The following is a 456,501-nucleotide window of genomic DNA, read 5'->3' as shown; positions in this document are numbered from 1 at the left end:
CAGCGCGGCGGCAGCAGCAGCCTGCAAGCCGGCCGGCGCGCCGCCGGCGCCATAATGCAGCGCCAATGCCGCGTACAACGCGTCCGGCTCCACCGGTTTGCACAGGTGTCCGGTCATGCCGGCCGCCGCGCAGCGCTGCCTTTCTTCCGCCAGCGCATGGGCGGTCATGGCCAGCACCGGCAGGCCGGCGAAACGCGGGTCCTGCCGCAAGCGGCGCGTGGCCTCGTAGCCGTCCATCACCGGCATCTGCACATCCATCAGCACAGCATGGAAATGGCCCGGGCCGCGCGCGTGCAGGCGCTCCAGCGCCGCCGCGCCATGTTCGGCCGCCTCCACCTGCACGCCCTGCAAGGCCAGCAACTCGCAAGCCACCTGGCGGTTGGCCGCCTGGTCTTCCACCAGCAGCACGCGCATGCCCTGCAAGGCGGCCGCGCACGCCGGCCGCGCAGGCGCCACCGGGGCCGCCTCCCCCAGCACCGCGGCCAGCAGCCGGCGCAGGCTGTCCGGCTGCACCGGCTTGGCCAGGCAGCCCAGCTGGCCCGGCACGGCACCGTCCTCTTCGGCCAGCGCCGGGTCGCCCACGGTGAGCGCCGCCACCGGCGGCAGCGCCAGGCCGGCGCTGCGCATCTCGGCCAGCCAGGCGCCGCAATCGTGCTGCGGCAAGTCCCAGTCCAGCAGCATCAGCTTGTAGGGACGGCGCCATTGCCGCGCCGCCTCCAGCCGGGCACGCGCCGCCGGCAGGCCCGCCACCACGTCGATGGCGCCATCCACGCCCGCCGCGCGCAGCAGGTTCTGCAAGGCCAGGCGGGTAGCGGCCAGGTCGTCGACCACCAGCACGCGCAGCGCCGCCACGGCAGGCGGCGTGGCCGGCGCCACCGCCGCGGGCGCGCGGCCCAGGCGCAGTACGGCAGTAAACCGCGCGCCTTCTCCGGGCCGGCTGTCGACGGAAATGCGCCCGCCCATCATGCCCACCAGCTTGTGCGAAATGGCCAGGCCCAGGCCGGTGCCGCCGTACTTGCGCGTGGTGGAACCGTCGGCCTGGCTGAATTCCTTGAACAGGCGGCCGAGCTGGGCCTGGTCCATGCCGATGCCGGTGTCGCGCACGCTGAAGCGCAGCAGCACGCTGTCGGCCTCGCGCCGCTCCACCTGCACCGCCAGCCGCACGCAGCCCTGTTCGGTGAATTTGACCGCGTTCGACAGCAGATTGGTCAGCACCTGGCCCAGGCGCAAGGGGTCGCCCACCAGCATGCCGCCCTCGGCCACCAGCTCGCGCTCGCCCACGTCCAGCACCAGCTCCAGCCCTTTTTCCCTGGCGCGCGGCTGCACCAGCGCCAGCGCGTCGGCCAGCACCTGCTCCAGCCGGAACGGCGCCGGCGCCAGCTCCATCTTGCCCGCTTCCACTTTGGAAAAGTCCAGGATATCGTTGAGCAGCGCCAGCAAGGCCGTGGCAGCCTGGTGGACCTGCGACACGTAGCCGTGCTGGCGCGGCGTCAAGCCGCTTTGCAGGGCCAGATAGGCCATGCCGATGATGGCGTTCATCGGCGTACGGATTTCGTGGCTCATATTGGCCAGGAACATGGACTTGGCGCGGCTGGCGTCGTCCGAATACTGGCGCGCCTGCTCCAGCTCCTGCTGCACGGTGGCGCGCTGGTGCAGGTCCCGCTCGATGGCGCTGGCCATGCCGTTGTAGGCGTTGCCCAGCGCCACCAGCTCCTGCACGCCGAAGGCGTCGCCCAGCTGCGCGCACGCGCCGGGCGGGCCGACGCGCACGCTGTAGTCGCCCCCGGCCAGCGCGGCCGCCGCGCGCGACAGGGTGCGGATCGGCCGCAGCACCTGGCGTTGCAGCACCCAGGCCGCCGCCAGCACCAGCGCCAAACTGCACAACAGGCAGGCCAGCGCTGCGGTGATCAGGCGGTCGAGCCGCTGCTGCGCGGCCTCCAGTTGGGCATGCGTGCGCAGTTCGGTGGCGCCAGCCAGCGCCGCCAGTGCGCCGGCCAGGTCGGCCTGCAGCCGGTTGTACTGCGCGCTGTGCACCAGGGCGCCCGCCAGTTCCAGGCGCGGCGCGCGGTAGCCGATCCCGCGCGCCGCGTCGAATGCCTGCAGTTCCAGCCGCTGCAGCGCGGCGGTGGCGCCCTGCACCTTCTCCAGCTCGCCCAGCTCCGCCGCACCGAAGCCCAGCGCCTGCATGCGCGCCACGATCGACAGTCCGGTTCCGCCCGGCGGCAGGCGGTGCACGCGCCGGCCGGCGATCACGTCCTTCCAGTAGGTGGCCGGATCGAACAGCGCCGGCGGCGCCACTTCGCCCGCGCGGATGGCCAGGATGTCGGCGTAGTAGCTCAGATAGCGCGCCTGTCCGCTGGCGGCAAACGCGCGCACCAGGCTGGCCAGCTGTTCGGCCTCCTGCTGCAGGCCGCTGGTCAGCACGTGCGCGCGCTGGCGCTGCTCCTGGGCGTGCACCGCCTCGCCGTGCGCATGCTGAATCAGCGCCAGCAGCCCGGCATTGAGCGCCAGCGACAGCAGCGCAACGCCCGAAAAGCCCAAAGTGACACGGCGCAGCCTCATCGTCCGCACTCTCTGGGGCAAGATGGCTGGACCTGGCGTCCGGTGGAAAATGGCATGGCGGGCTCTCTCGATACGGTGGGGATGCGGTGATGGCGATACAAAATGATTATAGCGTCATTTTGACAATATCGTCAATATGTGAAGGAAGCGCCGCATCCGCTTGCAAAATGACATATTCGTCATTATGATTGCACACCTTTATCCTCACCGATTCCGCCCGTGGCCATCCTTCCCAGCCCCCTGCCCGCCGCACGTCTGCCGGCCAGCACCATCGTCAGCGCCGGCTGCCTGCTCGCCGCCCTCTACTTCGGCCGCGCGGTGCTGCAGCCCATCGCGCTGGCCGTCATCCTGAGCCTGGTGGCGGCGCCGCTGATCGGGGCGCTCTGCAGGATCGGCCTGCGGCGCCTGCCCGCCATGCTGGCGGTGCTGCTGCTGGCCGCCGGCAGCCTGGCCGGGACCGGCCTCATGCTGGCCTCGCAGCTGGTCAGCCTGGGCGCCGAGCTGCCGCAGTACCGCGCCGCCATCCACCAGAAAGCCGAGCAGCTGCGCAGCGCCGTGGAGCGCCCGTTCGCCCACGTCAATGCCGGGCTGAACGCGGTGTCGCCGCTGGCGCCGATGACGCCGGCGGAGCGCGCCGCGCCGGACAGCGCCGCGCCGCGGGCGGACGCTGCAGCCCCCGCCACCGCCCCGGCGTCGGCCTCCTCGCCGCCCCATGCCCCGCCCCCGGCAGCGGCCGCCCCGGTCTCCGGCCCGTCGGCGGCGCCGGCGCCGGCCGCGCTCGACGCACTGGCGCGCCTGGCCGCACTGCTGTGGGGACCGCTGGGCGAGGCGGGCCTGGTGCTGGTGCTGCTGATGTTCATCCTGCTGGAACACGAATCGCTGCAGGACCGCCTGATCCGGCTCACCGGCCAGGCCGACGTGAGCCGCACGGTGCGCGCGCTGGCCGACGCCACGCGCGGCGTGTCGCGCTTCTTCTTTTGCCAGTTTGTCGTCAACACCAGCTTCGGCGCCGCCATCGGGCTGGCCCTGTGGGCAGCCGGCCTGCCGCACGCGCTGCTATGGGGCACGCTGTGCTGCGTGCTGCGCTTTGTGCCCTACGTGGGCGCGCTGGCCGCCGGCGCGGCAATCGCCTGCTTTGCCGCCGCCGTCGATCCCGGCTGGGGCCTGGTCCTGTCCTGCCTTGCCATATTCGGCGTGCTCGAACTGCTGGTCGCCCACGTGATCGAGCCCAAGGTGTATGGGCACAGCACCGGCCTGTCGCCGCTGGCCGTGGTGGTCTCGGCGCTGTTCTGGGGCACGCTGTGGGGCCCGGCCGGGCTGCTGATCTCGACGCCGCTGACGGTGTGCCTGGTGGTGGCCGGGCGCCACGTGCGCGCGCTGGAGCCGCTGGCCATCCTGTTCGGCCAGGCGCCCGACGTGACGGCCGCGCAGCGCTTCTTCCAGCGCGCGCTGTCCGGCGAGACCGGCGCCATCCTGCGCGACGCCGGCGCCCTGCTGCGGCGCGCCAGCTTCGCGCGCTACTGCGACCAGATCCTGATCCCCGGCCTGGGCCTGGCCGCCACCGAGCTGCGGCTCGGGCTGATCGACGCGGCGCAGCAGGACCACTTCCGCTGCACGGTGGCGGAAGTGGCGGAAACCCTGGCGCCGAGCGGCACGGCGCCCTCCGGCCGCCACCGCCGGCGCCACGTTTCGCTGCTGGACGCCAACGTGGGCGCCCACCTGCGCCGGCTGCGCGAAGCGCGCCTGGGACGCTGGCAAGGATCGCTCGACGTTCCGCAGCGCTCCATCGTGCTGTGCGCCGGATTGCAGTCCGAACGCGACGAGGTGGTCAGCGAGCTGCTGGCGCGCGCGCTGCGCGAAGCCGGCATCGACGCGCGCAGCGTGGCCCTGCCCCTGCCCTACGAAGAGCACGACCCCAGCAAGGCGGAGCTGATCTCCACGGTCTTCATCCCCACCCCGCTGCCGGACGAACTGGAAGCCTGGCGGCAGGCCGTCGCCGCCCTGCGCACCCTGTTGCCGCAAGCGCTGCTGGCCGCCATCCGCCTGCCGGCCGACGAGATGGCGGGACCGGTGCCCGGCATCGGCTCCGCCGTCGATATGGATCTGCGCTCGTTCGAGGAATGCGTGGCCTTCGTCGCGCCGGCGAAGGCGGCATAGGAGGCCGCCCGCTGCAGCTACTTCGCGCTTTTCACCGTGCGCGCCAGGAAGGCGCGCATCAAGCCGCCGATGGCCGCACTGTCCTCCTCCAGCGCGAAGTGGCCGGTGTTCAGAAAATGCAGCTCGGCCTTCGGCAAATCGCGCAGGTAGGGATGGGCGCCGGCCGGCGGGAATATCTTGTCGTTCTTGCCCCAGACGATGAGCATCGGCGGCTGGTGCTTGCGGAAGTAGGCCTGCCATTCGGGATACCTGGCCGGATTGCTGCCGTAGCTGTAGAACATTTCGAGCTGGATGTCCTTGTTGCCCGGCCGGTCCATATAAGCCTGGTCCACGGTCCAGGCGTCCGGGCTGACACGCTGCACGTCGCGCGCGCCCTCGTGGTATTGCCACTTGGTTGCGGGCAGTTCGAACAGCGGCCGCAGTTTCGCGCCGTTGGCCTCCGTCTTGTCGGCCCAGTAGACCCGCATCGGGTCCCAGAATTCGTGCGCGATGCCTTCGTCGTAAGCATTGCCGTTCTGGACCACGATGGCGCTCACGCGTTCGGGATGCGCGGCCGCCAGGCGGAACCCGATCGGCGCCCCGTAATCCTGCACGTACAGCGCGTAGCGCGACACGCCGACCGCCTCGGTGAACTTGCCCACCATGCTGGCCAGGTTGTCGAAGCTGTAGCTGAACTTGTCCATCGGCGGCATGTCGCTCTGGCCGTAGCCCGGATAGTCAGGCGCGATCACGCGGTAGCGGTCGGCCAGCAGCGGGATCAGGTTGCGGTACATCTGCGAGGAAGTCGGGAAGCCGTGCAACAGCAGCAGCGCGGGCGCGTTCTTCGGCCCCGCTTCGCGGTAGAAGATGTTCACGCCGTCGACTTTCACGGTGCGGTAGCTGACGCCGGCCGTGCTGGCGACATTGGCGGCATTGGCGGTAGCGGCGGCGGCAGGAGCGGCGTGCGCCGCCTGCGCCAGCAGGGCCAGGCTGAACGCGGCAGCGGCGCGGCCGAGCGTGCGGGGAGTGTTCACGGCGCTCCCCCGCTCAGAAGATGAAGACGGTGTAGCCGTCGGCCGAAATCTGCGCGATGCTGGGCAGGCCGGACGTGCCGGGCACGCTGTTGTCGGTGATCAGGTCGAAGCCCGCCTTCTCCACCTCTTCACGCGCGCCGAACACGTCGGCGCAGCCGCAGGAGATGCCGACCACCTTGTCTTCCACTTCCTTGTACAGCGCGTGGATAGGGTGGCTGTCCGCCGCCAGCACGCCGGGCCAGCGGGTGCCGGTGCCCTGGAAATAGATGCCCGTTTCGGTGCCCTTCTGCTTGAAGTCGTAAGCGGCCGCCAGGCCGTTGAACATGCGCCCCAAAGCCTCTTCGCCGGCTTTAGGATCGGACAGGATGATGATCGCAGCTTTCATGGTATTTCCCTCTGGTTGCCTGGTTGGTCAATCGGTCAGTTCTACCGCCGCGTCGTGCAGCGGATGAAACCATTCTAGGGACCAATCCAGCAGAGAGAAACGACGCTGGAATCAATTGATTATTTCGCTGCGGGAAACGACAGCGGCAGGTTCAAATGCTGGTGCGCGCGCAGATGCTCCACCAGCAGGTCGATGAAATTGCGCACCTTCGACGAGCCGAACTTGCTCTCCCGGTGCAGCACGTGCACCGGCCAGGGCGCTTCCTCGTACTCGGCCAGGATGATTTTCAGGCGGCCATCGCTCAGCTGGTCGGCGATCTGGTAGGACAGCAGCCGGCAGATGCCGAGCCCCACCACGGCCGCGTCGATGGCCGAATCATTGCTCGTGACCATCAGGCGCGGCCGCATGCGCACCATGGTGGGATCGTCCACCGCGCCGAACTTCCATTCCACGCGCGGCGAAATTCCGCTGGCCGCAATGATCGTGTGGCGCAGCAGGTCGGCCGGATGCTGGGGCACGCCGTTTTTCGCCAGGTATTCGGGCGAAGCGCACAGCACGCGCCGCACCTGCCCCACCCGCAGCGCCTTCAGGCTGGAGTCCGGCAAGTGGCCGATGCGCACCGCCACGTCGATCCCCTCGTCCACCAGGTTGACCACGCGGTCCAGGAAATAGGCCGACACCTCCACCTCCGGATACTTCTCCAGGAAGCGCACGATGCACGGCATGATGAAAGACTTGCCGAACAGCACGGACGCGGTGACCGACAGGTTGCCCTTGGGCGCCGAGTTGACGCCCGCCGCCGCCTCGTTCGCCTCGGCGATGCTGGCCAGGATATTGCGGCTGTCGTCCATATAGCGCCGCCCCGCCTCGGTCATGCGGACATTGCGCGTGGTCCGCAGCAGCAGCTTCACGCCCAGCTGCTCCTCCAGCGCCGACACGGCGCGGGTAACCGCCGCCGGGGACAGGTCCAGGCGCCGCGCCGCCGCGGCAAAACTCTCCTCCTCCCCGACGGCGACGAAGACATTCATCAAGTGGACTTGATCCATTCCTTACTCCTGGCGAAATAGTGATTTGCGCGGGACGCCCATTCTTGTTTGGCGGATTATTTCGCACAATAGCATCAACAGCAATCATACCGATGGGAGAACGCCATGAACGACCATAATTTCTTCCACGCGGGCGAACGCGCAGTCCAGCGTAACGCCGGCGAGACCGCGATAGCGGACCGCAATATCGCCGTACTGACGGACACCGTGATTGCCGGCGCCCGCCCCTTCATCGCCAAGCAGTTCATGGCGGTGCTGGCCAGCGCCGATGCGGACGGCAAGCTGTGGTCCTCGCTGGTGTTCGGCAAGCCCGGCTTCGTGCACACCGACAGCGGCCGCGCCATCCTGATCGACGTGCCGGAAAAAGAGCGCGACCTGGCCGACCCGCTGTGGGGCAACATAGCGAACCCGGACAACCGGAACGTGCAGCCCGACCTCGGCATGCTGTTCATCGAACTGGGCTCGCGCCGCCGCTACCGCGTCAACGGCACGGTGCGGCATCTGGACGGGCGCGGCGCCGAAGTGGCGATCCGCGAGGCCTACCCCAACTGTCCGAAATACATCCAGCGCCGCCACCTGCGCCAGCTGGGCGAGCCTGCGCTGCCGGTGCAGGCGGCGCACGGCACGGTGTTGCGCGGCACGGTGGAAGAGATCATCAATCAGGCCGATACCGTGTTCGTGGCCAGCCGCCACGCGGGCAGCGGCGCCGATGCATCGCACCGCGGCGGCGTTCCCGGCTTCGTGAAGATGGTGGACGACACCACGCTGCGCATTCCGGACTACCACGGCAACAGCCTGTTCAACACGCTCGGCAATTTCACCGCCGACCCGCGCGCGGGGCTGTGCATCCCGGACTTCGTGCACGGCCAGCTGCTGCAGCTGACCGGCACTGCATCGGTGCACTGGGACCAGGACGATCCGCACAACGAAACCGGGGGCACGCGCCGCTACTGGGAGTTCAAGGTGGAGCAATGGATACTGCGCGACACGCCGCAGCCGCTGGAGTGGGAATACCTGGACGCCTCCCCCTTCAACCCGGCCGCTCCGTCCTGAGGCGGGCGCCATGGACCACGTTATCGCCAGGGTTGCCTCGCTGGGCGCCGCCGTCAAGGAGTTCCAGATCCGCCGCAAGGACGGCGCCACCCTGCCGGACTGGCAGCCCGGCGCCCACATTCTGCTGCGCTTCGCTGCGGCCGACGGCAGCGCGTACGAGAACCATTACTCGCTGATCGGCACGCCGGGCCAGGCGGACAGCTACCGCATCGCCGTCCAGCGGGAGGAGCACGGCAAGGGCGGCTCGCGCTGCCTGCACGACGAATTCGGCCCCGGCAGCGACATCGGCGTGAGCGGCCCTTTCAACAGCTTTCCTCTGGACGCGGCAGGGCTGGCGGCGCGGCCGCCGCAGCCGCGCATCCTGCTGATCGCGGGCGGCATCGGCATCACGCCCTTGGTGTCGATGGCGAACGCACTGGGCGCGCTGGACATGCCTTTCGAACTGCACTACCTGGCCAGCAGCGCGGACAAGCTGGTGCTGATGGACGAACTGCGCGGCATTGCGCAGGGCGCCATCGTGCCGCACGTGTCGCAAGAATCCGGACGGGCCAACCTGGACGCGCTGCTCGGCCCCTACAGCGCCGGCGCCCGCTTCTACGCCTGCGGCCCTGCGGCATTGCTGCAGGCGCTGGCCGACGCGGGGACGCGGCTGGGCTGGCCGGCCGGCGCCATGCGCTTCGAAAGCTTCGGGCCGCGCGCGCAGCAGGACGACGCGCCGCTGACGGTGGAACTGGCGCTGTCGCAAATGACGGTGGAGGTGCGGCCCGGCACGTCGATACTGGACGCGCTGATCGCGGCGGACGTTTTCGTGTCCTACGAATGCAAACGGGGAGAATGCGGCAGCTGCTACGCGCAGGTACTGGAAGGCCAGCCGCTGCACCGCGACGTGTGCCTGACGCCGGCCATGAGAACGGCAGGCATGTGCACCTGTGTCTCATGGGCGGGTCCGCCCGGCCGCCTAGTGCTGGAACTGTGACGGCGGACGGGGACCGCGTGCTGCTTACGGCCTACTGCCTACTACTTACTGGCGCGGTCCCTGGTACATCAAGCCGCTGTCGTTGAGGCCGAACTTGTACTTCTTGTTCAACTCGATGATCTCGGCGCCGGCCAGCAGCGCCGGGCCGTAGCCGTGCGCCGCCTTCACGCTGGTGGGGCGGTAGGCGTAGAACGCCGGGTCGAACGCCATGCCGGTGCCGACGCAGATGCCTTCGATCTGGCCGTTGGCCGTGACCTTGCTGGCCACCGCGTTCCAGGCCAGGTTGGCCATCGGGCCGTACATCTGCGCATCGACGTAGCCGCGGTTGACGGCGCGCGCGATGGCGTAGGCGTAGATGGCGGTGGCCGAAGTTTCCTGGTAGGTGTCCGGGCGGTCGATCAGCTGGTGCCAGAAGCCGTCCCGGGTCTGGTAGGAAGCCAGGCCCTTGATGTGGGCGCGCAGCTGGTCCAGCACCGCCTTGTAGTGCTTGTGATTCTTCGGCAGCACTTCCAGGATCTCCACCATGGACATCACCGCCCAGCCATTGGCGCGCGCCCAGTGCATCTCCGGGTGGTCGCGCAACCCTTCCACGTAGCCGTGCATGTAGATGCCCAGCTGCGGATTGAACATGCGCTTGGAAAACTGCAGCACCTGCTTGCCGGCGTCGTCGAAGTGCTTGCGCTCGCCCGTCACCGCGCCCAGGTAGGCCATGGTGGGCACGCCCATGAACATGTCGTCCAGCCACAGCGTGTCCGGCAGCGGCCGCATCTTCACGCCGCCCTTGCCGTCCGGGCCGCCGCGCGCCAGGGTGCCGTCCTTCAGGCGGTATTCCTGCTTGGTGACGAAGTCGCCGCAGATGCCGATCATCTGGCCGTAGTCGACCGGCGATCCACCCAGCTTGGCCTTCATGAAGCTGTGGCACAGCGCGCCCGCGTCGTCCAGCGCGTGCGGGTTGAGGAAGCTCTTGATCGGCGCGTGCGCGTTCTTCGGATCGGCCTTCACCGCCGGGTAGTAGGCCTTGGTCAGCTGCGACAGCAGCTGGTGGCGCTTCACGGTGTAGTCGGTGTAGCGCTTGTCGCCGGTGGCGGCGCCCGCCGCCAGCATGCCCAGGTAGGTCACGCCCCACTCGTAGCTGGTCAGGCGGAAGTCGCCCGGCTTGAGCACCGTGTCCGGATCGGCGCGGGACAGGTCGGTGACGGCCGCGCCGGTGGTCTTGTTGATCAGTTCAGCCGGCGTGGTCCGCTCCAGGTAGTCGAACACGCGGTCCAGCACCGCCTTCACTTCGGCCGTTTCCATGGCGCGGTACGGCGTGGGATAGGTCACCGCCAGCGCGTGCAGCATGGCGTCGGCCGGCGCCGGCCCCTTTTCCTGCGCCACCGGCGCCTCCTGGGCCGATACGGTCAGCGCCAGCGGGAACAGGCCGGCGGCGAGCGCACCGGTCACACAGCGGTGCAGCTTCGAGGCATTCATCTGATACGTCTCCTTGTGTCGAATAGTTATGGCCTTGCATGGCCATAGGATATTCGACAAAGATTGATCGGAGCGATCAATCTTTTGACTAAAGATCCGGCAACCGATCAAGCTACTTCCCCGCCTTGCCGCGATAGTAGTCCGCCAGCACGCCGAAGGCCTGCTTGCGCACCCCGGTTTCAGAGAGCAGCCCCTTGCGGTTCCAGCCGTTCTGGAATACCGGGTGCTCGCGGCGCGGCGACTGGAAGTCCTTCAGTATCCACGGCGACATGCCGGCCAGGGTCGGAATCGCGTCAGCCATGGCCAGCGTGCTGCGGTAGTACCCGGCCTGGTACTCTTCGGTGAACTTCTTGTTGCCGTCATTGCGGTAGCCGGCCAGCGCGTCGGCGCCGAATTCGGACAGGATCAGCGGCCGGTCCGGCGGCACCTGCCACTTCAGGCCGGGCAGCGCGTCCAGCGTGTCGCTGCCGTACCAGCCGGCGTAGGTGTTCACCGCCAGCACGTCCAGCTTGTCGGCCAGCGGGTCGTCGATCGCCGTCACGTCCTCGCCGTTGACCTTGCGGCGCTCCACCAGCAGCGCCGCGCTGACCAGGCGGGTGGGATCGAGGGCGCGCACGTTGTCGGCCATGGCGCCGTGGAAGCGCGTGCGCGGCGCCGACACCGGCGTTTCGTTCCCCACGCTCCACATCACCACCGAAGCGCGGCTACGGTCGCGGTAGATGGTTTCGGCCTGCATCGCCAGCGCCTTGCGCAGCACGGCCGGGTTTTCCCAGTCCACGCTCCAGTAGACCGGAATTTCACTCCACACCAGCAGGCCCATTTCATCGGCCAGGCGCAGCGTCACTTCCGAGTGCGGATAGTGGGACAGGCGCACGTAATTGCCGTTCAGGCCGTGCTTGATCTCGTGCAGCAGCGCGCGCGCGGCCGGCTCGGTGATGTTGCGCGCCGGGTTGGGGCCGAACTCCTCTTCGTGCAGCGAAATCCCGCGCAGGAAGATGGGTTTGCCGTTCAACAGGATCTGCCTGCCCTTGACGGCGATGGTGCGGAAGCCGATGCGGTCGCGCACGGCGTCATCGCCGGCGGCAAAGCGCACGTCGTAGAGTTTGGGGCTGTCCGGCGACCAGCGCTGCAGCCCGGCCGGCGCGGCGATGTCGAACACGGCGCGGCCGCCGGCGTCGGTGACTGCGCTGACCGTGGCCAGGCCGCCTATCGCCACGCTGACCTTTTGGCGCGCCGCCTGCGGCCCCTGCAGGCGCACTTCGCCGGCGATGCGGCCGTCGGGCTTCAGGTTCAGGGTCGCGTCGTCGATGAAGGTGGCCGGCGTGTACACCAGGCGCACCGGGCGCGTAATGCCGCCATACAGGTCCCAGTCGGTGATGACGGTGGGGATGGACTGGGCGTCATGGCTGGAATCGGCGCCCACCGACAGGCGGTTCTCGCCGTTGCGCAGCGCGTCCGTCACTTCCAGCACGAAGGGGGTGAAGCCGCCTTCGTGGCGGCCGATCTCCTTGCCGTTCAGGTAGACGTAGGCGCGGTAATTCACCGCCTCGAAGCGCAGGAAGGCGCGCCCGCCGTTCAGCGGCCTGGACTGGAACTTGCGCTGGAACCAGATCAGGCCGTCGTAGTAGCGCAGCTCGGGCCTGGCCGCGTTCCAGGCGCCGGGCACGGCGATCGCCGGACCCCGGTCCAGGTCGAACTCGAAGAAGTCGGTGCCGCCCCTGGCTTCCAGGGCCGCCACGTCCAGGTCGCGGTAGCGCTGCATGCGCGACTTGGCGACCCAGCCGTTGATGTCGTTCAGGCCTGTGCGGTACAGGTCTTTCGAGTAGGTCCATTGCCCGGACAAGTCCTGCGCCTCGCGCGACGGCGAGGCGGTCAGCAGGAAGGCGGGACGCAAGTCTTCGGCTGCGGCGCAGATGGCGGCCGCACTGCAGCAAGCGGCGGCGATCAGGATGGCGATGAATTTTTTCACGAGGCCCGGCCGCTGGGCGGCTTTCACTGTTTAGCACACTAATATATTAGTCGAGAAACGTGAGTGAAATCATGCACGAACAATCAACTTGGTGACTCGTTCAGGTCTGGCTTACTCTGGCTGACGCACGGCCGCTTGCGTGTTACGCGAACGGCCGTGCCCCGGATCAGCCGAAGGTGAATGCATACGCCTCGGCGCCCTTGTCCAGGAAGCGGATCTCGAGCCGGCGCTCGCGCACCTTGCCGGACTGGCGCACCAGCTGGTACAGGCGCGTGGCGGAGATGACGCCGTTACCTTCGGCGTCGATGTCGGCGCCATGGTCCGCGCCCGGCGGCTGGCCGTCCAGCGTGACCTTGATGCGCACGCTGGCGCCGGCCTTGCCCGGCCCGGCCACCAGGTGCAGGTCGCGCGCGCTGAAGCGGTGCGCAATGCCGGCATCCGGCTGGCCGGCCGCCGCGCTCTCGGCGCCCACCGTCCACTGCCCGGACAAGCCCCACTCGTTCAACCGCAGCGCGCCGACGGAGTACTGCTGCGGGCGGTCTTCGCGCACCCGTTCGGCCGAGCTGAAATTGGCCGCCTGGCGGTAGCCGATGTAGGCCTCGCCGGAACGGATGTTGCCGAGATCGGGCGCCGCCTGTTCGGCAGCGGCGGGCGGATTCACCAGGCCCATGTCGACCGCGCTGCCGCGCGCTTCGGCCAGCAGCGACTGGATGGCGCGTTCCATCTTGTCGAAGTCGCCTTCGCCGAACTGCTTGTAGCGGATCTTGCCGTTGGCATCCACCAGGTAGTAGGCCGGCCAGTAGCGGTTGCCCCAGGCCTGCCAGATGGCGTGGTTGCTGTCCACGGCGATCGGGAAGTCGATCTTGAAGCGGCCCACGGCGGCGTTCACATTGGTCAGGTCCTGCTCGAACTTGAACTCCGGGGAGTGCACGCCGACCACGGCCAGGCCCTGGTCCTTGTATTTGTCGGCCCAGGCGCGCACGTAGGGCACGGTGCGGATGCAGTTGATGCAGGAATAGGTCCAGAAATCGACCAGCACCACTTTGCCGCGCAGCTGCCTGGTCGTGAGCGGCGCCGAATTGAGCCAGGTGACGGCGCCGTCGAAGCCGGGCGCGGTGCCCTCCACTGGCAATTTGCTGCGGAATGGTTCCGCAGGTGCGGCGGACACGCCGGCCGCCGTTATCGCCACCAGGGTGGCCGCCACGCTGCCGATCAGCGCCAGGTAAACACGTTTCATCTGCATGCCTCGTCTATGGATATTGTCGATGCTTGCAATTACACCGCGCCGCTGTGTCGGGCAGATGTCCGTATGCGCTCCCAGTGTATCCGCACACGGGCGGGATACACTGGGATACAAACGGATTTCAGTGGCGGCGCCAGCGGCGCGCCAGCATCAGCCCCATCGCGGCCGCGCCGAACAGCGCCAGCGACGGCGGCTCCGGGACCACCATGTCATCCATGGCCCACTGGGTGCCGCTGCTGTTGTAAATGACCAGCGTGTCGATGCCGCCCCAGTTCAGCTGCACCCACAGGGGTGTGATGGTGTCGATGACGAAGGACGCCGCCGTCGAGTGCAGCAACTGGCCATTGCGGTAGCCCTCGAACGCGAGTTCCTGCTCAAACCAGGCGGAGGTAAAGAACGCGCCGACGAAGTCGAAGGTGCCCTCCCCCGCCTTGGAAATCGCCGCCGTGCCGCCATCGCGGTTGTAGGCCGCGTTGGCATGCGAAACCGTACCCGCCTCGTAGCCGCTGCCCGGGAAGGCATCCGAACGGATCGAGCCCATATTGTCCCAGACCAGGCCCTGGTAGCCGCCGGCGATCGATTGCGTGAAGTCGCCGGATAAATCGTCGAAGTTGATCACGCCGGCGAAGGCGCTGGCGGAACAGGCTCCGAGCAGCAGGGACAGCATCATCTTTTTCAGCATTTTAGTCATGTTGTTTCTCCCTGATTCAGCGCGCGAGGCTGGAAATTTCCGCATCGGTCAACGCCGAGCCGTAGATGCGCAGATCGTCCATCGAGCCTTTGTAAGGCACGTCCCACCAGTTCACGCCCAGCGCGAACACGCCGCTGGTGGTGGTGAACACGTTCGGGAAATTCACGCCGCTGTAGCGCTTCACGCCGTTGACGTATACGCCGACCGCGCCGTTGTTGACGGTGAGCGCCACGTGCGACCACTGGCCGGTGGGGATGTTCATGCCCAGGCCGGCGTCGTACCACGCGGTGCCCGACCACAGCATGCTGGCGCCGCCGACGCCGTCATGCCCTTTCGGCAGGAAACTGATCCACGAATCGCCGCTGCTGGCGCCGAAGAAGGTGGTGGTGAACGCCGTCAGCTGCGCCGGCTTGAGCCACATGGCCACCGTGTAGTTGTTGGTCGAGATCAGGCCGTTGGGCAGGCGCACGCCGCTGGCGCCGTTGAACACGGCGGCGCTGCCTTTCATGCCGGCCTCGTAAGCCAGGCTGCCGCCGGCGATATCGATTTTGGCGCCGATGACGCTGCCGGCGCCGAAAGTGCCGGTCGAATCGGCCAGGCTGCCGTCGAACGCATAGTGGGCCAGCATGCCGCCTATTTTGCGGACCGTGACGGTGAAGGTCTTGACGACAGTCGAGGCTCCCTTGGTGATGGTGGCCGTCAGCGTGAGGGTGACGTCGCTGGCCGGGCTGGTGACCACGCCCGTATTGCTCAGTACAGCCGGATTCGACGATGTCCAGCGTATCACCGCATCCCGCGCGCCGACGGTCGGCAGCGTCAGATTGCCGGTGACGGCGCTGGTGTTGCCGAGACTGAGTTCGTTATAGATGGCCGCCGTCACCTGCGCGTCGGTGCGGGGAATCAGGCGGCTGCCCATGATGGAAACGCCTTCGCGCGAGGTGGCGGAAAACGTCATCACGTAGCTCTTCGACGTTTCGTCCCACTGGCTGAGGAACACGCCCTTGAAGGGCGACGAGCCGGGCAGGCTAATCTCGATCCGGTTGGTGCCGGTCAGCGTCCAGGTGCCGGAGGCCGCGCCGCTGACCGTGCCGTTCACGTTGAGCGTGATGAGCCTGGACTTCTTGATGGTGGCCGAAATATCCTTGGCGTGGTTGACGAACATGTAGTCGCCGAGGACGAATTCGCGGCGCACGGTGGCGAGGGTTTCATTGGTGTTGCGGTACGGCGCCACCACCGGCCAGCCATCGGCGTTCATGAACATCTGGTGCACGCGGACTTCGTGCTGTTCGCCGCGCTCGGGGAAACGGCTGTGGAAAATCAGGAAGTGCTTGCCGGTGGCCGCGTCGTAATAGGCCGAGTTATGGCCGGCCGATACGTAGCCGGTGCCGATGCCCGTGCCGGCGTCGCCTATCCTGCGCTCGAACAGGAAATTGCCCATGATTTTCACGCCGTAGGGCGCGATCGATGCGTCGTCGAACAGCGGCTTGGCAGGGTCCGATTTGACGTTGGCCATGCTGACGCCCTGGGAGTCCAGATACGGACCGTCCGGCGAGGTGGCGCGCGCCACGCGCATGTTGTAGCCGCCGGCCGCGTCCAGCCCGCCGAATGAGGTGAACAGGTAGTAGTACTGCGTGACGGGGCTGTACATCACGTATGCGCCTTCGATCCGCGCGTGGTTGCCGCCTATCAGGCGCTTGCCGTAGCCTTGGTTCGGCAGCGGCATGCCGTTGGTGGGATTCATCTGCATGATGAAAATGCCGCCGGAGTAGGAGCCGTATGTCATCCACAGGCGGCCGCCGTTATCGAAGAACACGTTCGGATCGACGGTGTTCGGGTGCTTCAGCGCGTCGTAGACTGTGCCGTCATGGCTGGCCTGCCCCCACATGCCGGACTTCAGGATCACGCCCTTGTTCACGTACGGGCCTTCGATATTGTCCGCCACCGCAATGCCCAGCGCGGAGCGCGGGGAATCGCCTTTGCAGGCGTTGTAGTACATGTAGTACTTGCCGTCCGCCAGGCGGATAACGTCCGGCGCCCACAGCGTGGTGGTCTGCGCCCAGCTGAAGGTCTCGGCCAGTTCCGTGTACACGTTGCTGGAGCCGTTCAGGAACAGCTTGTTGGTGGCGCTGACGGAATCGGTGATCTGCTGCCAGCGCATCAGATCGGTGGATTTGGCCGACGCCAGGTGGGAACCGAACACATAGTAGGTGCCGCCGGACTTGATCACCGAGGGATCGTGGACGGCGGCGTTCTGGAACGTGACGGGCGCAGGCGCTGCCTGCGCGGCGGCGTTCGTTGCGTGAGTGGACAGCACGGAAGAGGCCAATAAGGCGCACGCGCCCCATAGCGATAAGGTCTTGGTCAATTTTTGTCTCCGATATTTTTATCGTTTTTTTAAGCCGTGTTCGGCCGAATGCACGATATCGCAGACGAAATTTCGCGTCCAATGACCTTTTCCGACGCCGCGATATCCAAACGGGTATCGGCGCCCGCCGGGCCTCGCCCGCCCGTCAGGCGCGCGCCCGCGCCAGCAGGAAGGCCACCAGCAGCGGCACCGGACGGCCGCTGGCGCCCTTGGTTCCGCTCCCGCCCCAGGCGCTTCCGGCAATGTCCAGGTGCGCCCAGTTGTAGGCGCGCGTGAAATTCTCCAGGAAGCAGGCCGCCGTGATGCTGCCCGCGCCCGGGGTGCCCAGGTTGGCCAGGTCGGCGTACTCGGACTTGATCTGCTCCTGGTAGGCGTCGCCCAGCGGCATGCGCCAGGCCAGGTCGCCGCTGGCGCGCCCGGCCGACAGCAGTTCGCCGGCCAGCGCGTCGTGCGCCGCATCGTCGCGGGTAAACAGGCCGGAATGATGGTGGCCCAGCGCCGACACGCAAGCGCCGGTCAGCGTGGCGATATCGACCACGGCGGCAGGCTTGAAGCGCGCCGCGTAGGCAAGCGCGTCGCACAGCACCAGGCGCCCTTCGGCGTCGGTGTTTTGCACTTCCACGGTCAAGCCGCTCATCGAGGTGACGATGTCGCCGGGTTTGACGGCACGCCCGGAAGGCATGTTTTCGCACGCTGCCACCAGGCCGATCACATTCAGCGGCAGGCCCAGTTCGGCGATGGCGCGGAAGGCGCCGAGCACTGCGGCGGCGCCGCACATGTCGTACTTCATCTCGTCCATGCCGGCGCCCGCCTTGAGCGAAATGCCACCCGAATCGAAGGTGATGCCTTTGCCCACTAGGACCACCGGCGCCTGCCGGGGCTTCCCGCCCATGTGCTTCAGGATGATGAAGCGCGGCGGCACATCGCTGCCGTCGGCCACGGCCAGCAGGCAACGCATGTCCAGCTGTTCGATCTGTTTGCGCTCCAGCACCTGCACGCCGGTGCCCCAGTCGCGGCCCAGCGTGCGCGCCGCCTCGGCCATGTAGGCCGGCGTGCAGATGTTGGCCGGCAGGTTGCCCAGATCCTTGCACAGCTCCACGCCGTTTGCGGTGGCCAGTGCCTGGGCCAGTGCCGCCTTGGCTTGCGCGTCCGGCTTCGCGGCCAGCACGATGCGCTTCACTCCGGCGGCGGGCGGTTCCTTGCGGCTTTTCAATCCATCGCGGCGGAACACACTGTCGCGCGCGGCCGCCACCACGCAGCCGATGGCCCATGACTGGCCGCGCCCCGCCACCGCATCCAGCGACAGCGCCACCGTTGCCTGCGCCGTTCCCAGCGACGCGAACGCCGCCAGCATGGCCCGCACCGCCGTGCCGAAGCTGGCTTCCGTTACGGCGCCCTGCGCGCCCTGCCCACCCAGCCCCACCAGCAGCACGCGCGCCATGCCGCCCACCCCGCGCAGCAGCAGCGTGGAACCGGGCTTACCGCTGATGTCGCCTGAACGCATCGCCGCCGTGACCGCGCCCTCGCCGTCCAGCTCCCGCGCTTGCACCGACAGGCGCCCCAGTTCGAATACGCCAACCGCGACGCAGCCGCTGCGCGGGTCTTGCTCCTTGATCCTGAATTCCATGCTCTCTTTCGTTCTCTTTCTATAATTGGGTGCGCAGCGCGAACAGCTCCGGGAACAGCACCGTGTCCAGCATCTTGCGCAGGTAGCTGGCGCCGGCCGTGCCGCCGGTGCCGGCCTTGAAGCCGATGATGCGTTCCACCGTCGTCACATGGCGGAAGCGCCACAGGCGGAACGCGGTTTCGAGGTCGACCAGCTTTTCAGCCAGTTCGTACAGCGCCCAGTGCCGGGACGGGTCGCGGTACACTTCCAGCCACGCCGCCTGCACCGAGCTGTCGGCTTCAGCGGGGCTGGTCCAGCCGCCATCGATGCGCTGCGGTGCGATGGCAAAGCCGCTGCGCGCCAGCAGCTGAACCGCTTCGTCGTACAGCGATGGTGCGTGCAGCTCCCGCTCCAGCAGCGCGTGGCGGGCCGGTACGCTGGCATGGACCGCCAGCATGGCCGGATTCTTGTTACCGAGGATGAACTCGATCTCGCGGTACTGGAAGGACTGGAAGCCGGACGATGCGCCGAGATAGGGCCGCAGCGCCGTGTATTCCGGCGGCGTCATGGTCGCCAGCACATCCCACGCGTGCACCAGCTGGTCCATGATGCGGGCCACCCGCGCCAGCATCTTGCAGGCCGGCGCCGGCTCGCCCTGCCGCACCGAGGCGCGCACGGCGTGCAGTTCGTGCAGCATCAGCTTCATCCACAGTTCGCTGGCCTGGTGCTGGACGATGAACAGCATCTCGTCGTGCGCTGGCGACAGCGGGTGCTGCGCCGCGAGTATGCTGTCCAGCGCAAGGTAGTCGCCGTAGCTCATCGAGGTGCTGAAATCCATGCGCGCCCCGTGCCACTGCTCATTGCCGCCGCGCGTCATCACGTCACCGCGCCGCGTTCGGCGGCGGCGTCATAATCTTGCCGCTCCAGGATGTGGCGCAGGATCTCCACCGCGTCCCACACATCGGCAAAGCTGGTGTACAGCGGCGTAAAGCCGAAGCGCATGATGGCCGGTTCCCGGTAGTCGCCTATCACGCCGCGCGCAATCAGTGCGGCCATGACCGCGTAGCCGTGCGGATGCGTAAAACTGACATGGCTGCCGCGCCGCGCATGCTCGCGCGGCGTGACCAGCTCCAGCCGGTGGCCGGCGCAGCGCGTTTCCACCAGGCCGATGAACAGGTCCGTCAGCGCCAGCGATTTGGCGCGCAGCGCCGCCATCGTGGTGAGCGCGAACACGTCCAGCCCGGCCTCCACCAGCGCCAGCGACACCATGGGCTGCGTGCCGCACAGCGCGCGGCCGATGCCGGCGGCGGGCGCGAAGTCGGGCGCCATGGCGAACGGCGCTGCGTGGCCCCACCAGCCCGACAGCGGCTGCGTGAACCCGGCCTGGTGCCGCCGGGGTACCCAGATGAAGGCCGGTGCGCCGGGACCGCCGTTCAGGTACTTGTAGCTGCAACCGACGGCGAAGTCGGCGCCGTCCGCGTCCACCGCCAGCGGCACGGCGCCGGCGGAATGCGCCAGGTCCCATACCGTCAGCGCGCCCTGCGCATGGGCGCGGGCGCTGACGGCCGCCATGTCGTGCTGGTAGCCGGTGCGGTAGTTCACGTGGGTCAGCATCACCACGGCCGTGGCGGCGTCGATCGCGGCGGGCAGTTCGGCGGCCGAATCGACCAGCCTGACCGTGTAGCCGCGCTCCAGCCACGCCGACAGGCCCTGCGCGATATAGATATCGGTCGGGAAGTTGCCGCGCTCGGTGACGATGACGCGCCGTCCGGCATGCTCCGGGCGGCGCGCCTGCAGGTGCAGCGCCGCCGCCAGCGCCTTGAACAGGTTGATGGAGGTGGTGTCGGTCACCACCACCTCCCCTTCGGCGGCGCCGATCAGCGGCGCGATCCGGTCGCCCAGGCGTTTCGGCAGTTCGAACCAGCCGGCCGTGTTCCAGCTGCGTATCAGCCCTTGTCCCCATTCCTGGGCGATCACTTGCCGCGCGCGCGCCATGGCGGCGGCGGGCGCCGCGCCCAGCGAGTTGCCGTCGAGGTAAATCACCCCGCCGGGCAGATCGAAGTGCGCGCGCAGCGGGGCGAGCGCATCCAGTGCGTCGCGCGCGATGCAGTCATCACGGCTGGTCATGCCGGCGCTTTCAAAGTCTATCCCCACAGCTCGGCCTCCGCCGCGCCCAGCAGCGCTGCCTGGTAGCGCATGGCTCCGGCCCGGTCCTCCCGCAGCAGCAGCGGTCCATCCAGGTCGACGTAGGTGCACTCTTGGGCCACCAGGTGGGCCGGCGCCATGGCCAGCGAAGTGCCGCCCATATTGCCCACCATGAGTTCGAAGCCCATTTCCCGGGCGCGGCGCGCCAGTGCCAGCGCTTCGGTGAGTCCGCCGCACTTGTCCAGCTTGATGTTCACGTACTGATAGCGGCCAACCAGGCCGTCCAGCGAGCCGCGGTCGGTGCAGGATTCGTCCGCCGCCAGCGGGATCGGCGATTTCAGGCCGTCGAGCTGCGCGTCCGTGCCCCGGGGCACGGGCTGCTCGATCAGCTCCACGCCCTGGGCCTGCAGCTCGGGCAGGATCTGTTCCAGCAATTGCCGGCTCCAGGCCTGGTTGGCGTCGATCACCAGCCGCGCCTCCGGATGCTCTTCGCGCGCGAAGCGCACCATGTCGACGTGGCGGGTGGCGTCGGCCTTCAGCTTCAGCAGCGGGAAGTGGCGCGCAGCGCGGATCTTGCGCCGCACGTCCGCCTCCGTCCCCAGGCCAATGGTGTAGGCGGTCAGCACCGGCGCCGCCTGCCCGCGGCCGGCCAGTTGCCAGGCCCGCTTGCCCGCCTGCCTGGCGCGCAAGTCCCACAGCGCGCAGTCGAGCGCATTGCGCGCGCCGCCGGCCGGCAGCCATTGCGCAAGCTCCGCATGCGACACGCCGGCGTGCAGCAGCGGCGCCACGGCGCCGATCTGCGCGGCGATCGACTGCGGCGTCTCGCCGTCGTAGGACACGCCGGCGGCCTCGCCCCGGCCGGTGTTGCCCTGCCCGTCGTGCAGGCTCACCACCAGCACGTCGATGGCAGTCAAGGTCTCACGGGCGATTTCAAACGGTTCCTGCAAGTGCCAGCTTTCCAGCGCGATGGCGCATTCAATTGTCATGACTATTCTCCTGTTGGTGTGCGATGGCGGCGGTCAAGGCTTCGACGCCGCCACGGATGGGGTCAACCACGGGCAGGCCCAGCTCGGCCTCGACGCGGTCCCGGTAGGACCGCCACGCCGCCTCGTCCAGCGACGACGAGTTGACGCTGATGCCGATGCAGCGGATGGCCGGATTGGTCAGGCGTCCGGCCTGCAGATAGACCTCGATGGCGTTGGCCAGGCGCGGGGTCTGGAAATCGGGCAAGGCGTCGAGGTGGGTGCGGCTCGGGTCGTGGCACAGCACCAGCGCATCCGGCTGCGAGCCGTGCAGGAGCCCCAGGCTGACACCGGCGTAGGCGGGATGGAACAGGGAGCCCTGCCCCTCGATCACGTCCCAATGGCCGCCGGCGTTGTCGGGCGAGAGCTGCTCGGCCACGCCGGCAATGAAGTCGGCCACCACGGCGTCGATGGCGACGCCGGCGCCGGCGATCATGATGCCGGTCTGGCCGGTGGCGCGGAAGGTGGCCGGCACGCCGCGCGCCTGCAGCGAGCGGGCCAGCGCCAGCGCCGTGTACTTCTTGCCGAGCGCGCAGTCGGTGCCCACCGTCAGCAGGCGCAGGCCGGCGCGCTTGCGGCCGGTGCCGGTGACGCGCGGCCAGTCGCCGTGCCGCACGTCGTGCAACTGCACGCCGGCCGCAGCGGCGGCGGCCACCAGTTCGGGTATGGCGCGAAGGCGCGTGTGCAGGCCGCTGACGATGTCCAGGCCCGCATTGGCGGCTTCGATCAGCGTCGGCAACCAGTGCGGCGGCAGCTGCCCGCCGGCGGGGGCGATGCCTATCAGCAGCGAGCCGGCGCCGGCGCCGGCGGCGGCGGCCTGCGCCACGCTCAGGGCGGGCTTGCCGGTGCTGACGGTGGCGCCGGCAAAGCGCAGCTCGCCGGCGACGTCGGCCGGGCACCATTCGGCTACGCCGAGGGCGGTCTTGGCGGTGACGGCGGAAGTGGCGTCGCCGAGGAAAAGCAGATAGGGTTTGCGAAGTTTCAGCATGAAGTGTCCGTTCTAGTGGTTCAGCGCCAAGCCGCGTGCGGGTGGGCGACGCGCGGCCAGTAATCGAGGTTGCGTACCCGGTACGGCAGGGCCGCGAAGTCGGGTGCGATGGCGCCGGGGGTTGAGGCATAGAGCACCGCGCTGGAGATGGGCGCGAACTCGGCGTGGAAGTGGATGGCGGACTTCACCACCACCAGCTTCTTGTCCTCCAGGCTCAGGCCAACGCCGGTGAAGGCTTCGGGCGAGAAGATCTGGCCGCGCAGCGACGCGAGCAGGATGTGCACCTGGTTCGGCCCTTCGAGCCAGACGCAGGTGCCCAGCCCTACCCGCCCGCCTATGGCCGCCGCGCTCTGGCTGTGGCCTTCAACCACCGCGCGCACGGTCACGCGCAGGTCCAGCGGCTGGCCCGAGGCGGGGCCGCACTTGCCGCCGATGCGCAGGTCCATGGCCGCACCGACGCCGGCGTCCTTGCAGATCTGGATCGCGCCCAGGTCCCAGAAGGCGCCGATGGCGACGTTGCCGATGCCGCGTTCGATCAGCCACCGCAGCACGAAGGTGGAGTCGCCGGGCGCGCCGCCGCCGGGGTTGTCGGCTACGTCGGCCAGCACCACAGGGCCGGCGTTCTGCGCCATCGTCTTCTCCAGGGACAGGTTCAACGCCTGGTTCAATGCAGCGTCGAGCTGCAGCACCTGCACGCCCGCCGTTTCGCGCAATTCCCAGAACTCGTGCGCCAGCTGCCCGGCCAGCTTTTCGGCCAGCGCCGTGTCGTTATCGGTGACGACCCACAGCTTGGCGCCGGAATCGGCCACGTCGCCCCACGGGAAGCCGTGGCCCAGCGACACCGACAGCACGCCGTCCCGCCCCTCGAAGGATTGCATGCGCTGCACAAATCCCTTCATCGGCTCGCGCGTGGTCTGCCACGCGCCCACCATCTTGCAGTCGAATACGGCGGTGACCGGGCTCACCCGCCCCGCGTGCGTGTCGGCCAGGATGCGGTAAAGCTCCCGCGCGCGCTCCGCGATATCGGTGTGCGGATACTCCTTGAAGGCGATGATGACATCCGCCGACGCGCGCATCCGTTCCGTGAAATGGCAGTGCAGGTCAAGCTCGGCGCCCACCGGCACGCCGGGGCCGACAATGTCGCGCACGCGCGCCAGCAAGTCGCCTTCGCAGTCGTCGTAGCCGTCGGCCGCCATCGCGCCGTGCAGCATCAGCTGCACCGCGTCGACCGGCAGGGCCGCGCGCAGGTCGGCCAGCAGCATCTCGCGCAGCTCCTCGTAGACCGCGCGCACGGTGCGGCCCGACGGCTCGGCCAGCGTGCACAGGCCTTCAACCACCTGGTGGCCGTCGGCCTCCATCATCGAACGGCAGGCATGCATGATGGCGCCGGTGCCGGCGGGATCCTTGCGGCTGCCGTCGCCCCGGAAAATGCCGCATTCCTCGAAGCCGCCGCGCCCGGTCGGCGTGGTGGCGAAGGTGTTGGTCTCGGTGGCCAGTTGGGCAATAAAGAATTTCATCGCGCCTCCCTTCAGTCGGCCAGGCGCTCGAAGCGCAGGTTGCGCGTGCGGTGCGTGTTGATGCGGAACGCCTTGACGGCGCCGTCCGAGCGCTCGGCGCTGAGCACGCCGCGCATGGGCGGGTATTCGCCGCCGAAACGCAGGCCGAAGACCAGGTCCGAAAACGCTTCCAGCACCATCACGTCGCAGCCGTGCGCGCCGAATACTTCCAGCCGCAGCTGGGCACCTTCGAAGCGCATCAGCGCATCGGCTCCAAGGTCGGGCGCGTGGTAGCGGCCCAGCAAAGCCTGGCCCACTTCCGCCAGGGGCGGCGGCGTGGCCGGCAGGCGCTCGTAGCGCTCGGCATGGCCGCCCTCGCTGAGCGTCAGCGTGGGCGGCGCCTCCTGGCCCTCCGCCGCCAGCGCGGCAGCCGGCACTTCCAGCGGGCCCAAGGCCACCTCTTCGAAACCGATGCGCAGGCCGGCACCGTGCTCCGTCATCGGCACCGGCATGCCGTCCAGGAAGGTCAGTCCCAGCTTACCGTCCGGCGCTTCGACAAAGCCGCACACCAGCCCCGAGGCGCCAGCGTGGTAGCGCGTTCCCAGCATCGGCTGGAAGCGCCCGGCGGCCGCCTTCTCGCCGGCCGCGCAGGGCAAGGCGTCGCCCAGCATGGCGTCGATGATGCTGTAGCCCAGGTCCATGGGGTTGGCCTGCGCGCCGTTGGTCATGATGATGATGTCCAGCGCATGGCTGGGCACCGTGATCATCTGGCAGGTGCCGCCGACCACGCCGCCTGCGTGGTGGATCACATCCACGCCACGGTAATCGTGCAGCATCAGGCCCAGGCCGTACGGCGCCGCCAGCCCGTTGTTGAGCGTGGCGCGGGTGGTCATCTGGCGCCAGCTGGCCGCGCTGCCCACCGTCTTGTTCTCAGCGCGCAGATGCGCCAGCCAGGTCAGCATGTCGTCCAGCGTGGAGATCATGGCGCCCTCGCCCCGCAGCTCCTCGGTCGGAAAGATGCCGAGGCGCCAGCCGCCGCCCTGTTCGGGCGGGCGCGGCACGTGCAAGGTGGCCATGCCGCGATGGATGTCGAAATCGCTGGGCGCCGAGACGGTGTCGGTCATCCCCAGCGGCGTGAAGATGCGCTCCTTCAGGAACTGCTCGAAAGACATGCCGGCAACCTGTTCGATCACCAGCGACAGCAGGTGGTAGCCGCCGTTGCAGTACAGGATTTTCTCGCCCGGCGCGAAATTCACCGCCGTCTGGCGCAGCTGCGCGGCCAGGGCCTCGCCGCGCGGCTTGATGGCCATGCCGTCGCCGATCGAGGCCAGGTCCACGTAGCAGCGGTAGCCGCTGGTGTGCGTCATGAGCTGGCGCAGGGTCGCCCCGCCCCGCAGCGGCGGCAGCGCGGGGAAATAGTTGCGCACGCTGGCGTCGATATCGAGCTTGCCGTCTTCGGCCAGCAGCAGCGCCGCCAGGCAAGTGAAGTGCTTGCTGGTCGAGCCTATCCGCATGCGGGTCCAGGCGGTGTTGGCCACGCCCAGCTCGACGCTGGCCAGGCCGAAGCCGCGCCGGTACAGGCGCTGCCCATGCTGCGCCACGCCGACCACCAGGCCGGGGGCGTCGCTGCGGTTGTGGGGCTGGAACAGGGCGTCCAGCGCGGCGGTCTTTTCGTTCAAGTTTGCTTGGTTCATGGTGTCTCCAGTAAAGCGGTCAGGCCCCGCGCAGCGCGAGCTCGGGGTGGATTTTTTCGACGGTGTGCACAAAGGGCTTCTCGGCCGTCCACATCACCACGGCGCCCAGCACGAAAGCGGCCGCGCCGACGCCGGCCATGGCCATCAGCAGCCCTTGCGCGCTGCCGTGCAGCAGATCGGACAGCGCGCCGACCAGCACCGGGCTGAGTGCCGACAGGCCCACGGTCACGCCAGTGCCGATGGCGATCAGCCTGGAGCGCAGCTCGGCCGGGGTCATGTCCTGCAGCAGGGTCGGCACCAGCACGCTGCCTGCGATCAGCGCAGCCACCTGCATGCCGAACAGCAGGTACAAACCGCCGGCGCTGTGCACGACCGGCATCAGCACCGACGCCAGCGCAGCCACTGCCGAACCGATGGCAACCACGCGGACCGGCGTGGCCAGCCCGGCACGTCCGCGCATCATGCGTATGCCCGTAGCGCCCAGCGCCGCCCCGGCGGCAGTGCCCAGCAGATAGGCCAGACCGATGCCCTGCCCCACCTCGGCGGTGCTGGCGCCGAACACGCGCGCCGCCACGATGGGCGCCCAGTTGGCGCCTGCGGCGATGCCCAGCGCCAGCATGCCGGAGCCGCCGAACACGCGCAGCATCGTCCGGCCATGGGCGCGCACATAGGCAGACAGCACAGGCTTGACGCGCGCCGGCGGCGCATCGGCGCCGCTGCGCTGCGGATGCAGGCGTATCAGCAGCACTCCCAGCGCCACCAGCGGGCCTGGCAGCGCCACGGCCAGGAAGGCCAGGCGCCACGTCTCCAGCGTTTGAAAGGCCGGCGGCAGCAGCAGACGCACACTGTCCAGTGCCTGCACCAGGGCGCCGCTGAGGGCCATGCCCAGGCCCGACCCGAGGATGGCGGCCAGCGTATAGATGCCGTTGGCCAGCACGCGGCGGCGCTCAGGCACGATCTCCGGGATCAGCCCGTAGACGATGGGCGCCAGCCCGGCCTCGCCTATTCCCAGGCCGATGGCGGCGATGAACAGGGCCGTAAAGTCCTGCGCCAGGCCGCACGCCGCCGTGGCGGCCGTCCATACCAGCACGCAGGCGGCCAGCAGGGTGCGGCGGCCGTAGCGGTCCGCCATCCAGCCCAGCGGCACGGCCGCCACGCCGGCGAACAGGGTAATGCCGACACCCTGCAGCAAGCCCAGTTTGGTGTCGGACAGGCCCAGGCTTTGCCGCATCGGCTCGGCCAGCAGCGCGAGGATCTGCTTGTCCAGCGCGCTGAAAATGGTGGCGATGACCAGCACCAGCAGGCCGTAGCCGGCCAGCAAACCGCTCGCCCTGGAAACGATGGGCTGCGGCGGCGCAGCGAAATGCAAGACGTGATTGTCCATGAGCGTAGCCCTTAGATAAAAAATGGATAAGTGGATCCGACGGCGGCAACGCCGTCGCAAGTTCGGCTAACCGCCCGGGCGGCTTAGAAAGGCACCGTCAGGGTGGCGCCCAGCGTGCGCGCCCGCGCCAGCGAAATCCAGACCGGTCCGCCCAGCGCCTGCACCGTGCTGTCTGCCGCCAGCTGCGCGCGCTTGTCGAGCACGTTGCGCACGAACAGCGCGAGGCTGTATCGTTTGAAGTCGATCCCCGCCTGCAGATCGGTCAGCGCGTAGGCCGGCAAGCGGTACAGCGGCAGCGCGTCGCTGCCGGCGAAGCCAGCGTTGCGCGCGCCGACGTAGCGCTGCGCCACCCCGGCATAGCTGGCAAAGCCGGCCAGGTCGAACGCATAGCTGGCGCCCAGGCTGGCGGAGAAGCGCGCGCTGGCGGGCAGGCGCGCACCGGCCACGGCGCCCAGGCCGGGCGCATCCTCGGTCAGCGCGGCATCGAGGTAGGCTGCGTTGCCGGAAAACGTCCAGTGCGCGTCGGGCCGGTAGCCGAGCATCAGCTCGGCGCCGCGCACGCGCGCCGCACCGGCATTGACGATCACCGATACGCCGTTGACCGGCCGGTATTGCTGGAGATCTTTCCAGTTCAGATTGAAAGCGGCCGCCTGGACCGACAGGCGCTTGCCCAGCAAATCCGCCTTGTAGCCCAGCTCATAGCTGGTCAGCGTATCGGGCCGGAACGCGGCAGGTCCGGTCTGCTCGCCGGTATTCTGATCGTTCAGCACCGCGTTCGGACCGCCGGGACGGTAGCCGGTGGCCGCGCGGACATACACCGAGCTGGCCGGCGTCAAGCCATAGCGCGCCGTCAGCAGCCAGGTGCGGCTGGTGTCGCCTGAATGGGCATCGATGCTTTGCCGCCCCCCGGCCAGCATGCCGTCCGAATTCTGCACGTACTCCTGCTTGTTGCGCGCCACCCTGAGGCCGCCCGTCACGGACAGGCTGTTGGCAAACTTCCAGGTCAGGTCGCCGTACAGCGCCGCCTCCCGGTACTGGGCCGGTATCGCCGTCGTCAACAAATCCGGACCGGGCGCGCCGCCGGGCAGTTTGCTGTCAACCAGTTGCCGATTGCTGCTTTTTTCGTGGTTGTAGTAAAAGCCGGCCAGCCATTCGAGCTGTTTGTCGGCCCTGGACGTCAGGCGCAGTTCCTGGGTGGTCTTGTCCAGCGCTACCCTGACTGTTCCTGTCGTACTGTCCAGGTTCATGCCAAACCCTGCCAGCAGCGGCACGTAGCCGGTGGTGAGGTCGATCACGGCGCTCGACCGCACGCGCTGGCGCGACGTAATCGAGTTGAGACGCGCCCAGCCGAAGTCGTACTCGAGGTCCGCCGCCAACAGGCCGATCCTGACGCCATAGGGCTCGGCTGCGTACAAGCGCCGGATGTTCTCGCCTTGGACGGGCCTGCCGGTGGCGGCGCTGTAGTCGACGAAGTCGGTGCCGTCGCGGCGGATTTCCTGGGTGGTGCCGGTCAGCCGCAGCTTGAACTGGTTGGTGGGCGTGAGCAGCACGGAGACGCGGGCGCCGCTGGTCTTGCCACGGTCGCTGTTCTCGCGGCTGACCGGACCGGCGCTGTCGACGCTGCCGCCCGCGCGGTCGCTGAAGGCGGAGATGCGAAAGCCGGCGACATCCTCCTTCAGCGGCACATTGACGACCGCGCTGGCCGTATGCCCGGCGCCGCCGTCCCGGGTGCCCGACGCGCTCAGCGCCACCTTGCCGGAAAACTCGAAGGTGTCCGGCTCGTTGGTCACGTACTTGAGCAGGCCGCCCATCGCGCTGGCGCCATAGAGCGTACCCTGCGGACCGCGCAGCAGCTCGATGTGGCTAAGGTCCAGCAGCGCCATGTCGAGCGCCATCTGGGCGCCGTTCGCCGAGGCGGTGCTGGAACCGAAGGCCACCTCGTCGATGTACACGCCGACGGTGGAAATGGTCTGGGTGCCGGTGCTGACGCCCCGGATCGTCAAGGTGCCGATGCCGGGGCCGCCGGTGCTTTTGACGTCCACGCCGGCCTCGTTGTCCAGGTAGTCCTGCAGGGACTTGGCGCCGGAGCGGCTCAGCTTTTCGGTCGACAGCCGGCTCACCTGCATCGGCACCTCGCGCGCCGGCTCGCGGCGCCGGGTGGCGCTGACGACGACGGTGTCGATGGCTGGCGCTTCGGTCTCGGCGCGTTTCGCCGGTTTGGGCGGCGGCGCATCGACAAAGATCACCAGCGCGCCCGAAACGTCGCGCCGCACCGACAGCGTGGTGCCCTCGAGCAGCTGCCGCAAGGCCTCGTCGGCCGACAGCGCGCGCTTGATGCCCTTGGTGCTGCGGCCCTTGACGTCCTCTATCTTGTAGATCAGCTGCGTGCCCGACTGCGCCGCGTAAGCATCCAGCGCGGCCTTCAGCTCACCGCCGGCGATATCGAAATTGCGCTCCTGGGCCTGCACGCCGGCGCACAGTGCCACTGCGCCAGCCACTGCCAGGCGAACCAGGAGGTTCATCGTTGTTTTCGGTTTCATTGTTTTCTTTCTTTTTAGGGTGTCTCCACCAAACAAAGACGAAGCCCGCGCCGCAATCCGGTATGAATTTAATTCAAAAATATATTTCGTTGTGGGATACCGGATTTTTTTCACCGCCTCGTCTTAAGATATAGGACGATGGCTGTACCGCTAAAATGCGAGGAGTCGGATTGAAAGATGATGAATTAAGCGCCTGGTTTGTCGAACAGGTCCTGCCGCTGGAAGGGGTGCTCGAACGCTATTTGCGCCGCAACTGGCGCGATGCTGGCGAGATCGCCGATTTGCGGCAGGAAGTGTATGCGCGCGTCTACGACGGCTGCGCGCAGCGCCGGCCCGAGTCGGCCCAGGCGTTCGTCTTGTCGACGGCACGCAACCTGCTGATCGACCGGGCGCGCCGCGCGCAAATCGTTTCGATCGAGACCTTCGCCGACATGGATACGCTGGCGCCGACCATCGATGAACTGAGCCCCGAACGCCACCTGGCCGCGCGCAGCGAGCTGCGGCTGCTGCAGCTGGCACTGAACCTGCTGCCCGCCCGATGCCGCGAAGTGGTGGAACTGCGCAAGATCGAAGGCCTGTCGCAGCGCGAGGTCGCCTCGCGCATGGGCATCACCGAGGACACGGTGGAACGCCAGGTGTCCAAGGGCGTGCGCGCCTTGGCGGTGGCGCTGCAGGCGGCCGCGCTGGGTGGCGGCGCCGCTGCTGCTGCTGCGGCGGCGGCGGCGCGCAAAGAAGGAACCATACAATGAAATCCGAGGAACTGAACCACATCGAGGCCTGCGCGGCCGACTGGATTGCCGAGCGTGACAGCAACGACGCCGGCTTGCCATCCGAGCGCCAGCAGGCGCTGGACGCGTGGCTGAACGCATCGACCGCCCACCGCGTGGCCTACCTGCGCCTGGACCGCGCCTGGCGCCGCGCCGACCGCCTGCGCGCGCTACAATCGCCCACCATCGCCCTTGCGGCCGAACCGCCGCAACGCACGCGCCTTGCCTGGATGGCGCGGCCGCCGGTGTACCGCGCGGCCGCAGGCCTCAGCCTGGCCGTACTTGCCCTGGTGCTGGTGGCCGATCTTGGCGGGATTGGCGGTTTCGGGAAATCCGATACGCAGCGCTACGCCACCGCACGCGGCCAGCGCGAATCGGTGGCATTGGCCGACGGCTCGCACCTGACGCTGAACACGGCCACCCAGCTGCGCACGGCCGTGACGCCGCAGACGCGCGAGGTATGGCTGGATCAGGGCGAGGCCTTTTTCGACATCGCCCATGATGCGAAGCGGCCTTTCGTGGTCCACGCCGGGAAGCAGACCGTGACGGTGCTGGGCACCAAATTTTCACTGTTCCGCGAAGGCGACCGGCTGCGCGTGGCGGTGCTGGAAGGCCGCGTGCAGGTGAAGACCGCGCGCAGCAGTGCCACCGTGCTGGCGCGCGACGATGCCGCCGTGGCCGATGTCGCCAATGTGCTGGTGACCCGGAAGTCCAGCCAGCAGTTGAGCGCCAGCTTGAGCTGGCTGCAGGGCAAGCTGGTGTTCGACCAGGTGAGCTTGGCCGACGCGGCGCGCCAGTTCAACCGCTACGGCCGCAGGCAGCTGGTGATCGAGGACGACGCTGCCGCGCGCATCGCAATCGGCGGCGTATTCGACGCGCACAATGTGGAAGCCTTTGCGCGCCTGCTGCACGTGGGCTTCGGCCTGAACGTGCAAACGGACGGCGACCGCATCCGCGTTTCCAGCCCCGCGTCCTGACGCAGCAAGCCCTGCCTGGCAAGGCTATTGATCGTAGCTGTGGAAGAACGGCTTGAAGACGCCCCTGGCCGGCGCAGGCTCGCCGAACCAGCGCACCAGCGCCTGCGGCCAGCCCGTCCCCAGCGGGACCAGCGGCACCAGCGTAAAGGAGCCGGCGATCTGCGGGCTATTCTCCGCCAGGTAAGTCACTTCCGGCGTGGTGCCCTTGTTGCCCAAGCCGCCAACGAAGGCGTTGTGGCTCAACAGAGTGCGCTCGCCGTCGCGCTCCACGGCGACGTCGCCGGGCTGCATGGCCACCGCAAAACCGGCGCCCCGGCTTTCGCTCAGCAGCGCCAGCTCGGTGCCGCGCCTGTTGCCCTGGAAGCGCAGGTCCGCGCGGTTCAGGTGGTACAGCCCGAATTCATTGAGCATGTCCTTGCCGGGATAGCCGGCGTACGGCCCCTGCCCGATCCAGCGGAACTCGTCCACGCCCGCAGGCGCCACCACGGACAGGCCGGCTTCCGACAGCAGGCCTGAAGCAGCGACGGGCGAAAATGCGTACGAGACCGTGATGGCGCCATTGGCGGCAATGTCGAGCTGGTAGCCGCCGCGCAGGCTATCTCGCACTGCAGCGCCCCCAGCACCGCCGCTTGCCGGAGGCGGTGCGGCGCCCGGTGCGCCCGGCATCAAATCGTCGAACGGCTGCGACTGCGAGCGCGCCACAGCGGGTGCGTCCTTGCCATCCGGTGGCAGCGGATACTCGCCCGACACGGCCAGCAGCACCTTGCCGTCTCGCTTTTGCGCCGTGACCACCGGATTCTCCAGCCGCGTGAGGGTGGTCTTCAGCCAGAGGCCCGACTGCCTGGCGCGCAAGGCCTCCGCCATCAGCGGCTTGCGCCCGGAATGCGGGTAAATGCCGTCCACCAGCACCTTGCCTGCGTGGTCGCGTATCGTCAGCGCGCCCGAGGAACGCTGCGCCGTCAGCACCCATTGGGGCAAGGTGACCTGTATGCCGTGCGCGCTCTCGCTGATGACGGGTTCGCCCTGCGGCGGCAATCCGGCGGGCCAGCCGGCGCGGAGACTACCTTGCAGATTGAGCCGCACGGTGCGCTCATTGATCTGCATGCCGCTTTCATCGACCGCCCGCAGCTGCAGCGCCAGCACGTCGCCCTGCGCCCCGGCCGGGATGTCCAGCGGGATCCGCACAACTTCTTTGCCGCGCGCCGCAGCCGTCACGCCCGCCCGGCCCCGGCCGATCTCCTTGCCGTTGCGCTGCAGCGACCAGTGCAGGCCGATGCCGCGCAGCGGCCTGAAGTCGTAGCGGCTTTCCACGGTGATGGCTACCTGCTGCCGCCCGGCCTTCACCGGCGCGCTCTGCTCAAGGAACCGCACCGGCGCATACACTTTGCGCATCTGCCAGTAGTCCGTTTGCGGCGTGCGGTCCGCGTACACCACGCCGTCGCTGCCGTCCAGTCCATGCGTGTTGTAGTAGCGCGTCCGGTCGAGCCACGCGTATTGCGTCGGTTTGGACGGATCCACCGCCGTGGCGCTGGTGCTCAGGATGCCCTGGTCCATGAAGTGCCATACGGCGCCGCCGGCGAGCACCGGGCTGTTCTGGATGGTTTCCCATTGCTCCTGCAAGCGGTCTGTCGCCAGGCCCAGCGCGTGCGCGTACTCGGTGACGATGGTCGGCCGCTTGAGCGTGGCCGCGTAGTCCACCAGGCGCGCGTTGCTTGGGTAATGCGGCGCGTGGATATCCACCCAATCCGGAATTTTCTGGTAGTTCGCAGCGAAGTAGCTGCCGATCTTCGGGTAGGTGACGGGCCGGGACGGATCGAGCTGCTTCGCCAGCCGCCCTGCTTCCAGCTCCACCTCCGTCACCGGGTTCTCATTGCCGATGCTCCAGATCAGCACCGAAGGCCGGTTCTTGTCGCGCGCGATGGTCGGTTCCACCCGCGCCAGGATGTTGTCCCGGTACTCGGGCTTCACCAGGTTTTTCTCGCCGTGCCCGATGGAGACTTCATCCATGACATAAAAGCCCATTTCGTCGGCCAGCTCCAGCAGGCGGACGTTGGGCGGATAGTGCGAGGTGCGGACGAAGTTGACGTTGGCCTTTTTCATCAGTTCCAGGTCGGCCCGCATCTGTGCTTCGGTGATGGCGCGGCCGTGCAGCGGGTCGAGGTCGTGGTGGTTTACGCCGCGCAGCTTGACCGGGCGCCCGTTCAGCAGCAGCACCTTGCCGTCGATGCGGACCTCGCGCAGCCCAACCCGCTCATCCACCGCGTGCACGGTCTTCCCCTGGTCCGACAGCGAAAGCTGCAAGCGGTAAAGCGCGGGCGTCTCCGCCGTCCACAGTTCGGGTTTGGCGATGCGCAGCACCGCGTGGCGGCGCGCGCCACCTTTGCCGGCCGGCGCCAGCAGGCGCGCATTCGCGGCGGTTGTGCCATCGGGCGCGATCAACGTGGCGCGCACCTCGCCCTCACCTTTGCTCAGCTCCACATCCACCGAGAACTCGGCGGCGCCGTTCGGCAGCAGTTTGGTGCTGGTCGCCAGGTCCGCGATATGCGCGGCGGGCACGGAGAACAGCGTCACGTCCCGGTAGATGCCGGACAGGGACCAGTCGTCGTTCAGGTCGAATTCGTATCCCGGCGGCCTGGTGGTCACGCGTACCGCCAGCGTATTGGCGGCATCGCCCGGCAGCAGGAATTCGGTGACGTCGAAGGTGTGGCGGTTGAAGGCGCTGGCGTTCGATGCGCCAGCCTTCCTGCCGTTGATCCACAGTTCGTAGCCAAACGCGACGCCTTCGAAGCGCAGGAATGTGCGGCGGCCTTGCCAGCTCGCGGGCACGCGGAATGTTCGCCGGTACAGGCCCAGGCCTTCCTTCAGCTCATCCGCATAGATTGGTTCGGCAAAGCCCTTGATTTCCCAGTTGGCGGGCACCGGGATGGTGTTCCAGCGCGACGCATCGAAGCTCGCGGACGTGAACTCCGCATCGGCGCCGGCGTCCTGCCCCGCGATGTATTTGAACGACCAGTCGCCGTTCAATGTGAGCGAGTAAGCTGGTTCCCTGGAGGCGTGGACGTTGGCGGCGTCCGCAGCGCCCGGCACTAGCAGTGAGTGCAAGGCAACGGCGAGACGAACCGCATGGCGAAGCCTGGTGCGGGACATGGAGGCCATCACTGCGCCGGTATTGCGCTGGCCGGCGCCACGCGCCAGATTTCGCCGGTGACATCGTCGACGATCAGCAGCGAGCCGTCGTCCTGCACCGCCACGGAGGACGGCCGGCCCCACACCTCCCGGTCGCTGACCACGAAGCCGGTGGCGAAGTCCTGGTAGGAACCGGTCGGCACGCCGTTCTTCATGAACACGCGCACGACTTTCGAGCCGGTGCGCGTGGCGCGGTTCCAGGAGCCGTGCAGCGCCAGGAACATGTCGCCGTTGTAGTCGGCCGGGAAGCGGCTGCGCGCGCCGGCGCCGGCCTCGTACGCCACCATGCCCAGCGGCGCGGAATGCGCCGTCACCAGCAAGTCCGGCTTGCTGACTTTGTCCTTCAGGTCCGGGCGGATGCCTTGCAGGCGCGGCTCTTCGTTGGCGCCGATGTAGTACCACGGCCAGCCGAAGAAGGCGCCGCGCGGCACGCGGGTCAGGTAATCGGGCGGCAGGTTGTCGCCCAGCAGGTCGCGCTCATTGACGCTGCAAAACAGGTCGCCGGTGGCCGGGTGCCGATACATGCCCACGCAGTTGCGCAAGCCGGTGGCGTGGGTGCGGCGGTTGCCGCCGTCCGGGTCGAAGGCCAGGACCACGCCACGGTCGGTCTCGTCTCCCCAGGCGCCGCCCAGCCCGTGCCTGGCTTCCCACTCGGCCAGCGGTTCGGGCGGGCGCCGGTCTATCCGCTCGCCGATGTTCGAGGCCGACCCGATCGACACATACATGGTCTTGCTGTCGGCCGAGAAGGCCAGCGTGCGGGTGGTGTGCGATCCGGGCGCCGCCACCAGCGACGGCACCACCACTTCCGGCGCGGCGCTAGCCATCAGGTCGCCGTTCTTGTATGGGAAGCGCACGATGGAATTGACGTAGGCGACGTACAGGTACTGCGGATTCGGCCCCACCGGCCAGAAAGCGAAGCCGAACGGACGGTTCAGGCCGGAGGCGAACACGCTGACCGTGTCGGCCTGCTCGCCCGTGGAGGAGCGGAATACCTTCATCAGGCGCTTCGGCATGGAGGACATGAACAGGTCGCCGTTGGGGGCCTTGACGAGCAGGCGGCCCTTGTCGGGATCGGTGGCCCACAGGTTGACCTTGAAGCCGGGCGGCACGGCGGGGAGCGTGTCTTTCGGGCGTTCCACCGTCTGCGGGTTGTTGCCCGCGCTGGGCGTGGCGAACGGCGCCGCGAGCTGGTCGGCGCGCACCTGGTGGATGCGTCCCGGCTGGTCCGCGCTCCAGTGGCCGCTGCCATTCGCTGCCGATACTGGTGCAGATGCCGGCGACGCTGGCGGAACTGATGCCGCCACGGCCCTGGCCGGCGGCGCCGCCGTGCCGGTGAGCGTCTTGAGGTAGCCGATCAGCGCCGCGCGATCGGCTTGGTCCGGCACGCTCATGGGCATCGTGGTGCCAGGCGTGTGGGCAGCCGGATCGAGAATGTACCGGTCCAGTTCGCTTTCGCTCCACGCGCGGCCGCTACTGCCTGCTGCAGCCAGGGCCTTGGAATAGGCATAACCGGGCGCGTCGGCGATGCGCCGCCCCAGCACGTTGAACAAGCCCGGTCCGGCAAGCGGCTGCAGGTTCGGCGTCGCGCTGTGGCACATGGCGCAGTTGGAAGCGAACAGCCGGGCGCCGTCGGGGGGCGCGGCGATGGCGGCAAGCGGGGTTGCGGCGACGGAAACGGCGGCGGAGAGGGAAAGCAGCAGGCGTGAGCGGTAGTTGGCCATATTGTGCGCGCTTGGATAGATAGGGAATTATCCCTTCAAAGGCGCCGCAATCCGGCTCACAAAAATGATTGTTTGAAACGACCTAGCCTATGTGCCGGCGCAGCCGTCACTTCACTACGGCAGGCGATGCGCCACACCAAAACGTTCAGCCAGCGTGGCGAGGCGCTTATCCAGCGTCCACAGCTTGGCCCCCGGCGTCATCAGCGTGGAGGCCAGCAAGACCAGATCGACCAGCCCGCATCCCATCCCGTATAGCGCTTCGCGCTCAATGAACACGACAGTCTCATGCACCCCGGGCCTGCTGGCTCATGGGCAGCAAACCAAGATCGTCCAGAGTCTGTGCCCTGGGCAACGGTGGCGTGCCGCACGCGATCTCTCCGATGACCATGGGATGCGTGAGCACCAAGTCCTGCTCGAGCAGCATGACAAGCGCGTCGTTGCGGTTGCGAAAGTGGCCGACCCATACTGAGGTATCGATCAGTACGCCACTCATTGAGCTGGTTCGGGCCGGTGACGAGGTATCTCAGCCATCGCCGGTGCCGCGCCGCCCAACGCCGCCAAACGCTTTGCCGCACGCACGCGCACGAAAGTCTTGATGGCTTCGCGGAACAGGTCGCCCTTGTCCATGGACGGGTCCGCAACCTCCAGAGCCTTGTTGTACAGGTCGTCGTCGATCGTAACCGTGGTTCGCATGACAGCCTCCCGAATCAATCGTGATGTCATTATGCATCTGGCCACGCATCACCACAAGCTGCCGCACAAATGAAAAATCGCCGGCTAGCGGCGATTTTTCACTCAGTCAGGGGAGACTCAGGCTTTCACGGTATCCGCCACGTCGCGGAATTCCGCGATCTGGTCGAAGTTCATGTAGCGGTAGATCTGGTCCGCGTTGTCCGCGATGACGCCGATTTGCGACATGTATTCCGCCTTGGTCGGGATGCGGCCCAGGGCCGAGCACACCGCTGCCAGCTCGGCAGAGCCGAGGTAGACGTTGGTGTCGATGCCCAGACGGTTCGGGAAGTTGCGGGTCGAGGTCGACATCACGGTGGCGCCCTTGCGGATCTGCGCCTGGTTGCCCATGCACAGCGAGCAGCCTGGCATTTCCATGCGCGCGCCGGTGCGGCCCAGCGTGCCGTAGTGGCCTTCCGAGGTCAGCACTTGCGCGTCCATCTTGGTCGGCGGCGCGATCCACAGGCGTACCGGGATGTCGGACTTGCCTTCCAGTACTTTGGAGGCGGCGCGGAAGTGGCCGATGTTGGTCATGCAGGAGCCGACGAACACGTCGTCGATCTTGGCGCCGGCAACGTCTGCCAGGGTCTTCACGTCGTCCGGGTCGTTCGGGCATGCCACGATAGGCTCGTGGATGTCGGCCAGGTCGATTTCGATGACGGCGGCGTATTCCGCGTCCGCGTCCGGCGACAGCAGCTCGGGCTTGGCCAGCCATGCTTCCATGGCCTGGATGCGGCGCTCCAGGGTGCGCTTGTCCAGGTAGCCGGTGGCGATCATCCACTTCATCAGGGTGATGTTCGAGTTCATGTACTCGATGATCGGCTCTTTATCCAGATGCACGGTGCAGCCGGCGGCGGAGCGCTCGGCCGAGGCGTCGGACAGCTCGAACGCTTGCTCGACCTTCAGCTTCGGCAGGCCTTCGATTTCCAGGATGCGGCCGGAGAAGATGTTCTTCTTGCCCTTCTTGTCCACGGTCAGCAGGCCCTGCTGGATGGCGTACAGGGGAATCGCGTTGACCAGGTCGCGCAGGGTCACGCCGGGCTGCATTTCGCCCTTGAAGCGCACCAGCACCGATTCAGGCATGTCCAGCGGCATCACGCCGGTGGCGGCGGCGAAGGCCACCAGGCCCGAACCCGCAGGGAACGAGATGCCGATCGGGAAGCGGGTGTGCGAGTCGCCGCCGGTGCCCACGGTGTCCGGCAGCAGCAGGCGGTTCAGCCAGGAGTGGATCACGCCGTCGCCCGGACGCAGGGCCACGCCGCCACGGTTCTCAATGAAGGCAGGCAGTTCGCGGTGGGTCTTGACGTCCACCACTTTCGGGTAGGCGGCGGTGTGGCAGAAGGACTGCATCACCAGGTCGGCCGAGAAGCCCAGGCAAGCCAGGTCTTTCAGCTCGTCGCGGGTCATCGGGCCGGTGGTGTCCTGGGAGCCGACGGTGGTCATCTTCGGTTCGCAGTAGGTGCCTGGGCGGATGCCCTGGCCTTCCGGCATGCCGCAGGCGCGGCCGACCATCTTCTGCGCCAGGGTGTAGCCACGGCCGGTGTCGGCCGGGTTCTGCGGCAGGCGGAACAGGGTCGACGGGGCCAGGCCCAGCGCTTCACGCGCCTTGGAGGTCAGGCCGCGGCCGATGATCAGCGGAATGCGGCCGCCGGCGCGCACTTCGTCGAACAGCACGTCGGATTTCACCTTGAACTCGGCGATCACTTCGCCGTTCTTCAGGGCCTTGCCTTCGAACGGGCGCAGTTCGATCACGTCGCCCATTTCCATTTGCGACACGTCCAGCTCGATCGGCAGCGCGCCGGCGTCTTCCATGGTGTTGTAGAAGATCGGGGCGATCTTGGCGCCCAGGCACACGCCGCCGAAACGCTTGTTCGGGATGAATGGAATGTCTTCGCCGGTGAACCACAGTACCGAGTTGGTGGCCGATTTGCGGGAAGAGCCGGTGCCGACCACGTCGCCCACGTAGGCAACCAGGTGGCCCTTGGCTTTCAGCGCTTCGATCTGCTTGATCGGGCCGATCTGGCCCGGCTCGTCCGGGTTGATGCCTGGGCGGGCGTTTTTCAGCATGGCCAGCGCGTGCAGCGGGATGTCGGGACGGGTGGTGGCGTCCGGCGCCGGCGACAGGTCGTCGGTGTTGGTTTCGCCGGAGACCTTGAACACGGTCAGGGTCAGGCTTTGCGGCACTTCCGGACGCGAGGTGAACCACTCGGCGTTGGCCCACGACTGGATCACGTCTTTGGCGCGCTCGCTGCCCTTGTCCGCCAGTTCCTTCACGTCGTGGAAGTAGTCGAACATCAGCAGGGTTTTCTTCAGGCCTTCGGCAGCGACGGCGCCAACCACGGCGTCATCCAGCAGGTCGATCAGCGGCTTGATGTTGAAGCCGCCCAGCATGGTGCCCAGCAGGCGGGTGGCCAGTTCGCGCGAAATCAGCGGGCTGGTTTCGGTGCCCTTGGCAACGGCTGCCAGGAAGGCGCACTTGACCTTGGCGGCGTCGTCCACGCCGGCCGGCACGCGGTAGCTGATCAGGTCAACCAGGAAGGCTTCTTCGCCGGCGGGCGGGTTTTTCAGCAGCTCGACCAGTTCCGAGGTCTGGGCAGCGGACAGCGGCAGCGCGGGAATGCCGAGGGAAGCACGTTCAGCGACGTGGTCGCGGTAGGCAGCTAACATGATATCTCTTTCAGTCAGGGTTGATGACAGCGGTCGCGGCGTGCGCTCGCCTGTTATGTCCACTATTGTACCCCAACAACTCTTCTATAAGACATAAGAGCGTAATACTGATGCCTTCCATGTCCACGACAACGGCCCGGCGCGACGTTTTTTGCCACAGTTTTCTCAACTAAATTTGCAATTATTGCCATTTAGCAAGGCCAAACGGGGATTAACTTGTAGACTAGGTTCGCAGAATATCTATATTGAACTAAACTTCATCCATAAAAGATATGCAACTAAATGAACCCCTGGTCCGCTTCCGCAAAGGACCGCCAAGGCTGCAAGACGCGATCGACCCGATCTCGCCCACAGTGCCGACGCATGCCATGGCGGACATCGACGAGATCGGCGACGCGCTGACGCTGCTGGCGGAGACCGGCGACCCGATCTCGATGTACCCGGCCGGCAGCCGCCAGGCGGTGCTGGGACGGATACTGTCGGTCGATCCCGAGTTGCCGCATTTCGTGATGGAGCTGAACGACAGGCAAAGCCTGCCGCCGGGCAGCGTCACGTTTGTCGCCTGGCTGCGCAACGCCAAGCTGCAATTCCGCCTGAGCGATCCGGCGTGGCGTTCCCTGCCCGGCACGCCAACGCTGATACCGATGACCTTCCCGGAAACCTGCGAAGTGCTGAACCGGCGCGCGACGGAGCGCGTGGAGACGCCGCTGGGCGCCAATTTCACGGCGTCGTTCGTTGTCAACGGCGCGCCCTACGAGTTGCCGCTGTACGATTTCTCGCTGGGCGGCGTCGGCCTGCGTTGCGCGAAGCGGGACGCGAAGGGCCTGATCAAGGGCCGCAAGCTGGTGGACGTGCGGCTGGAACTGGGGCCGGACACGGTGATCGTCACCGACCTGGAAGTGCGGCTGACGCGCTCCTACCGCTCCTTCCTGCTCGGCGAACAGCTCCATGTGGGCTGCAAGTACATGAACATGGCGCCGGAGACGGAGCGCATGATCGCCGCCCTGCTCGAGAAAATCAACGAACCGCAGCGGCGGCGCTGAGCGATCCTGGTCGATCCTGGTGTATGCTGCTGCGATTTTCCATCGCACCCATCACCAAGAAAGCTCACCATGAAACAACTGCTCTCCTCCAGCGTCCTCGCGCTGTCCCTGACGTTGACGCTGGCCGCATGCGAGCGCGCCAAAGCGCCGCCGGCGGCCGCCGTGCCTGCCGTGCCCTTCCAGAAGATCGATAGCGTCACCGGCACCGGCAAGGAAGCGGTGGCCGGCAGCACCGCCGTGGTCAACTACACCGGCTGGCTGTACGCGCCGGACGCTCCCCAGCAGCATGGCGAGAAGTTCGATTCCTCGGTCGGACGCGCCCCGTTCGACTTCCGCCTGGGCGCCGGCCAGGTCATCAAAGGCTGGGACGAAGGCGTGCAAGGCATGAAGGTGGGCGGCAAGCGCACACTGATCGTGCCGGCCGCCATGGGCTACGGCGACGGCGGCGCGGGACCGATTCCGCCCAATGCCACCCTGATCTTCGAAGTGGAACTGCTGGACGTCCGCTAAGACGAAGCAAACCGTCTTGTAGCCAAATTACCTAGCTAATATTGCAATATCCGGCACTCTCAAGTAGTTTACTACTCAATAGTAGTCAAACTACATCGGATAGATCGCCATGGATTTGCAATTTCGCCCCGCCGCCGCCCTCCTGCCGCAAGCCGCGCCCGGCGGCATACGCTTCGTTTTCGATGCCGCGCCGGACACCGCCAGCGTTGCGCTGGCGGGCACCTTCAACAGCTGGTCGGGCGAAGCCTGCATGCTGGAACGCATGTCCCCCACGCGCTGGCAAGCCACGCTGCCGATACCGGCCGGGCGGCACCTGTACAAACTCGTCATCAACGGCACGGACTGGATCGCCGATCCCGCCAATCCCTGGATCTCGGAAGACGGCCAGCACAACTCCTGCCTGACGGTGGACGAATCCGGCGCGGTGCTGATGCGCCAGGCAGGCCTGGGCGCCGCCGCGCCAGGCCCGCTGCATGCGCGCGCGGCGCTTGCCAGCCCGGAATGGCTGCGCGACGGCGTGATCTACCAGTTGTCGGTACCTGCCTTTGGTGGCGACTTTGACGGCGTACGCGCCAAACTCAGCTATCTGAGCGAACTGGGTGCCGATGTACTCTGGATCATGCCTATCCACCCCATCGGCATCGAAGGCCGCCGGGGCGCATCGGGCGACCCGTATGCAGTGCGCGATTTCGACGCCATCGATCCAGCCCTGGGCGATGCCGAATCACTGCGCGCGCTGGTGGACGCGGCGCACGCGCGCGGCATGCGCGTGGTCCTGGACTGGACGCTCAACCGCAGCAGCGTGGACCATCCGTTCACGCGCACGCATCCGCAGTGGTACACGCGGCGTGCCGACGGCAGCATCTATTACGCCGTCCCCAACCGCGGCTACTTCGCCGGTTTCGACTTCGCCGACCGCGCGCTGCGTTCCTACCTGATCAACAGCATGCGCGGCTGGATCGAGCGCTTCGGCTTCGATGGCTTGCGCTTTGACGATTCCGACATCACGCCCTGCGATTTCCTGGAAGAGATCCGGACGGCGCTGGCTGCGCTGCGCCCCGACATCGCCCTCATCTCCCAATCCTACGACGAATTTCACCACCTGGCCGCCTGCGACCTGACCTACGAAGGCGGCACGCGCGAGATGCTGCGCCGCTGCGCCCATGGCGAGGCGGACGGCGCCGCGTTCGCCCGCTACTGGAACGAGTCGGCCTACAGCTTCCCGCGCGGCGCCTTGCGCATGCGCTGGCTGGAAGACAAGGAACAGGGCCGCGCCTCCGCCTTCCTGGGCCGCGCCGCCCACCGCCCGGCAGCCGCCGTGCTGCTGGCCATGGACGGCGTGCCGCACATCCTGATGGGGCAGGAATTCGACGAGCCGAGCTGGACTGGCTGGCAGGTGCTGTTCGACGCCTACCAGCTCGACTGGAAAACATTCGATGGCGAACTGTTTGCGCACTACCAAACCCTGATAGGCCTGCGCCGCCGCCACGCCGCCCTGCGCACCGGGGCCATGACGTTTCTGGACGGCTTGCCGCCTGGCGCCGTCGGTTTCACCCGCCGCGGCGAGGACGGGCACATCGTGGTGCTGGCGAATCTGTCGCCGTCGACGCTGGCGTTCGACGCGGCACTGGCGCGCACACAGCCGCTCCATGCGTCGGGCTGGCATGGGCAGGATGCGACACTGGCGCCGTATGGCTGGATGATAGGAACGGCCGCGCCTCCTGACAGCAAGCGTCAGATCAGTTAGAGTTCTGCTTGATGTGCCAGCCGGCGAGCGTGGCCCAGAGACACGTGCTTGTTGCGCATTGCGGGATGAACGACTATGGAATCCATTCAAAGCGAAGAATTCATCCGATTGAATTTCCCCCGGCTGGCCGCTGCGCTGGAATACATGCCGGTCGGGGTGACCATTGTCGATAGCGACTTGACCATCCGGTTCTGGAATCCCGCTTTTTGCCAGTTGCAGCGCTTGCCGGCCGGAGTGATGCGTCCCGGCGTCACCATGGGCGACGTATTCCGTGCCCTTGCCGCGCGCGGGGACTATGGGCCAGGCGAGATCAAGGACCTGGTGGCAGTCCGGGAGGCGCTGTGCCTGACGTTCCAGCCTCACAATTTCACGCGCATCAGCGTGGATGGCGTGGTGCTGAACATCGTTGGCCGCCCCATTTACGGCGCGGACGGCACCGTGAGCGGCTTCGTCACCATTTATCACGATGTGACATCGGAGCGGCACTACGAACAGCAGCTTGAGGCCAAGAACCAGGAACTGCTGCAGGCCAAGCAACTGGCCGAGGCGGCGAGCATGGCCAAAGGCCAGTTCCTGTCCAATATGAGCCACGAAATCCGCACGCCGCTGAACTGCGTCATCGGCATGGCCTACCTGGCGTTGAAGACCGAGCTGGACCCGCGCCAGCGCGACTATCTGGAAAAGATCCGCTTCGCCGGCGAGCACGTGCTAGGCATCATCGACGACATTCTCGACATTTCGAAGATCGAGGCCGGCAAGATGGAACTGCAGCATGTCGACTTTTCGCTCGACCAGGTGGTGCAGACGCTGACGGCGGTGGTGGCGCCGAAGGCGGCCTCGCGCGGCCTGGAACTGGTGTTCGACCTGGACCCCGCCCTGCCGACGGTGCTGGTGGGCGATCCGCTGCGGCTGAAACAGGTCCTCATCAACTACGCCAACAACGCCATCAAGTTCAGCGAGCAAGGCCGGATCGCGTTCCGCGCCCGCATGGTGGCCGGCAGCGGCGCCGAGTGCCTGGTGCGCTTCGAAGTGAGCGACCAGGGCATCGGCCTGTCCGAAGCGGAGATGGCCAAGTTATTCGTCTCGTTCCAGCAAGCCGACACCTCGACCACGCGCGAATATGGCGGCACCGGCCTGGGCCTGGCGATCTGCAAGGAACTGACCCAGCTGATGGGCGGCGACGTCGGCGTCGACAGCCAGCCCGGCGTCGGCAGCACGTTCTGGTTCACGGCCAGGCTTGGCATATCGCCCCGCCCCATGTCCACGCTGATCGGCCAGATCAGCGACGCCGCCGGCGAGCTGCTGGCCAACGCCCGCACGTCGACCATGATGGCGGCGCTGCGGACGGCCCGCATTCTACTGGTCGAAGACAACGTGTTCAATCAGCAAATAGCGCAGGAGATGCTGGAAGAAGTAGGCGCCGCCGTGTGCATTGCCAACAATGGCGCCGCCGCGCTGGAGCTGCTGCACAGCGCCAGTTTCGACTGCGTATTGATGGACATGCAGATGCCGGTCATGGATGGCCTGGAAACGACGCGCCGCATCCGCGCCGCGCCGCAACTCAGCCACATACCGGTGCTGGCCATGACGGCCACTGCCACCACCGAAGCCAGGGTGCGCTGCATCGATGCCGGCATGAACGACTTCATCTCGAAGCCGGTGCAGCCGGCGCTGCTGTATCAAACCATCGCCAAGTGGCTGCCCCGGTGCGTGCCGCAGGAAGAGCCACAGCCGCCCCCGCCGGCGCCGGCCGCCACGGCCGCCACGGCCGCGTATGGCGGCAATCCCGATGTGATAGACCTGTCGGTGCTGGCCATGCTGCTGGGCTACGATGAGGGGAAGGTGCGCAAATTCGCCCTTGCGTTCCTGCACAGTTCGCAGGAGGGCGTGCGCGACATGGAGGCAGCGCTGGCGCGCGGCGACGCGGAAGCCGCGCGCCAGCTGGGCCACCGCATCAAGGGTGCAGCGCGCACCGTCGGCGCGTTCCGCATGGGCGATTTGTGCGAGCAGCTGGAGCGGCTTGCGCCGCGCGAGGCGGATAGCGGACAGGCGGACGCCATGGCCATCGTGGAACAACTGCAAGCGCTGCTGCAGCAGGTGGCCGAGCACATTGCGCAGAACACCGGCTGCCCTGCCGCCTAGCCAGACTTGAGCGTCACCGCGAAGCTCTCAGCATGATTGCGCGATGACGGTCACTGTTTCGGGGACAACCTCATCATCACGATGTCGCGCCCTGGAACGGTCACGTTCAACGGCGTCGCGGTGGTTCCCGCCTCCCGGCCAGCCCACAGGTCGCGCACGTCGTACACCGTGCTGGAAAAGTCGGCGTTACGCCCGCTGACATCGTCGCCGATGGCGTGCTTGCGCCAGTCGTGCGCAATCTTCTTCGGCTCGTCGGTGCGGTTCAGTATCGCGATCGCCCAGTCGCCGTTCGCCAGTGGCTTAGCCCAGTATTCGACGCCGCGCGTCTTGATGAACGCGAAACCCTGGATGCCAAGCGGGTCCTGGTCCACCGCAATGACGTCGCGGTTGGCAAGAATATTCCTGACCTCGGCCGGCATGCTCGGGACGTCGGCGCCGAAGATCAGCGGCGCGGCCAGCATCGCCCACATGCTGAAGTGCGCGCGGTTCTCGCCAAGCGTCGGCAGCAGGCCGACTTCGAGCATGTCCGGATCGTTCCACTGGCCCGGCTTGGCATACTTGCGCAGACCTGCCTGCTTGTCGAGGATGTTCAGCACGCCGAGCGAGGACCATGAGCCGTGCCCCTCTTCGCATTCCCAGCAATGCGTGATGTCGCCGGTGGTGCGCCACAGGTGGCCGATGTCGCCGGCCCATTCCCAGGGCTTGTTGTCGCCCCATTCGCAGATCGACAGGATCATCGGCCGCCCCGCGGCGCGGATCGCGTCGCGCATCGTCGCGTAGGCTTCGCGCGGATTGCGCTGCGCCTGGCCTTCGCCGGTGTGGCACCAGTCATATTTCAGGTAATCGATGCCCCAGCGCGCATATTGCTGCGCATCCTGGTATTCGTGCCCCTGGCTGCCCGGCCGCTTGCCGCAGGTCAGCGCACCGGCATCGGAATAGATGCCGATCTTCAGCCCCTTCGAATGAATGTAGTCGGCGAGCGCCTTGATGCCGGAGGGGAAACGCGCCGGATCGGGCTGGATGAAGCCGTTGGCGTCGCGCTCGCCGTGCCAGCAGTCGTCGAGGTTGATATAGGTGTAGCCGGCGTCGCGCAGGCCGCTCTTGACCATGGCGTCGGCGGTGTCGCGTATCAGTTTTTCGCTGATGTCGCAGCCGAATTTGTTCCAGCTGTTCCAGCCCATCGGCGGTGTGTCGGCGAGGCCGGCGAATTTCTGCGCCCATGCGGGCGGCAGCGGCAGCGACAGGAAAATCGCCAAGGCCGCAGCCATGGGGCCGGCACGGAGGTGGCGGCGAGGTGGTTTAGTCATGATCTTGAGCCCCTGCCCATTCCAGGTGCACGACCTGGTACCCGCCATCCTTGAGCAACTTCAACAGCACCGGCAAGGCGTCCGCCAGCGGCCCGTAGGCATCGTGCATCAGTACGATGCCGCCACCGGCCGCTTTCAGGCTTTCGGCCAGGCGGGCCGCAAGGACGCCGGTCGTCACATTCGCTTCCCAATCGCCGATGCCGACGTCAATCGAAAAGACCCCGATATTCTGCGCTTGCAGCGCCGCCATCAAGGTCGGCGTTTCCGCCAGCATCGGAAAGCGATAGGCCGGCGCTGCCGCGCCCAGGGTCGCCTGGTAGACGTCCTGGGTTTTCTTCAGGTCGGCCAGTTGATCGGCGGGCGTCAATTCCCCAAGATAGGGGTGGGTATAGCTGTGCATTGCGGCCGAATGGCCAGCGCGGACAACGCTGCGCGCCAGGTCCGGGAATTCGGCCATGTTTTTGCCGACCATGAAGAACGTGGCCTTGACGCATTGGTCGGCAAGCACCTTGAGCACGCGCGGCGTGGTTTCCGGGCGCGGACCATCGTCGAAGGTCAGGACAACTTCTCCCTTGCGCAGCGGCAGCGCGGCATGCTGATTGGCGCCCCAGGCGCCGTACTCGCGCTTGAGTGTGAGCGTGCGGGCCGTGCCCAATGCGTCGGCGCCGCATTCCGCCGCGGCGGCGGGAGAGCCGAACGGCAGATGGGCGATGGCAAGCACGGCAACAGCGGCAGCGCTGGCGGTGACCGGAGGGCGGCGGCGGCGCGCCAGGCCGCCGGCGGCCAGGCCGCCCAGCATCAGCGCCAGCGTGCCCGGCAACGGTACGGCGTTCGGCGCCGCTTCCACGTCGATGTTGTCGATCTGGTTGAAGGCGCCCGAGCTCAGGCGCAATTCCGTAATGCCGTTCAGCGCCGTGTCCCACAGGCCCGCATTTTGGATTGCGCCAAGCGACATGCCATCGGCCGATACGTCGCTCCAGTCCATGTAGTAGTCGAAGCTGTTCAGGTTGAACTTGCCGCCACCCACGCGGGTCAGCGTTACGAAGGTGCCCCAGCCGTTGTCGAGTCCGTCGTGCCAGTTGTAGGTCCCCGGTTCGAACGTCCCGGTGCCGATGTTGGCCGATCCGGGCGCCGCGCCGGGCGCGTTCAGGGTCAGCCGGAAGCCCGATTCCACATAGGTCAGATTGGTGCCGTCATAGGCCATGCCACCCGACAGCGGAAAGCCATCGCCATACATCATTTCAGTCAGGCTGTCGAAGTTCAGGACGGTTGCGCCGGCGCTGCTTGCCGCCACGCCAAGGGCGATGGCGGCGAGGATGGTTTTACATTTCATGAGATTCTCCGGGAATAATGTTGATCGATGCAGCCGGCGCCCGCGAAGGCGCCGGCGTGGCCATCAATAGCTGAACACGACGCCGCGGCCAGAGGCGCTGGCAAACACGCGTCCCGGCACGGCCTGGTCGGCCGCCAGGTTGCCGAGGCCGGCGTATTGGTGCTTGTCGTCGTTGATCCGGCGCCAGGTCGCGGCGCCATCATCCGAGCGGTACACGCCCCACACGTTATTGATCACACCGACGATGTAGATGGAGGACGAGTACGCCGCACCGGCGGGCGCCTTGCCCAGCGCGATGGAGGTCGCGCCATGCACTTCCGGATACATCCACGTCGGGTTGTTGCCCCAGATCGGCGCCGTCACGTTCAGCCTGGTCCAGGTCACGCCGGAGTCCGTCGAATGCAGGATGTTCCGACCGTCGGCCACCCAGATGTCGCCTTCCGCGTTCGCGTTGACGGCGATGGACGAATCGGTGAAGTTGGCGACGGCCGCGAGTTGCGGGAAGGCCGCGCTTTCGGTGAACGTGCGGCCGCCGTCCGTCGAGTACCAGAAGTGCGCGGTATCCGACCACTGGTTCCACCATGCGCCGCCCGAGTTGAAGGCATATACCTTGTTCGGGTTCTTGCGGTCGGCGACGATACGGTACGCGCGATTGATGCCCACAGCAGGCAGGGCCGGCAAGTTCGTGTAGGTCCAGGTCGCACCGCTATCGGTCGAGTAGGCAGGCACCGCGCCGGACGGCGCCCAGACGATGTTGCCCGGTCTGGTCACGGCGACGCTGGCCTGGTCGCCCTCGTGGGTGGCCGCGTCAGGATGTTCGCTTGCGAATCGCGTCCAGGTCACGCCGGAGTCGGTGGAGTACACGCCGTGGGCCCCCGATTGAATATAGCCGGGGATGCCGATCGCCGCGATGTAGCCTGGATTGGACCAGGCCATGTCGACGCCGATGCCGTTGGCGAACACATCGACTGGCCGGCGCGTGGCTTTCTTGAGAAGCTCGGTTTGCACTTGCATGCCGATGTCGCCCGAGCCGTTCAGCAAGGTGTACGAGGCGCCCTTGGGCGGCGTCATCAGGGCCAGTGTGGCGGTTTCCTCCACGCCGTTAATAACCTGGTTCCAGACCGGGGTCGCGGCCGACGCGTTGCGCGTTTCCCACACGTCGCCGCCGGTCACGTGCATGATATGGTCCGGATCGTTCGGGTCGATCTCGACGTCGTCTACCCAGCCGGAGAATTGCGTGTCGGGGGTGTGCGGCGTCGTCGACGCGATCTCGCGCCACGTCTGGCCGGCGTCGGTGGACAACTGGACGATCGGCTGGCCCGGCCAGTTGCCCCAGGAGTTCGAAATACCGAGCGCGATGCGGGTGGTCGGACCGGAACCCGAAACGGACAAGCCGCCCATGCCGAAGTTCACCCATTGTTCCGTATCGTACTTCTTGAGCAGCGTCCAGTTGGCGCCGTCGAACTTGTACAACCGGCACGGACCGCCGGCGCCGGGCCCGATGTCCCTGGTGAACGCCACGTAGATCATGCCGTCCTTGGCACGCACCATGTGCGGGATGTGGTAGCCGGTCACCGGGGTCGCTATGCCGGTCCAGGTCGCGCCGCCGTCGGTCGATTTGTACAGGCTATTACTCAGGCCGGCCGCATTGGCATAATCCGGCGCCACGGCGGTGTAGATGGTTTGCGTGGCGGTGCCCGTGTTCGTGCTCGCGGTGTCGAACAGCACGCCCTCGATGCCGCCCGAGGTGCGTCCAGGCAAGTTGGGAATCTGGTCACCGGGGAACTGGAACGAGGACAGGGACGTCACCTGGCTCCAGTTCTGGCCGTAGTTCGTGCTCTTCCACAGGCCCGCGACGCGCGAGCCGTAATACAGGACCGAAGATTGGTTCGGATCGACCATCATGCGTTCCCCGATGGCGCGGCCCGGGTCGTTGGCGCCGACACGGAACGGCAGCTCGACGTGCGTCCAGTTGTCGCCGCGGTCGGTGGAAATGTACAGGCGGCCATTGCGGCCGTCCCAGTCATACAAGCCGGTGCTCATGTACACCCGCTTGTCGTCGTTCGGGTCCAGGGCGATGCTTTCGGTGCCGCTATAGAAATTCTCCGTGATGCCGAAGCCATCCGTGATCGAGACCCAGGCCGACGTCGCAGCGTTCCAGCGATAGGAACCGCCGACGTCCGTTCGGGCATAGAGAACGTTCGGACTGGTTGGATGGAAGATCAGGCCCGGGACATAGCCGCCGCCGCCGTACTTCACGTTCATCCAGCGGTTGCCCGTGGCCGCGACACCCGGGCCAGACGCGCCGCCCTGTTTGGCGGCATGCGCTGGCGGCTGTGCGGACGGATTGCCGCCGCAGGCCGCCAGCAAGACCGAGGTGATCGTGGCGATCGCGGCCAATGCAACGATGTGTTTCCGCTTCATTTTTTTCTCCAGAATAGATGATTACCGGTCGAACGCCACGACCATGGGTTTGCCCTCATACCGCACCGTCCTGCTGGCCTGGGCGGCGCCGATGCCCTTGCCATTGGCTTCATCGACCAGCACCAGGTTCAGCGTGCGCCCCTTCGCCATGCCGGGAAAGCCGCCTTTGCGCGCGCCGATCGTGAGCGTGCCGGCCTTGTCGTTCCAGCTGAGCTTGGTACGGGCGGACTGGCCCTTTTCATAGGCATAGGTCTCGTTGTCGTCCTCGTATAGCGTGAAGCTGCCGTCGGCGCCCGGATAGATGCGGATCTCGTAGGGCGCGTCCGGCTGCTCCGTCGCGTATTGCATCACCGGTCCCAGCGGCAGGATGGCGCCGGCGCGCACGTACAGCGGCACCACGTCCAGCGGCGTGTCGCGCGCCACCGTCCGGCCGCCCTCGTGGCGCCGATTGGTCCAGAAGTCGAACCAGGCAGCGCCCTTCGGCAGGTAGGTGCGCATGCTCATGTCCACTTCCGGCCTGGTTGCGGCCAGCGCGCGGATGGCGCTCGGCGTGCGCCAGGCCAGCCGCACACTGCGGTCCGAAGTGGCCTGGTAGTACTCGAGCGTCAGCTTGACGCGCTGTCCCTTGCGCAGCGTCTGGCGCGTGGTGGCCAGCCGCCTGCCGCCGTTTTCCCAGTCCTGGATCACGACCGCGCCGTCGAGGTGGAGACGGTAGCCGTCGTCGCCTTCCACCCCGATCTCATACTCGCCGTCCTCCGGGGCGTCCAGCGTGCCGTTCCAGCGCACGGAAAAGTCGTCCAGTTTCTCCAGACCGGCCGGCAGGGTGGCCAGCGGCGGCGCTGGCCAGACATGGTCGATGACCTTGTCGATCACCTGCCCCTTGGGCGTTCCGAAGTTGCGCCCTTCGAAGTACTGCCCCGCCAGGCCGGGCTGGCCGTCCGGCGTGCGCAGATAGTCGCCCGGGATGGTGGCCGGCGGCGGCGGCTGGATGCGGAACATCGGCCGGGTGACTGGATGCACCAGCAGCGAAGGCCCGAACATGAAAGCGTCGTTGATGCCGAAGGTCGTCTTGTCGCCCGCGAAGTCCATCGGCAGCGCGCGCATCAGCGTGTAGTGCTCGCTGGTGACTTTCGCACTCAGCCCGTAGATGTAGGGCAGCAGGCGGTAGCGCAGGTGCACTGCGTCGAGCAGGGACTTGTAGACCTCGGGGTCGAGTGTCTTGAAGATGTAGGGCTCGCGCTCGACGTCGGTGCCGTGCACGCGCATGATGGGGTTGAAGGCAGCGTACTGGAACCAGCGGGCGAACAGTTCGCGGTAAGCGGGGTTCTTCTCGCCGCCGGGGAAGTCGCGCTGGACGAAGAAGCCGCCGGTGTCCTGGGTCCAGTAGGGGTTGCCGGTGATGGTGACGTTGACGCCGCCGCTGACCTGCTTGCGCAGGGTGTCCCAGCTGGCGAAAATGTCGCCCGACCATGAGGCCGCCGCGGTGCGCTGGGCGCCGGCCCAGGCGGAGCGGGTCAGCGTGAAGACGCGCTTGTCGCTGGTGGCGCGCTGGCCCTCGTACGTGCCCTGCGTGGTCAGCAGCGTGTAGGGGTTCAGGTAGCGGGAGAAATCGCCCAGCGCGTTCCTGCCCAGCGATTTGATGTCGGCTTCATTTTTGGCCGCGTCCCAGGCGGCGGAGCCGACTTCCACTTCTGTGCCGTCCATCCACAGCGCGTCCGCGCCCTGGTCGAACAATCCGGACTTGGCGTGTTTGAAATAGATCTCCCGCCCCTTGGCGCTGTATGCGTCGTAGATGCGGGCCTTCTGCGAAATCCAGTGCAGCGGTTCGAAGCGCAGCCCATGCAGGTCCAGCTCCCTGGCCAGCGACGTGTCGTTGCCGATGGAGGGCCAGATCGAGACCATCAACTTCAGGTTGCGCCGGTGCAGGCTGTCGGCCATGCCGCGCGGGTCGGGGAAACGCACGGGATCCCAGACCATGCCGCTCCAGGTGCCGTCCTTGTCGCCGCCCCAGTACTGCCAGTCCTGCACGATATAGTCGAGCGGGAAGCGCTCCTTGCGGAACGTCTCGGCCACTTCGAGGATGCGGGCCTGGGTCGGATAACGCTCCTTGCTCATGAACAGGCCGAACGCCTGCCTGGGGTACATCGGCGCTTCGCCCGTCAGGCGCCGGTATTCGCCCACCACGTCGTCCAGCGAGCGGCCGCCCATGAAATAGTAATCGACGCCGCCGGGGGCGCTTTCGGCCCACAGCCTGGCGCCCTCCGGACCGTCCTGGAAGCGCATCTTGGAATAGGTATCCCACAGGATGCCGTAGCGCTCGGACGACATCATCACCGGGATGACGATGCCCAGGTTGGTCTGCACCAGCAGCAGGTCCTGGTTGCGGCGGTTGACGGCGTCGCTGTCGCTGTAGCCAAAGCCGAAGATCGCTTCATCGGGCTTGAGTGTGAAGCGGTTCTCCACCTCATAGGAAGGGGCGCCCGAGATATCGACCGGCTTGATCGATTGGGGCTGCCCGGACTCGCGCGTGTAAAGGCGGCCGGCGCCGTCCATGAAGCTCAGCGCGCCCGTCTTGCGGTCGATGGCGATGCGCAGCCTGGCGCTCTTGATGATCAGCGCGCCGGCGCTTTCCTCCAGCTCGAAAGGCACCGTGCCGGGCTGGTCCACCACCACCAGGCTGGGACTGGTCCAATGGTTTTCGCCCAGGTTGGCGTTGACGCGGACCGTGGCCGGACCATAGAAGATTACGTTCTTGGTGACGGCGCCGACGCGGAACTGCACGCCATGCCGCAGACGCACGTAGCCAAAGCCGGCGCGGCTGGCGATGGGCGCCGCCAGCAGGTGGCCGTTCTTGTCCAGTCCACTGGGGGCCGGTCCCGCCGCGTTGGCGCAAACGGCGGCGAGCGCGAGCGAAGTGGCCAGGATGGCCTTGCTTGGAAGTCTCATGATTCCACCTCAGCGAAAGACCGCGACAAAGCCGCCGCGCGGTTTCAGCGTCACACTGGCCTTGCCGGACTGGAGTTCGGCCTGGCTGAATTCGCGCTGGCCGGCGCCGTCGGTGATCATGGCGCCCTTGCGCTTGCCGATAAAGGACAGGTCCAGCTCGACCGTGCGCTCGCCCTGCTCGGCGTTGATGCCCGCCACATACCAGCTGCTGCCGGCCTTGCGGGCAACCACGGCATGCGAGCCCGGATAGCCCGCGAGGAAGCGGCTGTCGTCCCAGCGGCGCGGCAAATCGCGCAGGAAGCTTCGGACATATTCCGGCACGGTCGCCATGCCTTCCGGGATCTCCGCGAAATGCTGGATGCCCGACAGGAACAGCACCGACTGGGCCAGCTCGAAGCCGTTGCGCGTGGTGCGCTTGATCTGGCCCATGTCGCCGAACACCACCGGGGTGAAGTCCATCGGGTCGAACAGGTTGCGGATCATGGCCGCGTTCACCGCGTGGGGCGGGACGGCGTCGTGGTCCCTTTGATCAAAGGTCGTGAACTCGAAACCGCGGATCGCCTCGGCCGTCATCAGGTTGGGGTAGGTTCGCTCCAGTCCGCGCGGCAGCGTCGCGCCATGGAAGTTCACCAGCAGGCCGGCAGCGGCCGCGTCCTTCAGGATGTCGACGTAGTACCGGATCATGGACGCGCCGTCGCCGCCAAAGAAGTCGATCTTCACGCCCTTGATGCCCATCTTCCGCAGGCGCGCGAATTCCTTCACGCGCGCATCGCGCGTCAACAGCTGGTTGCGCGGCGTCTGCGGCGCGTCGTTCCACGCGCCGGCCGAGTTGTACCAGACCAGCACGCCCACACCCTTGGCAGCGGCATAGCGGGCCAGATCGGCCATTTTGTCGTAGCCGATTTGCCGATCCCACTCGGCGTCCACCAGGGTGTAGTCCCATTTCATGTCCACCGCGTAGTCGACGAACTTCTTCTGCACGTCGAACACGGTGGCCTCGTCCTTGAGCAGCGGCCAGCTCCAGGACGCGTGGCCGGGCTGGATCAGGTTCGTGTCGAACTGGACAGCCGGCGCCGCCAGGTCGGTGCCGAGGGTGGAGTCCATCACGGTGTTGAGCGCCCCCACGGCGATGACGCGCCACGGCGTGGCCAGGGTGCCCGTGGTTTCCGCCAGCAGCCCGCCGTTGGTGAAGACCTCCGGAGGCGTCGGCCCATCGATCCGGTACACGCCACCGGGGGAATCGGTGGCCAGCCGCGAGGCATGGAAGCTGCCGTCCATATTGGCTTCCGTCAGCGCCACCCAGGTCTCGCCGCTCCTGAACAGCGCCGGGAAGACCCAGCCGGCTTTCAAGGGCGCGGGCTGGCCGACCGGCATGTCGACCTGGTAATGCTCTTCATAGGATGGGTTGGTTTTACCCCAGCCGGTCTTGGCCGCCGCCATCGGCTGCAGGAAGGCGCGCGTCTTCGGATCGAATGCGAAACCCGTCGTCTCGCCGACAAAGCGCTTGGCGGGAAGCCGGGGTTCGGCAACGACATAGCGGAAGGCCACGCCATCGTCGGACACGCGGAACGCCACCTCCATCTTGTAGCCGGCCGCATTGACCAGCGAGTACACCTGCTCGTTGGCGCGGTACTGGATGATGCGGCGCTTGCCCACCGCCATCGTGTAACGCTCGGAGATCGGCCTCACCGGCGACGTGCCCGCCAGCTTGAGGCCATGCGAGAAGTCCGCGCCGGCCAGCTTCAGGCCCAGCGGCGACGGCAGCAACACCGGCTGGCCATTGCGCTTGATACTGTATGACAGGGTCTGGTCCGGATTGACGCGTACCGACACATCCAGCTGCCGGTCCGGACTCTTGAGCGCGAACGCGGCGCCACTGGCCAAGGTCAATCCCAACAGCACACTCAGTTTTTTCATCGTCATTAAATAGTTATTTCAAAAAAGAGGAAAGGCCGGCGCACCGTGGCGGTTGCCCGCAATTGCCATCGCCACGGCACGCCGGAATCTACCGGCATCAGTTCAAATCCAGTTCGAAGCCGTTGGCCGGCATATCGTCCGCGCTGAACAGGTTGATAAACGGCGCGTCGGACCAGCCGTAGCGCACTTTGCTTGCGCGAACGGTTGCGGCGCCCTGCAGCCTGACCGTATCGCCCTCGGCTGCCGCGCGCGCGTACCTGCACACATCCTGTTCGCATACTTCGAATCCGATCGCCGTATCCGATGAGTACGTTCGCAGCCCGCCGTTGGTATTGGTAAAGCGGATCACAACATCCTCTCCGCTACGGCTTGCCGACACGGCTTCCGGTCCGCCCGGCGTGACCTTCTCGCCGTATGCCACTGCACGGGCGGCGCGGGCCAGGCGCTGGCCGACAATCGCTTTTTGACCTGGATGGATATCGGAGCGGTCGCCGAAGTCGAGGGTCACCGCCAGTCCCGCATGCGGATCGTTCCGGACCGCTATCGACTGGGCATGGCGCAACTCAGCCCACGCCGACCGGCCCGGTTTGGTCGACACCGCCCCGAACGAGGTCAGCTGTGCGACAAGGAACGGCAAGTCCGGCTGGGAAAAGGTCCGACGCCAGTCGTCGAACAGCAGCGGCAGCAAAGTGCGGTACTCCTGGGCGGCGCCGGCGTTGGCCTCGCCCTGATACCACGCCGCCAGTTTGAATGTGTACCCTTGCAGCGGTGCGATCATGCCGTTGTACAGTGTGCTCAGGCTGGTTGGCGGCTCCCAGGGCGTGGCCGGCTGCGTTGCGCTCAATGGGGAGCCGACCTGGTACTTCCAGCGGGACGGCAAGGCGATCCTTGCGCCATCGGCGGTGCGCAGCGCGCGCTGGCCGGCAGGGCTGACCAGTCCGCCACCTTGGTCGTCGCCCAGCACCCGCACCGCGACGACGTTTTTCCCCGGCGTGAGCACGCCCTTGGGCACGGCGTATTCGCGTCCGGTCCACCAGTTGGTGTTGGCGCCGACCCGCACGCCGTTGACCCAGGTGGTGTCGGAGGCGGCCACCTGGCCCAGCAACAGGTGGGTCACAGCGGCGGCCTGCTGCGCGGTCAGCTCGACCGTAGTGCGGAACCACGCGACCCCGCGATGGTTGCTGATGGCGCCGATTCCGGACTCGCTCCAGCGTCCAGCCGGCTCCATGCCGGGCCAGGCGGTGTCGTCGAACTCCCTGGTGGCCCAGGCGCGTTGCGCGCGGGCGTGCGGATCGACCGTCTCCCACCAGGCTTGCTGCCGTACCTCCTCCGCGCGCATGCCCGCCGCCGCGTCGGCCGCATACTTGTCCACCACGTCGAGCGCCTGGCCGTATCCGGCCATTTTGCGCATGGACGCGCCGCTGATCCAGCTCTGGATCGTGCTGCCGCCCCAGCTGGCGTTGACGAAGCCAACCGGGACGTTGTACTGGCGCTGCAGCGCGCGGGCCATGTGGTAGCAGACGGCGGACGCCTGGCCGGTGGTCTGCGGTCCCGCGACCTGCCATTGCGGGACCGTCTTGAAATCGTCAAGACGGACCACCGCACTGTCGCGCGGGATATTGACGAACCGGATGTGCGGGCTGGCGGAGAACGCGACGTCCATCGGCGCGTTCGTCGCTTGGGCCATCGCCAGTTCCATGTTCGACTGCCCGCCGCACAGGAAGACGTCCCCGATCACGATGTCGTTCAATGTGCTTGCGCCGCCGTTCGCGCTGACGCTCAGCGCGTAGGGGCCGCCGGCCGCCATGGCCGGCAAACGGGCGCGCCACTTGCCGCCGCCATCGGCCGTGGCCTGCACCGTTTCGCCATTGAGCTTGACGGTAACAACGCTGTCGGCCGCCGCTTTGCCCCAGATGGCGATCGGCTGGTCGCGCTGCAGGACAGCGTGATCGCCGAAAATGGCAGCGAAAACCGGGGTCTGTGAATCCGGCGCCAATTTATCATTTTCCGCGTGGACTGCAGGCGCCATCAACAATGCGGCGCACACCAATGCGCACATTTCTTTCAATGCCACAATCGTCTCCATTAACTCTTATTTACTTATTTATTTGAGTTGCGGGCAATAACCGGCCAGTGCGCGTACGCGCCAAGGCAACCCTAAGGCCCCGCATGGCGAAGCATAGGCTGCCCGCCCTGCGCAGCGATATCGCAGGCACGCGAATTCCTTGCAAAACGAGGAAATTGCAAGAATTTTTAGCCGCAGTGCAAGGCTGGCGCGGCTTCGGGGACTTCGACAAGCAACGCCTGCTGGCCCTGCTGAGCCGCAAGGGTCCGGAATGACTTCGGCGTGCAGCCGTATTCTTCCTTGAACAGCCTATTAAAATAAGGAACATTCGCGTAGCCAACCGAATACGCGATTTCCGACACGGCGGCGCTGCTTTTCTCAACAAGCAGCCTGGACGCTTCTGTCAGCCGCAATTTATTCACGTAACTGGTGAATGTCATGCCAAGTTCGGATTTCAGCACTTCATTGATTTTGTAGCGGTTCGCGCCGGTCCCGGCCACCACGGTGTCCAGGTCCAGTTTGGGATCGGTATAATTGGTCGCGATATACCGCAGGACCGACGCCTTTTCCATATCCTTGTACGGTTCCAGGGTCAACTGGCGATAAGCCAGCAATGGCAGATCCATTTTCATTTTTGAATCCACGCTTGCCGTCAGCGCGCGGGAATGGGCCAGGAAAAACCAGACACCGAATGCCCCCCAGCCACCCAGGACAATAGCCAGCATCGCGGCAATATAGCGGTCATCCCGGCCACGCAATGTCAGCTCGCTGATTTCGAGATATGCGTCGACATTGTGTGGCGTGGCACTGCTGGTGCCAAACAAGATTCTCGCAACTCTGTCCAGTTTATAACCCTGATGCGACAAATCCTGTTTCATCGACAGCAACCACCATTCGGGGATAACCAGCCGGGCCAGGTCGAGCGTAACCGGCATCCCCTGTTCATTGCACGAAAAATACGTACCGGGCGGACGGTAAGTCTCGAGTTTGCCCGGCCTGGAGATTTTTTCATCAAAGGTGGCCAGCTCGAACACCATGGAGGTGGCCGGTGCACATTTGGCGACAAAGGTAATAGTATGGAACTTCGACCAATCCTCATGGGCCTGCCCTCCTTTGCCGTCATCCATGAACAGCTGGGTGGAGACGAAAGGATACCGGGCCGCGTCCTTCAGGTTGAAGTCGAAGCGCAGCCGGTCGCGCGACGTGTCGTGCAGGCGCACTGCGGACGCTCCGCCCGTCGCCACATCGGAATACGTTGCGTAGTGCCAGCGGGCCCCATCCTCATGCGCCGGCAGCAGCGCCTTCGTCGGAAAACTCCGGTAGACAAAAAAGCCCGCCAGCAGCGCGTCCACGACCAAGAGGAACATCAGCGCCAGCAGCGCCTTTTTATAGAACTCTTGCATTTGGATAGGTTTCGAACAGTCCTGGCGCCGCGCCTCTCGACGGGGCGATACTTGCAACCGGCCGCCGCGCCCGGCCCGCCATGGTTTGTTTTGATGTTTTTATGTGTTGTAGGCGCTATGTTGCAAGGGCCCGCGCTTCGCGGCAATTGCGATAACGCTCAATGCAACGAACAAAATTCAACATCGCTCACCATGGCGGCGCCCGGCGCAGCATGAAAAGCGAGAAATTACGAGCAGGTAAAGTGGCGGCTTTTGTTCGCGCCTTTGGCCGTTTCTATAACGGCGGGCGGCGGCAACAGCCCGGCATGGTCGCCGGCGGCAAACTTGCCGGGTTCAGATGAACGGCCAGTGGAGGATGCGTTTGGCGTGCAGCACGGCGCGCGTGCCGACGTAGGTGATGGCGAAGCCGAAAGCGAGGATGCTGAGCGGGCTTGGCGCCAGACGCGCAGCGCGAGGGCGCAGGCTTCTTTGATGGATTTGATGTTGTGGCCCATGGTCTTTTTCGCTATGTTGCAATATCGATCCGGAAATGAAAAATCGCCGGCTAGCGGCGATTTCTTCATGATACTGGAGGCGAGGATCGGAGTCGAACCGACCTAGACGGCTTTGCAGGCCGCTGCATAACCGCTTTGCTACCTCGCCGAGGAAGACTTGTCTGAAACGGCAGCCGGTTAATCTCTGCCATTCGAATTCTGGAGCGGGAGAAGAGTCTCGAACTCTCGACCTCAACCTTGGCAAGGTTGCGCTCTACCAACTGAGCTACTCCCGCATTGGAGTGTGTTACTGACAAAACCGTGGAGCGGGAGAAGAGTCTCGAACTCTCGACCTCAACCTTGGCAAGGTTGCGCTCTACCAACTGAGCTACTCCCGCATTGGAGTTTTGATACCATTTGCAAAACTTGGAGCGGGAGAAGAGTCTCGAACTCTCGACCTCAACCTTGGCAAGGTTGCGCTCTACCAACTGAGCTACTCCCGCATGGAGTCTTACATTTTTTGCTGTCCTTAACGCGCCAATCTCGTGCCACACAAGACTGGAGCGGGAGAAGAGTCTCGAACTCTCGACCTCAACCTTGGCAAGGTTGCGCTCTACCAACTGAGCTACTCCCGCTTCGCTTTTTGCTGCGCGTTGTTATCAACAACAGGCCAGCATTATAGAGCATGGGAGCGGGCTGTCAAGAGTGAAAAATTGCAAAACCAAATGATTTATTTCGTTTCCAGCATCCCGCTCTTTTCCTTGATCAGCGGCCAGGCCTTCTGCAGGTAGTAGAACATCGACCACACGGTGAGCACGGCGGCCACCCACAGCAGCTTCTCGCCCCAGAAATGGGTGTCGATGGCGCCGAACAGGATGTCGTGGAACAGCAGCAGCGGAATGGCGGTCATCTGGGCGGCGGTCTTGATCTTGCCGATGGAGTTCACCGCCACCGACTTGGAGGCGCCGATCTGCGCCATCCACTCGCGCAGCGCGGAGATGGTGATCTCGCGGCCGATGATGATGAAGGCGATGATGGCGTTGCAGCGGTCCAGCTGCACCAGCACCAGCAGGGCGCCGGCCACCATCAGCTTGTCGGCCACCGGGTCGAGGAAGGCGCCGAAGGCCGAGGTCTGGTTCCAGCGGCGGGCCAGGAAGCCGTCGAACCAGTCGGTGATGGCGGCCACGATGAACACCAGCGTGGCGCCCAGATTGCGGTCGCTCACCGGCAGCCAGGCCGGCGGCAGGTAGTACACGCCCACCACGAGGGGAATCAGCGCGACGCGCAACCAGGTCAGCAAAATCGGGATATTGAAAGGCATAAGTGACAGCGGCTCTGTGGCGAGTTAATTATTATGAATGCGCCGCTAGTCTACCTTGCCGCCGGGCTTAGCACCAGCGAACGCATGCCCTTAGTGCAGCTGTTTGTAGATTTCTTCGGCCAGGGCGCTGGAAATGCCGTCTACCGACATCAAATCCTCCACGCTGGCGTTGACCACGCCGCGCAGCCCGCCGAAGCGCGCCAGCAGCTTCTGGCGCCGCTTCACGCCGATGCCTTCGATCTCTTCCAGGCGCGAGGTCTGGCGCGTCTTGGCGCGCTTGGCGCGCATGCCGGTGATGGCGAAGCGGTGCGCCTCGTCGCGGATCTGCGCCACCAGCATCAGCGCGGCCGATTCCTTGCCCAGCTCCTGCGGCGCGCGGCCGTCCACGAACACCAGCGTTTCCAGGCCGACGCGGCGGCCCTCCCCTTTGGCCACGCCGACGATCAGGCCGATGTCCAGCCCCAGCTCGGAGAACACCTGGCGCGCCATTTCCACCTGGCCCTTGCCGCCGTCGATCAGCACCACGTCCGGCATCACGCCGTCGCCGTTGGCCACCTTCTCGTAGCGGCGCATCAGCACCTGGCGCATGGCGGCGTAATCGTCGCCGGGGGTGATGTCGTTGATGTTGTAGCGGCGGTATTCGCCGTTCTGCATCTGGTGGTGGTGGAACACCACGCAGGAAGCCTGCGTGGCTTCGCCCTGCGTGTGCGAGATGTCGAAGCATTCCACGCGCAGCGTGTCCAGGTCTTCCGCTTCCAGCGTGAGCGCCTCGGCCAGCGCGCGCGTGCGCGCCTGCTGCGAACCCTGCTCGGACAGCAGCCGCGCCAGCGAGATCCCGGCGCCCTTCTGCGCCAGTTCCAGCCATTGCCTGCGCTGGCCCTGCGGCTGGAAGATCAGGTTGATGCGGTGGCCGCACTGCTCCTGCAGCGCGATCATCAGCTCCGGCTGGTCGTATTCGATGTTGAGGATCAGCGTGCCGGGGATGAATTTTTCGGTGTAGTGCTGCACCAGGAAGGCGCTCAGCACTTCCACTTCCGGCGCCGATTCGGCCACGGCCACCGCGTCCCCCAGGTGGGACGGGAAGTAGGCGCGGTCGCCCAGGTGGCGGCCGCCGCGCACCATGGCCAGGTTGACGCAGGCGCGCCCGCCCTGCACGATCACGGCGATGATGTCGACGTCGGCGTCGCCGGTGGTTTCCATGCTTTGCTGGTGCAGCACCTTGCTGAGCGACTGGATCTGGTTGCGCACGCCGGCGGCCTGCTCGAACTTCAGCTCGGCCGCGTAGCCGTGCATCTTCTTCTCCAGGTCTTCCATCACTTCGCTGGTGCGGCCGCGCAGGAAGCGCGCGGCGTTGTCCACGTCCACCTTGTAGTCTTCGGGCGTGATCAGGTCCACGCAGGGCGCGCTGCAGCGGCCGATCTGGTTCAGCAGGCAGGGCCGCGTGCGGTTGGCGTAGACGCTGTCCTCGCAGGTGCGCAGGTGGAACACCTTCTGCAGGATCTGCATGGACTCCTTCACCGCCCAGGCGCTGGGGAACGGCCCGAAGTACTGGTTTTTCTTGTCCACCGAACCCCGGTAGTAGACCATGCGCGGCACGGCGTCGCCGGTGATCTTCAGATAGGGGTAGCTTTTGTCGTCGCGGAACAGGATGTTGAAGCGCGGCTGCAGGGCCTTGATGAGATTGTTCTCAAGGATCAGCGCCTCGGCTTCGCTGTGCGTGACGGTGGTTTCCAGGCGCGCGATGCGCTCGACCATCATGGCGATGCGCGGGCTGGCCAGGTTCTTCTGGAAGTAGCTCGACACGCGCTTTTTCAGGTCGCGCGCCTTGCCCACGTAGAGCACGTTGTCGTTGGCGTCGAAATAGCGGTACACGCCCGGCAGGCCGGGCAGCTTGGCGACGGTGGCCAGCACCTGTTCGCGCGGATCTGGCGCGGCGGGCGCCATTGCGTCGGTATTTGCGTCGGTCATTGCCCTACTTCTGTTCTGGCGCCTGCTCCACTACGACGAAGGCGACGGCGTAATCCGCTTCGTCGCTCACCGTCACATGGGACGACAGGCGGTTCTGCTGCATGAATTCGGCCAGCGTGCCGGTGCAGACCATGACCGGCTTGCCGTTCGCTTGATTCAGCAGCTGGGCATTGTGCAGGGTCATGGGCGTTGCGACGCCGGTGCCGATGGCTTTGCCGAAGGCTTCCTTGGCGGCGAAGCGCGTCGCGACAAAGCGGTGTGCGCGCACCGGGCTGACGGCTTTGCGCGCGCGGTAGATCTCCAGTTCTTCCGGCCCCAGCACCTTGTCGGCAAAGCGTTCGCTGCGCGCGAGCGCGTCGGCCACGCGGCCGATCTGGCAGATGTCGGTGCCGATGCCGAAGATCATTTCGACAATGCGGCCACGCGGGTGGCCGTCATGATGGCCTTCATCTCGCGCACCGCGTTTTCCCAGCCGACGAAGACGGCGTGCGCCACGATGGCGTGGCCGATGTTCAGTTCCGCGATGTCCGGGATGGCGGCAATCGCCTGCACGTTGGTGTAGTGCAGGCCGTGGCCGGCGTTGACCTTCAGGCCGCGCTGCACGCCGAACAGCGTGCCGGCCTTGATGCGTTCCAGTTCGGCGACCTGCTCGGCGCCTTCGGTGTCCGCATAGCGGCCGGTGTGCAGTTCGATGACGGGCGCGCCGGCTTCGGCGGCGGCGGCGATCTGCTGTTCGTCGGCGTCGATGAACAGCGACACGCGGATGCCTTCGGCTTGCAGCTGCTTGATGGCCGCTTGCACGTCGCTGAAGTGGCCCGCCACGTCGAGGCCGCCTTCGGTGGTGACTTCGGTGCGCTTTTCAGGCACCAGGCAGACGTCGGCCGGCTTGATCAGGCAAGCGAAGTCCAGCATCTCCCTGGTGACGGCGGCTTCCAGGTTCATGCGGGTGACCAGTTGCGGCGCCAGCGCGATCACGTCGGCGTCCTTGATGTGGCGGCGGTCTTCGCGCAGGTGCAGCGTGATGCAGTCGGCGCCGGCCTGCTCGGCCAGCAGCGCTGCGCGGATCGGGTCCGGGTAGGCGGTGCCGCGCGCGTTGCGCAGGGTGGCGACGTGGTCGATGTTGACGCCCAAGTCGATGACCGGGCCGGACGGGTACAGGAAGCTCATAGTTATAGTTGCATCAAGTCGATCAGTATCTGGCGCGTGTTCAGCGGCGCGCCTCCCAGGTGGTGCGCCAGCAAAAAGCGCATCAGTTGTTTGCTTTGCGCCTGCGTGGCGGCGTCTTGGTAATCTTCGCGTTCCATGTCCAGCAGCGTCTTGCCCGAGACGCGCGGCGCGGCGTCGCCGGCCAGTTCGGGGCGCGGGCCGCGCTCCGGGTCCACCACGTAGAGCACGTCCGGCAGCACGCGCGCGCGGGTGGCGGTGCAGCGCGTCAAATCGGCGGCCACGCCCGTTTCCTTAAGTAAGGCCCGTTCGAATTTCCGCAAGCAGATGGGCGCGGGTTCATTATGCGCCAGCTGGTTCAAAGTGGCCACGTAATGGTCGAACAAGGCGGGATGGGCGTCGTCGCGCGCGAGCAGCTTCACCAGCAGCTCGTTGAGGTAGAAGCCGCACAGCAGCGCGGTTTTCTCGAGCGGCAGCATGCCGCCCACCCACTCGGCGTCGGTCAGGGTGCGCAGTTCGTTCTTGCCGACGAAGCCGGCGGACAGGGGCTGGAAGGTTTGCAGCACGCCGCGCAGCTGCGAGTGCGGGCGCTTGGCGCCTTTCGCGATCAGGGCCACGCGGCCGTAGTCGCGCGTCAGCATGTCGACGATGAGGCTGGTTTCTTTGTAGGGATAGGAGTGCAGCACGAAGGCCGGCTGCCCCGCCACGCGCGTGCCGGTGGTGCGCTCGCGCGACGGTGCGCGCGGACGTTTTACCGGCTCGGCAGTGACGGCATCGGACATTGCAGTGGGCGGTCCTGTGCGCTTACTCGTAGCCGTAAGCGCGCAGGCCTGCTTCGTTGTCGGCCCAGCCGGATTTCACCTTGACCCAGATTTCCAGGTACACCGGGCCGCCGAACAGCTTTTCCATGTCCAGGCGGGCTTGCGAGGATACCTCTTTCAGGCGCGCGCCCTTGTTGCCGATGATCATGGACTTGTGCGTGTCGCGCTCGACCAGGATGGCGGCGAAGATGCGGCGCAGATTGCCCTCCTGCTCGAATTTCTCGATCAGCACGGTGCTGGTGTAAGGCAGTTCGTCGCCGACAAAGCGGAACAGCTTTTCGCGCACGATTTCCGAGGCCAGGAATTTCTCGCTGCGGTCGGTGATGTCGTCCGGCCCGAAGATCGGGTCGTTCTCCGGCAGCAGGCGCTTGATCTCGTTCTGCAGGCCGTCCAGCTGGAAGCGCAGCTTGGCCGACACCGGCACCACGGCCGCGAAGTCGTGCTTGGCGGCCACCTGCTGCGCGAACGGCAGCAGCACGGCCTTGTCCTTGGCGCGGTCGGCCTTGTTGATCACCAGGATCACCGGCACGGTTTTCGGCAGCAGGTCCAGCACTTGCTGGTCGGCCGGGCCGAAGTTGTTCGCTTCGATCACGTACAGGATCACGTCCGACGAATCGAGCGTGTTGGTGACGGTCTTGTTCAGCGTCTTGTTCAGCGCGTTCGAGTGGCGCGTCTGGAAACCCGGCGTGTCGATGTAGATGAACTGCGCGTCGTCCAGCGTCTGGATGCCGGTGATGCGGTGGCGCGTGGTTTGCGCCTTGCGCGACGTGATGCTCACTTTCGCGCCGATGAGCATGTTCATCAGCGTGGACTTGCCCACGTTCGGACGGCCTACGATGGCGATGTAACCGCAGCGGAAGCCGGCGGCAGTGGTGGTGCTGGGGGTGTTCATGGTGTTACCTTGTTCAGTGTTTGGCGAGCTTGCCGTCGCCAGCGGCTTTGCCCTTGGGGGCGTTCTGCTCGTGATTCTGCTCCTGCCCTGCATCGCCCTGGATGGTGGCGATGCCTGCGAGTTTCAGCTGCGCGGCGCGCTGGCGCGGCTTGCGGGTCGCGGCCGGCGTCTTTTGCAGCGCCTGTTCGGCCACTTCCAGCGCCAGCTTGGCCGCCGCCTGTTCGCCGGCGCGGCGGCTGCCGCCACGGCCGTAAACCTGGATGCCCAGCTTGGGCACCAGGCATTCGATTTCGAATTCCTGGCTGTGCGCGGCGCCGTGGGTGGCCACCACATTGTACAGCGGCAGCGAGATCTTCTTGGCTTGCAGGAATTCCTGCAGCAAGGTCTTGGCGTCCTTGCCCAGGGTCTGCGGGTCCACCGAGTCCAGGATCGGGATGTAGAACGCGCGGATCACCTTGGCGGCGGCGTCGAAGCTGGTGTCCAGGAAAATGGCGCCCAGCAGCGCTTCCAGCGTGTCGGCCAGGATGGAGGGACGGCGGAAGCCGCCCGACTTCAGTTCGCCCTCGCCCAGGCGCAGGAAGTTCGACAGTTCCAGCTTCTGCGCGATCTCGTACAGCGACTGCTGCTTGACCAGGTTGGCGCGCAGGCGCGACAGGTCGCCTTCGTCGATGCCGCTGTAGCGTTCGTACAGGATGGAGGCGACCACGCAGTTCAGGATGGAGTCGCCCAGGAATTCCAGGCGTTCGTTATGCAAACTGCTGTGGCTACGATGCGTCAAGGCTTGCTGCAACAGGCCAGCATCCTGGAACGTGTAACCTAACCGTGTTTGCAATAACTGTAAATTCATAGACTCTCTAGCTTATTTGCCGTCGGCGTCGGGTTTCGCTGGCGCGCTGCCCGATTTCGACGTGGTGCCGGCATATTCCAGCAACAGGCTGGCCGGTCCGACCAGGGGGATTTTCTTGTCGTAAGCAAAGCTCACTTCCAGGCCGCCGTCTTCGCGGGTGATGACCAGGTCGCGCGCGGTGATGGAGCTGATGTAGCCCACTTCGGCGCTCTTGCTGAACGAAGCCTGGATTTCCTGCGGCGTGCTGCCGGCGCCCTTGGCTTTGACGATGGCGGCCGAGATGGCGCGGTATTCCGAATACGTGGGGACGATCTGCATGGCCAGCAGGCCGATGGCGGCCAGCACGGCGATCGTGAACATCAGGCCGATCAGGGAAATCCCGCGTTGTTTCTGCAATCCTTGCATGTCTGCCCCTTCGTATTGTTCGAGTTATTGAATGCTGCCGATGCGCTTCAGCGGGTTGCTCAGGTTCATCCACACGAAGAAGGCTTTGCCGACGATGTTCTTGTCCGGCACGAAGCCCCAGTAGCGGCTGTCCAGGCTGTTGTCGCGGTTGTCGCCCATCATGAAGTAGTTGCCGGCAGGCACGGTGCAAGTGAAGCCTTCGGAACGGTAGCTGCACGCTTCGCTGTTCGGGAAATCCATCACCTGGGCCACGTTGACCGACGGCGCGCTTTCGGTGGCGATGATGCGGTGTTCGACGCCGCTCAGGTTTTCCTTGGCCTGCTTGGAGTACTGCAGGCTGTCCTCGTTCAGGTAGTCGTCCAGCGGGGTGTACGCGATGGGCTTGCCGTTCACGGTCAACTTCTTGTTTTCATAGGTGATTTTATCACCCGGCACGCCGATCACCCGTTTGATGTAGTCCTGGCTCATGTCGCGCGGATACTTGAACACCATCACGTCGCCGCGCTGGGGATTGTTCAGCTCGATGATTTTCTTGTTGATGATGGGCAGGCGCACGCCGTAGGTGAACTTGTTCACCAGGATCAGGTCGCCCACCAGCAGGGTCGGCACCATGGACGAGGACGGGATCTTGAACGGCTCGTACAGGAAGGAGCGCAGGAAGAACACCAGCGCGATCACCGGGAAGAAGCTGCCGGAGTACTCGATCCAGGTGGGCTGGCGCAGGTGGGCAGCTTCGATCGCGCTGCGGTTGGACGCGTTGTCGACCTGGATGCCGTTGGCGGTCAGCTTGGCGGTGCGCTCGTCGTACTCGGCCAGCGCGCGGTCGGCCGCGGCGCGGCGCTGCTTGGCCAGGTAAAACACATCCAGAAACCAGATTACGCCCGTCACCACCATCAGGATGAACAGGATCAAGGCAAAGTTGCTCAGCACAGCTTGCAGGTTCATTTATCGTCCACTTGTAAGATTGCCAGGAATGCTTCTTGTGGAATTTCCACCGAGCCCACCTGCTTCATGCGTTTTTTACCGGCTTTCTGCTTCTCCAGCAGCTTCTTCTTGCGGCTGATGTCGCCGCCGTAGCACTTGGCCAGCACGTTCTTGCGCAGCGCCTTCACGTTCTCGCGCGAAATCACGTTCACGCCGATGGCGGCCTGGATGGCCACGTCGAACATCTGGCGCGGGATCAGCTCGCGCATCTTGGCTGCCACCTGGCGGCCGCGGTAGGCGCTGTTGGACCTGTGCACGATGATGGCCAGCGCGTCGACCTTCTCGCCGTTGATCAGCATGTCCACTTTCACCACGTCCGAGGCGCGGTATTCCTTGAACTCGTAGTCCATGGAGGCGTAGCCGCGCGAGGTGGATTTCAGCTTGTCGAAGAAGTCCAGCACGATTTCGCCCATCGGCATTTCGTACACCAGCTTGACCTGGCGGCCGTGGTAGCTCATGTCCATCTGCACGCCGCGCTTGCCGATGCACAGCGTGATCACCGAGCCGACGTACTCTTGCGGCATGTACAGGTTGACCGTGACGATAGGCTCGCGGATCTCGTTGATCTTGGTGGTTTCCGGCATGCGCGACGGATTGTCCACTTTGACGATGCTGTTGTCGCGCATCACCACTTCGTACACCACGGTCGGCGCGGTGGTGATCAGGTCCTGGTCGAACTCGCGCTCCAGGCGCTCCTGCACGATTTCCATGTGCAGCAGGCCCAGGAAGCCGCAGCGGAAGCCGAAGCCCAGCGCCTGCGACACTTCCGGCTCGTACATCAGCGCGGCGTCGTTCAGTTTCAGTTTTTCCAGCGCGTCGCGCAGGGCGTCGTACTGGTTGGCTTCCACCGGGAACAGGCCGGCGAACACTTGCGGCTGCACTTCCTTGAAGCCCGGCAGCGGCGCCGGCGCCGGCTTGTTGGCCAGGGTGATGGTGTCGCCCACCTTGGCGGCCTTCAGCTCCTTGATGCCGGCGATGATAAAGCCCACCTGGCCGGCCGACAGCTGCGGCAGGGACAGCGAACGCGGCGCGAACACGCCCACGTCTTCCACCAGCTGCAGCGACTCGGTAGCCATCAGCTTGATCTTGTCTTTCGGTTTCAGGGTGCCGTTCACCACGCGCACCAGCATCACCACGCCCACGTAGGCGTCGTACCAGGAGTCCACGATCAGCGCCTGCAGCGGCGCGTCCGGATCGCCCTTCGGCGGCGGCACCTTGGCGATGATGGCTTCCAGCACGTCGTCCACGCCCATGCCGGTCTTGGCCGAGCAGTGCACGGCGTCGCCGGCCTCGATGCCGATCACGTCTTCGATCTCGGCGATGGCGCTGGGCGGGTCGGCGTTCGGCAGGTCGATCTTGTTCAGCACCGGCACCACTTCCACGCCCAGGTCGAGCGCGGTGTAGCAGTTGGCCACGGTCTGCGCTTCCACGCCCTGCGACGCGTCCACCACCAGCAGCGCGCCTTCGCAGGCCGACAGCGAACGGCTCACTTCATAGGAGAAGTCCACGTGGCCGGGGGTGTCGATCAGGTTCAGGTTGTAGACCACGCCGTCGCGGGCCTTGTATTGCAGGGCGGCGGTTTGCGCCTTGATGGTGATGCCGCGCTCGCGCTCCAGATCCATCGAATCGAGCACTTGCGCCTCCATCTCGCGCTCGGACAGGCCGCCGCACAATTGAATGATGCGGTCGGCCAGCGTCGATTTACCGTGGTCGATGTGGGCGATGATGGAGAAATTGCGTATGTTGTTCATTAAACAAATCTAAAAACGTGGTGGGACGTGGCGAGAAAAAAAGCGCTCCAGGCGGGGCATGGATGCCCTGGCGAGCGCTTTTGTTACTATCACTGCAAGGAAACAAGAGCTTTCCGACCCCGCATTTTACCGGATTTCAGAGGGGAAAGCCCGGTTTTATGCCAAAGCCCGTTTTACGGCGCTTTCGTCGAGGAAGTAGTGGCACAGTTCGGGCTGGTCCAGATCGGCGTACAGGACCGGCACCAGTTCGTCGAAACGGGCCACCAGGGCCTCGTCGGCATCGACGTCGATGACCTCGACGGTGAACGGGCGCTCCGGGCTCTGGAGCGCATTCAGCGCGTCCAGCATGTCCTGGCACAGGTGGCAGTAGGAGCGGGAGTAAAGGGTAAAGTGCATGGGGAACGCCCCCGCGCGCGGCGGGGGCGGATAAGTGGAACGGCTGCCTTACTTGGCGACAGGACGCAGGGAAATGAACTGCGCCACGTCGCCGCGCCGCACCAGCACCACGTGGGCGCGCTTCGGATCGAGCTTGGCCACCACGGCGTTGAACTGCTTGGCGTCCTTGATCTCGATATTGTTCAGCTGCAGCAGCACATCGCCTTCGCGCAGGCCGGCGTTGGCGGCGGCGCCCTCGGCGGCCTCCACCATCACACCGCCCTCCACCGCCAGCTCCTTCTTCTGCGCGGCGGTCAGGTCGGCCACTTTGAAGCCGAGCGCGTTGGCCGGCTCATCGGCTTTTTTCTTCTTCTCGGCCGGGCTGGCCTTGGCGGCGGTCTTGTCGGCCTCCAGTTCCACCACGGTGACCGGCACGTCCACCTGCTGGCCCTTGCGCCACACGGTGACCACGGCCTTGCTGCCCAGCGCCGCGCCGCCCACCATGCGCGGCAGGTCGGACGAGCGGTTGATCGGGGTGCCGTTGAACTTCAGGATGATGTCGCCGGCCTTGATGCCGCCCTTGTCGGCCGGACCGCCCGGCTCCACCATCGTCACTTCGGCGCCCTGCGCTTCCTTCAGGCCCAGCGATTCGGCCACTTCCTTGGTCAGCTGGCCGATCTGCACGCCGATGCGGCCGCGCGTGACCTTGCCGGATTTCTTCAGCTGGTCCGCCACGCGCATGGCTTCGTCGATCGGCACGGCGAAGGAAATGCCGTTGTAGCCGCCGGACAGGGTGGCGATCTGGGAATTGATGCCGATCACCTCGCCGCGCATATTGATCAGCGGGCCGCCCGAGTTGCCGGGGTTGACCGCCACGTCGCTCTGGATCAGGGCCAGGTATTCGCCGGTGTCGCGCGATTTGGCGGAAATGATGCCGGCGGTGACGGTGTTTTCCAGGTTGAACGGCGAACCGATGGCCACCACCCACTCGCCCACGCGGATCTTGCCGGAGTCGCCGATGGTCAGGTAGGGCAGCTTGCTGCCTTCGATTTTCAGCAGGGCCACGTCGGTGCGGGCGTCCGCGCCCAGCACCTTGGCCTTGAATTCGCGCTTGTCGGTCAGCGTGACGTAGACCTCGTCCGCGCCCTGCACCACGTGGGCGTTGGTCAGCACGTAGCCGTCCGCCGAGGTGATGAAGCCGGAGCCGACGCCGCGCTGCACTTCCTCGTCCTGCTGCGGCGCGCCGCGGCGGCCGCGCGGGGTCTGGCCGGGCTGGCGCGGGGTCGGAATGGCGCCGCCGAAGAAGCGGCGCAGGAATTCCTGCATTTCCTCTTCGCCGGGCTGGCCGTTGCGGTTCTGGTTCAGCTTGAGGCGTTCGGTGGTGCGGATGTTGACCACGGCCGGGCCGACCTTGTCCACCATGTCGGCAAAGTCGGGCAAGCCGGCCACCGTGGGCGCGGCGGCCTGCGCCAGCGGCGCCAGGCCCGCCACGGCGGGAGCGAACAGAACACCCGCGCTCAGCATCAGCGCGGACAGCGTTTTACTACCAGCAGAGAAGTTGTTTTTCATGGGTTCCGGTGGTTCTTGTTGGGTTCAGCCAAGGTTCGGTGAAGTTCGGTAAACGAATGTTTAATATAAGCGAAAACGGCCCTTGCCGCTCGCACAAGATATTGCGAGTGGCAAGGTTTTTCAAGAGGGAGGCGTGCTTAGACTGCCGTGTCGGGCACCGGGGCGGCCAGGTCGGGGGCGTGGTCCCCGGCTGCGGGCTGGGCGGGCGCAGCGGCGGCGGGCTGGCCGGCGGCAGCGGCGCCGGGTGCAGGCGCAGCGGCCGGCGGGGAGGCAGGCGGGGAGACAGGCGGCGAGGCGGCGGTGGGCGCGGCCCGGCCCGGCGCGGGAGGCACTTCAACGTCCAGCAGCGCCGCCAGGCGCGCGGTGAAGCCCTCGCCCAGATCGGCGCCGCTGGCGTCGCTGCGCAGCACGTCGCCGATCACTTGGTAGGCGCGCCATGCGGCCTGCCCTTCCGGCTCCGCCAGCGCTGCCATGGCCAGCCCGGCCTCATGATCGGACAGCTCGCCGTCCACCATGGCGGAAATGTGTTCGTGCAGTCGTTTCAGCGTATCCATCGGCGTTCCCGTTTCAAGCAGCGTATCACCAGCGTCTGTCCAGCGGCATGTCCAGCAGGGGCTTGAGTTTCTCGGCGATCACGTCGCGCGCCCGGAAAATGCGGCTGCGCACGGTGCCGATCGGACAAGCCATGATATCGGCGATTTCCTCGTAACTCAGCCCCTCGATCTCGCGCAGCACGATGGCCGTGCGCAAATCCAGCGGCAGCGCATCCATGGCGGCGTTCACGGTGCGCGCAATCTGCTGGCTGGCCAGCACCGATTCGGGCGTGTTGATGTCGCGCAGCTGCTCGCCGCTGTCAAACGATTCAGCCTGCTCGGCGTCGTTCTCGGTGGAGGTCGGCGTGCGGCGGCTCTGGCTGGCGAGGAAATTCTTGGCGGTATTGATGCCGATGCGGTACAGCCAGGTATAAAAGGCCGAGTCGCCCCGGAAGTGCCGGATGGCGCGGTATGCCTTGATGAACGTTTCCTGGACCACATCTTCCGCCTCCGCCGGGTCGTGCACGATGCGCGATACCAGCCTCATCAGCCTACGCTGATACTTAGCCACCAGCAAGTCAAACGCTTGCCGCTCGCCCGCCTGGACTCGCTCGACCAGCAACTGATCGCACTCGCGCTCTGTCATTGCACCTGTTCCCCGGTGTCCTACGGCGTGCGTGCCCATACTGCTATAGAGCAAGCATGCCGCAATAAGTTCAAAGTTTTTTTGCCGCGCAGGCCCGGCACGCCAGCGCCAGCGGCCTGAACTGGCCGGGCGCCACGCTGTCGGGCAACACCGCCAGCGCCGTCACCGCGCCGCCCTCATGGCGCAGGCGCAGCAACAGCAGCCACGGCCAGCAGGTCGAACCGGCCTGCAATTCCACACAGGCTGGCGTTGTGCTACCCGCTGACAGCAGGTATACCGCCAGCCGGATTTGTCCAATACCGGAAATATCAAGCCGATGCGTTTTGGCGCGTCGCAGCGCGCAAAGCAAGGCCAGCGCGCTTGCCGCAGCACAACAAACGGGGAGGACGGGCGGGTGGCCGCCGGCCAGCAGCGCGGCCACGGCCAGCGCGCACGCGGCGAAGCCCGCCTGCAGCAGGCGCAAGCAGAACGAAGGACGCACGACAAGCGACACCGCAATCGACATGACGCGTTAAACCCGGGGTGCTGGCAAGGGGGAGTTACTGCAGATGCGCCGTAGCGGCCGTATGGCCTGGGCGACAGGTGCCGGCGGGCGCCGGCACCGTCTCAGCGCTCACTCCGGTTCGACCGGAGCGAGGCTAAAAAGTTCAAACTTTTCCGAACACGAGGCTACCGTTGGTGCCGCCGAATCCGAACGAGTTCTTCACCGCGTACTGGATCTTCATGTCGCGCGCCACGTTGGCGCAGAAGTCCAGGTCGCACGCAGGGTCCTGGTTGAAGATGTTGATGGTCGGCGGCACCACCTGGTGGTGGATGGCCAATACCGTAAACACCGCTTCCAGGCCGCCGGCGCCGCCCAGCAGGTGGCCGGTCATCGACTTGGTCGACGACACCACCATCTGCTTGGCGTGATCGCCGAAGGTGCGCTTGATGCCGACCACTTCGGCCTGGTCGCCCAACGGGGTCGAGGTGCCGTGGGCATTGACGTACTGCACCTGATCCGGGTTGATGCCGGAATTCTTCAGGGCGGCAATCACTGCCTTGCTGCCGCCGCTGCCATCTTCCAGCGGCGACGTCATGTGGTAAGCATCGGCGGTCATGCCAAAGCCATGCACTTCCGCATAGATCTTGGCGCCGCGCGCTTTTGCGTGTTCGTACTCTTCCAGCACCATGACGCCGGCGCCCTCGCCCAGCACGAAGCCGTCGCGGTCGCGGTCCCACGGCCGCGAAGCGGTCGCAGGGTCGTCATTGCGGGTGGACAGCGCGCGGGCCGAGGCGAAACCGCCCATGCCCAGCGGCGACACGGTCGATTCCGCGCCGCCGGCCACCATCACATCCGCATCGCCGTACTCGATCAGACGAGCGGCGGCGCCGATGCTGTGCAGGCCGGTGGTGCAGGCCGTGACGATCGCCAGGTTGGGGCCGCGCATGCCGTACTTGATCGACAGGTTGCCCGAGATCATGTTGATGATGGAAGCGGGCACGAAGAAAGGCGAGATACGGCGCGGACCGCGCTTGTCGTAGTCTTCCTTCTGCTCTTCAATCATCGGCAAGCCGCCGATGCCGGAACCGATGATGACGCCGATGCGATCGGCGTTCTCTTCGGTGACGACGATGCCGGAATCCTGCACCGCCTGAATGCCGGCCGCCATGCCAAAGTGGATAAACGTATCCATGTGGCGCGCTTCCTTACCGGGGATGTACTCCTCGATATTGAAGCCCTTTACCTCACCGGCGAAGTGGGTAGTGAATGGCTGCGCATCAAACTTGGTGATGTTAGCAATCCCGGACTTGCCTTCAGTGACTGCGCTCCACGCCTCGGCAATACTATTGCCGACGGGGGACACGCAGCCGAGGCCGGTGACCACTACACGACGGTTTTTAGAACTCAAGCGATTCTCCTGGAGTCGATCGGGGCAGGCTTAGGCCTTGACGTGCGCAGTAGCGTAGTCGATCGCTTGCTGCACGGTGGTGATCTTTTCAGCTTGTTCGTCAGGGATTTCCATTTCGAACTCGTCTTCCAGAGCCATCACCAGTTCAACGGTGTCCAGGGAGTCAGCACCCAGGTCGTCCACGAAGGACGATTCGGTTTTGATGTCTGCTTCTGCGACGCCCAGTTGCTCAGCGACGATTTTCTTTACGCGTTGTTCGATATCCGACATGTTATGGCTCCAATGTGTTTGTTACGGAAAGCGCGCATTTTATCAGGTTTGCGCGCTGAAAAACTAATTTCGGCACCTGCTGCTATCTGTGCCGAAATCACTGCTAAAAGACAGTGAAAACGCGGTTAAAGTACCGCATTTTCGCCATCAATTCATGTACATCCCGCCGTTCACGTGCAGGGTGGTGCCGGTGATGTAGGCGGCCTGCGGCGAGGCGAGGAAAGCGGTAGCCGCAGCGATGTCTTCCGGCTTGCCCAAGCGGGCCAGCGGGATCTGCGTCAGCAAGGCGGCATGCTGCTCATCGCCCAGCGCCTTGGTCATATCGGTGTCGATAAAACCGGGGGCGATGCAGTTGACGGTGATGTTGCGGCTGCCGATTTCACGCGCCAAGGCGCGGCTCATGCCTTCCACGCCGGCCTTGGCCGCCGCATAGTTCATTTGACCCGGGTTGCCGGACGAAGCCACTACCGAGGTGATGTTAATAATACGCCCACTTTTCGCTTTCATCATCCCCCGCAGCACGGCGCGCGACAAACGGCCCACGGAACTGAGGTTGGTGGCGATCACGCTGTCCCATTCCTCGTCCTTCATGCGCATGGCCAGGTTGTCCTGGGTGATGCCGGCGTTGTTGACCAGGATCGCGACCGCGCCCCAGGTCTTGCCGATTTCGTCGATCACTTCGGCGCAGCGGGCGGCGTCGGTCACGTTCAGGACCAGGCCCTTGCCGGCCTCGGGACCGATCTCGGCCAGGTAGGCGGAAATGGCTTCGGCGCCGGCTTCGGTGGTGGCGGTGCCGATCACGCGGGCGCCCTGCTTGGCCAGTTCGATGGCGATGGCCTTGCCGATGCCGCGCGAGGCGCCGGTCACCAGCGCAACTTGATTTGCCAGATTCATGTGTTTCCTTATTATTTAAAGGTAGCCAGGACGCGTTCTAGCGAAGCCTGGTCGAGGATGGCGTCGCCCACCAGTACCGGGTCGATACGCTTGGCCAGGCCCATCAGCACCTTGCCGGGGCCGCACTCGACCACTTGCGTGATGCCTTCGGCGGCCACTTTCTGCATGGTTTCCACCCAGCGCACCGGGCTCGCGGCCTGGCGCACCAGCGCGTCCTTGATGCTGGCCGGGTCGTTCAGCACGGCCACGTCCACGTTGTTGATCAGCGCGATCTGCGGCGCCGAGAAGGCCAGGCCGGCCATGTACTCGCGCAGGCGGTCCGAAGCCGGCTTCAGCAGCGAGGAGTGGAACGGCGCCGACACCGGCAGCTTCATGGCGCGCTTGGCGCCCTTGGCCTTGGCGATTTCGCAGGCGCGCTCGACGGCCGCGGTGTGGCCGGCGATGACCACTTGCGCCGGCGCGTTGAAATTGACCGGCTCCACCACTTCGCTGCCTTCAGCGGCAGCTTCGGCGCAGGCGGCGCGCACGTCGTCGTCCGACAGGCCCAGCACCACGGCCATGGTGCCCTGCCCGACCGGCACGGCTTCCTGCATGGCCTGGGCGCGGAAGCGCACCAGCGGCACCGCATCCTTGAAGGAGATCACGCCGGCGGCGACCAGCGCCGAGTACTCGCCCAGGCTGTGGCCGGCCACCACCGACGGCACCGGGCCGCCGGCGGCGATCCAGGCGCGGTAGGCGGCCACGCCAGCGGTCAGCATCACCGGCTGGGTGTTGGTGGTCAGGTCCAGCTCTTCCTTCGGGCCTTCGGCCATCAGCTTGCCCAGGTCGAACTGCAGCGCGTCCGATGCCTCGGCGATGGTTTGCGCCACCACCGGGTTGCCGGCGAAGCCGTCCATCATGGCGATGGCTTGCGAGCCTTGGCCCGGGAATACAAATGCAAATTTGCTCATATTTGTCTCTTCTTGTTGAATCTATAAGGGCGACGGGCAATCTTGCCAGCATCCTAACCATCCGCCCTGCCGTTTAGAGTTCTAATTCTAAAACGGGCTGTATTTTACCTGACATTACATGCGGGCAAGGACCGCGCCCCAAGTAAAGCCGCCCCCCACGCCTTCCATCATCACGTTGTGGCCCTTCTTGATGCGGCCGTCGCGCACGGCCTGGTCCAGCGCCAGCGGAATCGACGCGGCCGAGGTGTTGCCGTGCTGGTCCACCGTCACGATCATCTTTTCCAGGGGCAGGCCCAGCTTCTTGGCGGTGCCGTTCATGATGCGGATGTTGGCCTGGTGCGGCACCAGCCAGTCGATCTGGTCCGAAGTCATGCCGGCGTGCTGCAGCGCTTCGTGCGCCACCTTCTCCAGCACGCTGACCGCCAGCTTGAATACCGCCGGGCCGTCCATGTACAGGTAGGAGCTGCCCGCCACCGCGCCGCCGGCCAGGCTGCCCGGCACGCTCAGGATGTCGGAATGGCGGCCGTCCGCGTGCAGCTTGGTCGCCAGGATGCCGGGCTCGTCCGAGCCGGTCATGACGATGGCGCCGGCGCCGTCGCCGAACAGCACGCAGGTGGTGCGGTCTTCGAAATTGAGGATGCGCGAAAACACTTCGGCGCCGATCACCAGCACGTTCTTGTGCACGCCGGCCTTGATGAAGGCGTCGGCGGTGGAAACGGCGTAGACAAAGCCGCTGCACACGGCCTGCACGTCCACGGCGGCGCCGTTGTTGGTCTGGCCCAGCTTGCGCTGCACGATGCAGGCGGTGCTGGGGAAGCTGCCGAAGAAGTCCGGCGTGGAGCTGGCCACGATGATCAGGTCGATGTCGTCGATCTGCATGCCGGCCATGTCCAGCGCGTTGCGGGCCGCATGCACGGCCAGGTCGGACGAAGCCTGCTCAGGCTCCGCGTAGTGGCGCGCGGAGATCCCGCTGCGGCTGGAAATCCATTCGTCGGACGTCTCTATCCCCTTGGCCGCCAGCTGGGCGGTCAAGTCCTCGTTGGTCACGCGTTTTTCAGGCAGGTAGCTGCCGGTGCCAATAATTTTGCTATACAAAGTCATGCGTTTCCATCCACTTTCAGGTGACGGAGCTGGGCTCCTGTGTAGTCTCCGTGCTACGCGGCATCAGCTCGGCGATCATGGTCGACAACTGCGCCTGCACATCATTTTTTGCAGCATCATACGCTCGCCGGATCGCCCATTCAAATGAATATGCGTCGGCGCCGCCGTGGCTTTTGAAAACCAGGCCGCGCAGGCCCAGCAGACTGGCGCCATTGTAGCGGGATGGATTGAGGCGGTTCTTGATCGCCTTCAAGGCGCTGCGCGCAATCAGCGCGCCCAGCATGGTGAAGATGTTGCGCTTGAATTCGGAGGTCAGCACGTCCTTGAAGAAGCGCGCCACGCCTTCCACCGATTTCAGGGTGACATTGCCGACAAAGCCGTCGCACACCACCAGGTCGGTAGTGCCCTTGAAGATGTCGTTGCCTTCCACGTTGCCGTAGAAATTGAGCGCGCCGCGCTCGTGGTCGGCCTGCAGCAGCTTGCCGGTCAGCTTGACCACTTCATTGCCCTTGATGTCCTCGGTGCCCACGTTGAGCAGGCCGATGGTGGGCCGGGCGACGCCTTCCATGGCATGCACCAGCACCGAACCCATGATGGCGAACTGGTGCAAATGGTGCGGTTCGCAGTCGACATTCGCGCCCAGGTCGAGCATATAGGTGGGGCCGCCCTTCTGGTTGGGCATGATGGAGCAGATGGCGGGACGGTCCACGCCGGCCATGGTCTTGAGCACGTAGCGCGAGACGGCCATCAGGGCGCCGGTGTTGCCGGCCGAGACGGCGGCCTGGGCCTTGCCGTCCTTGACCTGCTCGACCGCCACGCGCATCGAAGAATCTTTCTTGCGGCGCAGGGCGACTTCCAGCGGGTCGTCCATCAGCACCTGCTCGGAGGCGTGCTGGATGGAAATGCGCGGATGCGCCTCGGCATGATGCTTTTTGAGCTCGGCACGGATGGCGTCTTCCAGGCCAACCAGGATCAGCTCGGCTTGCGCCTCACGCTTCAAAAAGGAAATGGCGGCAGGAATGGTGACAGACAGGCCGTGATCTCCGCCCATGCAGTCGATAGAAATTTTGATTGTCATTGTGGGACAAATGCGCGCCTGAAACGAATTCAGGGCTGCAGAGATGCGGGTTTGACAGGCAGGCTGGTTAGCCGCCGAGGAAAAGAAAAAAGCGGCGCCACGTCAGTAAAAACCACGTCGCACCGCTCTTATTCTTGGTAAAAACGTCGATTACTCGTCGTTTTTGGTCTTCAGCACTTTACGGCCACGGTAGAAACCGTTAGGGCTGATGTGGTGACGCAGGTGCGTTTCACCGGTGGTTGGCTCGATACCCAGTTGTGGAGCAACCAGGAAATCGTGCGAACGGTGCATACCGCGCTTGGATGGGGACTTCTTATTCTGCTGAACTGCCATGATGACTCCTAATACATAAGTTCTAAAATTCTAACACATTCGACCGGCAAATACATGCGAATCGAGTATCCCAGCGGCAAAATCTGCCGCCATCGATCTAGTGATCGACGTTCTGATGCCACTTACTACAACAATGCCAATACTCGCAACACTCGACTGCCTGCACGCGCTTTGACACGTTCTTTACAACTACTTGTTCTGTACTTATTTTTTCAGGTCTTTCAGACCTTCAAAGGGCGACTTCTTCTCGGACTGCAGAGAGTCGAGCAGCGCCGTACTCGGACATACATCGTGTTTCGGCGTGTGCGGCAGGGCCAGCAACGCTTCATCTTCCACCAGGTACATCAGGTCCATGTCGCGGGTGCCCACGATCACGTCCACTGTTTCATCGTCGATCATCTCTTCGATTTCGTCAGCCTGCTCGTCGTCCTTGCCCAGCATCAGCAGCGTCGAGGACGCCAGGTGGTGGGCGTAAGGCTGCATGCAGCGCTGGCAAACCAGCTGCACGGTGCCGTCCACGGTCAAACGCATCTGTGGAAAACCATGCCTGCTGACGCCGCCCGCCACCGTCCAGGTGACAGTGCCGGACGCATCCGCGCATTCCTTGGCCAAGCGGGTCATCTCTGCAACCGGCGTCACGCCGTCGCGGTTTGCCTTAGTCCGACTAAAATCAAACGCGTCGATCACAAAAGCACTCATAGCCTGCATTCCCCGGAAAACCTGCGATAATAGCAGGGTTTTCGCCCGCACGTCAAAGCCCGCACACATTTTTGTGCAGGGTTTGCCCTAAATACACGGCGCACAGAGCATATAACAATTTCCCAGGCAGAGCCAGTAAACTAGATGCTTACCGAACAGAATTCTTCCCAGCCCCGCCTCATCCTCGCTTCCAGCTCCGCCTACCGCAAGGAACTGTTGTCCCGCTTGCAACTGCCGTTCGATGTGGCGGTGCCGGACATCGACGAAAGCGCCCTGCCCGGCGAAACGCCGAGCGCCACCGCGCTGCGCCTGGCGCGCCAGAAGGCCGCCGCCGTGGCCGCCACGCATCCCGGCTGCCTGGTGATCGGCTCCGACCAGGTGGCCACGCTGGACGACGAACAGATCGGCAAGCCCGGCAACCACGCCGCCGCGCTGGCCCAACTGCAGAAAATGCGCGGCCGCGAAGTCATCTTCCACACCGCGCTGTGCCTGTGGGACGGCCGCAACGGCCACGCTTATATAGAAGACATCCAGACCGTGGTGAAGTTCCGCGATTTGCCCGACCGCGAGCTGGACGCCTACCTGCGCATCGAGCAGCCGTACGACTGCGCCGGCAGCGCCAAGAACGAGGCGCTCGGCATCGCCATCCTGGAACGCATCGACAGCAGCGACCCGACCGCGCTGACCGGCCTGCCGCTGATCGCCCTGACCGGCATGCTGCGCCGGGCGGGCGTGTCCTTTTTCAACACCAAATAATTCCTATGCCAGGCACTCTTTTCCTTATTCCCAACACCCTCGGCGAGACCGAGGCGCTGTCCCATGTCATTCCCGAGCACGTGCAGGCCACCACCGCCGCCCTCGGCTACTTCGTGGCGGAGAACGCCAAGACCGCGCGCGCCTTCTTGAAACTGGTGGGGGCGCAGCATCCGCTGTCGCGTCCGCTGCAGGAAATCAGGATCAGCGAGCTGAACGTGAACACGCCGCAGCAGGCGCTGCTGGGACTGCTGGAACCGCTGCTGGCCGGCCAGGACGCGGGCCTGGTGTCCGAAGCGGGCGTGCCGGCCGTGGCCGATCCGGGCGCCGACCTGGTGCGCCTGGCGCATCAGCACGGCATTCCGGTGCGGCCGCTGGTGGGGCCGTCGTCCATTTTGCTGTCGGTGATGGCAAGCGGCCTGAACGGCCAGAGCTTCGCCTTCAACGGCTACCTGCCGACCGACGCCGCGCTGCGCGCCAAGCGCATCAAGGAGCTGGAAAGCCGTTCGCGCAGCGAGAAGCAGACGCAGCTGTTCATCGAAACGCCGTACCGCAACGCGGCCATGCTGGAAGCGCTGGTGGCGAGCTGCGCCGGCGGCACCCTGATTTGCGTGGCCACCGACATCAGCCTGCCGTCCGAAACCATCCGCACCATGACGGGCGCGCAGTGGAAGAGCCTGCTCACCGCAGGCAAGGCGCCGGACTTCCACAAGAAGCCCACCGTGTTCCTCATCCTGGGCCAGTAAGGCACGCCATGCAGCCCGCCGACCTCGCCATCTCGATCCGCAGCTATGGCGACGTCCGCTCCACGGACAAGCATGACTACGCGCAGCTGGTGCTGCCGCTGCAAGGCGCGGTCATGCTGGACATCGAGGGCAAAGAGGCGCGGCTCGATGCGCTGCGCGCGGCCTTTGTCGAACCGGGCGCCTGGCACTCGCAGCTGGGATCGCCCGACAACCGTTCGCTGATACTCGACATCGCCGCCCCGGCGCTGCCGGCGCCGCTGCGCGACCAGCTCGGCGACCGCCCCTTTCGCGCGCTGAACGCCGCCTCCGGCAAGCTGGTCGAATTCATGGGCCTGATGCTGGACCAGCAAGCGGCCCCGCCCGCCAGCACCGTGCAGGCCTGGCTGGGCCTGCTGATCGACTCGCTGACGCTGAAGTCGCCCCAGCCGCGCTCGCGCCTGGCCGTGCTGATGGCAGCCGTGGCCGCCGATCCGGGCCAGCCGTGGAGCACGGAACGCATGGCCGCGAAAGCCGGCCTCAGCGTGAGCCGTTTGCACACGCTGTTCCGCGAAGAACACCACACCACGCCGCACGGCTGGCTGCTTGCCGCGCGCGTCCAGTGCGCCTGCGCGCTGCTGGCGCGCGGCAGCCTGCCCATTGCCGACATCGCCTGCCGCGCCGGCTTCGCCGACCAGAGCGCCCTCACCCGCGCCATGCGCAACAGCCTGGGCCAGACACCGGCGGCATACCGCAGGCAGGCGCAGGAGCGGGTGCAGGACAATTTGCCTAAAAACTGAGAGTCCGCGACAAGAGATTTCCGCGCATGCAGGGCATCATCGCCCAGCAAACTGCGAAGGAAATCGGATGGACTCGAATCAAGCTGGAATCACATCGATGCGGATGGGCGTGGCCTGCGGCGTGGCGGCGGGCGCGCTGTGGGGGCTGGTGTTCCTGGCGCCCGAACTGGCGCGCGGCCACACGCCGCTGCAACTGTCCGCCGGACGCTACCTGGCCTACGGCATCGCCGCCTGCGCGCTGATCGCGCCCTCGTGGCGCCGCCTGCGCGCCGCGCTGGGCTGGCGCGACTGGCGCGCGCTGCTCTGGCTCAGCATGCTCGGCAACGTCCTCTACTACCTGCTGCTGGCCAGCGCCGTGCAGCTGGGCGGCGTGGTCATGACGTCGCTGGTGATCGGGCTGCTGCCGGTGGCCGTCACCGTGATCGGCAGCCGCGAGCACGGCGCCGTTCCGCTGAGGCGCCTGGCGCCGTCCCTGCTGCTCAGCGCGGCAGGCACCGGCTGCATCGCCTGGCAAGCGCTCGCCGCGCCGCCCGTGGGCGCCACCGCCGCCACTGCTGTTCCGGCCGCCGGCGGCAGCGCGGCTGCAACCGGCCTGCTGTGCGCATTCGGCGCCCTGATCTCCTGGACCGCCTACGCCGTCGCCAACAAGCGCAAGCTGGCCGCGCTCAGCGACATCAGCTCGCACGACTGGAGTTTGCTGACCGGCGTCGCCACCGGCGCGCTGGCCCTGATGCTGGCCGTGCCGGCCTTTTTGCTGCCGCACGACGGCGCCGCCGGCGCTGGCACTGGTACCGCCGGCTGGCTGCGCTTCACCGCCATCGTCACGGCGGTGGGACTGCTCTGCTCCATCGTTGGCAACGCCCTGTGGAACCGCGCCAGCCGCGTGCTGCCGCTCACCATGAGCGGCCAGCTCATCCTGTTCGAAACCCTGTTCGCCCTGCTCTACAGCTTCCTGTGGGAAGCGCGCTGGCCCCGCGCCATGGAATGCGCCGCCATGGCCCTGCTCTGCGCCAGCGTGCTCAGCTGCACATCCGCACACCACCGCAAGGCATGATATATTCGGCAAGCTTAACTTTCCACCAAGGAGACCGCATGGCCGAAGCGCACCGGCTGCCTCATCGGCTGCAAATCGTCGACGCCCTGCGCGGCTTCGCCCTGCTGGGCATCCTCAGCGTCAACATCTGGGCCTTCGCCGACTCGCACTTCGCCTCGCCGGCCGCCAATCCCCTGTATGCCTCGGCGCTGGACAACGCCGTGCGTTTCCTGGCCGCGCTGGTGTTCGAAACCAAGTTCTACCTGCTGTTCTCCTTCCTGTTCGGCTACAGCGTGACGCTGCAAATGGACGCCGCCGCGCGCGCCCAGGCCGCCTTCCTGCCGCGCATGCTGCGCCGCCAGGCGGGCCTGATCGCGCTCGGCCTGCTGCACGGCGCCCTGCTGTTCTACGGCGACATCATGTCCCTGTACGGCGCGCTGGGACTGATCCTGCTGGCCTGCCGCCACTGGCCGCCGGAGCGCGCCGCCAAGGCGGCAATCTGGCTGCTCAGCGTGATGGGCCTGGGCTGGATGCTGTTCGGGCTGCTGCTGGCAGGCGTCGCCGAAGCCGCGCCGCCCGACCCCGACGCGCTGGCCAAGCTGCTGGCGTTCAGGGGCGGCGCCGCCGCCACCCAGGCCTACCACCTGGGCCACCTGCCGGAAACGCTGGGCGTCATCCTGCTGCTGCAAGCGCCCAGCGCCATGGCGCTGTTCTTCCTTGGCTTCGCCGCCGGCCGCCTGCGCCTGTTCGAGCAGCCGGACCTCTACCGCGATGCCGCGCGCCGGCTGCTGCGCATCGGCCTGCCGATGGGGCTGGCTGGCGCCGTCTGCTACGCCAGCGCATCGACCTACGCATCCGGCGGCTGGCTCGAAATAATGGCCTTCGGCTTCGGCCAGATGACCGCGCCGCTGCTGTGCTTCTCCTACGTGGCTGCCGCGCTGCTGCTGTTCGAACGGCCCGCGGGACGGCGCATCGAGGCCGCGCTGGCGCCGCTGGGCAAAATGGCGCTCAGCAACTACCTGCTGCAATCGCTGCTGCTGGGCTTGCTGTTCACCGGCTACGGCTTGCGCCTGATCGACCGCCTGCCGCCGCTGGCCGTGCTGGCCTGCGTGCCGCCGCTGTACGGGCTGCAGATGCTGCTTAGCCGCTGGTGGCTGGCGCGCTACCGCTACGGTCCCGGCGAATGGCTGCTGCGCGCCGCCACGCTGGCCGCCTTGCCGCCGCTGACCAAGTGACAAAGTGCGACTATTCCGCCGTTCCCGGCTGCTATGCTGCTGGCTCCGTTGCCAGCAGGAATTAGTCCACCCACGATCCATGGATAACAGTCATCCGAAACGCCAGAGTTTGCTGCCGGGCCTGCTGGCCGGCGCCGCCGTCCTGCTGGCCACCGAAATCACGCACACGCTGCTCATCCCGTTGGAGGCGCCGCGCCCAATCTACTTTGCCGACAGCAGCTTCTGGCTGCTGCTGCAGGTGCTCGACATCGCCGGCGCCATGGCGGCAGGCATCGTTGCGGCGCGCTACGCGCCAGCAAACGGCAGGCAAGTTCCGCTTGCATTGCTCATACTGCTCCTAAACGTCAAATTTTCTGCCGACTTGCCCATGACCCGTCACGCCTGGCCCACCGTGCTATGGTACGGCACGCCGCTCGGCATCCTGTGCGGCGCGGCCTGGCAACGGCGCTACGGCCGCATCGTGCCGGCGGCACCGGAACCCAGCGTCAACAGCATGGAATCGGCGCCCCACATTTCGCTGCCCCTGGCGCTCGGCGTCACCACTATCTGCTTCGGCTGGTCCATACTCCTATCGCTCTCGGCCACGTTTGGAGGCCACCTCACCGGGGCATTCAACGACAGCAACTTCATCGCGCAGGTGCTGACAGAAGCGGTGCTGGCTTCAGTCGCACTAACGGTGCTGTACGCCCGCCGCTACCCGCTAGCAACGCTGCTGCCCCGCGCCACGCTGCCGGACGCCGGCGCCGGTGTGCTGCTATGGCTTGCCACGCTCGCTGCCTGCGCCGCGGTGCTCGCGCTAGCAAGCGCAGGCGCTAACCAGCCAGCGCAACCAGTGGCACAGATGCTTGCCGAAGCCCAGGTCTCGGCCCACGTTGCCCTGCTGCTGTCACTGGTCAACGGCACCTACGAGGAAGTGTTCCTGCTGGGCTTTCTGGCAAGTGGGCTGCGCCGTTTCGGCGCCTCCAACGCCATCGCCATATCGCTGCTGGTGCGGCTTCTTACGCACACTTACCAGGGGCCACTCGGCACCTTGAGCGTGGTGGTGTTTGGCGCCGTGCTCGGCATCTATTACTTCCGCACCGGGCGCCTGTTCCCGGTGGTCGCCGCGCACATCCTTGCAGACGCGGTTGCTTTTCTCAATACTGGAGCTTCATGATCATTCGACCGACTACCGAATCAGACTGGGAAACCCTGAAAGCCATTCGCCTGGCCGCGTTGCTGGACGCGCCGACCGCCTTCGGCGTCACGCACGCCAGCGCCGCCGCCTACACCGACGCGCAGTGGCAGGAGCGCGCCTCGGGCCGCAACGGCACCGAATTCCTGCTCGCCTTCGACGGCGACATCGCCACCGGCATGGCGGCGCGCGCCGTCAGCGACAAGCAGGAATGCAATCTAATCGGCATGTGGGTGCAGCCGTCGTACCGGGGCACGCCGGTTGCCGCAGCGCTGGTGCGGACGCTGCTGGCCCGCGCCATGGCGCAAGGCCACACCCGCGTGGTGCTCGACGTGTCGCCCGAAAACACGCGCGCGGCCGCCTTCTACCGCAAGCTGGGCTTTGCCTTCCTGCCCGAATGGGAGCCGCTCGCGAGCTACCCGGACATCGCCGTGCAGAAGATGGAATGGCTGTCCTCCAACCCACAGAGTTGAACCATGTCCCGACTCGTCCTGTCCGCCCTGCTCGCCGCTGCGGCTACGGTTGCCGCCCCGGCCCGCGCTGAGCGCCTGCTCGAAGAAGCCAGCATCCAGATCCACAACGAAACGCGCCGCTATTACCGCCTGCACGACACGGAAGCGCCGGCCAATGGGCCCGTGATCGTGCTGGTCAGCGGTTCCGGCTGCAACGATTTCGGTGCGCGCTTCGCCAAATACTTCGAGTCCTATCCGAAGTCGCTGGACCTGTACTTCCTCGAGAAGCCGCACATCGGCAAGGGCGCCAGCGGCGAACCCGGAACCTGTTCCGAAGCCTACAAGCGCGCCGACAACCTGGAGCGCCGCGTGGCCGACACGCTGGAATTCATCGACACCCACGCCAGCCTGAAAAACCGGCCGGCCCGCTCGCTGGCCCTGCTGGGATTTTCGGAAGGCGGCCAGGTGGCGCCCATCGTCGCCTCCCGCAGCGGGAAAGTGGGCTGGCTGGCCGTAGCGGGCGCCGGCGGCATGAAGCAAGGCGAAGGCTTCCTGGTGTTCGCGGACCGTGGGGTGACGCCGTACGCCGAATTCTCCAGGCAACGGCTGGAGGCCGAGTTTGCGGCCATCGCCAGGGAGCCGAACGCGCTGGACAAGGAATTCTTCGGCCACCCCTACGCCTACTGGAGTTCGCACCTGTTCCATGATCCCCTGCCTGTCTATGCGCAGCTCGACATCCCCATCGTGGTGGCCATGGGCGAGAAGGACGACAGCGAGCCGATCGAAGCCGGCCGCCTGCTGAAGAATTACTTCGCGCAGCGCCCGGAGAAAAAGTTCCGGTTCATCGAGTACAAGAACGCGAACCACGGCCTGCAGGAAGGCGGCAAGTCGAACGCGAAGGTCTTCGTGGGCAGCCTGGCCAAGTGGTTCAAGGGCGACGCCAGAGCCTTCGCGGAGCAGCCCGCGAACTAAGGGATCAGCATGCGGGCGGCGTCGGCCGGCGGCACGTAGCGCTGCACCATGCGCTGCACGCTGCCGTCCGCCTGCATCTCCTTCATCAGCACGCCCCAGCGCCTGGCGTCTTCGGCGCTGAAGTGTCTTTTGCTGATCAAGAGATTGGCGGCCTCGCGCGACAGCGCCGGCGCCCAGTCCTCTATTCTCGCCTGGCCGTCCTGCAAGTACTGGGAGTACACCAACTGCGTGCCCAGCACCGCCTGGAAGCGGCCCGCCTTGAACATGGCGTACAGCTGCTCGGTGCTGTCGATTTCATCGATCCGCGCGATATTGCGCAACTGCGCCACGAAGCCGTCAAACGGCTTGCCGGGGAAGTGGCCGCGCGCCACGCCGAGCCGCAGGCGGGGACTGGCGATGAAGTCGGCCGGCGAGCGTATGGCGGGGCTGACGTCCTTGTTCAGGATGATCATGTTCTTCATCCACAGATAGGGCACGGCGTGCGCGAACACCTTGCGCTCGGCGGTGGCGATGGCGGACAAGGTCATGTCCACGCTGCCGGCCTGCATCTCCTGCCAGATGCGGCCGCGCATCATCACCTTGTATTCGAAGCGGCATCCGCTGCGCGCCGCCAGCTGTTCGGCCACGTCCTTGTCCAGCCCTGCGCCGGCACGATAGAAGCCGCCGAATTCATACAGGCCGAACACGATGGGGCGGGATGGGCAGGCCGGTCCGTTCTTAGCCTGGGCCTGGGCCACGGCGGCTGGCGCGGCGCACATGCAGGCGCACGCATAAACCCAGGCTAGCAAGCCGCTAGCGGCAATGCGGCGCGCGGGCGGGCGGCGTGGTGAAGACATGGCGGCGCCGCAGCCTTAGTGCACGCCGCTGGTGTAGTCGTTCACCCAGTCGAAGGCGGCCACCTGGATGGCGTACAGCTCGGCCGGCGACAGGTTCATTTCCTGCAGCATGCGCCCCAGCACGGCCGGCTCGCCGGCCTCCTCCAGCCGTTCGATGTGCTCGATCAGCGTCAGCATGCGGCCGTAGTCGCCGTGCCGCGCCAGCAAGGCGCCGCGCACTTCGTCGAGCACGTTGACGCTGTCCAGGATCTCGTCCATCTTCACCGAGAACAGGGTGTCCATCAGCGACATCACGCCCACCGTGAAGCCGATGTCGGCGCTGGTGCGCTGGCCCGGGCGCAGGCGTTCGACGATCAGCTCCAGCGTCTTGCCGCGCGTGGTGGCCATCTGCAGCAGCGGCGAATCGAAGTCCGGTTTCTGGCCGGTGCGCACGTACAGCAGGATCTGCAGCCAGCGCTGCAGCTGGCGGCGCCCCAGCACGATGAGCGCGTGGCCGACAGAGTTGATGCGGAAGCGCGCCCCCACCGACGGCGTGTTCACCAGCCGCAGCAGGTTCAGCGTGATCAGCGGGTCATGCTTGACGCTGCGCTCGAGCTCGCGCTGGTCGGCGTCCGAACCGAGCAGGTTCAGCAAGTTGAGGATGGACAGCTGGGACGGCGTGATCTTCTTGCCGCTCAGGATCACCGGGCGAGCAAAATAATAGCCCTGGAAGTACTCGAAACCGAGGTCCATGCACTGCTGGAACTCCTCCACCGTCTCGACCTTTTCGGCCAGCAGTTTCTGGTGCGAGTTGCGCATCGCGCCTGCCAGCGCGGACAGGCGCGCGGGCTGCATGTGGTGGATGTCGACCTTGATCACGTCCATCATCGGCTGCAGCTTGCTCACGTCGTCGGACTCGGACACCACGTCGTCCAGCGCGAAGCGGAAGCCCGATTCCTTCAGCTCGCGCACGCGCTCGAGCACGTCCGGCGTGGCCTGCACGGTTTCCAGGATTTCGAGGATGACTTTGTCGTTCGGCAGGAAGCGGATGAAGTCGCTCATCAGGCCGACCTTGTCCACATTGACGAAGGCCATCTGGTCGCCCACCACCTGCCCCATGCCCAGCTCGGAGGCGTGGGCGATCACGGTGGCGGTGGCGGCGGCGTCGTCGGTGACGTCGGCCTTATCGGTGTCGGCGTTGCGGAACAGCAGCTCGTACGCGACCAGGCGCTGGCTGCGGTTGAGGATGGGCTGGCGCGCCAGGTAGAAATGGTTGGCGAGCGCAGGCGCGATCTGTAGCGGCGAAGCGATGGTCATGGGCTACCCCAATCTGCGGCGGTATTGTAAGACTATACCTAACGATACAGTCCTGCCAACATTTATTGTCGCGAACTACGGGCGGCGCGGCTTGGTGTTGCGTGGCGTGCTCGTGCGCGGACCATCGGTGCCCAGCTTGGCTGCCGGCTTGGCGCCGGCCGGACGGCTGTAGCTGGCGCCCGGCGAGCCGGGACGGCCGGCGCCGGTGCCCGGCGAGCCGGGACGCGACGAGGTGCGCAGGCTGCCGCGCGGCGCGGTCGGCGCGTTGTTGCCGCGCAGGCTGCCACCCGGGCCGATGGCGCGCGGCGAGATCGGCGCGCGCAGGCCGCCGCGCGGGTTGTTCTCGGCTTGCTGCAGCGACGCTGCGCGCGGCGCCGTGGCGGCGTTGCCGGACTCCAGCACGAAGCCGGCGCCGGCGTCCTCGCCCAGCACTTCCACCAGGTAGGGCATCACTTCCTTCAGCGTGGCTTCCAAGGTGAAAGGCGGGTTGACGATGAACATGCCGCTGCTGTGCAGGCCGCCGAAGCCGTCCGGGCCCGGCGTGCGTATCGTCAGCGTGACGTTCAGCCATTCGGTGCCCTTGATGTGCTTCATGCGCTCGGCGAAGTTGCGCGCCTCGATGCGCTGCAGGATCGGGTACCAGACCGCGTAGGTGCCGGCCGGGAAGCGCTTGGTGGCGTCGTTCAGCATGTCCACCACTTTGCGGTAGTCCTGCTTGTCCTCGTACGGCGGGTCGCACAGCACCACGGCGCGGCGCGACGGCGGCGGCAGCAGGCCCTTCAGTTCCTGGAAGCCGTCGCCGCGCGTGACCAGCACGCGCTTGCCGCGCACGGTGGAGCGCACGCCTTGCGCCGCCCGGTGTTCGTCGAGCTTGCGGAAGTTGTCGGTCAGGATTTTGGAGTCGGCCGGATGCAGCTCGTACAGGCGCAGACGGTCCTGCTCGCGCGCCACCTGCTCGGCGCAATACGGCGAGCCGGGGTAGTAGCGCATCTTGCCGCTCGGGTTCATCGACTTGATCAGTTCCACGTATTCAGCCAGCGCCGCCGGCATGTCGGTGCGTTCCCACAGCGGGCCGATGCCGGTTTCGTATTCGGCGTTCTTGGACGCGAAATTGCCGTCCAGCGCATACACGCCCGCGCCGGCATGGGTGTCGATGTAGCTGTAGGCGGTGTCCTTCTGGTTCATATACTGAAGCAGCTGGACCAGCACGAAATGCTTGAGCACATCGGCGTGGTTGCCGGCGTGGAAGGCGTGGCGGTAACTGAACATGGTGTGGGGATTTCCTTAAAGATGATGCTGCAAGGGTGCATTATACCTAAGGAGTTGCCCATGCAGCCGCATGCCACCTTCTACGCCACCTGCTACGCCACCTTCTGCGGCGGCGCGAAGAACTGCGCGTCCCCGGCGGCGCCGTGCAGCACGGCGGGCGGGCTGCGGCCTTGCTGGATGGCCCGGTTTATCGCGTCGAAGTAACCGGCGCCCACCTCGCGCTGCTGCTTGCCGGCGGTGTAGCCCTTGGCGGCAGCGGCGAATTCGGCCTCCTGCAGCTCCACGAAGGCCGGCATCTGGCGCCGCGCGTAGCCGTGGGCCAGGTTGAACATGCCGTAACTGAGCGCGTGGACGCCGGCCAGCGCGATGAACTGGAACCTGTAGCCCATGGCGCCCAGCTCCCGCTGGAACTTGGCGATGGTGGCGTCGTCCAGGTTCTTCTTCCAGTTGAACGACGGCGAGCAGTTATAGGCCAGCATCTTGCCGGGGAATTCGGCATGCACGGCGTCGGCGAACTTTTTGGCGAACACCAGGTCTGGCTTGCCGGTTTCGCACCAGACCAGGTCGGCATAGGGCCCGTAGGCCAGCGCGCGCGCCACAGCCTGGGCGAGGCCGGGGCGCACCGCGTAATAGCCTTCCACAGTGCGCTCGCCGGTGCAGAACGGCTGGTCGTTGGCGTCCACGTCGGACGTCAGCAGGCCGGCCGCTTCAGCGCCGGTGCGGGCGATCAGCAAGGTGGGCGTGCCCATCACGTCGGCGGCCAGGCGGGCTGCGGCCAGCTTTTCCACGGCTGCGCGGGTGGGCACCAGCAACTTGCTTTCCGAGGCCAGCCGATCCCCAAAGTGCACGCCGGCAGCGCCCGCCTCTATCATGGCTTTCATCAACTCATAGGCGTTGAGCGTACCGCCGAAACCGGCTTCGGCGTCGGCCACGATGGGGGCGAAATAGTCGATCTCGTTCCCGCCTTCGGACCATTGGATCCGGTCGGCGTGCTGCAAAGCGCTGTTGATGCGGCGCACCGCCATCGGCGCCGCATCCGCAGGATACGGCGGCTGGTCCGGGGGCGTTTCGCCGGACAGATAGATGGCTTTCAGTCCGGCCCTCACCTGCTGCATCGCCTGGTTGCCGGTCTGCGCGCCGAGGGCGTTGACGAATGGTTCGCCGTGGAGCAGCCCCCACAGTTTTTCGGCGCCGCGCTGGGCCAGTGTGTGCTCGATGTTCAGCGATCCGCGCAGGCGGACCACGTCGCAGGCCGTGTAGCTGCGGGCGATGCCCTTCCAGCGCGGGTTGCTGCTCCATTCCATTTGCAGCGCCGCCGCCTGCTGTTCACGCGTTGCCATGATGGCTCTCCTATCGATGTCATTCTTGAGGTACATCATAGGACGGATTGTTCACTGCAGCATATGTCCTCTATAAGACAAATGAGCAAATAAAACTATTTTTAAATCAATTAGTTAGGACAATTTTTTCATGATACGGAAAGATATTCCTTCTCATGGAAGCGCCCAATGACGCGCAGCCGCATGCCGTTCCACATGATGAAACGGTTTTTGCGCAGGATGAAAAGATGCCGCTTAGGCACTCTACTTTCCAAATTGGAATGTAAATTATCATAAGAAAACACAATGAGACAATTGGAGAGAGTCTGCTAATCTGAAGATACTTTAAAAACCACAGCAGCCTGGCGCCGCGTGGAACCGGATGATGTCGACGCTGAAAGCGGTATCCGGTTGTTCCGGCGTGGGGCTAGGCCCGTGCCGCTGCTTGTCCGGACAAGCGGTGTGCGCGAATCGGCCGCACCGTTGCCTCGACGTGTGCGGCCATTTCTTTTATGGCTGGCCGAACAGGTCCCTTGGCGTGGCGCCGTCGAACAGGTTTTCCACCCAATCCTGCAATTCCGCCAGGCTGGATGCGGCGATGCGCTGCTCCCAGGCAGGCGGAATGTCGCCGGTGCGTTTGGACAGCAGCCTCAACAATAGCGCGCGGCTGATCCGCAGCGCTTCCTCCCGGCCTTCTTCCCTGCCTTCTTCCCTGCCTTCTTCCCTGCCTTCTTCCCTGCCATGCATCGCCTCATCGATAATGCATTCTTCCCACGAGTCAAATTCCTTGTCTTTCATGATTGCCACCTCCTTTTTCGCCAGCTCTCCCGGTTGTAGCTTATGCCGCAAACAGCGCGTAATCCAGCTCGACAGGCTTTCGCGCAATAGCTGATTGTGTTCCGCCTTCAGCCACGCCCCCAGCGCTTTAACCAAATCGATACACCCTTGCCTTGAGCGGCAGCGCCGCAAGCCGAACAGCGCAGCCACCAAGTTGCGCGCGGCAGGCGGATAGGCAGGCACGCGGTGGTGATCGACCAACAGGTATTGCTGCTCCGGCTGAAGCCAGGCCAGGCCCTCCGGGGCGGGCAATACCAGGGCTGAAAGCGAAGAACTCGCGGTCCAGGGGCGCCGGCCGCCATAAAGCACGATCGGCAGCACGGGCGGCAGCTTGCCGCTACGGCCCAGCTTATGCCGCTTGATCAAGTCCTGATACAGCAGCCCGACATAAACTTGCATACGCAAAGCCATCCAGCGGTCGCTGAAGGACTGGAACTCCAGCAAAAGATAGACGTAGACTGACTCGCCACCGATGCGCAGCCGCCACACCATATCATCATGGCGCTGCGCGCCCGACCGACTTACGTAACTGGCGTTGACACGCTCCATGGCCGACACATCCAGCCGGCAGGCCCAGTCGTAAGGAAGAAATGCCTGCAGCAAATCGCGCACCATCTCGGGGTGGGCGAAGAGCTGTTTGTAACCGGAGTCGAAATCGGCGCGCATGCGCTGAGTCTACGGCCGGCGCAACTGTCGTGGCACGAAAACGTGCAGGGAGTTTGGGCGCGATCAAGGGCGCCCGGGGATGCGGGGTCTATGCGAGCTGCTTTTGCGAGACCAGGATGCCGTCGGCGTCGGCGTAGATCCAGTCGCCGGGACTGACGGCGACGCCGCTGATGTGGACCCGCACGTCGCGCGCGCCTTCGCCTTGCCGGGCGCTCCGTTGCGGGTGCGCGCCCAGTGCCCGCACGCCGACCGCGCAGGCGTTGATTTCTTCAACGTCGCGAATGCAGCCGTGCACCACGATGCCGGCCCAGCCATTGTCCTGCGCCAGCAGCCCCAGCTGGCCGCCGACCAGCGCGCGGCGCAGGCTGCCGCCGCCGTCCACCACCAGCACATTGCCGTTGCCCGGCGTCTCCAGCGTGCTGCGCACCAGCGCGTTGTCTTCGAAGACCTTCAGCGTGGTGGCGCGGCCGCTGAATTTCTTGTGCTGGCCGTAGTGCTGGTACACCGGCGGCAGCACGGCCAGCGTGCCGTCTTCCAGCAATTCGGCGTTGTCGTCGCACAGGTCGGTGGTGGCAAAGTTCATGGGGTCTCCGCTGGGTTGGCAATTGATGGCTGATTCTAAGCTTTTTGCAGCTGCACCGCGCGGGTATTGCTGCCCACGCCCACCGCCGTGGCGATCGCCAGCGCCTGGAACAGGCCGATAAACACGAACACCCAGGACGGATGGTGCGCGTCCATCAGCGCCCCGAACACCAGCGGGCCGACCGACAGGCCGCTGTCCAGCCCCGAATACACCACGCCGAACACGCGGCCGGTGGCGTTGGGCGGCGCGGCGGCGCGGATCAGCAGGTCGCGCGACGGGCCGGCGATGCCGGACGCGAAGCCGACCGCGCCCATCAGCACCACGGCCATCCACGCGGGAACCAGCGCCAGCGCCAGCACGATCGCCAGCGCGGCGGCGCTGCCGAAGGCGACGGTGATGGTGCGGTCGTGGTTGGCGCTGCGCGCGCCGAGGAAGCCGCCCAGCGCCATGCCGGCCGCCGACGCCGCCATGTAGGCCGTGTAGGCGGAGGTGGCCCAGCCCAGCGACATGCCGTACAGGTCCACCAGCGCGGTGGAGGCGAAGCTCTGGATGCCGGCCAGCGCCAGCGCGGTGATGAAGAAGAAGGCAAAGCACATCCACACCGACTTCAGGCGCAGGAAGGCCAGCGAGCCGCCCGCCGGCTGGCCCGGCGCGGCCTTCGCGACCGGGTCGGGGCGCAGCGCGCGGCGGTTCAGGAACAGCACTGCCAGCACGATGAAGGGCAGCGCGGCGGCGCACAGCAGCGCGGTGCGCCAGCTCGACATGCTGGTGACGAAGGTCATGAAGATGGGCGACAGCGCCCAGCCGATATTGCCGCTGATGCCATGCACCGAGAAGCCGTGCGCCAGCCGCGCCTTGGACACGCGCTGGTTCAGCAGCGTGTAGTCGGCCGGGTGGAACACGCTGTTGCCGACGCCGGCCAGCATGGCGCCGGCCAGCAGCATGGCGTAATTCGGCGCGGCGGCCAGCGCCAGCGCGGACACGCCCAGCAGCGCAATGCCGGAGCACAGCACGGCGCGCGCGCCGAAGCGGTCGACCACGAAGCCGGCCAGCGCCTGGCCGATGCCGGAGACGACGAAGAACACCGTCATCAGCAGCCCCAGCTCGGCGTAGGACAGGTTGAATTCGGGTTTGAGCCACGGGAACAGCGCCGCCAGGATCAGGTGGTAAAAGTGCGAGGTGCCGTGCGCGAAGCCGACCAGGCCGATCACGCGCGCATCCTGCCGCAAGCTGGCGGTGCTCATAAGAAGTACTCCATGGTTGGGTGTGCGAAGCCCAGTGTAGCAATCCGGCGGCGGCTGATTTAAGATAGGCGGACATCTTTTGTCGCAATCCTGCCAAGGCCTGCCATGCACATCCCGGTCGTCACCCACACCAACCACTACCATCCCCGCAACGAACCGAGCGATGCGCGGCCGGTGACGCTGCGCGCCCGCGACCTGGAGGCTGCCGAGTTCATGGCGCCGCACCGCCATCCCTGGGGCCAGGTGACCTATGCGCTGGAGGGCGTGGTGCGCGTGACGGCCAACAACAGCAGCTGGATCGTGCCGCCGCTGCGGGCGATCTGGATCGCGCCGCACGTGGAGCATGCGGTGACGGTGCTGGAGAAGGCGCGCCTGCGGCCGCTGTGCGTACTGGCCGCGCGCGCGCCGTTCACGGGCACCGAGTGCAAGGTGCTGGAGGTATCGAGCCTGCTGCGCGAGCTGATCGTGGCGCTGGAACAGCTGGACCTGGACGTGGAGACGGCGCGCGAGCCGCTGCTGGCGGAGCTGATCCTCGACGAGCTGGCGCGTTCGGCCACGCGCCCCATCCGCGTGCCGCTGCCGGAAGACAAGCGCCTGAAAGTGCTGTGCGCGGCCCTGATGAACGACCCGGCCGCGCCGCAGACGCTGGAGCACTGGGCGCGCCACGTGGGCGCCTCCGAGCGCACGCTGGCGCGCCTGTTCGAGCGCGAACTGGGGCTGACCTTCGGGCAGTGGCGCCAGCAGGTGCGGCTGGCCCACGCGGCGCCGCTGATCGCGCGCGGCCTGCCGCTGGCGCAAGTGGCCGAGCAGCTGGGTTACGCCAGCCAGTCGGCGTTCTCCGCCATGTTCAAGAAAACGTTCGGCACTACGCCGTCCGCGTTCTTTACCTGACCCCGCCGGTCAGGCCAGCTCGCCGAGCAGGCTGCGGGCCAGGCGCAAGTCGCGCGTGGCGTGGCCTTCGCTGTAGCGGCTATAGATGGCGTCCAGCGGCGCGCGCGCTTCCAGGCGGCGCTGCTGCGACCAGCGCAGCCGGGCCAGGCTGGTGGCCAGGCGCAGCTCCCAGGCGCCCGCGCCCTGCTCCGCCGCGATGGCCAGCCCGCGCTCGAACAGCTGTTCGGCTTGCGCGTCCGACCCGGCCTGGCGCAGCGTTTCACCCCAGCTGCGCATCACTTCGGCGCGGCTCCAGCCCGCGCTGCCGCCCTCCGCGCGCGCAATCGCCCGCGCCGACAGCAGGCGCGGATGCAGCGTGGCCAGCACGTCCACCTGCAGGTCGCCGCAGTGCGGGTCCTGCTGCAAGGCGAACAGCTCGTCGTCCTGCGGCGGGTGGTGGCCGTGCAGCAGGCGCTGCGCCAGAGCGTGGCCCCGGCCCCAGAAATGCCACTGCGGCAGCGCGCAGCGGTGCGAGTGGTCCAGCATCAGCGCGGCATAGCGCTGGCCTTCCGCTTCGTCGCCGCACCAGGTGAAAACGGTGCACGCCACCAGCACGGCAAAGCACAGCGAGATGCCGTGCCCGGCCCGCTGCCCTTCCTCGACGCAGGCGCGCGCCACGGCCATGGCCTGCTCCGGATAGCCTTGCAGCCACAACACGCGGGCGTGGATGGCCATGCTGGAAATGCGCTGGTCGAACTGGAAGCCGCGCCCCTGCGACAGGCGCACGCTGTCCAGCGGATGCCGCACCACGAACTCGATGTGGCTGCGCGCGCGGTCCTGGTGGCCCAGGTAATGCATGGTGCGCGCCAGCATGCGGGCATGCGCCAGCTTGTGCACCTCGCCGCCGGCGCAGACGGCCGCCACGCCGAAGCGCTCGGCGTAGCCCAAGGCCAGCTGGTAGTCGCCGTTGAAGATGGCGTCGACAAAACAACCCCACAGCGCCCCCATGCGGCCAGGGTTGTCGCCGGTCTGCTGCGCCAGGTCGAGCGCGCGCGCGAAAGCGCTGGAGCGCTCGGCGTTGTCGGCCTGGTCGCCCGCGTGCAGCAGCGCGTGGCCCAGCGCCAGCACCAGCGGCATTTCAAGCCGCGGCGTCAGTTGCAACGCCGGTTGCTGCGCGGCCGGGCCATCGCCGCCGTCACCGCCCTGGCGCGCCAGCCGCAGCGCCTGCTGCAGGCGGCTGCGGTATTCATCCATCAGCGACAATTGATACCACAGCGGCGCCGATACGGCGCACAGCTCCAGGCCCAGCGCCAGGTCTTCGCCGCTGCCGCTGCGCTCCGCACCGAAAGCCCATTCCAGGGCGGCGCGCACATGGTCGATGCAACGGCCGTAGGTAGCCATCCATGCCGCCGGCGCCTGGCGTTCCAGGTCTGCTTGCGCGGGCCGCAGGAAGTCGCGGCAGCGCTGGGCGTAGCGCCGCGCCACCCACGCCAGCTCGCCGCTGGCGCGCAGCTTGTCCAGCGCATAGGCGCGGGTGGTGCCGAGCAGCCGGTATTGCGCCACCTCGCCGCCGGTGTCCGCGCTGAGCAAAGACTTGGCGGCCAGGTTGGCGATGCAGTCCAGCACGTCCGCGCCGCAGATGTCGTCGCACTGCGCCACGCCGGCCGCGCACTCCAGCGTGAACGGCGCGCGGAAGATGGCGAAGCGGCGCAGCGTGGCCTGCTCGGCGGGACTGAGCATGTCGTAGCTCCAGTCCAGCGTGGCGCGCAAGGTCTGGTGGCGCGGCAGGGCCGTGCGGCGGCCGCGCGTGAGCACGGAGAAGCAGTCCTCCAGCCGCTCGGCCAGTCCGTGCACGCCGAAGAACTCGGCCCGCCCCGCCGCCAGCTCGATCGCCAGCGGGATGCCGTCCAGCCGGCGGCAGATGTCGGCCACGGCGGCGGCGTTGTCCGCGCCGAGCCTGAAACTGTCCATGCCCGCCGTGGCGCGCTCCACGAACAGCTGCACCGCGGGCGTGGCGGCCAATTCAGCCAGCCAGGCAGGGTTGCCCAGGCTGTCCAGCCCCGCCGGGCCGGCGGCCGGCAGCGGCGGCAAGGCCAGCGGCGGCAGCCGGTGCACCCATTCCGCCTCCGCCCGCAGCGGCTCGCGGCTGGTGGCCAGCACGTGCACGCGCGGCGTCTGGCGCAGCAATCGCTCCACCAGGCTGGCCACGCTGTCGATCACATGCTCGCAGTTGTCGAACACCAGCAGCGCGTGCATGTCGTGCAGGTGCGCCGCCAGCGCCGCCGCCGGATCGCTGGACATCGCCGGCATGCCCAGCGCCAGCGCCAATGCGCTGCTGACCTGCGAACCATCGCTCAGCGGCGCCAGGTCCACCAGGAATACGCCATGCGCGAACGCCTGCGCCAGTTGGCCCGAGGTGGCCACCGCCACCGTGGTCTTGCCCATGCCGCCCGGCCCCACCACTGTCACCAGGCGCCGCTGCGGCACCTGGGCGGCCAGCTGCTGCAAGGTGTCGTTGCGGCCGAAGATGCGGGTGTGCGGCAGCGGCTGCGCGCCGGACGCGGACGGCACGGATGGCGTGAGCACACCGGCCGGAGCGGGCTGCGCGTGGTGAACCACCCGCCGCACCGGCGCCACGAAGCTGTAGCCGCGCCCCACCACGTTTTCCACGTACAGGCTGCCGCTGGCGTCGTGCAGCACCTTGCGCAGCGCGCCGATGTGCACCCGCAGATTGCCCTCTTCCACGCAGGTGCGCGGCCAGACGCGGGCGATCAGCTCGTCCTTGCTGAGCACTTCGCCGGGCCGTTCCAGCAGCGCCAGCAGCAGGTCGAAGGCGCGTCCGCTCAGCCGCACCGGCTGCTCGCTGTTGAACAGCGCGCGCTCGGACGGCACCAGGCGGTAGGCGCCAAACAGGATAGCGGTATCGGATGAAGTCATTGTGTCGTCGGTATGGCCGGCGTCTATCCCTTAAGGACATTTAACGCCAATTTACAAGAATTTATTAACCGCTGCACGGAATAGTTTTTACAATATTTAAGCGCCACAGACCACCAAAGGCATGCCCTAGTGAACACCCCCACCACCTTCGCCCCCCCGCAGCCGCTTCCCATGCCGCACCACGCCTGGACCAGCCTGGACCTGGCCGCGCGCCGCGCCGATGCCGCCGCCGCCGTCTTCCGCCACAGCAGCGTGGCCGAGCGCTGCCGCCTGCTTGAGCTGATCTCTTTCCATATCGACGCCGCGCGCGAGGCCGTGGCCGCCAGCGCCGGGGCCGAGCTGGGCGTGGGCGCATCGATGGTTGCCATGGAGCACGATAGCATCCTGCAGCAGCTGCGCACGTTCGCCGCAGTGCTGCGGCGCAGCCACTGGCTCGGCGCCGCCATCGAAACCGCGCCGCCCGACCAGCGCGTGCAGAATATCGCGCTGGGACCGGTGGCCGTGCTCGGCACCGGCCACGCCTGCGCCGCGCCGGTGTACGCGGCGGCGGCGGCCGACGTGATCGCCGCGCTGGCCGCCGGCTGCCCGGCGGTGGTGCGCGGCAGCGCCACCCACCCGCGCACCTGCGCGCTGCTGGCCGGCGCCATCGCGGCGGCGGTGCAGGCGGCCGGCTTGCCGGAAGGCGTGTACGGCCTGGTGGCGGACCACGCCGGCAGCGCCGGCGCGCTGGTCACCCACCCGGACATCAAGGCCGCCACCTTCGCCGGGCGCCGCCAGGAGGGGCTGGAGCTGATGCGGCGCAGCCTGGACCGCAGCGAACCGGTGCCGGTGCTGCTCGACATCGCCAGCAGCAATCCGGTGTTCATCCTGCCGCACGCGCTCAATGCGCGCGCCGAGCACCTGGGCCAGCAATTGCTGAAGCAGTTCAGCCCCTGCACCGCGCACAGCATGTTCAAACCCGGCATTGTAGTGGCGATAGAAGGCGACGGATACATAGACTTAAGGGAGACCATGATCGACGGCGTGCTGGCCATGCCGCCGGTGGCGCTGCCCTGCTCCGGCGCCCGGCACGGCCACGCGCAGAACGTGGAGCGCCTGCTGCGCGGGCGCGATGTGGACTTGCTGGCCGAGGGCGCCGGTGCGCAGGCCGGCCAGGAAAGCGGCGATGCGCGCGCGCTCTTCGTGGAAGCGGAGGCCTCCAGCCTGCTGGCCACGCCCGCGCTGGCCGACCAGCATCCGGGGCCGTCCGCGCTGCTGCTGCGCTGCGCCTGCCCGGAGGAGCTGCTGGCGGTGGCCGCGCTGCTGGGCCCGCAGCTGGTGGCGGGCATGCAGATGGCCGACGGCGACACCGCACTGGCCGCGCGCCTGATGCCGCAGCTCGAACGCATGGCGCGCCACGTCAACGTCAACAGTTTCACCTCCATGCCGGTTTATAACGGCGCCACCGCCGCCCAGGCGATCGCGCGCTTTCTGCGTCCCGTGTTTTATCTCGATGTCCCTTCCAGCCTGCTGCCCGCCGCGCTGCAGGACGGCAACCCGCTGCATCTGTGGCGCCAGGTTGACGGCGAAATGCGGCACTGACCTCTCGCGAGCATGCCATGCACCATGACGAAAAAGTAGGTGTCGCCAAGATCCGCATCCGCCAGGAGCGCGCCCGCGCGATGGCCGTCCTCGGCTCCTTCGTGTCGGCCGACAAGCTGCTGCGCAGCTGGGCCACCGGGCCGCAGGACTACTTTGAATGCGATTTCGAAATCGAGTACCTGGACGGCTACCGCGTCAGCGGGCGCTATCCGATGTGGCAGAAGTGCACCACGCGCCAGTCGCTGGGCGCATACGTGCGGCGTACGATAGAACAGCTGGAAGCGGAGCGGCTGCGCTTCGCGATGGCGGACAGCGGCCTGCCCCGGCGCGAGCCGAGGCGCTTTCTGGACCGCTATGAGGTGGAGGACTTCGCTGCCTGATGCCTCAGGCAGCGAAGCATCAGGCGACATCAGTCGACATCAGGCGACGATAGGCTCCTTGCCGTCCGCGCTGAACACCAGCGCGCCGTTGCGTTCGTCGACGTGGATGGTGTCCTTCGGCCCGAAGCGGCCCTCCAGTATCAGGCGCGACAAGGGGTTCTCGATCTGCTGCTGGATCGCGCGCTTGAGCGGTCGCGCGCCATACACCGGATCGTAGCCCGCCTCGGCGATCTTCTGCAGCGCGCCGTCGGTCACCTGCAGCGCCATCTCCATGCGCGCCAGGCGCTGTTCCAGGATGTGCAGCTGGATCTTCGCAATGGCGCCGATGTTCTTCTCGTCCAGGCCGTGGAACACCACGATCTCGTCGATGCGGTTGATGAACTCCGGGCGGAAGTGCGAACGTACCTCGGCCATCACCGACAGCTTCACCAGCGCCGGATCGGAATCCTCCATCGACTGGATCTTCTGCGAACCGAGGTTGGACGTCATGATGATGACGGTGTTCTTGAAATCCACCGTGCGGCCCTGGCCGTCGGTCATGCGGCCGTCGTCCAGCACCTGCAGCAGCACGTTGAACACGTCGTGGTGCGCCTTCTCCACCTCGTCGAGCAGGATCACGCTGTACGGCTTGCGGCGTACCGCTTCGGTCAGGTAGCCGCCCTCGTCGTAGCCGACGTAGCCGGGCGGCGCGCCGATCAGGCGGGCCACCGAATGCTTCTCCATGAATTCGCTCATGTCGAGACGGATCAGCGATTCCTCGGTGTCGAACAGGAAGGACGCCAGCGCCTTGGTCAGCTCGGTCTTGCCGACGCCGGTCGGTCCCAGGAACATGAAGGAGCCGTATGGACGGTTCGGATCGGCCAGGCCGGCGCGCGAGCGGCGGATCGCGTCCGCCACCGCGTTGATGGCCTCATCCTGGCCCACCACCCGCTGGTGCAGCTTCTCTTCGATGTGCAGCAGCTTGTCGCGCTCGCCCTGCATCATGCGCGACACGGGAATGCCGGTGGCGCGCGACACCACTTCGGCGATTTCCTCGGCGCCCACCTGGGTGCGCAGCAGCTTGGGCTTGTCGTTGCCGCCGCCGGCCGCGTTGGCGCCCGCGCTTTCAGCCTGCTTGAGCTGCGTCTCCAGCTCCGGCAGCTTGCCGTACTGGAGTTCGGACACGCGCTGCCAGTTGGAGGCGCGCGTGGCTTCCTCCATCTGCTGCTTGATGCGCTCGATTTCCTCCTTGATGTGCGTGGTGCCCTGCACATTGGCCTTCTCGGCCTTCAGGATTTCCTCGAAGTCGTTGTACTCGCGCTGCAGCTTGGCGATTTCCTCGTCGATCAGGTCCAGGCGGCGGCGCGAAGCCTCGTCCTTTTCCTTCTTGACGGCTTCCTTCTCGATCTTCAGCTGGATCAGGCGGCGTTCCAGCTTGTCCATCACTTCCGGCTTGGAGTCGATCTCGATCTTGATCTTGGACGCCGCTTCGTCGATCAGGTCGATCGCCTTGTCGGGCAGGAAGCGGTCCGTGATGTAGCGGTGCGACAGTTCCGCCGCCGCGATGATGGCCGCGTCGGTGATCGCCACCTTGTGGTGCAGCTCGTACTTGTCCTGCAGGCCGCGCAGGATGGCGATGGTCGCTTCCACGGTCGGCTCGTCGACCAGGATCTTCTGGAAGCGGCGCTCCAGCGCGGCGTCCTTCTCGATGTATTTGCGGTATTCGTCCAGCGTGGTCGCGCCCAGGCAGTGCAGCTCGCCGCGCGCCAGCGCGGGTTTGAGCATATTGCCCGCGTCCATGGCGCCTTCGGCCTTGCCGGCGCCCACCATGGTGTGCAGCTCGTCGATGAAGACGATGGTCTGGCCCTCGTCCATGGCCAGTTCCTTCAGCACGGACTTCAGGCGTTCCTCGAATTCGCCGCGGTACTTGGCGCCCGCCAGCAGCGCCGCCATGTCCAGCGACAGCACGCGCTTGCCGCGCAGCGAGTCCGGCACCTCGTTGTTGACGATGCGCTGCGCCAGGCCCTCGACGATGGCGGTCTTGCCCACGCCCGGCTCGCCGATCAGCACCGGATTGTTCTTGGTGCGGCGCTGCAGCACCTGGATGGCGCGGCGGATCTCGTCGTCGCGGCCGATCACCGGGTCCAGCTTGCCGGCGCGGGCGCGCTCGGTCAGGTCCAGCGTGTATTTTTTCAGCGCCTCGCGCTGGCCTTCGGCCTCGGCCGAATCGACCTTGCCGCCGCCGCGCACCGTGTCGATGGCCGCCGCCAGCGCCTTGCGGGTCAGGCCGTTCTCGCGCGCCAGCTTGCCGGCATCGGACTTGTCGTCCGCCAGCGCCAGCAAGATCATTTCGCTGGACACGAACTGGTCGCCGCGCTTCTGGGCCTCCTTGTCGGACAGGTTCAGCACGCCGATCAGCTCGCGGCTGACCTGCACGTCGCCGCTGGTGCCGGACACCTTGGGCAGCCGCTCCAGCGACGATTTCAGCGCATTGGCCAGGGCGTTGACGTTGACCCCGGCGCGCTGCAGCAGCGAGCGCGCGCTGCCGTCGTCCTGGTTGATCAGGGCCACCAGCAGGTGCACCGGTTCAATATAGGGATTGTCGTTGCCCACGGCCAGGCTTTGCGCGTCGGCCAGGGCTTCCTGCAGTTTGGTAGTGAGTTTGTCTTGCCGCATTTGAAATGCTCCTGAATTGGTCTACTGTGCAAATTGGGCTGCGCAACCAGTTTTCAAGGAGGCCATCTTGATCCAAATCAATCTAGCTCAAGAAAGTGTCCATTTCTTCAAAGCAGCGTCGTCGCTGACGCGGGCGTCCACCCAGCGAGCGCCGTCCGGGGTTTGTTCCTTCTTCCAGAACGGCGCTTCGGTCTTCAGGTAGTCGATGATGAATTCGCAGGCGGCAAACGCTTCGCCGCGGTGGGCCGACGTCACCGCCACCAGCACGATCTGTTCGGTGGGCTTCAGCGGGCCGATGCGATGGATCACCAGCGCGCCGTAAATCGGCCAGCGCGCCTTCGCCTGTTCAATAATGGCCTCGATCGACTGTTCCGTCATGCCCGGATAGTGTTCGAGTTCCATTTCCGCCACGTCGGCGCCTTCGTTCAGGTCGCGCACGGTGCCGACAAAGGTGACTATACCGCCGACTTTGGCGTTCCCGGCGCGCAGTTGCGCCACTTCGGCGGCGACGTCGAAGTCGTCCGCCTGCACGCGCACATGGCCCATTGCCGCCTGCGTCACTTGGCCTCCGCGCCGATGCGGCGGAACAGCTGCTCGATGCGGGTGGCCGTGCGCGGGTCCGCCAGCGCCGGCATGGCGCACAGCTGCACGAACTGGGCCGCCTGCGTCATCGGCTTCTGGCCGGACTTGAGCGAGGACTGCAGCACCTCGACCTGCATTTTCAGGCGTTCGCGCGCGAACTCGGCGCCGCTGTCGACGCCGGCCACGATCTCCAGGCGCAGCACTTCCTGCAGCAGCTTGGCGCGCGCCGCCTCCAGCTGGGCCGCATAGGCGCTGCGCTTGCCCGGCTCGGCCGTGGCGGCCAGCGCGGCGGCGTAGCGGCTGTGCAGCGTGCGTTCGTATTCGTTCGGCAGCGGCGGCAAGGCTTTCCAGCGCGCCTCCCAGTCGGCGGCATCGATGGCGCCGTCGATGGCGCCGTCCGCGCTTGCATCCGCCCCTGCGGCCAGCGCGCTCTCCAGCGCCTGCGTCAGGCGCAGCTTGTCGCGCAGCGCGTTCGCCTGCGCGGCGCCGGCACGTTTGCGGATGGCATCGCCCTGCGCCTGCACGGCGGCGATGGCGGCCTTGTAGCGCGCCTCGATCTTCTGCTCGCTGGCGCGCGGCACCGCGCCGGACGCGTGCCACGCGGCGGCGGCGTCGCGCAAGGCCTTGGCGATGGCGGCCTGCTGGGCCTTGTCGTCGCCGCTGAAGGTGGCCTGCTCCAGCTGCGCGCAAATGGCTTCGCGGGCGTGCAGGTGGGCCTTGCGTTCGTGGTCGGCGGCGTGCGCAGATTCCTTGCGGGCGGCGAAGATGGCGTCGCACGCGGCGCGGAACCGCTGCCACAGCGCCTGCTCCTGCTTGCGCTCCAGCGGCAGCGCCTTGGCGTGCTCCTGCCAGCGTTCCTGCAGGATGCGCAGGGTGTCCAGCGTGTGGCGGTCGCTCGGGTTCAGCTTGGCGGTTTCCTCGATCAGCTGTTCGCGGCAGGCCACTTCGATGCTGCGCTGGTTCTCCAGCGGCGCCAGCAAGGCGTCCATGGCTTTGCCGAAGATGCCGTCCAGCTTCTTCTTTTCCTTGCGGTCGATGGCGCCCAGGCGGCCCCAGGCCTGGCGCAGGCGCTGCGAGGCGGCGGCCAGCGCCTTGAAGTCGGGCGTTTCCGATTCCGCCGCCTTCGCTTTCAACGCGTCGACTTCGGCGATCAGGGCTTGCGCCTTGGCGGCGTTGGTGTGGCGTTCGTCGGCCAGGTGCTTGAAGTGGGCGGCGGCGGGCGCGTAGGCGGCGGTGCAGGCGGCGTCGAAACGCTCCCACAGGCCTTTGGGCGCCGGGCCGGAGACCGAGTCCAGGCCTTTCCAGCGTTCGCGCATGCTGCCCACTTTTTTGGCCAGCTCGGCCATGGCGAGCTGCTGGCCTTGCAGGTCCTCGACGGATTTCACCAGTTCTTCGCGCGACACGTTGCCGCCCCAGCGCGCCCAGTCGCCCAGGCGTTTCAGGTCGGCGCGCACGTGGGCCAGGCGGTCGGCCTGGGCCGGCGTGAGACGGCCGGTCTTGATTTCCTTCAACGTTTTGTCGTGGTCGTTGGCAACGTGCAGCTGGCCTTCGGCCAGCGCCGCCTCCATGGCGTCCAGCGTGGCCATGAAGCGCTTGTTGGCTTCGCGCGCGGCTTCCTGCGCGGCAGGCGACAGGTCGCGCTGCCTGGCGGCCCCGCGCTCCGCGTGCTTGGCCGACGCGTGCGCTTCCGCGCCGCGCTGGCCCGCAGCGTGCGGCTCGCCGGCGTGCGCACCGGCCGGCTGAACGTCGGCGCCGCCCGCTGCGGCATGCGTGCCGGCGTCACTGGCCGCGCCGTTGGCAGAGCCGGCGCCGCCTACCGCCGCGTCGCCGCCGGCCGCGTCCACCGGGTTGCCGGCCGGGCTGCCGGCCGGCTGGGCGGCGGACTGTGTGGCGGACTGTGCTGCGAGGCGGGCTTCTTGCGCGGCAAGCTTGCCGCGCGCCTCGGCCATGGCGGTCTCGAAGTCACCCAGCAGATTGCGCGGCAGCGCGCCCTTCTCGGGGGCAGCCACGTGTTTGGCGTGTTCCGCGGCCAGCGCGTCGAGCTGGGCGGTATCGGCCCCGTCCGCCGCCAGGCGGCGCAAGGCGGCCAGCGCGTCGAGCGCGGCGCGCTGCAGGTTGACCTGGTCTTCCAGGCGCGCGGCCAGCGCGCTGCGCACGCCGTCGAATTCTTCGGCCAGCGCGGGCGTGGCGGCAATCACCTTCCACAGGCGGTCCAGCTCGGCTACTTGATTGGGAGTCAGTTTCTCGTCGGCCAGCAGCTTGCGCGCATTCGCAATGGCGGCCTCGGCCTGGCGCTGTTCGGCTTGCTGGTGGCGGATCGCGTCCAGGCGCGACTGCATCAGCTTGGCCACGCGGCGGTCGGTGTTGCGCATGGCCTGCTGCACCTTCTCCAGCGCCGGCTGCGACACCACGTGCGCGGCGGCGGCCAGGCGCACGTCGGCGAACTCGCTTTGCAAAATCAGCTCGACAGCGGCGGCCTCGTCCTCGGCCAGCGTCTTGGCCCGCTCGGCCTGCGCGGCGCGGCGCGACGCGGTCTGCTCAGCTTGGGCGGACGCGGCCACGGCGGCGGAGGCCTGCGCAGCATCGGGCTGCTGGCCGTTCGGCGCATCGCCGGGTCGCTTGAAGAGGAATTCGAACATGATGGGCTATCGCTGTTTCAAAACCGCCATGATAGCAAAGGAAGGCCATGCTCTGCCTCGACTGCACGAAAGCTAGTCCGCCAGGGCGCGGCTGGGGGGCCGCTGGCGGCGCGGACGGACCAGTTCGGACACCGGAATATTGGTGTCCAGCTCCTCGTCCGGCAGCACCAGGGGCAGCACGGCCAGCTCCGGCAGCAGCATCTCGTCCAGCTTGCCGCGCGGCCCGGCGGCGGGCTTTTCCACCAAGTGCAGCTGGCCGCCCTTGCAGCGGCGCGCTTCGGCCACATTGGCGTCGTGCAGCAGGAACTGGTTGGCGATGGCAAACCAGGCTTCGCCGCCGATCGCGGTGCGGGCCACGGCGAACAATTCTTTCTCTTCCTTGTCCAGCCGCTGCAGCAGCGATTCGCAGAAGGCGTCGATGGCGGCGCAGATGTCGTGCGCGCGCTGTTCGGACTCGTCTTTCGATTCGGCAACCTGTTGCTGCAGGGAGCGGATCACGCCCAGCGCCGTGTCGTTCAGGCGGTTGAGTTCATCCAGCAACTGGTTGGCTTGCTCGGTGGCCTGGCGGATCGCCGGTATCAGATACATTTCGATCTTGCGCCAATGGCAGGCCTGGTACAGCCGGTTCAGCGATTCGCACGCGAACTCGAGCTGCGACAAGGTCAAGCTGTTCTGGTTCAGCAGCGTGGACTGGACGTATTTCTGGAACGAAAGCAAACTGACGCGGATGTTGGCTTGCTCGACGGATAAAGCTACCAAAGTGTATGTGGCCGTTAACATTCTTACTCCAAGCTAAGATCACAAGAGCGACGAGGCGGAAGTAAAAGTGTAAATAATTGCGACGATCAGCACTTTGACATAGAACAAACTGTCCGGGTATTGATCAGGAGACTACGGTTGCAGCTTGAGATGTAAAATGGACATCCCGGCTTCCGGCGACGGACTGACCGAGCCGCCGAAGCGCCGGACCAGCTGCTGGACACCGCCATTTTCAGACAACGCTTCACCGACTATCGCCGCAGTGCCTCGGCTGCGGAAATAATCGATCAGCTTTTGAAACAGAATAGCGCCTAGCCCCATTCCCTTCAAGTCCGAACGTACCAAAATAGCAAATTCAGCGTGCTGATTATCCGGGTCTGCAACAGCGCGTACTACCCCTAGTGTTTCAGGCCTGCCCTCACCACCGATGCGTGTTGCAATGAAGGCCATGGCGCGGTCGTAATCGATCTGCGTGAGCCGCGCCAGCTGCGCCGGCTGCAATTCGCGCATGGCGGAAAAAAAGCGCAGGCGCACGTCGTCCGGTTCCAGCCTGGCAAAAAATTCGACATGCTGCGGGGCATCCTCCGGCCGGATCGGGCGCAGCGTCAGCGGTGCGCCGCGCCACAGCACTTCCTGCTCCAGTTCCTGCGGATAGGCGCGGATGGCCAGCCGGTAGCCGGCGCGCGGCGGGCCCAGCGCGATGCGCGCATCCAGCGCCAGCACGCCCTGCGCGTCCGCCAGCAGCGGGTTGAGGCTCAGGCTGGCCAATTCGCAGGTATCCGCCACCAGGTCGGACACCTGGATCAGCGCATGGCAGATGGCGTCGCTGTCGGCGGCCGGGCGCATGCGGGTACGCTCCAGCAAGTCGCGCGCCAGCACCATATTCAGCGGCGGCAGGCCGATGGCGCGGTGGCTGGCGCCGAAGTCCAGCCCGCCGCCCTCGCCGGCCGCGGCGTTGGCGCCGCCGGGACCGAAGCTGATCACCGGGCCGAAAGTGGCGTCGTCGTGCACCGTGATGGCCAGCTGCCGGGCATGGGCGGCAGCGCCAACGTCGGCGCCGCCGGGGCCGGCCATGCGGATGCCGTAGGCGGCCAGCACCGCGCGCGTCTCGTCGGCGTTCAGCGTTTGCCGGCCGGCGGCCACGGCGGCCGCCAGCACGGCGCGCGCGGCGGCGCGTTCCGGCTTGCCGCCGGGCGGCAGCTGCCCGGGCACTTCCATCAGCAGTTCCTGGTTGCGGCGGTACTGCACCGTCTGCATGAAGCCGCGCACCGCCTGTTCCGGCGTGTCGTAGGCCGGCAAGCCCGCGTCGGCGAACACGCGGCGCGCGCCGGCCACTGCCGCGCCCCCCAGCCAGCACGCCAGCACGTTCTTGCCCGAGCCGCGCGCCAGCGGCGCCAGCAGCCCGGCTATGCGGGCGGCGTCCACCCCGGTGGCCGGCGCATGGATCAGCAGCACCGCGTCCACCTGCGGCTCACGCAGCAGCGCCTCGAACACGGCCACGTATTGTTCCGGCGTGGCGGCCCCGCCCAGGTTGAGCGGGTTGTACGGCGCCCCCTCCGCCTGGCGCGCGCCCGCAGCGTCCGGCCCGGCGGACCGCGCGTCCCGCAGCAGCTTGATGGTGCCGGGCGACAGCGGCGCCAGCGTGCCGTCCGCGTAGGCCAGCGCGTCGGTGGCGATGGTGCCCAGCGCGCCGCCGTTGGCCACGATGGCCAGCCGCTCGCCGCGCAGCGCGCGCGCATGGGTCAGCGTTTCTGCCGCGTCGAACAGGTCTTCGGTGGAGTGCACGCGCAGCATGCCGGCGCGGCGGAAGGCGGCGTCGTAGGCCAGGTCGCTGCTGTCGCGCCCCGCCTTGAGCACGATCACCGGCTTGGCGCGCGCCGCCAGGCGCGCCGCCGACATGAATTTGCGCGCGCAGGCCAGGTTTTCCATATAGACCAGGATGGCCGCCGTGTCGGCGTCGTCGGCCAGGTAGTCGAGCAGGTCGCCCAGGTCGATGTCGGCGCGCTCGCCCAGCGAGGCGAACTTGGAAAAGCCGATGCCGTGCAGCCGCGCCCAGTCCAGCACGGCCGCCATCAGCGCGTCCGATTGCGAGATGAAAGCGATCTTGCCGGCCCGGGCGCCGCCCTCGGCCAGGCTGGCGTTCAAGCCGCTGTGCGGCGCCAGCAGGCCCACCCCGCCCGGCCCCAGGATGCGCAGCAGGTGCGGCTTGGCCGCCTCCAGCATGGCCTGGCGCACCGGCTTGCCGCCCATCCTGGCCTGGTCCAGTCCCTTGGTCAGCACCACGGCGGCGCGCGTGCCGCGCGCGCCCAGCTCAGCGATCAGCCCCGGCACGGTGGCCGGCGGGGTGCAGATGATGGCCAGGTCGGGCGCCTTCGGCAAGGCCGACACCTTGCCGTAGCAGCGCACGCCCAGCAGCTCGTCGTACTTGGGATTGACCGGCCACAACGCGCCCGCGTAGCCGGCGCCGGCCATATTGGCCAGCACCACCGTGCCCAGGCTGCCCGGCCGCAGCGACGCGCCGATCACCGCCACCGAGCCGGGGTCGAACAGGCTGTTGAAATTCCTGATGCTCATGTCCGTCCCCGTCCTGTCCCTGTCGTGTTTGCGCCCGCTACCAGCGGGAGGTATGGTCTTCGGTCACGCCCACCAGTTGCGTCACCATGCGTTTCGGCTGGTCCACGCTGCTGCGCACCCAGCCGCTGAACGTGCCTATCGGCTGCAGGTAGCGGCTGGCGGCCACCACCATGTTCTTGTCCTGGCGGCGCGCGCCCTCGGGCGTGAAGAACAGCTCCAGCAGGTCGTCTTCGGTGAAGATGTGCCAGCGCGCCAGCGGGTCGGCCTGGTCATAGATGAAATGCGCCGGGCCCAGCGCATGCACCTGGCCGTCCAGCCACAGCGCGTTCTCGTGGCCGCCGAAATAGCCGGCCTGCAGGTTGAACCCCAGTTCCAGATTATGCGCCGAGGCCCAGCGCCACGCCGTGTTGCGCGCCAGCAGACCGTTGGAATAGTCGAAACTGGCCACGCCGCCGGCCAGATCGTATTCGCCGCGCCACAGCTTCACCTGTCCCGTCAGCGGCATGCCGGACGACTTCTGCGTGGCGTGCACCGAGCCGTCCTTGACCGGGCCGCTGGCCAGCAGCAGCGGCGCGTTGCCGGGGCCGAACTCGGCGTCGATCACCAGGTAGGGGCAGTCCAGCTCCAGCTTGTAGCGGCCCTCGCCCAGCCCTTCGATGTTGATGTAGGTGCGCTTCACCTTGAAGGTGCTGCGGCCGTTGGCGTGCGCCGCCACCCGGGCCGAGGTGATGGGCAGGCCGTCCTGCGAGAAATTGGCCAGCATGTCGCCGTCGTCGCGGTCGAAGGCGTAGGCGAAGCAGGTGCTGATCCAGCCCAGGTCGACGATGGCCACCGCGCAGAACACCTGCTCGGTGGCCAGCGCCACGTAATGCCAGCGCTTGTGGTGGAAGCGGCGCCACAGGACATTGCGGGCGTGCGGGCCGGCCAGCGCGCTCCAGTCGAAGCCTGCGGCTTGGCCGGCGTAGCGGCCGAACAGCGGCTGGCCGTCGGCGCCGACCAAGCTGGCGGGGGCGGCGGGCAGCATCATGCGGCCTCCCTGCCCGACAGCGCGGACTGGCTGCCCAGCGCCGCCTGCAGCACGGCGGCAAAGCCGGGCGGCTCGCTGGCGCCGGCCCGCACCTGCGGGCAGCCGTGCCAGTTGGCGCAACGCTGCAGGGCCGCCGCCACGTCGCGCACGAAGCGCCCGCTGGTGCGCACGCCCGGCTCCAGCGCCAACGCCTTCAGCTCGAACACGCCGTCGCGCCGGTGCGCCTTGGCGTCCACCCGCCCCACCAGCGCGCCGCGGCGCAGGATGGGCAGCGTGAAGTAGCCGTAGCGGCGCTTGTCGGCCGGCGTGTAGCATTCCAGCCGGTAGTCGAAGTTGAACAGCTCCAGCGCGCGGCGGCGGTCCCACACCACCGGGTCGAACGGCGACAGGATAACCGTGGCGGTGGCCTCCAGTTCGCCCGCAGCGGCGCTGGCGGCCAGGCCGGCGTGGTCCGGGTGGATGTAGACCGGCTCGTCCCAGCCCTGCACGCGGGCGCGCAGCAGCGCGCCTTCGGCCACCAGCGTCTCCGGATCGAAGCGCGGCGGCTTGGTGCGGAAATAGTCGGCGATCCAGGAAGCCTTGGCCAGGCCCAGCGCCTTCACGGTTTTCAGCGCGAAGGTGCGGCGCGTGTCGTCCATGGCCGGCATGCGGCTGTCGTCCCAGCCGGGCAGCGCCCGCTCGAGCACGCGCTCGGCCAGGTCATACACGCGCTGGAAGTTGTGGCGCCGCGCGATCATCAGCCGGCCGGCCGTGAACAGCACCTCCAGCGAGCGCTTTTCCGGCTTCCATTGCCACCAGCCGCCGCTTTTGCCGTCGGTGCGCTCGAAATCAGAGGAGCGCGCCGGGCCATGCTCGCGGATGTGGGCCAGCACCGCCTCCACCTCGGCGCGCCGCTCGGCCATCCAGGTCACGGAATACTTCCAGCCCATGGAGCCGGGATCGATCATGCGGTGGCGGTACAAGCCGTAATCCTCCATCGGCACGAAACAGGCTTCGTGCGCCCAGTACTCGAACAGCGCGCCCTCGGCCAGCAGCTCCTCCAGCCACGCCTGCGGATAGTCGCCCAGGCGGCTCCACAGCACCAGGAACGGGCTGCGCGCCACCACGTGGATGGTGTCGATCTGCAGCACGCCCATTTGCCGGACCGCTTCCAGCACGTCGGCTTTCTGCGCCTTCCTGCGGCGCGGCTGCAACAGCCCCTGGGCCGCCAGATGCAGCGCGCGCGCGGCCGCCGGGCTGAATGTCAATTCGGTCAAAAACGTGGCCCTTCCATGGTTAAACCCAGCCCGCTATTCTAAAGAAGAAAGCGGGCTTTGTTACAGGCGCTGTCACGATTCATTGGTGTTTTATCACTTTTTCCTCCACCCCGGAATTTTTTGCCCCGTTTTGGCTTCGGCATGACCCCAAGCACCGGGTTTACGTGCAAAATACCCATGATGGAGACTGCGTTACCCCAGAGCCCCAAGGCGACCAATTGACAAGATCAGATAACCCAGTCCGACGCCTCCTGCGCAAAATGTACCGGGTGATATTGCTGCCCGCGTTTGCGCTTGGCTTGCTGGTATCGATGTGGGGCGCCGTGGCTTACCAGGTCGGCCAGGAATACCACAGCGCCCGCCACGAGGGCGTGCTGCACAGCCAGACCCTGGCCCGCACCCTGGCCGAACACACCAGCCACCTGCTGCGCCAGACCGAGCACGCCACCCAGCTGTTCAAACTCAAATACGAAGAAACCGGCGGCGCGCTGCGCCTGCCCGAGTTCACCCGCAAAGGCGGCCTGCTCGACTCGCTGATGCCGTCCCGCCTGGAGCTGCCGATCGCGCTGTATCTGCCGGACGGCACGCTGCTGGAAAGCCGCCACGGCTTCTTCAACCAGAGCATCGCCAACGAATCGGTGTTCAAGATGCTGATGCTGGCGCAGGACGACGCGGCGCTGGCTTCCAACCCCATGGTGGAACCGGTGACCAAGAAGTGGCAGATCCAGATCGCGCGGCGCCTGAACGACGCCAAGGGGCAGTTCGCCGGCGCGATCGTGCTGATGGTGGACCCGGCCTATTTCGTGGAGGACTACGACCGCCTGCACGTGGAACCGAACGGGCTGGTGATGCTGGTGAGCCGGGACACCGGCCTGGCCATCGGCCGCATCGAGGAACGCCTGTACATCACCGACAACATCGACTTCACCACCACCACCACCGACGCCTACGGCAGCGCCGACGAGCTGACCCTGAAGCAGCCGCTGGACGGCGTGGACCGCATCTACAGCTTCCGCGACCTGCCGCGCTACTCGCTGACGGCGGTGGTGGGCAACACGGTCACTTCGGCGATGGCCCGCTTCGAGCGCCAGCGCAGCATTTACTTCGTGCTGGCCGGCGTGGCCACCGTGCTGGTGGTCTGCTTCGCCGCGCTGCTGATGCAGCAAAGCGAACGCCTGCGGCGCAGCATGAACGCGGCCAACGAAGCCCAGCAAAAGCTGCGCGCGGCGGCCGACGCCAGCCTGGACGCGGTGTTCCTGCTCAAGGCCTGCCGTTCGCACGCGCGCGGCGACGTGGTCGACTTCACGCTGGTCGATGTGAACGAGCGCGGCGCGCGCATGCTGGAGCTGCCGCGCGACACGCTGCTGGGCCAGCGCATCGGCGAACTGGTGCCGATGTGGCGCACCGAAGGCTTTATCGACAAGTACCGCACGGTGATGGAAACCGGCCAGCCGCTCGAGGAGGAGTTCGAAACGCGCAACCGGCCCGGCGAGCCGCGCTGGCTGCGGCACCAGATCGTGGCGATCGACGACGGCGTCACCGTCACCACCCGCAACATCACCTCGCGCAAGCGCGACGAGCTGAAGATGCGGCAGAACCAGGCGGAGCTGGCGGCCGTCAACGACGCGTCTCCGCTGGGCCTGATCCGCGCCGACGCCAACGGCCATTGCACCTATGTGAACCGCACCTTCGAGGCCATCACCGGGCTGACGCGCGAACAGGCGCTGGGCGACGCCTGGATGGCGGGCGTGCATCCGACCGACCGCGACGTGCTGAACACGGCGCTGCGGCATCTGCGCGAAACCCTGCAGCCGTTCCAGGACACGCTGCGCTGCGTGCACCCGGACGGCACTATCGTGTGGACTTCGATGAAGGTGGCGCCCATCATCATCGACGGCAATATCGACGGCTTCGTGGGCACGCTGGACGACATTACCCTGATGCGCAAGTCGGTGATGGCGCTGCGCGAAAGCGAGGCGCGCCTGCGCACCATTGCCGACACGCTGCCGGCCATGATCGCCTATGTCGACGAGGAAGAGGTATACCGCTTCAACAACCTGGCCTACGAGCGCGAGTTCAGCCAGTCCGGCATCGAGGTGATGGGCAAGACCATCCGCGAAACGGTGGGCGAGGCGCGCTACCAGTACCTGCAGCCCTACATCCAGCGCGCGCTGGCCGGCGAGACCCTGTCCTTCGAGGAGGACGACGAAAGCCACGGCCTGCTGCGCAGCTTCGAAGTGATCTATATTCCGCAGTTCGACGAGGGCGGCTACAGCGTGGTCGGCTTCCACGTCATGCGGCAGGACATCACGGCGCAAAAACGCGAGAAACAGCGCCTGCTCAAGCTGTCGCAGATCGACGCCCTCACCGGCCTGACCAACCGCGCCGGCTTCCTGCAGGAGCTGAACAACGCCATGGCCGCCAGCCGCGACAACGGCACCATGATGGCGGTGATGTATATGGATATCGACCGTTTCAAGCCGGTCAACGACACCTACGGCCACAGCGTGGGCGACTCGCTGCTGAAGGTGTTCTCGGCGCGCCTGACGCACGCCATGCGCGCCAGCGACATCATCGCCCGCCTGGGCGGGGACGAATTCACCATCATCGTCGAACGCCTGGCGCGCAGCGAGGACGCGGAGAACCTGGCGGCCAAGATCGTCGCCACCATGCAGGCGCCGTTCGAGCTCGATGCGGCCACCGTGTCGGTATCGACCAGCATCGGCCTGACCTTCTACCAGGGCGAGGATGTCACCCCGGCCGAGTTGCTGAACCGGGCCGACATGCTGCTGTACCAGGCCAAGCAGGCCGGCCGCAACACCTACCGCGCAGGCGGCCCCATGCCCGCGCCGCAGGGCGCCGGCACGGCGATCAACGCCGCATAACCCGCCAATCGCACTTTGCGCTATATTGAGCGCTTTCCGCGTTTCCCTAACCTGGCAATACATGCGTCTGCTGCACACCTCCGACTGGCACCTGGGCCAGTCGCTCCACAATTTCGAGCGCACCTACGAGCACCAATGCTTCCTCGACTGGCTGCTGGACACCATCGTGGCCGAGCAGGCCGACGCCCTGCTGATCGCCGGCGACGTGTTCGACAACGCCAATCCCTCGTCCGCCTCGCAGCGCCAGCTGTACCGATTCCTGCAGCAGGCCAAGGCGCGCGCGCCGCAGCTGGACCTGATCGTCATCGCCGGCAATCATGACTCGCCGGGCCGCCTGGAAGCCCCCGGCCCGCTGCTCGAAGCACACGGCACGCAGGTGATCGGCAACGTGCCGCGCGGCGCCGACGGCAAGATCGAGGTAGAACGCCTGGTGCTGCCACTGACCGGCAAGAGCGGCGCGGTGGAAGCCTGGTGCCTGGCCATTCCCTTCCTGCGCCCCGGCGACGTGCCGCGCCCGGAGAGCGCCGCCGCCTCCGCCGACGCCGATGCCGAGCCTTCCGCCGCCGCCACGCCCGCACCCGACCCGTACCTGGCCGGCATCGCCCTGCTCTACCAGCAGGCCTTCGCCGTGGCGCAGGCCAGGCGCCAGCCCGGCCAGGCCATCGTCGCCATGGGCCACTGCCACATGGTGGACGGCCAGATGTCGAACGATTCCGAACGCCGCATCGTCATCGGCGGCACCGAGATGCTGCCCGCCGGGATCTTCGATCCGTCCATCGCCTACGCCGCGCTGGGCCATCTGCACCTGGCGCAATCGGTGGGCAAACAGGAGCGCATCCGCTACAGCGGCAGCCCGATTCCGCTGTCGTTCGCCGAGGTGGGGTACCGCCACCAGATCCTCCGGGTCGATATCGGCATCGGCGGCGGCGCCACCGCCGAGGTCAGTTCCATCGCCGTGCCGCGCGCCGTGGACCTGATGCGCGTACCGTCCAAGCCCGCGCCGCTGGAACTGGTGCTGGAAGAACTGGCCGCGCTGCCCGGCGAGACCGACCTGCCGCCCGACGCCCATCCCTTCCTCGAAGTGCGCGTGCTGCTGGACGCGCCGCAGCCCGGCATGCGCGCGCGCGTGGAAGCCGCGCTGGAAGGCAAGCCGGTGCGGCTGGCCAAAATCGAAACCTCCACGCCCAACCGCGCGCCCTCGCTGGACGACGCGGCCCTGACGCTGGACCAGCTGGGCAAGCTGCAGCCGGACGACATCTTCAAGCGCCTGTACCGGCAGCGTTTCGGCAACGAAGCCCCGGCCGAACAACTGAGCGCCTTTGCCGAGCTGATGCTGCCCGGCGCCTGAACAAAGAACACCTATGCGTATCCTGAGAATCGGCGGTAAAAACCTGGCCTCGCTGGCCGGGGAATTCAGTGTGGACTTCGAACAGGAGCCGCTGGCCTCCACCGGCCTGTTCGCCATCAGCGGCCCCACCGGCGCCGGCAAGAGCACCCTGCTGGACGCGCTGTGCCTGGCCCTGTACGACGCCACCCCGCGCCTGCTGAAGGCGCTGGGCCGCAGCATGCTGCCGGACGTGGGCGCCGAAACCGTCACCACCCAGGACACCCGCAACCTGCTGCGGCGCGGCGCCGCCGACGGCTATGCGGAAGTCGATTTCGTCGGCAGCGACAACCAGCGCTACCGCGCGCGCTGGAGCGTGCGCCGCTCGCGCAACAAGGCCGAAGGCGCGCTGCAGCCCACCGCCATGGGTCTGCAGCAACTGCCCGCGCTGCTGCCCGTGGGCGGCACCAAGACCGAGGTGAAGGCCGAAATCGAAAAGCGCATCGGCCTGTCGTTCGAACAGTTCACGCGCGCCGTGCTGCTGGCGCAAAACGAGTTCGCCACCTTCCTGAAAGCGGACGACAACGAGCGCGGCGAGCTGCTGGAAACGCTGACCGGCAGCGCCGTCTACAGCGAGATCTCGATGCGCGCCTTCGAGCGCGCCAAGCTGGAACTGGCGGCGCTGCAGCGCCTGACCGGCCGCCTGGCCGACCAGAAGCCGCTCAGCGGCGAGGAGCGCGCCGCGCTGGAAGCGCAAAACGCGGAAGCGGACGCCGTGGTGGCCGGAATGGACGCGCAAAAGGCGGTGCTGGAGCAGGAACTGCGCTGGCACCAGCAGGCGCAAAGGCTGGAGCAAAGCGAACTGCAGGCGCAACAGGCCTTGCAGGAGCGGCTGGCGGAAGCGGAAGCGGCGGCCCCGCGGCGCGCCGTACTGGAGAGGCTGGACGCCGTGCAGCCCGCCCGTCCGCTGGCCGGCGACGTCACGCGCATCGAAGACGAAATCACCGCAGCGCAAGCGGCGCTGGCGGCGCGCAAGCTGGAGTCGGAGCACGCGCTGCAGGCGCAAGCGCAGGCCGCCGCCTTGCTGCAGCAGTCCGAGGCGGCCGTGGCCGCCGCCGAAGCCGCGCAGCGCGACGCCGGGCCGCAGCTGGACCAGGCCAAGGCACTGGACGCCCGCATCGAAGCGGCGCTGCCCGCGCATCGCCAGGCCAGCGCCGCGCTGGAGGCGGCCAGCCAGGCCGACAAACTGGCGCGCGGCGCCCTGCAGAACAAGCAAAGCGAACACCGCCAGCTCACCGCCGCGCAGGAGCACGGCGCCGCGTGGCTGGCCCGCCACCAGCAATGGCAGGCGCTGGCCGAATCGTGGCAGAAGTGGGACGTGCTGTTCGTGCAGGCCGGCCAGGCCGCGTCGCAAGCCGAGAAGCACAGCCATGCGCTGGCGGTGGTGCAGCACCATGCGGCCCGGCACCGCGACGAGGAAGCGCGCGCCACGGCCAGCCTGGCCGGCGCCAGCGAACGCCTGCAGGCGCTGGAGGCGCAGCGCCAGCAAGCCATCGCCGCGCTGGCGCCGTTCGATGCGGACGCCATGCACGCCCGCCGCCGCGCGCTCGAACAGCGGCGCGACGCGCTCGTCACCGGCGAGAAGGCGTGGTTTGAACTGGACGCGCGCCGGCAGCGCATGGCGCAGCTGGACAGCGAGGCTGCGCAGCTGCAGCGCAGCAGGGAAGCCGCCGAGCAGACCTTGGCCGGCGCGCAGCAGCAGTACGCGCTGCTGATGTCCACCTTCGGCCAGGCCGAACGTTCGCTCAAGCTAGCGGAAGCGGCGTGCGCCGAAAGCGTGGAAAAGCTGCGCGCCACGCTGCAGGACGATGCGCCCTGCCCGGTCTGCGGCGCAGAGGAGCACCCTTACCGCCACGACGACGGCGCGCTCGCCGCCCTGCACGCCAGCCTGCAGGCTGAAGTGACGCGTTGCCGCGAGCAGCTGCAAAAGAACATCGAGCAGCAGACCTCCCAGCGCACCACGGCCGAGAACAGCATCGAACGCCTGGCCGTGCTGGCCACCGAGCAGCACGCGCTGGCAGAAGCCCTGGCCCGCGCCGGCGCCGCCTGGGACAGCCATCCGCTTGCCGCTGAAGCCATGGCCGCCGCCGCTGCCGCCATCCCGCCCGGCGGCGCAGCGCAGGACCTCGCCGTGTGGTTCGCTTCGGAACTGGAGTCCGCCCGGGACGCGCTGCAACAGATCGAGCAGCAGGAATTGGCCCTGCGCCGCGCCGGCGCCGCGCGCGACCTGGCGCAGCAAGCCTGCGACACCGCGTCCGCCGAACACGCGCGCCTGCACGCCACGGCGGCCGCCGCCCAATCCGCCCTGGCGCAATCGAACGCCGAGTTCCAGGCCCTGGAAGACAAGCGCATCGAGGTGGCGCTGCAGCTGAGCAGCCTGCTGGATGAGCTGGACTCCGCCTTCAGCAGCATCGACTTGCCCAACGAAGGCTGGAAAGACGAATGGAAAGCCGGCCCCGCGCGTTTCCACGAAGCGCGCCGCGCCGAAGCCAAGCAGTGGCAAACCCACCGCACCCAGCTCGACGAACGCGCGCCCGCCTTTGCCGCACTGGAGGCCGAACTGCACGCGCTGGCCGCCGCCCAGGGCAGGACCGGTTACGACGCCGACAACGCCCGCAACGCCTTCGGCGCCGCCGACGCGAGCCTGCGGGCGATGCAGGACCAGCGCATGGCGCTGTGGGGCGGCAAGGAAGTGCGCGACGTGGAAGCGCAGCTGCAGGCCGCCATCGGCGCGGCGCGAGCCCGCCATGCGGCCCAGCAGCAAGCCAGTCAGCAGGCCGCGCAGCAACACGCGCGCGCCGAGGAAGCCATTACCCAGTCGGCCGCCCGCATCACCGCCCTGCACGCCGCCGCCGAAACCGCCGCCGCCCGCCTGGCGGACTGGCTGGACGCCTACAACCGCGACCAATCCGCCCGCGCCGCCGGCCACGCCGCGCCACCAAGCGACGACCTGTTCGCCGCCCCGGGTGCGCCGGAAGCCGAGCCGCAGCCGCCCGCCGTCACGCTGGCGGAACTGCTCGCCCTGCTCGCCTGCCCGGCGGACGCCATCCGCATCGAGCGCGAAGCCTTGCAAGCGCTCGGCCACGCGGCCGCCACCGCCGCCACCGTGCTGGCAGAACGCCGGCTGCAGCGCCGCCAGCACAGCGACAGCGCCCCGGCTGGCAGCGCGCACACCATGGACACCCTGGCCCAGGCGCTGGACGCCCTGTCGGCCGAGCGCAAGCAGGCGCACGACCTGGCCGCCGCGCACCGCCTCGGCATCGCGCAGGACAACGACAAGCGCCAGCGGGCGCACGCCATGCTGGCGGAAATCGAACAACAGGAAGCGATCGAGCAGCGCTGGGCGCGCCTGAGTGAGCTGATCGGCTCGGCGGACGGCAAGAAATTCCGCAACTACGCCCAGCAATTCACGCTGGACGTGCTGCTGGGCTACGCCAACGCCCATCTGAGCCACCTGGCGCGGCGCTACCAGCTGGAACGCATCAACAACAGCAACGGCCCTTCGCTGGGCCTGCTGGTCCGCGACCAGGACATGGGCGGCGAAATGCGCTCCGTGCACTCGCTGTCCGGCGGCGAATCCTTCCTCGTTTCGCTGGCGCTCGCGCTGGGGCTCGCTTCGCTGTCGTCCAACCGCGTGCGGGTGGAATCGCTGTTCATCGACGAAGGCTTCGGCAGCCTGGACGCGGAAACCCTGCGCGTCGCCATGGACGCGCTGGACGGCCTGCAAGCCATGGGCCGCAAAGTCGGCGTCATCTCTCACGTACAGGAAATGACGGAAAGGATATCCACCCGCATCCTGGTGCAGCCTTCGGCGGGCGGAAAAAGCGTGGTATCAGTACAAGCTTCCTAGCGCTGCGGCACTTCGCCACGCTCCACTTTCACCATATCCCAGCCAAGTTCGCGCCGGATCTGCTGCGGGTCGGGCGGCGGACGGCGCTCCACCAGCTTGTTTTGCAGCCACTGGCGCACAGCTTCCTTGGTAGGTTGTTTCTTCTGATCCACAGCTAGCCTCTTTGAGCAACGTTCGGATATCTATTCAACGCGGGCCGTCCTATTCAGTTGACCGCGCGGGGCCGAATACAACACTTTGTTACGCTTTTTGCTAATATGGGATAACCATGAGCATCAGCGCCATCTCCCCGGCATCGAGTGCGGCCGCGCCAACCGGCGGGCAGGCCAGCGCGCCGGCCAGGGTGCAGCTCACGCCGGAACAACTGGCGCAAATCGACCAGCTCAAGCAACGCGACACCGAAGTGCGCCAGCACGAGATGGCCCACCTGTCCGCCGCCGGCGGCCTGGCCACCTCCGGCCCCAGCTACACTTACCAGCGCGGCCCCAACGGCGTGAACTACGCAGTCGGCGGCGAGGTCAGCATCGACACCTCGCCCGGCGCCACGCCGGAAGAGACCATCGCCCGCGCCCGCACCATCCAGGCCGCCGCGCTGGCGCCGGCCGAGCCGTCCGGCCAGGACCGCGCGGTGGCCGCCCGCGCCCAGCAGCTGGAGCAGCAGGCGCGCGCCGAACTGGAACAAGCCTACTCGCCCGCCGCAGCCGCCAGGCCCACGGTCGACGTCTACGCTTGAATCGTCCCGAATGCTAAAATCCTCCCCTTTCACATTCCCTTATCGCGAGCCTTACATGCTGAAAGCCCCCCGCACGCTGACGTTTAAATGCGTAAAATGCAACAAATCGGTCCAAGTTTTCCTGCAGAAAGTGTCGGCCTGCTCCCACATCCAGCCTTACCAGGGCATTTGCAAATGCGGCGAAGTGAAACGCCACGCCACCGGCCAGAAAGACGCCGTGCAATCGTATCTGGCCGCGCCCGAGGGCAGCTGGTCGCACCACCACTAAGCAAGTCGATTCAACGCGGGCGCTAAAGAAATCGGCATTCCTGCCGATAGAATAGGAAACCCGTTAATAGGTGCCGCAATGTCCACTCTTTCTCCTCTGAGCTCTCGCCAGTTCCAGCCCGCCAGCTTGCCTGTTGCCAATCAGCAAACAGACAAGAACTTGCGCTCTGGCAATTCTTCTCTGATGGAGAAGGCACAGAACGATCTGGTGTCGCTGTCCAAGAACGGTATCGACCTGCAGCAGCGCGTCGAATCGCTGGGCAATTCCACCGTGGACCTGGCGCAAAACCTGCTCGGCAGCTTTGCCCAGCAGCTGTTCGGCGACGCCGGCAAAGGCGCCACCGTATCGTTCGACTCGGTCAGCCTGGAAACCTCGTCCAGCTTCGCCGCCGGCGTGCAGCAGAGCCAGAGCGCGAACGGCGCCACCCGCGCGGCCGCCTTCAGCCTGAACGAAAGCTCGCACTTCATCGGCAAGGGCACCATCACCACCGCCGATGGCCGCAGTTTCGACTTTGAAGTCGAAGTGCAGTACGAATACTCGCTGGAAGCGGCCGCCAGCCAGACCACCTCCGGCGCCGGCAATGGCGACGCCGGCAAACCGCGCTCTGCAGCCGACCCGTTGCCGGCCGTGGAATTCCCGGACATCAAGTTCCCGGGCAGCCTGCAAGACCTGTTCCGCCTGTTCGACAAGCCGCTCAAGACCGACGTGGTACAAGAGAACAAGGACCAGCCTGGCGAGCAGCAAAAGTTGGGCACCCTGTCGCTGCGCCTGCTCAACCTGGTCAACAGCAGCGAACTGCTGGACACCTACGGCCAGCAGAACGGCAAGTCCAAGGCCGTGGCGCACGCTTACGGCACGCAGGAAACGCCGGTGCCGACCCTGGCCAAAATGCCGGGCAGCGTGCCGGAAGCCGCAGCCGCGCTGGCAGCGGCGCAACCGCCCGCCTCTGCACCGACACCGGCGCCGGCCGAACCTGCCCCGGCCGAGCCTGCCCCGGCAGAGGCCGCTCCTGCCGAGCCGCAGCAGACCACCGCCTGAGCCGTCATGCCCTGGCGCGGGCCGCCCAGCGCGGGCCGCGTATAATAGATCCCCTATACAGAACCGCCGCCCTCACGCGGCGGTTCTGCCGTTTACTTACAGATTGAAGATTTTATGACCGCAGCCACTCCCGAAGCACAATTCATCCACTGGACCGAAAACGGCGAGGACCGCTCGGCCCGCTGGCGCTCGGAGAGCGGCATGGCGCCGCCCAAGCGCGTCATCATCGCCGACGACACCACCAACGCCGACACCGCCTACCGCCTGGCGTGCGAAGGCACGGCCTTGCTGTGGAAAGGCGACTTCCAGAACGCGCGCCAGCTGCTGCAAGCGGTGGCCCGCCGCGCCGACCACAAGGGCGGCAAAGGAAAAAAGGCCAAGGCGCCCAAGGTCCCGGCCACGCCCACCGAAGCGTTCCACCTGCACCGCCAGGCGCAGTCGCAGCGCGGCCGCACCCTGGCCATGCTGCTGATTCCGTTCGAAGCCGACTACAGCATTCCGCTGCGCCGCGCGCCGGACGTGAAGCTGGCCTGCAACGAAGCCTACGGCCGTGGCGAGGAAGCGTTCGCCATGTCGCTGCGCGAACTACTGGGCGTGATCGGCGCGCACGAATGGCGCCGCAACGGCGTGGAGATTCCCGCGCTGGGCGAGCGCATCCACCCGCACTACGGCGTGTTCTCGCCGGTGCGCGGCGAATACGTGGCGCTGGTGAACGAAGCGCCCCTGCCGAAGAACGCCAAGCTGGCGTTCGACATCGGCGTCGGCACCGGCGTGCTGTCGGCGGTGCTGGCGCGGCGCGGCATCGAGCGCGTGGTGGCCACCGACCAGGACCAGCGCGCCCTGAGCTGCGCGCGCGAGAACCTGCAGCGCCTGGACCTGAACCAGCAGGTGGAACTGGTGAAAGCCAATCTGTTCCCCGAAGGCCGCGCGCCGCTGGTGGTGTGCAACCCGCCGTGGGTGCCGGCCCGTCCCAGCTCGCCGATCGAGCACGCCGTCTACGACCCGGACAGCGGCATGCTGCGCGGCTTCCTCGGCGGCCTGAAGGAACACCTGACGCCGGGCGGCGAAGGCTGGCTGATCCTGTCCGACCTGGCCGAGCACCTGGGCTTGCGCCCGCGCGAGCAGTTGATGGAGTGGATCGCCGCCGCCGGCCTGACAGTGGTGGAGCGCCACGACGTGCGCCCGACGCATCCGCGCGCCGCCGACGCAACGGACCCGCTGCATGCGGCCCGCGCCGCCGAGGTCACTTCGCTGTGGCGCCTGGCGGCGGCATAAACAGCAAGGGTAAATGACAGGCTTCAAAATTTGCCCTTGCGGAATGAAACAGGCTTGTATATAATTCGGGCCTCAGACGCGGGGTGGAGCAGTCTGGCAGCTCGTCGGGCTCATAACCCGAAGGTCACAGGTTCAAATCCTGTCCCCGCAACCAGATTCAAAAAGCCGTTGATTTCGAAAGGAATCAGCGGCTTTTTCCATTGCAGGCCGACTACCGGAGAAGCAGGCTTCGCCACCGTGTTCATCGTCCGCCACCTGGCCGCGTAAGGAGCAGCGCATGCATCTCCTGATGGCGCTGATCGCGGGCCTGCTGTTCGGCCTGGGCCTGATCGTCTCCGGCATGACCAACCCGGCCAAGGTGACCGGCTTCCTGGACCTGGCCGGCCGCTGGGACCCGTCGCTGGTCTTCGTCATGGGCGGCGCCATCGGCGCGGGCCTGGTGGCGTTCCGGCTGGCGGGCAAGCGCAGCACCGCGCTGCTGGGCGGGCCGATGCGCCTGCCCGCCGCCGGCCGCATCGACCGCAGGCTGGTGCTCGGCAGCCTGGCCTTTGGCGTCGGCTGGGGCCTGGCCGGCTACTGCCCCGGCCCCGCACTGGCGTCGCTGGCCAGCGGCGGCAGCAAGCCGCTGATCTTCACGGCGGCCATGCTGGCCGGCATGGCGATTTTCGAATTGCTGGAGCGAAAGAAAGGCTGATCTCCTATCTCGCGCCGCCGGGTCAAACGAGGCGCTAACATGCAAGTTGGAAATTACGGCTAGCTATGCAAAGGAGACGGCGATGACGCTGGCGACGGACCAAAAGCTCGATACGCACGGCTTGTCGGCTGCGTCCAAGGCTTTGCTCACCATACGCGACGAGGTCCTGGACCACTGGGAACGCGCGGTGCGCGAGCAGGTCGCGGGCGCGCGCGACGTGGCCGGCCCGGTGCTGATCAACACCCTGCCGGCCTTCTTCGACAACCTGGCCGAGGCCATCACGCCCAGCTACCCCAGGGCCAATGCCACCAGCCACAACAACGCGGCAGCCGTCCATGGCGGCGAGCGCGCCCGCACCACCAACTTCAAGCCGGACCAGATCGTCCACGAATACCAGCTGTTCAAGCAGGCCGTGCTCAGCGTTGCGCAGGCGCACGGGATCGAGCTTAGCGCCGACGAGCGCGCCTCGGTCGAGCATTCGGTCGATTGCGCGGCGCGCGAGTCGATCCGCGAATTTACCGCCATGCACGAAGACATGCGCCAGCGGCTGGCAGCCAGCCTGTCGCACGACATGCGCTCGCCGCTGGCGGTGATCGCCAACGCCGCCCAGCTGATCGGCATGTCCTCCGACCTGGGCGGGGCGCATGCGATGTCGGCCAAGATCGCGGCCAACGCCAGGCGGCTGGAACAGATGATGGAGGAACTGCTGGACGCGCTGACCTTCGAGCGCACGGCCAAACTGCCGCTGTCGCTGTCGCTGTTCGACATGCACGAACTGGCGCAGTCGGTGCAGCAGGAGTTCAACAGCCTGCGCCCCGGCACGGTGGAAGTGGCCGGCGGCAGCGTGATGGGCTACTGGTGCCGGAACTCCATGTGCCGCGCGCTGGAAAACCTGTTGGTGAATGCCTTCAAGTACGGCGACGGCAAGACCATCCGCATCAACGTCGATGAGACGCGAGGCCGGCTCATCCTGTCGGTCCACAATACCGGCACCCCCATTCCGGCAGACCAGCACAGCCGCATTTTCGGCTACCTGCGGCGCGAAAGCGGCGCCGACAAGGCGGGCTGGGGCATCGGCCTGCCGTTCGTGCGCGCGGTGGCGGAAAGCCATGGCGGCAGCGCCGCAGTCGACAGTTCCGCCGCCGCCGGCACCACCTTCATGATCGACGTACTGGTGGACTGCCGGGCTGCCGAGTAATTCCTGTCAACTCATCCTTGTTAAAGAATCAGCGGCTTTTTCAAGCGGCGGTGATAAACTTTGCCGCTTGAAAATCTTTCTTCAGGAGCCGCGCGTGAGCGACAACGATAACCACCCCGCCAACCTCTCGCGCCGCCGCATCTTCCAGGCCGCCGCCGCAACCGGCCTTGCCACCGCCGTGCCGGGCATCGCCGGCGCCGCGCCCGCCAAGAAACCTGCCGCCGGCTCGCTGGATGCCAAGCTCAAGGCGCACGTGAAGAACGTGGTTGTCATCTACCTGGAGAACCGCAGCTTCAACAACCTGTTCGCCGACTTCCCCGGCCTGGCCTCGCCCATGCCCACCACCCTGTCCGCCGACCAGGTGCAGAAAGACTACAACGGCTCGGTGCTGCCTACGCTGCCGAAGATCTGGGGCGGCATGGTGCCGCAGTCGCAAACTATAGGCGGCAAGACTTACGAGATCAAGGAAGAGCAGATCAAGGACTTGCCGAACGCGCCCTTCAAGCTGACCAACACAGACGGCAAGCCGCTGCCCGAGTCCGTCATCACGCGCGACCTGTGGCATCTGTTCTACCAGAACCAGATGCAGATCAACGGCGGCAAGAACGACGGCTTCGTCGCCTGGGGCAACACCGGCGGCATGGTGATGGGCTACTACGGCGAAACCGCCAAGACCCTGGGCCTGCACCAGCTGGCGCGCCAGTACACGCTGTGCGACAACTTCTTCATGGCGGCCTTCGGCGGCTCCTATATGAACCACCAGTTCCTGATCAGCGGCCGCCCCGCCGAGTTCCCCAACGCGGCCAACAGCGCCGCCAAGAAGAAGATCGCGGTGCTGGCCGACGGCCCCACCGGCTCGCGCCTGGCGGTGGCGGAAGACAGCCCCGCCTCCGCGCTGGACGGCAAGCCGAAATACGTCAACGACGGCGCCATCACGCCGGACGGCTACATCGTCAACACCATGGCGCCGCCGTACCAGCCGAGCTGGATCAAACCGGTCCCCGGCGGCGACCCGAACCTGGCCAACCCGGACGAGGCCTACTACCAGCCGCCGCAAAGCTACGACACCATCGGCGACCTGCTGTCGCGCAAGGGCGTGAGCTGGGCCTGGTACGGCGGCGCCTGGCAGGCGGCGCTGGACGCCAACGGCGGCGGCCCCAAGCCGAACTTCCAGTACCACCACCAGCCGTTCAACTACTTCACGCAGTTCGCGCCCGGCACCGCCGCGCGCGCCGAGCACCTGCGCGACGGCGGCCTGGGCGACAGCCCGATGTCGAACAAGTTCCTGGCGGACGCGGTGGCCGGCAAGCTGCCGGCGGTGACGTTCTACAAGCCGCAAGGCAATTTGAACCTGCACGCGGGCTACTCGGACATCGAGTCCGGCGACCAGCACATCACCAACATCATCGCCCACCTGCAGAAGTCGCCGCAGTGGAAGGACATGGTGGTGGTGATCACCTTCGACGAGAACGGCGGCTGGTGGGACCACGTGGCGCCGCCCAAGGGCGACCGCTGGGGGCCGGGTTCGCGCGTTCCGGCCATGGTGGTGTCGCCGTACGCCAAGAAAGGCGCGGTCGACCACACCTTCTACGACACCACCTCCATCATGCGCTTCCTGACCCGCCTGCACGGCTTGCCGCTGTTGGAAGGCCTGAAGACGCGCAACGAAGCCTTCGCCGCGCGCGGCGCCACACCGCCGGGCGACCTGACAGGGACGCTGAGTTTCAGGTAACGGCGCGCCAAGTTTCCACTAAGCTACTATACCCCCCACGGCGGCATGGCTTTGTGATACACTGCGTGCCGCTTTAAATATTTGAGCCCGACTGCTGCAGCCGGGCTTTTGTTTTTGAGATGAGAGACAAAAAAGACAACGCGACCTTCGACCTGCCTGGCTTCGCGCCGGCCGCGCCGATGGAGCCGGAGCCCAAGCGCCCGCCTCCACCGCGCGTGCGTCGTGCCGCCTTGAAACAGGAACAGCTCGAACTGCTGGAGGCGACCGACAATAGCGGCCTGCCGGTCTGGCAGCGCGAAGAAGGCCTGGACGTGACCGGCCTGCCGGTCTGGCGTCCGAACTAAGTCTCTGCACGTCCGCTGTGAGCGGACACCGCTTGCGCGCAGCCGCAGCGGCTCCCTGGAGCCTGCTAGACTGTGCGCACTTCCCCACTTTTTTACCGGGTCCGCCACCATGAGTTCTGATTCCTTCCACAGCCTGCCGCTGACGCCTGCCTTCCTGGCCAACCTCGACATCCTCGGCTACACCACCATGACCGGCATCCAGGCCCAGAGCCTGCCGTCGGTGCTGGAAGGACGCGACCTGATCGCCCAGGCCAAGACCGGCAGCGGCAAGACCGCCGCCTTCGGCATCGGCATGCTGAGCAAGCTGAACCCGGCCTGGTTCGCCACCCAGGGCCTGGTGCTGTGCCCGACGCGCGAGCTGGCCGACCAGGTCGCCAATGAACTGCGCCGCCTGGCGCGCGGCGTGGGCAACGTGAAGATCCTGGTGCTGACCGGCGGCTCGCCGATGCGTCCGCAGATCGCCTCGCTCGAGCACGGCGCCCACATCGTGGTCGGCACGCCCGGCCGCGTGCGCGACCACCTGGGCCGCCAGACCCTGGACCTGTCCACCGTCAACACCCTGGTGCTGGACGAAGCGGACCGCATGACCGACATGGGCTTCTACGACGAGATCGCCGGCATCGTGTCGGCCTGCCCGAAGCGCCGCCAGACCCTGCTGTTCTCGGCCACCTACCCGGACGACATCCGCGTGGCCACCGAAGCCTTCCTGGCCGACCCGGTGGAAGTGACGGTGCAGGCGCAGCACGACAACAGCAAGATCGAGCAGCGCTTCTATGAAGTGGGCTTCGACGACCGCGACAAGGCGGTCGGCAAGCTGCTCAAGCACTACCAGCCGGCCTCGGCCATCGCCTTCTGCAACACCAAGGTGCACTGCCGCGAACTGGTGGAGTCGCTGCGCGCGGAAGGCTTCACGGCGCTGGCGCTGTACGGCGAACTGGAGCAGCGCGAGCGCGACGAGATCCTGGTGCTGTTCTCGAACCGCAGCGCCACCGTGCTGGTGGCCACCGACGTGGCCGCGCGCGGCCTGGACATCGCCAACCTGGAAGCGGTGATCAACGTGGACGTGTCGAAAGACACCGAAGTGCACATCCACCGCATCGGCCGCACCGGCCGCGGCGACGAGCGCGGCCTGGCATTGTCGCTGTGCGCGCCGAACGAGAAGAAGTGGGTCAAGCTGATCGAGGAATACCAGGGCGCGGCCGTGGAATGGCACTCGATCAAGGAGCTGCCGGACGACGAGTACGCGCAGGGCGACCCGGCGCCGTTCATGACCTTGTGCATCCTGGCCGGCAAGAAGGACAAGCTGCGTCCGGGCGACGTGCTGGGCGCGCTGACCGGCGACGCCGGCCTGGCCAAGGAGCAAGTGGGCAAGATCAACGTGTTCGAGTTCCAGACCTATGTGGCGATCGACCGCCGCGTGGCCTACGAGGCCTTCGACCGCCTGGCCAAGGGCAGCCGCGAAGGCGCCGACTTCGGCAGCTTCAAGGGCCGCAACTTCAAGATGCGCTTTATCGAAGTCTAAAGCGGCGAAGTCTAAAGCGGCGAAGTCTAAAGCGGCGAAGTCTAAAGCGGCGAAGTCCAACTATCCCCTGGCGTCTTCTGATAGAGTTGCTTCAAATAACCACTCTATCGGGAGAGCAGCATGAGAATCGGATTAGCCGGCATCATGGTGGCGGACCAGGCCCAGGCGCTGGCGTTCTACACGGAGATTCTCGGGTTCACCGTCAAGAACGACATCCCGATGGGCAATTTCCGCTGGCTGACCGTGACCTCGCCCGAGGGAGCCGAAGGCGTGGAACTGGTGCTGGAACCGATCGGCTTCCCGCCCGCGCACGCCTACCAGAGCGCGCTCTACGCAGCGGGCATCCCCGCCACCGCCTTCCTCACCGACAACATCCAAGCCGAATACATCCGCCTGAAGGAACTGGGCGTGGTGTTCCGCGGCGAGCCCAGCAACATGGGCCCGATCACCGGCGTGCTGTTCGAAGACACCTGCGGCAATCTCATCAACCTGGTGCAGCCTTCCTGAGAGTCTGCCGCCGCCAATCTTCTATCAGCTTGGCTGACTCAGCCGATACCGTTTCGCTGCGCGACTCCGCCGTGCCCCAGGTGCCCGCCAGATGGGCCGGCACCGCATCGGCCGCATGAAGGAATGGATGCCACAGCGTGGCGAGCATAAAAATGATGGGCTTGATCTGCATGGTCGCTAGCGTAACGTGCGTTCTGTCACAGTCTTATCTTAATTCGCCGCTACAATGGGCTGACGACTCTTTGAGAGGTGCGCCATGGTCCGGTTTGCGCAGGCAGGCGAAAGGTTTAACGCAGTAACACATCTGGCCGGCGCGCTGCTGGCGGCCGGCGGCTCGGTGTATCTGCTGGGGCAAGTGCATAGCGGACCGTGGCAGAGCGTGGTCAGCATAGGCGTCTACTGTTTCAGCCTGGTGCTGCTGTATGCCTGCTCCACCTTCTACCACGCCAGCATTGGCCGCGCGAAGGCCGTGTGGCAAAAGTTCGACCACTGCGCAATCTACGTGCTGATTGCCGGCACCTACACCCCATTCTGCAGCCTGGCGCTGGACAGCCAGCTCGGGTGGGCCTTGCTGGCAGGCGTGTGGCTGCTGGCGGGGATCGGCATCCTGCAGGAACTGCGGCAACTCGAGCAGCGCTGGCTGTCGGTGGTAATCTACCTGACCATGGGCTGGTCCGCCGTGCTGATGGTGCTGCCGCTGCGCGAATCGCTGGGCAGCGACGGCTTCGCCTTCGTGCTGGCGGGCGGCTTGTTCTACACGGTAGGCATCATCTTCTACGTGATCGACACCCGCATGCGCCACGCGCACGGCATCTGGCACATCTTCGTCCTGCTCGGCAGCGCGCTGCACTACCTGGCCATCGCGCGGTTCGTGCTGCCGGAAACCTGAGCACGTGATTTGCGATACAGTACATCCCCTCAAGATAAAATGGTGTATATCTAGCAGTAACTATTCTATTAAATAGAATGGAAATTCCAACGGCAGCTTCTGGCCGCTTGCTGTCGCCCGAAGCAGAGTTCCAACAGGGCTGTTCGCCCAGTGCTAAACTTGCTTCCTGTCTGCTACATCCGCCAGTCGAGGAAGACGAAACCGACGAACGCAATGAGCGAACACACTAACACTGGCGCCAGCACAGACGCGACTGCAGCCCTAAACCATCGGACGAGCGGAGTCGACGAATCTTCCTCTGCGGTTAATACGTAAACTACGCCGCAAAGCGAAACTGGTATCCATACGAGCATAGTATGGCCTATCGGGTTCGAAATTACGTGGCCGATTTGAGCAGGAAAGATACCGACGCAAGCGAAGTACATGCCCGCAAAAACTACCGTAAGTGCAAATGCACCAATCGGTCGAAAACGTCATCTATACAAGTACATTCTCGAAACCTCAGTTTAAACTTAACGTCTGCTCCTGGCCGCGCGCAGTCGGAGGGCATATCGAAGCTAATTGAAAAGTTCAACAGCTTCAGCGTCTGACATGCGCTCGCTTCGCAACTCCACCTTGATGCCACCTTGGAATTGACGTTCCCCGAAGCCCAAAATACCAGGAATTATCAGGACCACGCCAATGCGTCGGTGGTTGCCGAAATCGGCAACGCTGTGAAAAAGCGTAGCGGCCTTGCCCACAATAGTTACTTCCTCACGCTTTCGCTCAAGCTGCATCAGTTCGCAGGGTGGCAGGCGAGCAAGCCGGTCTACTTCTCGACTAACAACGTCGTTACAGGCGATCTCAAAATTTGTTTCCATTACTTTCTTACGTGAACGCCTCTTTGTGGCCGAACTCGGCCGTCAGCACTCAAGATAGCATCTTGCTCAGGTGAAAAATTCACACATTATCACGTGCAGACCGAATCCACCCCGTAGCAGCCCTAGATGGCACTCCGGATAGAGGCAAACTGCCTGATTCGACCCACAGGAAAATGGAGTTCCCTTCTCGTTCAGGCCCATGTACTAACGACTGCAGATGAAGTAGAAATCCTGCCAAATCCATCGGGTTCGTGTCGAGTTTTGCCCATGGCAGTAGTTGCGCCCATCGCGCGCCAGCATCCTTCAAGTCCTCCGTCGAAGCCTGCCGAACCGCAGCCTGCAAATGGTCACTGAGTTCAAAAATCGGCTCGGTCGATAATGACAATGACTCGGCAAAAAACGTTCTCCTTCCCGTAAGTGCTTCACTCAGCGAAGTCAACCCAGCGGCGTCTGGAAACGTCATGCCAGTGAATGGGAATCTATCGCAGGCTTCCTCCCAACTGCAGGTAACTATCTGCTCTCTCTTACATCCGAAAAAATCGACTGAGATCATGGGTGTGTCTATATCGTCGCAGTTGGGAATTGAAAACTGTCCTGGATTTTGCATCCGCTTTTGGCCGACAGCCGGAAACAGCTACTTGTCGGCATAAGGCATCGCATCATCCTCTGAAAAGTCCGTCGTGTAGACGCCCCAGTTCCTGAATCGATAGTACAGAGTCATTGCCTCGAAGTGGCTCTTCGCTTCAACGGTCCATTCGAGTTGCGAGTTGCTCGGTAAAAGTGCTCGGGCGGCATCACCTATAGGACCGGCCATGCAAAAGGTATCTAGGCCATCCGGGTCCACCCAAAGCTCATGCAGCATCATGAATCCTTAATTCGTCGAAGTCCGGTTCTGGCCAAAGCCGGTCTAGCGCAGCGCGCCTTCACAAGCCGACCACTCTCTGTTCCATCGGCCACCGCTGAAGCAGAACCCGCTCCAAGGCGACATGGTAGGCGACCACATCTGATGACCTGCAGCGAAATCAGTCTACGCGCAAAGCTGAAATGTCTATTGCGGTCTAGCCGCTCCAGGCCAATCGGCTATTCGAGTCTATAGATTTCACCGAATAGTTGAATTCGGTCTAGAAAAACCCGGCGCCACCGTGATTTTAGACGCCGCTAGGCCGAACTCTCGCCGTTTAGAGCGAATTAGACTCGCTGCAAAAAAGGGACCGCCCCTACGGAATATGCTCGGCGCCGGGCGGCGGCACGACCCAGCCGTGCATGCGCTCTTCGTAGACTGAAATGGTCGGCGCGGGGAAATCCGGCTCGGCGAACGCGCCGACGGGGATGCCAAAATATTCCGGCAGGGCCAAGAGCTCGTAGTAGACAGTGGCGCCGCATTGAGGGCAGAAGTGGAACTTTGCTCCCGGGCCCTCATCGCCGATGCGCACATACTCGGTCGAGGCGCCGCTGACCGTCACGTACTCGCGCAGGAAGCGTGCTTGCTGGCCGAATGGACTGCCGGTGCGGCGCTGGCATGCCAGGCAATGGCAGATCGAGACACGGGCCGGTTGGCCGACGGTTTGGGCTGTCAGTTGGCCGCAACTGCATGAGGCGAGTCGAGTGATCAAAACTCCTCCTGATCGGGTTCTAAAGATGCGCCGAACAGGTCGTGCGCGTCGAGGATGGCGTAGATGATGGCGGGATTTTTCTTGAGGCAGCGCCGCACGGCGGCCGGGACGGCTTCGCGGGTTTTGCGGCACAGGCCGGGCCGCATGGTCAGCTCGATCTGCAGGCCCATCACGGTGCGCACTTCGTTGTCGCCGGGGGCGATCTTCAAGGCGACACCGAGGTTCTGCTGCAGCCGCACGCCGATGCGCTGCAGCTCTTCGTAGCTCTGCGCGGCTTCGATGCGCTCGATCAGGCGCTTCTCTTCTTCCTTGGTCAGCCGCAGGATGGCCAGCTCGGCCATGTCCACCGCCGGGCCGTCCAGCAGCAGCTCGCGCTTGCAGTCGCAGGCGCCGGGCGGGCATTCTTTACGGATCGGAAAATCGAGTTGCAGCATGGTTTCCATCGCGGCCGGGCGGGCGCCCGAGTTGGCGCCCGCTTAAATTCTACCGCGATTTTTCCTTGCAACCCGCCCTATTTCGCCAGCACCTTGCGGATCGTCGCGGCCAGCTCTTCGGCCATGAACTTGGCCACGTAGGCGTCCGCGCCCACCGTCTTGACGTGCTCTTCGTTGGTGGTGCCCGACAGCGAGGAATGGATCACCACCGGCAGCGCCGAGTAGCGGCCGGTCTGCTTGATGTTGCGCGTCAGCGTGAAGCCGTCCATTTCCGGCATTTCCAGGTCGGTCAGCACCAGCGCAATCTTGTCGTACACGGTCTTGCCTTCGGCCTCGGCGGCGGCGGCGATCTGGCCCAGCTTGTCCCACGCTTCCTTGCCGGACTTGGTCATGATGAAGGGCGCACCCATCGCTTCCAGGCCCTTCTCGATCAGCGAGCGCGCCACCACGGAGTCGTCGGCGGCCAGGATCATGGTGCCGGGCCGCAGGTTCAGGCTGGGGCCGATGGTTTCGGGATCGACGTCGGGCCGATCGCTCGGGTTCATGCTGCGCAGGATGGTTTCCACGTCCAGCACTTGCGCCAGGCGCGAGCCGTTGGCGCCGTCCAGGCGGGCGATGCTGGTGACCATGCCGCCGACGGCGGTCGATTCGGCCGACAGCACCTGGCCCCAGTCGAGGCGCACGATGTCTTCCACCGATTCCACCGCGAAGGCTTGCGTGGTGCGGGCGAATTCGGTGACCAGCATGATGTTCAGCCCGGTCTTCGGCTTGCAGCCGCAAATGGCGGGCAGGTCCAGCACCTGGATGATCTGGCCGCGCAGGTTGACCACGCCCAGCATGTGCGGCTGCGAGCCGGCCACCGCCGTGATGGGCGGCATGGCGACGATCTCGCGGATCTTGAACACGTTGATGCCGAACAGTTCATTGCGCTCGCCGGTGGCGTCGCCACCCAGGCGGAACAGCAGCAGCTCGAACTTGTTGGTGCCGGTCAGGTTGCTGCGTTCGTCGACTTCCTGTTGTACAGAATGCATGTGGGTGCCCTCGCCTCATCATTGATGGTACGACTGTAACCGCCCCCGCCCCGGCCTGTAACCTGTCCTTTAGGCCAATAAGGCGCAGAAGCGCTCCATGTCCACGTTGCCGCCGCTGATGATGACGCCGACGCGCTTGCCTTGCAGCTGCTCGCGCATGGCGCGCGCGGCGGCAAATCCGAGGCAGCCGGTCGGCTCCACCACGATTTTCATGCGCGACGCGAAAAAGCGCATTTCGGCCACCAGTTGCGCGTCCGAGACAGTGAGCACGTCGTCCACATCGCGGCGGATGATATCAAAGGTGTAGTTGCCCAGGTGCTGGGTCTGGGCGCCGTCGGCGATGGTCTTGGGGGTGTCGATGTGGACGATGGCGCCGCTGCGGAACGACTGCTGGCCGTCGTTGCCCGCTTCCGGCTCCACGCCGTAGACTTTGCATTCCGGCGACAGGGCGCGCGCCGCCAGCGCGGAGCCGGACAGCAGGCCGCCGCCGCCCAGGCAGACGAACAGCGCGTCCAGCGGGCCCGCTTCGTCGAACAGCTCCTTGGCCGCCGTGCCCTGGCCGGCGATGACGTCCGGGTGGTCGTATGGCGGGATCAGGGTCAGGCCGCCCTCTTCGGCCAGCCGGCGGCCGATGGCTTCGCGGTCTTCGGTGTAGCGGTCGTACAGCACCACCTTGCCGCCGTAGCCCTTGGTGGCGGCCACCTTGGCGGCCGGCGCGTCCTGCGGCATGACGATGGTGGCGGGAATGCCGAGCAGGCGCGCGGACAGGGCGATGGCCTGGGCATGGTTGCCGGACGAGAAAGCCACCACCCCGGCCTTGCGCTGCGCCGCGTCGAAGCGCGACAGCGCGTTGAAGGCGCCGCGGAACTTGAAGGCGCCCATGCGCTGCAGGTTCTCGGCCTTGAAGAACACTTGCGCGCCCAGCTCCTCGTCGGCGGTGCGCGAGCGCAGCACGGGGGTGCGGTGGGCGTGGCCTTCAATGCGCTGCGCGGCGGCGGCGACGTCGTCGTAGGTCGGCAAAACTTGCATGGATTTCCTTTCTGATGTCTGAATATTTACCAAGGCCAGGCCACACTGGTGCCCATGCCGCGCGCCAGCGCGCGTTCGTAGATCAGGCGCGCCACGGTGAGGTCCTGCAGCGCGATGCCGGTCATGTCGAAGATGGTAATGTCTTCCGGCTTGCGGTGCGCCTGCAGCTGGCCGGACAGCAGCTCGCCCAGCTGGTGGCACGGCAGCTCGGGGGCCCACTGCATTTCGCCGATCTGGCGCGCCTGGACATGGTCATCCACGAACAGGCGCGCTTGCTGCAGCAGGCCTTCGGGCAGCTCGCGCTTGCCCAGCGTGTCGGCGCCGACGCAGTTGAAGTGGGTGCCGGGGCGTACCGCGTCCAGGTTGAACAGCGGGCCGCGCCCGGTGGTGGCGGTGATGACGATGTCGGCCAGCGCCACCGAGGCGTTGCGGTCGGCCGCCGGGGCAACCGTGCAGCGCTCGCAGAACTGGCGCTCGAAGGCCAGGTCCGCCTCGCCGCTGGAACTGACGTAGTCCACCTGGTGCAGCGACGGGATCAGCTCCAGTGCGTAGCGCAGCTGGATGCGGGCCTGCACGCCGGTGCCGAACACGCACACGCGGTTGCTGTCGGCGCGCGCCAGCTGCAGCAGCCCCAGGCCGCCGGCCGCGCCGGTGCGCATGGTGGTGACGCCGTTGCCGTCGATGATGCATTGCGGCCGCCCGGTGGCCGGGTCCAGCAGCACGATGGTGGCCTGGTGCGGCTCGCCGCCCTTCTCGCGGTTGCCGGGCCAGAAGCCGGCCGACTTGAAGCCGAGCAGGTTCTGCGCCACCACCTGGCCGGACTTGATGCCCCATATGCCTTCCGGCAGGCGCTCGCGCACCAGCGGAAACACGCGGCCCTCCTCCTGCTGGTGCAGCACGAAGGCTTCGCGGGTGGCGTCCAGCACGTCGCGGAAGTTCATCAGGGACTCGCCCTGGACACTGTCGATCAGCAGCAGTCTCGCGTTATTTGGCATAGCTGTACACAGTCGCTCTTGAAATGCCCAGGTGCTGGGCGATGATTTCCATGGCGCGCCGCACGTCCAGGCAGCCCGCCTCCCGTAATTCAACGATCAGTGCGCGCCGCTCGCCGGCCTTGAGCGCGCGCGGCGTGCTGGAAAGGCGTGCCGCGTATTCGTCGATGCGGCGCCGGATGCCGTCGGCGCCCACCGGGTCCAGGGGGGCCAGCGATTCCTGCGTGCCGGCGCTGCTGGCCTCAACGCGGCTGAATTGCGCGAACATCGACTGCAGGCCGTGGAACATGGTCAGGTCCACGTTGATGCACAGCGCGGCGATGTATTGTCCGCTGGAGTCCTTGATGCCGATGGAGGTGCTCTTGGCCTGGCGCCCGTCGGCGAAGCGGTTGGCGTAGTTTGCCACGACGGCCGGATAGGCGGCGTCCGCGATGCGGGCCAGCCCAAGCTCGGTGGCCGGGCCGCCGATATCGCGGCTGGACAGGTTGTTGTGGATGGCGGCGATGGCGTGCGCCGGGTCCAGCAGGTCGTGCACCACCACCTCGCAGAACGGCGCCAGGGTCTGGCCCAGGCCTTCGGCCACGTTTTTGAGCTGGTCCAGCAGCAGCTGCTGTTCCGCCGTTTTTTCGCCGCTGCGGGAAGTCTTCTGTTTTCGCATTCAGACAGAATATCCAGAGTTGGATATTCTGTCAAATCCTAGCGGAACACGGGCGACACGCTGGCCAGGAACTGCGGCGCGCGCCGGTGGCGCGTGGCCTGCTCGTAGGCGTAGGCCATGCCGATCAGCGCCGCTTCCGAATAGCTGCCGCCCACGAAGGACAGGCCCACCGGCAGCCCGTGCACATAGCCGGCCGGCACGGTTACGTGCGGATAGCCCGCCACGGCGGCGGGCGAGGAGAAGCTGGCGTTGTAATGGTCGCCGTTGATGAAGTCCGTCAGCCACGCCGGGCCGTCGGTGGGCGCCACCAGCGCGTCCAGGCCGTGTTCGCGCATCACCTGGTCGATGCCTTCGGCGCGCGAATAGCGCTGGTTGTTGGCCAGCGCGTCCAGGTAAGCCTGCTCGTCCAGGCCGCCCTTGGCGGCGGCGCGCTCCAGGTACTCCTGGCCGAAGTACGGCATTTCCTTGTCGGCGTGCTTGCGGTTGAACGCCACCAGCTCGGCCATGTTGCGCACCGGCGCGTTGGGCGCGTAGTCCTTCAGGTAGGCCGCCAGGTCGGACTTGAATTCATACAGCAGCACTTCGGTCTCGGTGCCGTCGTACTTGTTCACGTTGGGCACTTCCACGTCCACCAGCTGCGCGCCCTGCCCTTGCAGCACTTGCAGCGCCTTGGCGATTTCCGCGTCCACGTCCGGGTTCTTGCCGAAGAAGTTGCGCGCCACGCCGAGGCGCTTGCCTTTCAGGCTGTCGCGGTCCAGCGCGGCCGCGTAGTCCTTGGCCTTGCCGCCGCTGCCGGCGGTGGCCGCGTCGGCCGGATCCACGCCGGCCATGGCGGCCAGCATCAGCGCAGCGTCGGCCACCGAGCGCGCCATGGGGCCGGCCGTGTCCTGCGAATGGGCGATGGGGATGATGCCGCTGCGGCTGACCAGGCCCAGCGTGGGCTTGATGCCGACCAGGCCGCAGATCGACGCCGGCGAGACGATGGAGCCGTCGGTCTCGGTGCCCACCGCCAGCGTGGCCAGGCCGGCCGCGATGGCGGCGCCGGAGCCGGAACTGGAGCCGCTGCAGTTGCGGTCGAGCGAATACGGGTTGCGCGTGAGGCCGCCGCGCGCGCTCCAGCCGCTGACGGAATGGGTGGAGCGCATATTGGCCCACTCGCTCAGATTGGTCTTGCCGATGATGACGGCGCCGGCCGCGCGCAGCTGGGCCGCCACGTGGGCGTCGCGCGCGGCGCGCACCCCGGCCAGGGCCAGCGAACCGGCCGTGGTGCTCATGCGGTCGGCCGTGGCGATATTGTCTTTCAGTAGCACGGGGATGCCGTGCAACGGACCGCGCACGCGGCGCAGCAGGCGTTCGCGGTCCATCTCGCGCGCGATCTTGAGCGCTTCGGGATTGATCTCGATGATGGCATTGATGCGCGGACCGGCCTTGTCGATGTTGCGGATGCGGGCCAGGTATTGCGAGGTGAGCGAATGCGAGGTGAGCTTGTTGGCGGCCATCAGCTCCTGCTGCAGCTGGACGCCGCCGTCGAGGATGCCGCCGGGACCGGGCGCTTGCGCTTGTACAGTACCGGCCACCGTTCCCGCCGCGCCAGCAGCCAGCCCCATCCGAACAAATCCCCTGCGATCCATGCCAGCTCCGTGAGTGGTTATACCAAAAGTATCAATACACGCAATCCACTAGCATACCAGCAGGAATGTTTCCGAGCCACTAATTTAATTATCTATTTGGAAGCAATGGGCAAACCATAAAAATCTTATTGGAAACATAAAAGTAGCCCAACGGAACCGTGCGTCATTGGCTGCTCAGCTCAGGCACAATTTGTCGGCCATACCCCTACAAACACTACTTATATCCTCTGACAAATCATGCTGCCAAATACAACAATCACCGCGCAAGCCGGCGTCAGCGCAGCCGATATCGGCGCCCGCCTTTCCGCAAACGGACGCTATGTAGCGTTTTCCGCAAACCAGCAACTGGTGCCGGCCGACACCGTCCCCACCGACGGCGACATCTACATCCGCGACTTGCAAACCGATACGCTGACGCTGGCGTCCACCGGCCCGAACGGCCCGCTGGCTTCCATCAAGACCGGCGCCACGCTGAACGGCGACGGCAGCCTGGTGGCGTTCCAGAGCACGCAGGACGGCCATGCCAGCATCCAGCTGAAGAACATGCTCACGGGCAGCCTTGGCAGCGTGTCGACCAACAGCGCCGGCGTGGAAGCCAATGGCCAGAGCTACAACGCGGTGCTGTCGGCCAACGGCCAGTACATCGGCTTCATCAGCAAGGCCACCAACCTGGTGGCCAGCGACACCAACGGCACCGACGACCTGTTCGTCAAAAACCTCGCCACCGGCGAAGTTGTGAACGCATCGACCACGCTGGCCGGCGCGCAGGCCAACGCGCCGACAGCCGACAGCGCCATCTCGGGCGATGGGCGGGTGGTCGCATTCACCACCTACGCCACCAATCTGGCGGCCGGCGACGACAATTTCGCCGACATCTATTCCAAGAACCTGGACAACGGCATCATCACGCGCGTGTCGGCCAATTCCGCCGGCGAGGCGGCCAACGGCAACAGCGACAACGCCTCCCTGTCGGCGGACGGCCGCTACATCGTATTTTCTAGCCAGGCCAGCAACCTGGTGGAAGGCGACACCAACGGCCACCGCGACGTGTTCCGCAAGGACATGCATAGCGGCGCGGTGCTGCGCGTGTCGATCAGCGCCGATGCCGTGGAAGGCAGGGGCGAGTCCAGCAACGCCACCATCAGCGCCGACGGCCGCTACGTCATGTTCGAGAGCACTTCGGACCTGACGCCGGGCGACGGCGACGGCAAGGCCGACATCTTCATCAAGGACATCAACACCGGCGCGCTAAGCCGCCTGTCGAGCGGCGGCGATGCCAACCACTTCAATTACGCGGGCGGCGCCGCGCTGTCGGCCGACGGCTTGTCGGCCGTGTTCGCCAGCTACCAGGGCGGCAACATCAACGATCTGCGGACCATCAGCGTCTCCAAGGTCGGGGCGGATTTCGGCACGCTGGTGGGCGCCACACTGAACGGCACGACAGGCAACGACCTGGTGCAGGGCGGCCAGGGCTTTGACGTGCTGGCCGGACTGGCAGGCAACGATGTGATTGACGGCGGCGGCGGACGCGACCTGGCGGTCTACGCCGGCACCCGCGCCAACTTCACCATCAACATCGGCACCAGCGGCACCGCCGTTATCGACAAGACCGGCGCCGAAGGCACGGACGCCGTCGGCAATGTGGAACGCCTGCAGTTCGCCGACGGCAATATCGCGCTGGACATCAACAGCCACGGCGGCCAGGTGTACCGCTTGTACCAGGCCGCGTTCGACCGTGCGCCGGACCTGCCGGGCCAGGGCTTCTGGATCTGGCACATGGATAACGGCAAGTCGCTGGCGACGGTGGCCGAACTGTTCCTGACCTCGGTCGAAGGCCAGGCGCTGTACGGCAGCGCGCCCAACAACACCGAGTTGCTGACGCGTTTCTATGCCAACGTGCTGGACCGCGCGCCGGATGCGCCGGGCATGGCGTTCTGGACCGACCTGATGGCGAAGGGCATGAGCGCCGGCCAGGTGCTGGCGGGCTTCAGCGAAAGTCCGGAAAACGTGGCCAATGTGGCAGCCACCATCGAGCACGGCATCTGGTACACGCCTTACGGCTGAACCGGACGAAAAAAAAGCCAGGTCCCGTGGAACCTGGCTTTTTCAGAGCGCTGCAACTGAACTTAGTTGCGCAATTAGTTGCGCAATTAGTTGCGAACGACGCGCTTGTATTCGTTGGTACGGGTGTCGATTTCGATCACGTCGTCCTGGGACACGAACAGCGGCACCATCACGATGTGGCGCTTGGATTCGATCGCGTTTTCGATCTTGGCTTCTTTCAGGACGTTGCCCGAAGTGTTGCCTTTCACTGCCGGCTCGGAGTAAGCAACCTGGCGGGCGATGGTGGTCGGCAGTTCTACCGAGATGGCTTTGCCGTCGTAGAACACTGCTTCGCATTCCATACCGTCTTTCAGGTAGTTCAGTGCGTCGCCCAGGTTTTCTTCTTCGATTTCGTACTGGTTGTACTCTTCGTCCATGAAGACGTACAGCGGGTCGGCGAAGTACGAGTAGGTCACTGGCTTCTTGTCCAGAACGACGACGTCGAACTTGTCGTCACCGCGGAACACGTTTTCCAGGGGTGCGTTCGTCAGAAGATTCTTCATCTTCCATTTGTAGGTGAAGCCCGTGCGGCTCGAACCATTGACATCAGAACGCAGAACGATGAAAGGCTTGGCGTCAACCATGATGATGTTGCCAACACGAATTTCTTTTGCGGGTTTCATAGCGAGTGTACGTATAAAGTGGGTTGCGTGAAAATCATCTGTCGCCTGCTGGCTTCTAACGCCGTAAGCTCTAGCTTGATCGAGTAAAAATACCGAGTAAAAATACTTGATAGAGTAACCGGGCAGTATACCTGATTTTTGTTGCGCCGCCTACTTGAGCGAAGCGGCGAAACGCAGCAGGTTTGTCGCCAAGTCGCCATGCGCGGCCATCTGCTGCTGCCAATCGGCGGCGCGGCTGGCGGCGGCCGGCATCACCGCCTGCAGCGCCGGCCACAAGGCCATCCAGTCGGCCGCCGCGTCCGGGCCGCTATCGGCGCCGGGCGGCAGCGCGCCGTTCCAGCGCAGCGAGAACGCGTCCAGCGCCCCCGTGGCTTGCCCTGCCGGATCGGCATAGCGCTGCAGGAAAGCGCCCAGTTTCTTGTGGTGCAGGTTCTCGTCCTGCGGGTAGATATGCCACACGAAAGGCTTGCCGGCCCATTGCGCGCGCACCACGGAATCTTCGCCGCGCACAAAGTTGAGGTCGCAGGCCCACAGCAGCTTGTCGTACTCCTGCTGCGGCACGAAAGGCAGCACGCGCACCGTCAGCGCGCCGCTGCTGCGGACCGCGCCGGCTTTCGGCGGCGCGCCGAGGAAGGCTTGCACCGCGCCGGCGGCCACGCCTTCCGGCACCAGGCACAGCACTGGTTCGCTGCCCTGCGCCCAGGCGCTGAACAGCTCCGCCACCGGCGCGTGCGGGTAGCAGAACAGCGACACCTTGAGCGAGGCCATGTCCGCCGGCGCGACGCCGAAGCGCGCCAGGAAATCGGCCACGCCGGCGGCATCGGACAGGAAAGCCTGGCGCTGCGCCTCCAGCGCGGACTCGCGCAGCAGGCCGCCGGTCCTGGCGGTGAAGCCGGGGAAGAAGAAATGTTTCGTCAGCGGCAAGCGCGGATGCGAGGACGGCAAGGTGTGGCAGCCTTCCACCCACTCTTCGGCAGTCAGGCCTTCCAGGTTCAGCCATACCGGGCGCGGCTGGCACTGCGCCATCGCGGCGATATAGCCGGGCGGAATGTCGCAGCCGAAAAATTCGATGACGATGCCGGCGATGTCGGCCGGCCCGAATTCGCCGTCCTGGCCGGCCCAGTGGCGCACCGCCACGCCCGCCACCTGCTGCAGCGGCGCGCCGGTGTCCACTTCGGGGCAGATGCGCTGGAACGTTTGCAGGTCGTCAACCCACAGCGTGACGGCGATGCCGTGTTCGTGCTGCAGCTGGCGCGCAAGGCGCCAGCAAATGCCGATGTCGCCGAAGTTATCGACGACTTTGCAGAACAGCGCCAGCGTGATGGATGGGTTTTTCTCGGTAGCCATGTCGGTAGCAAAAAAGCCGCACAAGGCGGCTTTTTTTATTTGGCGTCCCCACGGGGATTCGAACCCCGGTACTCACCGTGAAAGGGTGATGTCCTAGGCCTCTAGACGATGGGGACATGATCGGTACACTTTTAATTTTTTGACTTGGCGTCCCCACGGGGATTCGAACCCCGGTACTCACCGTGAAAGGGTGATGTCCTAGGCCTCTAGACGATGGGGACGTCGTAAAAGCGTGCGCGAATTGTAGCATGGTAAGAGCTTGAAAATCAAGGCAACGCCATGTGCAAGCTCATCCGAAATGCGTCATGCGCGTGAGGAAAGTATAGTCGCCCTCCACCATCATCAGCCACACCAGGACGATGAGCGCGGTGGGCGGTATCAGGATGGTGTAGATCAGCGCCAGCCGCTCCCACTTCAAGTGCATGAAATAGGCCACGATCAGGCCGGCCTTGGCCGCCATCAGTATCAGGATCAGCGTCCAGCGCAGATAGCCTTGCACGTGGAAAAAATCGATAGCGTAAGAGAAGGCGCTGAGCACGAACAGCAAGCCCCATATCTTGAAATAGATGCCGATCGGATGCTGCGTGTGTTCGGTCGCGGTGGACATGACCCCTCCCTACCACAGGTAAAACAGCGCAAAGATGAAGACCCACACCAGGTCCACGAAGTGCCAGTACAAGCCGGCGATTTCGACGATGTCGTATTTGCTGCCGTGCGCCTCGCCGCTGCTGCGCTCGTAGTGCCCGCGCTGCACGCGGCGCGCCACGATGAACAGGTAGATCACGCCGGCCGACACGTGCAGGCCGTGGAAGCCGGTGATCATGAAGAAGCAGGCGCCGAACTGCGCCGCCCCCATGGGGTTGGACCACGGGCGCACGCCTTCATGGATCAGCTTGGTCCACTCGAAGGCTTGCATGCAGACGAACATGGCGCCGAACACGGCCGTGATAAACATCAGCCGCGCGGCGATGGCGCGCTCGCCCCGGTAGGCGTAGTTGACGGCCATGGCCATGGTGCCGCTGCTGGTGATCAGCACGAAGGTCATGATGGCGATCAGTATCAGCGGCAGATTGGTGCCGGCGATGGTCAGCGCGAACACCTCGCTGGGGTTGGGCCAGGCGGCGGTGGCCGACAGGCGCACCGTCATGTAGCCGGTGAGGAAGCTGCCGAAGATGAAGGTGTCGCTGAGCAGGAAGATCCACATCATCAGCTTGCCCCACGGCACATGGTAGGCGACCTTGTCGCCGGAGAAGTCGCTGACCAGGCCCCGCAAGCCGTCACTCGGCGTATTCATGGTTCACCTCGCTTGCGGCGGCCGGATGCCGACGCTTTCACACACCACCTGCACCAGGTCCGGCGTGACCAGGAACAGCAGCGCGAACAATCCCAGCCACAGCAGCAGCAGGAAATGCCAGTAGCGCGCGCACAGCGCGGCGCTGGCGGCAAACGCGGCCAACGCCGCCTTGCCGCGCCGGGCGGCAACGCCGGCCAGCACGGCCGCCACCAGGCCGCCGCCCACGTGCAGGCCGTGCAGCCCTGTCAGCAGGTAGAAGAAGCTGCTGGCGGGATTGCCGTTGACGGTGAAGTTCATGGCCGTCATGGCTTGCCACGCCCACAGCTGCACCGCCAGGAAAGCCAGCGACAAGGCGCACGCCGTCAGCCCCGCGCGCCGGGCCGCATGCCCGCCCCGCAGCGCGCCGCGCCGCGCCAGCTCCCACGCTGCGCTGGCCAGCGCCAGCACCGCCGTGCTGAGCCACAGCTGCCACGGGATATAGCGCAGCGGCTGCCAGTCCGCCGTCGCCATCCGCATCACGTAGGCGACGCTGAACAGCATGAACAGCGACGACACCACCGCCATGAAGACCCACAGGCCGACCTTGCGCGGATCGGGCGCATCCAGTCCACCCCGCGCGTCCATCGCGCCAGCGCCGGCGGCTGCCAGCGGCGCCTGCATGCCGGGCGCGCCGCTCATACCGCACCTCCGGTGGCAACCGGCCGCGCGCCGGGCACGCCGCCGGGCGCCCCGGCCGGCGCGCCGGGGGGATCATCGTCGGGCCCCACGTTTTGCGGGATGTAGTCGCTGTCGCCGGTCTGCTGGCCGTAGTCGTAGGCGCCGCGATACACCACCGGCAACTGCGGCCCCCAGTTGCCGTGCGCCGGCGGGGTCTGCGGCGTGAACCATTCTAGGCTGGCCGCGCGCCACGGATTGCCGTCCGCCACCTTGCCCTTGAAGGTGCTGTAGGCCAGGTTGAAGATGAACAGCAGCTGCGCCACGCCCACCACCAGCGCGGCAATCGTGATGAACTCGTTCATCAGCTGCGCGGACGGCGGAATGAAAGCGTAGTTGTCGTAGGCGTGGTAGCGGCGCGGCATGCCCAGCACGCCGAGATAATGCATGGGGAAGAAAATCGCATACGCGCCCAGGAAGGTGATCCAGAAATGCAGCTTGCCCAGCGCGTCGTTGTACATGCGGCCGCTGATCTTGGGGAACCAGTGGTAAATCCCGCCGAACACCGCCAGCACAGGCGATACGCCCATCACCATGTGGAAGTGCGCCACCACGAAATAGGTGTTCGACAGCGGAATGTCGACGCTCACATTGCCCAGGAACAGCCCGGTCACGCCGCCCAGCACGAAGGTGCTGATGAAGCCCAGCGCGAACAGCATGGGCACGGTCATGTGTATGTCGCCGCGCCACAGCGTCAGGGTCCAGTTGTAGACCTTGATGGCGGTCGGCACCGCGATGATCAGGGTGGTGGTGGCGAAGAAGAAGCCGAACAGCGGATGCATGCCGCTCACATACATATGGTGCGCCCACACGACGAAGCTCAGGGCGCCGATGATGACGATGGCCCACACCATCATGCGGTAGCCGAAGATGCATTTGCGCGCGTGCACGCTGATCAGGTCGGAGATGATGCCGAAGGCGGGCAAGGCCACGATGTACACCTCGGGGTGGCCGAAGAACCAGAACAGGTGCTGGAACAGCAGGGGGCTGCCGCCCTGGTGGGTCAGGTGCTGCCCCATGGAGACGATGGCGGGCATGAAGAAGCTGCTGCCCAGCGTCTTATCGAACAGCATCATCACGCCGCTGACGAACAGCGCGGGGAAGGCCAGCAGCGCCAGGATGGTGGCCACGAAAATGCCCCACACGGTGAGCGGCATGCGCATCAGCGTCATGCCGCGCGTGCGCGCCTGCAGGATGGTGGTGACGTAGTTCAGGCCGCCCATGGTGGCGGCCGCGATGAACACCACCAGCGAGATCAGCATCACCACGATGCCCCACTCCACGCCCGGCGTGCCCTGCAGAATCGCCTGCGGCGGATACAGCGTCCAGCCGGCGCCGGTGGGCCCGCCGGGCACGAAGAAGCTGCCGACCAGGATCACCACGGACAGCAGGTAGAACCAGAAGCTGAGCATGTTCAGGAAAGGGAACACCATGTCGCGCGCGCCCACCATCAGCGGGATCAGGTAGTTGCCGAAGCCGCCCAGGAACAGCGCCGTCAGCAGGTACACCACCATGATCATGCCGTGCATGGTGATGAACTGGTAGTAGGTGGACGCGTCGATGAAGGAGAACTTGCCGGGATAGCCCAGCTGCAGCCGCATCAGGTCCGACAGCACCAGGCCGATCAGGCCCACCACGATGGCCGTCAGCGAGTACTGCACCGCGATCACCTTGTGGTCCTGGCTCCATACGTATTTGGTGACCCAGCTTTGGGGGCCATGGTCGTCATGATCGTCGTGTCCGCTGCCGTGTCCGCTGCCATAAGCCATCGCAACCTCCGCGTTACTTCACAGTCTTGATGTAGTCCACCATGGCCGACAGCTCCGCCTCGGTGTGCGGCTGCTGCGGCATGATAGGTGGGTAGCCGCGCACGATGCTCGCCTTGGGATCGGCGATGGACTGCTTCAGGAAGGCATCGTCCGCCACAGCGGTCTTGCCGCTGTCCAGTGTTTCCGTCTTGCCGTACAAACCTTTCCAGGTCGGGCCCACGCCGGGGCTGCCGTCCACGCTGTGGCAGGCCATGCAGCCGCGCGCCTGCGCCAGCAGCTTGCCCTGCGTGGCGGTGTCGCTGGCGGCCGCCGCCGCGCCCTCGCCCGCCCCCGCCGAACCTGCCGCCGTGCCTTCCGCGCCGGCCGCACCCACGCCGGCCGCAGCGGCGGCAACGCCGGTGCCGCCCGCCGCGCCGGCCCGCATCCTGGACGCGAACGTCGGCTGCGCCGCCAGCCATTTCGCATACGCCGCCTCATCCTCCACCACCACGTAGCCGCGCATATTGGCGTGCCCGATGCCGCACAGCTGGGCGCACATCACCTCGAAGCGGCCGGCGCGCGTGGGCGTGAACCAGAACGACGTCACCATGCCCGGCACCATGTTCATGCGGGTGCGGAACTGCGGCACATAGAAGTCATGCAGCACGTCCTGCGCGCGCAGCAGCACCTTGACCGGCTTGTCGAGCGGGATGTGGATTTCCTGCGTGTCGACCAGCACGTCGTCCTGGCCGTAAGGGTCCTTGGCGTTCACGCCGAAGGGATTTTCAGGGCTGATATGGGTGACGTCGGTCTGCCCCATGCGGCCGTCCTTGCCGGGCAGCCGGTAATGCCACTGCCACTGCTGCCCCATCACCTCGAACTGCATCGCATTGTCCGGCGGCGTGATCAGCTTGGCGTACACGTCCAGCCCCGGCGCCAGCATGATGACGATGCCCACCGTGGTCACGCCGATCAGCCACCACTCGAGCTTCTTGCTGCCGTGTTCGGCGGACGCGCGCACGCCGTCGCGGTGACGGAACTTGATCACCGCGTAGGCCACGAACAGATTGATGATGACGAAGATGGCGCCGGTAATGACCAGCGTCAGCATCAGGGCGTCGTCCATCGCCTGCCAGTTCGACGCCAGCGGAGTGAGCCACCAAGGGCTCCAAAAGTGGAACGCAAGCGTACCCACCACAATCAGGATCAAAGCCAGTGCCAACGCCATAAGCCGCCCCGTTTCTGTCAGATGTTTCGCTCTAAGCCATGTGCAACTGGTGCCCTACAACATGCTCAACGAACCACGCAACAACGGTGTAAATTAAGGCTTTTCCATCCTGCGGTAAATATAGGCGGCCGACATGCCGAACACCACATGGCCCACCGCGGTCGCCCAGCCGCGCATTTCAGCGAACCACGAGAACGCCCCGGACATGCCGTAGAAATTCAGCACGTACAGCACCAGCCCGAAGACCGCGCCCGCCAGCAGCACCATGCCGGTGCTCGAATCGAGCTGGAACGGTGCGATGATGGCCGCCAGCATGATGCCGAAGACGATGCCGAGGATATAGTGCACGGCCAGCGCCACCACCATCAGGCCGAGTACATAGCCGGTCGACTGCAGCGCCTCCCAGCCCAGCACCATGGCGGCAACCATGTGCGTTACCTGCCACGGGTCCGGCACGCCGGCCAGCGCGGCCCACAACACTTCCAATATCATGAGGATACCGCCGGCGCCAAAGCCGGCTACCGCTGCGGCTGCCCAGTCGGGCTGGCGCGCCACCCAGCGGTGCGAGTGCATATGGAGTTCCATGTCCGTCTCCCTTTTGATAGGCGGCTACGGTGGCCACCCTCGTCCAGTGTAGAACAGTTTCGCCAACATGCAATCTCGTTAAGCTTGTATGCCGGTACAGAACAATGGCGGAGCAAGGGCAAGAAAACCGGCGCGCCAAAGCAAAAAAAGCCGCCCATGGCAGCTTGATTGTCGACTAACTGGTGATGTGTGCCAGAACTGGCGTCCCCACGGGGATTCGAACCCCGGTACTCACCGTGAAAGGGTGATGTCCTAGGCCTCTAGACGATGGGGACCTGGAACTTCCGATGTGCCTCTGCGCTGTTGGTGGAGGTAAGCGGGATCGAACCGCTGACCTCTTGCATGCCATGCAAGCGCTCTCCCAGCTGAGCTATACCCCCCGGGCGCAGAAACAAGGTACTACTGTGCAGCAAACTACGTGGCGTCCCCACGGGGATTCGAACCCCGGTACTCACCGTGAAAGGGTGATGTCCTAGGCCTCTAGACGATGGGGACCTTGGACTTTCAGATATGTTCTGCGCTGTTGGTGGAGGTAAGCGGGATCGAACCGCTGACCTCTTGCATGCCATGCAAGCGCTCTCCCAGCTGAGCTATACCCCCCGGGCGCAGAAACATTTACTATTTTTGCCATTGCTGGCGTCCCCACGGGGATTCGAACCCCGGTACTCACCGTGAAAGGGTGATGTCCTAGGCCTCTAGACGATGGGGACCTCGGAACACAACATCTTCTATGCTTGGTGGAGGTAAGCGGGATCGAACCGCTGACCTCTTGCATGCCATGCAAGCGCTCTCCCAGCTGAGCTATACCCCCTCTGGCACAGAAAATTCACTGCCTACTGCTTACCAGCCCTGGCGAAGCTGGCGTCCCCACGGGGATTCGAACCCCGGTACTCACCGTGAAAGGGTGATGTCCTAGGCCTCTAGACGATGGGGACCTTGGAACTGCCGTACTGCTTTCTCTGCAAACTGGTGGAGGTAAGCGGGATCGAACCGCTGACCTCTTGCATGCCATGCAAGCGCTCTCCCAGCTGAGCTATACCCCCGTTTGCGCGAGAGACAAGAGTATAGCAGAGGCTCCGTATTATGCAAATACCCTTTTGCAACTTTGCCCCTGCTTCAAGAAAAAATCAGAGGAACTTTGCCAGGCGCGCCACAACCGTGTCGCGGCCGAAGATTTCCAGCACCGCGTCGATGGCCGGCGTTTGCAGTTGGCCGGTGACGAACAGGCGCAGCGGCATGGCGATCTGCGGCATCTTCAGGCCGTGCGCGGCCAGCACTTCCTTGATCATGGCGGCCAGCGCGGCCTTGTTCCACTCCACGGTTTTGCAGCGCTCGGCGAAGTCGGCCAGCGCCGGCTTCACGGCGTCGGTCACGTGCTGGGTCAGCAGCGCGGCGTCCGGCTGCGGCTCGCGGTAGAACAGCATGGCGGCGTCGGCCAGCTCGTTGACCGTATTGGTGCGCTCTTTCAGCAGACCCAGCACCACCGGCAGCGCCGGCGCGCCTTCCAGCACGGCGCCGTTGGCCAGCATGCGCGGCTTGGCCAGCTCGGCCAGGCGCGCATTGTCGGCCTGCTTAATATAGTGGTTGTTCAGCCAGTTCAGTTTTTCGATATTGAACTGCGCCGCCGAGTTGCTCAGGTGCGTGCCGTCGAACCACGCGCACAGCTGCTCCATCGAGAACACTTCCTCGTCGCCGTGGCTCCAGCCCAGGCGCGCCAGGTAGTTCAGGATGGCCTCCGGCAGATAGCCTTCCGCCGGGTATTGCATGACGTTGACGGCGTCCTTGCGCTTGGACATCTTGGCGCCGTCCGAGCCCAGTATCATCGGCAGGTGGCCGTACTGCGGCAGCGGCGCACCGATGGCGCGCAGGATATTGATCTGGCGCGGGGTGTTGTTGACGTGGTCGTCGCCGCGCAGCACATGGGTGATTTCCATGTCCAGGTCGTCGATGGCAACGCAGAAGTTATAAGTAGGCGTGCCGTCCGGGCGCGCGATCACCAGGTCGTCCAGCTCCTTATTGCCGATGGTGATGGCGCCTTTGACGAAATCGTTCCACGTCACTTCGCCGTCCAGCGGGTTCTTGAAGCGCACCACCGGCTTGCGGCCTTCCGGAATCGCAGGCAGGGTCTTGCCTTCTTCCGGACGCCAGGTGCCGTCGTAGCGCGGCTTTTCGCCGGCGGCGGTGGCCTTGTCGCGCATCGCCTGCACTTCTTCCGGCGACGAGTAGCAATGGTAGGCGGTGCCGGCGGCCAGCATCTGGCCCACCACTTCGCGATACCGGTCCATGCGCTGCATCTGGTAGAACGGGCCTTCGTCGTGGTTCAGGCCCAGCCATGCCATGCCTTCGATGATGGCCTGCACCGCTTCCGGGGTCGAGCGTTCCAGGTCGGTATCCTCGATGCGCAGCACGAAGGTGCCGCCGAAGTGGCGCGCGTAGGCCCAGGAATACAGCGCGGTGCGGGCGCCGCCGAGGTGCAGGTAGCCGGTCGGGCTGGGAGCGAAACGGGTGCGGACTGGCTTTGCTGGTGCGTTGGTCATCGAAGTAAAAAGCTGAGATATAAAGACCGCTATTTTACCGCGTCGCCGGCGGCAGCGGCCAACGCCCGCGCCGCAATCCGCCGACGGCCCCGAAACAGGCCGAGTTTTCACACGGTCGGTATCGTGCCGCCATCGATCACATATTCAGCGCCATGAATCGATCGGGCGCGGTCCGAGGCCAGGAAGGCCACCAGCTCGGCCACCTCTTCCGGCGTGCCGGGCCGGCCGATGGGAATACCGCCCAGCGACGCCATCAGCTGCCGGCGCGCCTGGTCTTCGGTGACGTTGCCGTGATCGGCTAGACGGAGTATCAGCGCGTGCGCCGCCGTGGTCTCGATGAATCCCGGCGCCACCGTATTGACCCGGATGCCGCGCGGGCCGAATTCCTTCGACAAGCCCTTGCTGTAATTGCTCAGCGCGGCCTTGGCGGCGGCATAGGCCAGCGTGGAATCGTGCAGCGGCAGGCTGCGCTGAATCGACGAAATGTGGATGATGACGCCGTACTGCTGCGCCACCATCGCCGGCAGCAGCGCGCGATCCAGCCGCACGGCCGCCAGCAAATTGGCGTTGAGAGCCTTGTCCCAGGCGTCGTCATCCAGCGCCAGCGCGCCCCCGCCCGGCGCGTCCGATCCGCCGACGTTGTTAATCAGGATGTCGACGCCGCCCAGTTGCTGCAGGGTCTCGGCGACAACCTGGTCGACACCCTCCCGCGTGCCGATGTCGGCGCGCACCAGGTGCACGCCGCCCGGCAACCCGGCGGCGGCCGAACGCGCTGCGGTGGCAATCTTGGCGCCGCGTTCATGCATCAGCTTCAGCGTGGCCGCGCCCATGCCCTTGGTGCCGCCGGTGATCAGCACACGTTTGCCTGCAAAGTCGGTATTCATGCCGTGATCTCCAGGGCAGCGATGCCGCTGCCGGCCAGCTCGAACGCGAACTTCAACGCCACCGGGCTGCCGGGGAAGTTGCCGCTGACCCGGCACGCAACGATCGATTTGCCGCCCTCCTTCTGCGCGGCCACCGGTTCGATGGTGGCGCCGTACTCCTTGCCGGCCGCCTCTGTCCACTTCCTGATGGCCGCGTGCCCCTGGTGCAGCTTGCCCTCGTCGCGCACGGCGCCGCCGGCGCTGAAGCAGCGCACCACGCCATCCGCATCGTGACGGTTGGCGGCGTTGATGTAGTCGTTGATGATTGCCGGAATTGAGAGTGCCATGATGCTTCCTTTCGGGTAAAGAAGAAGATGTGACCATGATAGGCGCCCCCATTGCGTTCCGATAGATCACTCTGGTATATTGGCCTTCAACTTCAGGTTCACAATCAACCATGACCAGCAATTCGCTCGACGGCATCCGGACCTTCCTGGCTGTGGCCGAACACAAAAGCTTCAGCGCTGCCGCGCTCCGGCTAAACGTCACCACCACGGCCGTCAGCAAGGCCATCAAGGTGATGGAACGGCAGCACGGCGTCATGCTTTTCCAGCGCAACACGCGCAAGGTGGCGCTGACCGAAGCCGGCGCGACCCTGTACGCCAGCCTGGTGGGCGCCACCAAGCAGATTGACGACGCCTTTGCCGCCCTGAGCCTGTTTCGACATAAACCCGCCGGCAATTTGCGCCTGACGGTGCCGAGGGCCCTCGGGGCGCTGGTGATGAAATCCGTCATCCCGCGCTTCCGCAACAACCACCCGGAGGTGACGATAGATTTGTCGCTTGATGATGCGGTGGTCGATCTCATCGCCCAAGGCTACGACGCCGGCATCCGCCTGGGACAATCGGTGGAGCGGGACATGGTGGCGGTGAAGCTCACCGGCGAGCTGCGCTGGTCGGTGGTGGGAGCACCCGAATATCTGGCACGCAAGGGCCGGCCGGCGATTCCTGAAGATTTGATTCATCACGAAACCTTGCGCTACCGCTTCCACACTTCCGGCGCCTTGCACCGCTGGTGTTTCCTCCGCGACGGCGAACACTATATGGTCGAAACCAAGACCTCGCTGGTCGTCAACGACACCACGCTGCTGGCCGACTTTGCGCGCTCGGGGCTGGGCATGGCGTATTTGCCGGACATGGAAATCGAATCCGACCTGGCCAGCGGCCGCCTGGTCCGCGTGCTGGAACAGTACGTCCCCGCCACCACCGGCCTGTTCCTCTATTTTCCAGTCCATAGCCAGAGCCAGCCGAAACTGCGCGCGTTCATCGACACGGCGCTGGCCTTGAACACCTGACAACCGCCTGGCAGCCGTCAGATTCCGTGGCTGGCCTTGATCATCCCGGCCGCCCGCTCGCCAATGACCACGCAGGGCGCCATGGTGTTGCCGGTGGTGATGCGCGGCATGATCGACGCGTCCGCAATGCGCAGCCTGTCGATCCCGTACACCTGCAAGCTGGCGTTCACCACCGACATCGCATCCCGCCCCATCTTGGCGGTGCACGACTGGTGCCAATAAGTCACGGCGCCGTTGCGGAGAAAGGCTTCCATGTCCCGCTGTCCCAGCTTGCCCGGCATGCATTCACGCTTGACCAGTGAATCGAACGCGCCGGCGTTGCCCAGCTCCCGGCACATCTCGACCGAGTTCAGGGCCGCCTTGAGATCGTCGGGATCGGCCAGCGTATTGGCGTGGATCAGCGGGGCGTCGGTCGCGTCGGGCCCGGACAGCAGCACTTCGCCCCGGCTCTTCGGGTGGGCCAGGCCGGCGAACATGGTCCAGCCGTGTTCCGGCACGCCGAGGCGCGCGTTTTCCTGGCTCGGCACGGGAAACTCAACCTGGCAGTGCAGCATATCGGGCGCATCCAGCGCCGCATCGCTCTTCCAGTACAGCGTCGCCTCGGAGCCGCCATTGCCCACTTCCTGCGGCTCCTTGTATTCCCAGATGCAGCCGAAGGACACATGGTCCTGGTGGTTCTGGCCGACGCCCGCCAGATGCTGGCGCACCTTGATTCCGTGCCGGCCGAGTTCCTGCTCCGGGCCGATGCCGGACTGCATCAGCAACTTGGGTGTATTGACTGCGCCCAGCGACAACACGACTTCGCGGGAAGCGCCGAACGTGCGCTTCTCGCCGCCAAGGATGACTTCCACGCCGGTCGCCCTGCGGTTGTCGAACGTCAGCCTGGACACCAGCGCATCGGTCAGCACGGTCAGGTTGGGCTGCGCCATGCGCGGATAGGTATAGGAACGGAACACCGAAAGACGCTTGCCGTCGCGGATGCGCAAGTCGTTGATGGCCGCGCCGCCGTCGGCTTCCATCATGGCGCCGTTCGGGCTGTCAAAAGTCGGCACGCCGAGCGAACGGGCGGCCTCCAGCATCAGGGTGGCGGTCGGCTTGGGGTCATGCGCAGGGGCCACGTAGACCGGCCCGCCCCGGCCGCGACGCTCGGGATCGGCCGGGCCGTGCCAGTCTTCGATGCGCTGGTAAATCTTCAGTACGGACGCGTAGTTCCATGCCTCGTCCCCTGCTTCTTGCGCAAAGTAATTCCAGTCGCTGCGATGGCCGCGCGCCCACAGCATCACATTGATGCTCGACCCGCCGCCCAGCACCCTCCCCATGTTCATGGGAATCGAGCGCCCGTTCAGGTGGCGGTTCGGCTGCGCGGCAAAAGCCCAGTCGCGCTCGGTGCCCAGATTGAGCGGCCACTGCGCCGGCGCGATGACGCTCTCGACCTCATCGCTGCCGCCGGCCTCCAGCAGCAGCACCTGAACCGCCGGATTCTCGGCCAGCCTGGCGGCCACCACCGAACCGGCGGAGCCGGCGCCGCAGACGATGAAGTCATAGCTGCTCTTGAGCGCGCCTCGCAGCTTCGCTTGGTTGGCGCGGACGGCGGCCGCGAATTCGTGATCGGGAAGTTGAATGTTTTGCATGTCGGTTATCCGGTGAATGAGGTCCATAGGCGTGCCGTTGGCGATATTGCCAATGACGCAATTTCCGCGCGGCGACGCTGCGAGAATTGCCGATTATATCGAATTTGCCGTTTTTAGTGATTTTATTTGCCTGCGCTGCACCTCGGCCGTTGCGCACTTCGCTTGCGCTATACTTCGCTCCATGAAAAGCTCGATCATTACCACCGCGCAGGCCGCGAAAATTCTGGGCGTGTCTCCGCGCACCGCCCAGCTATGGACGGAAAGTGGCGTGATCCCGACTTGGAAAACCCCCGGCGGGCACCGCCGCATGTTCGAGGCGGACGTGCAGGCCGTCCTGCAACGCGGCGGCGAAATTGTGATGCCCTCGCGCAGTGTGCTGGTGCTGGCGCCGCCACAGCGGCATGCCGATTGGTCGCGCGCGCTGGCCGCACTGGACGTCACCGAAGTGGGCTTTGTGGACGAGCCGATCGCCGCCGCCGTGGCGCTCGGCGCCAGGACGCCCGACATCTTCGTGGCCGAAGTGGACGGCCTGGACCGGCTGCCCGATCGCTTCCTGCAGAAGTTGCGCACGATCGCCGCCCTGAGCCGGATGCAGATCGTGATTGCGACCCGCTCGCCAGCGGATGCCGCGCCGCTGCTGGACCCGGCCTCGCCGTTCAAGATCATCCGGCTGGAGCAGGCGTCCGAGAATCTGGTGCAGGCGCTGACGCACCACACGCCGCTGAAACACCAGAGGCTGCAGCCATTGCCGCCGGAGCTCCTGAACGCGCCGTTTCCCGTCAGCGAGAATGAGCCGCAGCGCCTGATGGCGGTGCACCGCTCAGGCATCCTGGACAGCGCCAGTGAAGCGGCCCTCGACAACCTGACCAGGATTGCGGCACTCAGCTTATCGGCGCCGATCGCACTCATCACCGTGTTGAGCGAAGACCGCCAGTGGTTCAAGGCGAAGGTGGGCCTGGAGATGGTCGAAACGCCGCGCAGCTGGGCATTCTGCAACTACACGATGCTGCAATCGGGCGTGCAGCAATTTACCGACCTGCGCTCAGACGCCCGGTTTGCGGACAATCCAGCGGTCAGGGACGCGCCCTACTTCCGCTTTTACGCAGGTGCACCGGTGAACGATGAGCAAGGCCATACTTTGGGCTCGCTGTGCGTGATCGATACCGAGCCGCGTCAACTCAACGCGACGCAGACGGAAATCCTGAGCCGGCTGGCCAGCCTGGTCACGGCCGAAATCATACGCGGCGCGCGTTCAGCATCAACGCGCAAATAAGAAAGCGCCCGGCAGCGCAGTGCGGGCGCCGCCCGGGTGCAGGCAGGCAGTTGCTGCGTGGTGGGATCAAGCGCGTATTTGACCCGGCTAAGGTTATATACTCGAACCAGACCATTACAAAGGAGTCCGCCTTGCACCCACGCACCCGCCTGTACGCCGCCATCGGCCTGCTGTCCGCCCTCCCCGCAATGACCTCCATGACCGCCTTCGCTGCCGACGATCCCCTGCAGCAGCGCATCGCCAGAGTGGAACAGGGCTTGCTGCCCGCCGTCACGCTGGAAGGCGCGCCGCCGGCGCGGCGCAAGCTGGCCGACGAGATGGCGCGCCTCGGCGTGCCCGGCGTGAGCATCGCGGTGATCCACGGCGGCGAGGTGGATTGGGCCAAGGCCTACGGCACGGTGACGCCGGGCGGCGCCCCGGTGACCACCTCCACGCTGTTCCAGGCCGCCTCCATCAGCAAGCCGGTGGCCGCCATGGGCGCGCTCAGGCTGGTGGAGGAAGGCAAGCTGGAACTGGACCGCGACGTCAACAGCTACACCGCGCTGTGGAAGCTGCCCAAGGACGCCGACAACAGCCCCGTCACGCTGCGCCAGCTGCTGTCGCACACGGCCGGCACCACGGTGCACGGCTTCCCCGGCTACGCGGCCGGCGCGCCGGTGCCCACGCTGGCGCAGATCCTGAACGGCGCCAAGCCGGCCAACACCGGCGGCGTGCACGTGAACGCGCGCCCGGGCAGCCGCTGGCGCTACTCCGGCGGCGGCTACCAGGTGGCGCAGTACGTGATGACGGAGCGCAGCAAGACGCCGTTCGCGGAACTGATGCAGGAGAAGGTGCTCAAGCCGCTGGCCATGGCCGACAGCACCTTCGCCCAGCCGCTGCCGCAGTCCTTGCTGGCGCGCGCCGCCCTGCCGCACGACCGCGGCGGCAAGCCGATCCCGGGCGGCCCGCACACTTATCCCGAGCAGGCCGCCGCCGGCCTGTGGAGCACCCCGTCGGATCTGGCCAGATTCGCCATCGAAACGCGGCGCTCGGCCGCCGGCCAGTCCAACGCCGTGCTGTCGCAGGCCATGACCTATCTGATGCTGACGCCGGTGATGCAGAACTATGGACTGGGCCTGGGCATCGACGGCGACGGGCAGGCGCAGAGCTTCGGCCACGGCGGCTCCAACGCCGGCTACCGCGCGCGCATGAGCGCCTACACGGAGCGCGGCGACGGCATCGTGGTGATGACCAACGGCGACGGCGGGGATGAACTGGCGGGGGAACTGGTGCGCGCGGTGGCGGCCGAATACGGCTGGCCCACCATGGGCGCGAAGGTGCGCCGCAACGTGGCGCTGACGGCGGATGCGCTGGCTACGGTGCCGGGCAAGTACGTGATTGCAGGCGCGGGAGATTTCACGATACGCCGCGCGGGCGACGGGCTGGTGGTCGAACTGCGCAACGGCGCCAGCGAAACGCTGCTGGCGGCGCCGAGCGGAAGCTATTTCGTGCTGTCCAGCGAAGCGGAGCTGCAGTTCACCGGCAAGGATGCGGGCCGCTTCACGCACGGCACGACCGAGATGCCGTTTACCCGCGCCAAGGAGTAAGCGCCGGTTCGGCGGGTTACTTGACCGTCACGTTGATGGTCTTGCTGGCGCCCGGGCCGTAGGACTGGTGGGCGCCGTTGGCGAACTGCATGGTCAGCTTGTATTTACCCGGCGGCAGCGTCACCTCGGTTTCGGTCTGGCCTTTGCCGAAATGCAGATGGGTGTCATCGAAGGGAATCGACTCGCCGGCCTTGATGCTGCTGCCGTTGATGATCAGGTGATGGTGGCCGGTGTTGGCCGCCATCTCGCCGGCCGGCTTGACTTCCATGCCGCTGACGGCGAACTTCACTTTGAACGGGCTGCTGACCACCGCGCCGTCCGCCGGCTCGGCGAAGGACACCGCCTGCGCCGCCGCGCCGAAACTGATGCCGCCCAGTGCCAGCGCCACCAGGGCGCGCTTCAGGAATTTCTGCATAAATTTCTCCTAATCGTTGGATGACTTCTTGCCGAGTACCGGCCCTGCGTATTTCATCACCAGGCCCTTGGGTCCGACCGCCCAGCCCACGGCGGGCGAGGCAAAGCCGACGGTATTGATCGGCGTGCGGTCCAGGATGGACCAGCTCTTGCCGCCGTCGTTACTGTAGCCGGAACCGGCCAGCCCTGCCGCCACGAAGGCGTCCGCAGTGCCGCGCACCGGCACCACCACCGACATATAACCGGTCGGCAGGATGGGCGCGGCGGTCCAGGTGGCGCCGCCGTCCTCGGTGCGGGCGCCGTTCACGGTCGCCATCGAGGTTTCCTTGTAGTCGCCGCCGGCCGCCAGGCCCACTTTGGCGTCGCGGAAGCCGACCGAGAAAATGCCGCGCGCAGGCGCCCCGGCCGACATCGGCACCGTTGTGGCGCGCCAGCTGCGGCCCCGGTCCGAGGAATGGAAGACGCGGGCGTTTTCCGCGCCGCCGGTGGAGAACCAGGCATCGGCGCCGCCGGCCACCGTCAAACAGGTGCCGCTGGCGGCGAACGCGCCCTCATTGGGCAGGGACGCCAGTCCTTTCGGGTCGGCCGCCGGCTGCCAGGTGGCGCCGCCGTCGGCCGTCAGCAGCACCTGGAAGGCGCCCTTGACCGGGTCGCCGAACAGGATGCCGTGCTTCGCGTCCCAGAAGGCGATCGCGTCCCAGAACCCTTCGGCGTCGGGGTTGGTCATCTGGAGCTTCCAGCTCGCGCCGCCGTCCGTGGTGCGGTAGATGCGCGAGGCCGCGCCGGGACCGGCGCTCATGACGATGGCGGTGTCCGCGTCCACCGCGTGGATGTCGCGGAAGTCCAGCTTGTCGGCGTCCGGCACCTGCATCGCCGTCCACTTCACGCCGTCCACCGTGCGCAGCACCGTGCCCTTCGCGCCGCTCGCCCAGGCCACCGTCTCGCTCACCACGGACAGGCCGCGCAGCTCGGCGGAAGTGCCGCTGGCCAGCGGCTGCCAGCCGGCCGCCTGCACCAGCGCCTGCCCCACGGCAGAGGGCGGCGGTGGCGGCAAACCAAGCGGCGTGCCCGGCGCGGTCTGCGCCAGGGCGGAACCGGCCGAAACCGCCAGCAGCAGCGCCGCGGCGGCAAGCCGGCCGCGCCGCGCAGCAGTCACGACACCCACCGCCGCACGCTTAGTCATTCTTGATAACGATGCTGGGGAACTTGCTGGTCATATCCTTCGCCTTTTCCGCCACTTTCACCGCGATTTTGCGGGCGATTTCCTTGTAGATGACGGCCACCGGACCATCCGGCTCGGCCACCACGGTGGGCTTGCCGGAATCGGTCTGCTCGCGGATGGCCATGGTCAGCGGCAGCGAGCCGAGGTACTCGGCGCCGAAGTCCGCGCACATCTTGGCGCCGCCGCCGTGGCCGAAGATATGCTCTTCGTGGCCGCAGTTCGAGCAGATGTGCGTGCTCATGTTCTCCACCACGCCCAGGATCGGGATGCCGACCTTCTCGAACATCTTCAAGCCCTTGCGCGCGTCCAGCAGCGCGATGTCCTGCGGGGTGGTGACGATGACGGCGCCGGTGACCGGCACTTTCTGCGACAGGGTCAACTGGATATCGCCGGTGCCCGGCGGCATGTCCACCACCAGGTAGTCCAGGTCGCGCCAGTTGGTCTGCTCCAGCAGCTGCTGCAGCGCCTGCGTCACCATCGGGCCGCGCCACACCATCGGCTCGTCCGGATCGATCATGAAGCCGATCGACGACACCTGCACGCCGTGGTTTTCCAGCGGCTCCATGGTCTTGCCGTCCTTGCTCTCCGGGCGGCCGCTGATGCCCAGCATCATCGGCTGCGACGGGCCGTAGATGTCCGCGTCCAGCACGCCGACCGACGCGCCTTCGGCCGCCAGGGCCAGCGCCAGGTTGACCGCCGTGGTCGATTTGCCAACACCGCCCTTGCCCGAGGCCACGGCGATGATGTTCTTCACGTTCGGCATCAGCTTCAGGCCGCGCTGCACGGTGTGCGAAATAATCTTGCTGTATACATTAGCGGACACCTTGCCCACGCCCGGCAGCGCCGCCACGGCGCCCGTCACGCTGGCGCGGATGGCTTCCACCTGGCTCTTGGCCGGATAGCCCAGCTCGATGTCGAAGGAAACGTCGGCGCCCTCCACTTTCAGGTTGCGCACTTCCTTCGAGGTGCAGTAATCCTTGCCCGTGTTCGGGTCTGTAACTTTAGACAATGCTGCTTTGACGTCTTCTACCGTGATGCTCATCTGAATCTCCGTAAGTGATCCCGCAGTCTAGCGCAAAATAGACAGAAAAACAGCGTGCCGCCGCCGTCCCGGTGCGCATCGGCGGCCAGCGCTGGTAAAATGCTCTTTTTCCCACCAACAAAGTGCATCAATCATGACCCGCAAGCTGTTCGTCACTACTGCCCTGCCCTACGCAAACGCTGCCTTCCACATCGGCCATATGATGGAGTACATCCAGGCCGACATCTGGGTCCGTTTCCAGCGAATGCAGCGCGAAGGCGACGGTCTGCGCGAAGTGCACTTTGTCGGCGCCGACGACACCCACGGCACGCCGATCATGATCGCAGCCGAAAAGGAAGGCATCACGCCGCAGGAATTCGTGGCCAAGATCGCCGCCGGCCGCGCCCAGTACCTGGACGGTTTCCATATTGCCTTCGACAACTGGTATTCGACCGATTCGCCGGAAAACGTGGAGCTGTCGCAAGGCATCTACCGCAAGCTGCGCGAGACCGGCCTGATCGCCACCAAGATCGTGGACCGCTTCTTCGACCCGGTCAAGGGCATGTTCCTGGCCGACCGCAACATCAAGGGCGAATGCCCGAAATGCGGCGCCAAGGACCAGTACGGCGACAACTGCGAAGTGTGCGGCGCCGCCTACCAGCCGACCGAGCTGGTGAACCCGTTCTCCGTGTTCACCAACGCCACCCCCATCCTGAAGCCATCGGAGCAGTACTTCTTCAAACTGTCCGATCCGCGCTGCTTCGAGTTCCTGCGCGACTGGCTCAACACCCCCGGCCGCCTGCAGCCGGAAATGGTGAACAAAGTGAGCGAATGGCTGGGCGAAGCCGGCGAGAAGCTGGCCGATTGGGACATTTCGCGCGACGCGCCCTACTTCGGCATCCCGATCCCCGACGCGCCGGGCAAGTTCTTCTACGTGTGGCTGGACGCGCCGGTCGGCTACCTGGCCAGCCTGAAGAACTACTGCGAGAAGAAGGGCATCGACTTCAACGCCCTGCTGAACGACGCCGGCACCGAGCAGATCCACTTCATCGGCAAGGACATCGTCTCCTTCCACCTGCTGTTCTGGCCCGCCATGCTGAAGTTCGCCGACCACCCGGTGATCGACAAGCTGAAAGTGAACGTGCACGGCCACCTGACGGTGAACAACGAAAAGATGTCCAAGTCGCGCGGCACCGGCATTTCGCCGCTGCGCTACCTGAACCTGGGCATGAACCCGGAATGGCTGCGCTACTACATCGCCTTCAAGCTGAACTCCAAGGTGGAAGACCTGGACTTCACCGGCGACGACTTCGTGGCCCGCGTGAACTCCGACCTGATCGGCAAATACGTCAACATCGCCAGCCGCTGCGCCGGTTTCATCAACAAGAAGTTCGACGGCAAGCTGGCCGCCGGCCTGTCCGACAACGCCATGGGCTGGATCAAGCGCGCGCTGAGCGCCGCCGACGGCGCCGAGCGCCAGGCCAGCATCGCCGCCAACTTCGAGAACCGCGAATTCGGCAAGGCGCTGCGCGAAATCATGGAAATCGCCGACGTCACCAACCAGTACGTCGACGAAAACAAGCCATGGGCGCTGGCCAAGGACGAATCCAAGGTGGCCGAACTGCACGAAGTGTGCACCACCGCGCTGATCCTGTTCCGCCAGCTGACCATCCTGCTGTCGCCGGTGCTGCCGGGCGTGGCCGCCAACGTGGCCAAGTTCCTCAACGACGACAAGCTGGTCTGGGCCGACACCGAGCTGGCTTCCGGCGCCGCCTTCCAGCCGATGCTGGGCCGCACCATCGGCGCCTACAACCACCTGATGACGCGCGTGGACGCCAAGATGATCGAAGACCTGTTCGACGCGCAGAACCAGATCGCCGCCGCCGGCCCGGCCCCCGTGGCGGCCGCCAAGCCGGCCAAGGCGCCGAAAGCGCCGCCGCTGGAGCCGCTGGTGGCCAAGGAAGGCGTGGAAGCGCTGGCGCCGGAAATCTCGATCGACGACTTCATGAAGGTCGACCTGCGCATCGCGAAAATCGTCAATTGCGAGCACGTGGACGGTTCGGACAAGCTGCTGCGCCTGACGCTGGACGCCGGCGAAAGCCGCCACCGCAACGTGTTCTCCGGCATCAAGTCGATGTACCAGCCGGAAGACCTGATCGGCAAGCTGACGGTGCTGGTGGCCAACCTGGCGCCGCGCAAAATGAAATTCGGCATTTCGGAAGGCATGGTGATGGCGGCTTCGGCGGCCGATGAAAATACCAATCCGGGTATTTATATCCTGAACCCATGGCCGGGCGCCGAGCCAGGCATGCGCATCCGTTAATATGATGAACATCGTAGTTCGGGAAGCAACGGATGACGATGCCAAATTAATTGCCGAGCTCACGCGTGCAGCGTGGGCCGGCAAGGTCAACGTCACCTCCAGTGGCCACCGTGAAACCGCCGTTCTCGTCGCGCAGCATTTGCGCGACGGCGGCGGTTTTATTTTATTGGTGGACGATATTCCGGTGGGATCGGTGCGCTGGCTGCCGCTGGAGACCGAAAGCCATATCTGGGAAATCCTGCGCATGGGCGTATTGCCTGCATGGCGCGGCAAGAATATATCCCAGCACTTACTGGAAGCAGTTATTCACCACGGCCTGGAAACCGGCGTGGAAGAATTGCGCATGGCGGTGCGGGCCGACCAGCCTAAACTGATCGACTTTTATACCGCATATGAATTCGAATTGGCGGAGGAGCTGGAATATACCCACGCCAATCCGCTGGAGCCGGCGCCCTTCGTCATGCGAAGGGTATTAAAGTATTGACACCGTAGCACTGATCGCCACCCTGGGCTTCATCGGCTCAATTGGTTTATCCTGGCAGGCAGCCAGGATGACGGCCGCAGCCAGCATCAAGGTCAGGTTACGCATCACGTTCTCCCTCCCGTTTCGATTCCTTCAGCATAGCAGCTAGCGCCTAGCATGGGCGCACGCCGGCGTACGCTCACGTTACCTTCGCGCCAACTTTTGGCGCGAACGCGCTAGTTTCAGGTTCGCCGCGAGGAGACGACGATGCCGCCCACTATGAGCAGGAAGGCGGCGCCGTGGTACAGGTGCGGCGCCTCGCCCAGAAACGCGGACGACATCAGCGCCGCGAACAGCGGCGTAAGGTTGCTGAAAAACGCGGCCACGCTGGGACCGGCGCGCTGCACGCCGGCGCCCCAGCAGCGGAACGCGATCACCGCCGGCCCGATTGCCACATAAGCCAGCGCCGCCGCCAGGGTCCAGCTCCATTGAATATGGGCGTCGGTAACAGCCCATTCGCCGGCCGCGAATACGCCGGACCAGATAACCCCGAACCCCACCTGAGCCAATAAGAAACTGGCCCATTGCGAACGTATTGCCGCCGGTTCGACCGGCCGCGTCAGCAGCCAGCTGTAAATAGACCAGGCGATCGTGGCGAATATCATGAATATATCGCCCGCCACCAGGCGCAGTTCAAGCAGATGCTGCACATCGCCGCGCGCCAATACCAGCAATACGCCGGCAATCGATAATGCCGCCCCCATCATTTGCTGGCGCGTTATCTTGGCGCCAAAAAACAGCCAGCCGGTCAGCATCATCCATACCGGCATGCCGGCCGCCACCAGCGTGACATTAATCGGCGTGGAGCTTTGCAATGCCAGATATTGCAGCGCGTTATACAGACCAATACCCAGCAGGCCCAATAAGGCAAAGCGGCGCCAGTTCTGCCATAAACCGCTGTCGCGCCGGAATACCGGGCCGGCCAATGGCAGCAATATTAAAAAGGCGATGCCCCAGCGCAGGAAATTGAGCGTAATGGGCGGCACCATGTCGTGCACCAGGCGGCCGACAATCGCATTACCCGCCCACAACAGTGGCGCGAGCGTAAGGAGGAATATGGTGTAGGGTGTCATAGAGGGAGGATTCTAGGGAAGTGCTGATTTATTCGGGTTTTCGGCCGAAAGCAGCACGTAAACCATTGATCTGTAAGAGCTCTAAATTTCAGAAAACAAATAAATCAGCGGTTCCCTAGCAGGGGCGGCAAGAGAAGTTCCCGCCGGGGGCTGGGGCGCGGTAAAATAGGCGTTGCTTCTTTTACGAACTCTCACAATATGAAACTCTCCAAACAGCACAGCATGTACGAGTCGGACCACACCCTGTTCATCAAACAGCTGAAGGCCCAGAATCCGAAAATGGAACAAGGCCAGCGCGAAGGCCGCGCCCTGCTGTGGGACAAGGAATCGACTCCGCTGACCGAACAGGAACGGGTGCGCGCTTCGACCGTGAAGCAGCAGGCTTACGTCTACCAGAACAAACTGTAAGACCGGCCTGAACGCCACCTGAACGGCACAGCATGTCGCCGACGGATGCGGTGGAAATCGCCGCGCCAGTTGAAAACAGCGCCGAACCGGTAGCGGCGGACGGCGCCGCGCTGGCACGCCTGTACGGCGAGCCCATGCTGAAAATGCCGAACGACCTCTACATTCCGCCGGATGCGCTGGAAATCTTCCTGGAGGCGTTCGAAGGTCCGCTGGACTTGCTGCTGTACCTGATCCGCAAACAGAATTTCAACATCCTCGACATTCCGATGGCGCAGCTGACGCTGCAATATCTGAAGTATGTGGACCAGATCCGCCTGTCCAACCTGGAGCTGGCGGCGGAATACCTGCTGATGGCGGCCATGCTGATCGAGATCAAGTCGCGCATGCTGCTGCCGCAGCGGCAGTCCGAGATCGAGGTCGAGGCGGGCGACCCGCGCGCCGAGCTGGTGCGCCGCCTGCTGGAGTATGAACAGATCAAGCTGGCGGCCTACGACCTGAACGCCGTGCCGCAGGTGGGGCGCGACTTTGTGCGCACCCAGGTCTACATCGAGCAAAGCCTGGCGCCGGCCTGGCCGGACGTGTGCGCGGCCGACCTGCAAGAAGCCTGGCTGGGCCTGATGAAGCGGGCCAAGCTGGTGCAGCACCACAAGATCAGCCGCGAGGAGCTGTCCGTGCGCGAGCACATGACCAGCATCCTGCGGCGCCTGCAGTCGCAGCGCTTCGTCGAGTTCGCCGAGCTGTTCGACGTGGCCGGCGGGCCGCCGGTGGTGGTGGTCAATTTCGTCGCCCTGCTGGAGCTGGCGAAAGAGACGCTGATAGAAATTACCCAGGCCGAACCGTTCGCGCCTATCTATGTGCGGCTGGCGTATTCGCCGGCCTGAATAAGAAGATAAGAAGAGAACAAGACCATGAAAATCATTTCCTCCATCGAAGAACTGCGCGACCACCTGAGCGGCCAGCTGCGCACGGCATTCGTGCCGACCATGGGCAACCTGCACGAAGGCCACCTGTCGCTGATGCGCCTGGCGCGCAAGCACGGCGACCCGGTGGTGGCCTCCATCTTCGTCAACCGCCTGCAGTTCGGCCCCAACGAGGACTTCGAAAAGTACCCGCGCACCTTCCAGGCCGACGTGGAGAAACTGGAGAAGGAAGGCGTGTACGTGCTGTTCGCGCCGACCGAGAAGGATATGTACCCGGAGCCGCAGGAATACCGCGTGCAGCCGCCGGACGGCCTGGGCAACACGCTGGAGGGCGAATTCCGCCCCGGCTTCTTCACCGGCGTGAGCACGGTGGTGATGAAGCTGTTCTCCTGCGTGCGTCCGCGCGTGGCCGTGTTCGGCAAGAAGGATTACCAGCAGCTGATGATCATCCGTAACATGAGCCGCCAGTTCGCGCTGCCGACCGAGATCATCGCCGCCGAAACCTACCGCGCCGAAGACGGCCTGGCGCTGTCCTCGCGCAATATGTATTTGTCGCCGGAAGAGCGCGCCGAAGCGCCGGCGCTGTACCAGAGCCTGAACTTCGTGGCCAACGAAATGCGCGCCGGCCACCTGGACATCTTCCAGCTGGAGCACAAGGCCATGGAAGAGCTGGCCAAGCGCGGCTGGCAGCCGGACTATATTTCCATCCGCAAGCGCAACGACCTGCAGCCGCCGGCCGCCGGCGACCTGGCGCAGGGCACGCCGCTGGTGGTGCTGGCCGCCGCCAAGCTGGGCACCACGCGCCTGATCGACAACCTGGAAATCTGAGCCGGCGCAGCACTGCGGCAAAACAACGGTGGCGGTCCGCGGCGGCCGCCACCGTGCTAAGCTGTTCTTTCCGAGCTGCAGCTCCCATCGCGAGGCGCCCCATGCGGTTTGCACACCCTTCCCTGCTGTCGGCAGCCGTCCTGCTGCCCCTCGCCCTCCTGCCCCTTGGCGCCAGCGCCCAGCTCAGCACAGTCCACATCTACGGCATCGTCGACATGTATCTCGGCCGCTCCGCCACCAGCGGCGTACCGGTGCGCGGCAGCGTCATCAACAGCGGCGGCATGACCACCTCCTACTGGGGCGTGGGCGGCGTGGAGAACCTGGGCGGCGGCCAGTCGGCCACGTTCGCCATCGAAGGCTTCATGCGCGTCGACACCGGCGAACAGGGCCGCACGCCGGGCGAAGGCCAGTTCACGCGCGCCGCCTACGTGGGCCTGAACGGCAACTGGGGCGCCACCAAGATCGGGCGCGTGCCGAACCCGCTGTTCCAGGCCTCGGCGCAGCTCAACCCCTACGGCTTTTCCACCCGGTTGTCGCCGCTGATGACGCAGATGTGGATCGTGCCTTACGGCAGTTCCTCGGCCGGCGATTCGGGCTGGAGCAACGCCGTGCACTACACCTCGCCGGTGGTCAACGGCTTCAACGTCGTGGCGCAGTACGGGCTGGGCGAGCACGCGGCCAACAGCCCCGGCAACAACAAGGTGGCGGTGCTGAAGTACACGGGCGCGGCGCTGAGCGCGGCGGTGGCGGCGCAGGATATCGGCTACGGCATCGGCATCACCAACGCCGCGCCCAGCCAGCGCACCTATTTCGCCGGCGCCGCGTATGACTTCAAAGCGGTGAAAGCGTATGCCAGCTTTGCCCGCAATACGCAGGAAGGCAGCGGGCGCACCACCCGCACCACGCACCTGGGCCTGCAGGTGCCGCACGGCGCGGGCCGCTGGCTGCTGGCGTGGGCGCGCGCCAACGAGCGCGCATGGGTGAAGGCGCCGTTCCGGCGCGACACGGCGGCGGCCGGCTACGACTACAACCTGTCGCTGCGCACCGATGTGTATGCGTCCTATCTGTACGACAAGCTGAGCACGGCTGCCGACGGGAACACCTTCGCCCTGGGCATCCGGCACAGATTCTAGCTTGCTTCGCCCGAAATACTCTGGGTCCAGGCCAGCGCCGACAGGTGCGCCTTGTTGACCTCGGCCGGCGTCAGGCTGAGCGCGCCGGCCAGCGAGGACACCAGGTTGCTGTTCAGTTCGCACGCTTCGGCCAGCGCCAGGTACTGGCCGTACTTGCCCGAGCGCGACAGCAGCGCCGCCACCACGTCGTCCGACAGCTGGATGCTGGACAGCACCTCTTCCATCGGGATGCCCAGCAGCCGGTCCAGCAGCGAGAACATGCCGGCCACGAAGATATTCTCGGCGTCCGCCTTGCCCAGCGCCTTGGTGCCGAGCAGCTCGGCCAGGCGGCCGCGCACCACCGCAGTCTCCAGCAGCACCGGCGAGTAGCCGCTGGTGCTGGCGGTGGCCAGCAGCAGGGTCAGCCAGCGGTACAGCGGCTGGTAGCCCAGCAGGGTGATGGCCTGGCGCAGCGAGGCGATCTCGCGCCCGGCGCCGAAGCCGGCGGAATTGATGTAGCGCAGCAGCTTGTAGGACAGCGCGGCGTCGCGCTTGAGCACGTCCTCCAGCTGCTTGATGTCGGCGTTCGCGTTCACCATCTGCATCAGCTGCATGATGATGGTCTGCGCCGGATTCATGCCTTTGGCGTCGGTGCCGGGGCGCGGGGTCAGGTGCAGCTTGCCGACGAAGGCGTCCAGGCCGAGCGTGGCGCAGGCGTCGAAATCGGCCCAAGTGGTGACCGGGCGGCCCACCATGCGCAGGTTGGACGCCTTCAGCGCCGCGTAGGAGCGCGCCTGCGCGGCCACGTCGGCGCCGGTGAATTTCACTTCCACGTAGGAGGCGATGGTGCCGAGGCGGCTGCCCACGCGCGCCAGGTCGGCGTCGCGCAGCAGGATGCCGACGCCGCCGGCGCGCAGCGCCTGCACCGCCGCCAGCGTGTCCGGATTGGCCAGCGCCACCGCCTTCAGCGACAGCACCGTGTGCTCGGGCGGCAGGTTGTGCAGCGCGTCGGTCGACAGCATGCCGGGCACCGCTTCCAGGAACAGGGTTTTATCGCGCAGCAGCCAGCCGTGCTCTTCGCTGTGGACTTCGGCGGCCACGAAGGCCACCAGGTCTTCCAGCGCTGCCTGGGTCGGCAGGGCCACCTGGCCGGCGCCGCCCTGCCACGTCAGTTCGTACCCGACCACGCGCTGCCTGGGGTCCAGCAGCGGTTCACGAACAAGGTAGTTGGTCTGATGCATGTTGTGGTCGCATAAAGTCAAAAGGGCCGGCGCGTGCGCCGGCCCGTGCCCCTCGGGCCCGCCGTTGCGGTCAGGCGCCGAGTTTTTCGAAGATCTTGTTCAGCTTCTCGTCCAGCGTGGCGGCCGTGAACGGCTTGACCACGTAACCGTTGGCGCCGGCCTGGGCGGCGGCGATGATGTTTTCCTTCTTCGCTTCGGCCGTCACCATCAGCACCGGCAGCTTGGCCAGCGCGGGGTCGGCGCGAATATTTTGCAGCATGGTCAGGCCGTCCATGTTCGGCATGTTCCAGTCGGAGACCACGAAGTCGAACTGCTCCGCGCGCAGCTTGGCCAGTGCCATGACACCGTCTTCTGCCTCGTCCACATTGGCGTAACCCAGTTCCTTCAACAGATTCCGGACGATGCGGCGCATCGTCGAAAAATCGTCAACTACTAAAAATTTCATCTTTGGATCTGCCATGAATTACTCCGTTGATTCTCTTACGCGGTTGTTAATAGTGTCTATAAGCACGAGCTATTTGTAGCATAGCATTTTCGTTGCCCTAAGGCGAACAAAGTAGCAGTAATACGTCATCCCGCCGGGATGAAATGCGCTTACACGCGCAACGCGCGCATGCCGTGCGTTGCCAGATAGCCAAGCACCATGCCCGGCAGCGCCTGCAGCGCCCCCACCTCGTGCGTGGCGCCCACGGCGATCGCCTCGCGCGGCATGCCGAACACCACGCAACTGGCTTCGTCCTGCGCAAAATTATACGCCCCTGCGTTCTTCATCTCCAACATGCCGGCCGCGCCGTCCTTGCCCATGCCGGTCAGGATCACGCCGACCGCGTTCTTGCCCGCGAACTGGGCGGCGGAACGGAACAGCACGTCCACCGACGGGCGGTGGCGGTTGACCGGCTCGCCCTGGTCGATCCTGGTCATGTAGTTGGCGCCGGAACGCGCCAGGGTCAGGTGCGAGTGGCCGGGGGCGATGTAGGCGTGGCCCGGCAGCACGCGCTCGTTGCCGGCCGCTTCCACCACCGAGATCTTGCACAGCGAATCGAGGCGCTTGGCGAAGGAGCGCGTGAAGCCTTCCGGCATGTGCTGGGTGATCAGGATGCCGGGACAGTCGGACGGCATCTGCATCAGGAATTCGCGGATCGCCTCGGTGCCGCCGGTGGAGGCGCCGATGATGATCAGCTTTTCCGACGACATCAGCGGGTTGCGCAGCTGCGGCAGCGGCGCGTGGCCTTCCTGGCCGGCGGCGCCGGCCTGCGGCAGCGTGCGCGCCCGCACGCGGGCCTTGGAGGCGGCGCGGATCTTGTCCGCGATCAGGTCGGTGTATTCGCGCATGCCGCTCTGGATGGAGATCTTCGGTTTGGTGACGAAATCGACCGCGCCCAGTTCCAGCGCGCGCATGGTGATCTCGGAGCCGCGCTCGGTCAGCGAGGACACCATCACCACCGGCATCGGGCGCAGGCGCATCAGTTTTTCCAGGAAGTCGAGGCCGTCCATTTTCGGCATCTCCACGTCCAGGGTCAGCACGTCGGGGTTGGTCTGCTTGATCAGCTCGCGCGCCACCAGCGGATCGGGCGCCACGCCCACCACTTCCATGTCGGGCTGGTTGTTGATGATTTCCGTCATCACGCTGCGGATCAGCGCGGAGTCGTCTACGATCAGGACTTTGATCTTCATGATGGGTACAGTATTTTTATTAGTTGGAACGCTGCGTTAAAACAGCTCGATCTCGCCGGCCACGGGCTGCTTCTTGAGGCGGCTGGCGTATTCGATCTCGCGTTTCGCCAGGGTGTCGTTGTGCGACTGCATCAGCTTCTTGACCAGCACCTTGCCGGTGCGCGGGAAGAAGTACACCTTGCGCGGGTAGATGTCGTTCAGGTCCTCGGCCACGATGCGAATTTTCTCGTTGCGCAGGAAGGTCTGCACGAAGGCGGCGTTGCGTTCGCCCACGTTGATGGCGGTGAAGCCCTTGAGCACCGCGCCGCCGCCGAACACCTTCGCTTCCAGGTTGTCGCGCCGCGCGCCCGCCTTCAGCAGGTCGTTGATCAGGATCTCCATGGCGTAGGTGCCGTAGCGGGCCGAGGCCGAGATCGGGCTGTTCGGGTCGCTGCCGCCGTCCGGCAGCATGAAGTGGTTCATGCCGCCCAGGCCCGTCACGCGGTCGCGGATGCAGGCCGACACGCAAGAACCGAGCACCGTCACGATCAGCATGTCCTTGGCCGTGAAATAGTACTCGCCCGGCAGGATCTTGGCCGCGTCGCAGTCGAAGGTCCGGTCGTAATAGACGTTGGTGGCAAATTGTTCTAAATCCATGGCGCGCCCTTAGCGTTTTCTATCTTCTGTCCAGCTCGTACACGGTCTTGCCGCGCAGCTTCAGCGCATCGGACACGTACAGGAAATTCTCCGAGTGGCCGGCAAACAGCAGCGCGTCCGGTTTCATCAGCGGGACGAAGCGGGACAGTATTTTACGCTGAGTGGCCTTGTCGAAGTAAATCATGACGTTGCGGCAGAAGATCACGTCGAACGGGCCGCTCACCGGCCACTGGTCGGCCAGCAGGTTGAGCTGCTTGAAGGTGATCATGTTGCGCAGCTCGGGACGCACCCGCGCCATGCCTTCCTTGTCGCCCTTCCCTTTCAGGAAAAAGCGGCGCTGGCGCTCGGGCGACATCTTGTCCAGCCGGTCCATGGTGTAGACGCCGTTGGCGCCGGCAGCCAGCACGTTGGTGTCGATATCGGTGGCGATGATGGTGGCCGGCGGCGTCAGCGTGTTGAAGGCCTCGCACAAGGTCATGGCGATCGAGTACGGCTCCTCGCCGGTGGAGGCGGCCGAACACCAGATGGTCAGGTCGCGCTTGTTCTTCACGTGCTCGGCCAGCAGCGGGAAGTGGTGCGACTCGCGGAAGAACGAGGTCAGGTTGGTGGTCAGGGCGTTGGTGAAGGATTCCCACTCGTCGCCCAGGCGGCCCGCCTCCAGCTCGTCCAGGTATTTCATGAAGGACGAAATGCCAGTGGCGCGCAAACGCCGCGCCAGCCGGCTGTACACCATCTCCTGCTTGCTGTCGGCCAGCGAAATGCCGGCCCGCTTGTAGATCAGGCCCCGGACCCGCTCGAAGTCCCTGGAGTTGAAGTCAAACTCTTTGACGGTGTCTTTTGAATGCGGCATTTGTAAACCCTTAAATCGTGCTGCCTGGAACAATGCCTGCTACGGCTTCCTGCTTGGAACCGCCGGTTAAAACTCTTCCCAGTCGTCGCCCGGCGCCGCCGGCGCGAGCTTCTTGGGCGCCGCCTTCGGCGTGGTTGCCACGGCGGCGCGCGGGGCCGGCTTGGCCACCGGCGCCGGTTTCGGGGCCGCCGCGCGCGGCGCCGGCTGCGCCATCTTGTGCATCGCGTCGCTCGACAGCTTGAAGATGCTGACCGCGTGCGCCAGGTTCTGCGCCTGCTCCTGCATGCTCTCGGCCGCCGCCGCCGCCTCTTCCACCAGGGCCGCGTTCTGCTGCGTCATTTCGTCCATCTGCGTGATGGCCTGGTTCACTTCCTCGATGCCGTTGCTCTGTTCCTGCGTGGCGGCGGTGATTTCGCCCATGATATCAGCCACCTGCTTGATCGACGTGACGATCAGCTCCATGGTCTGGCCGGCTTCGTCCACCAGGCGGCTGCCCGCGTCCACCTTGTCCACCGAATCACCGATCAGTTCCTTGATCTCCTTGGCGGCGCCGGCCGAGCGCTGCGCCAGGTTGCGCACCTCGGAAGCGACCACCGCGAAGCCGCGGCCCTGCTCGCCCGCGCGCGCCGCCTCCACCGCCGCGTTCAGCGCCAGGATGTTGGTCTGGAACGCGATGCCGTCGATGACGCCGATAATATCGACGATCTTGCTGGACGAGGCCTTGATCGAACCCATGGTTTCCACCACTTGCGACACCACCGAACCGCCCTTCACCGCCACCGAGGAGGCCGACACGGCCAGCTGGTTGGCCTGGCGCGCGTTGTCCGCGTTCTGCTTCACGGTGGAGGTCAGTTCCTCCATCGAGCTGGCGGTTTCCTCCAGCGAGCTGGCCTGCGACTCGGTGCGCGAGGACAGGTCGGCGTTGCCGGAAGCGATTTCCTGCGAGGCCACGGTAATGGTCTCGGTGCTGGTGCGCACGTCGGCGACGGTGCGCACCAGGCTGTCGTTCATGTCCTTCAGCGCCTGCAGCAGTTCGCTGGTTTCGTCCTTGCCCTCGACCCGCACCTGCGAGGTCAGTTCGCCGCCGGCCACCTTCTGCGCCACCGCCACCGCGCCTTGCAGCGGGCGCACGATGGAGCTGGTGATGATGATGGCGCCCACCACGCCGATGGCCACGGCCACGCCGCCCATCGCGAACAGCATCATCATCAGCCGGGTGTCGGCCGAGACCGAACCTTCCAGCACGTTTGCGGCGGCTTTCTGCTGCATGTCCACCAGGCCGTTCAGGGCCGTCAGCGTCTGCTGGTTGAGCGGGTCGATGCGACTGGCGATCACTTTCGCCGCGCCTTCGCTGTTAAACGCCAGCACCTGGCCGATGGCTTCCTTGAAGGCCACGTCCACTTCCTTGTCCAGCGCGGCGATATCGCTCAGCGCCTTCTTTTCCGCGTCGTTCAGGCCCAGGCCTTGCAGCCTCTCGCGCGCCGCGTCGTAGCGCTTGCGCTGTTCCTTGACCTTGTTCTCTTCCTTCTGCATCAGGCTCACGTCCGACTGCAGGCCGATATTGCGCATGGCGATGCCGGTTTCCAGCATCGCGCTCTTCATGGCGGCGGCCTGCAGCATCTTGGCCGTGGTCAGTTCCAGGCCGGTGCGCAGCTCGCCCTTGTTGCGGTAGTTCAGCACATTCGTCAGCAACACCATCGCAACCAGGATCAGCAAAATGCTGCCAAAGCCCAAACGCAGGCGGGTACCAATTTTAAAGTCGCGCAAATTCATGTTCATCTCCCTGTTTTTTTATTGCGCGGCGGCCCTGCCTCTGCGGGCGGTCGCCGCCGCTACTGCGCGGTCTTACGCAGCCAGCTTGTCGATCAGGCCCATTTCGGGGCTGGACATCAGCTTGTCGATGTCCACCAGGATCAGCATGCGCTCATCGATGGTGCCCAGGCCGATCATGTACTCGGTGCTGAAGGCGGTGCCCATCTCCGGCGCCGGCTTGACCTGCTCCGGCATTAGCGTGGTCACGTCGGACACCGAATCGACCACCATGCCGACCACGCGGCCGTTGATGTTCAGGATGATGACGACGGTGAACTGGTCGTACACCGGCTCGCCCAGGTTGAACTTGATGCGCATGTCCACCACCGGGATGATGATGCCGCGCAGGTTGATCACGCCCTTGATGAACTCGGGCGCGTTGGCGATGCGGGTCACCGCTTCGTAGCCGCGGATTTCCTGCACCTTCAGGATGTCGATGCCGTACTCCTCTTTGCCGAGGGTGAAGGCGAGGAATTCTCGGCCGGCGATATCGTGGGCGCCGGCATTCTGCATTGCGTCTGACATGATGGATTCCTTCTAGCTAAGTTACTGACTGGTGCACTGACTCAAGGGTCTGGTTTCAGTGTATTGGTTTATTCAGGAAAAAATGGATTCGTCGGCCAGTTGGCGCGAAGAGCGTATCAACGCCGCCACATCCAGGATCAGCGACACGCCGCCGTCGCCCAGGATGGTGGCGCCGGAAATGCCCGCCACCTTGCGGTAGTTCGACTCCAGGTTTTTCACCACCACCTGCTGCTGCCCGACCAGGTCGTCGATGAACAGCGCCGCCTTGCGGCCTTCCGTTTCCAGGATCACCACCAGCCCTTCGGACGGGTCGGTGAAGCGCGGCGTGATGTCGAACATCTGGTACAGCGGGATCAGCGGCAGGTATTCGCCGCGCACCTTGATGACCTTGCCCTTGCCCGAAATCTCCTTCACGTCCTCCGGCACCGGCTGCATCGATTCGATGACGAAACCCAGCGGCAGGATGTAGATCTCCTCGCCCACCTTGATCGACATGCCGTCCAGGATGGCCAGCGTGAGCGGCAGCGAAATCGAGATCGTGGTGCCGAAGCCCTTGGCCGAGCGGATGTCCACCGTGCCGCCCATGGCGGTGATGTTGCGCTTGACCACGTCCATGCCCACGCCGCGCCCGGACACGTCGGTCACCTGCTCGGCGGTGGAAAAGCCCGGCGCGAAGATCAGTTGCCACACGTCGGCGTCGGCCATGTTGTCGCTCACCGGCAGGCCGGAGGACTTGGCCTTGGCCAGGATCTTCTCGCGGTTCAAGCCGCCGCCGTCGTCCGACACTTCGATGATGATGTTGCCGCCCTGGTGGCTGGCCGACAGGAACAAGCGCCCGGCGTCGGTCTTGCCGGCGGCGCGCCGCACGTCCGGCATTTCAATGCCGTGGTCGATCGAGTTGCGCACCAGGTGGGTCAGCGGATCGACGATGCGCTCGATCAGGCCCTTGTCCAGTTCCGTGGCCGCGCCGTTGGTGATGAAGTCGACCTTCTTGCCCAGCTTGGCGGCCAGGTCGCGCACCATGCGCGGGAAGCGCGAGAACACGAAGTCCATCGGCATCATGCGGATCGACATCACCGCTTCCTGCAGGTCGCGCGTGTTGCGGGTCAGCTGGCTCACGCTGTTGAGCAGGCGCTCGTGCACCATCGGGTCCAGCGTGTCCACGCGCTGCTCGATCATCGCCTGCGTGATGACCAGCTCGCCCACCAGGTTGATCAGCTGGTCGACCTTTTCGATCGACACGCGGATGGAAGACGATTCGGCGCCGGCCGCGGCGGCAGGCTTGTCGGCCTCCTTCTTCACCACGGCGGCCTTCTTCTCCTCCTCGGCCGGGGACGCGGCCGCCACCGGCTCGTCCTTGATGCCGGCCTTGGCGCGGATCGCCTCCACCGGCTCGAAGAAGCCGTAGCCGCGCGCCTCGTCGGCGCCGGCGGCCGCGTCGGCGCGGATCTGGTCGAGCGGCTGGAAGAAGCCGTAGCCGGCGCCCGCGGCGCCCGCCGCGGCCGGCCTGGCGGACGCCGACACCGGCTCGGGATCGAAGAAGCCGTAGCCCTGGTCCTGCTCGACCCGCTTGCGCTCGGCGCTTTCGACCGCCTGCTGCTCGGGCGTGAGCGCCGGCAGCTCGGACACCTGCATGTCGTCCGGGTTCAGGATGAAGGAGCAGATCGAAATGATGTCGTCCAGGCTCTCGTGCGTGGTCACCACCAGCGCGGTGCGGCCGCCGTCGAGCGGCGTGGTGCTCACGGCGCCCAGCAGGCCCACCTCGGCCGACAGCGCGGCGATTTCGCGCTGCTCCATCTGCGGCAGGTCGAGGCGGTAGCGCCGCCCGCCGCTGTGGTCCACGGTTTCCTCTTGCGCGGCGCTGAGGAAGGACGGCGCCACGTGCGATAGCGCGGCCACCACGTCCTGCGACAGCGACTGCAGCATCATGCGCACATTGGCCACCGCGTCCTGGTCGACGGCCGAACCGAGGCGGTGCCCGTCCAGCTGCATCTTCAGGATGTCCTTGGCGGCCAGGAAGGCGTCCACGTGCTCGGAGGTCAGCGCCATCTCGCCCTTGCGGATGCGGTCCAGCAGCGTTTCCAGGATGTGGGTCACTTCCGTCATGTCGTTCAGGCCGAACGTGCCGGCGCCGCCCTTGACGGAATGGGCGGTGCGGAAGATCGCGTTCAGATCCTCTTCGGTGGGCGCGGCCAGATCGACCGCCAGCAGCAGCCGTTCCATTTCAGCCAGCAGCTCCTCGGCCTCGTCGAAGAAGACCTGGTAGAACTGGCTAATGTCGATGGTCATGGCGAGACTCCATCAAGTGCTAAAAACATGGCAGCCCCTTAGCCAATGACCTTTTTGACAACCTCGATAAGCCGCTGCGGATCGAAAGGCTTGACCAGCCAGCCGTTGGCGCCGGCGGCGCGGCCCTTGGCCTTCATCTCGTCGGACGACTCGGTGGTCAGCATCAGGATCGGCACCTTCTGGTAGGTCGGCAGCTCGCGCAGCAGCTTGATCAGCTGCAGGCCGTCCATGCGCGGCATGTTCTGGTCGGTCAGCACCAGGTCCACGGTCTGCTGCTTGGCTTTTTCGAGGCCATCCTGGCCGTCGACCGCTTCCACCACCTGGTAGCCGGCAGCCTTCAGGCTGAAGGCGACCATCTGGCGCAAAGAGCTGGAATCGTCAACTGCAAGTATTGTTTTAGCCATTATGTTTTCTCGCTATGTTCAAGGTGTTACATTCGAATTGCATTCAGTGCGGCAGACCGGGCTCAGAACAGCTCGATGTCGCCGCTTTCCAGATGTTTTTGGCTTACCGCTTTGCGCAGCACGCTGCGCAGCTCCAGGCTCTGGATCGCCAGCGCCATGCTGACCTTCCCGAGCAGGTCCACTATCTCTTCGTTGCCGCTGTCGGGCACCATCTCGGCGCCGTGCGCGCCCAGCGTGCCGAGGAACTCGCGCAGGCCGGTCACGCGCTTGAGCGTGCGGTCGATCAGCTGGCTGGTCATGTCCTGGAACTGCATGCTGGTCACGGCCGCGTTGACATAGGCGCCCACCTGCTCGGACAGCGCCAACAGTTCCGCCTTCTGCTCGGGCGAGGGCGAGCCGCCGTCCAGCAGCAGGTTGATGGCCGCCTGCTGCGCCGTCACGGTTTCATGGATGGCCATGAAATTGCGCGACAGCTTGTCGATCGCCTCTTCCAGCAGCAGATTGGTCTGGATCAGGTCCGTCTCGACTTCCGTCAGGTGGCGCCGCCCGTGATCCGACACGCCCGACAGCAGGCGCTTCACATGGGAGCCCAGGATTTTTTTTCTCGTCATATCAGTCTCGTTCTCGATACCCGCCGTGCTACGGCGTTGCTACTTCTTGTTCGGTGCGGCCGGCTGCCCCGCCGCGGCCGCCGCCGCTGCTGCTGTATTGGTGGCGTCGGTGTCGGTGCCCACGTCCAGTTTGGCGCTGTCGCGCGACACCGCGTCCTCGGTTTTCTTGTTCATCACCACGATGCTGATGCGGCGGTTGATGGGGTTGAAGGGATCGAGCCGGTCCAGGTGCACCGCCGAGGCCAGTCCCACCACGCGCAGGATCTTGGTGTCGGACATGCCGCCGGCGATCAGCGCGCGGCGCGAGGCGTTGGCGCGGTCGGCCGACAGTTCCCAGTTGCTGTAGCCGGCGTCGGTGAAGTACGGCGTGGAATCGGTGTGGCCGGACAGGCCGATCTTGTTCGGCACGTCGTTCAGCACCACGCCGATCTCCTGCAGGATCTCGCGGGTGTAGGGCTGCAGCTGGGCGCTGGCCAGCGCGAACATGGGCCGGTTCTGCTCGTCGACGATCTGGATCCGCAAGCCTTCGCTGGTGAAGTCCAGCAGCAGCTGCTTCTTATACTTGGCCAGCAGCGGGTTGCTCTCGATCTTGGCCTCGATCTTTTCCTTCAGCTTTTGCAGGCGCTCGGTTTCCTGGCGCTCCAGCTCGGCCTTGGCGGCGGTCAGGTTGAAGGTCTTCTTGCTGACGGTTGGGTCGTCGGCCAGCTTGACCTGGCCTTCCTTGCGCGTCAGGTCCTTGCCGCCGCCGGGAATGACGGACGAGCTGTCGCCGCTGCCGGAACCGCCCTGCATGGCCACCTTGAGCGGCGTCTTGAAGTACTCCGAAATGCCGTTCAAGTCGCCCTTGGTGGTCGAGCCCAGCAGCCACATCAGCAGGAAGAAGGCCATCATGGCGGTCACGAAGTCGGCGTACGCGATTTTCCAGGCGCCGCCATGGTGGGCATGGCCGCCTTTCTTGATGCGCTTGACAACTATCGGCCGCAAGCCCTCGTCAGCCATGTCGATTCCTCAGTGTTTCCATAATTCAATAATGTTACGAATCATACGCCAAGCCGGGCTTATTTGGTTTTGGATTTTTTGATGTGGTCCTCTAACTCGGCGAACGTCGGACGCTCGGTCGAGTACAGCACCTTGCGGCCGAACTCGATGGCCAGCGCCGGCGCGTAGCCGTTCAGGCTGGCCAGCAGCGTCACTTTCACGCACTGGTACATCTTGGTCTCTTCTTCCAGCTTCTGCTCGTGCAGCCCGGCCAGCGGGCCGACAAAGCCGTACGCCAGCAAGATGCCGAGGAAGGTGCCGACCAGCGCCTTGGCGATCAGCAGGCCCAGCTCGGACGGCGGAATGCCGACCGATTCCATGGTGTGCACCACGCCCATCACGCAAGCCACGATGCCGAACGCCGGCATGCCGTCGCCCAGCTTGGCGATCGCGCCGGCCGGCACCATGCCCTCGTGGTGGTGGGTCTCGATCTCGTTGTCCATCAGGTTTTCGATCTGGAACGCATCCATATTCCCCGACACCATCAGCCGCAGATAGTCAGTCATGAATTCGACTATGTGGTGGTCCGCCAGCACGGAAGGGTATTTGCTGAACAGCGGGCTCTCGTTGGGCGAGTCGATGTCGCCCTCGATCGACATCAAGCCCTCCTTGCGCACCTTGGACAGGACGTCGAACATCAGCGACATCAGTTCCATGTACAGGTCTTTGGTGTGGCGCGAGCCGCGGAACAGGCCGGGGACGGCGGCCAGCGTGGCTTTGATGGCCTTGCTGTTATTACCGACAAAAAAAGCGCCGACTGCGGCGCCGCCGATCTGCAGCAATTCTATGGGCTGAAACAGTGAGGCCAAGTGCCCGCCGGCGGCGGCGAAGCCGCCGAACACGCAAGCGAGGACGACGAAATATCCAAGTATGACTAACAAGAGTGCCAGCTCCGAAGAATGATAGGGGAACGCTAAATTAACAGGTAGAACTACAATAGCGTGAGACAGGGGGGCCGGGCAAGCAAAAGACGCGTTAAAAGCGCCAGACGTAGAGCGCGGGGCCGTGCTCTGTGGTAACTATGGTCTTGACGGGCGGACAAGCGTCGATCTGGAATTCATAGCTGATCAGCAAGCTGCCGGGCCGCATCTCCACCTCGGCCTTGGCCCACAGTCCGCTCATGACGGCCGGCGACAGGTAGGCGAACACCATGTCGTAGTCGCCGAAATGGAGCTGCTCGTAGTCGCCGCGCACAAAGGTGGCGCGGCTGCCGCTGAGGGCGGCGCGCAGCCGCGAATACAGCCAGGGCAGCGGCGCCAGCTCGATGCCGGTCACCTGCGCGTCCGGCCGTGCGCGCGCCAGGTGCAGCGCCATGCCGCCCATGCCGCTGCCGATGTCGATCAGCCGCAGGCCGGGCGTGGCGGGCAGCTCGGCCTCCACCGCCGCCCACACGGCCGGATTGGACGGGTACAGCGGCACCTGGGTGCGGTAGGTGGACCAGAACAGGCCCATCAGCACCACGAACACTATTAAATAGAAAGCCGGCGGCAGCGCCAGCGTGCCGGCGGCCACCAGCGCCAGCGGGAACAGCAGCTGGATCAGGCGCCACCACGGCGCCAGGCCGTAGCGCACGGTGAGCAAGGCGGCCAGCGCGCCCTGCACCACCGCCACGTCCGGCAGGCCGGGCTTCAGGCCCAGCGTGGCCAGCAGGTAGATGACGATCAGCGTGAGCGGATAGGCGCCGGCCTGGATCAGCGCGGCGCGCAGGGCCGGGACGCGCGCGAGCCGGCGCAGGCTAAGGCTAAGGCTCATGCCCGTGCCCTGCCCCGGCCGGCGAGGAAGATGGCGATGGGGGAGCTCAAGCGGCGAGCGCGTCTTCTTTGGCTTTTTTGGTCTTGCCGGCGCGCGAAGGCATGTGGCACAGACCGCACACATAGCCGCCGTGCAGGTCCATGCTGTTGACCACGAACTTGCCCTGGCATTTGCCGCACGGGGCCAGCTTCAGCATGTCGCTGTTAAAGAAGCGCACCAGGGTCCAGGCGCGCGTCAGCGACAGCACGGCTTCCTGGCCGGGTTCCGGCGGCATTTGTTCGAGGTAGAGCTGGTATGCCTTCATCACGGCCTGGATGCCGGCGGCGCCGGCGTGCAGCACCAGGAAGCTGTGGATGTTGATGAACAGCGAGGAATGGATGTTGGGCTGCCAGGTCAGGAACCAGTCGGTGGAGAACGGCAGCATGCCCTTGGGCGGCGACACGCCGCGCAGCTCCTTGTACAGCTTGAGCAGGCGCTCGCGCGACAGCGACACTTCCGATTCCAGCAGTTGCAGGCGCGCGCCCAGGTTGATCAGCTCGATGGCCAGCTGGATTTCCTGCGCTTCGCTAACGACGCTCTTCTTGCTCATGTGTGCTCCTGGAACCTGGGTAGACGAATCGAATCTGAAGCGGGAATCTTAAGCGATTTCTTCGGCTGGCTGGCCGGCCATCAGGATGGCGGCGTGCGACTGGGCCAGCGAACGGTCTTTATTGTAGTTGGTCAGCATGCCGAGGATGGCGCCGTCGTCGAAGCGGAAGCGGGCCAGCATCATGTTGCCGCCTGCCAGTTTCAGGATCTGCGCGTTGCTCATGCCTTCGATCAGGTCGGCGATGTCGGCCGAGATGCCCAGGCGGAAGACGGCGGTCACTTTGTCGGCACGGATCATCTGCTGAGCCAGCATCAAATAGCTCAGGTTTGCATCGCGGATCTCAGCCATCATGTCGTTCGCAGTCATTTCCATCTCCTCGTCAGAACTCGTTAGTAACGCAATTGCGTTTCCGTTGAGATACATTCTGCTGGAGCGGACACAGCGCGAGAAGCGGACGACGGCTGTATTTTGGGTCAGGGAATGGCGGACGCGCCCTGTCAGCGTTTATCTGACAAACGCAGGGCGATCATAGGGCAACACCAGTACTGGTGCGGGTTTGCGGACTTCTTACTTCCAAGATACAACCTTGTTTTCAGGCAAAAAACAGAGGGGTATTCTGACTCTTTTTTGCTACATCTAAACCGGTAACGGCACGGTTTTGAGGAACTTTAGGGTCCATCGCAAATATTTTTGAATATTTTTGAAGTTTTTTCTTGCTACCCCAACAACTCCCGGGAGACGCTTTGCGGCGAATCTAGAACGGGTAACGGCGGCGTTTCCGGGAACTTTAGGGTTGCCGTGAACTTTTTTTGAATTTTTTTTCGAAAATGTTCAAATCAGCTCGCAGCCGCCCGCGGTTTGCTACACTTCGCCATCCCCACACTAGTTGAAGCCTAAAGCAATGACTGCACAGACCAACCGCAACGACTGCCTGGCCCGCGACGCGCAAGATCCGCTCGCCGCCCTGCGCGACCAGTTCGATCTGCCCACCGGCGTGATCTACCTGGATGGCAACTCCCTGGGCGCCCGCCCCAAAGCGGCGTTGGCCCGCGCCCAGGACGTCATCGCCCGCGAATGGGGCAAAGACCTGATCAAGAGCTGGAACACGGCCGGCTGGTTCGACCTGCCCAAGCGCCTGGGCAACCGCCTGGCGCCGCTGATCGGCGCCGCCGGCGGCGAAGTGGTGGTGACCGACACCACCTCGCTGAACCTGTTCAAGGCGCTGGCCGCCGCCGTGCACCTGCAGGCGCAGACGCCGGCGCGCGCCACCCGCCGCGTCATCGTCACCGAGCGCAGCAACTTCCCGACCGACATCTATATGGCGCAGGGCCTGTCGAGCTGGCTCGAGCGCGGCTACACCGTCAAGCTGGTCGACAGCGTGGACGAGATCCCGGCCGCCGTCGACAGCGACACCGCCGTGCTGATGCTCACCCACGTCAACTACCGCACCGGCTACCAGCACGACATGGCCGCCGTCACCGCCCTGGCCCAGGCGCGCGGCGCCGTGGTGGTGTGGGACCTGGCGCACTCGGCCGGCGCAGTGCCGGTGGACTTGAACGCCGCCAACGCCGATTTCGCGGTCGGCTGCACATATAAGTACCTGAACGGCGGACCCGGCGCCCCGGCCTTCATCTGGGTGCCGAAAAAGCACCAGGCCGCGTTCACGCAGCCGCTGTCCGGCTGGTGGGGCCACGCCGCCCCGTTCGCCATGGCGCCCGACTTCGAACCCACCGCCGGCATCGGCCGCGCGCTGTGCGGCACCCAGCCCATCGTGTCGCTGGCCATGGTGGAATGCGGGCTGGAGCTGTTCGAGCAGACCGGCATGGCCGCCATCCGCGCCAAGTCGCTGGCGCTGACCGACCTGTTCATCGAACTGGTGGAGGCGCGCTGCGGCGGCCACCCGCTGGGCCTGGTCACCCCGCGCGCGCACGCGCAGCGCGGCAGCCAGGTCAGCTTCACCCACCCGCACGGCTACGCCGTCATGAGCGCCCTGATCGCGCGCGGCGTGATCGGCGACTACCGCGAACCGGAAATCATGCGCTTCGGCTTCACGCCGCTATACACCAGCTACGCCGACGTGTGGGACGCGGTCGAGGTCCTGAAGCAGATCCTGGATAATGAAGACTACGACGTGGCCGCCGAGCGCGGCGCCGTGACCTGAGAAAGCAAGTAATGAGCGACAACAAAGATATCCCCAGCGGCTGCCCGATGCACGCGGCCGCCGCAGCCCCGGCCGGCGGCGCCGGCAAGGCAGGCGACACCCAGTGGCATGGCGCCCAGATGGACTTCAGCAAATCCATGAGCTACGGCGACTACCTGGGCCTGGACCGCATCCTGACCGCCCAGCACCCGCTCTCGCCCGAGCACAACGAAATGCTGTTCATCGTCCAGCACCAGACCAGCGAGCTGTGGATGAAGCTGATGCTGCACGAAATGCACGCCGTGTGCGCCAACCTGCAGGCAGGCGAACTGTCGCCGGCGTTCAAGATGCTGGCCCGCGTGGCCCGCATCATGGACCAGCTGGTGCACGCCTGGGATGTGCTGGCCACCATGACCCCGCCCGAATACACCGCCATCCGCCCCTACCTGGGCGCCTCGTCGGGCTTCCAGTCCTTCCAGTACCGCGAGATCGAGTTCATTCTTGGCAACAAGAACGCCGCCCTGCTCAACGTGCATACCACCACGCCGGAGAACCACGCCATCCTGGAGCAGGCGCTGCGCGCGCCGTCCGTGTACGACCATGCCATCCAGCTGCTGGCGCGCGCCGGGCTGCACATCGCCCCCGGGCGCCTGGCGCGCGACCCCAGCCTGCCGACCGAAGCCGACGAGTCGGTCAAGGAAGCCTGGCTGGCGGTCTACCGCGACCCGGCCAAACACTGGGCGCTGTACGAGCTGGCCGAGAAGCTGGTGGACCTGGAGACCGCGTTCCGCTTCTGGCGCTTCCGCCACGTCACCACGGTCGAGCGCATCATCGGCTTCAAGACCGGCACCGGCGGCACCGCCGGCGTCAGCTACCTGCGCAAGATGCTGGACGTGGTGCTGTTCCCGGAACTGTTCGCGCTGCGCACCGCGCTCTAGGACGCAACGGTAGAGTAATGATGCAGAGCATTGGAATATTGCAATCTTTGCATTATTTTGATTGCAGCCTATAGTGAAGAAGTTGGGTTCCCTGCCCCACTCTCGACGAAAGGTTGCGCCATGAAGACACCAATAAAGGCACCAATAAAGATCGGTTTGGCATTCTGCGCCCTGATGCTGGCGGCTGCGGCCGCCAGCGCCGCGCCAGTCGCATATATCGGCACGCTGAGCGGCGCGGCGGAGTCGCCGCCGGTTCCCTCGCCGGCCACCGGCTCCACCATCGTCGTGTTCGACATGGACGCCCACACGCTGGTCGTGAACATGACCTTCAGCGGCCTGCTCGGCACCACCACCGCCGCCCACATCCACTGCTGCACCGCCGTGCCGGGCACCGGCAATGCCGGCGTGGCCAGCGAAACGCCCACCTTCAGTGGCTTCCCGCTGGGCGTGAGCAGCGGCTCGTATTCGATGAGCTACGACACCACCCTGGCCTCCAGCTGGAGTCCGACCTTCCTGGCCAATAACGGCGGCACCACGGCCGGCGCCGAAGCGGCCCTGGGCGCCGGGCTGGCCAGCGGCTCGGCCTATCTCAACATCCACAGCAACCTGTACTCGGGGGGCGAGATCCGCGGCAACCTGGCGCCGATACCGGAGCCGGGCACATGGGCCATGCTGCTGCTGGGGATACCGGCGGTGCTGGGCCTGCGCCGCAGGCTGTCCTGAGCTGCCAATAAAAAAGCCGGCGCCCTGTGCGGGGCGCCGGCTTCAGCGGTTTTTCGACTTTGCGGGCGGTGCGGATTACTTGGCCGCGCCGCTCAGCAGCATTTCGTTCAGGCGTTTGACGAAGGTGGCCGGATCGGCCAGCGAACCGCCTTCGGCCAGCAGCGCCTGGTCGAACAGGATGTGCGCCCAGTCCGCGAACTGCGCGCTGTCCGCGTTTTCATACTTCAGGCGCGTCACCAGCGGGTGGTTCGGGTTGATCTCGAGGATGGGTTTCGATTCAGGCGCAGCCTGGCCCGCCGCTTTCAGCATGCGCAGCAGGTTGCCCGACAGCTCATGCTCGTCCGCCACCAGGCAGGCCGGCGAGTCGGTCAGGCGGAAGGTCACGCGCACTTCCTTGGCTTTGTCGGCCAGCGCGGTCTTCATCTTCTCGGTCAGCTCCTTGTACGAGGTCTCGGTTTCCTGGTGCTCCTTCTTCTCGGCTTCGTCTTCCAGCGAGCCCAGGTCCAGGCCGCCCTTGGCCACCGACACCAGTTCCTTGCCTTCGAACTCGGTCAGGAAGGACAGCATCCACTCGTCCACGCGGTCCGTCATCAGGATCACTTCCACGCCCTTCTTGCGGAAGATTTCCAGGTGCGGGCTGTTTTTCGCGGCCTTGTAGTTGTCGGCGGTGACGTAGTAGATCTTGTCCTGGCCTTCCTTCATGCGCGCCACGTAGTCGGCCAGCGACACGGTCTGCTCGTCGCTGTCGGCGTTGGTCGAGGCGAAGCGCAGCAGCTTGGCCAGGCGGTCCTTGTTGGTGGCGTCCTCGCCCACGCCTTCTTTCAGCACCTGGCCGAATTCGGTCCAGAAGGCGGCGTACTTGTCTTTCTTTTCCTGCTCGTCGGCGTTGGCCAGCTCTTCCAGCATGCCGATCACGCGCTTGGTGGAGCCGTCGCGTATCACTTTCACGTCGCGCGATTCCTGCAGGATTTCACGCGATACGTTCAGCGGCAGGTCGGCCGAGTCGATCACGCCTTTGACGAAGCGCAGGTAGGTCGGCATCAGCTGTTCGGCGTCGTCCATGATGAACACGCGCTTGACGTACAGCTTGATGCCGCCGCGCTTGTTGCGGTCCCACAGGTCGAATGGGGCCTTGGCCGGGATGTACAGCAGCTGCGTGTATTCGCTGCGGCCTTCCACCCGGTTGTGGGTGTAGGTCAGCGGCGCGGCGAAGTCGTGCGACACGTGCTTGTAGAACTCGTCGTACTGTTCCGGCGTGATGTCGGCGCGGTTGCGGGCCCACAGCGCGCTGGCCTGGTTCACGGTTTCCAGTTCGTCCTTGACGACGGTTTCCTTCTTCTCGTCGTCCCACTCTTCCTTGGCCATCACGATAGGCAGGGAGATGTGGTCGGAGTATTTGCGGATGATGGACTTGATCTTCCACGACGACAGCAGCTCGTCCTCGCCTTCGCGCAGGTGCAGGATGATGTCGGTGCCGCGCGACGGCTTGTCGATCTGCTCGACCGAGTAGTCGCCCTCGCCGGCCGATTCCCAGCGCACGCCTTCGGAAGCGTCCAGGCCCGCGCGGCGGGTTTCCACGGTGATCTTGTCGGCCACGATGAAGCCGGAGTAGAAGCCCACGCCGAACTGGCCGATCAGGGCCGCGTCGGCCTGCTGGTCGCCGGACAGTTTGCCGAAGAATTCCTTGGTGCCGGACTTGGCGATGGTGCCCAGGTGCGAAATGGCGTCCTCGCGGCTCATGCCGATGCCGTTGTCCGAAATGGTGATGGTGCGGGCCGCTTTGTCGAAGCTGACCTTGATTTTCAGTTCGTGATCGTTGCCGTACAGCGCGTCGTTGTTGATCGCCTCGAAGCGCAGCTTGTCGGACGCGTCGGACGCGTTCGAGATCAGTTCGCGCAGGAAGATTTCCTTGTTCGAGTACAGGGAATGAATCATCAACTGCAGCAGCTGCTTGACTTCAGCTTGAAAACCCAGTGTTTGCTTTTCGTGGTCAGCCATTTTTACCTCAATAGTCTACATGTTATGGGGGTGTTGCTTCACCCCCGCCAGATGAGGATGCAGGGACCTATTTCAAGGGCTTTCCAGCAACTTTTTACGCGGCCGGGGCTGGCGCCGGGGCACGGCGCGCAGGACGCCGCCGCCTGATTGCGGCGCCCAGCACCGCCAGGCCGCCCAGCAGCATGCCGTACGTTGCCGGTTCGGGCACCGGCGACAGCAGCGCGCCGACGCATTCGCCATAGCCGTTGCAGGCCTGCCCGACGATCTGCCCCAGGTCGTTGATGCCGACCGCGCTGGCGATATGCCATTCGCCGGGCGCGATCAGCGTGTCGAGGTCGGTCATCACGCCGTTCGCGTACAGGAAGCCGCCGCCCTTGCCGCGCCCCACCACCTGGCCCGCGTTGTTGATGTCGAAGGCTTCGCTGTCGGCGCCGCCGGGATTCAGGTCGATCATTGCACCGTCTGCATACAGGAAGGCATGCACGCCCTCGCCCGCCAGGCGGCTGACGCCCACCACCGCGCCGCTGTCGTTGATGCCGGTGGCCCAGCTCTCGGCGCCGCCCAGCGTGCCCAGGTCGACCATCCCGGCGCCGTCATGCAGGAAGGCGCGCCGGATGCCGTAGCCGGCGAGCTCGCGCGAATGCCCGGCCACGGCGCCGTCCGCGTTGATGGCGGCTGCATGGCTGTAGAGGTGGCCGCCCAGCGTGCCGAGGTCGGTCATGGCGCCGTCACGGTAGACGTAGGCGTGGCTGTCGAAGCTGCCCTGGCCGTACGGCCCGCCGCCGTCGGGGTGGTAAATGACGTCCGCCGAGCCCACCGCGTGGCCCTTCCCGTTCAGCGCCGCCACGCTGACCGAGCCCTGCGGCTGCATCGGCGGCAGCATGACGGCGGTGCCGGCGCCGTCCACCACGTAGCCGGCGGTGATGATGTCGCCGGCGGTGCCGCCGATGGCGCCGGCGTCGTTGATGCCGGAAGCGAACATCAGGGTGTCGAGCCAGGTGCGCTGGCCGTTGCGCTCGATGAAACCGGTGGACGCGTGCGTCTCTTCGCGCCATTCATTGCCGAGCACCACGCCCTGGTTGTTAATGCCCGTCAGCACAAGCCCGTTGGGGTAGCCGACCGGCGCGATGGTGCGCAGCGTGTAGAGCGGCGCGGCCTGCGCGAAGGCGCAGATGAGCGCCAGCAGGGCTGGCGCCACGATGGGGATGACTCGCATGATCCGTATCTCCAGGGTTGATGTAACCCATTTTAGTAAGGGATCGGCGAGTGTAGTTGATTTTTAATCTATATTTTTATTTTCATAAAACCGTGATGCAGCGCATACAGTGTGCGTAACAATTGGCGTAATCTGGCAGCGCGGCGCTACGTCTGCGCCACGTCTGCGCTACCCCTTCAGTTCCCGTTCCAGGAAGCGCCACACCGCCGGGTCCTGCATGGCGGCCAGGTTCAGGCGCATGCGGGTGGACGGCAGCTGGCTGGGCGAGAACAGGCTGCCCGGCGCCAGCAGCAGGTTTTCGGCCATGGCGTGGGCGGTCAGCACGTTGGTGTCGCGGCCCGCGTCGGCCCACACGAACATGCCGGCCGGCGCCGCCACGTCCACCGTCAGGCCCACCCGTTCCATCTGGCGCAAGGTGCGCCCGCGCAGCGCGTCCAGCCGCGCGCGGATGCGGTCCACGTGCTTGCGGTACAGCCCTTCGGACAGGATCTTGTACACCACCCGCTCGCCGATTTCGCCGGTGGTGAGGGTGGACAGCATCTTGCGGTCGGCCAGGCGCTGCGCCCATTCCGGCTTGGTGGCGATGAAGCCCACGCGCAGGTTGGCGGCCATGGTCTTGGAGAAGCCGCCCAGGTAGATCACGCGGTTCAGCTGGTCCAGCGCGGCCAGGCGGGTGGCCGGCTGCACCGCGCTGCCGGGGTGCAGGTCGCAATAGATGTCGTCCTCCACCACGGTGAAGCCGTGTTCCTCGGCCAGGCGCAGCACCTGGAAGGCCTTGGCGGCGGACAGCGAGGTGGAACTGGGGTTGTGCAGCACCGAGTTGATGACGTACAGGCGCGGCTTGTGCAGCGCCGCCAGCTGCGCCAGCTGGGCGATGTCCGGGCCGTCCGCCAGGCGCGGAATGCCCACCACCTTGGCGCCCAGCGCGGCGAAGGAGCCGAACATCAGGAACCAGGCCGGGTCGTCGACGAAGATGGTGTCGCCTGGCAGCGTGAACTCGCGCGCCACCAGGTCTAGCGCCTGCGTCACGCCCGCCGTGGTGACGATCTGCTCCGGCGGAGCGGAAATTTCCAGCTCGCCCAGCTTGTGCTGGAGCTGCTGGCGCAGCGGCAGAAAGCCTTGCGGCACGCCGTAGTTGACCAGTTGCGCCGGGTTCTGGCGGCTGATGGCGCGCAGCGCGTTGGCGATGCTGGCGCCGTCCAGCCACTCGGACGGCAGCACGCCGGCGCCCGGCATTTGCTGGTGCGGCACCTGGCGGAACATATTGCGCACCAGCCAGACCACGTCCAGCTGGCCGCCGTCGCCGCCGGCCGGGGAGGACAAGGTGGCCAGCACGCCGCCCGCCGGCGAGGAGCGTTCGCCCGCGTTCATCGGCGAGCGCTCGCGCACGAAGAAGCCCGCGCCCCGGCGCGACTCCAGGTAGCCGCGCGCCACCAGCTTGTCGTAGCCGGCCACCACGGTGAACGGCGACACCCCGTGCGCGGTGGCGAACTGGCGGATGGACGGCATGCGCGCGCCGCTGCGCAGCAGCTTGTCGTCGATGCGCGCCGCCACCGAGCGCACGATCTGGTCGATCAGCGATTCGCCCGATTCGCGCGACAGCAGCGCCATCCGCGGAACCAGTGGAATCGGCCTGGCGCGCACCGGCCGCGCCGCCTCCTGTGCAATCGGGTGTTCAGGTGCACCCTGCAGCTTTGTATTGGTCATTTCGCCATCACAGTATGTGAAATTATGTAGAAAAGTGTACCGGCACTGTACTGGTGTTCTCACATAGGATACATCATCAACCTTTGAAAGCGAACCATGTACCTGCCTACCCTCGCCCAGCTCGACGCCGCCGCAGCCACCGTTTACGGCGCCATGCCCGCCACGCCGCAATTTTCCTGGCCTTTGCTGAACGCGGCACTGGGTGCGCAAGCCTGGGTGAAGCACGAGAACCATACGCCCATCGGCGCGTTCAAGGTGCGCGGCGGGCTGGTGTACATGAAGGCGCTGGCGGAGCGCGAGCCCGGCCTGGCCGGCATCATTTCGGCCACGCGCGGCAACCACGGCCAGTCGCTGGCGTTCGCGGCGAGGCGGCACGGGCTGGGCGCCACCATCGTGGTCCCGCGCGGCAACAGCGTAGAGAAGAACGCCGCCATGCGGGCGCTGGGCGCCGAGCTGATCGAGCACGGCGACGACTTCCAGGCCGCGCGCGAACACGCGCAGATGCTGGCGGCGCGCGACGGCCTGCACATGGTGCCCTCCTTCCACCCGGACCTGGTGGCCGGCGTGGCCAGCGGCTGGCTGGAACTGCTGCGCGCGCAGCCGGACCTGGAAACGGTGTTCGTGCCGATCGGCCAGGGTTCGGGCATCTGCGCGGCGATCGCGGCGCGCCAGGCGCTGGGGCTGCAACGCAGCCTGCGCATCATCGGCGTGGTGTCCAAACACGCGCCGGCCTACCAGCTGTCGTTCCGCGCGCGCGCCAGCGTGGAAGCGGACGTGAGCACCGTGATTGCCGACGGCATGGCCTGCCGCGTGCCGGACGCGCAGTCGCTGGAGATGATCTTCGAATTCGTGGACGACGTGGTGAGCGTGACCGACGACGACGTGGCCCACGCCATGCGCCTGTACTACCGCACCACGCACAACCTGGCTGAAGGTGCGGGCGCGGCGGCGCTGGCCGCTGCCATGAAGCTAAAGGACGAGCAGCGCGTGCGCGGCCGCAAGATCGGCCTGCCGCTGACCGGCGCCAACGTGGACGCCGAGCTGTTCCGCCGCGTGCTGCTGGGGGATTGAGATGGCCAATCCGGATCCCGTCATCGCCGCCCTGCCGCCCGCCAGCCTGCCCGGCGGCCTGTCCGCCGAAACCAGGGGCATGCTGCTCGGCCTGGCCGGCGTGGCCATCTTCAGCCTGACGCTGCCCTTCACCCGCATGGCGGTGGCGGCCTTCGAGCCGTCCTTCGTGGCGCTGGGGCGCGCGCTGGTGGCGGCGCTGCTGGCCGGCCTGTGGCTGCTGTGGAGACGCGCCCCGCTGCCGCCGCGCGCCGCGCTGCCGCAGCTGGCCATGGTGTCGCTCGGCTGCGTGATCGGCTTCCCCTGGCTGACCTCGATCGCCATGCGCACGCTGCCGGCCTCGCACGGCGCGGTGCTGGTGGGCGTGCTGCCGCTGGCCACCGCCATGTTCTCGGCCCTGCGCGGCTATGAAAAGCCGTCGCTCGGCTTCTGGCTGATGGCGCTGCTCGGCTCCTCGCTGGTGGCCGGCTTCGCCCTGTTCCAGAGCGGCGGCAGCCTGCACCTGGCCGACCTGGCCGTGTTCGGCGCGGTGCTGCTGGCGGCCATGGGCTACGCCGAAGGCGGCCAGCTGTCCAAGAGCCTGGGCGGGCAGCAGGTGATCAGCTGGGCGCTGGTGGTCTCGGCGCCGCTGGTGCTGCCGGTGGTGCTGTGGCAGTCGTGGGGTGAATGGGACGCCATGCTGCACGCCGGCGCCCGCGCCTGGGGCGGTTTCGCCTACGTGTCGGTGTTCTCCATGTTTATCGGATTCTTCTTCTGGTACCGCGGCATGGCGCTGGGCGGGGTGGCACGCGTGGGCCAGGTGCAGCTGGTGCAGCCCTTCCTGTCCATCGTCGGCGCGGCGCTGGTTTTGGGGGAAAGTATTGAATTCAGCAATATTCTGTTCGCTTTGGCCGTTATTTCCGTAGTTGCTATGGGCCGCAAAATGCAGATCCGCAGCTAGAAAGACGTACAATATCGGTCTCGCGGCCTGATAAAAACAACCCGCAGCCACTTTCGCAACTTTTCTGGAATACCAAAATGTCCGTCTACGAAAAACTCAAATCGCTCGATATCACCCTGGCTCCACCGGCAGCTCCTGTCGCGGCCTACGTCATGTACGTGCAAACCGGCAACTTGGTATTCATCTCCGGCCACATCGCCAAAAAAGCCGACGGCAACCCGTGGGTAGGCCAGCTGGGCAAGAACATTACCACCGAGGAAGGCCAGCAGGCGGCACGCGCCATCGCCATCGACCTGATCGGCACGCTGCAGGCGGCCTGCGGCGGCGACCTGACCCGCGTCAAGCGCATCGTCAAGCTGATGAGCCTGGTGAACTCCACCCCCGACTACACCGAACAGCACCTGGTCACCAACGGCGCCTCCGAGCTGCTGGGCGAAGTGTTCGGCGACGCCGGCAAGCATGCGCGCTCCGCTTTCGGCGTGGCGCAGATTCCGCGCGGCTCGTGCGTTGAAATTGAACTGATCGCCGAGATCGCCTAATTTACAAGATACAGGCGGCGCCCACCCGGCGCCGCTCTTTCACGGCCGCCACAAGCGCGCTTGTTCATCGGCTGGACGCTGTCCGCCGACTTCCTCTGAGAGCAACCGTATGAAAATCGAAAACCCCCATCCATTCCAGTGGCAGTTCTCCGAACGCGCCAGCCAGATGCAAAGCTCCTTCATCCGCGAGATCCTGAAGGTAACCCAGCAGCCGGAGATCATCTCCTTCGCCGGCGGCCTGCCTTCGCCCGCCACCTTCCCGGTGGAACGCATGCAGGCGGCCTTCGACAAGGTGCTGCGCGAACAAGGTAAAGTGGCCCTGCAGTACGGCCCGACCGATGGCTACCTGCCGCTGCGCCAGTGGATTGCCGATTCGCTGTCCAAGAACGGCGCCAAGATCGTGCCGGAGCAAGTGCTGATGACCTCCGGCTCCCAGCAAGCGCTGGACCTGCTGGGCAAAGTGCTGGTGGACGAAGGCAGCAAAGTGCTGGTGGAAACGCCGTCCTACCTGGGCGCGCTGCAGGCGTTCTCGGTGTACCGCCCGAATTTCGTGTCGGTGGACACCGACGAGCACGGCCTGGTGCCGTCGTCGCTGAACAACGTGGCCGCCGGCGCGCGCCTGCTGTACGCGCTGCCGAACTTCCAGAACCCGACCGGCCGCAGCCTGTCCGTCGAGCGCCGCCTGGAACTGGTGGAAACCTGCGCCCGCCTCGGCGTGCCGCTGGTGGAAGACGACCCGTATGGCGCCCTGAGCTACAAGGGCGAGCCGGCGCCGAAGATGGTGGCCATGAACCCGGACGGCGTGATCTACATGGGTTCGTTCTCCAAGGTGCTGACCCCCGGCATCCGCCTGGGCTACGTGGTGGCCCCGCTGGCGCTGGTGCGCCGCCTGGAACTGGCCAAGCAGGCCGCCGACCTGCACACCTCGCAGCTGACGCAGATGGTGGTGCACGAAGTGATCAAGGACGGCTTCCTGGACCAGCACATCCCCACCATCCGCACCCTGTACGGCGACCAGTGCCAGTGCATGCTGGACGCCATGGCCGAACACTTCCCGGCCAGCGCCACCTGGACCAAGCCGGAAGGCGGCATGTTCATCTGGGTGAACCTGCCCAAGCACATCAATGCGATGGAGCTGCTGGACGAAGCCATCAAGCAAAAAGTCGCCTTCGTGCCGGGTTCGCCGTTCTACGCCAACGAACCGGAGACCAACACGCTGCGCCTGTCCTTCGTGACCGTGCCGCCGGAACGCATCCGCGCCGGCGTGGCCATCCTGGGCAAGCTGATCGCTGAGCGCCTGTAAGCTGCTGCCGCCCTACCCGTAGTACCGCGTGGGCGCGTCCGCCGCCCACGCTTCCCTCCCTTCCCGCACAATCATGTTGCCGAACAACAACATGGACTGCCTCGCGCATCGCCGAAGTTACCAGAAGTTACGGTGTTTCATGGCAGCAATAGCAACATTACGGAAAATAACGGACGTTCGTCCCTTTTTTCGCTCGCGACCACTCTTATTTTTTTACAATTTGAATTGGCAAAGCGGTATGATTTAGACAGATAGTTACCCTCTACCCAGGCGACGAGTAATGACCACAGGCGGTTCCAGCTATTCCCCGCGACGCGATGCAGCGATCCTGATAGTCGACGACGCACCGGCCAATCTGAGCGTACTGCGCAAGATGATGGTCGAGCAGGGCTACCAGACGTTCGTCGCCACCTCGGGCGAGCGCGCGGTGCAGATCGCCAAGCGCGTGCACCCGGACCTGATCCTGCTGGACGTGGTGATGCCCGGCATAGACGGGCTGGAAACCTGCCGCCAGCTGAAGGCCAACCCGCTCACGGCGCGCATCCCCATCATCTTCATGAGCGCCAAGAACGAGGCGGAAGACGTGGTGGCCGGCTTCGACACGGGCGGCGTGGACTACATCGGCAAGCCGCTGCGCCTGGCCGAAGTGTGCGCCCGCGTGCGCACCCAGCTGAAAATCCGCATGAACACGGAAACCCAGCAGGAGCAGGCCGAGCGGCTGCGCACCATCGTCAACTCCATGGCCGAAGGCCTGCTCATCATCGAGCCGGACGGCCGCATCCAGTTCACCAACCCGGCCTGCGACAAGTACCTGGGCTACGTGCCGGGCGAACTGGCCAGCAAGACCGTGTTCGACCTGCTCAATCCCATGGTGGCGCAGGAATACCTGGACTACTTCGCGCGCTACGCCGCCAACCCGGAAACCGCGCACAGCCACGGCACGCGGGAAGTGATCATCCGGCACAAGTTCGGCACCTCGGTCTGCATGGATTTGACGCTGACGCCGATGTTCATGCGCCAACCGCTGTTCATCGGCCTGCTGCACGACATCACGCACCACAAGATGTCCGAGGACGCGCTGCAGCGCGCCGCCATGGTGGACCCGCTGACCAAGATCGCCAACCGGCGCCACTTCGATACCTTCCTGGAAAAGGAATGGCAGCGCGCCATGCGCAGCGGCTCGCCGCTGTCGCTGGTGGTGCTGGACGTGGACCACTTCAAGCTCTACAACGACAGCCTGGGCCACGCGGCCGGCGACGTCTGCTTGCAGCAGGTGGCGCAAGCCATCAACGCGCACGCCCTGCGCGCCACCGACCTGGCGGCGCGCTACGGCGGGGAGGAATTCGTGCTGCTGTTCGCCGAGACCGACGCCGACTCCGCGCTGGCGCTGGCCGAATCGATCCGCTGCCACGTGGAAGCACTGCAGCTGCCGCACCCGCGTTCGATCACCTCGCCGTGGATCACGCTGAGCGTGGGCGTGGCCACCATCCACCCGCACCAGATGGAAAACACCGAAGCCCTGTTCGTCGCCGCCGACCGCGCCATGTACGCCGCCAAGGAAGGCGGCCGCAACCAGGTCCAGTCCAGCGTCACCAGCCCCTCCGCCAGCGACGTCCTCAAGAACCTCGCCGCCAGCTAACCGCGGGCATACCCTGCCTCGCGTTGGCTACGTATAGCCAGAACGTAGACAGTGTCTATTGCATCGAGGTATTGGTATAACGCCACGTAGCCATGGCTTTTGCGCCCAATGACCAGTTCTCGTTTTTCTTGGGGCGCGGACCTGCCTATCAGAGGACTGTGCTCCAGCACATCAATCGCCTGCAGAATCTCCATGGCACGGGCAGCGGCATTGCCGGCTTCGTACTGCACAAGGTGAGTCAGAATGCGGTCGAAGTCCTCTGCGATCTCGGCGGCCAGCTCGACGCGCGCCATATTCAGCCACGCTTCTTCGCTACCGGCCGGGGCGCCGGCTTGCCCTCTATGCGCGCTTCAAGATACTGGCGCATGTCGGCCCATGGAATAGTCTTGCCGGACGCGATGATTTTCGCAAAACGCGCGTCGGCCTCTGCATCGAAACTCGCCTTTTGCTCTTCCTGATCGGTCTTTTCCGCGATGGCTTCGAGGATAAAGCCGTGAGCCGTCTTGCCGGTTCGCTCTGCAGCGCTGGCAACGCGCGCTTTCAGTTCGTCTGGCAAGCGAATTGTTGTCGTTGACATGATTACCTCCGCTATCCAGAAATGTAGCACACCTGCGCTACGCGGCGCGCGGGATCGCTGCCGGCTCTTCGGCAGTGAAGCGCCGCATGGTGAACGCGAACAGCAGGCCGCCGGCGTACATCAGCACGCCGTACACGGCGCCCGGGATGGCCATGGCGTCCTGCTTGAGCATGGTGCTGGCGATGACCAGCGCCAGCGTGGCGTTCTGCACCGCCGTCTCGATGCCGAGCGTGACCGACTGCCGGCGCGACAGGCGCGCCAGCCAGGCGGCGCCGAAGCCGCAGCCCAGCATCAGCAGGTTCAGGCACACCGCGAACGGCGCCAGCGTGGCGAAGTTGTCGCGCAGGAGCACCCAGTTCTTGGCCACCGCCGCCAGCACGATGATCACGAACAGCAGCGTCGCCGCCTTGGCCGCTTTCGGCTCGAAGCCGATAGCCCAGGCGGTGTGCTTGTGGCGCACGAACATGCCGATCGATACCGGCAGGCCGAGCATGAGGAAGATCTGCCCCATCATCTGCCCCACCGGCGCCGATACGGCCTGCCCGCTGCCGGTGAAATGGTCCAGCGCGAAGCTGACCACCAGCGGCAAGGTGAAGATGGTGAGCACGCTGGCCACGGCCGTGAAGCTGAGCGCCAGCGCCACGTCGCCGCGCGCGATGTAGGTCAGCAGGTTGGAGGTGCTGCCGGTCGGGCAGGCGGCCAGGATCATGAAGCCGATGGCGAACGCGCCGGTCAGCCCGGCCAGCTTGATCATGCCGAAGCACACCAGCGGCAGCAGCACGAAGTGGCACAGCACGCCCACCAGCAGCGCGCGCGGCTGCTTGACGATGCGCGAGAAATCGCCCGGCGTGAGCCCGAGTCCGAGCGAGAACATGATGAACGCCAGCGACGCCGGCAGCAGTAGTGTGGATACGATATCGCCTTGCATGGCCTGGTCTCCTGCGGCCGCCTGACGCGGCGCGCTGTAATTATTATGGGACGCTCAGCGTATCAGGTGCGGTAGCCCGCGTCGAGTTTGTCGAGCTTGCGTATCAGCGCCGGCCAGGCGAACGCGCCGCCGAGGCCGCTGGTCTGCACGCGCATGGCTTCGGCCACGCCTTGCGCGATCTGCGGATGGACCTGGACCAGTTCGCCGCCCGCCTGCGCGGCCAGCTGGATCTGGCAAGCGGACTCGAAGATGTACATGGCCAGGAACGTGTCGGCGATGGTGCTGCCGCAGGTGAGCAGGCCGTGGTTGCGCAGCATGAGGAAGTTGGCACGGCCCAGGTCGTCCTGCAGGCGCGGCTTTTCCTCGTCGCGGAAGGCCACGCCTTCGTAGTCGTGATAGGCCAGCGACGCCAGCACAAAGGTCGATTGCTGCGAGATCGGCAGCACGCCGCACTTCTGCGCGCTGACGGCCACGCCGGCGCGGGTATGGGTGTGGATCACGCACTGCGCGTCCTCGCGCGCGGCGTGCACCGCGCTGTGGATGACGAAGCCGGCCGGGTTCACCGGGAAGGGGGAGTCGATCAGCTTGTTGCAGTCCTGGTCCACCTTCACCAGCGAGGAAGCGGTGATCTCGTCGAACATCAGGCCGTAGGGATTGATGAGGAAGTGGTGCTCGGGGCCGGGGATGCGGGCGCTGATGTGGGTGAAGATCAGGTCGCTCCAGCCATGCATGGCGACCAGCCGGTAGCAGGCGGCGAGGTCGACGCGCAGCTGCCATTCTTCCGGGCTGACGAGGTGCTGTACGGATGGGATGTTCATGCGGTGTCTCCTGTGTTGTTTGCGCTAGTATCGCGATGCACTGGACTGGAGACTGTCAATTTCTTTACAATCGGCGCATGCCTTCCGCCATCCTCGACGCCAACCCCTGGTTCGCCACCCTCCCCGCCGAGCTGCGCGGGGCCATGCTGCACAGCGCCGAACCGGTGCGGCTGCGGCGCAGCGAGATGCTGTTCCGCCAGGGCGATCCGCCCGGCGGCCTGTACGCGGTGCTGCGCGGCTCGCTGAAAGTGTCCACCTTGCGCGAGGACGGGCGCGAAGCCATCCTCGGCGTGATCGAACCGGGCACGTGGTTCGGCGAGATATCGCTGATCGACAGTTTGCCGCGCACCCACGACGCCACCTCGATCGGCGCGTCCGAGCTGCTAGTGCTGCCGCACGAGGCCTTCCAGGCGCTGATGGAGCGGCCGGTGTTCGCGCGGGCGGTGGCGTCCCTGCTGGCCACGCGGCTGCGCATGATGTACAGCATGATGGAGGACGTGACCTTGCGCAGCACCCGCGCGCGCGTGGTGCGCCGCCTGCTGCTGCTGGCGCGCGGCGACGCGGCCATGGCCAACTCGGTGCGCCCGCGCGTTCCCGTGTCGCAGGAGGCGCTGGCGATGATGCTGGGCATTTCGCGCCAGACCTTGTCGAAAGAGCTGAAGCTGCTGGAGGAACTGGGGGCGATCCACATCGGCTACCGCAGCATCGAACTGCTGTCCGAAGAGCGCCTGCGCAGCGCCGGCTAAGCGGGCCCGACTTTGTTAACAGATTCTGTGGATAAGCATGTTAAGAAGCCCGGCCACCGTGCATCAAGTAGCTGTTTTTAAAGGAAAAACTTGTCCTGCTTAAAATTCGCGCAATGTTGAGTTATACACAGGCATGGCGCAAATTTAACGGCTGGGGTCGCTTTCATTTGTTAACAGAAACTGTGGACAAGCTTGTTAACAAGCCTTCCCGGCGAGGGCTAAGCCCATGTTTTCAAACGGAAAAGTTATCCTGCTCATTTTTCTCGCAGCGCCGGGTTATACACAGGCGCTCCCGGTCAGCCCCGATAGCCCCGCAGCTGCGCCAGTGCCGCCATGTATTTCCGCATCCGGGCCACATCCGTATCGCCTAATTCGGTGAGGCGCGAGCTGTCCATATTGTCGATCAAATCGAGTTCTTTTACGCGCCGTGCGAGCGGATTGGACATTGCCCGGGAGATGAATGCGAAATAATCCTCGCCTTTTTGCTTGGTCAGGCAAGACAACGCCCCGACTACCTCGTCCGCGAAGCCCAAGCTCCGCAAGGTGGCCGGCGTGACGTCGGAGTCTTCAATCACGTCGTGCAGCACCGCGACAATCTGCAACGCCTCGGTTTCGCACTGCATCATCAATCGCAGCGGGTGCAGAATATACGGTTTGCCCGCTTTGTCGAATTGCCCTTGGTGGGCGTCGACGGCCAGCTTGATCGCTGTCTCAAGTGTGCTCAATGTTAACTCCGTGGCTATACATCGTTCTGCGATTCAGTTCGACATGGGAAATAGTCGGCGCGAACCGTACTCTCAGGCATAACATCAGCATAGCGCTCGTTTTCCTCCCAGTAGCTGCCGCAAACCGCACAGCGGTAGAGGCGTGTCTGCAGGTGCGGATTCAACGCCAATGCCTGTGGCCTCCGCCCGGATTCCCACAACTTCCGACATGCCGGACACCCCTTCTGCTGCCAATCCAACGTCATCGTATTAGCCAACATTACCGTCCCCTGAACATGATGGGTGCTCTTCAACCAAACGCAGAAGCGGCGCAAGCGACTCTTTAGACGGCGCGCACGCACCTGACGAGGCAAAACTGTCGGGTTCGATCAATAGTCTTTGATCAACTGGAGGCGCGCGCCATTCTTGGTGTTGCTGCGAAACAGGCTTGCAATACTCTTATGGCAGACCACGAAGGCGTCCTGAGTTCCACCCATTTGGAAGAACAGACGGTGCGCCAGTGGCACACTGTCCAGCAATTCCCTGTTTAGGCTGTAGGTGTACATGCTATGCATCTTGAAGCCGCCCAATTCCAGCGCCTCTTCCTCATGTTCAGATCGTTCTCTGTCCCAGCAATCAAACCGCTCGGAAAACGCCAGGAACCAATAGTCCTCGTGCCACTTATCGTCATCGCCGATAAAAATTGCGGGGTGGATATGAAGCGAAGGTACCTCAAGCTGAATCAGTTGATCTCGGATATGCGTGCGTACCAAAAGGAAACTGCCGTTAAATAAGATATCCGGCAACTCCTTGATCGGCTTGATGCCCATGCGTTTGTCGTAGTCTTTTGCTCCGTTGAAGAACATCAGGGGCGCTGAGCCCACAGGCTGAGGCTGATAAGTGTAGCCACGCTCCACAGTGTCTTCGGTGGCCGTCACGGAAGGCAGCCTGTCATCGTCCTCTTTTCGGATGAAAAAATAATCTTCGTCGTAATTCTGCATAGCTATCTTCCAGGCTTAAGTTTATAAGGTTGTTCCGTCCGGAATTTGATGTTTTCTTTTCTTTGCGCAGCACCCTGACGGTTGCCATGGTGCTGCCTCTCGACGGCGCAGTGCTGCAGGCCCTTGTGCGATTGCACCGAGTCCACACCTCCGCATCCGATGGGATTTCTTGGTGAAAAATGGCGGGCAATGTTAGTCAGAGGCGCTTCGGTAGGTTTACGCTGGATCATGTTAGTGAGATCCTTGCTCAAGCTATCTAGCTTCTCTTGGATTTCCTGAATGCGTGCATCGTCTCGCCCTGAACAAGCCTTATCCATGGGCAATTGTAACGCCACGATTTTTCTGCTAACGATATCGTGATAGCTTTTGGGCTCGCTATCATCATCGTAATCATCCTGATCTACCTTAGCAGTGTGATTGCCACGATGCGGCTGCACGCCCAAGTAACAAGCCCCCTGTAAGGTGCAGGGAATGAACACCAGGTTGGGTAATAGATTGATATCGTAACCGAATTTTTCGATCTTCTTGCCCAGCCCAGAGCGCTTCATTCCCTCACCCGAAATCACATGGTGAGCCTGCATTAAGACGCCGTTATTGCGCGGATGAGTATCATCCCCTTCAATCGCGTCTTTGATCCGCTTCAGGTACTTGCTGTCCTTGGCTGATTTTCCGAGTGTGATGGTCATTGCTATGGTGAGAGAGTTAATCGTATTCGACGTTGCCTGGCCTGCGGCGCGGAGTAGTATGCTCGGCGCTACCACATAACCTGCATTTCTTGTTTCGCTTGATCGCCGTTTTTCTAGCTTGTAACGTGGACTTGGTACTTCCTTTCACCACCAGGTTTTTGCTGCGCGCCTGCACCAGTTTCGCACCTAGATTGTGCAAATCATCTACCGCTTGGGACAAATCGCTGAGAGTGCGAACGAACGCGTCGATTGCCGCTTTGGCACGCCTAAGGCGCCGATTGGCCGTGGCCACCTTGACTCCTGCTGCGGCAAACCTCGCAATCAGCATCGAGATCCTCGCCGCCGCAGCCGCTCCAGCGCTCAGCAACGCGGTCACGATAAGTAGAACCACTTCGATCATCAGGTAAGCACTGCCTTTGCCCGCCACATAGGCATAAAAATTGGGCGGAATGGCTTCAAGCATCAGGCCGACATAGGACAAATAGCTCAGCGCGCTGTCGTGGTCGGCAATGATCTCCAAAACCACAGCAAAATTCGGATCGTTACGGATTGCCTTCGCAAGCGCCGGATCGATGTCGGCCAATACTGTGTCTACGAATGCCTGAATTGGACGAGGTTCGCCATTGGCGATCAATATTGGCAGATTGAGAATTGCTTCACGGTGTTGATAAATTTTTTGCGCCTTCGCCGCACTTTCCAGCACCGACTTGGCCGTCGTTTCAATAGACTGTCGGGCGCCCCCTAGCCGCGCGATTTGTTCCCTTGTCAGATCGCCTGCTTTTTGCTCAATCGCCCTCTGCCACCAAGCCCAGTTGTACAGCGTATCGTCAGGATGTTCAATATGTTTGCTCAGCTCTTCGTGCAACGCGGTATAGCGCTGTTTGCCATAGCCGGCAAGGCGATCGTATGCAGTACCAGCCGCATCTCTAATCTTGCCGCCCAAGTCGATCCACAGTTTAGCCTCAAACAATTCTGCCTGATCGCTGAGCCAGTCGGCACCACCAGCGCTCCAACCTTCTCGTGCGCTGATAACGAAGGCCAATGCAGGATTCTCGTCCCACTGGCTTTGAAACTCGCTCATCTGGTCGCTCAAGTTCAAGTAGGCCGCGTGAAGCCGAAGTACTATGCTCTCGCGCTCCTCAGCAATCTCCTTTTCCGTAATGGTGGAGTCGGTTGTGACCAACACGCCACCGTCGTTGGGCACCGCTAGCCGTTTAACTTCAGATGAAGGACTACTCATGCTTTTGCTCGCCGTGTTGCGGAATTGATCTGTACTCCTGCCGCAATATCGCTGCCATCGACCTTAAATTTAAGTTTTGCTAACGGCCACGGTGTATTCCAGGCGTCATCGTACTGGGCCTGAATCTCGACCCAAGTGTTCTCAGCCTTGGGAAGGACAGGTAACAGGTATGCTGCACGCGCGGGGCCACTAAAGCTCTTCTTCCCCGCATGGATAACGATCTTGCCCGGCCCCTGAACGGTGATATTTCCGCCATCGATGGTGATGCTGGCACCGCCGGCGGTGGACAGCGTGATGCGCTTCGCCGCCGCCCAATCCACATGCGCGCCGACACTGGTGAGCTGGATGTCGTCGCGCGCCTGCACCTTCAGGATGTCTGCCTGCGCCTGCACGTCGATCGCATCCTTCGCGGCGGTCAGCTGCATGCCGATGCCGCCCTCTCCCGCCGCCACCGCGCCGCCCAGCACGCCGATGGCTTGCTGGCTATGCACGCGCAGTTGGCCGCCGGTGGTGAACTGCGTGTCGGCGCCGCTCATCACGGTGGCGGTCTCGCCGTTGGCCCATTGCAGATCCTGGCCCGCCGTCACGCCCAGCCCGGCTTTGGCGGAGATGGCGATCACGGCGTCCGTGCTGTGGGGCAGTTTGCTGTCGGCGGGGGCGATGGACTTGTCGGCGGCGTCGGCCTTGGCGGCGTCGAGCGCGTCGTTTGCCACCATGCCGGAGACGGCGGTGAGCATGGCGGGCAGCGGCGCGGCCTTGTCGTCCAGCGTGCTGGATGCGGCCTTGGCGGGGCCGATGTGGCTGGCCAGCGCCACGGTCTCGTGCTTCTTGGCCGCGTCGCTGAAGGTCTCGCCCAGCTTGGCCGCCTGCTTCATCAGCGCGATACCGGCGGCGTTGTCGCCCACCGGTTCGCGCGCGCCGGCCGCGTGGGACAGGCCGTAGCTGCTCACCAGCAGACCGGCGCCGGCGCGCACGGCGCCATAGGCATCGGTGCGCAACTCGGCGCCCTGGCCGCGCAGGCTGCCACGGTAGTTGTCCGCGTTGTGCACCAAGTGGCCAAGCGTCAGCTCGGTGGCGGCGTGGCTGCTTTTGAGCTGGATGCGGCCTTGCGCGTCGGTGTCGTCGAACAGCAGCTGGTTGTAGCCGCTGCCGCCGAACTCCTTGCTGCGCACGCCCCATTGCGCGGCGTTGCTGCGGTGGCCGGCACTGTCGGCCGAGGCGCCGTGCCACAGCGGACTGTGGCCGCCGGCGAGGTTGCCCTGGCCGGATACAGCATGGTCATGGGCCTTGCCGAAGGGTTGCGCGGCACTGCACTGCTCCGGCTGGCCGCCCGGCGTGCGCGCCACGCCGCCTTCGCCCTGGCCGTTGTACAGCGCGCCGACGATGATGGGGCGGTCGATGTCGTTTTCCAAAAACTGCACCAGCACTTCCTGGCCGATGCGCGGCAAGAACTGGCTGCCCATGCCGCCGCCGGCCGAGCGCTGCGCCACACGCACCCAGCAGGTGGCGTCGCCGCTGTCCTGCCAGTGGAAGCGGATACGCACGCGCCCAAGGCGGTCGCAGTGGATTTCGTCCACGCCGTTCGGGCTGTCACTGCCGTCGGGGCCGACCACGATGGCGCTTTGCGCGCCGCCGGCGGTGGGACGCGGGTGGCTGCGGCCGCCGCTGCCCTGCAGCAGCGGACGCCATGGCAGCTCGTTGGCGATGGCGTCAAAGCTGTTGGCGTAGCCGCTGCTGATCGCTTGCGCGATGGTCTGCTCGTAGTCGCCGGCGGAATCCGGCGGCACCGCTTCAAGCAGCAGTTCGGGGACGGGGCCGAACAGTTCGGCCAGCGCCTGCACGGCGGGCAGCGGCAGGTTGTTCACGCCGACGCTGCGCACTCGCAGCATGGTGTAGACGGGTTCCGCATCGCCAGTTTGAAGCGGGCCTTGCGTCACGGTGACGCAGCTGCCCGCGCGCAGCGTGCGCACGGTGGAGCGGCCGCGCCAGAGATGGCTGCGCGCCTCGCGGGCCTGCATCTGCAAGTCGGCGTAGCGCTGCGCCTGGGCGCCGCTGGCGTAGTGGTACTGGCCGGGCGCGTCGTAGTTTTCCAGCGCCAGCAACCCCGCCGTTTTCATGCGCGACATGGCGCTGGCGCCGACGGCGCGCTTGGCCTTGTAGTCGTAGCTGAGCAAGGTGGTGATGGAGACGCAGGCCGCGCGGCTGGCCTGCAGCGCCTGGATCGTGTCCTGCTGTTCGCCCACGCGGGCGCCGTGGAAGCGGATGCCGCCGGAGGCCTCGCTGCTGGCGTCTTCCGGCACGGCGCAGCGCTGGCTGCTGTCGGCAAACAGCACCATCTGCGCGCCTTCGTCGTCCTGTTCGAAGCGCCACGCCAGGCCTTCTTCAGCCAGCAGGCGTTCGATGAAGGCCAGGTCGCTTTCGCGGTACTGGCAGCAGTAGCTGCGCGGGACGGCGTCGGCCATGAATGGCGCGGCCTCGTCGCTCCAGCGCCAGCGCGCCAGCGGCTGGTAGGCGCAGAACACTTCGTCGACAATCTCCAGCACGCTCCTGTCCTGCCACACGCGGCTGTTGCGCACCTGGCCCAGGCGCCACACCCAGTGCGTGAGCCGCAGCCGGTAGCGGGCAAAGCCGCCGTTGCTGCCCAGCGCGGCCATTTGCGTCACGTCGCCGCTGAAGCGGGTGCGGGTGCCGTCGGCCAGGCTCAGTTCCAGGGTCGCGGACCGGCCCAGCAGGGCTGCGGCCTGAAGGTGGGCGTCGGTGGACAGCACGATCACGTCGCGCGGGCCGGTGCCTTGCAGTTCGTCGTCGGCGGTAAAGGCCTCGACCAGCAGCTCCGGTCCATCCTCCAGCATCAGGGCGTAAAGACGGCTTTCACTTGAATATTGCGCCAGCGCGGCGGAAATTTGCGCAATTGCAGCTTGCATGTTTCATTGAGAGATATTGAATATTTGGCAATTTACTATATTCAACAGTTTCTTGCCGCACATTTGACGCGTGCGCGCGCTACAGTGCTTCAGGGTAGCCCGTGATGTCGGCGATCTCTTGGTACATCGGCTGCAGGCGCTTGTACATTTTCAGGTAGACGCGCTGGTACAACTGCTCGTAGGTCTTGCGGTTGGCCTCGATCGGATGGAACACGCGGCCCGGGCGCGTCATGGCCTTGATGGCGGCGGCGAAGTCGGCGTGCAGGCCCAGGCCGGCGGCGGCGCAGATGGCGGCGCCCAGGCCGGAGGTTTCGTACAGGTGGGCGCGCGCGGCGGGCAGGCCGAAGATATCGGCAGAGAGCTGCATGGCCGCGTCGCTTTGCGAGCCGCCGCCTGCGATGCGCAGTTCCGTCACCGGCACGCCGCTGCGCTTCTGGATGCGCTCCGTGCCTTCGCGCAGCGCGTAGGCCAGCCCTTCCAGGATGGCCCGGTACATATGGGCGCGCGTGTGGACGTCGCCGAAGCCTATCATGGCGCCCTTCGCTTCCGGCCCGGGCACCTTGATGCCGGGGCTCCAGTATGGCTGCAGCATCAGGCCCATGGAGCCGGGCGGCACGGCGTTCACCAGCTTGTCGAACAGCGCTTCGGGCGGCGTGCCCTTCTCCGTGGCGGTGGCTTGTTCCAGGTGGCCGAACTGCTCCTTGAACCAGTTCACCATCCAGTAGCCACGGAAGATCTGCACTTCGGTGCTGTAAGCGCCCGGCACCGCCGCCGGGTACGGCGGGATGAAGGGCGTCACTTCGATGTACCTGGTGTTGGTGGTATTGATGGTGGCGGTGGTGCCGAAACTGAGGCAGCCGATGTGCGGCTCCAGGCAGCCGGCGCCGATCACTTCGCAGGCCTTGTCGGCGGCTGCGGCCACCAGCGGCGTGCCTTCCGGGATGCCGGTCGCCAGCGCGGCTTCGGCCGTGATGGCGCCGATCACGGTGCCGGGCTGCACCAGCTCGGGCAACATGCCGCGCCGCACCGCCAGCGCCTGCCATTTCCAGTCGCGCGCGCCAGCCCACTTGTGGCCCTTGTAGTCGAACGGCAGGTAGGCCACCTGCGAGCCGGTGGAGTCCACGTAGCGGCTGCACAGGCGGAAGTTCAGGTAGCCGGACAGCAGCAGCACTTTGCTGGTCTGCGCCCAGATGTCCGGCTGATGGGCGGCGATCCAGTTCACTTCCGCTTCGCGCCGGAAGTAGTTGATGGTGCCTTCCACGCGCGCCAGCTTGAAGGCCGCTTTCCACAGCGGGCCTATCGGCGGCACGGTGCCGGTGCGGCGCTGGTCCAGCCAGGTGATGGCGGGCCGCAGCGGCTTGCCGTCCTTGTCCACGTTGATGACGGTGCCGCGCTGCGTGGTGACGGCCACGCCTTTCACTAGCGCGCGGTCGATGCCGGCGTCTTGCCACAGGCGCTGGCAGGCGATGCAGACGGCGTTCCAGTACCCGTCCGCCTTGTGTTCGGCCCAGCCGGGGTGATCCGAGTAGTAAGGCTGGAGATGGACTTGCGCCTTGGCGGCGAGGTTGCCGTCAAGGTCGAACAGCAAGGCGCGCACGCTTTGGGTACCGTTGTCGATAGAAAGGATGTAGGGTCCGGACATGTTTATGCGGGCAAGCTGTAGTGAGTTTTCCATAATGCCAGATAGGAGGCTTGCTCGGCGTCCCAGCGGGCGTCGCTCCAGGCCAGTTCCGGCTGGCAGATGGCGCGCACGCGCGGCAGTATCTCGGCGCCGCCGCCCCGCAATTGCAGGCCGATGCGCAGCCGGCGCAGCAGCAGGTCTTCCAGGTGCTGCACGGCTTCGTGGCGCGCGGCCCAGCGCAGTTGTGCCCAGATGCTGGCGGTGCCGGGGATGAGGGCGAGTTCGTCCGGCTGCGCGCATGCCAGCAGCGCCTCGGTTTGCGCACCGTAGCGGCCTTGCAGGCGCCGGGCCTGGCCTGCGGGCAGGCTGCGGCTCCGCCCCTGGCTGAGCGCGGGCGGCGGCGCGAAGATGGGCTGCGGCGAGAAGTCCGCTTGCCAGCCGGGCAGCATGGACGCGGCTTGCCGCAAGGCGTCCAGCGCGATCACGCGGAAGGTGGTCAGCTTGCCGCCGGTGACGGTCAGCAGGCCGTCCTCCAGCCACAAGGCGTGCTCGCGGGTTTCTTTCGACGGGTCGGCCTGGCCGCTGTCGATCACCGGGCGCACGCCGGCGTAGGTGGCGAGGATGTCGGCCTCCTGCAGATCCAGCCGTGGGAACTGGCTGCGCAAGGCGGCCATCAGGTAGTCGACCTCGCTGCGGGTGATGGCCGCTTCGAAGCGCATGTCTTCGCGGTGGTCGACGTCGGTGGTGCCGACCAGCGTGACGCCCTCCCACGGAAAGGCGAATACGGGGCGGCCATCGGCCGGGTGCATCAGGCTCACGGCCTGTGCCAGCGGCAAACGCCATGCGGGGAGGACGAGGTGACTGCCGCGCAGCGGCCGCAGGCGCGGGGCTGTCCCGCCTTGCGCTCGCAGTGCGTCGGCCCAGGCGCCGGTGGCGCTGATGACGACGCGCGCCCGCACCGCGTGCTCCGCGCCGCCGATCTCGTCGCGCAGCCGGGCGCCGCACACTTTACCGTCGCTGTGCAACAAGCCCTGAACGGACAGGTAGTTGAACGCGACGCCATCGAGCGCCTGCGCTTCCTGCAGCACGCGCATGACCAGGCGGGCGTCATCGGTCTTGGCGTCGGTGTAGCACATGCCGCCTTGCAGGCCTTCGCTGCCGATGTTGGGCGCCAGCGCCAGGAATTCGTCGCGCGGGTAGTAGTGCCGCGCGCGCTGGCCTGCCATGTGGTCGTAGATGGCCAGGCCGGCAAGGAAGGTGCGGCGGCCGGGCTTGCGGCCCTGGTAGTCGCCGAAGGCGAAGCTTTGCGGCTCCACCAGCCCGGCCGCTTCGCGCAGCAGGCTTTCCCGCTCGTGCACCGATTCGCGCGTCAACGCGAATTTTCCTTCCTTCAGATAGCGCAAGCCCCCGTGCACCAGCTTGGACGAGCGGCTGGAGGTGCCCCAGGCGAAGTCGCGCTGCTCCACCAGCAGCGCCTTCAAACCGCGCCGCGATGCTTCCAGCAGGATGCCCGCGCCGGTGATGCCGCCGCCGATAATCAGCAAGTCCCAGTCGCGCGCCGGCAGTTCCGCCAGCGCGGCGCGGCCGCCCGGCCGCCAGTGCGCGGCGGCGGTCATGCCTCCGCCTTCGGCAGCAGCTTGCCGGGGTTCATGATGCCTTGCGGGTCGAAGTGGCGGAAGATGGCCTCCATGGCCGCGATGCCCGCCGCGCCCTTCTCCGCCGCGAGGTACGGCGCATGATCGCTGCCCACGCCGTGCTGGTGGCTGATGGTGCCGCCACCATCGACAATGGCCTTGCTGACGGCCTGCTTGAGCGAACGCCAGCGCTCCAGGTCCTCGTCGTAGTCGCCCGCCAGCCGGTACACAAAGGTGCTGTACACGCTGGCGCCCTGCGCGTACAGATGCGACAAGTGCGTGTACGCGTGCACCTGCTCGCCGTGCGCGGCAAGCGCCCCGGCGGCGGCGGCTTCCACCGCGCGCATGGTGGGCTCCACCAGCGGCCAGTCCACCGCCGTTTCCACCGTGTCGATCACATAGCCGTGCTCCCACGCCGCGTTGCGCAAGTAGACGTTGCGGAAGCGGTTCTGCTTCCACTTGTCGCCCATCTTGCGGCCCACGTGCACCCCGCCGTGCCGGCGCGCCATGCGCAGCGCGGCGCGGATGGCGGCGCGCGCCTGCCGCTTCGTGCCGCTGGCGCCTATCATCAGCATGCACTTGCCCTCCTTGCAGCCGCGCAGCGCCAGCCAGCCCTCCAGCAACCCGATCAGCTTCTTGTGGCCGGCCAGCGCCAGCATGGTGGTGGTTTCCAGCGCGTTCGACAGCCGCAGCATGGACAGGCCCAGCTTGGCCTGCGCCAGCTCGCGCACCGCCGTCTCCGCGTGCGCCCAGTCGGCGAAGAACACCGCGTGGAAGGCTTCGTACTCGGGCAGCGGCGTCACGCGCACCACCGCTTCGGTCAGGATGCCGATGCGCCCTTCCGACCCCAGCACGATTTCGCGCAGGTCGGTGCCGGCGGCCGACGCCGGGAAGGTGGGAATGTCCAGCCGCCCCAGCGGCGTTTCCACCGAGCCGCCGGCGAACATCTGCTCGATGCGCCCGTAGCGCAGCGATTGCTGGCCGGACGAGCGCGTGACGACCCAGCCGCCCAGCGTGGAATACTCGAACGACTGCGGGAAGTGGCCCAGCGTGTAGCCGTGCGCCCGCAGCTGCGCTTCCAGGTCCGGGCCATACACGCCCGCCCCGAACGTGGCCAGTTGCGATGCCCGGTCCAGGTGCGCCATGCTGCATAACCGGGTGAGGTTCACGGCCAAGGTGGGCTGGCCGCCCTCGCCTGCCGTCAAGTGCCCGGCCACGCTGGTGCCGCCGCCGTGCGGCACCACGGCCACGTTGTAGCGCTGCGCGTACTGCAGCAGTTCGCGCACCTGCTCCTGGCTTTCCGGATAAGCCACGCCGTCCGGCGCCGTGCCGATGCGGCCGTAGCGCAGCTTGAGCCAGTCCGGCAGGCTCTGGCCCAGCGCGTTGCGCAGCCGGGCCGGCGCGCTGGTTTCAATCAGCTTGTGGTAAGGCAGGCGCGAAGGGGCCAGCGCGGCGCAGGCTTGCTCGAAGGTGGCGTCCTGCCGGCCCTTGCCGGCGCCGATGCGCTGCGCCAGGAAGGCCAGCGCGTCCGCCTCCAGCGCGAAGTTGACCGCATCGTCGCCCCAGCCGTTCCAACGTCTCATGGTTTCTTTTCTCCGCTTGCTATACTGGCGCACCTGGCCAAATGATGCCTGGAGAATAAGACTAAACCAGCCCCCGGTATTGCGCTTTCATGACAAACGCCTTGTTCGATTATGCCAACGACGGCCGCGTGGCCGGTTCCTACCTGCAACCCCTGCTGGAGGCGGCGGCCGCGCGCGGCGTGGCGCCGCAGGCGCTGGAACGGGCCGCCGGCCTGGCGCCGGGCGCGCTGGAGCCGCTGCCTGAGTCCCTGCCGGCCGCAACCTACGTGCGCCTGCTGGACCTGGCCGCCGCGCTGGCGGACGATCCGCATTTCGGCCTGCACGTGGGCGAGCGGGTGAAGCTGGGCACGTACAGCGTGTACGGCCTGATCCTGTTGAGCTGCCGCGACTTCGGCCACGCTTTCGAGCAGACCATCCGCTACGAACAGCTGGCGCACGACCTGGGGCGTTCCAGCCTGCAGGTCGGGAACGGGCTGGCGCGCTATACCTGGCATAGCCATTTTCCCGGCGCCACGCGGCACCTGGCGGACAGCGTGTTCGCCGGCATCCGCGTGTTCGGCAACTGGCTTGCGGGCGCGCCGCTGCCGCCGGCCAGGCTGGAACTGATGCACGGCGGCGAGCCTGCGCTGCACGCCGAATATCTGCGCGTATTCGGCGAAGCGCCGCAGTTCGGCGCCGCCGCCAACCGCGCCACCTTCGATGCGCGGCTGCTGGCGTGGCCGGTGCCGAATGCGGACGTGAGCATGTACCCGGTGCTGCAGCAGCACGCGGAGCAGTTGCTCAAACAGCGCGCGCAGGCGGACGCGGGCATCGCCGCGCAGGTGCGGGCGGCCATCGTGCGCGGCCTGTCTCAGGGGCAGGCGCGGCTGGCGCCGATTGCGGAGGAACTGGAGTTGTCGCCGCGCACCTTGCAGCGCAAGCTGAGCGAGGCGGGGGTGAATTTTCAGCAGGTGCTGGACCAGACCCGCTTCGCGCTGGCCAAGGATTATTTGCGCCAGCCGGGATTGGGACTGGTGGATATCGCGTTCCTGCTCGGCTACCAGGAGCAGAGCGCTTTCAATCACGCGTTCCGCGAGTGGGCGGGGGTGAATCCGGGGGCATGGCGGCTTGCCGTGCGCTGATCACGTTTCCTCGCCGCGCACGCGCACGAACGGTCCCAGGCATGCCTTCATGCTGGCCTCGAGGCACATCAGGAACATATTGCCGGACTGGTGGAACAGGATGAAGCTGGCCACCGTGCGCCCCACTTCCGTCACCTGGCCCGAGCAATCGAGCTTGCCGTTGTCTTTGACGATCTTGTCGGAAGTCTTGTAGAAGCCGTTCTTGTCCGGCTGGTCGTCGATGACGAACTCGGTCTCGGCCACTTCGGCCGCGCTGGTGATCAGCGCGGTGCCGTCGGCGCGCATGCGGTAGATTTCCTGGCACGAGCCGTCCGGGAGCACGAAGCGCCAGACGCCGACGATGGGATGGTCGGCCCGCACCGGGGCGGCGGCCGCGGCCGCGCTGCACAGGGCGCAGGCGGCAAACATCAGGTGTACAGCCCGGCTCAGGATACACATGGCGAACTCCACATGGCGAACCGCCGCATTCGGCGTTGGATGCGCCCAGTATATCCCGGCCCGGCGAACCGCGTTTTACTTCTCCGCCACCGCCTTCATGCTGGCCAGGCCTTTCTCGAAGTCCGGGCCCACCATCTTGTCCATGCTGACGAACACGCCCATCAGCTTGGTGATGAAGGCGCTCGGGCCGGACATGGTCCAGGTCACGGTGGTGCTGTCGCCCTGCGGCGCCAGCGTGAACACGGTGGTGTTGTGCGACTCGAACGGCTTCAGGAAGTCGAGCTTGATGTCGATCTTGCTGGGCGCGGCGGCGCCGGTGATCTCCATGCGGCCCGCGCCGACCTGGTCATTGCCTTCCCAGCCGTAGACGGCGCCCACGCCGCTGGGCGCGCCGCTGAAGGTGCGCACCATTTTCGGGTCCAGGTGCTCCCATGGCGACCAGGTGCTCCAGTTGTGGAAGTCGCTGATCAATGGGTAGATCTTGTCCGGCGCGGCCTTGATGGTGGTGCTGCGCGTGACGGTGAAGTTGTCGGGCTGAGCCAGCGCCAGGCCAAGGATAATGACGATGATGGCGGTGATGCCGATGGCGATTTTTTTGAGCATGGGGTCTCCTGCTTTGATGGTTTTTATTGGTCCGGCTGTTGCCGAAGACGCAAGCCTAGCATGATTTTTTAGCTACGTTGCCAAAAATCATGCTCGCTCATCCTCAGCCGCCGCGTGCGCGCAACAGCAGCGGCAAGGCGCTCGGCGTCATCGTGAAAGTGAAGCATTCTTCCACCGGCGGCACAGCCGGGCGGAGCGTGAATTCAAAGTTGTGCAGGATCATCGACATGGCCATCTTGATCTCGGCCACGGCCAGGTAGCGCCCCGGGCAGAAGCGCGGGCCGCCGCCGAAGGGCAACAGCTTGCGCGCCGGGTCGGAGGCGGATTCCCCGCCGCCCTCGCCGCCGGCCAGCCAGCGCTCGGGCAGGAAGGCCTCCGGCTGCGCAAAGCCGCCTGCGCGCTCGGCAGCCTGGCGCAGCATCAGGAAGATCACCGTGCCGGCCGGCACCTGCACGCCCGCCACCTGCGTCGCCACGTTGGCCTCGGCCGCCATGAACGGCGCCACCGGCTTCAGGCGCATGGCTTCGCGCGTGGCCGCGTCCAGGTAGTCCATTTGTTCCAGCAGCTGCGGGTCGCGCGCCACGGCGCTTTGCCCCAGCAGGCGGTCCGCCTCTTCGGCCGCGCGCGCCACGGCGGCGGGCGACTGCGGCAGCAGGTTGAGCAGCCAGGCCACGGTATTGGAAGTGGTGTCCTCGCCCGCGAACACCATGGTGATGGCGTTGCCGATCACGACGCTGTCGCTGAAGCCGGAATCGGCCTCGTCGCGCGCGGCCACCAGCGCTTCGAGCATGTTGGCTGGCTTGCTGCGCAAGGACGGGTCGGCCGCCATGCGCGCGCGGGCCTGGGCGATGAAGCCTTCAATGGCGGCGTGGATGCGGGCGGCGGCGGCATCGGCCTCGCGGTCCACCGGCAGCTTGAACACCTTCCAGTATTCAACCGCCGTGGTGAGGCGGCGCGCCACGCGCTTGAAGCAGAATTCGATGTCGCGCTGCAGCGGATTATCCTCGTGCTCCAGCGTGTTGATGTCCTGCCCCATGGCCAGGCCGATGGTCACGTCCAAGGTGTAGGCCTTCAGGTCGCGCAGCACGTCGACCTCGCGCCCGGCGGCCAGCGCGGCCTTCCAGCGCAGGCACAGGCGCCCGGTCATCATGGCCAGCGTGGGAAAGAAGCGGTGCACCACTTCCGGCGTCAGCGCGCGCATGGCCAGCTTGCGCTGGCGGCGCCATTCCTCGCCTTCGGCCGTGAACAGGCCGCGCGTGCCGGCCTGCTCCAGCATGCGCGCGGTGCGCGTGGAGCGGCGGAAAGTGTCCGGACGGTCGCGCAGGATGCCGGCGATGGTGTCGCGGTCCGCCACCACCACGAAGCTGCGTTTGACCATGGTGAAACGGTAGACGGGGCCGAACTCGCGCGCCCAGTCTTCCATGTTGCGGTGGAAGCGGCCCGGCTGGATCTGGCGCAGATTGCCCAGCAGCGGCACGCCCTTCGGTCCGGGCAGGTCGGCAATGCGGCGCGGCGCACCGCCGCGCCCAGCCGGGTCCAGCGCCATGCAGCTCTTGTCGGGCATGTCTCGTCCTTGGGTGGCGAATAATCTGTTATATTTTACGCCACGTTTACGGAAAAGGAATGCCGATGTTGTCGCATGTGTTTGTGGGAGTGACGCAGTTCGAGCGCGCGCATGCGTTCTATGCCGCACTGATGGGCGAGCTGGGACTGGTGCAGAAATTCCGGGATGACAGCCGGCCCTGGGCGGGCTGGATGGCGGCCGATGCGCCGCGCCCGCTGTTCGTGATCGGCAAGCCCTACGAGGGCGAGGCCAGTTGCGGCAACGGCCAGATGGTGGCGCTGCTGGCGCCGTCGCGCGCGGCGGTGGACCGCGCGCACGCCAGCGCGCTGGCGCATGGCGGCAGCTGCGCCGGACAGCCCGGCTTGCGGCCGGAATACCATCCGCACTACTACGGCGCCTACCTGCGCGACCCGGACGGCAACAAACTGGGCGTCTGCTGCCACCGCGAGGAGTAAATCAGGCCAGCGCTTCCTTGGCCGCTTCTTCCGGCGTCAGGCCGTCATAGAACTGGTCGGTGAACCATTCGATCTGTTCCTCGATGTGCTCCTGGGCCTGCTCCACCGTGGCGCCGCCCTGCACCAGGAAACCCTCCACTTCGATGCACCAGTGGATCAGCGCCAGGGTTTCTTCGTCCAGCTCTTCTTTTTTCTTTGCCATGCTTGCTACACCTTCACTGTTTCATTGATCGTCCAGCCTACAGTGTACAGTGTAGCAGCACGGGCCTGCCTTACTTCGCTTCCTTAACTTCCCTGGCTTCCTTCGGCTCGGGATACAGCACCAGCTGCAGATAGTTCTCCATATTGAAGTAGCGCCTGGCCGCAGCCTGCAGGTCGGCCGGTTTGACGCTGGCCACGCGCTGCTCGTACTTCAGGAAGGCGCTGGCCGGATCGGTGCCGTTCAGCGCCGCGCCCTGCAGGCGGCTGAGCCAGTAGCCGTTCTCGCGCAGCGCCTTGCGGTGGCTGGTGTTCCAGTTCTGCTTCACCTTCTCCAGGTCCGCCGCGTCCGGCCCTTCTTCCTGCATCTTGCGGATCAGCTCCATGGTGGCGGCGATCACCTTGTCCACATTCTCCGGCGCGCAGGGCAGCGCCGTCTGGATCTGGTAGGCGCCGTAGGGACGCTTGCTCAGGCCGCCGTTGATCTGGCCGCCGTAGATCACCGCCATCTTCTCGCGCAGGGTTTCGATCAGCTTGATGTTGAGCACTTCCAGCATCGCCTGCATGTGCATCTGCGCTTCTTCCGAGTATTTCGCCTCGCCGGTGAACACCAGCGCCACGCGGCTCTTCGGCTCCGAGCCCTTGAACACCTCCTTCTTCACCACGCCCTTCACCGGGCGAATGCCCTGGTCCCTGTAGGCGGCCGGGATGGCCGGCGTGGGCAGGCTGGCCAGGTAGGTGGCGATCAGCGGTTTGATCCTGGCCACCTCGAAGCTGCCCACCAGGTAAAAGGTGAAGCCGCTGGCGCTGGAGAAGCGCTCCTTGTAGATCTCCATCACGCGGTCCAGCTGGACCTGGTCGAAGTCCTCCACGCGCGGCGCGCGCGGCACCAGCGGGTGGTTGTTGTATAGCGTGGCCGTGAGCGTGTCGCCGAACACCGCCTCCGGCATCAGCAGCGCGCTGCGCGCCATTTCGCGCTGCTTGCCGATGAAGGAGGCGTACAGCGCCTCGTCCTTGCGCGGCTGGGTGAATTCCAGGTGCGCCAGCTGCAGCATGGTTTCCACGTCGTTGCTGCCGGAGCTGCCGCGCAGGCCTTCGGACAGCGCGCTGATCGACGCGCCCGACGAGGCGGTTTTCCCGGCCAGGATCTTCTGCAGGTCGGTCGGCGAATAATTGAGCAAGCCCATCTGGCCCACGATGGTGCTGGCATAGCGGGCGTTGAACATGTCCTTGGCGTCATACAGCGACTGCCCGCCGAAGCGGTGCGCGCTCATCAGCACCTGGTCGTTCTTGAAGTCGGTCGGCTTCAGCACGACTTTCACGCCGTTGCTCAGCGTGAGTTCGGTCAGGCCCAGCGCCTTGTCGGTGGTCTCCTTGACGATGCTGCCGGCCTTGGGCGGCTTGTCCATCAGGCTGGTGGCGTACACCTTCTCGGCCTGCGCCTTCACCGCCACCATCTCGGCCGCGTTCACGGCGGCCAGCAGCTCCGTGCCTTTCGGCACCGGCTGTTCGGCCTTGTCGTTGCCCATGTAGACCACCAGCTTGTGCTGGTCGGCCGGCAGCAGCTTGCGCGCCGCCGCGTTCACTTCCTCCAGCGTGACGCCCGGCACCAGCTCATTGGTGTAGGCGTACTCGTTGGCGATGCCGGGCATCGATTCGTTGACCAGGAAGTTGCGCAGGAACTCGGCCGCGAACGCCGCCGACTCCGACTTGTCGCGCTCGTTGTACACCCGCTCGACTTGGCGCAGCATGCCCTTCTTGATGCGCTCCAGCTCCGACGCGGTAAAGCCGAACTGGCGCGCCCGTTCGCTCTCCTGCACCAGTGCGCTGATGGCGGGCTGCGGGCCGCCCTTGCCCAGCACGGCCAGCGCGCTGAAGGACTTGTAGCCGTGCGCCACCTTGCCGATGGTGCCGCCGCCCTGGATGAAGGGCGGCTCGGCCTGCTGCGTCAGCTCGTTCATGCGCTGGCCCAGCATGGCCATCACCATGCCCTCCACCAGCTTCTGGCGGTAGCCGGCGAAATCGGTCTCTTCCTTGTAGGGCTCGATGGCGTAGCGGATGTACAGCATGTTGGCCGGCGACTCCTTGTCCAGGAACACCACCGACTCGGAATAAGTGCGCGAAGGAATCGGCGCGTAGGTGCGCGGGCGCGGCTGCTCGGGATTTTTCAGGCCGCCGAAATGGCTGTGCACCAGCTTTTCCGCTTCCACAGGATCGATATCGCCCACCACGATCACCGCCATCAGGTCCGGCCGGTACCAGTCCTTGTAGAAGCGCTTGATGGCTTCGGGCTTGAAGTTCTTCAGCGTCTCTTCCTGGCCGATGGGCAGGCGGTCGGCATAGCGCGAGCCGTTGAACAGCTTGGGCATCAGCACCTTGTTCATGCGGTCGCCGAAGCCTTTACCGATGCGCATCTCCTCCAGCACGATACCGCGCTCGCTGTCGATGTCGGCGTCGTTCAGCGACAGGCCGCCGGCCCAGTCCTGCAGCACCTTGAAGCCGGTCTCGATGTTTTCCTTCTTCGCGGTGGGGATGGGCAGCATGTAGACGGTTTCGTCGAAGCTGGTGTAGGCGTTCAGGTCGGCGCCGAATTTTACGCCGATGGACTGCAGGTAGGAGACCAGCTCGTGGCGCTTGAAATTGGTGGAACCGTTGAAGGCCATGTGCTCGGTGAAGTGCGCCAGGCCGCGCTGGTCATCGTCCTCCAGGATGGAGCCCGCCTTCACCGCCAGGCGCAGTTCCAGCTTCTGTTCCGGCTTGGCGTTCTTCTTGATGTAGTAGGTCAGGCCGTTGGCCAGCTTGCCCACCTTCACGTCCGGCGCCATCGGCAAGGGCGCGCTCAGGTTGATGTCGGCATGCGCCAGCAACGTGCAGCTGAGCAGCACGGCGACGGTCGCGGTACGCAGTTTCAAAAGTTTCATGCTTATCAGGATGCTATTGAATGAATTACCACAATACACGAAGTTCGGCGATTTCCGCTACAATCGCCGGGCTTCATTTTAGAAGCAAAAATCAGTCAACAACCAATACGTCTTCGGGGCGGGGTGAAATTCCCCACCGGCGGTAAAACCGGCAACGGTCAAGCCCGCGAGCGCTTGCTTACGCAAGGTCAGCAGATCTGGTGCAATTCCAGGGCCGACGGTCATAGTCCGGATGAAAGAAGATGTGCGCTGCAACGCGGCTTCCCTATCGAGCGATCGAGACGGGCAGCCGCGCGTCGTCGCTTGCCCTGATGCGTTTTTCGCCAACTTATGCGAGGAGCGTTTCACATGTTAGTCAATCCAGAAGTAAGCCGGTACACCCTCTCGAGTCCCGACCTTGAAGGCCGCATCCAGTCCGCGCTGGGGGCCATGCGCGCCGGCGTGCCGGTCATCCTGCTCGACGATTTCGACCGCGAAAACGAAGCCGACCTGATCGTGGCCGCCGATAAGCTCACCGTCGAAACCATGGCGCTGATGATACGGGAATGCAGCGGCATCGTTTGCCTGTGCCTGACGGCAGACAAGGTGCGCGAGCTGGAATTGCCGCCGATGGCTGCGGACAACGGCAGCCGCTACGGCACGCCGTTCACGGTGTCGATCGAAGCGCGCCACGGCGTGACCACCGGCGTCTCCGCCGCCGACCGCGTCACCACCATCCGCGCCGCCACGGCGGCCGGCGCCAGGCCTGAAGACGTGGTGCGGCCCGGCCACGTGTTCCCGCTGCGCGCCACGCCGGGCGGCGTGCTCGCGCGCAAAGGCCACACCGAAGGCTCGGTGGACCTGGCCACCATGGCGGGCATGAACCCGTCGGCCGTGCTGTGCGAGCTGATGAACCCGGACGGGACCATGATGCGCGGCGCAGACATCGAACGCTTCGCCGAACTGCACGGCATGCCCATCCTGACCATCGCCGAGATGGTCGAGTGGCGCGGCCGGTCCGCGTAAGCTAACGCGGCAAGTGCACGTGGCGGTGCACCAGCGTGCCCGCCAGCGCAAACGCCACCGCCGCCACGCCGAACGCCATCGGCAGGCGCGCGCTCCACTCGGGCAGCGCGTGGATCACGGTGCCCATCAGCGCCACGCCCACCAGCGCGCCGATCTGCCGGTTGGCGTTCAACGCGGCGGCGGCGCTGTTCGAATACGCCTTGCCGGCCACCTGCATCACGGTGGCCGTCATGGCCGGTATCGCGATGCCGACCGCCACGTTCATCAGCACGATCACTGTGAGCATCAGCGCCAGCGGCATGGATGGCATGCGCCACGCCAGCGCCAGCAGCACCGCCGCCATGGCGGCGCCCACGGCCAGCCCACCCAGCAGCGGCAGGCGCAGGCCAGTCCGCGCGGAGATGCGGCCGGACGAGAAATTCCCTATCGTGAAGGCGGCCATCATCGGCAGCAGCGTGTAGCCGGTGTGCAGCGCGTCCGCGCCGCGCGCCTGGATGTAGAGGCTGAGCAGGAACAGTTGGCCGAATACCGCCAGGTTGATCAGGAAGCCGGTCGCGTTGGCGGCCGCGAAGCTGCCGTTGCCGAGCAAGGCGCGCGGCAGGATCGGATGGGCGATGCGCCGCTCGCGCCGCACCAGCACCGCCGCCAGCGCCACGGTGGCCGCCATGCCCGCCAGCAGCGGCGCCGAGGTCCAGCCCAGCACCGGCCCTTCGATCAGCACGAAACTGAGCCCGGCCAGCGCCAGCACGCCCAGGCCATGGCTGACCAGGGACAGCGGCCGTGGCTGCGGCTGCACCGCCGGGATCAGCCGGTACGCCAGCGCCATGCCGAGCAGCCCAAGCGGCACGTTCACCCAGAACACGCTGCGCCAGCCGAATTCGTGCACCAGAATGCCGCCCACCAGCGGCCCGACGGCCGACGAGGCGCCCACCATCGCGGACCAGGTGCCGACCATGCGCGCGCGCACCTTGTCGTCCTCGAAGGTATGCGTGAGCAGGCTGAGGGAATTGGGCAGGAACAGCGCGGCGCCCGCGCCCTGCAGCAGGCGCGCGGCCGTCAGCGCTCCGCCGCCCGGCGCAACGGCGCACAGGATGGAGCCGAACAGGAACACGCCCAGGCCCGCGATATAGGCGCTGCGCGCGCCCATGCGGTCGCCCAGCGCGCCGCCGGCCAGCAGCAGGGCCGCGAAGGTCAGGGTGTAGCCGTCCACCACCCACACCAGGCCGGACACCGGCACCGACAGGTCGCGCGCGATGTCCGACAGCGCGGTGTTGACGGCGGTGAGGTCCACCATCGCCATCACGAAGCCGATGGCCAGCGTGAGCAAGGTCAGGTTGCCCGCCTGCGGGGCGCTTTGTACCGCCGCGCCGTCAGCGGTAGCGGCAGCGGCAGCGCATGAATCATTTGCCATAAGAAGCTCCTTTACACATCCTCGGCATCGTAGGCCGCTTGCGGAATGCAGTAAACACGCATAACATCAGCGCTCCGATGCAAAAATGCATTTCACGGAATCACCATGGACTGGGACAACGCCCGCATCTTCCTCGCCATCCACCGCGCCGGCACGCTGCGCGGCGCGGCGGCGCAACTCGAGATCGACCAGGCCACGGTCGGCCGGCGCCTGGCCGCCATGGAAAAATCGCTCAACGCCAAGCTGTTCCTGCGCACGCCCGGCGGCTACGTCGCCACGCCCGCAGGCGACCTGGCCGCCAGCGCCGCCGAGCAGATGGAAACCGCCGCCGACCGCCTGCAGCGCGAAATGCAGGGCATCGACCACCGCCTGTCCGGCACCATCCGCGTGGCCACTTCCGACACCATGGCCGCCCATTTCGTGGTCGATGCCATGCAGCGCCTGCACGTGCGGCACCCGGACATCCGTATCGTGCTCAGCGCCGCCACCCAGCTCTCCAGCCTCACCCGGCGCGAAGCCGACCTGGCCATCCGCACGGTGCGGCCGGACAGTCCGGACCTGATCTCGCGCCACCTCACGCGCCGTACGCTGGGCCTGTACGCGTCCAAGGCCTACCTCAAGAAGCACGGCATGCCCACGCCGGGCAACGCGCTGGCCGGGCACGACATCGTCATCTACCAGCACAGCGTGGCGCCGCGCCATGCGGAAAAGCTGTGCGGCGAGCCGGTGGCCAACGCGCGCGTGGCCATGGAAGTGAACACCGGCCTGATACTGCATGAAGCCGTGAAGGCCGGCCTGGGCATCGGCGAGCTGGCCACCCACATTGCCGCCACCACGCCGGAACTGGTGCGCATCTGGCCCGAGCGCGAGCAAAGCTACGAGGTCTACCTGGTAATGCACAGCGACCTGAACCGCAGCGCCCGCGTGCGCGCGGCGGCGGACGCCATCATTGAATCGTTCCCGTGAATCGTTCCCATCCCGCCAGCGCAGAATGCTAAGATGCCAATATGAGTACACAGGCATCGTTTTTTTCCCCGCTGCGCGACATGCAGCGCTGGGCCATGGACTGGATCGCCAGCTGGTGGCAGCTGCTGCAATTCAGCGTGCTGGTCGCCACGCTGGCCCTCGCGCCGTCCAGCTACAACGCGCGCCACCGCCCGGCCCTGGCGCGCCAGCTGGTGCTGGGCAGCGCGCCGCACCTGCCGTGGTTCACGGTGGTGTCCGCGCTGATCAGCATCGTCATCATCCGCATCGTGGTGGTCACCTCGCAAAGCTACGGGCTGTCGCGCTACGCACTGGAGATGGTGGTGAGGGTACTGGTGCTGGAACTGATCCCGCTCATCACCGCGCTGTTCGTGGCCCTGCGCAGCACCCTGCCGGCCGGCGTGGAATTCGCGCAGGTGCGCGCCGCCTCCAAGGGCAAGAACGCGGTCACCGGCATGATAGGGCTGCGCGACGAATTCTTCCCGCGCGCCGTGGCCGGCATGTTCTCGGTGTGGCTGCTGGGCGCGGTGAGCTGCGTGCTCACGCTGATCCTGGCCTACCTCACCATCTACGGCTTTACGCCCTACGCGCTGCAAGGCTACACGCGCGTGGTGGGCCAGATCTTCACGCCGCCGGTGACGCTGATCCTGGTATTGAAAATCTTCTTCTTCAGCCTGGCCGTGGGCCTGATCCCGCTGGCCTCGTCCTACCACGCCGGCTCGTGGCGGCTGCGCCATGTGCACGGCCTGTCCGACATGGTGCGCATGTTCTCCGTGCTGCTGCTGATCGAAGCCGCCTCCCTGGTGGGCAACTACTACTGAACCCGGAATTGACATGAATGAACCGACACCGGCTCCCGAAGCCTCCCCCGTCCGCAACGCCGAACTCAAAGCCGCCCTGCTGCTGGTGCTGATGTTCGTGCTGGTGGCGGGCACCGCCATCTACCTGCTGTATGCGCGCGGCGCGTTCGAGGCCACGCAAAGGCTGGTGCTGACGGCCGACGACTCGGAAGGCGTGAGCGTGGGCATGGACGTGACCTTCGCCGGCTTCCCCATCGGCCGCGTGCAGCGCATCGAACTGGGCAAGGACGCCAAGGCGCGCGTGCTGATTGACGTGCCGACCAAGGACGCGCACTGGCTGCGCACCAGCAGCATCTTCACGCTGGAACGCGGCCTGGTGGGCGGCGCCAAGCTGCGCGCCTTCAGCGGCATCCCGACCGACCCGCCGCTGCCGGACGGCGCGGTGCGCGACATGCTGGTGGGCGACGTGGCGGCCGAAATCCCGCGCCTGCTGAACGCGGCCAAGGAGCTGCTGCAGAACGTGACCAACCTCACCGCCGCCGATTCGGCGCTGGGCGCCAGCCTGGAGAACGTGCGCGGCGTGACCGAGCGCCTGAACGGGCCGGGCGGCGCCATGGGCTTTATCGCGGGCGAGGACAAGAAGGCGCAGGAACTGCTGCGCAACGCCAACTCGCTGATCGTCAAGGCCGACAAACTGGTGGGCAACGCGGACAGCCGCGTGTTCGGCAAGGATGGCGTGATGACCGATACGCAGGCGGCCGTGGTGCAGATGAACGGCCTGCTGGCGGACGCGCGCACCAGCCTGAAGAAGCTGGACGCGGTGCTGGCCGAGGCGCAGGCCGTGGGCGCCAATGCGCGCGTGGCCACGCAGGACCTGGGCGCCCTGCGCGGCGACGTGGACGCCAACCTGCGCAAGATCGAGCAGCTGATCAATGAGATCAACCGCAAATGGCCGTTCAAGCGCGAAACGGAGATCAAGCTACCATGAAGAAGATGATGACCCAGGTTGCCGGTGCCGCGCTGGTTACCACGCTGGTGCTGTCCGGCTGCGGCAGCAGCCCGCCCGTGCCGGACTGGAAAATGAACGCGCACAGCTCGCTGGAGCGCGCCGAGTCCGCTTACCTGAGCGGCAAGGACAGCGTGGCGGAAAGCGAATTTGCGCGGGCGCGCAGCCAGGTCGGCAGCACCGGCAGTATCGAGCTGGCCATCCGCGTCGAACTGGCGCGCTGCGCGACGCGGGTAGCGTCGCTGGTGCTGGAGGAATGCCCCGGCTTCCACAAGTACGCGCATGACGCGTCGGGCGCGGATATCGAATACGCGGCGTATCTGACCGGGACCTTGCCGCCGTCCGAAGCGGGACGCCTGCCGGAGCAGCACCGCGCCGTGGCGGGCGCCGCCAATGACGTGGCGGCCGGCGCGGCGGTGGTGGCGATCAAGGATCCGCTGTCGCGGCTGGTGGCGGCAGGCGCCGTGTTCCGCGCCAACCGCGCCACGCCGCAGGTGATCGCAGCGGCGGTCGATACCGCGTCGGAGCAAGGATGGCGGCGGCCGCTGCTGGCCTGGCTCAACGTGCAGGCCCTGCGCGCCGAGAAAGCCGGCGACGCCGCCGAAGCAGCACGCCTGCGCAGGCGAATCGCGCTCGCCTCGGAATAGCCCCCCGGCCGCCGCGTGCCGCCTGCGGTTATTCCGAAGCCGCCGCTGCCGCCGCTTCGCGCAGCTTGTCCTTCTTGCTCTTGCGCTTGCCCTTGACGCCGCCGTTGACGGTATCCGTGGCCGGATGCGCCACCGGCTCCGTCTCGGTCGGTTCAAACCCTTCCACCTGCTCGCGCGGCACCCGGATGCCCAGCCGCTTCTCGATCAGGCGGAAATGCGCCTCCGTATCCGCGCTCACAAAACTGACCGCAATCCCGCTGGCGCCGGCGCGGCCCGTGCGGCCGATGCGGTGCGTGTACTCCGCCGGCGCGCGCGGCAAATCGAAATTCACCACCACCGGCAACTGCGCGATATCGATCCCGCGCGCGGCCACGTCGGTCGCCACCAGCACCTGCAGGCGCGAATTCTTGAAGTCCGCCAGCACCTCCGTGCGCGCGCCCTGGCTGAAATCGCCGTGGAACGCTTCCGCGCGGATGCCGTTGCGGCGCAGCTTCTCCGCCACGTGCTCGGACGCATACTTGGTCGCCACGAACACCAGCACCCTGCTCCACTTGTTCTCCTTGATCAGGTGCTTCAGCAGCACCTGGCGGCGCACCGCGTCCACCGCGATGGCGCGCTGCGCGATGTCCGGCTCGTGCTCCGGCGCCGACGCCGCCTGCACCCGCACAGGATTGCGCAGCAGGTGGTGCGCCAGCGTCTGCACCGCGCTCGGGAAGGTGGCCGAGAAGAACAGGTTCTGCCGGCGCGCCGGCAGCAGCGCCAGGATGCGCCCGATCTCATCGGTAAAGCCCATGTCCAGCAAGCGGTCCGCCTCGTCCAGCACCAGGGTGGCGGTGGACGAAATATCGAGCGCATTGTGGTCGATCAGGTCCAGCAGGCGGCCCGGCGTGGCCACTACGATGTCCGCCCCGCCGCGCAGCGCCATCATCTGCGGATTGATCGACACCCCGCCGAACACGATGGACACTTTCACCGGCACCGGCAGATGCTGCACCAGCCCGCGGATCGCCTCGCCCACCTGCGCCGCCAGTTCGCGCGTCGGCACCAGCACCAGGCCGTGCAGGCCCTGGCCCGCCGCGCGCGCGCCGCGCTTGGCCAGCAGCGCGTTCAGCATCGGCAGCGCAAAAGCGGCGGTCTTGCCGGAACCGGTCTGCGCGGCGCCCAGCACATCGTCCCCGCGCAAGGCGGCGGGAATGGCGGCGGACTGGATGGCAGTCGGTTCGGTGTAGCCGATTTCAGTGACGGCGTTGATCAGCGAAGGCGCGAGGCCCAGCGAGGAAAAGGACATGGATGCCTTGTTATGTATAGCGTGGAGAACCCGCTAGTATACGCCACCGCGCCATGCAGCATGTGAATTGCATGTTGCTGCCGGCTTGTATTCGTGGGAATATTACCAAGTTAAAAACATTTAAAGCACCTCCGATGATCAACTGGGACGCCCATATTTGCCTGCCGCAGCACCCGCAGGCCGACTTCACGCCGGTGGCGCAGCTGCGCGCCGCAGGCGTCAACTACGTGTCGCTGAACGTGGGCGCCGACATGAACCCGGTCTCGCAGGTGATGTCCGTGATCGCCGGCTACCGCGCCACCATCGCGGCCGAATCGGACCGCTACGTGCTGGTATCGACCGTGGACGACATCATCCAGGCCGCCGCCGACGGCAAGATGGCCATCACCTTCGACCTGGAAGGCTCGATGCCGCTGATGGACCAGCCGGACATGGTGGCGCTGTACGCACAGCTGGGCGTGCGCCAGATCCACTTCGCCTACAACCGCAACAACAGCGTGGCCGGCGGCTGCCATGACACGTCCTGCGGCCTCACGCCGCTGGGCCACCGCATGGTGCAGGCGGTGAACGACGCGGGCGTGCTGATGGACTGCGCCCACACCAGCGTGCGCAGCACGCTCGACATCATGGCCGCGTCCTCCAAGCCGGTGATCTTCAGCCACGCCAACGCCTACGCGCTGGTGCAGCACGGCCGCAACGTGACCGACGAGCAGATCCTGGCCTGCGCCGGCACCGGCGGCGTGGTGTGCGTGTCCGGCCTGTCCTGGTTCCTCGGCAGCGAGAACCCGGGCGCGGCCGACGTGGCGCGCCACGTGGCCTACATCGCCGAGCTGGCGGGCGTGGCGCACGTGGGCATCGGCACCGACATCTGCTTCCGGCAGAAGGGCCTGGACGACACGCCGCCCGGCGAATTCGACCCAAGCCACTGGTGGCCCGCCTCCGCCGGCTACCGCGCCGATTTGCCGCCCACCTTCACGCCGCCCGCCATGTGGCGCGCCATTGCACCGGAATTGCGCAAGCTGGGCATGTCGGTGAGCGAAATCGAAATGGTCATGGGCCGCAACATGATGCGCGTGGCGCAGCAGGTGTGGTGCCCCAAGGACGACCAGGCCGAATGACGCGCCCGCGCGGTTGCACGCTCACGGCGCTGGCCGGGTTCGCACTTGCACCGGCGCTCTTGCTCGGCTATGCGCTGCCCTCGCGTGCCGCACAGGCCAAGCCTGCACCGGCCTCCGTGCCGGCAGGCGGCGAAACGCGCGCGCCTGGCGCTGCCCCCGCCGGGCTGAACGCCATGACCGGCGGCGCGGTAGTGCGCCAGCCCGGCGAGCCGCAACTGGTATTCATCAGCGCCGGGGAAGGCATGCAGATCTTCGCCATGCTCCACAACAGCAAACTGCTGGAAGTACCCGATGGTGGCGCAGACGAGCCGCTGCCCGCCGGGCTGGAAGCCATGGCCTTTCAGCCCGGACGCATCCTGCATTTGCATGCTGGCGGCGCCTCGCAGAAAATCCAGGTGGTGGGCAAGGTGGAAACCTATTGCGAGGCGCATACCGCGACGGTCCGGGCATTCGGCGGCGAGGAGACCCAGGGCGTCGCCACCAACTACCCCTTGCGCCCTAGCCCGGCGCATGAGGCGCCCGCCGCTGCCGCCTACGGCACGATGAACACCATTGTCGCCAACATCCTGCGGCGCAATGGCGTCCACCCGAGCTACCGCGAGCGCATGCTGCTGCGTCCATCCAAAGACTCAAACGCATTGGAAAAATTTGCCGCGGTGCCGTTACGCGGCAGCACCAGCCCTCTGCTGATTGCCAGTGTGTCGGTGGAAGACAATGACACCGGGCCAAGCTATTCGCTGACGGTCATCGCGGAAGCCGACAAGGCCGGCAAGTACCGGCTTGTGTATGAGGACTTCAATATCGGCAGCGGCGGCGGCGAAGCCAGCACCTATGCGGACGCCTTCCACTACAACGTCGATCTGGATGGCGATGGCACCGATGAACTGATCCTGTCGTTCAGCGGCTACGAATGGGGAAACTATTACATCATGCAGAAGGTAGCTGGCAAATGGACCAAGACGGTGCAGGGGGCATCCTTCGGATGCTGAGCCGGTTGCAGGTAATGGGCATGTGCGGCGCGCTGGCCCTGCATGGCGCGCTGCACGCGGCGCCGCTGAAGCGACCACGCCCGCCAGACGAAAACGGCGCCATCTTTGCGAAGCAAGGCTCGACGCTGATGCCGCTGGCGCGGCTGGCAAACGGCCTCATCGTCGAATTCAATGCGCCCGGCAACGTCGAGGAGCAGCAAAGCCATCTGAATCAGCACTACTTCAACGACAGCCAGACCCTCTATGTGCTGGCCGGCGAAAAGACCACCACCGGCAGCATGCGCGCGGCGGGAGAGTTCGACCGCGACGATACCTTGGCACACTGCCCGGTAACGCGGGGCGCGGCGAACTACGAGGGCGACCTCCCATTCGGCACCCTGGCCACCAATTACTTCGCCCTGAGCACCGACCCGGCCGCGCCGCGCCAAGCCGACTATGCGGTTCTGGCGGAGCTGGCGGCTCGGGTGCTGCGCGCAGCAGGCATCTCCGCAACGGAGATCGAGCGCGCACTGGCGCAGATGCGCAGCGAGAACGAGAGCCTGCAAACTGCTGTCGCCCTGCCCCTGCGCGGCAGCAGCAAGCCGCTTCTGCTGGCCAACCTGGGCGGCGATGACGGCCCCAAACATACTTACACGCTCACGTTGATCGCGGAGCCGGATCAAAGCGGCAAGTACGGCATGGTCTTCCACCGCCTGAACCAGCTGGCGCGCGCCAGGAAAGTGTTGTTCGCCAGCGCCTTCCTGGGCAGTGCCGATCTGGATGGTGACGGGCAGGACGAAATCGCCATCACCGACTATACCGGAGACAGTTCCAGCTTCCGGCTCTTCCAGCGCACGTCAGGCACGTGGAAGCTGGTGGCCACGGCACCCGGGCCGCACTGTATGTTCATCCGCCGCGATTGATACCATCGCGGCTCACTGCCCACTCAAAGCCCGCATCTCCGCAAACAGGTTGGACTTGCCTTCGAAACCGATGCCCGGCAGGTCCGGCATGGTGATGTAACCGTTGTCCACGCGCACGCCGTCCGGGAAACCGCCGAAGGGCTGGAACAGGTCCGGGTAGGACTCGTTGCCGCCCAGGCCCAGGCCCGCCGCGATATTCAGCGACATCTGGTGCCCGCCGTGCGGGATGCAGCGGCTGCGCGACCAGCCGTGTTCATGCAGCATGTCCAGCGTGCGCAGATATTCCACCAGGCCGTAGCTCAGCGCGCAGTCGAACTGCAGCCAGTCACGGTCCGGGCGCATGCCGCCGTAGCGGATCAGGTTGCGCGCATCCTGCATGGAGAACAGGTTCTCGCCGGTGGCCATCGGCTTGTCGTAATAGCTGCGCAGCGTGGCCTGCAGCTCGAAGTCCAGCGGGTCGCCCGCCTCCTCGTACCAGAACAGGTCGTACTGCCTGAGCGCCTTGGCGTAGGCGATGGCGGTGTCCAGGTCGAAGCGGCCGTTGGCGTCCACCGCCAGCTTCTGGCCGTCGCCCAGCACGCTGAGGATGGAATCGATGCGGCGCAGGTCTTCGTCCAGCGAGGCGCCGCCGATCTTTTTCTTCACCACCGTGTAGCCGCGGTCGATATAGCTGCGCATTTCGTCCTTCAGCGCGTCGTGGCTCTGGCCGGGGTAGTAGTAGCCGCCGGCCGCGTACACGAACACCTTCTTGTCCGGCGTGCCGTTGCCGTAGCGCTCGGCCAGCAGCTGGTACAGCGGCTTGCCGGCGATCTTGGCCACCGCGTCCCACACCGCCATGTCGATGGTGCCGATGGCCACCGAGCGTTCGCCGTGGCCGCCGGGCTTTTCGTTGGTGTACATGCAGTTCCAGATCCTGTGCGGATCGAGGTTGGCGCCGTCGTCGCTCACCAGCGTGGCGGGATCGGCTTCCAGGATGCGCGGGATGAAGCGCTCGCGCATCAGCATGCCCTGGCCGTAGCGGCCGTTGGAGTTGAAGCCATAGCCGATCACCGGCTTGCCGTCGCGGATCACGTCCGTCACCACGGCCACCAGGCTCAGGGTCATCTTGCTGAAGTCGATGTAGGCGTTGCGGATCGGGGAACTGATGGGCAGGGTCTTTTCGAGGATGCTGACGATTTTCATGCTGGGTCTCCTTGGTTGGAATGAGGCCAGCATAGCCTTAAACAGCAGCGCTATAATTCATCGATATTTACTTTATTATTTACTTCAAGTGAAGAATGATACTTCGGAGCTGGGTTTCTTCGTGCTGCTGGCCAAGCTGGGCAGCCTGTCCGCCACGGCGCGCGAACTCGCCATCACGCCGCCCGCCGCCACCAAGCGCCTGATGATGATGGAGCAGCGCCTCGGCGTGCGGCTGGTGAACCGCACCACGCGCCGCATCAGCCTCACCAGCGAGGGCGAGACTTACCTGGCGCAGGCCGCGCAGATCCTGGCCGACATCCGCGCCATGGAGGAATCCGTGTCAAGCAGCCGCGCGGCGCCAAAAGGCCTGCTGCGGGTGAACGCCACGCTGGGCTTCGGCCGCACCGGCATTGCGCCGCTGGTGTCCGCGTTCGCGCAGCAATACCCGGAAGTGGACGTGCAGCTGCAGTTGACGGACCGCGCCATCAACCTGGTGGAGGAAGCCTACGACCTGGGCATCCGCTTCGGCGAACTGCCGGATACGCGGCTCAGCGCGCGCAGGATCATGTCCAACCGGCGCTTCCTGTGCGCCTCGCCGGCCTACCTGAAGCGCGCCGGCACGCCCGTGACACCGGAAGACCTGGCGCGGCACCGCTGCATCCTGCACCGCCAGAACGACGACGCCTACGCCACCTGGCGCCTGAGCAAAGGGCGCAAATCGGAATCGGTGAAAGTGCGCGGCAGCCTGTCCAGCAACGACGGCGACGTGGTGCTGGGCTGGGCGCTGGACGGCCACGGCATCCTGCTGCGCTCCGAGTGGGACCTGGCCAGATACCTGGACAGCGGCCGCCTGCAGGTGGTGCTGCCCGACTACACCCTGCCTTCGGCCGACCTGTACGCCTACTACCCCAGCCGCCAGCACCAGCCGGCCAAGCTGCGCGCCTTTATCGACTTCCTGGCCAATTCTTTTCTTGTCGAAGATGCAATTATGCCCCATACTTGAACGCTGGAAATCCCCCCACAACCCAGCCGCACCGCCAGCCCGGAGTCGTCATGAGTACCTTTCTGTTCAGCGCCGCAAAACACGCCATGTCCGCCAGCAACGCTGCCGAGAAAGTCGGCAGACTCGAGTTTGTATTGACCCGCTACTACACGGGTTGGCAGCCTTATGACGGCAAAAGCGCGATCAACAGCGTGCCGATGGCGCTGAGCTACGTGGTGTCCAAGAAGTCCACCAAGACCAAGCGCAAGGCCGGCCAGGCCGCCGCCACCATGGCCTTCGGCACGGCCGGCGCCATTATCGGCGGCGCAGCCGGCACCGTGGCCCTGCCCGGCGCAGGCACCGCCCTGGGCGCGGTAACCGTGGGCACCATCGTGGGCAGCGCCCCCACCATCGGAACCCAGCTGTTCAGGAAGAGCAAATTCCTGTACAAGACCCTGCGCGGCACCCAGGGCGTGCACCGCAAGGAAGCCGCAACGGCGCTGTATCACGGCTGCAAGCTCACGGACAAGTCCAGGGACGCCATTGCAGCCGCCGCCGGCGTATCGGCCATCCTGAATGACGACAAGCTGGAAATCGAACTGCTCATGCTGGAGAAGAACTCCGCCAGCGCCATCGAAACCCTCGCCAAACGCTTGAAGTCCTGGTAATTACATGCCCGTGTCGCCATACGGCCCGGCGATGACGACCACGTAGCCATCCGGATCGCGCAGCCAGATTTCGCGGTGGGATGCGTTGGTGTTTTCGCGCGGGCCGTCCAGCACCACGGCCGAGATGGAGGCCGCGCGCTCCACCGCCTCGTCGAAATCTTCCGTGTGGAACCACAGCAGCGCACCGTTGCCGTAGGGCCGCTTTTCCGGATCGCCCATGTGGGCATGGCCGTGGCCGTCCCAACGGTGCAGCTGCAATATCATGTGCTCGCCGAACATCAGCTGTTCGTACTCCTTGCCGCCGTGGCCGCTGCGGGCCCCGAGCACCACCTGATACCAGCGGCTGCTGGCTTCAACATCGCTCACTGCGATAAGGGGTTGCGCTTGCATGGCTTGCCTCCTTTCAGGGATGGGTAGATGATACTCGCATCATGGTGACCGCGACGTTCCGTTTCTACGAAGAGCTCAACGACTTCCTGCCGCCCGCGCGGCGCCGGCGCGAGTTCGACGCGCCCTGCGCGCGCGCCGCCACCGCCAAGCACATGATCGAGGCGCTGGGCGTGCCGCACACCGAAGTGGAACTGGTGCTGGTGAACGGCGAGTCCTGCGGCTTCGAGCGCCTGCTGGCGGACGGCGACCGGGTGGCCGTCTATCCCAAGTTCGAAGCCTTCGACGTCAGCTCCCTGCTGCGGGTGCGCGAACAGCCGCTGCGCGTACTCGGCCAGGGCCTGCGCTTCATCGCCGACGCCCACCTGGGGGGCCTGGCGCGCCTGCTGCGCATGGCCGGCTTCGACACGCTGTACGACAACGCCATCGGCGACCGCGAGATCGAAGTCATCTCCGCCGAACAGCAGCGCATCGTGCTCACGCGCGACCGCGACCTGCTGAAACGGCGCGGCGTTACCCACGGCTGCTACGTGCGCGCGCTCAAGCCCGAGCTGCAGCTGCGCGAGATCGCGGACCGGCTGGACCTGGCCGGCAGCATGCGCCCTTTCACGCTTTGCCTGCAATGCAATGCGCCGCTGCGTGCCGTGGCCAAGGAGGACGTGCAGCACAAGCTGCCGCCCGCCGTGCGCGCCAGGCATGAACTGTTCGTCACCTGCGACCTGTGCGACGGTGTGTTCTGGCAAGGCTCGCACTGGCAGCGCATGCGCGCCGTGCTAGCCGGCGTAGGCGCGCTGTAACTCGACGATATCGAGCTTTTTCATGTCCATCAGCGCCGACATCACGCGCTGGGTCTTGGACGAGCTGTGATCATTGAGCATTTCCATCAGCACACGCGGCACCACCTGCCAGGACACGCCGAACTTGTCCTTCAGCCAGCCGCACTGCTGCGCGGCCGGGTCGCCGCCCTCGCCCAGGTGCAGCCAGTAGCGGTCCACTTCCTGCTGGCTCTCGCACATCACCTGGAACGATACCGCTTCGGTGAACTTGAACATCGGCCCGCCGTTCATGGCGGTAAATGTCGTACCGTTCAGTTCAAACTCCACCGTCAGCACGGAACCGGGCTCGCGGCCGTGGATCTCTTTGCCGGCTTCCGTGTAGTGCGTAATTTGCTTGATTTTCGCGTTGTCGAAGATGCCTGCGTAGAAATTGACGGCTTCTTCCGCCTGGGAGTCGAACCACAGGCAGGGAACGATTTGCTGGATGCTGGCCATAACATGCCTCCTCGTGTGACAAGGTTGTCCATATTACACCGGCGGGCAGAGGGCGGCGCACGGGCAGGCACTGGACGATGCACCAGGCCGCCTCCTGCAGCAGGAACAGCCAGATCAGCGCGGAGGAAGGCGGCGGCGCTGGTTCATTGGCAGGCTTTCATCTGCAGCCGCTCGGGCGACTCGACCGGGATGCGCACGCCATCCACTTCCAGGTCCGGCAAGGCCTTGGCCACGGTTTTCACCTGGCCCGCCCTGAGCTTGTCCAGCAGGCCCGGGCAACCGGACAGGGTATACGGAAGGCGGCCGGCAACCGTCCACTTCCCGTCCCGCAGCGCCAGCAGGGACGAACCAATGTGCGGCGCATCGCCAATCACCAGCACGTCGGGCCGACCGTCGCCGGTCAGGTCCATCACGAAGGCGTCGCAATGCACGCCCTGCTGATAGAGGCAGAGCGGAACCTCGGCGCCGTTGCCGCGCTGCCCGGTCCAGGCAGCCGAAGGGAAGCTCTCCGGCAGGCTGGCGCCCTTGGGCCAGACCCTGAGATTGGCGCCGATGTCCGCGCTGCTCAGCGCCACATTGTCGCCCCGCTGGCCGCGATATTCCTTGCGCAGCGCGGCGGCCGCGCCGGCGCGCCTGGCCGCCGCGTCTGGCCCGGTGGCCGCCTTCAGGCGCTCCAGCGCGGCGCGGCCGTAGCGGGCGCCTTCGAATTTCAGGTATTCGTAGTCGAACTTGTCGGCCTTGACCTCGCCGCGCTCCAGCCGCGCCATCTGGCTGTCGACGGAAATGCGGGCCGGGTCGGCAATGGGCGTGAATAGCGCCAGCAGCACCGCCAGCACCAGCCAGGCTGCGCCCACGTTGGTCATGGACAGGGTGCGCAGCCACGAGCCGCGCTGCACGGCGGCGTAGGCGTAGCCCAGCGCGTAGCACATGGCCACCAGCAGGCAGGCGGCGGCGATCAGGCGGTCCGAACTCCAGCCATAATCATCCACCCGCAGGCTGAGCGCATAGATCGCGATGACCGCCAGCGGCGACAGCATCAGCGCGCCGATGCGCGCGCTCCAGCGTACCGCAGGCGCCACCGTGCCTGCCACTTCGCCGTTCTGGTAGGCCGCGTTGATGAGCACCACCAGCGTGGCGGCGGCGCCCAGCAGCACGCTGGTGGCGTGGCCGGTCTTCCACAGCGTTTCCAGCCCGGTGAACGGCAGGCTGCCGAGGAAGCCGGCCAGCAGCAGCACCGTGACCGGCAGCAGCCATGACATCAGCACCAGCAGCAGCGTGCGGATGCCGCGCACGATGGCGGGCCGCACATCCGTAATGTGCATGGCGCAGGCAAACGCGAAACACAGCACCGGCGCATTGAACCAGGCCTTGCGCAGCAACTCCTTCAGGAAATCCAGCTTCACCAGCATGAACAGGCCGCTGCCCAGGCTCAGCATGGCCCACAGCGCGGCCACGAACAGCGCCGAGAACGCGGCCTGGATGAACAGCTTCCACGCGGTTTCGAAATACGTGGCGTAACCGGCCAGGCGGCGGCCTTCCTGCACGCCCGCCATCACCAGCGAGTGCGCGATGAAGAAGAAGGCGGCGCTGAACACCGACACCAGCGCGGACGGATAGCGTGGCTCCTTGCCCGCTGCGGCCAGGCGGGCAAGGCCGCCGCCGCGCCAGGCGTCGTGCAGCGCCAGCGCCATGATGACGGCGGCGGCAACCGCCATCCACAGCACCAGTTTGCGTCCACCGATGTGGCCAAGGCTGGAAATCAACAGCACCGGCAGCAGAACGGAGGCCATCAGCAGCGGCACGAACAGCATAGGCTCGGTGGCCGGCCAGGCGTTGCCGCTGGCGGCGCGGTGCAGCAGGTAAAGCAGGCCGCCCTGCAGCAGGCCCACGGCCAGGCGCAGATAACCGTTGCTGCGGGTGGTGGTGGCTTCGAGTACGGTCTGGGTGGAATCGGCCTGCATGCGGTCCTTCACTGGTTGGCGCTCATTAGTAAGTTGGCATTATTGCATACACTACAGGATTTGCAATACCCGCCATCTCCGCTGCGGCGCACAACCAGTCCGCGCTGGCGCTATAATGGCTGGTTCCGATTTCCGCTCTTTGGTCCGCCTGTGAATCCACATCTCGATAAGCTGCAACCGTACCCGTTCGAAAAGCTGCGCCAGTTGTTCGCCAAGGTGACGCCGAACGCCGACTATTCCGCCATCAGCCTGGGCATGGGCGAGCCGAAGCATCCAACGCCACCCTTCATCCAGCAGGCGCTGATCGACAACATCAACGGCCTGGCCAGCTACCCGACCACCATCGGCTCGGAAGCTCTGCGCGGCGCCATCTGCGGCTGGCTGGAACGCCGCTACGGCATCCCGGCGCTGAACCCGGCCACCCAGGTGCTGCCGGTGAACGGCTCGCGCGAGGCGCTGTTCGCGCTGGCGCAGACCGTGGTGGATCCGGCCGCCAAGGCGCTGGTGGTGTCGCCCAACCCGTTCTACCAGATCTATGAAGGCGCGGCCTACCTGGCCGGCGCCGAGCCGTACTTCGTGAACTCCGACCCGGCCCGCAACTTCGGCTGCGACTACGACAGCATCCCCGCCTCGGTGTGGGAGCGCGTGCAGCTGCTGTTCCTGTGCTCCCCCGGCAATCCGACCGGCTCCGTGCTGTCGCTGACGGACTGGGAAAACCTGTTCGCGCTGTCCGAGCGCTACAACTTCGTGATCGCCGACGACGAGTGCTACTCCGAGATCTTCCACGGCGACGAAGCGCCGCTGGGCGCGCTGCAGGCGGCCCATATACTGGGCCTGTCCACCGTGGAGCGCCCGTACGCGCGCCTGGTGGTGTTCTCCAGCCTCTCCAAGCGCTCCAACGTGCCGGGCATGCGCTCGGGCTTCGTGGCCGGCGACGCCGAAGTGCTGAAAAAATTCCTGTTGTACCGCACCTATCACGGCGGGGCCATGAGCCCTTCCGTGCAGGCTGCGTCGGTGGCGGCCTGGAACGACGAAACCCACGTCGAAGCCAACCGCGCCCAGTACCGCGCCAAGTTCGCCGCCATCACCCCGCTGCTGCAGCAAGTGATGGACGTGGCGCTGCCGGACGCCGGCTTCTACCTGTGGGCCGACGTCAGCCGCACCGGCCTGTCGGACACCGAGTTCGCCCAGCGCCTGTACGCCGAATATAATGTAACCGTACTGCCCGGCAGCTACCTGGCGCGCGACGCGCACGGCATCAACCCGGGCCGCAACCGCATCCGCATGGCGCTGGTGGCCGAGGCCGAGGAAGGCCTGGAAGCGGCGCACCGCATCGTCCAATTCTGCAAAAACCTGTCTAAATAAAAGAGAAGCATCATGACCCAACAACTGCAAAACATCATCGAACAAGCCTGGGACAACCGCGCCGAGATCAACCCAGCCAACGGCAGCGCCGAGCTGCGCGACGCGGTATCGCACGTGCTGGCCGGCCTGGACAACGGCTCCCTGCGCGTGGCGCAGAAGGACACCGGCACCTGGGTGGTGAACCAGTGGATCAAGAAAGCCGTGCTGCTGTCGTTCCGCCTGGAGAACAACGTGGTGCTGCCGTCCGACGGCACCATGCAGTTCTACGACAAAGTGCCGACCAAGTTCGCCAACTACACCGAAGCCGACTTCCAGGCCGGCGGCTTCCGCGTGGTGCCGCCTGCCGTTGCGCGCCGCGGCTCCTTCATCGCCAAGAACGTGGTGCTGATGCCTTCGTACGTTAACATCGGCGCCTACGTCGATGAAGGCGCCATGGTCGACACCTGGGCCACCGTCGGTTCCTGCGCGCAGATCGGCAAGAATGTGCACCTGTCGGGCGGCGTTGGCATCGGCGGCGTGCTGGAGCCAATGCAGGCCAATCCGACCATCATCGAAGACAACTGCTTCATCGGCGCGCGTTCGGAGATCGTGGAAGGCGTGATCGTGGAAGAGAACTCGGTGATCTCGATGGGCGTGTACATCGGCCAGTCGACCAAGATCTACGACCGCGCCACCGGCGAAGTCACCTACGGCCGCATTCCATCGGGTTCGGTGGTGGTATCGGGCTCGCTGCCGTCGGACGATGGCAAGTACAGCCTGTACTGCGCGGTGATCGTCAAGCGCGTAGACGCGCAGACCCGCTCCAAGACCGGCATCAACGAACTGCTGCGCGGTATCTAAGACGGTTTTCCATCCCGGGGATCTTGAGGAGAGCACGATGGCAATGGACCGCCTGTTCCAGCTGATGAAGGAAAAGAACGCGTCGGACATGTTCTTCGCGGTCAATTCGCCGGTTCACATCAAGATCAACGGGAACCTGATCCCGATCAACCAGCAGAAGCTGGAGCCGGAAAACATCCACGCGCTGCTGGCCGAAATCTGCTCGCCCGAGCAGATGGCGGAACTGGAGCGCGAGAATGAGCTGAACATGGGCGTGTCGGTGCCCAACCTGGGACGCTTCCGCCTGTCGGCCTTCCGCCAGCGCGGCAGCATCTCGGCCGTGTTCCGCTTCGTGCCGGCCAACATCCCGGTGCTGGCCGAGCTGGCGCTGCCGCCTATCCTGGCGGAGCTGATCATGGAAAAGCGCGGCTTGCTGCTGCTGGTGGGCGCCACCGGTTCCGGCAAGTCCACCACCATCGCCTCGATGCTGGACCACCGCAACGAACTGCGCTCGGGCCACATCCTCACGCTCGAAGACCCCATCGAGTATCTGTTCAAGAACAAGAAATCCATCGTCAACCAGCGCGAGATCGGCAGCGACGCCAAGGACTTCTACACCGCGCTGCGCAACTCCATGCGCCAGGCGCCGGACTGCATCCTGATCGGCGAGATCCGCGACCGCGAGACCATGGCTGCCGCGCTGGCCTACGCGCAGTCGGGCCACCTGGTGCTGGCCACGCTGCACGCCAACAACAGCTACAACGCGCTGAACCGCATCATCAGCTTCTACCCGATCGAAAACCGGGCGGCGCTGCTGCAGGATTTGTCGTCCACGGTGAAGGCCATCGTCTCGCAGCGCCTGATCCGCTCGATCAACGGCGGCACGCGCACGGCTGCGGTGGAAGTGATGCTCAACACCCGCCACATCTCGGACCTGATCGAAAAGGGCGAAATCAGCCAGATCAAGGAGGCGCTGGAAAAGAGCCTGTCGGCCGGCTCGCAGTCGTTCGAGATGGCCCTGTTCCAGCTGGTGCAGCAAGGCCTGATCAGCCAGGAAGAAGCGCTCGCCAACGCCGACTCGGCCACCAACCTGCTCTGGCTGCTGAACAACGGCCCGGACAGCAAGCACGAGGAGCCGGAGCAGAAGGCGCCCGTGGCTGAAACCTCCTTCACCGAGTTTACGCTCAACACCTGACTCATAAAGCGAACCCGGAGCATTTTCGGCAAACTCCGGGTCCTGTCCGTACAATTGCGAGATTTTACGTTAGCGCTATCCAGCCCCGGACTCATGAATAACTCAGCAGCACACCGCCTCTCCACCCGCCTCGGATTTTTAACTGCCGGCATCACCATGGCCGCCTGGGCGCCGCTGGTGCCGTATGCGAAAGAGCGCCTGAACCTGGAAGCGTCGCAGCTGGGCATGCTGCTGCTGTGCCTGGGCATCGGCTCGCTGCTGGCCATGCCCATCACCGGCGCGCTGACCACGCGCTTCGGCTGCCGCCCGGTGGTGCTGGTGTCCGGCGCGCTGGTGTGCGCGGTGCTGCCCTTTCTCGCCGTGGCGCCCTCGCCGCTGCTGCTGGGCGTGACGCTGTTCCTGTTCGGCGCCACCATCGGCACGCTGGACGTGGCCATCAATGTGCAAGCGGTGCAAGTGGAAAAGGAAAGCGGCGGCGCGCTCATGTCGGGCTTTCACGGCATGTTCAGCGTGGGCGGCATCGCCGGCGCGGGCGGCATGGCGCTGCTGCTGTGGGCCGGAATGGACACGCTGATGGCCTCCGTGCTGGTGGCCGCCGTGGCGGCGGCGGTGCTGGCGGCAGCCGCGCCCAATCTGCTGCCGGCAGCGCCTGCCGCGCAGGCGGACGCCAAGGAAGACACGCGCCTGTTCGTGGTGCCGCGCGGCGCGGTGGCCGTCATCGGCCTGCTGTGCTTTGCCTGTTTCATGGCCGAAGGCGCGGTGCTGGACTGGAGCGCGCTGCTGCTGACCACCGCCACCGGCATCAGCGCCGACTAGGGCGGCCTTGGTTACGCCGCCTTCGCGGTCGCGATGACGCTGGGCCGCTTTACCGGCGATAAGATCGTGGCCCGCTTCGGCAGCCGGCGCGTGCTGCTGACGGGCGGCCTATGCGCCGCCGCCGGCTTCTTCACCGCCGTCATTGCGCCCACGCCCGCCGTGGCGCTGCTGGGTTTCGTGCTGATCGGCCTGGGCGCATCCAACATCGTGCCCATCCTGTTTACGGCGGCGGGCCGCCAGCACGACATGCCCGCCGGACTGGCCGTGGGCGCCATCACCACCATCGGCTACGCCGGCATCCTGGCCGGGCCGGCGCTGATCGGCTTCATCGCCCACGCCTCCAGCCTGCAGATGGCCTTCGCTGGCCTGGGCTGCGCCATGCTGCTGGTGGCCGCCAGTTCGCGCTCGCGCATCGCGGCGGCCTAAGCCGGCTATAACAATCCCGCCGCCTCGCGCATATCGGGCAAGATGCCCGTGGCAAGCTCATCCAGCGGACTTACATCATCATGCATGTCGGCAATCGCCGCCCTTGCCGCCGCGACTGCCTGCTTCATAGTTATCTGCGGCATACCTGTTCTCCATAATAATGTCTGCTTTATCAAGAAACTGTTTTGCGTACTGCCTGGCAAAGGGAGCGGAAGCGGAGCTTTCCAGTCACGTTATAATGCTGCACTTCGGCCGCCGCCCGGCGCGGCCACGCTCCTGAACTTACGCATCCATGATTACTCTCTACGGCATCCCCAACTGCGACACGGTGAAGAAGGCCCGCGTCTGGCTGGCTGACCAGCAGCACGAATTCACCTTCCACGATTTCAAAAAGCAGGGCCTGGACGCGCAGACCGTCGGCGGCTGGCTGCAGACGCTGGGCTGGGAAGTCCTGGTCAACAAGAAGGGCACCACCTGGCGCGGCCTGCCGGACGAGCGCAAGGCCGCCGTCACCGACGCCGCCAGCGCCACCGCGCTGATGCTGGAGTTCCCGTCCGTGATCAAGCGCCCCGTGCTGCAAGGCGCGGGCGAGGCTTGCCACGTCGGCTTCTCGCCGGACGCCTACCGCCAGATCTTCGCCAAATGAGCGGCTCCCACCCCGCCTCCCGCACCCTCGCGCTGACCGAGAAACTGCTTGGCCGCGCTTCCGTCACGCCGGAAGACAAAGGCTGCCAGGAGCAGCTGATCGCGCTGCTGGAGCCGCTCGGCTTCCAGTGCGAGACCATCGTCTCCGGCGAGGTCACCAATCTGTGGGCGCGGCGCGGCACGGCCAGCCCGGTGCTGGTGTTCGCCGGCCACACCGACGTGGTGCCCACCGGCCCGGTCGAGCAGTGGAGCTCGGAACCGTTCTACCCCACCCACCGCGACGGCAAGCTGTATGGCCGCGGCGCGGCCGACATGAAAACCTCCATCGCCGCCTTCGTGGTGGCCTGCGAGGAGTTCGTGGCCGCCAACGCGGACCATAAGGGTTCGATCGCCTTCCTCATCACCAGCGACGAGGAAGGCCCGGCCACCGACGGCACCGTGGTGGTGGTGGAAAAACTGAAGGCGCGCGGCGAGACCATCGATTACTGCATCGTCGGCGAACCGACTTCGGACAAGACGCTGGGCGACATGATCAAGAACGGCCGCCGGGGTTCGCTGTCCGGCCACCTGGTGATCAAGGGCATCCAGGGCCACATCGCCTATCCGCAGCTGGCGCGCAATCCCATCCACCAGTCGGCGCAGGCGTTGGCCGACCTGGTGGCGGAAGTCTGGGACCAGGGCAACGAGTACTACCTGCCCACCTCCTGGCAGATGTCCAACATCAAGGCCGGCACCGGCGCCAACAACGTGATTCCGGGCGCGCTGGAGATCGACTTCAACTTCCGCTTCTCCACCGCCAGCACGCACGAGGAGCTGCGCGCGCGCGTGCACGCCATCCTCGACAGGCACGGCCTGGAATACGATCTGAAATGGACCCTGAGCGGCCTGCCCTTCCTGACCCCGCGCGGCACGCTGAGCACCGCCATGGCCGACGCGATCCGCGCCGAAACCGGCATAGAGACCGAGCTATCGACCACCGGCGGCACCTCGGACGGCCGCTTTATCGCGCAGATCTGCCCCCAGGTGATAGAATTCGGCCCTCCCAACGCCAGCATCCACAAGATCGACGAGCACATCGAGCTGCGTTTCATCGATCCGCTGAAGAACATCTACCGCCGTACCCTTGAGAACCTGCTGCGCTGAGCGCGGCCGCTCCATTTGCGAGAATAATAATGACCACCTCCCTCTTCACCACCCCGCGCGACCTGCTGCGCTACGCCGTCACCCGCTTCAACACCGCCAAGCTGTTCTTCGGCCATGGCAGCGTGGAGGCGCTGGACGAAGCGGCCTACCTGATCCTGCACACGCTCAAGCTCCCGCTGGACAAGCTGGACCCGTTCCTGGACGCGCGCCTGCTGCCGCAGGAGATCGACGCCGTACTGGCGGTGATCGAGCGCCGCGCCACAGACCGCGTGCCGGCTGCCTACATCACGCGCGAAGCGTGGCTGGGCCCTTACAGCTTCTACGTGGACGAACGCGCGCTGGTGCCGCGTTCCTTCATCGCCGAACTGATCCCGGACTACTTCTCGCCGTGGATGGTCGATCCTGAAGCCACCACCAACGTGCTGGAACTGTGCACGGGTTCGGGCTGCCTGGCCATCATGCTGGCCGAAGCCTTCCCGAACGCGCAGGTCGACGCGGTGGACATTTCGAAGGACGCGCTGGACGTGGCCCGCATCAACGTGGACACCTACAAGCTGCAGGACCGCCTGACGCTGATCGAGTCCGACCTGTACGCCAATGTGCCGAACAAGAAGTACGACCTGATCATCACCAACCCGCCGTACGTGAACTCCGGTTCGATGGCCAAGCTGCCGCCGGAATACCTGGCCGAGCCGCAGATCGCCCTGGAAGGCGGCGCGGACGGCATGGACCTGGTGCGCAAGATCGTGGCCGGCGCCGGCGAGCGCCTGACCGACGAGGGCTTGCTGATCGTTGAAATCGGCAACGAGCGCGCATTCGCCGAGAAGGCCTTCGGCCACCTGGGCCTGACCTGGCTGACCACCAGCGCCGGCGACGACATGGTATTCCTGCTGACCGCCGACCAGCTCAAACTGTAAAGAACAAGCTATGATCCGCTTTATCCAAGTAAGCCTGATGCGCGGCGTGAAGCCGCTGCTGGAGCAGGTTGATGTCACCCTCAATCCCGGCGACAAGATCGGCCTGATCGGCGCCAACGGCGCCGGCAAATCCAGCCTGTTCGCGATGATGCGCGGCGAGCTGCACCCGGACCAGGGCGAAATCGACTTCCCGGCCAAATGGCGCGTGGCTTACGTTGCGCAGGAAACCCCGCCGCTGGAACGCTGCGCCCTCGATTACGCCATCGACGGCGACGTCAACCTGCGCAAGCTGGAAGCGGAACTGGCGCGCCTGGAATCGGAACCGGCCACCAGCGAAAACGGCATCGCCATCGGCGAAGTCTATAGCGCGCTGGCCGACGCCGACGCCTACACCGTGCAGTCGCGCGGCGAACAGCTGCTGCTGGGCCTGGGCTTCACGCTGGACCAGATGCAGCTGCCGGTGGCCAGTTTCTCGGGCGGCTGGCGCATGCGCCTGAACCTGGCGCAGGCGCTGATGTGCCCTTCCGACCTCTTGCTGCTCGATGAACCGACCAACCACCTGGACCTGGACGCCATCATCTGGCTGGAAGACTGGCTGAAGCGCTACGCCGGCACCCTGATCATCATCTCCCACGACCGCGACTTCCTGGATGAAGTGGTGAACGTGGTGGTGCACATCGACGAGCGCAAGCTGAAGCGCTACTCGGGCAACTACTCGTCCTTCGAACGCCAGCGGGCGGCGCAGATGATCCTGGCCGCAGGCGCGCTGGAAAAGCAGCAGCGCAAGCGCGCCCACCTGGAATCGTTCGTGAACCGCTTCAAGGCGCAGGCCTCCAAGGCGCGCCAGGCGCAGAGCCGCATGAAGGCGCTGGCCAAGATGGAAGAACTGGCGCCGCTGCGCGCCGCCGCCGAATTCTCCTTCGAATTCCGCGAGCCGCTCAGCGCTCCGAACCCGCTGCTGGTGATGGAAGACGTGGACGCTGGCTACAAGATCGAGAACGAAGCCACCGGCGACATCACCACCAAGAGCATCGTCCACGGCATCAACTTCTCGCTGCAGATCGGCCAGCGCATCGGCCTGCTGGGCGTGAACGGCGCCGGTAAATCCACGCTGATCAAGACCATCGCCGGCGAGCTGTCGCCGCTGACCGGCGACGCCACCATGGGCAAGGGCCTGAACATCGGCTACTTCGCCCAGCACCAGGTGGAGATGCTGCGCCACGACGAATCGCCGCTGTGGCACCTGGCGAAAATCGCGCCCACCGTGCGCGAGCAGGAGCTGCGCAACTTCCTGGGCGGCTTCAATTTCCCGGGCACCATGGTCACCAGCTCGATCGCGCCGTTCTCCGGCGGCGAGAAGGCGCGCCTGGCGCTGGCCCTGATCGTGTGGCAGCGCCCCAACCTGCTGCTGCTCGATGAACCGACCAACCACCTGGACCTGGAAACGCGCGAAGCGCTGACCGAGGCGCTGGCGCAGTTCGAGGGCACGCTGGTGGTGGTGTCGCACGATCGCCACCTGCTGCGCGCCACCACCGACCAGTTCATCATCGTCGCCGACGGCAAGCTGCAGCCGTTCGACGGCGACCTGGACGACTACAAGGACTGGCTGTTCCAGACCAAGCTGGGCAAGGGCACCGACGTCCTGCCGGCCGCGGGCAAGGGCAACAAGACCGACTTCCCGGTGGCCTCGCCGGTGGCGCCGCCATCGGCGCCGGTGGTCAACAGCAAGGACCAGAAGCGCCAGGATGCCGAACAGCGCCAGAAGCTGTCCGCGCTGCGCAAGCCGATCGAGAACAAGATCAAGCGCCTGGAGGAAAGCATCGCCAAGCGCAACAGCCAGAAGGCCGAAGTGGACGCGGCGCTGGGCGACAGCGCCATCTACGACGCCGCCAACAAGGCCAAGCTGAAAACCCTGCTGACCGACCAGGCCTTCTACACCAAGGATCTCGCGCAACTCGAAGGCGAATGGCTCGAGCTGCAGGAGCAGCTGGAGGCCCTGGCGGCGTAAAGCTCGCAACTCAGGGCCGGCGGGTTAGCGTGCAACGCGCAACCCGCCAAAGTTCGTCCGCCGTATCGACATCAGCTTGTCGATATCGACCACGATCAGCCGCCTGCCGGCCTGCGTGGTGCCCACGCCGAGCAGGTAATCCACATTGGCCAGCCCCGGCATGGGCTGGATGCTGTTCTCCGCCAGGGTGACGATATCGGTTACCCCGTCCGTCACCATCCCCATCACGCAATCCGTCAGTTTGAGGATGATCACGTCCGTGCGCGGGTCGTGCACCGGCGGGCGCGGGCCGAACGCGATGCGCATGTCCACGATGGGCATGATCACGCCGCGCGACACCGCCACGCCGCTGATAACCTCACCGTCCGCCGAAAAGCGCTCCAACGCCGTCAGCGGGCGCAGCTCCTGCACGTTGCGGTAGTCCAGCGCATATTCCAGCCCGCCCAAGCGAAAGCTCAGGTACTGGCGCAGCCCGGCATCGGCAGCGCCCTGCAAGGTTGACGATTGCATGATGATCCTTTCACTGTAGGATGACGCGTTCACCATCCTACCCGGCGCCGCTAGCGCAAGTGTTGATTGGAGTCAACGTTACCGGCGCAACATCGGGGCAACATCGGCGCGTGGCAAACGAAAGCCAACCCGCTACAATGGGACGCGCTCCTCCCACCCGAATTGAAGGCAACCTATGTACCAGTGGCTCAAGCGTTTGATCGGCGGCGCCGGACCGCGCAGCACGCCCCAGCCCGCGCGCGCCCAGCCGCCGGCCGCGCCGGAGCTGCCGCCGGAGCCCGCGCCGGCCGTCGCCCCTGCCGCTGCACCTGCCGCTGCACCTGCCGCCGCGCCGCAGGCCGCTCCCGCAGCCGCCCCCACGCCTGCCGCGCCCACCTTCGAACAGAAAGACCTGCTCAACATCCGCTACAACCGCTGGCTGTTCGGCGCCGCGCCCGGAGACACGCTGGAAACCAGCGACGCCGAAAAGCGCATCCTGCAAACGCTGTCCGGCATCGCCAGCTCGCCCGCGTCCGGCGCGGACCTGATGCGGCGCATGCCCGGCCTGATCCCGCAACTGCTGCAAAGCCTTCGCAGCGAGCACTTCGCCGGCGCCGACATCGCCCGCAAGATCTCCAGCGACGTGGTGCTGGTGGCGGCCGTCATCCGCCTGGCCAACGGCGCCATGCTGCCCGGCGCGCAAGCCATCACCAGCGTGGAGCACGCCGTCATCGTGATCGGCCAGGAAGGCCTGCGCCAGCTCATCACGACGGTGGCCTTCAAGCCCATCATCGACCTCAATTCCGGCCACTACACCAAGCTGCTGGCGCCGCGCATCTGGGAGCAGTCCGAACGCTGCGCCGGCGCCAACCGCGCACTGGCGGGGCCGCTCGGCGTGGAGCCGTTCGACGCCTTCCTGGCCGGCCTGGTGCAGAATGCCGGCCTGCTGGTGTCGCTGCGCATGATGGACCAGGAGGCCAACGGCGCCAAAGACCTGGGCAGTCCCATGTTCTGCGCCCAGCTGCTGCGCAGCGCGCGCCAGGTGTCGGCGGCCATCGCGCAGGACTGGAATTTCGCGCCCGCCGTCACGCAAGCGGTGCGCGAACTGGACGCGCTGCAGAAAGGCGCGCAGCTGTCGGCCATGGGGCGCCTGCTGTCGCTGGGCGACTATCAAAGCAAGACGGCCATCCTGGCCGAACAGGAACAACAAGCGAACCAAGAGAACCAAGAGAACACCCAATGACGCAACAAGATCCATCCCTGCCGCTGGCCGGCATCCGCGTGCTCGACCTCACCCGCCTGCTGCCCGGCCCCGCCGCCACCATGCAACTGGCCGGCCTGGGCGCCGAAATCATCAAGATCGAAGACCCCGGTCCTGGCGACTACGCGCGCGTGATGGGCCCGGTGCGCAAGGAAGTGTCGCAATTCTTCGTGGCCGTCAATCGCGGCAAGCGCTTCGTGCGCCTGGACCTGAAGGACGCCGCCCAGCGCGAACAGCTGCTCGCCATGGTGGAGCAGGCGGACGTGCTGGTGGAAAGCTTCCGCCCCGGCGTGATGGACAAGCTGGGCCTGGGCTGGGAAGTGCTGCGCGCGCGCAATCCCAAGCTGGTGATGTGCGCCATCTCCGGCTACGGCCAGGACGGCCCCTACGCCCTGCTGGCCGGGCACGACATCAACTACATCGGCTACGCCGGCATGCTGGACCAGAACGCCGGCCCGGACGGCCGCCCTGCCCTGCCCAACCTGCAGGTGGGCGACCTGCTGGGCGGCGCGCAGGCCGCGCTGCAAGGCATCCTGGCGGCGCTGGTGGCAGTGAAAATGGGCGGCGCGGGCCGCTTCGTGGACGTGTCGATGACGGACGCGGTATTCGCCAACAACATCATGCCGCTGGTGGCCGTCAACAACGGCGGCGACGCCGCGCCGGGGCGCGACCTGCTGACCGGCGGCGTGCCTTGCTACAACGTGTACCGCACCAGCGACGGCCGCTACATGGCGGTGGGCGCGCTGGAGCTGAAATTCTGGCAGGGCTGCTGCGACGTGCTGCAGCGCCCGGACCTGAAAGCGCGCCACTGGCAGCTGGGCCAGCAAGTGGCCGGCGAGGACGCGCTGGCGGTGCAGGCCGAACTGGACGCCATCTTCGCGCAGCGCACGCTGGCCGAATGGACCGAGGCCTTTGCCGGCAGCGACTGCTGCGTCTCGCCCATCCTGCGCACCAGCGAGGCGCTGGCGCATCCGCTGTTCCAGGCGCGCGGCATGGCTGCGCGCGCAGTGCACGAGAGCGAGGGCGAGTACTGGGCGGCGGCCGGCCCGCTCAAGTTCCAGGCATGAACATCAATCCCGACGAGGTGGAGTTCAGCGCCATCCGCGCGCAGGGGCCGGGCGGGCAGAACGTGAACAAGGTGTCGAACGCGGTGCATGCGCGCTTCGACATCGCGGCGTCCTCGCTGCCGGACGCCATCAAGGAACGCCTGCTCGCGCTGCGCGACACGCGCATCACCAAGGACGGCGTGGTGGTGCTCAAGGCGCAGCAGGCTCGCAGCCTGGAAGCCAACAAGGAAGAGGCGCTGCGGCGCCTGCAGGAGCTGGTCGACAGCGTGGCGGTGCCGGCCAAGCCGCGCCGCGCCACGCGCCCCACGCGCAGCTCACAGCGCAAGCGGCTGGATGGCAAGACCAAGGATGCAGCCGTCAAGAAGCTGCGGGGGAAGGTGGAGATGTAAAGTCCGCCGGCGGCAAGGACGGCGAGTTGGCGGCCCAGTCCACCGAGCCGCTGCTGCCGGCGAAAATGGCGGCAATGCCGGAGGTGCTGCCGCGCAGCCTGGCCTTGATCTCTTTCGGCGCGCGGTCGTACGGCGCGCCCAGGTCCGGGTTGAATTTCATCTCGCGCACGATGGTGTCGCCGGTCACGATCTGCACGGTGCAGCGGCCGTGGCCGATCACGGTTTCCTTCTGTTTGCGCACCAGCGCGGCCTGCTCCAGCGCCACCGCTTCCTGCGCCTTGGCCTCTTTCACCGTGAGCGACAGCTTGCCCACCGAGCGCAGCGCCGGCCCTACCGAGACGGCCATCTTCTGGAACAGCGCCAGCTGCTCCGGCGTGAGCATCACTTCCTGCTTGCGCACGCTGGTCGCCAGCGTCAGGTAGTTGCGCAGCTCCGGCTCGCTGGTGATGGCGTCCAGCTCGGCCTTGAACTTCTGCGCCTGCGCGCCGAAGCGCCCGGCGCGCTCGGTGTGCTCGGCAATCGCCTGGTCGTATTTGGCGGTGTCCGGCACCAGCGGGAACAGCAGCATCTCGGTTTGCCGGCGCGGCCCGGCGCGGCCCACTTCGATGCGGCGCGCCGCGATGGCGCACCCTTCGGCGCTCTTGATCAGCACCTCGTCGGCGATGATCTCGCAGTTGCTGGCCTCGCCGATCACCACCCGCGTGCCGGAAATGACGCAGCTCTCGGCCCGCCCCAGCACCACTTCGCCCAGCTTGGTCTGGATCACCGCGCCCGAGGCCACGCCCTTGACCGCCACGTTGCCGCCCGCGTTGACGGCGCTGCCGCCCACCAGGTTACGCTGCAGCGCGATATTGCCGCCGCGCGAAACGATGTTGCCGAACACGTCGCCGTGGATGGTGATGTTGCCGCCTTCGACCATGCGCTGCTCCTGCACCTCGCCGAATTCCTCGTACTCGCCGGTCAGCTGCAAATTGCCGGTGGTGCGCACGCTCACGCCCTCGCGGCTGATGATCTTGGGGCCGATCGAAATCTTCTTGCTGCCGTCGACGCTGATGAAGCCCTCCACCGCCGACACCAGGTATTCCACGCCGCCCGCCTGCTCCAGCATGGTGCCCTCGCCGGCCACGCTGCCCAGCTCGATGTCGCGCGGCTCGGGCGGCTCCAGCGGTATGCCGGACAGCTCGTAGCCGCGCAGCCCGGGCGAGCGCGGCACCTTCCTGAGCAGCTTGACGTGCGGCTGCACCTGCGGGAAGCGGTTCTGGAAGGTGTGCAGGTCGAAGCGGCCGTTGGCCATCTCGCGCGGGGCGTTGCTGCGGTGGATGCTCTGCGACACCTCGACGATGGCCGCGTCGCGCCCCGGCGTGGCGTTCAGCTTGCGCGCCGCGATCAGGCGCACCACGCGGCCGGCGGCGATGGTGGCCTTGACGGCCGGCGCGTCGATGCCGAAGCGGATGCCCTTGACCCACATGTCGGCCACGAACTCGTCGAAGTTCAGCCGCGCCGGCTCGGGCGGCATGTCGGCCACGTTGAGGAACACCGGCTCGAAGTAATACTCCGCCTCGCCGTTGACGATGCGCACCGATTTATACAGTTCCCGCCGCTGCGCATGGAACGGTTCCACGCTGCCGGCAAAGCGTATCAGCGGCTGGTCCTTGAGGTTTTGCGGCAGCTCGGCCCCCACGCCGTACAGCACGCGGATGAAGACCGCGTAGTCCAGTCCCGCGAAATAGGCCCCGGCCAGGAAGAAGTGGTTCACGCCGGCCAGGCAGGCGGCCGCCGTGGCGTCGCCTTTGAAGTAGACGCCGTCGGCGCGGTTGACGATGGACGACGGCAGCTCGCCTTCCGCTGGCGAAGCTGCGGCCTGGACGTCGTTCTGCACCACGCCTCCTTATTCCGGCTCGACGCTATAGGTCCAGTCCAGCGACCCGAGGGAGTCGGAGAACAGGCTTTCGTAGCCCACGTGCGGCCCGCGCAGGAAGGTTTTGCCGTCCTTGGGCGCCATCAGGTTGGCCGCCGGCGCGCCGTGCTTCAGCGGCATGCTGCGCACCAGCGTTTCGCCGGCTACCATGCCGATCTTACACCCGGCCAGGCCGTTCGAGGCCAGCTTCTGCTTGCGCAGCTCGTCGATCTGGGCGCGCCGCACCAATTGCTGCGACTCGGCCGCCTTCATCTTTTGCAGCAGGTGGCCCACGGTCTTGAGCTGCGGCTCGACGGTGGCGGCCATTTTCTTCAGCTGCGGCGCCTGTTCCGGCGTCAGGGTCAGCTCGCCCTTGCGCATCTGCGCGGTCAGCGTCATGTAGCCGCGCACCTGCGGAATGGCGGTGATCTGCTCGGCCTCCAGGCGGAACTGCTGGCGCAGCTGTTCCAGCGCATCGATCTTGGCCGCCAGCTCGGCGATTTCGCCATTGATCGGGCCCATGTCCGGTACCTGCACCAGCACCAGCATTTCGCTCTGCTTGCGCGGACCGGCGCTTTCAATCTCGATGCGGCGCGCCGCCACGGCGCAGCCCTCGGCTATTCCGATCTTCACCTCGTCGGCCAGGATCTCGCAGTTCGACGCTTCCGCAATGCTGACCTTGGTGCCGACGATGACGCAGCTCTCGGCGCGCCCGGCAATCCGGATCTCGCCGTCGCGCGTGTGCAGGGTGGAGCCGGAAGCGACGCCCTTGACCTTGATGTCGCCCTTGAGGTTGTAGGCGCTGCCGCCCACCAGGTTGGCGCCCAGGATGATGGTGCCGCCGGTGGAGTTGATGTTGCCGAACACGTTGCCGCGGATGGTGATGTCGCTGCCGTCCACCGCGCGCATTTCCTGCACGTCGCCGAACTCCTCGAAGGCGCCGGCCAGCGCCAGGTTGCCGGTGGTGCGGCCGCTCACGCCTTCGCGGCTGACGATCTTGTCGCGCACGGAGATCCGGCCACTTTTGGTATCAACGTCCAGGAAGCCATCCTGCGCGGCGACCAGGAATTCGCCGTCCGGCGTGTTCTCGATGACGGTGCCGTCGCCCACCCAGCGGCGGAAGTCCAGGTCGGCCGGCGGCTGCGGCAGCAGCACCGTGCCGGCCATTTCCAGGCCCTGCGAGCCGGCCTGGCCCGGCACCTTCTTCAGCAGGCGCATGCCCTGCCGGATCTGCGGGAAGCGGTTCTGGAAACTGTTCAGGTCCACCCGGCCATCGGCCTTTTCGCGCGGCGCGTCGCTGCGGTGCAGGTCCTGCGACACTTCCACCACGTGCGCGTCGATGCTCTTGCCCGGCTCCAGGCGGCGCGCCACGGTGCTGCGGTCGCCGCGCGCCGAGGCGATGCCGGCCTTTACGTTGTTAGCGTCGATGCCGAAGCGGATGCCCTTGGTCCACAGGTCGGCCACGAACTCGTCGAAATCCAGCTTCACGGGGCGCTCGGGGATCACGGTGCCGTCCGGCAACTCCATGGCGTCCAGGAACAGCGGCTCGAACACGTACTCGGCCAGTTCCTTGTCCATTTTCACTGCGCGGTACAGCGCGCGGCGCTGCGGGTCGAACATGCGGACCACGTCGGCGATGCGTATCAGCGCCTGGCCGGGCGGGCCCGGCGGCAGCGGCGGGCCGATGTTGAACAGGGCTTTGGTGAACACAGCGTAATCGAGCCCGGCCAGGAAGGCGCCGGCCGAGAAGATCTGGTTAATGGCCGCCACGAACACCGGCCCCTGCAGGGAGGCGTCCAGATACACCCCGTCCGGGCGCTGGATGACGCCATGGGGCAACGCTGTCGCGGCAGCTTCTGCTACTTTGTCCACCAAAATATCCTCCCGACATACGGCAAACGCCGGCCGCGGTGCTGTACACGGCGGCCGGCATTCTCACAAGTAACCAATGTTACACGCAAGTCAAGAATGAAAGGGAATTTTCGGTATGTTGATGATGCTTCCATACTACGCCGCTGCGCCATGTGGCGCAGCGTTTGATTAAGATCAACGGCGCGGCGGCAAAGCGTAGACTTCCGCGCCCGCTTCATTGATCTGGCGGCGCAGGTCGCGGCGCTCGTCGGCCGTCATGCGGACCCGGCGCGACGCCTCGGCGTTGTTGGTGCTATCCTGAAGCATGCGCTGGCGCTCTTCGGCGCGGGCCGCCATCTCGCGCTGGGCGCGTTCGCGGTCCTCGTTGCGGGAACGGTCGCTGCGTTCTTCCTTGCGCTGCTGCGGATTATCCGGACCGGAGGCCAAGGCCGGCAGGGCCGAACCCAGCAGGGTACAGACGGCCAGCGCTCCCACGGAAGCGCGGACCAGCCTGGACGCCTGGAGCGCCGCGTTCGGTTTGTCGGGATGCTTGTTCATCGTATTCCTCTGTAGCTTTACTGCCATGCGACCAGTGTATGGACATTTCCCCCCGGGGGTAAGACCAATTGGGTAAAGTTTGTAACAGTTTGTAATGGGTTGGCAATGACATTTGCCTATGGCGAATATGACGTTACCATAGCAACATAATTAAGACAATTCTGACTGCATGATCCCTATGACTTCGACAGATTCCAGCAACAGCCCCAGCACCGCCAACAGCGGCGGCCATCAAGCCAAGATCATGGTGGTGGACGACGACGTCCGCCTGCGCGACCTGCTGCGCCGCTACCTCACTGAACAGGGCTTCAACGTCTTCACGGCGGAAAACGCCACCGCCATGAACAAGCTGTGGCTGCGCGAGCGCTACGACCTGCTGGTGCTGGACCTGATGCTGCCGGGCGAGGACGGCCTGTCGATCTGCCGCCGCCTGCGCGGCGCCGGCGACCAGACCCCGATCATCATGCTGACCGCCAAGGGCGAGGACGTGGACCGCATCGTCGGCCTGGAAATGGGCGCGGACGACTACCTGCCCAAGCCGTTCAACCCGCGCGAGCTGGTGGCCCGCATCGGCGCCGTGCTGCGCCGCAAGCAGCCGGACGAGATCCCGGGCGCGCCGTCGGAAACCCCGCAGACCTTCGAGTTCGGCCAGTTCGTGCTGGACCTGGGCACCCGCACCCTGAAGAAGAACGGCGAGACCGTGCCGCTGACCACCGGCGAATTCTCAGTGCTGAAGGTGTTTGCGCGCCACGCGCGCCAGCCGCTGTCGCGCGAGAAGCTGATGGAACTGGCGCGCGGCCGCGAATATGAAGTGTTCGACCGCAGCCTGGACGTGCAGATTTCGCGCCTGCGCAAGCTGATCGAGCCGGACCCTTCCAGCCCGCTGTACATCCAGACCGTGTGGGGCCTGGGCTATGTCTTCATTCCGGAGGGTCAGCCGCGCTAGCTCGCGAGGTAGCGCCGTATGAAACTGTCCCGCTATATTCAACTGAGTTCGCTGAAGAGCGGTCTGTTCTGGCGCACCTTCCTGCTGATGGGTGTGCTCACCACGCTCAGCATGTCGGCCTGGGTCGGCCTGCTGAGCATGCTGCAGCGCGAGCCGCAGGTGCAGCAGATCTCGGCCCAGGTGATCTCGGTGGTCACCATCACCCATGCAGCCCTCACCCACTCGGCGCCCGAACTGCGGCGCGAACTGCTGTTCGAACTGGTGTCGAACGAGGGCATCCGCGTATTCACGCTGGAGGACGACGACGAGGTCGAGCCGCCGCCCGCCAACTCCCTGATGCCCGATATCGAAGCGCTGGTGAAAGCCAAGCTGGGCGCCGACACGCGCTTTTCGCGCAGCGTGAACGGCATGCCCGGCTTCTGGGTCAGCTTCAATATCGGCGAGGACCGCTACTGGCTGATGCTGGAGCGCGAGCGCATCCACGGCATGACCGGGGTGCAGTGGCTGGGCTGGGCCAGCGTGGTGTCGGTCGCCTCGCTGCTGGGCGCGGCGCTGATTTCGGGCCTGATCAACCGCCCGCTGGCGCGCCTGACCGCCGCCACGCGCCAGCTGGCCGAAGGCCGCCGCCCGGACAAGCTGCCCGAAATCGGGCCGGCCGAGGTGATCCAGGCCAACCGCAGCTTCAACCAGATGGTGGAGGACTTGCAGCAGGTGGAGTCCGACCGCGCCGTGATCCTGGCCGGCATTTCGCACGACCTGCGCACGCCGCTGGCGCGCATGCAGCTGGAAGTGGAAATGGCCAACCTGTCGAACGAGGCACGCGAAGGGATCCAGTCCGACATCGGCCAGATGGACGCCATTATCGGCCAGTTCCTCGACTACGCCAAGCCGACCGAGGCTTCCACCTTCACCACGGTGGACATGACGGCGCTGCTGACGGAAACCGCGCACGAGGCGGAACGGATGCCGGACGTGCGTATCACCACCGACATCGCCGACAGCGCCACGGTGCTGGGCAACCCGACCGACTTGAAGCGGGTGCTGAACAACCTGATCGAAAACGCGCGCCGCTACGGCAAGACCCCGGACGCCGACTACACCGAAATCGACATCAAGTGCAGCGTGAAGGGCATGCACACCTTCAAGCGCGTGACGATCGAGGTGCAGGACCACGGCGTGGGCGTGCCGGAAGACCAGATCCAGGCGCTGCTGAAGCCCTTCACGCGACTGGACAGCGCGCGCGGCCAGGCCAACGGCGCCGGCCTCGGCCTGGCCATCGTCGACCGCGTGCTGCTGCGCCACGGCGCCGAGCTGCAGGTGCGCAACCGCGAAGGCGGCGGCCTGCTGTTCCAGATCACCATGAAGGTCATGGCGTAATCATTGCATGAGCATGGCATAACCATCGCATACCGATTGCGCGGCAACGCGTTGTCGCTATAATTCGGCATGCACGAAAATACCCTCCCCCGCCCAAGCCAGCCCGCCGCGTCCCTGTCCACCCTGTCGGGCCGCGTGCTCGGCCTGGCCAACCTGGGCCTGGCGGTGGTCGATTCGAAACACCGCATCGTCCTGTGGAACCAGTGGATGGCCAGCCATTCCGGCCTGTCGGCCAGCCGGGTGCAAGGCAGCGACCTGTTCGAGCTGTTCGAGGAATTGCGCGGCCAGCGCATCGAGCAGGCGGTGCACAGCGCGCTGCGCAACGGCACGGCGGCCAGCCTGCCGCATGGGCTGAACCGCGCGCCCTTCCCGCTCTACCCGGCCGGCACCTGGGGCGGCGAGCGCATGGAGCAGGCGGTGTCGGTGACGCCGTTCAGCGAGGGCAAGGAAAAATACTGCCTGATTGAAGTGAGCAACGTCAGCAGCACCATGGGCCGCGAACGCCAGCTGCGCGTGCAGGCCGAGGCGCTGCGCGCGCAATCGTATGTGGACGGCCTGACCGGCATCGCCAACCGCCGCCACTTCGACGTGGCGCTCAGCCGCGAACTGAAACGCGCCAGCCGCAACGACAGCCCGCTGTCGTTGCTGCTGATGGATATCGACTCCTTCAAAGCCTATAACGACCACTTCGGCCACCAGCAGGGCGACGCGTGCCTGACGCTGGTGGCCGAAGCCTTCGCCGCCACCCTGCAGCGCCCGGCCGACCTGGCGGCGCGCTACGGCGGCGAGGAGTTCGCAGCCGTGCTGCCGGACACCGATTCGGCGCAGGCGCAGATCGTGGCCGAGGCCATCCGCGCGCGCGTGGCCGCGCTGGACGTGCCGCACGCGCCGGCCGCCGTGCATCCGAACGTCACGCTCAGCATCGGCGTGGCCACCTTCAGCAAAACGGACTTGAACGACGCCGCCGCCATGCTGGGCGCAGCCGACCGCGCGCTCTACGTGGCCAAAAAGGCCGGCCGCAACTGCGTCATCGTCGGCGGGCCGGCAGATCAGGCGCCGTCTTCAGCGGCATAAGCTCACTCCCTTCAAAGCAGGCGTTCCGACGTCACCACGTGCACGCCGGGCGCAGCGCCGATGGCGCATTCAAGCAAAACGCCGGCGATCCGCGCAGCCGGATTGACGCGCCAGCGCGGCGGCAGCAAAGGCGCCAGCAAGGTCAAGCCGCGTATGGTCAGCGATTCAGCCAGGCGGCGCTCCTGGCGCGGCCCGCCGATCAGCCCCGGGCGCACGTGCGTCAGCGACGCGAAGCCCACGCCGGCGAGATCGCGCTCCAGCTCTCCCTTGACGCGGTTGTAGAAAAACCGAGAAGACGCATCGGCGCCGATGGCCGAGTTCAGCACGTAAGCCGCCGCGCCGCCTTGCCGCGCGCGGCGCGCCACTTCCATCGGATAATCATAATCCACCCGCCGGAACGCCTGCTGGCTGCCGGCCTTCGCCATCGTCGTCCCCAGCGTGCAGATGACTGCATCGGCTTGCCACCAGGGCGCATCGTCCGGTAGCCGGTCGAAATCGACAACCGGCGCCAGCAGCTTGGGATGCGGCGGCAAAGCGCGGCGCGAAGGCGCGACCACGCGCTCAACCCGCGCGTCGGCCAGCGCCAGCTGCAAGACATGCTGCCCAACCAACCCCGCCGCCCCCGCCAGTATCAACTTCATCGCGCCTCCTGCAGTTCTATTCTCGCCGGTGAGCACCTGAAGGTGAACTTCACGCAGAAATACTGGCTCAACGCCGCAAGCTCACTTGTCTGGATACGTGGCGCTCCAGACCACGCTGAAGATCTTCCACTTACCGTCACGCTTCACCATGTTCCACGACTCGACGCCGTAATTCTGCACTTTTTTATCGCGCAGGAACTCATAGTCGAAGATCACCCAGGCCACATGCCCGTCCTGCGTGATCTTCACGTTATAGAACTTCTCCTCCAGCGCCGCCTTGGAATTGGCGATGCCGCGTGCGAAGGAGCGATAGCCCGCGCTGTCCATGCCATCGTCGTTCACGTCCGTCGTCTCGCGGCTTTTCTTGACGAACTCCTCGCTGGCGGGCGACGTGAACAGGATGTGAGGATTGAGCACCAGCGCAGACAGGCGCTTGGCATCCTTGGCGATGATGGCCGCCTGGAATTCCTCGGTGACTTTGGTGATGGCCTTGATATCGTCAGGGTTGCTGGCGGGGGCAGGTGGCTGCGCGTACAAAGCAGCGCTCGCCAACAGTGCCGAGGCGGCAAACGCCGCCTTGCTGAAGGAGGAAGAAGTCATGTCATGTTAAGGAATTTGCAATCCCCCATCATATCACCGGGAATGCCGGCGCGCTGCGCCATCCGGTTGCGGTACCGGCGCGTGCGGAACAGATTGCCGATCTGCGTTAAGCCGAGGCCCACTTCCCTTCGTACACCGGATGGCCCTCGTCGATATGCATGGTGACGCGGATGGGCAGCTTGCCGGAAAGCGGGGCAAAGTGGGCGTCCACCTGCGCCAGCAGCACCTTGCCGACGTGTTCCACCAGCGCCGCGCTGCGGCCGGACGTGATGCGCAGGTTCAGGTAGACGAAGATCTTGTCCGGCGCGCCGTCCGCCACCGCGTGGTGCGGCGCCGGGTAGGCCAGCACGCGCGTGCCGTTCAGCGGAAAGATGGCGTGGCCGCTACCGTCCTCCAGTTGCACCAGGGTGCGCGCCAGCCGCGCGCACAGGGCTTGCATGTCGCTGTGCGCGTCGAGGTTGCCGCAGTAGTCTATGGTCAGATGGGGCATAAGGTATTTTACCTGGCTTTACTTACCGAGGAAAACGTTTAATCCCACCATCGGGAAAAACGTCAATTCCGGTTCATGGTGGAAGCCCGCAATATCAGCTGGGGCTCGATCTTGGTGAAGCGGTCGGTCGGCATGCCGTCGATGGTGGCGAGCAGCTTCTCCATCGCCGCCACACCCATGCGCTCGCTCTGCAGGTCCACCGTGGTGAGCGCGGGCGAGGTGTAGTTGCCGTACTGGATATTGTCGAAACCGGCCACCGAAATGTCCGCCGGCAGGCGGAAGCCCAGCGTCTGCGCGGCCTTCATGAAGCCCAGTGCCATCAGGTCGTTGTAGCAGACCAGCGCATCCGGATGCTCGGCGCCCAGCATGATGGACGAACACATCCGCTCCCCTTCCAGCGCGGACGGCGAGCTGGTGTCGTACACCGCCAGTTCCAGGCCGTGCGCGGCCAGGCATTCCTGCATGCCGCCCATGCGCTCCTCGTCGCGGCGCGACTTGGAAAAGCCCAGGTAGGCGATGCGGCGGTGGCCTTGCGTGACCAGGTGGCGCGCCAGCATATAGGCGCCGCGATGATCGTCGCTGGCCACGGTGGGCAGCTCCAGCTGGCTCAAACGGCCGAAGAACACCAGCGGACGGTCCATCTCCACCAGCCAGCCGATGTCCTTCTCCTGCATGCGCGAAAACACGATCATGCCGTCCACGCGGCGGCTCAGCGCCTCCAGCATGGGGCGCTCGCGCTCGGGGCTTTCTTCGGTGTCCACCAGCAGCACCGTGTAGCCGTGCGCCTGCGCCACGCGGTTGGCGCCCTTCACGATGCTGGTGAAATGGGGATTGGTGATATCCAGCACGGACAGGCCCACCGTCTTGGTGCGGCCGGTGATCATGGACTGCGCCAGCGGATTTGAACGGTATCCCAGTTCCGCGATCACGCGCTTGATGGTGTCCTCCACCGCCGGCGAAAAACGCTGTGCGCCGTTGACGTACTTGGACACCGTTGCGGTGGACACGCCTGCGGCAGCGGCGACATCGCGGATGGTCGGAACACTTTTCTTCATGTGGCGGTCGATCGCTCAACGGTGCTGTACAGGGATGCCGATCTTACCACGCTCCCCATGCAATTGACGTGGCATGCAAATCAGTTATACTGAAGTTAAACGTTTAACTAGAAATTCTTTTTCCATGTTTTTTACTTAACGGGCGACCATGAACCAGACATCCAGCACCAAACCATTCAAACGCCTGCTGCTGACCGGCGCGGGCGGCGGCCTCGGCACCATCCTGCGCGAGCGCATCAAGCCCTGGGCCGACGTGGTCCGCCTGAGCGACATCGGCGACCTGGGCGAGGCGCGCGAAGGCGAAGAGATCTTCCAGTGCGACCTGGCCGACCGCGCCGCCGTGCTGCACATGATGGAGGGGGTGGACGCGGTGCTGCACTTCGGCGGCATCTCCGTGGAAGACAAGTTCGTGCCCATCATGAACGCCAACATCCTCGGCCTGCACCACCTGTACGAGGCGGTACACAAGTGCGGCGTGCAGCGCGTGATCTATGCCAGCTCGAGCCACGTGGTGGGCTTCTACCCCACCACCGAGCGGGTGGACGCCGCCATGCCGCTGCGCGCGGACGGCTTCTACGGCCTGAGCAAATGCTACGGCGAGGCGCTGTCGCGCTACTATTACGACCGCTTCGGCACCGAGACCGTGTGCCTGCGCATCGGCTCCTCCTTCCCCGAACCGCGCAACCCGCGCATGATGGTGACCTACCTGGGCTACGACGACCTGGTGGAACTGATCCGCTGCGCGCTGTTCACGCCGCGCGTCGGCCACACCATCACTTTCGGCGCCTCGGACAATGACACCCGCTGGTGGGACAACCGCCACGCGGAGCACCTCGGCTATCGCCCCAAGCAAAGCTCGCGCGCGTTCGCGCACAACTTCCCCGACAGCGGCAAGCGCCCCGACGCCGGCGACATGACGGCCATCTACCAGGGCGGCCCCTTCGTCACCAACGGACCGCAATTCGATTGATGAAATAGAAAAAAGCAGCGCCGCCCTTGCAAGGCGGCGCTGCTTTTTATTTGGCTGGTCAGAACTTGACGTCGAGACGCACGGAGACGAAGCGGAACGCATCGCGCGCCGGCACCCAGGTCGCCACGCCGCTGTTGGCCACGGTGGACACCGGCGCCGAGGTGGCGCCGCGGAAGGTCGGCGCGCCGGCGAAGCCGGTGGTGGCGTAGTGCTTGTCGAAGACGTTGTTGACCAGGAAGCTGAGCTTGTAGCGGTTCTGCTTGTCGCGCACGCCAAAGCCCAGGTCGGTGATGCTGAACTTCGGCACATAGAAGCCAGGGTCCTGGGTAATGATCGTCATCATGTCGCTCTGGTACTTGTAGTTCCCGGTGAAGAAGGCATCGAACGAGCGCGAAGGCAGGCGCCAGTCATACTGGCCGCTCAGCGCGATCTTGACCTTGGGCGCGGACTGCATGCGCGCGCCTGCCAGGTTCTGCACGCCCACCGTGGAACCCGGCGTGATCGGGAAGCAGTTGGCGTTGCGGCCGATGATGGAACCGTTGGCGGCGTACTTGGCACCCGGCGAGGCGGCCACGTTCAGGCCATCGTTGTAGCACGGGCCGCCGGCCCAGTCGCGCACGGTGGCGTCGGTGTAGGCCACCGCCGCGTTCACCGTCAGGTCGCGCGTCAGCAGCGCGTTGACGTCCAGCTCAACGCCCTTGGTGGCCACTTCCGGCACGCTGCTGATCTGCGTGAGGATCACCGGGCTGCCCGGCAGCGTGTAGGTCGACGAGGACTGGTAGTTGAAGAAGCGGGTCTGGAACGCGGTGGCGTTGACGGTCATGCGGTTCTGGAACAGGTTGGCCTTCACGCCCACTTCCATGGTGCGCGACGTTTCCGAGCGCACCGGGTCGGCGCTGGTCGCGTTGATGGTGCTGAGCAGGCCGTAGGCCAGGCCCTTGTAGCCGGTGGCGGCGGTGGCGTAGGCCATCCAGTCGTTGTTGATCTGCTTGGACAGGCTCAGCTTGCCGGTCAGCTTGTTCTCCTTGTTGCCCAGGCTCTCGAAGTAGTCGACGCCGCGCGCGCCGGGCACGAAGTCTTCGCGGCTGACGGTGGTGTTGTAGTTGCGGCCGAAATGGTAGCCCGAGGTTTCCGTGTTGTAGCGCGCCCCGGCCAGCAAGGTGTAGCTCGGCAGGAAGTCCCACGAGGCCTGGCCGAACACCGCCTTGTTGATGTTGTAGACGTCGGTCTCGTACACCACCGGGCTGGTGATGGAAGAGCCGCTGCAGGTGGCCACGCGGCAGTCGCCGCGCTTGAAGAAGCGCTCGGTCTCGTTCTTGGCATACCACAGGCCGGCCACATAGCGCAGCGGCCCCGCGTCCGGCGAGACGTAGCGCAATTCCTGGGTGCGGGACTTGATGTCGTAGATGCCGCCCTGGTCGTTGCCGACCGAGTAGCGGGTTTGGCCGGGCAGCGCCACGGTGGGCACGTCGACCAGATCCTGGTCGCGGAAATCGTCCGACTTGTAGTGCGAGAACGAGGTGATGGACATCAGCGAGGCGCCGTTCGGCAGCTCGTAGGCGATGCGCAGGCCGACACTGCGGTCGGTGGAGTTCATGCCGGTGGGGCCGTCGCGCCGCACGTCGACGTTGTAGGGGCCGGGCGTGATGCCGGCCAGCGCCACCGCAGCGGGAATGGCGTTCAGCGTGCCGCTGTTGGCCGGCGTGGCCGCGCCGGCCGGTATCAGGTACAGCGGATTGACCGGATTGGCGCCGGCCAGGCCCACGTTGACCGGGCCGCCGGGCGAATTGACCACCAGCGCGCGCAACGCGTTGGCGCCCTTGGTGTTTTCCTGGGCATTGAAGTTAGGCGACAGCGTGATGTCGAGATTGGGCATCGGGTGCCAGGCGAACTTCGCCATCAGCGTCTTGCCGCCGGCGCCATTGAGTTTGCCGCCGGTGGTCAGGTTGTTCAGGTTGCCTTCGTAGCGGGTGCGGCTGGCGGCAATGCGCATGCCCAGCGTCTCGCTGATTTCGCCGCCGTAGGAGACCGCGTAGCGCCACTCGTCGTCGTCGGTCAGGTAGACGCTGGCCTTGCCCGACATGGGGCCGGAAATCGGCTTGGTGACGATGTTGACCGCGCCGGCCACGGCGGACTTGCCGAACAGCGTGCTTTGCGGCCCTTTCAGCACCTCGATGCGCTGCACGTCCGACAGGTCCTTGAAGGCCTGGAACTGCTGGGCGATGGGAATGTCGTCGACGATGACGGCGACGTCGGCCTCGATGCCGATGGTGACCGTGGCGGTGCCGATGCCGCGCATATTGATGGTGTTGTTGGCGCTGGTGGAGCCGGCCGTGACGGTCAGCGCCGGGGTGTTGGCCACCAGGTCCTCGATCTCGCGGATGTTGCTGCGCTCAATGACGGCTTCATTCACCACCGAGATCGCGCTTGGCACGCTCTCCAGCTTTTCCACGCGCTTGTTGGCGGTCACCACCACGCGCTCCAGTCCCTCGGCGGGTGCGGCGGCCTGCGGGGCTTGCTGCGCCTGCGCAGGCAGGCCAGCCAGCATGGCCAGCGCCACGGCGGCCGCGATTGGCGTCAGGCGAATGTCGGTGCCGTGCCCCGGCTTGTCGTGCTGTTTCATCTAGATCTCCTTTATAGTTTTTTGGGTACTACGGTATTGCGGCATTGCGATTCAGCGATACTTCATCACCCACTTGACGACCAGCGGGCGGTTGAATTGGAAGGCGGGCGAGGCGCAGCTGACCACGCTGCGCATCGGCCCATTGGGCGATTTATAAGCATGGTTGCCATCGGCCGGAGCGACCCGGCATCCGGCCAGGCCGCTGACCTCGAAGCCGGTCACGCTGCCCTCGCTGAAAACCACGCGCGTGCCCTTGATGCTGGCGGCGCCGGAGAAGGACGCGAAATCCAGCGTCAGTGCGCGCACCGGCACCGTGCCGCGCGGAGTATAGGTATCGGTGCGGGTGATGACGCCGGGCGCAAAGGTGTACTCGGTGCGCAGCGCAATGCGGTTGTCCTTGGCCGGCGCGTTCTTGCCCAGCTTGTCCAGTTCATCCTGCCGGTAGCTGACGCGCCAGGTCTTGCCGCGCTGCGTGCCGCCGATATCCTTGAGGTAGGCCGCACCGATCAGTTCCGAGCCATCCTCCAGCGTGAATTTGGGCAGCAGCTGCGGATGCTCCGGGCCGCTGTCGGCCACGCCGGCCACGAGGTTGTCGGCAAACGGCAGCGGGTAGTACGGGCTGTTGTCGTGCTGGCCGGCGCCGCCGTTGACCATCAGCAGGCTGAAGACATGGCCTTTGTCGCGGTACACGGCCAGCGCGCGGTCGTACTCGCCGGTGGCGAATTTGGTCAGGCTGAACTTCGGCTGCGTGCGGTCCAGCCAGGCCGCCAGGCCGGGGCTGACCGGCGCGTCCTTGAAGCCGGCCTGGTTCCAGAATTTATTGGTGAATATCAGCTGGTGCAGCAGCGAGAAGTTCTCGCCCAGGATGCGGTGCTTGCCGCGATAGGTGTCGGTGCGGCGGCCCTTGCCCCACATGTCGACCGACTTCATTTGCGAGTCGTACCAGAAGCTGGTGTAGCGCGCCGCCACGCGCGAAGAGTAGGCATAGGCGTAGTTTTTTTCTTCCGGCGTGAGCACGTCCAGGTAGGCCGCCACCGACAGGATCTCCAGCATCGCGGTCTCGCCGTACGGCCCCAGGCTGCGGCCGAAGCTGAAACCGGTGCCGTCTGCCTTCATCAGGTTGAGCGTCAGCGTGGCGGCCTTGCGCAGCTTCTCCTTCAGCGCCGGCGTGACTTCCAGCCCGGTTTCCAGGTAACGCTCGCAGATTTCGGCGATCAGCAGGATGCTGTAGCGGTCGAAGCGCCCTTCCCCGCTGGTCTCGTCGGAAAAGCCGTAAGCGCCGGAATAGGCGTCGTAGTGCTGCATCATTTTCTCGAGCAGCACCTTGCCGGCGCTGTCGTCTTCCCAGCCGAGCAGCATGCGCAGGCGGGCCACGCTGAAGGCCACGCCGAAGTAGTTGGTCGGCAGGTTGATCAGCTCATAGTCCGGCTGCGAAACGAAGGTGCGCCAGTCGAGCTGGCGGCGCAGCTTCTCCAGTGTTTCCGGGCTCACGGCGCTTTCCAGCAGGCCGGCTTTCTTCAGGCTGACCAGCGCGGACAGGTAGTAGTAGATGCCCCACGTGTGGTTGTCCATGCCCACCGTCAGGTCGGCTATGTCGCGGTACTCGCGCAGGCGGGCCGCCAGGGCGGGATCGTCCTTGCCTTTGTTGAGCAGGACGTAGGACAGGCCGATGGCGATTTTCCCCGGCAGGAATTTGTCCTTGCTGGCGAAAGGCTTCTGGCCGTCGATCACGGTGTTTTCTTTTTCCGCCGCCAGCTTTGCGAAGAAGTAGTCGAGCTGCGGATACAGTTCCTGCTGGACGATGGCGTTCATCGGGGTTTCGGGCGCGCTGGCCGCCGGGGCGGCGGCGCACAGGGCGGGCACGGCGAGCAGCAGGCCGGCCAGCAGGTGTTTATGCAGTGTCATGCGGTCTCTTTTGTTTTAGTTGGAAAACGTTTAACTGGATAATATTGGAATTTTGTTTTGAGGTAAATGCTTGCGGTGTTCTTTTTTCGAGCGGTGTTGCAAAAGCATCTCCAGCCTTTTCACCTTTGGCGCTTGGGGGCCAGGTGTGCCATGATTCCGATCATGCGCTGCCCAGCTTTAATCAACAAGGAAATCGTTTAACCTGAATGAAGGAAAACCCTGTCAGCCAAGGCCGCTAGCATTCCAGTGCGCGCGTTTCCATTCGCAAGGAACATGCTAATCTTCCCGCCATGGAGATGAACCGAACGAATTGGAAGCTGGCCGTGGGCTTTTCGGTGGCCGTGGCGGCCGGTGTGCTGGCGGCATGGAGCTTGGGCGAATGGCGCGCCGCTACCGGCATGCCGGAGCCAGGCCCGGCGCAGGCTACGCTCCCGGAGCCATCTTCCACGCAATCAGCCGGCAGCTGGTTCAGCGCAGTCGGCGGCCCGCCCACCGCTGCCGCAGACAGCTCCAACGACCCGGTGCCGCTGGCCCGCCAGGTGGATGCGCTGATCGCCACACGCCAGCCGGAAGATGCTTACAAGGCCTACCTGCAGATCAGCGAATGCATCACATTCCAGCGGCTCGGCACCATTCCGCTCTACCACTTCCCCGAGCAGCGCGACATGTCCGATGCGGAAATCACGGCACAGACCAAGCTCTGCGCCAGCCTGACCGAACGGCTGAGACGGTCGCGCTTTGACTACCTGGCCACCGCAGCGAAGGCCGGCGTGGTGGGCGCCAGTACCGCGTTCCTGATGGCCGGGCCGTTCGGCGACCACAGCGCAACCGTTACCCGGCCAGACGACCCGCTGGTGCTGCAGTGGAAACAGCAGGCGCTGGCGCAGTTGACCAGCGAGGCACTGCAAGGCGACCTGGTCAGCCTGAACACGCTGTGGAGCGCCCACATGGCCGGGACGACCGCCGTTCCCAAGGACACGCAACTGGCGTACATCTATCAAACCGCGATGGAATCCATTTACCGGCTGCAGAATCCGGGGGCCGGCAACGGCGGGCCGTATCAGGCCAACCTGTTCTCATTCCTGAAAGATGGCCTGACGCCGGAGCAGATCGCCAAGGGCGACACGGAAGCGGCCCGCATTGTCGAGAACTTCCGCGCGCGCAGCAACGCTGCCCGATAAACGCAGCGACGGGCGCGCTCACTTGCCCCGCAAGCCAAAGCGGAAACTCGTCATGGAACGGAAGGTCTGGCCGGGGCGCAGCACGGTGCTGGGGAAATGCGGCTTGTTCGGCGCGTCCGGCAGGCCCTGCGTTTCGAGCGCGAAGCCGTCATAACGCGCATAGGCGTAACCTTCGCTGCCTGCTTCCTTGCCGTCGAAGCCATTGCCGCTGTTGAACAGCACCGACGGCTCGGTACTGCGGACCTCCATGCGGCGGCCGCTTTCCAGCTCGTCCACCACCGCCACCAGCCCGTACCGGCCGAGGGGCTTGGAGAACAGCAAAGCATGATCGTAGCCCGGCGGCGTGCCCAGCAGCGCCGACGCAGGCGCGCCTTCCTGCGGCTGCGGCTTTGGCCCGCCTGCCGTCAGCCACTGCATCACCCCGGCCGGCCGCCGGAAGTCCAGCGGCGTGCCCGCCACGCTGGCCAGTTCGCCCGTCGGTACCTTCTTCTCGTCCGTCACCGCGTAGCGTTCGGCGGCGATGCGGAAGCGGTGCGTGGCCATGCCGGCACTGCCCGCGCCGGCCAGGTTGAAGTAGCCATGATTGGTGAGGTTGAGCACCGTGGGCGCGTCCGTGGTGGCCGCGTATTCGATGCGGAACTCGTCGCTGCGCCGCATCAGCCGGTACGTCACGCTGAGCTCCACGCGGCCGGGAAAACCCTGGTCGCCGTCCTCGCTCACCAGGCGGTAGATGGAGCCGATCGACGCCGCATCGGCAAAGTCCTGCCGCCGCCACACGCGCTTCTCGTAGCCATCCGGCTCGCCATGGATGGCCACGCCACGAGCGTTGGCGGGCAGCTGCACGGTGCGGCCGTCCAGCGTGTAGCGCGCGTCGCCGATGCGGCCCGCGTAGCGGCCGATCACCGAGGCGTAACGCCGCTTGGTGCGCGCATAGGCATCGAGATCGGGAAGGCTGAGGATGACGTTGCGGCGCCGGCCGTGCCGGTCAGCCGCTTCGGCCGACACCAGCGTGGCGCCGTAGTCGATATAGGACAGGCGCATGCCCCTGTCGTTTTCCAGCGTCACGCGCTGCACCGTCTGCCCGGCGGGCGTAACGCCGAACGGCTGCACCGAGATGCCGGTGCAGCCGCCCTGCCCCGCCGCCGCCAGCGATGCCGCCAGCAGCAGGGGCCGAACCAGGATGGGCATCACAGGTCCGTGATTTCCTTGTGCTTCGGCACCAGGGCCTTCATCACGCCCCACGCCGCCAGGTAGGCCAGTGCGCAGAAGGTGAACATGATCATGTAGCCGGTCTGGATCTGGCCCAGCGCGCCGTAGTAGTCGAACAGCCAGCCGCCCGCCTTGGACACGGCCACGCCGCCCAGGCCGCCGGCCATGCCGCCGATGCCCACCACCGACGCCACCGACTTCTGCGGGAACATGTCGGATACGGTGGTGAAGATGTTGGCCGACCATGCCTGGTGCGCCGAGGCGCCCACGCCGATCAGCAGCACCGGCACCCAGAAGCTGATGTAGCCCAGCGGCTGCGCCAGCAGCACCACCAGCGGGAACAGCGCGATCACCAGCATGGCTTTCATGCGGCCGTCGTAAGCGTGCATGCCCTTGTTCATGAAGTAGGCCGGGAACCAGCCGCCGCCGATACTGCCCACCATGGTCATGCTGTACAGCACAGCCAGCGGCACAATGATGGCTTCCTTGCCCATGCCATACTGCACCGACAGGTATTTAGGCAACCAGAACAGGAAGAACCACCACACGCCGTCGGTCATGAATTTGCCGAAGGCGAAGGCCCAGGTCTGGCGATAGCTCAGCAGCTTGAACCACGAGGTCTTCTCGCCGGACGGGGCGGCTGGCGCGGTGGCCACGGCGTCGCTGCGGATGTAGGCCAGTTCGCCGGCCGACAGGCGGCTCTGGCGGTCCGGCGTGTCATACAGCATCTGCCACGCCAGCATCCACACGAAGCCCACCGCGCCGATGACGATGAAGGCCATCTGCCAGCCCCAGTTGATGGCGATCCAAGGCACCGTCAGCGGGGCGAGGATGGCGCCCACGTTGGCGCCCGAGTTGAAGATGCCGGTGGCAAAGGAGCGTTCCTTGCGCGGGAAGTATTCCGCCGTGGCCTTGATGGCGGCCGGGAAGTTGCCCGCCTCGCCCACCGCCAGCACCGCGCGCGACAGCATGAAGCCGGCGATCGAGACCGGGATGGCAGCCATGCCGACCGCACCCATCACCTTGGCGATGCCCTCGCCCATCGGCACCGAGTAGGCGTGCATGATGGCGCCTATCGACCAGATGACGATGGCAAGGATGTAGGCCTGCTTGGTGCCGATGCGGTCCACCACGCGGCCCGCGAACAGCATGGAAATGGCGTAGACGAACTGGAATACCGCGGTAATGTTGGCGTAGTCGCTATTGGACCAGCCGAACTCCTTGGACAGGTCCGGTGCCAGCAGACTGAGCACCTGGCGGTCCAGATAGTTGACGGTGGTGGCGAAAAACAGCAACGCGCAGATGGTCCACCGGTATTTGCCAATAACTTGCTGGCTGACAGGCTCACTCAGGTTCATAGGAATCACTTATTTTGGTTGTACGTTCCAGCCCCTATCTCCACGGGACCTCTAAGTTGTATGTCATCGTACAACCTTGAGATGCAGCAGGCAAGCAAAAAATTAGGCAAAAATATATTTGTGTAGCGTGTCGATCTGGCGTTTCGCCGTCCGTCGTGTGAGTATGAGCGCCGCAGTTGCGTTCAGACCTGATCAACCCGCCTATTAACATAGTAAGGAGATAGCCATGACCCAAGTTGCTCCCATCCCAGAAGGTTTCCAGACCGTAACGCCCCATCTCGTTTGCGAAGGCGCCGCCGAAGCCATCGAGTTCTACAAAAAAGCGTTCAATGCGGTGGAAATGTTCCGCATGCCCGGCCCCGGCGGCAAAGTGATGCACGCCCAGGTCAAGATCGGCACGTCCAACGTGATGCTGGTGGACGACTTCCCCGAATGGGGCAGCATCGGCCCGAAAGCGCTGAAGGGCTCCCCGGTCGTGCTGCATATGTACGTGGAAGACGTGGACAAGGCCTACGAGCAGGCCGTGGCCGCCGGCGGCACCGCCAAGATGCCGCCCGCCGACATGTTCTGGGGCGACCGCTACGGCATCGTGGTGGACCCGTTCGGCCACAGCTGGTCCATCGCCACCCACAAGCGCGACATGACGCCCGAACAGATGGAGGCTGAAATGAAACAGTCCATGTCCGAAAACTGCCCCGGCCAACCAGCCTGAAAGGAAAAGCCATGCGATTCATGCTGATAGTAAAAGCGAGCCCGGAATCCGAAGCGGGCAAGATGCCCAGCGAAGAACTGCTGACCGCGATGGGCAAGTTCAACGAAGAGCTGGTGAACGCCGGCGTGCTGCTGGCGGGCGAAGGCCTGCACCCGAGTTCGCGCGGCGTGCGCGTGCACTTCTCGGGCAAGAACCGCACCGTCATCGACGGCCCGTTCGCCGAAACCAAGGAGCTGATTGCCGGATTCTGGCTGGTTCAGGTAAAGTCTCTGGAAGAAGCGATTGAATGGGTGAAGCGCTGCCCGAATCCGATGGAAAGCGAGTCGGACATCGAGATCCGCCAGGTGTTCGAAATGGACGATTTCGGCGCCGAATTCACGCCCGAACTGCGCGAGCAGGAACAGCGCGTCATGGCGAAGGCGGCGGAGCTTCAGAAACAGCACTGACTTTATCGAGGAGCAGGCAATGCAGTTCATGATCTTACGCAGGGGCGACAAGGTATCGGAAACGGCGGGCTTCCCGTCGGCGGAGCTGGTGCGCGCCATGCCGTCGGCAAAGTGGCTGCAGCCCAGCTCCAACGGCCTGCGCATGACGCGCAGCGCCGGCCAGTGGCATGTCAGCGATGAAGGCCCGTTCGACCCGCGCGAGCTGGTGGCCGGCTACACCTTCATCGAGGCCGCCAGCCGCGAGGAAGCGGCGCAGTGGGCCAGCCAGTGGCCAGTGGCCGACGCCGAGGGCCAGGCCGAGCTGGAAGTGCGGCAGGCCGGCTGCCCCGGCGGCTGCGTCGGCTTCGACATGGACAACCTGCCCGAAGGCGCGCCGGCCGACCTCAAGCCCGCCCAACTCCAGCCCGGCATGAAACCGTATGCCGTGCTGCTGCGCTCGGACGCCGGCAGCGAAGCGGACCTGGAGCCGCCCGCCTCCGTCATCGACACCATGAACCGCGCCAACCAGGCCGGCATCCGCGCCGGCATTGCGCTGGCCGGTGAAGGCCTGCGCGCCTCCGCCAAGGGCGCGCGCGTGAAGTTCAGCGGCGGCAAGGCCGCCATCATCGACGGGCCGTACACCGAAGTGAAAGAACTGATCGCCGGCTACTGGCTGGTGCAGGCCGAGTCCATCGAAGGCGTGATGGACTGGGTGAAGAACTACCCTTACCCGCAGCCGCTGGACGTGGACGTGGTGGTGGAACTGCGCGCCGTGGCCCTGTGAACCAGCAAGGCATCCACCGCGCCATCGAAGCGGTCTGGCGCATCGAATCGGCCAAGATCATCGCCGTGCTGGCGCGCATGCTGCGCGACGTGGGCCAGGCCGAAGAGATCGCGCAGGACGCGCTGGTGAGCGCGCTGGAACGCTGGCCCGACAGCGGCACGCCCGACAACCCCGCCGCCTGGCTCATGACGGTAGCGAAAAACCGCGCGCTCGACCACCTGCGCCACCGCAAGCTGGAGCAGGACAAGGAGGCCGAACTCACCTACGAAATCGAAGGCCTGCTGCAGGACGCCGCGCCCGACCTGGAACGCGCGCTGGACGACAACATCGGCGACGACCTGCTGCGGTTGGTGTTCGTGGCCTGCCACCCGGTGCTGTCCACCGAAGCGCGCGTGGCGCTCACGCTGCGCCTGCTGGGCGGCCTCACCACCGACGAAATCGCGCGCGCCTTCTTCGTGCCCGAAGCCACGGTGGCGCAGCGGATCGTGCGCGCCAAGCGCACGCTGGCCGAAGCCAAGGTGCCGTTCGAAGTGCCGCGCGGGCACGAGCTGGTGGAACGGCTGGCGTCCGTGCTGCAAGTGGTCTACCTGATCTACAACGAAGGCTACTCCGCCAGCGCCGGCGCGGACTGGATGCGTCCCGCGCTGTGCGAAGAAGCGCTGCGGCTGGGCCGCGTGCTGGCCGAGCTGGCGCCGCAGGAGCCCGAAGTGCACGGGCTGGTGGCGCTGATGGAAATCCAGTCCTCGCGCGCCCGCGCCCGCACCGACGCGCGCGGCGCCCCGGTGCTGCTGCTCGAGCAGGACCGCTCGCGCTGGGACCAGCTGCTGATACGGCGCGGCCTGGCCGCGCTGGCGCGCGCCGAGCAGATCGGGCGCGGCCTGGGGCCATACGCGCTGCAAGCCGCCATCGCCGCCTGCCACGCCCGCGCCCGCCGCGCCGAAGACACGGACTGGAGCCGCATCGCCGCCTTGTACGACGGACTGTCGCAACTGGCGCCCTCGCCCGTGGTGGAACTGAACCGCGCGGTGGCGCTGTCGATGGCCTTCGGCCCCGAGACCGGGCTGGAAGTGGCCGACGCGCTGCTGGACGAACCGGCGCTGAAAAACTACCACCTGCTGCCCAGCGTGCGCGGCGACTTCCTGTTCAAGCTGGGCCGCAAGACGGAGGCCCGCGCCGAATTCGAACGCGCCGCCTCGCTCACGCAGAACGAGCGCGAGCGCGACCTGCTTCTTACACGCGCCGCAGCTTGCGCGCCGGAGTTACCATCCGCTTTGTAAGGAGGCGCGATGAAAAAACCTGACGAACTCAATCCGTCGCGGGGTGCCTACGGCAAGATTGACGATACCTTGATCCCGCATGAGATCATCGAACGAATCGTTCTCGATGGGGTCTCCCCTGCCCGCGCGTGGCGCGAATATTTCAGTCTTACGCAAGCCCAAGTCGCAGACAGACTCGGCATCTCCCGGCAGATCTATGCCGAGCAGGAGCTACAAAGCGAACTGTCGGAGTCCGAGCGTACCGCGATTGGGAACGCCCTTGGCATCAATCCTGAGCTGCTGGATTGAGTGCAGAACTCAGTCTTCATCAAAGACGTCGCATGCAACGACAGGCCGCTCCCGCCCCATCTCGGACGCTCGCGCTTATTATCAAATTTTCCCAAAAACGGTCCGTCGGCATCCTAACCACTCGTAACGATCTTCATGTCATTTGTTTACTGGCTCGAAACAACAGTCAGTTTATTTTTCTAGCGCTGGGCTTTTCGCTGAATATCCTCCATACGCGACACAATTAAATCCTCCCGCTTTTCCGCGGCCTTCAAAGTTGAAAGCAGAGAATCTAGCTGATTCTGCTGTACCGGCGTCGATAACCTGAGCTGGTTCTCCTGTACCGTCAAACTCCTTCCTTCCCGTTCGGACCAATTGATAATGGCATCGTAGGCATCGGCGAGTTGCAGCTGAGCTCGATCCATTTCCTCCGCCGAGTTGACCGATTCCTCGTGATGGGCATTTACACCAGCGCGGGCACTGTCCCGTATATCTTCGTTAGGAATACCCGCAATAATTTGTTGGAGCTTGTTTGACGCATCTTTTCGTCTATCGGCCCGCTCCGCAATTAGCGCACGGAACTCTTTCAGTGTCTCTTTGCCGGATGCTCGTCCGTGGAGGGTAACTAGATTACTCGGCAGAAGAACGTTTCCCATCGAGAGGCTGCGGAAGCGCTGCTTCCACTCTGCTTCGTCGGCAGCAATGCCTCGCTGAAGTTCAGCCATTTGTCCGGCAAAGTTCTTTAAACTTTCCTGCTCGTCGGGTGCCCGACCGCAGGCCGCAATCATCAACATGAACCCGAAGAGAAAAGTTAAATTCTTCATGTATTTCACAAAACTCATTGATCAATCTTAATAATAAGCCCGACGGCCGTTTCTGGTCGGTAGCGTCAAATTGTTAGGGAGGCGCTGATCAATTGAACTTTTCGGCAGAACTGGACGTGTTCAGCGTTCCAGTTGTGGTCTCGAAAACTCAAAGAAGGGCATAAAAAGCGGCAAATTCGCCCCCGAGTCTGCTTATTGCTACGTTCGAGACGGAGTATGGGCGTTGGGTAATTTAAAGCGCCGGCCAGCGAGTACCAGATTGGCAAATGCGAACAGCGAGAACAGTTGGGCGGTGTTCTTTGCCAAGCCCCGATAGCGCGTTTTACGATGGCGGAAGAGGTTCTTCAGCACATGAAACGGATGCTCGACTTTCGCCCGCACGCTGGCCTTGAGCACTTCCAGCTTTTCGCGCAGGCGTCCCAGCTTATTGTTCGGAAGAGCCTTGCGCGCCGCGCGCTTCATGACCACATGCCAGGTCACCGATTTATCCTGATTCTCGTCGCGCTTTTCGACGCGCTGGTAGCCCGCGTCGCCCAGTGCGGCGATCTCGTCGCCGTGCAGCAGCGCGTGCGCTTGCGTGACGTCGGCCACGTTGCCGGCCATGCCGATGACGGTGTGCACCAGCCCCGACGTGGCGTCCACGCCGATATGCGCTTTCATCCCGAAGTGCCAGTCGTTGCCTTTCTTGGACTGGTGCATTTCGGGATCGCGCTGCTTGTCCTGGTTCTTGGTCGACGGCGGCGCGGCGATCAAGGTGGCATCGACAATGGTCCCTTCGCGCATCATCAAACCCTTCTCGGCCAGATGGCCGTTGATGGTGTCGAAGATCTGGCGCGTCAGGCCGTTGGCTTCCAGCAGATGACGGAACTTCAGCAACGTCGTCGCGTCCGGCGCCGACTCGCGGTTCAGATCGATGCCCACGAAACCACGGATTGCCTGGCTGTCGTAGATCGCGTCCTCGATGCCTTCGTCGGACAACCCGAAGCATTGCTGCGCCACGTACATGCGCAGCATGCGCGCCAGGCCAATCGGCGGGCGGCCAGCGCCTGCGGCCTTGGGGTAAAACGGTTCAATCAGCTTGTGCAACTTACCCCATGGGGTCACCGAATCGATCTCAGCGAGGAAACGGTCGCGCCGTGTGAGCTTCTTCTTGGCGGCGTACTCAAGGTCAGAAAAGCTTCGTTGCATGGTCGGCTGTGCAGTAGTGATCGGTACTGTATTGTCTCAGGTTCGGATCGAGGTCGGCGACGACGATGACTAATAAATCAGCACCTCCCTAAGGACATGGTGATACCACGCATGAAGTTACCTTTTGAGGTATCAGAAAATTTTAAATTTCGAGGTCCGGTTCTGGCCGGATACTGTCGCAAACAAATTTCTGAAAAAATTGCTGTGGCTTTCCCTCTAAGACATAGGTATCGAAGACATTAGCACCTACTTCGTGCTCTACGTGCATTCGACTACACACTGGGCAGACGTAGACATTTTTCTTGCCAATATCGATAGCCTGAAAAAACTCATCATCACTGAATTGCTTTCCCTGATGCAAAGAATCAGCAATCGATAAAATATTTTCCTCAAAAATCAATACCCGTTCTGCCGAAGTGGTTTGGGAAAGATTTATGACGGTACCGCATCGGCATTTAAATTATGGCATCTAATTCAATTGGTAACGAATGTCTGATATTGGCCGGCAGGTGCCGACATTACAGTCAAGGCTGAAACGCTTGTACTTCGGGTTGCCGCCGCCGCACGATTGCCCGAGCCTTGTGGCGCAGCTTTTGAGGGAACTTTGCCGTTCTCGCGATTACCTCAAGGAATTCAGCCATTTCAGCATCCAAGGCCGCCCCTTGCTCAATCCAGTCAACAGCCAAGCCTTGCCAATAACCGGCTGGGGTGTCAGAGGGCCAGCTCAGTCCGGCAAGAATAACATCACTCGCAGTGGCATCATCCGCGCAGCATTCTGCAAACGGGGTTTGAAGTCGCACGACAAGAGCACGCTGGTCCATATAAATTCCCATATCGTCAGTTGCAATCAACGTCCGCATTTGGCCGGGTACAGCCTAAGAAAAATTTCGGTGGTTGACAACACTTGGCGTGTCTTCGCAATTCTTCAACAAGGCGAAACGTCCATTGACCTTTCCCACCAACGAGATGGGAACGGAGCTTGCGCCGCCATCTAGGGAAATGCGAACTTCCATTTCTTGATTTTCGAAGGTCTGCAATTCCTGTATCAACTGCGCTACCGTCTTTCCCCGACTGGGCCATGCATTAGACATCAGCCATCATCCTGTTCTATTTAATAAAAGTATTGCACGTCTGCTCTTGGCTGTCAGCAGCCTACGGACGCCACAACTCAAACTGCCCATTGCTATTTACGGATGTAAGCACAAACTGCTGTCGCCAATCCACCAATATTAATCCATATCGCTGATTTAGCGTTAAGAACGAATTTGAGAGCAACATATCATCAGCGCCCTGCAATGAAACTCCAAGCACCGTGATGTGCCCATCTGCCTGCAGACCATAGAGATACGCATTTTTACCCAGCTCCAAGCTATATCCATGCCGTACCTGCCCGAGAGGCTGGGAAGATGTGGTTAGGATGGGCGCTGGAAGGATTTGGGCGTTCAATTCACGGCCTAAATCAGCCGGTGACAAGCCTAGCGGGGTGCGGCTAAGCTCGCGTTTGTAAATCTGTTTCCATCCGTACTGAATTCGATTTTCTGCTTCGAAGGACTTGAGTTCTTTCAGAAGTTGTTGAACCTCGGAAAGGCGAGTCCTTGGGAAAAACTCCAATTGAGCCCACTCATCTTCATGAAACTGAGGTGCGCCCTTGAAGCTGCTTGCGGTCGGCATATCAAACTCGACCGAATCCAAAGAAATGGTAGGCATAGAAAATTGAATCGATTCAACGGGCATACTTACCACCTTAGGTGGTTCTGCTTCCACATTTGTCGACGTAACACCAAGAGCACCAAGGACTGCTGTAAGTATCTTTTTCATCTATTTCGATTTTTGTGATTTCTTCTCAAGTGTTATGGCGGCAACGGCCGCTGTTGGCCGTTTGCTGCCGACATCTTGACTGCCGACGTCCCCTAGAACAGCCATACGATCGCCGAAGGTTTATGGGTTATTTGTACGCCTAGCGCGATATGCCAACGCAGCGTCCATGAAGACTATCCCAGCCATTCCTGCCGCTACGCCGAACTGGCGGCCTAAGCAAAGGCTTGCGCTACTTAGGCCAAAACAAACCGCCGCGAATGCAAAACCCTTCGATTGCATCATCTATTGTTTCTATTTCGCAAAGTAACGACGGGCAAACAATCAGTCATCGAGTGAACAGACCACGTCAATGAAAGCGCATTGCTAATTTTGTCACGTTTCCAATGGGAAAGGCAAGCATCAGAGGTACCGATCTGCGCGGATAGCTTGGTGGACCATTTCCCGCCCCTATCGAATACGAGAAAGCTCATGCCAACGGTACAATGTCCGTCCGCACCGCGCCGGTGATGATGGATTGACCACCTTTGCCATGCCAGCTACTGCTACTCGCCCCGACGCCCCCTTCTTCATCGCTCTCAATGCCGGCTCCGGCCATGACGAGACCGAAGAGCGGCGCACGACCATCGAATCGGTGCTGCGCGATTCCGGCCGGCAGTTTCAGCTGACGATCATCGATCAGCCGGACACCATTGACCAGATTGCCGCCCAGCTTGCCCAGCAGGCTTCCGCCGCCGGCGGCGTACTGGTGGCGGCGGGCGGCGACGGCACCATCAATGCAGTAGCGCGCCAAGCCATCGCGCACGGCTGCGCGTTCGGTGTTCTGCCGCAGGGCACTTTCAACTACTTTGGCCGCACCCACGGCATCCCCGAAAACCTGAGCGAGGCGGTGCACGCGCTGCTTGCTGCGCGCTTGCATCCGGTGCAGGTTGGGATAGTGAACGACCGCGTATTCCTGGTCAACGCCAGTATCGGCTTGTATCCGAAGCTGCTGGAAGAGCGCGAAATCGACAAGAAGCAATTCGGCCGGAGTAGGCTGGTGGCGGTGCTGTCCGCCATCAAAACCATCCTGACCCCGCATCGCCGCCTGCGCCTAGTCCTGCAAATCGACGGCAAGCTGCAGCGCCTGCGCACCGCGACATTCTTCGTTGGTAACAATCGCCTTCAGATGGAACAAGTCGGCATTGACCCGTTGAGCGCGGCGGTGGAAGACGGCAGGCTGGCGGCGGTGGCGCCGCGCACCAAAGGCAAACTGGGCATGTTGTGGCTGATGCTGCAAGGAGCGCTGGGACGGTTGGGAAGCATGGATCAAGCCGACCAATTGGCAACCTACAGCTTCACCCAGATGCAGGTGAAGGTACGCACCTTGTCGCGGCGCCGAAAGGTGAAGGTGGCCACCGATGGCGAGGTGACCTATATGGCCAATCCGCTGGAATTCCGCGTGATGGATGAGCAATTGCTGCTCTTGAAGCCCGATCCGGCGCAAGCGCAAGCTGGCAACGCGCCGGATGACCATACGCCCGCATTTGCGTCGGGCCTGGTCAATATCCGTTAGCGGGCGCGCCGCAAGCTCAGGGGGACCGGCTGCGCGGGTAGCGCGGCAGGCCGTCGCCCAAGTGCAGCCAGCCGAGCTGGCCTTCCACTTGCGTATGGTCTTGCGGCGGCAGCGCTTCGGGGTCGTCCAGGCTGCAGGTGGTGACGTCGATGAAGCCGGGGCCGTCGGCGGATTCGTAGCTCAGGTGGGCGCCGCACTGGGCGCAGAAGCAGCGCGTGACGCCGGGGCTGGAAGCGAAGCGCTGCGGCGAGCCTTGCGTGTAGCGGAAGCTCGCCAGCGGCACCGTGAACCAGGCCACGCACGGCGCGCCGGCGATGCTGCGGCAGCTTTCGCAATGGCACAGCGTGGTGCTGGAAGCGGGGCCGGTTGCTTCGTAGCGCACCGCGCCGCAGTAGCAGCCGCCGGTCCAGGCAGTTTGCGTTTCCATGTGGTCCTCCCGATGGCGTTTCCCACATTGTAGCGGCACACAAAAAGCGTCGGCGCAGGCTCCAACGCATTTTCCGGCGCTGAGCGATAATGACGGGCTCAAGCCAGCCACATTATCCAGGAGCCTGCTTTGCTTAATTTCGATTTCTACAATCCCACTCAAATCCTGTTCGGCCAGGGCCAGATCGCGGCCATCACGCCGCTGGTGCCGGCCGGCGCGCGCGTGCTGATGCTGTACGGCGGCGGCAGCATCAAGCGCAACGGCGTTTATGACGAAGTGAAGGCTGCCCTGAGCGGCCACACGGTGATCGAGTTCGCCGGCATCGAGCCGAACCCGCACTACGAAACGCTGATGAAGGCGGTGGAAATCGTGAAGGCGGAGAAGATCGACTTCCTGCTGGCGGTGGGCGGCGGCTCCGTGATCGACGGCACCAAGTTCGTGGCGGCGGCAGCGCTGTTCGGCGACGAAGACCCGTGGCTGATCCTGAAGAAAGGCGGCGCCAACATCACCGCCGCCCTGCCCTTCGGCAGTGTGCTGACCCTGCCGGCCACGGGCTCCGAGATGAACGCGGCCAGCGTCGTGACGCGCGCGGCCACGCAGGAGAAGCGCGCCTTCCATAGCCGCCACGTGTTCCCGAAATTCTCCGTGCTGGACCCGAGCAAGACCTTCACGCTGCCGCTGCGCCAGGTGGGCAACGGCGTGGTGGATGCCTTCGTGCACGTGATGGAGCAGTACATGACCTACCCGGCCAACGCGCCGGTGCAGGACCGCTGGGCTGAAGGCCTGCTGCTCACGCTGATCGAGGAAGGCCCGAAAACGCTGAGCGAGCCGGAGAACGTGGACGTGCGCGCCAACGTGATGTGGAGCGCCACCATGGCGCTGAACGGGGTAATCGGCGTGGGCGTGCCGCAGGACTGGGCTACCCACCTGATCGGCCACGAGCTGACCGCGCTGTACTCCCTGGACCATGCGCAGACGCTGGCCATCGTGTTGCCGGGCATCCTCACGGTGCGCAAGGAGGCCAAGCGCGCCAAGCTGCTGCAGTACGCGGCGCGGGTTTGGGGCATTACCGAAGGCGATGAGGACAGCCGCATCGCCGCCGCCATCGAGCGCACGCGCGGCTTCTTCGAGCAGATGGGCGTGCAGACGCGCCTGTCCGGGTACGGCCTGGACGCGTCGGCCATCGACGCCGTGGTGGCCGCGCTGGAAGCGCACAAGATGGTGAAACTGGGCGAGCACCGCGACGTGGACGCGGCGGCAGCCCGCGCGGCGCTGGAGCTCAGCCTGTAAAACATGCTACACTTGTAATTCGCTAGGGGTCCTGGGAACGCGTTTTCCGGGTGAGAGATACCCTTCGTACCTGATCTGGATAATGCCAGCGAAGGAAAGCGCAAAGTTGTTTCCCCTCCTTTGTTCCCTTCCGTTGGCTCCCTTTGTTTACGAGAGCCCGATATGTCCGCACGTAATTTCGCAATTAGCACGATCGCCCTGGCGGTCTCCCAAGCCTTTTCCGTTTCCGCGTTTGCGGAAGACGCGCCTGCCGCAGCCCCTGCGCCTGCCGGCCAGGCCATGGCCGACGTGGTCGTCATCACCGGCAAGACCAGCGCCAACCGCGCCTCCGTGGCCGGCTTCACCGACACGCCGCTGCTGGAAACGCCGGCCTCCGTCACGGTGCTGAACCGCGAGAAGATGCAGGAGCTGAACATCCGCTCCACCACCGACGCGGCCAAGTTCGACGCCAGCATCGGCGACGCCTACAACGCCGTCGGTTACGCCGAGCAGTTCTCCATCCGCGGCTTCAAGCTCGATAACAGCAGCAGCTACCGCAAGGACGGCATGATCATCCCTGCCGACACCCAGATCCCGCTGGAAAACAAGGAAGCCATCGAAGTGCTGAAAGGCTTGGCGGGCCTGCAGGCCGGCCTGGCCACGCCGGGCGGCATCGTCAACTACGTGACCAAGCGTCCGACCGACAAGCCGCTGCGCTCCGTCATCGTGGAAGCGAGCGAGCGCGGCACGGTGCTGGGCGCCGTGGACGTGGGCGGCCGCTTCGAGGACCGCCGTTTCGGCTACCGCGTGAATGTGGCCAGCGAGCGCCTGCGCTCCTACGTCAAGGGCGCGGACGGCCGCCGCAACTTCATCTCGGGCGCGTTCGACTGGCAGATTTCGCCGCAGGCACTGCTGCAGCTGGACGCGGATTTCCAGAAAAAGGCGCAGGTGTCCGTGCCCGGCTTCCAGCTGATTAACAACCAGACGCTGCCCAACATCCCGGCAGACACCATGCTGAACGACCAGCCGTGGAGCTACCCGGTGGAGACCGAGAGCAGCAACATCGGCGCGCGCTTCACCTACCAGTTCAACCCGGACTGGAACGCCACCGTTACCGCCAACAGCCACTCCTTCAAGCGCGACGACTACACCGCCTTCCCTTACGGCTGCGGCGCGGAGAACCTGTATCCGGGCTTCTGCGGCAACGGCGACTACGACGTCTACGACTACATCAGCCTGGGCGAGCGCAAGAAGCCGCAAGCCGTGCAGGCCATGGTGCAGGGTAAATTCGCCACCGGCGCCTTCAGCCACGCCGTCACGGCCGGCTACTCCTTCTACAAGAACAGCGAGAAGTGGGGCCAGGACCTGTACGAATGGGCCGGCACCAGCAATATCTATCACCCAGTGGTGGTCCAGCCCACAGGCTTGACCAGCGGCCCCGTTTCCGAGCGCCGCAGCGACCGCGAACGCGCGGTGTTCTTCCAGGACGTGGTGAGCCTGACCGACCAGCTGAAGCTGCACGCCGGCGCGCGCCATACCAAGGTTGAGCGCAACCAGGTGGCCGCCGTGAACCGCACCGATGAAAGCTTCTGGCTGCCGAACCTGTCGCTGGTGTTTTCGCCGCGCGCCAACGTGTCGGCCTACGCCAGTTGGGCCGAAGGCCTGGAACGCGGCGGCATCGCGCCGCGCCTGACCAATAACAAGGGCGAAGCGCTGGCGCCGTCGCTGTCCAAGCAGATCGAGCTGGGCGTGAAGGCGGACCTGTACAAGGACCTGAGCCTGGCCATGGCCGTGTTCCAGATCCGCAAAGGCCTGGAATACACCGACACCGCCAACACCTATGTGCGCAACGGCCGCGCGCAGCATCACGGCCTGGAACTGTCGGCGCAGGGCCACGTCACGCCGGACCTGATGCTGGCCTTCAGCGCCATGGCGCTGGACACCGAGCAAAGCGGCACCGGCCTGGCCAGCATGGACGGCAAGCGCGTGACCAATGTGCCGAAGTTCAAGTCGACGCTGTACGCGGAATACGCGGTGCCGCAAGTGGCGGGCCTGAAGATCAACGCCAACTGGCAGCACGCGGGCAAGAAAGCCTTCGATCCGGAGAACACCTTCTTCGTGCCGAGCTATAGCACGCTGAACCTGGGCGCTTCCTACGCCACGAAGATCGGCGTCACCGCCGCCACCTTCCGCGCGCAGGTCTACAACGCCACCGACAAGTTCTACTGGCGCGACGTGACGCCGGACCTGGGCGGCTACCTGTTCCCGGGCGCCGGGCGCACCGTCAAGCTGTCCGCGCAGCTGGACTTCTGATCCGGCTTCCGGCTTAGAAGATGTACTGCACCCGCAGGGCGAAGCTTTTCGCCGTGCGGGCTGAATTCCGCCCCACCAGCAAGGCCGCGTCGTACTTGAGCTCCTGGCCGGCGCCCATCTCCAAGGTGCCGAACAGCGCCGGCCCAAGCCGGTGCGAACGCCGCTTCTCCGGCAGCCAGTCGTTCCACTTCCCCACTTCGCCAAAGCCCTGGATGCCGGGCTGCAGCCAGCTTTTCCAGCGCTGCTTCACCTGCCACTGGTAGGCCAGCTGCGTCTGTTCCGGCTGGCCGGTGCGGTAGTCGCGCTGCAGGAAGACGTTGAAATTGAACTGCGTGCGCCAGACCTCGGTCTGCAGCGCCGGGCCGATCTCCACGCTGTAGCTGTGCGGACTGCTGTCGCTGCGGGCCACGGTGGTGTGCAGCGCCAGGTCGAAGGGATACTGGCCTTGCGTAAGCATGTAGTCGTTCTGCCACTCCACCGATGCCAGCCTGTCGCTGCGCCCGTGCCTGCGTATCCAGACGGCGGACAACTCGGTGTACCAGCGCGACGTGACGCCGTAGCCGAAGCCCAGCTCGGGGGAGGAAGTGCTGGAATAGCGCTTGTAGTCGGCGTTCCAGTATTTGAAGTCGATCGACTTCTGGCCTTCCATGTCGTAGATTGAAACCAGGTAGTAGCCGGTGGCGGCGCCGGCCGGCTGCAGCGGTGCTGCGCCGAGCGAGGCGGCGAACAGAAAACCGGAGATGGCGCGTGCGCTTTTCATCCTGCTAATGTAGCAGGCCTTCCAAGCACTTGCTCGACTTTCATCAAGCGTTGTTCAGGCGGGCCGCTCACCAGCGTGTACACAATGCCGCGCGCGGCCAGTTCGTCCAGCAGCAGCGCGCTGACAGGGCCGCTGGCGTCCTCCGGCTCGCGCATCAGGCCATCGGGCACCCAGGGCAGGTCCGGCGCGCACAGCAGGGTGATGTCGTAGCGGTGCGAGGCGGCCAGCGCGGCCAGTTCGGCGTCGATGCCGCCGAAGTAGTGGCGGCTGTAGACCGCCGTCATCAGCGGCGTGGTGTCGCAGAACAGGAAACGGCGCGCCTGCGGCAGGGCCGCTTCCTCGCGCTCCACCTGGGTGCGGGCGATGTGGATCTGGTCGGACGACACCGGCAGGCGCGCCTCGGTGTCGACGAATTCGCGCAAATACTCCGGCACCCAGATGGTGCGGTAGTGCTGCGCCAGGCGCGCCGCCAGCGTGGTTTTGCCGGACGACGCTGAGCCGACGATGGCGACGCGAAGCACGGGCGTCATGGCGCTACCATCAAAAAAGTCACCGTCATTTCAGCACCATCGCTTCGGCCGCCGGACCGCCCTCGCCCATGGACTTTTTCCAGGCCAGCAGGCCGATGGCGGCCATCACCACGAACATGCCGTACAGGAGCGCGGTCAGCATCAGCCCCTTGTGGATGTAGAGCCCCACGTATATCACGTCGACGATGATCCACACATGCCAGTTCTCGAGCTTTTTGCGCGACAGCAGGACCTGGCCCACCAGGCTGCCGGCGGTGAGGAAGGCATCGGTCTTCGGCACGTCGGTGTCGGTGAAACTGTGCAGGAACCAGGCCAGCACCGCGAAGCCCACGGCCCAGCCGGCGGCGGCCACCCACAGCCCGCGCTGCGTGGTGCGGGTGACGGGCAGGCGCTCGTGCGTGGCGTCGCCGTGCAGCCACTGGTACCAGCCCCAGAACGATACGCTGATGAACACCAGTTGCAGCGCCATGTCGCCATACAGGCGGGCGCCGTAGAACACCACGCCGTAGGTGGCCGAGGACAGGATGGCGAACAGCCAGGCCCAGTGGTTCTGGCGGATGTTGAGCAGCACCGTCATGACGGAAAGCACAAAGGAAACCAGTTCTATGGGTGTGGTGCTCAGCCCGAACAGGGCAAATGATTCATTCATGGCGGGCGATCGAAGGTGAACCGTCGATTATGAAGCAAAAAGGGGCCGGGCTCAATATCGAGCCCGGCCCCTTCTTCATGAAAGCTACCCTGTCTATTTTTTAGGGTACTTGATGGTCATTTCCTGCAGCAGGTTGTCGGCGTGGTCCACTTCCTTCATCACCCACAGCATGTAGCGGATGTCGAGGTGGATGGCGCGGGTGATGGCGGTGTCAAAGTACCAGTCCTTGGTGATCGATTCATAGGTCGAATCGAAGTTCAGGCCAATCAGCTCGCCACGCTTGTTCATCACTGCCGAACCGGAGTTGCCGCCGGTGGTATCGGCGCTGCTCAGGAAGTTCACCGGCACGGTGCCCAGCACCGGGTCCTTGAACTGGCCGTAGCGCTTGGCTTTCACCGCGTCGATCAGGTTGTCCGGCGCGATGAACGGGTCTTTGCCGGTGTGCTTCTCGACGATGCCTTCCACGGTGGTGAACGGGCCCTTGGTCAAGCCGTCCTTCGGCGAATAGGCCGACACGGTGCCGTAGGTCACGCGCAGCGTGGAGTTGGCGTCCGGATACACCGGCTTGCCCTGCGATTTCTTCCACGCGATGACGGCGGCCATGTATTGCGGCACCACGCGTTCCAGGTTGCCGTCCACTTCCATGCGGCGCTCTTCCAGCGACAGGCCCACGGCGTGCAGCTTGACGGCCAGCTTGAGGAAGGCGTCGTCCGAGGCGGCGATGGCGGCGGCGTCCTTGTCCATCAGCGCCAGGCGCTCGGCGGTGGCGCCCAGTTTGGTCTGCGCGTACAGCGCCGGCACGTCGGCCACGGCCGGCAGCAGCGCGTCCAGCCCCTGCGGATGAGACTTGGCGGCCAGCTTGGCGTAGCGCGCCAGGCCGTCGGCGTAGCGGGCCTGGTCCACCTTCTGCGTGAACGACTGTTCCAGGCGGGTCAGGCGGGCCTTGATCGGGCTGATGTCGCGCTGCTGGTAGCCGGCTTTGCGCTCGGCGTCCGGCTTCTGCTTTTCCAGCGCCAGGCGGTACAGGGTGCGCGCGCTTTTCAGCAGGTCGCTATTGGTGGCCACGCCCCAGGCGAATTCCTCGTCGGACAGCGCCATGTCGGCGGCGATCGCGGCGTCCAGCTCGGCCAGCATGCTGGCCGATACGCCGGGCTGCTTGGCGTACCAGGCGCGGAACTCGGCGTCCTGCGCGTCCTTGACGGCGGCCAGGTCCTTGCGCGCGAAGCCGTCCATCAGGCCCAGCGTCTTCTTCATGCGGTTGTTGATGCTCTTGACAACGCTGGCGTAGCGCACTTCGCCGGCCGCGTCGCCCTTGGTGGCGGCGGCGATGGTGTCCAGGTCGGACTGGTATTCGGCCGCCTGCAGCGGGTAGGCCGAATCGCGCGCGTTGCGGATCTCCACCGGCAGCTTGTAGCGGCTGGTGCGGCCGGGGTAGCCGGCCAGCAGGATAGGGTCGCCGTTCTTCAGGCCTTCGGCGGAGACCACCAGGTAGTCCTTGGATTTATACGGCACGTTGTCCGGCGACGGGTCGGCCGGGCGGCCGTCCTTGCCCACGTAGGCGCGCAGGAAGGAGTAGTCGCCGGTGTGGCGCGGCCATTCGTAGTTGTCGATGTCGCCGCCGTAGTTGCCGATCTTGTCGGACGGCGCGTACACCAGGCGCACGTCGCGGATCTGCATCTGGCGGATGCGGTAGTACTCGGCGCCGCGGTGGAAGCTCGGCACCGAGCAACGGTACATCTTGTCGGTTTCGCATTCGGCGATCAGGGCCTTGATGCGCTTTTGCGCTTCCTCGTGGCGGGCCTTGCCGCCCAGCTTGTCCAGGCCTTGCAGCACGCGGGCGCTGACGTTTTCCACCTTGTCGGTCACGTAGACCTGCAGGTTCGGGCCGCCCGGCAGCTCGGCGCTGCGGGTCTTGGCCAGGAAGCCGTTGGCGATGTAGTTGTGCTCCGGCGTGGAGTTGCGCTGGATGGCGCCGTAGGCGCAGTGGTGGTTGGTGACCACCAGGCCGTCCGGCGAGACGAAGGAGGCGGAGCAGCCGTCGGTCGAGACGATGGCGCTCATCGGGTGCTTGGACAGGTCGGCCAGTTTTTCAGCCGGGATGGCGATGCCGATGCGTTTCAGCTCGGCCTTTAGCTGCGGCAGCTGGTGCGGCTGCCACTGGCCTTCGTCGGCGTGGGCAGGGCTGAAGGCGGCCAGCAAGGCGGCCGGCAGTGCTGAAAAAGCTAGCGATTTGAACAAGATGGTCCCCTAATGTGAAAAGCTGCGGCAGTATAGACCTTGCGCCTGCCGCTGAAAATGCTTTTTAGCTATTGCTAGCCCGGCAAGCGCATGCAGACCCGGCAGCCCTGGGCCGCGCCGTAATCCACCTCCAGAACGCCGCCGTGGGCGCGCAGGCGCTCGCCGATGGCCAGCATCGCCAGCGCCTGGCGCTGGCGGCGCCCGGCAAGGACAACCCCGCCGCCGGCTTCGCTGTCTCCGGCGCTGTCGCCGGCGCCGTCATCGGTCACCAGCAGGATCGCGCCGGAGCGCCCGAGGCGCCGCAGGCTGACCGCCACTGCGCTGGCGCCGCCGTCACGCTGCAGCGATGCCAGCAAGGCCTGCAACTGGCGGAACAGCATCAGGGCGGCGCCGCCCTCCAGGCACTCGAACACTTGCTCGTCCGGTACGTCCAGTGTGCAAACCAGGCCGCTGCGCTTGCGGAACTCGGCCAGCAGCCAGTCCACCGCCGCCTGCAGGCCCAGGTCCAGCACGGTCGGCCGCAGCTGGTTCAGGATGGTGCGCACGCTGCGCAGCGTGGCGTCCACATTCGCCAGCGCGGCGCTGGCGCGCCGGTGCAGCGGCCCTTCGTGCAGCCGGGTGCGCTGGTCCAGCAGCGCAGCCTCGATACGCAGCGCCAGCAGGTTCTGCCCCACGTCGTCGTGCATGGCGTGCGCCATGTCCAGCCGCGCCGCTTCCAGCGCATTCGCTTCGTGGTCGGCCAGCAGGCGCAGTTGCGTGTTGTCCCGCGTCAGCGCGGCGGTGCGTTCGGCCACTTGCGCGGCCACCTGCGATGCCATGGCCAGGGCGCCCTGCTGCGCCATTTGCGCCTCCAGTCGCGCGCTAAGCCGGTCGGCCGCCAGCAGCGCATGGTCGTAGACGGCCTGCTCCCGCCGGCCGGCTGCGTCCCTGTCCGGCTGCGCCGACGGCGCCGCGGCCAGCGGCGAGATAACCAGGCAGCACAGGCCGGAGGCCGCATCCAGGCGGGCGTCGATGCGCACCGCACAGGCATCGGGGATGCCGGAAAACAGCTGCGTTTCCATGCCGGCCCGGCCATCGCCGCTGCGCAAGATGGCCGCGAAGGCGCGCCAGCGCTGCTGCTGCTCCGGCGCCAGGTAACGCTCGAAAGGCTGGCCCTTGAGCGCGGCGGCGCTTTGCGCCAGCAGCGCGGCGCCGGCCTTATTGGCGCAGACCACGATCCCGGCCTGGTCCAGCGCGTAGGTGCAGGCCGGCGACAGCTCGAACAGTTGCTGGTACAGCGCCTGGCCGGCTTGCGCCCGGTCGCTGCTTTCCTGCAGCGCCGCCAGCGCCTCTTGCTGCAGTTCCAGCTCTATCTTGCTGAGCTGGAGCGCCTGCCATTGGCGCAGCTGGTCGCTGCCCGGGTGCTTGCCTCGGCTCACAATGGGCCTCCTCCTCCACCTTCCGCCAGGCTCAGCGCGCGCAACTGCGATTCCAGCTGCTTGGCGCCGGTGATGTTGATAAAGGTGAGCACCAGGCCGTCGATCACATTGTCAACCGTGCGGTAAGGCATGATGCGCACCGTGAACCAGCGCCCGTTGCGGGTGGGGATCTGCTTTTCGCTGAACACCAGCGTGCGCAGCACTTGCTCGGCGTCCTGCTCCAGCTCCGGGTAAATCAGGTCGCTGGAGATGTCGCTCAGCGGGCGCTGCACGTCGCCGGCGATCAGCTTGTAGACCTGCGTGGCCTGCGTGGTGAAGCGGCGGATGTGCAGCAGGTTGTCGAGGAAGATGGTGGCGATGTCGGTGCTGTTGAGCAGATTCTTCATGTCGCTGTTCACCAGCGAGAGGTCGTCTACCTTCGATTGCAGTTCGGCGTTGACGGTGTACAGCTCCTCGTTCAGCGACTGCATCTCCTCCTTCGACGTGGTCAGCTCCTCGTTGGCGGACTGCAGCTCCTCGTTGGTCGATTGCAGCTCTTCGTTGGCCGAGCGCAGCTCTTCGCGCGAGGTTTGCATTTCGTCGCGCACGGCCTGGATTTCCAGGCGCGCCTGGGCCAGCTGCTGTTCCAGTTCGGTCACGCGCGGGCTGGCCGAACGCGCGCGGCGCCCGGCCGGACGCGGCGCGCTGAAGAAGGTCACCAGCACCATGCCTTCCAGCGCATCGCCGTCGTGCAGCGCTTCGGCGCTCAAGTCCACCGCCAGTTCCTGGCCGCTGGCGTTCTTCATCACCAGGCCGCGCAGCACTTGCGGCCCTTCGCTGGCCAGCGCGCGCTGCAGCAGGTCGTCCAGCTGGTAGCGCAGGGCGTCGCGCGCCATGGCGTGGATGTTCCAGTTGGCCTTGCCCGCCGCCGGCTCCAGATAGGTGCCGGTGCGGCCGTGGATGTAGAGGATGTCGCCGTCGCGGTTGAGCAGGACGGCCGCCGGCGTGTGCTTTTTCAGCAGCAGCTGCTCGACCTGCGATTGGAGATTGCCGTTCATGGATACTGACCTGGCTTCGTTGGGTATGCGGGCGGCTGCCGCCACCTTGGTTGGAAAATAGTGTACCAGCCTCTGGGTGCCGGCATTGAGCCGCTGGTAAATGCGGCTCATGCCCGGCAGCGGCGCAAACAGCTCTGTGAACTGGCCCGGGGTGTCGGCGCTGCCCAGCAGCAGCAGGCCGTCCGGCTTGAGCGCGTAATGGAACAGCGGGATCAGGCGCTGCTGCAGCTTGGGGCTGAAATAGATCAGCAGGTTGCGGCAACTCAGCACGTCGAGCTTGGTGAACGGCGGATCGGAAATGATGTTCTGCTGCGCGAAAATGATCATATTGCGCAGTTCCTTGCGCACCCGGTAGCCGCGTTCGTCGGGCACGAAAAAGCGCTGCAGGCGCTCGGGCGACACGTCGGCTTCGATGCTGTGCGTAAACAGGCCATCGCGGGCGCGGTCGATGGCGTCCGGATCGAGATCGGTGGCGAAGATCTGCAAGCTGTATTTGGCTTTTGGGCTCACATGCTCGACCGCCTCGCTGAACACCATGGCCAGCGAATAGGCTTCCTCGCCGGTGGAGCAGGCCGGCACCCAGGCCTTGAAGGCGCCGCCGTCCGGGTGTGCTTCGAGCAGCTGCGGCAAGGCCACCGCCTTGAGCTGCTCCCACACTTTCTGGTCGCGGAAGAAATTGGTCACGCCGATCAGCATTTCCTTGAACAGCAGCTGCACCTCGCCCGGATTGTCCTGCAGCAGGCCGACATAGGCCTCCAGCGTGGCGCACTGGTGCAGCGCCATGCGGCGCTCGATGCGGCGCATCACGGTGTTCATCTTGTAGCCGGCGAAGTCGTTGCCGGTGCGGGTCAGCAGGAATTGCAGCAGTTCGCTCAGCGCGTTGCGGCGCGGCGCGCCGGGCAACGCGCTGAGCGGCTGCTGGTGGGCCAGGCGGCCGGCGATCAGGGCCGGCATCTCGCCGGCGCGGGCGACGATGTCGGCGCTGCCGGAATCGATGGCGCTTTGCGGCATGGCGGTGAAGCGCGCCGACACGGGCTGCTGGGCCAGCGTCAGGCCGCCGCGCTCCTGGATGGCGCGCAGGCCGGCGCTGCCGTCGCTGCCCATGCCCGACAGCACCACGCCGGCCGCCAGCGGGCCGCATTCGGCAGCCAGGTCGTTCAGGAAATGGTCGATCGAGAGGGACTGGGCGCGCTGGCGGCGCATCAGGCGCAGGGCGCCGCGCGCGTAGCCCAGGTCGCGGTTGGGCGGAATCACGTAGACGTTGCCCGCTTCGACCACCATGCCGTCGGCCGCTTCCTGCACCGGCATCGCCGTGACGCGCTGCAGCAATTCGGGCAGCATGCCGACGTGCTGCGGGTCCAGGTGCTGCACCACGACGTAAGCCAGGGGGCTGTTCGGCGGCACCGCCGCCAGCAGCTCGCAGATCGGTTCCAGCCCGCCGGCCGACGCGCCTATGCCTACCACGGGAATGGCTGGCCTGGATGCCGACAACGGCTCGGCGGGATCGCTTTGATTCATTGGTGCTGGGCTTTGAAAAGGCGCTAATCCGGATTGTCGATTATACAAAACGCCCTGCCTGAAAGCCAGCGCCCGCTATCGGGCGCGCGCCCTTTCGCGACAGCTAGCGGTCCGCATGCCAGCCGCCGCCCAGCGACTGGATCAGGGCCACGGCCGTGGTCTGGCGGTCGGCCTGGGCCTGCAGCAGGGCGCGGCGGGCGTTCAGGGCCGTCACCTGGGCCTGCACCACGTCGGTGTAGGCGACCTGGCCGGCGCGGTAGCGGTTCAGCATCTGCTGCTCCACCTGGTCGGCGGCGGCGGCGGCCGTGCGGCGGTGCGCCTGCTGCTGCTCCAGGGCGCGGCTGGCGGCCAGCTGGTCTTCCACGTCGGCGAAGGCGGCCAGCACGGTCTGGCGGTAGCGGGCGATGGCCGCGTCGCGCGAAGCCTCGGCGCCGGCCACGCGGGCCTTGGTGGCGCCGGCATCGAAGATGGTCTGCGCGGCCGACAGGCCGAGCGACCACAGGCTGTTCGAGGCATTGAACAGGCCGGAGGCGGCGCTGGCGCCGAAGCCGTAGGAGGCGCTCAGGTTCAGGTTGGGGAAGTAGGCGGCGCGAGCGATGCCGATCTGTTCGTTGGCGGCGGCCACGCGGCGCTCGGCGGCGGCGATGTCGGGCCGGCGCTGCAGCAGCGCGGACGGCACCACGGCCGGCACGGCGGGCACCACCGCCCCGCCCCACGCTGCCGGCTCGGCGCCGGCCGGCGAGGCGTAGATCAGCGGCGGCGCCATGACGATGCGCCCCGAGCCGTCGAGCTGCGGGGGCGCGGCGCCGGGCTGGGTTACAGCAGTGCTGCTGGCGGAGGCGATCGATGGCAGCGCGAGGCTGGCGGCTTGGGGCAGCGGGGCCAGCGTGAACTCGGCCGGGGCCTTGCCCAGCAGGACGGCGATGGCGTGTTCGAGCTGGGCGCGCTGGCGCGTGATGCTGATCAGGTCTATGCGCGCGTTGGCCAGCTGGGTTTCAGCCTGCAGCACGTCCGACTTGGCGGCGATGGCGGCGCTGAAGCGGTTCTGCGTGATCTGCAGCACCCGCTCGTAGCCTTGCACGGTGGCGTCCAGCAGCGCTTTTTGCGCGTCGGCCTGGCGCAGCGCAAAGTAGTTGGCCGCCAGTTCGCCCTGCGCGGACAGGCGCGCGGCGGCCAGGTCGGCGGCGCTGGCGGCGGCGCTGGCGCTGGCGGCCGTACTGGCGGCGCCGAGGCGGCCCCAGATGTCCGGCTCCCAGCTGCCGCCCAGGTTCACCCGGTAGGCGCTGGAGGTGCGCGTGGCGCCGCCTCCGCCGCTGCGGTTGGCGCTGCCGGTCAGATCCACCGCCGGGAACAACTGGGCGCGCTGCTCGGCCACCAGCGCGCGCGCCTGTGCATAGGACGCGGCAGCGGCGGCCACGTTCTGGTTGGACACCTCGATGGAGGCGGCCAGATCGTTCAGCACCGGGTCGCCGAACAGCGTCCACCACGGGCCGCGCTCCAGCATGTCGGCCGGCGCGGCGGGCGCCCAGCCTTCGGCCTCCTTGAAGGCAGCCGCTTGCGGCGTGGAAGGGACTTCGTACTTCGGCCCGACCGCGCAACCAGCCAGGGAAAATACCGCCAGCAGGGCCAACGAAACGGGAGTAAGGGGGTGCTTGTTCATGGCGTGCTCGGTTCGGCAGTTGCCTGCCTGCTCAATTGGATTTCGGACTCGCTGCGGCTGCGCAGCCTGTCCATCAGGATGTAGACCACCGGCGTGGTCAGCAAGGTCAATAGCTGGCTGGCGATCAGGCCGCCGATGATGGCGATGCCCAGCGGCTGGCGCAGCTCGGAGCCTTCGCCGAAGCCTATCGCCAGCGGCAAGGCGCCCAGCGCGGCGGCCAGGGTGGTCATCAGGATGGGCCGGAAGCGCAGCAGGCACGCTTCGCGCACCGCCTCGACCGCCGTCAGCCCGCGCGCGCGCTCGGCCTCCAGCGCAAAGTCGATAATCAGGATGGCGTTCTTCTTGACGATGCCGATCAGCAGGAACACGCCGATCAGCGCAATGATGGAAAACTCCATCTTGAACATCAGCAGCGCCAGCACCGCTCCCACGCCCGCCGACGGCAAGGTGGACAGCACCGTCACCGGATGCACCAGGCTCTCGTACAGGATGCCCAGCACGATGTAGATCACCACGATGGCCGCAAGGATCAGCAAGGGCTGCTGCTTGTTGCTGTCGTCGGCCGCCTTGGCCGTGCCCTGGAAGCTGCCGCGCACATTGTTGGGCATGCCGATGTCGGCCTCGGCCTGCTTGACGGCGGCCTGGCCGTCGCTCAGGCTGAACCCTTCGGCCAGGTTGAACGACACCGTGGTGGCCAGTTCCCCGTCCTGGTGGTTGACCGAGGTGGGCGTGGAGCTTTCCGCAAAGCTGGCGATGGCCGGCAGCGGCACCATGGCCGCCGGCGACACGCTCAGCGCCGAGCCGGTGGACGCGTCGCGCGCGGCGGCCACGTTGTTGGAACCGCCGCCCGCGCCCCTGGCGGACACGTACACGTCCTTCAGCGCCTCCGGGCTCTTGGCGTACTCGGGCGCCACCTCCATCACCACCTTGTACTGGTTCAGCTCATCGTAGATGGTGGCCACCTGGCGCTGGCCAAAGGCGTTGTACAGCGCATTGTCGACGTCGCGCACGCCGATGCCCATGCGCGTGATGGTGTCCTTGTCGATGGTGACGAAGGTCTCCACGCCATTCTCGGCCTGGTCGGTATCCACGTCGATCAGCTCCGGCTGCTGCTTCATCGAGTCGGCCAGCTTGCTGGCCCAGGCCTTCAGGTCGGCCCGGTTGTCGCTCTTCAGCGTGTACTGGTAAGTGGAGTTGGCCGAGCGCCCGCCCATGCGCAAGTCCTGCACCGTGTTCAGGAACAGCGACACGCCCGTGACCTGCGCCAGCTGCGGGCGCAGGCGCGCGATCACGGCCTGGCCGGAATCGGTGCGCTCGGAGGCGGGCTTGAGGTTGATGAACATGAAGCCGCCGCCGGCGCGCGAGCCGCCGGTAAAGCCCACTACGGTGGCCACCGCCGGGTCGCGTTTGATGATGTTGACCAGCTGGCGCAGCTTGCCCTGCATGGCCTGGAAGGAGATGCTCTGGTCGGCGCGCATGCCGCCGTTGATCTGGCCCGTGTCCTGCTGCGGGAAGAAGCCTTTCGGCGCGGCCGCGAACAGGTAGACGTTCAGGCCGATCACGAACACCAGGATCGCCATCACCAGCCACAGGCTGTGCAGCGCCCAGTCCAGCGAATGCGCATACACCCGCAGCACGGCCTGGAAGCCGCGCTCGAACAGGCGCGCCACCCTGCCCTCCGGCTTGCCGTCGTGGCCGGGCTTCAGCAGCCAGGCGCACATCATGGGCGTGGTGGTGAGCGAGATCACCAGCGAAATCATGACCGCCACCGACAGCGTGACGGCGAACTCGCGGAACAGCCGTCCCACCTGGCCGCCCATGAACAGCAGCGGAATGAACACGGCCACCAGCGACAGCGAAATCGACAGCACCGTGAAGCCCACTTCGCGCGCGCCCAGCAGCGCCGCCTTGAAGCGGTCCATGCCGGCCTCGATGTGGCGCGCGGTGTTTTCCAGCACCACGATGGCGTCGTCCACCACGAAGCCGGTGGCCACGGTGAGCGCCATCAGGCTCAGGTTGTTCAGGCTGAAGCCCAGCAGATACATGACGCCGAAGGTGCCCAGCAGCGACACCACGGTGGCCACCGCCGGGATGATGGTGGCGCGCGCGCTGCGCAGGAAGGCGCTCACCACCAGCACCACCAGGACGATGGAGATGACCAGCGTCAGTTCGATTTCATGCAGCGAGGAGCGGATCGAGTTGGTGCTGTCGGACGCCACTTCCAGCTTCACGTCCGGCGGCAGCTGCGCCTGCAGCTGCGGGATCAGCGCGCGCACGCCGTCCACGGTTTCGATCACGTTGGCGCCCGGCTGGCGCGTGATCAGCACGATCACGGCCGGCTCCCCGTTGAACAGGCCGAGCGTGTTCTTGTTCTCCGCACCGTCCTCCACGGTGGCGATGTCGCGCAGGCGGATGGCGGCGCCGTCGCGCCAGGCCACCACCAGGTCGCGGTAATCCACGGCGCTGGGGCGGGCCTGGGGATTGCCAGCTCCGGCGGCGGCGCCCGGCACCACGCCGCTCACGCGCGCCGGGGCGGAGTAGATCTGCAGGCGGCGCTCGTCGCCTTCCAGCGCGCCCTTGGGGCGGTTGGCGTTGGAGGCCTGGATGGCGGCGCGCACGTCCTCCATCGACACGCCGTAGCGGTTCACCGCGTACGGCAGCAGCTCCACGCGCACGGCCGGCAGCGAGCCGCCGCCGATTTCCACGTCGCCCACGCCCTTCGCCTGCGCCAGCTTCTGCTGCACGATGTTGGACACGGCCTCGTAGATCTGGCCCGGCTTGCGGGTGGGCGAGGTCAGCGCCAGGATGATGACCGGCGCGTCGGACGGGTTGGCCTTGCGGTAGGTGGGATTGTTCTTCAGGGTTGCCGGCAGGTCGGCGCGCGAGGCGTTGATGGCGGCCTGCACTTCGCGCGCGGCCGCGTCGATCTTGCGGTTCAGGTCGAACTGCAGGCTGATGCGGGTGGAGCCGCTGCCGGAGGAGGACGTCATTTCGTTCACGCCGGCGATCACGCCCAGCCGCCGCTCGAGCGGCGTGGCCACGCTGGAAGCCATGGTGTCCGGGCTGGCGCCGGGCAGGTTGGCGCTGACCGAGATCGACGGGTAGTCGACCTGCGGCAGCGGCGATACCGGCAGCACGAAGAAGGCGCCGATGCCCGCCAGCGCCAGGCCGATGGTCAGCAGCACCGTGGCGATGGGGCGCCGGACGAAGGGTTCGGACAGGTTCACAGGCCCGCTCCCGGCTGCGCCCGGCCATCCGCGCGCACGCCCTCGCCCTTACCTTTCCTGCCGCGCCAGCGCTGCGCCAGGCGGTCGAAGCCAAGGTAGATCACCGGCGTGGTGTACAGCGTCAGCACCTGGCTGACGATCAGGCCGCCGAAGATGGACAGGCCCAGCGGGCGGCGCAGCTCGGCGCCTTCGCCGAAGCCCAGCATCAGCGGCACGGCGGCGAACAGCGCGGCCAGGGTGGTCATCAGGATGGGGCGGAAGCGCAGCAGCGCGGCCTGGTGGATGGCTTCCTGCGGCGATTTGCCCTCGTCCCTTTCGGCCTCGATGGCGAAGTCGATCATCATGATGGCGTTCTTCTTGACGATGCCGATCAGCAGGATGATGCCGATGATGCCGATCACGCCCAGGTCCTGGCCGCTCACCATCAGCGCCAGCAAGGCGCCCACGCCGGCCGACGGCAGGGTGGACAGGATGGTCAGCGGGTGGATGTAGCTCTCGTACAGCACGCCCAGCACGATGTAGACGCAGATCACCGCCGCCAGGATCAGCCACAGCTGGTTCGACAGCGAGGCCTGGTAGGCGCCCGCCGCGCCCAGGAAGGTCATGGTGACCGACGGCGGCAGCTTGATTTCCCCGGCCGCCGCGCGCACCGCTTCCACCGAGCGGCCCAGCGACACGCCGGGCGCGGTGTCGAAGCCCAAGGTGGTGGCCGGGTACTGCGCCACGTGCGTGATCTGCAGCGGCGCCGGCCTCTCGGTGATGGTGGCCACCGCCGACAGCGGCGTGGGCTTGCCGGAGCCGGTTTTCAGGTGCAGGTTGCCGAGCGACTCGAGGGTGGTCAGGGTGCCCGGCTGCGCCTCCAGGATCACGCGATACTGGTTGGTTTCGGTGAAGATGGTGGACACGATGCGCTGGCCGAAGGCGCTGTAGAGCGCGTCGTCGATGGCGGCGGCGGTGATGGACAGGCGCGAGGCGCTGTCGCGGTCGATGGTCACCTGGGCGGCCACGCCGGTGGCGCCGGCGTCCGACACCACGTTGCGCAGCTGCTCGTGCTTCTGCATCTGCGCGGCCAGCTTGCCGGCCCATTCGGTGACGGTGGCCGTGTCGGCGCCTTCCAGCGACACGCGGTATTGCGTCGGGCCGGATTCGGCGTCGATGGTCAGGTCCTGGGTCGGCTGCAAATAGATGGTGACGCCGGCCACGGCGGCCACGCGCTTGCGCAGGCGCTCCATGATCTCGTCCTGGTGGCCGCGCTTGTCCTTCAGGTTGATCAGCATGCGGCCGGTGTGCAGCATGGTGTTGTTGGCCGCGTCCACGCCCACCACGGAACTGAGCGTGGCCACATCCGGGTCTTCCATGATGGCGCGGGCCGCGGCCTGCTGCAGCTCGGCCATGCGGCTGTAGGACACGGCTTGCGCGGTTTCGATGCGCGCCTGCAGCTGGCCGGTGTCCTGGGTCGGGAACAGGCCCTTGGGGATGAAGATGTAGAGCACCACCGTCAGCAGCAGGGTGCCCAGCGCCACCAGCAGGGTCAGCCCCTGGCGCCGCAGCACCCATTGCAGCGAAGTGTCGTAGCGCGCGATCACCTTGTCGAAGAAGCGCTGCACGCGGCCGCCGAAGGAGTTCGGCGCGTCGTCCTTGTGGCTGGTGAGCCAGCGCGCCGACATCATCGGCACCAGGGTCAGCGACACCACGCCGGAAATCAGGATGGTGATGGCCAGCGTGACGGCGAATTCGCGGAACAGCCGGCCCACCACGTCGCCCATGAACAGCAGCGGGATCAGCACCGCGATCAGCGACACCGTCAGCGAGATGATGGTGAAGCCGATCTGGGTGGCGCCCTTGATGGCGGCGGCCATCGGCGTCTCCCCTTCCTCGATGTAGCGCGCGATGTTCTCGATCATGACGATGGCGTCGTCCACCACGAAGCCGGTGGCGATGGTGAGCGACATCAGGCTCAGGTTGTTCAGGCTGTAGCCCAGCAAATACATCAGTCCGAAGGTGCCGATCAGCGAGATCGGCACGGCCAGGCTGGCGATCACGGTGGCGCGCACGCTGTGCAGGAAGAAGAAGATCACCAGCACCACCAGCAGCACCGCCAGCACCAGCTCGAATTCCACGTGCTTGACGGAGGCGCGGATGCCGGTGGTGCGGTCGCTCAGCACCTCCACTTTCAGCGCGCCGGGCAGGCCGGCCTGCAGCTCGGGCAGGCGCTCCTTGATGGCGTCCACGGTGGCGATGACGTTGGCGCCGGGCTGGCGCTGCACGTTGAGGATGATGGCCGGGGTCAGCGTTCCGCCGTGGCCGGACCAGGCGCCCAGCTTGACGTTTTCGGCGCTGTCGACCACGCGCGCCACTTCGGACAGGCGCACCGGCGCCTCGTTGCGGTAGGCCACGATCAGGTTCTTGTAGTCATCGGCCGTCACCAGCTGGTCGTTGGCGTTGATGGTGAACGAGCGCGTGGGGCCGTCGAAGCTGCCCTTGGCGCTGTTGGCGTTGGAGGCCGTGATGGCGGTGCGCAGCGTGTCCAGCCCGAGGCCGTAGGACGCCAGCGCCTGGGTGTCGGCCTGGATGCGCACGGCCGGGCGCTGGCCGCCGCTCAGCGTGACCAGGCCGACGCCGGAGACCTGGCTGATCTTCAGCGCCAGGCGGGTGTTGACGATGTTCTGCACTTCCGTCAGCGGCATGGTGTCGGAGGTGATCGCCAGCGTCAGCACGGGGGCGTCGGCCGGGTTCACCTTGGCGTACACCGGCGGCGCCGGCAGATCGGTGGGCAGCAGCGAGCCGCCCGCGTTGATGGCTGCCTGCACTTCCTGCTCGGCCACGTCCAGCGTCTGGCCCAGGCCGAACTGCAGCGTGATGATGGACACGCCGGCGGCGCTGGTGGAGCTCATGCGCTGCAGGCCGGACATCTGGCCGAACTGGCGCTCCAGCGGCGCGGTGACGGTCTGGCCCATCACTTCCGGGCTGGCGCCGGGGTACAGCGTCTGCACCTGGATGGTGGGGAAATCGACTTGCGGCAGCGCCGACAGCGGCAAGAACTTGAAGCCGACCAGGCCCGCCAGCACGATGGCCAGCATCAGCAGCGAGGTCGCCACCGGGCGCTGGATGAAGGGGCGGGACGGGCTCATGGCGTTGGCTTCGGCGTTGCGGACGGCGCCGCCGGAGCCGGTGCCGGTGCGCCGCCGGGGGCGGACCAGTCGCGGCGGCGGTGTTCGCCGTGCGGCGCGCCGGCGCCCGCAGGCGTGCCTGCCGCCGGCGCTGGCGCCCCCTCGGCGCCGGCCGGTGCAGCCGCGGCGCCGCCCTGCCCTTCGCGCTTGCCGCGCCGGCCGCCGCCTGCGCCCGCGCCCGGCCTGTCGCCCGGCAGCGTCACCCTGGCGCCGTCCTTCAGGCGGTCCGCGCCTTCGGTGATGACCTGCTCGCCCGCCTTCAGGCCGCTGCGGATCTCCACCTTGTCCACCGTGGCCTGGCCGCGCGTGACGGCGCGCGTGCTGACCGTCTTGTCGCTGTTCAGCACATAGACGAAATCGCCCTTGCTGCCGTGGCGCAGCGCCGTCACCGGCACCATCACGGCGTCCTTGATGGTGCGCAGTTCCAAGCGCACGTTGACGAACTGGCTGGGGAACAGCGTGTTCTTGGCGTTGGCGAAGCGCGCCTTGGCCTTGATGGTGCCGGTCTGCGTGTCGACCTGGTTGTCCAGCGCGTAGAAACGGCCGTCGTCCAGCGTCACGGCGCGGGTGCGGTCCAGCGCCAGCGCCGGCAGCGGCGCGCCTGAGTTCACGCCCTCCATCACCATCGGCCCCTGGTCCTGCGGCACCGAGAATTCCACGTCGATCGGCGACAGCTGGGTGATGACGGCGATGCCGGCCGCGTCGCCGGAACTGACCAGGTTGCCGATATCGACCACCCGCAGGCCGACCCGCCCGCTGATCGGCGCCACCACCTTGGTGTAGCCCAGGTTCAGGCGCGCCACGCCCTCGTTGGCACGGTCGGTCATGACGGTGCCTTCCAGCTGCTTGACCTGCGCGGCCTGGGTGTCGACGTCCTGGCGCGCGATGGAGTCCTGCGCCAGCAGCGTGCGGTAGCGCTCCAGCGTCAGCCTGGCGTTTTCCAGCTGGGCCTCGTCGCGCTGGCGCTGGCCGCTGGCCTGCATCAGCGCCAGTTCGAACTGGCGCGGGTCGATCTGCGCCAGCACCTGGCCGGCCTTGACCATCTGGCCTTCCTTGAACAGCACCTTCTGCAGGATGCCCGACACTTGCGGGCGGACCGTGGTGGTGGCCGCCGCCGTGACAGTGCCCAGCGCGTCCAGCACCACCGGGATGTCGGCCTTGTCGGCCGTGGCCACGCCCACCGTGGTGGCCGCGCCGCCGCGCCGTCCGCCCCCGCCCCCTCCGGGGCCGCCCGGTCCGCCGGGGCCGCCGGGGCCTGCTCCCGGGCCGCCCGCTTGCGTGCCCTGGCCGGCAGCCGGGTGGGTCAAATGCCAGGCCAGGCCACCCAGGCCGGCCATGGCGGCCACCGCCAGCACGCCGCCGATGATTTGCGCGCGCCGGCTGCGCTTGGGGGTGGCGGGAATGGTCTTCGATGGTGGTGTGGGCGATGTCATCGCTATTGTCCTTGTTCTTTGGCGGGGCGCGCCCAGTACGCGCCGGGAGTTGAATCGACTCTAGCACAATGAAATTTCGGCTACGTGTCGGTTTGAAACAATTCCGGCCCCCGCCGCAGGTAGTTTCCATCATGCAAGCCAGAGTGCCCGCAACTGCGGGGCGGCGGCCTGTTACACGGGGTAGCGGCCCGATACAAAGCTGCTACAAAATTGTGGTGACCGGCGGCCGCCATGCTCCGTAAAATGGGGCATGAGCGAACATATCCTGATTATCGAAGACGATCCGCGCCTGAGCGAGATGCTGTCCGAATACCTGACCACGGCCAAATTCGAGGTCACCGCCCACACCCGCGCCAAGCCGGCGCTGGCCTGGCTGGCCGCCAACCGGGCCGACGCCGTGATCCTGGACCTGATGCTGCCGGACATGGACGGCCTGGAAGTGTGCCGCCAGCTGCGCGCCTCCTCCAACATCCCGGTGGTGATGCTGACCGCGCGCGGCGACGCCATCGACCGCATCATCGGCCTGGAGCTGGGCGCGGACGATTACCTGCCCAAGCCTTTCGAGCCGCGCGAACTGCTGGCGCGCCTGCGCGCGGTGCTGCGCAGGGGCGGCGAGGCGCAGCGCGCGGCCAACGAAGTGCTGCGCTTCGGGCGGCTGGAAATCGAACCGGGCGCCTACGGCGCGCGGCTGGACGGCAAGGCCTGCGAGCTGACCGCCTGCCAGTTCGACGTGCTGCTGATGCTGGCCCGGAACGCCGGCCGGGTGCTGTCGCGCGAGGCGCTGATGGAAGCCACCAGCAGCGGCCAGGCCGAGGCGTTCGACCGCTCGATCGACGTGCACATGTCGCGCATCCGCGCCGCCGTGGAGGACGATCCCAAGCATCCGCGCCGCATCATCACGGTGCGCGGGGCGGGCTATCTGTTCGCCAAGGACCAGGACTGATGCCGCGTTTGTACTTCCGCTTCTACGCCGCGCTGCTGGCCAGCCTGGCGCTGCTGACCCTGGCCGTGGTGCTGCTGTGGCAATGGGCCGGGGCGCCGATGGAACTGTCCGACCGCACGCTGGGCACGCTGCTGCGGAATGCCTTGCCCGCCGCCGAAGCGCCGCCCGAGCAGCAGCAGGCGGCGCTGGAGCGCATGACGCGCGGCCTGCGCACCGATATCACCCTGTTCAGCAAGGACTGGCAGCGCCTGGCCTACGTGGGCGAGCCGCTGGAGCGCCCGGACCGGCGCATGCTGCGCCAGCAGCGCATGGAACACATCGAGCGCATGGAGCGCAAGGAGCGCATGGAGCGCGGCCAGCACGGGCAGCACGGGCAGCACGGGCAGCATGGTGAGCATGGCGGCGCGGCGCAGGAGGCCGATGCGGCGCCGCGCGCCGGGCCGCTGGACCAGGCCCGCCGCTGGGCGCGCGGCGACGAGGACATCGACCGTCCGCTGCGCCAGCGCCGCTTCCAGATGCACCTGGACGACGGCCGCCACATCGTCTCCACCACGCCGCTGCGGCAAGCGCCGTCGCGCGTGCGGCTGCAGACCATCCTGATCGGCCTTGCCATCATCATCGCCATCGCCGCCTACCCGGTGGTGCGGCGCGTGACGCGGCGCCTGGAGCAGCTGCAGAAAGGCGTGGAGTCGCTGGGCGCGGGCAATCTGTCGGCGCGGGTGGAGGTCAAGGGCAGCGACGAGGTGGCCGCGCTGGCGGCCAGTTTCAACCGCTCGGCGGACCAGATCGAGGCGCTGGTGGGCGCGCACAAGACCATGCTGGCCAACGCCTCGCACGAACTGCGCACGCCGCTGGCGCGCATCCGCCTGGCGCTGGAGCTGAGCAAGGACAGCGTGGAGCCCAAGCGCCGCGCGGGGCTGGAGCAGGACATCGCGGAACTGGACCAGCTGATCGACGAGATCCTGCTGGCCAGCCGGCTGGATGCGGTGGGCGAGCGCACCGAGAACGAGGCGCTGGACCTGCTGCCGCTGGCGGCCGAGGAGTGTTCGCGCTACGACGAGGCGGACCTGGACGGCGAATCGCTGACCGTGCGCGGCGACGCGCGCCTGCTGCGGCGCATGCTGCGCAACCTGCTGGAGAACGCGCGCCGCCACGGCGTGCCGCCCACCACGGTCAAGCTGCGCCGCAGCGGCGCGGGCGAGACGGCCTGCGCCGAGATCGTGGTGCAGGACGCCGGTCCGGGCATTCCGAGGGGGGAATTCGACAAGGTGTTCGAGCCCTTCTACCGCAGCAGCAATGCGCGTGACAGCGTGGGTTCGGGGCTCGGTTTGGCGCTGGTGCGGCAGATTGCGCGCCGCCACGGCGGCGAGGCGCGCTGCGGCGACCTGCATACGGGGCGCAGCGTTTTCGTCGTGACGCTGCCACTGGCGCGGGACTAGCTGGGCGCCAAATTCACCGAAAGTCAGCGCCGGTCAACCCTGCGCCCGCGCCAGCCAAGCAGCCCGAGTCCTGCCAGCAGCATGCCGTAGGCAGCAGGTTCCGGCACCGGCGACAGCAGTGCCGCGTAGCAGTTGTGTGGGAATGTGTGTACCGCGCGCCCGCTACACGGCGTATGCTGGGGAGCCGGTTGGCGCGGGGTTGGCGCGGGGTTGGCGCGATTGGGCGCGATCGGGCGCGCCTTCGCTGGCGATGCGGGCGTTAGCGCCAGCCGCGCCGCTGCGCGGCTTGCTCGGCCTGCGCGTCGAGCGCGCTGCCGGCGATGCGGGCGTCGATGGCATCCAGCACGGCGGACGGCATGGCGCTGCCGGCCTGGCGGTAATCCCCGCCCTGGCTCTTTTCGGCTTCGGCCAACACGGCCAGCTTCCATTGTTCGCCGCTGCGGCAGGCCAGCCCGGCGGACGCGCCGGCGATGAAGCTGCGGCACAGCGCGCCGTCGGTCGCGGCGAAGCTGACACCGATACGGATTGCGCCGGCCTCCGATGCGCCGGCAAGCTGGTTCGACAGGGCGTGCGCCAAGCGGCCTTGCGCGATGAGCGCGCCGCCTGGCCCCTGCGCTACGGCCAGCTCGCCGCCGGCGTTGCCGCTGCCGCCGCCCAGCACCAGGCTGCCCACCAGCACGCCGACCGACAGGGAGGCCGCTATCGCACCCCATTCCTGCCACGCCCAGCGGCGCCGGGTTTCGCTGCGGGCCGCGCGCGCCGCGCCCAGGTCGCTCACCTTGTCCGGCATGGCGGCGGCCAGCAGCGCCGGCGGCACCGGCTCGTCGGCGATCGGCGCGAACGCGGCGAACACGTCCGAGCGCAGGGCCCGGTGTTGCGCCACGCGCGCGGCCAGCGCCGGATCGCTGCGCATGGCGCGCTCGACCTCGGTGCGCGCCGGCTCGTCCAGCTCGCCGTCCGCATAGGCCATCAGGGTCTCGTCGCTAAAGCTCATCTTGCAGTCCTCGCAGTATCGGATAACAGTTCTTGCAGCGCCGCGCGGGCGCGCGCCAGGCGGCTGGTCAGGGTGCCCATCGGGATGTCCAGCACCTCGGCGGCCTCCTTGTACGGCAGGCCGTCGACCAGCACCAGCGCCACCACGATGCGGTGCTCGTCGGACAGCAGGCTGACCGCCTTCTGGATCGCCATGCGCTGCTGCTGCGCCGCCGCGCCCTCGTCGCCCACATGCTCGCCCGCCTCCTCCGGCGCGAACAGCCGGTCGCGCCGCATGCGCGAGCGCACCTCGTCTATCCAGGCGTTCTTCATGATCCTGAAGATCCAGCTGTCGAGCCGTGTGCCGGCCTCCCACTGGGCGCTGCGGTTCAGCGCGCGCTCGACGGCGATCTGCACGAGGTCGTCCGCATCCTCCCTGTGGTAGGTGATGGTGCGGGCAAAACGCCGCAGGCGCGGCAGCAAGGCGGCAATGTCGGTGTTTATCGATGGCATGGATAACAGGTAAACGATGCGGCGATGGATTTTAATCCCTGCCCCGTTCGTTTAACCAAAAGAAAGTGCGATTTCTTATACTATCATCCGACTATCATGCGTATCCAAACCCTGCTTACCGCGCTGGCCTGCACGCTGTGCACCGCCGGCGCCGCCCATGCCCAGTTGCGCTTGCCGCAATTGCAACTTCCACAATTGCCGCAGTTGCAAGATCCGCTCGGCGCGGCCCAGTTGCGCGAGTCCGGCCGGAGCCTGCTGGACCGCACCGTCCCCGCAGACCTGCGCGCCCTGCGCCTGGAGCGCGTCGCCGGCCTGTTGCAGCGGCACCGCGCCGTACTGGAGGCGGACCCGCGCGGGGAACCGGTCGTACGGGGCGAGATCCTGGCCTGGTCGCCCAGCGCGCAAGGACTGGCGGCAGCGCAGGCGGCCGGGCTGGCCGTCCACAGCGAGCAAGTGCTGGATGGCGGCGAGCGCATGGTCGTGCTGCGCGTTCCCGATGGCGCGAGCACGGCCGCCGCGCTGGAACAGCTGCGCGCGCTCGATCCGGAGGGCGCCTACGATTTCAACCATGTGTATACCGGCAGCGGCAGCGGCAGCGGCACGGCAGCGGACGCGGACGCGGCGCAGGCTGACGGTCAAGGCGGTCAAGGCGGGCAAGCGCGCAGCCAGCCGGCGGCGGCAGGTGCGGGTTCCAGGGTGGGCCTGGTGGATGGCGGCGTCGAGCGCGGCCATGATGTGTTCCGCGACGCGTCGATTGTCCGCTGGGGCTGCGACGGCGCGGCCCATCCAAGCGCGCACGGCACGGCGGTGGCGGCGCTGATGGTGGGACAGTCGGCCCGCTTCAAGGGCGTGGCGCCGCACGCGGCCCTGTATGCGGCCGATATCTACTGCGACAGCGCCACCGGCGGCTCGGCCGCGCGCGTGGCCGCCGCGCTGGGCTGGATGGCGCGCGAACAGGTGGCGGTGGTGAACCTGAGCCTGGTCGGCCCGCCCAACCAGATATTGGAGCGCGTGGTGGCCGGCATGGTCAGGCGCGGACATCTGCTGGTGGCGGCGGTGGGCAACGACGGCCCCGCCGCGCCGCCGCTGTATCCGGCCAGCTATCCCGGCGTGGTGGGCGTGAGCGGCGTGGACAAGCGCGGCCGCCCGCTGCCCGAGGCCGCGCGCGGGCCGCAGGTCATGTTCGCGGCGCCGGGCAGCCAGATGGTGAGCGCGGCCATGGGCCGTCCGCCTTACCGCGTGGTGCGCGGCACTTCGTTCGCTGCGCCCATCGTGGCCGCGCTGCTGGCGGACGCCCTGCCCCGGCCCGCGCCCGCAGCCGCCCGCGAGGCGCTGGCGGCGCTGGCCAAACAGGCGGCCGGCGTGGCGGCGGGCACGCAGAGCAACGAGACCGGCCACGGCGTGCTGGGCGCGGCATTTCGTACCGATCCGTCGGCATTCCAATAAATTTTGAAAAATATTTTCGCAGCGATGGATTAAACGGCTGGACAGGGACGTTTTCCTTTCAACGGCGGCAGACAGTCTGCGGCCAACGACAAGGAGAACATCATGAAAAACCAGACCATCGCTAAACAACTGATTATCGCGCTGTCCATCGGCGTGGCTTGCTCGGCGCAGGCGCAATTGCTGGGCCGTGGCGGCCCCGTGGGCGGCATGATAGGCGGCGCGGGCAGTTTCGGCGGGCAGGTGACGGGCATGGGCGGCATGGGCGGCATGGGTGCGGCCGGCAGCCGCGCCAGCATGCTCGATGCGCCCCGCTCCGTCACCGGCGCTATCGATGCCGGCCGCGCGGACGGTGCGGCAAGCGGCAGCGCGGCCGGCAGCGGTTCGGGCAGCCTTGCCGGCAAGCTGACGGGCGCGCAGCCGGCGGCGGCCACCGACAGTGCGGCGGCGGGCCAGAAGCCGGGCTTCTTCAGCAGCTTGTTCGGGTCGAAGTCCGCCACGGCGGATGGGCAGGCGGCGGGCAGCGCAAACGGCTCCGGTTCGCTGGCCAGCAACCTGGCCCCGGCCACGGCGGCCACGGCCACCCAGCCGGCACAAGGCGGCACGCCAGCAGGCGCAAGCAATTCGGCTCCGGCTGCGGCGAATGCCGGTCCGCTGCACGCCTTGGGTGCCGGCGGCGTGGTTGACGGCGGCGGCCGCGCAAACGGCAGCGCAAACGGGGGCGCAAGCGGCAACGGACATGGCAGCGTCGGCGTCTCGGCCGGTGCGGACGGCAGCGGCAGCCGTCAACTTGCTGGCAATGCGGCACAGGCGGCACGCGGCACGGCGGCGCCCGTGCGCGACGGTGTGAAGGCGCAGGCCGACAACACCCGCTCCTACGCGCAGTCCAGCGCCGCGACGGCTTCCGGCGCGGCGAAGGGCAGCAAGCAGGCTGCGATGAGCGGCGCGCGGGGCGCAGCAGAAGGCGCCAGCGCCCAACCGTCCGTCAGCCTGGGCGGCACGGCGAGCGGCAGCGGTTCGGCCAACGGCAGCGGCTCGGCGCGCGGCGACAGCGCCGCGAACGGCGGTGCTACTTCGATGTGAAAATCTCTAGAACGGTTCCCAGTCTGGATACACCCGCAGCGCGCGGCGGTCGATGTAGGGCCATTCGTCCGCCGCCGGCGGGGGCGGTCTTTGAGACTTGAATATCGGCGGCGGCTCTGGCTCCGGCAGCGCGGGCGGGCAGTATGCGCGGGGTGCCAAGGGCGCCGGCGGGCGCTCTTTGGCGGCACGCTCCAGGGCGCGGCGCAGCGCGAAGGCGCTCTGGGCTCGGATTTCGCCGGGGAAGCGCACGGCAATGTCGGTCCATGCGTTGCGGACGTAGCCGGAGGCTTCCTTCACAAACCGGTTCGGCGAGGTGGGTTCGCCTTGATACAACAGCCTGTCGCCCACCACGTAGGCGTAGGCATAATCGCCTTGGCAGAAAGCAGCGAGGCGAGTGCCCTCGGGCAAGAACAGTGTCTTCCACTGGTAGCCCTTGGGCGTTCGATCGCCGCTGCCTTCGTCTTGCCGCATGCGGTCCTGCCAGTCCTGGATCGCTTCATCGACAGCCGCAGCCGCATCCAGTTTGCTGCCGGTGTTGCGCAGAAAATCCAGCAGGCGATGCAGGGTGTCTGTTGGTAGTTGGAGTGCCGTGCAGGACAACATGCTGAAATCCCTCCTGAAAAGTACTGAAACCTACTGAAAGATACTGAAACGCCATCAGTAGTTAGACCTCAACAGCGACCTATAGTTCAGTACCGCTGCAGTGGGATTTCAGTAGATTGCAGTACCTTTCAGGAGATTTCAGTACCGGTTTCAGTACGCTGTCCTACAGGGGGTACGAACGAATACATGCTCACCACATCGCCGTCCTCATCGACCCGCGAGCCGTCGAGGCGGAAGCCGAGCTTGCGGACCACCGCGATGGAGGCGGCGTTGTCGGGAAGGATTTCGGCGAACACCTCGCGCACGCCGTTGGCGAACGCCAGCTCGATCAAGGCCTGCACGGCAGCGGCGGCGGCGCCCTGCCGGCGGTGCGCGGGAGCGATGCCATAGGCGATTTCAACGCGCCCCTCTGCAGGCTCGCCCTTGAAACCGCAGCCGCCAACGATTTCCTCGTCGTCGCGCACGATCAAAAAAGTCGCGCACCAGAACTCGGACGCCCCCTGCCCAATGCGGTCCAGCGCGCGCTGCGCCACGAACGCGGGCGGCAAGGCGCCCGGCTGCGCGCGCCCTTCCATGCCCGCCGGGATGCGCGAAGCAGCCAAATCGGCCAGCTCGCCCAGTGCCAGTGGCCGCAGCGACAAGCGCGCCGCAGCCGCAGCCGCAGCAGGCACAGCAGGCACAGACACAGAATGCACCGGCTGCGCGAACTGCGCGCCCATCAAGGCGATTCGCACAAGCAGTGCGTGACCGCCGTGAACGGCTTGCGCTTATCGGCCACCTCGGACAGCCAGTTCAATTCCTGCACCGCCTCCGCAGCGGCGCCCAGCGGCATGCCGGTCGGCGCCAGCGTCGCCTTCACGTACGGCGCGAAAGCCTGTGCCGCAGCCTGCGCAGCCGAACCGCCGAAGAACTCGACGATCTTGTCGAACTTGGACACCTCGCGCTCGATGTACGCCACGCGGTAATCGCTGCCCAGCTTGGCGCGGTCGGCGGCCGCCTTCAGCGCGTCGCCGTACGTGCCCACGCGGTCCACCAGGCCGCGCTCCTTGGCCTGCACGCCGGTCCACACGCGGCCCTGCGCCACCTCGTTGATCTTCTCCGGCGTGGTCTTGCGCGCCGCAGCCGCCTTGGTGGTGAACTCCGAGTAAATGTGGTTGATGCTGCCCTGGATGATCTGCCCGAAACGCGGATCCAGCGGACGCAACGGGTTGGCCGCGTCGGCCAGCCAGGTGGTGGTCACGCCGGCCGTGTGGATGCCCAGCTTGTCGATCACCTTGTCGGCGCGCGGCACCAGCGCGAACACGCCGATCGAGCCGGTGATGGTGTTCGGCTCGGCGATCACCTCGTCGGACGCCATCGAAATCCAGTAGCCGCCGGAAGCGGCCAGGTCGCCCATGGACACCACCACCGGCTTGCCGGCCGCGCGCGTCAGTTCCAGCTCGCGGCGGATCAGCTCCGAGCCGAAGGCGCTGCCGCCCGGCGAATTCACGCGCAGCACGATGGCCTTGATGCTGTCGTCCTCGCGCGCCATGCGGATCAGGTTGGACGTCGACAGGCCGCCGATGGAACCGGCCGGCGCCACGCCGTCGCTGATGTCGCCCACCGCCATCACCACGCCCACCGCGTCGCCCATCACCTTCGAATGCACGCGCGACAGATAGTCCTCATAGCTCACCTGGCGGAAGGACTTGCCGTGCGCGTCCTTCTCGCCGCGCTCCATCATCATCTTGCGGATCTCGTCGCGCGTCTTCAGGCCGTCCACCAGCTTGGCGTCCAGGGTCACCTTGGCCAGGTTGCCGTTGGCCGCCTCCACCAGCGCCGGCAGCTCGTTGATGTTCTTCATGATGTGGCCCTGCGGCAGCTTGCGCGCCTTTTCCACGTCATCCGTGTAGCTGGTCCACAGCGCGTTGTTCAGGTAAGCCTCGGCCTCGGTGGCCGCCGGCGACGGGCCGTTGGCGATAAAGGGCTCGGCAAAGCTCTTGTAGGTGCCCACTTTGAGCAGGTTGACCGTCACGCCGATCTTGTCGAGCGCGTCGCGGTAGTAGTTGCGGTGGCGGCCGAAGCCTTCCAGCAGCACCGCGCCCATCGGGTGCAGGTACACTTCATTGGCGTGCGAGGCCACCAGGTACTGGCGCTGGCTGTAGCTGGAACCCCAGGCCACCACCTTCTTGCCGCTGGCCTTGAAGCGCTCGACGGCGCCGGCCACTTCGCGCAGGCTGGCCTGGCCGCCGCCTTCCAGCTCGTCCAGCAGCAGCACGGCGCCGGCGATCTGCGGGTCCCTGGCGGCCGTGTCGAGCACGTTGCGCACGTCGCGCAGCTGCACGGTGCGGCGCACTTCGCCGCCCATCAGGTTGGCTTTCACGGCGTCGCGCACGCCGGTGCTGCCCTGCTCCACCAGCTCGCCCTTCAGGTCCAGCACCAGCATGGTCTTGGCGCCCAGCGGCTTCGGGCCGCCGCTGAAGATGGCCACGGCCAGCACGATCAGCACGATCAGGAACAGCACATTCAGGATGGCGCGGCGGCCGAAGTCCAGCGCGCGCCAGGCATAGGCGAAACCGCTGCCAATGCGGGAAACAATAGATCGTGACATGGATGCTCCTTGAATAATTTAAATCTGACAACACTGTAAGCGAAATCGGCCCTTTTTGCCCATGAAAATGCTTAGGGGACGCTTACGGCACGCTCACCGCGCGCCACGCGCGCCGGTGACGAAATCAGCCACAGCCCGCCCATGACCAGCAGGCCGTTAACGATCAGCAGCTCCAAGCCCAGCTTGTACGTGCCGAACAGCAAGGCTTGATTGCGGTCTATGAGCCAGCACAGCAGCGGCCCGGCCAGCACCGCCAGCGGCACCCAGCGGTCCTGCACGGCGCGCCGGGTCAGGATGCCGAAGGCGAACAGGCCCAGCAGCGGGCCGTAGGTGTAGCCGGCCAGCTTCAGGATCACGCCTATCATGCTGGCGCTGTCGATCCACTTGAACACCATCACCAGCACCAGGAACAGCGCGCAGAAAGCCAGGTGCACCCGGTGCCGCAGGCCGGTGCGGGCGCGCTCGTCCAGGCCGGCGCGCCGCTGCAGGCCCAGGATGTCGATGCAGAACGAGGACGTCAGCGCCGTGATGGCGCCGTCCGCGCTGGGAAACAGCGCCGACACCAGCGCGATGAAGAAGATCAGCTGGATCGCGGCCGGCATATGGCCCATCACCACCGCCGGGAACAGCTTGTCGCCCTCGGCGGCCACGCCGGCGATGGGCGCGTACAGGTGCAGCAGGCCGCCCAGGAACAGGAACAGCGACAGCACGCCCACCAGGATCAGGGTCAGCGCCACCATGTTCTTCTGCGAATTGCCCACTGTGCTCACCGAGATATTTTTCTGCATCATCTCCTGGTCCATGCCCGTCATCGCGATCGTGATGAACATGCCGGCCAGCACCTGCTTCCAGAAGTAAGTGGGGCTGTCCACGTCCGTCGTCAAGACCCGCGCCAGGCCGCTGGCCTCCATGCGCGCCAGGCTGTCGAGCAGGCCCAGGTCCATCTGGTGCAGCAGCCAGCCCACGCAGACCACCAGGCCCAGCAGCATGCCGCTGGTCTGCAGGGTGTCGGTCCAGACGATGGTCTTGACGCCGCCCTCGTAGGTGTAGAGCAAGATCATCAGCAGGATCACCAGGTTGGTGGCCCAGAACGGCACGCCCAGGCTGTCGAGGATGGTGGCCTGCAGGATATTGACCACCAGGTACAGGCGCGCCGTGGCGCCCAGCGTGCGCGACAGGATGAAGAAGGCCGCCCCGCTCTGGTAGGCGCGCCGTCCCAGGCGCACGTCCAGGTAGTGGTAGATCGAGGTCAGCCCGAGCCGGTAATACAGCGGCAAGAGCACGTAGGCCACCGCGATGTAGCCCAGCGTGTAGCCCAGCACGATCTGCAGGTAGCCGAAGCCGTCGCGCCCCACCGCGCCCGGCACGCTGATGAAGGTGACCCCGCTCAGGGTGGTGCCCACCATGCCGAAGGCCACCAGCATCCAGTTGCTGTTCTTGTTGCCGATGAAGAAACTGTCGTTGTTGGCGTTGCGCGACGTGAGCCAGGCCACGCCCAGCAGCAAGGCAAAATACGCGAGGACGACGCTAAACAGGGCAACGGGCGACATGGGCATTCCGATTCAGAAATATTTCGCCAGCAATATACACCCGATCCGGCGCGCGCTGGTCTAGAATCCCTTTGCCCCTCCATCACCCAGAGTTATCGCATGTACTCAGCAGAAACGATCGCCTACGCCCGCGCCCAGGAAGCCCTGGTGCGGCCCCTGGAATACCGCGTGCACCAGCAGCACGACAGCCGCAGCGACGGCCGCGAGGACGCCATGCGCGACTACGCGCGGGTGCTGTACGCGGCCTCGTTCCGCCGCCTGCAGGGCAAGATGCAGCTGCTGGGGGTGGACGCCAACCAGTCCAACCGCAACCGCCTCACGCACAGCCTGGAGGTGGCGCAGATCGCGCGCTCGATCGCCGCCGACATGGGGCTGGAGCGCAGCGTGGTGTCGGAAACCTGTGCGCTGGCGCACGACATCGGCAACCCGCCGTTCGGCCACTACGGCGAGAAAATCCTGAACAGCCTGTGCGCCGAGCACGGCGGCTTCGAAGGCAACGCGCAGGCCTTCCGCATCCTGCGCACGCTGGAAAAGCGCCACTACGGCTACGCCGGCCTGAACCTGACGGTGCGCACGCTGTTCGGCATCACCAAGTACTTCCACACCCGCACCGAGAACGCCCGCAAGTTCCTGTACGACGAGGACCACGCCTTCCTCACCGGGGAGCTGGCCAGGCACGGCATCACGGCGCGCAAGAGCATCGACGCGCAGATCATGGATTTGTCCGACGAGATCGCCTACGCGGCGCACGACGTGGAGGATGCGCTCAGCTTCGGCATCATCACCGTGGGCGAGATCGCGCACGAGTTCAAGATCAGCGCCGACTACGGCCCCGCCTACCCGCTGTTTTCCGCCATCGCCGAGCGGGCCCACAACGAGGCGCTCAAATGCGAGCAGCAGGCCTCGTCCGAGGAATATTCCATCGTGCTGCGCAAGGAGCTGACCTCGGAAATCGTGCACACGCTGTGCCGCGACCTGGCCGTGGTGGACGGCCAGCTGGGCTACCGCTCGGCCGAACTGCTGGCCAAGGGCCTGAAGAGCCTGCTGTGGAAAGCCATCCTGCGCAAGAAGGACGTGCAGCTGTACGAAAAGCGCGGCGAGAAGATCATCCGCGGCCTGTTCGAGGTGCTGACGGACAAGCAGTACAACAAGGACAACATCCTGCTGCCGCCCGAGCTGCGCTGCCTGAAGGACAGCCGCGAACGCCTGGTGATCGACTACATCGCCGGCATGATGGACTCGTACGCGGCGCAGGAATACGAACGCTACTTCGGCCCCGGCAGCCTGGACGCCATCTACCGGCGCGCCTGACCCGGGGCCCGGCCTAGTGCGCCGCCACCCGCGCCGCGCGCGGCGCGGCAGGGTCCGCGGCACGCGGGTTCAGGCGGTCCAGGCGGCCGCTCAGCGCCGTCAGGCCCAGCGCGCCCAGCACCACCAGCGCGCCGATCCAGCCCGTGTGCACCAGGCCCAGGTGCTCGACGATCAGGCCGCCGCCCCAGGCGCCGCCGGCGATGCCCAGGTTGAAGGCCGCGATGTTCAGGCCGGAGGCCACATCCACCGCGCGCGGCGTGTAGTGTTCCGCCTGCTGCACCACGTACACCTGCAAGCCGGCCACGTTGCCGAACGCCACCGCGCCCCACAGCAGCACGGTCGCCACCACCAGCCACGGGTGCGAGGCGGTGAAGCTCAGCGCCAGCAGCACGGCCGCCAGGCCGGCGAAAATGATCTTCAGCGCGCTGACCGGGCCGCGCTGGTCGGCCAGCTTGCCGCCCCAGATATTGCCCACCGCCACAGACACGCCGTACACCAGCATCACCAGGCCCACCGCGTTCTCGCTGAAGCCGGCCAGGCCCTGCAGGATCGGCGCCAGGTAGGTGAAGGCGATGAAGGAGCCGCCGTAGCCCACCGCCGTCATGGCGTACACCAGCAGCAGGCGCGGCTGGCCCAGCACTTTCACCTGCTGCAGCAGCGAAGCCGGCGCGCTGTGCTTGATCGACTTGGGCACGTACAGCATGCTGCCGATGAAGGCGATAATGCCCAGCGCCGACACGGCCAGGAAGGTGGCGCGCCAGCCGAAGTGCTGGCCGATGAAGGTGCCCAGCGGCACGCCGGTCACCAGCGCCACCGTCAGGCCGGTGAACATGATGGCGATCGCCGAGGCCGCCTTGTCCTTGGGCACCAGCGAGGTGGCGATGGTCGAGCCGATCGAGAAGAACACGCCGTGCGCCAGGCCGGTCAGCACGCGCGCCACCACCAGCGAGGCGTAGCCGGGCGCCATCCAGGCCATCAGGTTACCGGCCGTAAACAGCACCATCAGCGACAACAGCAGGGTCTTGCGCGGCAGCTTGCCGGTCAGCGCGGTCAGCACCGGCGCGCCCACCGCCACGCCCAGCGCGTACAGGCTCACCAGCAGCCCGGCCGACGGCAGATTCACGCCCAGGTCGGCGGCGATGGTCGGCAACAGCCCGACAATGACAAACTCGGTGGTCCCGATGGCAAACGCGCTGATGGTCAGCGCCAGCAAGGCAATAGGCATAACATACTCCTGTAAAGTTGATGTCACGCAGTATCGGGCCATTTTTTATTTCAAAAAAGATGCCTCGCAGCAGAAGATAATTGATCCGGGAGCAAATATAAGCCATGAGCAAGCTGATCGCGTCCATGTTGCTGAGCCTGGCGTGCCTGGGACCGGCGGCGGGGCAGCTCGTCATCGCCTCCAGCGAATATCCGCCCTACGTCAGCAGCAAGGCCGAAGACAGTTTCCTGACCGAGCTGTTCGACGAAATCGGCAAGGAAATGGGCGTCGGCTTCGTGTTCAAGCTGATGCCCTGGAAACGCTGCACGGCGGCGCTCGACACGGCCGAAGCCTGGGGCGCCGTGCCCTACATCCGCACGCCGGAACGCGAGCAGCTGTACCTGTTCTCGGACAGCCTGTATTCGCGCAAGACGAAATTCTTCTATTACAGCCGCAACGGCGACAAGCTCGACGTCCCCTTCGACGGCCTGGCCGACCTGCGCAAATACCGCATCGGCGGCGTGGCCGGCTACTGGTATGTCAAATTGTTCAGCGATGCCGGCATCACGCTCGATCTGGCCATCAACGAGGAGCGCAATTTCGAGAAGCTGCAAGTGGGACGCTTCGAGCTCGCCATCGCCGACGAAAACGTCGGCCTGCATCTGATCAACCACCGCTTCGCCGCCGACGCCGGGCACTTTTTCAGCGTGGACAAGGCGTTCGACAGCAACGCCAACTACCTGATGGTGTCGCGCCGCCATCACGACGCGGAGCACTGGCTGCGGCAGTTCAACAAGGCCCTGCACACCGTCAAGAAAAACGGCGCGTTCCGCCGGATCGCGGCCAGCCACGGCTTGCCGCTGACCCATTAGCCGACGCGGCGCTTGCGCATCGCGCGCGATTTCCACACAATGCCAGTCCGCCCAAGCCAAACACCCACCCGCCATGAATCCCGAAGCCCTGGCCCAGTTGCTGATCTATGAAATGCCCTATGGAAAATACAAGGGCCGCGTGCTGGCCGACCTGCCCGGCCACTACCTGGGCTGGTTCGCCCGCGAAGGCTTCCCCGGCGGCCATCTGGGCGCCCTGCTGGCCCTGATGTACGAACTCGACCACAACAACCTGCGCAGCCTGCTCGACCCTTTGCGTCCCGCTCCGCTGCGCCCCAACCTGAGAACGCCCCGATGAGCCGCAGCAGCCACGTCCAATTGATGTCCGCGTATAACAGCTGGATGAACCAGAAGCTGTACCAGGCCGCCGCCGCGCTGCCTGCCGATGAGCTGGCGCGCGACCGGGGCGCGTTCTTCGGCTCGCTGCTCGGCACGCTGAACCACCTGCTGGTGGCCGACACGGTGTGGCTCAAGCGCTTCGCCGCCGCGCCGGACGCATCGCCGGCCGCGTTCGCGGCGCTGGCGCCGGTGCGGGCGCTGGCCATGCCGGCCAGCCTGGACGCGCCGCTGTTCGACGCGCTGGCGCCGATGGCCGCCCACCGCGCCTGGCTGGACGGCGTGATCGCCGCCTGGGCCGTGGCGCTCACGGAAGCCGAACTGGACGGCGTGCTGCGCTACGCGCGCATGAACGGCGACACCCACGCCAAGCCGCTGTTCGACGTGCTGGTGCACTTCTTCAACCACCAGACCCACCACCGCGGCCAGGCCACCACGCTGCTGTCGCAAGCCGGCGTGGACGTGGGCGTGACCGACCTGCTGGCGCTGATTCCCGACCTCGCGCCCTAGGGCGCAGCAGCGGCAGCGGCAGGCACAGGCGCAGCAGCCGGCGCAACCCTGTTCAGCACCGCATAGGCCGCGCCCACCCGCTCGCTGCCCGGCAAGCCACGGTTGGACAGCATGACAATGCCCACCTTGCGCGCCGGATTGAACAGCGCATAGGCCGCGAAGCCGCCGGTGGAGCCGGTCTTGTGCAGCCAGGCGTCGGCCTGCGGCGCCAGCGGCGGCGCAATGGCGGCGACCGGGTTCGCTTCCCACACCATCTTCTCCGCCGTGCTGGTCAGCAGCTGCTCCAGCCCCGCCTGGCCCGGATACTGCTCCCAGATCAGGTCCTGCGTCATGGCGCCCACCTGGAAGTAGCCGGCATGCGTCTCCACGACGGCGCGCGCCAGCTTGGCCTCCAGCGGCGCCAGGCCCATATTGGCGTCCACAAAGCGGATCATGTCGCGCGTATTGCTTTTCACGCCGTAGGCCTCGTCGGCCAGCACGCCGGGATTGACGCGCACCGGCGCGCCCTTGCTGTTGTAGCCCTGCGCATACTGCGCCATCTGCCCGGCCGGCACCTTGATGTAGCTGTGCTCCATGCCCAGCGCCGGGAACAGCGTCCGCTCCACCGCGTCCACATACGGCACGCCCAGGCTGCCGGCGGCGGCGATGGACAGCAAGCCGATGCCCAGGTTGGAGTAAGTGCGGTGCGTGCCGGCCGCATGGCCCGGCTGCCAGTTCTTGTAATAGTCCATCAGCTGCTCATAGGTCTTGACCTGCTCCGGCACCTGCATCGGAAAATCGCCCACCGTGTGCGTACCCAGGTGGATCAGGTTGACGCGGTCGAACACGCTGCCGCGCAGGTAGGGCACGTGGCGGCTGACCGGATCCGTCAAGGCCAGCTTGCCCTGCGCCTGCGCGTAGGCCGCCAGGGTCACCGTGAAAGGCTTGCTCAGCGAACCGAGCTCGAACAGCGTGGCGCTGCTGACCGCCTGCCCGGTTTCCTTCGACGCCACGCCGTAGTTGTAGAAGTAATGCTTGCCGTTCACGCTCAGCGCCACCGCCATGCCGGGAATCGCATGCTTTTCCAGCAGCGGCTTAACCGCCTGGTCCACCTCGATGGCGTTGACCAGTGCGGGAAATTCCGCGATCAAGCCGTCCCGCGCCAGCACGCCGCCGGACACTTCCTGCGGATCGCCCTTGTCCTTCTGGATCAGGCGCGCGAACACATACTTGCGCTCGCCCTTCGCGGCCCAGCCCACATACCAGCCGTAGCCCGAGCCGCTGCCGGTCTTGCCGTTGATGCGCCAGCCTTCCGGCGCCTGGCCGAACGCCGTGAGGCGCGCCGTCATCTCGTAGGCATGATCGCTCACGCCCAGCCCGCGGTTCACCACCTTGCCCAGGAAGGACAGCTGGCCCAGCGGTGAAATGCGCAGCGAGGACCCCAGCCAGGACGCGGTCAGCCCGTCGTTCCTGGCGTCGCCCGCCACGTCCGCGTTGCCGTACTCGAAGCGCTTGGTGTAGGCGGCGAAGCGCGTCTTGCCCAGCGACAGCGTGAGCTGCTGCGAGTACCACACCACCGATTCGCTCATCCACTTGGCCGGATCGGCCGCGCTGCGCCAGCTGGGGCGCCAGTCCACATAGCCCTGGCGGAACGGCAGTTCCGGCGCGTGCTCGTCCTTCAGGAAGCCGGCGTCGTAGCCCATCAGGCTGAGCGGGATCTTGAAGGTGGACGCGGGCGTCACTTCGCGCTGGCAGTCGCCGCGCTGCATCAGGATCTTGCCGCTGGCGGCGTCGGCCAGCGCGGTACAGATTTCGGCGCCGTGGGCGGCGGGAGCGGCGGCCAGCGCAGCCAGGGCGATCATGCGGAACGTCATACTTCTCCTCTCAACGTCGCGGAATGCGACAAACATGGCCATCATGCGACATTGGTCACACATGTGTCAAACATTTTATTTTTGGTGACATTGGTCGCAAACCGCTGCACAATAGCGCCATGGCCACTCCCTCCATCTCCGAACTTTCCGTGCTCAAGGCGCTGTGGAAACAGCAGCCGCTGAGCGCGCGCGAAATCCATGACCAGGTCGAACCCGAACTGGGCTGGTCCTATTCCTCCACCCGCAAGACGCTGGAACGCATGCTCGACAAGGGTTCCGTGCGCCAGCACACGCGGCACGGCGTGCAGGTGTACGAGGCGGCGCTGGAAAAGGTCGGCACCCTGGCCGCCTTCGCGCACGACTTCGGCAAGCGGGTGATGGAGATGGACACGCCCTTGCCGGTCAATATGTTCACCGGCAGCAAGCTGGTCGACGAGGCCGAGCTGGCGCAGCTGGAGCAGCTGCTGAACGACTGGCCGGACCAGCAGGACGGCGCATGAACGGGTTCGCTCAAGCGCTCGCTCCGCTGTTCGCCCAGCTGGCCGGGCAACTGGCCGAGCAGCTGCCGCTGCGCTTCCTGCTGGCCAGCGCGGGCTGCCTGGCGGCCGGCCTCGCGGTCTGGGCGCTGACCGCGTTGTGCCGCCGCCTGCCCGGGGTCGCCCTGCACCGCTCCACCTGGCTGCTGGGCCAGGCCACCGTGCTGGCGGCCTTCCTGGTGATCCTGCTGCCCCACAGCGAGCGCCTGCGCCTGGTGTCGCCCATCGAGCTGCCCGACGCCGCGCAAGTCCGCCCCGCCGCGCCGCACGCCAGCGCGGCCAGGACCGGCGCCGCATCCGCAGCCGCCGCGCCGCACGCCCAGCCGGCCTCGTGGCTGACGCGCGCCGCGCAAGCGTGGCTGCTGGCCTATCTGCTCGGCCTGGGCTATACCGTGTTCCAGCTGCTGCAGGCGCGCCGCATGCTGAATGGCCTGGCCGCCAGCGGCAGCAGCCTGCCCCAGCCCATGCCACTGGCCGCGCCCGCCATCATCGAAGTGGACGCGCCGATCTCCCCCATGCTGTTCGGCCTGCTCAAGCCGCGCCTGCTGCTGCCGCGCCACCTGCGCAGCTTCGACGCGGCGCAGCGGCAACTGATCGTCGAGCATGAACTGACGCACTGGCGCCGCCGCGACCTGCAATGGATGAGCGTCGGCCTCGTGCTGCAGACGCTGCTCTGGTTCAATCCCTTCATGCGCCTGCTGCGCAGCAGCCTGTCCTGGGCCCAGGAGCTGGGCTGCGACCGCGACGTGCTGCGCGGCCGTCCGCCGGCGCAGCGCAAGGCCTACGCGGCCGCGCTGGTGGCGCAATTGCGCCTGCAGCACGGCACGCCCAACACCGCGCTCGCCTTCGGCGGCGTGTGCGCCAGCACGCTGGCCTCGCGCATCGCGCTGATCCGCGAACCGGCGCGCGCGCAAGGCCGCCGGGCGCGCGCGGCGCGCTGGATCGCGCTGGCCGGCCTGGCCTGCGTGTTCGCCGCCAGCCTCGCCCTCCAGCCGGCGCTGGCCTGGCGCATCGCCCCCGCCGCCTCGCAGGCGCCGTTCGTCTGCACCGTGCTGGCCGACGCGGCCACCGGCCGGGAACTGGCGCGCGAAGGCCATTGCGACGAGCGCGTCACGCCCGCTTCCACGTTCAATATCCCGGTCGCCCTGATGGGCTACGACAGCGGCATCCTGCAAGGCGAACACGCGCCCGTGCTGCCCTTCAAGCCCGGCTACCCGGCCTACATCCCGTCCTGGCGCGCGGACACCGATCCCAGCAGCTGGCTGCAGAACTCGGTGCTCTGGTACGCCCAACAGGTCACCTCCGGGCTGGGCGCCGCGCGCTTCCAGGACTATGTGCAGCGCTTCGGCTACGGCAACCAGGATCTGGCCGGCGACCCCGGCAAGGACAACGGCCTGGCGCAAGCCTGGGTCAGCTCCAGCCTGCGCATCTCGCCGCTGGAGCAGGTGGCTTTCCTGCGCAAGGTGGCCAATCGCGAACTGCCGCTGTCGGCGCACGCCTATGCCATGACCGCGCGCATCATGCCGCAGCGCACGCTGGCCAATGGCTGGCAAGTGGTGGGGAAAACCGGCACCGCCCCGGCGCTGCTGCCGGACGGCAGCGAGGACGGCACGCGCCAGTATGGCTGGTATGTGGGCTGGGCCACCGACGGCCAGCGCACGGTGGTGTTCGCCCGCCTGGCGCTGGACGCCAGGCAGGAAGCCGACATGGGCGGCCCGCGCTCCCGCGAAGCGCTGCTGCGCGAGCTGCCGGCGCGGCTGGCGGCGCTTTAGCGCCCCTCAGGCAGGCGGCAGCGCGCGCACCGCCAGTTCCCTGTAGCCCGAGGCCGGATCGGCCTCGCGGCTGAAGGCGTGGCCGGGCAGCAGCGCCAGCAGCAGTTCGGCCGTGGTGCGCACCAGGCAGCCGGCCGCCACGTGGCCGCCGTACACGCGGCCCTGCGCGTCCGACACCGACATGTGCAGATGCGCGCCGTCCGGCGCCACCGAACCGGCCAGGGTCAGGATCTCCAGGTCGCCGCGCAGCTCGGTGGCCGACGGCATGCCGGCATAGCGCAGCTGCGCCACGCTCAGGCTGCCGATGCCCTGCAGCACAAAGGCCGCAGCCGTGCCCACGTCCGCGCCCCCGATCTCAGCCACGGCGGCCTCGATGGCGGCGCGCAGATCCGCCCCCGGCCCCAGCCGCAGCGGATGCGCCAGCAGGCTCATGCCGGCAGCTTGGGCGCCACCAGCGCGGTGAACTCGCCGCTGTCGACCAGCTTCTTCAAATCCTCGAAACCGCCCACCAGCGTGCCGTTGATGAACACCATCGGCAGCGTCGGCCAGCCGCTCCACATTTTCAGCGCGGTGCGGCGGCGCCACTGGCTCAGGTAGCTGCCGTACTCGAGATAAACGTAGGGCGCGCCCTGCGCGTCCAGCAGCGCGCGCGCCTTGCGCGGAAAGGGATTCATCGCCATGCCGACCACCACCACCTTGTTGGCGGCGACGGCGGCCTGCACCGCCTGCAGAATATCGGCGTGGTTGCCCGCGACCTTGCTGCGGATGGCGGGATGGATGCGGGATTCTTCTAATACGGGACGGCTCATGGCGCTTCCATTGTCGTTGCGGATGACGCGATATTACAGCAGCGACAGCGTTTCCGGATCGGGCTCGCCGCCGAAAAAGCGCTTCAGGCAGGCCGGGAACACGCTCTCGGCCGGCGCGGCCTCGGCAAACAGCGTCACGCAGGAGCGGAATTTGACGTCGTCCGGCGAACCGAAGATGTCGTGCGCGGACACGCCCTGCCCCGCCGCCAGCACCAGCGCGCAGCACTCGCGCAGCCGCCCGCCCAATAGCGGGTGGTCCAGATAGGCCCGCGTTTCGGCCAGCCCCGACAGCGCGTAGCGGTGCGCCATCTCGCTGCGCCCCAGCCCGGCCAGCTGGGGAAAGATGAACCACATCCAGTGGCTGCGTTTCTGCCCCGCGTGCAGCTCGGCCAGCACCGTCTCGTACACCGGCTCCTGCGCCGTCACAAAGCGTTCAAGATCCCACATGCCGCCCTCCCTGCAAAGCGATGTGGGAAAAGTATAGCCCTGTCAGTGCGCGGCTGCCGCACCGCTCCCGGCCACCTTGGGCGCGCCGGCATGGCGCCGCGCCAGCCACGCCAGCGGCGCCAGCGCCGCCAGCGAAATGGCCACCCCGGCCCACGGCGTGGCGCCCATCAGGCTGCGCGCCACCATCAGCCCGCCCAGCGAGGAACCGAGCGAGATGCCGAAGTTGAAGGCCGAGATGTTCAGGCCGGAAGCGAAGTCCACCGCCTGCGGCGTGTGGTGCTCCGCCGTGGCCAGCATGCCCGCCTGCAAGCCGGGCGACAGGCCGAAGGAGAACATGCCCCACAAGAACAGCAGCGGCACCAGCGCCCACGGCGTGTGCAGCGACAGCGCCAGCCCGGCATGCGTGAGCGCCAGCAGCACCAGCAGCATGCGCAGCGAACGCTGCCAGCCCATGTGGCTGCTCAGGTAGCCGCCCGCCATATTGCCGGCGAAGGTGGCCGCGCCGAACACGATCAGCAGCGCGCTGGCGGTGGCGGCCGAAAAGCCGGCGATATCGGTGAGGATCGGGGTGACGTAGGTGAAGGCGGCGAAGATGCTGCCGAAGCCCAGCGTGGTCACCGCCATCATGGTGAGGATATGGCGGTCCGCCAGCGCGGCCAGCTGCGTGGACGCCTTGCCGCTGTTGGCCTGCGCCAGGCCGGACGGCAGCCAGCGCAGCATGGCCAGCAAGCCCGCCAGCGCCATGCCCGCCACCGCGAAGAACGGCAGGCGCCAGCCCATCAGATTGCCCAGGAAGCTGCCCAGCGGCACGCCCAGCACCATGGCCAGGGTCAGCCCGCCGAACATCACCGAGATCGCCCTGCCCGCCTGCCCCTTGGGCGCCAGCGCCGCCGCCACCGTGGCGCCGATGCCGAAGAAGGCGCCGTGCGCCACCGCCGTGATGATGCGCCCGGCCAGCAGCACGCCGTAGCTGGTGGAAAACGCCGCCAGCAGGTTACCCAGCAGGAACACCGCCATCAGGCCGGCCAGCACCGCCTTGCGCGGGTAACGCGACAGGCCCAGCACCGCCAGCGGCGTGCCCAGGGCCAGCGCCAGCGCGTACAGGCTGACCAGCGCGCCGGCCGAATCGAGCGGCACCTTCAGGTCCGCCGAAATGGCGGGCAGCACGCCCACCACGATGAACTCCGTCACGCCGATGGCGAACGCGCCCACCGAGAGGGACAGCACGCCGGGATGCATTTTTTCCATGGAATACTCCATCAGTGAATTATTTCCCCTCATTGTAGAACCCGGCTCACTGATGATATAGACTCCTGGAAAGCCAAACACTGATGAAATGGATTCACTTATGGCCCGGCAGGACATCAACCGCGCGGCGGAAATGGCGGTCTTCGTGGACGTGGTGGACGCCGGCGGCTTCACGGCCGCCGCGCAGCGCCTGAAGATGACGCCGTCCGCCGTGAGCAAGCTCATCTCGCGGCTGGAGGCGCGCCTCGGCACGCGCCTGCTGCACCGCTCCACGCGCCAGCTGCAGACCACGCCGGAGGGCGCGGCCTTCTACAGCCAGTGCGCGCGCATCCTGGAAGATATGGACAGCGCCGAACGCGAAGCCTCCTCCACCGGCGCGCCGCGCGGCCGGCTGCGCATCAACTGCTTCGTGCCCTTCGCCATGCTGTATCTGCTGCCCATCCTGCCCGAGTTCCTCGAGCGCTACCCGGACATCACGGTGGACGTGGCCGGCACCGACACCGTGGTGGACCTGCTGGAAGACCGCACCGACATCGCGATACGCGCCGGCAAGCTGAAGGAATCGAACCTGGTGGCGCGCAAGCTGGGCGAAGGGCGCATGGTGGTGCTGGCCTCGCCCGCCTACCTGGACAAGCACGGCACGCCGGCCACGCCGGACGACCTGGCGCGCCACAACCTGCTGGGCTTTAACTTCCGGCGCCAGGTGCCGCTGTGGCCCTTCCTGGACGGCAAGGGCGGCATGCTGCAGCTGCGCCCGGAAGGCAATGTGCTGCTGGGCGACGGCGAAAGCATGCGCCACATGGCGCTGGCCGGGGTCGGCCTGGTGCGGCTGTCGCGCATGCACACCAAGCACGACATCGCGGCCGGGCGGCTGGTGCCGGTGCTGGAGGAATACAACCCGGCCGACCTGGAAGCGGTGCACGCGGTCTTCCTCGGCCCCGGCAAGCAGCTGCCGCCGCGCGTGCGGGTGATGCTCGATTTCCTGATCGAAAAGATCAGGCTGGACTGACATTCCGGCTCCGCCGCGCCCGGCGCGCGCCGCCCGCCACCACGGCCAGCCCCGCCAGCAGCATGCCGTAGGTGGCCGGCTCCGGCACCGGCGACAGCAGCGCGGCAAAGCACTGCCCTGCCGCGTTGCAGGCGCGTCCGGCGATCTGGCCACTGTCGTTGATGTCCGCCACTTCGGTGATGCGCCACCCGCCCCCGCCGGCCAGCAATTCCTGCAAGTCATACTGCACGCCGTCCTGGTACAGATAGGAATGCTGGTAATCGAGCCCGGTGCCGCCGGTGACGAAGCTGCCGATCACGTCGCCATGATTGTTGATCGCCTTGGCCGCATTCTCTGCCGCGAGGCTGCCGATGGCCGTCATCAAGCCATCGCGCCAGACGAAGGAATGGCCGCCCGAACTGCCCACCACCACGCCGTCGTCGTTCAAATCGCTGGCATAGCTGTGGTTGCTCCCCGCCAGCGTGCCCAGATCCACCACCTGGCCGTTGTCGTACAGCACCGCACGGTTGGAGGCGCCGTCGTCGAAGACGGCGCTGCCCGCCACCTGTCCCGGTTCGTTGATGGCCGCCACATGCCAAAACGGCAGCAAGGTGGTGCTGTCCCCGGACGCCAGGTAGGAACCGCTGCCGGCATTGGTTTCCTGCCGGGCCAGCACCGTGCCCGCACTGTTCACGCCGAGCGGCGTGGTAAAGGTGTACCACTGGCCCGTCGAATAATCCGGCGTCAGCGGGGCGGGCACGCCGCGCATCACGCCCTGGTGATAGATCTCGCCGAAAAACATCATCTGCTGGTAGCCGCCCTCTTCATACACCGGGCTGGGCCCGACGATATGGCCGGCGTTGCTGATCGCTAATGCCCGCTCCATCTGCTCCGGCAGCATGGTGACCTGGCCGGCGCTCCAGGCGTAGGCGCCCCAGCCTCCCCGGTCCGCATCATAGCGGGCGCCCACCGCCACGCCGGCATTGTTGACGGCATTCACAACGGCATTGCCGGCCGACGGATCGATCACCGTCACGCCGTAGCGGGGCGCGGTGGCGAAGGCGCTGCCGGCGGCAGACAGGAACAGCACCGGCAGCAACGCCGGCAGCAGGCGATTGATTCTCAGCATGGCAAGTCTCCAGTGTAGGGCGCGGGACAGTCATGCTAGCGCGCGCGCCGCTGCGCACGGCAGCGGCACAGCTATATTTTATTTGGTGAGAATCTGTGAACCGTGCGTGCGCCGCGCGGCGTATGCTGAGGAGCGGTTCAGCGCACCCGGGTCAGCGCGCGCCAAAGGCCAGCCGCTTGCCTTCGCGCAGCATGCGCTCGAAATCGTCGGCCGGCACCGGCTGGCTGAACAGGTAGCCTTGCAGCTGGTCGCAGCCCAGCTCGCGCAGGAAGCTCATCTGTTCGGCAGTCTCCACGCCCTCGGCCACGATCTCCTGGCGCAGCTGCTGCGCCATGGTGACGATGGCGCGCGCGATGGCGCAATCGTTCTCCTCGTACGGCAGGCCGACCACGAAGGAGCGGTCGATCTTCAAGGTGCTGATGGGGAATTTCTTCAGATAGGCCAGGCTGGAATAGCCGGTGCCGAAGTCGTCCAGCGCCAGCGCCAGGCCCATCGCCACCAGCTCGTTCATGATGGCCACCACGTTGTCGGCGCCGCGCACCAGCAGGCTTTCGGTGATCTCCAGCATGATCTGCTCGGGATGCACCTGGTAGCGCCGCAGCACGTCGGCCATGCGCGCCGGCAGCCCGCGGTCGAACTGGCGCGCCGACAGGTTGACCGCGATGGGCGGCATGATCAGGTTGGCGTCCTTCCACGCGCGCACCTGGCGGCACGCTTCCTCCAGCACCCAGTTGCCCAGTTCCTGTATCAGCCCGGTTTCCTCGGCCACCGGGATGAACACGCCCGGCGACACCAGGCCGCGCAGCGGATGGCGCCAGCGCAGCAGCGCCTCGGCGCCGACGATGCGGCCGCTGCGCAAGCTCACCTTGGGCTGGTAGTACAGCTGCAGCTCGTCGTGCAGCAGCGCCTGGCGCAGCTCGCTTTCGATGCGCAAGTGCTCCTTGGCGCGCTGGTTCATTTCCTCGCTGTAGAACAGGAAGGCCGATTCGGCCTGCGCCGCCTTGGAGGTGGCCACGTCGGCATGGCGTATCAACACGCCCGTTTCCAGGCCGTCCTCCGGGTACACGGCGATGCCGATGCTGGCGCCCACCTGCAGGCTGTGCGCGGCCAGCTGGATCGGCGCGGCCAGCGCGGCGGCCAGCTTCTGCGCCACGATGGCGGCGTGCTCGCGTTTTTCAATGTGCAGCAGCGCAATGCCGAAGCGGTTGCCGTCCAGCCGCGCCAGGATGTCGGGATCGCGCAGCACGGAGCGGAACAGCTTGCCGATCGCGCTCAGCAGCTCGTTGCCGACGTCGTGGCCCAGCGTGTCGCTGATGGCGCCCAGGCGGCCGATTTCCACCACCAGCAGGGCGCCGTGCTCGTTGCTGCGGCGCGCCTCGGTCAGCGCCTGCGTCATCAGCTGGGTCAGCAGGCCCTGGTTGGGCAGGCCGGTCAGGGTGTCGTAATTGGCCATGCGCTGCATGCGCGCCTCGGCGTCCTTGTGCACGCTGATGTCGGAGAACAGCGAGAAGGTGTGGCTGATCCTGCCCTCGCTGTCGCGCACCGCGCTGATGGTGACCGACTGTGGGAACAGCTCGCCGTTCTTGCGCCGGCCCACGATCTCGCCGCGCCAGGGGCCGTTGCCGGCCATGGCCGCGCGCACCTTGGCGCGGAATTCGGCGTCGTGCACGCCGGAGCGCAGCAGGTCGGGCGTCTTGCCCAGCGATTCGCCCGGCGTGTAGCCGGTGATGCGGGTGAAGGCGCTGTTGATGGAAACGATGCGCTCCTTGGCGTCGGTGATCAGCACGCCCTGCTCGCTGTCCTCGATGATACGGGCGTGCAGGCTGATCTTGTCGAAGTCCGACAGCGGCTCGCACACGTGCGCCATGCGCACCTGCATGCCCTGCGCCTCGCCCATGTCGTCCTGCAGCAGCGACAGCGCCAGCTGCACCCAGATCACCTCGCCGGACTTGCGGCGCCGGCGCACTTCGGCCGTGCCGCCGTCCTGCTCGTAGAGCAGCTCGGCCAGCGCGCCGTCGTCGTCCTCGGTGTACAGGAACAGGATGTTCTGGCCCAGCGCCTCCTGCTCCGGGTAGCCGAACAGGCGCTCGGCCCCCCGGTTCCAGGCAGTGATGTAGCCGGCCAGGTCCAGTTCGAGCATCGCTTCCACCTCGGCTTCAGCCCCGGCCACAGCGCTGGCTTCGGCCTCGGCGGCAGAGGCCGCAGCGCCGTCATCGGCGCGGGCCAGCTCGGCGGCGCGGGCCTCGGCCACGGCCGCCAGCGCAGCATCGAGTTCGGCGAGCGTTGCCGCCAGGGCTGCGCCCTGTTGCGCCCGGGCCGCCTGGTTCAAGGCCAGGCAACGCGCGATCGCCGCGTCAAGCATGGCCGCTGCCCGCCTTGTCGGTGGCCACGCTCAGCATCCACAAATGCGCATCGGCCACCACGCGGTTGAATTCGGCGCCGTCCAGCTGCAGCGCCTCCAGCCGGCCCGCCACGGCGGCGAAGTCGCCCCGCTCGGCCGCCTCCACCAGGGCCAGCAGCTCGCCCAGCTCGCCCTGCTTGCCGAGCAGCGCCTGCTGCGCCGCCTCGCCGATGGTCAGCGGCGCCAGCACCTCGGCCAGCGGCATGCCGAACAGCACGCCCAGCAGCGAAAACATGCCCACCATGAAGGCCTGCTCCTGCTGCGGCTTGCCCAGGCCGGCGCTGCGCGCCAGCAGCTCCAGCGCGTGCGCCCGCACCGCCACCTTGGCCAGCAGCATGGGCGAGCGCAGGTCGCCTTCGCGCGCCGAGAACAGCATCAGGTTCAGCCAGCGGCGCAGCTGTTGCCGCCCCAGGATCAGGATCGCTTGCGCAAAGCTGCTGACCCGGCGGCTGCTGCCCATGCCCAGCGAGTTCACCAGCTTGAGCAAATGGTAGGACAGGGTCGGATCGCGCCGCAGCAGCGCTTCGATTTCGTGGGTGTCGCCGTCGTTGCTGACCAGCTGCACCAGCTGCAGCGCCAGCGCGCGCGAGGCGGCCTGCGCGCCCACCGCCTTGGGCGGCGGCGCCAGCGGCCAGTCGCCCTCGATCAGCACCATGCCGGCCGGCAGCGCGGCCTTGTCGAACAGCGTGTCGGCGCGCAACAGCTGGCTGGGCAGCGCCAGCCAGCCGGCCTCCAGCCAGGCTTGCGCGTCATCCAGCCCGGCGCGGATGAAACAGGGGAACTGGCCGGCCAGCGCGCGCAGCTGCTCGTCGGGCAGCGCGGCGGCGGCGCCGTCCAGCACCAGTCCCGCCGGCTTGCCGTTGCGGTCGGCCAGCAGTTGCAGAAATACGGGTGGTGCGTCGGTCAAAACGGTCATGGCGGGATTCCGGATAAAACGCTTGGCTGGGCCTTCAATGATTTCATTATGTTACTCCGAAAGTATTGGCTCAGGTCAACAAAGCTGCCGCTAGCGTAGCGCACTTCACCGGCCGCTTCCGCGCGCCGCTCAGCTCGACAAAAACCCGCACAAATGCTCGAACATGCCCGGCTGGCGCATGCGCTTGACCCACCAGCTCAGCGCCGCGCCCTCCTCGCCGGTGCGCCAGGCCAGGTAGAAGGTCTCGTCCGGCTTGGGCTCCTCCACCTCCTTCTCCACCAGCTTGCCTTCGGCAATGGCCTTGCGCGCGCAAGGCTCGGGCAGGAAGCCGAAGCCCAGCCCGGCAACCTGGTACTGGAACTTGGCGTGCATGGTGGGCACGGTCAGCGTGTCCTGGCCCAGCAGCAGGCCCACCGTGCGCGGCACCATCTGGCGCGCCGAATCGGCCATGACGATGGCGCGGTGGTGCTGCAATTCGTTGCGGCCCAGCTTGCCCGTGACCTGTGCCAGCGGGTGGCTGGGCGCCACCGCGAACACGAACTTGATGCTGCCCATGGGTTGCGACACGTAACCGCCGCCGGCCGGGCCGTCGCCCGGCGCGCCCACCAGCACGTCCACCCGCCGGTCCAGCAGCGCCTCCCAGGTGCCCGACAGCGCTTCCTGCACGATGCGCAGCCGGGTTTGCTGGGCCACCTCGTAGAAGGCGCGCACGTCAGGGTCCAGCGCCACCGCCGAGAACATGGAATCGATGCCCAGCGCCAGTTCGGTTTCCCAGCCGGACGCCACCCGCCGCACGCGGTGCTCCAGGTCCAGCGCCGCCTTCAGCAGGTAGCGGCCCTCCTTCAGCAGCTCGCGCCCGGCGCGGGTCAGCTCCACGCGCGGGCCGTTGCGCTCGAACACCTGCACGCCGAGATCGTCCTCCAGCTTGCCGACGGTATAGGAAATGGTGGACGGCACGCGGTGCAATTCCTTGCCGGCGGCGGAGAAGGAACCGCGCCGGTCGATGGCGTCCACGATTTGCAAGGCTTCCAGGCTCAGTCTAAGCATTCGATTTTTTCGATCATAGGTCCATAAATTTTCCGTTTTTTGAAACGGAAGCGCAGGCCTATACTTTGACCTATCGATGCAGCGAATTCAAGGCGCAAGTCAGGAAGCCTTCGAATTTATTGCACATAACCTGAAAAAAGAAACGGAGTTCACCATGTTGCAAGTACGTAAAAGCGAAGAACGCGGTCTGGCTAACCATGGTTGGCTGAATTCGCGCCACACCTTCTCCTTCGGCCACTACCATGACCCGAAACACACCGGCTTCGGCCCGCTGCTGGTCATCAACGAAGACAAGGTGACTCCGGCGCAAGGTTTCGGCACCCACGGCCACCGCGACATGGAAATCATTTCCTACGTGCTGGAAGGCGAACTGGCGCACAAGGACAGCATGGGCAACGGGTCGGTGCTGAAATACGGCGACGTGCAGCGCATGAGCGCCGGCACCGGGGTGCGGCATAGCGAGTTCAACCATTCCGAAACGAATGGCGTGCACTTCCTGCAGATCTGGATCCAGCCCAATGTGACCGGGATTGCGCCCAGCTACGAGGAAAAGCACTTCGCGCCGGAAAGCAAAGCGGGCCAGCTGCGCCTGGTCGCCTCCAGCGACGGCCGCGACGGCTCGGTGCTGATCCACCAGGACGCGGCCATCTACGCCACCATCCTGAACGGCGCGGACGCTGTGGAGCACACGCTGGCCCAGGGCCGCACGGCCTACGTCCACGTGATCCGCGGCAACGTGTCGGTGAACGGGGTGGAACTGAAAGGCGGCGACGCGCTGAAAGTGACCGAGGAGCAACTGGTCACCCTGGCGCGCGCCGAGGCGGCCGAAGTGCTGGTGTTCGATTTGCCCTATTGAAATAGGAATAGCAGCGCCTAACATAGCTATAGCGTAATTTTTGCTATGATGGCAGGGCACGCACGATCCGCAAAACGGCTCGGCGTGCCTTTTTTACTTATCAGCACCAGAATATCAAGCAACTGAGAGCACATCCATGCAGTCCGCCGCCGAAGTACCAGTGAAAGAAGAACTCGATTACGTGACCTCCTGCGCGCTGCCGACGCCGTGGGCGCAGTTCACGCTGCACGCGTTTGTCGAGCACGCCACGGGCAAGGAGCACCTGGCCATGGTGCTGGGCGACATCGGCGACGGCGCGCCGGTGCTGGCGCGCGTGCATTCGGAATGCCTGACCGGCGACGTGCTGTTCTCGCAGCGCTGCGACTGCGGCGCCCAGCTCGAAGGCGCGCTGAAGAAAGTGGCGGCCGAAGGACGCGGCGTGGTGCTGTACCTGCGCCAGGAAGGCCGTGGCATCGGCCTGATCAACAAGATGCGCGCCTACCGCCTGCAGGAAGCCGGCGCCGACACGGTGCAGGCGAACGAACAGCTCGGCTTCAAGGCCGACCAGCGCAACTACGCGCTGGTGGAACCCATGCTCAAGCAGTTCGGCGTGCAAAGCCTGCGCCTGATGACCAACAATCCGCGCAAGATCGCCGCCATGGAAGCGCTCGGCATCCCGGTGGCCGAACGCGTGCCGCTGCTGGTCAACCGCAACAAATTCAATCAGAATTACCTGAACACGAAGGCCGCCAAGCTGGGCCACATGATGACCCCGCCGCCAGCGGCTGCCGAGGACGGCGAACTGTAAGCGCCTGATCTTCCCGTCCCCAAGTCCAAGGATTGCATGAAACTTACCCGTCTTGCCACCGTATTGACCATGACTTGGGGCTGCGCCCAGGCGCTGGCGGCCCCCCAGGCCGCAGCCTCGCCGCCGGCGCCCGCGCAAGGCCCCGTGCAGGCGCCGGCGCAGTCCCCCTCTTTCACGCCCCGCCCCATTCCCGGAACGCCCGCCGCGCCAGCTCCGCAGCAGCAGCCCGGCCAGGCTGCCCCCGAAGCAGGCGCGCCGCTGCCGCCGCCGTCCAGCGCGGCGCAGAAACTCTATTCCAGCGCCAAGGCCGACCTGCTGCAAGTGCGTTCACTGCTGAAAAGCGGCCGCACCCAGTCCTCGGTCGGCTCCGGCTTCCTGGTCGGCAACAGCAACCTGGTGGTCACCAATTACCACGTGGTGTCGCAGTTCGCGCTCGACCCGGACAACTACACCGGCGAATGGGTGGACACCGGCGGCCAGCGCGGCAACGTGGAACTGCTGGCGGTGGACGTGCTGCACGACCTGGCCGTGGTGCGCGTGAACCGCAACGGGACCGGCGTGTTCAAGATGCCCGAGCAGCTGGCGCGCCTGAGCCAGGGCCAGTACCTGTACTCGCTGGGCAATCCGCTCGACCTCGGCTTCGCCATTTCGGAAGGTTCCTACAACGGCGTCATCACCCGCAGCTTCTACGACCAGCTGATGTTCACCGGCCCCATCAACTCGGGCATGAGCGGCGGCCCCAGCGTGACGGTGGACGGCGACATCGCCGGCGTGAACGTGTCCAAGCGCCTGGACGGCGAACTGGTGAGCTTCCTGGTGCCGGCCCGCTTCGCGCAGGATCTGCTGAAAAAGGTCCCGCAGGACAAGGCGCCGCCCCGCAACTTCACCTCGGTGGTGGTCGAACAGCTGCTGCAGCACCAGAAAGCCATGGTGGACCAGCTGCTGGCCACGCCCATGACGCTGAAAGCCATGGGCCCCTACATGGTGCCGGTGCGCGAGTCCGAGCAGATGCGCTGCTGGGGCCGCTCCAACGTCAAGGCCAACAAGCCCTACACGGTGGACATCACCAACTGCTCGATGGAGTCGGCCATTTTCGTGTCCGGCAACCTGCAGACCGGCGCCATCGGCATCCGCCACCAGTTCATGCGCAGCACCGGCCTGGACGCGGTGCGTTTCGCCCAGCTGTCGAGCGCTTCGTTCCAGAATGAAGGCTTCGGCAGCCACAAGGACCCGCACATGACCGGCCCGCAATGCACGGAAATGTTCGTCAAGAACAAGAACCTGCCGCTGCGCGCCGTGCTGTGCGTGCGCGCCTACCGCAAGTTCGCCGGCCTGTACGACTTCGCCCTGCTCACCGCCAGCACCGACGAAGGCTTGATGAATTTGCAAAGCCGCATGGACGCGCGCGGCGTGTCCTACGACAATGGCATGCGCGCCACCCAGGCTTTCCTTGAGGCGCTGGCGCGCGGGGCGGTCAAATGACGCCGCCGTATTTCATTGAAGTGCTGGCCGCCAACGGCGACGTGCTGCAGCGGCAGCGCATCGAGCACCTGCCGATCCACATCGGCCGTGGCTACGGCAACGATTTCATCCTGGACGACGCCCACACGGCAGAGCGCCACGCAGTGGTGGAGGCGGATGACAACGGCCACCTGGTGCTGCACGACCTGGGCACCCAGAACGGCGTGGTCCACCTTGGCAAGCGCCAGCTCAGCGTGCCGCTCAGCGGCACCACCGTGGTGCGCCTGGGCCATACCCGGCTGCGCGTGCGCGACGCCGAGTTCCCGGTGCCGCCGGAAATCGCCGACACCACCATGCATGCCTGGGAAGGCGGCGCCCCGGCGCTGGCCGGCGTGGCGCTGATCGCGCTGTTCATCGGCGCCGAGGCGGCGCTGGCGGATTCGGACACGCAATCGTTCCAGACCATCCGCTATTTGCTGCTGATCGCATCCGGCATCGGCGGCGGGCTGGTGTGGAGCGGGCTGTGGGCGCTGGCCAACCGCCTGTTCGGCGGCCACGCCCGCCTGGGGCGCCACCTGTTCATCCTGGGCGCAGGCCTGGTGACGGCGGGCGCCTGGCGCGTGGTGAGCAATGTGCTGGCCTACGCCTGGTCGCTGGAGTTCCTCACCCGCTACGGCAATCTTGTCACCTTGGCCATTGTGTGCGGCGTGATTTTCTTCCACATGCGCACCATCAAGCCGCGCCATCCCAAGCCGCTGATGAAGGGCTGCATGGTGCTGATGGCGCTGGGGTCGGGTTTGATACTGGCGAGCAACCTGCAGAACTCGGGCAGGCTGGCCGACGAGCTGTACATGTCGGTGCTGCTGCCGCCGGTGGTGCGCCAGAGCCCGGACCATCCGGTCAGCGACTTCATGGCCGAGGCGGCCAAGCTGAAAGCCCAGGCCGACACCGCCCGCTCGCGCTCGGTCAAAGCCGAGCTGGACGAGGACGATTAAACACGGGGCCGGCCGCTGGCTGCATTCAAGCCCAGGCCGGCCCTTTCAATTCCACGGTATTGCCTTCCGGGTCGTTGATATAAATCGACGGCCCTTCCCCCTCGGCGCCATAGCGCGATTCAGCCGGTCCGGCGTCCACGCCGGCCGCCTTTAAATCAGCCAGAATAGCGGCCTCGTCAAAATCTTCCACGCGGAAGCAGAAATGGTCCACATTGCGCCCCTCTTTTCCCGGCGCGGCGCCGCCCATTTTTCCTAATTTACCGTCCACCGGAACCAGATCGACCAGAGAACTGCCTGCGCGTAGCTGGATTAATCCGATGGCTTCCTGCCGCTTCTCGATAGTACAGCCCAGCACGCCGGTATAGAACTGGACCATTTTATCCAGGTCCACCACGCGCAGCACAATATGGTCGATTTCACGCAATTTAATCATGACGCCTCCTTCTGTTTTTTAGATGCGGCCGCGAATGAATTTCGCAAGAAAAGTTTTGCATTCTTTCGGTGACAGGACGGTAACAGGGTCTCCATGGTAGACATAAAGAAAAGGCGTACCGCCCAGCCGGTCGGTTAATTTGGCGGATACCAGGAACTGGGTTCCCAGCGGATAAATATCCGTATCGCTCATCGCGCGGGCGCAATGCACCAGCAGGGAATGCGAATAGGCCTGGCCCGGCACCGGGCATATCTTCACCTGCCCGTCCCTCCAACAAGATTCCACCGCCACATCCCGATAAGCATAAATATCGCGCGCCATCGCTCTTCCTCAAAATAGTCCAGCCATATTATGCCTCCAAACTCACGCCACCGCCCTGCCGCACACGGTTCTCATGCCCAGTTTCAGCGCGTTCAAGCCAATAGTTGGCATAACCAACCCATGCAAATGACCGAACTCAAGGCGCGGGCGCCGGACTCACATCAAACTTGTACGAGGTCGGGGAGCGGCTACAATGACCGATACCGCTAACTTATACGGAAGCCGGTCATGAACAAAAAGACTTCGCAACCCGAATCGCTTACGGACTGGGCGAGGATTGATAGTATGCGGGATGAAGACATTATTCCGGATGACGAATATCCAGAGGCGGATCCCGCGCACGTGACTAATATTAACGTCTGGTAGAACGGGAAGCTTGTGCGCGAGATTAAACAAGAAGATCAGGAACGAATCAGCAGCGCGACTGCGTCGGCATTAATACCTTCTTCGCGGCCGAGGTAACCCATTTTTTCGTTGGTCTTGGCTTTGATATTCACCTGACCAACCGACACCCCCAAATCTTCCGCAATATTTGCCACCATCGCAGGAATATGGGGCGCCATTTTCGGGCGCTGGGCGATGATCGTGGCGTCGATATTGCCAATGTCGTAGCCGGTGGCCTTGACCCGTTTGGCCGCTTCGCGCAGCAAGGCGCGGGAATCGGCGCCTTTGAATTCAGGATCGGTGTCGGGGAAATGCTTGCCGATATCGCCCAGCGCGGCGGCGCCCAATATGGCGTCGGTAATGGCGTGCAGTAAAGCGTCGGCGTCGGAATGGCCGAGCAGGCCGAGATGATGGGGAATATCCACGCCGCCCAATATCAGTTTGCGGCCTTCCACCAGGCGGTGGCAGTCATAACCCTGGCCAATGCGGAATGGGAGTTGTACGGTCATTTGCTTTCCTTTTTATTTGTCTGGCTGCGCCAGATACATTTCGGCGATGCGGATATCGCTGGGCAGCGTTACTTTCAGATTCCTTGGATGGCCTTCCACCAATTGCGGCGACAGCCCTAAAAGCTCGACGGCGCTGGCGTCGTCGGTGATGGCGTTGGGGTCGGCGGCGCTGGCCAGGGCGCGCAGCAGCAGTTCATAGCTGAACATTTGCGGGGTCTGCGCCAGCCACATGCCGTCGCGCGGGATGGTGGCGGTGGCGCCGGATTTGGTGGTCTTGACGGTGTCGACCACCGGCAAGGCCAGCAGGCCGCCGGCCGGGTTGGCGCCGGCTTGCGTGATCAGTTTGGCAATCAATGCCGGCGTCAGGCCGGGCCGGGCGGCGTCGTGCACCAGCACCAGGTCGGCGTCGCCGATGCGCTCGCGGACGGCGCGCAGGCCGTTCAGGATGCTCTCCATGCGCGTGGCGCCGCCGCAGCGCAACACCGTCACGCCACCTCCGGCAGTGGCAGCGGCAGCTCCCTCGAGCCCGCCCGCGTCCGGCAGCACCTCGCCCACGTAGCCGTCGGCCTCGCTCACCACCACGAAGGTGTGCGCGATCAGCGGGCTGGCCAGGAAGGCGTCCACGGTGTGGCGCAGCATGGGCTTGCCGTTGATGGGCAAATATTGCTTGGGGCTGGCCGCCGCCATGCGGGAACCGACGCCCGCCGCCGGGATCAGCGCGAAATTTCTTGGTGTAGTTGTCATTCTTTTCTCGTTAGCGGCGGCCCCGGCTCTTGTTCAGCACAGCCTGGATCTCGCCATTGCACGCCTTGCTCAGGCGCATGTACTCGGCGGGCGCGTCGATCAGCGCCTGCACCGCCTCCACTTTGGCCATCTCGGCCTTGATATAGGGCAGCCAGCCGGTGTCGATTTCGCGCGCCAGCGCCACCCGCGCGGTGCCGCCCGGCGCATACAGCGGCTTGCCGCCGTAGCGGTTGGCCAGCGCGGCGCGCACGATGCGCTCCACCTTCGGCAGGTGGTCCATGTACGCTTTCATGTGGCGGAACTCGTGCTCCAGGATCTCCCGGTAGCCGCACGTGCCCGGCGGGAACTCGCTGCTGACGTAGATCAGCACCGGCGCATAGCTCAGCTTGACCGTCACCTGCGGCGACACGCACTCGTAGCCCGTGACGGGATCGGTCAGCATGGCGCCGTCCGACGAGATCGCCACCCGCGATTCGGTCTTGGTCAGGCCCAGCACATAGGTATTGGCCCGCGCCGCCCCCTTCATGGTGGTCAGGGTGCGGTAGGACAAATGGTTGTCCACGCTGTAGCCGTTCTGCTGCGCGGTCAGCACCGAGACCGACTTGTTGATGCTGTCCTCGCAGCGGATCTGGAACGGCGTGCGGCCGGCGCCGGCGGCGGATGCCGTTCCGGCCGCCGCCACCAGCAAACACAGCACAATCCAGCGCCGTACGAGGCTAATCCCGTCGATGCTCATCGCGCTCAGCCCGGTTGCCAGGCTCCGGCCAATATTTTCTCCGCCCAGAACGCGCCGATGATGGTCTTCACGTCGGTGATCTCGCCGCTGCGCACCCACTCCAGCATCTGTTCGGCGGTGGCGGTGAAGGTTTCCACGAATTCGCCCTCGTCCAGCTTGGGCGGGCCGGCCGTCAGCCCGCGCGCCAGGAAGATGTCCAGGTGCTCGTCCGAATAGGCGATGGCGTTGTGGATGGTGCAGACAAATTGCCAGTCGCTGGCGGTGTAGCCGGTTTCTTCTTCCAGCTCGCGCTTGGCGCCGTCCAGCGCGGACTCGCCCGCATCCTTTTTGCCGGCCGGAAGTTCGATGAAGACGCGGTCCAGCGGATAGCGGTACTGGCGCTCGAGCAGCACACGGCCGTCGTCGAGCAGCGGGATGATGACCACCGCGCCGGGGTGCTTGATGTATTCGCGGCCGGTGGGCTTGCCGTCCGGCAGCGCAACACGGTCTTTGTGGACTTTCAGGAAGTGGCCGTCATAGACCATGCCGCCGTCGATCTTGGTTTCTTTCAGGTGCGCATCCATGCGCCCTCCTCTTGCTGAGACAGAAACCGCAGTGTATCAGTGACGGGGCTTGTACAGGTAGCGCAGCACGAAGCCGGGGAAGGCCAGCACGATGAAGAGGCAGGCGGAGATGGCGTAGAACTCCCACGATTGCGGGAACACGGTGCCGATGCGGCCTTCCAGCAGGACGGCCACGCCGCCCACCAGGAAGTACAGCACCGCCAGCTCCACCAGGCGCACCAGGAAAGTCTTGTGCACGGTGGCGCCGGCGCGCCGGGTGGCCGAAGGCGCGCCGGAAGTGAGCGCGGCCTTGACCGGGATGACGGCAAATACCTTGTCGTTGAAGAACGGCAGGTTGGCGCCCGCAATGGCGAGCATGATGACCAGCCAGCTGGAGGCGCCAATATCCATCAGATGGCCAGGGTCTTGGTCATGGCCTTCAGGCAGGCGTCCAGCAGCGGGCCCGGAATCATGCCCATTGCCACCACGGCCAGCGCGTTCAGGCCCAGCACCACGCTGGTGTCCGCGTTCACGGCCAGCGGAGCGGTGTCGGTCGGCTCATCGAACCACATGACCTTGACCACGCGCAGGTAGTAGAACGCGCCGATCAGCGAGAACATCACGGCCAGCACGGTCAGCCACAGCGCGCCGGTGTGCAGCACGGCTTGCAGCACCGAGAACTTGGCGGCGAAACCCACCAGCGGCGGAACGCCGGCCAGCGAGAACATCAGGATCGACATGATCATGGCGTACCAAGGGGAACGCTTGCTCAGGCCCTTGAAGTCGTTCAGCTCGTCGGCTTCGAAGCCTACGCGCGACAGCACCATGATCAGGCCGAAGCTGCCCAGCGTGGTCAGCACGTAGACGATGGAGTAGTACATCGCGGCGCTGTAGGCGGCGGCGGTGTTGCTCTTGTCCACGCCCACCACGCCGGCCAGCAGGCCCAGCAGCACGAAGCCCATTTGCGCGATGGTCGAGTACGCCAGCATACGCTTCAGGTTGGTCTGCGCGATGGCGGTCAGGTTGCCGATGGCCAGCGACAGCACGGCCAGGATCATCAGCATCTGCTGCCAGTCGTTGGCCATCGGCAGCAGGCCTTCCACCAGCAGGCGCATGCAGATGGCGAAGGTTGCCAGCTTCGGCGCGGCGCCCAGCAGCAGGGTCACCGGCGTCGGCGAGCCCTGGTACACGTCCGGTACCCACATGTGGAACGGCACGGCGCCCAGTTTGAAGGCCAGGCCGGCAACCACGAACACCAGGCCGAACACCAGGATGGCAGGCTTGACGGTGCCGCTGGCGGCCTTGGTGGCCACTTCGGTCAGTTCCAGCGAGCCGGTGGCGCCGTACAGCATGGAGATGCCATACAACAGGAAGCCGGATGCCAGCGCGCCCAGGATGAAGTACTTCATCGCCGCTTCGGTCGACTGCGCGTGATCGCGGCGCAGCGCCACCAGCGCGTACAGCGACAGCGACATCAGTTCCAGGCCCAGGTAGATCGACAGGAAGTTGTTACCCGAGATCATGACCATCTGGCCCAGCAGCGCGAACAGCGTCAGCACGTAGAATTCGCCGCCCAGTTCGCCGCCCAGCATGCCGCGCTGGTGCGCGTACTGGCGCGAGTAGATCAGCGTCAGCGCCACCGCCACGTAGGAGGCGATCTTCAGCAGGTTCGCCATCGGATCCGAGATGAACATGTCGTTGAACGCGTACACCGTGGTGCCGGCGTTGAAGTCGGCGAACGAGAACATCGCGCAGCCGGCCAGGGTCAGCAGGGACAGCACGTAGGTAATGACGCGCTTGCTCTCGCCGAGGAACATGTCGATCAGCAGGATGGCCGAGGCGGCCACCAGCAGGAAGATCTCGGCGTACAGCGGCGTCAATGTGGCCACGTGGGTGGCCACGTCGGTGGCCTGATTAATTGGATTCATGTAGAGCTTTCCCGTTATTTCTTATGGCAGCTTGGTCTGCGCGACGTGCTTGAGCAGGTCGGCAACCGAGGTTTGCATCGTGTCGGTGAACGGCGCTGGATACAGGCCCATCCACAGTACCGCGATTGCCAGGATGCCCAGCATCAGGAACTCGCGGCCGTTGATGTCGGTCAGTTCGGCCACGTGGTGGTTCGTCACTTTGCCGAAGATCACGCGCTTGGCCATCCACAGCGAGTACGCCGCGCCCCAGATCAGGGCCGAAGCGGCCACGATGCCGGTCACGAAGTTGAACTGCACCGCGCCCAGGATCACCATGAACTCGCCGACGAAACCGGAGGTCGCAGGCAGGCCGCAGTTGGCCATCGAGAACAGGATGAAGAAGGCCGAGAACTTGGGCATCTTGTTCACCACGCCGCCGTAGTCGGCGATGTTGCGCGAGTGGGCGCGGTCATACAGCACGCCGATGCACAGGAACATGGCGCCGGAGATGAAGCCGTGCGAAATCATCTGCACGATACCGCCCTGCACCGACATGTCGTTGAACATGAAGAAGCCCAGCGTGACGAAACCCATGTGGGCGATCGACGAGTAAGCGACCAGCTTTTTCATGTCCTTCTGCACCAGGGCCACCAGGCCGATGTACAGCACGGCGATCAGCGACAGGCCGATCACGAACCAGGCCAGTTCACGCGAGGCGTCCGGCACGATAGGCAGCGAGAAACGCAGGAAACCGTAGGCGCCCAGTTTCAGCATGATGGCGGCCAGCACGGCGGAACCGCCGGTCGGCGCTTCCACGTGGACGTCCGGAAGCCAGGTGTGGACCGGGAACATCGGCACCTTCACGGCGAAAGCCATGAAGAAGGCGAAGAAGATCAGGATCTGCTCTTTCATCGTCAGCTTGGCCACGTGCCAGTCGAGGATGTTGAAGCTGCCGGTCTTGTTGTACAGGTAGATGATGGCCACCAGCGTCAGCAGCGAGCCGAAGAAGGTGTACAGGAAGAACTTGAACGACGCGTAAATACGGTTCGCGCCGCCCCACACGCCGATGATGATGTACATCGGGATCAGCGTGGCTTCGAAGAAGAAGTAGAACAGCAGGCCGTCGGTGGCGGTGAAGACACCGATCATCAGGCCGGACAGGATCAGGAAGGCGCCCATGTATTGCGCCACGCGTTCCTGGATCACTTCCCAGGCCGAGATCACCACGATGATGGTGATGAACGCGGTCAGCGGCACGAACCACAGCGACAGGCCGTCCACGCCCAGGGCGTAGAAGATGTTGAAGCGTTCGATCCACGGCGATTTCTCGACGAACTGCATGCCGTGCGCCAGGTTGTCGAACTTGGAGATCAGCGGCAGCGTCGGCAGCAGCGAGACGATGGAGCCGATCAGGGCCAGGACACGCACCATACCGGCGCGCGAATCGCGCCCGGTTGCCAGCACGATCAGGCCTGCCAGTATCGGCAGCCAGATCGAGAGGCTCAAGTAAGGAAGATTATTCATTGTTGACTGTATCTTTTTTCTAGTTGCGTGTCAGCTGTTAAGCGTGCCAAAACGGCAGGAAGTAGACCAGGAAACCGACAATGCCCAGGATCATCACGAACGCATAGTGGTAGATGTAGCCGGTCTGCGCCAGGCGGGTCAGCGAGGAGAACCACGCCACCACTTTGGCGCTGCCGTTCACCACCAGGCCGTCGATCAGGGTACGGTCGCCCACTTGCCACAGGCCGTTGCCCAGCACGCGCGCGCCGCCGGCGAACACTGCCTGGTTGAACTTGTCCATGTAGTACTTGTTGTCCAGCAGGGTGTGGATCGCCTTGAACTTGGCGAAGAACCAGGCCGGTACACGCGGATTGATCATGTAGCAGTAGTACGAGCTTGCCACGCCGGCGACAGCCAGCCACAGCGGAGCGGTGGTCAGCGAGTGCACAGCCATGGCCCATGCGCCGTGGAACTCTTCGCCCAGGATCTCCATGGCCTTGTGGTTCTCGCCGATGGTGATCACGCCTTTGAAGAAGTCGCCATGCAGCATCGGTGCGATGGTGAAGTAGCCGATCAGGACCGACGGGATGGCCAGCATCACCAGCGGGAACCAGACCACGAATGGCGACTCGTGCGGTTTCTCGCCCGGGGCCAGGCCGTGGTGGCCGTGATCGTCTTCCTCTTCTTCATGGTGCGCGTCGGAATCATGCGCCGGAGCGGCATGCTTGGCGTGCGCATCGTGGTGGTGGTCGTGCGCATCGTGCGCATGGGCCTTGCCGAAACGCTCTTCGCCGTGGAACACCAGGAAGTACATGCGGAACGAGTAGAACGCGGTCACGAACACGCCGGCCAGCACGGCGAAGTTGGCGAAGCCGGCGCCCCAGATATGGGTCTCGTGCACGGCTTCGATGATCGAATCCTTCGAATAGAAGCCGGAGAACAGCGGCGTGCCGATCAGCGCAAGGGAACCCAGCAGCGAGGTGATCCAGGTGATTGGCATGTATTTGCGCAGGCCGCCCATGTTGCGGATGTCCTGGTCGTGGTGCATGCCGATGATGACGGAACCGGCGCCCAGGAACAGCAGTGCCTTGAAGAACGCGTGCGTCATCAGGTGGAACACGGCCACCGAGTAGGCCGAAGCGCCCAGCGCCACGGTCATGTAGCCCAGCTGCGACAGCGTGGAGTACGCCACCACGCGCTTGATGTCGTTCTGGATGATGCCCAGGAAGCCCATGAACAGCGCGGTGATCGAGCCGATCACCAGCACGAAGGACAGCGCGGTGTCGGACAGCTCGAACAGCGGCGACATGCGGGTCACCATGAAGATGCCTGCGGTCACCATGGTGGCGGCGTGGATCAGCGCGGAGATCGGGGTTGGACCTTCCATCGAGTCCGGCAGCCACACGTGCAGCGGGAACTGGGCCGATTTACCCATGGCGCCGATGAACAGGCAGATACAGGCCACGGTCAGCAGCATCCAGTCGGTGCCCGGCAGCGTCATGGCGGCCAGCGCGTCCTTCTTGGCGAACACTTCCTGGTAGTCCATCGAGCCGCCGTAAGCCAGCAGCAGGCCGATGCCCAGGATGAAGCCGAAGTCGCCCACGCGGTTGACCAGGAAGGCCTTCATGTTGGCGAAGATCGCGGTCGGACGGGTGTACCAGAAACCGATCAGCAGGTAGGAAACCAGGCCCACCGCTTCCCAGCCGAAGAACAGCTGCAGGAAGTTGTTGGACATGACCAGCATCAGCATCGAGAACGTGAACAGCGAGATGTAGGAGAAGAAGCGGTTGTAGCCTTCGTCGTCCTTCATGTAGCCGATGGTGTAGATGTGAACCATCAGCGACACGAAGGTCACCACGTTCATCATCATGGCCGTCAGGGTGTCGATCTGGAAGCCCACGGCCAGCTTCACGCCGGCCACGGTCATCCAGCGGTACACGTCGGCGTTGTACACCGGCGCGCCGTCCAGCAGCGCGAGCAGCGTCTGGAACGAGATAATGAAAGCAATCAGCACGCCCAGGATGGTCGCGGCGGTTGCCACTTTCCGGCCAACGACGTTGCCGAAGAACTTAGTGCCGAGCAAACCGGCGATAGCTGAGCCCGCCAGCGGAGCCAGCGGTACAGCCAAAAGGAGGTTAGGGTTAAGCCCCGTCATGATGAACCTTAATGTTTATTATTCGAGGTGATTAACTCAGCCTTTGAGGCTGTCCAGGTCTTCCACGTTGATGGTGTCCAGGTTACGGAACATCACCACCAGGATCGCCAGGCCGATTGCCGATTCGGCAGCCGCCACGGTCAAAATGAAGAAGACGAAGATCTGACCGGCCGCGTCGCCCAGGTAGTGCGAGAAGGCGATGAAGTTCATGTTCACGGCCAGCAGCATCAGTTCGATGGCCATCAGCAGGACGATGATGTTCTTGCGGTTCAGGAAAATACCAACGATCGAGATCGCGAACAGGATCGCGCCCAGGACCAGGTAGTGAGCCAGGGATAAAGTCATTTAGCCTCCTTCGGTGCTTCATTCGTTGCAGCTGCTGCGGGTGCTTCCGGCGCGTTGCGGGTCGACACCGCGTCCATCTTCACGATGCGCAGGCGGTCGTTGCGCTTGACGCGCACGGCGTCGGCAGGATCGAAGTACTTGATGTCCTTGCGCTTGCGCAGGGTCAGCGCCACGGCGGCGATGATGGCCACCAGCAGCACGGCTGCGGCGATCTCGAAGGCGTAGATGTACTCGGTGTAGATCAGCATGCCCAGCGCCTTGGTCGAGCCGATGCTGCCGGCCGCTTCCGGCGCGGCTGCGCCGTTGATGCCGAACGAACGCCAGATCACCGACGCCATTTCCAGCACGATGATGCCGCCGATCACGCCGGCGATGGGCAGGTAGCCCCAGAAGCCTTCGCGCAGCTTGGCCACGTGGATGTCCAGCATCATCACCACGAACAGGAACAGCACCATCACGGCGCCGACATACACCAGCACCAGTACGATGGAGAGGAATTCAGCTTTCAGCAGCATCCAGATGCCTGCGGCCTGGAAGAAGGCCAGCACCAGGAACAGCGCGGCCTGAACCGGGTTCGGGGCCGTGATTACGCGGATCGACGCCAGCACCAGGATGGCGGAGAACACGTAGAATAAAACGGTTGTAAAGTCCATTTGTAGTCCAGATCAGTATCGGCGGCGATCAGCGGTACGCTGCATCCGCTTCGCGGTTGGCGGCGATGTCGGCTTCGTAGCGGTCGCCCACTGCCAGCAGCATCTCTTTGGTGTAGTACAGATCGCCGCGCTTCTCGCCGTGGTATTCCAGCACGTGGGTTTCCACGATCGAGTCCACCGGGCAGGATTCTTCGCAGAAGCCGCAGAAGATGCACTTGGTCAGATCGATGTCGTAGCGCGTGGTGCGGCGCGAGCCGTCGTCGCGCTGTTCCGATTCGATCGTGATGGCCATTGCCGGGCACACCGCTTCGCACAGTTTGCAGGCGATGCAGCGCTCTTCCCCGTTCGGGTAGCGGCGCAGCGCGTGCAGGCCGCGGAAGCGCGGCGACATCGGCGTCTTCTCTTCCGGGTACTGCACCGTGATCTTGCGCGCGAACATGTACTTGCCCGTCAGGGCCATGCCTTTGATCAGTTCCGACAGCATCAGGCTGCCGAAGAAGTCTTTAACTTTTTCCATGTTGCTTCCTTACTTCCAAATATTCCACGGCGAGTTGATCACGCCGGCCACCAGCACCAGCCAGACCAGGGTCAGGGGGATGAAGATTTTCCAGCCCAGGCGCATGATCTGGTCGTAACGGTAGCGTGGGAAGGTACCGCGCACCCAGATGAAGATCGACACGATGGCGAAGGTCTTCGCGAACAGCCAGAAGAAGCCGCCGAAACCGCCGCCGAATTCCAGGAACGAGAACGGTGCAGCCCAGCCGCCCAGGAACATGATCGATGCCAGCACGCCGACCAGGATCATGTTGGCGTATTCGGCCAGCATGAACATGGCGTACGACATGCCCGAGTATTCCACCATGTGGCCGGCCACGATTTCCGACTCGCCTTCCACCACGTCGAACGGGTGGCGGTTGGTCTCGGCCAGGCCGGAGGTCAGGTAGATCACGAACAGCGGCAGCAGCGGCAGCCAGTTCCACGACAGGAAGTTCATGCCGGCGTCGACCATCTGGCCCTTGGCCTGCATGCCGACGATGTCGATGAAGTTCAGCGAACCGGACACCATCAGGATCACCACCAGCACGAAGCCCATCGGGATTTCGTAGGAGATCATCTGCGCCGAGGCGCGCATCGCGCCCAGGAAGGAGAACTTCGAGTTCGATGCCCAACCGGCGATGATCACGCCGTACACTTCCATCGAGGTGATCGCCATCAGCAGCAGCAGGCCGGCGTTGACGTTGGCCAGCACGGCTTCCGGACCGAACGGCACCACAGACCAGGCGGCCAGCGCCGGCATGATGGTCATCACGGGACCGATCACGAACAGGCCCTTGGCGGCCTTGGTCGGGATCACGATCTCTTTGAGCAGCAGTTTCAGCGCGTCGGCGATCGGCTGCAGCAGGCCGCCCGGACCGACGCGGTTAGGGCCGATACGGATCTGGATCCAGCCGATCAGCTTGCGCTCCCACAGGGTGGCGTAAGCGACCAGGCCCATCAGCGGCAGCAGCACGCACAGCAGCTTGATCATGGTCCAGACGAAGAACCACACTTGCGGGCCCAGCAGGTCGGAGCCGGTGGTGGTGATGGTGTTGACGAATTCCAGCGCCATTACTTGGCCTCCCCTGCTTTGGCTACGGTGATGGCACCGAACATGGCGCCCAGCTTGGCGGTCGATTCGTGTGCGGCAGGCACGCGGACCACGTTGGCCGGCAGGCCAGCGTCGATCACGGCTTCCAGCACGGCCGAGCCGCTACCCTGGGTCACGCTTACTTTGTCGCCGGCCTTGATGCCCAGCGCGGCGGCGGTGGCCACCGAGATGCGCGCCACGGGGGCGGCGCCGTCGATGGTGGCCAGCAGCGGACCGGAGCGGCGCGCGATGGCGTCGGCGAAGTGGATCGGCACGTCGGCCAGGCGCTCCAGCGAACCGGCAGTGCCGAAGGTTGCCGACGACACGGCTTTCTTCGACAGGTTGTTCAGCTTGGCCGACAGGTCGGTCACGCCTTTGCCGAACAGCTCGTCGCGGATGGCTTCCGAGGTGTCGTAGTCGAAACCGGACAGGCCCAGCACGTTGCCCAGCACGCGCAGCACTTTCCAGGCCGGACGCGCTTCAGCCAGCGGCTTGACGGTGCCGTTGAAGCTCTGTGCGCGGCCTTCGGCGTTGACGAAGGTGCCCGAGGTTTCGCTGAACGGCGCGATCGGCAGCAGCACGTCGGCGTAGTCCATGCCGTGCTTGAAGGCGGACATGACGACCACCATCTCGGCTTGCTTCAGCGCGGCGGCGGCGGCTTGCGGATTGGCCGCATCCAGTTCCGGTTCCGCGTTCAGCAGCAGGTAGGCTTTCTTCGGCGCGCTGAATGCCGGCGCGGCGTTCTTCGCGGTGGCGTTCACCAGGTAGCCGCCGACGGTGTTGGCGGCGTCCACCAGGTAGCCCAGCTTGGCGCCGGTCTGTTCGGCGATCCACTGCGCGGCGGCGTGCAGCGCGGACGCTTGCGGATGCGCGGCGGCGGCGTTGCCCAGGAACACGGCCTTGCGTTCACCGGACAGCAGCGAAGCGGCGATCGCCTTGGCGGCGTCGGATGCTTCGATGCCCTCGAAACCTGCAGGCGCAGCCGCTTCTTTCGCGGCGGCCACGGCCACCACCACTTGCGACAGCGCGGCCAGCCAGTCGGACGGCGCGGCGGTGATCTGGTTGGCGACGGTGATCAGGCTGTCGTCGGCGGTGCCGTTCAGTACCGACAGCTTGGCGCCCGACTTGACGGCGGCGCGGATGCGGGTCGCCAGCAGCGGGTGGTCCTTGCGCAGGAAGGAACCGATGACGAACACGCGCTGCAGGCCGGTCACGTCGGCAACCGGCATGCCCAGCCATGGCGATACTTCGCCGTCCAGCGCGAAATCGCTCTGGCGCAGGCGGAAGTCGACGTGCTCGGAACCGAGCGAGCGGGTCAGCTTTTGCAGCAGGTGCAGTTCTTCGGTGGTCGAATGCGGGGTCGCGTAGGAAGCGATGGCGTCGGCGCCGTGTTCATGCTTGATGTTCTTTAGGCCGTGCGCCACGTATTCCAGCGCGGTCTGCCAGTCCACCTCTTTCCACTCGCCGCCCTGCTTCAGCATCGGCTGGGTCAGGCGCTCGGCGCTGTCCAGCGCCTCGTAGGAGAAGCGGTCCTTGTCGGAGATCCAGCACTCGTTGACCGAGTCGTTTTCCAGCGGCAGCACGCGCATCACTTTGCCGCCCTTGACCTGGACGATCAGGTTGGCGCCCAGCGAGTCGTGCGGGGAAACGGATTTGCGGCGCGACAGTTCCCAGGTGCGGGCGCTGTAGCGGAACGGCTTGGAGGTCAGCGCGCCCACCGGGCACAGGTCGATCATATTGCCCGACATTTCGGAGCTCACCGCTTCGCCCACGAAGCTGGTGATTTCCGAGTGTTCGCCGCGGCCGATCATGCCCAGCTCCATCACGCCGGCCACTTCCTGGCCGAAACGCACGCAGCGGGTGCACTGGATGCAGCGCGCCATTTCCTGCATGGACACCAGCGGACCGGCCTGCTTCGGCACGACCACGCGCTTGTCTTCCTGGTAGCGCGATTCGCCCTTGCCGTAGCCCACCGCCAAGTCCTGCAGCTGGCATTCGCCGCCCTGATCGCAGATCGGGCAGTCCAGCGGGTGGTTAATCAGCAGGAACTCCATCACCGACTTCTGCGCCTGCACCGCCTTTTCGCTGTGCGAGCGCACGATCATGCCGGCGGACACGGGCGTGGCGCAAGCGGGCAAAGGCTTGGGCGCCTTTTCCACTTCGACCAGGCACATGCGGCAGTTCGCTGCGATCGACAATTTCTTGTGATAGCAGAAGTGCGGGATGTAGGTTCCCAATTTGTTGGCAGCGTCCATCACCATGCTACCAGCAGGGACTTCGACTTTCTTGCCGTCTATTTCGATTTCAACCATGGTGATCGTTACGCAGCTTAGAGGTAAGCGGGCACCAAGCAATGCTTGTGCTCGACGTGATATTCAAATTCTTCGCGGAATTGCTTGACGAAGGCGCGTACCGGCATCGCGGCGGCATCGCCCAGGGCGCAAATGGTGCGGCCCTGGATGTTGTCGGCGACCGAATTCAGCAGGTCCAGATCTTCCGGACGGCCCTGGCCGTGCTCGATGCGGTGGACCACGCGGTACATCCAGCCCGTGCCTTCGCGGCACGGGGTGCACTGGCCGCACGATTCTTCGAAGTAGAAGTAGGACAGGCGTTCCAGCGCCTTGACCATGCAGCGCGTCTCGTCCATGACGATGATGGCGCCCGAGCCCAGCATGGAGCCGGCCTTGGCGATCGAGTCATAGTCCAGATCGGTTTGCATCATGATCTCGCCGCGCACCACCGGCGCCGACGAGCCGCCGGGAATGACAGCCTTGATCTTCTTGCCGCCGCGCATGCCGCCGGCCAGTTCCAGGAACTCGGCGAACGAGGTGCCCAGCGGGACTTCGTAGTTGCCCGGACGCTCGATGTCGCCCGAGATCGAGAAGATCTTGGTGCCGCCGTTGTTCGGCTTGCCCAGCGCCAGGTAGTTCTCCGCGCCGATGTTCAGGATGAACGGGACGGCGGCGAAGGTTTCCGTGTTGTTGATGGTGGTCGGCTTGCCGTACAGGCCGAACGACGCAGGGAAAGGCGGCTTGAAGCGCGGCTGGCCTTTTTTGCCTTCCAGCGATTCCAGCAGCGCGGTTTCCTCGCCGCAGATGTAGGCGCCGTAGCCGTGGTGCGCGTGCAGCTGGAAGCTGAACTCGCTGCCCATGATCTTGTCGCCCAGGAAGCCGGCGGCGCGCGCCTCTTCCAGCGCTTCTTCAAAGCGCAGGTATTCCTGGAAGATCTCGCCGTGGATGTAGTTGTAGCCCACGGTGATGCCCATCGCGTAGGCGCCGATGGCCATGCCTTCGATCAGCGCGTGCGGATTGTAGCGGATGATGTCGCGGTCCTTGAACGTGCCCGGCTCGCCCTCATCTGTATTGCAGACGAGGTACTTCTGCCCGGGGAACTGGCGCGGCATGAAGCTCCACTTCAGGCCGGTCGGGAAACCGGCGCCGCCGCGGCCGCGCAGGCCGGAGGTTTTCAGATCGGCGATGATGGTTTCCGGGGCGATCTTCTCTTCCAGGATGCGGCGCAGCGCCGAGTAGCCGCCACGCTTGACGTAGTCGGCCAGGTGCCAGTTGTCGCCGTTCAGATCCTTCAGGATCAGCGGCTTGATGTGACGGTCGTGCAGACTGGTCATTTGTTGGATTCCTTCAGTTCAACCACGAGCGCGTCGATCTTGTCGTTCGACATGAACGAGCACATGCGGTGGTTGTTTACCAGCAGCACCGGCGCGTCGCCGCAGGCGCCCATGCACTCGCCTTCCATCAGCGTGAATTCGCCGTCTTCGGTGGTGTCGCGGTAATCGATGCCCAGCTTCTGCTTCAGGTGGTGCGCGGCGCGCTCGCCGCCCGACAGGGCGCACGGCAGGTTGGTGCACACGGTGATCTTGTGCTTGCCCACCGGCTTGGTGTTGTACATATTGTAGAAAGTGGCCACTTCCTGCACGGCGATGGCCGGCATGCGGATGTAGTCGGCCAGTTCCTGCATCACTTGGGTCGACACCCAGCCCAGTTCAACCTGGGCGTGGGCCAGCGCGGCCATCACGGCGGACTGGCGCTGGTCGTCCGGATACTTGGCCAGTTCGCGGTCGATCTTTTTGTAGCACTGCTCTGATAACAACATTCTTTTCGCCTCTCGAACTTAGCGGTCAATACTGCCGAACACGATGTCCTGCGTACCAATGATGGTCACGGCATCGGCAATCATGTGGCCGCGCGCCATTTCGTCCAGCGACTGCAGGTGGGCGTAGTCTGGCGCGCGCAGCTTCATGCGGTATGGTTTATTGGCGCCGTCCGATAGCAGGTAGATGCCGAACTCGCCTTTCGGGTGCTCCACCGCGGCGTATGCTTCGCCCGGCGGCACATGGAAGCCTTCGGTAAACAGCTTGAAGTGGTGGATCAGCGATTCCATGTTGGTTTTCATGTCCACGCGCGACGGCGGCGCCACCTTGCGGTTGCTGGACATGACCGGACCCGGATTGTTGCGCAGCCATTCCACGCACTGCTTGATGATGCGGTTGGCCTGGCGCATTTCTTCGATGCGCACCAGGTAGCGGTCGTAGCAGTCGCCGTTGGTGCCGACCGGGATGTCGAAGTCCATCAGGTCGTACACTTCGTACGGCTGGTGCTTGCGCAGATCCCACTCGATGCCCGAACCGCGCAGCATGGCGCCGGTGAAGCCCATGGCCAGCGCGTCTTCCGGCGTGACCACGCCGATGCCGACGGTACGCTGTTTCCAGATACGGTTGTCGGTCAGCAGCGTTTCGTATTCGTCGACATAGGTCGGGAAGCGGTTGCTGAAGTCTTCGATGAAGTCGAGCAGCGAGCCCTGGCGGTTGTCGTTCAGCTCCTTGATGGTCTTGGCCGACTTGATCGGCGAGGCCTTGTGCTGCGGCATGGAATCCGGCAGGTCGCGGTACACGCCGCCCGGACGGTAGTAAGCCGCGTGCATGCGCGCGCCCGACACCGCTTCGTAGCAGTCGAACAGGTCTTCGCGGTCGCGGAAGGCGTACAGGAACGGCCCCATGGCGCCCACGTCGAGCGCGTGCGCGCCCAGCCACATCAGGTGGTTCAGCAGGCGGGTCATCTCGTCGAACATGACGCGGATGTACTGTGCGCGCAGCGGCACTTCAATGCCCAGCAGCTTCTCGATCGCCATCACGTAGGCGTGCTCGTTGCACATCATCGACACGTAGTCGAGGCGGTCCATGTAGGGCACGGACTGCAGGTAGGTCTTCTGCTCGGCCAGCTTCTCGGTGCCGCGGTGCAGCAGGCCGATGTGCGGGTCGGCGCGCTGGATCACTTCGCCGTCCAGCTCCAGCACCAGGCGCAGCACGCCGTGCGCTGCCGGGTGCTGCGGACCAAAGTTCAGGGTGTAGTTCTTAATCTCAGCCATTATTTCATCCCGTAGTTTTCTTCGCGGATCACGCGCGGCACGTTTTCGCGCGGCTCGATCGTCACAGGCTGGTAGATCACGCGCTTCTGTGCTTCGTCGTAGCGCATTTCCACATAGCCGGAGACCGGGAAATCCTTGCGGAACGGATGGCCCACGAAACCGTAGTCGGTCAGGATGCGGCGCAGGTCGTTGTGGCCTTCGAACAGGATGCCCAGCAGGTCGAACGCTTCGCGCTCGTACCAGTTGACGGCACGCCAGATCGGCATCACGGACGCCACCACCGGCATGTCGTCGTCGGGCGCGAACACGCGCACGCGCACGCGCCAGTTGTGCTTGACCGACAGCAGGTGCGACACGACCGCGAAACGCAAGCCGTCCCACGTGCCTTCGCCGTAGGTCGAATAGTCGACGCCGCACAGGTCGATCATCTGCTCGAAATGCAGCGTGGCGTCGTCGCGCAGGGTCTGCATGACGGCGTAATAATCGGCCGCTTTCACGGTCAGGGTGATTTCACCCAGCGCTACTACCGTAGTAACGCGATCGCCCAAAGCCGTAGCCAGGGCGTTTTGCAAGACTTCCAATTGTGTACTCATAGTTCTGAAGCGCCCCGTTTAGCGTGCGATCGTGTTGGTACGCTTGATCTTGTTCTGCAACTGCAGGATGCCGTACAGCAGCGCTTCGGCCGTGGGCGGACAGCCCGGCACGTACACGTCCACCGGTACGATGCGGTCGCAACCGCGCACCACGGAGTAGGAATAGTGATAGTAGCCGCCGCCGTTGGCGCAGGAGCCCATCGAGATGACCCAGCGCGGCTCGGACATCTGGTCGTAGACCTTGCGCAGTGCCGGCGCCATCTTGTTGCACAGCGTGCCGGCCACAATCATCACGTCGGACTGGCGTGGCGAGGGACGGAACACGATGCCGAAGCGGTCCAGATCGTAGCGGGCTGCGCCCACGTGCATCATTTCAACCGCGCAGCATGCCAGGCCGAACGTCATCGGGAACATCGACCCGGTGCGCGCCCAGTTGATCAGCTTGTCGGCTGTGGTGGTGATGAAACCTTCGTTTAATACGCCTTCAATAGCCATGGCTTATTCCCAATCAAGGGCACCTTTCTTCCAGATATACCAAAAACCGACCACGAATTCGGCGATGAACACCATCATCGTAACGAAACCTTGCCAGCCCAGTTCGCGCATCGACACGCCCCATGGGAAGAAGAATGCCGTTTCCAGATCGAACAAAATAAACAGAATTGCGACGAGGTAGTATCGTACGTCGAATTTCATGCGCGCGTCTTCGAAGGCTTCGAAACCGCACTCGTAAGGGGACAATTTGGCCGCGTCAGGCTTGTGTGGACCGAGCAGACGGCCGAGCACCTGGGGAACTACGCCGACACCGACGCCGACGAGCAGGAATAAGAGAACGGGGAAGTAATTTTCGAGGTTCATTGATGAGCTTAATGTTGAACGATCGGTTAGGAAGGCGCCGCGCTACCCTGCGGTGCATTTAACGCTCGACCCCAATCAACATTGAGACCAGGATCAAACGACACATCCTCGTAAAAAAACCAGCTTAGGCCCGGACGGCGGGATTTCCCCTGCCCAGACGCACCTGCTGGCTTTCTGTATTTCTTTGGTGCCGACGACGAGACTCGAACTCGTACAGCTTTCGCCACTACCCCCTCAAGATAGCGTGTCTACCAATTTCACCACGTCGGCGTTAAGCCCGTTATTCTACAGTGATTTCACTGCTTTGTTAATGCGTATTGCGGCAAAACAAGAAGAAAACGGTAAAGCTTGACTGAATTCCTAGAGTATCGAGGGCATCCTCGATTCCGGGAATATCAGGTATTACTTTTGCGGCGCCGGCGCAGGGGCTGGTGCAGGTACTGGTGCCGGCGCAGCAGGAGCAGCGGCAGGCACGCCTGCGGCGGCGGCGGCTTCAGCTGCGGTCGGGGCTGCCGGCGCGGCCGGCGCGGCGGCCGGGATCGCGGCCGTGCCCTTGGTTGGCGCAGGAGCGGTGATCTTGTCCATCACGCCGCCGCCGGTGCTCACGCCGCGGTTGCTGGCGATCGATGCCAGCGCCAGCGTGGCGCCGAAGAAGATGGCGGCGGCCACGGCGGTCGACTTCGACATGAAGTTGGACGAGCCGCTGGCGCCGAACAGGCTGCCCGAAGCGCCCGAGCCGAAGGCGGCGCCCATGTCGGCGCCCTTGCCGTGCTGCAGCAGCACCAGGGCGATAATGGCCAGGGCCGACAGCACCTGGACGACGACGATGAGGTTGTGCAAAGTGTTCATGCTATTCCATTTCCAGTTGAAGGTGTATCAGTTAACTCGTAGCTTATTCTTATTACCCGGCCGCGTGCACGATGGCGAGGAAATCCGCCGCCTTCAGCGCCGCGCCGCCAATCAGGCCGCCGTCGATATCCGGCTGGGCCAGCAATTCTTTCGCATTCTCCGGCTTCATGCTGCCGCCGTACAGGATCTGCATGCCGGCCGCTGCCGCCGCGTCGCGCGTGGCGACTTGCTGGCGCAACTGCGCGTGCACTTCCTGCGCCATGGCCGGCGTGGCGGTCTTGCCGGTGCCGATGGCCCACACCGGCTCGTAAGCCAGCACGATCTTGCCCAGCGCCGCCGTGTCCAGCACGTCCAGCACTGCCTGCAGCTGCGCGCACACCACCACGGCGGTGCGCCCCGCCTCGCGTTCGGCCAGCGTTTCGCCCACGCACACCACCGGCACCAGGCCGGCCGACAGCGCGGCCAGCGCCTTCTGCGCCACCAGCTCATTGCTCTCATGGTGGTAAGCGCGGCGCTCCGAATGGCCCACGATCACGTAGCGGCACGCGAAATCGGCCAGCATGGAGGCCGCCACTTCGCCGGTGTAGGCGCCTGCGGCATAGGCCGACACGTCCTGCGCACCCCATGCGACCGGCGAGCCCGTCAGCGCGGCCTGGCATTGTGCCAGGTAAGGCGCGGGCGCGCAGACGGCGCAATCAGCCTGCCTGGCCGCGGAGTCAGCCGCAACGCCAGCCGTAATGCCGGACAACAGCGCAGCATTGCTGTCGCGGCTGCCGTTCATTTTCCAATTTCCGATGACGAGTTTGCGTCGCATAGTAGCCTAAAGTTCAATAACCCGCTATTTTAACGCGAGCCGCAAACCGGGGTCAAACCGGTGCTGCCACAGTGTGGCGGCAATGTTGGCAATCTGATTACGCTTTGGCCGCGCTTACGCGACTTGCAGCATGATTTTGCCCACATGGGTGCTGCTTTCCATCAGCGCGTGCGCGGCGGCGGCCTGCTCCAGCGGGAAAACCTGGTGGATCACCGGCTTGATGGCGCCCGATTCCAGCAGCGGCCAGACGCGCGCGCGCAGCTGCGCCGCGATGCGGGCCTTGAAAGCCACCGGGCGCGGGCGCAGGGTGGAACCGGTGACGGTGAGGCGGCGCCGCAGCACCTGGCCCAGGTCCAGCGTGGCCTTGGCGCCGCCCAGCAGCGCGATCACGGCGATGCGGCCGTCGTCGGCCAGGCAGTTGATCTCGCGCGGCAGGTAGTCGCCGCCCACCATGTCCAGGATCACGTCCACGCCCTTGCCGTCCGTCAGCTGCTTGACCACGGCGGCAAAGTCCTCGCTCTTGTAGTTGATGCCGCGCGCGGCGCCCAGCTGCTCGCAGATGCGCGCCTTCTCGTCGCTGCCGGCGGTGGCGAACACGCGGTGGCCCATGGCGGCCGCCAGCTGGATGGCCGTCACGCCGATGCCGGAGGTGCCGCCCTGCACCAGCAGGGTTTCACCCTGCATCAGGTGGGCGCGGTCGAACACATTGCTCCACACGGTGAAGAAGGTTTCCGGCAGCGAGGCCGCTTCCAGCATCGACCAGCCTTTCGGCACGGGCAGGCACTGCTCCGCCGGGGCGGTGCAGTATTCCGCGTAGCCGCCGCCCTGCGCCAGCGCGCATACCAGGTCGCCCTTGCTGAAGCGGCTGCCGGCCAGGTCGCCGCCGACGATTTCGCCGGCCACTTCCAGGCCCGGCAAGTCGGACGCGCCCGGCGGCGGCGCGTAGCTGCCCAGGCGCTGGAACACGTCCGGCCGGTTGATGCCGGCCGCGTGCACCTTGATCAGCACCTCGCCCGCCTTGAATTCGGGGACCGGACGCTCGCACAGGCGCAGCACGTCCGCCGGGCCGGGCTGGGAAATTTCTATCGCACGCATGGCTGCCCTCTCGTAGTGAAAGGGCGATTGTACGATAGCCCGGCCGTCTTAGCCGCCGCCGGTGCGCGACTGCCTGGGCAGCGGCGTGCCCACCTTCCACGCGGCCGACAGCGCCTGGCCTTCCTCGATCTGCTCCGGCGTCATCTTCTTGACCACGGCGGCGCGCTGCTCGGCGGCGTTGGCCGAGCCGTTGGCGGCGGCCAGGTTCCACAGCATATAGGCCAGCACGTTATCCTGCGGCATGCCGCCGATGTGGTAACGGTACATCAGGCCCAGCGTCTGCTGCGCGTCCGGATGGCCCTGCTCGGCCGCCTTGCGGAACCAGACCACGGCCTGCTTGTGGTCCTGGATCACCGCGTTGCCGGTGTAATACATGGCGCCTACCACGTACTGCGCGTCGGCCTTGCCCTTGACGGCCGCCTTGCGGTGCCAGTTCAGCGCCTGCTTGTAGTCCTGCGGCACGCCGCGGCCCATGTAGTACATCAAGCCGAGCAAATGCTCGGCGTCCTTGTTGCCGGCGCGCGCCAAGGGCTCGATTTCCTTGTACGCCAGGCTGTAGTTGCGGTTGTTGTAGGCCGTGGCCCCTTCCGCGAAGCCGGCCCACGCGGCGCTGTGCACGCCCAGCGCGAATCCGATCGCGATCACTGCTTGTAATAGTTTTTTCATGTTGCTCAAGAAATGGGTACTTGTGTCTCTTATTACCGCGCTCCCGCGCGGCACCATTTATTCGCGTGTCGCCTGAAGGTCACTTCCAGCTGACCTTGCCGAGCCCGTCCACGCTCACGTTGCGGTTGGCCGGCTTGCCAAAGACTGTGACCGACCCCAACCCGCTAAGGTTCAAGGTGGCGTTGTCGCGTGCGGTGACGGTGGCGTTGCCCAGGCCGCTCAATTCGAGGCTGACGCTGTCGGCCTGGAACTGCTGCGCGTTCAGGCCGCCCAGGCCGCCCAGCGTGGCCTTCAGCATCTTGCTGCGCCCGCCGAGGGTGACGTAGCCGGCGCCCTGCAGGTCCAGCTCCACGCTGTCGTTCTCGCTGGCCCACACGTGCATGCTGCCCACGCCCCCCAGGCTGACGCGCATGGTGCGGTAGTCACACACCACCTTCATGCTGCCGGCGCCCTCCAGCGTCAGCTCGATGTCGTCGCCGCTGAAACCGGTCACCTCGGTGGTGCCCACGCCGTCCGACACCACCTGGCGCAGGTTGGGCAGCACCAGTTCGGCGCGCAGGGTTGAGCGCTTCAGCTTGAAGCCGTGCACGTCCGAATCGAGGTGCAGCGTGTCGCCCGACTGGGCGGTGGTGATTTTCCCGATATAGCGCTTGTCGGCGGTGACGGTCAGCGAAGGCGTGTCGCCTCGCCGCAACTTCAGGTCGATCACCCCATCCAGCTTGACCCGCACCACGCGCGCATCGATGGCGCGGGTTTCGGTCACGATCTCGTCGGCGGCGCGGGCGGCCGGCAGGATCAGGCCGAGGGCGGCCAGCAGCAGGCCGAAGTGGTAGAGAATGCGGGCGGAAATGGTCATGTCTGGAATCCTCGGGGCGGCGGCCATATGCCGACTGGCCGCACATTATCGGTATTCCAGCACTATACCCAAGCCCTTCCCGCCCGGGAGGGAATTGCGACGAACTGCAAAAAACGCGGGGCAGATTACATTTTGGCGGCGGATTCGGCCTGCTGCGGGGCGGCCTGGGCGGCGCTGCCGCAGGCGTGGCAGAAGCGGCTGAAGGCGTTTTTGCGGGTCCGGCAGCTGGCGCAGCGGTCGTACAGGCCGATGCCGCAGTGCGGGCAGAAGTCGATCGCCGGGTCTTTCAGGTCCACCTTGCGCTCGCAGCCGGGACACACGCTTTTCGCCAACCGCGCCAGCGCCACGTCGTATTGCAGCGTTTCGCGGCGCTGCCGGTCGGGCATGGCTTCGGCCGCCTTCTGCCGCTCCAGGTAGCGCTGCAGCGAGACGATGGCCTGGCGCCCGATCAGCACCGTCAGCGCAATGCCGACCAGGTAGCGCACATAGCCGCCGTAGCTCGGCAGGTAGGGCACCAGTTCGACGAAGAAGGCGAAGCCGGCGAAGATGATGAAGCCCCACACGAAGGGCCAGTACTTGCCCTTGCGCTGCGTCTTGAACAGCCAGCCCGCCAGCACCAGCAGCGGCAGCGTGAGCAGCAGGCGGTAGCCGAACACGCGCAGCTCCCTGGCCTGCAGCGCGTCGCCGTACGGGCCGCGCGCGGCCTGCTCCAGTTCGTTCCACTGCTCCTGCGCCCTGTCCCTGGCCTGGCTGGCGTCCAGGTAGGCTTGCTCCTGCGCTTCCACCAGCGCCAGCGCCTGGCGCTCGGCGGCGGCCAGCGCGTCCAGCTCGCGGGTGCGCTTCAGCACTTCCGGGTCCTGCTCGGAGCGCGCCGTGACGCTGCGGGTGGCCAGCCAGTTGTCGAAGGTCTCGCGGGTGGAACGGCTGTTGGCCACCGCCACCTGGTGCTTCTGGCGCGCCTGCTGCAAAGCCGCGTTGGCGTCCGCCTGGCGGCGCTGCTGCTGAGCCAGCGCGTGCTTGAGCTGCGCGGCGCGCGGCTGCTGCATGAACTGCTCTACGGTCAGCGTGTCCTCCACGCCGCCCAGGTTGCCGACCACCTTGCCGCCCAGGCCGATCAGGAACCACGCGAACGCCAGCGCCACCAGCCACAGGCCGCGCTGGAACCATTTTTCGGACAACCGCAGTGATTTGCTCATGTCAGCCTTCTTCGACCTTCTTTTTAAAGGGGAACGAACGCGCCTCCCGGCAGCACGATGGTGGCGCGGAAGCCGCCGCCGGGCGCGTTGGCCAGCAGCAGTTCGCCGCCGTGTGCCTGCACGATACCACGGGCGATGCCCAGCCCCAGGCCCATGCCGCTGTTGTTCTGGTTGCGGCCGTGCTCCAGCCGCACGTAGGGCTCGAACAGGCCGGGCAGCGCCTCCTCCGGCACGCCGGGGCCATGGTCGCGCACTTCGATTTCGATATTGCCGGCGTGCTCGCGCACCGCCATCTCCACTTGCCTCCCGTAGTGCAGCGCGTTGTTCAGCAGGTTGCCGATGGCGCGCTTGAGCGCCAGCGGCTTGGCCGCCACGCTCAGGCCCGAGGCGCTGAAGGACACCGCGTGCCCGGCCAGCTGCGCGTCGCGCACCATGCGGCCCAGCAGCGCGTCCAGCCGCACCTCGGTGGGGTTCTCGTGGATGTCGCTGTCCTTCACGGTTTGCAGCGCGCCCTTGACCATCATGTCCAGCTCGTCGAGGTCGTCGTGGAATTCGCTTTGCATGGCCTCGTCGTCCAGCAGTTCGGTGCGCAGCTTGAGGCGCATGATGGGCGTGCGCAGGTCGTGCGAGATGGAGACGAACAGCCGTTCGCGGTCCTCGATGTAGCGCTGGATGCGCTGGCGCATGGCTTCGAAGGCGCGCGCCGTGTTGACGAACTCGCGGCTGCCGGTTTCCGGCAGCGCGGGCGCGTTGCCGCCTTGGCCGAAGGCGGTGGCCGCCTCCGACAGCGCCGCCAGCGGCCGCGTGATCCAGCGCACCACCATGATGGACAGCAGCAGCACCGCCGCCAGCGACAGCGCCTGCAGCAGCAGCCGGTCGCGCGTGAGCGGGTTGCCGGTTTCGAGGAAGTACGGGTTGGGCATCAGCGTGGCCAGGTAGAGCCAGTGGCCGGGGTCCATCTCGACCTGGATCAACAGCACCGGCGCCGGCTTGGTCAGCATGATGTGCTGCACCCAGGTGTCCGGCAGGTCTGCGATGGTGGCGCCGTCGTCGCCCACCGGCAGCTTGTCCGGCCAGGCGAAGGCCAGCCGCACCTGCGAGATGTTCGGCAGGTCTTCCTTCAGCGTGGCGCGCACCTGTTTGAGCGCGGCGTCCGCCAGTTCCTGGCCGGCGATGGCGCGCACCTGCACCGGCGCCTGGTTGATGTTGACCAGGAAGCGCGTGCCGCCCATTTCGCGGAACTGCTGGATGATGAGCGGCCGGTAGTTGGGCGGCAGGCTGAGGAAAAAGCGCACCGCGCTGGCCGCGCTGTGCGCCAGGTGCTGCGAGGCGGTGCTGGTTTCGCTGAGCGCCTCGGCGCGGCGCTGCGCGGCCCAGATGATGTTGCCCACCAGCTGGGTCAGCAGCACGCCGATCATCATCACCAGCGTCAGGCGGCCCAACAGTGACTGCGGCAAAAGCCGATCCAGCCAGCGCGTGCCCCGCCCGGCAGGCGCGGGGCCGGGCCCGGTGCCGCCGCTATGCATTGGACGCGGTGACGTCGGCCGAGAACACGTAGCCGGCGCCGCGCACGGTCTTGATCAGCAGCGGATTGCGGCCGCCGTCGTTCAGGCGCAGGCGCAAGCGGCTGATCTGCACGTCCAGGAAGCGGTCCAGCGGGCCGGAGTCGCGTCCGCGCGTGCCTTCGCACAGCGCGCTGCGGTCCAGGATGTCGCCCGCGTGTTCGACGAAGTATTTCAGCAGCTGGAAGTCGAGCCCCGTCAACGGCACGATTTCGCCGGCCGCGTCGGTGACGGTGCGCGCCACCGTGTCCAGCGTGAAGCCGACAAAGCGGTAGTAGCGCGGCGCCGACTCGTTGCCCATGCCGGTGCGGCGGTGGATGGCCTTGATGCGCGCCAGCAGCTCGCGCGGGCTGTAGGGCTTGGACACGTAATCGTCCGCGCCCAGCTCCAGGCCCACCACGCGGTCGGTCTCGTCCGAGCTGGCGGTGAGCATGATGATGGGCACATTGGAACGGCTGCGCACCGCCTTGCACAGCGCGAAGCCGTCCGTGTCCGGCAGCATCACGTCCAGGATCACCAGCGACAGCTCGTCGGCGTAGCGGTTGAACTCGGCCAGGAAAGTCTGGCCGTCGTGGGCCAGGCCGACGTCGTACTGGTTTTTCTCCAGGTAGGTCTTCAGCAGGGTACGGGTTTTTTGGTCGTCGTCGACGATCAGGATCTTGCGCATGATGATACTTATCTCGTCTTGGCTATCGTGTCTTGGTAAAGGTGCGGGCGATGGTGCCCAGCCTGCGCTGGGTGTCGGCCACACTCGCATTATCGTCCAGGAAGTAGCGGTGCACCTCCGCCACGATGGCGTCGCGCACGATCTCCTCGGTGGCCATGCGGTGCACCAGGCTGGGCACCAGCGCTTCCGGCCCGCTGGTGAACAGCTTCCACGAGGCGCGCGCGCAGCTGTCCATCTTGGACAGCACCGGATTGCGCAGCACCGGGATGGAGCCCTTGATCTGGTTGTAGTCGTTCTGCAGCGCGGGCGACATGATCAGCGCGGCCAGTTTCTCCTGCGCCGGGCGGTGCGATTCGCGCGTGGCCAGCATGCCCAGCGTGTCGATGTTGTACAGGTGATAGCTGGCCGTGCCCGGGGCAGCGGCGCAGCCGAAGCCCTCCTCCACCGTCAGCCCGCGCGACACCAGCTCGCCCTTGGCCCAGTCGCCCATCACCATGAAGGCGGCGCGGCCGTCGGCCAGCTCGCGCACCCCCTCGTCCCAGCTGCGCTCGGCGATCGGGCTGCCCATCCATTTCTTCAGGCCGCGCAGGCGCTGCAGGGAGGTGGCCAGGCGCGCATCGGTGTAGGCGGCGGCGCTGCGGCGCTGGAACAGGTCGCGGTGGAACTCGGCGCCCTCGGACAGCACCAGCGCCTCGAACAAGGTGGTCACCTGCCACGGCTCGCTGCTCTGCGCCAGCGGCACCACGCCGGCCTGGTGCAGCCTGGCGGCGGCGTGCTCGAACTGGGTCCAGGTTTCCGGCACCGCCAGGTTGAGGCGGGCCAGCAGCTTGCGGTTGTAGAACAGCGTGTTCATGCGGTGGATGCCGACCGGCGCCGCGTACACATGGCCGTCCGACTTGATGGCCTCGGCCACGGTGGGCAGCAGCTGCTTGTCCCATTTGCCGGCGGCGGCCACCGCGTCCAGGTCCAGCAGCAGGTCGAGCCGGGCCCAGTCGCGGATGACGATGCCGTTCACCTGGGCCACTTCCGGCGCGTCCTTGGCCAGCATGCGGCTGCGCAGCACGATGCCGGCGCCGGCGCCCGAGCCGCTGGGCACCATGCTGTCGCGCCAGCCGATATCGGCCTCGGACTCCAGGCGCGCCGCGATCAGGTCGACCGCCTTGCGCTCGCTGGCCGACTTCCACCAGTGCAGCACCTGCAGGGATTCCGCGCGGGCGGCGCAGGACGCGGCCATCCCCGCCAGGCTCAATAGCAGGCACACGGCAAGGCGCAGCTTGTGGGGAAAGGTCTCCGTCATGTTTTTTGAAGCCATTCTGGGGATGGCATTTCGTGTGGACAGACTATAACCCAAAGCATTCTTGAAACGATGGTAAGGATGCACAGCATTTTGCAAGAAAGCGTATGGATTTATTGCAAAGTGTTGCAGCCGCTGCAGCGCAACATGCTGGGGCTTTGTAAAGTTTTGTTAGCGCAGGCTTGCCGCCAATGAGCCAATTTTTCATATAAATCAACCACTTAAGTAGCATCCCGCGCCTTCGCCAGCGCTTGCTGGAATCACATTCCGGCCGATGCTACTGTCCGTTCCGGTAGCAAAAACACATAACAAATTTATACCGGAGACCAACCTTATGATGAACCGATTCATCCGCCGTTCCCTGCCCGCCGCCATTGCGCTGGCCCTGTCCTGCGGCGCCGCCGTCGCCGGCGACCACGAAACCGAAGGCTTCCACGGCTATCTGCGCGCCGGCGGCGGCACCAGCAACCACGGCGGCACGCAAACGTGCTACGGCCTGGGCGGCATCACCATGGCCTACCGCCTCGGCAACGAGTGCGACAGCTTCACGGAACTGGGCTACACCAAGGAACTGGCCAAGGCCGCCAACGGCGCCACCTTCGTCGGCACCTTCTGGGCCGACGCCTACAAGAACAGCTCCGACTTCGGCGACGCCAAGCTGGGCGTGTCCAAGGCCTACATCGAAGCGAAGAACCTGCCGTTCATGAACGGCGGCATCGTCTGGGTCGGCAAGCGCCACTACTACCGTCCCGACATCCACATGCTGGATATGCAGTACATCAACATGAACGGCACCGGCGGCGGCATCGACGGTTATCCGCTGGGCGCCGGCAAGATCAGCTACGCGGTCTTCAAGGACGACGACTTCAACAAGACCGATCCGGTCACCGGCAAGGTGGTGGATTCGCCGTCCGCCCTGCGCCAGAACCTGGTGTATGAAGGCCTGCCGGTCAACCCCAACGGCACGCTGGATTTCGCGGCCTCCTTCATCTCGGCCCAGGGCCAGGACAAGACCACCCACGACGGCTGGCAGATGTCGGTGTTCCACCGCCAGGCCAAGGTCTTCGGCGGCGGCAACACCTTCGGCGTGCAGTACGGCGTCGGCCCCGGCACCGGCATCAACGGCCCGTGCTGCGCGCGCATCGGCCCGTCGGGCAGCACCCTGCTCGGCTCCGACTACACCCGCCTGCGCGTCTTCAACGACGTGGTGATCCAGCCGACGCGCGACTTCAGCATGGAATTCGTGGCCCTGTACCAGCGCGACAAGAACGGCAAGGACGGCGCCACTACCTGGACCACCGTCGGCACGCGCCCGGTGTACGCGTTCGCCGAAAACTTCAAGCTGCAGGCCGAACTGGGCGTGTCGCAGCTGAAGTCCGACAAGGAACCCGGCACCCAGCGCCTGACCAAGCTGACCATCGCGCCGACCATCAGCCTGGCGCGCGACTACTGGGCGCGTCCCGAACTGCGCCTGTTCGTCAGCTACGGCAAATGGAGCGACGCTGCCAGCAAAGCGGTGAACGCCTTCAACAATTCCGGCGCGGTGTACGGCAGCGACACCAGCGGTGTTTCCTACGGCATCCACATGGAAGCCTGGTGGTAAGCGCGGCGCCAAACACTTTTCTCAAAAATCAGGAGACACGAACATGAAACTGAAACCCCTGGCGCTGAGCGCCGTCGCATTCGCCGCAGCCATCGCATCGGCGGCCCACGCTGCCCCGCAGGTTGAAGTGCTGCACTACTGGACCTCCGGCGGCGAAGCCAAGTCCGCCGCCGAACTGAAGAAGATCATGGAATCGAAAGGCGTGGCCTGGAAGGACTTCGCCGTGGCCGGCGGCGGCGGCGAAAACGCCATGACCGCGCTGAAGGCGCGCGTGATCGCCGGCAGCGCGCCCACCGCCGCCCAGATCAAGGGACCGTCGATCCAGGAATGGGGCCAGGAAGGCACGCTTGCCAACATCGACGCGGCGGCAACCGAAGGAAAGTGGGAAACCCTGCTGCCGCCGGTGGTCACCAATGTGATGAAGTACAAGGGCCACTTCGTGGCGGTGCCGGTGAACGTGCACCGCGTGAACTGGCTGTACGTGAACCCGGCGGTGCTGGCCAAGGCCGGCGCCAAGGCGCCCACCAGCTTCGCCGAGTTCTTCGACGCGGCCGACAAGATCAAGAAGGCCGGCCTGGTGGCCGTGGCCCACGGCGGCCAGCCGTGGCAGGACGCCACCGTGTTCGAGTCCGTGGTGCTGGGCGTGGGCGGCGCGGAGTTCTACAAGAAGGCACTGGTGCAGCTGGACCAGGCCAGCCTGACCAGCCCCACCATGATCAAGGCCTTTGAAACGCTGGCCCGCATCAAGACCTATATCGACAAGGACGCGGCCGGCCGCGACTGGAACCTGGCCACCGCCATGGTCATCAACGGCAAGGCCGGCATGCAGTTCATGGGCGACTGGGCCAAGGGCGAGTTCACTGCCGCCGGCAAGGTGCCGGGCAAGGACTTCCTGTGCCTGGCCGCGCCGGGCACCGACAAATCCTTCACCTTCAATATCGACTCGCTGGCCATGTTCAAGGTGAAAAGCGCGGACGACCAGAAGGCCCAGCTGACCCTGGCCAACGCCGTGATGAGCCCCGAGTTCCAGGAAGTGTTCAACCTGAACAAGGGCTCGATCCCGGTGCGGGCGGGCGTCTCGCGCACCAAGTTCGACAGCTGCGCCACCAAGTCGATGGATGACCTGGCCGCCACCAGCAAGAGCAATGCGCTGGTGCCGTCGCTGGCGCACGGCATGGCCGTCGACAGCGCCAAGGCCGGCGCCATCCAGGACGTGATCGCCAAGTTCATGAACTCGACCATGACGCCGCAAGCCGCCGCGCAAGCGCTGGCCAAGGCAGCCAAGACCATGTAAGCAGCAGCACCAGGGGTGGACGCGGCCGCACCGCGCCTGCCCCCCAGTTCCGGAGAACCCGCATCATGTCAGCAAAACCTCTATCCGCCGTGCCCTCGCCGCCGCCCGCGCCGCGTGCGCCCGCCAAGCCGGCCGCAGCCAACGACAGCAACGCAAAACCTCCCCGCGCCGCCAGCCGCTTCGGCGCCCTGGCCGACGCCTGGCTGCCGCGCCTGGTGCTGTCGCCCACCATCATCGCCTCTCTCGTCTTCGTATACGGCTTCATCGGCCTCACCGCCTGGCTGTCGCTGACCGAATCGCGCATGATGCCCAATTTCGAATACGCCGGCTTCGGCCAGTACGAGCGCCTGTTCGAGATCGAGCGCTGGTGGGTCTCGGCCAGCAACCTCGGCATCTTCGGCGGGCTGTTCATCCTGTTCTGCCTCGCCATCGGCCTTTCCATGGCCATCCTGCTGGACCAGCGCATCCGCCACGAAGGCGCGCTGCGCGCCATCTACCTGTACCCGATGGCGCTGTCCTTCATCGTCACCGGCGCGGCCTGGAAGTGGATACTGAACCCCGGCCTCGGCCTGGAAAAAATGCTGCACGACTGGGGCTACACCAGCTTCACCTTCGACTGGCTGGTCAACTCCGACATGGCGATCTACACCGTCGTCATCGCCGGCGTGTGGCAGTCGTCCGGCTTCGTCATGGCGCTGTTCCTGGCCGGCCTGCGCAGCGTGGACGACAGCATCATCAAGGCCGCCCAAGTGGACGGCGCCAGCCTGCCGACGATCTACCGCCGCATCGTGATCCCCTCGCTGCGCCCGGTGTTCTTCAGCGTGCTGCTGGTGCTGGCCCACATCGCCATCAAGAGCTTCGACCTGGTGATGGCATTGACCGCCGGCGGCCCCGGCACCTCGTCCGACGTGCCGGCCATCTTCATGTACCAGTTCTCGTTCACGCGCGGCCAGCTGGGCCTGGGCGCCGCCTCGGCCATGATGATGCTGGCCACCGTGCTGGCGGTGCTGGTGCCGCTGATGTACCTGGAAACGAAAGGAGCGCGCCATGGCCGCTGATCTGAACCACGACGGCGGCCGCATCACGGCCGGCCGCCTGATGCTTTACACTTTACTGGTGCTGGTGGCCTTGTACTACCTGGCGCCGCTGTACGTGATGCTGACCACTTCCGTGAAAACACTGGACCAGATCCGCGACGGCAACCTGCTCGACTTCCCGCTGGCGCCCACCACCGCCGCCTGGAGCAAGGCCTGGTCGCAAGCCTGCACCGGCGTGCGCTGCGAAGGCCTGGCGCCCTACTTCTGGAACTCGATGCAGATGGCGATACCGGCCGTGCTGATCTCCAGCCTGATCGGATCGCTGAACGGCTACGTGCTGGCGCACTGGCGCTTCCCCGGCCACAACTTCGTGTTCACCGCGCTGATGGTGGGCTGCTTCATCCCCTTCCAGGTGGTGATCCTGCCGATGGCGCGCCTGCTCGGCATGGCCGAACTGGCCAACACCACCAGCGGCTTGATCGTGGTGCACATCATCTACGGCATCGCTTTCACCACGCTGTTCTTCCGCAACTACTACGTGACCGTGCCGGAAGAACTGGTGAACGCCGCGCGCATCGACGGCGCCGGCTTCTTCACGATCTACCGCCGCATCATCTTCCCGCTGTCGCTGCCCATCTTCATGGTGTGCTTCATCTGGCAGTTCACGCAGATCTGGAACGACTTCCTGTTCGGCGTGGTGTTCGGCGGCTCCGACGCGCAGCCGGTGACGGTGGCGCTGAACAACCTGGTCAACACCTCCACCGGCGTGACCGAATACAACGTGAACATGGCGGCGGCCATCATTGCCGCGCTGCCGACACTGCTGATCTACCTGGTCGCAGGCAAATACTTCGTGCGCGGCCTGACCGCCGGCGCCGTCAAAGGTTAAGGAGACTCTCATGGCAAGCTTATCTATCCGCAATGTGCGCAAGGTGTATCCGAACGGCGCCGAAATCCTCAAGGGCATCGACCTCGATATCGAGGACGGCCAGTTCCTGATCCTGGTGGGCGGCTCCGGCTGCGGCAAGTCCACCCTGCTGAACATGATCGCCGGGCTGGAAACCATTTCGCAGGGCGAGATCCGCATCGGCGAGCGCGTGGTCAACAAGGTGCCGCCCAAGGAGCGCGACATTGCGATGGTGTTCCAGTCCTACGCGCTGTATCCCACCATGACGGTGCGCGAGAACATCTCCTTCGGCCTGGGCATCCGCAAGGTGCCCAAGGCCGAGCAGGACGTGATCGTCAAGCGCGTGGCCGAAACGCTGCAGATGACGCACCTGCTGGACCGCAAGCCGGCCATGCTGTCCGGCGGCCAGCGCCAGCGCGTGGCCATGGGCCGCGCCATCGCGCGCGACCCGTCGCTGTTCCTGTTCGACGAGCCGCTGTCCAACCTGGACGCCAAGCTGCGCGTGGAAATGCGCGCCGAGATCAAGCTGCTGCACCAGCGCCTGGGCGCCACCATCGTCTACGTGACGCACGACCAGATCGAAGCGATGACGCTGGGCGACCGCATTGCCGTCATGCGCGACGGCGTGGTGCAGCAGTTCGGCAGCCCGCAGGAAATCTACGACCAGCCGGACAACCTGTACGTGGCCGGCTTCATCGGCTCGCCGTCGATGAATTTCCTGCGCGGCAAGCTGGTGCAGCATGGCGCCGGCGCTGCATTCGCGCTGGAGCACAACGGCGCCACCACCCTGCTGCCGCTGCCCGCCAACCATGCCGCCGCCGATCATTTCGGCGCCTGGCTGGGCCGCGAGCTGATACTGGGCATCCGCCCCGAGCACGTGACCGACGCGCTCAGCGCGCGCCGCGCCGAAACGCCGGAAGGCTACCACCCGATGGAAGTGGCCTGCACCATCGAGATGACCGAGCCCACCGGCCCGGACACGCTGGCCTTCGCCTGGTTCAACGGCGTGCGCGCCACCTGCCGCACCCATCCGCGCGCCGGCGCCGAGCCGGGCGCGCGCATCCCGCTGGCGTTCGACCTGTCCAAAGCCATCCTGTTCGACCCGGCCTCCGAAGAGCGCCTGGGGAAATAGTCCCGGCTTTACCGCTGCTCCCTCTTTTGACCGGCATTCGCCGGTCTTTTTTTTTGGAGGAAGCCAGCGTTTTCAAAGTTGAACGAAGTGTTGCCCGGCGTGAATTAGCAATCAGAAAATGAGTGCACACTCACCCGCAGCACGATTGAATTTGCTGTTGACCTGAGTGCCTTGCATCGGAATACTGACGAGCCCGATTACTCCAAGGCATTGTGACATGGCAACCGTTTCCGAAGTCCGCAGCACCACCCTCTCCGGCCTGAACCACATCGACGCACTCCTGAACAACTTGCCGAACTGGAACTACCAGACTTCCGGCGGCAACAACCTCTACTACAGTTTCTCCACCACCGCGGGCCTCGAAAGCGGCAACAGCGCCATCCTGAACGCGCCGCAGGCCTTCAGCGCCGCCCAGCAGACGGCGACGCGCGGCGCGCTGAACTACATCTCGCAGCTGACCGGCATCAAGTTCACGGAAACCGCCGACGGCAACGCGGCCCAGGTGCACTTCGCCAACGCCAACATCAGCGGCTCCAGCACCACCGGCCTGGACAGCTCGCGCTACAGCTACTCGTACGACGGCAACAACGTTGTCACCAGGTTCACGGCCGCCACCTGGGTCTACCTGGACAACGCGGAATGGGCCGGCATGAACGCCAACCTGACGGCCGGTACGCAGGGCTATGAAACGCTGCTGCACGAACTGGGCCACGCCATGGGCTTGAAGCACTCGTTCGAAGGCACCATCCGGCTGCCCGCCGCCACCGACAACACGGCCTACACGCTGATGTCCTACACCCACAGCGGCGGCGTGCATTCCACCTTCAGCGAATACGATGTGGCCGCGCTCAAATGGCTGTACGGCGGCGACGGCCTGGGCGGCGCGCTGGGCGTCAACTCCACCGGCGGCGGGCGCTACTTCACCGGCACCAGCCTGGCCGACACGCTGACCGGCACCGCCGCCAACGACATGCTGGAAGGCGGCGCCGGCAACGACAACCTGAACGGCGGCGCGGGCATCGACACCGCCTTCTACAACGGCCTGCGCAGCGCGTACACCGTCAAGCAAGTGAGCGCGTCCGCGTGGAGCGTGGCGGGCGCGCAGGGCAGCGATATGCTGAGCAACATCGAGCAGCTGCGCTTCAGCGACGGCACTATCGCCATCGCCCCGTCCGGCCCCGTGACGCCGCCGGCGGACACCACCGCACCGAGCCAGCCGACGCTGGTGTTTACCAAGGACGGCTGGGCCGCCGCCAGCGGCAACCATCCGACCTTCAGTGGTGTGGCCGAGGCGGGCGCCAAGGTGGAAATTTTCAACGGCACGACTAGCATGGGCGTGGGCACGGCGGCGGCCAACGGCGCCTGGAGCATCACGCCGGTAGCGGTGGGCAACGGCAGCTACCACGTCACTGCCAGGGCGACCGATGCGGCGGGCAATGTGTCGGCGGCCTCGGCGGCGAAGGACTTCACGGTGCTGAGCGCGCGCAACGTGACCGGCACGGCGGGCAACGACAGCCTGGCCGCGCTCATCGCCAACAACTACATCGACGGCGGCGCCGGCACCGATACCGTGGTCTACAGCGGCGTGCGCGCCAACTACACGGTGGGCAAGACGGCCTACGGCTACAAGGTGACCGACGTGGCCGGCACGGGCGGCGGCAGCGACCTGCTGGTGCGCAGCGAGTTCGTCAAGTTCGCGGACCTGACCATCGCGCTCGACAACAGCGGCATCATCGTGCAGTCCGCCAGCGCCAGCGCGCAGTTCAGCTCGGCCGCGCCTGACTTGGTTCCGGCGCTGGCGCCCGAGCACGAGATCCAGCTCATCGGCCGCCATACGCACGCGGACGAGCACGCGCACTTCGCTTAAGCGGCTGCGGCTTACGCCCCGAACGGCAGCGGCGCGTTGGCGGCCACCAGCTGTTCGGCGCGCAGCGCGTGCCAGAACTCGGCGGGGATCTTCTCCGCCATGGCCGCCGCGTCTTCCGCGATGCGCTCCGGACGGCTGGCGCCCGGGATCACCGCCGCCACCGCCGGATTGGCCAGCGCGAACTGCAGCGCCGCCGCCTTGATGCTCACGCCAAAGCGCTGCGCCAGCGCTTTCAGGCGCGCCACCTTGGCCAGGATTTCGGGCGACGCCTGCTGGTATTCGAAAGTCTGGCCGCCGGCCAGCACGCCCGAGCTGTACGGGCCGCCCACCACGATCTCGGCGCCGTGCTCCAGCGACATCGGCATCACGCGCTGCAGGGCGCTGGCGTGGTCCAGCAAGGTGTAGCGGCCCGCCAGCAGGAAGCCGTCCGGCTGCGGTTCGTCCAGCGCCAGCGTCAGCTCGATCGGCTCGACGCGGTTCACGCCCAGGCCCCAGCCCTTGATGACGCCTTCGGCCTTCAGCCGCGACAGCGCGCGGAAGGCGCCGGTGCGGGCGCTTTCGAAATGCATCAGCCACTCGTCGCCGAAGAAATCCTGCGCCACGTCGTGCACCCAGACGATGTCGAGGCGGTCCGTCTTCAGGCGCTTCAGGCTGCCCTCGATGGAGCGCAGCGTGGCGTCGGCCGAGTAATCGTTGACGATCTTGTTGCGGTTGCCGTGCTCGAACAGGCCGCCCTTCTCGCCGAAACTGCGCTGGGACGGGTCTTCCAGCTCATCCAGGATCACGCGGCCCACCTTGGTGCTCAGCACATAGTCATTGCGCGGACGCTTGCTCAGCGCCTCGCCCAGGCGGATCTCCGCCAGGCCCGCGCCGTACAGCGGCGCCGCGTCGAAGAAGCGCACGCCGTGCTCCCAGGCCGCGTCCACCGTGGCCAGCGCTTCGGCCTCGGGAATGTTGCGGAACATATTGCCCAGCGGGGCGGTGCCGAAACCCAGTTGGCCTGGCAGCTTATCTTTGAGACTCATTGCATTTCCTTTCGAGAAGTTGATGATGAAATCTTAGCTTGCCAACTTAATGCGGTCCAAGACATAATTTGCACAACTTAAGTCTCTACAGGTCTAACATGCTGGATCTACGCCAACTCAGCTATTTCGTCGCCGTGGCCGAAGAAGAGCATGTGGGGCGCGCCGCCGAGCGGCTGCACATTTCGCAATCCCCGCTCAGCAGGCAGATCGCCCAGCTGGAAGAGCGGCTGGGCTTGATGTTATTCGAACGCAGCCAGCAGCGCATCCGCCTTACGGCCGATGGCAAGACCTTTCTGGCCGAAACGCGCGCCTTCCTCACGCATGGGCAGCGGCTGGAATCGCTGGGCCGCCGGCTGGGCCGGGGCGACGAAGGCGGGCTGTGCATAGGCTATGTGGAAAACGCCATGCATTCCGGCGTGCTGCCGGCCGCACTGCGCGGCATCCGCACCACGCGGCCGGCGGTGCATGTGGCGCTGTACAGCCAGCAGTCGTCCGACCAGCTGGAAGGCCTGCGCCAGCGCAGCCTGGACGTGGCGCTGGTGTGCGCGCCGCCGGCGGCGGACGATCCGGACCTGGCGTGCGTGCAAGTGCTGAGCGACCCCATGCTGCTGGCCCTGCCGGCCGGTCATCCGCTGGCGCAGCCGCAGTGGCTGGAGCGGCCGCTGGCGGCCACCGACCTGCGCAGCCAGGAATGGATCGCCATCCAGCACAAGGACGGCGCGCTGGAGCACGACCAGCTGACCATCACCTGCGCCAAGGCCGGCTTCACGCCGGACGTGCGCATGCTGGCGCCCGAGCCCGCTACGGCGCTGGGCCTGGTGGCGGCGGGCCTGGGCATCGCCATGATCCAGCAAAGCCTGCGCCACCAGGCGCCGCCCGGCGTGGTGCTGCGCGAGGTGCCGTGGTTCGAGTACCGCACGCCGCTATGGGTGGCCTGGCACCGCGTGACGCTGCGGCCGCTGGTGGATATCTTCCGGCAGATACTGGTGGCCTAGCCCCCTTGCCGGCTATGGGAAGAAGTCCTGCGACTGCACCAGTTCCGCCGGCCAGGGCCACTTGGCGGGCAGCGCATCGTAGCAGCGCCACTTGTTCGGCCGCCCAGGCCGTAATATCGTCGTCATAAGCCGTAGCGTCCATGGCGCCCTCCCGTAACGCTGAGACAGCAGCGGGGGAAAAAGTTCCCTGCGGATGGGGCTGGATGACGGTAAGATGCGCGGGTCCCTACAACAACATTTCTACTTGCCATGAACAAGTTCCTACGAGTACGCCTGGCCGGGCTGCTGTGCCTGTCCGCGCTGGCGCCGTTCGCCGCCCATGCCGCCATCCAGGCCGGCGAAAAACTGTACCAGGCGCATTGCGCGTCCTGCCACGGCGTGAAGCTGGAAGGCGCCACCGGCCCCAGCCTGATCGACCAGGTCTGGCTGCACGGCGCCCCCACCAAGGCCAACCTCATCACCGTGATCAGCAAGGGCGTGGCCGACAAGGGCATGCCGCCCTGGTCGCCCACGCTGAACGCGGCGCAGATTGCGCAACTGGCGGACTACGTGGCGCAAGGCGCCCGCACCGGCGGCAAAACGGCCGCAGGCGCCGGCACGGCCGCACCGGCTGCGGCCGCCGCAGCAGCCACGGCCTCCGCAGCCAAGGCCGCCCCCGCCGACAAGACCGCCACCATCCTGAGCGGCTTGAAGCTGCCGAAAGGCTTCCGCATCGCCGTCTACGCCGACAAGGCGGAAACCGCGCGCTCGATGGCCGTGTCCGACAGCGGCATCGTCTACGTGGGCTCGCGCAAGGCCGGCAAGGTGTACGCGCTGGTGGATGCCGACAAAGACGGCGTGGCCGAAAAAGTGGTCACCATTGCCGAAGGCCTGCAGAACCCGATCGGCGTCACGCTGCTGAACGGCGCGCTGTACGTGGCCGAAATCTCGCGCATCATCCGCTTCGACAATATCGACGCCAGCTACGCCGCCAAACCGGCTTATAAAGTGGTGAAAGCCGACCTGCCGAAAGAAACCTGGCACGGCGAGAAGTTCATCAAGACCGGCCCGGACGGCAAGATCTACGTGCCGATCGGCGCCCCCTGCAACACCTGCAACAAGGAAGAGCAGCCGTATTCCAAGATCTGGCGCATGAACGCGGACGGCAGCAACTTCGAGGAATATGCGCGCGGCATCCGCAACACCGTCGGCTTCACCTGGCATCCGCAAACCAAGGAGATGTGGTTCACCGATAACGGCCCGGACATGATGGGCGACAACACGCCGTCGTGCGAGCTGAACGTGGCGCCCAAGGCCGGCCTGCACTTCGGCTTCCCTTACTGCCACGGCGGCGTGCTGCCCGATCCGGAGTTCGGCAAGACGCAAGCCTGCGAGCAGTTCGTGGCGCCGGTCGCCAAGCTGGGGCCGCACGTGGCGCCGCTGGGCCTGGGCTTCTACACCGGCACCCAGTTCCCGCAGCAGTACCGCAACAACCTGTTTATCGCCGAACACGGTTCCTGGAACCGCGACAACAAGATCGGCTACAAGGTCAGCCTGGTGACGCTGTACAACAGCAAAGTGGTGAGCACCACCACCTTCATCGACGGTTTCCTGCGCGACGGCGACGAAGTGGTGGGCCGCCCGGTCGATATCGCCGTGCTGGCCGACGGCTCCATGCTGGTGTCCGACGACCATGGCGGCCGCATCTACCGCGTCACCTACGCCGGTAAATAACTACGGCGCCGCGGCTAACGCTGCGTGCGCAGATACGCCACCAGGTTGGCGATCTGCTGCTCGTCCCCGATACCCCAGAATCGCATCTGGTTATCGGGGACCACCCGGCTGGGCGACTTCAGGAACGCCGCCAGCTTCTGCTCGGTCCACACGATGCCGGACTGCTTCATGGCCGGCGAATATCTGTAATCCGCCGTCGCCCCTGCCTTGCGTCCCACGATCCCGTTCAGCTGCGGCCCGAAGGCCCCGCGCGCGGCAGGCCCCACCTGGTGGCAGGTCGCGCAGCGCTTGAACGCCCGCTGCCCCGCCGCCGCGTCGCCCTGCATCACATCCCCCTGCGCCGCCGCCATGGCGGGCAGCATCAGCAATAAAAACACTCGCAGCATCACGGCTCTTCCGCATCCATTGATGCCAGCAGTCTAGCACCCCGTCCAAAGTTTCATACGCAGGCCGTGCCGGCCGTCCAAACTCCGAGACGAGAAGATTGCATGGCAGAATCATTGCGCTGCCCACCACCTTACAAATCAAACACTTACCGGCAATTCTCTTCATGAAAACGGCAGGCACACGGCTTGCTAAAGAGGCAGGACTCCGCCTTCCGCGCGGGGACCTGACTACAAACGGAGACCGGTATGCAAAAGAAGCGCCCCCTCACCCTCTACATCCTGATCGCGATGCTGCTCGGCATCGCCGTCGGCTATGCCTGTCACACGGTGTTTCCCGACAAGAAACTCACCGCCGACATTTCCGCCCACATCTCGCTGGTGACCGACATCTTCCTGCGCCTGATCAAGATGATCATCGCGCTGCTGGTGTTCTCCACCCTCACCGTCGGCATCGCCAACCTGAGCGACGGCAAGGCCGCCGGCCGCATCGGCGCCAAGGCCTTCGCCTGGTTCATCGTCGCCTCGCTGTGCTCGCTCGCGCTGGGCATGGTGCTGTCGAACCTGATGCAGCTGGGCACCAACCTCGGCCTGCCGCTGCCCGCCATCGACGCCAGCACCGGCCTGAAGACCTCGGCCTTCACGCTGAAGGACTTCATCAGCCACGTGGTGCCCAAGTCGCCGATCGAGGCCATGGCCAACAACGAGATCCTGCAAGTGCTGGTGTTCTCCATCTTCTTCGGCTCCGCGCTGGGCGCGCTGGGCGCGCTGGGCGACGCCGGCAAGCGCCTGCTGGCCGTGATCGACGAGCTGGCGCAAGTGATGCTGCGCATTACCGGCGCCATCATGAACCTGGCCCCGCTGGCCGTGTTCGCCGCCATGGCGTCGGTGGTCACCACCAACGGCCTGGGCATCCTGGCCACCTTCGCCAAGTTCATGGGCGGCTTCTACCTGGGTCTGTTCTGCCTGTGGGTGCTGCTGATCGGCGCCGGCTTCGCCGTGCTGGGTCCGCGCGTGTTCCGCCTGGTCGGCCTGATCCGCGAACCTTTCCTGCTGGCCTTCTCCACCGCCAGTTCCGAAGCGGCCTATCCGAAACTGCTGGTGGCGCTGGACAAGTTCGGCGTGCAGCGCCGCATCTCCAGCTTCGTGCTGCCGATGGGCTATTCCTTCAACCTGGACGGCTCGATGATGTACTGCACCTTCGCCGTGCTGTTCATTGCGCAAGCCTACGGCATCGACCTGTCGGTCGGCACCCAGATCACCATGCTGCTGTTGTTGATGCTGACCTCCAAGGGCATGGCCGGCGTGCCGCGCGCGTCGCTGGTGGTGATCGCCGCCACCTTGACCCAGTTCAACATTCCCGAAGCGGGCCTGCTGCTGCTGATGGGCGTGGACCAGTTCCTCGACATGGGCCGCTCGGCCACCAACGCCGTCGGCAACGCCGTCGCCACCGCCGTGGTGGCGAAGTGGGAAGGCGCGCTGGGCGAAGAAGAAACCGATAAAGCCGACGAGCACGCCTACGTGCGCGCCGCATAACCATAACCATAGCAATCACGGAGACCTTATGAAATACAGCCTGACCACTTCCCTGCTGGCCCTGGCCTGCTGCACCGCGCAAGCGCAATCCGCCATCAAGGTGTACGGCGTGGCCGACGCCGGCCTGGTGATCGAACGCGGCGGCGACGGCGCCACCACCAAGGTCGGCAGCGGCCTGGCCTCCGGCTCGCGCCTGGGCTTCAAAGGCACGGAAGACCTGGGCAACGGCCTGTCCGCCGGCTTCGTGCTGGAGAGCGGCATCAACATCGACAGCGGCACCTCCGGCCAGGGCGGCCTGACCTTCGGCCGCCAGTCCTATGTATCGTTGAGCAGCAGCACGCTCGGCACTGTCAGCGCCGGCCGCCAGTACTCGCCCTACTACAAGGTGCTGCGCGACGTGGCCGACCCGTTCGGCGACGGCCTGGCCGGCCAGGCCGCCAACCTGATGGTGCCCAACGCGCGCATGGACAATGCGGTGGTGTACGCCACGCCGACCCTGGCCGGCTGGTCCGCCAACGTCGCCTACGGCGCGGGCGAAGTGGCCGGCAACAGCACCCGCAAGCGCGCGCTGAGCGGCGCGGTCAGCTACAGCGCCGGTCCGGTGGCCGTGTCGCTGGCGCACCACCGCCGCGAAGACGCCCTGGCCAGCACGCACGCGCGCAACAGCATGCTGGCCGCGCGCTACACGCTGGGCGCCTACCAGCTGCACGCCGCCTACGCCGCCAACCGCGGCATGGGCACGGTGGGCGGCAGCATCCTGGGCACGGTGGTGACCGGCAGCAGCGGCGGCAGCGGCCTGGCCACGCTGGCCGGTTCGGGCGCGGTGGCAGCCGGCCCGGTCGGCGCGCCCGGCGTGGCCAGCCGCGATCTGCTGCTGGGCCTGTGCGCCACCTTCGGCCCGCACAGCTTCGCCGGCTCGGTGGTGCAGCACGCGGACCGCAGCGCCGCCGACAAGGACGCGCGCCAGTACGGCGTAGCCTATCTGTACGCGCTGTCCAAGCGCACCGACGTGTACACCGCCTACGCCCGCATCCGCAACACCAACGGCGCCACCTTCACGGTGGGCAACGCCAGCGACGACGGCAAAGGCCACAGCGCCATCAATATCGGCCTGCGCCATCTGCTGTAAGGCCCGGGCAAAAGCTGCGCGCGCCGGTCCGGGCGCGCAGGTTTGTTATAGTTGCGCCTGATGCCAGCCCTGTCCGACACCACCGTTACCGCCCAGGCGCACATGCGCCGGCCCCATCACGTCCGCACCGTGTGGGGGCTGGTGCTGCTGGCCGGCCTGGCCCTGCCCTATCTTGCCTACTGGTGGGTGAACCTGGTGACCACGGAGCGCCTGCGCGCTGCGGGCGCGCAGCGGCTGGAGGTGTACGCCACCAGCCTGGAAAACCTGCTCGACAAATACGACCTGGTGCCGCGCATGCTGGAGCTGGAGAAGGACGTGGTCGCCCTGCTGGAAAAACCGGGCGACGAAGACTTGCGCAACAGCGTCAACGAATACCTGGAAGGCCTGAACCGCAAGGCCGGCTCCAGCAACATCTACATCGTCAACCTGCAGGGCCGCACGCAGGCGGCCAGCAATTGGCGCAGCAAGGACAGCTTCGTCGGCGACGACGTCAACTTCCGCCCCTACATCCGCAATGCGCTGCGCGGCCACCCGGGCGGCTTCTACGGCGTGGGCACCACCAGCCTGGAGCCGGGCTACTTCTACGCGCACGGCATCTACAAGGACGGCCGCATGCTGGGCGTGGCCGCCATCAAGGTCAGCATCGAGAGCCAGCAGCTGAGCTGGGCCCAGGGCGCCGACAAGGTGGCGCTGGTGGACCCGAACGGCGTGCTCTTCCTCAGCTCGGCCTCGGCCTGGAAATTCAAGACGCTGCGGCCGCTGCCGGCCAGCGTGCGCGCCGAGCTGGAGCAGACGCGCCAGTACCATGAGCAGGCGCTGCCCGTGCTCACGCTGGCGCACGACGAGCCGCTGCGCAACGGCACCCGCCTGCTGGCCATCCGCGACAGCAACAACGGCCTGGCTGCCGCGCCGCCGCGCATGCTGGCGCAAACCCGCTCGCTGGCGCCGCGCGACTGGACCTTCATCTACCTGTCCGACCTGAGCGCGGCGCGCAGCAACGCCCGCGTGGCCTTCCTGTTCGCGCTGCTGGCCTACGGCTTCCTGGTGCTGCTGTTCCTGTACTGGCGCCAGCGGGTGCAGTCCAAGGAGGACATGCAGCACGCGTACGGCAACCTGGAACGCATGGTGGACGAGCGCACCGCCAGCCTGGCGCGCATGACGCAGGACCTGAGCAAGGAAGTGGAGGTGCGGCGCCAGGCGGAACAGCAGCTGCACATCACGCAGAACGAGCTGTTCCAGGCCGGCAAGATGGCGGTGCTGGGCCAGATGTCGGCCAGCATCACGCACGAGCTGAACCAGCCGCTGACGGCGCTGCGCACCATGTCCGACAACGCCGTGCTGCTGTTCGAGCGCGGCCGCATGGACGACGTGCGCAACAACCTGAAAACCATTTCCCAGGTGGTCGCGCGCATGGGCACCATCACCGGCAAGCTGAAGAGCTTCGCCCGCAAGTCCAACGCCGAGCTGGCGGCGGTGTCCATCCACACCTCGATTTCCAACGCGCTGGTGCTGGTGGAGCGCCGCCTGCAGCTGGACAAGGTGAGCTTCCAGCTGCACATCGACCAGGCCGACATCTACGCGCTGTGCGACAGCAACCGCCTGGAACAGGTGCTGCTGAACCTGATGACCAATGCGCTCGACTCGATGGCCGGCTGCCCGGTGCGCCTGCTGCGGCTGGACGTGAACAGCACGCCGGAGCGCGTGTTCATCCGCGTGTCGGACAGCGGCCCCGGCCTGAGCGAGGAGGCGCGCACGCGGCTGTTCGAGCCGTTCTACACCTCCAAGCCGCAAGGCGAAGGGCTGGGCCTGGGCCTGGCCATTTCAGAACAAATCATCCGCGATTTCGGCGGCAGCTTGCACGCGGAACAGGCCAGTGCCGGCGCCTGCTTCGTCATCGAACTCAAAGCGGCACAGGAGACGTGATGGACGACATGATGAACTCGATCCAGGTGATCCTGGTCGAAGACGACCCCACCGTGCGCGCCGGCAGCGCGCAGGCGCTGGACCTGGCCGGCTTTATCGTGCACAGCCACGAAAGCGCCGAGCCGGTGGCCAAGCTGCTGCAGCCGCACAGCGCGGCGGTGCTGGTGAGCGACGTGCGCCTGCCCGGCATGAGCGGGCTGGAGCTGCTGGCGGCGGCGCGCGCCATCGACGCCGATCTGCCGGTGATCCTGGTCACCGGCCACGGCGACATCGCGATGGCGGTGCAAGCCATGCACGACGGCGCCTACGACTTCATCGAAAAGCCCTACTCGTCCGAGCAGCTGGCCGAGGTGGTACGGCGCGCGGCCGACAAGCGCCGCCTGCAGCTGGAAGTGCGCGCGCTGCGCCAGCGCCTGGAGCACAGCGCCGGCATCGACGCCTACCTGCTGGGCAACGCGCCCGCCATGCAGGCCCTGCGGCGGGTGATACTGGACGTGGCCAGCCAGCCGGCGGACGTGCTGATCTACGGCGAAACCGGCACCGGCAAGGAGCTGGTGGCGCGCTGCCTGCACCAGTTCAGCGAGCGCGGCAAGCACCACTACGTGCCGGTCAATTGCGGCGCGATACCGGAAACCATCTTCGAGAGCGAGCTGTTCGGCCACGAGCAAGGCGCGTTCACCGGCGCGGCCAAGCGCCAGATCGGCAAGATCGAGCACGCCGCGCAGGGCACGCTATTCCTGGACGAAATAGAGAGCCTGCCGCTGGCCATGCAGGTGAAGCTGCTGCGCGTGCTGCAGGAACGCTACATCCAGCGCCTGGGCTCGAACACGCCGGTGCCGCTGGACGTGCGCGTGATCGCCGCGTCGAAGGAAGACTTGAAGGACTACTCGGACCAGGGCAAGTTCCGCAGCGACCTGTACTACCGGCTGAACCTGATCGTGCTGCACATTCCGCCGCTGCGCGAGCGCCGCGAGGATATCCCGCTGCTGTTCGAACACTTCATGCTGGATGCGGCGGCGCGCTACAAGCGCCCCTGCCCGGTGGTGCCGGCGGCCCAGATGCAGCAGCTGATGGCGCAGGACTGGCCCGGCAATGTGCGCGAGCTGCGCAACGCGGCGGACCGCTTCGTGCTGGGCCTGTCGGCCTGCGCCGAGGCCGCGCCGCCGGCGCCGCTGGCGGACCAGGTGAGCGCGTTCGAGCGCATGCTGATCGAGCAGGCGCTGCGCGCCGCCGGCGGCAACGTGGCCGAAGCCTGCGCCGCGCTGGGCTTGCCGAAGCAGACCCTGTACCACAAGCTGCAGAAATACGGCCTGGCGGCAGAGGATTTCAGGTGACAAGGCCTGGTTCGCGGAGATAAGCCCGCGCAACCCGCGCAACATTAGATGCATATCAAGGTGTCGGAATTCCTGGCAGTTATATTTTTCCTAACGGAAATGGCCAGGATAGGCATATGTTCAGCTTCGAACGCTCCGGCCTGAGCCGGAAACTCACCTTGATCAGCGCCTTGTCGACCGGCGGCGCGCTCTTGCTGGCGTTCGCTGTGTTTGCCACCACGCACGTGATGAGCCAGCTGGAGCATGAACGGCGCCAGCTGTTCGCCTTGGCCGGCGGCCTGGCCGCCAGCAGCGAGATCGCGCTGCTCTATGTTGATCCATCGCAAGGAGACCAGGTGCTGGCCCTGGCCGGCTTCGAGGGCCGCGACGATATCCGCCAGGTGGCGTTGTTCGACCGCGACGGCAAGCTGCTGTCGCGCATCAGCCCGCGCCAGGACCAGCTCCCGCCGCCCAAGGACCTGGCGCCGCGCGCGCTGGCCGAGCTGGGCAAGGCGGGCGCGTACGAACTGAGCGGCCCGCCGTGGGCTCCCGGCCTGCGCCAGTTCCGCGGCGTGCATTTCCAGCACGACCAGGTGGGCGCGGTGATGGTGGAAGCGGCCCTGCCGCGCATGTGGCTGGACGTGCTGCAAAACCTGCTGGGGGGCGCGGCGGCGGCGCTGCTGTCGTTCTTCACGGCGCTGCTGCTGGCGCGCCGCTTCCGCGACAACATCGCCGAGCCGATCGGCAGCCTGATCGCGGCCGCGCGCCAGACCGCCGACGGCCAGCCGGGCGCGCCGGTGCTGCACGCGCGCAGCGACGAGCTGGGCGCGCTGATCGACAGCTTCAACGACATGCTGGTGCAGATCGCCAGCCGCGACGCCAAGCTGGCACAGTACCGCGACCAGCTCGAGCGCCAGGTGGGCGTGCGCACCGAGCAGCTGGAAAAGGCCAAGAACGCGGCCGAGGCCGCCAGCCAGGCAAAGAGCAATTTCCTGGCCACCATGAGCCACGAGATCCGCACGCCGATGAACGGCGTGCTGGGCATGACCGAACTGCTGCTGGCCTCGCCGCTCAGCCCGCAGCAGCGCCACTACACCAGCATGGTCAAGCGCTCGGGCGAGCATTTGCTGTTCATCATCAACGACATCCTGGACTTCTCGAAGATCGAGGCCGGCAAGCTGACGGTGGAATACATCCACTTCAATTTCCGCGAGCTGCTGGACGATATCGACAACGTGTTCTCGCCGCAGGCGCAGGCCAAGCGCGTGCTGCTGGAGTTCGCCATCGCCAACGACATCCCGGTGGCCATCTGCGGCGATCCGAACCGGCTGCGCCAGGTGCTGTTCAACCTGCTGGGCAACGCCATCAAGTTCACCGAGACCGGCAAGATCACCGTCAAGGTGCATGTGACGAGCGAGGACGCGCAGTCGGTCGGCCTGCGCTTCGAGGTGCACGACACCGGCATCGGCGTCTCGCGCGAGGCGCGGGCCCGCATTTTCGACTCCTTCTCGCAGGCCGACGGCTCCACCACCCGCAAGCACGGCGGCACCGGCCTGGGCCTGGCGATCTCGAAACAACTGGTGGAGCTGATGGGCGGCACGATCGGCGTCGACCATGCTTTAACGCAAGGTTCGATCTTTTGGTTCGCTGTACAGTTCGACAAGCGCCGCGAAGCCGATGACGCGTCGTTCGACCAGGACATGACTTTGGGAATGCGGGCCTTGATCGTGGACCAACACAGCGACAGCCGGGTGCTGCTGGAGCGCCAGCTGGCGCGCTGGCAACTGCACAGCGACAGCGCCGCCAGCGCGGAGGCGGCGCTGCGCATGCTGCACGAGGCGGCGGCGCGCGGCCATCCTTACGACGTGGCGCTGCTGGACATGGAACAGCGCCTGGGCAGCGGCCTGATGCTGGCGGCCGAGATCAAGGCCGACGCGGCCATCCCGGCCGTGCGCGTGCTGCTGCTGAGCGACGAGCGCAACGCGGCCGACACGCGCCAGCGGCGCGAAGCGGGCGTGGCCTTCCAGCTGATCAAGCCGCCCCGCGCCTGCGACCTGTACGACTGCATCGTGACGCCGGTGCGTGGCGGCGACAGCGCCCGCCAGCCGCCGCGCGCGGCCCCGCCCCAGCCGGGCGCACTGCCGCCGCCGGCGCCGGCCGCGCCGCGCACGCCGGCCGGCGGCGACAAGCCGCGCGCGCGGCAGCGCAACAAGGTGCTGCTGGCCGAGGACAACCCGGTCAACGTGGAAGTGGCGTCGGCCATGCTGCAAGGGTTGGGGCTGGACGTCAGCCTGGCCTCCAACGGCGCCGAAGCGCTGGACGCGGTGCGCGAAAACCAGTTCGACCTGGTGCTGATGGATTGCCAGATGCCGGTGATGGACGGCATGGCGGCCACCGCCGAAATCCGCCGCCACGAGCAGCAGCGCGGCGCCTCGCAGCACCTGCCGGTGGTGGCCATCACCGCCAACGCCATGCCGGGCGACCGCGAAACCTGCCTGGCGGCCGGCATGGACGACTACCTGAGCAAGCCCTTCACGCAGCAAGGCCTGGGCGACACGCTGGCGCACTGGATCGCGCTGCCGCTGGCCGCCACCCTGGCGCGCGACGCCGCCGGCTATCCCGACGACGACGACCTCGGCACCCTCGTGCTGGCCGACGAGCCCGCCGCGCCGGCCCCGGCGGCCATCAACGCCCAGGCGCTGGACAATATCCGCGCGCTGCGGCCCGGCCAGGGCGGCGCGCTGCTCAAGCGCGTGCTGCAAGCCTTCCTGGCCGACACCCCGCGCCACCTGGCGGCGCTGCGCGCGGCGCTGATACCAAACGTGGCCGGGGGCGGCGGCCGCGGCGGGGCGGAAATCGTGCGGCGCACCGCCCACAGCCTGAAATCGAGCAGCGCCAACGTCGGGGCCGACGTGCTGGCCGCGCTGTGCAAGGAACTTGAACACCAGGCCAGCGCCGGCCTTCCAGATGGCGCCCTCCCCCTGCTCTCCGGCATCGAGCGGGAATTCGACGCAGTGCGGCAATCGCTCGGCGCCATCCTAGAGAAGGAACCATGACATGGCAGCGCACCCCTCCCTCAAACGCGGCACCGTGCTGGTCGCCGACGACGATCCCGTGATGCGGTTGCTGATGCTGGAAATGCTGGCCCAGGTGGGCCTGGACGCGGTGGAAGCGGAAGACGGCCCGGCCGCCATTGCCAGCTTCCAGCGCCAGCCGCCCGACCTGGTGCTGCTGGACGTGGACATGCCCAACATGGACGGCTTCGCGGTCTGCCGCGCCATCCGCGCGCTGCAGGCGCTGGAAGCGCTGGAGGCGGCGGCCACCGTGCCCATCATCATGGTCACCGGCGGCGACGACCTGGAAGCCGTGACCCAGGCCTACGAGGTGGGCGCCACCGATTTCGTGTCCAAGCCCATCAACTGGCCCATCCTCGGCCACCGCGTGCTGTACGTGCTGCGCGCCAGCGACGCCATCGCCCGCCTGCGCGTGGCCGACGCCCACAACCGCGCCGTGCTGGCCGCCATCCCGGACACCTTCTTCCGCCTGGACCGCGACGGCGTCTACCTCGACTACGAACAGGGCCACGAGGCCGGCAGCGCCTTTCCGCTGGAACAGTGCGTGGGGCGCCACGTCGGCGACGTGCTGCCGCCGCATATCGCCGGCCACCTGCTGGAGCAGACCCGGGCCGTGCTGGCCTCACAGCAGATCCGCTCCTTCGACTATGAGTTGCAGCTGGGCCAGCAGCTGCGCCATTTCGAGGCGCGCCTGGTCAGCACCGGCGCCGGCGACGTGCTGGGCCTGGTGCGCGACATCAGCGAACGCAAGCGCGCCGAGGAGCAGATCCGCCGCCTGGCCTATTGCGACAGCCTGACCGGCATTCCCAACCGGCAAGCCTTCCTGGAACTGCTGGAACGCGAGCTGGCCCACTCGCGCCAGGCCGGCAAGAAGTTCGCCGTGCTGTTCATGGACCTGGATTCCTTCAAGCGCATCAACGACACGCTGGGCCACAACGTGGGCGACCTGCTGCTGCAAACGGTGTCCGAGCGGCTGCGCGAAACCATCCGCCCGAGCGACGTGGTCAGCCACATGGCGAGCGGCAACCACCTGGCGCGCCTGGGCGGCGACGAATTCACCATCCTGATCCCCGACCTGGACCGGGTGGAAGACGCGCTGGCCGTGGCGCAGCGCGTGAAGGACGCCATGCGGCGCCCCTTCCAGCTGGACGGCAACGAAATCTTCGTCACCGCCAGCATCGGCATTTCGCTCTACCCGGAAGACGGCGAGGACAGCGAATCGCTGCTCAAGTACGCCGACACGGCCATGTACCACGCCAAGAACTGCGGCAAGAATAACGCCAAACTTTACAGTTCCTCGCTGACCATGCAGATCATGAGCCACGTGAAGCTGGAAGTGGGCTTGCGCAAGGCGCTGCAGAACAACGAGCTGTACCTGCTGTACCAGCCGCAGATCGACGTGCCCAGTTCGCAGATCGTGGGCGTCGAGGCGCTGGTGCGCTGGCGCCATCCCGAGCACGGCGTGATCCCGCCCAACGACTTCATCCCGCTGGCCGAGGAAACCGGGCTGATCGTGCCGATCGGCGAATGGGTGCTGCGCACCGCCTGCACCCAGGCCAAGGCCTGGCAGCAGACCTGCCGGCGCGCCATCCGCATGGCGGTGAACCTGTCGGCGCGCCAGTTCAAGGACGAGAACCTGACCCAGATCGTGCTCTCGGCGCTGGGCGACACCGGCCTGGAGCCGCGCCTGCTGGAGCTGGAGCTGACCGAGGGCACGCTGATGGACGACGCGCGCGCCACCATGGTGATGCTGGAGCAGCTGCGCGGCATTGGCGTGCTGCTGTCGATCGACGACTTCGGCACCGGCTACTCGTCGATGAGCTATCTGAAGCGCTTCGACGTGCGCGCGCTGAAGATCGACAAGAGCTTCATCATCGGCCTGCCGCAGGATTCGGAAAACGCCGCCATCACGCGCGCCATCATCGCCATGGCGCACGGCCTGAAGATGATCGTGGTGGCCGAGGGCGTGGAGACCGACGAGCAATTGACGCTGCTGGAACAGTACGGCTGCGACCTGGCGCAAGGCTATTTCCTGGGCCGCCCCTCGCCGCAGGAATCCATTACCCAGATGCTCAAGGTGCAGCGCGCCCCGACGTCGCCCACCCATAGCGCGCCGTAAAGCGTCGCCTTTTTTAACACTGGCGCCGGGTTTGAAAGCGGGGGCCGCCGCAAGTGCTTGATTCTGATGGGACCGGGCCCGGCTGGCACTGAATATGCTGCTGGTACAGCATACTCAGGAGGGCATCATGGCAATCTGGCCAAGCGCAATGCAGGTAGTGCTGGGGCTGCCTGTTATCGAAAGCGTCAGCGGCAAGCTGATCGTAACCCCTGAAATCATCAACGCGGGCGGCTCGGCCATCCGCCGTTTGATGTGCCACGACGTCACACTGGGCTGCTCCCGCCGGCTGGGACCGCCGCACGGCTACCCGGTGGTGCTGGGCGACGTCGAGCGCAGCGGCACGGCGCGCATGACGGCGGTGTTTTCCGGCATCGGCATGCTGGCCGGCGCGCAATACCTGCTGACGGTGCGCGGCAGCTACATCGTCGACGATATCAGTTTTCCGCTGGCGCTGACGCGCTATGTGCAGGTGCCGGCGCCGGCCGGCGTCGATGTGCCGCGCCAGCCGCACCAGCTGCGCGCGCGCGTGGCCAGCGCGGTGTGCACCGACTTCTGGAACTACGAACTGGTCAATGAGGAAGAAGCCGGCAGCGGGCTCGACATCGTCGGCTTCGCGCTCAGCCTGGCCGCGCCCATCACCGTGACCGGCATCCCGCTTGGCTGGACCATGGAAACCGATTCGGTGAGCTTCGTGCGCTGGTCGGTGCTGCCGCAGGAACGGGGCTTGCCCGGCCGCATCGGCCCCGGCCGCTCGCAGAGCGGCTTCCAGCTGATGAGCCCGCATACCCGCTCGGAGGCCACGCTCAGCACGCTGCACGCATGGGACCACGTGGCCGACCGGCCCGGCCCGGCGGCGCTGGACTACGCCGTGGTGCCGTACCGGTACGGCATGTGAAGAATGTCCACGCCGCTTAGAGCACGCCGTCGCCGCGCAGCGCGGCGATGTCGGCTTCGCTGTAGCCCAGCGCGCCCAGCACTTCGTCGTTGTGCTGGCCCAGCGAAGGGCCGAGCCAGTTGGTGTGGCCCGGCGTTTCGGACAGTTTGGGCGAGATCGCCGGCAGCTTGACCGGCGTGCCGTCGGCGAAATGGTGTTGCTCGAACATGTTGCGGGCAAGGAACTGCGGGTCGCTCATCATGTCGCGCACCGAGTAGATTTTCCCGGCCGGCACGTCGGCCGCCTTCAGCACGGCCAGCGCCTCATCGATGGTCAGCGTGTCGCACCATGCCTGGATCGCGCCGTCGATCTCCGCCGTGCGCTGCACGCGGCCGTCGTTGCGCTCCAGTTGCGGATCGCCCGCCATGTCGATGCGGCCCATGGCCAGCATCAGGCGCTTGAAGATGGCGTCGCCGTTGCCGGCGATGACGATGTTCTCGCCATCCCTGGTGGTATAGGTGTTGGACGGCACGATGCCCGGCAGCGAACCGCCGGTGCGCTCGCGCACCACGCCGGCATGGTCGTATTCCGGCACCAGCGACTCCATCAGGTTGAACACCGACTCGTACAGCGCCACGTCCACCATCTGGCCCTGGCCCGCGTCGCGTCCGCCGGTGGCGTCGCGGTGGCGCAGCGCCATCATGGCGCCGATCACGCCGTGCAGCGCGGCCACCGAGTCGCCGATCGACACGCCAACGCGCACCGGCGGCCGGTCCGCGTGGCCGGACACGTAGCGCAGCCCGCCCATCGATTCGCCGATGGCGCCGAAGCCGGGCAAATCCTTCATCGGCCCGGTCTGGCCGAAGCCGGACAGGCGCACCATGATGACGGACGGCTTGACAGCCTTGAGCTGCTCGTAGCCCAGCTCCCACTTCTCCAGCACGCCGGGGCGGTAGTTCTCGATGATGATGTCCGCTTCCAGCGCCAGCTGTTTCGCAATGGCGCGGCCGCGCGGGTCCTTCATGTTGAGGGTGATGCTTTTCTTGTTGCGCGACTGCACCGACCACCACAGCGAGGTACCGTCCTTCAGCACCCGCCATTTGCGGATCGGATCGCCGTCGCCGGGCGCTTCCACCTTGATCACCTCGGCGCCGAACTCGCCCAGCATGCGCGCGCAGAAAGGCCCGGCGATCAGCGTGCCGAGTTCGAGAACTTTGATGCCCTTTAAAGGGCCGTGCGTCGGTTTGTTGTCCACTAGGTCGCGCGCCTGTCGAGCATGGCGCGCGCGATGGTGCCCGCGTCCACATATTCAAGCTCGCCGCCGACCGGCACGCCGCGCGCCAGCCGGCTCACCTTCAGTCCGCGCGCCTTCAGCATCTCGCTGATGTAGTGCGCGGTGGCTTCGCCTTCGTTGGTGAAATTGGTGGCCAGCACCACCTCGCCGACCACGCCGTCATTGGCGCGCTCGACCAGCTTTTCCAGATGAATATCCTTGGGACCGATGCCGTCCAGCGGCGACAGCCGGCCCATCAGCACGAAGTACAGGCCCTTGTAGGTCAGGGTCTGCTCTATCATCATCTGGTCGGCGGGCGTCTCCACCACGCACAGCATGCGCCGGTCGCGCTGCTCGTCGCTGCAGGTGCCGCAGATCTCGTCTTCGGTGAAGGTGTTGCACAGCGCGCAGTGGTGCACCGCCTCCACCGCCTGGAACAGCGCGCGCGACAACATGGACGCGCCTTCGCGGTCGTGCTGCAGCAAGTGGTAGGCCATGCGCTGCGCCGACTTCGGCCCTACGCCCGGCAGGCGGCGCAAGGCCTCCGTGAGGAATTCCAGCGATGTCGCCATAAATCAGCCTTGCTTGAAGGCGCTCAGGATATCGGCCGTCATGGTGGGCACGAATTCGGTGATGGTGTAGCTGGCGGCGCCGGCCTCGTTGAAGGGATCGAGTTCGATCACCGCTTCGATGTCGGCGCGGCTGTCCGCCGTGGCGATGATGATGCCGCCGGTGCGCGGCACCATGCGGCCCGACATGAGGAACATGCCGTTGTCATACTGCTCGCGCAGGTACTCGCGGTGCGCGGCCAGGAGCGCGTCGATTTCCTCGGCCGGCTTCAAATACGTGAGCGAGATGATGAACATGACTGAATGAGCCTGGCTCAGAAAGGCATCTTGAAGCCGGCCGGCAGGTTCATGCCGGAGGTCAGGCCCGCCATTTTCTCGGCGGAAGTCGCTTCGGCCTTGCGCACAGCGTCGTTGAAGGCGGCGGCCACCAGGTCTTCCAGCATGTCCTTGTCGTCGGCCAGCAAAGACGGGTCGATCGACACGCGCTTGACGTCGTTCTTGCAGGTCATCACGACCTTGACCAGGCCGGCGCCGGACTGGCCTTCGACTTCGATCAAACCCAGTGCGTCCTGGGCTTTTTTCATGTTGTCCTGCATTGCTTGCGCCTGCTTCATCAGGCCAGCCAGTTGGTTTTTCATCATGATGATGTTCTCCGTGTCAGATTCAATAAGTATAAATTAATGCGCGGGCGGGGCCGGCGGCGGCACGATGGAACCCGGCACCACGAAGGCGCCGAACTCGCGGATCATGCTCTGGATAAACGGGTCGTTGGCCACGGTCTCCTCGGCGGCGCGCTGCACCGCTTCGCGGTGCGCCTGGGCTTCGGCGCTGGCGGTGTACCAGGTCGGGCCGAGTTCGGTCTCCACGCGTACCGGGCGGCCGAAGCGTTCCGTCAGCGCCGCAGCCAGTTTCTCTACATTGGGCGGGGTGCGCCAGGTTTCAATCGGCACGCGCACGTGAAATACCGCGCTGTGCGCGCCGTCCGGCACGCAGGCGATCAGTTCGGCCTGGGTGGCAAGCTGCTGGGCCACGCCGCGCAGCGGCAGCCGGGCCGACAGCGCGGGCCAGTTGCCGTCCCAGTCCAGCTCGGGAACCGGCGTGATGACGTAGGCGTGCGGCGCCTTGGCCGGGGCCGGAGCGGCACGCGGCGCGAAGGTCGGCTGCTGCTGGGCTTGCTGGCCGTTGTCGGGCTGGCCATTGTTTTGCTGCGCGTAATTCTGCTGGCCATACGCCTGCGGCGCCGAGTCGGCCTGGCCGGCCGCGGGCATCGCGCTGTCATCTGAGAATTCGGTGACCCAGGGCGGCAAGTCGTCGTCAGCCGCAGCGGGGGCCGGGCGTGGCGCCGGCTGACGCTGCGGCGCATTGTGCTGCATCGGCTGTGGCACTTGCTGCTGTGCTGCCTGCTGCTGCACTGCCTGCTGCGTAGGCGCGTCCATCACGGCGGCACCCATTGCCGGGCGGCCATCATCCCACGGCGCGCCTGGTTGTGAACGTTGCGCGGGTGCCGCAGGCGCGTCATCCCATGGTGCGGACGCTGGCGCGCGCGAGGCCGGCATGGCGGGCGCATCGTCCCATGGCGCGGTCTTCTGCGGAGCGGAATTCTGAGGTGCCGGGGCGGGCGCGGCTTGCGCTGGTGCTGGTGCTGCAGGCGCATCCTCCCAAGGCGCCGGCTGGCGCGCCGGCGCGGCGCTTTGAGCTGGCGCAGGAGCGGGCGGCACGGCTTCTGGCGCGGCGGCGGCAGGAGTTGGCGGCGTCAGGGCCGGACGGCTGCTCACCGGCTTCTGGCCGGACGCGGCGCGGGCTGCTTCGAGCGCAGCCTGGATCGCGGCACGCGCAGGGCTGAGCGGAGCACTGGACGCCGGTGGCTGGGCAGCGGCCGGGGCCGGGGCCGGGGAAAATGCTGGTGCTGGTGCTGGTGCTGGTGCTGGTGCTGGTGCTGGTGCTGGTGCCGGTGCTGCTGCCGGCGCTTGACTAGCGGCCGCTGGCGCCGGAGCTTGCACTTGTGCGGGCATTGCTGGCGCCGGCATTGCTGCCGGTGCCGCAGGACGCTGAACTGGAGCGGCTGCATCGGCGCGGGCCATGGCGGCGGCGCCGGCTACCACCGACGGCGGCGGCACGGACAAATGGCTGGCAGCCGACACCGAAGCAGCGCGCGCCTGCGCCCCACCCTGCGGCGCGCCACCCACAGGCAACCCCGCCGCAGCGGCTGCGGCGCGGGCCGCGCCCGGACCGCGCGCTACCGCTGGCGCGGCCGACGGTACCCCTTCGGCGCCACCGACGCCGGGGCGAAAGGCCAGCATGCGCAACAGGGTCATCGAGAACCCCGCATATTCATCCGGCGCCAGGCCCAGTTCATTGCGGCCATGCACGGCAATCTGGTAATACAGCTGCACTTCTTCCGCGTCGAACGCGGCCGCCAGGCGCACGATGTCCGCATACTCGGGCAAGTCCGACGGCACCGCCGACGGCACTGTCTGCGCCAGCGCGATGCGGTGCAGCAAGGTGCCCAGGTCCTGCAAGGCGCCGTTGTACGACAGGCTGCGCGTGGCCATCTCATCGGCCACGGCCAGCAGATCGGCGCCGTCCTGCGCAGCGAGCGCGTCCAGCAGGCGGATCAGGTAAGACTGATCCAGCGCGCCCAGCATCCCCTGCACCGCATCCAGCGTAACCTCACCGGCGGCGTAAGCGATGGCCTGGTCGGTCAGCGATAGCGCGTCGCGCATGGACCCGTGCGCGCCCTGGGCGAGCAAACGCAGCGCCGGCTGTTCAAAGGTGATGCCCTCCTGGCCCAGAATATTGTCCAGGTGGCTGATGATGTGTCCAGGCGGCATCTGCTTCAGGTTGAACTGAAGGCAGCGCGACAGCACGGTCACGGGAATTTTTTGCGGATCGGTGGTCGCCAGGATGAACTTCACGTGCTCCGGCGGTTCCTCCAGCGTCTTCAGCATCGAGTTGAAGGCGTGGTTGGTCAGCATGTGCACCTCGTCGATCATATAGACCTTGAAGCGCGCATTCGACGGCGCGTACACCGCCTGCTCCAGCAGTTGCGCCATTTCATCGACGCCGCGGTTGGACGCAGCGTCCATCTCTATATAGTCTACGAAGCGGCCGCCGTCGATGGCGGTACAGGCTTCGCACACGCCACACGGGGTGGCGGTGATGCCGCCGCTGCCGTCCGGGCCGACGCAATTGAGCGATTTGGCCAGGATGCGCGACAGCGTGGTCTTGCCGACGCCCCGCGTGCCGGTAAATAAATAAGCGTGGTGCAGGCGGCCGCTGTGCAGCGCGTGCGTGAGCGCGCGCACGACGTGCTCTTGGCCGACGAGCGTTTCAAAGTTCCGGGGACGGTATTTGCGGGCGAGGACTTGATAGGACATGGCAGGGATTTTACCGTAGATAGCCAGTGCTGCGGTCAACATTAGACGATGCACATCACTTCGCTTACACTCTTGCTTTCCTTTTAACAACTGAAAAAATGAAAAAACTCGCTTTCGCCCTGCTGTGCATCCTGCCCCTGCTGGCCCACGCCGAAGAGCGCGAATGGGCGCCGTACAGGAAAATCGTCGATGCGGCCAAGATGGACAAATTCTACAGCCTGCCCGCCGCCGAGCGCGACAAGCTGAAGGTCTATACCCGCTTCGTGCCGCAGAACAAGGCCATCGCGCCCGGCAGCCTGAAGCTGACGGTGGTGCACGCCGAGGGCAAGTCGCCGCTGGTGCTGGACGAGCAAGGCCGCACGGTACTGGTGCCCAACGAGAAATGGCTGGCCGAGGACGCCAAGATCTGGACCAACCAGCCCAAAGGCGAAAAAGCCGGTATTGGCTTCGACATCGCGGCGGTGGTGCCGGAGGCGCCGCAATGGCGCTACGCCACGGTGATGGGCAGCGTGCCGCAGGCCAACGCCGCCATCGACAAGGTGGCCGGCTCGCTGAGCCTGTTCGCGCCGACGATGAAAGTGGTGATCTTCAAGTTCCGCAAGCCGGCCCAGCTTTCGGTGCAGGCCAAGGACGGTGAGAAACGCTACGTCACCGATGCCAAGCATCAGATCAAGCTCAAGCTGGACAAAAGCCTGCTGGCGGAAAACCCGATGGTGACGGTGAGCGAGCAGCCCTACGAGGCGGAAGTGGACGGCGAGTAATCCGATGGACGAAAAAAAAGCTGCATAAGCAGCTTTTTAATCTAAAGAGGCGAGCCTGATCTGCGGCACTTGCGGTGAATAGCTGTGGCTGCTTCGTTCCCGACCTGACCAGGTTGGCCATGCCGCAATGCGCAGGGGCCCGCCGGGCGCAATTATAGCACTAGTTGCCGCCCTGTGCGACTACCGTCCCGGCTGCGGTCCCAACTACAGTCCCAGCTCCTGCCAGATCTGGTCCACGCGGCTTTTCACTTCGGGCGCCATGACGATGGTGGTGCCCCACTCGCGCGTAGTTTCGCCCGGCCACTTGTTGGTGGCGTCGATGCCCATCTTGCTGCCCAGGCCGCTCACCGGGGAGGCGAAATCCAGGTAGTCGATCGGCGTGTGGTCCACCAGCGTGGTGTCGCGGGTGGGGTCGACGCGGGTGGTGATGGCCCAGATCACCTCGTTCCAGTCGCGGATATTGACGTCCTCGTCCACCACCACGATGAACTTGGTATACATGAACTGGCGCAGGAAACTCCACACGCCGAACATCACGCGCTTGGCGTGGCCGGCGTACTGCTTGCGGATCTGCACCACCGCCATGCGGTAGCTGCAGCCTTCGGCCGGCAGGTGGAAGTCGGTGATCTCGCTGAACTGCTTTTGCAGCAAGGGCACGAACACTTCATTCAGCGCCAGGCCCAGCATGGCCGGCTCGTCCGGCGGCTTGCCCGTATAAGTGGAGTGGTAGATGGGGTCGCGCCGCATGGTGATGCGGTCGATGGTGAACACGGGGAAGGAATCCTGCTCATTATAGTAACCGGTGTGGTCGCCATACGGCCCCTCCAGCGCGTGCTCGTAGCCGCTCGGATGGTTCGCATCCGGGTAGATATGCCCTTCCAGCACGATCTCGGCCGAAGCCGGCACGCGCAGTTCGCTGCCGATGGCCTTGACCAGCTCGGTGCGGCTGCCGCGCAGCAGGCCGGCGAACTGGTATTCGGACAAGGTGTCCGGCACCGGCGTCACCGCGCCCAGGATGGTGGCCGGGTCGGCGCCCAGCGCCACCGCGATCGGGTACGGCTGGCCCTTGCTCTGGATGGCGTGCTCGCGGAAGTCCAGCGCGCCGCCCCGGTGCGCCAGCCAGCGCATGATGACCTTGTTCCGGCCCAGCACCTGCTGGCGGTAGATGCCCAGGTTCTGGCGCTTCTTGTTCGGCCCCTTGGTGATCACCAGGCCCCAGGTGATCAGCGGCGCCACGTCGCCCGGCCAGCAGTGCTGGATCGGCAGGCGCGACAGGTCGACGTCGTTGCCTTCCCAGACGATGTCCTGGCACGGCGCGCCCTTCATCTCCTTCGGCGACATGTCCCACACGGCTTTCACCAGCGAGCCCATGTCCATCAGGTCCTTGAAGCCCTTGGGCGGCTCCGGCTCTTTCAGGCGCGCCAGCACATGGCCGATCTTGCGCAGTTCGCTGGTGTCGTGGGCGCCCATGCCGAGCGCCACGCGGCGCTGCGTGCCGAACAGATTGCCCAGCACGGGCATGCTGTGGCCGGTGGGATTCTGGAACAGCAGGGCCGGTCCGCCGGCCCGCAAAACGCGGTCGCAGACCTCGGTCATCTCCAAATGGGGGGAAACTGCTGCCAAAACAGGCTTAAGCTCGCCCATTTTTTGCAGCTGAGCAATAAAATCACGCAAATCGGAATATTTCATACTTTTTTACTTTTTTTTCGCTTCGGACGGGCTGGACGAGGTTTTTCGGTCAAGTGGTTGATTTTATTGGTTTTTGCTGGTTTGCAAGGCAAAAAGCTAGATTCATAAGTTATAAAGAACGGTCGTGTTAGTATTGACGTGATATAAAACGGCTTCTACAATTTGCCTACTTGAAGAGGACATGGTCACTTAGCCAACTTTATCACCGCTAAAGACTGTCGCTCATTCATTCACGGAGTCGGGGCTCCACATGACATTTTAAGGAGTGTTTTCAAAAGGCGTCTGCCTTACCCCCGAAAAAAGTTGTATTGCGACTGTTTACATATACGCCTCCAGCATACGCTCCAGGTAGTAACAGCTCAGGCAAGCAATGATGGCGTTCGGCGCGCGCCCACGGCGGCTTCGAACGAATGATATTTCTGATGCACGGCATTGGCACATCGATACGACCGCGTATGCATTCATTGCACGCGGCAGGGATGCGCTCGTTACGGACATTTCAGGGGAGTTCTGAATGACTAATCGTTTCACCTCGGTAGCAACCGCTACCCGTCAGCTGGCGCGTGCCGCAGCTGACCTGGCCGGTTCGCGCGTCACCGCGCGCAGCGTGCTGACCACCGCGCAACACACTTTGACCGTTTTCGGCGTCAGCGCCCTGGTCATGATCGCCGTACTGTTTGCCCGCCCCGACCTGGCGCAGGCCCTGAGCAAAAGCCTGCTGCCGGAACCCGCCGCCGTCGCCACCGTCACGGCGCCGCCGCTGCACGAACTGATGGAAGCCCCTGCCGGCGGCATCGCCACCGCAGCCGCGTCCGACGCCCCGCTGACGGCCGAGGAAAAAGCCATCATGGGCACCCGCAAGCAGCAGGAATGGGTCACCTCCTGGCTGTCCAAGCGCTACCGCGTGGCCGGCGACGCCACCAATATGCTGGTGTCCACCGCCTATCTGACGGCGCGGGAAATCAAGCTGGACCCGCTGCTGATCCTTGCCGTGATGGCGATCGAATCGGGCCTGAACCCGTTCGCCGAGAGCCCGATGGGAGCGCAGGGCCTGATGCAGGTGATGTCCAAGATCCACCATGAGAAGTTCCAGGACATGGGCGGCGTGCAGGCGGCGCTGAACCCGGTGGCCAACATCCGCGTCGGTTCGCTGATCCTGAAAGATTACGTGACCCGTGGCGGTTCCGTGGAAGCCGGCCTGAAAACCTACGTGGGCGCCGCCGCCTTCGAGACCGACGACGGCTACGGCTCGCGCGTGCTGGCCGAATACAAGCGCCTGAAGCAGGTTTCCGCAGGCAAGAAGGTACCCACCTCCACGCCGGTGATGGCGGCCGCCCCAGCGCCCGCCAAGCAGGTTGAAACGGCCGTGGCCGCCAACACCGCACCGGTTACCGCCGCAGCCAAGCTGCCCGATGCCCAACTGGCCGGCCTGTAAGCTTCCCTCTCCTTTCCTTCGGACGTAAAAAAAGCCGCTTCAAGCGGCTTTTTTTACGTCCACAAGCATCAGCGCTTCTTGTCGTTCTCGACTTCTTCCGGGCGGATCTTGCCGGCCAGCTTGTCCAGCACGCCGTTCACGTACTTATGGCCGTCGATGCCGCCGAAGGACTTGGTCAGCTCGACCGCTTCGTTGATGACGACGCGGTACGGGATTTCCAGGTTGTTCTTCAGTTCGTACGCGCCGATCAGCAGCACGGCGTGTTCCACCGGCGACAGTTCGGCCACGCCACGGTCCACCAGCGGCGCGAAGGTGGCGCGCAGTGCTTCGGACTCCTTGATGGCGCCGTACAGCAGGTTGGTGAAGTGCTCGGCGTCGGCCTTGTCGAAGCCGTGCGCGGCGCGGATGTGGTTGACGACGGTTTTCGCGTCTTCATTGTTGAGCAGCCACTGGTACAGGCCCTGCAGCGCGAACTCGCGCGCGCGGTGACGCGGCGTGCGGTTCTTGCTCGGGTTGGCGTGCGTAGAGTTGTCGGTCATGATTTCCTGCCTATTCTTGTTTGATGCTGCTTAAGTACTGATTATTCTTCGTCGTCGCTGCCGTCTTGCTGCAGTTCTTCCAGCGCGATCGACAGGTTGGCCATTTCCACGGCCACGCGGGCGGCGTCCGCGCCTTTGACGGCCATGCGCACTTCGGCTTGCTCGTCGTTCTCGGTGGTCAGCACGGCGTTGGCGATCGGGATGCCGAAGTCCAGGCCGATGCGGGTAATGCCGGCGCCCGATTCATTCGACACCAGTTCGAAGTGGTAGGTTTCGCCGCGGATGATGGCGCCCAGCGCGATCAGCGCGTCGAACTGCTGCGATTCGGCCAGCTTTTGCAGCACGAACGGGATCTCCAGCGCGCCGGGAACGGTCACGTGCAGCACGTCTTCATCGGCCACGCCGAGGTGCTTCAGTTCGGCCAGGCAGGCCGACAGCAGGCCGTGGCACACGTCTTCGTTGAAACGCGCTTGGACGATACCGACGCGCAGACCTTCGCCGGACAGATTGGTTTCGTAGCTTCCTACGGTCATGGTGCGCCTCTTTTCTGTATATATATGAATGTGGGTTGAACGGGATTACGCGGCCGGCTTGGCAACGTAGCCCGTGACTTCGAGGTCGAAACCTGCCATGGAAGGCATTTTACGCGGGCTGGCCAACAGCTTCATCTGGCGCACGCCAACCGCGCGCAGGATTTGCGCGCCGATGCCGTAGTCGCGCAAGCCCATGCTGGCGGCGCGGCCCTGCGGTTTGGCGTCCTTGCCCAGCGCGTCGAACTGGCTGAACAGCTGTTCGGCTGTCTCTTCGCAGTTCAGCAGCACGATCACGCCCTGCTCGGCCGCTTTCACCGCCTGCATCGAGGACGAGATGTTCCACGAGTGGGTGGTCGCTTCCGATTCCAGCAAGTCCAGGATGGACACCGGCTGGTGCACGCGCACCAGCGATTCCTTGCCGGCCGCCATGTCGCCATGCACCAGCGCCAGGTGGGCCGAGCCGGTCGGCGTGTCGCGGAAGGCAATCATGCGGAAGTCGCCGTAGGCGGTCTTCAGCGGACGCTCGGCCACGCGCTGCACGATGCATTCGTTCTGGCTGCGGTAGTGGATCAGGTCGGCGATCGTGCCGATCTTCAGGCCGTGCTCCTGGGCGAATTCCAGCAGGTCCGGCAGGCGCGCCATGGTGCCGTCGTCCTTGACGATCTCGCAGATCACCGAAGCCGGGGTCAGGCCCGCCATGGCGGTCAGGTCGCAGCCCGCCTCTGTATGGCCGGCGCGCATCAGCACGCCGCCCTTTTGCGCCTTCAGCGGGAAGATGTGGCCCGGCTGCACGATATCCATCGGCACCGCGTTCTTGGCCACGGCCACCTGGATGGTCTTGGCGCGGTCGGCCGCCGAAATGCCGGTGGTGACGCCTTCGGCCGCTTCGATCGACACCGTGAAGTTGGTGCCGAAGGAGGTGCCGTTGCGGGCCGTCATCATGGACAGGTCGAGCTGCTTGCAGCGTTCTTCGGTCAGGGTCAGGCAAACCAGGCCGCGCGCATGCTTGATCATGAAATTGATCGCTTCCGGCGTGACGAAGTCCGCCGCGAGCACCAGGTCGCCCTCGTTTTCCCGGTCTTCCTCGTCGACCAGGATCACCATGCGGCCAGCGCGCAACTCGGCGACGATTTCTTCGGTGCTGGAGATAGACATTTCAAATCCTTCGGTTCAGGTTTCTTTAACCCTCTATTTTAAAGGATTTGGAGAAACTAATCTGGAACTCCGCCTCGATTCCCTCCGTAAGCCCTGAATTTATACCGATGGTAGCGCTACACAGGACCCCGCTTTTCGGGTAAGGTAATGTGACCATCACTCATCGAATCGCTACCGTGACTGCACAAACAACCGACCTCGCGCCCCGCCTGACCTGGCAGCTGGGCGCCGAACTGGGCGAAGGCCCGCTGTGGCTGCCCGAGCAGCAGCGCCTGTATTTCGTCAACCTGAAGGGCAGCACGCTGCACGCGCTGGACGCCGACGGCACCCGGCATGCCTGGACCCTGCCGACCTTCATTTGCTGGATCGTGCCGCGCCGCGACGGCGACGGCTTCATGGCCGGCCTGCGCGACGGCGTGGTACGCCTGTGGCTGGAGCCCGAGCTGCGCTTTGAATACGTGGCGCGCCCCGCCGAAGGCAAGGCCGGCGTGCGCCTGAACGACGCCAAGGCCGACCCGCAAGGCCGCCTGTGGTTCGGCAGCATGAACTCGGCCGACGTGCACAGCCCGGACGGCCAGCTGTTCCGCCTGGCGCCAGGCGGCGAGCTGACGGTGGCGCAGGACGGCGTCCACATCTGCAACGGCCCGGCCTTCAGCCTGGACGGCAGCGTGATGTACCACAGCGACAGCCTGCTGAACCGCACCTACGCCTACGACGTGGCGGCGGACGGCAGCCTGGGCCCGGCCCGCCTGTGGCGCCAGTTCGGCCAGGGCGAGGGTTCGCCGGACGGCATGACCGTGGACACCGAAGGCTGCGTGTGGATCGCCCAATGGGGCGGCGGCCGCGTGTGCCGCTACAGCGCGGACGGCGAACTGCTGGCCACCATCGCGATGCCGGTGTCGCAGCCGGCGTCCTGCGTGTTCGGCGGCCCGGACCTGAAGACGCTGTACATCACCACCGCTTGGGAAGGCATGGGCGACGCCCGGCGCGCCGCAGAACCGCTGGCCGGCTCGCTGTTCAGCGTGCAGCTGGAAGTGGGCGGCGTGCCGCCTGCCCGCTACGGCAAATGACATCCGCATCGGTATGCCCCGGGCGGCCCCGCCGTCCGGGGCATCTCCCCATTGATTCACCTTGAGCAACTATCGGATGACTGCCCGGCTCTCCCTTAAGTGAGCGGCGCGCATTCTCTGTTCGGCATAGGATGGTGACTCCCGTAACCCACAATGAGGAGGCACTATGAAGACTCACGGATCGGCCGTCTGGTCGGGCGGCATCAAGGACGGCAAGGGCGCCATCAGCACCCAAAGCGGCGCCATGAAAGACTACCCTTACGGCTTCGCCAGCCGCTTCGAGGGCAAGCCGGGCACCAACCCGGAGGAACTGATCGGCGCCGCGCACGCGGGCTGCTTCACGATGGCGCTGTCGCTGATCCTGGGCGAAGCCGGGCTGACGGCGGAAAAAATGGAGACCAAGGCCGAAGTCACGCTCGACAAGGTGGCCGACGGCTTCTCCATCACCGCCGTGCACCTGACCTTGCAGGCCAAGATCCCGGGCGCGGACAAAGCCACCTTTGACGAACTGACCGCCAAGGCCAAGGCCGGCTGCCCGGTATCGAAACTGCTGAACGCCAACATCACGCTGGACGCGACCTTGCTCTGACTTACTTATTCACTTACTTACCGGCCGACAGCATGCGTTCGACGTAGCGGGCGATCAGGTCGATCTCAAGATTGACCTTGCCGCCCACAGTCAGGTGCTTAAGCGTGGTGACGGAAATGGTGTGCGGGATCAGGTTGATGGAGAACTGGCACACCATGTCGTCGCCGCTGCCGATGTCGTTCACGCGGTTGACGGTCAGCGACACGCCGTTGACCACCACCGAACCCTTGAACGCCAGGAATTTGGCCAAGTCGCGCGGGGCTTCGATCACCAGCTCCCACGATTCGCCAACCGGCTCGAACTTGCGCACCACGCCCAGGCCGTCCACGTGGCCGGACACCAGGTGGCCGCCCAGGCGCTCGGCCAGGGTCAGCGCTTTTTCCAGGTTGACTTCGGAGGTGCCGTCCAGCCCCACGGTGCAATTCAGGCTTTCGCGCGAAACATCGACCTTGAACGTGCGGTCGGTCTTTTCAATGACGGTCATGCAGGCGCCGTTCAGGGCGATCGAGTCGCCCAGGGCGACGTCGGCCAGCGGCAGGCCGCCGGCGTCGATTTCCAGGCGCACGCCTGCGTCATGGCCGCCCTCCAGCGGCTGGACCGAAGTGATTTTGCCGACTGCGGCAACAATTCCAGTAAACATGGTGCTATCTCATTGTGAAGTGAATCTGGCAAGGATACGCAAATCTGCGCCGATCTGCTGAACCTCGTGGAATTTCAGGCTCTTGCGCCCGCTCAGCTCCGTCAGCGCGGGCAAGGCGAACATGCCCTGGGCGTCGCCCAGCAGCATGGGCGCCAGGTATACCAGCAGCTCGTCCACGCAGCCTTCGCGTATCAGGGAGCCGTTCAACTTGCCGCCCGCTTCCACGTGCAGCTCGTTGATCTGGCGGCGTCCCAGCTCGCGCATCAGCTCCGCCAGGTCCACCTTGCCGTGCGGGTTGGGCAGCGTGATGATCTCGGCGCCCACGGCGCGCAGGGCGGCTTCCTTCCCGGTGTCGCTGACGGCGGCAACCACCCAGGTGCCGCCGCCTTCCAGCACGCGCGCGGACGGACTGATGTCCAGGCGGCTGTCCACCACGATACGGCGCGGCTGGCGCGGCGTGTCCACCGAGCGCACATTCAGTTGCGGATCGTCCGCCTTGACGGTGCCGATGCCGGTCAGGATGGCGCAGGCGCGGGCGCGCCAGGCGTGGCCGTCAGCGCGCGCCTCGGGTCCTGTGATCCACTGGCTTTGGCCATTGTGCAGCGCCGTCATGCCATCCAGGCTGGCGGCGGTCTTCATGCGCACCCAAGGCAGGCCGCGCGTCATGCGCGAGAAGAAGCCGATGTTCAGCTCATACGCCTGGTGCGCCAGCAAGCCGCTGGAGACTTCGATGCCGGCCGCCGCCAGCTTGGCCAGGCCCTGCCCGGCCACCAGCGGGTTCGGGTCCTCCATTGCCGCCACCACGCGGCCCAAGCCCGCGCGCACCAGCGCGTCCGAGCAGGGCGGCGTGCGGCCGTGGTGATTGCACGGCTCCAGCGTGACGTAGGCGGTGGCGCCGCGCACGTCGTGGCCGCGCGCCTGCGCGTCCTTCATGGCCTGGATTTCAGCGTGGTCCTGCCCGGCGGGCTGGGTGACGCCGGCGCCGATCACGCGGCCGTCGCGCACAATGACGCAGCCGATGCGCGGGTTGGGCGAGGTGGTGTACAGCCCCTTGGCGGCCCATTCCAGGGCCAGCTTCATGCCTTCGGTGTCGTTGTTGATGTCCACGTCGTTGGTTCGCTCAGTTTGCCAGCTTAGTCAGCGCTGGTGCAGATGTCCGGTTGCGCGACGGGATCGCACACCCTTACCCGGCCCAGCATGTTGATCTTGATGAGGCGTTTGTGCTCGCCGGCTTCCAGCGTCAGCGTGCCCCAGCGCGCCGCCTGGCTGTTGCCGGCCTGGCAGCTGCGCCCAGCGCCATTATATGCAAGATACTGGGCGCCCGTGCCGGAGGTGAAGCGCGAAGCGAGGCGCACGCCTCCCTCCAATGGCTGCTGGACGGCGATGCGCTCCTCGCCGGGGTCCGGGCGGCGGTTGGCGTTAAGGTCGGCGAAGATGGTCCAGCCGTGCTGCCATGCCGCACCGGCGGGGTCGGCAGGCGCCATCAGCACCACGCTGCCGCGCGCGATGGCGAGGGAGCGGGTCAGGTCGATGGCGCCCAGCAGGTCGTTCAGGGCGGCCCGCAATTGCTGCTTTTGCAGCACGGCTTGCAGGCTGGGGACGGCGGCGCCTGCCAGGATGCCGGCTACCGCCAGGGCCACCAGCATTTCTACCAGCGTATGCGCGGCCAAGGTTCGGGGGCGCGGCGGTCTCAGTGCCAGCAGCGCGCGCCCTGGCCCGTCGCCAGGCGCTGGCCGGCGCTGGTCAGGATCAGTTTTCCGCATTCGTCGTCCTTGTAGCGCGCGTCCACCCGGCTGGTGCCCGGCGTGGCAATCAGCTGCACGCAGTTTTCGATGGTCTCATCGCTGCAGGCTTTTGCCTCGATCTCGTAAGCGCTGCCGGCCGCGCTGGTCCCGGACCACCATTTGAACTGCCGCCCGGCCGGTTCGGTGGAGCCGGATGAGAATGCGATGTAGCGGTTGTGGGCGCTGAAGTGGCGCTCCTGTTGCTGCATCAGCACTTGCAAGGCCGCCTGCCCTTCCACGCGCTTGCTGCGCATGACGAACTGGCTGTAGGACGGATAGGAGAACGCCGCCAGCACCATGGCGATCACCAGCACGATAAGCACTTCCAGAATAGTCCAGCCCCGGCTGCGGCGCGTACTCATGGCCTGCTCTCCCGCGCCCGTGCGGCCCGATGCAGCTCGCGCCAGTTCGCCACTTCGCGCCAACCGACGCGGCCGGCGGTGACCACGGCCCGCGTGCGCGCGGACGATGGCGCGCCCTCCACCCGGGCGCCCAGGTTGACGGCCGTGATGCGCTTTTGGGCAACCGGACGCCCGCCGGCCTGGCGCGCGGGCGGCGCTGCATCCGACACGATCACGGCCGGCGGGCCAGGCAGATAGTCGGCAACCAGGCTGCCGCTGGCCTCGCCGGACATGGGCAAGCCGTCGCTGCCCGGCGCCAGCCCGGTCAGGATATCCATCGCGTAGCTGCGGCTGGCGATGGCTGCGCAGGCGCTGGCGCCGGGGATGACCGTGTTGAAGAAGACCTGCCCTTGCGACGCCACGGCGCGGCTGACGCTGCGCTCCCCGCCGGCGGTGCCGCCGAAATCGACATACCAGCCTTGCTTGCCGGCTGCGCCGCCGTAGGTGAAGGCGCGGCCGCGCAGTTCGAGCACGGCGGCGCCGGGCAGGCCTTGCAGCGTGCGTTCGGCGAGATCCGCCCTGCCCAACGGCCAGCCGGCGCCCCGGCCGTCGTCCAGCACCGCGTAAAACGATTGCTGGGCGTAGTAGGCGGGGTCTCGGTCGCTCGCGCCGAACAGCTGGCCCGTCCCGAACATGATCAGGTAACCGCCGCCGGGCGCATGGACGGCGCGTGGCTGCCCGGTGATCGGCTGCAGCACGCGCTGGGCGTCGCGCGCCACGAAGACCGGCCCTTCGGCCGCGCCGCGCCACGGCGCACCGCCGCTGAAATCGAAGCGCCACAGCTTGCCCTGCAGATCGCCGGCGTAGGCAAAACGCAAGGCGCCGCCGCTGTCCAGCACCAGTGCCGGCGCGCCCAGCACGTTGACGCGGCCCGGTGCTCCGACCGGCGTTTGCAAGCGATAGTAATTGCGGTTCAAGCGCCAGGATTCCCCTGCAGGCTTGTCGAGCGCCAGCAGGAACAAGGCGCTCGCATTGCCCGTATCGGCGTTGCCGTCGGCGGCGTGGTTGTTGATGCCGCTGCTCACCACGGCGAAATAGCGGTAGTCGTCCGCGCCGCTGCGCAGTCGCAGCCGGGCGATCTGCGGCAGCGAAGCGACGTTGCCCATCGCAGCGTCATCCCGGTCGGTGAACTCCCACAGCGCGCCGCCGCCCAGCGGGAAGCTGGACGGGTCTGTGACGTCCAGCGCGAATACGCCCTGCGCGCCGGCGCCCATGGCCGACACCAGCACGGTCCTCCATGCGCCGGCCAACTGTGCATCGGCCACGCTGGCCGGGCCGTCGACATAGGCGGCATGCCCGTAGCCGCGGTCCGGCAACCGGTTCAGCCGGGGAAACAAGGCGTCCGGTACATAGGCGAACAACTCGGCCCCGCTGGCCGCGTCGAACGCGTGCAGCATGCCGTCATTGGCGCCGAGGTAAACCGCCGGACGGCGCACCCTGTGGCTGTCGTAGTGGGCACGGTAGCTGTCGCTGCCGCTTCCGCTGGCTCCGCCGGCGGATGGCGGACCGGCGTAGACCGGGGTGCTGTTCACGGCGTCGCCGAGGATGCTGGTACGGCGGCGGAACAGGCCATCCTCCTGACTGCGGTCGCCGCGCAGCCAGGCCAGGCGTTGCTCGCCCCTGCCGTCGGACACGGGACGCGCCGGAGGCGGCGCCCGGTTCAGCGCGGCGCGCTGGGCTGCGGACAACTGGTCCCATGCCAGCGGCACCGTTACGCGGACGCCCTGCTCCAGTTTGGACGTGTAGATGCGGCGCGAACCGGCGGCGTCGGGCAAGGCATCCAGCAAAGCGGCGGCATCCCACTGCGGGGGCGTGATCTGCGGCGCGCCGGATGCATCCAGGCTGAGCGCAGACCGGGTGAACCGGCCGCTCCAGCCGGCCGGCCGCGCGCTGGCCTGGAACACGGCCATGCCGGAAGGGGTGGATGCCACGACGGCTGCGGCGCGGAAACTGTCCGGGCGAGGCACACAATCCGCGCCCAGCGGCTCGGTGGCCAGTTCCACCAGCGGCGGTGCTGCCGCAGCGGCGGCAGCGGCTGCGGCTGCGGCGATTGCCAAGACCGCGCAGTGCCAGCCCAGCCGCTTCGGCATGCGCGCCGCCCTCATGGCGCCCCTCCCCCATCGGCCTGCCGGAAACTGCCTTGCAGCACGACTTCGGTCGATTCCCGGGCGCCGAATCCGATGGCGGTAACGCGGTAAAAGTAATGCAGGCTGGCGGCGTCTTCGCCGGGCGGATGGTAAGGCACGCGCTCGATGATGTAGCGTGGCCGCCGGAATGGCAGAAAGCCCTGGCCAGTCTCCATCGCGGCTCCGGTGAAGCGCCCGAACGGCACCGAGCGCGAGGCGGCGCCGTCGTCGCCGATGTCCACGGTTTCCCATACGGGCGCCTCGCCGCCCGCGTGGGCGCACAGGCCAAGCGAGGGATTGTCGGCGCCCATGCCGCAGCCCGCGACAAAGCCCAGGCCATTGCCGGCGGCCAGCAGCGCGGTGCGGGCCGGCGCGCTGGCGGCGCTGCCATTGATCTCTTTTCCCGCATCGGCCAGCGCATCCTCCGCCGCCTGCAAGGCCACGTACCGGTCCCGCTCCGCGCGCGCCGCTTTCTCGCCCAGCATGGCCATGCGCGCAGCCGATGCGCCAAGCAGCAGCACGGCAATCAGCATCAGCAGCGTCACCAGCAAGGCGATGCCCTGCTCGGCGAGCATGGCATCGCCGCTCATTTGCCGGAAGACTGCCATCACGTACCTCCTGGATTGCGCAGCGCGATGAATGTTTCGAATGCGCGCCGCACGCGCTGCCGCTGGCCTTCGGGCAGCAAGCTCTCGTCAATGCGCACGCCCCGGTCGCTGCCGGCTGCGCTATTGGCATAGGCGCTCCCCAGCAGCTCGTATTGCGCAGGTTCCGCGCCGGGACGCGAGTAGGCTTCGCCATGGAGCAGCAATCCCACTTTGATGCTGGCGACGCGCTTCCACCAGGTCTTGCGGTTCAGGTCCTGCGCCCTGGCTGCGGCGGTGGCGCCCTCCAGCACCAGTTCGCCATCCAGCGCGCGGACGGCATCGGCGTTGAGATAGCGGTTGGGGATGCCGTCGGCGGGCGTGTCCGTGTCCAAGCCATACAGGACTTGAAAGGAATCGACACCGCGCACGATGGCGTCCGCGCCCCAGCTGTGGGCGCTCTTGTATTTGCAGCGCAGCTCGGCCACGCCGTCTCCGCCCATGGCGACGTAGAAAATGCTCCAGCCGCGCTGCACCTCAGTGCCGGCGGCGGCGATGCCGAAGCCGGCGCAGTTCAGCATGGAGCCGTCGGCGTCGGGGATGCCGGAGCCGGCGTAACGCAGGGCCAGCACGTCGCTGCCGTTGACGGAGTGCCCGAGCGGTTCGTCGATTCCGTTGGCCGTGCGCGTAATGCTGGCCGCGTCCAGCCCGCTGATGTTGGCGCTGGTTTCGGGCAATGTGGCGGGCGGCACGCCGGCGGCGTCCCAGTTCACGAATGCGGCTTGCCGTACTGCCTGGCCAACGATGGCCAGCGCGTAGCGGCCGCTGTCGTTCAGGCGGGCGCTTTCCGTGTGGTGGACATAGTTGGCGCTGGCGTTGACCACCAGCGCGCTGGCCACCAGCGTGACCAGCATGCCCACCAGCAGCGCCACGAACATCTCGACCAGCCCCAGTCCCCGCATGGCGTGTCCGCAGCGGCCTGGTTTCATCCGCCCGCCATGCCGGCATCCAACGGCAGCGCCGCTCGTGGCAGGCTTTCCGCCACTGCCCGCAACGGCACTCGCGCCGCAGCTCATGGCACAACTCCCGCCATCGCCAACGCGACGCCGGGCGCATAGCCGCCCTCGGCGTCCGTGGCGGGCGTGCCATCGGGATTCTTGCCGCGCCAGCCTATCTTGATGACAACCGCCGCACCCGGGCCGCCCGCGCAGGACCAGCGCAGCTGGCCGCTGGCCCACATTCCGGCGTCACGGCAAATGCGCGCCCGCCCGGCCGGCAGTTGCGCGGCCACTTGCCGCTTCAGGTCGTAGATATCGGCGTCGGCCATGGCTGCACTGTCGCACGCGGCGGCCCAGCATTGGCGGCCCGGTGCGGCCGGGACGGGCTCAGTGTGCGCGTCATAGTCCAGCGCCAGGTAGGCCGTCCCGATCTGGCCGGGGTTGGCCCGAATACGGTCGGCCATGGCCGACGCCATCTGCGCGGCGTTGCTCAGCAATTGCGATTCATAGCGCACGCGCATTGCCACCAGTTGCATGGCGCTGGCGCCCAGCACGCCGATGGCCAGCACGACCACCGCCACCAGCACTTCGATCAGCGCAAATCCGCGCACCCGCCGCTGCGACGCCATTCGCCACCTCCGCACAAGCCGACTGAGGGACAACCTGAATGCAAGTTAGCAGCGCACGCGGCGGCCGGTTTGACGTGCATCAAAGCCGAGGTAACTCTGCCTTGAAAAATTGCCGTCTGTTGCCGCTCGTCATTGCAGTCCAGAGTGAAACGTGCAAGGCGGAATTTCCGACTGTCCCTTGCGCCAGATCGAAGCGGCCCGGGCCAGGGCTACTAAACTGGAGCGATGCCAGCCAACTTTCCGCCTCCGCCGAACGAGAGTTACGACGCTCCCTGGAAAAGCGCCCTGGTCCAGTTTTTTTCCGATTTCATTGCCTTTTACTTTCCCGATATGCATGGCGCCATCGACTGGCGCCGGGCGCCTGAATTTCTCGATACTGAACTTCAGCAACTGGCGCTGGACGGCGCGCTCGGCAAAAGGCTGGCGGACCAGTTGGTCCGGGTGTACACACTGGATGGCCAGGAACGGTGGGTATTGCTGCACATCGAAGTGCAAGCCGACTGCGATCGAGAACTGCCCGAACGCATCTTCGTTTACCAGTACCGCATCTATGATCACTATCGCCGCGAAGTGGCCAGCCTGGTGGTGCTGGCGGACACGGTGCAGCGGTGGCGCCCTGAGTCATTCGGCTATGAGCTGTTCGGGTGCGAATTGCTGCTACGGTTTCGTACCGCCAAGCTGCAAGACTACGCGGACTGCATCGATGGGCTGCTGATGGATGACAATCCCTTTGCCTTGCTGACCGCAGCGCACTTGCTCACCCAGCAGACCCACCTCCAACCCGCACTTCGCCTGGCCGCAAAATGGAAGCTGACACGGTTGCTCCTGGCGCGTGACTGGGAGCGGCAACGTATCGTAAACTTATTTCATGTCATAGACTGGATCATGCGCCTGCCAACGGTGCTGGAGAACCAGTTTTGGCAGGACACCGTTGAACTTCAGGGGAGGCCAACCATGGAAAACTATATTCCACGCGGCGCCAGAATCGAAATGCAGCGCGAGCTTGCCCAGGCAAAGGAAAAAGCGATGCGGGACGGACGGCAGGAAGGGCTGCAGCAGGGCATGCAACAGGGCCTGCAGGAAGGGCTGCTGCAGGGTATGCAACAGGGCATGCAACAGGGCGTGCAACAGGGCGTGCAGCAAGGCCAGGCAACACTGCTCGCCCTGCAGCTAACCCAGCGTTTCGGGCCGCTGCCGGACGACATCGCAGCAATGGTCGCCAATGCCGGCCCGGCGCAGTTGCAGGATTGGGCCAAGGCCGTCATCGACGTCCGCAGGCTGGACCAGATTTTCCCGCGCCACTAAGCCGGCGCTAGGACTTCGGCGACTGCCCCACTTCTTCGATGGCGTCCTGGAACTCGGCCAGGTCCTCGAAGTTCTTGTAGACCGACGCGAAGCGGATGTAGGCCACCTTGTCCAGCCGCTTCAGCTCCTGCATCACCAGCTCGCCGATGTAGTGCGAATCGACTTCGCGCTTGCCGCTGGTGAGCAGCTTCTCTTCAATCGCCTGCACCGCAAGGTCCACCGAGGCAGCCGCGACGGGGCGCTTGCGCAAGGCCAGCGTCAAGGAGCCGCGCAACTTGGCCGCAGCGTACTCCGTGCGGCTGCCGTTCTTTTTGACCACGAAGGGCATCACAAGTTCGATCCGCTCGTAGGTCGTGAAGCGCTTGTCGCACTTGCCGCAGCGGCGGCGGCGGCGGATTGCGTCCCCCTCCTCCGACACGCGGGTGTCGAGGACGTGGATTTCTTCATGCTGACAGAACGGACATTTCATCTGGCGCGGCGCTTTCGAATGTTAAAAGAGCGCCGGACCGACACGGTCACGGCGCCCCTGATGTTACCAAGACAATGTTTAAGCGTAAACCGGATGCGCGTCAGCCAGCACCTTCACCGCCGCTTTTACGCGCTCGATGGTGGCCGCGTCGTGCGGATTGTCCAGCACGTCGGCGATCAGGTTGCCCACTTGCTCGGCTTCGGCTTCCTTGAAACCGCGGGTGGTCATGGCCGGCGAACCCAGGCGGATGCCCGAGGTCACGAACGGTTTTTGCGGGTCGTTCGGGATGCCGTTCTTGTTGCAGGTGATGTGCGCCTGGCCCAGGATGGCCTCGGCTTCCTTGCCGGTCAGGTTCTTGGCGCGCAGGTCCACCAGGAACACGTGCGACTCGGTGCCGCCCGACACGATGCGCAGGCCGCGCTTGATCAGCGTCTTGGCCAGCACGTCGGCGTTCTTCACCACTTGCTGCTGGTATTCCTTGAACGCCGGCTGCAGCGCTTCCTGGAAGGCCACGGCCTTGCCGGCGATGACGTGCATCAGCGGGCCGCCCTGGATGCCTGGGAAGATGGCCGAGTTGATGATCTTCTCGTGCTCGGCCTTCATCAGGATGATGCCGCCGCGCGGGCCGCGCAGCGATTTGTGCGTGGTCGAGGTGACGAAGTCGGCGTGCGGCACCGGGTTAGGGTACAGGCCGGCGGCGATCAGGCCGGCGTAGTGGGCCATGTCCACCATGAAGTAGGCGCCCACGGATTTCGCCACGGCGGCAAAGCGCTCGAAGTCGATCTTCTTGGAGAACGCCGATGCGCCGGCGATGATCAGCTTCGGCTTGTGTTCCTTGGCCAGCGCTTCCATCGCGTCGTAGTCGATGTCTTCTTCAGCGGTCAGGCCGTAGGACACCACGTTGAACCACTTGCCGGACATGTTCAGCGCCATGCCGTGGGTCAGGTGGCCGCCTTCGGCCAGCGACATGCCCATGATGGTGTCGCCCGGTTTCAGCACGGCGAAGAACACGCCCTGGTTGGCTTGCGAGCCCGAGTTCGGCTGCACGTTGGCCGCTTCCGCGCCGAACAGCTGCTTCACGCGGTCGATCGCCAGTTGCTCCACCACGTCCACGTATTCGCAGCCGCCGTAGTAGCGCTTGCCCGGGTAGCCTTCGGCGTACTTGTTGGTCAGCTGGGAGCCCTGGGCTTCCATGACCGCCGGCGAAGTGTAGTTCTCCGAAGCGATCAGCTCGATATGGTCGTGCTGGCGGGTGTTTTCCTTCTGGATCGCGGCGAACAGGTCTGGATCGACGGAGGACAGGGTGTGATCTTTTGCAAACATGAAAAAACTCCAAGTGAGAGAGTAAATCTGGCAGGTGGATCGAATGAGGAACGCCAATAAGCGAGGAGCAGCCTCTTCGTGCTTTCCATCGGTGGCTGCCCAGGCGAACGGCTGTTGAATTGAAATCTCACGTTCCCCGGTGGATGCCCACCTTTCGCCGACAGATCGCGCAAGCGCAGACCCGGCTTTTCGCCAGTCACGTGAGACGTAATGGAAGCCAGATTGTACTATCAACTCAGGCAATTACGCTACACTTGCCCTAATTTCCACTATGCCATCTTGCAAGGAACCAATATGATCGTTTTCATCACCGGCGCCAGCGCCGGCTTCGGCGCCGCCATGGCCCGCGTATTCACCGCCAACGGCCACAAAGCCGTCATCGCCGCGCGCCGCACCGAGCGCCTGCAGGCGCTGGCCGCCGAACTGGGCGACAAGGTCCTGCCGCTGCAACTGGATGTGACCGACAAGGCCGCCATCCGCGCCGCGCTCGACAGCCTGCCGCCCGAATGGCGCGAGATCGACGTGCTGGTCAACAATGCCGGCCTGGCGCTGGGCGTCAAGCCCGCCCACGAAGCGTCGCTGGACGACTGGGAAACCATGATCGACACCAACTGCAAGGGCCTGGTGACCATGACCCATGCCATCCTGCCGGCCATGGTGGCGCGCGGCAGCGGCACCATCATCAACATCGGCTCCACGGCCGGCGCCTATCCTTACCCGGGCGGCAACGTGTACGGCGCCACCAAGGCCTTCGTGGAACAGTTCACGCTGAACCTGCGCGCCGACCTGGTGGGCACCGGCGTGCGCGCCACCAACCTGGCGCCCGGCCTGTGCGGCGGCACCGAATTCTCCAACGTGCGCCTGAAGGGCGACGACGCTGCCGCCGCCAAAGTCTACGAAGGCACGGTGCCGCTGTCGCCGCAGGACATCGCCAACACCGCCTACTGGATCGCCACCCTGCCGCCGCACATGAACGTGAACCAGATCGAACTGATGCCGACTTGTCAGGGTTTCTCCCCTTTCACCATCAAACGCGGCTAAAATTGGCGTTTTCGCCGGAAAAACGTAAGCGAGTGTTACAAGATGCTCAAACTGGCCGGCGAAATCGCGTAGAATATTGCCCAATCTCATTAGTAGTCAGAACAACATGCCTTCAGCCTTTACCTGGAATGTCCGTGTCTATTACGAAGACACCGATGCCGGTGGCATTGTCTATTACGCAAATTATCTCAAATTTTTCGAACGCGCGCGGACCGAATGGCTGCGCGCGATCGGCGTTGACCAGCACGCCCTGCTGCAGGAGCACGACGCCATGTTCGTCGTGAAGAACGTCGCTGCCGAGTATCACGCGCCAGCCAAGCTGGACGATGTATTAAAATTAACCTTAAGTATCGAAAAGCTGGGCCGCGCCTCGCTGCAGTTCGTGCAGCAGGCCTGGAACGGCGATCAATTGCTCAACACGGCGCGCGTAAAAGTTGGTTGCGTCGATTCCGCGCTGCGTCCGCGCGCGGTTCCCGATGTGGTAGCGGCACGCATGCGCGGCGCCGAGTCATCCCCAAACTCAGACTGAAACAATGAACGTCACCCAAGACCTCTCCTTCATCGCCCTCATCTCCAACGCGCACCTGATCGTTCAGCTGATCATGGCGCTGCTGCTCGGTATTTCGCTCACCAGCTGGACTTATATTTTCCGCAAGATGTTCGCCGTGCGCGCCGCGCGCCGCCAGACCATCGACTTTGAAAAAACCTTCTGGGCCGGCGGCAACCTGCACGCGCTGCACCAGAGCGCCGGCAGCAACCGCGACCAGAGCGGCGCGCTGGCGCGCATCTTCGAAGCGGGCATGGGCGAATTCATCAAGGGCAAGGCCGCGCACGCCGGCAGCCGCGAAATGGACTCCGGCGCCGTGCTGGACGGCGCGCGCCGCGCCATGCGCGCCGCCTTCCAGCGCGAAATGGACGCGCTCGAGTCGCACCTGGCCTTCCTGGCCTCGGTCGGCTCGGTGTCGCCGTACATCGGCCTGCTGGGCACCGTGTGGGGCATCATGAACGCCTTCCGCGGCCTGGCCAACGTGCAGCAAGCCACCCTGGCCGCCGTCGCGCCCGGCATTGCCGAAGCGCTGATCGCCACCGCCATCGGCCTGTTCGCCGCGATCCCCGCCGTGGTCGCCTACAACCGCTTCTCGCACGATATCGACCGCCTGGCTATCCGTTTCGAGAGCTTTGTGGAAGAATTCTCCAACATCCTGCAGCGCCAATCGCGCTAAGCGGGGAGGACAACCATGGCATCTTCCTTCTCCAGCGGCATGCGCGGCAGCCGTGGCAGCCGCAAGCTGAAGTCCGAAATCAACGTCGTGCCCTACATCGACGTGATGCTGGTGCTGCTCATTATTTTCATGGTGATGCCGTCGTCCAACAACCCGTCGCAGGTGGACCTGCCGCAAGCCGAGCGCTCCACCCGCCCGCCGGACGATTACATCCAGATCATCATCAAACCCAACGGCGCGCTGTCGATCGGCGTGCAGGGCAAGAACGCGGACGCGCCGGAAACCGAGCCGAACCGCGACGCGCTGGTGCGCAAGCTGCGCAAGCTGCATGAAGCACACCCCGAGTATCCGGTAATGATCTCCGGCGACAAGGAAAGCAAGTACGACGATGTGATCCAGCTGATCTCCGAATCGAAGAAAATGGGCATCAACCGGGTTGGCCTGGCCACGAAGTAAGCATGACGATGAAACACGCAACCGCAGGCGGCCCGTACCGGGTGCCGAAACGCGACGACCGCTGGAGCTCGATCGGCCTGGCTGCGGCCATGCACGCGGGCCTGCTGTTCTTCCTGTGGGTGGGCGTGGCGTGGCAGAACACCGAGCCGGTGGCGGTGGAAGCGGAAGTGTGGGACATGACCACCCAGACCGCCGCCCCGCCCGCGCCGACGCCGCCGGAAGTGAAGCCGGAGCCCGAACCGGAGCCCGAACCGATACCGGCGCCGCCCCCCAAAGTGGTAGCGCCACCAGTGGAGGCGCCGCCGCCGGCCGTGGATCCGGACATCGCGCTGCAAAAGCGCAAGGCCAAGGAAAAGGCCGAGAAGGAACGCGTCGAGGAAGAGAAGCAGAAGAAGATTGAAGAGCAGAAGAAGCTCGACGAGAAGAAAAAACTCGACGAGAAGAAGAAGCTCGAAGAGAAGAAGCAGGCCGAGGAAGAGAAGGCCAAGGAAGACAAGGCCAAGGAAGAGAAAAAAGCCGCTGAAAAAGCGGCCAAGGCCAAAGCGGAAGCAGAGCAGAAGAAGCTGGATAAACAGCGCGAAGCGACTCTGGCGCGCATCATGGGCACCGCTGGCGCAGGCACCACCGGCACGGCCGCGAAAGCGACCGCGCCGCGCCTGGACAGCGGTTACGTGGCCGCCATTACCGCCAAGATCAAGAGCAACATCGCGTATGGCGGCAGCGACGTCGCCGGCAACCCGCGCGCCGAGTTCAAGATCGAGCAACTGCCAACTGGGGAAATTATTTCGGTCCGGAAGATCAAGAGTAGCGGTATTCCCGCCTACGACCTGGCGGTGGAAGCAGCCATCGCCAAGTCGTCGCCTTTGCCGAAGAAGAAAGACGGCTCGGTGGAACGCGAGATTACCGCGGGATTCAACATGAAAGATTTGCCTTGAGAACCAATATGAAAAAACTGACTAGCGTGACCAATGCACTTGTCGCCGCCAGCCTGCTGGCCAGCCTGAACGCCTACGCGCAGCTGAAGGTGGAAATTTCCGGCGTCGGCAGCAACCAGATCCCGGTGGCCGTGGCCACCTTCGCCGACGAAAACCTGGCCCCGAGCCAGGCCTCGGCCATCATCAAGGCCGACCTGGAACGCAGCGGCATGTTCAAGATCATCGACGCCGGCACGGTCAGCAACGTCAACGACGTCGACTACAACCAGTGGAAATCGCGCGGCGCCAACGCCATCGTGGTCGGCACCGTGAGCAAGCTGGCCAACGGCGCCTTCGACGTGCGCTACAAGCTGTTCGACACCATCAAGGCCACCAAGCTGTCGCAGCTGGACCAGTCCGCGCACCCCAACGAAACCCGCCTGGCGGCCCACAAGATCGCCGACGACGTGTTTGAAAAGCTGACCGGCGTGCGCGGCGCCTTCGCCACGCGCGTGGCCTACGTGGCCCAACAGGGCCGCCAGTACCGCCTGGTGGTCGCCGACTCGGACGGCGAGAACGAACAGCCGGCGCTGATCTCGAACGAGCCCATCATTTCGCCATCCTGGTCGCCGGACGGCAACAAGGTGGCCTATGTGTCGTTTGAGCAGAAGAAGCCGGTGGTCTACGTGCAGAACCTGGTCACGCGCGCGCGCACCGTCATCGCCAACGAAAAAGGCAGCAACTCGGCGCCGTCCTGGTCGCCGGACGGCAGCAAGGTGGCCGTGGCCCTGTCCAAGTCGGGCAACACCCAGGTGTACATCGCCAACGCCGACGGCAGCGGCATCCGCCGCATCTCGAACAGCTCCGGCATCGACACCGAGCCGCAGTTCTCGGCCGACGGCCAGTACATCTACTTCACCAGCGACCGCAGCGGCGGCCCGCAGATCTACCGCATGAGCGCCAGCGGCGGCGACGCCAAGCGCGTCACGTTCAGCGGCAGCTACAACATCAGCCCGCGTATTTCCTCGGACGGAAACACGCTGGCTTACATCTCCCGGCGCGACGGCGGCAACTTCCAGCTTTATGTGATGGATCTCGCCTCCGGCCAGGAACAACGCCTGTCCGACACCACCAGCGACGAGTCGCCCAGCTTCGCTCCGAACGGCAAGTACTTGCTGTACGCGACCGTATCGGGCGGCCGCAAATCGCTGGCTGTGGTGTCGGTCGACGGCCGCGTAAAGCAACGCTTGACGATTCAAGCGGGTAATATCAAGGAGCCCACCTGGGGTCCTTTCATGAAGTAAAAGCAGTCCTTTCATCAACGACCAGGAGAACTAAAAATGCGTAACGTTAAAAGCGTAGCCTTCATCCTCAGCACCGCAGCGCTGCTGTCGGCTTGCTCGACCCCAGTAAAAGTGGCAGAACCAGCACCAGTGGTGGAAAAGCCAGTGGCAGCCCAGCCTACCCCTGAGCCAACCCGCCCAGTGGCACCGGTAAGCACCGCTTCGATCGATCCACTGGACGATCCTAAAGGCGTGCTGGCCCAGCGCTCCGTGTACTTCGACTTCGACAGCTACGTCGTGCGCGAAGACGGCAAGCCAGTGGTGCAGAACCACTCCGGCTACCTGACCAAGAACGCCAAGCGTTCGATCCTGATCCAAGGTAACACCGACGAACGCGGCGGCGCAGAATACAACCTGGCCCTGGGCCAGAAGCGCGCTGAAGCCGTCCGTAAAGCCATGACCGCCCTGGGCGTGCCAGAGAGCCAGATCGAAGCCGTATCGCTGGGCAAGGAAAAGCCTAAAGCCGAAGGCCACAACGAAGAAGCATGGGCGCAAAACCGCCGTGCCGACATCGTCTACAAGTAATTCCGTAGTCGCAGTATGGCAACACACGGGGCGGCGCGCAGTTTATACTGCGCCCTGCCCCGTTTCTCTTTTGAAAGCGCACTGCACATGATGACACTGACCAAATCCGGCCTGCGTTCCGCTGCCGCCGCCCTGCTGGCCGCCAGCGCCTTCCTGCCGCTGCACGCCGGCGCCGCCCTGTTCGACGACGACGAAGCCCGCAAAGCCATCCTCGACCTGCGCGCCAAAGTGGAAGCCATGCGCGCCGAGCTGAACGGCCGCGTCGACAGCAAGGCCGACAAGTCCATCGCGCTGGACATGAACAACCAGCACGAGCAGACCATGAGCGAAATCGCCAAGCTGCGCGGCTCGCTGGAAGTGCTGGCCAACGAACTGGCCAACACGCAAAAACGCCAAAAAGATTTCTACGTCGACCTCGACGCCCGCCTGCGCAAGCTCGAGCCGCGCCAGGTCACCATCGACGGCAAGACCGCCGCCGTGGACCCGGCCGAGCAGAAGGCCTACGACGCGGCCATGCTGCTGTTTAAGTCCGGCGACTTCAAGACTGCAGCCGTTGCCTTCGCCGAGTTCGTGCGCCAGTACCCGGAATCGGGCTACGCCGCCAACGCCCAGTACTACCTGGGCACCACCCACTATGCGCAGAAAGACTGCAAAGCGGCCATCCTGGCGGAGCAAGTGGTAGTGAAAGCCTACCCGGACAGCCCGCGCGCGCCGGAAGCCATGCTGCTGATCGCCGGCTGCCAGACCGAGCTGAAAGCGGTAGCCAATGCCAAGAAGACGCTCACCGAGCTGATCAGCAAATACCCGGACAGCGAATCGGCCGCCACCGCGCGCGAGCGCCTGAAGGGCAAGTAAGCGCTTTGCGGCAAGTCTGATGCTCATGAGCATTTGACAGGACGGCGGGACACCCCTATAATCTTGCTTCTTTCGGGGGTCGTTAGCTCAGCTGGTAGAGCAGCGGACTTTTAATCCGTTGGTCGCAGGTTCGAATCCCGCACGGCCTACCACTCGAAAGAAGCCAAGGTTTCATACCTTTGGGTCGTTAGCTCAGCTGGTAGAGCAGCGGACTTTTAATCCGTTGGTCGCAGGTTCGAATCCCGCACGGCCTACCAAGAATAATCAAGGAAGCCCACGAATTTACGTTCGTGGGCTTTTTTGTTTGGTCCCGTCAAACATCTTGCGCTGCTTCAAATGCCCTCTGCCTGCAATGCAGTACCCTCGTCAGACACCTTTGACAGGAGCCCAGCATGCAGCCGTCCGACGAAGAAGCATTCGAGAACGCGATAGAATCACTGGAGGCAACCGCAGCCAGCGCAGGGATGCACCTGGAAATTGATTCCACCGCCCGCCGAATTTACGCGCGCGAGATAAAGTTGATGTCGGACGACCTTCGCCGCGATGTTGCCAAAGGAAAGTTGACGTGGCCACAGGCGGCGGAGCAGGCCCAAGCCACGCGGAACGCCGTCATGCAGCTCACCAGATCGCGCACCACTCCTGTCGCCCGCGCGTTCGCAGAGCACAAGACATAGCGGCTGGCGCTCTCGCGGGGTTGGCGTGCGGCCCGGGCGCGCCGGTATGTGTGACAATTGGCGCGTTTGCCGGGGTGCACTAGCGGCCTTCGGCGCTGGTTTTATATGGTAGAGCAAGCTCGTGAGATTACTCTCGACCGCTGAATTCACGTCACGGCTGGCGTCGCCCTACACGGATAAGGAGTTGGCGACTTCCGAACTGCTGCTCGACGGTAAGCCGACCGGGATGATCGTGGACGGTGCGGTGCTGGAAGCGGCGGTGGAATGGCAAGGCTGCCGCATCGCGTTCTTCACCGACGACATCCCCTTCGAAGACATGCTGCGCATTTATATGTTCGACGCCGATCTGACATTGATCGATGCGGCCGTACTCGGTGGAATGTATTCCACCGGCACCTTTGCTGAACTGAACCTGCAGCCGCCGAATACGCTGACGTTTCGCTTCATCGGCGGCATCACCTGGCGCATGGTGCTGCTCGGCGAGCGGGAATTTGCCCTCCCCTTCCTTTCCGATCCACGCGGCGTAAGCCGAAAGTTCAAACTTTTCAGGCGCTTCCGGATCGAAGGCAAGCTACAGCCCGAGAGAGGCTAGCCCTGGCTCAGCACTTGATGGTCTTGCGCTTCTTGCCCATAGTGCCGCGCTGCCGGACTTTGTCGATGTACTCCGGCGCCGACGGCACCTTACACGCGGTATCGCCCATCTCAACGGTGACGGTGCCGAGTGCTTTCCCCACTTCCTCGGCCAGCGTGCTCAGCGGCGCCACATAGCTGCCCACTGCGATCACAAAGCCATTCATCACATACCGCACCCGGTTCGGCTGCTGGTGTATCGTCTCTTGCACGCGCATCAGCAATTGCCTGAGCTCTTCCAGATCCAGCTTGCTGTCGTCGGTGATGGCCACCAGTCCGCTCAGGGTGGCCCAGCCGGCCGTGGCGATTTTTTCCGCCTTGGATTCTATCCACGCCAACGCCAGTTCGTGCCCGTGCAAGCTTTCGCTGGCCACCCACGCCACCGTGTATTCGCTGGTGGCCAGGCAGCTGGAGGTGTCGGCCCAGTGCTGCAGGTCGGCGCGAGTCATGGCGCGGTCGTCTGCTACCAGGCCGGCCAGGTAGCGGGCGTCGTAGATGCCGCTGTCATAGAGGTCCAGCGCCAGCTGGTAGTCCTTCTTGATCTTTTTCTGAAAGACCTTCAAGTCCTCAATCTTCACCCCCAGCAGCGGCTCCGGCACGCCGTGCTTGAGCAGTACGTTCTTGTAGGAATCGCGGCCCAGCGGCTTGAGCTGTTCGATGATCTCTTCGGCGGTCATGCTGTTCTCCCGGTTCGCGCGGCATTTTTTTGCACAATTTATCACGAACGGAAACACAGTCCCCTGCGACTAGCCATTCCGGCGCCGAGCCGCGAGTTTTAACGACAGTGCCGAAACCAGGAAGTAGAACGCGCCGAATCCTGCATAGCCGGTGACGGTGGCGATGGACGGCACGGTGGGAGTCTGCGCCTGGAAAATGAAGAAGGCACCGGCAAGCGCCGACTGCGCACCGCTGAGCACCATCGCCCATTGCGCGCCGGACAATTTCCAGCGCCGCAGCGCCGTGCCCAGCTGCAGCAGCCCCGACAGGATGGCCCACACACCGAACACCCCAAGCACGTGATTCATGTCCGGCAGCGCAATCCAAACCGCAGCGGCCACCACCAGGCTGACGGCGACGTTGGCCAGTTGGGTCCGGTTGCGGGCGAGACCGCCGCTGCGCGTGCCGTCAACCAGGTTGGCCAGCGCGTCCCAAAGGGGATAGACAACCAGCAGGAAGGCGGCGATGCCGGCCGAATGCGCCGCCAGGCCGACGGCGGCGAGTACCCAGGCGAACGCAACCACTGCCCGGGTGAAGTAATACGTCATTAGCCAGCTTTCGTTGCCTGCTTGACCCTGCACTGCATGCGAGTTTTCCATCGGGTGTTCCTTTAAAATAATACCTTCCTACCAGTTGGTAGGTTTGGTTGTTAAAAAAAAGCGCCTATCGGACAATCAACCCTTTGCCGAGATGCGCTCCAGTTGCGTATCCATGATGGCGCCGAAGATGCCTGCATCCCCGTAAGCGCGTGCCGACAGCATCGCGCCATGCACCGTCGCCATAAACGCTTCCGCCTCGACGCGCGGCGCCTGGCGCAGCGAGATGGCGCCCTGCTGCACGCCGCGTTCAAACAGGGCCGTCAGCCATCCCGACAGGAAACGAAAATACGCGCGGATTTCCAGCGCCACTTCGTCCGGCAGCACGGGCAGTTCGCTGGCCAGCAAGGCGCAGATACAGAAAGGCGCGCTGGCATCGCCGATGCAGGTTTTCCAGTACTGTATGTACGCGCGCAGCTGTTCCAGCGGATGCGGTATGCCGTGCTCCAAGTGCTGGACACCCTCTTCCGTCTCCTCGCGATAGCGGCTAAGGAGCGTCTTCACCAGATCGACTTTGCTCGGGAAGTGGTGATGGATGCTCGCCTTGCGTATGCCTACCACGTCAGCGATGTCAGCGTAGCTGAAGCCCTTATAGCCGCGAGCGACAATCAGCTTGCGCGTGCAGGCCAGAATATCGTCTGATGTGGTGGAGAGTTTGTTCATGAGCGACAGCCTACCTTCTAGTAGGTTTGGAGTCAAGTCATTTGCCCGGTGCCTATCTATTTTGCAAGTTAGTTTCCACTGGGCTAATATCTTGTGCGCGCCAGCCAAGCAAGCGGCGCCTTCGGTAGATTGACACTCGGGATCCATTTTGCACACACCACTACAGAAAATCCTCTACGGCCCGCCGGGATCGGGAAAAAGCACGAAAGTCCGCCGCATCGCAAACGAACGCGGCATCAGTGCATCGAACATAGTTGAAACCACTTTCCACCCTGATTACACGTACGGCGATTTCGTGGCCAAAATCATGCCCACGACGCTGCTGCGCAAGGACGCGGAAGGACGAAGCAGCTCGGTCATCCGGTATCAGATCCATGTCGGCCCCTTCATCAAGGCCTTGGCCTTGGCGCTGCGCAGCCCGGAAGAAGTACTGCTGGTGATCGACGAGATCAACCGTGGCAACGGTTCCGCCATCTTCGGCGACATTTTCCAGCTGCTCGACCGCGCCGACACGGGACGTTCCGTCTATGGCATCACGCTGAGCGATCTGGTGTTCAGTGCGCTCATGAAGGAATTCGGCTGGACTGAGTGCGAAGACGGCGCCTGGCTGAATGAGGCGATGGTGCCGATCCGTCTACCGGACCGGGCAGCCATGGATGACAAGCTGGCCGCGCTGCTCGACTTTCTCGGCGCCAGCGGCCCCGGCACGGGCAAGCTGCAGATTCCCGCGAACCTGTCCATCCTGGCCACCATGAACACCAGCGACGAGTCGGTCTACATGATGGATACCGCGTTCAAGCGGCGCTGGGCTTTCGAGTTTATCCCTTGGGACTATGCCAGCGACAGTCCCGAAAACGGCATCCAGTGCAAAGCCGAGGTCAAGCTCTCGGATTCGACTACGCTGTGCGGCTGGCACGAGTTCCTGGGCAAGCTGAATTCCTTCATTACCCGGTATGCCCCTGGCACTCGCCTGGAGGACAAGCTCGTCGGCCTTTGGTTTATCAAGGCTGGTCCGACACGACTACACGATGCCATGAACGCACTCAAAAAGAGTGCGGAGGCCTTTTCCTACGATGCGCCACAACCATTTCTCGATGAAATTGCGCGCCAGAAGCAAAACATGCTGGCTTCATCCGATGTGACGAGATTCGCCGAACTGGAAAATACGCTTCAACAATTCGTGAAGCTGTGCACGCCCTTCGAGTCTTGGGAGAGGGCCTATGCCTCCAGCATAAAATGGAACGCACTGCATGCAGAACTCTTCAACGGCAATCCGCCGGGCCTGCCTGATGAAAAACTATGGGAACTGAACAATTGCGTCATTGGCACGGAACGCTGGCAATTTCCCGAGCCGCCCTACCCACGTGACAGGCAAAGCTTCAAAGCCAATCGCGGCGCCTTTTTCTCGGCAATCATTGACATCTACTTGAACAGGGCGGCGCTCGTCATTCCCGATGATGCCCTGCAATACAAGCTGCTCCATTTTATTTGGGACAATATCTTCTATCGCGAGAAGACCAAGCTTGCCACATATATCGGCCTGGAAAGCGAGCAGCTTCGCACCTTCGATCAGTTTTTGCGCAAGAGGGACGACTTCCTTCAAGCCATCCTGAAAGAAGCTTGAGCGGAACGGCAAACAACCATGAGCTGGGAAAACCTGGAAATCCGCCGCGACAGTCCGGCAGCAATCGGCGTGGAACACCACAAGGATGGTTCCGCCATTCTCCATGTCCCGATTGCGTATGTACCCGACCTGAACAGTGCGGAAACGCGGCGCGAGGTATTTGTCGAAATTTTCCAAGTGCTGAAGCGCTTTAGCGGGCAGTTTTCATCGGCAAAGCTGTTGGCGGGTGGAGAAAGCCTCACCAGCATACGGAAGAAAAACGGGCAATCCCGAGTGCTAAGCGACCAGCCGGCGGACCCGGCCGGCTATTACCTGCTGGACTTGCTCAGCCAATTACTCGGCGAAATAGCCGATCCCAGCGTGCTGACGGTCGCCAGCCGGCAGCAGATGCGGCACGGCTATCTGGACACCAGGCAGATCAGCAGATACTTGCACCTGGCGCTGTTCCAGGACGATGGCAGCGCCGTATTCGAGGGCATGCCGGCGCGACAGTCCATCGTGCGGGAGGAAAGCTCGGACCTTATCGGCCTGGCCGCATGGCTGTGCCGCGACTTGCTGAAGTATTTTTACGCGCACGACCTGGCCGAAGAGTTCGAAGTAGACGCCGCCGCCGAACTAGACATCGTCGCGGATGCATTCGCAGCCAAGCATCTGCACCACGAGATGGCCTGCGTCATGACCGATGCCGAATCAGCGAAGCAATTGCGCGAAGCGCTGCACACAGTGGAGACCCGGACCCCGTTCAAGGCGCCCAAGTTCGAAGACATTTTCGACACCGTCGACAAATTGCTGAGCTCAGCGATCAGCAAAAATGGCCAGTTCTTTGGCGTGGAAAAGTTCTACAACGTTTGGGAAAGCCTGGGCCTGCAGTCTGCCCTGGCCATGTTCCCTGCCGAGCAAGTCTTTAGCTGCGACACGCAGTTCCTCCTGGCACGCTCAGCCCAACGCCCCGATAAGAACCGGTGGCAAAAAAACGCCGCTGCGGCATTCGACAAGAACGCCATCGCGCGCCGCCCGGACCTGGTGCTTGCCCCGCTCGACGCCAATGGCCTTTGGTCAGTGATCGACTTCAAATACTATCAAGCGGAAACGATGCGCGATTTCCCGATTGCCTGTGGGCGCGGCAAACACGCAATCGAGGAAAGGCTTGCGGAAAAACTCCAGGACGACCTTATCTCAGGCGAGATTTATCGCATGCTGCTGGCGAACCATTTGAATGAAAATGGTGCAGCCCTCTCCCACGAAGACATCTGTCTCGAGTTCTGGATCCCCGGGCTGGAAAACAGCGGCCCCCACCCTATCCACCTTGAATCTGAATCAGGCCGCTTTTCGCACCTGTATTACCGGACCGTATGTATCCGCGACGCCGCCCGTCAGTATATTTCGTCCTGACCGCGCAGCCCTATGCTAGAGTTGTCAATTCCACAGCAAAAGTAAAAACCATGCAGACTTTACTCGGCCGGATGAAATACCTACGCAATGCCGAAGCATTCTGCAGCTTGGCCTTACCCGCAATACTCTGCTACGACTGGCGCAAGTCGGGCGATCCGATCACCTGGGAGATGCGGGCCGCCGCGCTTATGCTGATCAGCTACATCCTGCTGCAGGGCGTGCTGTACTGGCACCTGAAGCTGCAGTCGGTCGTGCAGCGCCAGCCGCTCCCGGCATATTTCCAGCCCTTGTACCGCTCTTTCAAACATTCCAACTGGCTGGTCATCGCTGCCGTGGCCGCGTTCATCTGGGCCATGAACGATGCCGGCGCGTGGACTGAAGACCTGACATGGTCGTGCGGCTTGCTGACGTTCGCAGTGCTGGAGCAAATCAACTATTACTACTACCAGCTGATGTACGACACGCGTGCCGCCTTCGCCTACTTGCGCCGCAACGGCCGCCTGCGCAAGGCAGCGCTCGGACTGGACCTGAAGCGCCAGAAAGCCGCGTAGCCTCCGCTTTATTTGGGCACGTACTGACAGAGTGACATAGCTCAATCTTCGTGACCGCTCCGAGCTTGCTCTTCGTTCGCCTGCCGTATAATCATCCAATCATGAACACCTCTACGCCGCCGTTTGGGTCCGAATTCGCCACGGTTGAAGAAGCCGAGGCCTATGATCGCTGGTTCCGGGCGAAGGTCCAAGCGTCGCTGGAGGACCAGCGTCCAAGTATCCCGCATGATCAAGTAATGGCCGAGCTAAGGAAAATCCTCGAAGAGAAGCTTCCGCCTCATGCTTCCGATCCGATGGCGCGCTGAGGTACAGGCCGCTCCTGTCTTCCGGCCACCACCAAATAATCATTTGGCCTGACCAAATATAAAACCGGACTAGCCAATCGCGATTTTCCTATGGCATACTCGAATTCCTATCCGGAGGAATCGCGCCATGCCACTTGCCTCACCCCGCCCGCCCCTGCAACGTTTGATTTCCTCCGCATTACCCGGTCTGCTGTTTGCGTATTCGGCCCATGCTGCTGCGCCGCTCGGGGTGGAAGTGTCGAACGCCATATTGCAACGCTACACGCCCACCATCGAGGCCATGGGGAATTATGGCTGGGACCATTCGAACAGTGTCGTCGTGCACGGCATGGAGAAAATTTACGGGCGCACAGGCGACAAGGCCTATCTGGAGAAGTAGGCGACGAGCCCGCCCTGGCGTAAAAAAAGCCTCAGTTCACGAACACCCACATGGAATCAAGCATGCGTCTAGCAGCCGTCCTCCTGGCCTTGTCGGCCCCCGTCACCTCGTTCGCCGCAGCGCAAGGCAACGCACCCTGCACCAAAGAGCTGGGCAATCCCTTCCTGCGCCACTGCCAGGACTGGGCCCGGGGCATCGAACAGCAGCGCAAGGCGGACCTGGGCAACGGCACCTACCTGAACCCCATCATGGCAGGCGACCATCCCGATCCCAGCGTGCTCAAGGACGGCGACGACTATTACATGACCTTTTCGTCGTTCGAAGCCTATCCCGGCCTCACCATCTGGCATTCGCGCGACTTGGTGAACTGGCAGCCGATCGGCAGCGCGCTGAAGAAGTACGTGGGCAGCGTATGGGCGCCCGAGCTCACCAAGCACAAGGGCCGCTACTACCTGTACATCCCGGCCAAGCTGCCCGGCAATAACAACATCTACGTGGTCCACGCCGACAATATACGCGGCCCCTGGTCCGAGCCGGTCGCGCTGAGCAATACGCGCATCGACCCCGGCCACATCGTCGGCGAGGATGGCAAGCGCTACCTGTTCCTGTCGCACGGCGACCGCGTGCAGCTGTCCGACGACGGGCTGAAAATCGTCGGCCCCATGCAGCACGTCTACGACGGCTGGAAATACCCGGAGCACTGGGACGTGGAAGGCTACGCGCAGGAAGGCCCGAAGATGACGCGCCACGGCGACTACTACTACATGACGCTGGCCCTGGGCGGCACCGCCGGTCCGCCCACCGGCCACATGGTGGTGTCGGCGCGCTCGAAATCGATCCACGGCCCATGGGAGAACTCGCCCTACAACCCCATCATCCGCACCGAATCGGCGGCCGAAAAATGGTGGTCCAAGGGCCATGCCACGCTGGTCGAAGGGCCGGGTAAATCGGGCTGGTACATGATGTACCACGGTTACGAAAATGGCTTCCACGCCCTCGGCCGCCAAGCCCTGCTGGCGCCCATCGTGTGGACCGACGACGGCTGGTTCAAGGCCGCCGACCATGATGCCGGCAAGCCCATCCCCAAGCCGGCCGGCGGCAGCGCGGTGCCGCACGGCATGGCCCTGTCGGACGATTTCTCGACCAACAAATTCGGCCTGCAATGGAGCTTTTTCCGCGGCGGCATCGACGAGAACCAGCGCGTGCGCTACCGCGACGGCTTATTGGAACTGGAGGCCAAAGGCAGCTCGCCCGCCAACAGCTCGCCGCTGACTTTCCTTGCCGGCGACCAGGCCTACCAGTTCGAAGTGGACATCGATTTCGACGAAGGCGCGCAGGCGGGCGCCCTGCTGTTCTACAACGACAAGCTGTATGCCGGCGTGGGCGTGAACAAGAGCGGCTTCATGCTGCACCGCTATGGCATGGACCAGCCGCGCGGCGAGAAGCCGGCCGGCATGGCCAACAAGCTGCGCATGCGCGTCACCAACGACCGCCACATCATGACCATCCACACCAGCATCGACCAGGGCAAAACCTGGCACAAGTACGGGGTACAGATGGAAGTGTCCGGCTACAACCACAACGTCGCCTACGGCTTCATGAGCTTGCGTCCGGCCATCTATGCGTCCGGCAAAGGCAAAGTCCGTTTCAGCAACCTCGTCTACCGCGCCCTGCCGTGAGCCACTGGAGCACCATGCGATTCCCTCGTATCCGCATCCGCACCCGCATCTATGTCCTCCTTGCCCTCGCCTGCGCCTGCTTCCTGCGCGCTGTTCCGTCCGCCGCCGCGCCGGCCATGGACCGCGCCGCGATCGATGTGCGCGGCTGGGCCGCCGACACCAGGGGCGGCGCCGGCGGCGCCATCGTCCGCGTCACCAATCTCAATGCCGGCGGCGAAGGCTCGCTGGCTGCCGCGCTGGCCACCGACGGCGCCCGCATCATCGTGTTCGAAGTGGGCGGCGTGATCGACCTGCAAGGCGCCACGCTGCGCATCAACAAACCTTACGTAACAGTGGCCGGCCAGACCGCGCCCCATCCCGGCATCACGCTGATACGCGGCGGCCTGTCGGTATCCACCAACGACGTGATCGTGCAGCACATCGCCGTGCGCCCCGGCGAAAACGGCAAGCCGAAAAAGAGCGGCTGGGACGCCGACGGCCTGTCGGCCGGCGGCGCCAGCAACCTCATCGTCGACCATTGCAGCTTCAGCTGGGCCACCGACGAAAACCTGTCCGCCTCCGGTCCGCGCTTCAACGGCAATGGGCCGGACGACTGGCCGAACCACACCTCGCGCCGCGTCACCTACAGCCACAACATCATCGCCGAAGGCCTGCGCGATTCCACCCACGGCAAGGGCGAGCATTCGAAGGGCACGCTGATCCATGACAACGCCGAACAGATTCTCCTGTACGGCAACCTGTACACCTCCAACGTGGAACGCAATCCGCTGGTGAAGGGCGGCGCCAAGGTCGCCTTCGTCAACAACCTGATCCACAATCCCGGCAAGCGCGCGGTGCACTACAACCTGATCGCGCACGAGTGGGGCGAACGCGCACCGCGCACCGGCGCCGTCACCATCATCGGCAACGTGCTGCGCGGCGGACCGGACACCGGCGCCAAGGTGCCGCTGTTCAGCCTGGGCGGCGTGGGCGACGTCAGCCTGTTCATGCAGGACAATATCGCCGTCGATGCCAATGGCGAGCCGCTGCCCATGACGGGCCGCTACACCGCCGACACCGCCAGGATCGTGCCTGCGGAGTGGCCCTACCTGCCGGCCGGCCTGGCGCCGCTGCCGGCGAACGGGCTCGAAAGCGCGATCTACGCCAGCGCCGGCATGCGCCCGTGGCAGCGCGACGCGGTCGATTTCAAGATCCTGTCCGACGTGGCCGAAGGCCGGGGCCATATCGTCGACAGCGAAGCGCAGTCGTCCGGCTACCCCAACTACGCGCCCACGCGCAAAGCCTTTGCCGCCGGCGACTGGAACCTGGCCGACATGTCGCCCAAGGCCGGCTGGCAATCGCTGGTGGCCAAGCGGCCATAACTCAAGCTTGCACGGCGCCGATCGCCTTGAGCTGGCTATCCATGGCATCGACCTGCTTCGTCCGGGCCAGTGCAACCGCATCGGCGCCCGCCGCAAAGCGAAGTTGGCCGGTCGTGTCGTTCGCCGCCCGCCAGACTTCCTGCGCCACGTCCGCTTCGGTGGTGACGGCCGCCGGCTGGGTGAACGCGGCGAACACGCTCCCCGCATAGGGCGCGTAGGGTTCCGGGATCAGCCCCTCCAGCCGCGCGCCGGTGTTCGCACTAAACGCCGTGCCCGGGCCGTAGCCCGGCTGCACCAGCTTCACCAGCACGCCGAACTCCGCCAGTTCGAACGCCAGCGACGCGGTAAAGCCCTCCACCGCCGTCTTGCTGGCGGTGTACGCGGCCACCAGCGGCATCGGCGCCAGCACGGCGCTGGAAGTGACGTTCACCACCACGCCCGAACGGCGCGCCCGGAATTGCGGCAGCACGGCTTGCGTCATCGCCATGGTGCCGAAAGTGTTGGTGTCGAAGACCTCGCGCACGGTGGCCATCGGCGTGGCTTCGAAAGCGCCGAACAGGCCGATGCCGGCGTTGTTGACGAGCACGTCGATAGGGCCGCCCGCTTCGATCGCCGCCGCAATGCTTTCCGGCCGGGTGACATCCAGCGCCAGCACGCGCATGCGCTCGGAGCGCGGCAGCAAGTCTGCGCGCGGCACGCGCATGGTGGCGATCACGTTCCAGCCTTGCGCGTGGAAGTGGCGGGCGGTTTCCAGGCCATAGCCCGAGGAGCAGCCGGTAATCAGTACGGTTTTCATGGTGTTGTCCGTTGTGGTTGGGAGAGCCGCAACGATAGCGAAGCCGCGCCGGACGGACTACAATGAAGAGTCCATACTTCATTTGCCATCGTCCACCAATGAGCGATCCCCTGTCCCAGCTGATTTCCCTGTTCCAGCCGCGCGCGGTGCTCTCGAAAGGCATCAGCGGCGCCGGCGCGTGGGCGGTGCGCTATTCGGCATTCGGCCAGCCGGGCTTTTGCGCCGTGCTGGAGGGCAGCTGTTTGCTGGCCGTGGACGGGCAGGACGCCGTCACCTTGGAAGCGGGCGACTTCGTGCTGTTGCCGGAAACGCCGGGCTTCACCATGTCCAGCTTCGAGCCGGCGCTGCCCAGGCAGGTTGTGCCGGACGCCACGGACCCGGCGCAGGCCGAAGTGCGCCACGGCCAGCAGGACGGCCCACCCGACGTGCGCCTGCTCGGCGGCGCCTTCGCATTCGATTCGCCGGATGCGGCCATGCTGGTGTCCCTGCTGCCCTCCATGGTGCACGTGCGCGGCGTGGAGCGGCTGGCCGTGCTGGTGCGCCTGCTGCGCGAGGAATCGCTGGCGGACAGGCCGGGCCGCGAACTGGTACTCACACGGCTGGTTGAAGTGCTGCTGATCGAGGCGCTGCGGCTGGCGTCCAGCCACGATGCGCCGCCAGGGCTGCTGCGCGGCCTGGCCGACGAGCGGTTGGCAGTGGCCATGCGGCGCATGCACAGCGAGCCAGCGCGCGCGTGGACCGTGGCGCAACTGGCCAGCACGGCGGCGCTGTCGCGCTCGGCCTTCTTCGAACGCTTCTCGCAGGCGGTGGGGCTGCCGCCGATGGAATATCTGCAGGCCTGGCGCATGGCGCTGGCCAAGGATCTGCTGCGGCGCCAGGATCTGGGCCTGGCGCTGGTCGCGGAGCGCGTCGGCTACAGCTCGGCCAGCACTTTCAGCACTGCGTTCAGCCGCCATGTGGGCCTGCCGCCCAGCCGGTTCGCAAAGATGTACCGCTTTGTATCCCCGCGGCGCGCGGACACAAATCCTCCCGATAGCGCCGCAAGCAGGACAAACAGGCGATACATGGAACGCGTGTAATCGTCCTGTCCCCAACAGCGAAAGGAAGCATGATGTCTACCTTGATCAAACGGCTGGCCGTGGCTACCGCCACCTCAGCAGCATTCTGCGCCGCAGCGGGCGCGCAAACGCTGCCGGAAGCCGGCCGGCCCGCCGCCGTGATTCCGCTTGAATCGGAACCGGCGCCGAAGCTGATTGCCTACGCGCCGCTGCCGGACGCCCTGGCGCGCGGCGTGGTCATCATCCAGCACCGCACCGAGAACCTGCGCATCCTGCCGGTGTTCGGCAAAGAAGCCGTGGCCGTATCGCCCCACCTCGGCCACCTGCACGTGACGGTCGACGACTGGAAAGGCACCTGGGCCCACACCAGCGCCGATCCGCTGATCCTGGTCGGGCTGACTCCCGGCCCGCACAAGGTGCTGCTGGAGATTGCGGACCCCAGCCACAAGATCCTCGGCAGCCAGACGGTCACCTTCACCGTGCCGCCGAAAAAAGGGGCCGGCGAACACGCGCACTGAGCGTGCGAAATCAGCCCTACGCCAGGCCTTCGCGCTCCAGCGCCAGCTGCACCGACGGGCGCGCGCGCAGCCGCTCATACCACGCAGCCAGATTGGCCAGTCCGTCGAAATGGATGTCGGCTTTGTAGTAGGACGTGAGCCAGCAAGCCTGGCCCCAGCCAGTCAGCGCGAACAGATAGGCGTCCGCCACCGTGAATTGCTCCCCCATCAGGAAGTCACGGCCGGCCAGTTGCGTGTCGATCCAGGCGTAGCGCTGCTCCAGCTTGGGCTTGGCGCTTTCCACGTAGCGCCCGGCCTGGGTGGCATACAGCAGCGGAATGAATCCTTTATGAATTTCGGAGCACAGGAAGTTCAGCCACTCCTGCAGCCGGTAGCGCGCCGTGGTGCCGTACGCGGGCGCCAGCCCTGCTGCGGGCTTCAGGTCGGCCAGGTATTGCAGGATGACCGCGCCCTCGCGGAACACCTGGCCATCGCCCAGCTCCAGCGCCGGAACGTAGCCCAGCGGATTGACCTCGCGATAATCGCCGCCCTGCTCCGCGCGGTGCAAGCGGTGGTCGACTTTCACCAGCGCCAAATCCAGTCCCAGCTCATGGGCGACAATGTGCGGGGCCAGCGAGCAGCTGGCGGGGATGTAATACAGTTTCAAAGCGGATCTCCTGATTCATCGGTCAGCCGATTATAGAGATCCGGTATAAAAAAGTAAGAAGGCACCATCTTGTGGTGTAGGTACAAAAAGTATACCACCATGCTAACATGGCCCCATGAAGAAAAATGTGAGCGGATGTTCGGTGGAAGAGGCGATGCACCTGCTGGGCGGGCGCTGGCGGTTGTTGCTCGCGTCCTACCTGATCGATGGCCCCCGGCGGTTCAACGAACTGCGGCGCGATGTGCCGGGCATCTCGCAGCGCATGCTGACGCTGGACTTGCGCGCGCTGGAGGATGCCGGCCTGGTGAAACGCACCGTCTACCCCACCGTGCCGCCCAAGGTGGAGTACCAGCTGACCGAAGACGGCATGCGCCTGAAACCGGTCATCGCCGCGGTGAAGGAATTTGGCCTGTGGCTGAAGGCGCGCTGACTGTCTTAAGGTGACTACGTCACCACCAGCCCCATCTCCTGCAGCACGGCGGCCGCTTGCGCGTGCGAGATGACGGCGCCACGGAACATCCTGGCGTCGGTCAGCTTCAGGCCGCCGATCTCGGCGCTGCGCAGGTCGGCGTTGTCGAATTTGGCCAGCTTGAGGATGGCGTCGCGCAGGCTGCCGCCTTCGAAAACGGCGTCCCTAAAGTCGCAGCCGGACAAGTCGGCGTCCGAGAAGTCCAGGTTCTTCAGCTCCGCCTTGCGGAAGGAGAAGCCGCGCAGGTCGGCGCCCACCAGCAGGCAGTCCTCGAACGCGGCGCCAAGGTGGGTTACTTCTTCGAACGAGGCGCCCGTGAGCTTGCAGCCACGGTAGCTGGCCGAGGCCAGCTTGGCGCGGCGCCACTTGGTGTTGTTCAGATCGCAGCCCTGGAATTGCGCGTCCACCAAATCGGCCGCCTCGAAGTCGGCTTCGCCGGCGCGGCAGCGCAGCCATTTGGAGTGCGACAGCTTGCAGGCGTACAGCACCGCTTCGCCGAAGGCGCAGCGCTCGAAGGTGCAGGCTTGCAGGTCCAGCCGCGACAGGTCGGCGCCGCTGAAATCGCAGTTGGAGAAATGGCGGATCGATTGCGCCAGGTGCTGCTCAAGCTCCTCGCGGCTCAGGGTGGCGTCGGAAATCATCGTGGCTTCTGGATGGACATCGGATGGAAGCGCCGAGTATGCACGCCCCCATCCAAATTAACCAGTCTAGCCGGAACGCCGGATTTCTGAACAAATCGCGGCGCGCGGCTACCTTGGAAGCGCCTTAGAAGCGGTACTTCAGCGTCACCGTCGCGGTGCGCGGCGCGGCGTAGGTGATGGCGCCGTACGCGGCGAACATGCCGAAGTGCTGCTTGTCGAACGCGTTGCTGATGTTCAGCTGCGCCGACAGCTGCTTGCTGATGTCGTAGCGCGCCATCAGGTTCACCAGCGCGTGCGCTTCCTGCTCGATCAGGCCGTTGGTCGACGCCGGCGCGGCCGGGTCGGCCGTGTAGGTGCGGCCTTCCCAGTTGACGCCGCCGCCCACGGTCAGCTTGTTCCAGTCGTCCGGCAGGTGGTAGGTGGTGAACACGCGCAGCAGCTTGCGCGGGTAGACCGTGTTCACGTCCGCACCGGCGGCGTCCTCCGCCTTGAACTGGGTGTAGCCGGCGGTGGCGTTCCAGCCTTTGGCCAGTTCGCCGGACAGCTCGAACTCGAAGCCGGTGCTCTTGGCGCCCTTGGCGGTGCGGTAGTAGGTCTCCGGCGCCAGCGGGCCGCTGCCGTCGCGGTCCACCAGGCCGGCTTCCTGGCCCAGGTTGTCCTGCTTGATCTGGAACACGGCGGCGGATGCGTTCAGGCGGCCGTCGAGGAACTCGCCCTTCACGCCGGCTTCGGTGCTCTTGCCCAGCACGGGGTCCAGGATATTGCCGTTGATGTCCTTGAAGTTCTGCGGCTGGAAGATGTCGGTGTAGCTGGCGTAGGCCGAGTAATTCCTGCCGATGTCGTAGACGAAGCCGGCATACGGCGTCACTTCGCGGTCATGCTTGAGCGCGTATTCCGGCGTCCACTGGCCATGGCCGGTTTTGTCGTAGTTGGTCAGGCGGGCGCCGACGATCAGCTTGAGCGGGTCGGTGATCGAGAAACGGGCCACGCCGTACAAGGCTTCCTGCCTGGTCACGCTGCTTTCGTAGAAGCTTGGCGCGCCCCATTGCGGTTCCGGGAAGGCGGCGCCGTTCCAGTTGTTGAAGTTGCCCACGTCCGAGCTGGCGCTGCCGAAATCGGCGGCGCGGCTGTCGGAGCGGAACTTCTGCTTGGAGTTCATGTAGCCGAAGGCCGCTTCATGTTTGCGGCCGGCCAGCGCGAACGGGCCGCTGGCGTGCAGGCCGAAGTCGTCCTGCCTGGTGCTGGTGACATAGGAGCCTGCGAAAGAATACATGCCCAGGCCCGTCACGCGGTCCGGCACGCCGGACAGGTAGAGCAGATGCGAGTCGGCCTTGCGGTCGCCGTTGCTGAACGTGGCGCGCACTTTCCAGCCGTTGTCGAAACCGTGTTCCAGGTTGGCGAAGAAATTGTCGTAGGCGGTTTCCCAGCCGGTCCAGTCGGCGGCGGAAGTCTTCGAGCGGTCCCAGTTGGTCTTGCTGCCGTCGGTGTACCAGTACGGCAGGCCGCCCCACATCGGACCTTGCGGATCGGTTTCCTGGCGGCTGAAGCCTGCCGACAGCAGCGTCTTCGGTCCCAGGTCCGCTTCCATGGTGGCGTAGAAGGTCTTGTCCTTGCTCTTCATCAGGTCGACCCAGCTGTCGGCCTGCTTGTACTCGCCCACCACGCGCGCGCGCACCGTGCCTGCCGCGTTCACCGGGGCGGACAGGTCCACCATGGCGCGCCGCTCGTCCCAGCGGCCCACGCCCGCTTCGGCCGAGCCGGTGAAGTCCTTGGCGGTGGCGCGCTTGTGCACCAGGTTGATCGCTGCGGAAGGGTTGCCGGCGCCCGTCATCAGGCCGGTGGCGCCGCGCACCACTTCCACCCGGTCGTAGATCGCCAGGCTGCTCAGCACTTCGCCGGAGCTCCAGGCCTGTTCCCAGGTGGTGGGAATGCCGTCGATCTGCAGGTTGTTGATGTCGAAGCCGCGCGCGGTGAAGCCGGCGCGGTGGGTTTCGTACTGGTTCACCGACACGCCGGTGACGTTGTTGACCACGTCGGTCACCGACATCAGGCCCTGGTCCTCGATGCGCTGCTGCGTCACCACCGAGACCGACTGCGGCGTATCGCGCAGCGACATGCTGAGCGGCGTGGCGGTCTTGGCGCGGCCGGTGGTGTAGGAACCGGTGCCTTCCGTGGTGTCGCCGAATTTCTCGCCCACCACCTGCACCTGCGGCATCACCGCTGCGGCCTGGTCGGCGAACTGCGCCTGGGCGGCTGCGGCCAGCGGGAAGGCCAAACCCAGGCATGCCGCCAGGCGGGTCAACTTGTGGCGCCCTTGGGCGTGCGCGTGCTTTTCCATCGTTTATCCCGTTGCTTTTTATAAGAAACGAGAATGATAACGATTCGCATTCAAATACACAACCGAAAGCCGAAAATAGTGCGCGCCGAGCGGGCGCGCCTGCGGTCAGCGCTTTTTCAGGATGGAGCCCAGCACGCCACGGATGATTTCGCGGCCGACCTGGGAGCCGATGCTGCGCGCGGCCGATTTCACCATGGCTTGCACCGCCGTGTCGCGCTTGCCGGCACCGCTACCGCTGCCGCCGAAAAGGCCGCCGAGCACGTCGCCGAAGATGGAGCCTTCCCCGGCCGGGGCCTCGGCTTGCTGCGGCGCCGGGGCGTCGCGCCGGGCCGGGGCGGGCGCGCCCTGGTCCGCCTCGCGCGCGCTGCCGGCCAGGCGGCTGTTCAGCTTCTCGTAGGCCGATTCGCGGTCCACCGTCTTTTCGTAGACGCCGGCCACCACCGAACCGTCCATGGCGGCCTTGCGCTCGCCGGCGTCGATCGGGCCGAGCTGGCTGGCCGGCGGCAGGATGAAGGCGCGCTGCACCACTTGCGGCGTGCCCTTCTCGTCCAGGAAGGACACCAGCGCTTCGCCCACGCCCAGCTCGGTGATCACCTGCGCCACGTCCAGCGCCGGGTTGGGGCGGAAGGTCTCGGCGGCGGACTTCACCGCCTTCTGGTCGCGCGGAGTGTAGGCGCGCAGCGCGTGCTGCACGCGGTTGCCGAGCTGGCCCAGCACCGTGTCCGGGATGTCGAGCGGATTCTGCGTGATGAAGAACACGCCCACGCCCTTGGAGCGGATCAGCCGCACCACCTGCTCGATCTTCTGCAGCAGCGCCTTGGGCGCCTCGGCGAACAGCAGGTGCGCCTCGTCGAAGAAGAACACCAGCTTGGGCTGGTCCAAGTCGCCCACTTCGGGCAGGTTTTCAAACAGCTCGGACAGCATCCACAGCAGGAACACCGCGTACAGGCGCGGCGCGTTCATCAGCTTGTCGGCGCACAGGATGTTCACCACGCCCTTGCCGCGCGCGTCGGTCTGCAGCAGGTCGTCGATATTGAGCATGGGCTCGCCGAAGAACTGGTCGCCGCCCTGCTCCTCGATGGCGATCAGGCCACGCTGGATGGCGCCGATGCTGGCCGCGCTGATGTTGCCGTAGCTGGTCTTGTAGTCGGCCGCGTTGTCGCCCACGTGCTGCAGCATGGCGCGCAGGTCCTTGGTGTCGAGCAGCAGCAGGCCGTTGTCGTCGGCGATGCGGAACACCAGCTGCAGCACGCCTTCCTGCGTGTCGTTCAGGTTCAGCATGCGCGCCAGCAGCAGCGGCCCCAGGTCGGACACGGTGGCGCGCACCGGGTGGCCCTGCTGGCCGAACACGTCCCAGAACGTCACCGGGCAACCGGCCCATTGCGGCGGCTCCACCTTCAAGGCCTCCAGCCGCTTGCCCATCTTCTCGCTCAGCGCGCCGGCCTTGGCAATGCCGGACAAATCGCCCTTCACGTCGGCCATGAACACCGGCACGCCGATGTCCGACAGCGACTGCGCAATCCTTTGCAGCGTGACCGTCTTGCCGGTGCCGGTGGCGCCGGTGATGCAACCGTGGCGGTTCACCAGGCTGGACAGCATCGCCAGCTCCAGCTGGTCATTCTTCGCAAGCAAAAGGGAGGTCGGCATGATGGTTCTCTCGGCGAATGTTGGTGGAAACAATCATACATCAGCAAGGCTAGCAGCACACCCGGTTGCGGCCCTCGCGCTTGGCGCGGTACAGGGCCTCGTCGGCCTGCTGGATCAGCAGGCCGATGGAGCCGCCATCGGACGGCTGGCACGCCGCCACGCCCAGGCTGAGCGTGACCACCGGCCCCGTCTCCGAAGCGGGATGGGGAATCGCCAGCGCTTCGCAAGCGCTGCGCAGCTCGCCGGCAATCTGCAGCGCGGCGTCGTGCCCGGTGTCGGCGATCAGGAATACGAACTCTTCGCCGCCGTAGCGCGCCGCCAGGTCGCCGGCGCGCCGCGCGTGGCTGAGGAACACGCCGGCCACGGCGGCCAGGCAGCGGTCGCCCTCCTGGTGGCCCAGCGTGTCGTTGTAGGCCTTGAAGCCGTCGATGTCGGCGAGCACCAGCGCCAGCGGCGTGCGCGCGCGGCCGGCGCGCTTCCACTCCTCGCGCAGCACCTCGTCGAAGCGGCGCCGGTTCGCCAGCCCGGTCAGCGCGTCGACGAAGGACAGCCGCGACAAGTGCTCGTTGGCCTGTTTCAGCGCCTCGGTCTTCTGCGCCACCAGGCGCTCCATTTCCACGTGCCGGGCACGCAAATGGCGCACCCGCAGGCGGAACAGCCCGTAGATGCCGGCCGCCATGCCGGTCAGCATCATCCCGGCGAACCAGTAGGTTTCGTAGAAAAACGGCTGCACCGTGATGGCCAGCGCCGGGCCGGCCTCGCTCCAGCGCTTGCCGTCTATGGTGGCCGCCACGCGGAAGCGGTAGCTGCCGTGCGCCAGCGCCGGGAACGACACTTCGCGGTTCGGCCCGGCGTCGATCCAGCCCCGCGCCAGCCCTTCCATCTGGTAGCGGAAGCGCTGCCGTTCAGCGTTCAGCAGCGTGTTGGCGCTGTACTGGATGGCCAGGGTGACCGGGCCCGGCGGCAACGCCAGCGGCGCGGCGCCGGCTGCCGTATCGGGGAGCGCAGCGGGGAGCGGGCGCACCACGCCGTTCACCGTCAAGCGCTCCAGGCGCACGGCGGGCGGCAGGTTGGTGTCCGGCAGGCTGCGCGGATCGACCAGCACCAGCCCCTTGGCCGACGGCAGCAGCAGGTTGCCGGCGCCGTCCATCGCGCCGGTGGGCTGCAGCCCGCCGGCAAAGGTGGTGCTGCGCATCGATTCGCCCGGGCCGTAGCCGCTGGAGGCTACCCTGGCCAGGCGCCCTTCCGCAAACGCGTCCAGCTCGCTGCGCGCCACGCGGTAGAAGCCGCGGTTGCCGGTCACCCACAGGTAGCCGCTGCGGTCTTCCTGGATGCTCAGGCAGGTGCCGTCCCACAGCCCGTCGGCGGGCCGGATGCTGCCCAGGCTGTTGCCGCGCAGGCGGTTCAGGCCGTCGCCATTGCTGCCTATCCACAAGGTGCCGGCGGCGTCCTCGTACAGCGACATGATCCAGTTCGACAGCAGGCCGTCCGCCGCGGTCATGGCCTTGAAGGCGCCGTCGCGGTAGCGCGCCAGGCCTTCGCCGGTGGTGCCGAACCACAGCGTGCCGCTCTTGTCCTGCAGGATGGAGGACACGCCGCCGGACGGCGCACCGGGCGCGCGCACCGGCACGAACGCCTTGCCCTCCAGCCGCGCCACGCCGGACTGGGTGCCGGCCCAGATGGTCCCCTGCCGGTCCTGGTACAGCACCCGCACTTCCGAACTGGGCAAGCCCTGCTCGGTGCCGTACACGCCGACCTTGCCCTGCTGCAGGCGCGCGGCGCCGCCGGTGTAGCTGCCTATCCACAGCGCCCCGTCGCGGTCTTCCATCAGGCTGGAAATTTCCTCGCTGGGCAGGCCGTCCTTCTTGCCCAGCACGGTAATCGCGCCGGCCTCGATGCGGTTCAGGCCGCCGCCCGCGGTGGCCACCCAGGTCACGCCGTTGCGCGCGTGCAGCACGGAGCGCACATTGTCGTGCGACAGTCCCTCCGGCACGCCCAGCACGCCGAAGGCGCGGTCGCGCAGCCGCACCAGCCCGCTTACCCAGGTGCCGAGCCAGACGCTGCCCTCGTGATCGGTATGGATCGACCAGATATGGTCGCCTGCCAGTCCGCCGCCGGTGCCGATGGCGCTGAAGCGCCCGCCCGCCATGCGCACCACGCCGTTGCCCCAGGTGCCTACCCACAGCGTGCCGTGGCGGTCGCGCGTGAGCGCGGTCAGCTGGTCGGTCGGCAGGCCGTCTGCCACGGTGTAGACCTTGATCCGGCTGCCGTTCACATGGGCCAGGCCGCCGCCCGCCGTCCCCGCCCACACGCCGCCGTCCGGATCGGCCAGCACCGAGCGCACCTGCAGGTGCGGGAAACCGTTGTCCGGGTTCAGCACCCGGAAGCGGCCCTGGTCGAACGCGATCAGGCCGCCGCCCGAACTGGCGATCCACAGCACGCCGTCGCGGTCGAACGCCAGCGCGCGCAGGCGGTCGGTGGGCAGGCCGTCGGCCTGGCGGAAATGTTTGGTGGCGCCCTTGTGCCAGCGCAGCAGGCCGTTGTTGGTGGCGGCCCACACGGCGCCGTCCGGCGCCTGTGCAAAGCCCCACACGCGCTGGTCGCCCAGCGGGCCGGCCGCATACACGGCGCGGAACTTGCCGTCGCGGTAAATGGCCGCGCCCTTGTTGTGGCCTATCCACAGATTCCGCTGGGCGTCCTGCATCAGCCCCAGCACCGGCTGGGACGCAATATCGGCGAATTCGGAAGCGTCGAAGGTGGTGAAGCGGTGGCCGTCGAAGCGGGCCAGCCCGCCCAGCGTGCCCACCCACAGGTAGCCGTCGCTGGTGTGCAGCAGCGCCGTGACCGCGTTCTGCGGCAAGCCCTGTTCGATCTGCCAGCCATCCAGCCGGTACTGGCTCAGCGGTTTTTCCTGCGCGGCAGGCAGCAGGGTCGGCGCCGCAGGCTGCCCGCGCGCGGGAAGATGCAGCCATGCCAGCAGCGCAAATAAGGCCAGTAAGTAACGCAAACCCACTCCTTTGTAGATTGGGCAACATCATACCGTACCGTGGCTTCACAGACAAAAGCCATTCCTGGGCACATTTGCCGGGCAGCTGCAGGTAGAATGAAAAGTGGATAGGCTACCAAGGAACGGAGATGCATTGGGTTACCCGCCGCCGGCTAGTGCTGGCAACGACGCTGACCATCATGCTGGCCATGGCGCCGCCATGCGCGCGCGCGGCGGGATCGGACGCGGCCGCCCCGCTGCAAATCGTCACCGGCGACCTGCCGCCCTATGCCATCGAAGGCCAGCCGCAGCGTCCGGGCCTGCACGTGGAGGTGGTTGAACAGGTATTGCGGCGCGCCGGCACCCCGGTCAAGGTGGGCTTTTATCCCTGGGCGCGCGCCATCGCGCTCACCAAGCATACGCCGCACACCGCGATCCTGCCGCTCACCCGCACGCCCGAGCGCGAGGCGCATTTCACCTGGCTGATGAAACTCGACACCCAGCACTTCGTCTTCATCAACCGCCATGGCGAGACGCCGGTCACGTCCCTGGAGCAGGCCCGCAAGCTGCGCATCGTGGTGCTGCGCGGCTCGCCCAACCTGGCGCAGCTGCTGAACCGCCAGTTTTCCGAAGCGCAGATCGCGCAGGCCACCAAGGTGGAAGACATGCTGCGCATGCTCGAGCGCGGCGTGGTCGATGCGCTCTACGGCGGCAACGTCATCAACATGGAAAAGATCCGCACCAGCGGCCGCAATCCGGCCGCCTTCCAGGTCGGCATGCTGGTGGAGTCGGCCGACATGTGGCTGGCCGGCGGCCTGGGCTTCGGCGACAGCGAACCGGCCGCGTGGCGCCAGGCCTACGACGCCATGGCCAAGGACGGCTCGCTGGCCCGCCTCTACCGCAGCTACGGCCTGCCGCCGCTCCAGCCCGGCCCCTGAAACTCAGGAAGCCCGCTTCCAGCCCGACTTCTCAATAACCCACTTGCTTCAGGTATTCCGCGCGCGCGGCCAGCGCGGTGTCGGCAAAGTCGGCGAACACGCCGTCCACGCCGAGCGCGTAGAACTGCTTGAACTCGGCCTTGGGGTCGCCCTTGTAATCGGCGGCCAGGCGGCGCTGCTCGTTGCGGAAGGTGTAGGGGTGGACGAACAGCCCGGCCTTGTGCGCGTCCGCCACCAGCGTGCTGGCCGGCTGCGAGGTGGTGTCGGCTTCGTTCACCTTGCCGTCGCCGTTCACGTCCACCACTTTGCCATCCGCGCCCACGGTGCCTTTCACGCTGACGATGTAGCGCTTCCAGGGGCCGATGCCGTCGGCATAGGTCTTGATCTCGGCCAGGCCGGCCGGCGTCACCATGGCGCTGAACAGGCGCTTGTCGCCCGCCTGCGCCCAGTCGTACGGGCGGTCATAGGGAGCGGCGAAGGTCAGCGCGCCGGTTTTCAGGTCCACGTCGTCGGCGTCGATCAGCTGCACCATCTTCACGGTGGAGCCCTTGCCGCGCATGTATTTCAGGCTGCCCGGCTCAAAGCTCTGCAGGAACACCGGCGCAGCGCGGTCGTTCCAGCCGGCGGCGGTCAACAGCGCCAGCAGCTTGTCTTCCAGCGGTACGCCCTGCTGGCGGTGGAAGGTGGGATTCTTGGTTTCCGCGTACAGCGCGATGTTGCGGCCGCTCTTTTTGATCATGTCGACCACTTCCTGGATGGTCGCGATCTTGAACTTGCCGTTGAATTCCTGCGGCCGTTCGGCGTCGGTCGAGATGCCGCCCAGGGTCTTGATCTCGGCCAGCGTGAAGTCGCTGGCGAACCAGCCCTCTTGCAATTCGCCATCCACGCTCAGCTTGCGCTTGCGCGAGGCGAATTCGGGATGCTGCGCCACGTCGGTGCTGAAGGCCAGGTTGGGGTCGTGGCGCGCAATCAGCACGCCGTCCTTGGTGGAAATCACGTCCGGCTCGATGGCGTCCGCGCCCTGCTCGATGGCCCGGGCGTACGCCTCCACGGTTTCCTCGGGCAGCGTGCCGCCCGCGCCGCGATGCGCCACCACCAGCGCCGGCTTGCCGTCCAGCGTGGGCAAGGAAACCCAGTCGCCGCTACCGCAAGCGCTCAGCGCGCCGGCGGCGCAAACAGCCATCAAGCCCTGTACATACTTCATATTCCGCCCCTTGAGAAATTAACAATGGGCGGATTCTAGGGACGTAAAATGACAGGCGCATGAATCGCGCGCAATCGTGCGCAACGTTGTTCCCAACGTCGTGCGCACGCTTGCTGACTTGACTTGCTGGCTAACTGACTAGCTGCAGACTAGCGTACCGTTGCCGACACCACCTGGGCCTGGCTCATGGTGCCGTCGGCCATGCGTTGGGCCGGCACTTTCATCAGCACTTCGCCGCCGGCGTCGCCGTTGGGCTGCAGGTTCAGCGAAATCTTCAGCGAGCGGTCGTTCGCCACGAAGGTGCTGGGCGAAGCGGCGATCAGCTTGCGCGGGCCTTGCTCATCGATTTCGGCATACAGCGCCGGACCAGAGCCATACTGGCGCATGTGCAGTATCTGGCCGTTGGACAGCGTGTAACTGCCGCGGAACGCGCTGGTCTGGTCACGGTCCATATGCAGCGGCATTTTCGGCAGTTCGATCTTGAGCGCGCGGCCCGGCACCGGCACCGACTCATCGGCTTGCGTGGTTTGCGCAACGGCGGCCAGCGAAGCGGCGCCCAGCATCACTGCCAGAATAATTTTTTTCATGATTAGCCCCATCCATAGTATTTGTTCGATTCGGAAAAACTGCCAGGGCCAGCCATCAGTTGTTTGTGTGGCCGGTTGATGGCACTTTAGGCAATTGGCGCGGACGGCACAACGCGGATTGGGATGGACGGCGCATTCGCGGGGATGAACTGCACGAATCCGGGCCTGGTTTGCGGCGCAGGCCGCTGCGCGAACAATCACGAAGATGATCCGCCCCGCCGGCACAGCCGCACCGGCTACCGCTATCATCTCCGCCGTATCCACTACTGGGGACACGATGAACAGCTTTGCCCGCCGCGCGCTGGCCGCCGCCATGCTGGCGCAGGCCGCCGCCACGGCCACCGCCGCCGGCGCTGCGCCTTCCGCCACCGCCGGGCTGCGGCCCAACCTGGAAGGACGCATGCAGCAAGCCTTGCGCTACCGGCCCGACGGGCAGGACTTCGTCATCGACAACGGCGCCGAGTTCTTCAACCGTCCGCTCTATGGCGGCAACACCGCCTTCCGCGCCGACGGCGGCGACAAGCCCGAGTTCCTGCTCTACCTGCCCGGCCGGGGCGGCAATCTGCGCCTGGCCGTGCGCACCCCGGCCGGCGCGCTATGGCTGCACCAGGCGGCCCGGATCACCACGCGCTACCGGCCCGGCGAATTGCGCTATGAAATCCGCGATCCGGCCCTCGGTTCCGGCGCGGTGCTCAGCGTGGCGGTGCTGGCGTACGCGCGCACCGAGGGGCTGATCGTGCGGACCGAGGCGCTGGGGCTGGCGCCGGGCGCGGAGCTGGTATGGGCATACGGCGGCGTGAACGGCACGCGCGGCGCGCGCGATGGCGACATCGGCACCGAAAAGGTGCCCATCAGCGAATACTTCCAGTTTCAGCCCGCCTACGCCGGCGGCAACCGGATCTCGCTCGGCGCGGAAGGCTTTACGCTGAGCAGCCGCGTGGCCGACATCGCCTGCGTGGCGCCGGAAGGGAGCACGCTGCGCATTGCCGACGGCGCGCAGTGGAATGCGCTGTCCGCGCTGCTCGAAGCGCCCGCAGCGGAGGCGGCAGGGACGTCCGCCCCCATCGTGGTGGGCCGGGTGGCGCTGCCGAACGGCGCGCCGCTGCTGCTGTCGCTGCAGCGCCTGCCGGGCGGCGCCCCGGCGCTGGATCTCGACCAGTACAAGGCCGTCACGGCCGGCAAGCCCGCCGCGCGCGCCCGGAAGGCCGTCCCGCTCGCCCCCTTGTATACGCGGGAGCAGTTACCCACACTGTTCGCGGAAACCCAGCAGCACTTCGACGCGCTGCGCCGCACCGTCAGCATCGACACGCCCGACCCCTACCTGAACGCCGCCATGGGCGCGCTCGGGGTGGCCGCCGACGCCCTGTGGGACGAGGGCGACCAGGCCATCATGCACGGCGCCATCGCCTGGCGCACCAAGCTGCTGGGCTGGCGCGGCCCGTATGCGCTGGACGCGCTGGGCTGGCACGGCCGCGCGCGCCTTAACCTGGACGCATGGACGCCGCGCCAGAACACCCAGCCCATCCCCGATGCGTTGCCGGCTGCCGACACCGTCTCCAACCTGGCGCGCAACGAAGCCGGCCTGCATTCCAATGGCGACCTCTCCAACTCGCACTACGACATGAACATGGTCTTCATGGACGCGCTGTTCCGGCATCTGCTGTGGACCGGCGACCTGGAATACGCCCGCAGCGCGTGGCCGGTGATCGAGCGCCACCTGGCGTGGGAGCGGCGCTTGTTCCGGCGCGAGTTCGGCCCCGGCAAGCTGCCGCTATACGAAGCCTACGCCAACATCTGGGCCAGCGACGACCTGTATTACAACGGCGGCGGCGCCAGCCACGCGTCGGCCTACAACGTCTACGCCAACCGCAGCGCGGCGCGCATCGCCCGCCTGCTTGGCAAGGACCCGCAGCCCTACCAGCGCGAAGCGGACCTGATCGCGCAAGCCATGCGCACCTATCTGTGGATGCCCGAAGCGGGCGCGTTCGCCGAGTACAAAGACCTGCTGGGCGGGCAGCTGCTGCACCCCAGCTATGGCCTGTGGACCTTTTATCACACCATCGACTCGGGCGTGCCCACGCCGCAGGAAGCGTCGCGCATGGCGGCCGCGCTCAAGCGGCACCTGAAGCCGATTCCCGTCAGCGGGCCCGGCGTGCCGTCCGACGCGGCCTACTACGTGCTGCCGACCACCAACTGGATGCCCTACTCCTGGTCCATCAACAACGTGGTGATGGGCGAGAACCTGCACACGGCGCTGGCGCTGTGGCAGGCGGGCCGCGCCGAGGACGCTTTCCTGCTGGCCAAGAGCGCGCTGCTGGCCAGCATGTACATGGGCATCTCGCCCGGCAACGTGGGCAGCATGAACTACCTGGACGCCTACCGCCGAGAATCCCAGCGCGACTTTGCCGACGGCGCGGGCGTGATGTCGCGCGCCATCGTGGAAGGGCTGTTCGGCATTGCGCCGGACGCGCTGGCCGGCACGCTGACCGTGCGGCCCGGCTTCCCGGCGGCATGGGACCGCGCGCGCCTGGCGCACCCGGACCTTGGCGTGGACTTCGCGCGCAACGGCAGGACGGAGCGCTGGACGCTCACCCAGCCTAAGGACGCAGCGCCGGCGCGGCAGCGCTTCCAGCACCTCACGCTGCGCATCCCGGCTCCTTACCAGCGCGTGCAGCGCATCACCGTCAACGGCGCGCCCGCCAAATGGCAAGCCGACCGCGCCGCCATCGGCCCGCCCGCGCTGCTGATCCAGACGCCCATGGCTCGCGAGACGGCCATCGTCATCGAGTGGGCCGGCCAGCCCGTGGCGGTGGCGGCGCCTCCGCAAGGCCGCGCGCCGGCGACGGCAGCACCGCCGCCGGCAACCGACTGGAGCGCCGACAAGAGCGGCGCAACGCTGGAGGCCATCCCGCTTGAGCCCTACTTCAACGACCGGGTGAGTGAAATCTTCAAGCCCGGCAAATACCAGTCGCCGCGCTCGCCCCATGTTTCGCTGTCGCTGCCCGCGCAAGGCATCGGCGCGTGGGCCGGGCACGTCAACGCGACGGCGGAAATCGACGACAGCGGCCTGCGCGCAGCGGCGGCGGCCAACGGCGGCAAGGTGCGCATGCCCAACGGCGTCGGCTTCGCCACGCCGTCAGAACCGCAGGCACGCAACATCGCCTTCACCTCGCAATGGGACAACTACCCCAGGTCAATCGACATTCCGCTCGCGGGCAACGCCCGCCAGGCCTGGCTGCTGATGGCCGGCTCCACCAACTTCATGCAGAGCCGCATCGACAACGGCGAAGTGGTGGTGCGCTACGCGGACGGCGGCACGGCGCGCCTGGCGCTGCACAACCCGGTCAACTGGTGGCCTATCGAGCAGGACTACTTCATCGACGATTACCAGTTCAACCGCCCGCAGCCCGTGCCGCCGCGCGTGGACCTGAAGACCGGCGCAGTGCGGCTGCAGAGCAGCGGCAAAGCGGTGCCGGGCGGCGCCGCTACCGCGCTGGCCATCGGCCTCGACCCGAAGCGGCCCTTGCTCAGCCTGACCCTGCGCACGCTCAGCAACGACAGCGTGATCGGCCTGATGAGCGTGACGCTGGAGCGGCCCTGAGCGCAGGGGCCGGCGCAATCAGCGGGAGCGGCGCCATCAGCGGAAGCGCTTCGGATTGCGCTTGCGGTTGACGGCGTTCTGCTCCTGCAATATCGAGTCCACGCGCTCGGACGCGTGGCGCGACAGTTCCTGCGCCAGCTCGATATCGGGGAAGAACTCGGGCCGCCGGTAGCCCAGCCAGGCGTAGGCGGAATACAGGCGGCAGGTGTCCTCCACCTCCTGCAGCGACAGATAGGACAGCGCGTAGTCGTCCGTCTTCAGGCGCGTGGCCTTGCCGCGCGAGAGTGACATGGCCCAGTGCTCCCAGGCGCGCTGCAAGGACACCACCTTGCTCGATACCGGCACCAGCGACAGCGTGAACTTGTCCGCCACCGACAGCGGCAGGCTGTCCAGCCACTCCGCGCGGCTGGTCTGGTCTTCCGTGATGCGCGGATAGAAGAAGCCGTCCGGCACGTCGATGTTGTGCACGAAGCGCTTGAGCAGCTTGGACAGCGAAGTCTCGCTGGTGACCGAGGCGATGCGGTGCAGATGCTCCAGCGTGGGCGCCACCGAGAAGCCGCTGGTGTTCAGCGGCGCCAGCTTTTCCTTCAGCAGCGCGCGCATCACCTGGTGCGTATCGTCGTCGAAGCCCGCCACCAGGCCTTCCTCGTGGATGCCGTAGCGCCCCGCCCGGCCCGCGATCTGGCGCGCCAGCGCGGCCGAGATTTCCTCTTCCTCGTAGCCGTTGTACTTCACACTGGTGGTCATCACGATGCGCGAGATCGGCATGTTCAAGCCCATCGCAATCGCATCCGTGCCCACCACCACGTCGGCCTGCCCTTCGCGGAAACGCTGCGCCTGTGCGCGCCGCACTTCCGGCGACAGGTTGCCGTACACTGTGGCCACCGACAGCCCGGCCTCGGTCACCATGTCGCGCCACATCAGCACTTCGCGGCGCGAGAAGGCGATCACCGCGTCGCCCCTGCGCAGGTTGCGCACTTTGCGCACCGAGGTGTGCTCCATCGTCAGCGGCGCCTTGCGCTTCAACACATGCACCTCCAGCGGACATTCCAGCCGCTCGGCCAGCGCCTCGATGGCGCGCCGCGCTTCGGGCGCACCCACCAGGTACACCGTGCGCGCCGGCGCGCCGCACACGGCGGCGGTCCAGGCGGCGCCACGGTCGCGGTCCGCCAGCATCTGGATCTCGTCGATCACCGCCACGTCCACCGGCGTGCGCGTGTCCAGCATCTCCACCGTGCTGGCCACGTGCGTGGCGCCTTCGGCCAGGCGGCGCTCCTCGCCCGTCACCAGGCTCACCGCCAGCGGCTTGCCATGCTGCTTGAACGCCTGCAGGCGCTCGTAGTTCTCCAGCGCCAGCAGGCGCAGCGGCGCCAGGTAGATGCCGCTCGGCGCCTTCGCCAGCGCTTCGATGGCGCGGTGCGTCTTGCCGGAATTGGTCGGTCCCAGCAGCGCGATGAAACGGCGCGGCAGGCGGCTGGCCACCTCGAACGAATCCGGGTACTCGGCCAGGTTGATGCTTTGCTTGGTGCGCTCTGCGTAGCGCTCCTCCGTCTGGCGCTCGATGGCGTGGTCCAGGCGCTGGCGGATACGGTCGAACACGTCGCCCGCCAGCGAAGAGGTCTGCATGTCGGCCAGCGTGTGCAGAAAGCTCATCGCGTCCAGGTCGTAATCCTCTGCGGCGGCCGCCATCTCGTGCACAAAGCCGGTCACGTGATCGTGCAGTTCCCGGATCGCCTTGTCGCTGCTGCGCTCGCGCAGCAGCGCGCTGCGCGCCTCGGGGTCCATCTTGCGCCACTTGGACGGCTTGGCCAGCACGCCCTGCGCGGGCACCAGCTGGTACGGCACGGTCAGGCCCTCGGCCTGCACCTCGCCGGCGATGCGCAGGAAGACGCGCCCCTCCATCTTCACCAGGCTCACGCCTTTGGCGGGCAGGCCGAGTTGCTGGCACAGGAGATCGTCGTCGCCAAGGTCTTGTTCTTCGGTGATGCTGGTCATAAATTTCGCTGCGTCTGGCCGCTAGGTTAAGTTGAAGGCGAGTATAGCAAGGCTGTACAATCGCGCCATGCCGCAGACCATCACCACCGCCGTCCACCACGAGTTGATCATCAAGAAAAGCCGCTTCATCGCCTGCGTGCAGCCGATGGCGGACCGCGCCTCCGCGCAGAAGGCGGTGGCGGCATTATGGGCCGAGCACCCGGGCGCGGCGCACGTTTGCTGGTCGCTGCTGGCGGGCGGCCAGTCGGCCGCCGTCGACGACGGCGAACCGAGCGGCACCGCCGGCCGGCCCATGCTGGACGTGCTGCGCCACCAGGACCTGGAAGGCGTGCTGGCTACGGTGGTGCGCTACTTCGGCGGCGTGAAGCTGGGCGCGGGCGGCCTGGTGCGCGCCTATACCGACAGCGTGGCGCAGGCGCTGCTGGGCGCCGAGAAAGTGGCCATCGTCAAACTGCGCGCGCTGCGCTGCGAAGTGCCGTACGCGCTGGAAGGCTTGATGCGGCGCGAGATCGAACTGGCCGAAGCGCGCCTGGACCAAGTGCAGCACGCCGACCTGGTGCGCTTCGACTTCAGCCTGCAGGACAGCGCCGCCGTGGCGCTGATGGCGCGCCTGAGCGAAACCGGCGGCGGCCGCATCGCCTGGCTGGACGTGCCGGACGAAATCGGGGAATAAAAATCCGGGCTTGCCGAAACGCGCCAGCCGCCCTATAATGCTGCCTCTTTCGGGTCGTTAGCTCAGCTGGTAGAGCAGCGGACTTTTAATCCGTTGGTCGCAGGTTCGAATCCCGCACGGCCTACCACGAATTCAGCAAGTCAGAAAAAAGGTTGCATGCTTCGGCACGCAACCTTTTTTTTCGCCTGGATTAGTTGCCGGCGACGATGCTGGCCAGGGCGGCATTGGCAGTGGCCTGATAGGTGGCCACATTGGTGCTTGCGTTCACGCCGGACAGCATGGTGCGCGCCTTTGCCGCCGCAGCGCTGCCGCTATACGCCGCGATCTCGGCGCCGGTGTCCACCGCCGTGGTGAAGTACAGCGCCACGACGCTCTTGCGGCGCAACGCTTCTTTGTCCGCCCCCACCGTCTCGAACAGCGTGCGCGCGATGGACAGTGACGCGAAGCCGCGCGTGATGGCGCCGCTGTTGAGCTTGTCGACCCAGTAGGTCTGCTCGCTGGCCGTCGGCGCCCGGTTCGCGACATTGGCGAACACGCCGGTCACCAGCGCCTGCGCGGTGGGATACAGCGCCAGCGATTCCCCGCTGCTGCCGAGCGAATCGATCAGTCCCCGAATGCCGGTGAAGTTCTGCGTGTAGCTGAATTCCAGCCCGGCCAGATAGGTGAGCGCGCCCAGAGACTGCAGCGCATTGGCGAAACTCGCCTGCCCCGCCGGGTCGGCAGGACGGCCGAGTTGTGCGAAGTACAGCTGTTGCACCACCGGCTGATAGACAAAATTGCAATATGCACCGACGGTATTGAACGCCGCAGTCACGTCGGCCACCGCGTAGCCCCGGTTGCTGGCCGCGTTCTGCACGCCGCACACACCGTCGTCGAACTTGCTGTTCGGCCCCCAGTACAGGCGGTTGGCATCCACCATCACCTCGAACGCCTTGCGCGTGTTCCAGCCCGGCGTGGTCGCCAGCTTCTGGAAGGCCTTGTTGTAAACGCCGCTGCTGTAGTGCGGATTCTGGCCGGCGAAATAGAATGCGTGCTCCAGCGAAATACCGTCCAGCGTGGGACTACCCATATTGCGCAGGTAGGGCAAGGTCTTGGTGATCTGCTGGCCGACCAGGAAATCATTGCTGCCGTTGAGGTAATACTCGGCCGCTTCGCCCGCCATATCCGAGAACGCTTCGTTCATGCCGCCGGACTGGGTGATGGTGTAGACCAGGCCTGAGTGCGCGGAGGTGAACCCGTGGCTGAATTCGTGCGCCACCACGTCCAGGGACACCAGCGGATAGAACGTGCTTGCGCCATCGCCGAAATTGGCGCTGGTGCCGGTCCACACCGCGTTCTCGTAGCTTTGCCCGGCATGGGCGCGGGCGATCATCGGCGTCGGCACCGGCGGGAAGCTGAAGTACGCCATATACATGCGGTATGTCGCGGTGGCATGCGCATGCACGTCATTCAGCGGCGCGTAGCCGCCATTTATATTTTTATAAATATTGTTGGGGCAGGTGAACTTATAAGGCGTGGTATTAACCGCATCCGCCGCCGCCCCCTCGAGATTCACGGTAATAACATTCAGGTTATTCATGGCGCAATCGGATGCCACGTCCAGCGCCGGCCTGTTGGTGCCATACAAATACTGGCCGGTTTTCAGATTGCCGCCCGGTCCGGTGGCCGACGCGGTCGTCAATCCATCCCACTGTTCCAGCACGGTGCCCAGATTGGCGTCGATAAAGAAATGCGGCCGGGTCAGCTTTTTGCCGTCCTGCGCCAGGAAAGAAACCAGGTAAACCAGCTTGGCCACCCCGTCGTCGCCGGTCTTGACGAACAGCTTGGCTTCGTCGCCCTTGGTATTAAATTGCTGAATACTGGATTTTGCCTGCTGCAAGGCGTCGTCGGCGGAGAAAGCCGGGCGCGCGCTGGGCAAATCCTCCGCGATCTTATGCAGCACCGAGCCCAGCACGGCCGGGCCATGCTTTCTTTCGGTGTTGCCGTGATCCACCACAAACGCGTCCCACACGGGCACGCCCTGGTAAAACTGCTGGTGGCGCGTCACCACCAGCCCGCTGGCATAGCGCTGGCTGCGCGCTGCTTTCAGCTCATCGGGAGCGAGCCCGGCGCGTTCGGCCAGCGTTTCCGCCGCAGCGGACTTGGACAGCTGGGTTTGCACCTCCACACGCTGTGCGGCCTGCGCAGCCTGGCTGCACAATATTAAAGCAGCCCATGCCACTTGTTTTACTATCGGATTAAAAGTATAAGCCACGCGACACCTTCCAGATCAGTTTATGGAGTATCGCAATATACCCGCATTAATAAAACTATTTGTTCCAGAGAAAATATCATCGGCTTTTAATTATGAAGCTTATTTACTTCATTTATTTTCCGTTAAAACACAGGCAACAAGCAGCGTTCCGGCAACCATCGTGAAGCGAGGGAAACTTGCACTGCAAGAGCCACCTCAAATTTCACCAAAACACGGCAACCACGCTTATCCGCCCGGAGCGCAAGCCTTTTGTGTTTCATGCCGGTATCCCAACAGTCTTGCATAGTATACAATTGCCTGATTTCAACGATCTTGCCAGCGCAAATAGCTGGCTGGCCCGCCACCATGACAGAACATCTGTTGCGCCCATCGCTGACGGCCAGCCGGCCGTCACCCGCGCTGTATTCGCCTCGATCCAGCTTTTTGCTCGGCTTCTTCCTGGGGCCGCTGCCGCTGATACTTTACAGCGCCCTCAATTCGATCCGCCTCAAGCGTATGGCCGACGCGGCAGCTTATGTCCTTGCGCTGGCCGCCGTGGCCGCGCTGTTCCATGCTGCCTTCATGCAGCCGCCCCCTGCTGCACTGTCGTGGATCAACGCGCAAATGGGCAATGGCTCATCGATACGCGGCGCTTCGCGCATCCTGGCCGTCGTGCTCTGGATCTGCTTCTATCTGATGCACCGCAAGGAACACCGCTCGGTTGAGCTGTTCAACGACAGGCCTTCTCCCTGGATCGCGGCCATCGCCTGCGCGGTCGCAGGCTACATCCTCAGCATTGGCATCGCTTACGCCGTCCACCCATGAACGACACGATCGCATTGTCGGCACACGACTACCACATCCGCATCGACGGCCTGATCGAGCGCCGCCGCTTTGAGCAAGCGAGCACACTGCTGGGCGAAGCGCTTGGCAGCTTCCCGGACGACGGCGAGCTGCTGCACGCGGCCGCCACGCTCGACTACCTTCGTGACGACTATGATGCAGCCCTGCACACGCTGCAGCAACTGCTAGTCCGTTCGCCCGAACACCTCAACGGCCGCTACCTGCTGGTTGGCGTGCATGAAGCGCGCGAGGATTTGCCCCAGGCCGAAGCTGTCCTGCTCGACCTGCTGCGGGACTATCCGGAATCGTCAACGATGTACTCGCGCTACGCGATGCTGATGTTCCGCACGCAGCAGATCGACAAAGCCAAGGCCCTGGCGCACGAAGCGTTGCGCCTTGATCCCGAAGATGAAGGCGCGCTGGCGGCGACCATGATCGGCGACCTGATCGACGGCCGCAAAGGCGATGAACGCGAGAGCCTTGCCGCGCTGATGTTAAAGCATCCTGAAAACATCACCACCGCACGGCTGGTGATCGTCCACCTGATCAATCGTGGCCGCTACTGGTCAGCAAAGCGGATCGCAGTCGAGCTCTTGAAGGCACGGCCAGATTCCCGCGAAGTACTGGCCCTGGTGGTTGAAATCGAAGCGCTCTGCCACTGGAGCGTGGTTCCCCTGTGGCCATTCAACCGCTGGGGCACGGCAGCGACCATCGCAATCTGGGGCGGCTGGATACTGCTGTACAACCTGCTCCGCGCCCACGCACCGCAGGTGGCTGGCCCCGCCGCCACGGCCATGCTCGCCTATTGCGCCTATTCCTGGATTTATCCGCCATTGCTCAGGCGTTGGCTCAAACGCCGCGCCGGCCTTTAATTGCCGCCACCATCGCCATGCCTATCTCCCGCGAAGAACTTGAACAGGCCCTGCTGGGCGATCCTTTTAATACTGCGCTCCGCCTCGACTACGCCGGCATGCTGCTGGCCGCATCGGAACCGGCGGCAGCGCTACAACAATTTGAACTGTCCACGCGCCAGCAAGGCAGCGCGACGGCCCTGGTCGGCATGGCGCGCGCCTTGCACGCACTGGGCAGGTCCGGCGAGGCCCTGAGCACCTATGCACGGGCGCGCCAGGAAGATGGCTTTGCCGCCGACCCGGCCCTCGAACAGCTATCGGCCGCCGCCCGCCCCGCCGGTACGCCGGCACTGTCTCTTGTTGCCGGCATGGACAAAGTGGTCGCGCTCAAATCCGAGCCCGAACACGCGGTGCGATTCAATGATATTGGCGGCATGGAAGCGCTGAAAAAGTCGCTGCGCATGCACATCATCGAGCCCTTCCTGCGTCCTTCGCTGTTCGCACGTTTCAAGAAGGATGCCGGCGGCGGCATCTTGCTGTATGGCCCTCCGGGCTGCGGCAAGACCATGATCGCGCGCGCCATCGCCAGCGAATGCAATGCGTGCTTCCTGTCAGTCGGCATCAGCGATGTGCTCAATATGTGGATGGGAGAAAGCGAACGCAATCTAGCCCAGCTGTTCGACAAAGCCCGCTCGCAAAAGCCTTGCGTATTGTTTTTCGATGAGCTCGACGCGCTGGCCTTTTCGCGCTCAAAAGCGCACAGCGAACATAGCCGCACCATCGTCAATGAATTCCTGGCGCAATTGGATGGCATCGAGCGCACCAATCGGGATGTGCTCTTCCTCGGCGCAACCAATATGCCCTGGGATGTGGACGCCGCGATGAAACGGCCCGGCCGCTTCTCGCGCCAGGTCTTTGTGCCGCCGCCGGACCTCGAAGCGCGCCGCCATATCATCGACATCAAACTGCGCGACGTGCCGGCCGAGGGCATCGATACGCAAGCACTGGCTGAAGCCACCGCACAGTTTTCAGGCGCCGACATCGACGGCCTGATCGACTTCGCCAAAGAGAGCGCGATCCACGCCATCATTGCAGGACATCCGGTACGTCCAATCAATGCGGCCGACTTCAACTACGCACTCGATGCATGCCAGCCCTCGACGCTGGAATGGCTCAAGACCGCGCGCAATCTGGTGCGCTACGCAGGCGGCGATCCCAGCTACAGGGATGTTGAGAAATACCTGAAGCAGGCCAAGCTACTCTGATTCCAGACTAGAGGCCTGCTAGCGCGAAATCGAATTGCTGCTCATGACATTCAGGCTGGCGTCGTAGCTGTAACCGGCGGCGCTGATGCCGTTGACGGTGAACTTGAAGGTGCCGGTTTTCTTGCTGGAGACCGAATTGACGGTCGCCACGCCGCCGGCGTCCGTCACCGCCGATGCCGCGCCGCTGACGATGCCGCTCCAGCTGCCGCTCACGGTGGCGTTCGGGATCACCTTGCCGCTGGCGTCCTTGACGGTGACCTTGGCCTGCGCATACGCCTGCTGGCGGTTCGGCGCCGCCAGCGCCATCGTAATGCCGCTGGCGTAAATCTTCGGCTGCACCGTGGTGGCGGTGACCACCACCGTGCTGCTGCCGCTGAAGCCGGCGCTATTGGTTACTTTCAGCGAAGCGGTATAGCTGCCGCCCACGTTGTACACGTGGCTGGCGGTCACCCCGCTGGCCAGCGGGGTGCCGTCGCCGAAGTTCCATTCGTAGCTGACGATGCCGGCGGCGTCGGTGGAGCCGGCGCCGGAGAAGGACACGTTCAGCGGCGCCGGGCCGGAAGTGGCGCTGGCGCCGATGACGGCCACCGGCGCGCCGCCCGACGCCAGCGGCGCCGACATGGCCACCACGTAGCGGCCCACGCTGCCGTAGGCGCTGTAGCCGGTGCCCAGCGGATCGCCCAGGCCCATGCCCTCCACGCTCACATAATAGGTGCCGGCGGCCGGCAGGTTGAAGGACACGGAGGCGGTCAGCGCGGCGGCCGGATTGGCCTCCGCCAGCAGGTTGCCTGCCGCGTCGCGCAGCTGTATCAGGATGTCCAGGTTGGGGCCGCGCTCGAACGGCTTGGCGTCGATGGTGACGATGCCGGCGCCGGCGTTAAAGCGGAACACGTCGACGTCGGCCGGGTTTTCCATCACGCCCAGGATGTCGTAGGTGTTCATGCCGCTGACGGCGGTGGGCGTCAAGGTGGCGGCGGTGGCGATGCCGTTGCCGAAATCGTCGGCGGCGAACATCACGCCGTTGTTCTGCATCACCAGGTAATCGTCCTCGCCGTTGTTGGCGTTCAGGTATTCGCCCTTGCTGAACTGGACCAGCTCCTTGTTGTAGCCCACGCCCATGATGGGCGCCCAGCCGGTGGCGCCGCTGCCGTGGCCCGAATAGTAGCCGACCGTGCTGGTGCCGTCGTGCGACAGGCCCAGGTTGTGGCCCACTTCGTGCGAGGTCGCTTCGGCGATGTTTTTCTCGCCGTTGCCCAGCTTGTCCTGGAAGATGAAGGCCGGCTTGTTGGCTTCGCTAGTGGCGTCGAACACGCCGACATAGGCAAAGCCGCCGCAGCCACAGTCGCCCTTGGTGGTGCCGGCCGTGAAGTTCCTGGTGATCAGCGCGCGGGTGCCGTAGGTGTCGTCCGCCAGGGAGGTGCGCGACATCTGGTCGGCCGGCGGCTCCTCGGTGGTGACGTCGACGTCGAAGGCCGCATAGTCCTCGGCCACGCGGCGCCAGATGTTCTGGATCATGGCCAGTTCGGTGCTGCTGAAGGTACCCGGCAGGCCGTCCAGGTCGAAGGCCGGGCTGATGATGGTGCTCAGGCCGTAGCTGGTGTTCCAGGCGGTGCCGGTGGTGGTGTGGCCGTTGAAGTCGAGGTAGATCTTGCGCTTGGAGCTTTTGCGGGAATGCAGCAGGAAAGTCTGGTCGGCCGGATAGATGGCGCCGCTCTGGGCCACGTCGGACGGCGAGGCTGTCAATCCCAGCTCGACGAAATACATGCGGCCGGTCTTGTCGAGCCAGGCCGAACGGTCGTTGCGGAACTGCGCGCGCAGCGCGTCGGCCGATTTGCCGTAGTGCGCGGCCACGGCCTGCAGGTTGCCGCCCAGCCGGCTGATCGCCTGCTCGCCGTTGCTGTGGGCCGGCAAGTTCAGTGGCGGAAGCGCCGGCTTGGCCGGTTGCGCCTGGTTGGAGCGCTTGGCGGCGGTTTGCGCCAGCGCGCTGTCCGGCAGCGCCATGGTTCCCAGCGTCAGTGCCGCCAGCGCAGCGGCGGCAATCTTCTTGGAAATTCGGTTCGGCATGCGGCTCTCCCTTGGCGGTCAATGTTACTGATGAAGGCTTACAGCCAGTAACATACCAAGAAAAAGTATCCGCACAGCAATAAAAATCAAGAAAAGACGAATTTTTCAGGTGAGTGTGCACTCATGCGAAATGCGTCAATATTGGGGAAAATGGTCACTCACTTGCCTCGGAAACATGCTTCTTGTTGCAGTGCTATCATGGAAAGCTCTAGCCGAATTCAGCGGGGATCTATGCACTACGTATTGTTTTACGACTACGCGGCCGACTATATGGAACGCCGCGCGCAGTTCCGCGACGCGCACCTGAAGCTGGCCTGGGATTCCCACGCGCGCGGCGAGTTTCAGCTGGGCGGCGTGCTGGCCGACCCGGTCGATGGCGCCATGCTGTGGTTCAAGGCGGATTCGCCCGCCGTGGTGGAGGCGTTCGTCGCGGCCGATCCCTACGTGGCCAACGGCCTGGTGACGCACTGGCGCATCCGCCCATGGATGACGGTGGCCGGCGCGCTGGCCGACACGCCGGTCTACCCGGCCTGATTGGCTGCTTACGGCCGCCTGAGGCTGCGGCGCCTCGCCAGCAGCAGCACCACGCCGCCCGCCAGCAACATGGCGTAGGCGGCCGGTTCCGGCACGGCGCTCAGGTAGAGCACCACCTGCGTGTTCTCGTCGAAGGACAGGCCCTGCCAATTCACATACGCGGCGTTGCCGCTGATGGAGACATTGGCCGGCGAGAAGCCCGCCATATTGGTCTGCCGCCCCAGCGCGGCGAAGGGCTGCCAGCTGTGGTCCAGATTGGTCAGCACGAAACCGTTGAAGGCGCCGTTCAGCCACACGGCGTCGGTATTGAAATTGCTGGCGATCACCTGGGTGCCCGTCACGGTCAGGTCGAACACCCCTGCCACGTTGCTGAACAGCGCGCCATTGCCATCGACCAGTTGGGCGGCAAAGCTGCGCGTGGGCGTGTCCAGGTCGGGATAGAAATACTGCAGCGACACGCGGTCGCCCAAGGTGCCGGCCAGCGCACCGGAAGCAGCGCCGGCACAGGCCAGCAGGAAACCGCACAGCACGCGTTTCAATGAAGTCCACATGGGCAACCTCCGTATGTAGGGATGAGCGCCATGTTATGCGGACTGAAGCGGAACCGGCGCCAGCTTGCCTGGGCCCCGGCTTGCCTATTAACCACGGCTCTGCTACCGTTGCGGCGCTGCACAAAATTGACCACACCATCCGGATTTTCCATGCCGTACATGACCGTACTGTCGGGCGAACAGATCGCTTCCGTCCTCAAAGCCTTGCCCGACCCGGCTTTTCTCCTGACCCGCAGCGGCCGCTACGCGGCCATTTTCGGCGGCGCGGACGTGCGCTATTACAACGAGATCGGCTTCCTGGCCGGAAAAACCATGACCGAATTGCTGGTGCCGGCCAAGGCCGAGTGGTTCCTGGCCGAGATCCACAAGGCGCTGGCCACGCGCAGCCTGCACGTGGTCGAGTACGGCCTGGACAGCGGCGACCTCCTGGGCATGGACGGCAAGGCGCAGCTCAAGGCCAGCTGGTTCGAAGGCCGGGTGCAGGCGCTGGACTTCCAGGTCGACGGCGAGGACGCGGTGCTGTGGGTGGCCAGCAATATCACGGCACGCCACCAGCTCGAGGCGCAGCTGCGGCTGCACAGCGAAAGCGACGAGCTGTCCGGCCTGTACAACCGGCGCAAGCTGATGGGGTCGCTGGCCGAACATTATCAGGTGTTCATGCGCTACGGCACGCCGACCGCGTTGCTGATCTTCGATATCGACCACTTTAAGAGCATCAACGACCAGTTCGGCCACCTGTTCGGCGACAAGGCCATTCGCGCCGCCGCCGATGTCTGCCGCGACGAATTGCGCAGCACCGACTTCCCGGCCCGCCTCGGCGGCGACGAGTTCGTGGTGCTGATGCCCCACACCACCCGCGAGCAGGCCGCCCCCATCGCCGAGCGCCTGCGCCTGCGCGTGGCCGAAGCCTTGCTGCGGCTGGGCGCCATCGGCGGCGGCGGCACCATCAGCGGCGGCCTGAGCGAATTTCTTGCCGGCGACGCCCACGCCGAAGACGCGCTCAAGCGTGCGGACGACGCACTGTACCGCGCCAAGCGCGCCGGCCGCAACCGGATAGTCAGCGTATAGTGACTCCATATTGACAAGACTGCAGGACAGGAGCGCGCCATGAAATGGGAAGGCAACCGCGAAAGCGACAACGTTGAAGACCACCGCGGATCGGGCGGTGGCGGCGGAGGCTTCGGCCTGGGCGGCCGTTCGATCGGCATCGGCACCGTGGTGCTGGCGCTGATCGGCTCCTACGTGTTCGGGGTCAATCCGCTCACCATGCTGAGTCTGCTCAGCGGCGGCGGCGCGCCGGTCCCGGTGCAGCAGCAAAGCCAGGAACCCACGGCGCCCCCGTCCGACCGGCAAGGCAAGTTCGTCTCGGTGGTGCTGGCCGACACCGAAGACGTGTGGACCGAACTGTTCCGCGCCAAGGGCGGCAGCTACGTCAAGCCCAAGCTCAGGCTGTTCACCGGCAGCACGCAAACCGCCTGCGGCACCGGGCAGTCCGCCGTCGGCCCCTTCTATTGCCCCGCCGACCAGAAAATCTATATCGACCTGAGCTTTTACCAGCTGATGCAGGAGCGCTTCAAGGTCAACGGCGAGTTTGCGCAAGCCTACGTCATCGCGCACGAGGTGGGCCACCACGTGCAGCACCTGAGCGGCATTTCGGACAAGGTGGACCAGCAGCGCCGCCGCGTCTCGGAACGCCAGGGCAATGCGCTGTCGGTGCGGCTGGAATTGCAGGCGGACTGTTTCGCAGGCGTGTGGGCCTACCACGCCAACCGGGCGCGCAGCATCCTGGAACAGGGCGACGTGGAAACGGCGCTCAACGCCGCCACCGCCATCGGCGACGACGCGCTGCAGCGCCAGTCCCAGGGCCACGTGGTGCCGGACTCGTTCACGCACGGCAGCTCGGAGCAGCGCGTGCGCTGGTTCAAGCGCGGCATCGAAAGCGGCGACACCGCGCGCTGCAACACCTTCGACGCGCAGCAGCTGTAATTACTCGGCTGTAGTTACTTAGTAGCAGCGCTCAGCCTAAGCTAGCGGAACGCCACCTGTAGCAGCCGTTCCTGGCCAGGCTCAGCCCCGGCCACGCTGCTGCCGGGCACCACCATCAGCAGTTCGCCGCCGACGTCGCCCCGCTGGTCAATGTCGATGCGCACCTGCAGCTTCTGGTCCAGCGCCACAAAGGTGTTGCGCGACACGGCCACGATCTGGTGCAGCCCCATCTCGCCCACCTGGGCATACATGCGAGTGCCCACACGCTTCAGCACCAGCACCTGCCCGTTCGACAGGTCATAGCCGCCCTTGAAGGCGCTGAATTCCGCCTCGTCCATGAAGTGGCGGCGCGTCGGCGCTTCTATCCTCAACTGAGGCGCCGGGATGGTTACCGTGCCCTCCTGCTGCGTGGTCTGAGCACTTGCCGGCAGCCACGCCGCGCCCATGGATGCCGCTCCCAATAATGCAGCCAGTATTAATTTTTTCATGATAATCACCATCCCTTTTTTGCTGGACTAAGAACCGGACTAAACCCCGCCTGCCCTTGTGCAGCAGGTCGGATTTTATTGTAGGCAGGCCCGCTGCGACTGGCGTCATCCAACTGGATGAGGCGGCAGCAAGGTGGCGGTGGAACCGTGGATCAAGGCGATCAATTCGCCTTGCCGGCGCGTCGAGGTCTTGCCGTATACGCGGTGTAAATGGGTCTTCACCGTGTTCACGGTGACGCCGGTGGCCGCCGCGATGTCTTCCAGCGAAGCGCCAGCCGCCAGCGCGCGGCTCACCGCGGCCTCCGCCGGCGTGAGCTCGAACAGCTGCTGCAGCACCTCGGCCGACGCGGTCACCGTTTCCGGGTCGCGCGCCATGACGATGGCGCAGGGCCGCCCTCCCATGCCGGCTGCCGCGCCCCCTGCGGCCAGCATGAACGGCGCGACCGACAGGGTCAGCGGCAGGTGGCCGCCGCGCGGCAGGCAGAGCGACTGCGGCGCCTGCGCCGGGCCGCTCAGGGCGCCCGGTTCCAGGCAGCGCACCGCGCGCCGCACCATGTGGGCCAGCGTGTGCGCGCCGCGCGAGGCGGTCTGCGACAGGCGCGCGCCGCGCAGCTGCAACGGCGATTCGGCGCCGAACACCCGGCCGGCCGCGCCGTTCGCGTACAGCACCGTCAGCTCCGCGTCGAGCAGCACCACCGCCGTGGCCAGCGCGTCCAGCGCGGCCACGCTGCAGTGCTCCGCCAGGTCGTTGTGGGCCAGGCGCCTGCGCATTTGCAGGGCGCGCTCCAGATGGGGAAGAAAGGTGCTCAGCCAGCCCTCGTCCGCGCCGGCCAGCACGCTGCCGCCGCCGGCCGGCTGCAGCAGCGCCGCCGCGTTGTTGGCGCCGAAAGCGACGGCAAGATCGGCACACACGCCAGGCCAATGGTCTTCATGCAGGACAGCATCGTACAGGCGTCCGATCAAATCGTATTGCAAAGCCAGCTCTTTTGCCTGCATAACGCCTCCTGCCGCCCTAAGCAACTATCAGCTTAGGATGCACTGCCAAGAATTGCCACGTAAACAGCCACATCCGGTATTTTTATCGATGATGTCCGACGTGCATCGCCACCGCAAAACGTATATGTCGCCGCTGGTGCATACTATTCATTTTCACCCGTTTCCCTGACCGCCGCCATGCCCAACGCCGCCGCCACCGACCCCGCCGCCGCCAACCCCGCCGCCGATTCCGCGCTCGCCTTTTCCAGGCTGCGTCCGCGCCTGTTCGCCATTGCCTACCGCATGCTGGGCGTGCGCGCCGACGCCGAGGACGTGGTGCAGGACGCGTGGCTGCGCTGGGACGGCAGCGAGCAGGCCGGCCTGCAGTCGACGGAAGCGTGGCTGGTGACCATCGTCACCCGCCTGTCGATCGACCGTCTGCGCGCGGCCAAGGCCGAGCGCGAATCCTATGCCGGCTGGTGGCTGCCGGAACCGCTGGTGGAGGTGGACGAACAGACGCCCGAGTCGCAGGCCGAAATGGCGGGCGAACTGGGCGTGGCCTTCCTGTGGGTGCTGGAACGCCTGTCGCCGGAAGAGCGCGCCGCCTTCCTGCTGCGCCAGGTGTTCGACTACGACTACAGCGAAGTGGCCGACCTGCTGGGCAAGAGCGAAGCGGCCTGCCGCCAGATGGTGCACCGCGCGCAGGAACGGGTGCAGCAGGACAGGAAGCGCTTCGGCGTGGACCGGGAGGCGCACCGCAGCCTGCTCAACAAATTCCTCGACGCCGCGCGCACCGGCCAGGCCGCCGCCATCCAGGCACTGCTGGCGGCCAACGTGGAACTGGTGAGCGACGGCGGCGGCAAAGTGCCGTCCTTCCCGCGCATCATCCACGGCATCGGCGCGGTGGCGCGGCTGTTCAGCCGCACGCTGGACAAGTATCCCGGCCAGGTGGAATACCGCATGGCCATGCTGAACGGCGAGCCGGGCCTGCTGCGCTATATCGGCGGCAAGCTGGAATCGGCGCAGGCCTTCCTCATCGTGGACGGCAGCATTGCCGGCATCTACGTGGTGCGCAATCCGGACAAGCTGACCGGCGTGCCGCAATCACTCTAGCGCTCTAGCCGGGACTCCTGGCCACCGACGACACGCAAAACCGCACCACGCTTACCGTGGCACTTCCGCACGCGGCCATACCACTTTAATTCCACTAAAAACTGGTACGCACAAAATAACAAAATGTCTCATTTGAGACATTTTGTTGCTGCTCTATGGCGAAACGCGTTTTCAGCGGGCCGCCGCAGCCCCTTGCTTGCTATTGCGGATTCACCACTGGTCTTAGATTGGCAGTAATTTTTAAAAACCACTTGACTACCACTTTCCATGCTCGCATTCTGGTTCCAGGCTAAGCAAAAAAAGCCGGAGACAAATCCAGAAATAAAACCTAGACCAAGGAGCATGTATGGGCAACGCGATGAAGGCAAACAGCCTCGTAATCGGGCTGTTGGGCAGTATGCTGGCCGCTTGCGGCGGCGACGGCAGCAACCAGGCAGCACAACCGCCGACCATGCGCCTGCTCGCAATGGCGGCGGCGGATACCGGCTGCCCCGCCTGGGATTCGGGCGCCATCTATACAGTGGGCATGTGCGTCACCTATAACGGCGCCACCTACAAGGCCAAGTGGTGGACCCAGAACAACGTGCCCGGCACCGAGCAATGGGGACCATGGGAACTGCAGACCACTACGCCGACGCCGACGCCCACCCCTACGCCTACTCCAACCCCTACTCCGACGCCCACGCCAACCCCTACACCCACCCCGACGCCCACCCCGACACCCACGCCAACGCCCACGCCGAACGGCCGTGAAATCGGCTCCTACTTCGCGCAGTGGGGCGTGTATGGACGCGGCTACGAAGTGGCCGACATCCACACCACCAAGACCCCGGTCAACGGCGTGCAGACCAGCATCGCCGACCAGCTCACCTTCATCAACTATGCCTTCGGCAACGTCTACCAGAAGAACGGCGGCTACGAATGCGACATGGTGACCCGGGCCGAAACCGGCAACGAAAACCCCACCTCGCCCGCAGCCGGCACCGGCGGCGACGCCTACGCCGACTACCAGCGCCAGCCGGCGCGCACCGTCAACGGCCAGTCCGTGCCGTGGGACGCCAAACTGTCCGGCAACTTCCTGCAACTGAAGCTGCTCAAGGCGCAGCACCCGAACCTGAAGGTGTTCATCTCGCTGGGCGGCTGGAGCTGGTCCAAGTTCTTCTCGGCCGCCGCCAAGACCGATGCGCTGCGCAAGCAGCTCGCCAAGTCCTGCGTGAAGATGTTCATCGCCGGCGACCTGCCGGTGCAGGACGGACGCGGCGGCCCCGGCTCCGCCAAGGGCGTGTTCGACGGCATCGACATCGACTGGGAATACCCGGGCGGCGGCGGCCAGCCCTACAACACGGTCGACACGGTGAACGACAAGCACAACTTCACCCTGCTGATGGCCGAGTTCCGCGCGCAGCTTGATGCGCAAGGCGCCATCGACGGCAAGCGCTACCCGCTCACCGCCGCAGTGGGCGCCGGCGCGGACAAGATCGCGCAGACCGAGCCCGCCCTGTACGGCCAGTACATGGACTGGATCAACCTGATGACCTACGACTTCCACGGCGCATGGGAAAGCACCACCAACTTCCATTCCGCGCTGTACCACGATCCCGCCGATCCATCGACCGGCAACGTCGCCAAGTACAACGCGCACGACGCCATCACGGCGCTGGTGGCGGCGGGCATGCCGAAGAATAAGATCCTGCTCGGCGTGCCCTTCTACGGGCGTGGCTGGAAAGGCGTCACGGCGGGGCCGAACGGCAATGGCCTGTACCAGTCCGCCACCGGCGGCGCGCCCGGCGCCTACGAAACCGGCATCGAGGACTACAAGGTGCTGATCGCGAAAGCCGGCCAGCGCTGGACGCACCCGGTCACCAAGCAGCTGTTCCTGTACACCACCAACGGCGAATGGTGGAGCTACGACGACCCGGCCGTCATCGGTACCAAGATGAAGTACGTGCGCGACGAAGGCCTGCGCGGCGCCTTCTCCTGGGAGCTGGACGGCGACGCCAGCGGCGCCCTGACCAGCGAAGTGTGGAAAGGACGGTAAGCCCATGAAAACGCGCGCAATGGCCCAGGCAGTTGTCCGGACAGCCGGCATCAGCGATGAATGGAAATGCTGGATCGCCGAGAACCTCATCCTTGGCAGCCACCCGGACACGCTGGCCGGCATCCTGGTCAAGTCCGGCGTCATTGCGCGCGACGCGCACGCGGAAATCCAGGCCGCGCTGCGCAGCCCTTACCTGCAAGGCGTACAGCGGCTGCACAACCGCCTCGCCAAGCGCGACTGGGTGCTGGGCATCCAGTCGCAGCTGAACCGCCTGGTCCCGGCGGAGGAAGCGGCGCAGGTCCCGCGCCGCGAGCGCCTGTCCACCGAGGACTTCCTGCACCAGCACTACCGCGTCAACCGGCCCGTCATCATCACCGGCATGCTGGACGACAGCGTGGCGCGCGCGGAATGGACCCTGGAGGCGCTGGGCGAGCGCTTCGCCGAACGCGTGGTGGAAGTGCAGTTCGGCCGCAACGCGGACCCGGACTATGAAATGAACAGCATCGCGCACAAGCGCCGCATGCCTTTCGGCGACTACGCGGCGCTGGTGCGCAGTAGCGGCGTGACCAACGACTTCTACATGACGGCCAACAACGACACGCAGAACCGCCAGGCGCTGCGCGAACTGTGGGCCGACGTCCCCGCCCTGCCCGACTACCTGACGGGCGAGCGCGCGGGATTTTTCTGGCTAGGTCCAGCGGGCACCATCACGCCCTTCCATCACGACCTGACCAACAACTTCATGGTGCAGATCTCGGGCCGCAAGCGCGTGCGCCTGATCGCGCCGTGCGATACGCCCCGGCTGTACAACCAGCGGCACTGCTTCACGCCGGTGGACGGCCGCGCCATCGACCTGCAGCGCTTCCCGGC

The 456,501-nt window shown here is 65.7% G+C and carries 405 protein-coding genes, 20 tRNA genes, 1 other RNA gene, 6 pseudogenes and 3 riboswitches (2 of these 435 running past the window's edge); of the genes and pseudogenes, 163 read left to right on the top strand and 269 right to left on the bottom strand.

The window, feature by feature from the left end; all coding sequences use genetic code 11:
* A protein-coding gene (locus tag AC56DV_RS10860; protein WP_496314283.1) for a response regulator crosses the window boundary here: on the bottom strand, positions 1–2,562 show its 5' portion. Its footprint begins 762 nt before the window's first position; only the first 2,562 of its 3,324 coding nucleotides appear in the window; it begins with the start codon at positions 2,560–2,562; its stop codon lies off the left edge, out of view.
* A gap of 219 nt (positions 2,563–2,781) precedes the next feature.
* On the opposite strand from AC56DV_RS10860, the gene AC56DV_RS10855 reads away from it, so the two are divergent.
* Complete coding sequence (locus AC56DV_RS10855) at positions 2,782–4,719, top strand: AI-2E family transporter (RefSeq protein WP_496314282.1); 1,938 nt, start codon at positions 2,782–2,784, stop codon at positions 4,717–4,719.
* A 17-nt stretch (positions 4,720–4,736) separates the two neighbouring features.
* Here the strand turns inward: AC56DV_RS10855 and AC56DV_RS10850 are convergent, their stop codons facing one another.
* From AC56DV_RS10850 to AC56DV_RS10840, 3 genes are all read right to left on the bottom strand, one after another.
* Positions 4,737–5,732 carry an alpha/beta fold hydrolase gene (locus tag AC56DV_RS10850; RefSeq protein WP_496314281.1) on the bottom strand — a complete coding sequence of 332 codons (996 nt, stop codon included), beginning with the start codon at positions 5,730–5,732 and terminating at the stop codon, positions 4,737–4,739.
* A 13-nt stretch (positions 5,733–5,745) separates the two neighbouring features.
* A complete protein-coding gene (locus tag AC56DV_RS10845; protein WP_496314280.1) occupies positions 5,746–6,117 on the bottom strand; it encodes a DsrE family protein in 372 nt (123 codons plus the stop codon).
* A 119-nt stretch (positions 6,118–6,236) separates the two neighbouring features.
* A complete protein-coding gene (locus AC56DV_RS10840; RefSeq protein ID WP_496314279.1) occupies positions 6,237–7,163 on the bottom strand; it encodes a LysR family transcriptional regulator in 927 nt (308 codons plus the stop codon).
* A gap of 105 nt (positions 7,164–7,268) precedes the next feature.
* Between AC56DV_RS10840 and AC56DV_RS10835 the strand changes: the two genes are divergently transcribed.
* Complete coding sequence (locus AC56DV_RS10835) at positions 7,269–8,216, top strand: pyridoxamine 5'-phosphate oxidase family protein (protein WP_496314278.1); 948 nt, start codon at positions 7,269–7,271, stop codon at positions 8,214–8,216.
* Positions 8,217–8,226: 10 nt separating this feature from the next.
* Positions 8,227–9,192: a PDR/VanB family oxidoreductase gene (locus AC56DV_RS10830; protein ID WP_496314277.1), complete on the top strand. Its 966-nt coding sequence runs from the start codon at positions 8,227–8,229 to the stop codon at positions 9,190–9,192.
* Between the two features lie 45 nt (positions 9,193–9,237).
* Here the strand turns inward: AC56DV_RS10830 and AC56DV_RS10825 are convergent, their stop codons facing one another.
* The 14 genes from AC56DV_RS10825 to AC56DV_RS10760 all read right to left on the bottom strand — a co-directional run bounded on the left by AC56DV_RS10825 (position 9,238) and on the right by AC56DV_RS10760 (position 29,787).
* Positions 9,238–10,662: a glycoside hydrolase family 88/105 protein gene (locus AC56DV_RS10825; RefSeq protein ID WP_496314276.1), complete on the bottom strand. Its 1,425-nt coding sequence runs from the start codon at positions 10,660–10,662 to the stop codon at positions 9,238–9,240.
* Positions 10,663–10,774: 112 nt separating this feature from the next.
* A complete protein-coding gene (locus tag AC56DV_RS10820) occupies positions 10,775–12,631 on the bottom strand; it encodes a glycoside hydrolase family 2 protein (protein ID WP_496314275.1) in 1,857 nt (618 codons plus the stop codon).
* A gap of 166 nt (positions 12,632–12,797) precedes the next feature.
* Positions 12,798–13,868 (bottom strand): thioredoxin family protein, encoded by a 1,071-nt coding sequence (locus tag AC56DV_RS10815; RefSeq protein WP_496314274.1) that lies wholly within the window; start codon positions 13,866–13,868, stop codon positions 12,798–12,800.
* A gap of 127 nt (positions 13,869–13,995) precedes the next feature.
* On the bottom strand, positions 13,996–14,565 hold the full coding sequence (locus AC56DV_RS10810; RefSeq protein ID WP_496314273.1) for a PEP-CTERM sorting domain-containing protein: 570 nt from the start codon (positions 14,563–14,565) through the stop codon (positions 13,996–13,998).
* Positions 14,566–14,581: 16 nt separating this feature from the next.
* The gene (locus AC56DV_RS10805; RefSeq protein ID WP_496314272.1) at positions 14,582–16,930 is read right to left on the bottom strand and encodes a family 43 glycosylhydrolase; all 2,349 of its coding nucleotides are present in this window, start codon (positions 16,928–16,930) and stop codon (positions 14,582–14,584) included.
* Between the two features lie 145 nt (positions 16,931–17,075).
* Entirely contained in the window at positions 17,076–18,557 is a 1,482-nt protein-coding gene (locus tag AC56DV_RS10800) for a leucyl aminopeptidase (protein WP_496314271.1), read from the bottom strand.
* A 19-nt stretch (positions 18,558–18,576) separates the two neighbouring features.
* Positions 18,577–19,413, bottom strand: a complete 837-nt coding sequence (gene kynA, locus AC56DV_RS10795; protein WP_496314718.1) for a tryptophan 2,3-dioxygenase — start codon at positions 19,411–19,413, stop codon at positions 18,577–18,579.
* The gene (gene kynU, locus AC56DV_RS10790; RefSeq protein ID WP_496314270.1) at positions 19,413–20,663 is read right to left on the bottom strand and encodes a kynureninase; all 1,251 of its coding nucleotides are present in this window, start codon (positions 20,661–20,663) and stop codon (positions 19,413–19,415) included. Before kynU (AC56DV_RS10790) ends, kynA (AC56DV_RS10795) begins: the two co-directional genes overlap by 1 nt.
* Before the next feature lie 17 nt (positions 20,664–20,680).
* The gene (gene dgcA / locus AC56DV_RS10785) at positions 20,681–21,667 is read right to left on the bottom strand and encodes an N-acetyl-D-Glu racemase DgcA (protein WP_496314269.1); all 987 of its coding nucleotides are present in this window, start codon (positions 21,665–21,667) and stop codon (positions 20,681–20,683) included.
* Positions 21,657–22,691, bottom strand: a complete 1,035-nt coding sequence (locus tag AC56DV_RS10780; RefSeq protein WP_496314268.1) for an N-acetyltransferase DgcN family protein — start codon at positions 22,689–22,691, stop codon at positions 21,657–21,659. Before AC56DV_RS10780 ends, dgcA begins: the two co-directional genes overlap by 11 nt.
* Before the next feature lie 20 nt (positions 22,692–22,711).
* Positions 22,712–24,208 (bottom strand): M81 family metallopeptidase, encoded by a 1,497-nt coding sequence (locus tag AC56DV_RS10775; RefSeq protein WP_496314267.1) that lies wholly within the window; start codon positions 24,206–24,208, stop codon positions 22,712–22,714.
* Positions 24,209–24,219: 11 nt separating this feature from the next.
* On the bottom strand, positions 24,220–25,881 hold the full coding sequence (locus AC56DV_RS10770) for a serine hydrolase domain-containing protein (RefSeq protein WP_496314266.1): 1,662 nt from the start codon (positions 25,879–25,881) through the stop codon (positions 24,220–24,222).
* A 19-nt stretch (positions 25,882–25,900) separates the two neighbouring features.
* The gene (locus AC56DV_RS10765; protein WP_496314265.1) at positions 25,901–27,265 is read right to left on the bottom strand and encodes an MFS transporter; all 1,365 of its coding nucleotides are present in this window, start codon (positions 27,263–27,265) and stop codon (positions 25,901–25,903) included.
* An 83-nt stretch (positions 27,266–27,348) separates the two neighbouring features.
* On the bottom strand, positions 27,349–29,787 hold the full coding sequence (locus AC56DV_RS10760) for a TonB-dependent receptor (protein ID WP_496314264.1): 2,439 nt from the start codon (positions 29,785–29,787) through the stop codon (positions 27,349–27,351).
* A gap of 188 nt (positions 29,788–29,975) precedes the next feature.
* Here AC56DV_RS10760 and AC56DV_RS10755 point away from each other — a divergent pair, with 188 nt between their 5' ends.
* Entirely contained in the window at positions 29,976–30,554 is a 579-nt protein-coding gene (locus AC56DV_RS10755; protein ID WP_496314263.1) for an RNA polymerase sigma factor, read from the top strand.
* On the top strand, positions 30,551–31,549 hold the full coding sequence (locus AC56DV_RS10750; RefSeq protein WP_496314262.1) for a FecR family protein: 999 nt from the start codon (positions 30,551–30,553) through the stop codon (positions 31,547–31,549). Before AC56DV_RS10755 ends, AC56DV_RS10750 begins: the two co-directional genes overlap by 4 nt.
* A gap of 24 nt (positions 31,550–31,573) precedes the next feature.
* On the opposite strand, the gene AC56DV_RS10745 is transcribed toward AC56DV_RS10750, so the two are convergent.
* From AC56DV_RS10745 to AC56DV_RS10725, 5 genes and pseudogenes are all read right to left on the bottom strand, one after another.
* On the bottom strand, positions 31,574–34,651 hold the full coding sequence (locus tag AC56DV_RS10745) for a glycoside hydrolase family 2 TIM barrel-domain containing protein (protein WP_496314261.1): 3,078 nt from the start codon (positions 34,649–34,651) through the stop codon (positions 31,574–31,576).
* 53 nt (positions 34,652–34,704) lie between these two features.
* On the bottom strand, positions 34,705–36,456 hold the full coding sequence (locus AC56DV_RS10740) for a PQQ-dependent sugar dehydrogenase (protein WP_496314260.1): 1,752 nt from the start codon (positions 36,454–36,456) through the stop codon (positions 34,705–34,707).
* 114 nt (positions 36,457–36,570) lie between these two features.
* A pseudogene (locus AC56DV_RS10735) lies at positions 36,571–36,949 on the bottom strand (type II toxin-antitoxin system VapC family toxin).
* The gene (locus AC56DV_RS10730) at positions 36,946–37,149 is read right to left on the bottom strand and encodes a type II toxin-antitoxin system VapB family antitoxin (RefSeq protein ID WP_496314259.1); all 204 of its coding nucleotides are present in this window, start codon (positions 37,147–37,149) and stop codon (positions 36,946–36,948) included. Before AC56DV_RS10730 ends, AC56DV_RS10735 begins: the two are co-directional and overlap by 4 nt.
* Before the next feature lie 117 nt (positions 37,150–37,266).
* The gene (locus tag AC56DV_RS10725; RefSeq protein ID WP_496314258.1) at positions 37,267–39,852 is read right to left on the bottom strand and encodes a bifunctional aconitate hydratase 2/2-methylisocitrate dehydratase; all 2,586 of its coding nucleotides are present in this window, start codon (positions 39,850–39,852) and stop codon (positions 37,267–37,269) included.
* A 272-nt stretch (positions 39,853–40,124) separates the two neighbouring features.
* Between AC56DV_RS10725 and AC56DV_RS10720 the strand changes: the two genes are divergently transcribed.
* The 4 genes from AC56DV_RS10720 (at position 40,125) to AC56DV_RS10705 (ending at position 45,294) form a co-directional block, all read left to right on the top strand.
* Entirely contained in the window at positions 40,125–40,895 is a 771-nt protein-coding gene (locus tag AC56DV_RS10720) for a flagellar brake protein (protein ID WP_496314257.1), read from the top strand.
* Positions 40,896–40,964: 69 nt separating this feature from the next.
* Positions 40,965–41,405: an FKBP-type peptidyl-prolyl cis-trans isomerase gene (locus AC56DV_RS10715; protein ID WP_496314256.1), complete on the top strand. Its 441-nt coding sequence runs from the start codon at positions 40,965–40,967 to the stop codon at positions 41,403–41,405.
* A gap of 109 nt (positions 41,406–41,514) precedes the next feature.
* Positions 41,515–43,152 (top strand): alpha-amylase family glycosyl hydrolase, encoded by a 1,638-nt coding sequence (locus tag AC56DV_RS10710; RefSeq protein ID WP_496314255.1) that lies wholly within the window; start codon positions 41,515–41,517, stop codon positions 43,150–43,152.
* 75 nt (positions 43,153–43,227) lie between these two features.
* Positions 43,228–45,294, top strand: coding sequence for a response regulator (locus AC56DV_RS10705; protein WP_496314254.1), 2,067 nt, complete (start codon positions 43,228–43,230; stop codon positions 45,292–45,294).
* A gap of 50 nt (positions 45,295–45,344) precedes the next feature.
* Here the strand turns inward: AC56DV_RS10705 and AC56DV_RS10700 are convergent, their stop codons facing one another.
* The 36 genes from AC56DV_RS10700 to AC56DV_RS10525 form a co-directional block, all read right to left on the bottom strand.
* Entirely contained in the window at positions 45,345–46,601 is a 1,257-nt protein-coding gene (locus AC56DV_RS10700; RefSeq protein ID WP_496314253.1) for a glycoside hydrolase family 27 protein, read from the bottom strand.
* On the bottom strand, positions 46,594–47,934 hold the full coding sequence (locus AC56DV_RS10695; protein WP_496314252.1) for a polysaccharide deacetylase family protein: 1,341 nt from the start codon (positions 47,932–47,934) through the stop codon (positions 46,594–46,596). The genes AC56DV_RS10700 and AC56DV_RS10695 overlap by 8 nt, the downstream gene beginning before the upstream one ends.
* 63 nt (positions 47,935–47,997) lie before the next feature.
* A complete protein-coding gene (locus AC56DV_RS10690) occupies positions 47,998–50,358 on the bottom strand; it encodes a WD40/YVTN/BNR-like repeat-containing protein (RefSeq protein WP_496314251.1) in 2,361 nt (786 codons plus the stop codon).
* A gap of 21 nt (positions 50,359–50,379) precedes the next feature.
* A complete protein-coding gene (locus AC56DV_RS10685; protein WP_496314250.1) occupies positions 50,380–53,304 on the bottom strand; it encodes a glycoside hydrolase family 31 protein in 2,925 nt (974 codons plus the stop codon).
* Between the two features lie 9 nt (positions 53,305–53,313).
* Positions 53,314–55,221 (bottom strand): glycoside hydrolase family 97 protein, encoded by a 1,908-nt coding sequence (locus AC56DV_RS10680; RefSeq protein ID WP_496314249.1) that lies wholly within the window; start codon positions 55,219–55,221, stop codon positions 53,314–53,316.
* 97 nt (positions 55,222–55,318) lie between these two features.
* Entirely contained in the window at positions 55,319–57,295 is a 1,977-nt protein-coding gene (locus AC56DV_RS10675) for a sialate O-acetylesterase (protein WP_496314248.1), read from the bottom strand.
* Positions 57,296–57,474: 179 nt separating this feature from the next.
* Positions 57,475–58,689, bottom strand: a complete 1,215-nt coding sequence (locus tag AC56DV_RS10670) for a helix-turn-helix transcriptional regulator (protein WP_496314247.1) — start codon at positions 58,687–58,689, stop codon at positions 57,475–57,477.
* Positions 58,690–58,916: 227 nt separating this feature from the next.
* Positions 58,917–59,252: a hypothetical protein gene (locus AC56DV_RS10665; RefSeq protein WP_496314246.1), complete on the bottom strand. Its 336-nt coding sequence runs from the start codon at positions 59,250–59,252 to the stop codon at positions 58,917–58,919.
* A 5-nt stretch (positions 59,253–59,257) separates the two neighbouring features.
* Positions 59,258–59,331, bottom strand: a tRNA-Cys gene (locus tag AC56DV_RS10660).
* A 51-nt stretch (positions 59,332–59,382) separates the two neighbouring features.
* A tRNA-Gly gene (locus AC56DV_RS10655) sits at positions 59,383–59,458 on the bottom strand.
* A gap of 26 nt (positions 59,459–59,484) precedes the next feature.
* Positions 59,485–59,560, bottom strand: a tRNA-Gly gene (locus tag AC56DV_RS10650).
* Between the two features lie 29 nt (positions 59,561–59,589).
* A tRNA-Gly gene (locus AC56DV_RS10645) sits at positions 59,590–59,665 on the bottom strand.
* Between the two features lie 56 nt (positions 59,666–59,721).
* Positions 59,722–59,797: transfer RNA gene (locus AC56DV_RS10640), tRNA-Gly, on the bottom strand.
* A 95-nt stretch (positions 59,798–59,892) separates the two neighbouring features.
* A complete protein-coding gene (pgsA, locus tag AC56DV_RS10635; RefSeq protein ID WP_496314245.1) occupies positions 59,893–60,483 on the bottom strand; it encodes a CDP-diacylglycerol--glycerol-3-phosphate 3-phosphatidyltransferase in 591 nt (196 codons plus the stop codon).
* A 90-nt stretch (positions 60,484–60,573) separates the two neighbouring features.
* Complete coding sequence (uvrC, locus tag AC56DV_RS10630; RefSeq protein ID WP_496314717.1) at positions 60,574–62,427, bottom strand: excinuclease ABC subunit UvrC; 1,854 nt, start codon at positions 62,425–62,427, stop codon at positions 60,574–60,576.
* Between the two features lie 28 nt (positions 62,428–62,455).
* Positions 62,456–62,857, bottom strand: coding sequence for a holo-ACP synthase (gene acpS / locus AC56DV_RS10625; RefSeq protein ID WP_496314244.1), 402 nt, complete (start codon positions 62,855–62,857; stop codon positions 62,456–62,458).
* Complete coding sequence (gene pdxJ, locus AC56DV_RS10620; RefSeq protein ID WP_496314243.1) at positions 62,854–63,618, bottom strand: pyridoxine 5'-phosphate synthase; 765 nt, start codon at positions 63,616–63,618, stop codon at positions 62,854–62,856. The genes acpS and pdxJ overlap by 4 nt, the downstream gene beginning before the upstream one ends.
* Positions 63,619–63,620: 2 nt before the next feature.
* Complete coding sequence (recO, locus tag AC56DV_RS10615) at positions 63,621–64,397, bottom strand: DNA repair protein RecO (protein WP_496314242.1); 777 nt, start codon at positions 64,395–64,397, stop codon at positions 63,621–63,623.
* Positions 64,398–64,419: 22 nt separating this feature from the next.
* Complete coding sequence (era, locus tag AC56DV_RS10610; RefSeq protein ID WP_056396634.1) at positions 64,420–65,328, bottom strand: GTPase Era; 909 nt, start codon at positions 65,326–65,328, stop codon at positions 64,420–64,422.
* Positions 65,329–65,341: 13 nt separating this feature from the next.
* Entirely contained in the window at positions 65,342–66,175 is an 834-nt protein-coding gene (gene rnc / locus AC56DV_RS10605) for a ribonuclease III (RefSeq protein WP_056396638.1), read from the bottom strand.
* Positions 66,176–66,187: 12 nt separating this feature from the next.
* Entirely contained in the window at positions 66,188–66,580 is a 393-nt protein-coding gene (locus AC56DV_RS10600) for a DUF4845 domain-containing protein (RefSeq protein WP_496314241.1), read from the bottom strand.
* Between the two features lie 24 nt (positions 66,581–66,604).
* On the bottom strand, positions 66,605–67,525 hold the full coding sequence (lepB, locus tag AC56DV_RS10595) for a signal peptidase I (RefSeq protein WP_496314240.1): 921 nt from the start codon (positions 67,523–67,525) through the stop codon (positions 66,605–66,607).
* Positions 67,522–69,315, bottom strand: a complete 1,794-nt coding sequence (gene lepA, locus AC56DV_RS10590; protein WP_496314239.1) for a translation elongation factor 4 — start codon at positions 69,313–69,315, stop codon at positions 67,522–67,524. The genes lepB and lepA overlap by 4 nt, the downstream gene beginning before the upstream one ends.
* A gap of 156 nt (positions 69,316–69,471) precedes the next feature.
* Positions 69,472–69,711 carry a glutaredoxin family protein gene (locus AC56DV_RS10585; RefSeq protein ID WP_496314238.1) on the bottom strand — a complete coding sequence of 80 codons (240 nt, stop codon included), beginning with the start codon at positions 69,709–69,711 and terminating at the stop codon, positions 69,472–69,474.
* 48 nt (positions 69,712–69,759) lie between these two features.
* Positions 69,760–71,259, bottom strand: a complete 1,500-nt coding sequence (locus AC56DV_RS10580; RefSeq protein WP_496314237.1) for a DegQ family serine endoprotease — start codon at positions 71,257–71,259, stop codon at positions 69,760–69,762.
* Positions 71,260–71,396: 137 nt separating this feature from the next.
* Positions 71,397–71,813 (bottom strand): sigma-E factor negative regulatory protein, encoded by a 417-nt coding sequence (locus tag AC56DV_RS10575; RefSeq protein ID WP_496314236.1) that lies wholly within the window; start codon positions 71,811–71,813, stop codon positions 71,397–71,399.
* Between the two features lie 25 nt (positions 71,814–71,838).
* Positions 71,839–72,438 (bottom strand): RNA polymerase sigma factor RpoE, encoded by a 600-nt coding sequence (rpoE, locus tag AC56DV_RS10570; protein WP_496314235.1) that lies wholly within the window; start codon positions 72,436–72,438, stop codon positions 71,839–71,841.
* Positions 72,439–72,508: 70 nt separating this feature from the next.
* Positions 72,509–72,943: a protein YgfX gene (locus tag AC56DV_RS10565; RefSeq protein WP_496314234.1), complete on the bottom strand. Its 435-nt coding sequence runs from the start codon at positions 72,941–72,943 to the stop codon at positions 72,509–72,511.
* A gap of 142 nt (positions 72,944–73,085) precedes the next feature.
* Complete coding sequence (gene fabF, locus AC56DV_RS10560; RefSeq protein WP_496314233.1) at positions 73,086–74,330, bottom strand: beta-ketoacyl-ACP synthase II; 1,245 nt, start codon at positions 74,328–74,330, stop codon at positions 73,086–73,088.
* Between the two features lie 30 nt (positions 74,331–74,360).
* The gene (gene acpP / locus AC56DV_RS10555; RefSeq protein WP_055936274.1) at positions 74,361–74,600 is read right to left on the bottom strand and encodes an acyl carrier protein; all 240 of its coding nucleotides are present in this window, start codon (positions 74,598–74,600) and stop codon (positions 74,361–74,363) included.
* 147 nt (positions 74,601–74,747) lie between these two features.
* The gene (gene fabG / locus AC56DV_RS10550) at positions 74,748–75,494 is read right to left on the bottom strand and encodes a 3-oxoacyl-ACP reductase FabG (RefSeq protein ID WP_496314232.1); all 747 of its coding nucleotides are present in this window, start codon (positions 75,492–75,494) and stop codon (positions 74,748–74,750) included.
* 11 nt (positions 75,495–75,505) lie between these two features.
* Positions 75,506–76,444 carry an ACP S-malonyltransferase gene (fabD, locus tag AC56DV_RS10545; protein WP_496314231.1) on the bottom strand — a complete coding sequence of 313 codons (939 nt, stop codon included), beginning with the start codon at positions 76,442–76,444 and terminating at the stop codon, positions 75,506–75,508.
* A gap of 114 nt (positions 76,445–76,558) precedes the next feature.
* Complete coding sequence (locus tag AC56DV_RS10540) at positions 76,559–77,545, bottom strand: beta-ketoacyl-ACP synthase III (protein WP_496314230.1); 987 nt, start codon at positions 77,543–77,545, stop codon at positions 76,559–76,561.
* A 16-nt stretch (positions 77,546–77,561) separates the two neighbouring features.
* Positions 77,562–78,623, bottom strand: coding sequence for a phosphate acyltransferase PlsX (gene plsX / locus AC56DV_RS10535; RefSeq protein ID WP_496314229.1), 1,062 nt, complete (start codon positions 78,621–78,623; stop codon positions 77,562–77,564).
* A gap of 150 nt (positions 78,624–78,773) precedes the next feature.
* Positions 78,774–78,956 (bottom strand): 50S ribosomal protein L32, encoded by a 183-nt coding sequence (rpmF, locus tag AC56DV_RS10530; protein ID WP_008449924.1) that lies wholly within the window; start codon positions 78,954–78,956, stop codon positions 78,774–78,776.
* Positions 78,957–79,160: 204 nt separating this feature from the next.
* Entirely contained in the window at positions 79,161–79,655 is a 495-nt protein-coding gene (locus AC56DV_RS10525) for a YceD family protein (RefSeq protein WP_496314228.1), read from the bottom strand.
* Positions 79,656–79,799: 144 nt separating this feature from the next.
* On the opposite strand from AC56DV_RS10525, the gene AC56DV_RS10520 reads away from it, so the two are divergent.
* The 8 genes from AC56DV_RS10520 to AC56DV_RS10485 all read left to right on the top strand — a co-directional run bounded on the left by AC56DV_RS10520 (position 79,800) and on the right by AC56DV_RS10485 (position 86,796).
* Positions 79,800–80,411 (top strand): Maf-like protein, encoded by a 612-nt coding sequence (locus AC56DV_RS10520; RefSeq protein WP_496314227.1) that lies wholly within the window; start codon positions 79,800–79,802, stop codon positions 80,409–80,411.
* 5 nt (positions 80,412–80,416) lie between these two features.
* The gene (locus AC56DV_RS10515; RefSeq protein WP_496314226.1) at positions 80,417–81,154 is read left to right on the top strand and encodes an SAM-dependent methyltransferase; all 738 of its coding nucleotides are present in this window, start codon (positions 80,417–80,419) and stop codon (positions 81,152–81,154) included.
* A gap of 8 nt (positions 81,155–81,162) precedes the next feature.
* On the top strand, positions 81,163–81,930 hold the full coding sequence (locus AC56DV_RS10510; protein WP_496314225.1) for a helix-turn-helix transcriptional regulator: 768 nt from the start codon (positions 81,163–81,165) through the stop codon (positions 81,928–81,930).
* Positions 81,931–81,997: 67 nt separating this feature from the next.
* Positions 81,998–82,984, top strand: a complete 987-nt coding sequence (locus AC56DV_RS10505) for a DMT family transporter (protein WP_496314224.1) — start codon at positions 81,998–82,000, stop codon at positions 82,982–82,984.
* A 38-nt stretch (positions 82,985–83,022) separates the two neighbouring features.
* Positions 83,023–84,198 (top strand): DUF418 domain-containing protein, encoded by a 1,176-nt coding sequence (locus AC56DV_RS10500; RefSeq protein WP_496314223.1) that lies wholly within the window; start codon positions 83,023–83,025, stop codon positions 84,196–84,198.
* A gap of 79 nt (positions 84,199–84,277) precedes the next feature.
* Entirely contained in the window at positions 84,278–85,354 is a 1,077-nt protein-coding gene (locus AC56DV_RS10495; RefSeq protein WP_496314222.1) for a CPBP family intramembrane glutamic endopeptidase, read from the top strand.
* Positions 85,351–85,845, top strand: coding sequence for a GNAT family N-acetyltransferase (locus AC56DV_RS10490; RefSeq protein WP_496314221.1), 495 nt, complete (start codon positions 85,351–85,353; stop codon positions 85,843–85,845). Before AC56DV_RS10495 ends, AC56DV_RS10490 begins: the two co-directional genes overlap by 4 nt.
* A gap of 3 nt (positions 85,846–85,848) precedes the next feature.
* Entirely contained in the window at positions 85,849–86,796 is a 948-nt protein-coding gene (locus tag AC56DV_RS10485) for an alpha/beta fold hydrolase (protein ID WP_496314220.1), read from the top strand.
* Here AC56DV_RS10485 and AC56DV_RS10480 read toward each other — a convergent pair.
* From AC56DV_RS10480 to AC56DV_RS10450, 7 genes are all read right to left on the bottom strand, one after another.
* The gene (locus AC56DV_RS10480; RefSeq protein WP_496314219.1) at positions 86,793–87,632 is read right to left on the bottom strand and encodes a substrate-binding periplasmic protein; all 840 of its coding nucleotides are present in this window, start codon (positions 87,630–87,632) and stop codon (positions 86,793–86,795) included. The two genes, AC56DV_RS10485 and AC56DV_RS10480, sit on opposite strands and share 4 nt — an antisense overlap.
* A gap of 15 nt (positions 87,633–87,647) precedes the next feature.
* Complete coding sequence (locus AC56DV_RS10475) at positions 87,648–88,928, bottom strand: EAL and HDOD domain-containing protein (protein WP_496314218.1); 1,281 nt, start codon at positions 88,926–88,928, stop codon at positions 87,648–87,650.
* Between the two features lie 75 nt (positions 88,929–89,003).
* A complete protein-coding gene (locus AC56DV_RS10470) occupies positions 89,004–90,197 on the bottom strand; it encodes a 23S rRNA (adenine(2030)-N(6))-methyltransferase RlmJ (RefSeq protein WP_496314217.1) in 1,194 nt (397 codons plus the stop codon).
* A 92-nt stretch (positions 90,198–90,289) separates the two neighbouring features.
* Positions 90,290–91,537, bottom strand: a complete 1,248-nt coding sequence (gene aceA, locus AC56DV_RS10465) for an isocitrate lyase (RefSeq protein WP_496314216.1) — start codon at positions 91,535–91,537, stop codon at positions 90,290–90,292.
* 489 nt (positions 91,538–92,026) lie between these two features.
* Positions 92,027–93,019, bottom strand: a complete 993-nt coding sequence (locus AC56DV_RS10460; RefSeq protein ID WP_496314215.1) for an Rpn family recombination-promoting nuclease/putative transposase — start codon at positions 93,017–93,019, stop codon at positions 92,027–92,029.
* Positions 93,020–93,107: 88 nt separating this feature from the next.
* Positions 93,108–93,602 (bottom strand): ribonuclease E activity regulator RraA, encoded by a 495-nt coding sequence (rraA, locus tag AC56DV_RS10455; RefSeq protein WP_496314214.1) that lies wholly within the window; start codon positions 93,600–93,602, stop codon positions 93,108–93,110.
* Between the two features lie 35 nt (positions 93,603–93,637).
* Positions 93,638–94,846, bottom strand: a complete 1,209-nt coding sequence (locus tag AC56DV_RS10450) for an MFS transporter (protein WP_496314213.1) — start codon at positions 94,844–94,846, stop codon at positions 93,638–93,640.
* A gap of 105 nt (positions 94,847–94,951) precedes the next feature.
* Here AC56DV_RS10450 and AC56DV_RS10445 point away from each other — a divergent pair, with 105 nt between their 5' ends.
* Positions 94,952–95,737: an AraC family transcriptional regulator gene (locus tag AC56DV_RS10445; protein WP_496314212.1), complete on the top strand. Its 786-nt coding sequence runs from the start codon at positions 94,952–94,954 to the stop codon at positions 95,735–95,737.
* A gap of 9 nt (positions 95,738–95,746) precedes the next feature.
* Here the strand turns inward: AC56DV_RS10445 and AC56DV_RS10440 are convergent, their stop codons facing one another.
* Positions 95,747–98,653 (bottom strand): ATP-binding protein, encoded by a 2,907-nt coding sequence (locus AC56DV_RS10440; RefSeq protein WP_496314211.1) that lies wholly within the window; start codon positions 98,651–98,653, stop codon positions 95,747–95,749.
* A 129-nt stretch (positions 98,654–98,782) separates the two neighbouring features.
* Here AC56DV_RS10440 and AC56DV_RS10435 point away from each other — a divergent pair, with 129 nt between their 5' ends.
* Together AC56DV_RS10435 and AC56DV_RS10430 are read left to right on the top strand one after the other, a co-directional pair.
* Positions 98,783–100,234, top strand: a complete 1,452-nt coding sequence (locus AC56DV_RS10435; RefSeq protein ID WP_496314210.1) for an aldehyde dehydrogenase family protein — start codon at positions 98,783–98,785, stop codon at positions 100,232–100,234.
* A gap of 17 nt (positions 100,235–100,251) precedes the next feature.
* The gene (locus AC56DV_RS10430) at positions 100,252–100,614 is read left to right on the top strand and encodes a hypothetical protein (RefSeq protein ID WP_496314209.1); all 363 of its coding nucleotides are present in this window, start codon (positions 100,252–100,254) and stop codon (positions 100,612–100,614) included.
* A gap of 39 nt (positions 100,615–100,653) precedes the next feature.
* Here the strand turns inward: AC56DV_RS10430 and clpB are convergent, their stop codons facing one another.
* From clpB to AC56DV_RS10395, 7 genes are all read right to left on the bottom strand, one after another.
* Positions 100,654–103,269, bottom strand: a complete 2,616-nt coding sequence (gene clpB, locus AC56DV_RS10425) for an ATP-dependent chaperone ClpB (protein ID WP_496314208.1) — start codon at positions 103,267–103,269, stop codon at positions 100,654–100,656.
* A gap of 87 nt (positions 103,270–103,356) precedes the next feature.
* Positions 103,357–103,815: a molybdopterin synthase catalytic subunit MoaE gene (gene moaE / locus AC56DV_RS10420; protein ID WP_496314716.1), complete on the bottom strand. Its 459-nt coding sequence runs from the start codon at positions 103,813–103,815 to the stop codon at positions 103,357–103,359.
* An 11-nt stretch (positions 103,816–103,826) separates the two neighbouring features.
* Positions 103,827–106,490 (bottom strand): DUF349 domain-containing protein, encoded by a 2,664-nt coding sequence (locus AC56DV_RS10415; protein WP_496314207.1) that lies wholly within the window; start codon positions 106,488–106,490, stop codon positions 103,827–103,829.
* 72 nt (positions 106,491–106,562) lie between these two features.
* A complete protein-coding gene (locus AC56DV_RS10410) occupies positions 106,563–107,270 on the bottom strand; it encodes a hemerythrin domain-containing protein (RefSeq protein ID WP_496314206.1) in 708 nt (235 codons plus the stop codon).
* 111 nt (positions 107,271–107,381) lie between these two features.
* Positions 107,382–109,823 carry a bifunctional acetate--CoA ligase family protein/GNAT family N-acetyltransferase gene (locus AC56DV_RS10405; protein ID WP_496314205.1) on the bottom strand — a complete coding sequence of 814 codons (2,442 nt, stop codon included), beginning with the start codon at positions 109,821–109,823 and terminating at the stop codon, positions 107,382–107,384.
* Positions 109,824–109,860: 37 nt separating this feature from the next.
* Positions 109,861–110,850, bottom strand: a complete 990-nt coding sequence (locus AC56DV_RS10400) for a DUF2804 domain-containing protein (RefSeq protein WP_496314204.1) — start codon at positions 110,848–110,850, stop codon at positions 109,861–109,863.
* Positions 110,847–112,106, bottom strand: a complete 1,260-nt coding sequence (locus tag AC56DV_RS10395) for a winged helix-turn-helix domain-containing protein (protein ID WP_496314203.1) — start codon at positions 112,104–112,106, stop codon at positions 110,847–110,849. The genes AC56DV_RS10400 and AC56DV_RS10395 overlap by 4 nt, the downstream gene beginning before the upstream one ends.
* A gap of 260 nt (positions 112,107–112,366) precedes the next feature.
* Here AC56DV_RS10395 and AC56DV_RS10390 point away from each other — a divergent pair, with 260 nt between their 5' ends.
* The 3 genes from AC56DV_RS10390 (at position 112,367) to AC56DV_RS10380 (ending at position 120,225) form a co-directional block, all read left to right on the top strand.
* Positions 112,367–114,991, top strand: a complete 2,625-nt coding sequence (locus AC56DV_RS10390; RefSeq protein ID WP_496314202.1) for a sensor domain-containing diguanylate cyclase — start codon at positions 112,367–112,369, stop codon at positions 114,989–114,991.
* Between the two features lie 61 nt (positions 114,992–115,052).
* Positions 115,053–116,339: an exonuclease SbcCD subunit D C-terminal domain-containing protein gene (locus tag AC56DV_RS10385; RefSeq protein WP_496314201.1), complete on the top strand. Its 1,287-nt coding sequence runs from the start codon at positions 115,053–115,055 to the stop codon at positions 116,337–116,339.
* Positions 116,340–116,352: 13 nt separating this feature from the next.
* Complete coding sequence (locus tag AC56DV_RS10380; RefSeq protein WP_496314200.1) at positions 116,353–120,225, top strand: AAA family ATPase; 3,873 nt, start codon at positions 116,353–116,355, stop codon at positions 120,223–120,225.
* Here the strand turns inward: AC56DV_RS10380 and AC56DV_RS10375 are convergent.
* Positions 120,222–120,377, bottom strand: a complete 156-nt coding sequence (locus AC56DV_RS10375; RefSeq protein WP_496314199.1) for a hypothetical protein — start codon at positions 120,375–120,377, stop codon at positions 120,222–120,224. The genes AC56DV_RS10380 and AC56DV_RS10375 overlap by 4 nt on opposite strands.
* Before the next feature lie 116 nt (positions 120,378–120,493).
* Between AC56DV_RS10375 and AC56DV_RS10370 the strand changes: the two genes are divergently transcribed.
* The 11 genes from AC56DV_RS10370 (at position 120,494) to AC56DV_RS10320 (ending at position 129,536) form a co-directional block, all read left to right on the top strand.
* The gene (locus AC56DV_RS10370; RefSeq protein WP_496314198.1) at positions 120,494–120,958 is read left to right on the top strand and encodes a putative metalloprotease CJM1_0395 family protein; all 465 of its coding nucleotides are present in this window, start codon (positions 120,494–120,496) and stop codon (positions 120,956–120,958) included.
* Between the two features lie 55 nt (positions 120,959–121,013).
* A complete protein-coding gene (locus AC56DV_RS10365; RefSeq protein ID WP_496314197.1) occupies positions 121,014–121,226 on the top strand; it encodes a hypothetical protein in 213 nt (70 codons plus the stop codon).
* Between the two features lie 183 nt (positions 121,227–121,409).
* Positions 121,410–122,264, top strand: coding sequence for a hypothetical protein (locus AC56DV_RS10360; protein ID WP_496314196.1), 855 nt, complete (start codon positions 121,410–121,412; stop codon positions 122,262–122,264).
* A 114-nt stretch (positions 122,265–122,378) separates the two neighbouring features.
* Positions 122,379–123,539, top strand: a complete 1,161-nt coding sequence (locus AC56DV_RS10355; protein ID WP_496314195.1) for a methyltransferase — start codon at positions 122,379–122,381, stop codon at positions 123,537–123,539.
* A 77-nt stretch (positions 123,540–123,616) separates the two neighbouring features.
* Positions 123,617–123,693: transfer RNA gene (locus tag AC56DV_RS10350), tRNA-Met, on the top strand.
* Between the two features lie 123 nt (positions 123,694–123,816).
* A complete protein-coding gene (locus AC56DV_RS10345) occupies positions 123,817–124,233 on the top strand; it encodes a YeeE/YedE family protein (RefSeq protein ID WP_496314194.1) in 417 nt (138 codons plus the stop codon).
* A gap of 82 nt (positions 124,234–124,315) precedes the next feature.
* Positions 124,316–125,431 carry a sensor histidine kinase gene (locus AC56DV_RS10340; protein WP_496314193.1) on the top strand — a complete coding sequence of 372 codons (1,116 nt, stop codon included), beginning with the start codon at positions 124,316–124,318 and terminating at the stop codon, positions 125,429–125,431.
* A 94-nt stretch (positions 125,432–125,525) separates the two neighbouring features.
* On the top strand, positions 125,526–127,163 hold the full coding sequence (locus AC56DV_RS10335; RefSeq protein ID WP_496314192.1) for an acid phosphatase: 1,638 nt from the start codon (positions 125,526–125,528) through the stop codon (positions 127,161–127,163).
* A 119-nt stretch (positions 127,164–127,282) separates the two neighbouring features.
* The gene (locus tag AC56DV_RS10330; protein WP_496314191.1) at positions 127,283–127,507 is read left to right on the top strand and encodes a hypothetical protein; all 225 of its coding nucleotides are present in this window, start codon (positions 127,283–127,285) and stop codon (positions 127,505–127,507) included.
* Positions 127,508–127,616: 109 nt separating this feature from the next.
* Entirely contained in the window at positions 127,617–129,029 is a 1,413-nt protein-coding gene (dbpA, locus tag AC56DV_RS10325; RefSeq protein WP_496314190.1) for an ATP-dependent RNA helicase DbpA, read from the top strand.
* A 120-nt stretch (positions 129,030–129,149) separates the two neighbouring features.
* The gene (locus AC56DV_RS10320; RefSeq protein ID WP_496314189.1) at positions 129,150–129,536 is read left to right on the top strand and encodes a VOC family protein; all 387 of its coding nucleotides are present in this window, start codon (positions 129,150–129,152) and stop codon (positions 129,534–129,536) included.
* Here AC56DV_RS10320 and AC56DV_RS10315 read toward each other — a convergent pair.
* Complete coding sequence (locus AC56DV_RS10315; protein ID WP_496314188.1) at positions 129,514–129,708, bottom strand: hypothetical protein; 195 nt, start codon at positions 129,706–129,708, stop codon at positions 129,514–129,516. The genes AC56DV_RS10320 and AC56DV_RS10315 overlap by 23 nt on opposite strands.
* Before the next feature lie 84 nt (positions 129,709–129,792).
* Between AC56DV_RS10315 and trhA the strand changes: the two genes are divergently transcribed.
* Positions 129,793–130,425, top strand: coding sequence for a PAQR family membrane homeostasis protein TrhA (gene trhA / locus AC56DV_RS10310; RefSeq protein ID WP_496314187.1), 633 nt, complete (start codon positions 129,793–129,795; stop codon positions 130,423–130,425).
* A gap of 557 nt (positions 130,426–130,982) precedes the next feature.
* Here the strand turns inward: trhA and AC56DV_RS10305 are convergent.
* The 9 genes from AC56DV_RS10305 to AC56DV_RS10265 all read right to left on the bottom strand — a co-directional run bounded on the left by AC56DV_RS10305 (position 130,983) and on the right by AC56DV_RS10265 (position 138,673).
* Positions 130,983–131,285, bottom strand: coding sequence for a hypothetical protein (locus tag AC56DV_RS10305; RefSeq protein WP_496314186.1), 303 nt, complete (start codon positions 131,283–131,285; stop codon positions 130,983–130,985).
* A gap of 634 nt (positions 131,286–131,919) precedes the next feature.
* Complete coding sequence (locus AC56DV_RS10300; protein WP_496314185.1) at positions 131,920–132,150, bottom strand: hypothetical protein; 231 nt, start codon at positions 132,148–132,150, stop codon at positions 131,920–131,922.
* A gap of 352 nt (positions 132,151–132,502) precedes the next feature.
* Entirely contained in the window at positions 132,503–132,898 is a 396-nt protein-coding gene (locus tag AC56DV_RS10295; protein ID WP_496314184.1) for a GFA family protein, read from the bottom strand.
* Positions 132,895–133,332 (bottom strand): hypothetical protein, encoded by a 438-nt coding sequence (locus AC56DV_RS10290; RefSeq protein WP_496314183.1) that lies wholly within the window; start codon positions 133,330–133,332, stop codon positions 132,895–132,897. The genes AC56DV_RS10295 and AC56DV_RS10290 overlap by 4 nt, the downstream gene beginning before the upstream one ends.
* A 77-nt stretch (positions 133,333–133,409) precedes the next feature.
* The gene (locus AC56DV_RS10285) at positions 133,410–134,363 is read right to left on the bottom strand and encodes a chemotaxis protein (RefSeq protein WP_496314182.1); all 954 of its coding nucleotides are present in this window, start codon (positions 134,361–134,363) and stop codon (positions 133,410–133,412) included.
* A 69-nt stretch (positions 134,364–134,432) separates the two neighbouring features.
* Positions 134,433–135,392, bottom strand: a complete 960-nt coding sequence (locus AC56DV_RS10280) for a threo-3-hydroxy-L-aspartate ammonia-lyase (RefSeq protein ID WP_496314181.1) — start codon at positions 135,390–135,392, stop codon at positions 134,433–134,435.
* A 26-nt stretch (positions 135,393–135,418) separates the two neighbouring features.
* Positions 135,419–136,387 (bottom strand): ornithine cyclodeaminase family protein, encoded by a 969-nt coding sequence (locus AC56DV_RS10275; RefSeq protein WP_496314180.1) that lies wholly within the window; start codon positions 136,385–136,387, stop codon positions 135,419–135,421.
* Positions 136,377–137,042 (bottom strand): helix-turn-helix transcriptional regulator, encoded by a 666-nt coding sequence (locus AC56DV_RS10270; protein ID WP_496314179.1) that lies wholly within the window; start codon positions 137,040–137,042, stop codon positions 136,377–136,379. Before AC56DV_RS10270 ends, AC56DV_RS10275 begins: the two co-directional genes overlap by 11 nt.
* A 38-nt stretch (positions 137,043–137,080) precedes the next feature.
* Positions 137,081–138,673, bottom strand: coding sequence for an amidase (locus tag AC56DV_RS10265; RefSeq protein WP_496314178.1), 1,593 nt, complete (start codon positions 138,671–138,673; stop codon positions 137,081–137,083).
* A 237-nt stretch (positions 138,674–138,910) separates the two neighbouring features.
* Here AC56DV_RS10265 and AC56DV_RS10260 point away from each other — a divergent pair, with 237 nt between their 5' ends.
* Positions 138,911–140,737 carry a DUF4214 domain-containing protein gene (locus AC56DV_RS10260; RefSeq protein ID WP_496314177.1) on the top strand — a complete coding sequence of 609 codons (1,827 nt, stop codon included), beginning with the start codon at positions 138,911–138,913 and terminating at the stop codon, positions 140,735–140,737.
* A gap of 86 nt (positions 140,738–140,823) precedes the next feature.
* Here AC56DV_RS10260 and AC56DV_RS10255 read toward each other — a convergent pair whose 3' ends face one another.
* The 21 genes from AC56DV_RS10255 to AC56DV_RS10155 form a co-directional block, all read right to left on the bottom strand.
* Entirely contained in the window at positions 140,824–141,399 is a 576-nt protein-coding gene (locus AC56DV_RS10255; protein ID WP_496314176.1) for an elongation factor P, read from the bottom strand.
* Positions 141,400–141,549: 150 nt separating this feature from the next.
* Positions 141,550–142,746: an elongation factor P maturation arginine rhamnosyltransferase EarP gene (gene earP / locus AC56DV_RS10250; RefSeq protein ID WP_496314175.1), complete on the bottom strand. Its 1,197-nt coding sequence runs from the start codon at positions 142,744–142,746 to the stop codon at positions 141,550–141,552.
* A gap of 40 nt (positions 142,747–142,786) precedes the next feature.
* A tRNA-Glu gene (locus AC56DV_RS10245) sits at positions 142,787–142,862 on the bottom strand.
* A 29-nt stretch (positions 142,863–142,891) separates the two neighbouring features.
* Positions 142,892–142,967, bottom strand: a tRNA-Glu gene (locus tag AC56DV_RS10240).
* Positions 142,968–143,035: 68 nt separating this feature from the next.
* Positions 143,036–143,353 carry a cytochrome C oxidase subunit IV family protein gene (locus AC56DV_RS10235; protein ID WP_496314174.1) on the bottom strand — a complete coding sequence of 106 codons (318 nt, stop codon included), beginning with the start codon at positions 143,351–143,353 and terminating at the stop codon, positions 143,036–143,038.
* A gap of 9 nt (positions 143,354–143,362) precedes the next feature.
* Entirely contained in the window at positions 143,363–144,040 is a 678-nt protein-coding gene (locus AC56DV_RS10230) for a heme-copper oxidase subunit III family protein (RefSeq protein ID WP_496314173.1), read from the bottom strand.
* A gap of 3 nt (positions 144,041–144,043) precedes the next feature.
* A complete protein-coding gene (locus tag AC56DV_RS10225) occupies positions 144,044–144,718 on the bottom strand; it encodes a cytochrome c oxidase subunit 3 (RefSeq protein ID WP_496314172.1) in 675 nt (224 codons plus the stop codon).
* Complete coding sequence (locus AC56DV_RS10220; protein ID WP_496314171.1) at positions 144,715–146,523, bottom strand: cytochrome c oxidase subunit I; 1,809 nt, start codon at positions 146,521–146,523, stop codon at positions 144,715–144,717. Before AC56DV_RS10220 ends, AC56DV_RS10225 begins: the two co-directional genes overlap by 4 nt.
* A 13-nt stretch (positions 146,524–146,536) precedes the next feature.
* Positions 146,537–147,730: a c-type cytochrome gene (locus AC56DV_RS10215; protein WP_496314170.1), complete on the bottom strand. Its 1,194-nt coding sequence runs from the start codon at positions 147,728–147,730 to the stop codon at positions 146,537–146,539.
* 93 nt (positions 147,731–147,823) lie between these two features.
* On the bottom strand, positions 147,824–148,315 hold the full coding sequence (locus tag AC56DV_RS10210) for a hypothetical protein (protein ID WP_496314169.1): 492 nt from the start codon (positions 148,313–148,315) through the stop codon (positions 147,824–147,826).
* 199 nt (positions 148,316–148,514) lie between these two features.
* Positions 148,515–148,590 (bottom strand) — tRNA-Glu (locus AC56DV_RS10205).
* A gap of 29 nt (positions 148,591–148,619) precedes the next feature.
* A tRNA-Ala gene (locus AC56DV_RS10200) sits at positions 148,620–148,695 on the bottom strand.
* A gap of 39 nt (positions 148,696–148,734) precedes the next feature.
* Positions 148,735–148,810: transfer RNA gene (locus AC56DV_RS10195), tRNA-Glu, on the bottom strand.
* A gap of 29 nt (positions 148,811–148,839) precedes the next feature.
* A tRNA-Ala gene (locus AC56DV_RS10190) sits at positions 148,840–148,915 on the bottom strand.
* 34 nt (positions 148,916–148,949) lie between these two features.
* Positions 148,950–149,025 (bottom strand) — tRNA-Glu (locus AC56DV_RS10185).
* 25 nt (positions 149,026–149,050) lie between these two features.
* A tRNA-Ala gene (locus AC56DV_RS10180) sits at positions 149,051–149,126 on the bottom strand.
* A 48-nt stretch (positions 149,127–149,174) separates the two neighbouring features.
* Positions 149,175–149,250 (bottom strand) — tRNA-Glu (locus AC56DV_RS10175).
* Positions 149,251–149,282: 32 nt separating this feature from the next.
* A tRNA-Ala gene (locus AC56DV_RS10170) sits at positions 149,283–149,358 on the bottom strand.
* A gap of 84 nt (positions 149,359–149,442) precedes the next feature.
* Positions 149,443–150,852, bottom strand: coding sequence for a glutamate--tRNA ligase (gene gltX / locus AC56DV_RS10165; protein ID WP_496314168.1), 1,410 nt, complete (start codon positions 150,850–150,852; stop codon positions 149,443–149,445).
* Between the two features lie 107 nt (positions 150,853–150,959).
* Positions 150,960–151,736, bottom strand: coding sequence for an SDR family oxidoreductase (locus tag AC56DV_RS10160; RefSeq protein ID WP_496314167.1), 777 nt, complete (start codon positions 151,734–151,736; stop codon positions 150,960–150,962).
* On the bottom strand, positions 151,733–152,062 hold the full coding sequence (locus AC56DV_RS10155) for a nuclear transport factor 2 family protein (RefSeq protein WP_496314166.1): 330 nt from the start codon (positions 152,060–152,062) through the stop codon (positions 151,733–151,735). The genes AC56DV_RS10160 and AC56DV_RS10155 overlap by 4 nt, the downstream gene beginning before the upstream one ends.
* A gap of 110 nt (positions 152,063–152,172) precedes the next feature.
* Between AC56DV_RS10155 and AC56DV_RS10150 the strand changes: the two genes are divergently transcribed.
* On the top strand, positions 152,173–153,069 hold the full coding sequence (locus AC56DV_RS10150; RefSeq protein WP_496314165.1) for a LysR family transcriptional regulator: 897 nt from the start codon (positions 152,173–152,175) through the stop codon (positions 153,067–153,069).
* A gap of 17 nt (positions 153,070–153,086) precedes the next feature.
* On the opposite strand, the gene AC56DV_RS10145 is transcribed toward AC56DV_RS10150, so the two are convergent.
* The gene (locus AC56DV_RS10145) at positions 153,087–154,700 is read right to left on the bottom strand and encodes a GMC family oxidoreductase (protein ID WP_496314164.1); all 1,614 of its coding nucleotides are present in this window, start codon (positions 154,698–154,700) and stop codon (positions 153,087–153,089) included.
* 52 nt (positions 154,701–154,752) lie between these two features.
* Between AC56DV_RS10145 and AC56DV_RS10140 the strand changes: the two genes are divergently transcribed.
* Together AC56DV_RS10140 and AC56DV_RS10135 are read left to right on the top strand one after the other, a co-directional pair.
* Positions 154,753–155,973: a helix-turn-helix domain-containing protein gene (locus AC56DV_RS10140; RefSeq protein ID WP_496314163.1), complete on the top strand. Its 1,221-nt coding sequence runs from the start codon at positions 154,753–154,755 to the stop codon at positions 155,971–155,973.
* Positions 155,974–156,104: 131 nt separating this feature from the next.
* The gene (locus AC56DV_RS10135; RefSeq protein WP_496314162.1) at positions 156,105–157,559 is read left to right on the top strand and encodes a serine hydrolase domain-containing protein; all 1,455 of its coding nucleotides are present in this window, start codon (positions 156,105–156,107) and stop codon (positions 157,557–157,559) included.
* 16 nt (positions 157,560–157,575) lie between these two features.
* Here AC56DV_RS10135 and AC56DV_RS10130 read toward each other — a convergent pair whose 3' ends face one another.
* Genes AC56DV_RS10130 through apbC form a run of 3 tightly spaced genes read right to left on the bottom strand, consistent with a single transcriptional unit; the run spans position 157,576 to position 160,237 of the window.
* A complete protein-coding gene (locus AC56DV_RS10130; protein ID WP_496314161.1) occupies positions 157,576–157,974 on the bottom strand; it encodes a DUF4399 domain-containing protein in 399 nt (132 codons plus the stop codon).
* A gap of 9 nt (positions 157,975–157,983) precedes the next feature.
* The gene (locus AC56DV_RS10125) at positions 157,984–159,156 is read right to left on the bottom strand and encodes a WD40/YVTN/BNR-like repeat-containing protein (RefSeq protein ID WP_496314160.1); all 1,173 of its coding nucleotides are present in this window, start codon (positions 159,154–159,156) and stop codon (positions 157,984–157,986) included.
* Complete coding sequence (gene apbC, locus AC56DV_RS10120; protein ID WP_496314159.1) at positions 159,149–160,237, bottom strand: iron-sulfur cluster carrier protein ApbC; 1,089 nt, start codon at positions 160,235–160,237, stop codon at positions 159,149–159,151. The genes AC56DV_RS10125 and apbC overlap by 8 nt, the downstream gene beginning before the upstream one ends.
* A 133-nt stretch (positions 160,238–160,370) precedes the next feature.
* On the opposite strand from apbC, the gene metG reads away from it, so the two are divergent.
* Both metG and AC56DV_RS10110 read left to right on the top strand, forming a co-directional pair.
* Positions 160,371–162,539, top strand: coding sequence for a methionine--tRNA ligase (metG, locus tag AC56DV_RS10115; protein WP_496314158.1), 2,169 nt, complete (start codon positions 160,371–160,373; stop codon positions 162,537–162,539).
* Positions 162,540–162,543: 4 nt separating this feature from the next.
* On the top strand, positions 162,544–163,023 hold the full coding sequence (locus tag AC56DV_RS10110) for a GNAT family N-acetyltransferase (RefSeq protein ID WP_496314715.1): 480 nt from the start codon (positions 162,544–162,546) through the stop codon (positions 163,021–163,023).
* A gap of 221 nt (positions 163,024–163,244) precedes the next feature.
* On the opposite strand, the gene AC56DV_RS10105 is transcribed toward AC56DV_RS10110, so the two are convergent.
* Entirely contained in the window at positions 163,245–164,135 is an 891-nt protein-coding gene (locus AC56DV_RS10105; protein WP_496314157.1) for a DMT family transporter, read from the bottom strand.
* Between the two features lie 198 nt (positions 164,136–164,333).
* Between AC56DV_RS10105 and AC56DV_RS10100 the strand changes: the two genes are divergently transcribed.
* The 4 genes from AC56DV_RS10100 (at position 164,334) to AC56DV_RS10085 (ending at position 167,424) form a co-directional block, all read left to right on the top strand.
* Entirely contained in the window at positions 164,334–164,543 is a 210-nt protein-coding gene (locus AC56DV_RS10100) for a DUF3460 family protein (protein WP_057157960.1), read from the top strand.
* A 32-nt stretch (positions 164,544–164,575) separates the two neighbouring features.
* Complete coding sequence (locus AC56DV_RS10095; protein ID WP_496314156.1) at positions 164,576–165,424, top strand: segregation and condensation protein A; 849 nt, start codon at positions 164,576–164,578, stop codon at positions 165,422–165,424.
* 27 nt (positions 165,425–165,451) lie between these two features.
* The gene (gene panC, locus AC56DV_RS10090) at positions 165,452–166,291 is read left to right on the top strand and encodes a pantoate--beta-alanine ligase (RefSeq protein ID WP_496314155.1); all 840 of its coding nucleotides are present in this window, start codon (positions 165,452–165,454) and stop codon (positions 166,289–166,291) included.
* A gap of 101 nt (positions 166,292–166,392) precedes the next feature.
* Positions 166,393–167,424 (top strand): porin, encoded by a 1,032-nt coding sequence (locus AC56DV_RS10085; RefSeq protein ID WP_496314154.1) that lies wholly within the window; start codon positions 166,393–166,395, stop codon positions 167,422–167,424.
* Here the strand turns inward: AC56DV_RS10085 and AC56DV_RS10080 are convergent.
* From AC56DV_RS10080 to flhD, 15 genes are all read right to left on the bottom strand, one after another.
* Entirely contained in the window at positions 167,421–168,644 is a 1,224-nt protein-coding gene (locus AC56DV_RS10080; RefSeq protein WP_496314153.1) for an EAL and HDOD domain-containing protein, read from the bottom strand. The genes AC56DV_RS10085 and AC56DV_RS10080 overlap by 4 nt on opposite strands.
* Before the next feature lie 70 nt (positions 168,645–168,714).
* Positions 168,715–169,104 (bottom strand): chemotaxis response regulator CheY, encoded by a 390-nt coding sequence (gene cheY, locus AC56DV_RS10075; protein WP_028104141.1) that lies wholly within the window; start codon positions 169,102–169,104, stop codon positions 168,715–168,717.
* A 134-nt stretch (positions 169,105–169,238) separates the two neighbouring features.
* On the bottom strand, positions 169,239–170,318 hold the full coding sequence (locus AC56DV_RS10070; protein WP_496314152.1) for a protein-glutamate methylesterase/protein-glutamine glutaminase: 1,080 nt from the start codon (positions 170,316–170,318) through the stop codon (positions 169,239–169,241).
* A 36-nt stretch (positions 170,319–170,354) separates the two neighbouring features.
* On the bottom strand, positions 170,355–170,954 hold the full coding sequence (gene cheD, locus AC56DV_RS10065) for a chemoreceptor glutamine deamidase CheD (protein ID WP_496314151.1): 600 nt from the start codon (positions 170,952–170,954) through the stop codon (positions 170,355–170,357).
* Between the two features lie 19 nt (positions 170,955–170,973).
* The gene (locus tag AC56DV_RS10060) at positions 170,974–171,804 is read right to left on the bottom strand and encodes a CheR family methyltransferase (protein WP_496314150.1); all 831 of its coding nucleotides are present in this window, start codon (positions 171,802–171,804) and stop codon (positions 170,974–170,976) included.
* A 66-nt stretch (positions 171,805–171,870) separates the two neighbouring features.
* Positions 171,871–173,577, bottom strand: a complete 1,707-nt coding sequence (locus AC56DV_RS10055; RefSeq protein WP_496314149.1) for a methyl-accepting chemotaxis protein — start codon at positions 173,575–173,577, stop codon at positions 171,871–171,873.
* 72 nt (positions 173,578–173,649) lie between these two features.
* Positions 173,650–174,141, bottom strand: coding sequence for a chemotaxis protein CheW (locus tag AC56DV_RS10050; RefSeq protein ID WP_496314148.1), 492 nt, complete (start codon positions 174,139–174,141; stop codon positions 173,650–173,652).
* Between the two features lie 72 nt (positions 174,142–174,213).
* Entirely contained in the window at positions 174,214–176,430 is a 2,217-nt protein-coding gene (gene cheA, locus AC56DV_RS10045) for a chemotaxis protein CheA (protein ID WP_496314147.1), read from the bottom strand.
* A 38-nt stretch (positions 176,431–176,468) separates the two neighbouring features.
* Positions 176,469–176,834: a response regulator gene (locus AC56DV_RS10040; RefSeq protein WP_496314146.1), complete on the bottom strand. Its 366-nt coding sequence runs from the start codon at positions 176,832–176,834 to the stop codon at positions 176,469–176,471.
* 62 nt (positions 176,835–176,896) lie between these two features.
* The gene (locus AC56DV_RS10035; RefSeq protein ID WP_496314145.1) at positions 176,897–177,445 is read right to left on the bottom strand and encodes a chemotaxis protein; all 549 of its coding nucleotides are present in this window, start codon (positions 177,443–177,445) and stop codon (positions 176,897–176,899) included.
* 39 nt (positions 177,446–177,484) lie between these two features.
* Entirely contained in the window at positions 177,485–178,444 is a 960-nt protein-coding gene (gene motB / locus AC56DV_RS10030) for a flagellar motor protein MotB (protein ID WP_496314144.1), read from the bottom strand.
* 59 nt (positions 178,445–178,503) lie between these two features.
* Entirely contained in the window at positions 178,504–179,364 is an 861-nt protein-coding gene (motA, locus tag AC56DV_RS10025; RefSeq protein ID WP_496314143.1) for a flagellar motor stator protein MotA, read from the bottom strand.
* A gap of 94 nt (positions 179,365–179,458) precedes the next feature.
* A complete protein-coding gene (locus AC56DV_RS10020; protein WP_496314142.1) occupies positions 179,459–180,235 on the bottom strand; it encodes an SAM-dependent methyltransferase in 777 nt (258 codons plus the stop codon).
* Between the two features lie 46 nt (positions 180,236–180,281).
* On the bottom strand, positions 180,282–180,824 hold the full coding sequence (flhC, locus tag AC56DV_RS10015) for a flagellar transcriptional regulator FlhC (RefSeq protein ID WP_496314141.1): 543 nt from the start codon (positions 180,822–180,824) through the stop codon (positions 180,282–180,284).
* 48 nt (positions 180,825–180,872) lie between these two features.
* The gene (flhD, locus tag AC56DV_RS10010) at positions 180,873–181,190 is read right to left on the bottom strand and encodes a flagellar transcriptional regulator FlhD (RefSeq protein ID WP_496314140.1); all 318 of its coding nucleotides are present in this window, start codon (positions 181,188–181,190) and stop codon (positions 180,873–180,875) included.
* Positions 181,191–181,725: 535 nt separating this feature from the next.
* Between flhD and kynU (AC56DV_RS10005) the strand changes: the two genes are divergently transcribed.
* From kynU (AC56DV_RS10005) to AC56DV_RS09995, 3 genes are all read left to right on the top strand, one after another.
* Positions 181,726–182,985 carry a kynureninase gene (kynU, locus tag AC56DV_RS10005; protein ID WP_496314139.1) on the top strand — a complete coding sequence of 420 codons (1,260 nt, stop codon included), beginning with the start codon at positions 181,726–181,728 and terminating at the stop codon, positions 182,983–182,985.
* A gap of 11 nt (positions 182,986–182,996) precedes the next feature.
* Positions 182,997–183,902, top strand: a complete 906-nt coding sequence (kynA, locus tag AC56DV_RS10000) for a tryptophan 2,3-dioxygenase (protein ID WP_496314138.1) — start codon at positions 182,997–182,999, stop codon at positions 183,900–183,902.
* Between the two features lie 156 nt (positions 183,903–184,058).
* Complete coding sequence (locus AC56DV_RS09995) at positions 184,059–184,625, top strand: CHRD domain-containing protein (protein WP_496314137.1); 567 nt, start codon at positions 184,059–184,061, stop codon at positions 184,623–184,625.
* 75 nt (positions 184,626–184,700) lie between these two features.
* Here the strand turns inward: AC56DV_RS09995 and htpG are convergent, their stop codons facing one another.
* The 3 genes from htpG to AC56DV_RS09980 all read right to left on the bottom strand — a co-directional run bounded on the left by htpG (position 184,701) and on the right by AC56DV_RS09980 (position 189,546).
* Positions 184,701–186,623, bottom strand: coding sequence for a molecular chaperone HtpG (htpG, locus tag AC56DV_RS09990; protein WP_496314136.1), 1,923 nt, complete (start codon positions 186,621–186,623; stop codon positions 184,701–184,703).
* Between the two features lie 94 nt (positions 186,624–186,717).
* Entirely contained in the window at positions 186,718–187,839 is a 1,122-nt protein-coding gene (locus tag AC56DV_RS09985) for a PEP-CTERM sorting domain-containing protein (RefSeq protein ID WP_496314135.1), read from the bottom strand.
* A gap of 168 nt (positions 187,840–188,007) precedes the next feature.
* Positions 188,008–189,546: an aminotransferase-like domain-containing protein gene (locus AC56DV_RS09980; RefSeq protein ID WP_496314134.1), complete on the bottom strand. Its 1,539-nt coding sequence runs from the start codon at positions 189,544–189,546 to the stop codon at positions 188,008–188,010.
* Positions 189,547–189,642: 96 nt separating this feature from the next.
* Here AC56DV_RS09980 and AC56DV_RS09975 point away from each other — a divergent pair, with 96 nt between their 5' ends.
* The 5 genes from AC56DV_RS09975 (at position 189,643) to AC56DV_RS09955 (ending at position 195,035) form a co-directional block, all read left to right on the top strand.
* Complete coding sequence (locus tag AC56DV_RS09975; RefSeq protein WP_496314133.1) at positions 189,643–190,617, top strand: threonine dehydratase; 975 nt, start codon at positions 189,643–189,645, stop codon at positions 190,615–190,617.
* Between the two features lies 1 nt (position 190,618).
* A complete protein-coding gene (locus AC56DV_RS09970; protein WP_496314132.1) occupies positions 190,619–191,554 on the top strand; it encodes a DMT family transporter in 936 nt (311 codons plus the stop codon).
* A gap of 77 nt (positions 191,555–191,631) precedes the next feature.
* Entirely contained in the window at positions 191,632–192,093 is a 462-nt protein-coding gene (locus AC56DV_RS09965; protein ID WP_496314131.1) for a RidA family protein, read from the top strand.
* A 109-nt stretch (positions 192,094–192,202) separates the two neighbouring features.
* Positions 192,203–193,396 carry an aminotransferase-like domain-containing protein gene (locus tag AC56DV_RS09960; protein WP_496314130.1) on the top strand — a complete coding sequence of 398 codons (1,194 nt, stop codon included), beginning with the start codon at positions 192,203–192,205 and terminating at the stop codon, positions 193,394–193,396.
* Positions 193,397–193,676: 280 nt separating this feature from the next.
* Positions 193,677–195,035 carry a diguanylate cyclase gene (locus tag AC56DV_RS09955; protein ID WP_496314129.1) on the top strand — a complete coding sequence of 453 codons (1,359 nt, stop codon included), beginning with the start codon at positions 193,677–193,679 and terminating at the stop codon, positions 195,033–195,035.
* Here the strand turns inward: AC56DV_RS09955 and AC56DV_RS09950 are convergent.
* From AC56DV_RS09950 to AC56DV_RS09935, 4 genes are all read right to left on the bottom strand, one after another.
* Positions 195,032–195,328, bottom strand: a complete 297-nt coding sequence (locus AC56DV_RS09950; RefSeq protein WP_496314128.1) for a type II toxin-antitoxin system RelE/ParE family toxin — start codon at positions 195,326–195,328, stop codon at positions 195,032–195,034. The genes AC56DV_RS09955 and AC56DV_RS09950 overlap by 4 nt on opposite strands.
* A gap of 2 nt (positions 195,329–195,330) precedes the next feature.
* Positions 195,331–195,612, bottom strand: coding sequence for a CopG family transcriptional regulator (locus AC56DV_RS09945; protein WP_496314127.1), 282 nt, complete (start codon positions 195,610–195,612; stop codon positions 195,331–195,333).
* Positions 195,613–195,649: 37 nt separating this feature from the next.
* Positions 195,650–196,540, bottom strand: a complete 891-nt coding sequence (locus tag AC56DV_RS09940; protein ID WP_496314126.1) for a bile acid:sodium symporter family protein — start codon at positions 196,538–196,540, stop codon at positions 195,650–195,652.
* A gap of 62 nt (positions 196,541–196,602) precedes the next feature.
* Positions 196,603–197,358, bottom strand: coding sequence for a class II aldolase/adducin family protein (locus AC56DV_RS09935; RefSeq protein ID WP_496314125.1), 756 nt, complete (start codon positions 197,356–197,358; stop codon positions 196,603–196,605).
* Between the two features lie 77 nt (positions 197,359–197,435).
* Between AC56DV_RS09935 and AC56DV_RS09930 the strand changes: the two genes are divergently transcribed.
* Complete coding sequence (locus AC56DV_RS09930; protein WP_496314124.1) at positions 197,436–198,104, top strand: Crp/Fnr family transcriptional regulator; 669 nt, start codon at positions 197,436–197,438, stop codon at positions 198,102–198,104.
* Between the two features lie 296 nt (positions 198,105–198,400).
* Here the strand turns inward: AC56DV_RS09930 and AC56DV_RS09925 are convergent, their stop codons facing one another.
* From AC56DV_RS09925 to AC56DV_RS09890, 8 genes are all read right to left on the bottom strand, one after another.
* On the bottom strand, positions 198,401–198,829 hold the full coding sequence (locus AC56DV_RS09925) for a hypothetical protein (RefSeq protein ID WP_496314123.1): 429 nt from the start codon (positions 198,827–198,829) through the stop codon (positions 198,401–198,403).
* A gap of 368 nt (positions 198,830–199,197) precedes the next feature.
* On the bottom strand, positions 199,198–199,809 hold the full coding sequence (locus AC56DV_RS09920) for an imm11 family protein (protein WP_496314122.1): 612 nt from the start codon (positions 199,807–199,809) through the stop codon (positions 199,198–199,200).
* A gap of 2 nt (positions 199,810–199,811) precedes the next feature.
* Positions 199,812–200,495, bottom strand: coding sequence for an AHH domain-containing protein (locus AC56DV_RS09915; RefSeq protein WP_496314121.1), 684 nt, complete (start codon positions 200,493–200,495; stop codon positions 199,812–199,814).
* Positions 200,496–200,511: 16 nt separating this feature from the next.
* Entirely contained in the window at positions 200,512–201,735 is a 1,224-nt protein-coding gene (locus AC56DV_RS09910) for a hypothetical protein (RefSeq protein WP_496314120.1), read from the bottom strand.
* A complete protein-coding gene (locus tag AC56DV_RS09905) occupies positions 201,732–204,659 on the bottom strand; it encodes a type VI secretion system Vgr family protein (protein WP_496314119.1) in 2,928 nt (975 codons plus the stop codon). Before AC56DV_RS09905 ends, AC56DV_RS09910 begins: the two co-directional genes overlap by 4 nt.
* 79 nt (positions 204,660–204,738) lie before the next feature.
* The gene (locus AC56DV_RS09900; RefSeq protein ID WP_496314118.1) at positions 204,739–206,301 is read right to left on the bottom strand and encodes an FGGY-family carbohydrate kinase; all 1,563 of its coding nucleotides are present in this window, start codon (positions 206,299–206,301) and stop codon (positions 204,739–204,741) included.
* 2 nt (positions 206,302–206,303) lie between these two features.
* Entirely contained in the window at positions 206,304–207,896 is a 1,593-nt protein-coding gene (locus AC56DV_RS09895) for a glycerol-3-phosphate dehydrogenase/oxidase (protein WP_496314117.1), read from the bottom strand.
* Positions 207,893–209,497, bottom strand: a complete 1,605-nt coding sequence (locus AC56DV_RS09890) for an FAD-binding oxidoreductase (protein ID WP_496314116.1) — start codon at positions 209,495–209,497, stop codon at positions 207,893–207,895. Before AC56DV_RS09890 ends, AC56DV_RS09895 begins: the two co-directional genes overlap by 4 nt.
* 89 nt (positions 209,498–209,586) lie before the next feature.
* On the opposite strand from AC56DV_RS09890, the gene AC56DV_RS09885 reads away from it, so the two are divergent.
* On the top strand, positions 209,587–210,618 hold the full coding sequence (locus tag AC56DV_RS09885) for an AraC family transcriptional regulator (protein ID WP_496314115.1): 1,032 nt from the start codon (positions 209,587–209,589) through the stop codon (positions 210,616–210,618).
* On the opposite strand, the gene AC56DV_RS09880 is transcribed toward AC56DV_RS09885, so the two are convergent.
* From AC56DV_RS09880 to AC56DV_RS09870, 3 genes are all read right to left on the bottom strand, one after another.
* Entirely contained in the window at positions 210,619–211,056 is a 438-nt protein-coding gene (locus tag AC56DV_RS09880; RefSeq protein WP_496314114.1) for a hypothetical protein, read from the bottom strand.
* Between the two features lie 75 nt (positions 211,057–211,131).
* A complete protein-coding gene (locus AC56DV_RS09875) occupies positions 211,132–211,659 on the bottom strand; it encodes an SRPBCC family protein (protein ID WP_496314113.1) in 528 nt (175 codons plus the stop codon).
* A 103-nt stretch (positions 211,660–211,762) separates the two neighbouring features.
* Positions 211,763–213,223 carry a cytochrome P450 gene (locus AC56DV_RS09870; protein ID WP_496314112.1) on the bottom strand — a complete coding sequence of 487 codons (1,461 nt, stop codon included), beginning with the start codon at positions 213,221–213,223 and terminating at the stop codon, positions 211,763–211,765.
* Between the two features lie 65 nt (positions 213,224–213,288).
* Here AC56DV_RS09870 and AC56DV_RS09865 point away from each other — a divergent pair, with 65 nt between their 5' ends.
* A complete protein-coding gene (locus tag AC56DV_RS09865) occupies positions 213,289–213,678 on the top strand; it encodes a VOC family protein (protein ID WP_496314714.1) in 390 nt (129 codons plus the stop codon).
* Position 213,679: 1 nt separating this feature from the next.
* Here AC56DV_RS09865 and AC56DV_RS09860 read toward each other — a convergent pair whose 3' ends face one another.
* Both AC56DV_RS09860 and AC56DV_RS09855 read right to left on the bottom strand, forming a co-directional pair.
* Positions 213,680–213,880, bottom strand: coding sequence for a hypothetical protein (locus tag AC56DV_RS09860; RefSeq protein WP_057157919.1), 201 nt, complete (start codon positions 213,878–213,880; stop codon positions 213,680–213,682).
* Positions 213,881–213,950: 70 nt separating this feature from the next.
* Positions 213,951–216,797, bottom strand: coding sequence for a M16 family metallopeptidase (locus AC56DV_RS09855; RefSeq protein ID WP_496314111.1), 2,847 nt, complete (start codon positions 216,795–216,797; stop codon positions 213,951–213,953).
* 105 nt (positions 216,798–216,902) lie between these two features.
* Positions 216,903–217,045, top strand: a riboswitch (FMN riboswitch).
* Between the two features lie 100 nt (positions 217,046–217,145).
* Here AC56DV_RS09855 and ribB point away from each other — a divergent pair.
* Positions 217,146–217,802 carry a 3,4-dihydroxy-2-butanone-4-phosphate synthase gene (gene ribB, locus AC56DV_RS09850; protein ID WP_496314110.1) on the top strand — a complete coding sequence of 219 codons (657 nt, stop codon included), beginning with the start codon at positions 217,146–217,148 and terminating at the stop codon, positions 217,800–217,802.
* 1 nt (position 217,803) lies between these two features.
* Here the strand turns inward: ribB and AC56DV_RS09845 are convergent, their stop codons facing one another.
* Complete coding sequence (locus AC56DV_RS09845) at positions 217,804–219,213, bottom strand: MFS transporter (RefSeq protein ID WP_496314109.1); 1,410 nt, start codon at positions 219,211–219,213, stop codon at positions 217,804–217,806.
* Positions 219,214–219,318: 105 nt separating this feature from the next.
* Between AC56DV_RS09845 and AC56DV_RS09840 the strand changes: the two genes are divergently transcribed.
* Genes AC56DV_RS09840 through AC56DV_RS09825 form a run of 4 tightly spaced genes read left to right on the top strand, consistent with a single transcriptional unit; the run spans position 219,319 to position 222,650 of the window.
* Positions 219,319–220,179: a LysR family transcriptional regulator gene (locus AC56DV_RS09840; RefSeq protein WP_496314108.1), complete on the top strand. Its 861-nt coding sequence runs from the start codon at positions 219,319–219,321 to the stop codon at positions 220,177–220,179.
* 41 nt (positions 220,180–220,220) lie between these two features.
* Positions 220,221–221,018 carry an MlaE family ABC transporter permease gene (locus tag AC56DV_RS09835; protein ID WP_496314107.1) on the top strand — a complete coding sequence of 266 codons (798 nt, stop codon included), beginning with the start codon at positions 220,221–220,223 and terminating at the stop codon, positions 221,016–221,018.
* A gap of 13 nt (positions 221,019–221,031) precedes the next feature.
* Positions 221,032–221,985 carry an MlaD family protein gene (locus AC56DV_RS09830; protein ID WP_496314106.1) on the top strand — a complete coding sequence of 318 codons (954 nt, stop codon included), beginning with the start codon at positions 221,032–221,034 and terminating at the stop codon, positions 221,983–221,985.
* Positions 221,982–222,650, top strand: coding sequence for a hypothetical protein (locus tag AC56DV_RS09825; protein WP_496314105.1), 669 nt, complete (start codon positions 221,982–221,984; stop codon positions 222,648–222,650). Before AC56DV_RS09830 ends, AC56DV_RS09825 begins: the two co-directional genes overlap by 4 nt.
* Positions 222,651–222,678: 28 nt before the next feature.
* On the opposite strand, the gene AC56DV_RS09820 is transcribed toward AC56DV_RS09825, so the two are convergent.
* Positions 222,679–223,938, bottom strand: a complete 1,260-nt coding sequence (locus AC56DV_RS09820; RefSeq protein WP_496314104.1) for a DEAD/DEAH box helicase — start codon at positions 223,936–223,938, stop codon at positions 222,679–222,681.
* 134 nt (positions 223,939–224,072) lie between these two features.
* On the opposite strand from AC56DV_RS09820, the gene AC56DV_RS09815 reads away from it, so the two are divergent.
* The 3 genes from AC56DV_RS09815 to AC56DV_RS09805 are packed head-to-tail and all read left to right on the top strand — an operon-like array spanning position 224,073 to position 226,947.
* Positions 224,073–225,056 (top strand): dipeptidase, encoded by a 984-nt coding sequence (locus tag AC56DV_RS09815; RefSeq protein ID WP_496314103.1) that lies wholly within the window; start codon positions 224,073–224,075, stop codon positions 225,054–225,056.
* A complete protein-coding gene (locus tag AC56DV_RS09810; RefSeq protein WP_496314102.1) occupies positions 225,053–226,045 on the top strand; it encodes a hypothetical protein in 993 nt (330 codons plus the stop codon). Before AC56DV_RS09815 ends, AC56DV_RS09810 begins: the two co-directional genes overlap by 4 nt.
* On the top strand, positions 226,006–226,947 hold the full coding sequence (locus AC56DV_RS09805; RefSeq protein ID WP_496314101.1) for a hypothetical protein: 942 nt from the start codon (positions 226,006–226,008) through the stop codon (positions 226,945–226,947). Before AC56DV_RS09810 ends, AC56DV_RS09805 begins: the two co-directional genes overlap by 40 nt.
* Before the next feature lie 12 nt (positions 226,948–226,959).
* Here the strand turns inward: AC56DV_RS09805 and AC56DV_RS09800 are convergent, their stop codons facing one another.
* On the bottom strand, positions 226,960–228,129 hold the full coding sequence (locus AC56DV_RS09800) for a mandelate racemase/muconate lactonizing enzyme family protein (RefSeq protein WP_496314100.1): 1,170 nt from the start codon (positions 228,127–228,129) through the stop codon (positions 226,960–226,962).
* An 88-nt stretch (positions 228,130–228,217) separates the two neighbouring features.
* On the opposite strand from AC56DV_RS09800, the gene AC56DV_RS09795 reads away from it, so the two are divergent.
* Positions 228,218–229,132 carry a LysR family transcriptional regulator gene (locus tag AC56DV_RS09795; protein WP_496314099.1) on the top strand — a complete coding sequence of 305 codons (915 nt, stop codon included), beginning with the start codon at positions 228,218–228,220 and terminating at the stop codon, positions 229,130–229,132.
* 50 nt (positions 229,133–229,182) lie between these two features.
* On the top strand, positions 229,183–229,779 hold the full coding sequence (locus AC56DV_RS09790; protein ID WP_496314098.1) for a hypothetical protein: 597 nt from the start codon (positions 229,183–229,185) through the stop codon (positions 229,777–229,779).
* On the opposite strand, the gene AC56DV_RS09785 is transcribed toward AC56DV_RS09790, so the two are convergent.
* Positions 229,780–230,169, bottom strand: coding sequence for a VOC family protein (locus AC56DV_RS09785; protein ID WP_496314097.1), 390 nt, complete (start codon positions 230,167–230,169; stop codon positions 229,780–229,782). It lies immediately after the preceding gene.
* Positions 230,170–230,210: 41 nt separating this feature from the next.
* Between AC56DV_RS09785 and AC56DV_RS09780 the strand changes: the two genes are divergently transcribed.
* Entirely contained in the window at positions 230,211–230,963 is a 753-nt protein-coding gene (locus AC56DV_RS09780) for a Mut7-C RNAse domain-containing protein (RefSeq protein ID WP_496314096.1), read from the top strand.
* On the opposite strand, the gene AC56DV_RS09775 is transcribed toward AC56DV_RS09780, so the two are convergent.
* Both AC56DV_RS09775 and AC56DV_RS09770 read right to left on the bottom strand, forming a co-directional pair.
* Entirely contained in the window at positions 230,940–231,437 is a 498-nt protein-coding gene (locus AC56DV_RS09775; protein WP_496314095.1) for a VOC family protein, read from the bottom strand. The two genes, AC56DV_RS09780 and AC56DV_RS09775, sit on opposite strands and share 24 nt — an antisense overlap.
* A gap of 143 nt (positions 231,438–231,580) precedes the next feature.
* Positions 231,581–233,398, bottom strand: a complete 1,818-nt coding sequence (locus tag AC56DV_RS09770; protein WP_496314094.1) for a DUF4153 domain-containing protein — start codon at positions 233,396–233,398, stop codon at positions 231,581–231,583.
* A 150-nt stretch (positions 233,399–233,548) separates the two neighbouring features.
* Between AC56DV_RS09770 and dapC the strand changes: the two genes are divergently transcribed.
* The 5 genes and pseudogenes from dapC to AC56DV_RS09745 all read left to right on the top strand — a co-directional run.
* Positions 233,549–234,763 carry a succinyldiaminopimelate transaminase gene (dapC, locus tag AC56DV_RS09765; protein WP_496314093.1) on the top strand — a complete coding sequence of 405 codons (1,215 nt, stop codon included), beginning with the start codon at positions 233,549–233,551 and terminating at the stop codon, positions 234,761–234,763.
* A gap of 12 nt (positions 234,764–234,775) precedes the next feature.
* Positions 234,776–235,603, top strand: a complete 828-nt coding sequence (gene dapD / locus AC56DV_RS09760) for a 2,3,4,5-tetrahydropyridine-2,6-dicarboxylate N-succinyltransferase (protein WP_056397036.1) — start codon at positions 234,776–234,778, stop codon at positions 235,601–235,603.
* 37 nt (positions 235,604–235,640) lie between these two features.
* Positions 235,641–236,777 carry a PilT/PilU family type 4a pilus ATPase gene (locus AC56DV_RS09755; protein WP_496314092.1) on the top strand — a complete coding sequence of 379 codons (1,137 nt, stop codon included), beginning with the start codon at positions 235,641–235,643 and terminating at the stop codon, positions 236,775–236,777.
* A 93-nt stretch (positions 236,778–236,870) separates the two neighbouring features.
* Complete coding sequence (locus tag AC56DV_RS09750; RefSeq protein ID WP_496314091.1) at positions 236,871–237,593, top strand: MFS transporter; 723 nt, start codon at positions 236,871–236,873, stop codon at positions 237,591–237,593.
* A 15-nt stretch (positions 237,594–237,608) separates the two neighbouring features.
* Positions 237,609–238,019 (top strand): annotated as a pseudogene (locus tag AC56DV_RS09745) (MFS transporter); the annotation flags it as partial.
* A 5-nt stretch (positions 238,020–238,024) separates the two neighbouring features.
* Here the strand turns inward: AC56DV_RS09745 and AC56DV_RS09740 are convergent.
* Positions 238,025–238,147, bottom strand: a complete 123-nt coding sequence (locus AC56DV_RS09740) for a hypothetical protein (protein WP_496314090.1) — start codon at positions 238,145–238,147, stop codon at positions 238,025–238,027.
* Between the two features lie 164 nt (positions 238,148–238,311).
* Here AC56DV_RS09740 and AC56DV_RS09735 point away from each other — a divergent pair, with 164 nt between their 5' ends.
* The 4 genes from AC56DV_RS09735 to AC56DV_RS09720 are packed head-to-tail and all read left to right on the top strand — an operon-like array spanning position 238,312 to position 242,732.
* Complete coding sequence (locus tag AC56DV_RS09735; RefSeq protein ID WP_496314089.1) at positions 238,312–238,665, top strand: ArsC family reductase; 354 nt, start codon at positions 238,312–238,314, stop codon at positions 238,663–238,665.
* Complete coding sequence (gene dapE / locus AC56DV_RS09730; protein WP_496314088.1) at positions 238,662–239,807, top strand: succinyl-diaminopimelate desuccinylase; 1,146 nt, start codon at positions 238,662–238,664, stop codon at positions 239,805–239,807. The genes AC56DV_RS09735 and dapE overlap by 4 nt, the downstream gene beginning before the upstream one ends.
* A 29-nt stretch (positions 239,808–239,836) precedes the next feature.
* A complete protein-coding gene (gene prmB / locus AC56DV_RS09725; protein WP_496314087.1) occupies positions 239,837–240,724 on the top strand; it encodes a 50S ribosomal protein L3 N(5)-glutamine methyltransferase in 888 nt (295 codons plus the stop codon).
* A 10-nt stretch (positions 240,725–240,734) separates the two neighbouring features.
* The gene (locus tag AC56DV_RS09720; RefSeq protein WP_496314086.1) at positions 240,735–242,732 is read left to right on the top strand and encodes an ATP-binding cassette domain-containing protein; all 1,998 of its coding nucleotides are present in this window, start codon (positions 240,735–240,737) and stop codon (positions 242,730–242,732) included.
* A 24-nt stretch (positions 242,733–242,756) separates the two neighbouring features.
* On the opposite strand, the gene AC56DV_RS09715 is transcribed toward AC56DV_RS09720, so the two are convergent.
* Positions 242,757–243,242: a chemotaxis protein CheW gene (locus AC56DV_RS09715; protein ID WP_496314085.1), complete on the bottom strand. Its 486-nt coding sequence runs from the start codon at positions 243,240–243,242 to the stop codon at positions 242,757–242,759.
* 175 nt (positions 243,243–243,417) lie between these two features.
* Here AC56DV_RS09715 and AC56DV_RS09710 point away from each other — a divergent pair, with 175 nt between their 5' ends.
* From AC56DV_RS09710 to arfB, 3 genes are read left to right on the top strand one after another with little or no spacing between them, the layout of a single operon-like run.
* Entirely contained in the window at positions 243,418–244,464 is a 1,047-nt protein-coding gene (locus tag AC56DV_RS09710) for an HDOD domain-containing protein (RefSeq protein WP_496314084.1), read from the top strand.
* Entirely contained in the window at positions 244,461–245,549 is a 1,089-nt protein-coding gene (locus AC56DV_RS09705) for a CaiB/BaiF CoA transferase family protein (protein WP_496314083.1), read from the top strand. Before AC56DV_RS09710 ends, AC56DV_RS09705 begins: the two co-directional genes overlap by 4 nt.
* Positions 245,546–245,938 (top strand): alternative ribosome rescue aminoacyl-tRNA hydrolase ArfB, encoded by a 393-nt coding sequence (gene arfB / locus AC56DV_RS09700; RefSeq protein ID WP_496314082.1) that lies wholly within the window; start codon positions 245,546–245,548, stop codon positions 245,936–245,938. The genes AC56DV_RS09705 and arfB overlap by 4 nt, the downstream gene beginning before the upstream one ends.
* Here the strand turns inward: arfB and AC56DV_RS09695 are convergent.
* From AC56DV_RS09695 to AC56DV_RS09685, 3 genes are all read right to left on the bottom strand, one after another.
* Positions 245,907–247,817: a flagellar assembly protein A gene (locus AC56DV_RS09695; protein ID WP_496314081.1), complete on the bottom strand. Its 1,911-nt coding sequence runs from the start codon at positions 247,815–247,817 to the stop codon at positions 245,907–245,909. The two genes, arfB and AC56DV_RS09695, sit on opposite strands and share 32 nt — an antisense overlap.
* 9 nt (positions 247,818–247,826) lie before the next feature.
* Positions 247,827–249,707, bottom strand: coding sequence for a flagellar assembly protein A (locus tag AC56DV_RS09690; RefSeq protein WP_496314080.1), 1,881 nt, complete (start codon positions 249,705–249,707; stop codon positions 247,827–247,829).
* Positions 249,708–249,881: 174 nt separating this feature from the next.
* Complete coding sequence (locus AC56DV_RS09685; protein WP_496314079.1) at positions 249,882–250,244, bottom strand: hypothetical protein; 363 nt, start codon at positions 250,242–250,244, stop codon at positions 249,882–249,884.
* Between the two features lie 178 nt (positions 250,245–250,422).
* Here AC56DV_RS09685 and ompR point away from each other — a divergent pair, with 178 nt between their 5' ends.
* From ompR to AC56DV_RS09670, 3 genes are all read left to right on the top strand, one after another.
* Entirely contained in the window at positions 250,423–251,190 is a 768-nt protein-coding gene (ompR, locus tag AC56DV_RS09680; RefSeq protein WP_496314078.1) for an osmolarity response regulator transcription factor OmpR, read from the top strand.
* Positions 251,191–251,208: 18 nt separating this feature from the next.
* Complete coding sequence (locus AC56DV_RS09675) at positions 251,209–252,567, top strand: ATP-binding protein (RefSeq protein WP_496314077.1); 1,359 nt, start codon at positions 251,209–251,211, stop codon at positions 252,565–252,567.
* 69 nt (positions 252,568–252,636) lie between these two features.
* Positions 252,637–253,641, top strand: coding sequence for a diguanylate cyclase domain-containing protein (locus AC56DV_RS09670; RefSeq protein WP_496314076.1), 1,005 nt, complete (start codon positions 252,637–252,639; stop codon positions 253,639–253,641).
* 11 nt (positions 253,642–253,652) lie between these two features.
* Here AC56DV_RS09670 and AC56DV_RS09665 read toward each other — a convergent pair whose 3' ends face one another.
* The 4 genes from AC56DV_RS09665 to AC56DV_RS09650 form a co-directional block, all read right to left on the bottom strand.
* Entirely contained in the window at positions 253,653–254,282 is a 630-nt protein-coding gene (locus AC56DV_RS09665) for a Rossmann-fold NAD(P)-binding domain-containing protein (protein ID WP_496314075.1), read from the bottom strand.
* 81 nt (positions 254,283–254,363) lie between these two features.
* Positions 254,364–254,882 carry a YybH family protein gene (locus AC56DV_RS09660; RefSeq protein WP_496314074.1) on the bottom strand — a complete coding sequence of 173 codons (519 nt, stop codon included), beginning with the start codon at positions 254,880–254,882 and terminating at the stop codon, positions 254,364–254,366.
* A 106-nt stretch (positions 254,883–254,988) separates the two neighbouring features.
* Positions 254,989–255,372 (bottom strand): 5-carboxymethyl-2-hydroxymuconate isomerase, encoded by a 384-nt coding sequence (locus AC56DV_RS09655; protein ID WP_496314073.1) that lies wholly within the window; start codon positions 255,370–255,372, stop codon positions 254,989–254,991.
* A 62-nt stretch (positions 255,373–255,434) separates the two neighbouring features.
* Positions 255,435–256,427: a LacI family DNA-binding transcriptional regulator gene (locus AC56DV_RS09650; protein ID WP_496314072.1), complete on the bottom strand. Its 993-nt coding sequence runs from the start codon at positions 256,425–256,427 to the stop codon at positions 255,435–255,437.
* Between the two features lie 148 nt (positions 256,428–256,575).
* Between AC56DV_RS09650 and AC56DV_RS09645 the strand changes: the two genes are divergently transcribed.
* Entirely contained in the window at positions 256,576–257,397 is an 822-nt protein-coding gene (locus tag AC56DV_RS09645; RefSeq protein WP_496314071.1) for an NAD-dependent epimerase/dehydratase family protein, read from the top strand.
* A gap of 58 nt (positions 257,398–257,455) precedes the next feature.
* On the opposite strand, the gene AC56DV_RS09640 is transcribed toward AC56DV_RS09645, so the two are convergent.
* Both AC56DV_RS09640 and AC56DV_RS09635 read right to left on the bottom strand, forming a co-directional pair.
* Entirely contained in the window at positions 257,456–260,020 is a 2,565-nt protein-coding gene (locus AC56DV_RS09640; protein WP_496314070.1) for a TonB-dependent receptor, read from the bottom strand.
* A 51-nt stretch (positions 260,021–260,071) separates the two neighbouring features.
* On the bottom strand, positions 260,072–261,925 hold the full coding sequence (locus AC56DV_RS09635; RefSeq protein WP_496314069.1) for a hypothetical protein: 1,854 nt from the start codon (positions 261,923–261,925) through the stop codon (positions 260,072–260,074).
* A 296-nt stretch (positions 261,926–262,221) separates the two neighbouring features.
* Here AC56DV_RS09635 and AC56DV_RS09630 point away from each other — a divergent pair, with 296 nt between their 5' ends.
* Positions 262,222–263,106, top strand: coding sequence for a hypothetical protein (locus tag AC56DV_RS09630; RefSeq protein WP_496314068.1), 885 nt, complete (start codon positions 262,222–262,224; stop codon positions 263,104–263,106).
* Positions 263,107–263,124: 18 nt separating this feature from the next.
* On the opposite strand, the gene AC56DV_RS09625 is transcribed toward AC56DV_RS09630, so the two are convergent.
* The gene (locus AC56DV_RS09625; RefSeq protein ID WP_496314067.1) at positions 263,125–264,294 is read right to left on the bottom strand and encodes an aldose epimerase family protein; all 1,170 of its coding nucleotides are present in this window, start codon (positions 264,292–264,294) and stop codon (positions 263,125–263,127) included.
* Positions 264,294–265,673 carry an MFS transporter gene (locus AC56DV_RS09620; protein WP_496314066.1) on the bottom strand — a complete coding sequence of 460 codons (1,380 nt, stop codon included), beginning with the start codon at positions 265,671–265,673 and terminating at the stop codon, positions 264,294–264,296. Before AC56DV_RS09620 ends, AC56DV_RS09625 begins: the two co-directional genes overlap by 1 nt.
* A gap of 220 nt (positions 265,674–265,893) precedes the next feature.
* Between AC56DV_RS09620 and AC56DV_RS09615 the strand changes: the two genes are divergently transcribed.
* Genes AC56DV_RS09615 through AC56DV_RS09595 form a run of 5 tightly spaced genes read left to right on the top strand, consistent with a single transcriptional unit; the run spans position 265,894 to position 269,159 of the window.
* Positions 265,894–266,385, top strand: a complete 492-nt coding sequence (locus tag AC56DV_RS09615; protein WP_496314713.1) for a VOC family protein — start codon at positions 265,894–265,896, stop codon at positions 266,383–266,385.
* Between the two features lie 11 nt (positions 266,386–266,396).
* Complete coding sequence (locus tag AC56DV_RS09610) at positions 266,397–266,831, top strand: YciI family protein (protein WP_496314065.1); 435 nt, start codon at positions 266,397–266,399, stop codon at positions 266,829–266,831.
* A gap of 19 nt (positions 266,832–266,850) precedes the next feature.
* Complete coding sequence (locus AC56DV_RS09605; protein ID WP_496314064.1) at positions 266,851–267,594, top strand: YciI family protein; 744 nt, start codon at positions 266,851–266,853, stop codon at positions 267,592–267,594.
* Positions 267,591–268,871, top strand: a complete 1,281-nt coding sequence (locus AC56DV_RS09600; protein WP_496314063.1) for an RNA polymerase sigma factor — start codon at positions 267,591–267,593, stop codon at positions 268,869–268,871. The genes AC56DV_RS09605 and AC56DV_RS09600 overlap by 4 nt, the downstream gene beginning before the upstream one ends.
* Positions 268,872–268,880: 9 nt before the next feature.
* Positions 268,881–269,159, top strand: a complete 279-nt coding sequence (locus AC56DV_RS09595) for a helix-turn-helix domain-containing protein (RefSeq protein ID WP_496314062.1) — start codon at positions 268,881–268,883, stop codon at positions 269,157–269,159.
* Positions 269,160–269,338: 179 nt separating this feature from the next.
* Here AC56DV_RS09595 and AC56DV_RS09590 read toward each other — a convergent pair whose 3' ends face one another.
* The 5 genes and pseudogenes from AC56DV_RS09590 to AC56DV_RS09570 all read right to left on the bottom strand — a co-directional run bounded on the left by AC56DV_RS09590 (position 269,339) and on the right by AC56DV_RS09570 (position 272,968).
* Positions 269,339–269,980: a hypothetical protein gene (locus AC56DV_RS09590; RefSeq protein WP_496314061.1), complete on the bottom strand. Its 642-nt coding sequence runs from the start codon at positions 269,978–269,980 to the stop codon at positions 269,339–269,341.
* A gap of 180 nt (positions 269,981–270,160) precedes the next feature.
* Complete coding sequence (locus AC56DV_RS09585) at positions 270,161–271,150, bottom strand: IS5 family transposase (RefSeq protein ID WP_496314060.1); 990 nt, start codon at positions 271,148–271,150, stop codon at positions 270,161–270,163.
* Positions 271,151–271,292: 142 nt separating this feature from the next.
* Positions 271,293–271,598: pseudogene (locus tag AC56DV_RS09580) on the bottom strand (hypothetical protein); the annotation flags it as partial.
* 76 nt (positions 271,599–271,674) lie between these two features.
* The gene (locus AC56DV_RS09575) at positions 271,675–272,010 is read right to left on the bottom strand and encodes a hypothetical protein (protein ID WP_496314059.1); all 336 of its coding nucleotides are present in this window, start codon (positions 272,008–272,010) and stop codon (positions 271,675–271,677) included.
* A gap of 292 nt (positions 272,011–272,302) precedes the next feature.
* Complete coding sequence (locus AC56DV_RS09570; RefSeq protein ID WP_496314058.1) at positions 272,303–272,968, bottom strand: hypothetical protein; 666 nt, start codon at positions 272,966–272,968, stop codon at positions 272,303–272,305.
* Between the two features lie 514 nt (positions 272,969–273,482).
* On the opposite strand from AC56DV_RS09570, the gene AC56DV_RS09565 reads away from it, so the two are divergent.
* The gene (locus tag AC56DV_RS09565) at positions 273,483–274,520 is read left to right on the top strand and encodes a diacylglycerol/lipid kinase family protein (RefSeq protein ID WP_496314057.1); all 1,038 of its coding nucleotides are present in this window, start codon (positions 273,483–273,485) and stop codon (positions 274,518–274,520) included.
* A 16-nt stretch (positions 274,521–274,536) separates the two neighbouring features.
* Here AC56DV_RS09565 and AC56DV_RS09560 read toward each other — a convergent pair whose 3' ends face one another.
* Positions 274,537–274,947 (bottom strand): GFA family protein, encoded by a 411-nt coding sequence (locus AC56DV_RS09560; RefSeq protein ID WP_496314056.1) that lies wholly within the window; start codon positions 274,945–274,947, stop codon positions 274,537–274,539.
* Positions 274,948–275,076: 129 nt separating this feature from the next.
* Between AC56DV_RS09560 and AC56DV_RS09555 the strand changes: the two genes are divergently transcribed.
* Together AC56DV_RS09555 and AC56DV_RS09550 are read left to right on the top strand one after the other, a co-directional pair.
* The gene (locus AC56DV_RS09555; RefSeq protein WP_496314055.1) at positions 275,077–276,237 is read left to right on the top strand and encodes an iron-containing alcohol dehydrogenase; all 1,161 of its coding nucleotides are present in this window, start codon (positions 275,077–275,079) and stop codon (positions 276,235–276,237) included.
* A 14-nt stretch (positions 276,238–276,251) separates the two neighbouring features.
* Positions 276,252–276,351, top strand: a riboswitch (TPP riboswitch).
* A gap of 48 nt (positions 276,352–276,399) precedes the next feature.
* Entirely contained in the window at positions 276,400–278,529 is a 2,130-nt protein-coding gene (locus tag AC56DV_RS09550) for a TonB-dependent siderophore receptor (RefSeq protein ID WP_496314054.1), read from the top strand.
* A 13-nt stretch (positions 278,530–278,542) separates the two neighbouring features.
* Here AC56DV_RS09550 and AC56DV_RS09545 read toward each other — a convergent pair whose 3' ends face one another.
* The 10 genes from AC56DV_RS09545 to AC56DV_RS09500 form a co-directional block, all read right to left on the bottom strand.
* Positions 278,543–279,289: a hypothetical protein gene (locus AC56DV_RS09545; protein WP_496314053.1), complete on the bottom strand. Its 747-nt coding sequence runs from the start codon at positions 279,287–279,289 to the stop codon at positions 278,543–278,545.
* Positions 279,286–279,819: an AAA family ATPase gene (locus tag AC56DV_RS09540; RefSeq protein ID WP_496314052.1), complete on the bottom strand. Its 534-nt coding sequence runs from the start codon at positions 279,817–279,819 to the stop codon at positions 279,286–279,288. The genes AC56DV_RS09545 and AC56DV_RS09540 overlap by 4 nt, the downstream gene beginning before the upstream one ends.
* 25 nt (positions 279,820–279,844) lie before the next feature.
* Positions 279,845–280,468: a nicotinamide riboside transporter PnuC gene (gene pnuC, locus AC56DV_RS09535; protein WP_496314051.1), complete on the bottom strand. Its 624-nt coding sequence runs from the start codon at positions 280,466–280,468 to the stop codon at positions 279,845–279,847.
* Between the two features lie 93 nt (positions 280,469–280,561).
* Positions 280,562–282,706, bottom strand: coding sequence for a S46 family peptidase (locus AC56DV_RS09530; protein WP_496314050.1), 2,145 nt, complete (start codon positions 282,704–282,706; stop codon positions 280,562–280,564).
* Positions 282,707–282,780: 74 nt separating this feature from the next.
* Positions 282,781–284,124 (bottom strand): sensor histidine kinase, encoded by a 1,344-nt coding sequence (locus AC56DV_RS09525; protein WP_496314049.1) that lies wholly within the window; start codon positions 284,122–284,124, stop codon positions 282,781–282,783.
* A complete protein-coding gene (locus AC56DV_RS09520) occupies positions 284,121–286,679 on the bottom strand; it encodes a chemotaxis protein CheB (protein ID WP_496314048.1) in 2,559 nt (852 codons plus the stop codon). The genes AC56DV_RS09525 and AC56DV_RS09520 overlap by 4 nt, the downstream gene beginning before the upstream one ends.
* Positions 286,680–286,782: 103 nt before the next feature.
* The gene (locus AC56DV_RS09515; protein ID WP_496314047.1) at positions 286,783–288,339 is read right to left on the bottom strand and encodes a TolC family protein; all 1,557 of its coding nucleotides are present in this window, start codon (positions 288,337–288,339) and stop codon (positions 286,783–286,785) included.
* The gene (locus AC56DV_RS09510; RefSeq protein WP_496314046.1) at positions 288,336–291,566 is read right to left on the bottom strand and encodes an efflux RND transporter permease subunit; all 3,231 of its coding nucleotides are present in this window, start codon (positions 291,564–291,566) and stop codon (positions 288,336–288,338) included. Before AC56DV_RS09510 ends, AC56DV_RS09515 begins: the two co-directional genes overlap by 4 nt.
* Positions 291,563–294,697, bottom strand: a complete 3,135-nt coding sequence (locus AC56DV_RS09505) for an efflux RND transporter permease subunit (RefSeq protein ID WP_496314045.1) — start codon at positions 294,695–294,697, stop codon at positions 291,563–291,565. Before AC56DV_RS09505 ends, AC56DV_RS09510 begins: the two co-directional genes overlap by 4 nt.
* Positions 294,694–296,169 carry an efflux RND transporter periplasmic adaptor subunit gene (locus AC56DV_RS09500; RefSeq protein WP_496314044.1) on the bottom strand — a complete coding sequence of 492 codons (1,476 nt, stop codon included), beginning with the start codon at positions 296,167–296,169 and terminating at the stop codon, positions 294,694–294,696. Before AC56DV_RS09500 ends, AC56DV_RS09505 begins: the two co-directional genes overlap by 4 nt.
* A gap of 250 nt (positions 296,170–296,419) precedes the next feature.
* On the opposite strand from AC56DV_RS09500, the gene AC56DV_RS09495 reads away from it, so the two are divergent.
* Together AC56DV_RS09495 and AC56DV_RS09490 are read left to right on the top strand one after the other, a co-directional pair.
* Positions 296,420–297,112, top strand: a complete 693-nt coding sequence (locus tag AC56DV_RS09495) for a response regulator (protein ID WP_496314043.1) — start codon at positions 296,420–296,422, stop codon at positions 297,110–297,112.
* The gene (locus AC56DV_RS09490; protein WP_496314042.1) at positions 297,112–298,551 is read left to right on the top strand and encodes a sensor histidine kinase; all 1,440 of its coding nucleotides are present in this window, start codon (positions 297,112–297,114) and stop codon (positions 298,549–298,551) included. The genes AC56DV_RS09495 and AC56DV_RS09490 overlap by 1 nt, the downstream gene beginning before the upstream one ends.
* A 23-nt stretch (positions 298,552–298,574) precedes the next feature.
* Here AC56DV_RS09490 and AC56DV_RS09485 read toward each other — a convergent pair whose 3' ends face one another.
* From AC56DV_RS09485 to AC56DV_RS09475, 3 genes are all read right to left on the bottom strand, one after another.
* Positions 298,575–298,658: a PEP-CTERM sorting domain-containing protein gene (locus AC56DV_RS09485; RefSeq protein ID WP_496314712.1), complete on the bottom strand. Its 84-nt coding sequence runs from the start codon at positions 298,656–298,658 to the stop codon at positions 298,575–298,577.
* A 152-nt stretch (positions 298,659–298,810) separates the two neighbouring features.
* Entirely contained in the window at positions 298,811–299,545 is a 735-nt protein-coding gene (locus tag AC56DV_RS09480) for an anti-sigma factor family protein (RefSeq protein ID WP_496314041.1), read from the bottom strand.
* A complete protein-coding gene (locus tag AC56DV_RS09475; RefSeq protein ID WP_496314040.1) occupies positions 299,542–300,036 on the bottom strand; it encodes an RNA polymerase sigma factor in 495 nt (164 codons plus the stop codon). Before AC56DV_RS09475 ends, AC56DV_RS09480 begins: the two co-directional genes overlap by 4 nt.
* A 96-nt stretch (positions 300,037–300,132) precedes the next feature.
* Here AC56DV_RS09475 and AC56DV_RS09470 point away from each other — a divergent pair, with 96 nt between their 5' ends.
* Together AC56DV_RS09470 and AC56DV_RS09465 are read left to right on the top strand one after the other, a co-directional pair.
* On the top strand, positions 300,133–301,482 hold the full coding sequence (locus tag AC56DV_RS09470; protein WP_496314039.1) for a S8 family serine peptidase: 1,350 nt from the start codon (positions 300,133–300,135) through the stop codon (positions 301,480–301,482).
* A 102-nt stretch (positions 301,483–301,584) separates the two neighbouring features.
* Positions 301,585–302,562, top strand: coding sequence for a hypothetical protein (locus tag AC56DV_RS09465; RefSeq protein ID WP_496314038.1), 978 nt, complete (start codon positions 301,585–301,587; stop codon positions 302,560–302,562).
* A gap of 6 nt (positions 302,563–302,568) precedes the next feature.
* Here the strand turns inward: AC56DV_RS09465 and AC56DV_RS09460 are convergent, their stop codons facing one another.
* The 4 genes from AC56DV_RS09460 to AC56DV_RS09445 all read right to left on the bottom strand — a co-directional run bounded on the left by AC56DV_RS09460 (position 302,569) and on the right by AC56DV_RS09445 (position 307,305).
* A complete protein-coding gene (locus AC56DV_RS09460; protein ID WP_496314037.1) occupies positions 302,569–303,165 on the bottom strand; it encodes a hypothetical protein in 597 nt (198 codons plus the stop codon).
* A 128-nt stretch (positions 303,166–303,293) separates the two neighbouring features.
* Positions 303,294–303,851 carry a GNAT family N-acetyltransferase gene (locus tag AC56DV_RS09455; RefSeq protein ID WP_496314036.1) on the bottom strand — a complete coding sequence of 186 codons (558 nt, stop codon included), beginning with the start codon at positions 303,849–303,851 and terminating at the stop codon, positions 303,294–303,296.
* Between the two features lie 32 nt (positions 303,852–303,883).
* Entirely contained in the window at positions 303,884–305,755 is a 1,872-nt protein-coding gene (gene sppA / locus AC56DV_RS09450; RefSeq protein ID WP_496314035.1) for a signal peptide peptidase SppA, read from the bottom strand.
* A gap of 71 nt (positions 305,756–305,826) precedes the next feature.
* Positions 305,827–307,305: a sodium:solute symporter gene (locus tag AC56DV_RS09445; RefSeq protein ID WP_496314034.1), complete on the bottom strand. Its 1,479-nt coding sequence runs from the start codon at positions 307,303–307,305 to the stop codon at positions 305,827–305,829.
* 99 nt (positions 307,306–307,404) lie between these two features.
* Between AC56DV_RS09445 and dgt the strand changes: the two genes are divergently transcribed.
* Positions 307,405–308,616 (top strand): dGTP triphosphohydrolase, encoded by a 1,212-nt coding sequence (dgt, locus tag AC56DV_RS09440; RefSeq protein ID WP_496314033.1) that lies wholly within the window; start codon positions 307,405–307,407, stop codon positions 308,614–308,616.
* Between the two features lie 13 nt (positions 308,617–308,629).
* Here the strand turns inward: dgt and AC56DV_RS09435 are convergent, their stop codons facing one another.
* Entirely contained in the window at positions 308,630–309,841 is a 1,212-nt protein-coding gene (locus AC56DV_RS09435) for an MFS transporter (protein WP_496314032.1), read from the bottom strand.
* Between the two features lie 104 nt (positions 309,842–309,945).
* Between AC56DV_RS09435 and AC56DV_RS09430 the strand changes: the two genes are divergently transcribed.
* From AC56DV_RS09430 to AC56DV_RS09420, 3 genes are all read left to right on the top strand, one after another.
* On the top strand, positions 309,946–310,692 hold the full coding sequence (locus tag AC56DV_RS09430) for a substrate-binding periplasmic protein (RefSeq protein ID WP_496314031.1): 747 nt from the start codon (positions 309,946–309,948) through the stop codon (positions 310,690–310,692).
* Between the two features lie 73 nt (positions 310,693–310,765).
* The gene (locus AC56DV_RS09425) at positions 310,766–311,008 is read left to right on the top strand and encodes a DUF3820 family protein (RefSeq protein WP_496314030.1); all 243 of its coding nucleotides are present in this window, start codon (positions 310,766–310,768) and stop codon (positions 311,006–311,008) included.
* Positions 311,005–311,556: a DinB family protein gene (locus tag AC56DV_RS09420; RefSeq protein WP_496314029.1), complete on the top strand. Its 552-nt coding sequence runs from the start codon at positions 311,005–311,007 to the stop codon at positions 311,554–311,556. The genes AC56DV_RS09425 and AC56DV_RS09420 overlap by 4 nt, the downstream gene beginning before the upstream one ends.
* Here the strand turns inward: AC56DV_RS09420 and ampC are convergent.
* Both ampC and blaOXA (AC56DV_RS09410) read right to left on the bottom strand, forming a co-directional pair.
* Positions 311,553–312,590 (bottom strand): annotated as a pseudogene (gene ampC, locus AC56DV_RS09415) (class C beta-lactamase); the annotation flags it as partial. The gene AC56DV_RS09420 and the pseudogene ampC overlap by 4 nt on opposite strands.
* Before the next feature lie 63 nt (positions 312,591–312,653).
* A pseudogene (gene blaOXA / locus AC56DV_RS09410) lies at positions 312,654–313,409 on the bottom strand (class D beta-lactamase); the annotation flags it as partial.
* A 119-nt stretch (positions 313,410–313,528) separates the two neighbouring features.
* On the opposite strand from blaOXA (AC56DV_RS09410), the gene AC56DV_RS09405 reads away from it, so the two are divergent.
* The 3 genes and pseudogenes from AC56DV_RS09405 (at position 313,529) to blaOXA (AC56DV_RS09395) (ending at position 315,717) form a co-directional block, all read left to right on the top strand.
* Positions 313,529–313,909: a BlaI/MecI/CopY family transcriptional regulator gene (locus tag AC56DV_RS09405; RefSeq protein ID WP_496314028.1), complete on the top strand. Its 381-nt coding sequence runs from the start codon at positions 313,529–313,531 to the stop codon at positions 313,907–313,909.
* Positions 313,906–314,823, top strand: a pseudogene (locus tag AC56DV_RS09400) (M56 family metallopeptidase); the annotation flags it as partial. The gene AC56DV_RS09405 and the pseudogene AC56DV_RS09400, both read left to right, overlap by 4 nt.
* 87 nt (positions 314,824–314,910) lie before the next feature.
* Positions 314,911–315,717, top strand: a complete 807-nt coding sequence (blaOXA, locus tag AC56DV_RS09395; RefSeq protein WP_496314711.1) for a class D beta-lactamase — start codon at positions 314,911–314,913, stop codon at positions 315,715–315,717.
* Between the two features lie 6 nt (positions 315,718–315,723).
* On the opposite strand, the gene AC56DV_RS09390 is transcribed toward blaOXA (AC56DV_RS09395), so the two are convergent.
* From AC56DV_RS09390 to AC56DV_RS09375, 4 genes are read right to left on the bottom strand one after another with little or no spacing between them, the layout of a single operon-like run.
* Positions 315,724–316,143, bottom strand: a complete 420-nt coding sequence (locus AC56DV_RS09390; protein ID WP_496314710.1) for a PPC domain-containing DNA-binding protein — start codon at positions 316,141–316,143, stop codon at positions 315,724–315,726.
* Between the two features lie 2 nt (positions 316,144–316,145).
* Positions 316,146–316,526 carry a glutaredoxin gene (locus AC56DV_RS09385; protein ID WP_496314027.1) on the bottom strand — a complete coding sequence of 127 codons (381 nt, stop codon included), beginning with the start codon at positions 316,524–316,526 and terminating at the stop codon, positions 316,146–316,148.
* A 33-nt stretch (positions 316,527–316,559) separates the two neighbouring features.
* Positions 316,560–316,973, bottom strand: a complete 414-nt coding sequence (locus tag AC56DV_RS09380; protein WP_496314026.1) for a DUF1810 domain-containing protein — start codon at positions 316,971–316,973, stop codon at positions 316,560–316,562.
* A gap of 42 nt (positions 316,974–317,015) precedes the next feature.
* Positions 317,016–318,221 (bottom strand): MFS transporter, encoded by a 1,206-nt coding sequence (locus tag AC56DV_RS09375; protein ID WP_496314025.1) that lies wholly within the window; start codon positions 318,219–318,221, stop codon positions 317,016–317,018.
* A gap of 100 nt (positions 318,222–318,321) precedes the next feature.
* Here AC56DV_RS09375 and AC56DV_RS09370 point away from each other — a divergent pair, with 100 nt between their 5' ends.
* On the top strand, positions 318,322–319,230 hold the full coding sequence (locus tag AC56DV_RS09370; protein WP_496314024.1) for a LysR family transcriptional regulator: 909 nt from the start codon (positions 318,322–318,324) through the stop codon (positions 319,228–319,230).
* Here the strand turns inward: AC56DV_RS09370 and AC56DV_RS09365 are convergent.
* From AC56DV_RS09365 to AC56DV_RS09350, 4 genes are all read right to left on the bottom strand, one after another.
* A complete protein-coding gene (locus tag AC56DV_RS09365; RefSeq protein ID WP_496314023.1) occupies positions 319,217–320,338 on the bottom strand; it encodes a PEP-CTERM sorting domain-containing protein in 1,122 nt (373 codons plus the stop codon). The two genes, AC56DV_RS09370 and AC56DV_RS09365, sit on opposite strands and share 14 nt — an antisense overlap.
* A gap of 151 nt (positions 320,339–320,489) precedes the next feature.
* Positions 320,490–322,700 (bottom strand): putative bifunctional diguanylate cyclase/phosphodiesterase, encoded by a 2,211-nt coding sequence (locus AC56DV_RS09360; RefSeq protein ID WP_496314022.1) that lies wholly within the window; start codon positions 322,698–322,700, stop codon positions 320,490–320,492.
* Positions 322,693–323,655 (bottom strand): EAL and HDOD domain-containing protein, encoded by a 963-nt coding sequence (locus tag AC56DV_RS09355; RefSeq protein ID WP_496314021.1) that lies wholly within the window; start codon positions 323,653–323,655, stop codon positions 322,693–322,695. Before AC56DV_RS09355 ends, AC56DV_RS09360 begins: the two co-directional genes overlap by 8 nt.
* A 129-nt stretch (positions 323,656–323,784) precedes the next feature.
* Entirely contained in the window at positions 323,785–324,702 is a 918-nt protein-coding gene (locus AC56DV_RS09350; RefSeq protein WP_496314020.1) for a LysR substrate-binding domain-containing protein, read from the bottom strand.
* 154 nt (positions 324,703–324,856) lie between these two features.
* Between AC56DV_RS09350 and AC56DV_RS09345 the strand changes: the two genes are divergently transcribed.
* The 4 genes from AC56DV_RS09345 (at position 324,857) to AC56DV_RS09330 (ending at position 328,801) form a co-directional block, all read left to right on the top strand.
* A complete protein-coding gene (locus AC56DV_RS09345) occupies positions 324,857–325,558 on the top strand; it encodes a pirin family protein (protein ID WP_496314019.1) in 702 nt (233 codons plus the stop codon).
* Positions 325,559–325,694: 136 nt separating this feature from the next.
* Positions 325,695–326,345, top strand: coding sequence for a GTP cyclohydrolase II (gene ribA, locus AC56DV_RS09340; protein WP_496314018.1), 651 nt, complete (start codon positions 325,695–325,697; stop codon positions 326,343–326,345).
* Between the two features lie 36 nt (positions 326,346–326,381).
* Positions 326,382–327,827: a S1 family peptidase gene (locus AC56DV_RS09335; RefSeq protein WP_496314017.1), complete on the top strand. Its 1,446-nt coding sequence runs from the start codon at positions 326,382–326,384 to the stop codon at positions 327,825–327,827.
* Positions 327,824–328,801, top strand: coding sequence for an FHA domain-containing protein (locus tag AC56DV_RS09330; RefSeq protein ID WP_496314016.1), 978 nt, complete (start codon positions 327,824–327,826; stop codon positions 328,799–328,801). The genes AC56DV_RS09335 and AC56DV_RS09330 overlap by 4 nt, the downstream gene beginning before the upstream one ends.
* 25 nt (positions 328,802–328,826) lie before the next feature.
* On the opposite strand, the gene AC56DV_RS09325 is transcribed toward AC56DV_RS09330, so the two are convergent.
* The 31 genes from AC56DV_RS09325 to AC56DV_RS09175 all read right to left on the bottom strand — a co-directional run bounded on the left by AC56DV_RS09325 (position 328,827) and on the right by AC56DV_RS09175 (position 356,495).
* A complete protein-coding gene (locus AC56DV_RS09325; protein WP_496314015.1) occupies positions 328,827–329,234 on the bottom strand; it encodes a VOC family protein in 408 nt (135 codons plus the stop codon).
* Positions 329,235–329,252: 18 nt separating this feature from the next.
* Positions 329,253–329,555, bottom strand: a complete 303-nt coding sequence (locus AC56DV_RS09320; RefSeq protein ID WP_496314014.1) for a hypothetical protein — start codon at positions 329,553–329,555, stop codon at positions 329,253–329,255.
* A 401-nt stretch (positions 329,556–329,956) separates the two neighbouring features.
* Complete coding sequence (ispF, locus tag AC56DV_RS09315) at positions 329,957–330,448, bottom strand: 2-C-methyl-D-erythritol 2,4-cyclodiphosphate synthase (RefSeq protein WP_496314013.1); 492 nt, start codon at positions 330,446–330,448, stop codon at positions 329,957–329,959.
* 12 nt (positions 330,449–330,460) lie between these two features.
* Positions 330,461–331,192, bottom strand: a complete 732-nt coding sequence (gene ispD / locus AC56DV_RS09310) for a 2-C-methyl-D-erythritol 4-phosphate cytidylyltransferase (protein ID WP_496314012.1) — start codon at positions 331,190–331,192, stop codon at positions 330,461–330,463.
* Between the two features lie 10 nt (positions 331,193–331,202).
* Entirely contained in the window at positions 331,203–331,928 is a 726-nt protein-coding gene (locus AC56DV_RS09305) for a hypothetical protein (RefSeq protein ID WP_496314011.1), read from the bottom strand.
* Between the two features lie 5 nt (positions 331,929–331,933).
* On the bottom strand, positions 331,934–332,491 hold the full coding sequence (locus AC56DV_RS09300; protein WP_496314010.1) for an NUDIX domain-containing protein: 558 nt from the start codon (positions 332,489–332,491) through the stop codon (positions 331,934–331,936).
* A 36-nt stretch (positions 332,492–332,527) separates the two neighbouring features.
* Positions 332,528–332,881 (bottom strand): DUF2818 family protein, encoded by a 354-nt coding sequence (locus tag AC56DV_RS09295; RefSeq protein ID WP_496314009.1) that lies wholly within the window; start codon positions 332,879–332,881, stop codon positions 332,528–332,530.
* Positions 332,881–334,398 (bottom strand): NADH-quinone oxidoreductase subunit NuoN, encoded by a 1,518-nt coding sequence (nuoN, locus tag AC56DV_RS09290; protein ID WP_496314008.1) that lies wholly within the window; start codon positions 334,396–334,398, stop codon positions 332,881–332,883. The genes AC56DV_RS09295 and nuoN overlap by 1 nt, the downstream gene beginning before the upstream one ends.
* 21 nt (positions 334,399–334,419) lie before the next feature.
* A complete protein-coding gene (locus AC56DV_RS09285) occupies positions 334,420–335,901 on the bottom strand; it encodes an NADH-quinone oxidoreductase subunit M (RefSeq protein ID WP_496314007.1) in 1,482 nt (493 codons plus the stop codon).
* A 37-nt stretch (positions 335,902–335,938) separates the two neighbouring features.
* Positions 335,939–338,035: an NADH-quinone oxidoreductase subunit L gene (gene nuoL / locus AC56DV_RS09280; protein ID WP_496314006.1), complete on the bottom strand. Its 2,097-nt coding sequence runs from the start codon at positions 338,033–338,035 to the stop codon at positions 335,939–335,941.
* A gap of 36 nt (positions 338,036–338,071) precedes the next feature.
* Complete coding sequence (gene nuoK, locus AC56DV_RS09275) at positions 338,072–338,380, bottom strand: NADH-quinone oxidoreductase subunit NuoK (protein ID WP_008450334.1); 309 nt, start codon at positions 338,378–338,380, stop codon at positions 338,072–338,074.
* The gene (locus tag AC56DV_RS09270) at positions 338,377–339,033 is read right to left on the bottom strand and encodes an NADH-quinone oxidoreductase subunit J (RefSeq protein WP_496314005.1); all 657 of its coding nucleotides are present in this window, start codon (positions 339,031–339,033) and stop codon (positions 338,377–338,379) included. Before AC56DV_RS09270 ends, nuoK begins: the two co-directional genes overlap by 4 nt.
* Positions 339,034–339,061: 28 nt before the next feature.
* Positions 339,062–339,550, bottom strand: coding sequence for an NADH-quinone oxidoreductase subunit NuoI (gene nuoI / locus AC56DV_RS09265; RefSeq protein ID WP_056397264.1), 489 nt, complete (start codon positions 339,548–339,550; stop codon positions 339,062–339,064).
* Between the two features lie 9 nt (positions 339,551–339,559).
* Positions 339,560–340,642 carry an NADH-quinone oxidoreductase subunit NuoH gene (nuoH, locus tag AC56DV_RS09260; protein ID WP_496314004.1) on the bottom strand — a complete coding sequence of 361 codons (1,083 nt, stop codon included), beginning with the start codon at positions 340,640–340,642 and terminating at the stop codon, positions 339,560–339,562.
* Complete coding sequence (gene nuoG / locus AC56DV_RS09255; protein WP_496314003.1) at positions 340,642–342,972, bottom strand: NADH-quinone oxidoreductase subunit NuoG; 2,331 nt, start codon at positions 342,970–342,972, stop codon at positions 340,642–340,644. Before nuoG ends, nuoH begins: the two co-directional genes overlap by 1 nt.
* Positions 342,973–342,989: 17 nt before the next feature.
* Complete coding sequence (gene nuoF / locus AC56DV_RS09250) at positions 342,990–344,285, bottom strand: NADH-quinone oxidoreductase subunit NuoF (RefSeq protein WP_496314002.1); 1,296 nt, start codon at positions 344,283–344,285, stop codon at positions 342,990–342,992.
* Entirely contained in the window at positions 344,282–344,770 is a 489-nt protein-coding gene (gene nuoE, locus AC56DV_RS09245) for an NADH-quinone oxidoreductase subunit NuoE (RefSeq protein ID WP_496314001.1), read from the bottom strand. The genes nuoF and nuoE overlap by 4 nt, the downstream gene beginning before the upstream one ends.
* Positions 344,771–344,788: 18 nt before the next feature.
* A complete protein-coding gene (locus AC56DV_RS09240) occupies positions 344,789–346,042 on the bottom strand; it encodes an NADH-quinone oxidoreductase subunit D (RefSeq protein ID WP_057157821.1) in 1,254 nt (417 codons plus the stop codon).
* A complete protein-coding gene (locus AC56DV_RS09235; protein WP_057157820.1) occupies positions 346,042–346,635 on the bottom strand; it encodes an NADH-quinone oxidoreductase subunit C in 594 nt (197 codons plus the stop codon). The genes AC56DV_RS09240 and AC56DV_RS09235 overlap by 1 nt, the downstream gene beginning before the upstream one ends.
* A gap of 18 nt (positions 346,636–346,653) precedes the next feature.
* The gene (locus tag AC56DV_RS09230) at positions 346,654–347,130 is read right to left on the bottom strand and encodes a NuoB/complex I 20 kDa subunit family protein (RefSeq protein WP_056397301.1); all 477 of its coding nucleotides are present in this window, start codon (positions 347,128–347,130) and stop codon (positions 346,654–346,656) included.
* Positions 347,131–347,133: 3 nt separating this feature from the next.
* On the bottom strand, positions 347,134–347,493 hold the full coding sequence (gene ndhC / locus AC56DV_RS09225; RefSeq protein WP_496314000.1) for an NADH-quinone oxidoreductase subunit A: 360 nt from the start codon (positions 347,491–347,493) through the stop codon (positions 347,134–347,136).
* A gap of 185 nt (positions 347,494–347,678) precedes the next feature.
* Positions 347,679–347,763, bottom strand: a tRNA-Leu gene (locus AC56DV_RS09220).
* A gap of 132 nt (positions 347,764–347,895) precedes the next feature.
* The gene (gene secG / locus AC56DV_RS09215) at positions 347,896–348,342 is read right to left on the bottom strand and encodes a preprotein translocase subunit SecG (RefSeq protein WP_496313999.1); all 447 of its coding nucleotides are present in this window, start codon (positions 348,340–348,342) and stop codon (positions 347,896–347,898) included.
* A 52-nt stretch (positions 348,343–348,394) separates the two neighbouring features.
* On the bottom strand, positions 348,395–349,156 hold the full coding sequence (tpiA, locus tag AC56DV_RS09210; protein WP_496313998.1) for a triose-phosphate isomerase: 762 nt from the start codon (positions 349,154–349,156) through the stop codon (positions 348,395–348,397).
* A gap of 114 nt (positions 349,157–349,270) precedes the next feature.
* Positions 349,271–350,251, bottom strand: a complete 981-nt coding sequence (locus AC56DV_RS09205; protein ID WP_496313997.1) for an NAD(P)H-quinone oxidoreductase — start codon at positions 350,249–350,251, stop codon at positions 349,271–349,273.
* 48 nt (positions 350,252–350,299) lie between these two features.
* On the bottom strand, positions 350,300–350,917 hold the full coding sequence (locus AC56DV_RS09200) for a tetratricopeptide repeat protein (protein ID WP_496313996.1): 618 nt from the start codon (positions 350,915–350,917) through the stop codon (positions 350,300–350,302).
* A gap of 79 nt (positions 350,918–350,996) precedes the next feature.
* Positions 350,997–351,773: a GIN domain-containing protein gene (locus tag AC56DV_RS09195; RefSeq protein ID WP_496313995.1), complete on the bottom strand. Its 777-nt coding sequence runs from the start codon at positions 351,771–351,773 to the stop codon at positions 350,997–350,999.
* A 125-nt stretch (positions 351,774–351,898) separates the two neighbouring features.
* Positions 351,899–352,969 carry a serine endopeptidase gene (locus tag AC56DV_RS09190; RefSeq protein ID WP_496313994.1) on the bottom strand — a complete coding sequence of 357 codons (1,071 nt, stop codon included), beginning with the start codon at positions 352,967–352,969 and terminating at the stop codon, positions 351,899–351,901.
* A gap of 23 nt (positions 352,970–352,992) precedes the next feature.
* Complete coding sequence (locus AC56DV_RS09185; RefSeq protein WP_496313993.1) at positions 352,993–354,495, bottom strand: ATP-binding protein; 1,503 nt, start codon at positions 354,493–354,495, stop codon at positions 352,993–352,995.
* Entirely contained in the window at positions 354,488–355,201 is a 714-nt protein-coding gene (locus AC56DV_RS09180) for a response regulator (RefSeq protein WP_181259912.1), read from the bottom strand. The genes AC56DV_RS09185 and AC56DV_RS09180 overlap by 8 nt, the downstream gene beginning before the upstream one ends.
* A 19-nt stretch (positions 355,202–355,220) precedes the next feature.
* Positions 355,221–356,495 (bottom strand): ABC transporter substrate-binding protein, encoded by a 1,275-nt coding sequence (locus tag AC56DV_RS09175; protein WP_496313992.1) that lies wholly within the window; start codon positions 356,493–356,495, stop codon positions 355,221–355,223.
* 331 nt (positions 356,496–356,826) lie between these two features.
* Between AC56DV_RS09175 and AC56DV_RS09170 the strand changes: the two genes are divergently transcribed.
* From AC56DV_RS09170 to AC56DV_RS09145, 6 genes are all read left to right on the top strand, one after another.
* Positions 356,827–358,095: a maltoporin gene (locus AC56DV_RS09170; protein WP_496313991.1), complete on the top strand. Its 1,269-nt coding sequence runs from the start codon at positions 356,827–356,829 to the stop codon at positions 358,093–358,095.
* A 43-nt stretch (positions 358,096–358,138) separates the two neighbouring features.
* Positions 358,139–359,389 carry an ABC transporter substrate-binding protein gene (locus AC56DV_RS09165; RefSeq protein ID WP_496313990.1) on the top strand — a complete coding sequence of 417 codons (1,251 nt, stop codon included), beginning with the start codon at positions 358,139–358,141 and terminating at the stop codon, positions 359,387–359,389.
* A gap of 65 nt (positions 359,390–359,454) precedes the next feature.
* On the top strand, positions 359,455–360,447 hold the full coding sequence (locus AC56DV_RS09160; RefSeq protein ID WP_496313989.1) for a carbohydrate ABC transporter permease: 993 nt from the start codon (positions 359,455–359,457) through the stop codon (positions 360,445–360,447).
* A 40-nt stretch (positions 360,448–360,487) separates the two neighbouring features.
* Positions 360,488–361,315: a carbohydrate ABC transporter permease gene (locus AC56DV_RS09155; RefSeq protein ID WP_496314709.1), complete on the top strand. Its 828-nt coding sequence runs from the start codon at positions 360,488–360,490 to the stop codon at positions 361,313–361,315.
* Between the two features lie 10 nt (positions 361,316–361,325).
* Complete coding sequence (locus tag AC56DV_RS09150) at positions 361,326–362,465, top strand: ABC transporter ATP-binding protein (RefSeq protein ID WP_496313988.1); 1,140 nt, start codon at positions 361,326–361,328, stop codon at positions 362,463–362,465.
* Positions 362,466–362,682: 217 nt separating this feature from the next.
* Positions 362,683–364,332, top strand: coding sequence for an Ig-like domain-containing protein (locus AC56DV_RS09145; RefSeq protein WP_496313987.1), 1,650 nt, complete (start codon positions 362,683–362,685; stop codon positions 364,330–364,332).
* Positions 364,333–364,343: 11 nt separating this feature from the next.
* On the opposite strand, the gene AC56DV_RS09140 is transcribed toward AC56DV_RS09145, so the two are convergent.
* A complete protein-coding gene (locus AC56DV_RS09140; protein ID WP_496313986.1) occupies positions 364,344–365,357 on the bottom strand; it encodes an aldo/keto reductase in 1,014 nt (337 codons plus the stop codon).
* 98 nt (positions 365,358–365,455) lie between these two features.
* On the opposite strand from AC56DV_RS09140, the gene AC56DV_RS09135 reads away from it, so the two are divergent.
* On the top strand, positions 365,456–366,352 hold the full coding sequence (locus AC56DV_RS09135) for a LysR substrate-binding domain-containing protein (RefSeq protein WP_496313985.1): 897 nt from the start codon (positions 365,456–365,458) through the stop codon (positions 366,350–366,352).
* 249 nt (positions 366,353–366,601) lie between these two features.
* Entirely contained in the window at positions 366,602–368,065 is a 1,464-nt protein-coding gene (locus tag AC56DV_RS09130) for a c-type cytochrome (RefSeq protein WP_496313984.1), read from the top strand.
* Between the two features lie 14 nt (positions 368,066–368,079).
* Here AC56DV_RS09130 and AC56DV_RS09125 read toward each other — a convergent pair whose 3' ends face one another.
* On the bottom strand, positions 368,080–368,451 hold the full coding sequence (locus AC56DV_RS09125; RefSeq protein ID WP_496313983.1) for a c-type cytochrome: 372 nt from the start codon (positions 368,449–368,451) through the stop codon (positions 368,080–368,082).
* A 246-nt stretch (positions 368,452–368,697) separates the two neighbouring features.
* Between AC56DV_RS09125 and AC56DV_RS09120 the strand changes: the two genes are divergently transcribed.
* The 7 genes from AC56DV_RS09120 (at position 368,698) to AC56DV_RS09090 (ending at position 380,437) form a co-directional block, all read left to right on the top strand.
* Complete coding sequence (locus AC56DV_RS09120) at positions 368,698–369,984, top strand: dicarboxylate/amino acid:cation symporter (protein WP_496313982.1); 1,287 nt, start codon at positions 368,698–368,700, stop codon at positions 369,982–369,984.
* 28 nt (positions 369,985–370,012) lie between these two features.
* Complete coding sequence (locus tag AC56DV_RS09115) at positions 370,013–371,113, top strand: porin (RefSeq protein ID WP_496313981.1); 1,101 nt, start codon at positions 370,013–370,015, stop codon at positions 371,111–371,113.
* Positions 371,114–371,173: 60 nt separating this feature from the next.
* The gene (locus AC56DV_RS09110; protein ID WP_496313980.1) at positions 371,174–373,036 is read left to right on the top strand and encodes a sensor histidine kinase; all 1,863 of its coding nucleotides are present in this window, start codon (positions 371,174–371,176) and stop codon (positions 373,034–373,036) included.
* An 8-nt stretch (positions 373,037–373,044) separates the two neighbouring features.
* Positions 373,045–374,370: a sigma-54-dependent transcriptional regulator gene (locus AC56DV_RS09105; protein WP_496314708.1), complete on the top strand. Its 1,326-nt coding sequence runs from the start codon at positions 373,045–373,047 to the stop codon at positions 374,368–374,370.
* Positions 374,371–374,486: 116 nt separating this feature from the next.
* Complete coding sequence (locus AC56DV_RS09100) at positions 374,487–377,405, top strand: hybrid sensor histidine kinase/response regulator (RefSeq protein ID WP_496313979.1); 2,919 nt, start codon at positions 374,487–374,489, stop codon at positions 377,403–377,405.
* A gap of 1 nt (position 377,406) precedes the next feature.
* Complete coding sequence (locus AC56DV_RS09095; RefSeq protein ID WP_496313978.1) at positions 377,407–379,542, top strand: putative bifunctional diguanylate cyclase/phosphodiesterase; 2,136 nt, start codon at positions 377,407–377,409, stop codon at positions 379,540–379,542.
* 127 nt (positions 379,543–379,669) lie between these two features.
* Positions 379,670–380,437, top strand: coding sequence for a hypothetical protein (locus AC56DV_RS09090; protein WP_496313977.1), 768 nt, complete (start codon positions 379,670–379,672; stop codon positions 380,435–380,437).
* Between the two features lie 16 nt (positions 380,438–380,453).
* Here the strand turns inward: AC56DV_RS09090 and AC56DV_RS09085 are convergent, their stop codons facing one another.
* Genes AC56DV_RS09085 through dnaX form a run of 5 tightly spaced genes read right to left on the bottom strand, consistent with a single transcriptional unit; the run spans position 380,454 to position 385,635 of the window.
* The gene (locus AC56DV_RS09085) at positions 380,454–381,671 is read right to left on the bottom strand and encodes a CaiB/BaiF CoA transferase family protein (protein ID WP_496313976.1); all 1,218 of its coding nucleotides are present in this window, start codon (positions 381,669–381,671) and stop codon (positions 380,454–380,456) included.
* Entirely contained in the window at positions 381,671–382,261 is a 591-nt protein-coding gene (recR, locus tag AC56DV_RS09080; RefSeq protein ID WP_496313975.1) for a recombination mediator RecR, read from the bottom strand. The genes AC56DV_RS09085 and recR overlap by 1 nt, the downstream gene beginning before the upstream one ends.
* 3 nt (positions 382,262–382,264) lie before the next feature.
* Complete coding sequence (locus AC56DV_RS09075; protein WP_056397381.1) at positions 382,265–382,555, bottom strand: YciI family protein; 291 nt, start codon at positions 382,553–382,555, stop codon at positions 382,265–382,267.
* Between the two features lie 17 nt (positions 382,556–382,572).
* A complete protein-coding gene (locus AC56DV_RS09070) occupies positions 382,573–382,899 on the bottom strand; it encodes a YbaB/EbfC family nucleoid-associated protein (protein ID WP_496313974.1) in 327 nt (108 codons plus the stop codon).
* 36 nt (positions 382,900–382,935) lie between these two features.
* Positions 382,936–385,635, bottom strand: a complete 2,700-nt coding sequence (dnaX, locus tag AC56DV_RS09065; protein ID WP_496313973.1) for a DNA polymerase III subunit gamma/tau — start codon at positions 385,633–385,635, stop codon at positions 382,936–382,938.
* A gap of 98 nt (positions 385,636–385,733) precedes the next feature.
* Between dnaX and AC56DV_RS09060 the strand changes: the two genes are divergently transcribed.
* Positions 385,734–386,396, top strand: a complete 663-nt coding sequence (locus tag AC56DV_RS09060) for a hypothetical protein (protein ID WP_496313972.1) — start codon at positions 385,734–385,736, stop codon at positions 386,394–386,396.
* Between the two features lie 45 nt (positions 386,397–386,441).
* On the opposite strand, the gene ffs is transcribed toward AC56DV_RS09060, so the two are convergent.
* Positions 386,442–386,540: signal recognition particle sRNA small type (ffs, locus tag AC56DV_RS09055), an RNA gene on the bottom strand.
* Positions 386,541–386,600: 60 nt separating this feature from the next.
* Positions 386,601–388,085: a 4-hydroxy-3-polyprenylbenzoate decarboxylase gene (gene ubiD, locus AC56DV_RS09050; protein ID WP_496313971.1), complete on the bottom strand. Its 1,485-nt coding sequence runs from the start codon at positions 388,083–388,085 to the stop codon at positions 386,601–386,603.
* 514 nt (positions 388,086–388,599) lie between these two features.
* Between ubiD and AC56DV_RS09045 the strand changes: the two genes are divergently transcribed.
* A complete protein-coding gene (locus AC56DV_RS09045; protein ID WP_496313970.1) occupies positions 388,600–389,520 on the top strand; it encodes a transglycosylase SLT domain-containing protein in 921 nt (306 codons plus the stop codon).
* Positions 389,521–389,588: 68 nt separating this feature from the next.
* Here the strand turns inward: AC56DV_RS09045 and nusB are convergent, their stop codons facing one another.
* From nusB to ribBA, 3 genes are read right to left on the bottom strand one after another with little or no spacing between them, the layout of a single operon-like run.
* Complete coding sequence (nusB, locus tag AC56DV_RS09040) at positions 389,589–390,059, bottom strand: transcription antitermination factor NusB (protein WP_057157791.1); 471 nt, start codon at positions 390,057–390,059, stop codon at positions 389,589–389,591.
* Between the two features lie 41 nt (positions 390,060–390,100).
* Positions 390,101–390,592, bottom strand: coding sequence for a 6,7-dimethyl-8-ribityllumazine synthase (gene ribH / locus AC56DV_RS09035; RefSeq protein ID WP_496313969.1), 492 nt, complete (start codon positions 390,590–390,592; stop codon positions 390,101–390,103).
* Positions 390,593–390,637: 45 nt separating this feature from the next.
* Positions 390,638–391,747 carry a bifunctional 3,4-dihydroxy-2-butanone-4-phosphate synthase/GTP cyclohydrolase II gene (ribBA, locus tag AC56DV_RS09030; RefSeq protein WP_496313968.1) on the bottom strand — a complete coding sequence of 370 codons (1,110 nt, stop codon included), beginning with the start codon at positions 391,745–391,747 and terminating at the stop codon, positions 390,638–390,640.
* Between the two features lie 176 nt (positions 391,748–391,923).
* On the opposite strand from ribBA, the gene AC56DV_RS09025 reads away from it, so the two are divergent.
* Both AC56DV_RS09025 and AC56DV_RS09020 read left to right on the top strand, forming a co-directional pair.
* Positions 391,924–392,817 (top strand): SMP-30/gluconolactonase/LRE family protein, encoded by an 894-nt coding sequence (locus tag AC56DV_RS09025; protein ID WP_496313967.1) that lies wholly within the window; start codon positions 391,924–391,926, stop codon positions 392,815–392,817.
* A 166-nt stretch (positions 392,818–392,983) separates the two neighbouring features.
* Entirely contained in the window at positions 392,984–393,406 is a 423-nt protein-coding gene (locus AC56DV_RS09020) for an OsmC family protein (protein WP_496313966.1), read from the top strand.
* 13 nt (positions 393,407–393,419) lie between these two features.
* On the opposite strand, the gene AC56DV_RS09015 is transcribed toward AC56DV_RS09020, so the two are convergent.
* The 8 genes from AC56DV_RS09015 to pilV all read right to left on the bottom strand — a co-directional run bounded on the left by AC56DV_RS09015 (position 393,420) and on the right by pilV (position 400,568).
* Complete coding sequence (locus AC56DV_RS09015) at positions 393,420–394,046, bottom strand: riboflavin synthase (protein WP_496313965.1); 627 nt, start codon at positions 394,044–394,046, stop codon at positions 393,420–393,422.
* Positions 394,047–394,055: 9 nt separating this feature from the next.
* The gene (ribD, locus tag AC56DV_RS09010; protein WP_496313964.1) at positions 394,056–395,153 is read right to left on the bottom strand and encodes a bifunctional diaminohydroxyphosphoribosylaminopyrimidine deaminase/5-amino-6-(5-phosphoribosylamino)uracil reductase RibD; all 1,098 of its coding nucleotides are present in this window, start codon (positions 395,151–395,153) and stop codon (positions 394,056–394,058) included.
* Between the two features lie 26 nt (positions 395,154–395,179).
* Entirely contained in the window at positions 395,180–395,716 is a 537-nt protein-coding gene (locus AC56DV_RS09005) for a GspH/FimT family pseudopilin (protein WP_496313963.1), read from the bottom strand.
* Positions 395,717–395,736: 20 nt separating this feature from the next.
* On the bottom strand, positions 395,737–396,192 hold the full coding sequence (locus AC56DV_RS09000; RefSeq protein WP_496313962.1) for a type IV pilin protein: 456 nt from the start codon (positions 396,190–396,192) through the stop codon (positions 395,737–395,739).
* Entirely contained in the window at positions 396,189–398,321 is a 2,133-nt protein-coding gene (locus AC56DV_RS08995) for a pilus assembly protein (protein WP_496313961.1), read from the bottom strand. Before AC56DV_RS08995 ends, AC56DV_RS09000 begins: the two co-directional genes overlap by 4 nt.
* 11 nt (positions 398,322–398,332) lie before the next feature.
* A complete protein-coding gene (locus AC56DV_RS08990) occupies positions 398,333–398,965 on the bottom strand; it encodes a pilus assembly PilX family protein (RefSeq protein WP_496313960.1) in 633 nt (210 codons plus the stop codon).
* Positions 398,965–399,903, bottom strand: coding sequence for a PilW family protein (locus AC56DV_RS08985; protein WP_496313959.1), 939 nt, complete (start codon positions 399,901–399,903; stop codon positions 398,965–398,967). Before AC56DV_RS08985 ends, AC56DV_RS08990 begins: the two co-directional genes overlap by 1 nt.
* A 110-nt stretch (positions 399,904–400,013) precedes the next feature.
* Positions 400,014–400,568 carry a type IV pilus modification protein PilV gene (pilV, locus tag AC56DV_RS08980; RefSeq protein ID WP_496313958.1) on the bottom strand — a complete coding sequence of 185 codons (555 nt, stop codon included), beginning with the start codon at positions 400,566–400,568 and terminating at the stop codon, positions 400,014–400,016.
* Positions 400,569–400,793: 225 nt separating this feature from the next.
* On the opposite strand from pilV, the gene AC56DV_RS08975 reads away from it, so the two are divergent.
* A complete protein-coding gene (locus tag AC56DV_RS08975) occupies positions 400,794–401,873 on the top strand; it encodes an RpnC/YadD family protein (RefSeq protein WP_496313957.1) in 1,080 nt (359 codons plus the stop codon).
* 7 nt (positions 401,874–401,880) lie between these two features.
* On the opposite strand, the gene nrdR is transcribed toward AC56DV_RS08975, so the two are convergent.
* Both nrdR and glyA read right to left on the bottom strand, forming a co-directional pair.
* Positions 401,881–402,342: a transcriptional regulator NrdR gene (nrdR, locus tag AC56DV_RS08970; protein WP_057157773.1), complete on the bottom strand. Its 462-nt coding sequence runs from the start codon at positions 402,340–402,342 to the stop codon at positions 401,881–401,883.
* Between the two features lie 78 nt (positions 402,343–402,420).
* Complete coding sequence (gene glyA, locus AC56DV_RS08965; RefSeq protein ID WP_496313956.1) at positions 402,421–403,665, bottom strand: serine hydroxymethyltransferase; 1,245 nt, start codon at positions 403,663–403,665, stop codon at positions 402,421–402,423.
* 90 nt (positions 403,666–403,755) lie between these two features.
* Positions 403,756–403,875: riboswitch (ZMP/ZTP riboswitch) on the bottom strand.
* An 84-nt stretch (positions 403,876–403,959) separates the two neighbouring features.
* Between glyA and AC56DV_RS08960 the strand changes: the two genes are divergently transcribed.
* The 12 genes from AC56DV_RS08960 to AC56DV_RS08905 all read left to right on the top strand — a co-directional run bounded on the left by AC56DV_RS08960 (position 403,960) and on the right by AC56DV_RS08905 (position 411,288).
* A complete protein-coding gene (locus AC56DV_RS08960) occupies positions 403,960–404,706 on the top strand; it encodes an SDR family oxidoreductase (RefSeq protein WP_496313955.1) in 747 nt (248 codons plus the stop codon).
* 106 nt (positions 404,707–404,812) lie between these two features.
* A complete protein-coding gene (gene ybgC / locus AC56DV_RS08955) occupies positions 404,813–405,235 on the top strand; it encodes a tol-pal system-associated acyl-CoA thioesterase (protein ID WP_056397459.1) in 423 nt (140 codons plus the stop codon).
* A gap of 4 nt (positions 405,236–405,239) precedes the next feature.
* The gene (tolQ, locus tag AC56DV_RS08950) at positions 405,240–405,929 is read left to right on the top strand and encodes a protein TolQ (RefSeq protein WP_496313954.1); all 690 of its coding nucleotides are present in this window, start codon (positions 405,240–405,242) and stop codon (positions 405,927–405,929) included.
* Positions 405,930–405,944: 15 nt separating this feature from the next.
* Positions 405,945–406,385: an ExbD/TolR family protein gene (locus tag AC56DV_RS08945; protein WP_057157769.1), complete on the top strand. Its 441-nt coding sequence runs from the start codon at positions 405,945–405,947 to the stop codon at positions 406,383–406,385.
* 2 nt (positions 406,386–406,387) lie between these two features.
* Positions 406,388–407,320: a cell envelope integrity protein TolA gene (tolA, locus tag AC56DV_RS08940; protein WP_496313953.1), complete on the top strand. Its 933-nt coding sequence runs from the start codon at positions 406,388–406,390 to the stop codon at positions 407,318–407,320.
* Between the two features lie 8 nt (positions 407,321–407,328).
* On the top strand, positions 407,329–408,603 hold the full coding sequence (tolB, locus tag AC56DV_RS08935; RefSeq protein ID WP_496313952.1) for a Tol-Pal system beta propeller repeat protein TolB: 1,275 nt from the start codon (positions 407,329–407,331) through the stop codon (positions 408,601–408,603).
* 36 nt (positions 408,604–408,639) lie between these two features.
* On the top strand, positions 408,640–409,167 hold the full coding sequence (gene pal, locus AC56DV_RS08930; RefSeq protein ID WP_496313951.1) for a peptidoglycan-associated lipoprotein Pal: 528 nt from the start codon (positions 408,640–408,642) through the stop codon (positions 409,165–409,167).
* Between the two features lie 87 nt (positions 409,168–409,254).
* Positions 409,255–410,022 (top strand): tol-pal system protein YbgF, encoded by a 768-nt coding sequence (gene ybgF, locus AC56DV_RS08925; RefSeq protein WP_496313950.1) that lies wholly within the window; start codon positions 409,255–409,257, stop codon positions 410,020–410,022.
* Positions 410,023–410,098: 76 nt separating this feature from the next.
* A tRNA-Lys gene (locus AC56DV_RS08920) sits at positions 410,099–410,174 on the top strand.
* Positions 410,175–410,203: 29 nt separating this feature from the next.
* A tRNA-Lys gene (locus AC56DV_RS08915) sits at positions 410,204–410,279 on the top strand.
* Positions 410,280–410,414: 135 nt separating this feature from the next.
* The gene (locus AC56DV_RS08910) at positions 410,415–410,696 is read left to right on the top strand and encodes a hypothetical protein (protein WP_496313949.1); all 282 of its coding nucleotides are present in this window, start codon (positions 410,415–410,417) and stop codon (positions 410,694–410,696) included.
* 184 nt (positions 410,697–410,880) lie between these two features.
* Complete coding sequence (locus tag AC56DV_RS08905) at positions 410,881–411,288, top strand: hypothetical protein (RefSeq protein WP_496313948.1); 408 nt, start codon at positions 410,881–410,883, stop codon at positions 411,286–411,288.
* A 7-nt stretch (positions 411,289–411,295) separates the two neighbouring features.
* On the opposite strand, the gene AC56DV_RS08900 is transcribed toward AC56DV_RS08905, so the two are convergent.
* The 3 genes from AC56DV_RS08900 to AC56DV_RS08890 form a co-directional block, all read right to left on the bottom strand.
* Positions 411,296–412,003 carry a DNA alkylation repair protein gene (locus AC56DV_RS08900; protein WP_496313947.1) on the bottom strand — a complete coding sequence of 236 codons (708 nt, stop codon included), beginning with the start codon at positions 412,001–412,003 and terminating at the stop codon, positions 411,296–411,298.
* 69 nt (positions 412,004–412,072) lie between these two features.
* On the bottom strand, positions 412,073–412,642 hold the full coding sequence (locus AC56DV_RS08895) for a DUF308 domain-containing protein (RefSeq protein WP_496313946.1): 570 nt from the start codon (positions 412,640–412,642) through the stop codon (positions 412,073–412,075).
* Between the two features lie 75 nt (positions 412,643–412,717).
* Entirely contained in the window at positions 412,718–413,302 is a 585-nt protein-coding gene (locus AC56DV_RS08890) for a TetR/AcrR family transcriptional regulator (RefSeq protein ID WP_496313945.1), read from the bottom strand.
* A gap of 148 nt (positions 413,303–413,450) precedes the next feature.
* On the opposite strand from AC56DV_RS08890, the gene AC56DV_RS08885 reads away from it, so the two are divergent.
* The 7 genes from AC56DV_RS08885 (at position 413,451) to AC56DV_RS08855 (ending at position 420,593) form a co-directional block, all read left to right on the top strand.
* Positions 413,451–414,926: an AAA family ATPase gene (locus AC56DV_RS08885; RefSeq protein WP_496313944.1), complete on the top strand. Its 1,476-nt coding sequence runs from the start codon at positions 413,451–413,453 to the stop codon at positions 414,924–414,926.
* 18 nt (positions 414,927–414,944) lie between these two features.
* On the top strand, positions 414,945–416,318 hold the full coding sequence (locus AC56DV_RS08880; RefSeq protein WP_496313943.1) for a hypothetical protein: 1,374 nt from the start codon (positions 414,945–414,947) through the stop codon (positions 416,316–416,318).
* 107 nt (positions 416,319–416,425) lie between these two features.
* Positions 416,426–416,869, top strand: a complete 444-nt coding sequence (locus tag AC56DV_RS08875) for a hypothetical protein (protein WP_496313942.1) — start codon at positions 416,426–416,428, stop codon at positions 416,867–416,869.
* 101 nt (positions 416,870–416,970) lie between these two features.
* The gene (relB, locus tag AC56DV_RS08870) at positions 416,971–417,174 is read left to right on the top strand and encodes a type II toxin-antitoxin system RelB family antitoxin (RefSeq protein WP_496313941.1); all 204 of its coding nucleotides are present in this window, start codon (positions 416,971–416,973) and stop codon (positions 417,172–417,174) included.
* A 127-nt stretch (positions 417,175–417,301) separates the two neighbouring features.
* Positions 417,302–417,553, top strand: coding sequence for a hypothetical protein (locus tag AC56DV_RS08865; protein ID WP_496313940.1), 252 nt, complete (start codon positions 417,302–417,304; stop codon positions 417,551–417,553).
* A gap of 62 nt (positions 417,554–417,615) precedes the next feature.
* A complete protein-coding gene (locus AC56DV_RS08860; protein ID WP_496313939.1) occupies positions 417,616–419,232 on the top strand; it encodes a family 43 glycosylhydrolase in 1,617 nt (538 codons plus the stop codon).
* 14 nt (positions 419,233–419,246) lie between these two features.
* Complete coding sequence (locus AC56DV_RS08855) at positions 419,247–420,593, top strand: pectate lyase family protein (RefSeq protein WP_496313938.1); 1,347 nt, start codon at positions 419,247–419,249, stop codon at positions 420,591–420,593.
* 1 nt (position 420,594) lies between these two features.
* On the opposite strand, the gene AC56DV_RS08850 is transcribed toward AC56DV_RS08855, so the two are convergent.
* Positions 420,595–421,389 (bottom strand): SDR family oxidoreductase, encoded by a 795-nt coding sequence (locus AC56DV_RS08850; RefSeq protein ID WP_496313937.1) that lies wholly within the window; start codon positions 421,387–421,389, stop codon positions 420,595–420,597.
* 98 nt (positions 421,390–421,487) lie between these two features.
* Between AC56DV_RS08850 and AC56DV_RS08845 the strand changes: the two genes are divergently transcribed.
* Both AC56DV_RS08845 and AC56DV_RS08840 read left to right on the top strand, forming a co-directional pair.
* Positions 421,488–422,468, top strand: a complete 981-nt coding sequence (locus tag AC56DV_RS08845; protein WP_496313936.1) for an AraC family transcriptional regulator — start codon at positions 421,488–421,490, stop codon at positions 422,466–422,468.
* A 32-nt stretch (positions 422,469–422,500) separates the two neighbouring features.
* Positions 422,501–422,965 (top strand): DUF6130 family protein, encoded by a 465-nt coding sequence (locus AC56DV_RS08840; protein ID WP_496313935.1) that lies wholly within the window; start codon positions 422,501–422,503, stop codon positions 422,963–422,965.
* Positions 422,966–422,981: 16 nt separating this feature from the next.
* Here AC56DV_RS08840 and gstA read toward each other — a convergent pair whose 3' ends face one another.
* Positions 422,982–423,611, bottom strand: coding sequence for a glutathione transferase GstA (gstA, locus tag AC56DV_RS08835; RefSeq protein ID WP_496313934.1), 630 nt, complete (start codon positions 423,609–423,611; stop codon positions 422,982–422,984).
* A 115-nt stretch (positions 423,612–423,726) separates the two neighbouring features.
* Here gstA and AC56DV_RS08830 point away from each other — a divergent pair, with 115 nt between their 5' ends.
* Positions 423,727–424,041: a winged helix-turn-helix transcriptional regulator gene (locus AC56DV_RS08830; protein ID WP_496313933.1), complete on the top strand. Its 315-nt coding sequence runs from the start codon at positions 423,727–423,729 to the stop codon at positions 424,039–424,041.
* Between the two features lie 14 nt (positions 424,042–424,055).
* On the opposite strand, the gene AC56DV_RS08825 is transcribed toward AC56DV_RS08830, so the two are convergent.
* The 4 genes from AC56DV_RS08825 to AC56DV_RS08810 all read right to left on the bottom strand — a co-directional run bounded on the left by AC56DV_RS08825 (position 424,056) and on the right by AC56DV_RS08810 (position 431,713).
* Complete coding sequence (locus tag AC56DV_RS08825) at positions 424,056–424,721, bottom strand: pentapeptide repeat-containing protein (protein ID WP_496313932.1); 666 nt, start codon at positions 424,719–424,721, stop codon at positions 424,056–424,058.
* A 124-nt stretch (positions 424,722–424,845) separates the two neighbouring features.
* The gene (locus AC56DV_RS08820) at positions 424,846–427,059 is read right to left on the bottom strand and encodes a TonB-dependent siderophore receptor (protein WP_496313931.1); all 2,214 of its coding nucleotides are present in this window, start codon (positions 427,057–427,059) and stop codon (positions 424,846–424,848) included.
* Between the two features lie 105 nt (positions 427,060–427,164).
* Positions 427,165–428,706 carry a helicase HerA-like C-terminal domain-containing protein gene (locus tag AC56DV_RS08815; RefSeq protein WP_496313930.1) on the bottom strand — a complete coding sequence of 514 codons (1,542 nt, stop codon included), beginning with the start codon at positions 428,704–428,706 and terminating at the stop codon, positions 427,165–427,167.
* A gap of 49 nt (positions 428,707–428,755) precedes the next feature.
* Entirely contained in the window at positions 428,756–431,713 is a 2,958-nt protein-coding gene (locus AC56DV_RS08810; protein ID WP_496313929.1) for a ligand-binding sensor domain-containing diguanylate cyclase, read from the bottom strand.
* Between the two features lie 128 nt (positions 431,714–431,841).
* On the opposite strand from AC56DV_RS08810, the gene AC56DV_RS08805 reads away from it, so the two are divergent.
* Positions 431,842–432,630 (top strand): substrate-binding periplasmic protein, encoded by a 789-nt coding sequence (locus tag AC56DV_RS08805; RefSeq protein ID WP_496313928.1) that lies wholly within the window; start codon positions 431,842–431,844, stop codon positions 432,628–432,630.
* A gap of 31 nt (positions 432,631–432,661) precedes the next feature.
* On the opposite strand, the gene AC56DV_RS08800 is transcribed toward AC56DV_RS08805, so the two are convergent.
* On the bottom strand, positions 432,662–433,834 hold the full coding sequence (locus AC56DV_RS08800; RefSeq protein WP_496313927.1) for a glycerophosphodiester phosphodiesterase family protein: 1,173 nt from the start codon (positions 433,832–433,834) through the stop codon (positions 432,662–432,664).
* Between the two features lie 149 nt (positions 433,835–433,983).
* Positions 433,984–434,421, bottom strand: coding sequence for a hypothetical protein (locus AC56DV_RS08795; protein WP_496313926.1), 438 nt, complete (start codon positions 434,419–434,421; stop codon positions 433,984–433,986).
* Between the two features lie 277 nt (positions 434,422–434,698).
* Between AC56DV_RS08795 and AC56DV_RS08790 the strand changes: the two genes are divergently transcribed.
* Positions 434,699–438,022, top strand: a complete 3,324-nt coding sequence (locus AC56DV_RS08790; RefSeq protein ID WP_496313925.1) for a DUF4450 domain-containing protein — start codon at positions 434,699–434,701, stop codon at positions 438,020–438,022.
* 36 nt (positions 438,023–438,058) lie between these two features.
* Here the strand turns inward: AC56DV_RS08790 and AC56DV_RS08785 are convergent, their stop codons facing one another.
* The gene (locus AC56DV_RS08785) at positions 438,059–440,017 is read right to left on the bottom strand and encodes a helicase-related protein (RefSeq protein WP_496313924.1); all 1,959 of its coding nucleotides are present in this window, start codon (positions 440,015–440,017) and stop codon (positions 438,059–438,061) included.
* A gap of 67 nt (positions 440,018–440,084) precedes the next feature.
* Between AC56DV_RS08785 and AC56DV_RS08780 the strand changes: the two genes are divergently transcribed.
* Both AC56DV_RS08780 and AC56DV_RS08775 read left to right on the top strand, forming a co-directional pair.
* Positions 440,085–440,690 carry an IMPACT family protein gene (locus tag AC56DV_RS08780; protein ID WP_496313923.1) on the top strand — a complete coding sequence of 202 codons (606 nt, stop codon included), beginning with the start codon at positions 440,085–440,087 and terminating at the stop codon, positions 440,688–440,690.
* 51 nt (positions 440,691–440,741) lie between these two features.
* Positions 440,742–440,817 (top strand) — tRNA-Lys (locus AC56DV_RS08775).
* Between the two features lie 63 nt (positions 440,818–440,880).
* Here AC56DV_RS08775 and AC56DV_RS08770 read toward each other — a convergent pair.
* Positions 440,881–442,857, bottom strand: coding sequence for a M4 family metallopeptidase (locus tag AC56DV_RS08770; RefSeq protein ID WP_496313922.1), 1,977 nt, complete (start codon positions 442,855–442,857; stop codon positions 440,881–440,883).
* A gap of 432 nt (positions 442,858–443,289) precedes the next feature.
* Between AC56DV_RS08770 and AC56DV_RS08765 the strand changes: the two genes are divergently transcribed.
* The 3 genes from AC56DV_RS08765 to AC56DV_RS08755 are packed head-to-tail and all read left to right on the top strand — an operon-like array spanning position 443,290 to position 445,882.
* Positions 443,290–443,748, top strand: coding sequence for a hypothetical protein (locus AC56DV_RS08765; protein WP_496313921.1), 459 nt, complete (start codon positions 443,290–443,292; stop codon positions 443,746–443,748).
* The gene (locus AC56DV_RS08760; RefSeq protein WP_496313920.1) at positions 443,745–444,638 is read left to right on the top strand and encodes a tetratricopeptide repeat protein; all 894 of its coding nucleotides are present in this window, start codon (positions 443,745–443,747) and stop codon (positions 444,636–444,638) included. The genes AC56DV_RS08765 and AC56DV_RS08760 overlap by 4 nt, the downstream gene beginning before the upstream one ends.
* The gene (locus tag AC56DV_RS08755) at positions 444,572–445,882 is read left to right on the top strand and encodes an AAA family ATPase (RefSeq protein WP_496313919.1); all 1,311 of its coding nucleotides are present in this window, start codon (positions 444,572–444,574) and stop codon (positions 445,880–445,882) included. The genes AC56DV_RS08760 and AC56DV_RS08755 overlap by 67 nt, the downstream gene beginning before the upstream one ends.
* An 18-nt stretch (positions 445,883–445,900) precedes the next feature.
* Here AC56DV_RS08755 and AC56DV_RS08750 read toward each other — a convergent pair whose 3' ends face one another.
* Positions 445,901–447,946 carry a PKD domain-containing protein gene (locus AC56DV_RS08750; RefSeq protein ID WP_496313918.1) on the bottom strand — a complete coding sequence of 682 codons (2,046 nt, stop codon included), beginning with the start codon at positions 447,944–447,946 and terminating at the stop codon, positions 445,901–445,903.
* 231 nt (positions 447,947–448,177) lie between these two features.
* Here AC56DV_RS08750 and AC56DV_RS08745 point away from each other — a divergent pair, with 231 nt between their 5' ends.
* A complete protein-coding gene (locus AC56DV_RS08745; protein WP_496313917.1) occupies positions 448,178–448,480 on the top strand; it encodes a YciI-like protein in 303 nt (100 codons plus the stop codon).
* Between the two features lie 8 nt (positions 448,481–448,488).
* Here AC56DV_RS08745 and AC56DV_RS08740 read toward each other — a convergent pair whose 3' ends face one another.
* The gene (locus AC56DV_RS08740) at positions 448,489–449,031 is read right to left on the bottom strand and encodes a PEP-CTERM sorting domain-containing protein (protein ID WP_496313916.1); all 543 of its coding nucleotides are present in this window, start codon (positions 449,029–449,031) and stop codon (positions 448,489–448,491) included.
* A gap of 150 nt (positions 449,032–449,181) precedes the next feature.
* Between AC56DV_RS08740 and AC56DV_RS08735 the strand changes: the two genes are divergently transcribed.
* Both AC56DV_RS08735 and ypfJ read left to right on the top strand, forming a co-directional pair.
* Positions 449,182–450,099, top strand: a complete 918-nt coding sequence (locus AC56DV_RS08735; protein WP_496313915.1) for a GGDEF domain-containing protein — start codon at positions 449,182–449,184, stop codon at positions 450,097–450,099.
* 39 nt (positions 450,100–450,138) lie between these two features.
* A complete protein-coding gene (gene ypfJ / locus AC56DV_RS08730; RefSeq protein WP_496313914.1) occupies positions 450,139–451,017 on the top strand; it encodes a KPN_02809 family neutral zinc metallopeptidase in 879 nt (292 codons plus the stop codon).
* 41 nt (positions 451,018–451,058) lie between these two features.
* Here ypfJ and AC56DV_RS08725 read toward each other — a convergent pair whose 3' ends face one another.
* Positions 451,059–451,505, bottom strand: a complete 447-nt coding sequence (locus AC56DV_RS08725; RefSeq protein ID WP_496313913.1) for a hypothetical protein — start codon at positions 451,503–451,505, stop codon at positions 451,059–451,061.
* A 105-nt stretch (positions 451,506–451,610) separates the two neighbouring features.
* Entirely contained in the window at positions 451,611–452,501 is an 891-nt protein-coding gene (locus AC56DV_RS08720) for a helix-turn-helix transcriptional regulator (protein ID WP_496313912.1), read from the bottom strand.
* A 177-nt stretch (positions 452,502–452,678) separates the two neighbouring features.
* Here AC56DV_RS08720 and AC56DV_RS08715 point away from each other — a divergent pair, with 177 nt between their 5' ends.
* The 3 genes from AC56DV_RS08715 to AC56DV_RS08705 form a co-directional block, all read left to right on the top strand.
* Positions 452,679–453,593, top strand: a complete 915-nt coding sequence (locus tag AC56DV_RS08715; RefSeq protein WP_496313911.1) for an RNA polymerase sigma-70 factor — start codon at positions 452,679–452,681, stop codon at positions 453,591–453,593.
* 346 nt (positions 453,594–453,939) lie between these two features.
* Complete coding sequence (locus AC56DV_RS08710; protein ID WP_496313910.1) at positions 453,940–455,631, top strand: glycosyl hydrolase family 18 protein; 1,692 nt, start codon at positions 453,940–453,942, stop codon at positions 455,629–455,631.
* Positions 455,632–455,635: 4 nt separating this feature from the next.
* Positions 455,636–456,501, top strand: partial view of a cupin-like domain-containing protein gene (locus AC56DV_RS08705; protein WP_496313909.1) — the 5' portion only. 175 nt of this gene lie beyond the right edge of the window; only the first 866 of its 1,041 coding nucleotides appear in the window; it begins with the start codon at positions 455,636–455,638; its stop codon lies off the right edge, out of view.

Source organism: Massilia sp. BGA-UO-ETr-WB1 (assembly GCF_059567845.1).
The sequence above is the reverse complement of the archived record's forward strand: the minus strand, read 5'-3'. Positions and strand labels throughout refer to the sequence as shown.

Coding starts and splice junctions, on each gene's coding strand:
- AC56DV_RS10845 (WP_496314280.1), bottom strand. CDS start 6,117: ATGAAAGCTGCGATCATCATCCTGTCCGATCCTAAAGCCGGCGAAGAG.
- AC56DV_RS10840 (WP_496314279.1), bottom strand. CDS start 7,163: ATGGATCAAGTCCACTTGATGAATGTCTTCGTCGCCGTCGGGGAGGAG.
- AC56DV_RS10835 (WP_496314278.1), top strand. CDS start 7,269: ATGAACGACCATAATTTCTTCCACGCGGGCGAACGCGCAGTCCAGCGT.
- AC56DV_RS10830 (WP_496314277.1), top strand. CDS start 8,227: ATGGACCACGTTATCGCCAGGGTTGCCTCGCTGGGCGCCGCCGTCAAG.
- AC56DV_RS10825 (WP_496314276.1), bottom strand. CDS start 10,662: ATGAATGCCTCGAAGCTGCACCGCTGTGTGACCGGTGCGCTCGCCGCC.
- AC56DV_RS10815 (WP_496314274.1), bottom strand. CDS start 13,868: ATGAAACGTGTTTACCTGGCGCTGATCGGCAGCGTGGCGGCCACCCTG.
- AC56DV_RS10810 (WP_496314273.1), bottom strand. CDS start 14,565: ATGACTAAAATGCTGAAAAAGATGATGCTGTCCCTGCTGCTCGGAGCC.
- AC56DV_RS10800 (WP_496314271.1), bottom strand. CDS start 18,557: ATGGAATTCAGGATCAAGGAGCAAGACCCGCGCAGCGGCTGCGTCGCG.
- kynA (WP_496314718.1), bottom strand. CDS start 19,413: ATGACGCGCGGCGGCAATGAGCAGTGGCACGGGGCGCGCATGGATTTC.
- kynU (WP_496314270.1), bottom strand. CDS start 20,663: ATGACCAGCCGTGATGACTGCATCGCGCGCGACGCACTGGATGCGCTC.
- dgcA (WP_496314269.1), bottom strand. CDS start 21,667: ATGACAATTGAATGCGCCATCGCGCTGGAAAGCTGGCACTTGCAGGAA.
- AC56DV_RS10780 (WP_496314268.1), bottom strand. CDS start 22,691: ATGCTGAAACTTCGCAAACCCTATCTGCTTTTCCTCGGCGACGCCACT.
- AC56DV_RS10775 (WP_496314267.1), bottom strand. CDS start 24,208: ATGAAATTCTTTATTGCCCAACTGGCCACCGAGACCAACACCTTCGCC.
- AC56DV_RS10770 (WP_496314266.1), bottom strand. CDS start 25,881: ATGAACCAAGCAAACTTGAACGAAAAGACCGCCGCGCTGGACGCCCTG.
- AC56DV_RS10765 (WP_496314265.1), bottom strand. CDS start 27,265: ATGGACAATCACGTCTTGCATTTCGCTGCGCCGCCGCAGCCCATCGTT.
- AC56DV_RS10760 (WP_496314264.1), bottom strand. CDS start 29,787: ATGAACCTCCTGGTTCGCCTGGCAGTGGCTGGCGCAGTGGCACTGTGC.
- AC56DV_RS10750 (WP_496314262.1), top strand. CDS start 30,551: ATGAAATCCGAGGAACTGAACCACATCGAGGCCTGCGCGGCCGACTGG.
- AC56DV_RS10740 (WP_496314260.1), bottom strand. CDS start 36,456: ATGGCCAACTACCGCTCACGCCTGCTGCTTTCCCTCTCCGCCGCCGTT.
- AC56DV_RS10730 (WP_496314259.1), bottom strand. CDS start 37,149: ATGCGAACCACGGTTACGATCGACGACGACCTGTACAACAAGGCTCTG.
- AC56DV_RS10725 (WP_496314258.1), bottom strand. CDS start 39,852: ATGTTAGCTGCCTACCGCGACCACGTCGCTGAACGTGCTTCCCTCGGC.
- AC56DV_RS10720 (WP_496314257.1), top strand. CDS start 40,125: ATGCAACTAAATGAACCCCTGGTCCGCTTCCGCAAAGGACCGCCAAGG.
- AC56DV_RS10715 (WP_496314256.1), top strand. CDS start 40,965: ATGAAACAACTGCTCTCCTCCAGCGTCCTCGCGCTGTCCCTGACGTTG.
- AC56DV_RS10710 (WP_496314255.1), top strand. CDS start 41,515: ATGGATTTGCAATTTCGCCCCGCCGCCGCCCTCCTGCCGCAAGCCGCG.
- AC56DV_RS10705 (WP_496314254.1), top strand. CDS start 43,228: ATGGAATCCATTCAAAGCGAAGAATTCATCCGATTGAATTTCCCCCGG.
- AC56DV_RS10700 (WP_496314253.1), bottom strand. CDS start 46,601: ATGACTAAACCACCTCGCCGCCACCTCCGTGCCGGCCCCATGGCTGCG.
- AC56DV_RS10695 (WP_496314252.1), bottom strand. CDS start 47,934: ATGAAATGTAAAACCATCCTCGCCGCCATCGCCCTTGGCGTGGCGGCA.
- AC56DV_RS10690 (WP_496314251.1), bottom strand. CDS start 50,358: ATGAAGCGGAAACACATCGTTGCATTGGCCGCGATCGCCACGATCACC.
- AC56DV_RS10685 (WP_496314250.1), bottom strand. CDS start 53,304: ATGAGACTTCCAAGCAAGGCCATCCTGGCCACTTCGCTCGCGCTCGCC.
- AC56DV_RS10680 (WP_496314249.1), bottom strand. CDS start 55,221: ATGAAAAAACTGAGTGTGCTGTTGGGATTGACCTTGGCCAGTGGCGCC.
- AC56DV_RS10670 (WP_496314247.1), bottom strand. CDS start 58,689: ATGCAAGAGTTCTATAAAAAGGCGCTGCTGGCGCTGATGTTCCTCTTG.
- AC56DV_RS10665 (WP_496314246.1), bottom strand. CDS start 59,252: ATGAAGAAATCGCCGCTAGCCGGCGATTTTTCATTTCCGGATCGATAT.
- pgsA (WP_496314245.1), bottom strand. CDS start 60,483: ATGCCTTTCAATATCCCGATTTTGCTGACCTGGTTGCGCGTCGCGCTG.
- uvrC (WP_496314717.1), bottom strand. CDS start 62,427: ATGGCGCCCGCCGCGCCAGATCCGCGCGAACAGGTGCTGGCCACCGTC.
- acpS (WP_496314244.1), bottom strand. CDS start 62,857: ATGATCTTCGGCATCGGCACCGACATCTGCCAGATCGGCCGCGTGGCC.
- pdxJ (WP_496314243.1), bottom strand. CDS start 63,618: ATGAGCTTCCTGTACCCGTCCGGCCCGGTCATCGACTTGGGCGTCAAC.
- recO (WP_496314242.1), bottom strand. CDS start 64,397: ATGTCCGATGCCGTCACTGCCGAGCCGGTAAAACGTCCGCGCGCACCG.
- era (WP_056396634.1), bottom strand. CDS start 65,328: ATGAACACCCCCAGCACCACCACTGCCGCCGGCTTCCGCTGCGGTTAC.
- rnc (WP_056396638.1), bottom strand. CDS start 66,175: ATGAATTTACAGTTATTGCAAACACGGTTAGGTTACACGTTCCAGGAT.
- AC56DV_RS10600 (WP_496314241.1), bottom strand. CDS start 66,580: ATGCAAGGATTGCAGAAACAACGCGGGATTTCCCTGATCGGCCTGATG.
- lepB (WP_496314240.1), bottom strand. CDS start 67,525: ATGAACCTGCAAGCTGTGCTGAGCAACTTTGCCTTGATCCTGTTCATC.
- lepA (WP_496314239.1), bottom strand. CDS start 69,315: ATGAACAACATACGCAATTTCTCCATCATCGCCCACATCGACCACGGT.
- AC56DV_RS10585 (WP_496314238.1), bottom strand. CDS start 69,711: ATGCACTTTACCCTTTACTCCCGCTCCTACTGCCACCTGTGCCAGGAC.
- AC56DV_RS10580 (WP_496314237.1), bottom strand. CDS start 71,259: ATGAAAAACAACTTCTCTGCTGGTAGTAAAACGCTGTCCGCGCTGATG.
- AC56DV_RS10575 (WP_496314236.1), bottom strand. CDS start 71,813: ATGGATACGCTGAAACGACTGCACGAACACATTTCCGCCATGGTGGAC.
- rpoE (WP_496314235.1), bottom strand. CDS start 72,438: ATGACAGAGCGCGAGTGCGATCAGTTGCTGGTCGAGCGAGTCCAGGCG.
- AC56DV_RS10565 (WP_496314234.1), bottom strand. CDS start 72,943: ATGTCGATTGCGGTGTCGCTTGTCGTGCGTCCTTCGTTCTGCTTGCGC.
- acpP (WP_055936274.1), bottom strand. CDS start 74,600: ATGTCGGATATCGAACAACGCGTAAAGAAAATCGTCGCTGAGCAACTG.
- fabG (WP_496314232.1), bottom strand. CDS start 75,494: ATGAATCTGGCAAATCAAGTTGCGCTGGTGACCGGCGCCTCGCGCGGC.
- fabD (WP_496314231.1), bottom strand. CDS start 76,444: ATGAGCAAATTTGCATTTGTATTCCCGGGCCAAGGCTCGCAAGCCATC.
- AC56DV_RS10540 (WP_496314230.1), bottom strand. CDS start 77,545: ATGACTTTGTATAGCAAAATTATTGGCACCGGCAGCTACCTGCCTGAA.
- plsX (WP_496314229.1), bottom strand. CDS start 78,623: ATGACAATCAAAATTTCTATCGACTGCATGGGCGGAGATCACGGCCTG.
- rpmF (WP_008449924.1), bottom strand. CDS start 78,956: ATGGCAGTTCAGCAGAATAAGAAGTCCCCATCCAAGCGCGGTATGCAC.
- AC56DV_RS10525 (WP_496314228.1), bottom strand. CDS start 79,655: ATGAGTGCTTTTGTGATCGACGCGTTTGATTTTAGTCGGACTAAGGCA.
- AC56DV_RS10520 (WP_496314227.1), top strand. CDS start 79,800: ATGCTTACCGAACAGAATTCTTCCCAGCCCCGCCTCATCCTCGCTTCC.
- AC56DV_RS10515 (WP_496314226.1), top strand. CDS start 80,417: ATGCCAGGCACTCTTTTCCTTATTCCCAACACCCTCGGCGAGACCGAG.
- AC56DV_RS10510 (WP_496314225.1), top strand. CDS start 81,163: ATGCAGCCCGCCGACCTCGCCATCTCGATCCGCAGCTATGGCGACGTC.
- AC56DV_RS10505 (WP_496314224.1), top strand. CDS start 81,998: ATGGACTCGAATCAAGCTGGAATCACATCGATGCGGATGGGCGTGGCC.
- AC56DV_RS10500 (WP_496314223.1), top strand. CDS start 83,023: ATGGCCGAAGCGCACCGGCTGCCTCATCGGCTGCAAATCGTCGACGCC.
- AC56DV_RS10495 (WP_496314222.1), top strand. CDS start 84,278: ATGGATAACAGTCATCCGAAACGCCAGAGTTTGCTGCCGGGCCTGCTG.
- AC56DV_RS10490 (WP_496314221.1), top strand. CDS start 85,351: ATGATCATTCGACCGACTACCGAATCAGACTGGGAAACCCTGAAAGCC.
- AC56DV_RS10485 (WP_496314220.1), top strand. CDS start 85,849: ATGTCCCGACTCGTCCTGTCCGCCCTGCTCGCCGCTGCGGCTACGGTT.
- AC56DV_RS10480 (WP_496314219.1), bottom strand. CDS start 87,632: ATGTCTTCACCACGCCGCCCGCCCGCGCGCCGCATTGCCGCTAGCGGC.
- AC56DV_RS10475 (WP_496314218.1), bottom strand. CDS start 88,928: ATGACCATCGCTTCGCCGCTACAGATCGCGCCTGCGCTCGCCAACCAT.
- AC56DV_RS10470 (WP_496314217.1), bottom strand. CDS start 90,197: ATGTTCAGTTACCGCCACGCCTTCCACGCCGGCAACCACGCCGATGTG.
- aceA (WP_496314216.1), bottom strand. CDS start 91,537: ATGGCAACGCGTGAACAGCAGGCGGCGGCGCTGCAAATGGAATGGAGC.
- AC56DV_RS10460 (WP_496314215.1), bottom strand. CDS start 93,019: ATGCGCGCCGATTTCGACTCCGGTTACAAACAGCTCTTCGCCCACCCC.
- rraA (WP_496314214.1), bottom strand. CDS start 93,602: ATGAACTTTGCCACCACCGACCTGTGCGACGACAACGCCGAATTGCTG.
- AC56DV_RS10450 (WP_496314213.1), bottom strand. CDS start 94,846: ATGAGCACCGCCAGCTTGCGGCAGGATGCGCGCGTGATCGGCCTGGTC.
- AC56DV_RS10445 (WP_496314212.1), top strand. CDS start 94,952: ATGCACATCCCGGTCGTCACCCACACCAACCACTACCATCCCCGCAAC.
- AC56DV_RS10440 (WP_496314211.1), bottom strand. CDS start 98,653: ATGACTTCATCCGATACCGCTATCCTGTTTGGCGCCTACCGCCTGGTG.
- AC56DV_RS10430 (WP_496314209.1), top strand. CDS start 100,252: ATGCACCATGACGAAAAAGTAGGTGTCGCCAAGATCCGCATCCGCCAG.
- clpB (WP_496314208.1), bottom strand. CDS start 103,269: ATGCGGCAAGACAAACTCACTACCAAACTGCAGGAAGCCCTGGCCGAC.
- moaE (WP_496314716.1), bottom strand. CDS start 103,815: ATGGGCCATGTGCGCGTGCAGGCGGACGACTTCGACGTCGCCGCCGAA.
- AC56DV_RS10415 (WP_496314207.1), bottom strand. CDS start 106,490: ATGTTCGAATTCCTCTTCAAGCGACCCGGCGATGCGCCGAACGGCCAG.
- AC56DV_RS10410 (WP_496314206.1), bottom strand. CDS start 107,270: ATGTTAACGGCCACATACACTTTGGTAGCTTTATCCGTCGAGCAAGCC.
- AC56DV_RS10405 (WP_496314205.1), bottom strand. CDS start 109,823: ATGAGCATCAGGAATTTCAACAGCCTGTTCGACCCCGGCTCGGTGGCG.
- AC56DV_RS10400 (WP_496314204.1), bottom strand. CDS start 110,850: ATGATGCTGCCCGCCGCCCCCGCCAGCTTGGTCGGCGCCGACGGCCAG.
- AC56DV_RS10390 (WP_496314202.1), top strand. CDS start 112,367: ATGTACCGGGTGATATTGCTGCCCGCGTTTGCGCTTGGCTTGCTGGTA.
- AC56DV_RS10385 (WP_496314201.1), top strand. CDS start 115,053: ATGCGTCTGCTGCACACCTCCGACTGGCACCTGGGCCAGTCGCTCCAC.
- AC56DV_RS10380 (WP_496314200.1), top strand. CDS start 116,353: ATGCGTATCCTGAGAATCGGCGGTAAAAACCTGGCCTCGCTGGCCGGG.
- AC56DV_RS10370 (WP_496314198.1), top strand. CDS start 120,494: ATGAGCATCAGCGCCATCTCCCCGGCATCGAGTGCGGCCGCGCCAACC.
- AC56DV_RS10365 (WP_496314197.1), top strand. CDS start 121,014: ATGCTGAAAGCCCCCCGCACGCTGACGTTTAAATGCGTAAAATGCAAC.
- AC56DV_RS10360 (WP_496314196.1), top strand. CDS start 121,410: ATGGAGAAGGCACAGAACGATCTGGTGTCGCTGTCCAAGAACGGTATC.
- AC56DV_RS10355 (WP_496314195.1), top strand. CDS start 122,379: ATGACCGCAGCCACTCCCGAAGCACAATTCATCCACTGGACCGAAAAC.
- AC56DV_RS10345 (WP_496314194.1), top strand. CDS start 123,817: ATGCATCTCCTGATGGCGCTGATCGCGGGCCTGCTGTTCGGCCTGGGC.
- AC56DV_RS10340 (WP_496314193.1), top strand. CDS start 124,316: ATGACGCTGGCGACGGACCAAAAGCTCGATACGCACGGCTTGTCGGCT.
- AC56DV_RS10330 (WP_496314191.1), top strand. CDS start 127,283: ATGAGAGACAAAAAAGACAACGCGACCTTCGACCTGCCTGGCTTCGCG.
- dbpA (WP_496314190.1), top strand. CDS start 127,617: ATGAGTTCTGATTCCTTCCACAGCCTGCCGCTGACGCCTGCCTTCCTG.
- AC56DV_RS10320 (WP_496314189.1), top strand. CDS start 129,150: ATGAGAATCGGATTAGCCGGCATCATGGTGGCGGACCAGGCCCAGGCG.
- AC56DV_RS10315 (WP_496314188.1), bottom strand. CDS start 129,708: ATGCAGATCAAGCCCATCATTTTTATGCTCGCCACGCTGTGGCATCCA.
- trhA (WP_496314187.1), top strand. CDS start 129,793: ATGGTCCGGTTTGCGCAGGCAGGCGAAAGGTTTAACGCAGTAACACAT.
- AC56DV_RS10305 (WP_496314186.1), bottom strand. CDS start 131,285: ATGGAAACAAATTTTGAGATCGCCTGTAACGACGTTGTTAGTCGAGAA.
- AC56DV_RS10300 (WP_496314185.1), bottom strand. CDS start 132,150: ATGATGCTGCATGAGCTTTGGGTGGACCCGGATGGCCTAGATACCTTT.
- AC56DV_RS10290 (WP_496314183.1), bottom strand. CDS start 133,332: ATGCTGCAACTCGATTTTCCGATCCGTAAAGAATGCCCGCCCGGCGCC.
- AC56DV_RS10285 (WP_496314182.1), bottom strand. CDS start 134,363: ATGCATTCTGTACAACAGGAAGTCGACGAACGCAGCAACCTGACCGGC.
- AC56DV_RS10280 (WP_496314181.1), bottom strand. CDS start 135,392: ATGCAAGTTTTGCCGACCTACGACGACGTCGCCGCCGCCGCGCAGCGC.
- AC56DV_RS10275 (WP_496314180.1), bottom strand. CDS start 136,387: ATGCCAAATAACGCGAGACTGCTGCTGATCGACAGTGTCCAGGGCGAG.
- AC56DV_RS10270 (WP_496314179.1), bottom strand. CDS start 137,042: ATGCGAAAACAGAAGACTTCCCGCAGCGGCGAAAAAACGGCGGAACAG.
- AC56DV_RS10265 (WP_496314178.1), bottom strand. CDS start 138,673: ATGGATCGCAGGGGATTTGTTCGGATGGGGCTGGCTGCTGGCGCGGCG.
- AC56DV_RS10260 (WP_496314177.1), top strand. CDS start 138,911: ATGCTGCCAAATACAACAATCACCGCGCAAGCCGGCGTCAGCGCAGCC.
- AC56DV_RS10255 (WP_496314176.1), bottom strand. CDS start 141,399: ATGAAACCCGCAAAAGAAATTCGTGTTGGCAACATCATCATGGTTGAC.
- earP (WP_496314175.1), bottom strand. CDS start 142,746: ATGGCTACCGAGAAAAACCCATCCATCACGCTGGCGCTGTTCTGCAAA.
- AC56DV_RS10235 (WP_496314174.1), bottom strand. CDS start 143,353: ATGTCCACCGCGACCGAACACACGCAGCATCCGATCGGCATCTATTTC.
- AC56DV_RS10230 (WP_496314173.1), bottom strand. CDS start 144,040: ATGAATACGCCGAGTGACGGCTTGCGGGGCCTGGTCAGCGACTTCTCC.
- AC56DV_RS10225 (WP_496314172.1), bottom strand. CDS start 144,718: ATGAGCGGCGCGCCCGGCATGCAGGCGCCGCTGGCAGCCGCCGGCGCT.
- AC56DV_RS10220 (WP_496314171.1), bottom strand. CDS start 146,523: ATGGCTTATGGCAGCGGACACGGCAGCGGACACGACGATCATGACGAC.
- AC56DV_RS10215 (WP_496314170.1), bottom strand. CDS start 147,730: ATGGCGTTGGCACTGGCTTTGATCCTGATTGTGGTGGGTACGCTTGCG.
- AC56DV_RS10210 (WP_496314169.1), bottom strand. CDS start 148,315: ATGGAACTCCATATGCACTCGCACCGCTGGGTGGCGCGCCAGCCCGAC.
- gltX (WP_496314168.1), bottom strand. CDS start 150,852: ATGACCAACGCACCAGCAAAGCCAGTCCGCACCCGTTTCGCTCCCAGC.
- AC56DV_RS10160 (WP_496314167.1), bottom strand. CDS start 151,736: ATGAATACCGACTTTGCAGGCAAACGTGTGCTGATCACCGGCGGCACC.
- AC56DV_RS10155 (WP_496314166.1), bottom strand. CDS start 152,062: ATGGCACTCTCAATTCCGGCAATCATCAACGACTACATCAACGCCGCC.
- AC56DV_RS10150 (WP_496314165.1), top strand. CDS start 152,173: ATGACCAGCAATTCGCTCGACGGCATCCGGACCTTCCTGGCTGTGGCC.
- AC56DV_RS10145 (WP_496314164.1), bottom strand. CDS start 154,700: ATGCAAAACATTCAACTTCCCGATCACGAATTCGCGGCCGCCGTCCGC.
- AC56DV_RS10140 (WP_496314163.1), top strand. CDS start 154,753: ATGACGCAATTTCCGCGCGGCGACGCTGCGAGAATTGCCGATTATATC.
- AC56DV_RS10130 (WP_496314161.1), bottom strand. CDS start 157,974: ATGCAGAAATTCCTGAAGCGCGCCCTGGTGGCGCTGGCACTGGGCGGC.
- AC56DV_RS10125 (WP_496314160.1), bottom strand. CDS start 159,156: ATGACTAAGCGTGCGGCGGTGGGTGTCGTGACTGCTGCGCGGCGCGGC.
- apbC (WP_496314159.1), bottom strand. CDS start 160,237: ATGAGCATCACGGTAGAAGACGTCAAAGCAGCATTGTCTAAAGTTACA.
- metG (WP_496314158.1), top strand. CDS start 160,371: ATGACCCGCAAGCTGTTCGTCACTACTGCCCTGCCCTACGCAAACGCT.
- AC56DV_RS10110 (WP_496314715.1), top strand. CDS start 162,544: ATGAACATCGTAGTTCGGGAAGCAACGGATGACGATGCCAAATTAATT.
- AC56DV_RS10105 (WP_496314157.1), bottom strand. CDS start 164,135: ATGACACCCTACACCATATTCCTCCTTACGCTCGCGCCACTGTTGTGG.
- AC56DV_RS10100 (WP_057157960.1), top strand. CDS start 164,334: ATGAAACTCTCCAAACAGCACAGCATGTACGAGTCGGACCACACCCTG.
- AC56DV_RS10095 (WP_496314156.1), top strand. CDS start 164,576: ATGTCGCCGACGGATGCGGTGGAAATCGCCGCGCCAGTTGAAAACAGC.
- panC (WP_496314155.1), top strand. CDS start 165,452: ATGAAAATCATTTCCTCCATCGAAGAACTGCGCGACCACCTGAGCGGC.
- AC56DV_RS10085 (WP_496314154.1), top strand. CDS start 166,393: ATGCGGTTTGCACACCCTTCCCTGCTGTCGGCAGCCGTCCTGCTGCCC.
- AC56DV_RS10080 (WP_496314153.1), bottom strand. CDS start 168,644: ATGCATCAGACCAACTACCTTGTTCGTGAACCGCTGCTGGACCCCAGG.
- cheY (WP_028104141.1), bottom strand. CDS start 169,104: ATGGCAGATCCAAAGATGAAATTTTTAGTAGTTGACGATTTTTCGACG.
- AC56DV_RS10070 (WP_496314152.1), bottom strand. CDS start 170,318: ATGAAGATCAAAGTCCTGATCGTAGACGACTCCGCGCTGATCCGCAGC.
- cheD (WP_496314151.1), bottom strand. CDS start 170,954: ATGGATTTAGAACAATTTGCCACCAACGTCTATTACGACCGGACCTTC.
- AC56DV_RS10060 (WP_496314150.1), bottom strand. CDS start 171,804: ATGCCGCATTCAAAAGACACCGTCAAAGAGTTTGACTTCAACTCCAGG.
- AC56DV_RS10055 (WP_496314149.1), bottom strand. CDS start 173,577: ATGAATTTGCGCGACTTTAAAATTGGTACCCGCCTGCGTTTGGGCTTT.
- AC56DV_RS10050 (WP_496314148.1), bottom strand. CDS start 174,141: ATGTCAGACGCAATGCAGAATGCCGGCGCCCACGATATCGCCGGCCGA.
- cheA (WP_496314147.1), bottom strand. CDS start 176,430: ATGACCATCGACATTAGCCAGTTCTACCAGGTCTTCTTCGACGAGGCC.
- AC56DV_RS10040 (WP_496314146.1), bottom strand. CDS start 176,834: ATGGCTAAAACAATACTTGCAGTTGACGATTCCAGCTCTTTGCGCCAG.
- AC56DV_RS10035 (WP_496314145.1), bottom strand. CDS start 177,445: ATGACGAGAAAAAAAATCCTGGGCTCCCATGTGAAGCGCCTGCTGTCG.
- motB (WP_496314144.1), bottom strand. CDS start 178,444: ATGGCTGACGAGGGCTTGCGGCCGATAGTTGTCAAGCGCATCAAGAAA.
- AC56DV_RS10020 (WP_496314142.1), bottom strand. CDS start 180,235: ATGAGCCTTAGCCTTAGCCTGCGCCGGCTCGCGCGCGTCCCGGCCCTG.
- flhC (WP_496314141.1), bottom strand. CDS start 180,824: ATGAGCAAGAAGAGCGTCGTTAGCGAAGCGCAGGAAATCCAGCTGGCC.
- flhD (WP_496314140.1), bottom strand. CDS start 181,190: ATGACTGCGAACGACATGATGGCTGAGATCCGCGATGCAAACCTGAGC.
- kynU (WP_496314139.1), top strand. CDS start 181,726: ATGACTGCACAGACCAACCGCAACGACTGCCTGGCCCGCGACGCGCAA.
- kynA (WP_496314138.1), top strand. CDS start 182,997: ATGAGCGACAACAAAGATATCCCCAGCGGCTGCCCGATGCACGCGGCC.
- htpG (WP_496314136.1), bottom strand. CDS start 186,623: ATGGCTGACCACGAAAAGCAAACACTGGGTTTTCAAGCTGAAGTCAAG.
- AC56DV_RS09985 (WP_496314135.1), bottom strand. CDS start 187,839: ATGCGAGTCATCCCCATCGTGGCGCCAGCCCTGCTGGCGCTCATCTGC.
- AC56DV_RS09980 (WP_496314134.1), bottom strand. CDS start 189,546: ATGACCAATACAAAGCTGCAGGGTGCACCTGAACACCCGATTGCACAG.
- AC56DV_RS09975 (WP_496314133.1), top strand. CDS start 189,643: ATGTACCTGCCTACCCTCGCCCAGCTCGACGCCGCCGCAGCCACCGTT.
- AC56DV_RS09970 (WP_496314132.1), top strand. CDS start 190,619: ATGGCCAATCCGGATCCCGTCATCGCCGCCCTGCCGCCCGCCAGCCTG.
- AC56DV_RS09965 (WP_496314131.1), top strand. CDS start 191,632: ATGTCCGTCTACGAAAAACTCAAATCGCTCGATATCACCCTGGCTCCA.
- AC56DV_RS09960 (WP_496314130.1), top strand. CDS start 192,203: ATGAAAATCGAAAACCCCCATCCATTCCAGTGGCAGTTCTCCGAACGC.
- AC56DV_RS09955 (WP_496314129.1), top strand. CDS start 193,677: ATGACCACAGGCGGTTCCAGCTATTCCCCGCGACGCGATGCAGCGATC.
- AC56DV_RS09950 (WP_496314128.1), bottom strand. CDS start 195,328: ATGGCGCGCGTCGAGCTGGCCGCCGAGATCGCAGAGGACTTCGACCGC.
- AC56DV_RS09945 (WP_496314127.1), bottom strand. CDS start 195,612: ATGTCAACGACAACAATTCGCTTGCCAGACGAACTGAAAGCGCGCGTT.
- AC56DV_RS09940 (WP_496314126.1), bottom strand. CDS start 196,540: ATGCAAGGCGATATCGTATCCACACTACTGCTGCCGGCGTCGCTGGCG.
- AC56DV_RS09935 (WP_496314125.1), bottom strand. CDS start 197,358: ATGAACATCCCATCCGTACAGCACCTCGTCAGCCCGGAAGAATGGCAG.
- AC56DV_RS09930 (WP_496314124.1), top strand. CDS start 197,436: ATGCCTTCCGCCATCCTCGACGCCAACCCCTGGTTCGCCACCCTCCCC.
- AC56DV_RS09920 (WP_496314122.1), bottom strand. CDS start 199,809: ATGCAGAATTACGACGAAGATTATTTTTTCATCCGAAAAGAGGACGAT.
- AC56DV_RS09915 (WP_496314121.1), bottom strand. CDS start 200,495: ATGACCATCACACTCGGAAAATCAGCCAAGGACAGCAAGTACCTGAAG.
- AC56DV_RS09910 (WP_496314120.1), bottom strand. CDS start 201,735: ATGAGTAGTCCTTCATCTGAAGTTAAACGGCTAGCGGTGCCCAACGAC.
- AC56DV_RS09905 (WP_496314119.1), bottom strand. CDS start 204,659: ATGCAAGCTGCAATTGCGCAAATTTCCGCCGCGCTGGCGCAATATTCA.
- AC56DV_RS09900 (WP_496314118.1), bottom strand. CDS start 206,301: ATGTCCGGACCCTACATCCTTTCTATCGACAACGGTACCCAAAGCGTG.
- AC56DV_RS09895 (WP_496314117.1), bottom strand. CDS start 207,896: ATGACCGCCGCCGCGCACTGGCGGCCGGGCGGCCGCGCCGCGCTGGCG.
- AC56DV_RS09890 (WP_496314116.1), bottom strand. CDS start 209,497: ATGAGACGTTGGAACGGCTGGGGCGACGATGCGGTCAACTTCGCGCTG.
- AC56DV_RS09885 (WP_496314115.1), top strand. CDS start 209,587: ATGACAAACGCCTTGTTCGATTATGCCAACGACGGCCGCGTGGCCGGT.
- AC56DV_RS09880 (WP_496314114.1), bottom strand. CDS start 211,056: ATGTGTATCCTGAGCCGGGCTGTACACCTGATGTTTGCCGCCTGCGCC.
- AC56DV_RS09875 (WP_496314113.1), bottom strand. CDS start 211,659: ATGCTCAAAAAAATCGCCATCGGCATCACCGCCATCATCGTCATTATC.
- AC56DV_RS09870 (WP_496314112.1), bottom strand. CDS start 213,223: ATGCCCGACAAGAGCTGCATGGCGCTGGACCCGGCTGGGCGCGGCGGT.
- AC56DV_RS09865 (WP_496314714.1), top strand. CDS start 213,289: ATGTTGTCGCATGTGTTTGTGGGAGTGACGCAGTTCGAGCGCGCGCAT.
- AC56DV_RS09860 (WP_057157919.1), bottom strand. CDS start 213,880: ATGGCAAAGAAAAAAGAAGAGCTGGACGAAGAAACCCTGGCGCTGATC.
- AC56DV_RS09855 (WP_496314111.1), bottom strand. CDS start 216,797: ATGAAACTTTTGAAACTGCGTACCGCGACCGTCGCCGTGCTGCTCAGC.
- ribB (WP_496314110.1), top strand. CDS start 217,146: ATGTTAGTCAATCCAGAAGTAAGCCGGTACACCCTCTCGAGTCCCGAC.
- AC56DV_RS09845 (WP_496314109.1), bottom strand. CDS start 219,213: ATGGCAAATGATTCATGCGCTGCCGCTGCCGCTACCGCTGACGGCGCG.
- AC56DV_RS09840 (WP_496314108.1), top strand. CDS start 219,319: ATGGACTGGGACAACGCCCGCATCTTCCTCGCCATCCACCGCGCCGGC.
- AC56DV_RS09835 (WP_496314107.1), top strand. CDS start 220,221: ATGAGTACACAGGCATCGTTTTTTTCCCCGCTGCGCGACATGCAGCGC.
- AC56DV_RS09830 (WP_496314106.1), top strand. CDS start 221,032: ATGAATGAACCGACACCGGCTCCCGAAGCCTCCCCCGTCCGCAACGCC.
- AC56DV_RS09825 (WP_496314105.1), top strand. CDS start 221,982: ATGAAGAAGATGATGACCCAGGTTGCCGGTGCCGCGCTGGTTACCACG.
- AC56DV_RS09820 (WP_496314104.1), bottom strand. CDS start 223,938: ATGTCCTTTTCCTCGCTGGGCCTCGCGCCTTCGCTGATCAACGCCGTC.
- AC56DV_RS09815 (WP_496314103.1), top strand. CDS start 224,073: ATGATCAACTGGGACGCCCATATTTGCCTGCCGCAGCACCCGCAGGCC.
- AC56DV_RS09810 (WP_496314102.1), top strand. CDS start 225,053: ATGACGCGCCCGCGCGGTTGCACGCTCACGGCGCTGGCCGGGTTCGCA.
- AC56DV_RS09805 (WP_496314101.1), top strand. CDS start 226,006: ATGGACCAAGACGGTGCAGGGGGCATCCTTCGGATGCTGAGCCGGTTG.
- AC56DV_RS09800 (WP_496314100.1), bottom strand. CDS start 228,129: ATGAAAATCGTCAGCATCCTCGAAAAGACCCTGCCCATCAGTTCCCCG.
- AC56DV_RS09790 (WP_496314098.1), top strand. CDS start 229,183: ATGAGTACCTTTCTGTTCAGCGCCGCAAAACACGCCATGTCCGCCAGC.
- AC56DV_RS09785 (WP_496314097.1), bottom strand. CDS start 230,169: ATGCAAGCGCAACCCCTTATCGCAGTGAGCGATGTTGAAGCCAGCAGC.
- AC56DV_RS09780 (WP_496314096.1), top strand. CDS start 230,211: ATGGTGACCGCGACGTTCCGTTTCTACGAAGAGCTCAACGACTTCCTG.
- AC56DV_RS09775 (WP_496314095.1), bottom strand. CDS start 231,437: ATGGCCAGCATCCAGCAAATCGTTCCCTGCCTGTGGTTCGACTCCCAG.
- AC56DV_RS09770 (WP_496314094.1), bottom strand. CDS start 233,398: ATGCAGGCCGATTCCACCCAGACCGTACTCGAAGCCACCACCACCCGC.
- dapD (WP_056397036.1), top strand. CDS start 234,776: ATGACCCAACAACTGCAAAACATCATCGAACAAGCCTGGGACAACCGC.
- AC56DV_RS09755 (WP_496314092.1), top strand. CDS start 235,641: ATGGCAATGGACCGCCTGTTCCAGCTGATGAAGGAAAAGAACGCGTCG.
- AC56DV_RS09750 (WP_496314091.1), top strand. CDS start 236,871: ATGAATAACTCAGCAGCACACCGCCTCTCCACCCGCCTCGGATTTTTA.
- AC56DV_RS09740 (WP_496314090.1), bottom strand. CDS start 238,147: ATGAAGCAGGCAGTCGCGGCGGCAAGGGCGGCGATTGCCGACATGCAT.
- AC56DV_RS09735 (WP_496314089.1), top strand. CDS start 238,312: ATGATTACTCTCTACGGCATCCCCAACTGCGACACGGTGAAGAAGGCC.
- dapE (WP_496314088.1), top strand. CDS start 238,662: ATGAGCGGCTCCCACCCCGCCTCCCGCACCCTCGCGCTGACCGAGAAA.
- prmB (WP_496314087.1), top strand. CDS start 239,837: ATGACCACCTCCCTCTTCACCACCCCGCGCGACCTGCTGCGCTACGCC.
- AC56DV_RS09720 (WP_496314086.1), top strand. CDS start 240,735: ATGATCCGCTTTATCCAAGTAAGCCTGATGCGCGGCGTGAAGCCGCTG.
- AC56DV_RS09715 (WP_496314085.1), bottom strand. CDS start 243,242: ATGCAATCGTCAACCTTGCAGGGCGCTGCCGATGCCGGGCTGCGCCAG.
- AC56DV_RS09710 (WP_496314084.1), top strand. CDS start 243,418: ATGTACCAGTGGCTCAAGCGTTTGATCGGCGGCGCCGGACCGCGCAGC.
- AC56DV_RS09705 (WP_496314083.1), top strand. CDS start 244,461: ATGACGCAACAAGATCCATCCCTGCCGCTGGCCGGCATCCGCGTGCTC.
- arfB (WP_496314082.1), top strand. CDS start 245,546: ATGAACATCAATCCCGACGAGGTGGAGTTCAGCGCCATCCGCGCGCAG.
- AC56DV_RS09685 (WP_496314079.1), bottom strand. CDS start 250,244: ATGAACAAGCATCCCGACAAACCGAACGCGGCGCTCCAGGCGTCCAGG.
- ompR (WP_496314078.1), top strand. CDS start 250,423: ATGACTTCGACAGATTCCAGCAACAGCCCCAGCACCGCCAACAGCGGC.
- AC56DV_RS09675 (WP_496314077.1), top strand. CDS start 251,209: ATGAAACTGTCCCGCTATATTCAACTGAGTTCGCTGAAGAGCGGTCTG.
- AC56DV_RS09670 (WP_496314076.1), top strand. CDS start 252,637: ATGCACGAAAATACCCTCCCCCGCCCAAGCCAGCCCGCCGCGTCCCTG.
- AC56DV_RS09665 (WP_496314075.1), bottom strand. CDS start 254,282: ATGAAGTTGATACTGGCGGGGGCGGCGGGGTTGGTTGGGCAGCATGTC.
- AC56DV_RS09660 (WP_496314074.1), bottom strand. CDS start 254,882: ATGACTTCTTCCTCCTTCAGCAAGGCGGCGTTTGCCGCCTCGGCACTG.
- AC56DV_RS09655 (WP_496314073.1), bottom strand. CDS start 255,372: ATGCCCCATCTGACCATAGACTACTGCGGCAACCTCGACGCGCACAGC.
- AC56DV_RS09650 (WP_496314072.1), bottom strand. CDS start 256,427: ATGAAGAAAAGTGTTCCGACCATCCGCGATGTCGCCGCTGCCGCAGGC.
- AC56DV_RS09645 (WP_496314071.1), top strand. CDS start 256,576: ATGAACCAGACATCCAGCACCAAACCATTCAAACGCCTGCTGCTGACC.
- AC56DV_RS09640 (WP_496314070.1), bottom strand. CDS start 260,020: ATGAAACAGCACGACAAGCCGGGGCACGGCACCGACATTCGCCTGACG.
- AC56DV_RS09635 (WP_496314069.1), bottom strand. CDS start 261,925: ATGACACTGCATAAACACCTGCTGGCCGGCCTGCTGCTCGCCGTGCCC.
- AC56DV_RS09630 (WP_496314068.1), top strand. CDS start 262,222: ATGAACCGAACGAATTGGAAGCTGGCCGTGGGCTTTTCGGTGGCCGTG.
- AC56DV_RS09625 (WP_496314067.1), bottom strand. CDS start 264,294: ATGCCCATCCTGGTTCGGCCCCTGCTGCTGGCGGCATCGCTGGCGGCG.
- AC56DV_RS09620 (WP_496314066.1), bottom strand. CDS start 265,673: ATGAACCTGAGTGAGCCTGTCAGCCAGCAAGTTATTGGCAAATACCGG.
- AC56DV_RS09610 (WP_496314065.1), top strand. CDS start 266,397: ATGCGATTCATGCTGATAGTAAAAGCGAGCCCGGAATCCGAAGCGGGC.
- AC56DV_RS09605 (WP_496314064.1), top strand. CDS start 266,851: ATGCAGTTCATGATCTTACGCAGGGGCGACAAGGTATCGGAAACGGCG.
- AC56DV_RS09595 (WP_496314062.1), top strand. CDS start 268,881: ATGAAAAAACCTGACGAACTCAATCCGTCGCGGGGTGCCTACGGCAAG.
- AC56DV_RS09590 (WP_496314061.1), bottom strand. CDS start 269,980: ATGAGTTTTGTGAAATACATGAAGAATTTAACTTTTCTCTTCGGGTTC.
- AC56DV_RS09585 (WP_496314060.1), bottom strand. CDS start 271,150: ATGCAACGAAGCTTTTCTGACCTTGAGTACGCCGCCAAGAAGAAGCTC.
- AC56DV_RS09575 (WP_496314059.1), bottom strand. CDS start 272,010: ATGCGGACGTTGATTGCAACTGACGATATGGGAATTTATATGGACCAG.
- AC56DV_RS09570 (WP_496314058.1), bottom strand. CDS start 272,968: ATGAAAAAGATACTTACAGCAGTCCTTGGTGCTCTTGGTGTTACGTCG.
- AC56DV_RS09560 (WP_496314056.1), bottom strand. CDS start 274,947: ATGGAAACGCAAACTGCCTGGACCGGCGGCTGCTACTGCGGCGCGGTG.
- AC56DV_RS09550 (WP_496314054.1), top strand. CDS start 276,400: ATGTCCGCACGTAATTTCGCAATTAGCACGATCGCCCTGGCGGTCTCC.
- AC56DV_RS09545 (WP_496314053.1), bottom strand. CDS start 279,289: ATGAAAAGCGCACGCGCCATCTCCGGTTTTCTGTTCGCCGCCTCGCTC.
- AC56DV_RS09540 (WP_496314052.1), bottom strand. CDS start 279,819: ATGACGCCCGTGCTTCGCGTCGCCATCGTCGGCTCAGCGTCGTCCGGC.
- pnuC (WP_496314051.1), bottom strand. CDS start 280,468: ATGAATGAATCATTTGCCCTGTTCGGGCTGAGCACCACACCCATAGAA.
- AC56DV_RS09520 (WP_496314048.1), bottom strand. CDS start 286,679: ATGAATCAAAGCGATCCCGCCGAGCCGTTGTCGGCATCCAGGCCAGCC.
- AC56DV_RS09515 (WP_496314047.1), bottom strand. CDS start 288,339: ATGAACAAGCACCCCCTTACTCCCGTTTCGTTGGCCCTGCTGGCGGTA.
- AC56DV_RS09505 (WP_496314045.1), bottom strand. CDS start 294,697: ATGAGCCCGTCCCGCCCCTTCATCCAGCGCCCGGTGGCGACCTCGCTG.
- AC56DV_RS09500 (WP_496314044.1), bottom strand. CDS start 296,169: ATGACATCGCCCACACCACCATCGAAGACCATTCCCGCCACCCCCAAG.
- AC56DV_RS09495 (WP_496314043.1), top strand. CDS start 296,420: ATGAGCGAACATATCCTGATTATCGAAGACGATCCGCGCCTGAGCGAG.
- AC56DV_RS09490 (WP_496314042.1), top strand. CDS start 297,112: ATGCCGCGTTTGTACTTCCGCTTCTACGCCGCGCTGCTGGCCAGCCTG.
- AC56DV_RS09480 (WP_496314041.1), bottom strand. CDS start 299,545: ATGAGCTTTAGCGACGAGACCCTGATGGCCTATGCGGACGGCGAGCTG.
- AC56DV_RS09475 (WP_496314040.1), bottom strand. CDS start 300,036: ATGCCATCGATAAACACCGACATTGCCGCCTTGCTGCCGCGCCTGCGG.
- AC56DV_RS09470 (WP_496314039.1), top strand. CDS start 300,133: ATGCGTATCCAAACCCTGCTTACCGCGCTGGCCTGCACGCTGTGCACC.
- AC56DV_RS09465 (WP_496314038.1), top strand. CDS start 301,585: ATGAAAAACCAGACCATCGCTAAACAACTGATTATCGCGCTGTCCATC.
- AC56DV_RS09460 (WP_496314037.1), bottom strand. CDS start 303,165: ATGTTGTCCTGCACGGCACTCCAACTACCAACAGACACCCTGCATCGC.
- sppA (WP_496314035.1), bottom strand. CDS start 305,755: ATGTCACGATCTATTGTTTCCCGCATTGGCAGCGGTTTCGCCTATGCC.
- AC56DV_RS09445 (WP_496314034.1), bottom strand. CDS start 307,305: ATGTCGCCCGTTGCCCTGTTTAGCGTCGTCCTCGCGTATTTTGCCTTG.
- dgt (WP_496314033.1), top strand. CDS start 307,405: ATGTACTCAGCAGAAACGATCGCCTACGCCCGCGCCCAGGAAGCCCTG.
- AC56DV_RS09435 (WP_496314032.1), bottom strand. CDS start 309,841: ATGCCTATTGCCTTGCTGGCGCTGACCATCAGCGCGTTTGCCATCGGG.
- AC56DV_RS09430 (WP_496314031.1), top strand. CDS start 309,946: ATGAGCAAGCTGATCGCGTCCATGTTGCTGAGCCTGGCGTGCCTGGGA.
- AC56DV_RS09425 (WP_496314030.1), top strand. CDS start 310,766: ATGAATCCCGAAGCCCTGGCCCAGTTGCTGATCTATGAAATGCCCTAT.
- AC56DV_RS09420 (WP_496314029.1), top strand. CDS start 311,005: ATGAGCCGCAGCAGCCACGTCCAATTGATGTCCGCGTATAACAGCTGG.
- AC56DV_RS09405 (WP_496314028.1), top strand. CDS start 313,529: ATGGCCACTCCCTCCATCTCCGAACTTTCCGTGCTCAAGGCGCTGTGG.
- AC56DV_RS09385 (WP_496314027.1), bottom strand. CDS start 316,526: ATGAGCCGTCCCGTATTAGAAGAATCCCGCATCCATCCCGCCATCCGC.
- AC56DV_RS09380 (WP_496314026.1), bottom strand. CDS start 316,973: ATGTGGGATCTTGAACGCTTTGTGACGGCGCAGGAGCCGGTGTACGAG.
- AC56DV_RS09375 (WP_496314025.1), bottom strand. CDS start 318,221: ATGGAAAAAATGCATCCCGGCGTGCTGTCCCTCTCGGTGGGCGCGTTC.
- AC56DV_RS09370 (WP_496314024.1), top strand. CDS start 318,322: ATGGCCCGGCAGGACATCAACCGCGCGGCGGAAATGGCGGTCTTCGTG.
- AC56DV_RS09365 (WP_496314023.1), bottom strand. CDS start 320,338: ATGCTGAGAATCAATCGCCTGCTGCCGGCGTTGCTGCCGGTGCTGTTC.
- AC56DV_RS09360 (WP_496314022.1), bottom strand. CDS start 322,700: ATGCTTGACGCGGCGATCGCGCGTTGCCTGGCCTTGAACCAGGCGGCC.
- AC56DV_RS09355 (WP_496314021.1), bottom strand. CDS start 323,655: ATGACCGTTTTGACCGACGCACCACCCGTATTTCTGCAACTGCTGGCC.
- AC56DV_RS09350 (WP_496314020.1), bottom strand. CDS start 324,702: ATGCTTAGACTGAGCCTGGAAGCCTTGCAAATCGTGGACGCCATCGAC.
- AC56DV_RS09345 (WP_496314019.1), top strand. CDS start 324,857: ATGTTGCAAGTACGTAAAAGCGAAGAACGCGGTCTGGCTAACCATGGT.
- ribA (WP_496314018.1), top strand. CDS start 325,695: ATGCAGTCCGCCGCCGAAGTACCAGTGAAAGAAGAACTCGATTACGTG.
- AC56DV_RS09335 (WP_496314017.1), top strand. CDS start 326,382: ATGAAACTTACCCGTCTTGCCACCGTATTGACCATGACTTGGGGCTGC.
- AC56DV_RS09330 (WP_496314016.1), top strand. CDS start 327,824: ATGACGCCGCCGTATTTCATTGAAGTGCTGGCCGCCAACGGCGACGTG.
- AC56DV_RS09325 (WP_496314015.1), bottom strand. CDS start 329,234: ATGATTAAATTGCGTGAAATCGACCATATTGTGCTGCGCGTGGTGGAC.
- AC56DV_RS09320 (WP_496314014.1), bottom strand. CDS start 329,555: ATGGCGCGCGATATTTATGCTTATCGGGATGTGGCGGTGGAATCTTGT.
- ispF (WP_496314013.1), bottom strand. CDS start 330,448: ATGACCGTACAACTCCCATTCCGCATTGGCCAGGGTTATGACTGCCAC.
- ispD (WP_496314012.1), bottom strand. CDS start 331,192: ATGACAACTACACCAAGAAATTTCGCGCTGATCCCGGCGGCGGGCGTC.
- AC56DV_RS09305 (WP_496314011.1), bottom strand. CDS start 331,928: ATGAGCATCGACGGGATTAGCCTCGTACGGCGCTGGATTGTGCTGTGT.
- AC56DV_RS09300 (WP_496314010.1), bottom strand. CDS start 332,491: ATGGATGCGCACCTGAAAGAAACCAAGATCGACGGCGGCATGGTCTAT.
- AC56DV_RS09295 (WP_496314009.1), bottom strand. CDS start 332,881: ATGGATATTGGCGCCTCCAGCTGGCTGGTCATCATGCTCGCCATTGCG.
- nuoN (WP_496314008.1), bottom strand. CDS start 334,398: ATGAATCCAATTAATCAGGCCACCGACGTGGCCACCCACGTGGCCACA.
- AC56DV_RS09285 (WP_496314007.1), bottom strand. CDS start 335,901: ATGAATAATCTTCCTTACTTGAGCCTCTCGATCTGGCTGCCGATACTG.
- nuoL (WP_496314006.1), bottom strand. CDS start 338,035: ATGACGGGGCTTAACCCTAACCTCCTTTTGGCTGTACCGCTGGCTCCG.
- nuoK (WP_008450334.1), bottom strand. CDS start 338,380: ATGACTTTATCCCTGGCTCACTACCTGGTCCTGGGCGCGATCCTGTTC.
- AC56DV_RS09270 (WP_496314005.1), bottom strand. CDS start 339,033: ATGGACTTTACAACCGTTTTATTCTACGTGTTCTCCGCCATCCTGGTG.
- nuoI (WP_056397264.1), bottom strand. CDS start 339,550: ATGGAAAAAGTTAAAGACTTCTTCGGCAGCCTGATGCTGTCGGAACTG.
- nuoH (WP_496314004.1), bottom strand. CDS start 340,642: ATGGCGCTGGAATTCGTCAACACCATCACCACCACCGGCTCCGACCTG.
- nuoG (WP_496314003.1), bottom strand. CDS start 342,972: ATGGTTGAAATCGAAATAGACGGCAAGAAAGTCGAAGTCCCTGCTGGT.
- nuoF (WP_496314002.1), bottom strand. CDS start 344,285: ATGACCAGTCTGCACGACCGTCACATCAAGCCGCTGATCCTGAAGGAT.
- nuoE (WP_496314001.1), bottom strand. CDS start 344,770: ATGTTGTTATCAGAGCAGTGCTACAAAAAGATCGACCGCGAACTGGCC.
- AC56DV_RS09240 (WP_057157821.1), bottom strand. CDS start 346,042: ATGGCTGAGATTAAGAACTACACCCTGAACTTTGGTCCGCAGCACCCG.
- AC56DV_RS09235 (WP_057157820.1), bottom strand. CDS start 346,635: ATGAGTACACAATTGGAAGTCTTGCAAAACGCCCTGGCTACGGCTTTG.
- AC56DV_RS09230 (WP_056397301.1), bottom strand. CDS start 347,130: ATGGCTATTGAAGGCGTATTAAACGAAGGTTTCATCACCACCACAGCC.
- ndhC (WP_496314000.1), bottom strand. CDS start 347,493: ATGAACCTCGAAAATTACTTCCCCGTTCTCTTATTCCTGCTCGTCGGC.
- secG (WP_496313999.1), bottom strand. CDS start 348,342: ATGAACACTTTGCACAACCTCATCGTCGTCGTCCAGGTGCTGTCGGCC.
- tpiA (WP_496313998.1), bottom strand. CDS start 349,156: ATGCGACGCAAACTCGTCATCGGAAATTGGAAAATGAACGGCAGCCGC.
- AC56DV_RS09205 (WP_496313997.1), bottom strand. CDS start 350,251: ATGCGTGCGATAGAAATTTCCCAGCCCGGCCCGGCGGACGTGCTGCGC.
- AC56DV_RS09200 (WP_496313996.1), bottom strand. CDS start 350,917: ATGAAAAAACTATTACAAGCAGTGATCGCGATCGGATTCGCGCTGGGC.
- AC56DV_RS09195 (WP_496313995.1), bottom strand. CDS start 351,773: ATGACCATTTCCGCCCGCATTCTCTACCACTTCGGCCTGCTGCTGGCC.
- AC56DV_RS09190 (WP_496313994.1), bottom strand. CDS start 352,969: ATGAGCAAATCACTGCGGTTGTCCGAAAAATGGTTCCAGCGCGGCCTG.
- AC56DV_RS09185 (WP_496313993.1), bottom strand. CDS start 354,495: ATGCATAGCGGCGGCACCGGGCCCGGCCCCGCGCCTGCCGGGCGGGGC.
- AC56DV_RS09175 (WP_496313992.1), bottom strand. CDS start 356,495: ATGACGGAGACCTTTCCCCACAAGCTGCGCCTTGCCGTGTGCCTGCTA.
- AC56DV_RS09170 (WP_496313991.1), top strand. CDS start 356,827: ATGATGAACCGATTCATCCGCCGTTCCCTGCCCGCCGCCATTGCGCTG.
- AC56DV_RS09165 (WP_496313990.1), top strand. CDS start 358,139: ATGAAACTGAAACCCCTGGCGCTGAGCGCCGTCGCATTCGCCGCAGCC.
- AC56DV_RS09160 (WP_496313989.1), top strand. CDS start 359,455: ATGTCAGCAAAACCTCTATCCGCCGTGCCCTCGCCGCCGCCCGCGCCG.
- AC56DV_RS09155 (WP_496314709.1), top strand. CDS start 360,488: ATGCTTTACACTTTACTGGTGCTGGTGGCCTTGTACTACCTGGCGCCG.
- AC56DV_RS09150 (WP_496313988.1), top strand. CDS start 361,326: ATGGCAAGCTTATCTATCCGCAATGTGCGCAAGGTGTATCCGAACGGC.
- AC56DV_RS09145 (WP_496313987.1), top strand. CDS start 362,683: ATGGCAACCGTTTCCGAAGTCCGCAGCACCACCCTCTCCGGCCTGAAC.
- AC56DV_RS09140 (WP_496313986.1), bottom strand. CDS start 365,357: ATGAGTCTCAAAGATAAGCTGCCAGGCCAACTGGGTTTCGGCACCGCC.
- AC56DV_RS09135 (WP_496313985.1), top strand. CDS start 365,456: ATGCTGGATCTACGCCAACTCAGCTATTTCGTCGCCGTGGCCGAAGAA.
- AC56DV_RS09130 (WP_496313984.1), top strand. CDS start 366,602: ATGAACAAGTTCCTACGAGTACGCCTGGCCGGGCTGCTGTGCCTGTCC.
- AC56DV_RS09125 (WP_496313983.1), bottom strand. CDS start 368,451: ATGCTGCGAGTGTTTTTATTGCTGATGCTGCCCGCCATGGCGGCGGCG.
- AC56DV_RS09120 (WP_496313982.1), top strand. CDS start 368,698: ATGCAAAAGAAGCGCCCCCTCACCCTCTACATCCTGATCGCGATGCTG.
- AC56DV_RS09115 (WP_496313981.1), top strand. CDS start 370,013: ATGAAATACAGCCTGACCACTTCCCTGCTGGCCCTGGCCTGCTGCACC.
- AC56DV_RS09110 (WP_496313980.1), top strand. CDS start 371,174: ATGCCAGCCCTGTCCGACACCACCGTTACCGCCCAGGCGCACATGCGC.
- AC56DV_RS09105 (WP_496314708.1), top strand. CDS start 373,045: ATGATGAACTCGATCCAGGTGATCCTGGTCGAAGACGACCCCACCGTG.
- AC56DV_RS09100 (WP_496313979.1), top strand. CDS start 374,487: ATGTTCAGCTTCGAACGCTCCGGCCTGAGCCGGAAACTCACCTTGATC.
- AC56DV_RS09095 (WP_496313978.1), top strand. CDS start 377,407: ATGGCAGCGCACCCCTCCCTCAAACGCGGCACCGTGCTGGTCGCCGAC.
- AC56DV_RS09090 (WP_496313977.1), top strand. CDS start 379,670: ATGGCAATCTGGCCAAGCGCAATGCAGGTAGTGCTGGGGCTGCCTGTT.
- recR (WP_496313975.1), bottom strand. CDS start 382,261: ATGGCGACATCGCTGGAATTCCTCACGGAGGCCTTGCGCCGCCTGCCG.
- AC56DV_RS09075 (WP_056397381.1), bottom strand. CDS start 382,555: ATGTTCATCATCTCGCTCACGTATTTGAAGCCGGCCGAGGAAATCGAC.
- AC56DV_RS09070 (WP_496313974.1), bottom strand. CDS start 382,899: ATGATGAAAAACCAACTGGCTGGCCTGATGAAGCAGGCGCAAGCAATG.
- dnaX (WP_496313973.1), bottom strand. CDS start 385,635: ATGTCCTATCAAGTCCTCGCCCGCAAATACCGTCCCCGGAACTTTGAA.
- AC56DV_RS09060 (WP_496313972.1), top strand. CDS start 385,734: ATGAAAAAACTCGCTTTCGCCCTGCTGTGCATCCTGCCCCTGCTGGCC.
- ubiD (WP_496313971.1), bottom strand. CDS start 388,085: ATGAAATATTCCGATTTGCGTGATTTTATTGCTCAGCTGCAAAAAATG.
- AC56DV_RS09045 (WP_496313970.1), top strand. CDS start 388,600: ATGACTAATCGTTTCACCTCGGTAGCAACCGCTACCCGTCAGCTGGCG.
- nusB (WP_057157791.1), bottom strand. CDS start 390,059: ATGACCGACAACTCTACGCACGCCAACCCGAGCAAGAACCGCACGCCG.
- ribH (WP_496313969.1), bottom strand. CDS start 390,592: ATGACCGTAGGAAGCTACGAAACCAATCTGTCCGGCGAAGGTCTGCGC.
- ribBA (WP_496313968.1), bottom strand. CDS start 391,747: ATGTCTATCTCCAGCACCGAAGAAATCGTCGCCGAGTTGCGCGCTGGC.
- AC56DV_RS09020 (WP_496313966.1), top strand. CDS start 392,984: ATGAAGACTCACGGATCGGCCGTCTGGTCGGGCGGCATCAAGGACGGC.
- AC56DV_RS09015 (WP_496313965.1), bottom strand. CDS start 394,046: ATGTTTACTGGAATTGTTGCCGCAGTCGGCAAAATCACTTCGGTCCAG.
- AC56DV_RS09000 (WP_496313962.1), bottom strand. CDS start 396,192: ATGAGTACGCGCCGCAGCCGGGGCTGGACTATTCTGGAAGTGCTTATC.
- AC56DV_RS08995 (WP_496313961.1), bottom strand. CDS start 398,321: ATGCCGAAGCGGCTGGGCTGGCACTGCGCGGTCTTGGCAATCGCCGCA.
- AC56DV_RS08990 (WP_496313960.1), bottom strand. CDS start 398,965: ATGGCAGTCTTCCGGCAAATGAGCGGCGATGCCATGCTCGCCGAGCAG.
- AC56DV_RS08985 (WP_496313959.1), bottom strand. CDS start 399,903: ATGCGGGGACTGGGGCTGGTCGAGATGTTCGTGGCGCTGCTGGTGGGC.
- pilV (WP_496313958.1), bottom strand. CDS start 400,568: ATGGCGTCGCAGCGGCGGGTGCGCGGATTTGCGCTGATCGAAGTGCTG.
- AC56DV_RS08975 (WP_496313957.1), top strand. CDS start 400,794: ATGCCAGCCAACTTTCCGCCTCCGCCGAACGAGAGTTACGACGCTCCC.
- nrdR (WP_057157773.1), bottom strand. CDS start 402,342: ATGAAATGTCCGTTCTGTCAGCATGAAGAAATCCACGTCCTCGACACC.
- glyA (WP_496313956.1), bottom strand. CDS start 403,665: ATGTTTGCAAAAGATCACACCCTGTCCTCCGTCGATCCAGACCTGTTC.
- AC56DV_RS08960 (WP_496313955.1), top strand. CDS start 403,960: ATGATCGTTTTCATCACCGGCGCCAGCGCCGGCTTCGGCGCCGCCATG.
- ybgC (WP_056397459.1), top strand. CDS start 404,813: ATGCCTTCAGCCTTTACCTGGAATGTCCGTGTCTATTACGAAGACACC.
- tolQ (WP_496313954.1), top strand. CDS start 405,240: ATGAACGTCACCCAAGACCTCTCCTTCATCGCCCTCATCTCCAACGCG.
- AC56DV_RS08945 (WP_057157769.1), top strand. CDS start 405,945: ATGGCATCTTCCTTCTCCAGCGGCATGCGCGGCAGCCGTGGCAGCCGC.
- tolA (WP_496313953.1), top strand. CDS start 406,388: ATGACGATGAAACACGCAACCGCAGGCGGCCCGTACCGGGTGCCGAAA.
- tolB (WP_496313952.1), top strand. CDS start 407,329: ATGAAAAAACTGACTAGCGTGACCAATGCACTTGTCGCCGCCAGCCTG.
- pal (WP_496313951.1), top strand. CDS start 408,640: ATGCGTAACGTTAAAAGCGTAGCCTTCATCCTCAGCACCGCAGCGCTG.
- ybgF (WP_496313950.1), top strand. CDS start 409,255: ATGATGACACTGACCAAATCCGGCCTGCGTTCCGCTGCCGCCGCCCTG.
- AC56DV_RS08910 (WP_496313949.1), top strand. CDS start 410,415: ATGCAGCCGTCCGACGAAGAAGCATTCGAGAACGCGATAGAATCACTG.
- AC56DV_RS08900 (WP_496313947.1), bottom strand. CDS start 412,003: ATGACCGCCGAAGAGATCATCGAACAGCTCAAGCCGCTGGGCCGCGAT.
- AC56DV_RS08895 (WP_496313946.1), bottom strand. CDS start 412,642: ATGGAAAACTCGCATGCAGTGCAGGGTCAAGCAGGCAACGAAAGCTGG.
- AC56DV_RS08890 (WP_496313945.1), bottom strand. CDS start 413,302: ATGAACAAACTCTCCACCACATCAGACGATATTCTGGCCTGCACGCGC.
- AC56DV_RS08880 (WP_496313943.1), top strand. CDS start 414,945: ATGAGCTGGGAAAACCTGGAAATCCGCCGCGACAGTCCGGCAGCAATC.
- relB (WP_496313941.1), top strand. CDS start 416,971: ATGAACACCTCTACGCCGCCGTTTGGGTCCGAATTCGCCACGGTTGAA.
- AC56DV_RS08865 (WP_496313940.1), top strand. CDS start 417,302: ATGCCACTTGCCTCACCCCGCCCGCCCCTGCAACGTTTGATTTCCTCC.
- AC56DV_RS08860 (WP_496313939.1), top strand. CDS start 417,616: ATGCGTCTAGCAGCCGTCCTCCTGGCCTTGTCGGCCCCCGTCACCTCG.
- AC56DV_RS08855 (WP_496313938.1), top strand. CDS start 419,247: ATGCGATTCCCTCGTATCCGCATCCGCACCCGCATCTATGTCCTCCTT.
- AC56DV_RS08850 (WP_496313937.1), bottom strand. CDS start 421,389: ATGAAAACCGTACTGATTACCGGCTGCTCCTCGGGCTATGGCCTGGAA.
- AC56DV_RS08845 (WP_496313936.1), top strand. CDS start 421,488: ATGAGCGATCCCCTGTCCCAGCTGATTTCCCTGTTCCAGCCGCGCGCG.
- AC56DV_RS08840 (WP_496313935.1), top strand. CDS start 422,501: ATGTCTACCTTGATCAAACGGCTGGCCGTGGCTACCGCCACCTCAGCA.
- AC56DV_RS08830 (WP_496313933.1), top strand. CDS start 423,727: ATGAAGAAAAATGTGAGCGGATGTTCGGTGGAAGAGGCGATGCACCTG.
- AC56DV_RS08825 (WP_496313932.1), bottom strand. CDS start 424,721: ATGATTTCCGACGCCACCCTGAGCCGCGAGGAGCTTGAGCAGCACCTG.
- AC56DV_RS08820 (WP_496313931.1), bottom strand. CDS start 427,059: ATGGAAAAGCACGCGCACGCCCAAGGGCGCCACAAGTTGACCCGCCTG.
- AC56DV_RS08815 (WP_496313930.1), bottom strand. CDS start 428,706: ATGCCGACCTCCCTTTTGCTTGCGAAGAATGACCAGCTGGAGCTGGCG.
- AC56DV_RS08805 (WP_496313928.1), top strand. CDS start 431,842: ATGCATTGGGTTACCCGCCGCCGGCTAGTGCTGGCAACGACGCTGACC.
- AC56DV_RS08800 (WP_496313927.1), bottom strand. CDS start 433,834: ATGAAGTATGTACAGGGCTTGATGGCTGTTTGCGCCGCCGGCGCGCTG.
- AC56DV_RS08795 (WP_496313926.1), bottom strand. CDS start 434,421: ATGAAAAAAATTATTCTGGCAGTGATGCTGGGCGCCGCTTCGCTGGCC.
- AC56DV_RS08790 (WP_496313925.1), top strand. CDS start 434,699: ATGAACAGCTTTGCCCGCCGCGCGCTGGCCGCCGCCATGCTGGCGCAG.
- AC56DV_RS08785 (WP_496313924.1), bottom strand. CDS start 440,017: ATGACCAGCATCACCGAAGAACAAGACCTTGGCGACGACGATCTCCTG.
- AC56DV_RS08780 (WP_496313923.1), top strand. CDS start 440,085: ATGCCGCAGACCATCACCACCGCCGTCCACCACGAGTTGATCATCAAG.
- AC56DV_RS08765 (WP_496313921.1), top strand. CDS start 443,290: ATGACAGAACATCTGTTGCGCCCATCGCTGACGGCCAGCCGGCCGTCA.
- AC56DV_RS08760 (WP_496313920.1), top strand. CDS start 443,745: ATGAACGACACGATCGCATTGTCGGCACACGACTACCACATCCGCATC.
- AC56DV_RS08750 (WP_496313918.1), bottom strand. CDS start 447,946: ATGCCGAACCGAATTTCCAAGAAGATTGCCGCCGCTGCGCTGGCGGCA.
- AC56DV_RS08745 (WP_496313917.1), top strand. CDS start 448,178: ATGCACTACGTATTGTTTTACGACTACGCGGCCGACTATATGGAACGC.
- AC56DV_RS08740 (WP_496313916.1), bottom strand. CDS start 449,031: ATGTGGACTTCATTGAAACGCGTGCTGTGCGGTTTCCTGCTGGCCTGT.
- AC56DV_RS08735 (WP_496313915.1), top strand. CDS start 449,182: ATGCCGTACATGACCGTACTGTCGGGCGAACAGATCGCTTCCGTCCTC.
- ypfJ (WP_496313914.1), top strand. CDS start 450,139: ATGAAATGGGAAGGCAACCGCGAAAGCGACAACGTTGAAGACCACCGC.
- AC56DV_RS08725 (WP_496313913.1), bottom strand. CDS start 451,505: ATGAAAAAATTAATACTGGCTGCATTATTGGGAGCGGCATCCATGGGC.
- AC56DV_RS08720 (WP_496313912.1), bottom strand. CDS start 452,501: ATGCAGGCAAAAGAGCTGGCTTTGCAATACGATTTGATCGGACGCCTG.
- AC56DV_RS08715 (WP_496313911.1), top strand. CDS start 452,679: ATGCCCAACGCCGCCGCCACCGACCCCGCCGCCGCCAACCCCGCCGCC.
- AC56DV_RS08710 (WP_496313910.1), top strand. CDS start 453,940: ATGGGCAACGCGATGAAGGCAAACAGCCTCGTAATCGGGCTGTTGGGC.